A 461,373-nucleotide genomic window follows, 5' to 3' on the forward strand; every position below is an offset into this window, starting at 1 on the left:
CTCCTCAACATCTCCTATTATTATTGATTCCCTGACCGGCAGAATCACCACTACCTTTGGACTTGATTTAAATAACCAAGACATAATCAATGTTAAATCCATTCTTTCCTCCAATGGGAAATGGAGTATTGGGGAGGAGGGGAAGATCAAAGCGGTGGTGGTGGAGACAAATAAAGTTACTCTTGGCAAACTTGAGTTACAAAAAGATGACGGCACCCCATATTGTATAAGAATAAAAAGTGGCGCTCTTTTGGTAACTCCGGGAAGCTGTTCCAGCGATCCCACAAGCGCTACTCCTCCGCCCCCTATTGCCCCGCCCCCCCCACCGGTGGAAGAAGAGTTGCCAACACAAAATAGTTCAAGCACTTCAACGTCTACCCCCAATGCGTCAACGTAAAAATTATAAGTCAGAAAAACGCACCTCCAAAAAGAAAAAACGCCGCTATCCCATTAGTGGCCGAAGTATCTTTGTCCTTAAAACAACCAAGTCGCGTACCGCCTGACCCAATGATCCCAGTTTTATTTTGTATTTGTCTTTTGTACACTTAAAAGCGATCGCTTTTAAGTGTACAAGTGTCTAATTGAATTATATTAACTGAAATATCTTTTTAAGATGTAGTTCATTGTCTAGTGCCTCAACGACCAGCTGCCTTACATATGGGCGTACGTGATAGAGTTCTATTATAAAATCAACCTCGTCACTACAGGGGTAAGGATGAATAAAGACACTCTTCTGAAGTTTATAGAAACCAAGCCTGCATAGTTGGTAACGCAATGAGCTACGCACTCCTTTACGGCTTTCCGGTATATCAAAAATAACCACCCTCCATTTTTTGTCCCAAGAATTCGGCTTAGGAATTTCCATCTCACCCAGCTTAAAAGTTAGAGCTCGTCTCTTTCCGTTTTCAGAAAGTGTTAGGGTAGTAGAGCCATCTTTGTTAGCCGTAGCTTGTACCAGTCGAGAATAATATAGTTTTTGAATTGCTCGTTTTAATGCGTGTTTATCTATTTCTTTCCACTCGCGTCCTATCATTTTTAAAATCTTAAAATATCGGTTAGGAGAACCGGAAAGTCCTAGAGCAAGTCCACCCAATAATAGCAATAGTACTTTTTGCTGAATTGTGCCTAAACCCCGCGACATTTTTATTTACTTTTAAGTTTGTACACTTAAAAGCGATCGCTTTTAAGTGTGTAATGTGTAGAGCGTACCGAGAAAGATTGTTAAATCCCTTCTTTGCGTAGTTCTTGGAGTATATCTTTTAGGCGCTTGTTAATTTTCTTTGGAATTTCAACTTTAATTTCAATCAATAGATCCCCGCGACCGTAACCGGAAGATAGATACGCTCCCTTGCCGCGAATTTTAAGAATGTCTCCGGGCTGCGTGCCTTCCGGAATTTTCAGGCGTATAGCGCCATCAATAGTTTCAACTTCGGCCATATCCCCTAGTATTGCTTGAGAAAGTTTTATCGGAAGCTGCATTATAATATCATCACCCTGACGACGAAATATTTTATGCGGCTCAATGTTGATTTTAATATAAAGGTCACCCGGAATTCCTCCGGTCGCCGACGCCTCTCCCTTGCCAGTAATTTTTAGAATTTCTCCTTCCCGCACTCCTTTGGGAATAAATACTTCGAGACGTTCAATGGTTTGTTCCACTCCCCTGCCGCGACACTCGCTGCAAGTTGTTTCCGGGCGCTTGCCCGATCCATTGCATTCTGGACAAGTACTTACTTGGGTGAAAGATCCAAGGAATGTGCGTTGAGTTTTTTGAATATTGCCTTTCCCGAGACAGGCGGGACAGGATTTTAATTTGGCTCCGGGTTCTCCTCCGGAACCTTGACATCGTTTGCAACGCGAAAGTTTGGAGAGTTCAAGCTCCCGCTTGGCACCCATGATTGATTCTTCAAATGAGATGCGTTCCTCAACCTTAATATCTCGTCCCCTTCGTTCGCCGGTTCTGCGTTTTGTACCAACTGAGCCCATGCCAAAAAAGTCTTCAAAAACATCGGAAAAATCAAAGTCGGCAAAACCGCCCGCCCCCCCTTCACCAAAATCAAAACGAAAACCGCCGGGCCATTCCCCGCCAGAGGCGGGTCCGCCTCGGGCGGAAAATCCGAACCCTCCCTGCTGCCCCCCTGTAAATACTTGCCCAAACTGGTCGTACTGCGTACGCTTTTGGTCGTCAGAGAGCACCTGATAGGCCTCATTTAGTTCTTTGAAACGGGCTTCGTCTCCCCCCTTATCAGGATGGTATTTATGGGCAAGCTCGCGGTACTTCTTTTTTATTTCGTCTTTTGTGGCGTTGCGTGCAACACCTAAGACTTTATAGTAGTCTTTGGGCATCATTTTTATCCCTCAAAATATATCAACATATATTGTTGAGGTTGTCGCGCCGGGCATAGAAACCTTAGAGAGTAAGCCGTTCTATAGCAACCTCTTGTTTTTCACTCTTTAGTATTTTACCAATGATCATAAGTTTTAACAATATCCAGGCGGCAAGCAGCGCTATGAAGTAAAGCGGCAGAGTGAGGGCTTTAAAAGCAAAAAAGAAAGTCAAAGTAGAGAGCGCGGGCAGATAGTAGCTCGCCGGGCCCAAGAGGCCCTGGATGCGCTCGCGCGCTGTTGACTGCAAGACATCAATTATTTTTTCGTCACCCTGAAGTTTGATTTTATATTGCGCAGCAAAAGTTTCTCGTTCTTTGGTTACGGCTTGTCTTAAAACTTCCGGGGTTATACGCGAAAAAGAAAGGCCTTGCTCTTCCAGCCCTTTTTTGACTAATTCCGTCAGAACTTCGTCAACCGTGGCCTCGGCCCTAAGAGGAATTCCGGTAATAGATTTCAATGATCCTGCAAGCAGTTTTACCGTAAATTCCAAAGCGGGCTTGGGCAGAAAAGAAGCCAGGGCCCTTTCTTCATTAAGATTTGAAAAATAATAAGTAGAAACTATAAGAGACGCAAGCGTAAAATATATGGGAATGCCGGAGCGGATTATTTTGGAAAGGCTAAAACCAAGAGACAGCGCAAACTCTTTTTGTGTGCGCCTGATGGCAATGACCATAAGAAAAAGGGCTAAGACCAACACCGCTAGTACTCCGCCAGTCGCCCTGACAAAAAAGAATGGGGCTAGAGTTGCTACGGTTGCTCCTGTATAAAGTAGCCGCGAATTTTTTATAAATATTGCTGAAAGGCCAAAAATCGCGGCTGTTAAGACAAGAAAGAAAAGTGGGGTAACTTGGGCTGATGTAACTTTAAAGTCTTTCTCCACAAAATCTGCGATAGCAAAACTCCAATACCAAAAAGTGACGATGCTCAAGACCGCCAGAACTGCAGCCAGGGTCAACTCTTTAGGATTGATTGTTTTCATTACCCTCCTTTTCTTCGTAATCGGCTTCTTTTACGTTGTTACTGTCAGTTTTTTGATCAGTTTGTTTATATAATGTCTCGCCGATTTTCTGGAGCGAAGATGAAAGTTCTTGCGAATAGCGTTTAATGGCGTCTAAGTTATCGTTATCTTTAACCTCCCTGAGAGTCTTAATTTTGGCTTCAAGATCTTCTTTTGTATCCTTGGATATTTTATCTCCTGCGTCGCGCAAGGACTTCTCGGAGGTATAGATAAGAGTGTCAGCGGTGTTGCGGGCATCAACAAGTTCTCGTTTTTGTTTATCCTCTTCGGCATGGAGTTCCGCGTCCTTTTTCATTTTTTCAATGTCTTCTTTAGAAAGGGTGGCTGACGCTTCTATGCGGACCGATTGTTCTTTGCCGGTGGCTTTATCTTTGGCGCGGACCGAAAGAACTCCATTGGCATCAATATCAAAAGTAACTTCAACTTGAGGCAGGCCGCGGGGCGAAGGCGGGATGCCGTCCAAAATAAAGCGGGCTAGGGTTTTGTTATCATGCGCCATCTCGCGTTCTCCTTGAAGCACGTGAATTTCCACCGAAGTTTGATTATCGGCAGCGGTTGAGAAAATTTGGGATTTGGCCGTAGGGACAGTGGTATTCTTTTCAATAATTTTAGTCATTACTCCTCCCAAGGTCTCAATACCAAGAGAGAGCGGCGTAACATCAAGGAGCAGGACATCTTTTACTTCTCCCTGCATAATGCCGGCCTGCACCGCAGCGCCGAGGGCCACAACCTCGTCCGGGTTGATGGTGCGATTGGGGTCTTTGCCAAAAAGTTTTTTCACCGCTTCAATAATGGCGGGCATGCGGGTCTGCCCCCCAACCAGAATTATCTCATCAATATCGTTTAATTTGAACTTGGAATCAGCTACCACTTGTTTGGTTATTTGCATGGAGCGGTCAATCATATCCTGTACCAGTTCTTCAAGTTTGGCGCGGGTAAATTTCATAACCAAATGTTTTGGTCCGGACTCATCAGAAGTAATAAAGGGAAGATTCAATTCGCTCTCCGGGGTTGTGGAGAGTTCGTGTTTGGACTTCTCGGCCGCTTCTTTAAGACGTTGCAGCGCCAATGTGTCTTTGGATAAATCAATTCCCTGCTCTTTTTTAAATTCGCTTACAATCCATTTAATAATTTTTTGGTCAAAATCGTCTCCTCCAAGATGCGTATCTCCCCCGACGGCCTTTACTTCAATCGTATCTTCGGTGACTTCCAGCACGGAGAGATCAAAAGTGCCGCCCCCAAAATCATAAACAACTATCTGCTCATTTTTCTTTTTATTGAAGCCGTATGCTAAGGCCGCGGCCGTGGGTTCGTTCAAAATCCGGCGCACTTTAAATCCTGCTATCTCGCCCGCGGCTTGTGTTGCTTTTCTTTGAGAGTCATCAAAATAAGCCGGTACGGTAATGACCGCTTCGGTGATTTTTTCTCCCAGTTTTTCCTCCGCGTCCTGTTTTAATTTTTGTAAAACCATGGCCGAAATTTCTTCCGGGCGATGCCATTTTTCAGCCATTTTTATTTCCACTCCGCTGTTGGCCGACTCTTTTAACTCATAGGGCAGCCAATCTTTATCTCGCTTGACTTCAGAGTCGGTAAATTTGCGGCCAATGAGCCGTTTTATGGAAAAAAGCGTATTCTTGGGATTGGTAACGGCCTGTCTTTTAGCCAGCAGCCCAACTAAGCGATCTCCGGATTTGGAAATCGCCACTATGGAAGGGGTCGTACGATTTCCTTCCTTATTTTCAATTATTTTTGGCTCCCCACCTTCTATCACAGCCATAGCGGAATTTGTGGTGCCAAGATCAATACCTAAGATTTTGGGCATAATAGTTTTAAGTTATAAGTTATAGTTTTTATTTTTTTGTTTAAGTTGATAGTCGCGTTTTTGAAAGACGGACTCGTGCGGGACGAAGTACTCGCTCGCGGAGAAGATATCCTTTTTGAACCTCTTCCGCAATTTTACCCGGAGGAATACCCGACTCCAACTCTCCTATACTTTCATGTTCTGCCGGGTTAAAATCGTCCCCGATTTTCATATCCATTGTATCAAGTCCGCGCTTTTTTAAAACATCCAGCAGCTGCGAACGTATTAAAAGTATTCCTTTTTCTGTTTCTGGCGGCAAACCGTGCGACATAGCAAGATCAAAACTATCCAGTACCGGCAGTATTTCTTGGATAAGCCCCGCCGTGACAAAGTGCGCCATATCTTCAAAACGTTTACCCTCCTCTTTGCGGTAATTGATATAGTCGGCTTTAGCGCGCTGCCAGCCCTCCAGATATTCTTTTTTTTCTGCCTCACATTTTTTAAGTTCCGCCTTGATTTTTTTGAGTTTTTGTTGAAGTTCTGGGGTTTCACCCTCCTCATCCGGTATCAACTCTAACTCCTCGTTATTTTTTTCGTCCATGGCTTTTAAGATATTTAATCAACGACTTGTGTTTTGGGTAATTGGTGCGTGTGGGACCTATCATGGTTAAAAAACCACTGAAGCCTCGCGGATGATGCCAGGAAGATAACAACATTGCGCAGGAGCGAGCTTCTACCATAGGATTTTCGGAGCCTATAAAGATAGTTTCGGGAAAGTCAATCTCGTCACCAATAAACGCGGTAACTTCTTCCTCCACGGAATCTACAAGATAGCTGAATTTTTGCATCGTCTCCCGAGCCTGAAATTCTGGCTCTTCCAGAACCTCGGCAAAGCCGCTTTTAGAAAAAATGTGTTCTTCCGGGAGGCCGCCTACTGCAAATATGCCAGAAATTTGAGCGATGGCCCTCGTAACTTCCTGTAAAAATTCTCCTTGTTCGTTTATGGCAAAAACTTCGTCAACCCACTGACGCTCTTTTCTCTCCAATTCGTAATCCTGAAGCAAATTATCTACAAAAAAACGGTAGCCTTTATCAGTAGGAACTCTTCCGGCCGATATGTGGGGCTGTTCCAAATAGCCCAAGTCATCCAAACGCATCATTTCATTTCTTATGGTGGCGGGGCTGGCTTTATGCTTTAGTTCATGCGTAAGTTCCCGTGAAGCAACTGGTCGCGCGGTTCTCAAATGTTCAAGAATCGTTGCTTCCAGTATGGTTTTTTGACGCTCTTTTAACATTATAAGCTACAGTATAGTCCCTCTTAGCACTCTGTCAAGTAGAGTGCTAAATGGTTGACAAAATACTCTAAGATGGAGTATAATTTACTCTGGGGTTATGGTCCACGGGAGGATGCCAGCAATGAGACGGCTCCTTAGTATGCTGCTCTTGGTTGGAATAATCCTAAGTAATTCATTCCCGAACAGCGTTTATGCAACAGAGGGGTCTTGGGTCCTGGTTGAAGTTACGCGTGGTATCCGTCACTTAGTAGCGGCGGTGGAGCCGCTGCAAATACAGCAGAAGCAGTATTGGCTGTGTGATGGTTCTGTGGGAGAAATCGCCTACTCAATAGCCATTGACAGGCCCTATGGAGAAACGTCGTCATATATCTACATTTCCACTACAATACTTAAACAAAAAGAGAGGTTGTTAGCGTCGGGCGTTCTGTTATCCTTAGATCTACCCAACAGCATGTTCATTGACGTGGGAGAAGGCCCCTTTACTTATATTAGAGTAACTGTTTATCAAACCAAAACACAGCTTCAGGGCGCTATTGAAAGGCTTAAGACAATCGTCTTCAAGGACGTTGAGTCCCTTAGCTGTCAAAGTCGCAATTGGTAACTAAAGACTAAAAAAAGACAGGCGCAACCCAAATGAGTGCGCCTTTTTTTATAGCCCGAACCGTGCAAAAATATCATCAACATGGCGTAGTTTGCTTTTAAGATCAAAGATTTTTTGTAATTCTCCAGTTTTTAATTCTGAAGGTATTCTCTCGTCTCCAAGAAGTACGGAAAGATAAGATTGGCCCTCGGTAACGGCCCTAAGAGCATCTTGTTGGCTTATGAGGTAGGCCGTCTCTGAGTTAAACCCAAAAGTTAGAAGCAAATCTCTAACCTCTGGTGAAAAAATTATTCCTTGAGTCAGGAGAAGGTTATTTGTGATTTTTTCTTGATTGACTTCAAGATCGGTAACTATTTCTTCCAGGGTCTTTAGCATATAATGTACTAGTTGAAAGGCATCGGGCACGATGATTCTTTCTACGCTGGAATGGCTAATATCCCGTTCCCCCCAAGTCTTTATATGTTCCAGCATAATACCGGCATATCCGCGCACAACCGAGCTTAAACCGTCGAGCTGTTCCGAACGGATAGAGGCATTTCTTTTATGGGGCATACGCGATGAACCCTTTTGACCTTTTTGAAATACTTCTCGGAATTCCCCCACTTCGGTCTGGGCTAAAAGCCGGATATTCAAGAAAATATTCTCTAAGACCCCCGCCAAACTCGCTAAAGCGTTGAGTACATGGGCATGTCGATCACGCAATATAATTTGTCTGGAGGTCCTCGCAGGAAAAAGATGGAGCAACCGTAAGGTCTGCCATTCCAATTCCGGAGCTAATCCACTGCCATAGATCCCTACGGCCCCCGAAATTTTGGTATAAGCCATTTCATCGTAGGCCAGATGCAGAAACTTTTTCTGACGTATAAGATCATCGTACCAGCAAAGAAACTTAAGCCCAACCGTAATTGGTTCTGCGTGCTGGCCATGGGTTCTACCTATCATTGGGACAGCTTTATATAGGCGAGCTTTTTTTTCTAAAGCTTGGGCAACCTTTTCTATACCCTCAAATATGATTTCAAACCCTCTGCGTACCAGGAGAGCCCTTGCCGAATCTTCTATATCATAACTGGTTAGGCCGTAGTGGAAATATTTTTGCAGTTCTTCTTCAAGGTGTTCAGAAACCGACTCTACAAACGCGATCAAGTCATGGCTGGTTCTTTTTTCGTACTCCTCTATTTTCCAAAGGGAAAAGACAGCTTGTTGTTTAATCCTTTTAAAGGTTCCGTCGGGGATGAGTTTGAGTTTCTCGCGCGCCTCAATTACTGCCAACTCAACAGTTAACCAAGCGGTAAACTTATTTTGATCAGACCAAAGTGCAGTCATGGTGGGGATAGAATAGCGCGGAACCACCCTCGCCCCCTTATCCACAACTAGACTTGGTGATTATAGAGTATATAATTAAAAAGACAATAAGCGTAAAAATAACAGACTGTTATGCTAAGAGAGCAAAAAATTAAAAATATCACGTGGGTTTCGGTGGTCCGGCCAATGGCAGAAGATATTAATGAACTGCGGTCGCGTTTTCCTCAAATCCACCCATTGGTTTTAGAAGAGCTGGAAACACTAACCATCAGACCGCGGGTGGAAAACTACGATCACCATATTTACATGGTATTGCATTTCCCCAGCTTTATTGAGGAGCATAAAAAAACAGTCTCCTACGAGGTGGACTTTATTTTGATGGCTGATACCTTGATCACCGTACAGTATGATGATATCCCAACCCTGGAAGGTTTTTGGCACGAATGTGAAGAGGAAAAAAATGCCGGGGATCAATACGGCAAAAGCCCCATACACCTTCTCTATTATCTACTGCGGCAGTTTTTTGCCTTTTCCCTGCGGGAGCTTGATCAAATACAGGCGCACATTGACTCTATGGAAGAAAAAGTGTTTGCCGACAGGGAGAAAGAAATCTTGGAGGACATATCTATTCTTAAAAGAAACGTTCTTGATTTCAGGCGGGCCGTAAAGCCTCAACATTTAACCTTGGAGTCTCTGGTATTGCAAGGGACGCAACTTTATGGAGAAAAGGTAAAACCCTTCCTCACAGATTTAGTCGGAGAATATCTGAAGGTGTGGAATCTTTTGGAAAACCACAAAGAAACATTGGATGCGCTTTACGATACCAATAATTCTCTACTTGCCTCCAAAACCAATGAAATTATGCGGGTTTTCACTATCCTCGCTTTTATCAGTTTTATTCCGACAGCGATTGCCAATATCTACGGAATGAATATTGTGAGAATACCCCTCTCGGATCAGCCTAATGCTTTTTGGAATATCTTGGGTCTGATGATTTTGACCACCGGTGCGGTATATGCCGTACTTAGATGGCGTAAGTTGGTTTGAGTTGAGCTCATATGTAAACAAATGATAAAGCTTTATAATACGCTCACCCGCAAAAAAGAACTTTTCCGCCCACTCCGCAAAGAGTGGGTTGGTTTATATACTTGTGGGCCTACGGTGTATAATTTTGCGCATATTGGCAATCTGCGGACTTATATTTTTGAGGACGTACTGCGTCGCACTATAGAATATGCCGGCTATAAAGTTCGCCATGTTATGAATATTACGGATGTGGACGATAAAATTATTCGCGATGCCAAAAAAGCAAAAAAAACTATTTTTGAGTTTGTGAAACCATATGAGAAAGCATTTTTTGAGGATCTCAAAAAACTTAATATTGAAAAAGCGTGGAAATACCCAAAAGCAACCAAGCATATAACCGAAATGGTGCGACTGATAGCCTCTCTTCTCAAAAAGAAACTTGCTTATCAGGTTGATGGGTCAATTTATTTTGATATCTCCAAATTTAAGACCTATGGTCGCCTGTCCCGTCTGTCACACCGCGAGTTAAAGGCCGGAGCGCGGGTGGATAGTGATGAATATACCAAGCACGACGTGCAGGATTTTGTGCTTTGGAAAGAAAAAAAGGCGGGAGAGCCGTCGTGGAAGGCAGTTTTTAGCGCGGGCGGACCCGCCTTCGCTAAAGCTACGGCGGGCAGGCCGGGTTGGCATTTGGAGTGTTCGGCAATGTCTATGAAATATCTCGGCCCCACTTTTGACATTCATGCCGGCGGCGTGGATTTGATATTTCCGCACCATGAAAACGAAATTGCCCAATCTGAAGGCGCAACCGGAAAAAAATTTGTAAGATTTTTTGTTGAGGGCGAACACCTTTTAGTTAACGGCGAGAAAATGTCTAAATCGCTTGGCAATGTTTTTACCCTGCGCGATATAGAGGCCAAAGGTTTTAATCCCCTCGTCTTTCGTTATCTTATTCTTACCTCTCACTACCGTTCCAAACTTAATTTTACATGGGAGTCCTTGAAGGCGGCTCAAAACTCTTTAGAGCACTTGCAGAACTTTGTCATACGACTGCGTACCGAGCGCCACCGAGGTTTAACCTCTATGGCGGGATATCTACGAAAGTTCGGACGGGCGCTGGCTGATGACTTAGACATGCCAGAAGCCTTGTCTGTTGTCTGGGATATAGCGCATAACTACAACAAAAACCCCCGTAGATATAACTCAAAGGAAATTCTTACTCTTCTCTATGACGCTGACAGGGTTCTTGGACTAGGACTAAAAAGTCTAAAGTCAGAAGAAATCCCTGTGAAAATTCTTGCTTTAGTTAAAAAACGCGAAGAATATCGGAAAAACAAGGAGTGGACAAAGGCTGATAGGGTCCGCTCCCGGATTATAACTTGGGGCTATACTGTTGAAGATACACCCATGGGACCTCTGACAAGGAGGCGTTAATGGGCTTTTATACCCCGCCACCTTCCCAGAAAACCTCGTAGGAAGGTGTTGGGGATTTATTCACAACTTTTCCTATTGCCAAAAGTTTTTGGGCGGCGTTAAGCTAAGAACATGCCGGTGTTAGAAAAATCCACAATTTCAACTGAAATACGCATGCCCCCGCAAAATATAGAAGCCGAGATGTCGGCCTTGGGCTCTTTGATGTTAGATAAAGACGCTATTTTTAAAGTGGTGGATGCGTTGGCTCCGCATGATTTTTATAAGCCCAGTCATCGGGAAATTTACGAAGCCATGTTGGATTTATTCGGACATCGTGAACCTATTGATGTTTTAAGCATTACCACGCGCCTTAAAGAAAAAAACAAACTGGAAGAGATCGGCGGCTCCGCGTATCTTACGAGTCTTATTAACACCGTTCCTACCGCAAGCCATGTTGCGCATTATGCATCCATTGTGCGAAGAAAGCGACTCTTGCGCGATCTAATTGAAGCCTCGCATCATATTGCCCAGCTTGGTTATAAAGAGGCCGAGGACGTAGAGAAACTTATTGACGAGGCGGAACAGAAAATTTTTGGGATTTCCAAAGATTCTTTGAAGCAGGAGTTTATAGCTGTGCGTGAGGTTTTGGATGAGGCTTGGGACAGGATTGATCGTCTGCATAAAGGCGACGGAGCCCTGCGCGGCGTCTCTACCGGATTTGCCGACTTGGATAACTATCTGGCCGGTCTTCAAAAATCAGACTTGATTGTTTTGGCCTCACGACCGAGTTTAGGGAAAACCTCTTTGGCTTTAAATATCGCCCGTAATGTTGCTCTTGATGAAAAAAAAGCGGTAGGGATTTTTAGTTTGGAAATGTCGCGGGAGCAGTTGATTGATCGCCTGATTGCCAGTGAGGCCAATGTGGATCTTTGGAGACTGCGAACGGGGCGTATGAGGTCGGAAGGACCTGATAATGATTTCGTCCGGGTGCGCGATGCTATGGAAGTGCTTTCCCAAGCCCCCATTTTTATGGATGACTCCCCTTCCCCCACGGTCATGGAGATACGCGCGAAAGCCCGTCGGCTTCAGGCGGAACACGAATTGGGATTGGTGGTAATTGATTATTTACAACTTATTAATGGCGGCGGTTATACTGAATCACGGGTGCAGGAGGTTTCAGAAATTTCGCGGGCATTAAAAGGTATGGCCAAGGAGTTAAGCGTCCCGGTTCTCGCTGTATCGCAACTATCCCGCGGGGTTGAGATGCGCCACCCGGCGATCCCTAAACTTTCGGATTTGAGGGATTCGGGAACCATTGAGCAGGACGCGGACGTGGTAATGTTTATTTACCGTGAAGATAAAGATAAGAGAAATACAGACCGCAAAAACATTGCCGAAATTCATATTGAAAAACACCGTAATGGTCCAACCGGCAAAGTCGAGCTTTATTTTCACGAGGAAACAACGTCTTTCCGATCATTGGCAAAACATTTTGAAGAAACAACCTCGTGATTTACCCAAAACCAGTCCAAAATCTAATAGCGCTTTTTACCAAACTCCCGGGTATTGGCCCGAGACAAGCGGCTCGTTTTTCTTTTTTTATTCTCAAAGAAAACAACAGTTTTTTACAAAATTTGATTTCAGCCCTGCAGGAGGCAGGCAAAAAAGTAAGCGTCTGCGGACAATGTTTTCGGACCGTAGAACGCTCGGACGATGCTCCGTTGCTTTGTGTTTTCTGCAAAGATTCCAGACGCGAGAAAACGATTATTGCCGTGGTGGAAAAAGAGTCGGATATGCAAGAGCTTGAAAAAACCAGCGCGTATCACGGCCTTTATCATGTGTTGGGCGGCGTAATATCTCCTCTTGATCCGGAGTCGCCTAAGCGTCTGCATCTTAAAACCCTGCATGAGCGAGTTAGGACCCTGCTTGGTACCAACCCGGAGGTTGAAGTTATACTTGCGACTAATTCCACTACCGAGGGCGATACCACCGCACTTTACCTGGAACGAATTTTGGAACCTCTTAAAAATCAACATCAGGGATTAAAAATTTCCCGTTTGGGACGGGGGCTTTCTTTGGGTTCGGAGCTTGAGTATGCCGACGAGGTTACTCTGAAAAACGCCTTGACAAACAGAAAGTAAAGAGTACACTGTATTTCAAGACCTTTTACAAGGAGCGGGGATGGATAAACATCCTTCTTGGTACCGGGATTTAATTTATATCGCGGTTTTCGGGTTTATGATCGGTTTGCTATTTTCAGGATGCGCCAAGGTTAATGTTAATGCTACTGATTGGCGCACGCTAAAACCACAGGACTTCCCGCCGTTAGTAATTGACGGAGTTACTATTCCCTTATCGCCGGACTTGCTTCAGGGTGTTGAAAATCAAGCTTGGATATTTGAAGACTATAGCTGGTCAAATAAAGAAGTACTGCGCAAAATACGGGTAAGGTTTTATCGTATCCATGGTCTCGGATGGCGCGCTGCAGTAGAGTTGGAATGGCAACTTGAGAACCCTGCACATGAAGGCCTACCTTCTTACTATGCTGGAGGGGTGTATTCACCTAAGTTTTCAGGTAGGGGGCTAATTGCGGGATATTTTGGAACATACATACTTACACCTCAGGGATGGAATCGTCATCCCAGTAGTGGTACGCTTTTAAATCCTACAGGGTTTATTAAGTACCCCACCTCTTTGGAAGACGCAAAACCATTAGTTGAGTCGTTAATAAAAGAAAGTCTAAAAAAAGTAAAATAAGGGTGCACCTGATGTGCTCCTTTTCATTTTGTTACAATTTTTTGTATTTCAACTTCGGTAAACGGTTGTCTATGCCCTTTTTTCTTGCGATACCTCGTTTTGGAATGATATTTAAAGACAAGGATTTTTTTACTCCTTCCCTGTTTTATAGTTTTGGCTTCTACCCTTGCCCCCTTTACGTACGGAGTTCCTATCTCTATTTTTTTATCATTAGCCACAAGCAATACTTCGCCAAACACAACTTTCCCGCCTTCGCGGGCCGAAGCCGCTCCGGCGGGCGAAGGCCCGCCTTCTTTGCCGCCCTGCTGGGCGAGCCTCGCTTTTGGCGGGGCGTCTATTTTTTCAACTTTTAATTTTTGTCCCGCAGATACTAGGTATTGCTTACCGCCAGTTTTTATTACTGCAAATTGTGTCATATGTTTTACCATCGGCTTGCCCCGCTATATCGCGAACGATATGGGCGGGGTTTTTTATTACGGCTAGCATATCAAAAGAAATAATAACACCTCGCAAAATTCTTTGCAAGAAAAAGGTTTGCCCAGCGGTTTTGGGCCGCTGGGCTGTAAAACAATGTTATTTTCTCCGCTTCTCCTCCCGTCGCTCCTTAGCCAACCGCTGATTGATGCGGCGTTTCTCCGCCGCAGACAACTTCGCGTAGTTGGCCGGACGCACAAACGGGGCAAAAGCCCGTTCGGCGCCGGCGCGGGCAGGGTCAATCCCGTGGATAGTCCGGATGAGTCGGCCATCTACCTCCTGTATTCTGCGCTCGGTGGTTACGTCAACGGTATGGCTCCTGATTTTACCCCCAAGGAGCGTATCAAGATGTGTGATCCCCTTGGAGACATTTCCAGACCTCCATCCGCTGTTCGCGATGTCTGTAAACGCCATTCGCAGCAACGCTGGCCATAACGGCCACTCTGCGGCTATGCGCTCTGCCACAGAGTACTGCGAGCAGGCGTTCACCAAGCGTCGCGCCATTTCACGCAACTGCTTGTCGTTCGCCCCACCCGTGGGGGCATATCCCAAAAACCCCGAGCTGGCCTCCTTTATCTCGGCCTCCGTGTGTTCCCTCCAACGCGCCAGCGGGATGTTTCTCCGCAGGCACCAGAGGAGTATGGAGACGGTTGCATGTTGAACCATTTTCTCCTCCGTGCCCGCGGGGTACTGCCCGTGGCGGTTATGGGTTTATATTCATTTTACCATATTTTTTTGATACTGTCAATCTTCAGTTGTCGGAGCTTCTAGAGTCACTACTTCTACCCCCGTCCCTTTGCCAGTAATTTTTAAAACATCTTTATCAATCTTTCCAAATTCTTTATAGGCGCTGTTATACATGTTTACGGTTGTCCCCAAATTACGACCCAATTTTTGCAGATACTCCTCGTAGGCCGCAAGGTGTCTGCGCAGATTTTCCACCTGTTTAATAATCTCTTGAGCCTGCTCCGAGATTTTTTGATTCTTAAGCCCCTGCAGAACGGTTTGCAAGTATGCCAGGAATGAAGTTGGCGAAACTATGATAACCTTTTTTTGTCCGGCATAATGTATCAGGTTTCTGGTGTCGTCAGTTACTGCTCCGACCTTGTTTATAAGAAGGTCATAATATACCGCCTCCGAGGGAATAAACATAAAAGCAAAATCCATAGTTCTTTCCTCCGGCTTTACGTATTTAGAAGTTTCCTCAATACGAGTTTTTAAGTCCGAGACAAAGGCCTGCTCATAACGTTTCCGCTCTGCGTCTTCGCGGGCTTCAAGAATCCTATTGTAATTTTCAAGACTGAATTTAGAATCAACGGGGATGATGCGTTTATCAACAAAAATGGCCGCATCCACAATAACGCCGTCCGCAAACCCATACTGCATTTTATAGGACCCGGGAGGAAGTACATTTTCTAAAACCGTCTGCAGATAATATTCGCCTAGAATCCCACGTTGTTTTGGGTTTTTTAAAATATCCTGAAGGTTACGCAGCTGATCGGCAAAACTAACCACCTGTTTATTGGTCTCATCCAGTTTAACCAGTTTTTCTGTTACTTCCTGAATAATGCGGGTACTCGTGCCGAATTGATTTTGTAACATACGGGATGATTCGGAAAGACGATTGTCCAGGGTTCGTGATATTTCGCTGATTTGCCGCTGCAGCATTAAAAACACATTTTCTTCCTGCGGCTTTTGGGTGCGTTTTAATAAAAACCAAAATACCCCGGCAAAACCGGCGATAAGGAGCACAATTAAAATGATAAATTCAGGGCTCAATGGTATTAACTGTAAGAACTGAACGCGTTGTTCACACTTTTGAAAGCGCGGTTCCCTCCCCCCGCCCTTGGGAAAAGACGTTCGGCTGGGGTATGACATTCCATCTTGTGTTCTCCCCGCCTCACTAAGCATTCGGGACGCAACCAGCACTGTTTTACTACCACCTCATCACTTCAGCGTCCCTCCTGATTCTTTTCCCAACGGCGGGGCTCGACCGCGCTTTCATCCATCTCCGCCCCGCTTTTTGTATAGATACGTGGGTTCGAGCCCCTCACTTGGTGGAAAGAATCGGAAGTGCCGCTGCCAATGGGGAGTCGGGGTGAGGAGAAACGCAAGGGAGCGGCACGGACGCTTAGCGAGGCGGAAGAAGAAACGTATAAACCAGATACCTGCCGAGCGTCTTTACACCAAGTGAGGGGCGAGGGGTACCCGCATACCTTTCTGTAAAAAGCGGGGCGGGAAAGTGTGAACAACGCGTTGAATTCCTACACATTAACCTATCATCCCTTAATCAACTTTTCAACCTGGATGAGTTTTTCGTCAAAAAGTTCTTTTGTTTTCGCCTCCAGCACCAGTCTGACAATGGGTTCGGTGTTTGAGGGCCGTATATTAAACCACCAGTCAGGGAACTCTACGGTTATACCATCCAGACGCGAAATTTTCTCTCCCTGGTATTTACGTTCAACCTTTTTTATTACTGTACGTCCGTCTTTAATGTTAAAATTTATTTCGCCCGAAAAAATATAACGCTTAAAGGGTTTAATAAGCTGCGATAGCGGCCGAGGATTTTTGGAAAGTATGGCCGCGAGCTTCAACCAAGCAAACAGTCCGGAATCAGCATAGAAAAATTTCTGGAAATAAAAGTGGCCCGACATCTCTGCCCCCAAAGAAGCGCGGGCTCGTCTCATAGCCATATGCATAAAAGTATTGCCAACACGGCTAAGCACCACTTTTCCTCCACGCTCTTTTAGGTATTCTCTAACTGAGCGCGAGGTATTAACGGGCAAAACAAAAGTGTTTGTCTCTTTATCCTTAAGTTCCTCCGAAACAAAAATGCCCAGAATATATTCCGACCTTACCATCTCTCCTTTTTCATCAAAGAAAATAACCCGATCTCCGTCCCCGTCAAAAATAGCCCCAAAGCTATATCCCCCTTTTTTGAGCTCTTCCTTAATGGGTTTTTGAGAGGCGGGCAGATACGGACTAGGCGAATGCTTTTTAAAAGCGCCGTCCGGTTCAAAAAAAAGCGGCTTGTAAGTAATTTTGGGGAATTTATTAAGAAGTTCCGGAAGAAAAAATGTCGTGCTGCCGCCGCCGGCATCAACCACGGTTTTGATACGTTTAATTGATGCATTTTTGGCAAGGAAATGTATGTATTTTTCGCGATAGTCGGCAGCGGTCGTCACCATACCCATGGAGTCAAACAACAAAGGCTTTCTTTTTACGAGATTCCTGATCACTTCTAGTCCGTTCCCTGAAAAAATTGGTATGCCGCCCCGCCCCCTTATTTTAAAACCGTTATATTCCGGGGGATTATGGGAGGCCGTGATCATAATACCTCCGTCAAATTTCAGAGTATGCATGAGGAAATAAAAAAAGGGTGTAGTGCCTGTGCCTGCGTCCCAAACATCGCTTCCGCAGGAAATAATGCCGTTTATCAGCGCCTCTTTAAGCGGTTGGGAAGAGTTGCGAACGTCTCGGCAGACCAAAATTTTTAGCTTTTTCTTATGGTTTTTTTTTGAGAAAAACGCTGTTAGTGCTTCTCCCAGACGCTGCGCCACAAACTCGTTAATTTCGGCTGGATATTTCCCGCGGATATCGTATGCTTTAAAAATGGTGGGTTCAATTCTCATATTTTTATTCTACAATGAGTCTTAAAATCGGCATAGTCGGTCTACCTAACGTTGGCAAGTCCACCCTTTTTAACGCTTTAACCAAGAAAAAAGTTGATATTTCTAATTACCCTTTTTGTACTATTGAGCCGAATATAGGGATTGTGGAAGTGCCTGATTTGCGTCTGGAAAAACTGGCTGAAATATCGCATTCCCAGCGGATTATACCAGCGGTGGTTGAATTTGTGGATATTGCGGGATTAGTAAAGGGCGCGGCTGAAGGTGAAGGACTGGGAAATAAGTTTTTATCACATATACGCGAGGTTGACGCGATTGCCGAGGTGGTACGCGTCTTTAAAGATAAGGATATTATCCATGTTGCCAATGCCGTAAATCCGGTTTCGGACATTGAAGTATTGGAATATGAACTAATCCTCAAGGATTTAGAAACCACCCAGAACCGCCTCGCATCATTACAAAAAGAGGTCAAGGCGGGGGAAAAAAGAGCGGCGGAAGAATTGGAGCATCTGCAAAAAGTTGCCGAAGAGCTCAAAACCGGCGCTATACAACATACCAACAAACTTGAGTTTGTTGGTATGTTGACGAATTTAGGGTTATTAACTGCAAAGCCGATTGTTTACGTCTTCAATGCGTCGGAGAAACAAGTACAAGAGAAGTGGGAGCCGGATCAAAAATTGAAAAACAAAATCGGCCCGGCATCATACGCGGTTATTTCTGCCAAGATTGAGGCGGAGCTTGGGGAATTAGCTGAGGAAGAGAAAAAAGAATACCTAAAAACCCTCGGGCGGGATGAGAGTGGACTGGATCAGTTGATCCGCGTTGGCTACGAGACATTGGGGCTCATCACTTTTTTTACAACCGGGGAGGATGAAACCCGCGCCTGGACTATTCCCAAAGGATCTCTAGCTCCGAGGGCAGGACGCGCTATTCACTCCGATTTTGAAGATAAATTTATCCGGGCCGAAGTAATTAATTGGCAAAAATTGGTTGAAGCCGACTCTTGGTCTCGCGCCAAAGAACTCGGCCTGCTCCGGCTAGAAGGAAAGGAATATGTCGTTCAGGATGGGGATGTGATGGAATTTAAAATTTGACTGCCGGTATGATCTTTGCTATATTTCGCCTATTCTTAAGGAACCTCCCCCGCACCAATTTTACGAGGTAACGCAGGGGCGGCCCGCTTCGCCCATAAATCCCCCCACCTTCCCAGCGGGGTCTTGGACTCCGCGGGAAGGATTTCTACAGCACCCATTCATCCCCGCAGCAAGCTACGGGTATTCTAGGAAGGTGGGGGGATAAAGGGACGGCCTATTCGGCCACGCGGGCCACGGGTGCATAAATGGTCCATCAAAAACAAAATGCCTTAAATTTCCCAATTAGGTAAAATTGGAGCGGGGTTCTCATACTTGTAGCGAAATTTTGTCCCTAGGTCGCTTTGCGGCCGGGATCCCGGCACGAAGTGCCTAGGGATTCGCTACAAGTAGCTCCAAAATTTCGACAAGTATGGAAAAAAACTATGAACTTGCCTATCTTTTTTCTTCTACTATTCCGGAGGAGGATATTTTGACGTGGACAGAAAAACTAAGTACTATTATTGGAGAAGCCAAGGGGCTGGTTAAAAACGTTGAAACCCCCAAAAAACGGCTCTTGGCTTATGTTGTTAAAAAAGAAAAGCACGCTTATTTTGGTTGGACTACCCTTACTATAGCGCCCGAATTTTTAAAGACGCTTGATAAGAAAATCCGAGGCATGGACAAACTTCTCCGTTATCTTGTGGTTGAAGAGGTAAAAGCGGAGGTTCGTCACCAAACGCTTCGAATTGTACCTCCACGTCCTGCTGCGAAACACCCACGCGTCATCCCAAGAGAGATGCCCAAGACTGATGAAAAACTGGATCTTGAGGCATTGGATAAAAAGCTGGAGGAAATTTTAGGGAAGTAGAAGCAAACTTAAACGCCACGAGGTACGCAAAATTAAACGCAATTGCGTCTAAAGTTGCGTAATAACTTGCGTATACATTTGCTTCTACACCACAATGAATCTAAACAAAGCTTTCATCTTAGGCAACTTAACCCGCGATCCCGAGCTGCGCCAAACCCCTTCTGGACAAGCAGTTTGCAGTTTTGGCGTGGCTACGAACCGCTTTTATACCGACTCCACGGGCCAGAAACAAAAGCAAGCGGAATTTCACAACGTAGTTGCTTGGGGCCGGCAGGCAGAAATAGTTAATCAATATCTTCGTAAGGGTAGTTCTGTCTTGGTTGAGGGGAGACTTCAGACGCGAAATTGGCAGGACCAGCAGGGAAGTAAGCACTGGCGAACCGAAATTATCGCCGAGCGCATACAACTCGGCCCCAAAAATCAGGGTGGTCCAGCGCCCTCAACCCCTGAAGGGCAGAAACAGTCGGAAGACACAACGCCCATCATAGAGCTTCCGGAAGAAGGGGAAGAGATTGATGTAAAGGACATACCTTTTTAGATGGCCCAGTGTTTTTTTTGCACAACCAATCGCGGCATTATTGACTATAAAGATACAGAACTTCTGCGTCGGTTTTTGAGCGCCGGCGCTAAAATACATTCCCGTAAAAAGTCAGGTCTTTGCGCCAAACACCAAAGGCATCTGGCGCAGGCCATAAAACGCGCAAGATACCTTGCTTTGATACCCTATACCACACGCTAAATAACAACCTACTATCATCAGTCGTGCTCCGGCGAGCACGGCTAATTATTTATGAGAGGACTATTAATATTGCCCCTGCCAGAAGTAAGACGGTACCCAGAACTCGCATTTTTTCAAACTGTTCGTGAAAAAATAAAAAGCCCCACAAGGCTCCGAAAAAGATGGAGGCACGCTTTATAGCAATTACGTGAGGCACAAAAGCAAGACCAACTGCCCGCATCTGAAAAATAAAGGCCAGGGCACTAAAAATTCCTATAGGCGCAAGTATGGAAATGTTTTTTAAAGAACCTACGGCAGGGGCGCCGCGTTTCAACATAAACGGCAGAAGAGTAAAAGCAACCGTAGTGTTAAATGCTGCTGCATAGAAGTAAGGATTGGAGTGCAGGACAGCAACTTTATCTAAAGGAGCGCTGATACCCCACAAGATAGCCACCAATAGCATAAGACGCGTGCCTTCCTGTTGCCATAGATTCCGGAAGGGCGTAAAAAAACCGAGATGATTTCTGGAAAGTCCAAAAAAGTATACACCCAAGGCGCTTATTAAAACACCACCCACCCCAAGAAGCGACGGCCACTCATGGTTGATAATAGGAGTCGTAAACAGCATAAAAACAGGAGATAGGGCGAGCATAGGTAAGACGTGGGTGAGCGGAGCGGTTTTAAGGGCGCGCATGTAAAATAACGAGGTGAGAGTATCCGAGGCGGTAATAATCAGAAGTACTATCCAAAAAGTGGCATCCGGCAGAGGAGAGCGTCCCAAAATAAAAGCCGCCGGAAGCAACAAAAAAAGTGCAAAAAATCTTTGGCTCCAAGCGGCGGTATACTCGTTGTGTCTTTCTGCTCCCCGTTTCCCCACTGCATCCTTAACTGATTCGGCCAGAGCGGCAGTAAGTGCAAACCAAAACCACAACATTGTTGACTACTCTTTTAGGGTCTCCCTTATTTTCTTCATAATTTCGTCCCTAACTTTTGGGTTATCTTTTAAATAATTTTTGGCGTTATCAAACCCTTGTCCCAGCTTTATAATGCCGTAGGTAAGACTGGCGCCGGATTTCTTAATAACCTCGTATTTTATACCTGTATTTAAAATGTCCGCCTCGTAAGAAATACCTTCGTTATAGAAAATATCAAATTCTGCGGTTTTAAACGGCGGGGCAACTTTATTTTTTACTATTTTGGCTCTATGCCGGTTGCCTATTATTTCTTCTCCTTTTTTAATTTGTGCGCTTCGGCGCAAATCAACTCGCACCGAGGAATAAAATTTTAGGGCTTTTCCGCCGGGGGTGGTTTCCGGATTGCCCCACATTATACCAATTTGCATCCGGATCTGATTTATAAAAATAATAACGGTTTTGGACTTGGAGACTATGGCTGTGAGTTTGCGCAGCGCATGCGACATCAGACGCGCCTGAAGCCCTATGTGTTGTTCTCCCATTTCTCCCTCTATTTCTGCCTTGGGGGTCAAGGCAGCTACCGAGTCCACGACAATAACGTCCACCGCATTGGAACGCACTAAAGATTCTACGATCTCAAGGGCTTGTTCTCCGGTGTCCGGCTGTGAGATTAAAAGGTCGTTTATTTTAACGCCTATTTTTTTGGCATATTCCGGGTCCAGAGCATGTTCCGCATCCACAAAAGCGCAAAGCCCGCCCTTGCGCTGGGCCTCGCGTATGATATGAAGCGCCAGTGTTGTTTTTCCGCTTGATTCGGGGCCAAAAATCTCAATAATACGTCCCCGCGGCACACCGCCCACTCCTAGGGCGTTGTCTAACGAAAAAGAACCCGTGGGAATTACGTCCACGTCCACCCGCCTTGCTTCGCCCAATTTCATTATGGCACCCTCTCCGTATTTTTCCTGAATTTCTTTGACCGCAGAATCCAAAAGTTTTATTTTGTCTAATTTTTCCTCTTTCATCCCGATAGTGTTAGGAAGCGCTTTACTCTTTGTTTAAGATAAGCCCTTCCTTGACCTGATTTAAGCTGTTTTTCTCTTGACTGAGCATCGGCTTTATTTCTATACGCTTCATAGTATATCAACTCAGATGGACCTCGACCTTTTGTCCAAGAATTATATTTACCCTCATTGTGTTCTTTAAAGCGCTTCCGTAAATCCATCGTAAAACCGACATACCATCTGCTATTTCTTTGGCTGCGTAATACATAGGATTTATTACGTATGGAAACATGCAGTAAGACGCGTTCCGCATACATTGATATCCTACAGACCGCATTTAGTTCCATATCTCTAACGGGATTATTTTACTATAACGTATCTCACCTCTTTTTGTACTTTCCCAAACCTGTTTTCGGTTTGGAACTCAAGAGCATTAAGGCCTGCCGCTAACTCCAAAGTTTCATCAAAATTGCCCCGTTCGTCCACCCTAAGCTCACGACCGTTTACTGTCAAACGACCCTCCTTCTCTGTGCTGCCCCTTACGCGAACCATGGGTACTTCTAATAACGCCTGATTGCCCGGCTCCTCCACCTTAAGTTTGGGTATACCCACAAAGTTTTGAAGTTGGGACACTAGAAAAAGTAAAAATATAAGCAGGCCCATACCGCCGATCAGAAGGCCAAATCGCGCCGGAGTGAGATACGGGCCGTCTCCCCTATTTTCTGGTAATGGGGCGATTGTTTTATCTTTTCTAAACATCCTTATCTCCCACTCCGTGTTGAATTCTTTTATCCAATCTTCTTTGTTTTCTGTTCCGAAAAGATTAAGGATTTTTTTAAAAAATCCTAGAGCATAAACCTTGGCCGGAAAGACATCATAGCTGTCTTCCTCCAGGGCCGTAACGTGTTTTTGTGCGGTTTGTATTTCGTCAGCTACATCCTTCAGCGTGAATCCCAAAGCTTCCCGACGTTTGCGCAAACGTTCACCCAACGTTTCTTGGTCTTTGGAGTGTTTAGGAGGCATAAAATTCTTCATCATTATTACTGCCTGCCATACTCTCACGTTTAATCAAAACTTCGCGCGGTTTAGCGCCATCGGCCGGACCCACCACCCCGCGTGCTTCCATAGTATCCAGGATCCTGGCGGCTCGAGCATACCCCAAACGAAGTCTGCGCTGCAAGTAGGAGGCCGAGGCTTTGCCGGCTTCTATTACCAAAGTTTTGGCCTCCTCGTATATAGGATCGTTATCGCCGCCGCCGGAGAACTCTTCGGCTTGATCTTCCTCAATTTTGGTATCAAGAATTCCTTCTTCATACTCTGGCGCCTCAATTTCTTCCCGTAAAAAGTCCACTACCCGTTTGATCTCCTGCTCCGAGACAAAAGCGCCTTGAATACGACGGGGTTTTGCCGTGTCTCCTGCCAAAAAAAGCATATCCCCGTTGCCCAGAAGTTTCTCTGCTCCGGCCATATCCAAAATGGTTCTGGAATCAACCTGCGAAGCCACCTGAAAAGCAATACGCGAGGTGATATTAGCTTTAATAAGACCGGTTAAAACCTCTACGGACGGGCGCTGAGTGGCAACAATAAGATGAATTCCTACGGCCCGCGCCATCTGTGCAAGACGTATAATGGAAGACTCAACTTCGCGCGGAAACATAGCCATGAGATCGGCCAGTTCGTCAATCACTATCACAAGATAAGGCAGTAATTCCCCCTCCTGCGACTTTGCTATGCCGGCGTTATAATTCGTGATATCCCGGACTTGATGTGAGGAAAGCATATCATAACGCCTATCCATTTCTTTGGTTGCCCAACGCAGTGCCTGAATTGTAGTTTTTGGGTCGGTTATGACCGGTGTTAAAAGATGCGGGATATCATTATAAGTAGAAAGCTCAACCCTTTTGGGGTCAACGATAATAAACCGGAGCATTTCCGGGGGATTGCGATAAAGAAAGGAAGTAATAAGCGCGTGGATGCAGACAGATTTTCCGCTGCCAGTGGCACCGCTGATTAAAAGATGAGGCATTCTGGCTAAATCGGCAAAAACCGGCGTTCCGCTTACGTCCCGACCCAAAGCAAAAAGTAGGGGTTGGGACGATTCTTGAAAGATTTTATTTTCCAGCAAAACCTTAAGCCCCACCAAGGCTATGGAACGATTGGGGACCTCAATACCCGCAAGCGACTTTCCCGGAATAGGAGCCTCAATTCTTATGGGGTGCGCTGCCAGTGCCAACGATAGGTCGTTATGAAGAGCCGTAATCCTTGCCAGTTTTACTCCTTCGGCAGGACGCAGAGTGTATTGCGTGACCGTAGGTCCAATAGCAATCTCGCCCATCTCAACGTCAATGCCAAAATTCTCAAGAGTGCGTTTTATGATATTAGCATTAGCTCGTATGTCACCGGAGGAAGGAGTGCCGCGATCTCCCTGCAATAATTCAAAGGGGGGCTTGGTATAATCAAACCTTTTATTTATTTTGCGAAGCGCAATAAGAGGTTCTTCCTTAGGGGCAGCGATTGCAGTAACAGTGGTGGAGGCTGGACTGATTGGCGTATCGATAGCTTCCGCCGTCACTTCTTCTTTCTTTTCCAATGCTGTTTGTATGGTTGTACTTATATTTTCAAGCACTGCTTTTACTCCAGAGGTTATACCATCAACCGGCGCTAATGTTTCTTCTTGAGATTTTTCACGACGCCGCAGAATTGGCATATTGAGCATAAGGAGTATGGAGATACTGAAAAAACCAAGCACAATGACTAAAGCGGCCCAAAAATCAAACAGGCGCATTAACGGAGTGGCTATAAGCGAACCCAATGCGCCGCCCCGCAAATCACCAAAGGTAAGCGAGATGCCCGCTAAACTCATGAAAAGAAACAAAACCCCCCCAAAAAATGTGGCACCAAGAATATGACGTTTTTCTGACAGCATAAGCGAGAAGCCAACCAAAACTAAAGAAAGAGGCGCAAAAAAATAACCCTTACCTAAAAGGAAATCAAATATCTTAAAAATGTATCCGCCGATCGTACCGCCTCTCCCCAGAAAACTTAGAATAAAAAGCACAGCACCGACAAACGCCAGTATGGCCAGTATGCTTTTTTTTGTTTCGGGATGAAGGTCAGAATGCCACTTTTTGGCGGCTTGCCCCCGTTTGTCCGACTCCCCGTTTTTTCTCGTCTTTCCAGCCATATGTTTTCATCCTAAAACAAAAGGGGCCTATTTGACAATAACGGCCGCCGCAAAGAATTTTATCCACGCACCAGCCGCCAGAGGCGAGCCTCGCTTGTGGCGGGAAGACCACGGGCTCGGGAAGTCAGACTTCCCATGGGAAGTCTGACTTCCCGTGGGGCTTCATACGATTTTTCTGTATCCAGTTCCTGCGGGGATAAGACGGCCAATAATAACGTTTTCTTTAAGACCCCGCAGTCCGTCAACTCGTCCGCGCACCGCAGCGTCAATAAGCACACGGGCGGTTTCCTGAAAGGAGGCTGCGGAAAGAAAACTTTCCGTGGATAAGGCAACCCGTGTAATGCCCAAAAGAAGCTGGAAAGCGGTGGCCGGTTTTTTACCGGCCCTAACGGCCGCAATGTTGGCGCGCCGTAACTCGCGTTTTTCAACCACCTCACCCTCGCTAAAACCAGTGTTGCCCGCGTCTTTAATACGTACCCGGGAAAACATCTGGCGCACAATAATTTCAATATGTTTATCGTGAATAGGCGCACCCTGCAGGGAGTAAATCTTTTGCACTTCTTTAATAATATAGCGCTCCGTCATTGACTGTCCTGCTAAACGGAAAAGTTCGCGCAAATCCGCATGCCCTTCCGACAGTAAATCTCCTTTCTTAATCTTCTGACCAGCTTCCACCAGAATCCCGGTGGCCGGCGGAATAGTAAATTCTTTTATTTCCTCTCCTCCTCCAAGCAACTTAAGGAGTGACTTTTTCTTGGTTTTGGCGACGGCAGGTTCCGGTTCAGCGCGAACTTTTATAATTTTCTCGCGTCCCGCCTCCATGATTTCAACCACTTCTCCTGCCACTTCAGCCAGTATCGCTCGCCCTTTGGGCGGACGAGCCTCAAAAATTTCTTCTACCCGAGGTAAACCCGTGGTTATATCGCCGCCCCCGGCTACTCCTCCGGTGTGAAAAGTACGCATGGTAAGCTGCGTTCCGGGCTCCCCAATGGCTTGCGCCGCAACTATGCCCACCGCTTCGCCGGGTTTAATCGGTATATTGTTACCCAGATCATAACCGTAGCAGGCTTGACACACGCCACTTATGCTCCGACAGGTAATGGGAGAACGTATTTTTACACTCTCAATTTTTTTGTCGTTAATAATACGCGCTTCGTCCCGCTCAACCAGCTTTCCGCCGAGAATCAGCGTAGTTCCAGTGGCCGGGTCTTTGACGTCATCAAATAAAATTCTTCCAAAAGCGCGACGGCCCAGAGTCTTATTGATTTCCTCGGAGTCTTTAAACGTGACTTCAAAACCTTGTTTGGTTTTGCAATCTTCTTCAGTAATAATAATATCTTGCGCCACGTCCACCAGACGACGGGTTAAATATCCTGCCGCCGCAGTACGAAGCGCTGTATCTGCAGTGCCCTTGCGGGCGCCATGGGTTGAGATGAAATATTCAAGCACATTGAGACCTTCTTTATAAGAAGACAACACCGGCAGTTCAATGATCTTACCGGCCGGATTCACCACCAATCCCTTCATACCTGACATCTGACGAATCTGTGTCCAGGAACCACGGGCCTTGGCATCCACCATGCTGTAGATAGAACCGGCTTTGTCCAGGGCCCCCGGAACAAGCGTAGTAATTTTATCCACCACCCCCTGCCATACCTCAACAATACGGTCATACTTTTCTTTTTCCGTAAGAAGGCCGCGTTGATACTGATCAACAATCTTGGTCACCGCATTTTCGGCGGTTTTTATCATCTCTTTTTTTTCTTGGGGTATAACCAGGTCATTCATGCCCCAAGAAATACCGGATTTAGTGGCATACTCAAAACCAAACTTTTTGATGTTATCCAAGATGGGGGGAGTGTTTTGAATACCGTAGCGCTTAATGACTTGGGCAATAACTTCGGCCAGATCCTTATTTTTCAACTGCTGGTTAACAAATGGAAAATCAGAAGGCAAAGCTCGGTTTAACAAAATCCGCCCTACCGAGGTTTCCACTAAACCGCTAATATCTTTAGGAACCACAGCGCCTTCATCTAAAATCTCTTTTTTTGCAAGACGGACCTTGATACGCGAGCGCAAGTCCAAGATGCCAAAATCATAAGCCAACACCGCCTCTTCGGCCGAAGGAAATGTTTTTCCTTCTCCCCTGGAACCTTCCACCATCGTGGTCGCAAAATAGCTGCCCAACACCATATCTTGAGTTGGATTTACAATGGGATCACCCGTGGCCGGTTTTAAAAGATTTTTAGCAGAGAGCATAATATCGCGTGCCTCCACCTGTGCTTCGTCGGTCAAAGGAAGATGTACAGCCATCTGGTCTCCATCAAAATCGGCATTAAATGCGGGGCAAACCATGGGGTGGATTTGGATGGCGTCCCCTTCAATTAATACCGGCTGGAAGGCCTGAATACCAAGACGATGCAGTGTGGGCGCACGGTTTAATAACACATATCTTTTTTTAATAACTTCTTCTAAAATCGCCCAGACGTTGGGATCTTGATCTTCTATAAGGCGTCCGGCGCCGCGTATATTATGAGCCAATTCCCGTTCAATCAGACGACGAATCACAAAAGGCTTAAAAAGCTCCAAGGCCATTTTTTTTGGTATACCACATTCCTGTAACTCCAGTTCCGGACCAACCACAATCACCGATCGCCCTGAATAGTCAACGCGTTTTCCCAAAAGGTTTTGACGGAAACGTCCTTGTTTACCCTTAAGGATATCAGCCAAGGACTTCAGGGGTCGCCGTTGGGCCTGACTGGCTACCGGAGCCATGCCCCTTCTAATGGAATTATCAATAAGGGCGTCAACCGCCTCCTGCAGCATTCTTTTTTCGTTTCTGGTTATGACCTCGGGCGCATTTAATTCAAAAAGTTTTTTCAAACGATTGTTGCGGTTGATAACACGACGGTATAAATCGTTCAGGTCCGAAGTTGCGTAACGCCCGCCATCAAGCTGTACCATAGGCCTAAGGTCGGGAGGAATAACCGGTATCATGGTTAAAAACATCCATTCCGGGCGGACCCGCGCTCGTATCATGCCTCTTATTATTTGTAAACGCCTTAAGGTTTTACGCTTAATCATGGGTGGCTGATCTAGATATTCTGTTTCCAGGGCCGACTTCAACTTTTCAAGGTCAACACCCTCAAGGATTTTTCTTAAGGCCTCTGCGCCAATAGCGGCCTCAAACACTTCTCCAATTTTTTTGCTTAAACGATGGTACTCAACTTCGGAAATTACCTGATGGATGTGTAAACCACGCAGCTCTTCCTTAATCCGCTCTTTGGTGCTTTTCAGCTGAACCAATTCTTCCCCTTTGATATTTTTTGATTTTATGCGGAACTCGCGCTCAATTTCTTCAAGCGCCCGTAAACGCACCTCTTCATCAACCCTGGTTACAATGTAGCCGGCAAAATATATCACTTTTTCCAGATCATTTACCGATACGTCCAGCACTAGTCCGATTTTGGAAGGCACGCCGCGGAGAAACCAGATATGGGAAACCGGTGCAGCCAATTTTATATGACCCATCCGTTCACGCCTGACGATAGCCCGCGTAACCTCTACACCGCATTTATCGCAAACAATTCCTTTATAACGTATCCTACGGTATTTGCCGCAGTAACACTCCCAATCTTTTGTTGGTCCAAAAATACGTTCATCAAAAAGACCGTCGCGTTCGGGTTTGGCGGTGCGATAATTGATAGTTTCGGGTTTAGTAATTTCCCCGTGCGACCACGACAAAATATCCTCGGGTGAGGCAAGTTTAAGTTTAAGACCGCTAAAATCTATAGCTGAAGCTAACTCCATATAAAATAAATACGCAAAACTTATTTAACTTTTTGACGCTCGCGGTCCGCTTTTAACGCCGGCGCTGGCTTTTTATCTTCCTGACTTTCTTTATAAACAGTTTCCACGTTAAGCGCCAAACCCTTTAATTCGTTGACTAAAACATTAAACGAGGCCGGTAAGTTGGGATTTTTAATCTTCTCGCCGTTGATAATGGCTTCGTAAGTGGAAGACCTGCCCAAAACATCGTCTGATTTTATGGTTAACATCTCCTGCAGAGTATGTGCGGCTCCGTACCCTTCCAGAGCCCAAACCTCCATTTCTCCAAATCTTTGTCCGCCAAACTGCGCTTTTCCTCCCAGGGGTTGCTGAGTAATAAGTGAATAAGGACCTATGGAACGCATATGAATTTTATCTTCAACCAAATGTATTAATTTTAGAATATACATGTAACCTACCGTAATCTTTTGGCCAAACCTTTCACCTGTACGGCCATCGACTAAAGTTATCTTTCCGTCTTCGGGAAGACCCGCTTTTTTTAACTCATCCTTGATTTCATGTTCCCCAACTCCATGCAGGGCCGGAGTTATAGCACGGTATCCGAGTTTATAGGCTGCCCAGCCCAAATGCGTCTCAAGAATCTGTCCCAGATTCATACGCGAAGCCACACCCATAGGATTTAAAATCATATCCACCGGCGTTCCGTCTTCCAGGTGAGGCATATCTTCTTCCGGAAGAATTTTGGCAATTACGCCTTTGTTTCCATGCCGCCCGGCCAGTTTGTCGCCCACCGCCACCTTTCTTAACTGTGCCACGTCAACCTGCACCCGCTTAATTACTCCAGCCTCCAGTTTATCGCCCTGCTCCCGGGAAAATATTTTAACGCCCACCACGCGGCCTCTTTTTCCGTGCGAGAGACGAAGTGAAGTATCTTTAACATCTCTGGCTTTCTCGCCAAATATAGCCCGAAGCAGTTTTTCCTCCGGTGTAAGGTCTGATTCTCCTTTGGGAGATATCTTGCCAACCAAAATGTCTCCGGAGTGCACTTCGGCGCCAATCCGTATAATTCCGTCTTCATCAAGATTCCTTAGTTTTTCTTCTCCAACGTTAGGTATGTCGGGGGTGGTAATTTCCGGACCAAGTTTAGTGTCCCGAACATCTATGGAAAAATCTTCTATATGTATGGAGGTGTAAGTATCATCTTCCAACAAACGTTCCGAAATTATGATGGCATCCTCATAGTTTGTCCCGGACCAGGAAAGAAAGGCGACCAGTACATTTTGGCCAAGCGCCAATTCCCCTTCTGCGGTGGAGGAACTGTCCGCCAGCACGCATCCTTTTTTAATCTTGTCGCCCTTTGAAACAACCGGCCACTGCCTGATAGCGGTAAAAGCGTTGGTTCTTAGAAATGACACCAAAGGATAATCGTGGATTTTATTGTTTTTACTTTTTATGGCAATATGCCGCGCATCTATTTCTTCCACCACGCCGTCTTCTTGAGCAACTATGACCCTGCCCGAATCGCGTGCGGCGCGCGGCTCCATCCCGGTTCCCACCAAAGGCGCAAAGGAGCGAACGCAAGGAACAGCCTGACGCTGCATATTTGAACCCATCATGGCGCGGTTGGCATCGTCATGCTCAAGAAACGGAATGAGGCTAGTAGCAATACTTATGGCCTGTTGGGGAGAAACATCAATATAGTCAACATCTTCCCGACTCACTACGCCGGGAGATCCGTGCGCACGCGCCTCTACCCGTTCTTCAACAATGTGGCCGCTATCGTCAACCGCAATTCCTGCGTGGGCAATGTTATACTTTATCTCTACAGCCGCATTTAAATACTCTACTTCATTAGCAAGCTTCCCGCTCTTTACCTTAAGGTACGGCGTTTCAATCAAACCAAGAGCATTAAGGCGGGCATATCCTGCCAAATGCCCCACTAAACCAATATTGGGGCCCTCCGGTGTTTGGATTGGACAAATTCTTCCGTAGTGCGAGGGATGAACGTCCCGAACCTCAAAGCCGGCGCGCTCCCTTTGCAGTCCCCCCGGACCCATAGCCGAGAGCCTGCGTTTATGCTCCAATTCGGAAAGAGGATTTACTTGATCCATGAACTGCGAGAGCTGGGAAGAGGTAAAAAATTCTTTAACCGCTGCCGTAAAGGGGCGAGCATTTATCACCTGTGCCGGTGTTAACATAAAAGGATCAAGGGTTGACATTCGGTCGCGAACAATTCTATTCATCCGGGCCACACCCACACGCAGTTTGTTTTGCAGCAGTTCTCCCACTCCTCTGACTCTACGATTTCCCAAATGATCAATGTCGTCTGCCGGCGCATCACCGCTATTATTTAGACGGATGACTTCCTTGAGCACCCCCGTTATATCAGCTAAATCTAAAATCCTATTTTTGGGATTTTTGGGGTCTTTTTTTAAATCAAGACGCTGATTAAATTTATATCTGCCAACTTCTGCTAAATCATAGCGGTCGGAGCTAAACATGGAGTTAATAAGAGAACGGGCGTTATCAACCGTGGCCAGATCCCCCGGACGAATACGCTTATAAATTTCTATAAACGCCTCATCCGCATTTTTGGACGGGTCGCGCTCCAAAGTTTTTTTAATATAAGGTGTTTCTCCGGAGTCTACGTCCTTAAATATGTCCAGTATGGCGTCATTTTCCAGCGAGCCAAAGATGCGTAAAATAGCCGTGGCCGGAATTTTTCTTTTACGGTCAATTTTGACATTGATCGTTCCGTCAGAGTCAGTCTCAAACTCAAGCCAGGCGCCGCGGTTGGGAATAACCTTTGCCCCAAAATATCGCTTACCGCGCACAGCATAATTAGTGAAATAAACGCCCGAAGATCGGATAAGCTGCGAGACCACCACACGTTCCACGCCGTTTACAATAAAGGTGCCCCGCGGCGTCATCAATGGAAAATCGCCCAGATAAATTTCCTGCTCTTTTACCTCTTTGATTTTTTTGTTGGTAAGCCGGGCCTTAATTCTTAAGGCCGCCTCGTACGACAAGTTGTGATCTCTGGCCTGCACTTCGGTATACTTTGGTTCGTCCAACGCATAACTCACAAACTCAAGCACAAACTCCTGACCTCCGAATTCTTCTTTAACAGGCGACACCTCGTCAAAAAGCTCTTTCAGGCCCTGATCAAAAAACCATTGATATGAATTCAACTGAACCTCCGCCAAATTGGGAAGTTCAATAGCAGGGGGTTTATAAAGAGAAAAATACTTTTTTTCCATGAAAAATTGGACAAAAATATAATACACCCCAATAAACCCTCTATTTAGGGGTTAACAATCAACTTTGCGATTGCTATTTAGGCTCGCAAATAGTCTTAAAGTTTATTTAAATATTCTGAAACAGCCTAAAACAATCAATCTGAATATATATCAATAATACTCCAGCCCTTAAAATTAGTCAAGGGGTGTGCATGTGGATAACTTATTACGCGTAAAGGGGGGTCAGGGTGAAGCAAATATTTGCCAATCCCGCCTTGTTCTGTTAAGCTCAAGACAATGGGTTTTATTTATAAACTTGTTGCTAAAGTAATACTAAACGCCGTGGCCCTTTATATTGTGGGGCGGTATTTTCAAAATTTTCAACTGGGTGGAGGCATAGAGACCTTGATTGTCGCGGCCTTGGTGCTTGCGGCCCTAAATACCTTTCTTAGACCCATTCTAAAACTTGTGAGCACTCCTCTTCTCTGGGTTACATTTGGACTCTTTAACCTGGTGCTTAACATGGCACTCCTCTGGATAGCAGATAGCTTATTAACACAGCTCGCCATAAATGATCTCACAACGCTCTTTTGGACATCAATTTTGATTGCTTTAGCTAATTCTTTCTTCTAATTAACATATTGCATGGGCTTTATTTTTATTTTTCAAATAGTCATATCCCTGCTTCTGGTTGCGGCGATTTTATTCCAACAGCGAGGCGGTGGCCTCTCTCCGGTTTTTGGGGGTGAGGGCGGCGTATACCGCACCAGACGCGGTATTGAAAAAACAGTGCATCGGGCAACGGTTATTCTTTCAATTCTTTTCTTGCTGACAGCCCTCCTGAATATAATCCTTAGATGAAATTAATTAAAAAATACTTACGATCTTGTATAAAAGAAGTGAGATTTCGGCGCATCCTGCGCCGCTGGAAACTTTTGAGTTTCCGTAAACTGCTTTACTTTCCACATATCCTTAATAAAAAAGAGCGGCGTTTTTTTTATTCTCTTACCCTGCTTGTAATCATCAGTGGACTGGCGATTTTTCTGCGTATCTATTTCAAGGTCAGCTACCCGGTAGCGCAGGTCGGCAAAACTTATACTGAAGGGGTGCTTAAAAACCCCAGAACCATAAACCCGGTCTATGCCACCCAAGACGCAGATCGCGACTTGGCTCGGCTCATTTTCTCAAGTATTTTAATTTACAATTCTTCCGGTCAGGTAGAACTGGACCTAGCGGAGTCCTTGGATATAAGCCCGGACGCCAAGGCATATACCCTGACTCTTCGCAAAAACGTCTTTTGGCACGATTCTGAACCTCTGACCGTAGATGATGTTCTTTTCACTATAAAAACTATACAAAACCCACTCTATAAGAGTCCACTGCGAGCAAATTGGCAGGGAGTTGATATAGAAAAACTGGATCAGTCAACTATCCGTTTCACACTCCGTACGCCGTATGCGCCTTTTATTGAAAATCTAACCTTGGGTATTATTCCTAAACATCTTTGGGAAAAAATATCACCGGAGCAGGCCCTGCTGCACGAACTTAACCTGAAACCGGTTGGCTCCGGGCCGTATAAATTTGAAAGATTCAAACAGGCCAAGGACGGATCAATAATTTGGTACCGCATGCAACGCAATTCGCAATATTATCGGGACGGACCATACCTTAATAAAATTATATTTGTTTTTTTCAAGACCGAGGAGGAGCTTATAGCCGCTTGGCGCAAGAGAGACATAGAGGGATTTGGCCCGGCACCAGCAAATATTCTGCGTGAAGTTGGAGAAAGATCCTCCATCCGCACTATAAAAATGCCGAGGATTTTTGGCGTATTTTTTAATGAAAAAAAATCACCGCTTCTGGGCAGGGGGCCCGTTAAAAAGGCGGTGGTACTGGCCATTGACCCAACGGTCGTGGCCAGAGAATCCATCTCTGGCGAGGCAATTCCTACAAGTTCTCCCTTACCTTTTGTAAACATAAATAGTGACGCCGGTTTGGAATTTAACCCTGATGCTGCAAGGAAATTACTTAAGGAGGACGGTTGGAAAGACGAAGACGGAGACGGTATACTGGATAAAAAAGCGCGCCAAAAGGGGAAAGACGTCCTGACCCCCCTTCGTTTCACCCTTACCACTTCGGACTGGCCAGATCTTGTAAGGGGCGCAGATCTTATAAAGTCTATGCTGCGTGAGGTGGGTATTGACGTTGTGGTTGAGAAAAAAATCTTTACGGAGCTGGAAACTTCGGTAATACGGCCACGCAACTTTGAATTACTGCTCTTTGGACAGGTATACGGATATGAGACTGATCCCTTTACCTTCTGGCACTCTTCACAAATTAAGGATCCCGGACTTAATGTTACGCTTTATAGCAACAAGAGGGTGGACGGGCTTTTAGAAGAGGCGCGCCGTACCTCAAATCCTGATCTTCGCGAAAAGAAGTATTTAGAATTTATAGGGCTCCTGCAAAAAGACATACCCGCTGTTTTTCTTTACTCCCAACTTTATTTATATCTGCTTCCGGACAGCCTCAAGGGCGCAGAGATAGAAAAAATTTCACTGCCATCGGATCGTTTTAACCAAATCAACAAATGGCATAAAAAAACCAAAAGGGTGTTTAAGTAATACTACATGTACATAGCATCTAGTGCAGTGGAAGAAATATAAAAAGCGAGCGAAGCGAAGCCCCGAACCGTATCGCCGAAAGCGATTCTGGTTCTGGGGTATCACGGGGATGGTGAATAAAAAAACCCCGGGGTTGGCAGTAGCTACCTGAAAGGGCTACCGTTCCCCAGGGGCCAGAGGACGGATTCCAACCGCCTCTGACATTATTCATTATATCAAACCCACAGAATTTGTCAATAGGCAGAAAAGTGGCTTATCCGCCGGAGGCGGACCCGCCTCTGGCGGGAAATAGGGATAAGCTGGCACTATAAAATCCGCGTGATATTTTGTAAGCTTCAAGAAGCAACAGAGGTGTCATGGGACATGGGGCTAGAGTATGGATTTTGACCTGATTGAAGTTTGACTTCAATCAAAAAGAAATAGAAAATCCCAGTGGGTCAGTGAATAAGAACTAGAAGTGTCATGGGGCGTAGGGGAAAAAAAGAGCACCTCCATTGGAAGTGCCCGACCCAGGGCCGGTAGTTCCGGCATTCACCCCCTCGGTCTTGTCCGAGGGGCGTGGGAGGTGCAGAGTGCTCGGGCTTCAATCCCTGGACTTATACCCCGGCTCTCACCTCTACATCATACATTATATCAAACCCACAGAATTTGTCAAGCACTGCTTGCATCCAAAATTTAGATATGCTATAATGGAAGTAAGCTCTTGGAGAGCGCCCTTGGGAAGTCAGACTTCCCTTACTAAAGGACTTTCTCCAAGGGATAAATCTCTCAATAAATAACTACTTTTTAGTTTTTACTATTTTAATTTAACCGTCTTAAAAATATTAAGGAGGCGGGGACGTGGTGAAATTGGCAGACACGCAGCGTTCAGGGCGCTGTGAGCGCAAGCTCATGAGAGTTCAAGTCTCTCCGTCCCCATCAGTATTATTTAATCTAAATAAAATAAAATAATGACTCCATATAAAACGCTTGCCCGACGTCCGATGCCAAGGATGCCGGAGTTTAAAATAGCGCCTCAAAAATCAAGAGGCCATCTTAAATTTGTGCCGCTCGGAGGGTGCGGAGAAGTAACGCGCAGTATGTATATCTACGAGTATGATGATGATATTGTCATAATTGATATGGGACTGCAGTTTCCCGAGGAAGATATGCCGGGTATTGACTATTTAATACCAAATGTTGAGTATCTCAAGAACAAAAAGAGGAATATCCGCGGGGTAGTAATTACCCACGGCCATTATGACCATATCGGCGCTATCCCCCATCTTCTGGATGTTCTGGGCAACCCGCCTATTTATACCACGGCTCTTACGCGCGGCATGATTCTAAAACGACAGGAGGATTTCCACGGATCCCCCAAGCCTAAAATTGAGGTCATAACTCCGGAGTCGCGCCTGAAACTTGGCTCTTTTGCGATTGAGTTTTTCCATGTCAACCACAACATTCCCGACTGCGTGGGTGTGGTTTTAAAAACTCCTGCCGGTACTATGGTGCACACGGGAGACTTTAAATTTGACCATACGCCTGTTAACGAAAAGCCGGCAGATATATCCAGAATATCCCAGATAGGAAAAGACGGGGTTTTAATGCTGGTGTCGGAAAGCACTGATGCCGAGCTTCCCGGACATCAAATTTCTGAAACCGACGTTCAAAAATCACTGGAGGAGATTTTTAAAGCAGCCCGCGGCCGCATAATTGCGGCTACTTTTGCTTCTCTTCTTACGCGTATCCAGCAGCTGATTTGGCTTTCGGAAAAATATGGACGCAAAGTGCTTATTGAGGGCTACAGCATGAAGCAAAACGTGGCTGTGGCGCAGGAGCTTGGTTATTTAAAAGTAAAAAAAGGCACGTTTATCACCAGTAAAGAACTGGACAACTTTAAGGACGAACGCGTAACAATTGTCTGCACCGGCGCGCAGGGCGAGGATCATGCCGTTTTAATGAGAATTGCCAACAACGAGCATAAAACCATTTCACTAAAACCAACCGATTCGGTGCTTTTCTCCTCCTCGGTCATTCCCGGAAATGAGGCAACAGTACAAAGGCTTAAAGACGTACTCTATAAAAAAGCGGCCAAAGTTTATCACTACGCCACTATGGATATTCACGCCGGAGGACATGCCAAGCGGGAAGAACTTAAACAAATGATTGATCTCATTAAACCCAAATACTTTATACCCATTCATGGAAACTACTTTATGTTAAAACTACATGCCGACCTTGCCGAAAACTCCGGTATACCCAGACAAAATATAATGATCGCCGAGGATGGAGACATAATAAATATCGGCAGGGATGAGATTAAAAAACTAAAAGAGCGCGCGCCAACAGATTACGTTATGGTGGATGGTTTGGGCGTGGGCGACATTAAAGAGGTCGTATTGCGCGACCGCCAGCACTTAGCAGAAGACGGGATATTTGTTATCATAGCCATAGTAGATTCCCAAACCGGCAAAGTACGGACGAGTCCCGATATAATCTCCCGCGGATTTATTTACCTAAAAGAGTCGCAGGAGCTCCTGAAAGAAGTACGCCACAAAGTTAGAAAAATTGTTGAAGATACAACCACGGGCGGAACTCATCCCGTCAACTGGACGCATGTTAAAGATAATTTGCGCGAGAAAATTGGACAATTTTTGTTTTCCAAAACAGAACGGCGTCCCATGGTGCTTCCGGTTGTAATTGAGGTATAAACTAAAGCTTATAGGAATTAGCTTGTAGCTTATAGACGAAGGGCCGTCTACCTACAAACTACCAGCTAAAAGCTATCTTCCCTCGTGAAAACGTTATTAAGCGGCATACAACCTTCCGGAAACCTGCATATTGGAAATTATCTGGGCGCAATTAAGCACTGGGTGGAACTCCAAAAAAAATATCGCGAATTTATTGCGATCGTGGATTTGCACGCCATAACCGTGCCTCAAAATCCAAAAATACTTTACCAAAAAACGCTGGAAATAGCGGCGCTTTTGCTTGCCTGCGGAATTAATCCTAAAAAATCAATACTCTTTGTCCAGTCACACGTGCCGGCTCACACTGAACTTGCCTGGATTTTAAATACTTTGACACCAGTGGGAGAACTGGAACGGATGACACAGTTTAAGGAAAAGCAGGAGAGATCAGGAGCCTTGGCCGGCCTTCTTAATTACCCTATTTTGCAAGCAGCTGATATTCTTCTCTACCGCCCGGATGTCGTGCCAGTGGGTGAAGACCAGCTCCAGCATATTGAATTTACACGGACTCTTGCGCGGAAATTTAATAATCGTTTTGGTAAAACATTCAAGGAACCAAAAGCTTTACTGCAAAAAGACGCGGCGCGCGTTATGGGACTGGATAATCCCGCAAAGAAAATGTCCAAATCAGCTCCCAGCCCCAATAATTATATTGCGCTTTTTGATTCACCCGCCCAAATCCGCAGAAAAATTAAAATCGCCGTTACTGATTCCGGCAGCGAAGTGCGCTATGACCAAAAAATAAAGCCGGCTATTTCCAATCTTATGACTATTTACTCCGCCTTTGCCGGACTTTCCCGCGCCCAAATTGAGAAAAAATACCGAGGAAAGGGTTATGCCGAGTTTAAAAATGATCTGGGAGAACTTTTAGTAAGGAGGCTTGCACCCATCCAAAAAAAATACCAAACCCTTATCAAAAATAAAAAAGCGCTCCTTGCTATCTTGAAACAAGGAGCCAAAGAGGCAGACAAAACCGCTTCCGTAACGCTTCGTCTGGTCAAAGAACGAGTTGGATTTGTGAGTTGATACAATATTTCAGTGTCTGCCAAGTATGTCGCGGAGTCTTACTCTCCGACCATCACAAAGATAAATCTGGGGCTCACCACGACAGATCTGATTTTTAAGATCTCCGGGCAACTCTACCTCGTCCAGCACTTCATCTATTTTCCGCAGAAGTTCATCAACCGCTTCGGAACATTGACCCCGATGTCTGGTCGGTAACTTTATTCTCTTACTTTCTTGGCCGTCTTCGGGGCCCCCGCATGGAGGTATTTTCTGGCTTTGACGCATTACTTAAACCCACTTTTTCTCAATTCTAGCATCCTAAAAACAAATTGACAACAGGCCAAGTTATATTAAAGTAGATATTGGTCTGCCGGAAGGACTCACAGATGGAAAAGAAAATCATAGTAGGCTCTGACCACGCCGGTTTTGAGCTCAAAGAAGCAGTTCTGGCCCGTCTTCAATCATTAGGGTACACGCTACAAGATCTGGGTGTTAAATCGTTAGAACCCGCTGACTTTCCCTTAATTGCTGAAACAGTTTGCCAGGAAGTAGTGCGCCAAAAAGCTTATGGTATCCTAATCTGCGCAAGTGGACTGGGTATGTGCATTGTGGCCAATAAAATTGACGGCATTAGGGCAGCGCACTGCGAATCCATTTGGAGCGCACGGGAAGCTCGGGAACGAGTTGACGTCAATGTTCTTTGCCTAGGTGGACGATCTCTGGGCCGGGCTCTGGCCTTAAGCATAGTGGAAACTTTTCTACATTTTGAGTTTTTGGCCGAAGAAAGATATCAAAGAAGACTGGCAGAGATCACCGAACTTGAGACGCGCAATTAAAGTTGAACTACTCGGCAGCAAGGGAAGTCTGACTTCTCAAGCTGCCGCGTTTTCTGTCGGACGAAAGATAAAACCGCCACAATTTATTCTTCCAGAGACCTGCATACTCCACCCCTATTCTTTTTCCTCGCCTGATTTGGCGGGGATTTATGTTAGTGCCGCGATCCTCAATCCAAAGGCCGCTCGTTTTTATTGCGGGTTTTCCGTTGAAACGTTTATTAATTTTGAAACAGCGGCATACCTTTCCCGGTCCAATGATATGTAATACCCCAACATTCTCAAGTTTGTTGGTGTGTTGTGATGGAATGACTACCGAACGCACCAATAAGGCGGCGGGGTACCCCTTTCTTTCGGTCACGATATTAAGACAGTGGTGTATTCCGTAAATAAGATAAACGTACCAGCATCCCGGCTTGTCAAACATTACTTTAGTTCTCTCAGTCTTTCCGCGGGAAGCATGCGAGGCCTTGTCTTTCGGTCCCACATACGCTTCAACTTCTGTAATCATACCCGCGACAGTTTTTTTACCTATTTTCCGCACCAAAAATTTACCCAATAATTCTTGGGCAACTTTAAGCGTAGGACGGTTAAAAAATGTTGGCAAAAGAACTTTTTTCATTCAACGTCTACATAATCATTTTGAAAAAGAGACCGGGGTTTCCAGTCTCACGTAAACTACTTTTTGATTATTACTTCAACTTCATGAAGTGCAATTCGGACGCCTTTCGGATAGCCATCAGCACCAAATATTACCTCCAGCTTATCAGGGCTTTGTGCGTGTTTTACAAACCAACTGCCATCGGGTTGAAGTATGGCAATCATGTGATCCGGAGTATATGCGGTTACCGAGTCCCTATCTTCGTCACACGACCACGCCTTAAACCCTATTTTCCCGAAGTACGAATACACCCCAAGCGTCATTCCGTTGTTATGGGTGTAGAACCTTCTGGTACCAATGATAACGAGCTCTCCATTTTTTGTTTTCACTTCAATTTTAGCATAAGGTCCGGTATCTGTACGTTCTGTCCAACCCTGACTTGATTCATCCGGCACCATGCCAACCGGCAAAGGAACACACTGATTTGTTGTAAGTGCCAATACAGGAGAATTTGCTACCAACAGCAGGATTGTGATTGTGAAGCTCAAAAGAATTGGTCTAAACATTATAGAGCCTCCTCAATGTAGCAATTCTCATCCCCGCCCATTATTGTCCATCAGCTTTTTTGTGTCAAGGGCCCAAAGTATCTGAACTTATACAGAAAAAATAGGTTGTGGTGGTGCCACCTCAACCTTATTCTTAATCGCTGCGCTACCCGTCAGATGCTGTATCCCGCTCCTCGGAGCTTCTCCTCAATTTCGCTGAGGGGTTTCCACACACCTAGCCGAGCAAACGATTCTTGGATAACTCTTATTCTTTCATCCGAGTTGAAACGCAAGAAGTCATGAATCAATTCTTCTTCCTCAACAGTTCGTATTGGATGATTCGCGTTGGAAAGCGGCTGGGCAATAAGTAATTTGAAATCCCAATACTCTTTGCCAGAAACAATAATTCTCTTTCCAGCCTCCGTCTTACCGCAAACCACACAAATCCTTACTTCTGGTCTGGTGTCATCATAATCCACTACGGGGTCATAATAACCGAAATGTCCTGGATTATGGATAATAAGCTGGTGGGGACATTTTTCCTGAAGTTCCTTACGGAAATCCCGTTCTTGTTTGGACAACTCTTCAACCATCTGGTGGTTGGCGATAATTCTCTCGCGCAGCGTCATCAACTCTTGACTTACCCGTAGCATCGTCCTCCTCCTTTTCGGGGTCTCTCTTGACCGATAACTATCCATAGTATACAAAAGTTACTCGAAAAAATCAAGCCACGCGAGTATTTTTGAATATGCTTTTTTGTTTCCGTCAGAAGCACCTCGGTCGTAGAGCAATTATATTATCGAAACTTAATTTTACCCTCCTTCATTTCTTTCCAATGTTCGGGAATACCTCCCTCTATCTCAACCGTTTCCACCACTTCTCGTTCAACTCCAAACTTTTTGATTACAAATTCTTTAAGTGTCTCTTCAACATTTTTGTTATTTATATAAGCTTTTTTGAGCGCCTCCCAAACGTCGCCAAGTTCGTTAAATGCTTGCGGATCAATCCAACCCTTGGGATTTCTTTCCGAAATCTTTTTCTTGGCATCAATAACAGCTCTACTATCAACGTATAACATATCTGATGTGAGGACTATTTTCATAGTTGTATTTATAGTATCTATATCTTGCCTTAAAACTTATCACTGAGTGGCGCTCCCGTCGGGATTTGAACCCGAGTTACCAGGCCTTGCCCTCCCACCTTTTACTATCGGTGTGAGTCGGTCTAGAACTACCTGATATGAGGTATCATAAGGCTTTTTCGCGCTCTTTTCCAGAGGGCGATTTGATGGGGGTGGTCGGGTAAGTTACTTGATAACGATGCCAAAACTGGTAAAATCAGACCAGATAAGACATTCGGCGTGAAGGGAGATCTTTAAAAAATGCAGAAAGTGAACATTTATGAGTTACCGCTCGCGTTTAACGTTTGCGATCAGCTTCTTAGAGAGATTGAACAGTCACAACGGTGGTCAATGGCGCATGTACTGATGAATCCCAAAGCATGGTCATTACTTCACGAACACCATCGAGTGGATGAAGCATACATCATAACCCATGGCAGTGGTCATCTGATTCGTGGAGACACTGTATTTGCTGTCCAGGCAGGAGACGTTTTGTGGATACCACGACATACCCGTCACAAGCTCATCAATACTAGCGCAACTAGTCTTGAGCATTTAGTTTTAGCCGCGCCACCTTTCGATTCGGCAGATGTTTACCTGGATGAGAGTTGGGGCGATCCGAAAGCAACCCCTCAACCATTTGTGCAACCACCGGTGGATGACTGTTTTGACGGGGCAAGGATTATTGCTTACGAATTAACTGGTGTGGCGAGCATCGCATTTGGTTGGGTTATGGCTGACCCAACACGGCACAAACCGGCCCACTATAACAAGGATATAACGGAGTGGATATGTGTAGTTGAGGGTGGCGGCTTTATTGAGGTTGATGGCGTTTCTTACCCTATCCGGCGTGGAGATTGGATTCGCATTGATCCGGATGAGAAACACGCTCTACGAAACAGAAATGACCAACACATGATTGTCGTCTGCATCTGCACACCATGTTTCAAGATGGAAGATGTGCATTACAAGTAAAACACATGAAGCCTCACTGCGTATTGTAGCGAGGCTTTTTCTTTTGAGGAATCACGGTCGCGCAACAATCTGAGAGCGCCCGGTCTTTCGAACGGGCGCTCAAGCTACCGGGAGATTTTGAACGACGTTAGAACCTACTTTGAGGGTATCAGAAACTGGCAACCCTTTCCAGATTTCAGCAAGGTTTTCTCATAAAAAAGATTGGTGCGCGGGAGGAATCGCTTGCTTTGATTTTCTATGCATTTCGTTTTCTAGCGATCTACTTTTTCATACATCCGAAAAGATAAAAATAGGGACTTCTTATGAAGCCCCACAGCTATAGATTATGGATCAACGCACCCCAATTCTATCTAACCATTCACCAGATGATTCTAGAGCCCTGTTGTTTTCGTCAACTCGTACGTTATCCCATGGTTTATCAACGCGCACCTTACCGTACCAATGGTAAAGTTCAGCCTCCGCATCAGGGTGGCGGTCTAGATAGCGGTTGAGCCAAGATCTCCAGCAACGAATCACTACTTTGGCGACACACCGATATAGGAATGCAAACGCGATCAGAATTAGCGCACCCTCAAAGAACGTAATATCTCTTAACATGATGTCCTCCATCATTCCAGTTACTGCGGACAGCATATATCATCGCGGATTATATTGCAAGAGCATCCTATTTAGGTTCGATTTCCCACTTCTCTCCAACAAAATAACCGCGTAGATTGCGGTTATTTTATCACAGAAGGTGTCTTTTCAGGAATGCTCTGCCAGAGCCAGATTTGAGGTATTTCTCGAAAGCAAGCGCCTTCTTTTTGTCGTTGAACGTGCAGTACCACACTAATTTCCACGGACGTTTACGCGAGGTGTAGTCGTCACCTCCTTGATTATGGACTTTCAATCGTTCCTTCAAATCTTCTGTAAATCCTTTATACAAACTTCCATCTTTTAAACTTTTTGTTATGTAGATGTAATACATAAAAAAACATGCCCGCCTCCGCACAAGGCTACGGCGGGTCCTTCGCTCTGCTTAGGAGCAGTAGTCTTTCAAGTACATTAAAGGCGGCTGTGCCGGCCGAAGCTCTGAGCAGAGCGAAGAGCGAAGGACGGCCCCAATGGGATTCGAACCCATGATCTTCTGGATGAGAACCAGATATCCTAGACCACTAGACGATGGGGCCACAAAGATAGATTTAGTTTTATAATTTTAAACATAACTCTCCGCGTTTTCAAGTCTATTGATATTTACTATATGGTATGTTATAATACAATTAGTGCGGGCTGGATGCCCCAGTCCCGTAACTGCCCGCGAGTACCGGGCAAAGGAGGTTAGTCATGGGTAACGCCACGAGAACTGGCGGCGCATTGGCCAGGTTGATCGCGCTTTCGGCAAGTGCGATCCACCTTGTCCAAGAAGGTCACCGCGACAGTTCCCAGATCGCAGACCTCCTGGAGGCGCTACAGGCCTTCAAGGAAGGACGAGTTGACCCTTACCTCAACCGGCCAGCTTTGAGGCCAAACCAAGTACTGTGCTTGTGCCAGTTGAGGCCGGGGACGACAATTCACGAGCATTATACGAGTAGGTACGAAATATGCTGCATGGTGCTATCTTTTCCGTACGTCAAGTTTCTTGGGGGAAAGCCCACATGGTGGATCACTGTCCAATATCCAGATAAATCGACTCAGAGCATATCGTTGGCAGATAGTGGTGTAGTACCCTATACTGACGGCATGTGGAATGATTCAAGCTGGTTAAGCTTTGATGGTCAACCTGATCTCCACTCCCGAAACTGCCGTTACTTTCACTTTCAAAAGAAGTAGCAAAAATCCGGGCAGGGTGGGTATTGAACACACCCTGCCCTTTTTTTATCCACGCCCCAGCCGCCAGAGGCGAGCGATGCTGGGCCACTGGCGGCTGGCGGACGAAGGATAAAACTCCGGGCTTAACCGGAGTTCCAACTACCCAACTGTTACTCCTCGCAAAAAGGCAGCCGCTTCTTCGGGAACGATATTATTGATATAAAGTCCCGTTCCCCATTCAAAGCCACCGAGACGAGTAATACGCGGGACAAATTCAAAGTGATGGTGAAATTGTGGAAACTCTACCTCACCGTTACGTAAAAGACCGTTATGCAGGTAGAAGTTATACGCTGGCGGCGGAGTAGTAATCTTAGCGAGACGTTTAGCCACTTGATTCACTACTTCCACAAGACCCCGAATGTAACGTGGCGCACTTTCTTCGTAGCGCGGAATGTGTTCTTTGGGAAGAACCCAGATTTCAAAGGGTGAGCGGGAAGCAAGAGGAGTTAGAGCAACCGCATAGTCGTTGGCGAAAAATATGCGATCCCGGTACTCCATTTCCTGACGCAGGGTATCACAATATACACAAGAATTCTCGTCGTTATAATAACTTTCGGCGTCCTTAAATTCCTTCTCAATCAGCGGCGGTACAATGGGTAATCCGATCAACTGACAATGGGAGTGTTCAAGCGAGGCTCCGGCAGCCCAGCCTTCATTTCTGAAAATTAAGATGTACTGGAAACGCTTGTCTCGTCGCAAATCAAGAATACGTTCCCTAAAGGCCCAAAACAAATCATTGGTGCGCTCCAAAGAAAAATCAGCAAAAAATTCATCGTGTCGCGGCGTGTCAATAATAACCTCATGCGCCCCAAAACCGGGCAGTATACGAAAGACGCCAAACTTCTGCTGCTGCAGGGGTATTCCTCCGGGAATGGCCTCAATGGATACGGCTGGAAATTTATTGGGAACTATGCGCAGAGACCAATGCCCTTCTTTTTTATATTCAAGAATGGTTGGCTTGGGGGTTTTATCTTCGTTCCCGGGACAAAAGGGACATTTCTTGATACGTTCCTCAAGGATTTCGGGTTCTTTTCTCTCGGTAGAACCATCCGTAACCTCCCCCGGCCGTAAATGCCGTATTGGCGCAACAATACACCAGCGATTCGTGGATTTTTCACGACGAAATTCTGAAAATCTTCCTTCTGGCATTTTTTGTTTCCTCCGGGAGCTCTTCTCACTATACCACCCTAGGGCCGATCTTTCCAGTATTCATCTTGTCGGACAAGAAGTTCCTCTGCCTTTTCCGGATGGGCCATCACCTCCCTTACAACACGCTCCATACGCATAGCTTGACTTCCCTTAACTAGTATTAAATCCCCTTCTCTTATTAACGGATCAAGTGCCTTGCCGGCAGAGATTGAATCATCAAATTTTAACACCTGACCGGGCATTAAACGACGGGCGTGTGGTTCTACGCCTCTGGTCAGCGCCTCCTCCGCAATAAATTTTGCCCGAGGGCCTACACACAACAATAAGTCAACAAATTCTGCGGCCTGATCTCCTATAGCGCGATGCGCCTGCTCGGCGTACCGGCCGATTTCTAGCATATCTCCCAAAACCGCAACTTTCCGATGTGCCGGTAGTGATTTTAGGGTATCCAACGCGGCTCGCATGGACTCCGGAGCGGCGTTATAAGTATCGTCAAGTACAAGAGTGTGTTTGACACCCCTTAGGAGCCGTAGTCTGCCCGGCGTAGAAGTATAGTCGCGAAGCGCTTCCGAAGCCTCCACTAAATTTATATTCATTACCAGACCCGCAGCACAGGCGGCAGACACGGCATAAGCCTGCGCTTCTCCAAAAACATCCCTCAAACGCACCGGTACCACACTACCATTGTACTCAAGCTTTAAACTGATACCCAACGGCATATCTCCCCATTCCTCGTCTTTGGTAAGATGCGGTTCATAATTAATAATGCGCAGATCTGCATGTTCTTCAAAGCCGTAGGTGAGAGACTCGGCCACCGTTTGTCTTTTCATATCGTAGACAGCCACGTCATCATGATTTAAAACCGCATAGCCGTCCGGCGGGAGAGCTGAAACAAGTTTAGCTTTTTCTTTGACCACCTCTTCCGGATCTTTAAAAAATTCCACATGCACCGGAATTTCACCGATGGCAGTTACTACCGCTAGGTCAGGCTTAGCTATAGATAAAAGATAATCCATGTCACCGGGGCGATCAACACCGTATTCAAGCAGTAGGACTTCAGGATAGCTTTTTCTACGGAAGAATGCAGTATTTAGCGCACCAAAAAGCATAAGCAGCCATTTAAACGGATTACGACCCCCATGCCTTATTCCCAAAATAGTTAGAGGCAGACCAAATTCATTGTTATAGTTTTTTTCTGATGTGCGGACTACAAATTTGCTTTTCAGCACCGCAAAAATAGCCTCTTTGGTGGAGGTTTTTCCAACCGACCCGGTAATTCCAGCGATAAATGGCCTATAGCGCCACAGGGTCCGACGTGCCAATATCTTTAAGATGCTTTGCAAAATAGATTTCCGCGACATATACTACTTTTAGTTCTCACGGTTCTATAATTAAGGATATCATTATGGAAGACGCAGAACAAACGCCCGTAATATCGCAGGTTTTACCGCATCTCTATCTTGGAAACTTTGCGGCGGCCACCAATGCGGCACTACTGCGAGCCTATGCTATTAAAGGCATTATTTCTGTCACTTTGGACGTCGAGGTACCAGAGAAGTTGTGCTCTGATCTCGGAATAGTAAAAACCGATTTCCACATACCGGATGGTTTTTTTAGAGATGACCAAAAAAGGCTTCTTTCAGAAATTATACCTCGAATTAAAAACTTGGAGTCAAGCCAACAAAACTGTCTTATCAATTGCTGGGCCGGCAAGTCGCGTTCTGTATCTTTAGTTACTGCCTACTTGGTGTGGGGAGGTATGGATTTTCGGAGGGCGTATCGGCTGGTCACCAGCCGCCATCCCATTGCCGCGGCCAAACCCCACACCATGTATTGTTTTATCAAACACACCGATGGAAAATTTTCCCTGGCCAACGGCTTTCTAGTCTTTAGAAGGTGGTTAAAAAACTTGGCTGGCTATATTCTTAAAAAGACCAAACAAAAAATTATATCTTATTTCATCAAGCCCTAGGTGGGCTTTTTAGTTAACTTCGTCAGGCGGTATCTCGTAATAATTTAATATGAATTCAGCTACGTCGTGAAAGGCCGGAGTTAAGGTGTTGGCCGCAAAACGATTACCTTTGGGCTCGTTAAGCTGCAGCAGCACTAAAAATCTGGGATTAAAGGCCGGGGCATAGCCGACAAAGGTATGTATAACTTTATCTGAATAACCGCGGGCATCACGACGCGGAACTTGAGCAGTACCGGTCTTACCAGCGACAAAATAACCCTTGACACCGGCTCTGTTTTCAAATCCACTTTTCACCGCAGATACCAACATCTGGGTGAGTTTCTCCGCTGTTTCTTTGGAAAGAACATTTCTTTTAATTTCTGGGTTTTTCTTACTTTCATTGCCGGAGTCGTCAATAACTCTTTCTACAACATGGGGCTTCATAAGATTGCCGCCATTGGCAATGACGCCAATGGCCATGGCAAGTTGCATGGGAGTTACGGCAATCCCCTGCCCAAAAGAGGCCGTAGCAAAGTCAATATCTTTGCCGCCCGAAAGGTTAGAAAGATCCCCGGTTATTTCTCCCGGCAAGTCAACAGCAGTTTTCTCACCAAAACCAAAACGCTTAAGGTATTCAAGCTGTCTTTCTTTCCCCAAAAGCCGCGCGACATAAACGGCTCCTGTGTTCAGAGATTTTTCCAAAACCTGTGTCATGGTTTGTGTTTTATATGACTTACCGTCAAAATTTCTAACGGTGTAGCTTCCAAACTTTACTGAGCCCGGATCCTCATATGTGGAGTCCGGTGTTACTAACTTTTCCTCCAGGCCGCCTGCCATGGTGACCGGCTTCAACACCGACCCCAACTCATACATTGATTCCACTAAAGGATTTAAAAAAACTGATAGATTTCTTTCTTTGGAAAAATTATTTGGATCAAACACGGGACGGGAAGCCATAGCCAGAATTCTGCCGGTCTTTGGTTCCGTAACTAAAATTGTCCCTGACACAGCTTGCCATTTATGCATAACACCCTCAAGCACGACTTCTGTCTTTGACTGTATGTTGTAATCAATAGTAAGCACCAGGTTGGAACCGTTTTTTGGCGGACGCACTATACGCCTGCCCAATGCCACCCAAAACCCAGCGTTGTCTTTTGCTCCCTCAAAAAAACCCTTGTTGCCGGAAAGCGCTGCCTCATAGTACCTTTCCAGACCGTACCTGCCCTCTTCTTCCTCTGCTTCCTTGCTGACAAATCCGAGCAAGTGCGAAGCAATACTTCCGTGCGGGTAAACTCTTCTCTTTTCTTCCTCCAAAAAAAGTCCGTCCAAACGACGCTCCTCAACTTGTTTTGCTTTTTCAGAATCAGCATTTTTAATAAGCACTTCGTAGAGGTCGGACTTATCAGCAAGTTTGAGAAGCAAGTCCTTTTCTTTCACACCAAATTCTTTAGCCAAAAGCGAGGCCACAAATCTTTCATCTTTTATATTTTGTGGCGAAACGGTTATGTTTTTTTGAACTTTGTTCATGGCCAACGGTATCAGATTGGCATTTTTTTCTTGAACATAAATTATACCCCGCTCCGGCAAAATCTCTTTAATAAGACGGTGCTGCCGAGCGGCAAGTTTGGTGTACTCCCGATTTTGCACCACCTGAAGAATAAAAAGACGCCCAATAAGCACGGCCAAAACCGCGAAAAAAAAGAGAAGGACAATAGTAATCCTGCTCTGCACCGAAATCTCAAAAGGTTTTTTCATTAAACTAAGGTTGTACGGAGACGGAGGAAATGACTACGCTTTTAGGCTGGAGGTAACGAATTTTTGCTATCTTCTCCATTGATTCTAAAAATTTTTGATTACCCTTGGCAAGGTCAGCTTCTTTCCCTCTGACGGTTACTTCCAGCTGCAATACCGTATCTTGCGTTTCTTTTAGCAGAGTTCCGGCAGACTGAATCTGAAAGCCAAGCCCAAAAGTAACGTAAAGCGCGACCATATATACAACAATAGCAAGAGCCAGGATGCCAGCTAAAAACGTAGTAACCATCCAGTGCTTATTTGCGACAAAAGGCCTGTCCAAAAATTCAAAGTAACCCGGAAACCCAGGTAAGACGATGTTTTTAACTGTGAGCACTAATGCCGTCATGGATTTAAATTCTTTGTGCGGCGCGCAGTTTAGCTGAGCGCGACCGCGGATTCAATTTTATTTCGCCGCTCTTGGCTCTAATTGGTTTGGGGTTAAGCACCTTAAGTACTCCCCTTTTGGCCTCTTCTCTAAAAAAATTCTTCACAATTCTATCCTCAAGCGAATGGAAAGATATCACTATTACTTTCCCAGAGCGCTGCAGCAACGGTATGGCACCGGACAGGCCTAATTTTAAATTTTCTAACTCATTATTTACGGCAATACGCAGGGCCTGAAAAGTTCTGGTGGCGGGGTGAATGCTGTTTCGCTGCCGACTTCTGGGGATGCTGTCTGAAATAATTTTGACAAGTTGAGCTGTGTTGGTGATCTTTTGCAGACGGCGTTCTTGGATGATTCTGGACGCCAAACGTCCTGCATACCGTTCCTCCCCGTACTCCCGAAGGATAGTTTCAACTGCCGAACGCGGCCAAGTGTTGATAATTTTTTCTGCGGTAAGTTCATTGGTTTTTGGATTGTATCTCATATCTAGGGGTTCGTTTCTTAGAAACGAGAACCCCCGGCCAGATTCTTCAATATGATACGAACTAAAACCGAGATCAAAAAGGATTCCAGAAGCAGCATCCAATTTATTTGTGCGAGTAATGTGTTTAAGGTTGACATAACTGTCGCAGACTAATTTTAGATTATTATATTTGGGAAATTTTTTTTTAAGATCTTGTACAAGCTCGCAATCCCAGTCAATGCCGATAACTCCTCCTCGCGGACCCACCTTTTCCAACAAAACCCTCGTGTGCCCGCCACCATTAACCGTTGCATCTATATAGGTCTCTCCGGGTTGGGGATTAAAGATTTCAAGAATTTCTTGGAGTAATACTGGTTTATGCATGACTGCGATACTAGTATAGTCCAAGCTCTCCAAGTTTTTCCGCAATCATGTCCGTGTTTTTTTCAACCCCAGCTTTATAACTGTTCCAGCGCTCTTCGTCCCAAATTTCAAGACGGGTATAAACGCCGACAATAGTCACTCTATTCTTGAGTCCGGCGTAATTTTTTAAATAGTCTGGAACTAAAATCCGTCCTAACTGATCAAATTCCACCTCTACTGCACCGGCCAGCATCAGCCGCAAAAACCCCCTTGTATTTCCTTGTCCCACTGGAAGTTGTGCTAATTTTTCAGTGAGCTTTTGCCACTCCTGCAATGGGTAAAGAAATAAACAACTATCAAGGCCGCGGGTTAAAACCGCCTGTTCTCCAAGCTCTTTACGTAATCTGGCTGGAATAGCAAGACGTTTCTTGGCATCAATATTATGTGTGTACTCACCTATTAGCATGAATAATCCACAATTCCTTTAAGTTATCCACAGATTTGTCCACTTTTCACCACCTTAATTACATAATAAACCACTTTGATACATTGTACAAGAAAAACCAACCACTTTTATTAAAGAAAAAAGTGGCCTAAATAAGCCACTTGGTATAAAAATCTCCACAGGTAATTCACATAGCAAATCCTGTATAATAAAAAGTTAGATTTTTGGCTGAATCAGCTTAATATCTCTTTGGCAGTATGGACACTGTTTTTTTAAGAGCGGGGGAGCTGCGTTGTATGCTTCAAGAGGAATGCAAAGCCCGCAAGCATACTTCAAGGTTGGCCACAAAAGTTCTGAATGCTCTCTATCAATAAGCGGACGGTCTATAAGAATTGCGAATCCGATAATATTGGCTTCGTATCCCTGCGATGCACAGGCGCGGTGCGCTGCAGCTATGGTTTCGCGTATAGTGCTAAAAGAAACGGCCATATCGTCAACAATTAAAATTCTTTCTTGAGGATTAAGTGAAAATCCCCTACTCAGCGCCAAAACAAACTGCCGGTCGCGCTCAACATAAACAGCTCTTGTATGCTCTAATTCGGCAAGGGTTTGAAGCGCACAAATAAGAGGTATCGCTCCTAGGGCTGGGCCGAGCAGAACATTTATCTCCTGAAGATCAATATCAGCTTGCTTGAGTTTATAAAGAAGGAGTTTGGCCATTTGTTCTCTCGCCGGACCTTTTTCAAAAATACGAGCTAACTGAATATACATACCCGTATGAAGGCCGGAAGGAAACAATTGGTAATGTTCTCCGGTCTCTTCAGTATTTAGAATGGCGCCGCTTTGTTTCAAAATATGAGCACAGTACTCTTCTGCTGCTCTGCATTTTTCTTCAAGTCTATACCGCATAAAACCACCCGCCCCGAAACAATATCAAAAAGCTAAAATCATAGTAGACAATTCCAGCCCATAATGCAACTAAAGACCTCTTGATATTATCTAAAAACAAAAAGGGGTGTTGTAGTTACACCGCCTTAATTTTGAGTGGCCCTTCCTGGGGTACCCACCCTGACCCAGCCGGACAGTCACAAACGCCATATGGTTCCCCGCAACCTAAACAAATTTGCTTCCAACCAATTTCCCGCAACTTGAGCGAAGAGAAATTAAACGACTCAAATATCTGTGCCTGTAGTTTAGGAGGCAGACTCTCCAACAGTTTTCTTATCTCTTCATCTGATAACTTATCCCAGAGAGCCTTCTTCCAGTAAACTTCAAACTCCATGATCATCTTTCCTCCGTTGTTACTACTGATCTATTTATAAGGGTACAAAGGGCAGCCTGTACTGTCAAACGTATTAAAGTGGCCGTTCGGTTTTACCCGCCGTCGCAGAAAGCCACGGCTGTAAGGCCGTGGATGAATGCGAGGGCGGAGTCCTTCCGAAGCTCGAAGAACGAAGGAGGATGCTTTGGCGGATTTCGCTGCATCTCGCTTAGTTTTCGCTGATGCGAAAAAGCGAGATGCCACGGGCGTAAGCCCGTGGAGCTTTACCGAACGGCTTTCAAAAATCACGGGCCAAAAAAATTATAGCTTCACACGGCCAGAAGTCTATACGCCTCTTCAAGCACAGGAGCTTCTCTGCCCATAGCGCGAAGTCCTTGGAGAGGAACCTCCACGTAGTGAAGAGCGGACTTCTTGTTTGCGGGTCCAAGAATCCTTGAAAGAGAATCTTTAATTGGGCTTGAGAATCGCCTGATAAGTTCCCCTGCCCTCGTATCGGCCTGACGCTGGTTTAAACCTAGCCACGGACTTATTTCTGTCACTATAGAGCAGATCTTTGACGCCACCTCTGATTTTGCGACCGCTTCTTCCACTAACAAACAACCGAGTTGTTGTCCATAAAGAGCAGTGATGACATGCGAGGTATTTACCGTAAACATCTTTTGCTTTCGTTTAAGCTCCACCCCCGCTTCTGTTAATTCAAGCTCCACGCCCTCAATTTTTCCGAGCTGATGAGTAAGCGGGTCGTCTAAAGTCACAATTTTGAAATAATCCTCCGCAACTGCCGTCAGCAGGCCGTATTTACTTACAACTCTCGGGCATATTCGGTCAACCACAATAGAAATTTGACGGGGGAAAAGACTTATCGGATCAGGCAAATTCTCCGCCAAAAGAACTGGCGCCAAGATACCCTTCTCTCTATACCACTTTGCCACTTCGGCAATATGTTGTCTGCCAACCGATGTAACAACTAAATCAAAGTCATTGCCCGCCTCATCCATCTTCGTTGTCGTAACATCCAGCTTAGAGATCCTGCTTGGCGTTTCCAAAAAATAACCGCCCTCAAGTTCTTGGAGACGCTGCGGGTTGGCATCAGTACCAACCACTTTGTAGCCCGCTTCCGTAAAAACAGGGACAATAAGACCCAGACCAAGCTGTCCAACTCCTATAAGTAACACTCGCATAGTTTGCTCCCTTATGTTTTTGGTCTACTGTTTTGACTCCACCGGAAACTATAACATAGGATGAAGAAATAAGAAAGTCCTTAAAAATAACCGCTTCCCCGCCCTAAAGGGCGGGGTTTTCTTCAGACGAACTTCGTTCGTCTTCAGAAAATCGCCCTGGTGATCGGCCTCAAGCGGGGTTTCTCCTCCGCTTCGCTCCGGGCTGGCATTCAACCCCGCGTCTTGCGGGGATGAATGCCAGAGAAATAAACAGCTGTTTGGAAATCCCAAACAGCTTCAGGTTTTTTGTCGTGTTTAACCTATTCACCCTGCCTATTTTCTATGGCTCTTTGAACTTCTTCGGACACGGCCTTGGAAACATCAACTGGTTTAGGCGACTGACTAACAGCTCGTCCAAGCACAAGCATGTGCGCTCCGCGCTTGATCGCTTCTGCGGGAGTTCCAACTCGCTCTGGATTGTGACCTCCGGCAGCAGATCCGCTCGGACGTATTCCTGTTACAATTTTCTGGAGCCCCAAGAGCTCGGATTCGCCTCCAAGTAATTCTAATTCTCCCGGAGCGCAAACAACTCCCGTTCCGCCGGATCTTTTAAACAGGGTAGCGAATCTTAAAACACTTACGTTCACCGGAGATCCATAACTCATAAAGGCGTCGGAATCGGCAAAAGTGGAAAGAACCGTAAGACCAAGCACGTTTACTCTATCTTGATACTTAAACATTGCTTGTCTCAGCTGTTCTCCTCCGGAGATATGGAAAGTTACGTGGTCAACACGATTGTTCCAACAAAGCCATTCCATCAGACGGTCAACCAACTCGTGATGTTCATTAAATTTGGCATCCCAAAATACCTTTCGGCCGTAGTCTCTAATGACCCTCGCAAGCTCCGCCGCAAAACCTATATGTATTGCCTCCAAACCAATTTTAAAAGTTCCATAATAAGGAGCTAGTTTCCTGATAAATTCACGCGCGGTAATCCGTGATGGAAAATCAAGAGCAAAAATTAGACGACTTCTGACCTGTTCATCAATGCTCGCCATGTCACTCACTCGCAAAAGAACCAAAACTATAATAGCATAATTTATTTTTTAATTAAAATACATCCCGACCGGTCGGGATGTATTTTAATTATTGGGTGCGGCAGGACTCCGCTTCGCCAAATCTGACTTGGCTTCGCTAGAACCTGTCGCGGCACGCGTCGCTTCGCTCCGCTAACACCGCTCCTTAAAACCCATCGGTTTTAATATTTCCGCCACGGGAAAACTCCCGTTTTCCCGACCCCTTTCCCAGGTTTGAGTCCTGCATAACTAATTTTAATTATTGGGTGCGGCAGGACTCGAACCTGCGTAGTCCGTTAGGACACTGCGTTTACCCCGCACTTAAAGTTCACTGGGTATTCGGCACTGATACATTTATGGTCGTACGTGCCCGGAATGATTTGCGTGGGGAGGGATTCGAACCCCCGTAGCCCGTTAGGGCGCTTGGTTTACAGCCAAGTACAATTGACCACTCTGTCACCCACGCAAAATATACAGAAACAACTATTTATGGTTTTAATTTGTGAACTTTAAGTGACGGGGTTTACAGCGCAGTGCAATTGCCGCTATGCGACGCACCCAAGCCGCCTGCAGGAATCGAACCTGCGACCTACTGTTTATCCCGACGGTAAATTTGCTCAAGCCTGGGAGAGGGATCGAACCTCCAACCTGCGGTTTACAAAACCGCTGCTCTACCATTGAGCTACCCAGGCAAATTTTTGTCGGGACCCCGACTTCATTATTTTAATAAATAGTGCGTCGGGGCAAAACCACTGCTTTGCCACTAAGCTAAGGCGGCGATCATTTCTTTATTCGTATCTCCTGTACTCGGCTACTAGCCGCAATAGCTGTCGGCTCTTCTTTGAGCTGTTTCCAATACTCGCCATTGCCGTTTCCGTTGCCGTTGATATTGCCATTTGCAGCTCCGAGATTTTCGCGAGTTTTTTTGAGAAGGGATACGGTATTATTATCAGCGCGTAAAAGAAAAAGGTGCAGACGATAGAGTGCACGGCTCGCAATCTTCCAAAGGGTGTATTCGTAATGCCGCTCTTTATACCAAGTTTTTATATTAAGAATAAAGAGCCGGAGTTTAGCCGAATCTTCCTCAAAGCGCGCGGTAATAACTTCATCCGGGATCGCAACCAGTTCCGGTATTTTTTCAGAAATACGGTACCAAAGTAAGAATGCGCTGGATAAAAATAAACCCAAAAGTAATAAATCTAAAATCATAGTTCAAAATGCACAAATCTCCCTATTTTTATATTTTCACCAAATTTCCCAATAGCCTCATTGAGTACTTCTCCCACGGTTTTATCTTGGTCTTTCACAAAGGATTGCGCCAGTAGCGTTTCTTGATCATCCGGCCTCATGGCCGCAATATGCATGGCCAGATCATGCGCAAACGCGCGAAACTGGGGATTTCGCGCCACAAAATCGGTCTCACAGAAAACTTCAACCAAAACCCCAATACGTCCATTGGAGTGGACATAAGCATCAACCAGTCCGGAGCGCGTCTCGCGTCCCGCTTTTTTATCCGCAATACTCCCCAGTTTTCTTTCCAACCACTTTAGAGCCTCATTTGCATCCCCGCCACTCTCCTCCAAGGCTTTTTTAACATCAGAAAATCCTGCACCAGTTTTCTCACGGAGTTCTTTAATTTGTCCTGTGCTGATTTGCATTTATTTATTTTCTTCCGGCTCTTCTTTTTTGACTTCTTTTAACATTTTCTGCCCTTCCTCAATTACCTGCCCAATTTTCCCCACCATATAGCGCACTGCGGGCAAGGCATCATCATTGGAAGGAATATGATAGTCAACAAGATCGGCGTTGGAATTTGTATCCACAAGCGCGACAATCGGAATCTTCATCCTTCGCGCCTCGCGAACCGCCGTATCGTCATGAGTAATGTCCACAATAAATACTGCCCCCGGAAGATGTTTGAGGATACGCAAGCCGTCAAAAATCCTCTTGAGGTGCACGATCTCTTCCTCCTTTTTCATCCGCTCTTTTTTGGTATATTTCTCAAAGTCCCCTGTCGCTTTCTCCTTTTCCAGCGTCTCCATATATTCTACCCTTTTGGAGATAACTTTGAAATTGGTCAAAGCGCCGCCTATCCAACGCTCCACAAAATAAGGCATTTTTGTCTTTTCGGCCACTTCCAGAATTATTTTACGGGCGGCTGGGCGCGTGCCAACCAGAAGCACCAATCCCCCTTTGGCCGTTACATCTTTAATAAACTCTAGTGCCGCAGCTAATTTTTCTTTAGTTTTGATCAGATCAATGAGCGATATTGTATTGCGCACGCCAAAAATATACGGCTGCATAGCCGGATGATTTTTGGTTTTGGCATGTCCCAGATGCACCCCTGCTTTCATCATCTCTTCAATTTCAGGGTCAACTACTGGTAGCGGGGCAAAAGTGTTATTTTCAGCGGTTATTTCGCTCATACCCATAAATCTTATCAGAGCGTACCACACAATTCAATCCTTGACAAGTAGTTAAGTTTGATGTATACTTAGATTAAAGAGCCTGGGATTGGCCCGGGCTTAGGTCTTTAACTTCCAAACGGCTGGGCTGGCGCTGAAACGCCAGAGCTTTGGCTCAAGCCCAACGACGGAAGAACCGTCGTCATGCCGTGCGGAGCCCCGCGATACGAAACGCGGGAGAAAGGAAGTCATCATGCGTAGGTGGTTCTCGGAACTGTCCGTCGGTCTCCTCGCGATGGCCCTGCTTTTCATTTGGGTTGGAGTCCTAGCGTTCTCCAGGGATGGCCAAAGCGCTTTTGGTTTCGTCTCCCTCTGCATAGGGACCGCCATTATGGTGGTCGCTCTGTACAGGGTGGTCAGTCGCCGGCTCGCCTTCCACAGGTTTTACGCCATCTTCGGCTTCGTGCCGAACGATCGGCGACACGGCAAGGAGCTGTTCAGGCACCTTGTCGAGAAAGGGATTCTTGACAGGACGGCCGACCTCTCGGCTGACTACGTAAGTCTTAATGGACTCGAGGCCGAGGCTAGAAATGTTCAAACGTCTGCCGAGGCCAGAAACATCTCCAGAAAATTGCAGGAGGCCCATGGATTCATCCGATCCTCCCGCCGCCGATTCAATGCGGCCATTGACGTGGCCAGTTCAAGGTGGCTCCCGGCCCCCTACAAGAACTTGAGCCACAACTTCTCCGACTGGGAGAAACGGTTGGAGAAGAGAATCCGGTAAGGGCAACACCGCTAAGTTGCCCTGAGACCGCCATTGGGCTCACCCCCTCTGGCGGTCTTAAAATTTTGCAAAAATTGACAATATACTTAAAATAGTGTATAATTAGAATGTACATTCTTTGGAAAACCCTCGCCGCCATACCTTCTTTACGGGCCGGATCCCAAAATGAAGGCCTGCTTGCAGGCCGTAGCCAAAAACGAAGGCCTGCTTGCAGGCCGTAGCCCGAAGCGAAGGCCTGGCGGCGATGAACGTTGCCTGGTGCTTTTCCAGATGAACTGGGAAGGCATGTAGAAACTCTTTTGCGGCGGCTGAACTGCCGCATCCGGCAGCTGAACTGCCGGAGAAAAGGAGGAGTCCATGTTCTTCGTTTTGTCTCTTGCTCCAGTGCTCTTCCTTGTGACGGTGATGCTGGCTGATATTATGCGGCCAGCGCTGCAAACGGTGGTGTTCAACCACCGGTTCAGGAAAGAGTACCAGTTCCCGCCATCCCGACTCCAACAGGGACACGAGGTCCTCAAGGCATACTATCTCAAGATGACCCTGCGCCATATTGAGATGTACGCCAACCGGGCCGCCAACTTGGCGGTCGTGTCTCGCAAACATGGCAGGGCTGAGACATTTGAGCTCTTCTCTGCTGCGTACGTGTGGTGGACGGAGGCCCACGAACTCCTCTGGAAAGCACTTCCGGAGGAGAAAAGGCAGAGTATTCCGCACTGGACCGATTCTCCAGTGTGGATAGCTTTCCAGTCGGCGATGAACGCCGACAACCCAGCTGCCGATGAACGGCAGCAAGAAGGGGGCGCGCAATGAGTAATTACCTTTTTTTTACTTTCGTAACTTTGGGCCTCACGGCCATGGCCGAGGCACTCCTTGCTCTACTCTGGCTGAAGGAGCGCCGCGCCTTTGGCCGGAGGGTCCGCCTGGCTTTCGGGGTTGAGCCCCGGGAGTTAAACACCGAACTGGTATGCGAGCAACTCAAAAAGCTGGCTTACCAGGCCGGCCTCCTGATGCTCTATCAAGAGGTCCATACGGGGCAGATCGACCCTGATCTGCTCCCCACCGGAACAAAGGTGGAACTTGAGTATGCCGTGTTCCGGGGACCTTTGGCGGATAGGTTGAACTCTCTCCGCCAAGAACTGCGCAGTGCTACACATTACGCAGCCCGGGCGGGGAAAACGCCATATCATCTGGTTGATTCCAATGGGGAGGTGAGGATCGAAACCCTTCCCCCCTACGACCAGCAAGCCTTAACCGGCTGGAGCGCCGCCTGGGCACGGGCAGAAACAGCGCGCCGGCGCGAAACAGAGCGTCGCGAGCGTCTTAATCGGCGCTTGCGAAACAGTCGCTAGTCTAGAAGGAAGTAACTGGTCGTTCCGGATTCACCCGGAGCGGGTAACGGCAGTGGGCCGCCAGGTTCCAAAACAGGTCCGAAAAGGGAGGTCTATCTTATGATCAATACCGTCGAGAAGGCGGCCAAGGCCGCGGAGGTGAGGCGAATGTGTGTCGCCCACCTTCAAGGTCTCACTGATTCTATCGGTGAGGCCTACAGATGGGGCGTCCACGGAGTGGCCGGTCACTTCTGCACCGCGCGGACGGGGTCTGCCATACGGGAGGCCCGCATCCACGAGGATTCCCTCCGGAAACTGGTGGAGGGGGCCGAGAGGGAGGACCTCCCACGACCTCCGGACTCACGTCCGGACTGGTCGTGGCAGGGGTTCCTCTATCCCCTCCGGTAACGGTAAGGGCACACCGAAAAGTTACCCAAACGCCGCAGGATCTCCCTGCGGCGTTGCAAATTGCGCAGGAGAGAATATAATAATTAGGTGGCAAAAACCGATATTCACCCTAAATACTATGAAGCCACGGTAAAATGCGCCTGTGGAAATACTTTCAAAGTCGGGTCAACCAAGGAACGGCTGGAAGTTGAAATTTGCTCAAAATGCCACCCTTTCTATACCGGGGGCTCAAAACTCATAGATACTGCAGGAAGGGTGGAGAAATTTAAGCAGCGGCTTGCGAAAAAGAAATCTTAGATGCAAAATTAGACGCCACTTGTGCGCAGAATTAGACGCAATCGCGTTTATTATTGCGTAATAGTGGCGTTTATGGTTGCCTCTAAACAATGTGAATATCCAAGAACTTCACCATAAAAAAGAAGGGCTCCAAAAAGAACTCGCCAATCCCGAGATTTTTAAAGATCCTCAAAAAATTAAGGAACTCAGTATTGAACTGGGAAAAATAGAAAAAGAAATTAAAGAGGAGCAGAAATCGGGAGATAGCGGCGCGATACCCCAAAACGTCATTATAGAGATCCGCGCCGGAGCCGGGGGCGAGGAAGCTTCACTTTTTGCGCAGGAACTTTTTAGTATGTACACTCATTTTGCCGCTAAAAGGGGGTGGAAAACAACGCTTCTTAATGAATCCCGCAGCGACCTTAGCGGCTATAAAGAAGTTATTTTTGAAATCAACGGCAAAGACGCGTATAAAACTTTACGTTTTGAATCAGGGGTTCATCGCATACAACGTATCCCGGAAACTGAAAAATCAGGCCGCATCCATACTTCCACCGCTTCCGTGGCCGTATTACCGCAGGCGCGTGAAGTTGACGTTGAGATTAGACCGCAAGATATAAAAGTTGAGTTTTTCCGCTCCTCCGGCCCCGGGGGACAAAACGTAAATAAAGTTGAAACCGCGGTAAGAATTTATCATTTACCGACCGGGCTTATCGTTACTTCGCAAGAATCACGTTCCCAACAAGCTAACCGCGAACGTGCTATGACCTTACTTCGCGCTAAGCTTCTTGACGCCAAAATGCAGGAAGAGGCAAAAAAAATGGCCGCTGAAAGGCGACAGCAAATTGGCACCGGAGACCGTTCAGAAAAAATCCGCACTTACAATTTTCCGCAGGACCGAGTTACGGACCACCGGATTAAAGAAAGCTTGCACAATATTGAATCTATTCTGGCCGGCAATCTCGACCCCTTGATCAATAAGTTATTGTTTCTAAAGGATTCTATCTATATCCCGCGCCAGTGAAATAATCCGATTGGCGTAGGAACGGCAGACGTACCGCGTACAACTTGGCCTACCGGAAATGTAGGTTTTGGCGGCGCGTATTTCTCCTGCTTCGGTTTTTGCGTCAGCGCCGGCGTCAGCCAAAAATATAGCCGCGGCGGTAAACGCATCCTCAACGTTCCAAGGACTGGAAGGATTATGCCCAGTAAGGCTGGCAACTCGTTTCTCAAAACGTAACCACGTTGTCGGAATAAACTGGGCCGGCCCCATTGCGCCGCCGCAGCCATAATTTGGCCTGCGCGAGACTGGCATTTTATCAGGATCAAGATTTAGTTTACCCGTAATTTCAAAAAATGCCGCTTTTTCTGATTCTGCCTGCTTTCGTCTTCCAAGACGAATGTAGCAATTATACATATCCCGTTCCCAATTTCCGGTGCCAACGTTGGTGCCGACAGAAATTACCCCGTCTTCAAACTGCTTTCCGGTCTCAACTTCAAGAAGGGCCAATAAAAACGCGGTCCTAATTCCGGCGCGCTTGGCCGCAAGATCCGCAAAACGAATAGCATCTTCTGCCGTAATCCCTGTTTTTTCCAAATAAAAGAGCTGGGTTTTTAGGGTCGCAATGTCCCTCTTTTTTGACTTCAAAAGCTGCTGGAAAAGAGCTTCTTTGCCTTTGGTAAGACGGAGCAGTTCTTCTTTTTCTTTCTTTTTTTGCGCAAGAAATCTTCGTTCCACTTCCTGTAGCGATCGTAGATCTTGTTGCTCTTCTTCAAATTCTTCCAGTTCAACTTTTTCTTTTTCCAGAAGCGTCTTATCCTCTTTAAATTCGCCTACTGCCTCTTGTATATTAGATTGCACCCGCTGGAGACTATTTAGAGAGTTGAAAAAATCGGACAAATTTTGATTTTTTAAAAGTATAGTGAGAGCATTATCCTGATCATATGCGTAAAGAAGGAAAAGACTTGCGCCCAGGGCGCGTCTGGACTTGTCAATTTTTTTGGCAAGCATTGCAATGCCTGCGCTTTTAGCCTGAATCTCAAGGGCGGTTTTTTTAATCACAAGCGCAAGACGTTTAATCTCAAGCTCGCGGCGTTTTATTTCTGTGTTAACCGTCTCAGTTTCGTTGGCGAGAGTCCGCGCTTCCCCCTGTACTTGCTGCAAATTTTTATCAAGTTCATTAGCTTCCTGCTCAAGCCTCTGCAACTGTCTTTCAAGCTCTGCGCGTTTGACAGGATCAAGCTCTTGGGCGTAAGCAGCTGTGCAGCCGGCCAGCAAAAATAGTCCCAGTGCTGCTGGGAAAATCCAACAAGATACCCTGTATTTGGATACCATGAGTTTATTATATCACTCTTCCTTCTCCTCGCCAGCCGTTTCTTCCACCACTTTCGTCTCTTCCTTTATTTCTCGTTCTGTTTTAACTTCTTCGGGTGCGGCCGCTGTTGAAACTTGTTCCAGCGCGGCTAACTCCTCTTCAGAACGAGGCGCCTCAATCAATACCACCACCTCGTCCGGTTCAGCCAAAATTTTCACTCCTTTTGGTGTGGGAATATCTTTTACAAAAAGTTTGGACCCAAATGCGGCAAGCCCCGAAAGGTCAATCCGCAGCTCACGCGGTAAATCCTGCGGCAGGGCTTCTACTTCAAGTTCCTGCATTACCCTTACCAAAATACCGCCTTCATTTTTAACTGCGGGCGATTCTCCAAAAAATTCAATTGAAACTTTGGTGCGGATTTCTTTATCCATGCGCACGGCATAGAAATCGGCATGAAGAGGGATGCCTTTTAGGGGGTCATTTTTTATATCATGTATTAAAACGTTATGGGACTTGCCGTCTACATCAAGTTTGATAAGTGTGGACTCCCCTGCCTCGCGGTAAACCTTTTCAAAATCTTTATACGGCACCGCAATCGGCTGGGACTTAACTTTTTCGCCATACACCACCGCAGGCAAAAAACCGGCTCTCCGAAGAGCCTTTACTTTTTTGCCTAATTCAGTTCGTGGTTGGGCCTTAAGTTCCATAATAAAAACAGTTTAACATATCTCTACAAAAAATAAAAGGGCTCCTAAATTAGGAACCCGCAACCTGGGTTGAGTTGGCTGACCTGAAGTTAGAATTAATATTGATAGCGGCAAATAAGATTATACTACCCAAGAGTAAAAAGGCACTTCCAATAAAAAATGGCACCAAAGAAGCTTTTACCGCCGTTAAAATGAGTTGTTTTCCTTCATGACTGGTGGCAATGTTGTAAAGGAGCGGTTGAAGGAACGGTTGAAGGTTGCTCTTGAGTTTTTCTTTAGTATAGTACAATTTTCTGTCCGGCGTTCTAATAAAATACAGTAACTCTACAGGTTGGAGATTTTGAAGCATTGCAATAACTGGTTTATCTGAGCCCGCGGGAATTAGTGCAAGAAATTCTGCAGGTGGAATTTCTCTATATTTACCAGCAACATTCTTATCTTCTAAGTTAATAAAAAGGCCTGGATAAAATACGGCATAATCAAGAACTGGAGAGTAAATAGCTTCTGTCACAGGAAGTTGTTCTCTATGGGCCTTGAGACCCGCACCACCGAAAACCAAACCAATCAGAATTAAAGATACGGCCGAAGCGTAAAGAATATATCTCACCTTTTTCTCCTTTGAAAAGATCCAAAATCAGTATAGCATACTTTCTAAATTCTAACCAGATTCGGCGGTGGCCTGCCTTCCAATGCCTCAATGATATTTTTTGCAGCGAGTTCGGACATGGCTTGTCTCGTTTCTTCGGTGGCAGAAGCGGTATGGGGCGTTAAAATCACATTTTCAAGTTCAGTAAGACCCGGAGCAAGCTCTGGTTCGTTTTCATAAACATCAAGGGCGGCTCCACGGATAGTGCCATTTTTTAATGCCTCCACCAGAGCTTTTTCGTCAACTATAGGACCGCGGGAGGTATTTATTAAATACGCGGATTTTTTCATAAGTTTAAGGCGTCTGGAATCAACTAAATGACGGGTGGTTGGAAGAAGCGGCACGTGGATAGATACAAAATCTGCTTCCCGAAAAACATCATCAACATTTTCTCGAAATTCCGCCGCAAATTCTTTTTCAAAGTCTTCGGAGCGCTTCACATCATGATAAATAACCTTCATATCGAATCCTTTGACAGCATGATGCGCTACGCGAGAGCCAATCCTGCCAAGGCCCACAATACCAAAAACCTTTTTTGAAATATCTGTACCAAGTAAAAGCATCGGCTCCCAACCAATGTATTTTCCGGCATGGGTAAAGCGATCCGATTCTGCAATTCTGTGGGCAATAGCAAGCATGAGAGCAAAAGTATGTTCGGCAACAGTATCGGTTAAAACTCCCGAAGTATTGGTTACCATAATCCCCCGCTCTGTTGCGGTTTTAGTGTCAATGTTATCAAACCCCACCGCATAATTTGCAAAAATTTTAACGCCGCTTGCCTTCGCTGTGTCCAAAACTTCCGCGTCAATTTTATCAGTCAGCAAAGACAGCACCGCGTCATAGCGATCTTTTTTCAAAAAATCAATCAGTTCCTCTTTTTTAAGAACGCGACCATGCGGACTTATGACAACTTCATAGCCCTTACTTTTTACCATATCTATACCCTTATTTGGAATTTGTCTGGTTACAAAAATTTTCATACTTGAAATTTAATTTAACACATTGTATAATAATATAATGACTTGGGAGGGGAGGTCAGCAATGGATCTGTGGGCTAAAGAAAAAGTATGTCTTATAAAAGCCTTTGCTTGTACGCTTGTAGCACTTCACAGAGGGCACATGTCAGCTGCCGAAGCCTAAAAGGAAATAGGTCTCTTACAAGGACAACTAACTGCTGAAGATATTGAAAATGCTAACATGGCAGCCGATCTTATAAACAGTGGGGCCGCAAAAACATCTACAGAAGCGCTAGCCAAGATTAAAAGTCAATGTATTCATTAACGGTGAGGGGCGATGGTTCAACGTCGCCCTTTTAACTTATCTTCTGACCCAAAAAGTCTTAATTTCTCTTTCACTAATTCCTTCATAGCAACAATTGCGCTCTGGTCAAGCTTATACATCGCCACTTCATCTAATTCTGTAGCCAAGCTTTCTTTTAGCGCGTTCACAAACGCCAGGCGAAGCTCGGTTGAAATATGGATATTGGCGATTCCGGCCTCAATAGCGGCCCTAATTTGGTCTTCCGGAATTCCGGAGCCGGCATGAAGCACTAATGTTACTTCTTTAGAGATACGCTCGCGGATTGCTTTAATGCGGGCAATATCAAGATGTGGTTCGTTCAAAGAAATTCCGTGTATGTTGCCAACCGCAATCGCCAGACGATCCACACCTGTTTCTTTTACAAAACGTTCCGCCTCCTCGGGCTTGGTTAAGCTCTCCGGCGGGATTTCAAAAACTTCTTTATATACTTTTGATGCTTCGGTAACAAAATAGCCAACCTCGCCTTCTACGGATATGTCTTTATCTTTTTCTCTTGCGGATGCTACTATTTCTTTGGTGCCCCCAATGTTATCTTCAAGCGAGAGTTTGGAAAGATCAATATGCACTGAATCGTATCCGGCTTCAACTGTTTCTTTGGCAGACTCTACGCTTTTACAATGATCCGCATTCAAAAAAATTGGAATGCCAAAATCTTTTCGGAAGGCATCCCGAACAGCAAGCGCTTCAATAAGCCCCATATGCTTTCTTTCTCCTTCCGAAGTGCCAATGATCGCCGGAGCGCCGACTTCTTTGCAAGCTTCCGCAATCGCCCGAACTTGATCAAATTCAGAGGCGTTAAAATGCCCAGTACTCCAATGTTCCTGACTTGCATGCTGTAAAATTTCTTTAAGTGTCATTGGACAAAATAAACTCTTTTATACCGAAAACTTGATAAAATCCTTGAGGCTAGACGAGCTATAATAAAAATCCCCAATAAGGTGATGGCCGGAAGCTGATATACACCGTTAAATGCAATAAGGCCAAGGGCAATAATAATTTCGGCCCCATTGAATATCAACCATGTATTAACCACCATTTCATCATGATAGGCCGGTTTATGCTCTTTTTTAAGACGGAAAATCCATAAGGAATCCAATATACGAAATACAATAAAGACTGCCAGAAAGGAGATAACGGTCTTTAGTGTTGCTTGAATAAAAAGGAACAGAACAAACATTATTGCCACATCAAGCATTAAATCAAGCTCCCGCTTGGGTGGATATTTCTTGAGTGTTGGAGCAGTATCCACCCAGTAATCAATTATAGAAAGATAAGCAAAAATAAAAGCCGCATATTGCCATGGCTCACGAAGATCGGGCCACCACTGAAACCCAAGTCCCAGCACAATTCCTATCATTATATCCATAAATTTTAGCGCAAAATCTTTCATAATTAAATTTTTTTAGGGAAATAATCCGCCGGCGCTTCTGCAAGATATTCCTCAAGTTTTTTTCGCGAAAGCAGGCCTTCTCGCGCGCCAACATATTGCACCACGGACATAGAATTTATAGGAGCCCACCGTAACGCCTCGGGGACGTCTAAACCCAGACAAAGCGCTACGACAAAAGTTGAGGAAAAGGCATCTCCTGCGCCAGTACGTTCATATGGAGGCTTGGGGTCGGGGTAAGAACGCATACTCCAAGCATTTTGACCATCAGATGCGTAAGCCCCGGCCGGACCGTCGGTAATCACTACTATTTTAGGACCGAGTTTATGCATCATTTGCAGTAATTTTTTAATTTCTTTTTCGTCGGTTCCCAAAATCCTCTGGGCTTCTTCTTTATTGCATAAAAACACATCCGAGCGCTCGTAAATTTTTTTCAAAACATCTTTTCCGGCCTTTATCTGGAAAGTGCCCGGCTGAAAAGCAAGTTTAATTGACGGATGGTCGTAAAGATACTTCTCTACTATTTTATGAAAAGGTAAAGAATTTCCTGCGAGGGACGAAAAATAGACCCACTTGGGTTTGTCTATTTCGGGAAGCGAATATTCAAACTCCTCATGTTTTATCAAAATCGTGCGGTCATCCTCGTACCACAAAACATAATGGTAATTTGTTTTCTGGTCTTTATGGATTTTTATAAACTCCGTGTCTACTTTTTCTTTTTTTAACGCGTCCAAACATTCCTGCCCGAAATAATCATCCCCTATGTTGGAGACAAGCGCGCTTTTTAAACCCAAACGCGAGGCGGCAACCGAAGCATTGGCGCTATTGCCTACGGCCGGCACTACATAGACTGCCTCATACGGAATTTTATCTTTGAAACGCATGCAAATAACGCATCGTTCCCTATCAATATCACAATGCACCGATGCGTCTTTTAATCGTATAAAAGCATCGGTTGCGGTGTCGCCTATGGCAATGAAATCGTAAATCATTTTAATAGTGTTGAGATTCGTTTAAGCATCCCTACAAAAGATTGCTGAATAGCTGCGAGGGTCCGCCTTATTGGACTTGAAGCGCTAATCTGTAGCCACGACACTTGCGCCACCGCCGCCCCTCCATTTTCATAATACTCCACTTTAATCCTGTGGGTTCCAGCAATGAGTGTTCTATCAAATATATAAGTGGTGGGGGCTTGGTCAAACCATTTATCAAGTATAAGCGCTCCATCTATCCAAAGCCGCAGGCCGTCATCAGTGCGAGCGGTAAAACGATGGGTTCCGGCGGTAAAATCCCAATCCCCTTCCCAGCGGACGCTGAAGTTATCCGAAGGAATAGAAGAATCTGGAGAACCATTACCCCAATCAAAGCTAATGAGCTTATCAGTCCTGACAATCTTACGGTTGGTGAAGTTACGGCTGGCGTAGTACTCGCTTCTGAAGGCATTCCTCGGAATCGTCCCATTCTGACACGAGGCAATAAAATTATTTATTGGCGAATGCGCTCCGGCTGCCGGATAGAAAACACGCACCCGATAGGACGCTCCATTCTGTAAGAGAAGCGGTCCCGAGACGCCGCTTAACCCGTTGAAGCCGTCGGGAGCAATCGTGCTTAAAGTTCCCGCAGGCAGGGATTTATTCCAAAAACCATTATTCCAATTATCATCATTATCAATATCAACTATGTAGCCTTGAGACCCGCGACCTGCTTCCGGCCAGGCAATCGTTGCTTTGGAAACGCCCCCTTCACAGAATGTATCTGCTGAAGGATTGGAAAGTACAGAGGGTGTCCCGGGAAGAGTGGCGTTAATTATTGGCTCAAGCGTGGGACAGGTCCAAATCCGTACTTCTGCTTGTCTTAGGCCCGAGCTATTCCAAACTGACCTCTGCCATCCTCCTGCGGGCCCTTGAGGACCTGCAGTAAAATGATCATGCCCGTACATTATAAAACCCCAATCATAACTTGCTCCGGGAGGCTTATCTCCGGGACCAACATCTATTCCCCACGGCTCATTGAGATTGGGATTCGGAGGCGAAGAAAGCACCAGTATCCACCGAATCCCGACCTCTCCCCCGAGGTCAAGCTTTCGCAAGGCGCTTATTTTCATACCAAAAGGTCCGGGTGTACCGCCCGTAACCTGCTGCCAGCTTTTAAATTGGCACGGCGCGGGCGCGTAATTTGCCGGTTTTTGCCAAAGCCACCAGTTATCAGTGGAACGATTGTCCGCTCCCAAAGAATACGTTTTCCCCAAATCTCCCGGAAGCGCAACGCTATTTGCGGCCAACGGCAAAATGTCGGGAAATTTGGTATTTTCCGGCCAAAATACTCCACCCCAGCCTGGATTTCCCGGACCATCAAACCAGTTAGACGGGTTTTTGCGCTGTCCCGTCTCGGCAATCCCCCAAAATGTGCCGTTAGTCCCCCAAACATCAAGAACCGGCCAATCAAGAGCGCCGCCTTGGTCAGTCGCATCCAATATCATAGAAAGCCATCTGCCGGTGGCAAATTCTAAACGGTTTTGCGGTCCAAAATCTCCGTCGTCAACTTGTTTAAAAAGACCGGGTTTTTTGAAACGATTCCCCTGATACTTCTTTCCAAATCCAGCTATTGCTTCCCACAGATTAATCTGTACCGGAGGAAGACCTTCGGGGAGCGGTAGCAGATCAAACGCTTCTTTAATGTTTGCTTCCGTTACTTTTACAGCTGATATATTTTCCCACCTAGCCGTGGAGGCCGTTGCCGGCAGCCAGTCCAGACTTGCCACTGCCGCCCCTCCATTTTCATAATACTCCACTTTAATCCTGTGAGTTCCCGCGGTTAGTGTTCTATTAAAGGTGTAGGTGGTTGGGGCTTGGTCAAACCATTTATCAAGTATAAGCGCTCCATCAATCCAAAGCCGTATGCCATCATCCGTACGAACCGCAAAGGTGTAGATTTCAGCGGCAAAATCCCAATCCCCTTCCCAGCGGACGCTGAAAGTGTCCGGCGCAATAGCCGGGTCCGGTGAACCAGTTCCCCAATCAAAACGAATCCCTGCGTCTATTCTGGTAAGTATCTGCCCGGTAAAATCGCGATTATTGAAATACGTGCCAAAAAAAGTATTTTTTGAAATTCCGGCAGGATGTATCACTACTTTATCCTGTCTGATATAGGCAATGTCATACCACCAGACACGAAACTCCAAAGCGTGATTTAGAATAGAAGTAAAATCAAGCCCAAAAGGCTGGTAGGTAAGGGTTGAAGTAAATTCACGACGCCGTATATCCCGTTCTACCAATATTTTACCGTCGGTGGAATCAAAAATATCAAGTCTCACTACTGGAAAATCGTCAGCGGTATTATTATCAATCATCAAATAGAAATCAGCTGTCGTGGCCCCTGCCGGAAGACTACGGACGTAAGGACCATAAGAGAGATGATTTTTACTATCTTGGGCAGTATTTACAGACCAGCCATCTGCCTCCGACCGTCCAATACGATGGAGCATGTCTTTTTCTGCTTCAAAGACCCACCCAGCCGGCAAGAATTCTGACGTATAAATGGGGGTTGGTGCAGTTGTGATTGTGGGTGTAGGTGTAGGTGTGGGTGTTGGAGTTGGTGTAGGAGTTGGGGCCGGCGCAACAGTTGTAGTTGGCGATGCTTCATTCAAGACCTGCCAAGAAACATTGGCCAGCGCTGCCCCGCCATTCTCAAAATATTCAACTTTAACCCTGTGATTTCCCGCAGCTATAACCCTATCTATGGTATAAGTAGTTGGTCCCTGGTCAAACCATTTATCAAGAATTACCTCGCCATCCAGATACATCCGCATACCGTCATCGGTTTTTACGGTAAATCTATAAGTTCCCGTTGCGGCAAATGACCAATCACCTTCCCAGCGGACGCTAAAAGTGTCTGGGGCAATTGACGGATCCGGGGAGCCCAAACCCCAATTAAAATTTATATTAGAGTCAGTGCGAACAAATTTAAGATCGGTTAAGTCTTTATTGTCGTAGTAAGAGGCGGTAAAGGAGTTAGCCGCGACTGCGGAAAGAGACTGTATTGTTTCCGGACTTGTGGTTTGAGCAAAAGCCAAAAGCGGAACTGCCATCAAAGTTCCTAAAAATATGATTGAAAAAAGGGGGGGCGTAAATTTCACTTTCTTGCAATTACTTTTTTCACCGCTTCTTTGATATTACTTACCCCCATCCCAAAATGTTCAACTAACTCTCTGGGTTCACCTGATTCACCAAACCGATTTTGCACCCCTATAAATTCCATGGGTACGGGATAGTGCCTTGCTAAAATTTCAGCAACCGCAGAACCCATGCCTCCCGCGACTTGATGCTCTTCAACAGTGACCACATATCCCGCATCTTTGGCTGCTTTAACTATGGTTTCCTCATCCATAGGTTTTATGGACGGGCTATTGACTACCCTTATTGAAAACCCTTCTTGCTCAAGTTCCGAAGCGGCCAAAATCGCATTATGCGTCAGCGGACCGCAGGCAATAATTGAAACATCCGGCTTTTTCCCCGATTCCTGCCAAAAAACCTGCGCTTTTCCAATTTCAAACGGCGTCTCCTCTGTAGTAAATACCGGGGTTTTTTCGCGGGCGTAACGGCTGTAACACGGGCCTTCAACTTTGGACATAGCATAAGTCACTTTCTTTGCTTCCCACATATCACAGGGCGCAAAAACCTGCATATTTGCAATTGGCCGCATAAGGGCAATATCTTCAATGGCTTGGTGCGTTGCGCCATCCGGTCCCACGGAAACTCCGGCATGCGCTCCTCCGATTTTTACGTTCGCCTCGTTATAGGCAATGGTGGTGCGAATCTGTTCCCAGTTTCTGCCCGGACTAAACATGGCATAACTTGCAATAAAAGGAATTTTACCCATAAGCGACATTCCGGCGGCAACCGACGCCATATTCTGCTCCGCCACTCCCATTTCCACAAATCGCTCCGGAAATTTTTTGGCAAATGCTTCAGTACGGGTTGATTCGGTAAGGTCTGCGCAGAGTGCCACCACATTCGGGTTTTCGTCCCCGGCCTGCAGTAATCCCAAACCCCAACCATCTCGTGTGGGTTTTTGCTCAAGAGACTTCAGGTCAAGAATATTCTCAACCAATTTCATTTTAGAATTAATCGGCATACCTTTTCACTTTTTACGCAATGCATTCAGAATATTTAGGGTTGAATGAATTTTTGCCCATTTTCTTAAATATTTCCAGTTGAGTCTCTTTTGAAATTTAATAACTACTTCAACATCTCGTAACTGAAGTTCCGAACCGCTTTCTTTATGCCAACGCAGTTTATTTAAAATAAGATCCTCCGGGGATATAAAATAAATCTTTCTCCCGGCAATTATCCTTGACACCCGTCGCTGAAGCTCCTCTCTTGAAAATTCGTCCTTCTTGCTAACCCAAAAGTCCACCTTAATCCCGGACTCCACATGAATAAAATTAAATTCACCCTTGCGCTCAAATGCTCTTATAACCATACGCTCATCCACATAGCTCATTTCCGAAATCCCTCTTAGCGCAGCCGTAAGTTTCCCAATCTGCGGTTCAAAAAGTTCAATAATCACATCAATGTCAAGCGTAGAGCGTGGTTTCCCCCACACTGATACGGCATAACCTCCGGTCACAGCGTAAGGAATTCGGAGGCGCTCAAGAATTTCTGCGACTTTTCCGAGTAGCTCTCGAAAATCCATGAGGGTTCCCTAATTTATTAAGTTCCCGGAGAAACATTGAAAAATCGGAGGCGTATTTCAATCTTTTATCCGCCGACATTTTTCTAAAAATATCGTCTTGGGTGTCCTGGGCTGATTTTCTATATAATTTTTCCATTTTTTATTTCTTTACCCCCAAATAAGAAAAGGTGGTACTCAATTTGTTTATTTCAGTTATGGCTTTATTTGCTTCGCTTAACAGAAAAAGTGTCGTACTAATAGCAAAAATTACAAGCACAAAAAAATGTAGCGCCGAGCGTTTCGATGAACTCATGACTGTAATAGAGGTTATCTAAAAACCCCTTATTCTACTGCAATTGCAGAATTTTGGCTACGGCTTCGTCCGTCCTCCTCGGCGTATATTAGCCATATACGCCTTCGTCGTCCGTCCTAGCCTCACTCAAAATTCTGCAATTTCGCTACGAAACGGAGTTCTTAGATGACCTCAAACAGACTTAAAACGCGGTTCCGCCTCCTTTATGATAAATCGCCCCGAGCTTCAGCCAAATCGCAATCAAAACCAGCACAATCGCGTCGTTAAACCAGTGGTCCGAGGTATACCCAAATGCAAAACCGCGCGCCTCGGCAATCCAGGCAAGAACCAAAGACAGCACCCCCAAAAGACCAACCACAATACTGATTTTTGTTAGATTGTTAGCTTTATTCATAATTAATATTTACTACTACTGTTGTCCTCCGCCAGAACCGCCGCATGTACCGCAGCCGTACTGCCCGTGATGCTTTTTAAGACCGAGGGCAAGTACTCCGCCTACGAGCGCGTTCCAATACCATGTAGTAACCGTAACTCCCAAAAACTCTCCGCTGCGTAGATAAGCAATCAGGCCGCCTATCAAGGCAAAAAACGCCAGACCCCACAAAATCTTGCCAAGCATGGGCTTGGAGCAACACTTCATATGCCATTTATCATGCATTATCCCTTGCATCATAGATTTAAAAATTATTAACTATACGACCTTTAAGAAATTTACTCATGTTCGCTATGGATTTTCCCACCGAGCGTTCGTAATCTTGAAAGAAATTCTTTGGTTTGTTCCGCGGCGGGAAAAACATCCGTGGGTCCCTTACCAGGAGGCACGCCATGCCATCGGTAATCAAATTCAATCTCCGGTACCCCCTTTCCCGGAACGGTATGCGCGATAACAACCACCGGTTTTTCAAAAATTCCCTGCGCGGTCTCATACGCATTAACAATCTCTTCAAAATTATGACCGTTTATTTCAAGAACGTGCCAATTAAAAGACTCGTATTTGGCGCGCAACGGCTCAAGCGGCATAATATTTTCGGTCATTCCGTCAATCTGAATATTGTTGCGATCAATAAGCGCGGTTAAATTATCAAGTTTCAGTTTGCCAGCAAGCATGGCCGCCTCCCAAGTTTGCCCTGCTTCTTGTTCGCCATCTGACATCAAACAATATATATTAAATTTCTTTTGGTCCATTTTGGCGGCAATGGCCATACCTACTGCCTGCGAAAGTCCTGAACCCAAGGGCCCGGAAGTTGTTTCCACGCCCGGAAGAGCAGTACGATGCGGGTGGCCCTGAAGACGCGTGCCGAGTTTTCGCAATGTTTTTAATTCTTCCACCGTAAAATATCCCGCACGAGCCATGGCGGCGTAACGTACGGGGCAGATGTGCCCGTTGGATAAAATTAGCCGATCACGTTCCGACCAATCCGGATTTTTAGGGTCATGACGCAAAATATGAAAATAAAGCGCTGTGAAGATATCGGTCATGCCCAGCGGCCCGGCAGTATGTCCAGATCCTGCTTCGGTCAACTCCATCACAATATCCTGACGGATGGTATTGGCCATCTCTTCCAGAAATTTGATTTTATCATCGTGTAAATGAGACATTTTTTAGTTGATTAACCGCAGTTTGAATATCGAAACTATTAAAAATATAAGCTCCGGCCACAAGCAAATTAGCCCCTGATTCAACGGCTTTTTTGGCTGTTTCGGGGTTTATCCCCCCATCTACCTCTATTATACACCCGGGGCAGGATTTGCGAATGTGGATAATTTTATCGTAAATTTCTTCCTGTATTTGCTGGCCAGAAGGGCCGGGGTGAACGGCCAAAGTCTGATAGATATCAACTTTTTTAAACCATGGCTCAAGCTTTCCCCAAAATGTTTCCGGGTTTATAGCTAAACCTACTTCTACATCGGCCTCACGGCATTTTTTAACAATCAAGTCTATGTCGGATACGGCTTCCAAATGGACAATGACGCGTTTTATTGGTTTAACCAGCCATTGGTCAATAACTTTCTCCGGTTCGCTGACCATCAAATGAACCTCTACATTCAACTTTGTATCCAAAAGTGGCAAATCCGCAGGATTGTGCCACGTTAAATGTTTAGAAAAAATGCCATCCGTAACATCAAGGTGGCACCATTTAACATAGGGCTCTACTTTTTTAACCCGTTCCTGCACCTCCTCAAAAGTGCGGACGTTGATGGAGGGGATAATTTCAATTCGGTTCAAAGTTATAAGTTTAAAGTTAAGGTTACAAGTTTTTAGTCTAAGTTTTAACCTTAACAATAAACTAAAAACTAAAACTTTGAACATTAAACATTAAACTATCGAAAATTATGCTCCTCAATCTCCTCAATTTTCTTGAGCCGCCTAATGTGCCTTTCCTCACCACTAAAACTCTTTCCCAACCACACAGTCACAATATCTTTTGCCTCTTCCGACTCCAGCCAATCCGAGGCAAGAATCAAAACATTAGCATCCTCGTGTTCACGTGATTGCGCCGCAACCTGCCGGTTAAAGCATAAAGCCGCCCGAATGGAGCGGTATTTATCGGCAACCATATTCATTCCGTGCCCGGAGCCGCAAATAAAAATCCCCTTATGCAATGACGGGTTCTCTGCTATCTTTTCAGATGCCTCACGAGCAAAATCCACATAATCGTCATCTTTGTCGTAAGAAAATGCGCCCACGTCCTCAACCTCGTGTCCCTGCTCAACTAAATATTTTTTAAGCTCTTCTTTTAGCTTAAACCCCCTGTGGTCCGCGGCAAAGTAGATCATAACTATAGTATACTGCCTACTATTGGAAATTAAAATACGGGTTTTTCGAGAAAACCCGCGACTTGACTTGCTATGCTGAGACGAGTTGATTTCTCAACCAATCGGGTATGCCAAACCAATACTCCTTTCCACCTACGCTGCTTAGGCCCTTCTCTTCTACCAGAAGTCCGGCCCGTCTCAACATTGAAGTAATTGATACAACAGTATCGCAGTCTATGCCAAGTTTTTCAGCTAGTTTCTGGTTAAGATCGGGCGCCGGATGACCAGACCCAGAAGGATGGAAGTACACCTGATAGTACTCTCGAAAATACTCAAGTATTTTGCGCATAGACTCATCTACAGTAATACCTCGGGATTCAAAAAAACTGACGAGCTTTTTCATCTCAACGGTAGCCATCTAATCCTCCACACAGTGTGTGCCAATAATAATGGTAGCATACTATATAAAAGCTGACAAGGTTTTCAAGCATGCTCCCCGCGAGCCGGAGGAAATATGCTTTTAGCGAGTCGGATGTGACCCTAAATAGCTGGTCGAGACGTTTTGTCTTCGAGGGCCTGATGAGCCGAGGCCGTTTATGCTCCCCGCGAGCCGGAGGAAAGTGTTCTAGCGAGCTAATTGTGGTCGAGGTTATTTCAATTTCAGACAATGGGAGGAGAAGTTTGCTTGGTTCGCTCCGAAGGAGCGAAAACTTCGACGACCCTTAGCGAGTCCCGCGCTGGACGGGACGAGTCGTGTCTGAAATTGAAATAGCCGAGGGAACCACAAGGGCGAGCATCACTCAATTTCTCTCCGCGAGTTTATTTTTATATTCTGTAAAATCCCCACCCCTGCCAAAAGTGTCACCAGACTTGACCCGCCGTAAGAAACAAAGGGCAGTGTAATCCCGGTAATCGGCAATGCTCCCATATTCATTCCTATATGTATAAAACTTTGCGTAAAAATCAACGCGGCAAAACCAAGAGTGTAAAGACGGGAAAAATTATCCGAAGCATTCATACCAATACGAACAACCCGCCAGATGACGATTAAAAATAAAAGAAGCATAAATATGGTTCCGACAAAACCCCACTCTTCTGCAAAGGCGGCAAAAATAAAATCCGTCTCGGCTTCGGGCAAAAAGTGAAGATGCGTTTGCGAGCCGTAACCAAGCCCCTTACCCCGCAACTGTCCCGAACCCACGGCAATCATAGACTGCAGAACCTGATACCCTGCACCCCTGGAATCCGCGTAGGGATCAAAAAAAGAAGTTATGCGCGTTTTCTGATAAGGTTTTAGCGCACCAAGCCACGCCCCCCCAATTATTAATGCCGCAATAAGCAGCAGGGCAAAGAAGTGGCGTAACTTCATGCCCGAAAAAACCACAATAGCAACCCAAATAGAAATTAAGACAACCGCCGAGCCGAGATCCGGCTGAAGAAGCACAAGAGAAGTGGGTATTATAAGATAAAGCCCGGAGACAAGAAGGTGCTCTACGCGGTAAATTTCAATGTGGCGCTTGGAAAAAAATTTGGCAAAAAGTATAACCAGCGCAAGTTTTACAAGTTCAACCGGCTGGAAAAGCACATTGCCGAATTTCAGCCAAGCGTCCACCCCGCGTATTTTAAAGCTGGCAGTAAGAACGGCCACCAGCAAAACAACCGTCAGCACATAAAAAATAAAAACCGCAAAACTTTGAGTACGAAAAAGGCGAAAATCAATCGAGCTTGCTGCAAGAAGGAGGACAATCCCGACGCCGGCCCAAAGAAGCTGCCGCTCAAAATAAGGAAGGGGGCTCACGCCAGATAAACTAAAGAGCGATAAAATTCCAAGCCCCGTCAACAAAAAAACTGCCCCCTGCAGGAGCCAGTCAAAACGACTAACGTGCGCAAGTATACTCCGCATGATATTTTAAGGCCTTTGAATCGCCGAAGGATCAAAAACGTTAACCCTTGGCTCAATAATTATGGTGTCGGCTACACCCCTAAGCTCTTCGGGCCAAATAGATTTTACTACCTTTCGTGAATTAGAAAAAAGATCTTCAAGCAGCACTTTGTTGACACCAAGCAGATTTCCTTCTTTATCTAAAACCGTGAAATTTACTTCAACCTTGCGATAGTCAGGAACGGAGCGGTTGAAGATGCTAACCTCAATAACACTTTGCTTAAGGCCGTTTTCTTCCATAACCTTATAGTCTCTGCGTTCCACGATCAAGTTGGGTTTATCAACTTGGTTTACCTGCCACTCCGCGTTTAAAATTCTTAGTTCAACACGGTTCGGCGCGCGGGTCGTAACAAGATTTGTTTCAATAAGATGCAGACGTTCTTGAGGAAGAATAAAAGTTTTACCTGTTTTTCTGGAGATGAGTCCTAAACCGTCAAAAAGCGAAAACTCGTACTCCACGTTTGCTGAAGACAATTCCTCATTTAAATTTTGAGCCTCGGCTGCTACGTCGTAAGTACCCGGACGCGCTATTACTGCACGGGTCCAGAAAATAGATAGCGGTTTTGGGTTTCTTAACTCGCAGGGCGCGCAGGACCCTCCGCAATCAATATCAAATTCATTTTTATTTTTTTTATTATCAAAACAGGTTGCCTCTGGCAGAAATTTTGGCACAATCAAAAATCCGAGGCCAACAATAATCACGGCAATAATCAGGAGTACGGTAAGTTGCTTACGAGCACGCCAAGAAAGCATATCCTTATACTATCAGAAAGTCCTTAAAAAGAAAACGGCGAGCTACGCCGTTCTATCTTATTGGTTCAAGAAGCACCTTTATGAGGGAAAAATCAAGAATCGGTCTCCCGCACAAATTCCTCATGTCCGCACTTGTCACAACGAAGTCCTCGCCGCTCCGTAGATCGACTAACCAGCTCGGAAAACCGACCCATCCATCCCTTCCTGCATACTTGACACAATGCCACGCCGCACATGCAGCACATCTCCCATTCACCTCCTTTCTGAAGAACTAAATTCCCGTGGCGGAATTGCCACGGGAATTATTTTCCAAAAGTTTTTGATTAAAACCTTCTTAGTTTAGACAATAATTTCCATGGCAAAATATTGCAAAACACCGCAACGACGTGCGGTTCGCTTCACATTATTAAACATGGAACAAAGTTGCTGCATAATAATTGATCTTGGGTGCTAGCAATGGTATTCCGGCCCGCGCTTCGCTGAAGCTTCGGCGAGGCGAGCAAACCCTATCCAGCACATAACAAGTTATGTACTGGACTCCGTTCTCCCGCTTTCAGCGGGATCACTTCGCTTTCCCAACATTACTGGCGTACCCTACTTTCCCAGGCGCGGATTGGCACCAAGTATCATTGGGCCTAGATGCTTTCACTACTGAGTTCGGAATGGAATCAGGTGGATCACATCTAGGTAAAACACCAGCAAAGTTCGGAATGCGAAACCAAACTTAACTTGGCGAGTCTCACCATATATTTTTGAGAAACTTCTCAAAAATTTATAGGCGGGCAGGTAATTAATGATCTATTAGTATCGCTCGGCTAAACGCATTGCTGCGCTTACACCTGCGACCTATCAACGTAGTCATCTTCTACGGATCTAATACTAGCGGACATCAGAAATCGGAGATCGGAAATCAGAAAAGTTCTGACGTCTGATTTCTGAAATCTGAAGTCCGCTAGTTCGATACCTAATCTTGAGGCGTGCTTCGCACTTATATGCTTTCAGCGCTTATCACAACCGAACATAGCTACCCAGCGGTGCTCCTGGCGGAACAGCTGGTACACCAGAGGTTCGTTCATCCCGGTCCTCTCGTCACATTTTCTTCTATCACTAGAAGTGTAGACTATATCTTTGCCCCTTTGGATTTTGATCTAAAGTCGGGCATCGGCATATTATAATCAAGAATTTTCTTGACTATCCGTCCCGGCAATGCCGGGAACAAGTCGTTACGGGGTCATATTGACAAATTCTAGTATATCATGTAATAATGATATCGCCGAAATGAAAGGAGGACTCATGGCCCGAGAGTTGGTCGTTGACATGTTCTATTCAACGATTAAGACACCATGGATTACCTGCGATAAGTGTGGCTTTAAAGCAAAACAGTCAGATCTCAGATATGACGGATATTATAAGGATCATTCTGGTTTTAACCACCATTTTCACTGTCCAAGGTGTTATGAGTCTATTTTAATACCAAGCCTTTTATAGGCGGTATCATCAACCATTGCTCCTGACTTCCCGGGAGCATTTTTTTGTCAATTGACTTCCCACGGTATTAACTTTAGTATGTTTGATCGAAGTTCTCGGACCGCGAGATTTCTTCGCAAACTAAAGCATCCATGGCTAAGCCGAGTTTGACTCGGCCGCCATCCCGTCCCGCTTTTAGCGGGATTAGGGACCGTTATTAGCCAAATTGTCATCGCGCATTACTGCGCGAAGTAGCAATACTTTACTAGGGACGACCCCTCTCAAGTATCAACGCCTGTGGTAGATAGGAGACCAACCTGTCTCACGACGGTCTGAACCCAGCTCGCGTGACTTTTTAATCGGCGAACAGCCGAACCCTTGGGACCTTCTCCAGCCCCAGGATAAGTCGAGCCGACATCGTATGTTCGCTTCGCTCACAACGCGATACCAATATACGAATGGCATGCGAATGATACGAATTGCGAATTTCCTCTATTACTAGAGGCATGGACTATATCTTCATCCCCCTGCATGCCTGCGGAAGGAGCTCGCGTATTATATTTTGCTTAAAGCAAAATATCTTTCCGAACTTTATTCGGAAAAGTCTCTACGGGGTTAATGCTTTTTTTATAGAAGCTCTGGTTTCAGCAAACTTAGCGACATCTTGAATAGCTTGCTGAATTTCAGTTTCAATAATATCAACCGGTCGTTTCCCTGAATCAATCTCCGCATCAGTCCAATTTCTACGACCAATCGGGTCTTCCAATTGTTGAAGTCGTGCAACGAGCCTTGACGATGCCTCGCTCAACAAAAGATTATTTTCTTCCAATTGATTCAGAAGTTCTTGGTTGTTTAATTGTAATTCTTCTTTCATATGCATAACTTCCCTCGGTATTATCCTATCAAATTTGGTTCAAAAACTCAATAGGATTTCACCGATATTAGCGAGATTTTTATGCAGGATTACTCCTGCAGCACCCCGATGATCGTGATGGCCAGTCACGTGCAAACTAGTTAACCAGAGAACTAGCTAACTAATAAACTATTGTTGAGGTGCCGAACTCCGCCGTCGATATGAACTCTTGGGCGGAACTAGCCTGTTATCCCCAGAGTAGCTTTTGTCTGATAATCTTTGGCCTTGTTCTAGAAAGCGATAAATACCCACACCTCGGAACTGAATCCGAAGCGTGAATAATTACCATGGCCATCGGTTCACTAAGCTCTGCTTTCGCACCTGCGCGGGATATCCCCCTTGCAGTCAAGCCGGCTTGTGCCTTTACACGTCCACCCCGATTTCCATCCGGGGTAAGCCGACCTTAATAGACCACTCCATTACTTTTTGGGAGTGTAGTGCCCCACCAAAACTGCCCACCAGACACTGTTCCAGTTGGGCTTCACCGCGAAGCCCACAGTTAAGTTTAAGGTTAAAAGTTTATTGTTAAGGTTGTGAGTTGTTAGTTTAAGTTAATGTTTAACCTAAACCAAAAACTTACAACCTAAACTTACAGGTTGCCAGAGCAACCGAAACTTTAAACTTAAAACTGTCGTGTGAACACTGCGGTGTTCCCAACCGGTTAGAATTTAAAACTTCAAAGAGTGGTATTTCACTGACGGCTCCTCTTGATCCGGAAACCAAGAATCAAAGCCTGCCACCTATGCTACGCATCAAAGTTCTAAACCCAATATCAAGTTGCAGTAAAGCTTCTGGGGTCTTTTCGTCTAACCACAGGTATCCGGCATCTTCACCGGAATTGTATTTTCACCGGGCTCCTCGTTGAGACAGTCCCCTAGTCGTTACGCCTTTCGTGCGCTTCAGAACTTACCTGAAAAGGAATTGCGCTCAATTACGTTATCACCGAGCACTCAATTTTGGATTTGACAAAATTGTCAAAATTGGTTATGTTGAATATGGTACGTTCTACCTACTGGAGGTAAACATGAAGTTCAAGGACTTGGAGATTGGGGATCATTTTGTTCTCCCAAACCATATCCCAACCAGGAACGGTATCCCTTCACCCATCGATGCTGTACAGCTTGAGGTTTTTCGTAGGATCACCACTCATGGACGCATTAACGTGCTGTCCGTAAAATCTTTGGCTCCAGGATACGTTAACCATAACGCTCCGGTCATCAAACTTATCATGTGATTTCGCCACCGCCGGTGGCATTTTTAAATAATCCAAAATTGAGTGCTCGGATCCTCTATGTCGCCATAGAGATCGGACTATATCTTACAAACAGAAGTCAGGTGTTGGAAATCAGAAGTCAGAATGCTTCCGACTTCCAATATCCGATGTCTGATATCTGTTGTTCTGGCGTATAGTCTCTGAGGATTCAAGATATTGAGATGGTTTCTTACGATTCATTTGCTCTACTGTCCTCGCAATTTCTTTCATACCCTTCTTGGTTAGATGGATTTTCCGTTCCATCATATCAAGAATTTTTATGAATCGTTTGAAGTCACTTTGTTTTGCAGTACGGAGCGGATATTTCTGAAAGAAAGGAATTATTTTCTCACGTATATCTTTCGTAGACCTAACACAATAACGATATAGCGGTTCACGGTGATTATCGTAACGCTTATTGATGAAAATTTTTCCGCAGCCGAAGAATTTTTGTAATTCTTCAAGAGCGAATAAACTTTTTTCACCTTGCGTTACCACAAACTCCGGAAAAACCTGCCATCCATTTTTAAGAATCCTATTACGAAAGACTCCTACAGAGAAACATCCTTCTCCGTCTACAAAACCAGTTATCCATCCCAAATAATAATCTTGCCTTTCCTGCTGATTATCTGCACTGGACACATTTTTACTTGGCATAATTTTAGAAGATTTTATCCCCTAAGGATAATTATACCTTAGTAGTGCCAGATACTCCAGACTTTCCAGCATATAGTCCCGACGTTTCATCTAAAAATTAGGATGAAGAAGTCGGGATCCCGATTTTACACTATGATTATTTTATAAATAGTGCATCGGGACCAGATTTTATTAAAGCAGCGCGCTTTCTACTTTAAGACCCTTATAGTTAGGGCCGACATTGACGAGGGCTTGATACCTAGAGCCGCGAGGCGGCCTCGTATGTTTATAAGTTTGTAGTTAAAAGTTTTGAGTTTAAGTTAAAAGTGATTAGTTTAAGTTAACGTTAACCTAAACATTAAACTAAAAACTTAAACTTAGGAGGCCGCTAGGCCGGAACCTAGAACTAAAAACTATAAACTAATCGAGGTCGCCCCGCGACCAAGGTATTTAACCTTCTCGCATTGGTCAGGCGTCACCCCCCATACATCCTCTTACGAGTTAGCGGGGAGCTGTGTTTTTGGTAAACAGTCGCCAGGGGTACTTTTGTTGCAGCCCCTAAGCCCTTGCGGGCCGGGGCAGACCTTATTGCGAACTTACGGTCGCTTTTTTGCCGAGTTCCTTAACGAGGAATCACCCATTCGCCTTAGTGTTCTCCACCAACCCACCTGTGTCGGTTTACGGTACGGTCGCATGCTGATATTTTAGACGGTTTTCTGGGAAACGCGCTTTGCAAAATTTCTAATGGATTGCTCCAAAAGATTTTCTCCGCGCTTGGAACCGAGCATTACCTCCATGGACGGATTTTCCTATCCACGTTCCTTACGCTAAGAACGAAAATCCAATAATTCGCTTTGCATACTGCGTTCCGTTACGCCATCAAAACAACATGCGGTGCTGGAATATTAACCAGCTGTCCATCAGCTACGGCTTTCGCCATTGCCTTAGGACCGACTAACCCTCAGTTGATTGCCATTGCTGAGGAAACCTTGGGTTTTCGGCGGTCCGGGCTTTCACCGGACTTGCGGTTACTTGTGCCAACATTCTCTCTTCTTAACGCTCCAGTCGCCCTCGCGGGTCAACCTTCACTGCATTAAGAATGCTCTTCTACTGCTTGCGCAACTGCCAATTGCCAACCGCTAACTCTTAATTTTTATTAGAAATTAGAAGTTAGAAATTCGAAGTTGCGCAAGCCCGTAGCTTCGGTACAACGCTTAGCCCCGAGTATCTTTGGTGCAGTGTCTCTAGACGAGTGAGCTGTTACGCACTCTTTAAAGGGTGGCTGCTTCTAAGCCAACCTCCTCGCTGTTTGAGAAACTCCACCGCCTTATTACACTTAGCGTTGATTTAGGGACCTTAGCTGACGATCTGGGCTGTTGCCCTCTTGCACGATGGAGCTTAGCCCCCACCTGCTGACTCTTGGAATAACTATACGCGCATTCGGAGTTTGGTTGGTTCGCCGAGCTTTCGCCCTTACGAACCATCCAGTAGCTCTACCTCGCGTATCGTATAATCCAAGGCTAGCCCAAAAGCTATTTCGAAGAGAACCAGCTATTACCAGATTCGATTAGCTTTTCACTCCTTACCACAGGTCATCCGAAGGCGTTGAACGACCCACCGGTTCGGGCCTCCCCCCGATGTTACTCGGGGTTCACCCTGCCCATGGCAAGCTCATCTGGCTTCGGGTCTTTTGAATACTACCTACAAAAGCTTCTTAGCTTATAGCTTCCTAGCTTCCTAGGAACGAAAATAAACTCGCACCTAAAAAGCTAAGAAGCTAAAAAGCTAGAAAGCTATTGAAAACGCGCTATTAACACTCGGTTTCCCTACGACTCGGTGCCTCGCGGCACTTAGTCAAGCAGTATCCAAAAACTCGTTGGCTCATTCTTCAATAGGCACCACAGCAGAGATCAGAGGTCGGATGTCGGAAATCAGAATTTTAGTTCCGACTTCTGATTTCCGATCTCTGATCTCCTTTGTGTCCTTGTAAGCATATGGTTTCAGGTACTATTTCACCGCCCTCACCGGGCTGCTTTTCACCTTTCCCTCACGGTACTTGTTCACTATCGGTGTTCCGGGAGTATTTAGCCTTGGCGGACTAGTTCCGCCTGCTTCCTGCCCAGTCTCCATACGGGGCAGTACTCAAGAACCCCGACGCACTATTAGAAATCTAACAATGAAGTCGGGGTCCCGACTTTACGTCGGGATAATAACTAGGAGCATGCAATATTTTTCAAATACGGGGCTTTCACCCTCTTTGGCCGGCCTTTCCAGGGCCGTTCTTCTAAATAAATCGCAACTTTTTGCTCCTTCGGATCGCTCCGAGCGCTATTATCTTACAACCTCCCGGTCTCCATTAAATAAATTCAATAGAAACCGGGATTTGGGCTGATCCCTTTTCGCTCGCCGCTACTGGGGGAATATATCAGTTTATAGTTAAAGGTTTTAAGTTTAAGTTAAAAGTTATTAGTTTAAGTTAGCGTTAACTTAAACTTTAAACTAAAAACTTAAACTTAGGAGGCCGTTAGGCCGTAACCTAAAACTAAAAACTGACATTCTTTTCTTTTCCTCCGCTTACTGAGATGTTTCACTTCAGCGGGTATCGCGCCAAGCACTCATTTCTATACACTTGACAAATTTATAAATATAAACTATGCTAAGATCAACCAAGGGGGTTTGGTTACAACCACCGATAGCCTGGCCCGGTCCTACCGGACTTCCCAGGCCGCTGGTTGGTTAGACCCCCCTGCCACAGGTTTTCCCTGTGGCCTCTTTTTTGAGTACAGAAATGAGTGCTCGGCGAATGCGTTTTACGCAAACGGGTTTCCCCATTCGGACATCGCCGGATCAAAGGTTGCTCGCCACCTCCCCGACGCTTATCGCAGGCACGCCACGTCCTTCATCGCCTCCGGAACCCTAGGCATCCACCATATGCTCTTAATTAATTCTGTTCATAGTTAAAGGTTCTAAGTTTAAGTTAAAAGTTATTAGTTTAAGTTAGCGTTAACTTAAACTTTAAACTAAAAAACTTGAACTTAGGAGTCTCGCTGTAAGCGGGACGAAACCTGAAACTAAGAACTGATTTTACCTGCCCGCCTATAAATTTTTGCTTATTAGCCAAAAAATTATGGGGCGGGAATACAATTTTTTACTTCGACTATGCTCAGAATTCTAATACTGAGCCTGCCGAAGTATACCTGTTTATTCAGTTTTCAAGATACTATCCTTATCTGCCATCGGATATCCACCTGCTATAAACGGATATCCGACGGCAGGTAAACCCGCGCACTAATTCTGAAATGGTTTTGTCTCAACTGAGATTATTTCCGCGGTGTCGCCTCTGTCAAGCTAAACTTGACGTCGGCTCCATCAGTACCAACACTAAAGCCTCAATAGAATTAGTGCGGGGTCAATTGTCCGTTTCCAAATTTTCTGCGCCTGATGGCTTAAAAATTTGGACGGAACAATTGAAAAACCGCGTAAGTACGCGGCTCTTTCACACAGTATCTAAAAACTGTAGGCTAAATTTCAATCATTTTTTGAGCCGCTTTATTTTTAAATTGTAGACGGGTTTTCATTGTTATCGCAATTATACTCCCGGCCCCATCTTGCTGTCAACAATATCTGTGGATAAGCTGTCAAATACAAAACCGTCCCGGCCGGCCGGGACGGTTTTGTAGCAAAATTCTCTGAAAATTACTGCCTTCTTAATTCGCTTCTTACGCGGTCAATCCAGCCGGCAGCGGCCTCTTTACCGCCAAGGCCAAAAGAAAGGCCAAAAGCCAAAGCAAGAGCTGCAATAAGACCTGTAATAAGCGTCTGGACAAGGGCAGTGGCAATGCCAAGCTGTAGTAGTACGGCAATAAAAGCAAACACCCAAATTGCCCAGCGCGCTACTATTCCTACCAGTCCACCGTGATAGCCAGCTGCCTCAACTGAACCACGCACCAGCCGCTCTACGGCTTGAGCTACTATAGCGGCAATAATAAGAACTAATGCTGCCACTACGACGTTGGGGATGTAAAGAAGGACACTCGTCAAAAATGCAGATACCTGACCCAAACCAAGTATATTTACCGAGGCCAGAAGAAAAACCACAATCAAGAACCATCTCACCAATCCTCCAATAAATGCGCCGGTGTTGAGACGGAATCCGCCTCGTTCCAGGGTTCGTTCAAAATCAAGTTTAACCAGCAAAGCGTCAATTCGTAGCGCTCTTATTATGTGCTCCACCAACTTCCCCAATGCTACGGCTATGATCCAGCCTATTATAAAGACGATTATCGCGCCTATAAGAAGCGGAAGAAATCCTATTACCGAAGCCCATACCTCTTGCAGGGAAGCCACTATTACATCTCCCCAGGTTTGTAGTACCATAATTTATAAGTTAACGTCTAAATTCTTATTTAATAATCACGAAACCTAAATAGTCCTTTTGTCCCGTTTCTGGCGGGACGAAAAGTTATTGTGCACAATAACTTTTAACTATCGACCTTTGCCTTTTTTACTATTTATAATTATAGTATGAAGGTATTTCTATATAAACCTTAGTTATCCACAAGGCTCACCATGCTAAGTTATACCGACCTAAAAAAAGGTGTTCTCTTTACTCTTGAAGGAGAACCTTATAAAGTTATTGACTCAAGTTTTTCCCGCATGCAGCAGAGAAAACCAGTAGTACAGGTAAAACTCCGGAACCTGCGCTCCGGCAAAACTGTGGAACGAACCTTCCAGCCTTCGGATACCTTTGAGGAGGCCGAGGTTCAAAAACGCCCCATGACTTTTTTATACGCACATCGTGGGGATTACGTTTTCTCCGACGACGCAGACCCCAAAAACCGCCTTACTTTAAAAGAGGCGGCTTTGGAAAACAAAACAAACTGGCTAAAACCAAATACGCGTCTAACGGCTTTATTTTTTAAAGATGAACTTACAAGTATTGAGCTTCCTATAAAAATGGACTTCAGGGTTATTGAGGCCCCGCCCGGAGTGCAGGGAGATCGCGCCCAGTCAGGAACCAAAACAGTCACCATAGAAACCGGGATTGTGATTCAGGTCCCGTTATTCGTAAATGCGGGGGATACCGTCAGAGTCAATACAGAAACTGGTGAATATGTAGAAAGAGTACAAAAAGCTCCGGCCTAAACGAACAACGGGACGGGCGCCACTTTTTACCCCGCCGGTGGAAAGGGTTGAAAAAGTCGGCTCATGAACCGGCTTCAGAAAAAATCTTTTGCCCTTCTGTTACCTGATAAAATAGGTTAAGAAAAAACTTTCTATCTTTTCTGGTCAAGGGCAACCCAGAGCTTGACATTAAAATCTAAATGTTTTAAACTAAGTTAAACCGCCTTGGAGGGGACAAGTGGTGAGACCGCAAGTCCGAACCAGCATCTGGGAGTCCTTTTTATATGTTGGCCTTAGCTTCGCAGCAGTTGTCATGGTTATTTATCTTCAGACGCTTATTGAGCGCATACTCCAGGGTACAACAGTAGGAACTTTTCTTTACACACAGGTAGGATATGGATTCCCTGTGCCGGAATTTTGGGAACGCATTGTAACTGCGCACAATGCAATTCAAAATACAGTTCTTTCGTTCCTAACAGGCTGGCTTCACGCCTCACTTTCCACTAATATGTTCCTCTTGGTTCGGGGAGTGGCCGTAAGTGCTTTGGTGGAAGAAGTGGAGTGGCGAGGAATTACGCGGCTATTCCAAGGTTCTTCAAAAAAGTTTTGGTGGTGGGTACTGGCCGCCATTTTACTGCTGGGATATACCCTAAGCTACTATACCGGCCCAATGAACTTATTGGTGGTACTAACGCTCGGGGCAGCCGCAACAATACTCGTAAAAGTAACAGGACGGCTTTGGACGGCCATCCTGCTACACATACTTATCAATATTAAAGGTTTCTAGTCCCGCATCTTGCGGGGTTTTTCTTTCCTTACAGGAAACCCCGCGCGAAAGCGGCGTCATCCGTGGCTTTAGCCGCAGGAGCGCGGGGATCAAAACTTGACGGTTTCCCCAGGCTTGATTACTCTTTTTTCCTTCTTGGTCTCTGTTTCCGATCCATTTTTTTCTTTTAAGGACTCTTCTAAAACTTTCCTCAATTCAGAAACGTTGGTTGCCGGATGCTGATTTCCGTTTTCTTTTCTGGCGCCTTCTCGTGGTTTTAATTCTGTTAGCGAGACCGGTCTTGCCCCCTGCGGCGTTTTGACTATGGGTTGAGAGCGAAGGCCGGGACGCGAGTGCGATGGTTTTATTTCTGAACGGGGTGGCACTGTCTGTTTTTGTTCTCTGCGTTCCGGAAAAGGACGCCTAACTTCCGGGCTAAACACTCTGGGATAGCGTTCCTCCTCACGCGGTCTCGCGGCCGATACTGCCTTTTCTGCCGGCCGAGTTCCTGCTCCTGCCGTAGCGGCAAATTCAATCCCCAGCCCTCCCAAGGTTTGTGAAAAACGCGCCTTTCCAACCTGTGGCATACGTTCGGGCAGAGGCACCAGTTTCCCCTCCTCAATTTGTTTAAGACAAGTAAAACAATACACAGGCCTTCTGCCGTCTGGTTTAAAAGGCACCGCTGCTGTTTTCCCGCAGTTCCAACAAGTAGTCTCATACTTCCCCTCCTCGCCGCTCCCTCCCCCACCCCCGTCATCGCCAACCATACCGCTCCACTGTGTGATTTTTTCCTCTACCTCCGGACGGGACCGGGCATAACGCTCCCGGGAAACCTTAATAATTTTCTCTTTGACTGTCGGGTCGGTTTCAAACTGAATGGGCGGCAAAGTCACGGCAGAAAATGGCCGGGAGGTAACTCCATCCACCATGAGTTTTAGATAAATATTATAGTTGGGCAAACCAATAAGATCCTGCTGCATGAACTCCGGCATAAACTCCTTTTCCAGAAATTCAGCATCCGCCGCACCCACCCTAAAAGTAATCATGGTGCCCACATTGCCAAAAACAGCATCTCTAACTTTGGTGGACACGTCGGTTACCAACTGTCCCACATATTGATGGGCGAGTATCAGGTTCAGGCGATATTTTCGGGCCTCAGAAAGAATGGCAGCAAAAGACTCCGTGGCAAAATTTTGAAACTCGTCAACATAAAGATAATAGTCCAGGCGGTCTTCCTCCGGTATACGTACCCGCTCCATGGCGGCGAGCTGAATTTTAGTAATAATCATGGCGCCAAGGAGCTGAGAATTATCTTCCCCGATTTTGCCTTTGGAAACGTTCACCAACAATATCTTCCCCGTATTCATTATCTCCGGGATGTTAAGTGTGGATGTTGGCTGACCAACAATGTTACGGATAAATGAGGTATTTAAAAACTGCCCGACTTTATTCTGTATCGGGACAATGGCTTCATTACGAAACTGGTCGCGCCACGTCTCATACTCATGTATCCAAAAAGACTTCACCACCGGGTCTTGGACTTTGGCGACAATTTTTTGGCGGTAGTCTTTATCTACCAGAATCCTTGGGATACCCAAAAGGGTTGTACCGGGCGTATCCAGAAGCGCCAAGATACAATTCTGGAGTATGTATTCCATACGGGCTGACCAGACGTTTGCCCAAATCTTGGTGAAAATTCCCAGAAGGTCCGAAACCACTAAATGTTTATATTTGGGGTCCGGAACTTCAAGCACGTTGAAACCAATAGGGAACTCCGAGTCCACCGGGTTGAAATAAATCACATCGTTGGTGCGCTCCGCAGGGATCTGAGCCAACACCTCTTCTACAAATTCACCGTGGGGATCAATAATGCCAATACCTCGTCCGGCCCTGATATCCTGAAGTGCGATATTCTTTAAAAGCGCTGTCTTGCCCACACCGGTCTTACCAATAACGTACATGTGCTGTCTTCGGTCATTGGTTTTAGTACCAAAAACTCTCTCATTTCCGCGAAAGTTACATTTTCCGATGAAAGTTGTATCGTTAGCTTTACCTTTAACGGTCATAACTGTATTAATTATACCATAAATTTTAAGATACGGCAACTAAATAAGCGGCTCGGGGTGACTGCCAGTAATTTTATCTTCCTTGGGGAATGAGGTTTTGTGAAAAACCGTTGCTTCTTCCTCTGCCTTAATCAGGCGCCCTACCTCCTCAACATTTACCGCATATTTGCGGCGTGACGATAGTATAATCCTGTCTTTATACGAAGGGTGCGGGGAAGCAAGAACCCCCAAGGTCTCTGCCGAGAACGGATCATAAGTCTCACCGTCTATCGTCTCTTTTATGTAGAACTCCTGCGTTCCTAAATTTATCATGTCTTTGGCCTTGAAAACCGGGGTCATCTCAACTTCTAATCTTGCGGCGTCGTCTCCGCCTACACGAAAGACTATCAGGGTCGCCACGTTGCCCAGAACAGTGGCCATAACGTCAGGGATTAGCTGCGCCGTAAATTGATGGGCCACGGTAAGATTAAGTCCGTATTTTCTTGCTTCAGCAAAAAGATTAATAAAAGAGGCCGTAACCAGATTATGAAACTCGTCAACATAGAGATAAAAATCAATTCTTTTTTCTTCGGGTATTTCGGCCCGCGCCATACCGGCCTGCTTAATTTTGGTGATAAACATGGAACCAAAAAAACTGGAATTCTCCTCGCCCAACTTACCCTTAGATAAGTTAATCAGGAGAATTTTTCTATTATTCATTATCCATTCAAAATCAATCTTATTTTCTTTTTGGGCAAAGATATTTCGGAGCATGGGCATAGACAAAAACTGTCCAAGTTTATTAACCAGAGGGATGATGGCATCCGTATCAAACTTTTCAGACCAGTCGGCAAACTCCACCGCAAAGAAACGCTTAACCATATCATCCGTTATGTACTCAATTACTTTTTGGCGATAAGGCCGATCGGTAAGCATAGATATCATTCCCCGCATGGTGGCTTCGGGATAGTCAAGAAGGGCCAACGTGGTAAAACGAAACACATGCTCAAGGCGCGGCGTCCAGTTGGCGCCAAACTGTTTCTCCATTACCTCAATAAGTCCTTGCGCCATCTGGTGTTTCATCTCCGGCGGCACTTTTTGCAACGGATTAAAAGAAACCGGCCAGTCATGATCCGAAGGATCAACCAAAACCACATCATCAATCCGTTCCTCTGGAATAAACTTCAAAATTTCCTCAATCACGTCTCCGTGGGGATCAATAAAACAAAAGCCGTAACCATAAGCGATGTCCTGACGCACCAAAAGCTCCAGCAATTTTGATTTCCCTACTCCGGACTTACCCACTATATACACATGGCGCCTGCGATCCTTACGTTTTACGCCAAAGATGTATTTCTTGGTCTCAAGCGGGGCTTCATAGTTGGTGCGGCCGACAAAAGAAACCGCTCGCGGATCCACCTGCTGATACACGGGCAGCTCCGGCGGCGGAGGCCCATATTTACTTATATGTATTCTTCCTTCCCGAGCCATGCTGATGTTGTCTAAATTTATGAGCGAGAATAGATGCCGAGCGTAATAAATTTAGCTACAACATCGAGCACCCTCTCACTCGAAAATCAACTGAATAAACTATGTTTCAGCCGACGTTTTAAACTAATGTAGGCCTTTGCTCTAAATTTAATCTGTGACTCCCGCTCACGAGCATCTTTCTCAGACCTGTAGGCCTCGTAATAAATACACTCCAAGGGTCTTCTATTTCTAGTGGAATACACCCTACCCTCATTATGCTCTTTTATTCGTTTACGTAAATCCCCAGTGTATCCAAAATATAAGTTTTTATCCTTCAGAGATTGCAAAGTGTAGAAATAAAACATAGTGATTTTCGAGTGAGAGGGTAAGGTTTTGTTACCAAAATTTGTTCGTCCTACAGACTCCAAATTTTGGACAAAGCCCTTATTAAACAACCTCGCTTTGATAGCACTGCTCATCCCCCGCCAATTCCGTCTCCAACGTCATCGTAATACAGGCAACTTTCCGCGGCAGCGCCTAACGGCTTACCCCGTGATAAATCCAGATCACCAATAGAATTGGAGGGGGACTCCGCGTGCCTTTTATTTATACGACTTCATTTTGGTAGCACGCTTCATCCCCCGCCAATTCCGTCCTAAATGCCACCAGAATTACAGACAACGTTCCGCGGCAGCGCCTCCGCCAAGTCAAACTTGGCTCCGGCTTACACTTATTTAACACTAGTATAACCTTGGAGTTGGAGTGGGATTTCGCATGTTCCTATTTTATATCACCTCGTTATTGTAACATGCTTCACAATACACAATCTCCGGCCTTTCCGGAGCGTACGAAGTTTCAAACTCATTAGGGCAGTGGTTTGTGCCGTGGAAATGTGTAGTTTGATTCTTGTATATCCCCTGATCGTCCTTGATGCCGGAACATTGACATTGACGGTTATAAAACCAAGGCTGGTTACGGTACTTTAGACGCGCTTGGTATCTGCATTCAATACAGCGCCGGGGAAGGGGTAACGACATTTTTTTATAAAACTCCAATTCCATGGGTATGATGCGAAAAACCCCGCCACAATCTGCACAGCGTATAATTTCCTGTACGATCGTATCCGAAACATCTTTGATCTTGTCCGGTAAACTTAGGGTCTCCACGGTAACTTTAAAATCTTTAATGCCCGGCTCTCTCCATAAATATCCCCGCTCTTTGGCTGATTTTTGGTCCAAAGGAAAGTAATCATACGCCAGTGTTTCGTTATAGGCAAAAGGTGAAAATTCTGGCGGGAAAAATTCTCCATACTTATAGACCAGCCCCCCCGAATCCGTATAAGGCATCTCGTTCATGTGTTTTATAATTTTTTCGCGGAGAGTTAGATAATCCTCGGGCGAGTACTGTTTATTGAAAATACAGTGGGACTTTTTTCTTAGACCAACACAGCCAAAAAGATTAGAGGAGGAGTTACAAAACATAGAGTACTCAACGTTGTTGATCGATGGCCAGCAAAGCCAGGCAAATTTAAGCCCTGCTACCTCCAGACCGACCTGTACGGACTCATACACAAGTTCACAGCCGCCCATGGCGGTTACATCATACAAGTCGCGTGATTTCATAAAGTTATTCTGGCAGTTCTTGCTGTCTTCAAGTTCAAAGGCATTGAAACAAAGTTTGGCATTTTTGGAGTGGCTAATCTGATCACCCGAAACACCAACGTTGCGCCAACCGTGCATAAATTTATGCGGCTGCAGTATCCAAAAATTATCCGCTTTTTTAGCAATATCCTGCAGTGATTTATATGATCCCGGTCCCAGTTTCTCAAGCTCTTGGAAATAAGTCTCTTGGGTGTAGGGTTTATTGAAAATATGATACTGTTTGTTCCGCAAATTTACACACCCCAGACAATAGGAACAGCCCACGCAGTCACGTGAAAACCAGACATCGCGGCACTCTTCGCAGTGAGTTGAAAAAAAAGTACGGTAGCATTTCTCAATAAACAGGCTCTCAAAGCACAACTCCGAATCTTCCGCCTCGGTAACATCAAAACACTCTTTTATTTTATCGCCGCTTACAACGTAGGCGCAGTTTTCCAAAAATCCCGCGTCAAAACAGAGATAGCAGTTTTTTGCCCAACCGGTAAAGTTGCAGTAGTCCGAGTTTACAAGCTCCGTCACGTCGCGGCTGGGCCAAGGAACAACATACATAAGTTCCCGAAACTGTTTTAAAAAAGAACGCGAAAAATCGTAATCGCGTCCATACTCCATCGGGTCCCATTTGTCTCCCAACCAATAATCACGTTCATATACTCTGGCAAGAACCTGCGGGTGATAACCAGAAAAAACCTCTTTGCCGTAAGCGTCTTCTTTTCTTTTAAAGAGGTGGCGTTCGTTCGCAAAAACCATACGCCTTACCATACGGCAGTTCGAACACCACGTGGGCGGAGGAACTTTTATCTTCTCGTAAAATACAAAGTCCTCGGGTTCAACGATGAACTCTTTTTTACAGTTTTGGCACTCTTTTATTTGACGCTCCATCACTTAATCCCCGGCAACTTTTCTTCTCCCTCTCCATAAATAGAGAGGCCTGCTGGCGGGCCAACCTTACGAGCTTCTACGTGTTTGATCAGTGGTCCGGTCAAAACCGCAACTGTGGGCGGATGAAAAATTGTGGCCAATTCTTCTGTATTGAGAACCATCTTCCCAACTTCCTGCGCTTTAATACCCCAATGGAATGCCTTGATGTTTTGTACTTTAGAGGTAAGGGGGGCTGCCGGATCCTCATACATCTTGCGCGCCCTGTAGGCGGCATAGATCCTTTCTTTTCTGGCCATAACCCGCTTTGCCGGAAAAATATGCGGCCAAAACCATATGTTAGCACGCGTCCAGGCTTTAACATTATGTTTAAACCTGTTAAGGCTCTCGGAGGCATATTGATTTAAAGCAGAGTAAACTCCGCGCTGACCGAAGTTAGAATCAAAAACTTCCGCAGTGGCCATATATAGATACCGGATTAGCGTTTCAAAGCCCGGCTTGGCAATGTTTCGTTCAATAGCCTTAAGAACTTCTAACTCACCGGGGGATCTTTCAATCATCACCAGTTTCCCGGCTGCGGTTTCAACTTGTGTACGACCAGTTTCTTCTTTGAGTTTTTTAATCAAATCCTCCCCCCTTTTTTTCCAACTATTGTCCGTAGGCCTGATTAAAATCTGTAACCAGATAACTTCCTGTGGTTTTATTTTTGACAGAACCTCAAGGAGCGCCGAGATAGGATCAAGCTGTTTCTCTTCCTCCATGGTCTCAAACTCCAGATAAGTTTTTATCGGGTAGGCATCGGGTTTCTCAAGACGCAGCTCATTGCCAAAAAGTTTGTATCCGCTAGCCTCTAACTCTTTGTGGGTTGGCGGTAGCCTAGTCACGTAATCGTCGGAGAGTTGTGTAATCCCAATATCAGGATATTGAGAATAAAGGGCAGCCTCAATCATATTACGATGTTTTTCCGGAATCCTCATATAAAAATGAATTTCTCCGCCAAAACTTACTACTTCACAGGAAAACCAAAGGGTTATCTCGCCGTCCCACCAATGTTCTTTGAAACTGGACCAAGCGTTATACAGGGCGTGAATCCCCATAAAAACTTGCTCCATGGCCTTGGGACTCCTCCGTACCTCTCTTGGAACCCTAAGTTCTATTATAGTCCATTTAATCGCCAGTCTAAATTTCTCCTGCACGTAAGTCAGCCAAAGGGACCGGGTGAAGAAAAAAAGCGCAACAAAAAGCCAGAGCCACCAGAAAGAAAAGACTCCGGCCTCAATTCGGAAAAGAATATCAACAATAGTCAAGGGATCAAAAATCATCAGAGGTTTTTAGCTGTAATAAAAACTCGCGCCCAACTCCGAATCCTGCTCTCTTATATCTTAAACAAGTGTATATTTCCCGTCGTCCGTCCTCTTAAAAAGAGACTTATTCTGTAAATTCAAAAGTATGGTCGGCTGCTTGACCAGGCGTTTCTCCAGAACCATCCTGATTATTGCATCTTTAGACAGCGGCCTACCGGCCGATTTGAGAACAGACGCTAAAACATCACGCACCACGCCAGGCTCGTATCCCCACTCGCGTAGCGCATAAAGTCCACGGCCAACTAAAACAAATCTTTTATCTTTAATAAGCTCATTATGCACTGTCTGGGGATGGGCCTTTCGCTTGGACCAGCCGGCCTTATTGATGCCTTCGGCCACCTCACGGAAGTGAAGCGGATTTCCAGACTTAGCAAGCACCAAATACGCCTTGTCCCTAACGCCTCGCGGATTTATGGTTGACCACGAAACAAGTCCAAACTCACCATAAGGATTAACGTGGATAATTTTTGATGTTTTTAAAAAAGAGTCAGCCGCGTTCTCTACAGAAAGATCTCTTAATACCTCTTTGGCGTTACGAGAAATAAGATCATAAAGAACCACCCTAGTGACGGGTTTGCCTATTTTTTCCAGATCCCGCACAACACCGGATATTACTTTTTCGCCGCCTGCTGCGCTGTCTTTATCAACTGCCCAACGATGGCGATGCCGATCATCCTCGGGAACTCGATAGAAATCTTTTCCAACGTCCAAAAGTAACGCTACGTGGGGATAGTGTTTTGCCTCGGATGCGGTTGCCATAAGGTGGCCTTCGGCCATAACGCCGCCATGCTCTTTTATATGATCGTGGAGCGCAGCCAAAACCGGTTCTGCCTCTTTTATATTCTCTGGTTTGGCAAGGTGGCGCAGTGCATCTGCCTCAATTTGGCGCACGCGTTCTCGCGTAATCTTATATTCTTTCCCTATAGCTTCTAGGGTCTGACGACGACCCGCGAGCCCAAAACGCCTTTTCAGAACATCCCGCATACGGCGGGTAGGCAGCCTGTCCATCATTGTTTTGACAACCAAGTCAGGTTTAATGGATAAATTTGAATTAGACATGAAGATTATCCGCTTATTACGTCTTGCCAAATTACCGTTAAGGATTTAATAATTTGGGTGCGACTATAATTCAGTCGGGGTTAAATAAGATAATAGATAAGCCAGATCTCTCTAAAGAGAACAGGCCCTTATAACCCTAGTTAAGAATAACATATTACTTCTTACTTGTCAATCTATGCCAGATCACGAACTGAGACAGCGCAGGGATAATACCGTATTAGTTTCTTTTCTTCGCACCAAACTTCTGCCAGATCACCAGCAGGGGGCTTGCCCCCACACCAATTCTACTACGGAGTTTGTATTGAAAAATGGGCATCTTGTCAGAAAAGTCTTGGAATTAATCACAAAAGATTCTGCAGTAGAATTGGTGTCTGAGACAACGCAGGGATAATACCGTATTAGTTTCTTTTCTTCAAACTAAACTTCTGCCAGATCACCAGCAGGGGGCTTGCCACAAAAATAGAAGAATAAGTCCCGAATATAATTCCAAGCATCAAGGCAAGTGAAAAGTACCTAGTTGTTTCTCCCCCTAAAAAAAATATAGCTAAAAGAACGAGCAGGACCGTAAATGAGGTATTGATTGACCTTGACAGCGTCTCATTAACACTGCGATTAACCGTAACCTCAAACGGCTCCATAGCCTTTAACTTGTGCAGGTTCTCCCTGGTTCTATCAAATACTACAATTGTATCGTGCACAGAGAACCCTAAAATTGTCAATAGGGCCGTTATAAACAGGGGGTCTATCTCCACACCCCTAACATGTCCCAGGAGCGCAAAAACCCCCGTAGGAATAGACACGTCGTGCACCAGTGCAATCACGGCTGTTATGCCGTATTTCCACGAGGATACTGGTTTAGACACTTTCCTAAAGGCCCAAGCTATATAAAGTATAATTGCCAAGACCGCAAAACCCAACGCCATAATAGATTTTTGTTTTAGCTCACGCCCTATGGTCGGCCCGATAGAATCAAATCTAAATTCTTTAGCCCCCGGACCGAGTTTGGTTAAAATTTCCTGATGCAGACTTTCATTAATATCTTTGAACCGCAAAATCATCCCTTTCTCGCCGGTGGGCTGTACAGCAAGCGTGCCTAAACTCAACGACTCAAGACTCTTCTTTATTTCTTCAACTGCAGGACGGTCATTCTGATACTCAACTTCCAGAAGCGATCCGCCGGTAAAATCAAGGCCCAACCTAAGACCCCACAAACCAATAGCAACGAAACTGACTACCAACAGAGTGGCGGACAAGGTCAAAAATACATACTTTTTACCTATGATATCCATATCTATCTTGCCAATCCGTTTAAAAATAAGAAACGAAGAGATTCCAGACGTCGGCTCATAAATGCAATTAGGAGAGTTCTCGTCACACTGATAGCCGAGAACATACTTACTAAAATTCCAACTCCAAGGGTCAAGGCAAACCCCTGCACCATACTTGTGCCCATCCAGTATAAAATTGCTGAAGTAATAAGACTGGAAATATTAGAGTCGCGGATAGAGGTCCAGGCGCGTGAAAAGCCTTCATAAATCCCCTCCTCCAAACTCTTGCCTTGACGCAACTCCTCCTTTAGGCGCTCAAAAATTAAAACATTGGCATCCACGGCCATACCTATGGAAAGAATAAATCCGGCAATACCCGCTACGGTAAGCGTTACCGGAATTAATTTAAATATAGCCAACACCAAAGCAGCATAAAGAAGGAGCGCCATAACCGCCAACATGCCCGGCAGACGGTACCAAAAAATCATGAAAAGCGTTACCGCCAAAAAACCGATAAGGCCGGCCTGCAAACTTCGCTCCAAAGACTCCTGCCCCAAAGACGCTTCTACTGATTGCTGGGAAATCAACTTGATAGGCACAGGCAGAGCGCCGGCATTTAAACGCCCCACAAGTTCCTTGGCCGATTGGGGTGTGAAATTTCCGGTAATCTGCGCTTTTCCGCCTGCAATCTCTTCCCGAACAACCGGTGCGGATATGGGCGCCCCGTCTAAATAAATAGCCAGCTGCTTACCAACATTGCGGCGGGTCAAGTCTTTAAAAATTTTTCCTCCCTCATCAGTAAGTTCAAGGTTTATTTGCGGCTGAAAAGTGGTTTGGTCAAAATCCAGTGCAGATCGCTTAACCTGCCGACCAGTAAGTATGGTGGGCGTAAAGTACGGATCCTCCGACAGCCGCTCTCCTTTTTTTTGCGACTCTAAAATTTTATTACGTTCTTCCTCTGGGGTTTCTTCCCGAAATTCAAGGTATGGTGTTTCGCCAATAAGTTTAATGGCGGCATTTATATCCTTAATACCGGCCAACTCCACTATAAGCCTCCAGTCTTTGCCTGATTTTTCAACCTGTACCAGCGGCTCCGCAACCCCAAAAAGATTTACCCTTCGCTCAATCACATCCCGCACCGCCTCCATGGAACTTGCATAATCAGGGGTAGAGATGTTGCCCAAATCAGCCTGATACCGGAGGTGCGTTCCCCCTTGTATGTCCAGCCCCAGACGATAAGGAATATTCAAAAAATTTAATTCAACCCCCGTGAGGCGCGAAAAATATTGAGGCGCGTCAAAAATGCCAAGTAAAACGCCCACACATAAAAACGCGGCCGCGATAAGCCGCGCTGTTTGAGGGCGCATATTTTTTTTAACAGCCGTTGCTGAATTCATTATGTTAGTGGCCCGAAAGAAACAAAGACGCTATCGCGCCGCCCATGCCGTCCAAAAATAAATCCATCATGGTGTCCTGATAAAACAACGGGCCCATAAGAACCATTACTGTCTCGTTTATAAACACATATTCGGCAAGTTCCCAGAAAAATCCAAGAGCCAGTGCGCCGCAAGTTAAGTGCCAAACCCTAAGTCCCCATGACGTTTCCTGATAGGATTTGGGGACCGCCTTTTTCCAAATTGAGACTATAAACCAGGAAGCAACGGCACCGCCCGTCAAGTGCAAAGCAACACTAAACCACCACTGGGACCCGAAAATATTTTGTGCCCCAAAATATACCAGAAATAACACACCCAGAGCCAAGGGCGGCGCTATGAACTTCAAGGGATATCCTCCGAATGTTCTAAAATAAAAATACCAGATGATCGCTCATCTGGCAAGACGCTCGTTAGTTACTTTACAACTTCTTTTGCCCTATTCCACCCCAAGTTCATAAAAATAGAAAAATTCTCACCCGAACTTCGGCCAATTGTACCACCCCGATGTGGCCCGACAATGCACTTTTTGGTGGCGTTAAACGCGAGCCCCCCGGAATCCCCGTAAAAAGACGCCACCCGGCTTACCATGTAAGGATGCACCTCTGTCTCACTGTTGGTGTATTGAAAAATCGGACTTCGGTAGGTATAAGTCTGATCCTGCGAGAGCTGGGTTTTCATCCCTTTAATATCGGCATGTACCACGGCTTCTCCTTCTAGTTTGGACAGATAATTCTGGTCAACGTAATTTGAAGGATAACCAAAATGAAGCAGTTTATCTCCCAGCATCTTAGGATTAGTGCATAGGGGATAAGGGACTTGAGGATATTCCTGAAAAATGGCTCGGGCTTCCGGAAAAGACTCAAGTTGTGGCATCCGTAAAATCGCGACGTCAATCCCCTCTTCATCATGCCGCCTTATTACCTCCTGCAGATTTTCAATGGTGGCGTGAAGATAATGAATTGGTTTTCGCTCGCGAGGAAAAATTACCGAACAATTCTCGCTTGCCGAATCCTTTACAACATGGGCAGCGGTGACAACTATTCCGCCCTTTAACATGAATCCGGAACCAACGTACTTCCCGAGGCCGTCAGAAGACGGACATTCAATTTTTACCACCGAGCGCAAAATCTCTGCTTCGTCAGACGATGAAAATTCCGGTACAGGTGGCAGCACTTCTTCCGGAGCCAGCGCCAATCCCTCCGGTACTGTGGTGGCAGAAGAAACTGCAGGAGGAGGCGGCAGTTTTGGTAAAAAATCTGGCGGCGCCAAAACCGGTTCCCTTGGTAATGGTTTTACCGGAACTTTAGATAGCGGCGGGGGGACTGTATTTTGCTTCTCGTCTGTGGTGGTTGCCGTTAGAGAAAGCTGTGTTTGCTCTGACGGAGGCAAAGTTATTGTAGTTTTTCGTTCCCCAATATCCTGAAAAAACAAAAAACCCAAAGAAGCCGCCAAAACCAGCACTAAAACCATATACTTAGTCATAACTTAAGACCTCTTACACAATAACAATTCTACTGCAATTCCAGAATTTTGGCTGCAAATCGTTCAGGCTTCGTCGGCTTATATGTGGCATATAGGCCTCCTCATCCTTCACGATTTTCGCTCAAAATTCTGGAATTTCGTCACGAATGCTTATTGTGCAAGAGGTCTTTGATTTTAACAAACTCACCCCCCACATTCGAGGGGTGAGTTTTTAAACGGTTAGTGTCTAAGTCACTATCGGAAGAACTCTATAATATTTGCGAAGAACCCTTTCCGCGGCGCGCTTCCCGAAGGCGGGGGTGGCGGCGGTTGTGTAGTTCCTCCGCTGGGAGGCGGTGGCTGAATCGTACCGCCGCTTGGAGGAGGTTGCTGGATTGTTCCACCACTTGGAGGAGGCGGCTGAATCGTACCGCCGCTTGGAGGTGAAAACTGCTGGAATGTGCCGCCACCAGATGGCGGTTGGAAACCATCTCCCGAAGGCGGATAAAAAGTCCCGCCTTGTCCTGTTCCAAAACTGCTTCCTTCGTGTGGTTGAAATGAACCGCCGCCCGAAGGCCCAAACGTACCGCCGGGCTGCTGAAAACCTCCTTCCTTCGGAAAGGGGGTAAAAATACCTGGAGTTCCGGGACGCGGTCCAATTCCTTCCGAAGGGCCAGCTCCTTCTGGTCCCTGCGGAAATGGTCCGAAAATACCGGGAGTTCCGGGAATCGGTCCCATACCGCGCGGTTGCGGAAACCCAGTTGAACCTTCCCCCCTAGTCCCTCCTGCTCCTCCCGGAAACTCACCCGGTCTCCCCGGAAATTCTTGTATGCCACGTCCGGGAAATTCGCCTCCGCTGCCGCCTGGAAATCCTCCTTCCTCACCCCGAAAACCGCCTTGTTCTCCTGGAAATCCACCCTGACCACCAGGAAATCCACTCGGCCCACCCGGAAACTCACCCGGTCTTCCGGGAAAACCGCCGGGGCCGCTCGTCTCTCCCGGGGGCGTCATTCTGAAATCTTCAAATCTCTTTTGGAAAAAATCTTTTCTTTCTTCCTCGTTGCCGAATTTTTGCCCTCGCAAGTCTTCAAAATTACTCTTAAAGAATTCTTTTCTCTGCCCATCATTTTCAAAACTGGGCAATTCATCCTGATGTACCTCAATTCTCAAATTATTGCGAATCTGCGGAAATTCATGCCCCGGAGGAATGCCTCCTTCCGGCGGACGCGCGCCCGGAGGACCTCCAGGAGGACCCATACTAAAACATTCCTCTTTGTGTTCAGAACAATACTTGATACACTCCTGCGGCGAGGTGCAGCCTCCCGGGCCTACGAATCCAAACCCTCCGGGACCACCCGGACCGCCGCCCATTGGACCGCCCGGACCTCCCGGAAATCCGCCGCCTTCTTCACCCGGAAATCCTCCTACTCCTCCGGGGAAACCACCGGGACCACCCGGACCAAATCCGGGCGGAGGACCAAATCCCTGACCGCGGAATTGTCCTTCCAACTGCCTAAATTCTTCAAAACGCTGTCCTGACTCCTGATCAAAACGCCGCATCTGCTCTTCAAATCCTCTTACGCCCGGAGGCGGACCAAAATCTTCCCTGCGTACCTCAAACCTGCGTTCTGTAAATTGCTTAAGCATGGCCCGCGCTTGTTCCGGCGGCATGCCTCCCTGCGCCGCGCCAAAAGCCACGCACTCTTCCGCGTGATTAGGGTCAGTACAATAGGCGCGACACTCGTCGTCATTTTTGCAGCCGCCGGGCCCGCCCTGACTTTTTACTACCTCCTGAATTTTACGTCCGGCCTCAAATTGCTTCTCTTCTTCTTGGCTTATAAGCCCTTGTTTTTTGGCAAAACCAAAACATTCTTCTTGATGAGCAGGGTCATTGCAATAATCCTGACATTGCCTTCCCCGACATCCTCCGGGTCCGCCCTGCTTGGCAACATTTATAAATTTCTTGGCCCGTTCCAGCTCTTCTTTCGGCATAAGACCCTCCCGCTCCGCATGTTCTATGCAGACTTCCGTATTATCCGGGTTTTCGCAGAATTGACGGCACTGCTCCGGACCCCGACAACCGCCGGGTCCTGCTTTCCCAGCAAATTTGCGCGCCCTTTCCACCTCCTCTTTGGACATAAACCCGCTTTTCTCCGCAAAGTCAATACATTCACTCTGGTGCGCCGGGTCTTCGCAGTAAGCGCGGCACTGCTCTTGTCCTTTACATCCGCCCGGACCGCCGGCTAGTCCCGCTTTTCTTACACGCGCTGCCTCTTCTTTCTTTATAAACCCGTTTTCCTCGGCAAAAGCTAAACATTCTTCAGTATGCGCGGGGTCATTACAATAGGAACGGCATTGCTGTTCTCCTTGGCAACCGCCCGGACCTGTTTTGGACTTTCTTAGTTTATTTATTCGCGCCAGTTCTTCTTTGGGTATCAAACCGTTATCAGCTGCATACTGAAAACATTCTTCTTCGTGTGCCGGATCATTACAATATGCTTCACAGGCGCGTCCCCTACAGCCTCCGGGTCCGGGTTTTCTGGCGCGTTCGGCCTCCGCTTTAGACATAAAGCCATTTTTTACCGCAAACTCAATACATTCATCCTCGTGGCCCGTGCCATCGCAATAAGCCCGGCATTCGTTTTCCGACTTACATCCTCCGGGACCTCCTTGATTACGCACAGTTTCGGCCTTGGCCGCGCTACTGCTGTCCACCAAGCCGTGTTTTTTGGCAAAAGCCAAACATTCAGTGCCGTGAGCCGAGTCGTCACAATAAGACTTACAGACATTTTTATCGGCACAATTACCCAATTCCGGAATCGGAAACTCAATATCAAAAGGCGAGCTTGCCGAGAGAAACAGGGCAAATGCAAAAAACCCTACGCTAAATAGTGAAATTAAAAGTAGTTTCTTCATAAAACAATAAATACCGTTACATTTCAGCGAAGTAGTATACCCGCAGAAATGTTCTGAATTTTATTTTGGTATCCCCACGACAAGACTGCATGGTTTTAAAAATGTAACGGGATAAAGACTTACTCAATTGAGTAGGCCTTTATTTAAACGGGTTAACTTTTACGTCCTCAAATGGATTGGTGGGGGATTTGCTAAAAGGATTGGTCGTAGTTTGCTCAAAAGGATTGATGGCTTTGGCCGCCTCCTTTTCAGCATCTTTTTTGCGTGCTTCTCCAGCCGCTTTCTCCTTGGCCACTCCCTGCTGCAGACCGTAATAGTACCCTCCGCCCAATCCGACCAAAAGGGCCACAAGCACTATAAGCCAGCGCAGGGGACTTGATCCTTGTCCCATGAAATTTTAGTTTAATGAGTAATTTAATTTCATCCTAAGCCCTATTTCCGTGATTAAAAAGAGCAGGTTATCCACATATTGACACCACGCAACACTCATGCTAGTATGAAAAGGTGCTGGCGAACCAGCTAGCTCTAGGGGGACGTAATGACCCGGCAGCAAAAGGAACAGGAACGAGGTATCAGGGTCGCTGAAAAGTATGGCTTAAAAAAGACAGCAGAGATAATCAGGAGGGGTGGTTGTTTTGGGCAAATTTTCAATACTGCAGTTGACGAGTGCGGACAAGCACAAACCGTAGCCATTATTACCAAAAGCAGGATCCCCTTATGGGCATATAAGCTGGCTAATTGGTTATGGTTAGACCGTTATGACCGCCTGACGCCGACTTTGACAGATAAACTCGCCAAGGTGGCTATTCAACGACGCAACAGCCATTATGCAGCTCTCTTCGCACATCTACCCGACATTACTAAGGAGCTAAGAGCAGAATTGGAGGAAGTCGTTACTTCCAGCAAAGATACCTATGCTGCCGTGTTGCTTGCTGAACTACCCGGAATCAGACGCGAGCTAAGGGAACAATTAGGAAAGATAGTACTTACACATGGCACTAACGCTGATGCCTTTTGGTTCTTGGATGATAAAAAGACCCGACGCGGAATTTCCGCTGCTTTAAGAAAGAAGCTTCGGGCTTTGGAAAAGTCTTGGCTATAAGGACACGATTAATTTGAAAAAAGAAGGCAGAGACCTAAAAGGCCCGGCGCATATGCGCGGGGCTATTAAATTACCATATTCTCTTTCGTAAGAACTTATGCCTTTATTGTAGCACGAGGTTAAGAAAAATAAAATACTTAACCTGCCGTGATCATAAAAGGAGTCGGAGTAGGAGGCTGCAATATGCAGAATGCCTCCGCAAACTATTCGCCTATTCGCGCGAATTAGAGAACAGTAACTTTTAAAAAGTGGTCAACTTAGGAAAATAAGATTAGGGGGAACAAAAAATAGATATGATATAGTGAGTGGGTTTTACCCCCCACGATAACCGCAATACTCGCAGGTTTCATGAGCTTGCGGAATGGGCCCCGTAACGATTTCGTGCACTTTTTTTAAAACCGACATACCGCGGCTCGGAGAAACATCCATCTTGATAAGTTCAGTTTTAAAATTTGCCATGCCCAAATTATAAGACTGCGGCCAGAAAAAAAGTAAGTAGCCGTATTCGGCCGGCTCCATCTGGTTTTTTTGAAAAAGCAGAGCGTAAAGGTCAAGCTGATGGCGATAGTGTTCGTGGGTATCTTCTTTGGTGGGATAGCCGCGAGTTTTGAAATCAAAAGGAATAAATCTGCCGTCGGGCGCAACCAGCAATTCGTCAATCGCGCCCGAAAGAAACATATTGTATTCCGGAATTTCCGCTTTTATTCCGCCTCTCCCGAAATTAAACTCCTGCCACTCGTGGAGTTTCTTTTTATCCTCAAAAAGTTTTCCCTCTACCTTGCCCTCAATCTCCGGAGGAAGTTCTCCGCGTGTCCGATACTCGTCAAAATATTTCTTAAAGATATTATCCATCCCGTCCGGAAGCGAGGGATATGCTCCGCGGGGACGCCTCAAATTTTCGTTAACGTGCAGCCAAAGACAACGCGGGCATTCCAGGAGATAACTTATGCCGGACGGCGAGACTTTTATTTTACCGTTTTTATTTTCCATGACACCTTTTATATTTCTTTTACACTATTCGCCTATTCGCGCGAATTAGAGAAGAGTATCTGGTCTGCGTCATGTGACACCTTTGTTACTTCTTGTCTACTCCGCATGGATAAACAGACTTGCTTTCCAAATATCTATATGCTATCTTGAATCCGGAACCTTTTGCCTTGAGGAGGATCACATGAAAGGATTTCTACTGAAGGTCCGGGCTATCTTTGTCTGCGTTTTTACCCATTCGCTTTGTGAATCATGCCAGATTTCAGAATCAGGTGAGATTCTTTGCCATAAAGGCTAACTCCTCACGCATCGCCCGACTCCAACCGAGTTCGGGCATTTTTCTTTCTCCTACGCCCCATAACACTTTTTTCACTTCTTGCCGCAATTGCGGGGATTAAACAATACTTTTGATTTCTCTTAAAATCTCCGGTGGTATCGGGTCCCGCTTCGGACTTTTTCCCGGATAGCGCCATGCCGTGATAATTTTTATTTTCTTAATGCTGCCAGCGAGCGGATGGGCGGTCGAGCCCCGCCCTTTGTTCCGCGAACTGAAGGCGAGGTTCCCTTTGTGAGCGGCAAAGGGCGGGGCGAGGGAACCGCCCTCGCGAGTCAAAATGTACATCGTCCATATCTCGGAATACTTTTTCCCTCCGGCAGGAGCCATCACGGCAATGGCATTTTCTAAAATCCCCTCCTCCGTTCGCGCCGGGTAACGGATTATCCTTTTGATGCGGGACTCGCTCAGACGATACTGACGCAGCTTTATACGGGAATGGCTGGTCCAAATATATTTTCCGTCCTGCTCCATTTATACAATATAGACCTATACGCTTGAAGATAAAAGGCGGGCTAGCGGCCCGCCTTTTATCTTCTTCAAAAAGTTATTGATTTAATTCTTTATCTATGTCGCCCAATTCCGAATCCAAACCCTCCAATGAAACCCCCTGTAACTCCTCTTCAATAGCGGCCGTTGTGTCAGATTCCTCGCTTGGCGCTGAAGCGGGCGTTGAAATTAGATAGTAGGCCAAACCAAGCACCACAAGCGCTACCGCCCCCACGATAATCCAAAGCCAGACTTTTTTGCTTCCGGCTGACGCAGTTTGAAATTGTGTTGTTCCGTTCATTTTTTTTAATTAGCGGTCAATTACTTATTGCGTAGGCCCTGCGGCAGGAGCTGTCGGTGTCACAGCCGCTGGCGCCGGTTTTTCCTCCCCTAGACCTTTGACGGAATTCACCACGTCCACGAGAGCCGCATGAGCCTCTTTTACTTTTTTAGCAACACCCTCCACAACTTCACGCACTTTGGCAAAAGCGACCTTGAAGTCTGGGTCTTTTACCGCCTCCGCGTATTTGGCGCGGGCATCCTGCAGAGCGGTCCGCGCTTCGTCAATCTTGGTTCGCGCAGTCGCAAGTTTCTCGCGCAATGCCGCCACATCTTTACCGCGTTCAGCCGCCTTATTAAGGCGTTCCTCAATCCGGCCAGCAAGTTTATCCAGACGCTCAATGGCCGCCTCAAACTTATCAACCATTTTCTTAAAGAATTGTTCAATGCGCTCGGCCCTTTTATCTCCCAGCTTTTTCTTGAGTTCCTCCCGCCGCGCTTTAGCCTCTTCTTCAAAAGATTTACGTTTTTCCTGAAGTTCCTTATGGAGCGTTTCGCGTTTGGCCTTGACTTCGTCACGTACCGCATCGCGTTTTTCTTTAATCTCGCCCCTAACAGCTTCCCGTTTTTCTTTTAACTCTCCCTTAACAGCCTCTCGCTTGTCTTTAATCTCCTGTTTTACTGTCTCCCGCTTCTCCTTAACTTCCTGCTTTACAGCCTCTCTTTTCTCTTTAACCCCCTGCTTAAGCTGGTCTCGTTTCTGCTGAAGTTCCTGCTTCACTGTCTCGCGTTTTTCTTTAAGACCTTCATGAAAAGCGGCCAAAGCAGCCACCGGAAGAAGCTGAAACATTAGGCTTGAACCTATAATAAAAGATAATGTTTTTCGCATAAATTTTTACTTAAAAATATCTCTTATCTGCGCCCTTTTATATAAGTATAAGGTAAAGACGTATAGGATTCAATCTCGTTATCCACATCAAACTTTAATAATTTCTTCCCAAGGAAGATCCGGCTTTCCAAAATGTCCGTAAGCCGCGGTCTTTCTATATATAGGACGGCGCAGACCCAACCTCTCAATAATGGCCTTGGGACGGAAGTCAAATCTCTGCCGTACCCATGACCCCAAATCCTTGCCACTACCGGTTTCAGCATGCACCATAAGAGGTTCTGCCCGTCCAATAGCATAAGCTACAGACACCAGGCAATCTTTTCCAAGGCCGTTGGCCACAATGTTTTTCGCCACAAAACGCGCCATATAAGCGGCGGAACGGTCAACTTTGGTTGGATCTTTGCCGGACCAGGCGCCTCCGCCATGGGGCACCAGACCTCCATAACTATCCACCATAAGCTTGCGTCCCGTAAGACCCGTATCTGCGGTAAAACCGCCCACGGTAAATTTTCCAGTGGGATTTACCAATATTTCTACTCCGTCTAAATCCCCTAAAACAGGCCCTATTAACTTTTTAGTAAGCGCGTCCTTAATCTCTCCCTGCGCAATAGAATCTTCGTGCTGGCAGGATACAAGAACCGCACTTATGCGACCATCCTGCATAGTGACTTGTGACTTACCGTCCGGCCCAAGCCAAAAACATTCCGGATCGTTCCTGCGCAGCTCTTCAAGACCCTTGGTCAGCTTGTGGACAAGAGACACGGCACAAGGTAAAAACTCCGGGGTTTCGTCTGTAGCATACCCGTACATAATCCCCTGATCCCCGGCTCCACCCGTATCCACTCCTTGAGCAATATCAGGAGACTGCTGAATAATATTAGTAATAATATTAAGGATATCTTTGTACCCAATATCGCCGTAAAGAGTCTGGGCAAGTTTGGCGGCCTCAACCTTGCCTTGAGAGGTGACCTCCCCGCCGACCACCAAAAGGCCATGAGATCCAAAAGTCTCCATGGCCACGCGTGAATATGGATCCTGCGCAATATAGGCGTCTAAAATCGCGTCTGAAACCTGATCGCAAATTTTATCGGGGTGACCGGAAGTTACGCTCTCTACGGTGTAGGTTGTTTTTGGCATAACGATATAAAAAATCCCTTCGCAAAAAGGGCTAGATAAAAATTTATCTTCCCCATCTTGCTTAGTGGGCCGGACTTGGCACCCAGCTCTTTGATGATACGGCATAAACTACGTTACACCACTGAACGTCATCAAAGGTACACACCCTTTGTCGTCCATAAATCCCCCCACCTTCCCAGAATACCCCGCAACTTAGGAAGTCAGACTTCCCTTGCTGCGAGGATGAATGGGTGTCGTAGAAATCCTTCCCGCGGGGTCCACTACCCCGCCGGGAAGGTGGGGGGATAAACTCAAAAGGGTTGGGTTGTCGGCGGGTTAAAGGGCCGGTTCCCTCGCCCTCTGTAATCCCGTTGAAAACGGGACGAAGCAGGGCTTACCGCACTCTTGATAAATCAAAGCTATTTAATTTTATCTTACTATAAATTAAAACTTATACTCTGCAAGAAAGGTTATCCACAATAATATCAAAAAGGGTTCGCAGAAGCGAACCGCAATTTTAGACCAGATAGCGCTCAATGTAACCGCTGACAAAACTGATATACTCTGCAATAGTTTCTTTTTCTTTTCCTTCCTCTCCGCGCGCCGCCTGTAAAGTAAAACTCCCTCTATATCCTATTTCACCCAGTCCCCGGAACAGCCGCTCAAAATTTGCATGCCCGCCTCCCAAAGGAACTGTTCCTCCGCCCAAAATCCTATCTTTGATATGAACATTAGAGATGTATTCTCCCAATACAGTAATTTCTTCATAGCTATCATACCCCAAAGAAGCACTATTGCCGCTGTCGTAGGTCAACGCCAGCGCCGGATGGCTAATCGTCTCCACCAAAGCCAGCAGTTTACGGGGTGGTAAATCCGTTTCCAAACTCAATTGAACTTCGGATTGATGGGCAAAATCAAGACCAGTGCGGAGAAAATCAATGAATTTTTTTTCATCCGCCTCCGTTCTCAAGGAGGACTTTTCCAAAAGAGGAATTTCAACGCTGCTTGCACCGATTTCTAAAGCCGCCTGTATCAATTCTCTCAACACCTTTTCATTTTCTTTTCTCTGTGCCCTGTCTCCAACAAAAGGCGTCTGTCTCATGAAAAAATCGGCACAAATGTGACGCACCAATACATTGTGTTCACCAATCAATTCCCTTATGCGCGCTCTGCCCTCGGAACTCATCAGCGGATTCTCCGCAGAACGCTCCAGGTCAAAAATAAACTCAATAGCGTCAAGTCCTAACTTGGCGGCAAGGCCAAACTCTTTTTCCCACTCCTCAAACGGGAAAAACTGAATCCCGCGTCCCCGCGATGGAATCAAACGACCCTGCATAACACCCAGCTTAAGTTCCAGCCGCCGGGAACCACTTACCAGCATGTTCTCCCTCCATCCATGATAAGATTGGCCCCTGTCATGTAAGAGGAGGCATCGGAGCAAAGAAACAAAATTGCGGCCTGATACTCATTAACGTTAGCCATCCTTCCCATAGGAATCAAGCTGACGAGACGCTTCACAAAATCCTCCGGCATACCTTCCTTGTAAACCCCGCCGGGAGAAATCGCATTTACTCTTACTCCGCGGTCTGCCCAGTAAGTCGCAAGGTACTTGGTAAGTCCCAAAAGAGCGTGTTTAGTTACGGAATAGGTCACGGGCTTTACGGGCTGCTGATTTTCAGATAATCCCTGTTCCCTATAAATTCTTTGGTCAGGCGCAATAACGCCCAAATCCGATAAAACGTTCACAATAACACCCCTCCCCAATTCAGCCATGCGCGAGCCAAGGATCCTGCTCATTAAAAAAGCTCCGGTCACGCCCACAGCAAAATCATCATTCCACTGCTCCAGTGACAAATTCTCAAGTCTTGTAAGACTTTGTTTACCTTTTTCAACCTGCGGGTTATTGGCGACATTATTTATTAGAATACTGACTTCGCCAACGTCTTCCCTGATTTTCTGATGAACCACGTGAATGAGCGGTTCTCTGGTAATATCCAGACAGTAGCACCACACGCTGCTTTGGCCATATTTACTGCGCAACTCATCGGTTTTAACAACAAGGCGCACCATATGGTTGTCACAAAGTACAACCCTTCCGCCGCCTTCCAAAATTGCCTCGGCGTGCTTCCCGCCGAGAAACCCCGCCCCGCCGGTAATAACAGCAACAGCGCCATCAAGACTAAACTTTTTCCAAACGCTCATCTTGTCTTACTCCTGTCTAAAATTTGCCTCAAAGAAACTGGTTTAAGTTATAGCAAAAATTTCTAAATCAGTCAAGTTTTTGAAATGGAAACGCCGCACGGAATGAACACGTGCGGCGTTTGACTACCTGTGTAGGCGGACGAACGGAAGGATCCAAGGACCCCTGACTTCAGGGCCCGAAGACCCGAGAACCTACTTGGACTTGCGGACGAAGCCGAACCAGTAGCCATCGCTGAACTCGTCGTCGAGCCAGAGGTGGCCGGCCCCGCGCTCCGACCTATCGAACCAGACATCGGTGACGTTCGGCCTGCCCTGGAAGGAACACTCCTTGAGCGAGATCACGCCCATCGGGTCCATGCCGAGGTCCTTCGGCAGGTTCGGGCAGTGCTCGCCGATGGCGAATCCAGTGCGTGGGGTGATCGGGACGAGCTTCTGGGACTTGCCCCACAGAGCGGCGGCCCTGCCATTCATGTACTTGCCGAAGTTGACCAGAAGGACCTTTTTCAGGCCCGACCCCGTTTTGCTCGGCGGGTACTGGTCACCCATCCTCCAGATGTCCCAACCCTTGTCGGTATTGGGACCGGCGGCCTTGACCGCCTTGATCCAGTCACGGGACTCGTTGACCGGAACCGCAACGACGTGAATCCGACCGCTCTCCGGGATTTCAATCCCGTCGGTGGTCACAACCACGACGCTGCCCAGGTTCAGCAGATACCGCGTGAACTCCTCCCCGATGTTGGGGTTCTCGATGATCGCCTGCGCAACCCCCGAGGAGACACGAGACCAGTCGGCCTTCGTCCCCAATTTCGCCATGACTTCGTGAGACTGCTTCAGGCTGACCATATTTTCCATGGCTTACCGTCCTTTCGTTTGGTTGCGGCTCATCCCTTACCTCGCACCATGCGAGGAATCAGGACTGACCATTTGATGCTATTACAATTATAGCATAGGTTATACTTTTTTGCAAGGAAAATCACATTTTGTCAACTTGACCTCAAATCCTAGATATGCTACTAATGTTTTGACGCCCAATGTCGGGCTCATTCAAAAAACAAGGGGGTTTGTATGGAGTGGGTGTCTCTATGGCTGGTGGTGGCGGTATTTGTTGTGTTTGCCACCTCGTGGAGATTTTCTCATTCGTTCTGGACCGCCATATTTTTAGGTGGAGTAACAGTGGGGATAGGACTGCTCTTCTCCAAAATTTTCCCTGTACTTTCCGTGCGCGGCCATCGTTGTCTTATCTCTTATAGAGCATGAGCGCACGGTCAGCGCCGCGTTTTCCGTTATAGCCGCCCTTCTCCTGCTCCAGTTCTTCGGCGACATTAAAATATTTGGTTATATATCCGCGCACCCGTGGTGGTCGCTCTTTTACGCATTTTTATACTTTCTCGTCGGCGCTCTTTACTCTCTCATCAAATGGTTTCTTTTTGCGCACGACGAGAGGGAAAAAACAGAAAAACTGACAGAAGAGTTTCTGAAAACAAAGGGTATTAAGGGAACTGTGGTACCGGATGATCTTAAATACGAATGGTATTTCTTTGTTAGGCGAGGGACGCCCGGATCCTCTAAAAATTATGGATACGAAGATCACCCTACCACCAAATTTCTTAGAGAAAGAGGAATAAGCGGAAATGTCATTCCGGCCGGAATGGAGGGTGAGTACAAGACTTACGCAGAGGAATTTTACAAATCCAGATATGAAAGGGTGGAAAAACCAACTTTTGCGCCAAGTTACAAAGAACACAAGAAAGAAATAATCCTCTGGATTGCACATTGGCCCTGGAGCCTTGCGTGGACACTGATTGACGATCCTATCAAACGGCTTCTTAAGTTCATCTACCGCAAACTTGCCCGCGCCTACGAAGAAATCGCACGCTACGCCTTCCGGGACGTAGACAAAAAACTTCCCCCCACCACCAAGATACAGTAGAGTCTAACAACCAAAACCGCGCTTTTCGGCGCGGTTTTAAATTATATTTCCGTTCTGCAGTGCCCTGAAATTGACACGGTCACTAATTCTGATATATCTTAATTGCTAGACACCGACCTTTGAAAAAGAGAGAAAAACGATGTCCATTCCGGTAAGGGGTTTTCGCCCCAGACACCCGGCGGATGTGGTGGGCGACATACAACCTAATGAATTTCGCGGTCTTAAAGTTACTTTTGTTAATATGCCCCTGCGCGAAACAGCCAAACCCCATGTACCTCCGGAAGGGCCGCTGATTCTGGCCGCCATATTACGTCTTTACGGAGCTATCCCCACGATTATAGATCTTAACGCCTATAGAATCTGCGACGAAGAAGCCGGCCGACAAGGACTTGTTAACGGCCGGCACCTCACTTTTGAAGAAGCAGAAGATTTGCTGCGGCTTCATTTTAACCAACAGGGTGAGCAGGACATTGTGGCTTTTTCCGGAATGATAACGACTTTGCGCTGGCAGGAAAAAGTGGCCAAAATGATTCGCAGACTCCAACCGGATTGTTTTCTGGTTACCGGCAACGGCCTTGCTACAGAACTTAAAGCCGGACTTTTTAACTGGATGCCCGAACTTGACGCTATAGCCCATTCAGAGGGCGATGATGTAATGATTGTTATGGCCCGGGATGTTAAAAGAATAAAAGAATTGGGGATGGAGAGGGCGGCGCGCTCGGGTAACTTGAGTCCTTACTATACGGGAGAAATGGGTGGCCGGCACCGATTTCTTTATGCCGGAGACAGACCCAAAAACCTTGATGCTGTTCCTTTTGGAGCGCTTGATCTTTTGGAATCCGATCCTTACGGCCGAAATTTGCTGGAAATATATATTACGAATCCGGTGTGGGGACTGGCAGCCAACAACAGTTCCGCCACCGCCTTTACCATGGAGCGAAGCTTAACCACAGTAAGTTCCCGCGGATGCCCTTATGCCTGCGCTTTCTGCTATCGCGGCGCGCAGGGTGAAAGAAACTATGGCATGCGCTCGGTCAATCATATAGCGCGCCAAATCCGTGAGTTTATGGACCGCTATAACATTGACTTTGTTGGTTTTCCGGATGACAATTTTGCCATTTCCAAACCGCGCTGTGCCGATTTCCCCCGTGTTTTTGCTGAATACGGCATCCGCATCCGTTGGGGCACGCACACGCGACTGGATGAAGCGGATCAGCGTATTATTCCTATGAGCGAATCGGGCTGTATCTATATTGGTTTTGGGGCAGAATCAGCGTCCGCGCATGTTCTGGGGCTAATGAACAAAGGCGGATTTATTCTGAAAAACGGCTTGACGCCCATGCGGGTTCGCGGAAGAGAGTGGCAATTCCCTACTACCATGATAAATGGCATCCGCAACTGCCGCGATGTAGGGATTCACGCCAACTGCACTTGGATCATGGCTTATCCCGGTGAGACGCTGGAAGATCTTAAAACCAGCGTTGCCTTTATTCTTTGGCAAGAAGAGCTGATGACCGAAGGACTTATACCCGGCACACCGGAATACGAAATGGCCAAAGCAACCGTAAACCGCAAAATGTTTACGGCCACTTCCTACCCCGGAACAGCCATGTTTAGTGATCCTGCGGCGCGCGCTTTGCTCTCGCAAAACTTCGGAGTTTCTTTTGACGCTTCGGGAGAACCCATCTGTGACGAAGCATTCCACCATTATGTTGTGGAGCTTGATGATGCCACTAAGGTTTTGCATAATAAAGACGGCGAGCCCCTGAACTTTGGCGCGATGCCCATGGATCAATTTTTGGAAGCACGGGAATATGTTGATCGCGGAGAGATTGAAAGAATTCTAGAAATGTGATTTAAAAATTTAAACACCCCACGTACAATTACGTGGGGTTAACTTTCTCCTACTACCAAAGGGCGAGAACACTGTTAAAGAAAATTATTATAACCACACTATCGGAGGGGGAAATAAAGTATTTTGCCGTGTTGAGGCCAGATGACCAAGCATTTTATCCCGATTTTATATTTCAGCTTAAAGACGGAAGTATAGGGATACTTGATATTAAATCGGGAAGAACTGCCGAAACTGGAGACGCCGCACCCAGAGCCGAGGCATTACAGAGGTTTATCACGAAGCAAAATAAGAGCGGCAAAAAGTTAATAGGCGGAATTGCCATTTATGTTAATGGCACTTGGCGATACAACGACAACGAAAAATACGAATATAACCCGAAAGATTTATCAAAATGGAAGGTGCTGGATTTATAGTGAGTGGTGGAGTGGGGTAACTTTATTCACTTAACCAAAACCAGAATTTATTTTTTAATTCATTGCCAAATTTATGAGTATTCGCATGAGAAAGAACGCCGAGATAAGACTGGAGAGATTGTTCCAGTGTTCGTTTCGTAATAATACCGCTTTTGTATTCAGAAACTCTTTTATGCAGTTTCCTCAAAATTCGTTGTTTAGTTTTTCTCCGCAACAAGCGATGGTGTGGGAGAACAATATAGCCGAGAAAATCTACGCCCCAGTGCAATTTGCGGATACTGACTTTTCTGGGATGAAGTTCCAAAGCCAGCCTATCGTGCAAAAATTTTCTGATTGGTTCAATAAGATTTTCAAGAAAAGTTTTGCTGTCAGAAATTATTACGAAGTCGTCTGTATAACGAACATAGTTTTTAATCTTCAAGCGGTGTTTAACAAATTGGTCAAACTCGTTGAGATAGATATTAGCAAAAAGCTGGGAAGTCAGATTGCCGATGGGCAGTCCCTTTGCTTGAAAAAGATTAGAGTATTCGGATTTGAGACTCTCTACGATTTCTTTAAGAACCAACATCGCATCGGCGTCTTTGATTCGTTTTACAAGCAGGGTCATAAGAATAGTATGGTCAACCGTCCCAAAAAACTTCTTAATGTCGCATTTAAGAGCGAAGCAGGGCTTATGAATGTTGTGGCTGACCGCCTTCGTTATGCTGTCCAAAATATCTACTCCTTTATGCGTTCCTTTGCCCACACGACACGACAGCGAATGTGCGATAAATGTCGGCTCAAAAATTGGATTAAGGACACTGAAAACTGCGTGGTGGAGCACTCGGTCTCTGACGATAGCTTTGTGAATGTGCCTCTGTTTGGGGTCTTGAATATAAAACGAAGTATATGTTCCGTGCTTATAATTTTTATTTTTCAAATCCCGATGAAGCTGAAAAATGTTTTGCTCAAACTCCCATTCAAACTCAACAACATCCCGTTTTTTCTTTTTATCGCTACTAAACTTATCCCACGCCGAAAACAGATTTTCCAGTGAGATGATTTTTCCAAAAACATTTTTATAGATTTTCATAATATGGATGATTTTGATATACCAATTTTCAAAATAACTTACGAGCTGTATAAGGAGTTTTATGCTTACCGAAATAATGTTAAGAAACAAGACCGCCATACGCTTTGGCAGAGATGCGAAAACATTACTTTAGATGTGTTGGAAAATTTGCTTTGGGCAAGTCAGCTTTCAAAGACTGAAAAACTACCCGTGTTAGAAAAAACCAGCGTCAAACTAAACTTTCTGCGAGTGTTCTTACGGCTTTGTAAAGAAGTAAAAGTTATTGATGTCAACAAATACATTAAGTGGCAGGAGACGGTTGATGAAATCGGAAGACAGCTTGGTGGTTGGATTAGGTCAACTAAAGAGCGTTAAATGAAATACCCTCGGAAAGGAGGGTATTTCACATTGACGGAGAATGACTGCCGAGAGGCGGCCAGACCGATGTTGTAGTTGCGGTTGTCGTCCCAGTAGTTGTTGACATTGAGACCGTTCTCGTCGAAGTTGCCGACATTGACACGGTTGCCGTCCGAAGTGACATAGTTTGCCCATCCTCGTCCGTGGCACTGGAAATTGAGGTTTACTGCCATAAAGCTTATATCCTCTCCTTCCTGTATTTTATTCGGGAGCAATCGATAGTATCGCTATCTCCACTAAAGATGAGCAAGAAGTTCTATCTCCATCTGGTTCACGCGCTATCGTAACCCGTAGGCGACGATACTCTGGTGAAATCTCAAAGATGAGATGTCCTGCGAGGTGAAACCATAGCCGCACCTGCATTAGCAGAACATTTACAGAATAACTTTTTGAAAAACAAAAGAAAAGAGCCTCCGCCGAAAAAAATCGGACGGAGGCTCTAGGTTTCAAGAGGGTCAAGCCCTCAAGACTTCAAGGTTCAGAACTTCCGAGAGGCGGCCAGACCGATGTAGTAGTGGCGGCGGTCGTCCCAGTAGTAGTAGACATTGAGACCGCACTCGTCGAAGTAGCCGACATAGACACGGCGGCCGCCCGAAGTGACACACTCGCAACGGGCATACCGTGAGAGGTTCACGAAGTTGCCTGTCTTACGGAAGACGAGCAGGTCTTTCGTGGCCTCGGTCATGGCAGACGGCACTTCGTAGTCGGCAGTGAGCATACGCACCTGCTCGTCGTAGGTCTTGTCCTCGGATTTCTGGACGATGTTCTGATGTAGCAGATACCACCTGAAGCTCATCGTGGTCTCCCTCGCAAACTTCTGCTCGGAATACCACGCACTCGGAGCGTAGGAGCCAAACTTCGGTTGCCCCGTGGCAGGATGAAGCTCCTGCAATTTCAGGATGGTGAGCGGCTTGCCGTTGATGCGGTCTAGCCCCACGAAGGCGAAGTGGCAGTCCTTCACCACCTTGTCGCAGAGCGGGCAGGTGGAGTTGAGAATGTCCTCGCCCCACGGGAACTCGGCGACCTGACGGAGTTGCTTCTGACTGAAGTTCACGCCGTAGAGAGCTGACCAGTCCTCCACGCCAAAGAAGTTCTTGCCCATGACTGCACGGGCGAGCTTCTGGTGTATGGAGGCGTCGAGACCGCCTCGGAGCATGAACTCCGCCACCCGCTTGGCGTAGTCTGGTTCGGCACGAAGCCTTGCCAGATGGTCAGGGGTGACGCCGTGGTCTTGGAGCACCTTGAGAGTAGCCCCAAGCTCACCGAACTCTACTTTCCAGAGACCGCTTTGGGTTGTGCTTTTCATAGCACTTTCCTCCTTTTGTTGAATTTTCTCTCTTTGTCCCACTGAAGGACTTTAGAGAGAGGCAACCGTATCCGACGGCTTGCGGTCTCATCTCGGAATGAGACGAGCACCTTAGAAACCAAGTGTTTGGCGTCCAAAATGCTCGTCTCACTGATTTTCAATAAACACCATAATTATAGCAAATCGTCAACAAAAAGTCAATAGCGGTATTTTTCAAACAATAGTGAATGGTGCGGTAGGGTAAGTTTATGAGTTGGAATATTATCTCAAATCAGGGATATAAATATACGCATTTTGTCGCTCAAAAATGGTTCTAACATTGTTCACAGTGCAGAGCGGGAATATGTGCAGAATTTGTATAATCCGTAGGCTTTAGTTCGTGAAATGGAGGGGGTATAAAAAGAGGCCGTAGCCCAAACAGGCCACGGCGCGCTGATTGTGCAATGAGCAGAAGCTCCTAGACCCCGCGTTGCCGCATTGATTCGAAGTGCTCATAGGTTCCTGGGGTCTGACGCCTAAGTTCCTCAATTTCCTCAAGCACTGCAAGCGCCCAGCCCGCTGGTACAAGCACATCCTGTTCAGCGAATTGATCTACATATCGTCTTCCACCACCGTCGCGCTTTTCCAGATCAGCCCGTCGCCATGGGAACCGACACTCCTCGAAAAACCTGAATCGGTTCGGCGAGTCATCAGGCTCGAGGATATATAGACCTCCTCCTAAGTCTGCGTACTGAAGAAGGAGTTCGCCGGGCGAGATCTTAGCCGCCACAGCTACTTCTTGGAGCTTTTCCCACCCCCAATCTATGCCAGGGGGTTTCCCGCCGATATAACTCCTGACCTTGTAAACGGCGGGCTTTGCAACCCTTACCTCAACGATGCCGTAAAACACGTCTCCCTCCTTGCCGTCTGTTGACGGCTGGTTAGAAGGCTGTTTTGTGACACCCCACAGTCTGGGGCAATAATAGAATAATACTAGACGTATCATTTTGTCAAGCACAGGGCTTGTCGTGGAGGCGTGTCAACCAAGCATCATGGGTTTTCAATCAACCTTAAAATTTAGGCCAGCGCGCCGGATCAACTTGGTTGGGGTCGGAAAGGGCCAGGGTTTCCATCTCTGCTACAAGACCATACGGCAAAGGACCCCGCTCTGCCGCGCGAACCGCACTAGAAAGATGCCCAAGGTTATTCGTTCCAATGAGTATGGTGGAAATAAAAGGGTTGGATAGGGCAAATCTTATGGCAAAAGTCGGCAAGTCCACGCCATACCTTGCCGCAAGATCATATACTTGAGATGCTACAGATGCTAGGGGTTGAAGAATCGGGGGGTAATTCAGGACCGCTCCGCTTAAAACTCCTTTTAAAAGCACGGACCGGTTGATAATGCCTACACCGTTAGAATAAGCAAGGGGTAGAACCCTACGACTCATCCGCTGATCAATAATGCTATAGGCAGTCTGCACTACCTCAAAAAAACCACCGCTAACTGCTGCCAAGGCCGCCTCCTCCCCCCTTGTGCTAATACCAACATGAAGCGCCTTACCCTCGTCTTTGAATTTCTGCAGAATATCTGTCAGTTCCCGCCCCGTGATATCTTCTGCGCTTCCGCCATGAAGCATAAGAAGGGGCAAAACATCCAGCTTGAGAATGCGGAGACTGTCTTCAACTTCTTTTCTGATTCTTCGTTCCACCTCAGCGCTTTCAGGACGCTCTCCTTTGTCCAAAAAACTCCCGCACTTGGTACCAATCACCACTCCCGGATTTTTGGCAATACCCGACTTCCCAATTCGCTCCTCGGCCAGACCGTAAAATGCCGCCGTATCAAAATAAGTGATGCCCATCCCCACCGCAATGTTTAATAGCCTGATGGCTTCTTTCTCGTCCGGAAGACTACGCTTCCCCAGCCCGTAGGCAAAACCAATTTCTGCTGTTCCAAGTCCAAGACGAGAAACAACCAAACCCGTTCTACCGAGAACACGGGTTGGAATCCTACTTGCTTCTTGCCAGCACAACATCAACTGCCTCCTCTAAAATATCAAGCCCCTCCTCGAGTGCGTCTTGAGCAATCGTGAGAGGCGGACCGATTTTTATTGTACCGATATTGGTCTTAATTAGCAAGAGACCGGAAGCAATGCACCTTCGCACGATCTCACTGCAGGTTTTAACATCAAGGTCGTTGCTCTCTTTATTACCAAAATGTATGCCGGCCAGAAGCCCACGGGAAGAAATAAATTTGATTCTTTCCGGATATTTACGCTGCAGTTTCTCCAGCCGTTCTAAAAGTATTGCTCCGAGCCTGTTCGATCGCTCCACTAATTTTTCATCATGCAACACCTCCAAATTTCCGATACCGGCAGCAACGGAAAGAACGTTACCGGTATGCGTACTGGTAACTCCGGCATGATTCAGTATCTCCCGCGGACCAAGCACTGCTGACAAGGGCAAGGAGGAAGAAATACCCTTGCCGCAGCAGACCAGATCCGCCTCCACCCCAAAATGTTCATAAGCAAACCACATGCCGGTTCTACCAAAACCCGACTGCACTTCGTCAAAAATAACCAATACTTGATTGCGCTTGGCCCAAGAAGCAAGCGCCTGTACGTAACTTTTAGGGAAGAAACAAGCGCTCCAACCCTGATACGGCTCCATAAATACGGCGGCAATGCTCTCGCTTTTTACTCCCTTGGCTTCCAAAGCCGCAATTGACTCTTTAAAAAAACTGGCCCCATTAGTTTCGTCAATCCCACGGCGATAGTCCGGGTAGGGCAGATGGTAAATGGCCGGATCGTGCCATGGCATCCACACCTTGTCTTTAGGTTTCCCGCCTATCATTAAACTTCCCAGTGTTTTACCGTGAAAAGCATCCTCAAAGCCAATGATACCAACTTTGTGAGGATTGATTTTTTGCCCATGAATACGGCTAAGTTTCAAGGCGCATTCGTTTGTTTCCGAACCAGTGGCATACAAAACAACCTGATTAAATTTTTGCGGGGTCAATTCAAGCAGCAACTCAATAAACCGCAGTTTATCTTCGGTGGCATATAAATAATTGAAGAGGTGGCCTCGATCCAAACGCGCCTGAATAGCGGTCTTGACGCGAGGGTGCGAGTGGCCGGTATTGGCCACAAAAATTCCTGAAGTGAAATCTATCCATTGATTGCCAAAGCGGTCAAAAACTAAAAAATCTTTGGCGCGATCCCAAAGCACAAAGTCATCTTCACAGGTTGCTTCCGGCTCTAAGGTTTTGAGCCGTTGGATTATCCGAACGGCCTCCTGATTTTCTTCCAAATTTGAAACTTGGGCGTAAGTCATAAAATAGGAGGGTAGCGTTTTTTAAGCTCTTCGTGCAGGGGATGCCCCTTACGAGAGAGTTGGTACTCCATATACATAAGTTCTTCCGGGCTATCTATTTCTCCCACTAGGGGTGTGACAAATCCCTGAATTTTATCTCCATAGGCGCTATTTGTACGCTTCATAACCTCGGTTTTTACAATATCCACATAACCGTTGGGGTGAAAGGTCTGGGGAAGAAGGTGGCGCGGGATATCGTAATAATTTCTTACCGGATAATCAGGAAAAAGACCAGCCAAATATTTTCCCTCAAGTTTCAAATACTTATAGGCAGTTTCAATACTCTCATGGGCCGAGCGCAAAGACGTGGTTTCGGGATTAGCCAGAAATTCCTCCACTGCGCGGTCAAGGTCTGCAGGATCGCGCAGGGGCGTGGTGGGACGAAGGTAAACTATAATTTCGGGCTCGCTTCCCTCCTGCTCCTTCAGCCAATCCGCAACGTGTACCAACACCTCTCTATCTCCCGAATGATCCTGGGAAATTTCGGCAGGACGAATAAACGGAACTTCTGCTCCGTATTTTTTTGCCACCTCGGCGATTTCCTCCGCATCGGTAGAAACAATCACCCTGCTGATTTTTTTGGCGAGGCGCGCTGCTAAAATAGAGTAAGCAAGCATGGGATATCCTGCCAGAGGCACAATGTTTTTTTTGGGAATACTTTTGCTCCCTATGCGCGCGGGAATAAGGACTAACATTTATTTTATACCGCTTCCCAAGACCATAAGATCCAGAGACCAGCGAATAAATTTAATGTTAATGTCGGAGCTGGGATACATGATACGGCGCAGGACCCAAGAAATAATTTTTAAAAAAGGCAGCTTCCAAATTACGGGCAGTTGATAAAATTGCTCGGAGGAAACTTGGCGGAAAGAAAAAAGCAGCAATAAATCACGCAGCCCCGCCGTGGTATAAGGATGGACATGGGTGTAGTCATCATAGAAAATCCTAAGGCCGGTTTTCCAGTCAGGGGTCATAGTTATAATTCTTCCGCCCGGCCTTAAAATCCTGTACGACTCACAAATAAAGTTTTCTGGGTTGGGCAGATGCTCAATAACAGACTTGGAAAATACTACATCAAAACTATTATCAGAAAACGGCCAGCGGTTTCTAGAAAAATCAATTTTACTTACGCGTATGCCGCTACGCCCCAGCTCACTTACAGAAAAGTCAGAGGAATCAAGACCCTCCACTTCTAAACCATTTTCTTTAAATCCCAAAGTAAAATCTCCTCGCCCGCATCCCACATCTAAAAGAAGAGACCCGCCCGGAATCCGGAAGCGGTCTATCAGATACTTTGTAAGTTTTTTGGGGTAGCTGGTCTTGGGTCTTACCTTCTCGTTATAAATAGTTTGAACGTAATCTTGTTTCATCAAATAAGTGTGGCTTTGCGGCGGAGTTTGGTTTGTATGGGCTCCTCTGACGCCAAAACCGCTTTCTTGGGCTCTCCCAAATACGCTTTTACCGCCCTTATCTCGGACATGAGGCGGTTAAGTCCTGTAAGCTCAAGGCTGGCTGCTTGATCCGAACCCCACATAGCGCGATCCAAAGTAATATGCCTTTCTACCATACAAGCACCCAAGGTTGCTGCCACCAGTGTCGGATACGCGCCGACTTCATGACCGGAGTACCCAATAAAGGCGCGCGGATATTTCTTAATTAAATGCGGTATGGTGGCAAGATGAAGTTCTTCGTGATTGGCAGGATATGTGGATACGCAATGCAGCAGCACGAGATTATCCTCGCCCAAAAAATTCACCATGCGAGCAGTGGCCGCCTCGTCCGACATGCCGGTAGAAACAACTATGGGTCTGCCTTTGGATTTAATATATGCCATAAGTTCCCGGTCTTGATTACAGGCCGAGGCAACTTTGTAACAGGGTGGATCATATTGTTCCAGAAAATCTACACTTGCTTCGTCCCAAGGAGAAGCATACCACAAAATGCTCTTGGCTTTGCAGTATTTATCAATTTCATCATACTGTTTCTTGTCAAATTCCAGTCCGCGTTTCAAATCGCCATTGGTAGACCCAAACGGATTCTCGCGGGGACGAGCAAGCTCCTCCGAAGTATACACCACATCCACGGTTCGCTTCTGAAATTTTACCGCATCACAGCCCGCCTCCACCGCGCCATCAATCAACTTCTTGGCGGTTTCCACGTTGCCGTTATGGTTGATGCCTATTTCTGCCACCACAAAAACTGGTTCTCCGTAACCAACATAACGATCGCCTATTTTAACCCTTCTTTGCCCGTTCATGGTAGGAAATCCGGACGTTGTTTACACTTTTGAGACAACGAAACATACAAGTCTTGTCGAAAAAGTGGAAACAACACCCTAAAATCTTATGACCTCTGCCGGTTAGTTTATAAAACAATCTGGTCCTCGGTAAGCACGGTATCTGCCGGGATATCTACTTTAGCGGTCTTGCCCACCACTGTATGAATCAGTGTCGGTTTTATTCCGTGTCCGGGACTCTTACAAGTAAGCATGTCCTCTCTGACCAAAGTGCCCTGCGGTATGGGAATCTTACTGACCAGACTTTTACCGTGCTTATTGCGCATGGAAATCTCCCTATCGTGTAACCTAACTTCGCGATCTTTCACCGCCCGTTCTATTCTACGAATTTGTTTGACCATCTCTGTAAATTCCAAAGGGTCAAGACTGACTGTGCTGTGGTCTGGTCCGGGCAAGGCTTTGTCTAGTGTAAAGTGCCGCTCCACTGACGCGGCCCCCAACGTTACGGCTGCAATAGTAGGTACAAATCCCACTTCGTGGCCGGAGTAACCGACCGGGAGAGGCCGGTAGCGCTCGCGCATAGCAGTAATAGCTCCTATATTCAAATCCTCATCCGGAGTAGGATATATAGACACGCAATGTTTTATAATCAACTGGTTACTGTGTTTCAAAATTGTATTTACCGCTTCGTCCATTTCTTCCTGATCGGCCATGCCTGTTGACATAAAAACTGGCTGTCCGATTTTGGCCACAAATTCCAAAAGTGGCCTGTTGTTTACGTCAAAAGAGGCAATCTTCCAGCAATCCATGCCAATATGCGCTAAAGACTCTGCACTTTTTAAATCAAAAGCTGTTACAAAAAAGGCAAGCCCTAAAGAATGAGCAATGTTTTTAAGCTCCGAAAACTGTTCATCGCTAAGTTCCAATTTCTGCCGGTATTCGCCATAAGTTTTACCCAAAGAAGTAGAATGGGTCTGGGGCTTGGACAAAAGATCTTGCGTAAAGACTTCGTTTAAACGACGTCTCTGAAATTTGACCGCATCCGCACCGGCAAGCGCGGCCGAGATCACTGACTTTCGGGCAAGCTCCATCTCGCCATTATGATTATTGCCGACTTCAGCAATAACAAAGGTAGGGTGGCCCTCCCCCACGTATTTATCACGTATCTTTATGGCTCTGGGAAGCGTTGAATCCAGCCTCATAAATAGTAAAACGTGGCCGTATTGACGGTGGTAACGAGTAACTTCATGCAAATAAGGCCCGTTCAACCAAATCGCATATAATATGTCCAAGTGTTATGTGCGTCTCCTGAATGCGTTGCGTATCGTCTGAAGGCACCACCAAGGCGCAATCAACCAAGTCCTTAAGCTTTCCGCCCCCACGGCCCAAAAATCCGATCACCCGCAAGTTTCGTTTTTTTCCTTCCTCCACTGCCCGCATCACATTGGGCGAGTTGCCACTGGTGCTTATCGCCAACAAAAGATCCTTGGGGTGGTTGGCCAAGGCCTCCACTTGTCTGGCAAAAATCAGATCATATCCGTAATCGTTGCCCAAGGCCGTAAGAATAGAGGTATCAGTAGTAAGCGCTATAGCCGGCAGGGCCCGGCGCTCTTTCCTGAATCTGCCCACCAGTTCTCCGGCTATATGCTGGGCATCAGCCGCACTGCCGCCGTTACCCATAATAAGCACCTTACCCCCGCCTTGATACGTATCCGCGATCATCTCGGCGGCCTGCACTACCAAATCAGCCAGTGTCTCGGCTGATTTTACTTTTACCTCGGCGCTCTCCTGCAATTGTCTTATAACTTCTTTTTTCATACGTAGTGGCTGTCAAAACGCCGACAAGCTTCTTGGTAGCGTTCTGGTGTTCCAATATCTAATAATTCTCCCTTGGCAAGAAATCCTCTACACTTTCCGCTTTCCGCAAGTTTAGGAAAAACGTCATATTCTAAGGAGAATGTTTTATCCTGCGGAAAAAAAACTGTAATTTCTTTCCCCATCAGATATATTCCTGCACTAATAAATCCCCCCACCTTCCCAGCGGGGTATTGGACCCCGCGGGAAGGATTTATACGGCGCCCATTCATCCCCGCAACAAGGGAAGTCTGACTTCCCAAGCTGCGGGAATTCTGGGAAGGTGGGGGGACAAATCGGGCCAGGGTATTTAAATCTTTCTCATGAAAAGCAGTAATGAGGAGGTCGTCATTACAAATTACTGTTCCTCCGTCGGTTTTTGCCCTGACGGCAAGCGCAAACGACGCAACCGGTGCAAGCTTTTTGTGGGTACGCAGGAGTCCGGAAAAATTAACAGGGCAAAAGGAGTCGCCGTTCATTACAAAAAAGGGGTCACTGCTTATAAGCGGGAGTGCTTTTTTCAGAGCTCCCCCCGTTCCCAGAGGCGTCTTCTCCTCCGAAAATAAAATTTTAACATCAGGGTCTTTACCGTATTTTTTTTTCACATGCTCTTTCACCTGTTCACCCAGATGCCCGATACATAAAATAAAACGCCGAAACCCAACCCGACTTAGATCTCCTAGCAAAAGGTCAATAAACGCCAGCTCGCCGATTGGAGCCAATACCTTGGGACGATCCTTCACTACCGTCTGCAAGCGCACTCCAAGGCCCCCGCAAAGAATTACAACATCAGTTTTGGAAAGTGGAACGTACATAAAATAAGCCTCTTAACTAAAACCCCCGTCCCACAAAACAGGCTGCCTTAATTTCCCTGTTTCCGCGCTGCCGTGTCTTACAAAATCCCAGGATTTTTTAAAAATTTTCCACGGTCGCGCGAGGAACGGAAGCTCACGGTCTAAATTGCGTAGACGATATTTTAAATAAAACCACGGGGAGCAGTACTCTTTGACCAAACGTCTGGAATCTGCCAGATGTCCTTTCGAATTAATCACAACCATGCTGTGATCGTATATAAAGTGGTGAAAGGTATTAAGACGGCAAAATTTAACAACCATGCCCTTTTTTATAAACTCCAGCACAAACCCGTTATCGGCGTTGGGACTTTCCGGAAAAAGCATGGCCGAACGCACCAAGGCGTCACGGCGGAAAAACCACCCAACCTCCGCCGCCCCCTTATAACGAAATACGTCCTCTACACTCTTTCCATAATTTACCCCCGGAGGCACGCAGTATTCGGTTATGACACCGTTTCTTTCTTTGGTACCGCCGCAGATCAAAAGATCAATTTCCGGATGCGCTTCCAAAGCTTTAATCGCCTGTTTTACCCCTTCCGGATGATAAATATCATCGTCCATCAGCGGTTTCAAAAACTTTCCCCGCGCCAAAAGTATGGCCTTATTCTGCGCTTCCTGTCCGCAAGTGTCCGGTTCCGAAATAAATACATCTATTAAATCGCGGTAGCGTGCAGCTACTTCTCCCGTGTGATCTACGGAGTCCCCATCTATCACTATAAGTTCGTCCTGGGGTCCAATAAATTTTTTTGCCCCTTCCAGCGCCCGCGCCAAATATTCAGCCCTGTTTTTGGTGATGATAAAAAATGAGACACGCTTGGGAGAATACGCATCAAAAGTATATTTTTCGGCCGTTGTTTTTACTACTGAATTTTTAAAGCTCATCTTGCGGCATTCTATAAATTACTTGGCTTCCCGAGAACTCAAATTTGAAAGGCACTTCCAAGAGTCCTGCTAACGCCTCTTGGACCTTATCGCGTAATTCCGGTTTTACGAAAATAAGCATAAAACCTCCGCCTCCTGCGCCTAAAATCTTGCCCCCCAAGGCTCCGGCATGCATGGCCGCCTCATACACTTCGTCAATAAAAGGGTTGGTAATTTTTGACGAAAGCGACTTCTTAAGACGCCAACCCTCATGCAAGAGTCTGCCCAAACGTTCCACGGACTCCTTGGGACTTACTAGGACTTGGGTAGCCTCGTCAACCAAAGCGTGAAGCGCTTTAAGTTCAATTACCTTATGCGGCGTATTTTTTATCTGCTCGGCCGCAACCTCGGAGGCGTTCCGGGGAAATCCTGTAAAAAAAAGCGCCAAGTGCTTCTCTAGTTCCTGCATACGCTCGCGCGGCAAATCAAGAGGTTTGACCGCGACGTCATCTTTGCCTCCGAATCTGATTTGGTTAAGACCGCCAAAAGCAGCGATGGCCTGATCCTGCGACCCCACGTTCTCCCCAATTCTTTTCTGTTCTACGTGAATAGCGTCCAGCGCAAGCTTAAGCTTGCTGACTTCCTGTCCCCGCAGGGCGTAAAGGGAATTCAGAAGGCCTACGGTAAAAGAGGAACTTGAACCGAGCCCCGACATACCCGGCACATCGGTATTATGTTGTATTTCCACCCCTTCATTAAATTCCAAATGATTCAGGCATTCACGAACCGAGGGGTGCTCAATCTCGGCAATAGTCTTTGTTTCCTCGTATTTGCTGTAACGGATGCGGTAGTTGCAATCAAAAAAAGGCGGAAGATACCGGCTGATAACATAACAATATTTATTGATGGAAGCCGAAAGCACTGCTCCTCCATTTTTTTTGTACCAGACCGGATAGTCAGTTCCACCACCGAAAAAAGAGATACGAAAAGGTGTACGGGTGATTATCATGGTTAAATCGCTAACTGTTATTAAAACGTGGCAGAGTCCCTATTGGTTTTGTGTGGAATCATAATTCCCCACCGTGGTGGGGAATGAATTTAACGCCTGATATAAACATCAAATTTACTGCATACGACATCGGCAAATTGCTTTCCCGTATCAGTCACAACGATGGTGTCATCCGTAAGTTCAACGATGCCGTCATCTTGACACTGCTGCAGCGCTACCATCTCGGGCTGGAAATATTCCGCAAATCTTATATCGTACTTCGTCTCCAGCTCCCTTAAATCAAGTAAAAAGTAATTGCGGATGGTCTGTATAATTTCACGACGGAGCTGGTCGTCCCGACTCAGCTTGTGTCCCCGGAAAACTGGAAATTGGTTATGCAGAACGGCTGCCGTATAATCTTTAAGTCCGGTTTCGGGCGAACTAAAAATATTTTGAAAGTCGTAAAGCGATGCCAAACCGCTCACTGCGCCAACCCCAACACCCAAGACCGCCTGATACCTGCCGGCTGTAACGCCCATACGGTTCCAGGCCATTTTTCCTTCCCTCATGGCCTCAACTACATCATCGGCGGGTTTTGCAAAATGGTCATAACCAGTACGAATATATCCCCCTTCCGTTAAAATTTCCGTGGCCTCAAGAAACAACATCTTGCGCTCGGCATTATCAGGGAAAGACGGCATCAACAACTGGTGAGGGAAAAATTGCGGTATAAAGTGCATATAGTTTAAGCAGATCCTGTCCGGAGCCATTTCCACTACCTTTTTCATGGTCCTACGCATAGATTCTCTGGTTTGCTTGGGTAAACCGCAGATAATGTCAAAGTTTATTCCGTTTCTAAAAAGGCGCCGCAGCTCTGGAGCAATAAGTCTCTCAGTTAACACGGCCGGTTGTACCCGCGCCACTGCCTTTTGCACTTCCAAATCAAAATCCTGAACGCCAAAAGAAACTCTGGAAATGCCCTTGCTGGCATAATAGCGCATCCCTTCTTCTTTCACGTGACGCGGATCAATCTCTATGGCAAACTCGTCCAAAGAATCAAGGTCTGCGACTTCCCTTAACTTTTCAAGCAACCGATCAAAGTCCTCGTTTGTAAGATAGGTCGGAGATCCGCCGCCAAGATGTACCTCCCGAAAATTTGGCCGGATTTTGTTTTCTTCCAAAAACCGCTTTAATAGCTCTACCTCCTGATAAAGCACCTCCAGATATCTTTTTATGTCGCTGTAATTTCTGCTTATAACTACATGGCAGGTACAATAAAGGCACTGGACAGGACAATGGGGAATATGAACATAAAGCATGAGCGGCACCGTCGGATTTCCAAGAAAAAGTTCCCGCAACGCGTCACGATACTGCTTGTCTCCCTCTTCTGCGGACTGGAAAGCAGTCCAAAAACGCAAATTAGGATATTCGGTGTACATAAAAGAGCGTTCACCGTATTTCTTAACCAAACGGGGGTCGGGATTGCGCAGGGTCACGACTCTATCTCCAAAAAGAGAACTGTATAGATTATACAAAAATAGCCGCCATCTGTCGATAGCTAAAAGCCATACCGCATGCCCGCTCCAAAAACTGGAAAACCCGCCTGAAGGGCGGGTAGAAAAACTTAGGCAGGTTGGGAGCGCGTTTCAACCTTGCCGCCAAAAAACTCAAAAGAATTCAGTCCTCTCTCCCTAAGTCTTTGTAGAAGCTCCGTATAATTTTTGATAATTTGCTCCGGGGTCATACTTCTCCCCCAAGGAGTTTCTTCTTCATATACAAAAGTAAGTTGCGGCAGCTCGTCCCTGTACTTCCCGTGCTGATGCATCATCTTTTTCCAGTCACGGAGCACTTCCCGAATACCAAATCTTTCCGGATGATTATAAACTTCTGTCCCCGGACGTAACGTAAAAATAGCCAAATAAACAAGGTCGGGTTGGGTTTCTTCAATAAAAGACCACGTTCGCTCCACAATGTCCTCTGGCTCTCCCGGAAGACCAATAATTAAATAGATCCTTGCCTCAATGTCATTTTCTTTCAGCACCCTTATGGTGTTTTTAGCTCCTTCAACCGTGGTACGCTTGTTAATTATATCAAGCGATCTTTGCCAAACGCTCTCTACTCCCAAACCCATGGCCATGCATCCGCTTTGTCTGGCCAAAGCCGCAAGAGAGGACGTAATCCCATCCACACGACATTGCCCCCTCCAAACAATGCTGGTTCTGCCTATGGCTTCCAGATGACGCTGGGCCTGATCCTCTTTTAGGGGAAGAACGATTTCGTCCGAAAGCGACAAACCCTGAATTCCATATTGGGATTTAAGATATTCTATTTCCTCTTCCACCCTTTCAGGGGCCCGATATCTTATACCGGGCACCTCAAGCCGCGCATACTCAATGGCGCAAAAATGACAGCGGTACGGACACCCCCTACTAAACATGGCCGTAGTGCCCAAAAGTTCTTCATAGCCCATTTTGTGTTTGAGATTCATAACACTCTTCCTTGCAGTTGCGCTAGCCGGAAGAAAATGTCTGCGCCAGTGAGGATAAATATTAATATCTACCGGTTTTGGGTCTCTATATATACGCTCTAGCCTCTGCCCCATGAAGTCTTCCAGCGCCTGAATAACGGTTCGTTCTCCTTCGCCCAGAATTAAAGCATCAAATACCTCCAGTGACTCTTGAGTAAACATATTAGCATGCGGCCCGCCCGCAATGTGCCGCGCCCGGGGATAGTGACTGCGCAACGATTTCACTATGGAACATTGCTCTTCATAGTCCAGGGTATAAACAGAATGCAGATAAACATCGCACTCGGGAATGTGGTAGATGGCCGAGTCTCTTTTGATGCCGCGTAGATCAACTAATCTGGCCTCCACGTCGCGTCCGAAGTGATCCTCCAAAATGGTTAATAACTGAAAGTGAACAAAGGGGTCCCCGCGAAAAGGGTCAAACAGATAGTCGCTCGACGGGAATATAAATCCTACCTCCAGCATTTTTTGTCCCTGTTATAAAAGATCATTATTTTTAATTTTACTATAAAAACTGCTCTCTAGCAAGCTTGGCATGGAAACTTGGATGATTATTGGCGTCAAACTTAAAAAGAAAGTACCGCATCGGGGTGATGCGGCAGTAAGTATCTGCTGCTTAATTAGCTGGCTGACGGAGTCGTATATCTTCTTCCACGCGGCGCATAATCTCGTTTAGTCCGAGGACGGCAAAACGCAAACGCCAGTAGGCTACGCTTTCGGAGAATGTCTTGGCCAGCGCAAGTCGTCTTTGGGCCTCTTCCGGTCTTCCCAACTTAAATTCCAAAACTGCAAAATAAAGATTGACTAGAGCGTTATTGGCGTGGGTTTTGTCGCAAATGTTCACAAAGAGCTTTCTTAACATTTCAAGTTTTATAGGATTTTCCTCCCGCCAGATTTTTCCTTCATAATTTATTTTCCAGTCCATCACCATCCAAATATCCGCGATCTCGTCTCTCTGGGGAACATAAACAGGATCTCCATCCAGTAAATTTACAAATTCCTTGGCCCGCTCCTTTTGTCCGGCGACATTACGGATATGCTGTCCGGTGGATCCTGTAAACGGCCGCTCTGTTCCGTCAATCAGCTGCTGTTGGGTAAGAAGACCGGTATTGAGCGCGTGGTTGGTAATTTCTACGCCGGGAATGTAGTTCAAAACCTGAATAGTGGACCAATCGGGCTGCGTTTCAACGCAAAGCTTAATGGTCTGCCAAACCTCACCAATAGTTTCATCAGGAAACCCAACGATTAAAAGAAACTTGGTAAAAATCTGGGGATATTTTCGCAGTATCTCCATGCAACGGTGGAAGTGGCGCACACCGCTAGGTTTCTTAACGGATCGCAAAATCCTCTCACTGCCTGACTCTACGCCAAAACTCAAGCCAATGCATCCTGATTCGTACGCGGCCTGTGCAATTTCCTCGGTCATGGCAGAAGCAATGATGCCATTGGACGCATCCCACGTGATTCCAAGGTTCCTCCTGACCATTTCGTTAAATAAAGCCACCGGGCCTCCATAAAGAAGATCATCGTCCAGCCACATAATATGCCGGACTCCATAGGTATCACGGATGTACTCAATTTCATCCACCACGTCGCTAGCCGGCCGGTCAAAGACTCCCCGACCGTTAAAATTACGTACCGAACAGAAAGTGCATTGAGCCCGACACCCGACGTTAGCCAGAACCGTAGAAGCGCGGGTGCCTTCCGGCCATAACCAATAGTAAACCCCTATTCGTCCGTTTTTGGGACTGTAATCGCCAATCCTTAAATCATGGTAGTAGGGCCGGACACTTACCGAGGTTCTGTTTTTAGCGGCCCTGTTTTTTAAAACGGTATATTCGCCATCAATTAGCGCGGCTATCTGTGATAGCGCCTCTTCTCCGGCTCTGCCGTTTACAAAATCCAGCAAGTCACCAAAAGCCGTATTGCCTTCGTAAAGACCAATAAAATCAATCTCCGGACAATCTTTCAAAACCATTTCTCCTGCCTGCGTAGTATGTACTCCTCCGGCAATAATGGAGACGTAGGGATAATTTTCACGGATAAACTCCGCAGTTCTTTTCATGGCGCGGTGTGTAACTGTAAACATGCAGGTCAGAGCAACAAGGTCGGGTTGAAAATTTTCTATCCTTTCCCGAAGCCATTCTTCCCACACATCGTAGTTAAACCCCTGACGCCCTGATTGTAATTCTTCCTGAAGATCAAAGTTGAGATCAATAAGGTCTGTCTCGTATCCGCGCTCTCTTAGGTTTCGGGAAAGAACGCCAAGCCCGTATGGAGGATAAACCGGATAGCGATTACCGACTGCAACTTCCACAGAGTAATCTTCTTTGGGAACATGGACCGGATTAACCAGTAGAACACGACGGCAACCTTGAGGCAATTTAAATCGTAGCTTCTCGGCTATTAGGCGCCGAAGCAGGTTATCTGCCTTTGACGTAACTGTTTTTAGCTCCACCACCAGCTGCCCCAATATCGTCTTAAGTGCTGGTCATTATTATACTACAAAACCAGTTTCAAACAAGACCGGAATCAAAAACTAAATCTCCACCCAAGGGTGGAGAGACAATTAACTAGAGAAGAGATTAAATCGTGTCTGCCGGGCGAAATCTTTGTGGGTACGGTACCACTCCACAGTTTCGCGAATTCCTTCCTCCAACGAAATCTGCGGCTCAAAACCAAGAGACCGCGCTCTTTGAACGTCCAGGACTCTTCGGCGGTCGCCGCTGGGCCCGGAATCCTTCCAAATTGTTTTCGGCGTACACTCTGAATGCCGTAAAACTATCTCTAACACCTGCCGTATGGTGTATCCTATGCCACTTCCCAGATTTACCGGCTCGGAGACTCCTTTCTTGGCAACCAGCATCATTCCTCGCGCCACGTCCCGCGCATGAATGAAGTCCCTCACCTGCAGTCCGTCACTTTCCATCCTCAAAGGATTCCTGCCGCCTACTGCCTCCCGAATCAAATAAGGAATCACCATGGCCGCATCCGACTCAAAATCATCATACGGTCCATAGGTATTGGCCGGACGCACAATGGAAATTTTTTCCCAACCATACTGGAGCCTATAGGCTTCGGCCTGAATCTCCCCCATGCGTTTAGCCAGCCCCGCAAACCAATCATTCTTAGAAGGAAAACCTTTCCAGACGTCATCTTCGTGGAATACTTCAGCCGGAGGATAAACGGCAAGAGAGCTTGCCAGTAAATAACCGTCAGCCCCCTTCTCCCGAGCGGCGCTAAGCATGTTTACGTCAAGCATCAAATTCATTTCAAAAAGCGTAGCGGGTTTTTCTTTGTTAAACCGCGGGGGGCCCTTGGCACATAATAAATTAAACACATAGTCCATCCCCTCGCAGACATGCAAACAATTATCCATTTTTAGCAAATCAATCTTGCGAAACTCTGCTTGCTTGTGCGCACGCGATTCATGATCCAGAGATGCGATCCGGACTTGAGCTCCTTCCTGAATTAAAATCTCCACCAAGGGTATTCCAATAAGCCCAGTGCCTCCGGCAACCAACACTTTTTTATTGGCGAAGTCAAACATTAGAAGTGCCCTGCTTTTTCGGGTTCACATTTGATATTGCCATAAAGATACGCGCCTCTTTTGTTGCCATACCAGACAACAAGTTTATACCAATCCTCCCAGCTCTGCCAATGCTCGCTGTTGCGATCAACCCTGTAAATAAAACTTCCCCGGACAAGCGCTACGTCACACATTGCGCGTACGCCCCGATAAAATTCCCAGATATTGTAGGAGAGCGTAAGAACGGTGTCTTCTTCAACAAAGGGAAGTTTTATAAGACCCTGATTAAGCTCTATGGCTTGACGGAGTAACTCTTCGTCAACAACGATATTATTTGTTCTGAAGAACTGCGTAAGGACCCGCCGGGCCTCGTCATAAAATTGATCCAGTTTTCCTTCTCTGCAAAGCTTAATAAAGATAAATTCGTCCACCGGCCAATAGATATTCAACCACTCCGGCGCCGGACAATACTCTATGCCCCCGGCCATAATGCTTTTTGCCTTTGCGCGGAAAAAAGATTGTATTTCCTTAAGCACCGGGAATTCTTCCAGTTCCCCTTCGGTAAATACCTCAATCAGACGACGATAAGACACGCCCGTGGTTTGACGCAAAACTATCAACGGTATCTGAAAAACTTTGTCAAAGTGCAGAAGCGAGGTCGTCCAGCAAAACACTCTGGTGCGCGCCCAGTCTTCCCGCGTCAGGGTGCTGGTTTCTACCACAATATCTTCGCTTTCTGCTACCTGATCTGGTGTTTCATCAATAACACCGTGAAAGATAACTGCTTTAACCTCAACGGTTTTAAGTCCATACCTCGCTACATACTGCGGATCGGACATGGGAGCATTGGGCATCATAGAAAGATTGCCAAACTGAATCCGGTTGTGCTGTCCCTGCTCAATGGTAAGCGCAACTCCATCGGCAAAAGAATTATAGGTTTCTTGGGGTAAAGCAATAAGCATATCGCTGTAAGTATCAATGCCGGCCTCGGTAAACCTTCTCTGAAGATTACGGAAGGCATCCATAGAAATATTTGTTCTCTCCACTGCCCGCAAAACTTCCGGATCCTGCGACTGAAAAGCAATGGTTACACCGGTACTTAAACCGGCATCGGCAAGAATTTTTTGCGTCTGAAAAATACGTTCCTCTGCGTTTTTGGCATTCTGCGTAGAAAGGGCTCTGGGCAGACCGTAGTGCGCTTTGATCTCCGCGGCTTTTCGTGCAATATCAACGTCTCTCGGCAGCAGTCCGAAGTTGGCGTCACAACAAAATATAAACTGTATCTTATGCTGCGCAAACCACTCCAGCTCTTTAAACAAAATCTCCAGATCAAATCTAATTACTTTATTTTTAGTGTTGGAGCCCCAGTCGCAGAAAGAACAAAAAAAAGGACAGCCGCGATTAGTTTCCCACAACGCATCCCATCTTTGATTAGGGTATGCTTCCATCAAAGGAGTAAAGGTTCCGTTAAGGTAGGGTGAGGGCATGACAGCGAGACTTCGCATCCTCGGAAGCCATTGCGTCTGAACACAGTTGCCCGAAGGGTCCAGAAAACTTACCGAAGGTACTTCCCCCCATTCTCCGGAAAAACTTTTTTCCAAAATATGGACAAAGGCTTGTTCTCCCTCGTTATGGCAGGCAAGATCTACAAAACGGTTTTTTCTCAAAAATTCTTCCGAACGATCCGGTACTTCGGGCCCGCCAAAAACAGTAATAACACTTGGTCTTTTTTGTTTTAGGCGCCGGGCAATTTCCAAAGAAATATTGCGGTTCCAAACATAAAGACTGAATCCAACAAGATCAGCCTCCAGCAGATGCTCCACGGCGATGTCGACCGGAATACGTTTGTAAACCGGCAGAAGAAATTGGTAGTTTCCGGGGTCAGCAACATTCTTTTGAGCATAAACCTGAAGGTCGGCGACCGAAAGCGGAAGATACGTTACTCCGGAGAATTCATTATTGATCTGCACCAAACCTATTTTCAGCGCCATCTGGTCTCACCTCTTTTCAAAGATCATTCCCACTTTGGATTATAACGATATTACAATAAATGAAGTCATATGGCAAGAAAAAATATAGGGGGAATCCACGCATTGTTAACACTTTCCTCCGTCCCGCTTTTGATAAAAAGGTATTGGGGGTAAAGATGCTCGGCGAAGTAAAGACGCCCCTCTTTTATTCTCCCCGCCTCGCTAAGCGTCCGTGCCGCCCCGTAGGTTATGTCCTTGATACTTATTCCTCGCTGACAGCGGCACTTCCGATTCTTTCCCCCAGTGAGGGGCTCGACCCCGCGTACTTATAACCGAAAGCGGGGCGGAGGTACGAAAGCGTGGTTGAGCGGATGGGAGTGAACGAGGAAGTTTGGTCGAGGCTATGTTCGCCTGAAGACAATGGGAGGAGCGATTTGCTTAGTTCCGAGCCGTAAGGCTAGGAAAATCGCGACGACCCTTAGCGAGCTTGCCGCTGGAGCAAGCGAGTCGTGTCTGAAGGCGAATATGGCGGAGGGCACCGAATTCCTAGTATATCCTGATCATCAGAACACTCAACCGCGCTTTCAGTATTAACAACGCGACTAAATTTTATAGAAAAAAACGGCCTGATCTGTCGATAGGCCGTTAAAGCTGTGGTTGCACCAAATTCGCTGGTGCGATAAATTAAATAATTGATTGATGCAGAGTAATCTCGTACGCCACTTCACGACGTCGGGATCCCAAGGTGTAATTTTCGCCGCGCAAAATATACATAATACCAAAGTGGGGCCTGGAACGTACAACAGAAGTATTGGGATAAGAGCCGTGAATCAGGTTACCGTGCTGAACGTATAAAGATCCTTTCGGTAAATAAAGATCACTTTTGTCATAATGAGCAGGGACCCCTACTTCATTGCCGGGATTGTCCTGCGGATCAAAACTTGGGTGCGGTACAAACGGCAGAAGCGGCTCGTGATGTGATTGCGGATAAAGATACATGCCACCGTTTTCCGGATCACTATCTGCCAGAGAAAAAATGGCCGAGAGCGATACACCACGGCGCGCCCGAAGATAAGCATTGTCCTGATGCGGACGCCAAGCGTGTCTGGCAAAAGGCGTACCGGGCTTTTTAAATAAAACTTGCGACCCGATGCATAATGCCTCTCCACCCAGCACCTCTTCAACTATCGCCACAAGTAACGGCTGTTTTATTAAATGCAGAATTTCTGGTGCCTTCAACTCAATGTTTAAAATCCCCGGGAAGTCCGACTCCGCGTGCGCTTCAAAAATTGCAAGTAACCAAGCGCAGTAGTCAGATGAAAGAAGGTTGTTAACGACCAAATAGCCCTTTTCTGCATAAAAAATTCTCTCGGCTTCAGTCAGTACTGACGGCATGATCTCTACCACCTCGATGTCCTTTAAATTATGGTACTTGAGGGCCGTTTAGGAGTCAAGATGAAAAATTTATCGGTACAAAAAAGGGGTTCTAGACCCCTTTTGGTTATTATAGAGGTTATGTAAACCGCCTGCATCTAACAGCTTTTTTCCAGGATTCGTGGCCGCAAGCTAAACACGCTTCTTTTCTCTGCGCTATTCTGCCCGGCACAAAGTTCTTGCCCTTGCTGATTCCTAAAGTGCCGTAAGGCACAAGCAACATGGCCCGCGACCTTTCAGACTCATTGGAACGCGATCCATGAATAACGTTGCCATGCAGAAAAAGAACACTACCTTTCTTAAATTCAAGATCAACGGCTTGGTACCTGGATGGAACTTCTACGCAATGTCCCGGACTTTTTCCTGATTTCTCATGGAAACTTTTTACTTTAACGCTCGGCAGTATAGGCTCTTTATGTGAGCCGGGATAAATATACATTCCGCCATTCTCAACAGTGTGATCTTCAAGAGCAATGTTGCCGGTAATGTACATACCGTAATCTGCCTGCGGGTAGGCATTGTCTTGATGCGGATTCCATGCCTGCAAGGCATAGGAAGTTCCAGCCCGTTTGAAAAGAACCATGGACTGCAAATGAACAACCTCCGCGAGCTGCAGTATACCTAAAATCTTAACCAGGCGGTGGTCGCTAATCATGGACCAGACAGCCAGACTGTCATCTGCCAAAACCTCCCTGCGCTCAACTTTTTCATTACCGTCTGCATCCTGTTCCTGATACTCAACAAAGCCGCGTTCCAAATTCATGATGCCGCGAAAATCAGGCTTGGCATAGCGCTCATAAACCCGCAGTACGGCTCCGCACTCTGCCGGAACAAAAACATCAGGCACAACTAAATAACCGTTTTCTTTATAAAGTTGTACTTGTACTGAAGTCAGGCCGCACCCGCAAATATCCACGGTCTCTTTCTCCTTTTACAGATGCTTTTTGGAGTATAAAGACTCGGCGTGGCCGTGTCAAATAGCATGAATGGTGATCTCCGCCTATATCATACTCTGTATAAGCGGATGGTCTTTGAGTTCTGTAAACTCCTCTAGTACTTCGTCCGCCTCCGCGAGCTGCTCGCGACCCAAGGTGGAAGCTATAGCAATGCAGTAAGCCCCGGCGGCTTTAGCGGCCCTTATTCCCAAGGGCGCATTTTCTACCACTACACATTTTTCAGGATCAACACCCAGCATCCTTGCGCCTTTCAGATACGGATCTGGAAAGGGCTTACCGCGCTCTGTCATCTCGCCTGTTATAATAGCCTTAAATTTTTCCAAAAAAGATGACGGTACAGTTACGGAAATTCTTTTAAACTGTCCGCCGCTTACGATAGCAAGGGGCACCCCTCGCTGATGCAAAGATTCCACGAGCTCCTCCACACCCGAATAAAACTTAAGCTGTTTACGGTGTCCGACGTAATGGCGATCTTTTTGCGCAACAATCTGATCGGCTAAAGTCAGGGCGTCAGGCCTGTCACCAAGTCCGCAAAAAATCTTAGCCATCTCACGGGTAGGCATACCCTCATGCGGCAAAAATTCTTCCCGCGTGAGGGCAATACCAAAATCTGCCAAGACCGAATGCCACGCCCTAAAATGATCTTCCATGGTGTCGGCCAAAACCCCGTCAAAATCAAATAATATTCCTCTAAAATTTCTCATGTAAGCAGTTGAAGCGTTTCTCTCATCCACTCACCCATGTATTTATAATGAGGACTTGTAACTAAGTTACCGTCTACCACCACCGACGCATCCTCGTAAGTAGCCCCCGCATTTTCAATGTCGTCCTTAATGCTGTAGTAACCGGAGATTTTTCTGCCCTTGATAATTTTGGCGGAAATCAAAAGCTGAGAGCCGTGGCATATCGCAGCAATAACCTTACCTTTTTCGTGAAATTCCCTGATAATGCGCAAAATGTCCTGATCCTGTCTTAAATACTCCAAAGACCGTGCGCCTCCGGGAAGAATAAGTAAATCGTAATTATCAATTTTAATTTCAGGTATGTCTAGGGTTGGCACTACTTTTACGCCTATTACGCCGAAAACCGTTTCTTTGTCCCGTACCGCAACATCAACACCCCAACCCGCCTCCTGAAGACGATAGTAAGGATAAACATATTCCACATCCTGCACAAATTTTCCGGTTATAATTAATGCTTTCCTCATGCCACTGTTTTTTTAATGGCCATTAATTCCAGAGTTTCGTCATTGGCTAAACCATCCTCACGGGCTAAATGCTGCCACAGCATAGAGTCACCTGTGGCCATTATACCTGTTCTATCCTTGCCTAAAAGTCTTCCCTGAAGCAGCGCAATAACTGTGGGCTCAAAACTATTCAGTTGTTCTTTGAGCTCCGGCCAAGAACCGGCAGTGACTACTACCACCTCGCACTCGCCTATCTTTTTTGTACACCGATACCGTTCCTTCTCATTATGAAAATGGCAGACGGAGTCATCCCGCACCGCATGAAATTCGTGTCCTTCGTAACGTTTTCCCTGCCTGCCGTACTCGTCATCAATTCTAAAAAGATCTGTCTTGCAGGTTGGTGTCTCAACCTCCATAATGACGGCCCAGTCAGGATTTAAAGCCTCAGTCGTATGAAATACCCCCTTTCCAAATATAAGACCCTCGCCGGCTTTAAGTTGGTGTTTGGAACTATAGGTTTTACTGCTAACTTCTCCGGCCAAAACCGTGAGCGAGGTTTTTTTGTTGGGATGACAATGAAAAGATGTTTTTGCCCCTTTTTTCATGTGGAGCGCCCATACAGCTGCGTCTTTATTCTGGAAAATTAAATACTCAAAGCCCCAAGGCTTTTTTATAAGTACGTTCCTGTAATCAAAAGTGTCGTCTAGTTGCTGCAGCTCGCCCGGTGAAAACAGGGTGAGAGCCTTTTTGTCTTTTTCTGACTGTTGAATCCAATGAATCATGGCTGGGGGTCATCTCCAAAACCTTTTTCATAGCGAGGTTGCTCAATCTGCAGCAGAAAAGGGGGTTTAGAGATGGCCCTGTAATAATAAAACGCCGGGGTTTGCTCGCTGGTATCAAATTAAAAACCGTCCCGATTGGTCGGGATGGTCTTAAATGTCTATTCTAGATCATGCTGCACAATATTTTCACGATACCAGGCAAGGGTACGCTTTAACCCCTCATCCAGAAGAATCTGCGGGGTCCAACCAAAATTTCTTTCAGCCTTACTTGAATCCAGAACAGGTTTGGAAGGAATAGCCGACTTGAGGGCGCCAAACTCCACCCTAAGGGGTTTTTGCATCAAAACCATAACCTTCTCCAGAAGCGCGCGCAGGGAAAGAGGGCTACCCGATCCAATACTATAGATCTCAAAGGAACTGGATTGCTTACCCAAAAGTAATTCAATAAAACGTACAAGATCCGAAACATATAGGAGGTCTACTTCCTCGCTTCCATCGCCATCTACGTTGATCGTTCCCCCGTGTGGTGCCGACATGACTTTAGTGATAGCGGTACCGACTGTGCGGGAACTTTCGAGGTTGAATCTGTCATGCGGACCATAAATACTGGCGGGTCGCACAATACTAAATCGTGTCCTACTACGCATTGAATAAAAGTCACAAAGACGCTCTGTATATAATTTTGTTAATGCTGCGCCAATGTCTTTTTTATCAATTCGTCCCTGACCCGTAATGCTTTCCCAATCCGGACGACCCAAACACAGAAAATAAACTGCTGGGCTGCTCAAAAAAATAAATTGTTTAACAGAGTTTCTAGCTGCCTCCTCAAGTAACAACATATTCATCACGATATTAGCGGTTGAATCAAAGTACGGCGGGATCGCCTGATCTTTGGCATCTGAAGTTGCGGCAGCTGCATGAATAACCACATCAAAGCCTACCTGCAATATCTTTGGTATAAGATCAAGATCCCGCAGATCAACCCGAAGAAGCTTGGGGTTTACGCTGAACTTTCGCGAAAAGTAGGTGCCATAAACTTCAAGATCTGCTCGCTGGGAAAGAGCTTCAAACAAATTTCTCCCGATAAAACCCGAGGCGCCGGTGATAAGCACACTCTGCTTTTTTGCATGTGCCATACCAATACCTCCTCCATTTTTTAGGCGCTGTCTATTATGTATCAGTTACTTTACAAATTGTCAATCAACCCGTTTTCAGCGCTTTTATCCACGCACCAAAAGACCACGGGCTTGCCCGTGGAGCTTCATCTTTAAAAAGGAACTAGAACTTATGACTCGCGCCTAGGCGCGAGTCATAAGTTCTTTTACTTTTTTCATAATGCGTTCCGGTGTGGGCGGCAGGTTATCAAGATGGGGCGCAAAACCCGCGGTGCGTTCCTCCAGACACAAAACATCAATCTTCTTTGAGCTTTGGCGCATAATGTCAAAACCAATACACTTGGCCACGCCGTTTTCAAAATCGCCATCAATAATCAGCCCTCCATGGCGTGAACTCTCCAACGGCCCCAGAATCCGTTCGTCGGCAAGAAACGGCTTAAGCCAAAAGAGATGCACAATGTTTACTGCTATGCCCTCTTTAGCCAGTTCCTGCGCAGCCGCTATGGCATTAAGGCGGGTGGAAGAAATGGGGTAAAGTGTAACGTCGGCGTTGGGGTGCACCACGTCTTCCATTTCATAATCAATTTTAAAACTGGTGCGATGTTCGGATACATACATAGGACTGTCATGCTCCATAAAAAAATCCCAAGCTTTTCGGTACTCTCCCGATGTCATAGGGGCTACAATAAATACTCCCGGCATACGCTCAAACATTCCATGATGACTCCCGGAAGCCACAGGACCCATTCCTCCGTCCATACCAATAGAGCGGACAAAAAGAGGACAGGGAATTCCCCAAAGTTCTTTTGACTTGGCGGCATAATTAGCTATGTGCGCAGCATTAAACCACTGAAATCCCTGATAGCGCACGATATATATGGGCCGTCGGCCTGCTAGAGCATAGCCAACCGCAATTCCGCCCCCAGACACATCGGCCATGGCAAGCTCTACGATGCCCTCTTCCACCGTCATTTCGGGTACTGTTCCGCCCACCCAGCCAACAGCCGTAAGACACTGCCCCAAAGCAACACCGTTGTTTTCTTTCAGGTGCTTACGCGTTATTTCCCTGATAGTTTCTGCTGAAGTCATAAAATTAATTATTTAAACTCTGGCTGCCAAATAAGAGCAACCTCTTCTTCTGTCTTTTTTTCAATATTTTCTGACTTTTCTTTCAAACCAATACGGGCCAATTCCTCTTTTACCATTTGAAACCGGTCCCACTCCGGAGGGCCGTCGCAGCCAGTACCGTTGTGCCAGAGATGGCGAACTACATGTATATTAAGCAGCGCCGGCAGATTTTGCTGCAACTCTGCCGTATGACGCATGATAAGCCACGGATCATCGGTGATTTCAACGGCGGACATTTTAAAGGCCTTGGCCAGATCTGTCGCGGTCCAGTGTCTTCGCACCTTAACTTCTGTTAGTACCGAAAGATTATTATCCAGACAAATAAAAAGTATGGGCGCTTTTTTAAAAGCCGCAAAGGCCGTGGCGGCCATAACATAATCCTCTTCCAGGGCAGCATCACCCATAATTGATAGAATCTTTTCTTTGCTGTCTTTTCCCAACGCATACCCTACCGCGATGGGAACCTGCGTGCCCAAAAGACCATCATGTCCCACCATACCTATTTTAGGCGAATGAATTGATGCTGAACCACCCATACCGCCTGCACAACCCGTAGGACGGTGCAGAAGTTCATCACGCAAGGCCACGGGATCGCCGCCATAAGCAAGATAAACATCATGGCAACGATGCTGGCCGAAAATCTTGGGCTGCTGGTAAACCATAGAAAGCGCTGCTGCCACTGACTCCTGTCCCACTGAAAGATAAATAGGCGCCTTGATCAACTTTTTATCAGACGCCTCTTTTACTTTCAGCTCAAAATAGCGGATAAAACAGATCCTTCTAAAAACCTCAAGATTCTCGTCTTCGCTAAAACTTTCAGAAAGACGAGAGATTTGTCCAAAGTCTTGAGACCTCATAACACACATAATACAACGAAAAATACGGTTGTCTAGTTTTTTAACAAATCCTGCTCTTGACACAAATCTGTGATATGTTTTATGCTTATTGTAGACCCTTAGGGTAGACGCCATACGGGTGAGCTGATGGATCTGGAACTTTTAACGCCTCAAAAAGTAGGCGAGGCGACTGAACTGGTAAAAAGGGTTTTTGGGAAAACGCTTCTTAGCCAAAAATTTCGCAAGCCAACTACCGGAGAGATCTATGAATACGCGATGCATGACTATAAGTCGGGTAAGGTGCCTTCCTTGGTCTTTCCCCTAAACGTAAAACACGAAGTTGTTGCCCTTAGACAATTCAGGCATGCTGCCAATCACTGGCTCTGGGAGTTCCCCGGAGGAAATCAGGTGACAGATGAATTGCCGGAAGAGGTGGCCAAACGAGAACTGCTGGAAGAAACCGGCTATGCCCCCACTCAACTAATCTTGCTAACCCCAAAACCCATTTGGTGCGAGCCGGCTGACTACGTTAATCCTTTTTATGCGTTTCTGGCCACAGACTGCAACCTTACCAGTAAACCACTGCTTGACCCCACAGAGTATCTGGAAGTTAAAACTTTTCCGCTATCCCAGTGGCTGGCCATGATCTGGGATGGAAAAATACGAGATTCCAAAACTATTGCAATCACTATGCTGGCACTTCCGCATCTTAATACAGAGGTCAGAAACTATAAATAACAACGGCCTCGACGTTACGTCGAGGCTGTTCTTTTTTTTATTCCAGAAAAAATATGAAGCGACTAGCCATGCGGCAGGGAACGTATTTTTTCAATTATATCCGAGGTGGACAGATCTCCGTGCCCGGGTATGAGGGAACGCTCCGATATCACAAGTTCTACACCGTGTTTTTGCGCTAACTCCCGTCTATAAGGAATATCCCAAGCATCGGTGTTGATGACGTATTTATCGGGTTTTAAAAGCTCCATTACCGTGCCCAAAAAGGCAAGCGGGTAACCTTCCACAGGAACATCCAGAAAGCAAAAATCTACGACCCTTAGCGATCCAACCATTTTCAGTCGGGCCTGCTCATTTAAAATCGGCCTTCCTTCTCCTTTGTTTTTTCTAATTAAGGCATCATGGGCTACCTCGACCACCAGTATATCGCCAAGTTTTTTACACTTCTCAAAAAAAGCAACGTGCGCCGCGTGAAGGAGGTCAAACGCTCCGGAAACAAAAACTATGACTTGGCCCCGGAACTTACTTCTTACCAGAGGCAAATCTCTATACTCTATGAAAGTCCCCAGATCCTTGACAGCCATTACCTCTTCCGCCTCTTTAAAATGTGGTCACGATACCATTGGATTGTTTTTTGAAGACCTTCGTCTAATGAAATCTGCGGACTCCAGCCAAGCTTTTCACCTGCTTTAGAAATATCAAGCTTAAGTTTAGTCGGAATAGTTGGTCCAGCTGGATCAAAGTGAATTCTAACCATTCTGCCTGATAAACCAATAATCTTATCGGCAAGGGCCCGAACCGAAATTGTCTCACCCAGCCCAACATTAAAAATTTCATAAGCAGAACTCTGTTTGTCTATGGCCATTTCAAGAAAACGGGTCAGATCCGCAACATAAAGCAAGTCTCTTTCCTCACTGCCATCACCGCCCAGAGTAAACACTCTACCTTCAGGCGTTTCCAGCGCGCGGGTAATGACTGTTGCGGTAACGTGCGCGCCCTCAGAGCCGAACTTGTCGTAAGGACCGTAAATGTTGGAGTGTCTCACTACGGTAAATTTGTTTCTTCCGAGACGCGCAAAGAATTCGCACTGCTTCTCGGAAAAAATCTTCATCCAGGCTCCCCCAAAATATTTCTCATACGGACCTTGGTTCAGGTCCAGATCTTCTTCTTTAAGAATACGTCCCGTATTCATCTGATAAACCACAGCACAGCTAAGAAATACTACGTGCGGTACACAATAGTCAAAGGCAGATCTTAACACCCAAGAATTCATAACCGCATTATCGGTCACATGAATTTCGGGACGGCTAACAATATCCTTAACACCCGAAGTTATGGCTGCTGCCATAATAAGAACGTCATATTTCTCCCTAAGAAGCCGGGTTACGTCCTCCTGTCTGGTTAAATCCGCCGCAATCAGTCTGGGAGAAAGGGTTAAATCCCCGCGATCGGTAGCAAAAGTTCCGTACACATCAAGGTCGTCTCTTTGCGATAGCGCCTCAAAAAAATTTCTGCCTATAAAACCAGAAGCGCCGCAAATAAGTACACGCCGTTTTTTCATACGATGGACCTCACCGTGCCGCCATCAACATCAATACAGGTGCCGGTGATGAAGTTAGCGACCGGAGATGCCAAAAAAACCACAAGATTGGCAACGTCCTCCAAGGTGCCGAGTCTGGACAGAGGGTTTTTCTTTTTATCTGTCTCCTCTGTTTTTCTTGCGGCCTCCTCCTCGCTTATACCCTCTCGTAGGGCGCGTTTCTTTACGTTGGTATCCCATCCTCCACCCCTCAAAGTGCTTGGACAGATAGCATTTACCAAGATGTTGTACTGCCCCAGCTGATTGGCAAGGTGCTTGGAAAGATTCAACAAGGCGGCTTTAGCCGCAGAGTAATGCGGATTATAGCCACCCGGTTGACGAGCAGGCACCGAGGATATATTTATAATCCTTCCATTTCCTGATTTTTGGAGCCAAGGTAACGCCTCGCGTGAAAAATACACCGCACTCATAAAATTAAGCTCGTAGGCCCTGATCCAATCTCTGTCTTTCAAGTCACAAAATCCGCCAAAACTTTCTGCGCCGCCCACGTTATTAACCAGAACATCCAGAGATCCAATTGCTGATATCAACCCCAAGGGCGAGAATAAGGCCATGGCTTCCTCTGACTTGGTAGCGTCTAGAACACACGTAAAAATTGTTTTAGAACAGCTGTTTTCAACGCCGCAAAGTTCCTCTCTAGCTTTCCTAAGCGACTCTGCATCACGCCCACAAATTACTACCCGTGCTCCTTCAGCCACAAAGGCGCGCGCAATAGCTTTCCCAACACCCCGGCTTCCACCAGTAATCAATACCGTACGGTTTTTAAGATTAAGGTTCATATCATTCCCTCGTTAAGGTGCTTATATACTAATAAAACATCCTGTGACAAAAATCAAGTCACGCCCTTGACAGGAAAACCGAGTAAGGATAATATAAATTGTCCGTACTTTGTCATTACAACACAACGACGGGGGTAACCAATGCTCCACAGGCCCGTACCAATCGGTGAATTAATTTATCTAGTGGATCCGGTCTTTGGTAAAACTCTTGCCAAGCAAAGATTTCGTCACCCTACTACCGGCGAAGAATACGACTACATCTTTCTTCACGGAACAGCTCGTTGGTCCTCCATGGTAATGCCCATAACCGAAGATGGAAAAGTTGTCATAGTCTATCAATTCCGTCATGGCGCCAACGACTATATTTATGAATTCCCCGGAGGTAACGCGGATGGTGCAGAGTCTCCAATAGAGGTGGCCGCAAGAGAACTAACGGAAGAGACCGGATTTGTGGCTAAGAAAGTTTTGCCGCTGGTGCCAGAAAACATATTCATTGAACCGGTCAGCAGTATGGGAAGACTTTATGTGTATTTAGCGGTTGGCTGTCAAAAAGTAAAAGAGCCGACCCTTGATCCTTACGAATTTTTAGAAATCCAATGTTTCCCTCTGGAAAAGTGGTTTCAAATGATTCGGCAGGGAACGATCGTAGACATGAAAACCGTTGCTATAACCCATCTGGCAGAACCCCTGCTTAAAGAAGTTGGATACTAGATAAATCCGCAGCTGACTACTGCGGTTATTAATTTGTTTGGTTCTTTGCTCCGAACTAAATTTCACTAAGCTCTGGCGGCGCCAACCTCCACTTAATAAGAAAAAGTACGCCCAGCAAGCCAACCGGTTGAGGGTCTGTCTTCGTAAACATATCTATAAACTCACTTGGGGTAGCGGTTAAAACCTCTATGCCCTCCTCGGCTTGGACGCTACCTTTGTTTTTTTTTGCATTGCGGCCAAAAAAAACATGTATGTTGTCATTGATCCTATCGGCCGCCCCCAAAGCATTACCGACAAACTGCAGGTTAGAACAGACATAACCGGTTTCTTCTAAAAGTTCTCTCTGGGCGGCCTCCAGCGGAGATTCGCCCTGCTTTATTCCGCCTGCCGGTAATTCCAAAACAATCCTGTTGACTACCGGCCTAAACTGCCGTACCAAAACCATCTTCCCCTCTTCTGTAAAAACAGCCAGCACCACGCTTTGGGGAACATTAAGACGATAAATCGGTTTGCCGCATAAGGCAGGGAGATTTGGATATTCCTCGCTCTCTATATCAAACCAGTCAGTATGCAAAACAACTATTTTATTGGGCATAATGTATTTATCTTCCGGGCGTATTTAAATCGCCCTTATCTTTTCAATAAGTTTTGTCGTTGACACTTGATCAAATTTTTTAGGGCAGCGTCTTTTAAGAACAGCAAACTTTATCCCTAATTTTTGGATAAGGTGCCTACGGGTAGGTATATCAAAAGCGTCTTCGTTGACTACGTAGACATCGGGTTTAAGCCTGCGAAACATTTCCTCCATAAAACCAAGCGGCCGTCCCTTGGGGGCGGAAGACACAAGACAATAATCAACGGGTTTCAGGGAGTTTATCATTTTTGCCCGCATGTGGTGATTGAAGATGGGACGCTTTTCACCCTTGATGTCGCGTATGGAGACATCATCCCCGACGGCCACCACCAAAATATCTCCTTGCTTTTTGCAGTCTTCCAAAAATAAAACATGGCCGGGATGGGTCAAATCAAAAGTGCCGGAGCAAAAAACAATGGTTTTATGACGATGCTTACGTCTAACTTCGGCTAATTTATTTATGCTGATTAGTGACGCCATTTTGGTAAAAATCCTATTATCTCTGGCAGAATACCTCGCGGCTTTGCCGCGAGGATGAATGCCAGCCCGGAGTCCCGGCTTGCCGGGACGGAGGAGATAACCCCGACGGTGTCGTCCGATTTCAGGACGCGTATTCCATCAGGAATACCGCGCAGCTTGGGAAGTCAGACTTCCCTTGCTGCGCGGTCGGTTATTTAAACAGCGCTTCAATCCGTTTAGCGATGGATTCGGCGTCTAGTTTGTGATATTCCAGCACCTCCTGATTCTGACCGCACACGGGAATTTCCTCTACCCCAAGATTAACAACTTTGGGGTGAATCGTAAACGCCTTAGCAACGGCGCTGGAAAGTAATGTCCCCTGCCCCAAGGTAACATAGTGATCGTCAATTGTTATTATGATACGAAAAGAAGCAAGATGCTGAAGAAACCATTTCTCGTCAACCCGATTTAGCCAAGGAAAATTGATAACGGCGGCTGATATTCCTTTGAACATAAGAAGATCGGCGGCTTTTACAGCTTCGCTAAGCATCACCGGGCCATAAGCAAATATGGCCGCATCTTTACCGTCCCGAAGCACTACTCCTTGCCCTATATGTAACTCGTATGTTTCCGGTAACTCGTACGGAGTCTCGCAGGGAATACTAACTAGTCGGATATAGGTTGATTCCGGATTTTTCTCAACGGCCCAGCGCAGGGTCAACCGCGTTTCTTTTTCATTACAGGGTTGGATAAGCGTCAGGCCCGGAATAGCGCCGAGTGCCGAAATTCCGCGTACTGACTGATGAGAGTGTCCGGGCGTTCCCGGAAGAAGTCCGGCCAGCGAACCTGTATAAATAATTTTTGTCTTCTCCGTAGCGTTGTTATAAAAATGTTCGTTGGGGCGGGTAGAAAGAAAACACTCAAAGGAATGCACCACAGGAAGCATGCCCTTAAGTGCCATACCTCCAGCCAGAGACACCATGTCCTGTTCGGCAATGCCGCACTCAACGTAGCGTTCCGGAAACTCTTTTTTAAATGGAATAAGGCCGGTATCCAACACCAGGTCTGCATCCATCGCAACGACCTCTTTTCGCTCACTCGCTATTTTTACAAGTTCGTCTGTATAAGCGGTTATAAGTTTCTGCGCATGGGGCGCTGGCGCGACTCGGGGCGGTATTTCTTTTGTTTCCAAAACAACCGGCGCTTCGCCCCAAACAGCAAGATGATTGTTGATGCGATCCGTAAGTTCTTTTACGGCCGCCTCGTAGTGCTCAGGACTTGGTGCGCCGCTATGGAATTTATAAAGACCGTCTTCTCCTAACCTTTCCATAAACGACACCCCTTTCCCTTTAATGGTATCCGCAATAAGAATTTGGGGCCGATCTTGGACGCTTTTGAAGTGCGCCAAAATTTCGGCAAGTTTATGAAAGTCGTGGCCGTCGGAACGAGCCACTACCCACCCAAAGGATCGGAATTTATCTTCAAGGTTTCCAAGATCGCTGGTTTCTTTTATATGACTATCGGACTGCATTTTGTTGTGATCCACAATTACGGTAATTTCTGCAAATCCGCCATTTACAGTTGGCTGCAAAGACTCCCAAACTTGGCCCTCCTGCAGTTCTCCGTCGCCGGTAAGCACGTAAAGCCTTCCGGACTTTCCTTGGAGTCTATTGGCCAGAGCCATTCCGCGCGCTTTAGAAATCCCCATGCCTAAGGAGCCTGTGTTGGCCATCACGTAAGGCGTGTCTATATCAGGGTGTCCGGGCAGACCGCCAAGACGCCGTAACTTATGGACGTATTCATACGGTAATTTCTCAAGGCCAATTAGCAAAGAGTATAATGCCGGCGCGTCATGGCCTTTGGAAGAAAAGTAAGTGTCGCTAGGATTTGCGTCCTTGTCATTCGGGTTTTGCATCTCCTCCAGCCACAACCAGGTCAAAATATCCATACAGCTAAAACTCGTTCCTATATGTCCGGAACCGGCCTCCATAATCATGGAAAGAGTATTTAGCCGGAAAACATCTGCCAGAATCTGGGCGCGCAAAAACGGGTCCGTGATTATCTCCCGGATACGACTCATTTCCCGAGGTGGAACATATTTGATATTTATCATTTTGGTTATTATCTCAATATAACGTTTACTCCCCCTTCGTAGTATCACTGTCCAGAACAAAATTAAAGGGCTCCTAACGGGGCCCCTAACTTGGCTTTAAAAATAATTTACTAACCCTTCTTGCGGGCAACAGAAACCTGTGCAGCAAAATGCTCCGCGGCTTCGGAAATCTCTTTCCAAGCATTACGACTCACAACATCCTGTTTGACCATTCCTCCGCTAATAACAAACAAGTAGCCTTCCTGTAAAAACCAAGCAGCATTATCAAGATTGATGCCGCCGGTTACGGCAAATCCAGTCCGCGGAAAACATCCCCGGAATTGTTGCAGACGTAAAGTACTATCACGGACATCAAGCGGGCTTGGCATAAAAAGTTTTATCGCTAACGGATTATAGGGTAGAAGGGAACGTACTTCTTCTTGTGTTTCCGCGGCCGGCATCACTAAGATACCTTTAGTGTTGGCAGCTTTCACGACTTCTATGGCTGCGGCATTACTTACCACAAACTGAGCGCCATAAGCATGGGCCAAGCTTACGTCTTCTGCTGTCTGCAGCGTACCGCATCCAATCAAAAATCTTGTGCCGGCCAAAGCTCTTCGTATCTCACGGATCGCTTCAAAACGTCCTATGGGAATCTCACTCAAAACGGGTCTATAAAGAATTTCCATGGCAGGGATTCCGCCCTCCAGTAAAGCACGAGCAATTTCAACGTAGTTTCCAACGGTTGTTTCTACGTTAACAGTGGGGAGTACCCCCACTTTTGTCAGGCGCTCCAAAACCGCAACCCTTTCCGGCCAACTTGTCATCCCCAACTCCCCCTTTAAGTGAAAAACAGCTAAAACTAGCTGTTGCACATAAATAACTAGGTGTCAATGGTTGACACTGGTGCAAAAAACTGGCGTGTAAATACGCCAGTCACTGTAGGTGTTGCTGAAAGCAACACTTGGCCTTTTTAGCCCCTCCAGCCCGGAGGAGGCACGCAGCCACTCTGGCCTGGAAAAGGATTGGGGTCGTAAATTTTCGGACGATTCGCAAGATCAATACCCTTGGCCTTCAGCCCCTCACGGTCATCGTAATAGATCGTGAGAACGGCATTCGGCGTCTCGGTTGCCTTATCAAAGCGTACTCGAACAACCCGATGCCCAACCTGATGACCAAAACCAGTACCGATGTTCTGCGCTCGCCCCTGAAGCTCCGACAAACCAGACGTGGTGCTCTTGACAGAGCGCAACTTCTCGCCAAACCTACGGGTCACATTCGGCTCATCCATAAAATAGTAGTCCGGCCGCACAGGAACTGGCGGCTTTTCGTAAAACACGGCACAGCCAATGACTCCCACATCTGTCGGCTTACCCATTTGAGCCGCATACGATTCCCCGAAGGTGGTTGAAAACAAAAACTGGGCAACGGTTTCATCGTTTAGGCGCCACCCGGGAATGACAATGCTAGAAAAACCATCTACCACATAACCGCTTGACTTATAATTTCCGGTTTTCCCATCCATGACTGAAAGCCCATCAACTGTAATTACGGCCAAAAGTCTCCGAGCAGAATGGTTATGAAATTGTAAAGAGTAGGCAGAACCCTTTCTCCCTTCTACATAGGTTCTACCTTCGTGTAGGTACTCTTTAATCGCACTGCCATAAACCAGCACGTCTAACTCAAAACCCCCAAAACCTTCTCCGTAAAACCAATGCTGCACTGGTTCACTCCTCTCCGGTGGACTTCTGCCCGGACCACCCGGGACTTCTGCCACCACTGGAGTTTTTAACTCCAGCGATCTGGAGGATGATGACATCCTTCCAAGTCGCTGGAGTCAAAAAATTCAATAAATCCCCCCACCTTCCCAGCAGGGTATTGGACCCCGCGGGAAGGATTTCTACGGCGCCCATTCGTCCCCGCAGCAAGGGAAGTCTGACTTCTCAAGCTGCGGGGTATTCTAGGAAGGTGGGGGGATAAAAGAGCCAGACCGTATATTACTTAGAGTATAGCAAATAAAATAATCCCTGTCAATTAAAAAAATATACCGCCGCAGGGCGGTATATTCCTTTAAAATTCCCTTGTTGAATGATAATCTATGCTCACCTGTTTCCATTCCGAGTAAAAATCCAGAGCAGCAAATCCGGGCTCGCGCCAGCCATTGCCTGAAATTCCTAACCCCCCAAAAGGAACATGCGGCTCTGACCCATGCGTAGGGCCATTAACCCGCACTACTCCCCCTTGAAACTCGTTAATAAATTCCTGCGCCCGATCCATATTTTTGGTATGAATAGCGGCGGTAAGCCTAAAGGGTGAGCTCTTGGCCAGCATCACTGCCTCGCTAAAATACTTCGCCCTATAAATACAGACCACCGGCCCAAAAAGTTCGCTTTGAGAAATGTCATCATCAGGAGACACACTGGAAATTACAGTTGGCTCCATAAAATATCCGGGTCTATCTACTCTGTTACCGCCAGAAAGCAGTTCTGCTCCCCGCGAAACTGCAGAATTAACCGCTTTCAAAATCGCATTTAGGCGCGGCTCGCTAATAATAGCGCCGAAATCATCAGTATCGTTAGTTCCCGCCCGCAGCTGTTTTACCTTTTCCAAAAATAAACGCAGAAAATCATCATAAATGGTATTCATCACAATAATGCGGCTGGCCGCGGCGCAGCGCTGTCCGGCGTCCACAAAAGCTGACTTGACCGCCCACTCCACTGCCCGATTAAGATCCGCGTCGTCGCAAACCACAAAAGGATTCTTTCCTCCAGCCTCTATAAGAACTTTGGCCAGACGATTGGCTGTTTCTTTTAGTATGAATCTGGCTGTTTCTACCGAGCCCGTAAAACTGACAAATTTAACATTGCGGTCAGCAATCAGCGGAGCCCCAACGCCGCTTCCCGATCCTTGCACTACTGATATCACATCAGCCGGCACACCCGCTTCCCTAAAAATCTTGGCGTACAAAACCGGCGTATAGGGCGTGTATTCGTGGGCCTTGATCACCACAGCGTTGCCGCAAAGAAGCGCGGGAAAAAGCTTCCAAGCAATACCAGCCGCAGGATTATTAAAGGGGGTAATCAGCGCGCCCACGCCCATACTCTGTCGTATCAGAGAAATAGTTCTTCTGTCGGCGCCGCTCGGGAGCACTACTCCGTTGTAACGCTGTCCTTCTCCAGCAAAGAAAAATCCGCACTCTACTGCTGCTTCAATTTCAGAACGCGCATCTTTCTTTGATTTTCCGCACTCCTGCGCTATGACTTCCGCCAACTCCTCTTTTCTCTCTTGAATCAAGAGGGCGGCCTGACGAAGTATTTTGGCGCGATCCAAAACCGGTATTTTACGCCAACGTTCATACCCGCGATGGACCCCCCCTATAGCTTTTTCGGCATCCTCGGCTGTGCCCCCAGCCACTTCAGTAAGTTTCTCTCCGGTGGCTGGATCATACTTATCAAAAAACTTGCCGCGCTGCGGCTCTGTTTCCCGATCATCAATCCAGTGAAGTACTTTTTTTGGATAGTCCATAAGTCTAACCCTGTTTTAGAGTGCTGTTTAAAACTTGTAGCATAAATCTATCTTGCTGTCCAACCCCCATCAATAACTAAGGCGGAGCCTGTCATGTATGAGGAGGCGTGGTGTGATGCGAGAAACAAAATAGCCGCATTGTATTCATGCTCTTCGGCCATACGGCCAAGGACGGTACGTTTGCTGTACTCCTTAAGGAAAATCTCGTTTTGTCCGGCATAAACGCCGCCGGGAACAAGGGTGTTTACGCGGACCGGAATCCCAGATTGTCTGCAGTATTCCGCAAGCCATCTGGTAAAATTTAAAACCCCGGCTTTGGCCACGCTGTAGGTTATGGGTTTATAAAATTCTTCTCCATTTTCTCTACGAAAATCGTACACGGATTGATCCGGAGCAACCAGACCATAGGTGGAAGAAATATTTATAATGCTCCCCTTCTTTCCTGATGTTTTAATGTGGCGGATAAATTCCTGCGATACAAAGTGGGCACCGGTTAGGTGAGAATGAAGAACTTCATGCCAAGCATCTTCCGGATAGTCTTCGTAAGGACCGTTGACGGCCGCAGAAGCATCAGGAGACGCGTCCAGGCCGGCGTTATTTACTAAAATTGTAGGAACCCCAAAACGCGCCACCACCTCCCTAAACCCCCTTGCTACTTCCTGCTTTTTAGTAATATCAACTTTATGACAGGAGACAGAGAAACCGCCTTCCTGCAGGGCCCGAATTTTTTGACTGGGAATGTCTTTTAAATCAAAAATGGCTACAGCCGATCCTGCCCCAACTAATGCTTTTGTAAATTCGCCCCCCAACCTTCCCATGCCGCCGGTAACAACTGCTATCTCACCGGTTAAATCAAAAAGGTTTCTGTACAAGGAATCTTTTATTTTTATGTCCAGGTCGGGACGAATTTCTTTGGCGCGTCGGGCCGCCCTTTCCTGTAAAATGGCCTCGGCGCGTTCAAAGTCTTTTTCCGTATCTATATCTACGGCTTCGTCAATAACGTGATAACGGACCCGGTCTCCAGCCATAGACTTATTTTCTACTAAAGTTTTCCAGCGTATAGCCGAGGAATCAATGTAAAAATAAGCTCGGGGGTAAGACTGACGAGGCTTGTTGTAGGCATCTCTGATGCCGGTAAAAGATTCTGTTAGAAACGGCTCAATAGCGTCTCCTTTTATACGCCACATTTTGTAAGGATGCTTGGCCGGCTCCATAATGGTGTAAGCAGAATCGGCCGTTGGATCGTCCAACAGCAGTTTAATCGTTGCGTCAACATCTTCGGTGCGGCAAATAGGAGAAGTGGGCGGAAGACGAACAATAACATCGGCCTTCCATCCCTCGTTTTCTGCCAGCCACACGGCCGCATGATGTAACCAATCAAAATCCGGCACATGATCTTCGGCCAGCTCCTTGGGACGCAAAAATGGAGTTTCGGCTCCATAACGCCTTCCAATTTCGGCATATTCCGGGGAGTCGGTTGATAAAACTACCCGCGTAAGGTATTGGGAACGTTTGGCCGCCTCAATGATCCAAGACAGAAGCGGTTTCCCTAAAAGCGGCTTTATGTTTTTGTGCGGTATGGTTTTGGAACCGGAACGCGCTCCAACTACTCCAAGAATTTTTAGATTTTGGAACTCGGTCATATGGTGTTAAGCCCCACCCTCCTTCTTAGAAGCTCTTCGGCTATTAAAAAATCTATATCAGAATCAATATCTATAGCATCGGTTTTGGGTATTAAATGATACCTGACTTTTTTGCCGGCCATAGACTTTTCTTCTACCAGAGTTTTCCAGCGAAGCGCAATCACATCCACGTGCTGATACGCCTTGGGGAAAGCTTGACGCGGCATATTATGGGCATCTTTAAAGCCGGTAAATTCTTCTGATAAAAACGGTTCCAGATACTCGCCCTTAGCCCGCCAAAGTTTATAAGGATGTTTAGAGGCAGAAGTTATCGTCCGAGAAGAATCAGCCAAAGGGTCAGCGATTAAAAGTTTAACACATTCATCAATGTGTTCGGGCCGGCAAAGCGGAGTGGTGGGCGGAAGACGCAAAATTATATCCGCCTGCCAACCTTCGTTGTCACGAAGCCAAGTCGCGGCATGATACAAAAAATCAAAATCAGGAACGTGATCCTCGGCCAGTTCCTTAGGTCGTAAAAAAGGCATCTCGGCTCCATAACTTTTAGCAATTTCCCCGTACTCCGGAGAGTCTGTGGAAATTATGAGGCGTGTTACGTACCCCGATGCATTGGCCGCCTCAATGATCCAAGCCAGCAACGGCTTACCCAAAAGCGGTTTTATGTTTTTATGGGGTATGGAACGCGAGCCCGAGCGCGCGCCTACCACTCCCAAAACCTTTAACGATTGGTCCATATGAGATAGAACTAAACTTAAAAATAACTAGTCTCACCTCTTTTTCTCTCAAAAATATAATTAAATGTTTGTGGCCTTTTTCTTTTATAGGAGTTGGACATAACCAATCCCGCGCTATGCAGCCGTTCTTTAATTTCAGCAGCACCGGCGAGGGATTCATTAATTTCAATAAGCAGCGATTTCAGGGTGGGACTGGCCAGAGTACGCTCTGCCCCCTTAATAACACGCAGCTCTTCGCCGTCAACATCAATTTTTAAATGCGTCGGGTGCGGCAGATTAAATTTTTCTATAAAATCATCCAATCGCCAACCCAACATTGGTTGGCTAAATGCCGGATGCGGAACTCTTTGGGCAGAAGCAGAAAAGTCACTTAGTTCGTGCAGGGCATGTCCCGGAGAAATATCTGAATAATGAAAATAAAAAATCTCTGTTCTATCGGCCAGCGCCACCGGCAGAGGTATAATTTTATCTCCGCACTTATTCAAAATTAAATTCTGGACGAGCGCATCAAAAGTGGAAAATCCGGGTTCAAAAGCATAAATTCTGCCCTGCCCCGCCGTGACGGTCCAAGCGATCAATGAATAGGCACCAACGTTGGCGCCAATGTCATACAGTATCTCACCGGGACGAAAATTATTTTCAAGCCAAGCCACAGTTTCCGGCTCTCGCTGACAGGATTTAAGGTGATCAAGTTGACTGTAAGATTTAACTTCCATCACCAACGGTCTTTTGGCGTAATCCAATATGCCCAGACCCTTCAATGCCCAGGAAAGGGGCCTCCAACCCGACCCTTCTATCATAAACTTAATATTATGCCCCCAAAGCCGTAAAACTCTCCTTAGGGTTTTGGGGATTAAAAGACGTAGCATACCTTTAAATCACTTTATTAGAGATATCACTGTATCAAAAATCCGCTGGGATGCGCCCCCAATCGGCCCCACCAAGGTCTCTACCAAACGCCGCCTGCCCTCTTCGTGAAGTTTGGGATTTTCTAAATAAGTTTTAACAGCCTGAATCAATTCTTTTTCGTTTCGCACTTTCCATACGCCGCCTGTTTCTTCCACGTCTTTATAGTGCACGGTGTTAGCCAGCGTTACCGAAAGCTTATTCTGCCACGGCAGTTTATCTTCATCATAACCATTAAAAGCGGCAAGGATAATCGGACGATTAAAAATGGCTGCTTCCAAAGCAATGGTAGAACCAAGGTTTATAGTAACGTCGCTCAACCTCAAAACATTCAGGAGCAACTTTACATCGTCCCATCCGAACTTGAAATCTTTACCAAAATCAAGAATGGGAATCTTAGCCGCCTCCCCCTGCAAAATAATGTTGTCATTGGGGTGCACACGTACCAAAATTTGGGCATTGCCAAATTCACCGCGCTCGCACGAGCGCTTCAGCATTAACACATGGTCCGTATAATCACGTTTATTAAGAACTGAAAGCGGCAGCCCGCCGGTAAAATAAGTTATCCAACGCTTGCCCGGATCCAGATTAAAACGTGCGGCCAGCTCTTCTCGTGACATGTGCCAAGCTGAATCAAAGTACTTCTCAAATTGCGGGAAACCTACTATCCTAATCCGTTCTCGGGGATAATCACCCAACTTGGTTGCTTCTTCCACCATATGGGGATTTTGCACCAGTAGCCTATCCGGGTGGATTCGCAAAAAAGTCTTGGAAGTAAGATTGTCCCAACTGCGCACCATACCTACAGTAGGAATGCGGCGACGCTTGGCATACTTTAACAGGGCGGTGTCTTCATCCAGAGTCAAACTGGTACCCATAACAACTGCCGGCCGGTATCGTTCAAAATACTTCTTCCATATCTGATCATCATGCAAAATATAGTACTCAAAAGAACGAAGAAGCAATTTCCATATTTTAAAATGCCCCAAGATCCAGATAAAATGCTTGAAAAGATAGTTAATCATAGATCCCCCATTGAGGTAGGCGCGTTTTTGACGAAACTGAATGGTGGGAGTGGCAATACTGGCATAGCAGATAAGATTTAAAAAACGCCGCAGGGGCTTTTGGGCTGTTTGAATATCGGGAACCGGCTCTATTGTCTGGTTTTTTTGCGAGAATTTATTTTTACAGAACTCGTACTTAACCGCCTCCACAAAAAACACCACCCGCATATCCTGTTTTTCCTGAAGAAAACGGTAAAAATCACTTACTAAAAAATTTCTTATTTCCAGCCCGGTTAAGGCCGTTACAAAAATTGTTCTCATAACAAAATTTATAATTTAACCTCCTGCAGGTGATGCATTTTATGAAAATATGACGCGGGGTTTGCTAAAAGCTCCTCCGGCGTTCCCTCCTCTACGATCTTGCCCTGATCCAATACCAAAAGCCGATCCACGTGCTTTACGGTGGAAAGACGGTGGGCAATAATTATGACCGTAACTTCTCCTTTAAGCTTTTCTATGGCCCGCTGAATAGCGCTTTCCGACTCGCTGTCCAAGGCGCTGGTGGCTTCATCCAGAATTAAAACTGCGGGACGGCGCGCCAAAATACGCGCGAGAGCCACACGCTGCCTCTGCCCTCCGGAAAGCATAGTGCCGCGCTCTCCTACCAAAGTTTCAAAATCATGAGGCAAACTTTTTATAAAATCATAAATTTGGGCGCGCTCGGCGGCTTCTGCTACATCTTTATCTTGTAGAATACGATCATAAAAAATAATATTTTCTTTAATGGTATCATTTAAAAGGAACGGGTCCTGCGCCACGTACCCGATATTTTTACGCCAGCTTATTAAATCAAATTCTTTACTCAAAATACCATCTACAACTACAACGCCACTGCTGGGATCATAAAGCCGCATCAAGATATCGGCCAGAGAAGTTTTGCCCGCACCAGACGGCCCCATTAAACCCACAACTTCCCCTTTTTTTATACGTAAATTAATGTCCGCCAGCACCGGGGCTCTTGACGACGGATAGGAAAAAAATACGCTCTGCAGTAATAGTTCCCGCTCCATTACAAACGGTTTTCCTTTTATCACCTCTTCACGCTCTTGGGCCAAAGCCTCTTTGAAACGTACCACATGCGTTGCATGCGGAATCGTGTCATTGATGAGATGGAGTGCGGTCTGGCCGTTATTTAAATAAAGAAAGATCCTTTGGATAAGAAAAAGGGTGGCAGCAAATACTTGAATGTTAAATCCCGGCGCTTTATACGCCACAGCAAAGGCGTAAGCCACAAATACAATACTGATGGGTTCAAACGCCACACCCGTGAAGGTGGCGAGGATCGCACGCTTTAATTCCAGAATCCTTCTTTGAGCAAAATAAGCAAAGCCGCGGACACGTACGGCTTCTTCACTGGCTGTACTTTTGACGGTTTTCATCCCTAGGGTATGTTCCGTCACAAACTGCGAAATATCTTTGTTCAAACTGGCACCGGCTTGGCCCAACTTTCTGGTTTTTCGCACCAAGGGACGAAATAAAAAAAGGAGAAAGGCACCGGCAACAACTATCATCAAGGTAAGCCGCGGCTCTGCCGCAAAAGCAAAAGCAGACAAAATAACTATGCTTAGAAAAGAGAGAAGGACCAGAGCCAACGATTCCAGAAGTTTCCCCGCCGAATCAACGTCCCGAAAAATTACATCATTCACATAGCCAACTTTTTGGGTACCGAAAAAAGACCAACGGGAACGAAGCATATAAGAAATAATTTCTGTGGTGGTGCGCTCTTTGAAATCGGCGCGGATATAGGCGCTTAAATACCCAAAAATCATAAGAATCACTGCCCGGGCCATAAAAAGAACAACAATGCCCAGCAGCAGGTATTTCAGGGTAAAGGGGATGGAAAAAAATTTAAAAATCAGGGCAATATAGCGCGCAATTCCTCCGGCCGAAGATTCACCCGCATCTCCTATCACAAAGGATAGAAACGGTATAACCGCGCCAATCCCGATACCGGCAATTAAGCTGGATAAAAAACCAAGCACTCCGAGGAGTGCGATATACCATTTGTAGCCGCCAAAGGCCTTACGCAGTAATGCAAAAGTTGGGATGGGTTTTGCTTCCATGTGCTAGCGAAGAAGAAGCGAAGTTACGTCAACTCCTTTGGCATCCAGTATAAAATTGGCCAGATCACGTATAGCTCCATGCCCACCGCGACGAGGAGTTACGAAATGAACAACTTTTTTAACAACATCTTCCGCCTGCGCAGGCGCAGCGGCAAGGCCCACATGACGCAGGAGATCGTAATCAGTAAGGTCGTCACCGAGGGCAGCGCAATCACCCAAATTCAGCCGGTGACTTGCAAGCCACGATTCCACAACCGCTACTTTTTGCAAACGCTCCACCCCGCTGAAAATTTTAATGGGTAGCCATTTGCCGGACGCTACCGAAGGAAGGCCATTCCACTTTTCCACCAACCGCTCTAAAAAAGCCGCATGCTGTCCATGCTCTCCAGTGACGCAGACAATAGGAATACCCGCGGCGCGCAGCAGCGAAACCCCTTGCCCATCAGCATGACAACGTGTCTTGGCCAACGGTCCTTCTTTTCCTTCAATCACATGCCCTGTAAAAATAACTCCGTCGCTGTCCAAAGCCACGGCCTTTATGTTACGGGCGCGGGCTAAAATGTCCTCTGGATATTTATAATTCATATTAACTACTATAACGCTTACGGAACATAAATGGTAAATCCCGCATGAAGCTCATGCGGGATAAATTAAGTTAACTTTGTCTTGCATACTTCTGGATCGTAGCCGCCATTTTGCTTACTGCAATTCCGGGTTCACGGTACGGATACTCACGCTCCTGCAGTCTCTTCTGACCCACATACCCATCATAAAAAAGAAGACCGGCAATCACCTGCCAAAGATGGGTGGGGTCGCCGTATACACCAATGGAAGCGCCCAGAACCGCAGGCTGCCACTCTTCCTGCCCATATGATTCAGGATTTCTGCCACGAGAATAACAAGAAAGGTAAGAGACAGCCGGTTTACGCCGATGGGCAGCTTCAACCTCTGAAGTTGAAGCAGGGCCAATTACCAAATCGCTCCCTACAATCAACCTGGAGGTGCTCATCCCGCCAATACCACTTTTGCGATCACCGGGAATCACTCGAAAAGGAACACCGCAATATCTCGTCACCGCAGCTTCTTCGTAGTAAATCTTAGGTTCTGGATATTTTATCAATGAATCGGTCAAATCGTTTTGGGGATTAAGGGTGACATCGCTGGGGTGAAGTGAAAGTAAAACCTGAAATTTTCTATACATTTTATGTGGCACGTGTAAGGCCTCCATTACCCCAATAACCATGGGCATATTAGTATAGGGCGACTTGCTGCCGCTTAAAACAATCAGCTTCTCGTCAAGTCCAACACCAAGCTCCGCTCTTACTTCCTCGTACGAGGACAAAGGCAGAAACCATTCTTCCCAGATGGGATTACCGCTGGCAACCACTTCTGCCTTGGGAAAAAGTTTTTGGGCCGAAGCCGCTTCAGAATCGCTAATCTGGAAAAGAAAACTTGCGCTGTTACGAAACTCCTCAAACCAAGGACGATAGTGACAGCCATAAATATCGCAATAAAAACCAAAAGGAATACCTTGATCCAAAGCGGCTTTAGCAGCAACAATTTCCACAACCGCATTATCTGCGGGATTGGACATGCCGAGAACCACAACCGCAGCTTGCTTAACCGCACTAATTATTTCTTCGATACTTGCCTTAGACGGCTTTCCGTAACCAAGAAAGGCAGTAACTGGCCAAGTGGGATTAAGATGCCGGGGAGCATTAGGATCAGCGGCTGACCATGCGGACTGTTCTTCCAAATTCTTCTTAACCCGATCCAGCGCCTGCGAAGGAGCAGTATCATGAGCTACCAAAACAACCGGCCTTACATCCTTAACCATCCTGCTACCTCCTCAAATGAAAAGAGCTGGACCCCTCCAGCCCAAAATATATATTAAGAAATTGTTAAGAAAAGTCAAGCCGGTCTTAACCATTCGCAACATCCATGAGTCGTATCACGAAAGAATTACCGAACTTTTGTTACCAATGTCTTGAAGGATTAAAAAAACCCTGACCAGGGGTCAGAGCTTATCGAGTTTTTGTTACAGATGCGGCCGTCGTATTCTAGAACGAGGTGCCCTCGTCGTAGTCCGTGAAGACTTGCTTGGGACCTGTGCTGCCTGCCTAAACGAACGGTACGGTTCTTCTGCACTCCAGTGAGTTAGATTCAAGTCTCTCCAGCACAAACCACAAATATCGAAGTTACATTCGTGTCGACAGCAAATTCCAATTATGTGGTCACCCACAAGGTTTTCTAACCGTTGCCACTCTCTTTTGGCGGTCCTTATCTTCATATCATAAGGCTGAAGCCTTCTAGCTAACTCTGTCCCGGAAAGTCCTTCAACGATTGCTTGTACCTGTGCTTTATGCTGTTCAATCGCCGCTGCGCCAACAATTTCTGCCTTTTTCCTGAAAACTTCCCGTATTCTTTGTAGCAGAGGGGCATTTATTCCTAGCCCTGTATCCCTTTCGGGATCACCCCAAAGAGTGGGATAGAAGCCAAATTCTTTTTCAAATATGCGGCGCTCCCTATTCAAATATATATATTTGATAAGCCAATAGGAACCGGCAAGAGCCAAAGGTATAGAGACGAACACCACACCTTTGATGAAAAAGATGAGGGTGAGTGCGACCAAAACACTAACTACTCCTGTATCCAACAGAGAAAGAATATACCACTTGCCGCAGTTGAACTTACCCATTCCGTCCCCTTCTCCGATGTTCCTCATCGGATGTCCACGGTTCGTCCGTGGCCCGGCGTTCCCCGCCAGGAGTAAAAGTTTCTTGTCAAACCCTTACTCCTGGCAACGATCTATGCCTAAGACCATTAAAATCCTAACATGTAATAAGTTTTACGTCAAGCTCGCTCCAGAGAAAGTAAAACTTGTGCCAACAGTTCTGTGGCTCTTCCGTCCTGCGGCCCCAAAAAGCGGGAACGCAGACATTCCCGCCCCTTCTCGTCCAGAGACGGGTTTTTAAGATACTTGCTAATTGTTCTTTCAAACTCTTTAGGGGAAGATACCGCCCGTACTCCTCCCGTTGTGATAAGATCTGTCCAATAAAAAGCCGTACCGTCATAAAAACGGGCAAAAGATTTCCAATACGGAACATCGGGCGCAGCATCAAAAGCAGTAACCACCATGGGTTTTTTAAAAACTGCGGCCTCAAGCAGAATGGCGCCTCCGGGTGTTATCAGCATCTCGCTGTAGCGCATGGCGTTTATAAAACTGTTTATGTTTCCCCGGTCTATGGTCGGGTCAGGATATTTGAGATTGGTGGTATTTACAAAATCAACCACCACCGAATCAAAACGACGCGACCTTAACTCTTTTAGGGCTTCAGCCGCGCCGGCATAATAGGGTTGGGGCCTGAAGATCATAACCAAATCTTTGGGCAGGCGTCCGTTTTGGACCAATTTTCCAAAAAGCTCTACAAAAGCAAGATCGCGCCCCAGATCCCCAATGCCGCTATCGGCATAAAGGATACAGCGTTTTCGCGGGTCAATTCCGAGTGCCCTGCAAAACTCCTCGCGCGACGGCAGGGACTGATCTGTCTTAAACCAGTCAAAATAAGGAAATCCGGTGACATGAATTCTGTTTTTCGGAAAAAAGTTAAATCGTACTGCCATGTCTTTTAAAAATTCATTCTGTAAAATCAGATGGTCGGGGTGAAAAAGCAAAAAAGAAGTCGGACCAAGGTTGGTCCACATACGTACCGAAGCGGCTGTTGTTGCGCCGTAACTTCGGGCCGCAAGAAGTATAGGAACATCAAAAGTCCATTCAGTAAGCGACGTTGCAAATACCAGATCTGGTTTTATCTCCTGAAAAAGAGGGGACAGAGATGAAGATACTGAAATCTTGGCAACCACCCGCCTGACAAGTCGCTGGGTGAGGCGTGAAGGAATAAATCCCACCAGGCGCCACAACAAAAGACGCGGTATAAGAAGAAACCAAGACTTGCCACGACGCACGCTGCGGTAAATCTGATGACGCACTGCTGCAAAATTAACCAAAACATTCTCGGAGACCAAAACGCAAATCCTAAATAAAAAAGAAGGGCGTCCTGTCCCCACCCGCACCCCCATAACTCTTACCCGTTCCCCTTCAAATTCTTCCTGATATTGTTTTTCAAATCCTTTCTCAACCAGAAGCACCACCTTTACATTTCCGCTTGAGACAAGTTTTTCCAGAAGCCCGCTTCTTAAAAAATAACGCTGAATAAGCTTAGTGTTTTTTACGCAAATACAAATAGTCTTCATGAATACAGCTTCTTAAGCAAAATACGCGCGATTCTTTCCCCCACCCTTCCGTCATACGGCTCAAGAAATTGTTCTCGGACGCGTTCCCTCCCCTCAAAGTCCAGATGCGGATTTTTAAGATAAGATCTGATGGCATTTGCAAATTCCTCCGCAGTATCAGCCCGACGAAAACCGCCGGTTTCAAGCAACGCTTGCCAATGCGACCAATGGTCCAAAAACCGTCCTGCCGAAAACCAGTAGGGCGCGGGTCCGGCCTCAAAGCCCACTGATATGGCGGGTTTATCCAAAACAATACCGTCAATACCCAAAGTGGAGGCAACGGTCACCACCATTTCGCTGTGGAAAATAGAATTCATAAGATGCGCCGTCTCTTTCTCCCGCATCTCCCAAACATCAGCCGCTGACTTGGTAAAAGAACTGATATCAGGCACCACATAACGCAGTCCCTCTATTCTTTCCATAGAACCGGTGGATCCGGGATAAGGACGAAAGAGCATAATAAGATCTTGCGGAAGCTTTCCCGACTCTACCAGATTATTAAAAATACGGGCAATTTCTCCATCGCGCGGAAACCAGAAATATTCCATAGCGCCAAAAAATATAACGCGTTTTTTGGGATCAATGCCCAGACGCGCCAAAAAATCCTGACGGCTATCAATTAAGTCCTTCCTTAAAAACCAGTCGTTTCTGGGGAATCCAACGCGGATTGTGCGTTGGTCAGGGATAAATTGATATTTTTGCGCGGTCTTGCCGGCAAAACGGCTGTGCACCAATAAAATATCCGGCACCACCCTCATCACACCGCTATTGGTAAAGTTATCCCAGCCGCGCGTAATACCAATGGTCTGAACCATCCGGCGTCTGGCTTCGCGCAAAATAGGAACATCCATCTGGGCAAACATGGCTACCGTGGAAAAAACTAAACTGGGATGGTAACGCTCAAAAAGCTGTCCGACACTCGGATGCGGCGGCAAAAAGGTTTCGGCCGTGCGCAAAAACTTTTGGAAAATACGCGAGCGTCCGAGAAAAAACCAAAGACCGCGTTTTAGAAAAAAAGCAATATGCCGCATCAATCCCTGCGTCGTTAAGTATTTACGCATCTGATTCAAGGTAACGGTACTGGTACGCAGAGCATTGAGGGCCAAAAATAGCATCAGCCGCTCAAGAGTAGAAAAAGGAATGGATGGAAGCGCCTCTACCAAGATATTGTCTCCGCTAAATTCTTTTCTGTATTCTTCGGCTTTAGACGGAGGCACAATAAGGACAATACGAAAATTACGTCCTGCCAAAAGCTTCCTCCAAAATTCGCCGCGCAGAAGATGATGCGCCACGCTGGCCTCTCCCACGGTAATAAAAATAGTCTTGGTCATTTTTTCTTCAAAAGATAGGGGCCCAAGACAAGATAGCGAAGCCCGGAATTATCAAAAACGTGCAGTGCGTCCTCCGGCGTATAAACTATGGGGTGGCCGTGAAGGTTAAAAGACGTATTGAGGATAATCCCTTCTCCGGTCAATCGCTCAAATTCAGAAATTATCCGAAAATAAGACGGGTTAGAATCTGACGACACTTCCTGGGGTCGGCAAGTGTTATCGTAAGGATGAAGGGCCGCCGCAAGCTTATCCACCTTCCCCTCTTTTACGTCAAAAGTAAGAATCATGAAGGGCGCAGGAACGCATTTGGGATTTTCAACATAGCGATCAAGCTCAATACAGGACGGAGCAAAAGGCATCCAAAAATCCCGTGATTTTATCATGCGATTAATTTCCTTAACGACCCCCCACTCGCGAGGATCCGCAAGAATAGAACGATTACCCAAAGCCCGCGCCCCAAATTCCATTTTTCCGTCAAAACGCGCGACTACAGCGCGGCCGGCAAGAAGCTCCGCAATTTTTCTCTCCACATTTTCCGGGCGTTCCCACTCTACGGCGTTTCGAAAAGCATAGGAGCGTATGGACTTCTCCACCTCTTTATCCGAAAAATCTCCACCAAGATACAAATGCCGCAAGGGCTGCGGCACCTTGCCGGTCAAATTTTGATAAGCAAGATAAAGACCGCCAAAAACATTGGATTCGTCCCCGCAGGACGGGAATACAAAAAGCTTTTTCACCCCTTCAAGCTCCATTATTTTTTTATTGAGCTTGACGTTCATAAATAAACCCCCGGAAAGAGCAAGATTGCTGATCTTTAGGGTGCCCAGGATGTTATGAACCCACTCCGTCACAAATTCTTCCACAAAAAGCTGAAGACCGGCTGCAATGTGGTCAAAACGATAAAACTTAAGGTCGCGCGTAAGACGCGGCCCCAGTTTATACGTTGCCTCAATTCCCGGTGACCTGTGATAGGTCAAACCATCGTCGTTTAGCAGAAAAAATTTTTTAAAATAAGCGCAAAGCTCGCGGGCAGAGCGTGAATCCTGCGCATAGGGCGCCAAACCCATTACTTTATACTCATGCTCCAGCGGCACCATGCCAAGATAATAGGTAATCAGGGCATAAAGGCGCGCAATGGAATCTTCCACGGGGATTAGGGCCAGACGCTTCAGCACTCCGCCCTCCAAAACACTGACGCTGCCCGACAAATTGTCTCCGGCGCCGTCAGAAGTAATTACCACCAGCTTCTCCCCCAGACCCCATCCGTAAGCGGCTGATGCGGCATGGCACAGGTGATGATCAAAAAATTTAATTTTTGATCTAGAAACCCCTAGATCCAACAGGGGTTTCATCCGGCGCTCTAAAAACTCCGCCCTTTTCCTTTCCTGCAAAATCCCAAAAACCGGAGAAGGAAGAAAGCCGACTAAGCTCTTTTGGGCTGTACGCAAAAAGGAAACAGGAGACAGTTTTCTTTCTTCAAAAAGATTTCTGTGTTTTTGCATCAGATACTCCACCCCTTGCCCCTTTTTCCACCCTCCGGTATTTAGCGCATCGGTGAATACAAAAATATCAACATCCCGGATATGGAGTTGGTGCCTTTGCAGGAGCTCCTGCAAAGCAAGCTCCGGAAAACCGGCTGTATTTTTTATCCGCGTAAGTCGCTCCTCTTGTATGGCAAACTTCACTTCGCCTTCTTCCATATAAGCAAGGGAGGCGTTGTGGCCGTCTTGTATGGCGACAATTTTAATCATAAATTAAATAAATTAGTATAATTATAATCGTAAGAAATCATCGCGTTGTTTACGCTTTGGAAAGCGCGGTTCCCTCGTCCCCCCCTTCTCCGCTCACGGGTTCCAGCGCGGACAAATTCTACGCGCTCCGCTCAAGGAACCCTCGGTGTTCTCCGACTACGGTCGGAGCCACCGTTTCCCCTTCGCTCCGCCTGCGTGAATTTGTAGCCGCGCTTCCACAGTTCGCGGAAGAAGGGGGGGCTCGACCGCGCTTTCAGGATTTCCGCCCCGCTTTTTGTATAGATACACGGGTTCGAGCCCCTCACTTGGTGGAAAGAATCGGAAGTGCCGCTGTCAATGGGGGGCCGGGGAGAGAAGACATCACGGAGCGGCACGGACGTCCCGCACATATCCCGAACGCAGTGAGGTTAAAGTGCGCGATCCCGTACTGTCCGCGAATGATGACCTTGGTATTACCAAGAACTCATTCGGGATATAACGGGATCCTCGCAACTGGTAGCCGCTCACTATGTTCGCGGACAGTTGCGGGACTTAGCGAGGCGGGGAGAATAGAGGAAGAATTTTTACCCCGCCGAGCGTCTTTACACCAAGTGAGGGACGAGGGGCACCCGTGATACCTTTTTACAAAAAGCGGGGAAAGTCTGACTTCCCGGGGCGGAAAAGTGTAAACAACGCGGTTAAATCTTACATCATAATCTACTTAGCATGAAATTAAAAATATTATCACTTCTCCGCTCCCAGGAATACTTCTCCACTTCTTTTTGGGCGGCCAGTCCGCGCTTTTTTGCCTCTTCTTGGTGCTCTTCTATATAACGAACGGTATCCGCAATTGACCTCGCATTGTCCGGCTCAAAAAAGAATACCAGTTCTTCGTCAACTATATCGCGGATGGAGGGAAGGTCGGAAGCGGCAATGGGGCGACCAGAGGCCATATATTCAAAAAGCTTCACCGGAGAGGTTTCGTACTTTGATTCCGGAAATTTAGCGCTATTGGGCAACACTAAAACATCCGCGGCCCTTTGCCAAAGTGGAATTTCTTTATGCGGCCTTCTTCCTACAATAATTATATTATTAGATTTTAAGTTTAAAGTTTTAAGTCTAAAGTTCTTAATATCTTCATCCGTCCCTCCCACAAAATAAACTACCTCATCCTCGCCCAGAAACTGGTGAGCATCAAAAAGAGTATCCACTCCCTTCCAGTCAAAAAGATGACCGGTATAAAGAATTATGGTGGAGTTCTCCGGTAAATTCAGGCTCCGGCGCGCTTCCTCACGAGAAACATCAATCCTAAACATACCCACGTCCACGGCATTGGGTTGATGCAGCATTCGCTCCTCGGTAACTCTAAAATCCTGGTGGAGTTTTTTCATCTTAAGGCGGTTGGTCACGATAAAACCACTTATGGCAGAAAAAACCCAATTATTAACCTGACTCCTTCCCGATTTATAGAAATCATGAATTTCTAAAAACATGGGTCTGCCCCAAAATTTAAGCAGCGCCGCGTCCCGAACATCGTGAAAATAAAAAACAACATCATCCCCAAGAACCCGAAACAATGCATACAAAAAAAGCGACAGGTTAAAAGTTGCCACCATCAAGATAAAAAATAAATTTCCGTGAAAAATTCCCGTAAGATCAAGAGACGGCAATCTTCTGATTACAAAATTGCGCTCTACGCCGTGATGCAAAAACGGATCCAGTTGCAAAAAGCCGCGGTTTTGACGCCACGGGACCCAGAGTTCAACCCCCAGACCCTTGCGAGCCAGCCCCTCGCAGGTTTTCATAATCAAGGGAGACATGGTTTTCTCGGAAGGGAACCGCCAATGAGAAATATATATGATACGCATGTTAAAATAGTTCCTTGACAATAAGAGACAGGAGACGAATCTCAAACTTGATACGCAACCACTCGTAACTCCAAGGCAGACGATAGCCGCGGCAGAAAAAAAGATTCCGCAAAAATCTGATAGTATAAGAAACTAATGTCCTTGTCTGATGCTTGATCAGTCGTAAAAGCTTTTTGGTATGAGCGCCCTCATAAATTTTTCTCTCTAGAGGAATATAACGCTCCCAGCGCGCCTTAAGATGCTCCAAAGATTCCAATGGCACATATTCAAATCCGTTGATTATCCCAACCTGAACCCCTTCTTTTAGTTCAATCCGCTCATGCACCGGCTTTATAAAGCTCTTGACCCAACCGCGGTGAAATAGCCGGATTTGTTGATTGGGATAGGTCATGGCACAATCCACCACCTTTCCATCTAAAACATATTTTCGCGGCTGCCAAAAGGCATAGACGCGCGGTGCGGGACTAGTCGTAATAGAACGAATATCGGCAACCGCTTCAGGCGAGAGGTATTCGTCCGAATCAATAAACATAAACCAATCATGGCTTGCCAGACGCAGCCCCTTATTACGAACTTCCGAATAATCTTTTATAGCGACATTCGGCTCGTCGGTATCATACTGTTTATAAATTCTGCAACCGTAACGCTGTGCAATCTCGAGTGTTTTATCTATACTGTTACCGTCCAAAATAATAATCTCGGCAAGGTCCTTCACGGATTCCAAACAGCGCTCCAGAGTTAGCGCTGAATTTCTTGTAAGAATTTCTACGGAACAAGGAATTTTGTCCATAATAGTATCTTGATATAGAACGAAGGGCGACGAGGCAAGGTTGTAGATGATTGAAGTCGAACTTCACTCATAGTAGCCGTAACCGCAGGTATCTTAATTTACTATCCACAGATACTATACAAAATATTTTTGGAATTGAGAACGCCGCACGGAATAAACACGTGCGGCGTTGAAATTTCCCAAGGATCAAAGAGCTATTCACGAGGGCGGAGGAGACGGCCAAGGGGTCCCCAGCCGCTCCTGAGCCGAGAAGGCCAATGTAAAATCCACTGCCCGCCGAGCCAGCCGAGGCACGCGACGCAGGGGTAGCCGCTCGGGCGCCGCCAAACCGTCCCGGGGAAAACCAGGTAGTACTGAGGAACTCCGCGGGGATCTCCTCCTGATGCTCCAGGAGGAACTCCGCATCTTCCTGCCCCAGATGCGTGCCGAGCTCGTAGCGCGCCCGGCCGATCAGGTCGTAGCCTTGAATCGAGCTCTCACCCGGCCGAAGAAACGGGACGAGCTCGAGATTAACGCCAGAAGTGATGCTCTGCGAGACATGCTCAATTAGATCCCAGTTCTCCTTCCGCTTATCATAGCGGAAGTTGAGCTTTTTGCTCCTCTGCGAGATGACCCCAAACGGATTACGGTGTTCGGTCATCGCCTGCAGTTGATCAAGGCTGAGTCCCTTGGTGGGATCCTGCAGGCCCCGAATCAACTGTTGATCAATTTCGGAGAATACCCTTCTCCGCTTCTCGAGCCAGCCCGGCATCTGATCCGGGCTCACGACGACGATTTTACCCATCGCCGTTTCTCCTTTCTCCCCGCCTCCAGCGGGCTTTTGGCCTCGCCTTGTCCCGCACCATGCGGGATTTCGGCAGGCCTGTTTCGTATATCCTTATTATACACTTCTTATACACCAAAACCTATTTTTTTGCAAGGTACGGACCAATAGCTAAATAATCAACGTCTGTCTTTTTGAAAAACAACACAGCTTCTTCCGGAGTATTTACAATTGGCTCGCCTTTGACGTTTAGGGAGGTATTAAGCACAACCGGCACGCCGGTCTTTTGGAAAAAATACTCAATCATTTTTGCGTACAGAGGATTTGTTGCGTGAAAAACTTCTTGTGGCCGGACAGTATTATCTACGTGACATACTGCCGTAATTTTTTCCCGCCATTCGGGCTTTACGGAAAAAGACATAACCATATAAGGAGATGGCATATAATGTTCCAGAAACTCCTCCCCGTGTCCCTCCAAAAATGAAGGACAAAAAGGACGGAAGGGTTCACGGAATTTTACTTTGGCGTTAATTATATCCTTCATCTGGGCGGTCCTCGGGTCGGCGAGCACGGAACGAGAACCCAAGGCGCGGGGACCAAATTCCATCCTGCCCTGAAACCAAGCCACAATTTTCTTCTGCGACAAAAGGTTGACAACCTCATCCGCAATATCGTCTGATTTTTTATAATTAAGACCGCTTCTGGCAAGGGACTTTTCTATTTCGGCTTGAGAATATTCTGGCCCAAGATAAAGATGCCGCAACGGCTCCGGATGCCTGCCTGTTTTTTGATAATAAAGAAGCCAAGCCGCTCCAAAAACATTACCCATATCTCCGGCTGCGGGCTGTATCCACATATTTTTTACCAGCCCAGATTCCCAGATGGCTTTATTCATTTTGACGTTTAGAGCAACGCCGCCGGCCAGACATAAACTTTCAGCTTTTAGCTTATAGCTTTTAGCTGTCAGCAGAAGCTCCCGTACGTAATAAAGCGTCGCTTTTTCCAGACGATCTTGCAAAGTCGCGGCAATATCGGTGTTGGGCTGCGGCGGCGTATCCTCCTGATACTCTCTGTTGATATTCGGAAATCGGGCCTCCAAGCTGCGGATGGAAAAAGGATAAAGCGAATAGCGGGTGTTAATTCTCACGCCCCTATCGCCCACTGAAATTACGTCATCCATCTCGTAGACAGCTTTTCCGTAGGGCGCAAGCCCCATTACTTTGTATTCGCCATCATTTATACGAAATCCCAAAAAATCGGTGATGGAGCCGTAAAGATAGCCGAGGGAATTAAAAATGCCGTAGCGCTTAAGCAGTTTAAGACCTCCGCCCTTCCCGTACCACATAGAGATGGACGTCGCCTCGCCCTTGCCATCCATACATAAAATCGCTGCCTCATCAAACCCGGAACCATAATAGGCCGAAGCGGCATGGCACAAATGGTGGTCAAAAGAATAAACTTTCCGCGCTCTAACCCCCATAACTTCAAAAATCCGCTTATACGAGGCTAAGCCTCGTAGTGCCGAGAATAAACCCTGTACCTGTACCTTCACTAAAGCGAACATATAGCGAAGTTCGGTAAAATTCCGTGGTGGACGCATTAAAAAATACCAGCCCACCTTAAGAAACGTGGAGAAGTTTTTGGCACGCGCAAAAACAATATAATCCACCTCGTCCAGGGTTAAATTACGCGTGGAAAGACAGTAGCGAATGGATTTTTCCGGGAAAAAATCGGCGGCATGCTTCACCCGATTAAATCTCTCTTCCTCCACCGCCGCAATGATTTTCCCGTCCTCCAAAAGACAGGCAGCAGGGTCGTGTCCGGTTTTAAAACTTAGTATACGCATTGATTATTTTCTGAATAGTATTTTCTAAACCATGCTTTTCTTCCACCAACCTGCGCAGTGTCAAATTGGGACGAGGCTCATCCGCAAGTATTTTTATGTGCTCGGCCAGAAACTCCGGACTTCTGGTCTCAAGGAAATACGTCTCTGGCAGCAGAGATTTGAAAGCTTCGTTGGCCGTAATAATCGTAAGACCAGAGGACATAGCTTCCAGCACCGATTTGTCCATAGACCCCGTGGTGGACATAGAAATAAAAATATCGTGATCAAGATAAGCCGAAGGAACCTCGTTGTATGGTATAGAACCGTGAAAGCTAACGTAGTGTTCTAGTTGTTTTTCTTTTACCATCTTTTTAAGCGACTCCAAATAGTCATTATCACGCGGCATAAGCGGACCGCCAACAATAGAAAGAGTCCAAGCTCTCTGCCATGTATTTTTTAAAACTTCACAGGCGCGAATGGCAGTCTCAATATCTTTAACCGGTGAAATCCGGCCCAAAATCAAAAGTCGTATTCCAGAACTGGAAACTGGGAATTGGGAATTGGGAATTGGCCGGAACGTTCCCGTATCAATCGCGTGTCCGGTGTACAAGACCCTTAGAGAGGGCAGACGAAAACTTAACTCCGAAGCAGTAAAAATCCAATCCACCATACGTTCCGCCCACCTTAGAGTCGGGGTAACGCTTTTATGCACATACCATAGCCCGCTCGGCTTTTTTAGTGACACAAGAAATGGGGCCGCCGCCATTACGTATTCTGGAATCATATGAAAAAAAACCGCATCGGTACGTGCGTAGTGATACGAGAAAAGCTCCCAAAATTTCCAAAGTTTTGCAATCCTTGAGTTTCTTTTCCCGAAGGTAAAGACTGAAACGTTTTTGGGGAGTGAGTGTACTCCTTCTTGCAGGGCAATCACTCGTACCCCATCCGTGAACTTGGCAAACTCTTCCAGCCATCGGTGAAAAAATCCGAGATTCTCGTCATTTTTATCTACTTTTTGAGTTACCACCAGTAGCCTCATGCCGATATTATACGAATTTCTCTCTTAAATTAAAATGGCGGCACTCATAACCGCCGCGGGTCCAAAAAATACCCAATGAAGAAGCCTTTTAGTATTCCACACTCTCTTTGCCGGTCATTAAATCAACGGAGTGAACGTGCGGAAGTGCGGAAAGAGAAGAAACAACCCTTTCAGGACCCAGGCCCTCGGCAAGTTCAACCGCCAAAGAATATTCCATCTCCTCACCGGAAGACTTTATATGTAACACATGGTAAGTAACACCCAACGATCGGAAAAGTTCATTAAGCTTTATGGGATCAAACGCGCTGCCGGCCTGAAGCATGATAAGGTATCCTGTCCGAAAGGCCGCACCCAGACGCTTACGATGAACCACTAAAAGTGCTATGGCAATAAAAGTAAGGGCAATGCCGGCAATAGCATAATTGCCGGTGCCAATGGCCACTCCTTCTACCAGAGCGAAAAAAACATAAGCTACGTCTTTAGTATCTTTTACAATAGTGCGAAATCTTATCATGGAAAAAGCACCCAGCAGAGCAAAAGCACCGATCAAATTCTCTTGTACCACCATCATAACTACCGAGCCCAGAGTACAAACCATCATCAGGGTCACTACAAAAGAACGCGAATAAGAAAGTCCGCGGTGGGTTTTACGATATACCCCAACAATCACCGCTGCGGCTGCAAAAGACAATAAAATATTCAGCACAATTACGGCGGCATTAAGTTCAGTGGAGGTTAAGTTGTAGAAATTTTGCATCGAAGGCATAATTAATATCTGAAAACTTATCTTGGCATGGGGTGGAACGATCGTAACGCCTCCATGGCGCGGCCATATTTGGAAATACTAATTCGTTCCAGCTCCAAAAATTTAATAAGAGTTCCGAACCAAGCAGGAAGATTCTTAACAAATTTCACCTCCATAATAACCATATTTTGCTCAATCGGAACCCACGAGAAAGGATACCATAAATCGGGTTTTGCGCAAGTCTGAAGCCCGGAATCAAAAGTAATACGGAGGAGCTCACCAGCATAAAATCCTACATAAGGGCGGCGCTGATACTTAACAAGGAGCAACGGTTTACGGCACCCCATGATTATTTTGGAAAGTATGGCCTCGCCTTCCTGCCGGTATTCGTGACCGGACAAAGACTGAAAAAAAGAAGGAGCTCCTGCCTTAAGTAACTTCTCAAAATCAGAGCGTCCCAAACGGATCCTGGTTTTTCTCGTCAGGGCATCAAAACGCTCTTTGGCTTCGAGCCAAATTTCATTCGTGTTCTCGGTGATCCGGGGCGCATAAATCCTGGCCCGAACCTTAGTACGATGTAGAAACCCACCACTTTTATCGTAGTAATCGCTCTTGGGCGGGGTGTCAAAATAAAGACTCGTGACAGTATACTCCCCTGCCTGCGCATTAGTATCAGGCTTCAATCCTACAGACTGAATAAAACGCTCCGCGCGCCGCGCGGCTACGGGATCAATAAGGTATTTAAACTCAAAACGATACTTGGTCATGGCCTTAAAGGAGTAGCAACCTCAATTTGAGAGCGCCCATCGCTTTTAATATCTTCCTTATTTTTTAGAAAAGTCGGATTTATCACCAGCGCGTAACCGCCGCCAAATTCATGTTTTTTTTGATAGGCGGAGATGGCAACATCGTCCTCCTTAAAAATATTGGAAAAAATACGGGCGCGGCTTGAGTCTTTAACCGCTACTCCCACGGAACAGGAAGTAATTACGTTTTTGATAATAATCGGCCGCGAGGCCTCACCCACACTAATTCCTTTATCAGCGCAGCCAAGAATAATATTTCTTTGAATCAAAACCTGCGAAAAACTTAGATCAATAGCATCCCCGCCGGTCTCTTTTGTGCCCAAGGGGGAGGCAAAGGTGTTATCTTCCACAATGCTAGTCGCATCCACGGCGTCAAAGTCAAGAGCATCGGAATTTGTCTTGAAAAAGGTGGAGCGACGTATTATGGCCCGGCCGTATTTTACATTAATTGCATCGTCATCATGCGAGTCAGAAAAAATACTTTGAGAAACCTCAAGATCACTATCGTGTACTGCCAACATACCCGTGGCTCTGATACCGTTTATCTCAACACCTGATCCTCCGGAAACTTGAGCAAACTCAACCCTGCTGGGAGTTTTACTATTATTAAGTATCAAAATAGAGCCCCATGGTTTTTGCGCATCCAGAGCCGCAACAATGACTGGTGCGCCGCTGCTACCCACGATCTCCACCGGACCGTAGGAAACTAAGGATACCCCTTCACCCAGCAGTAGCGTTGTTCCCGCATTTATACGAAGTGTAACGCCCGCAGGGATGATCGTAGTCTCGGTAATAATTGTAGTTCCGGTGCCAAGTGAAACCGTCTTTTCATCAAGCGCATAAAACCGGGGATTATAGGCCAAAAACTCTATCAGGCTTCGGCTGATTTCTGGAAAACGTGCAAATTCGGTAGGCATAACTAAACTGCCGGTTTTTTGCAAAAAATACGGCGGTGACACTCGCCCCAAAAAAGCCGTGGCTTTTTGAAAATTACTTTCCGTAAGATCGCGTAACCTGCTTATCTCGCTCAAATACTTCAGATTGCTGTGAAATTTTAGAGAGTCGCTCAAAAATTCAGGTTTCATGCGTCTTGCTAAACTATCATAAAAGGCAAGATCGTCGCGCAGGTTATCTTCGTTAAGATAGCTCTTTAGAACCTCGTCGCGCTCTTTACGAAATTCCGGGATGGAAAAGACGCGGCTGGCAAGTTTCTCCGCTGCCTCGTCCCGCAGATACTCACCCATTTCCATACCCATGTCAAAAGGTACTGTCTCAAATTTTCCGGTGGCGGTATTAAAAATAACAATCAGGTTTGCTGCCTCCCACTGATGAGCGCTGTCAGCCAGCGCCCGCAGCGCATGCCAAGCATAAAACTTAGGTAAATCAATAATATGCGGTATGAGTTTAGTGAACATGGTATCATCGGTCTTTTCAATAATCTCAACTAAAGCTTCCAGTTCCGGAAACGACTTTGTGTTATTTTGGGTATAACTCTTCCAGCGGCGCAATCCTTCCCTGGAAAAAAGCGGGGCAGTATCTTCAAAAAGGCCGGGTTTTCCGTCATCAACCGCAAGAATATGGGAAGTATCGGGAAGGCCGGAACGCGAAAGCCAACGATTGGACCACTGCTCCCAAGCCATATAAACGCCTGCATCCCAACCGTTTATTTTCAGCCGCACAAACCAAATATCCGGCACGTTAAGTCCCAATTTACGAGCACGGTAGGCGTTTAAAAGTTCTATAAAATAGAGCCGATCATAGGGAATCACCAAATTCAGACCCTTCATGCCTTGAAAACGAGACTCTTTAGAAAAATTTATCCGCCAGGACTTCTGCGCTGCCGCCCAATGGTTATTTTTAAAACCCCTATACCTTAGTTCTACCCGCTCCCTAAAATCTCCGGCAGCAAAGTCGGCTTTAACCCTTACCCGATTATCATCAAGAAGCGGCGCCCCAAAAGGGTCAGGAAGACCGGCGTTTAAGGTGGCAAGATCCTGCTTTTTTATAACAAGCTTGTAAACAGGGAGCCGGGTTTTGTAGAAAAAATACGGGGAAAACACTAAATCAGGAAGTTTGCGCACCGACCTGTAGGTTGGCACCAATTGCTGAAACATCGGGCTTTGTATCAAACGATAACGAAGTGATTCTGATTTTATAACAATAAGTCCGGCCACAAATATAAGGACAAGAAGGAGGACTGATATTTTTTGATTTTTATAAACCGACGCAAACATATTGAGGTCTATCTTATAACTTTATCCTTCACTGGCGCAAACGCGGAGCACCTGTTGATATGCCGCAACATAAGATTCCCAGCCCCGATGAGGAAGTTGCTTTATCTTCTCTTCGGCCGCATGCGCCAAGTAACTACGTAATTCTTTATCCTGATAAAGTCGAAGGAGTGCCTTGAGAAATTGTTTTTTGTCACCCACTGGCACCACTAATCCATTCTCTCCATTGTGCACCACCTCCCCCGCCAAACCTACGTCAGTCATAAGAATGGGTAGAGAAGCGGCCATGGCTTCTATAATAACCCGCCCCCACCCCTCATAATTTGATGATAAAACAAAGAGATCAAAAGATTTATAAAACGACGGTAGATCATCACGCCACGGCTCAATAAAAACGTTTTTGTCTAATCCGTAATTTCTAATTTGTAATCTGTAGTTGTCTCTATCGGGCCCGTCTCCCACCAACACTAAAAGCGTCTTGGGGTACATCTTCGTCAAATTCCGCATCAACTCAATAAGCATGGAAAAGTTTTTTTCTTTATCTACGAAACGCCCCACACTTACTATTTTAAATTCGTAGTCCCAAAAACGCTCCTCGGTTTTAGGATCTCTATCGGAATTAAGAAATTTAGAAATGTCGGTAAAGATAGGCAAAACCGTAATTTTATCTTCGGTGGCAAGTCCTGCCTCCTTTAAAGAACTTTTAATACGTTCCGAAACTACTCTAATACGGCTTGCTCTGGGTATCAAGAATTTAACCATGAGATATCTAGTAAATTCTTTTAAGGAGGCCTTCCTGTACCACGGGCTTAAAATATCAGTATGCACTTGAAGCTGAAAGGGCTGCCCAAAACGCCTGCTAAGAAGCCACGCCACCATCCCCTCTTCAAACGGATTTTCAGAGCTTATCACCCAACGGCCGCGTCGCTGGAGCAGCCGTGCTCCTTCTTTATAAAGAAGGTACCACGACAAAAGCTTACTGGAGTGAATCGGACGTAAAACCAAAGTACCCTCCTTCATAGCAGGCAGCTTATGATGGCTGCGGCAAAGAACATGAAATGAAGAAAATGGTTCGGCGTAAAATTGCGCCCTTTCCCGAAGCGGAGAATTATGTTGAAAAATACTCTCATCCGTGCCGATGGTTAAAATATTTAACCCCGCGGGCGGCCCGATAATCTTTTTAAAAAGTGAGATCCAGTCCTCTGCAACTTCTTTCCACAGTCTCACTGTCAAGACTGACTTAATGGTCCCTACCGTATCTTTCTTGGCCAACATCACTAACTTTTGGGCAATATCGTCTTCAGACAACGGATTTACCAGTACTGCGCTATCGCCCACGTATTCTTTTAAGCCGGACTCCTGCGTCATAACAAATGGTGTCCCCAGTGCCCAAGCTTCAGCGATAACATTGGGCCCAACATCAGAAAAAGATGGCAGTAAAAATACGGACGCCTCCTGGATTTTTTTAAGAAGTGGGTCATGCGGTACTGGCGTTAAAAATTTGACTCTGGAAATTTTGTTTTCCTTTACAAACTCCTGCAACCTTTCTTTTTCAGGACCATCACCTACTAAATGAAGTTCATAATCACGCAGGCCCGATTTGGTAAAAGCGCGGATCAGACGGTAAAGATTCTTCAAATAAAGCATCCTTCCTGCCCATAGGATAACGGGTTTCCGGGTTAATCCTGCGCTGGCTCCCATTTGCTCCTGTACATTTTGGACAATAGCCGTCTTATTTTTGTCTAAACCATAGGCCTGCTCCACCATTTTCCTGCGCCAATCAGAAGAAAATACCAACGCATCGGCCCTGTGCATAACCCAGCTACTAATAAATTTTATAACACGCTCTTTCCAGGACAGAGGCATAGGAAGCGTATAAAACTGCGGAAGGGTAACATCATTTCGGGTCCTCTCCACAAAAGATTCCCACAGAAAATCGCCTTCCAATCTAATGACCAGCGGCTTTTTATACAAAAAGGATATCAGGGCTGCCGGCGCTCCCACGCTGAAATAGTCCAAGGAAAAAATTAAATCAGCGTTTTTGGCTCGCTTAACGAGCGAAAGCAAATAAAAAAGATGACGAATCAGGGTTGGGTATTTTAAAAAGCGGCCAAAAGAAACTACCGAGACGCCGAGGCCTTGCGAGCGAAACTCACGGGAAAGATTCTCGGCATAAAGCGCCGGGCCTCCAAGTTGAGGAGGGTAAAGAGGTGTAGCAATCAGAAGACGGGTACGAGCTATGTTTTGTGAAAATACGTTTTGATATTTTTGGGCTATGACGTCCCATAAAAAGCGCTCCTTTATCATTCGTCTTCCATCCTCCACCATTTTTTGCGCTAAAATTTTTTCATCCAAAAGAAACCGGATTTTGGCCGCAAGATCAAGATGATCATCCACTTTGACAAAAAGACCGGTTGCTCCGTCTTTGATAATATCCGTTATGCCGCCTACAGCCGTACCAATTATGGGAAGACCCGCGGCCAACGCCTCTATGAACGAGATGCCCATGCCTTCGGAACGAGAGGGACGGACAAAAACGTCGGCTTCATGAAGATATTCGGGTATCTTCTCATGCGGGATTTCACCGAAAAATTTAATATCAGCTTGTAGCTTGCCCGCTCCGCCGGAGCTTGAGCGAGGCGAGTAGCTTGTCCCTAGGCTCTTTGAGCCGGGATCCCGGCCACTTTGTGGCCTAGGGATAGCTTGTAGCTCAAGATTTTTACGCTCTGGACCGTCGCCGATAATCCAACATTGAACATTAGGAATGGCTTTTTTCACTTCTGCCATTGCCCGAATCAAAATATCAATTCCGTTTTTTGGCACCAACCGTGAGGTCGTAATGATGGTAGAAGCAGATTTACGCAAATAGCTATGCGGATTTGCGCGGATATCATTTCTAAATTTCTCTGCGTCAACGCCGTTATGAATGATCTCTCCCGGTCCCCTATATCCATAACTTCTTGCCAGATTCAAAAGATAAGTAGAGATTGCCGTTACGTAATCGGCCTGCCAAAGAATAAAACGAAAGGCCGCATTTATCGCGCCAAACCGTCCAGAAGCAAGCCGAGCATCCCCTTCCCCGTATTGAATGTTCAAAATAAAAGGAATTCGGGGATGAAATAACTTATAAATTGCCGCCGTAACAGAGGCATGCGAAATATCCACCCCCACTACCGCACTTGGACACGGCGTGTCCAAGTTGGACGTTAGGCACCAGAACGGCAGAAGGTATTTATCAAACCGGGAGCCGAATCCGGCTCTTATAATTTTTACGCCCTGATAGGAATCCTCACGCGGTAAGTCTTTTTTGAATCTGGAAGTTACAATATAAAAATCGAAGCGGTCTTTTAACCGCCTGCAAACCTCCGCTATGGCAATCTCCGCTCCACCAATAAACGGGTGGTAGGAGGTAGTAAATACAAAAACTTTTGGCTTCATTGCATTAAAGACAGAAATCATTCACCCTCCCGCCATATTTGGTGGGAGGGCTCACCCGCCACGAATCCGGCTTTTTATCATAATAAATGCCCCGGCCGCAAGAACGCCCACACCCAGCGCTGCGAACAAAAATGCAAAACTGGCAGGGCGGTCGGACCGGACGAGGGCCGCACTTTCCGAAGCAGGGTCAGACCCCGTATTTTTTCCCACACTCTCTACTGGGGAAACAACAACAGCTTCTGGTCTAGAAGAAATTGTGGGCTCCTGACCAGTAACGGCTTTTGCCCATGTCACCGCAACAATACCGTTGGGGTAACGAAGATTTACCAAACTAACTCCATAGTGGAAAAGGCCGGTGGTACGATTGGAAAACGCGACGGTTGAGCGTCCGCTAATTTTTGTTTGGGAAGGAATAATAAAATTCTGACTGATACCGTCATCAATAATCCAGGCGCCAATATCAAGATCAAAGTCATCCGGATTGGTGAATTCAATAAATCCTGCCTCACCCTCTACAACGCGTAAAATCTTTACTTTGTTTGGGATGACATTGACCCTAACGTAATCAGAAACCGCATGGGTACCTGAAGAAACATGAAGACCCACAAGATACACCCCCGAAGTATTGAAAGTATGGGTAAGCGAGCGGCCCTCGGCGGTTGCGCCATCACCAAAATTCCACCAAAATCTTGCATTCCCCAACTCACTGCCATCCAGATATTCAGCATAGCCGGGAAAATCTACAATTGCTCCGGCAATCACATTTTTATCTTCTCCGGCATATACTCTAAAGGGCGGCGGGGCAATATTCGATATCTGCGTACTTGATGGAGACGACGATTGTTGTTTAGGTTGCTCCGACATGCCCGAACCTTGATTAGCAGCACGAGGAGTTGCTTTGGCCGTAATCCATGATGGGCCGCCTCTTTGCATTGTATCTTTAGTCGTGTTATCGCCTGCCGGCCAACCCGAAGAGGCGTTTATTTCGTCAACAGTTTCTCCGCTAGAATTTTTGAGAAATATGTGCTCTCCAAGATTGGAAAGCGCATTATTTTTAAAGGGGTATATAATATCGGCCGGAGTGCCAGCTACAACCTCATCGCTGCCCCGCTCCAGCAAAAAATATCCTCCGGCCGGAATGGAACCAGATAGCAAAAAATCAGGCATAGTGTCCGAAGCCACAATTTTCCAACCCCCTAGGGACAGTGCCGAGTCGGTAGGATTATGGAGCTCAACCCACTCGTTATTGGCAGCGGCCTGTGCGGACTCGCCTTCTTTGGGAAGCGTCCCCATCCAGGCAATTTCGTTAATTAAAATACCCGCTCCCGAAACAGAAAGCGGTATAAAAATACTTATCAAAATAATTGACACCCGTGGTCCAGCCTTCATTAAAACATCTGTAGCAAAAACCGCTGGAAACGTCAACTTTTAACCAAAGCCGCTGCGAGCGTCACGCCATACCAGTGCAGTTTTGGGAAATAACGCAGGAAACGGCGAAAACCTGAAAGTTTCCCCGCCTCCCAAAATTTCTCAAGGCGCATGCCCAAACTCTCCAGCTCCCGGATAACCTCGTAGGAAGACGCAAGATAACGCAGGTCATCGTCCTTTTTTTCATAACGACCGGTGGCGTCTGTAAAATTTTCTTTTACGATCCGGAAGGTAAAAATTCCAAAAATTCTTAAAAAATAGTCAAGCATGCGCAGGGCCACAAAACCGATCCGCCAGAAAGCGGATCTATGCCGTAGGGCGGATGGTCGCGAAAAAGGAAACTCAAGGTTAGGCGCAAGAATAACGAGACTTCCTCCTCTTTTTAAAACCCGTACACACTCGGCCAAAACCTGCCGAGGATGGAAGACATGCTCAATCACAAACAATAAAAGCACGGTATCAAAGCGTGCTTCTGAAAAAGGGAGATTCTCCGCCTCTCCAACAAGAAAAGTTGCATCCGGAAAAATGCCGGCCCACTTTTCTTTAGCCCCCCTTACTGCGTAGTCTGAACGCTCCAAACCATAATAGCTTACGCCCGAAGGCAGAAAGGATAGAATTTCAGCCGTACCGCACCCCACTTCAAGAACTGAAGATCCGACTTTTAAATTGGCCCGCAAGTATTCAAGCACCTTAGATCTTGGAAAAGATGACCAATCGCCTTCTTCCCGCGCCATCTCATAGTAACGGGGTTCAAAAGAAGTCATTTATGGTGCGGGTTCTAGCCTCAATTTAATTTTTGTGATTCTGGATTCAACATCGCTGTCTCCCGGAAAAAGCTCGTTTACCTTCTGCCACCACTCCAGCGCCTTTCCCCATTCTTTTCTTTGTTCATACAAATAAGCAAGGCGGCTCATTAAAGTTTGGTTTTGAGGATTAGCCTCAAGCCCCCGCAGTAAAACATCGTCTGCCTCCTCCGCCTTTTCTTTATAGGAATAATAATAAAGTTCAGCAAGCGAAACGTGGGTTTGGACATCAGCGGGTTTATTCTTTAGGGAAATTTTAAGATTGGCTTCAGCTTTAGGAAAATCTTTAAGGTATCTCCAGTAAAGCTCTCCTAGATTGGCAAAAGATAAAGAGTTTAAGGGCTCAAGCAAACTCGCGTATTCCCAAGCATCCCGCGCTCCTTCAAAATCTCCTATAATTTTTTTGAAAATTCCGACCTGAATCCAGCCCGTAAAAAAGTTGGGCCGGGCTTTTACTGAACGGCCATGCATATCAAGAGAAGCATAAAGCTCCTGTTTTTGGGCTTCCGTAAATAATTTAACTTCTTCCGGAATCGGACGAACCTCAATCGGGTCGCGACCGATATAGGGGGGTGGTGGTAGGCCGGCAGTAGTTCGGGTATCTGGGTTTGCCCCCAAAGGAGTTTTAGTCTGCCCTGTGGGTAAGGATGCCGACTCCGGGACTTCAGTATTTTTCGGAATTTGCGGTAACGGAGCCGATCCCGCTGACGGCTCTAATTTTTTACCTAAATTTAAAGAGAGGAAACGTGATATCTCGTCTTGAAAAAATATCCCCGCCACAACAATGACGAGCACCAACAAACCCAAAATAGCGTTTTTGTAAAAACTTTCTTTTAGCATATAGAAAAAGTTATCACAGCGGCGGCTCTTTGGTCAAGAGGAAGTCCCAGCCGCCAACCGTACTTATGTTGGTGACCGTATTGATTTTCGTGGTTTTGATTTGTAACTTCCCGCTTTTTACATATTTAAACTGTTCCACCCAAAGACTGAACTTCCTCTCCTCTCCTTGTTTTACCGTAACATCAAAACCCAGTGATAGGACGGATTTGTGGGGACTCCCGATTTTGGGATGCTCGGTAATAAAAGTAAACTCGGTTTTACTAATTAACTTATCGGCTGAGGAAGTTCCATCCCGTAAAATAAGATATATTTTGCGGGCGCGATTGGGGGTTGAGTCCATCTCGTCTATAATTAGAGTCTCAAAATTGGCCAACAGCACATCCGAGGTTGTCCCGTTATAAATTGTAAAGTCACCCAGTTTATACGGGTCCACTTCCACCTCTGGAAAAGAATTAGTAAATACCGTAAGTAAATTTATCCAGTTGGGGGTAGTAAAAGAGACATCGGCCCTGACCGGATTACCCGCCTGATCTTTTACGCTCACCGTACAAGAATAGTCAGTATGCGGCTCCGGAAAGTATTCGGTGAGACGTCCGGCTGGCTTGGCTACTTTTATGGTGGGGGTACAGGTTACAGACTCATCCACCACACCCGTCTCATCCACTGCCCAATCAAAGACCACCCGATAGGGATAGTGAACGCCAAGCGGAGAATTGTCTATAAAGCCCTTTTTGAAAACTTGAGGTTTTTTAACGAAACTAGGCGGGGTAGTATCGGCGGGAACCGTGGTGGTTGATACCTGCTCTTTTGCCAGCTTTTCCTGAAGCGCCTTAAGTTCTGCCTGCAGCTTTTGTATTTGCTCAATAATCGCCTCTTTGGTTACGGGCGCTGTTTTTTGGGCCAAAACCGTATTGGCCCGCGCCCTGGTTTTAGGACCAAAGTATCCGACCGCGGGTACAATTTTTTCTCTTTCCTGAAATTTTTTAACAGCGGCTCGCGTAAGCAAGAAGAAATTTCCGGTAACCGGACCGCTATAAACCCCCTCATCCCGCAAAAACTCCTGAAGTTGAGTAACCCCGGAATCACTTTTTAAGCCAAAATAAAGGTCACGGTCAAAAGAGGCCGCAAAACTTAAAAACGGCATAAAAACCAATATAGTAATCAAAATAACCTTTTTTAGCATAAGTCTATTATAACATACCTGCCAGAATCGCGTCTCTACTTATCAACACCACTATTATCTGCCTGCGCCTCAAGAAGTACAAGATACTGCCCGGAGAAAGGAATGGTTAAGCCCGGCTGTGCGGTATTTTTAAGATACGGACGGGGCATAATCAAGAAATACGGCGGCCTGAATCCCATTTTAAGACTCTCGCGCTCCACCCGCTCAATATATTTTCTGCCGCTATAATAATAGATAGTATCAAAAGAGCTCCAATCAAAACTGTAAAGCGCATGCCCCTGATCATTCTTTTTTATAAAAAGGCCTATTTCTTTCTCCTCTTTCGCATAAGGATAAGAGTAGGGAACGTTGGAAATAAAAAGCTGATAATAGGTGCTTAGCGCCCCCAAAAGCAGAAGAGCCGCAAAAACCGCAACTACGGCATAGCGTCCGGTGATACTTTGACGAATACTCCGATACCAAACTCCCCCTAGTGAGGACACTAACATACCTTCAAAAGGAAACAACGGAATAAGGTAAAAAATGAGCTTGGTGCGGGATATGGCAAAGGTAATAAAAATAAAAAGTGCGGAGAAGAGAGAGGCCAGCGCCAACCGGCGTTCCGGAAGCTGACCCAAACGTCTCCAAAAAATCCAAAGGCCGCCACCGATAGCCGCCAGAAACCAGGGCTCGTTCAAAAGCAAAAGTTGTTTTAAATAACTCCGGGTCGTAACCGATCCTCCCAGTATCGGAGCGGCAACACGTTCAAAGACATGACGCACAAGATACACGTCCCAAAAATCCTTGCCAAACTTTATGCTCTCACGCAGGTGCCAGGGCAGGATAATGATTAAAAAAATTATAGTCCCCAGCCAGAAGTACCAATCTCTAAGCCAGCGCCATTCTTTATACACTGCGCTAAATATCAAAATCACCGGCACTAAAAGCAGCGCCGGAAAACTGCGCAGCATCACTCCGATACCAAGAAAGAACCAAAATGGAGCCCAACGGGCAAGCCCGTGGTACCCATTCTTTACGGTCAAGCCTGATGGCTTGCCTGCTGGGGCGGAATCCCGCCCCAGAAAACCGCATTCATCCACGGGCAAACCCGTGGTCTTCTGGGGCGCGGATAAAAGATACCAATTCTTGTTTTTCCAGCCCCGTATAAATCCCCAGAGTCCAAAAATCATAGCGGCCGAGAGCGGAACGTCAAGACGCAGCTGCCTTGCGGCCGCGGGAAAAATTCCGGAAAAAAGCAGAATAAACCCTGACAGGACAGCCACTGTAAAATTATTGGTAAGCGTACGGGTCAGAAGATACACGCCGTAGACTGCCGCAACCCCAAAGAGGGCAGAAGGCAGACGCATAGCAAACTCATTCTCGCCGAGAACCTTTACGCTGCCGGCCGTCAGCCAAAAAAGAAGCGGCGGCTTATCAATCCAATCCTCGCCAAACCTTTTAAGAGACCAGAAATCGCCCCCCCGGATGGTATCCTTTACTACAATGGCATATTGCGCCTCGTCATAATCATAAAGAGGCAACGTACCAAGCTGCCAAAGGTGAAAAAAAAGAGAAAAAGTTATAAGGGCAAGAAGTATACTCTTTTGGCCCCAAGTAGTAGTAGACACGTTCTTAGTTTACTGCAACCCACCCTACTTGGTCTAGGTTCTTGTTGTAGTTATGAAATGGGGGAAAATCTCAAAACCCCGCGTAACGCGGGGTTTTGAGATTCGCAAAATATAAAGTTTACCCCCCCACCTTCCCGAATACTCTGTGGTCGAGTCTGACTCGACTGCGGTCTCTTACCCTCCCACCAAAATTTGGCGGGAGAGTGAACCGCAGGATGAAGGGGGTTTTCAAATCCTTCCGCTGGGTCCAATACCCCGCGGAAGGTGGGGGGGTTTATCTCTTTAGCTGCTGAATTTTATCAGTAACGGCTTTAATCTGGGTCTGCAAAAGTTTAAGCTGGGCTTTTTCAATTTGCTCCTTAATTACCTTAAGTTGAACGTCCGTTGGCGTCTGCACAGCCGCCTCAACTTTTGGTTTGGCTACGGGGCGCGGCAGAAGACGAATTCTCTCCTCCAATCTTAAGACCTGCTCCCGAAGCAAAACGGCTTGGCGCGCTTTTAATGATTCCTCCAAAAGCTCGCGGGTTTGCGCCTCTACCCTTGCTTGATCCTCCAGAAGCAAAACAAGCTCTTTTTGAAGTTCCTGAAGTCGCCCGCCTCCTGCCGTGTCTAACTCTGTCCTCATTTCTTTCAATCGTTTATCAATGCGGTTGGCCTCGTCTTCAATTGCTTTGGGACGCAAAGAGGCAACTGCCTGCTCCAGAAGCTTTTTTTGCTGCTCCAGTGTTTTTAGCATCTCCTCGGGCGGAGGTGTGGGTGCGGGTTTGGGCGCCGGTGCCGGTGGTTGCTCAACCTTTAACTTCAGGGTTTGCTCCTGAATTAATTTAAGTCTTTCCTTAATTAGTTTTAACTGAATAACCCGAAGCTGATCCTGAATTGCGCTCACACTGGCAAAACCAGAACTTGTGCCTAAGAAAAAGGCAAGCAGAAGAACGGCTAAAATAAGCTGGGGACGATTCATAGAATTATTTCTTCAAGGCGTTTATTTTCTCCTGAATAAGCTTAATCTGTTCCTGAATCAGACGCGCTTGAATAGCTTTAATTTGATCCTGAATAGCTTTCATTTGAGCTGCGCTGGCTTGCGGGGTTGGTGCGGGTGCCGGAGCAGGTGCGGGCGCTGGGGCCGGCACAGGAGTTGACTGACCCTTTTTTAAACCCTCAATTTTGGCCTGAATCTCTTTAATTTTTTCCAAAATGGATTGTGGTGTCACAGGAGCCGGAGATGGCGCTGGTGCAGGAACAGCTTGTCCCTTTTTTAACCCCTCAATTTTGGACTGAATCTCTTTAATTTTTTCCAAAATTGACTGGGCCGTAGGAGCGGCTGGCGCTAAAACAGCTTCCGGCGCCGGCGCAGTTCCAAACAGTTCATTTAGTTTTTTACGCGTTTGGGGACCAACGCGGCCCACCTGTGAAATCCCATATTTTGCCTGAAATCTCTTAACCGCTGCTGTAGTTGCCGGACCAAAATAACCCGTAACCAGTCCTTCCGGATAAATACTTTTATCACGCGACAGGAGATCTTGAAGCTGTTTTACGGCATCATCCCGCATTCCCGGGGCAAGATCACGGGCAAAAACCCCAAAAGCCGGCGGCACGGCCCCAAATTTGGGCGCACCCGGAGTCAGAGCAAGCTTCTGGGCAATCTTGGTTTGGAGTTCAGAAATCTGGGTCTTGAGTTGAGCGACTTTAGAAACGGTTTCTGTAGTAGGAGTTGGGGGGCCTGATGGAGCGCCGCCTCCTCCGCCACCTCCTCCGCCGCCGCCTCCACCTCCTCCTCCGCCGCCGCTGCCGGTTCCTGTTCCTCCACCAGAACTGCAGGTACCAGACGGAGTAACTGTTACCGTGGTCTGGCTGTTTGGATCCCGAATAGTTATAGTGGATTCGCTAGAAGTACAAGTTGTGGTTACGGTTATAGAGGTTGGCGCATCATGAGTGAATTTCTTCCTATCGCCGGATGAGAGCGTTACCCGCCCACCGGAAGACATGGTAAAGGAAAAGGTCGTGGAGTTAACATTAAAAGAATCAAGCAGGGTATCGCGCATGGTGTACTGCGAACCATCGTCTGGCAACTGTAAGGTTACGTCGCTTTCCAGCGAAACGTCTGCTGCCCAAACCGCAAAAGGAAAAAGCCACACCGCTAAGAAAAACCATATTGTAAGAACCGCAAGGATTCTTTTCATAAAAAGAGTAAAATTCTTAAGACCTTTTGCACAATTTGCAGCCAAAATTCTGGAATTGCAGTAGTATTGTTATTGTGCAAGAGATCTTTAAGTGCTAATTACCTAGCGGCAAGCCGCACCCTGCCACACGGCAGGACCATTAGTAGTTGTGGCGACCAGACTGAAAACATTGCCATCCACATCTTCCATTTCAATGCACCCTCCTTTTCCGTTTGCTCCTGTAGCCGGACTGGACGAGTAAATGCGCAGAGTAGCGGTGGCTGCCTGACTGCTAATAAGGACAAGGCCGTCACCATCTACAGACAATTTTGCTCCCGGAGTTGAAGTGCCAATACCTATTCGTGCTTGGGAATCAACTACAAAGGTTGAACTCGCGCTTGAGGAACCAATTACCAAAGCATTTAAACCCCCAAAAGAGTTGACAGCAAACATGGCACTGGGGGTAGAGGTGGCAATACCAACTCTTGCGGGACGACCGGCGCTCTGTGACCCAACAGCCAGAAGAGGAAGACCATAACTAGCGGTAGAGGTAGCAAAACTAAAGCCGTTTAATACGTTGGTATTAACAGTGGCCGTGGCGGAGTTGGAAAAAGTAACGGAGTTTGAGGTAACAGTAAGGGTATCAGCGGCAGCATCTCCTATGGTTACGTTGCCGTAAAATGTTGCGGCCGCGCCCACTAGCAGGGTGCTGGATGCATGCAGTGTTCCGTCAAACCACACAATACCGTCAAACTCCGCTTGCCCCTCTACAAAGAAACTATCATCTGCCAAGGACGTGATGTGGCCGGGGTCGGAGTCCGCTCCAATACGGGCGCCAGATGTTACACTAAGGTCGGCGTTGGCCGAGACATTGCCCGTTGAGGTAAGGGTTCCGCCCACGGATACGTTGTTGCCAATAGTAGTTGCCCAGACGCTTACTCCTACAGCAAGAGTTGCGCCTAAAACCAAGGCAAAAATAAATGAAGTCGTACTTTTTAAACGCGGCGTCCTGAAATTTGCGCGGCGAGTCGTCTTTTTAGATAAGATATGACGAGACGAAGTGTGCTTTCGCATAGTTTTATATAATGAGGCCCCAAAAAGAGGCGCATAGAATTGTCGCATCTTTGCGGGACAAAAAATTAAATTAATAAATCCACGAGTTTTAATAATTTGACCTACTTTTCTTATTTTACCCCCTACATATAGGGTGTAAATAGCAAAACCTGTGGATAACTCAAAGCCCGCTTTTAGGCGGGCTTTGAGTTATTTAAGTGGTGGTGCAGACAAAAAACCCCGTTAGAGATAAGTCCCGACGTGACGTCGGGACTGCCGATACCCAAGGCATCGGATCTCTAACGGGGCAAGCAAGATTCCGTAAAAGTAAAGACCCCTTTGAGGGGGTCTTTACCGCTAGCACAAGGATCTAGCTTAGGAAGTCAAACTTCCCTTAGTTTGAGAAGACGTTGGAAGACAGGTTGGTAGATGGAAGTCCTGGTACAAGGAAGCCGTTAGTCCAGTCAGTGGTTGAGGTTGCGGTTGAAATCGTGGTAGAGGTTGACATCGCTGACCACACAAAGTCGTTGTGAATGGCTGCGTTGCCCGAATCAATACCAAGCGCAACCGTAGCTGCTGTACAAAGCTTACCTCGCCCGGAATCGTGACAGCCTGTATTACCAAGCGCTTGGTCAGCCGTTGTGCTGGGGTTGGCTACGTGAGCAGGACGAGCGGCATCACCTTCAAGTTGTACGGTAATGGAGTTACCAGTTCCGGATCCGGGGTTAGTAATGTCTCCACGAAGCTCAAAGTATCGGGTTGCTCCGGCAGGAACAACGATTGCTTCGGTTGTGGAGGCAAGATTAGCCACCGGGCCAAAGAACCATACTACTTCACCAGTACCGCCACCTGCGGTTGAAGGAGCTGCCGGTGTGTTGGACGCAGTTGAGGTTACAGCCGTAGTAGCTACGTTACAACCGTTGGTGTCATTGTCTAAGTTAGACGAACCAGCACAATCAACATTGGAGCTATGAAGCGGGTTATTGTCATACGCCTTAACCGAGAATCCAGAGTCAGTGTAGCCGTAAACGTTGAAGTTAGAAGATGTTGCCGAAACCGTAGAAGACGATACCAAGAAGGTGAATTTGTAGAGCGCAATTGGTCCTGCCGCATCTGCCGTTACCTTAAAGCGATACATTACGGCAGCGGTTTGCGGAAGCGTAGTTGAAGGAACGGCAATTTTCTCAATTGTGGGTATAGATTTCATGATCTGCATGCCATTTCCCTGAACGCTGGGGCCGCTGGCCTGACCCAATCTCGCGCCTGACGACACACCAGTACCGGTTGAAGAACTGTTGGTGTCGTAGTTAATTGAGAGAATCCGACCGGCAGTGGTAGATGCTGTTACGCTGATGGTTCCTACGTCCGCCTTAACAGTAAGTATCTTATCTCCATCTTTTGGCACTACGAAAGGAGCAGAAAGGGTGGAGGTTGCAAACTGCGCAGTTCCTGCCCAAACCGCTTCACCAATCTTAGTGGCGCCGTCCCACAACGAAACTTTCGTAAAGTCAGAGCTGGATGCTGTGGTGGAGGCGAAAGTAAGGGTGACATCCGTAATATTTACCGCTTCATCAACCGCCGAGTACTTCAAGGCAAGCATAGGAACATCGGTCTTTCCTGAAAGAACCAGCGCTGCGGAAGGAGTGGCTCCATCCTTGGTTACGCTGAAAGAACCGGCAGATTTAATGGTCATAAGCGATCCGGTTCCCGTAGTAATGCTCTCGGTGATGCTTACACCTGTCTTTGCTCCGGAAGAACCAATGTTGGATGCGCCGGCATTAGTGCCCCAAGAATGGGTGCTATTGGCCGTTGCCGAGGAAGAAATGTTGCACTTAAGGTCAACTTTCTTAATGGTTCCTTTGGGAACAACAAGGTTGGTGGTAAGCGTGAAGGTGGTGTCATCAGTGGTTCCGGTTGAAGGATCGTCCGGGTTAACTACGTCGGATCCGCTGTTCAATTGCGTTGCGCCGTCATAGAGAATACAGCTATTCAACTCATCAAAAACACCGTTGGCTGATGCTGTATCTCGCAACTGGATGGAAGTAACCCGTACATCTTCACCTGATGCTACCGCATCAAAGATGTAGGTTGCGAAGTGGTATCCGTTAACTCCTTTTACTACGTTTTGCGCAAACGGCGTGTCGTTCACTGAAACTTTCAGCGCCGCCGGCTTTACGGTCTGACCATTGGCTTGCACCAAGGTGCTAGCCGGAGTTGCGCTAATCGTAAGCCCGGTTATCGTGCCTTTGGCAGTGGTGTTGGACGGGTTAACACCGACTCTAATAGTGTCATCCGCAACAAAGGAGGAATCAAGTTTGGCTTTTACAATATAAACATTGGCTCCTACTGGTGCGGTCCAGGTGTCTGTCCAAGCTACCTTACCACTGGCTGGGTCTTTAGGACCAGCAACAATTCCGCCCTTGCTATCATACAGGGATACGCTCGTAACATCAGTTGATGTTCCGTTACCGGTAAAGGTGAAGTTTAAATCTATGGCCGTGAACTGAATGGGCTCGCCTTTTACGTCAAAAGTAAGGGCGCCAATCTCAATGTCAGACACCTCAACCGGAATGTTTCCGGAAGCAATCTTGTTAGAGCTTGAGAGAAGCACTGATCCTTTATCAATTGTTCCGGCATAAGCGTTGAAGAATGGCTCCTGATTAGAGGAGAATGCTCCCGCGCCAGCCGTACCGGATGATCCGCCGCCTACCACAATGTGGTAGCCGTAAAGTCTGCCTTGTACCACAATGTCTGCCTTCTTAAGAATGTCAAAGTCAAAGGTTCTGCCCGAACCGTCAACAACATCAATTTTTACAGATAAATCAATGTTGCCTCCCTTAATAACTTTTATGGGTTCGGTAAATTTGACAATGTAGTATTTGCCGTCAGAAGAAAGCTCTGTTGGGTACTCTTTATCTCCGGCTTTTACCACTACGTTCTTAAGGTCGGATTTGGCTGCAGATCCGGCTTGGTTGAAGCGAATCTGCCTAAAGTCAACATCTTCTGCCGAACCAACCGATGCTTTAACAGATGCCGCGTAGTAACCAACTGTTCCTACGTTTTTGGTGTTGGCAGCACCGGGATCAAGCGAACCAATAGTCATGGTTACGCTTCCAATAGTCAGGGTGTTGTTGAAGGTCATTCCATTTCCGTCAATGGGGAACGTGCCGTTTACTTTAGAAGTACCGGCGTCTATGGAAAGAACAGTCAACCGTCCTACCTGACCGGTTTGGTTGGTTAGGGAAGAAGCCGAGTTTACTGCAATAGTAACTGTCTTGGAAGTACCTGCCTTAACCACCAAGCCATCCGTAAGGGTTGCTTTATGCTCCGAAGTTAAGGTCTTGGAGTTCCCAATCTGCGTTCCGTCCTCATCAAGGAGGAGAATCCCGTCAAAAGCTGCGTCGTCGGCAAGTCCGCGGCGCTCAACAACAACGTTTTTCACTGTTACGTCGCCGTCGGCGCTCGCCGTAAGAATCATTTTGACAAAAGGAACGCGTGAAGCAGACTGCGGAACCAATGTTGCCACTGGTTGTTCAGCCGGCGAAGTTACCGTAAGTCCGGAACCAACTGCTACTGAAACAGCTGGCGCTGCCGGAGCTCCGGGCGCTGCAGGAACTGCAGGCGCTGCCGCTACCACAGAATCATATTTGGCTCGTGAAATTGGACCAAAGTATCCTACGGCAGGCGATACGCCATTGGCTGCCTGCCATGCGGCTACTGCCGCTTTAGTTACACCACCGAAGTATCCGGTCGCGCCGCCAGAATAGGTGAAGTGGCCAGTACCGGTGAGATAGTTCTGTAGACATGTCACATCATCACCACGGGACCCCACCGTAAGGGCTCTGGTGAAAGAACACTTTGCTCCCGCACCTGCGGCTGGCGCTGCTGGCGCGCCGGAAAGTGCAAGAAGTTGTGCTTGGAGAGCTGCAATTTGCGCTGATAATTGCTCAATGGTGTGGGCCGTGGTGTGGTCCGCCACTGCGGCAATTGGCACTAAAACAGCTGCTCCGGAAATGGCAATAGTGCTTAGCACTGTTACCACTCTAAATTTTATACTCATAGGTTTATAAGTTCTATTTAATCTGGAAACCTATTCCTGCCTTCTGTAGTTACAGATTGCAGGAGGGCTTCCTGTGGACGAAGCGCTCATTTTTTATGTGTCGACGAATTGCACATAAACTAGGGGCGCTTTTTAATTTATTAATTGATAAACAAATAAATGTGGAGTCAAGCCTGCACCCGCGCTTCTTGCGAAGCACGAGATCGACCGGACCTTGAATCTCCAGACGATCAAATTTCTAAGTTATAAGATTTTTGCCTTTTAAGTTGTCAAGGTTCCCTCCGTTCAACCGTAAATCATTCTTGCAAGCCACATATCAAGCAAGTCTATCTTTTTAAGTATACCGGCCTGATATATGATTTGCAAACAAGCCCCTGTGGATATTGTAAACCAGCCCAAAAATGGCTTTCTTGCCGAAAATTATGAAAGGTAAAACATGCTAGTAACTTAATTATAAGTCCGGTGGGGAACCGCGCAAGCTGCATTTATCCACAGGCTTTTTTGATGATTTATATAAGCTATTACAGCAGTCAAAATCCGTCAATATTGTCAGATTTAAAGATTTGTTGTCTAGAGTATCAAGTTATCTGACAGTCTTTAAATACCTCCTAAACTCTTTGCCAACTTCGGAGTGTTTAAGCCCAAAATCTATTACTGCCCGTAGATAACCAAGCTTATCGCCGCAATCATACCACTCCCCTTTTACCTCGTAGGCGTAAAAACGGCCACCATCCTTTATATATTTATCAAGGGCTGGTGGGATGTAGATTTCTCCATTTGAGGCTGGTTTAACCTTGGCTAGGTACTCAAAAATCTCGGGGGTAAAAATATATTTAACAAATATGGCGAGGTTTGAGGGCGCTGTGCCCGGTTTTGGCTTCTCAATGGTGCCGGTAACCCGCCAAGTACGGGGCGCTATCTTTTTTCCTGCGATAACTCCGTATTTATGTATTTCGCTGTCAGATACTCTGGCTACTCCGACTACCGGCGCCCGATATTTTTTAAAAATACGTACTAGTTGTTTTAAGGCAGGGGGCTTGGCATCAATAATATCATCCCCTGACATAATCGCGACCGGCTCTTTACCCAGAAGAGGACGCGCCTGTAAAACCGCATCCCCAATACCGCGTGGCTCTTTTTGGCGCACAAAAGAAAAAAAGGCCATTGAGGATATTTTTCTAACGGTCCGGGCAAGCTCTGATTTGCCCTTTGCCTCAAGATATGATTCAAGCTCTGACGCATGGTCAAAGTGATCCTCAATCGCGCGTTTACCGCGCCCGGTAATTAAAATAACCTCTTTCATGCCTGAAGCCACTGCTTCTTCAACAAGGTACTGGATCACTGGCTTATCCACAATAGGCAACATTTCTTTGGGTTGGGCTTTAGTAGCGGGAAGAAATCTAGTCCCAAAGCCGCCCACCGGAATAATAACCTTTTTTATATCGGTCATTGGCTTGATGTCCTATAGTCCTTTGGTGCTATTGGACATTTTTATTAATTGAGTAGGTGGTCCAGCGTTTTTCTCCTTCTTTCCGGAGGATATCTTTTATAACCAAGTCCTGCAAGTCGCGCTGGATTGTTTTAGTGCTTATCCCAGCGAAATGCGGCACAAAATCGCTGATTTTTGCTTGTTGGGATTGCTTAAGATGCTCAAGAATCTTATGCTGCCGTTCGTTAATTGATTCGGAGATTGGTGTAAGTCCTTTGTCTTCTTTTGTTGCAAATTCCTCCCATGTAGGGAGTTCTTCTTTTTCTGATTCTCGGACAGGTTGCGATTCATTATTAGTAGTCTGGGTTGGGGTTATGATTTCTTCTTGTTTATTTTCGGTTGCCTTTTTTACCACATCCAGCTCACGATTAAAAAAATCAGCGAGAAAATCATATTCTCGCTCCAAAACCGTAATGTTTATAGGCTTCACAAAACGCAGGGAACGCGCAAGGCCTAGATATCCTTTTATGGTATGGATTTTAGCAATTATTGATGTTGCTTCTCGCTCAAAATCAGGCGAATAACCATATTCTGTGACGCCCCCAAAAATCTCGTTTGCTTTCTCCCGCAGGTTTTTTCGCAATACTTCCCCTTGCGGGAAAAAATCAGTAACGCGATAAAGAGCGAGAGTGAGTTCAAAAATTCTTCTGTGTAATTCTTTGGTTATTTTGGACTCCAACATACTTTTCAAGTCTACCTGTAAGCCAGAAAACATGTCAAATCACCACTTGACTATAGAGGTCGGACCTCTATAGAGTAAAAGATATGCACAACCAACAGGTACCAGAAGACAAATACTATCATGTTTATAACAGGGGCGTAGAGAAGAGAGATGTTTTTCTGAATAACTCAGATTACCATAGATTCTTATATCTTCTTTTTGCGTGCAATGATACTGCCCAACTTCTAAATTCCCAATTTCACTATAGAGGTCCGACCTCTATAGTAAATAAAGAACGAGATCAGCTTGTTGATATTATTTGTTTTTGTCTTATGCCGAATCACTATCATTTAATACTAAAACCAAGAAAAGAGAACGGTATGCCATTATTTATGCAAAAAATTGGCACCGGTTACACGATGTATTTTAATACAAAAAGGCAAAGAAGCGGTGTCTTATTTCAAGGCGGCTACAAATCTATATTAATTGATAATGAAGGCTATCTTTCCCATCTGACTCGCTACATCCATCTCAATCCAGCCGAGCTTATTGAACCAAAATGGAAAAAAGTAGGTATACTTAAAGCCAAAGAAACACACAAATTTGTAAAAGAGTATAAGTGGTCAAGTTACCGTGACTATCTGAATACACCACATTTTCCTCATTTGCTAAACGTGGAACTTATCAAAGAACTATTCCTGCCAAAACAAGAATACGAGTCTTTTGTCCACGAGTGGTTAGTTGATAATATAAATCTGTTGGGGCGATATACCCTTGAAGATTAACTATAGAGGTCGGACCTCTATAGAGATGGGGGACTTGACGTACGAAGGTCCTACTGATAGCATGCGGGTATGTTTAAAAGCCTCTTAAGATTTCTGGTGCCTGTGTTGGGAATTATTTTGATTGGGGGCGGGGTTTGGTACGGAATTCAGTACTGGCGGTATATAAATAGCGAGGAGTATCAGGCGATTAAATATACAAAGGAAATTACGAAAAAATATGCCGAAGATACTTTTGGCGGTGATACGCCGGAAGAAACTCTTCGGCTTTTTATTGATGCTTTGAAAAAGGGAGATACTGACCTTGCGGCTCGGTATTTTATTTTGGATAAACAGGAGGAGTGGAAAGAGGATTTGGCAAAGATTAAGGAGAAAGGGTTGCTAAAGGATATGATAAGAGATTTGGAGAGATTAGAAAAATCAAAAGAAGAGCCAGAAGAGGTCTTCTATGTTACAACCAACGAGGCAAATGTTGTCTCTGTTCAGTTGATAGTCGGTAAAAATCCGTATAGTAAGAAATGGAAAATTTACGAACTTTAAAATTGATAATGTATTACCTATTGGGAGGGACACTTTTTGTGCTCCCTCTTTTTGGATTTGCCTATGATGAAAAAACAACGCATCCAGCGCTTACTCAAGAAATAGTCAAGTTCTTTAATTTAAAATCTAAAGATTTAAAGATTTCGGATGAGGACACGGAATATATTATTCAGGGAAGTATTGACGAGGACGCCGGAGCAAGATGGATGTATCACTTTTATGACCCCGTTTATAATCGCGGTTTATCGCTAGTACGACAATGGCGAAGCTCAAAAGATTGGGGACAGAATACGCTCGCGCAAGCAAAATATGATGTGGGTTTTGAGGCAAAAAGTCTTGGTGGAACACTTGGGCCACTTTTTGGTTCAAAAACCGATTATTCTTGGGAACGAGGGATTTATGAATATGCATGGGGAAATAAAAAATGGGGTCTTCTTTCGCTTGGACATATCCTGCATCTGATTGAAGATGCAACTGTGCCGGATCACTCCAGAAATGATCCGCATCCACCGATTTTAGACTGGGGAAGCCCCTATGAGAACTGGACTAAAAAATTTGATAGACAAACAATAAATCCTGGAGAGATAGCCGACGAAAAACTTATTATTCTGAATAGTCTAGACGACTATTTTAATAAGTCAGCTTCCTATTCAAATAACTATTTTTTCAGTAAAGACACAATATTTTCAAAAGAGTACATTTCCCCTACTGTTATTGAAAAAGGAATAGAGAAATTAAGTGACGGCAGAAACTACTCATTTGGTTATGGGGAAGATTCGAAAGGCAATAAATTTAGACTCATACAAATCAAGGAAAGTCCCTGGCAAGATCCTGAATATTCGTTAAAGGATCCGGACCTTAAAATCCTCTCCGACTACTGGTCCCTTCTCTCCAAACAAGCCGTGCTGAACGGCGCCGGAGTGGTAAAACTTTTCTTTGATGAGGTGGAGAAAGAAAAACAAACGCGGGCCCTATACAATAAAAATCGCTCGTGGCTGGGAAAACAAATTGACAAATTTAAGCGAGACTCGTTTAAAACCGCTAACGTACTTTACGGGATAACCCCCAAGCTGGAGGATTTGGAGGAAAAAGTAACTACCGAGGTCTCGCCTCCAAAAGGAGGAGAAACCTCAACCACCATTATAGAAACACCATCAGTTCTTGAACCACCGAAAGTTAAACCCGCTGAGGTCTCGCCTCCTACAGTGACAGCAGTAGAAACCTCAAAACAAACACCCCCACCCGCAGAAACTAAACAACCGCCGCTATCCCCTACTCAACCCAAGCCATCAGCAAACACCTCTTCCTTTCTTCCTATTGCCGGCGCCGGTGGAGGAAGAAAAGACGACGAACCGCCGAGTCCCCCTCACATCATTACCGAACCCTCCCAAGATAACCTTATTTTTGCCACAACCACCATTACTTTCCGCGGCCGAGCAGAAAGAAAGACAACCGTCATCAACAGCTTCTCTGCAAACACCGTCAAGGTGGCTGATGACGAAAACTGGTCATTAACTCTGGGTCCTCTGCCGCAGGGAACTACTACTATAGACTTTTCTGCAAAGGACGAGGCGGGAAATAAATCCCAAAGCAAGTCGCGGACCGTATTTATAGACACCACCGGTCCCCAAATATCCCTTACTATAAATGAATGCGGCCAGTCCCTCTCATCGTCATCCTGCCTCACCCCTAAAACAACCCTGAACCTGGAGTGGTCCTCCACCGACCCGGAGTTGAGTCACTTTTTACTGGAATGCGAAGCCAACGGCTCCGCATGCCAAAACTTCAATATCTCGCAAACCAACGCCACCACCACGACCTACAGCGTGCCCGGCGATAATACTATCTATACGTTCAAGGCCCGCGCCGTGGATATACGAGGAAACGTAAGCCCAACCGAAACTAAAACCGTAGAAATAATCTCGCGGCCGTTGATTATTAACGAAATCGCCTGGATGGGAACATCAGCCACCCGATCTAGCGACGAATGGTTGGAGATCCACAACACAACGGATAAAACAATAAATCTTGCCAATTGGGTGCTGCGCTCCGAAACTGATCAGACACCCTATATACAACTCTCCGGCAGCATTGGCGCAAAAAGTTTCCTTATCCTTGAAAGAACCGACGATAACACCATCTCCGATATAACTGCGCACCAAACCTACACCGGCGCCCTGGAAAATAGCGGCGAGGTAGTGGAGCTTCTTTATGCCTCAACCACTATTGATAAAACTCCGGAAATTTCAACCTGCGGCGGCTGGTGCGCGGGTGTGGCTGGCGGACAATACCTGACCATGGAGCGCTACGAACCCCTATCTTCCGGAACTGACGCGTCAAATTGGAATTCGTGGGGAGGATTTTTAGCCAATGGGAAAAACGCGGATAACGCGGCTATAAACGGCACGCCGGGCAAGCGCAACAGCATAAATTATTTAATTACCAAAGACGGCTCAACGCTCGCGCAAAATAAAACCCTCAAAAAATCCGGCGGCCCGTATCTTGTTACTACCGATTATATAGTTAATAGCGGCATAACCCTCACTATAGATCCGGGCGTGGTCGTAAAATTTTATAACGGCGCATCGGCTCTTATTATAAACGGAACCCTAAAAGCCGAAGGAACCTCTACCGATAAAATTGTCTTTACTTCTTTCAAAGATGATAGCTACGGCGGCGACATGAATCAGGACGCCGCCGCGACCACGCCGCAATACGGAGACTGGGGAACAATAAAAATCGCGGGAAGCGGATCATTTGATCAAACCCTTGTCCGCTACGGCGGCGTAAAAGACTCCTCCTCAAATTTCTGGGCCAATATAAGATCCAGCGCCGGATCAGTAGTGATTAAAAACTCAACTATTGAAGAGGCTGGAGTTTATGGCTTGTGGTTCAACAATGCTTCGGCCAGCATCCAATCAAGCACTATTAAAAATAATACGCATGATAATCAGGCATCCGGAATTGTGGTGGGCGGCGGCTCGCTCACAGAAATTAAAAACTCTGTTGTTGAAAATAATCTTTCGGCGGGCATCCTCCTTACCAACTCCACCACCACAACCATCAGCGACTCTCTTGTCCAAAACCATCAAAGCTCGGCAAGTTCGCGGGGACTTTCTCTTGTCTCCTCCTCGCCATCTATTAAAAATACAACTTTTAAAAACAATACCGTCGCTATTGAGGCAGACGGCAGCTCTTCAGTTTCCAACGGCGGAGGAATTATTTTTGAAGGCAATACCACCAATACCGTACCAGCAAACCTGATTCCATAAAAATCCATTTATGGTATTATTAAGTATCTATTTAAAAATAAGTAAAAATATATGGCCAACTATAAAGCAATAACAAATTTTGAGTTTTTTAACAGCTGTCCCGATACCCCACCATGTCGTTGCCAACTCATCCCCACAAAAATTAAGCTGAGGTATAAAATTGCGGGCCAACCACCGGTTGACGTTGACAGGACCAGCGGCAGTGACGCAATCACCGATCTAACTGCCGAAGGCTGGACCTTTGTGCCTCCACCAACTATTGCCGAGCCGGAATCGGCCGCCAAAAGCGGCGACTTTGAATCGCTGGAACTGACCTATAGAGTATTCGCGTCTTGCACTTGTGAAATTACAGGTGAATGCCGTTCTAAAACCTTAGAACTTTCTGTTCACTACCAAAAGGGCAAGAGCACGCCCGATCCCACAATAACCGCCCACGAGGGCGCGCTTTTTGACTGTTCCGGGGACCTTAACCAACCAACGCCCACGCCACTTACCCCTTCAGCTTCTTCTGATAACGGAAGCCGCGCCGAAATAACTTTTAGTGTTTCTCTTCCCTGCGTAGGTTGCGGAGGCGGAGGGTGCGTTGTCAGATTTGGTGTAAAATACGACTACACCATGGAAAGCGATTGTTTTATTACTACCGCGGTGTATGGGACAGCTCTGCACCCTGAAGTCAAAATGCTTCAGGGCCTACGAGACAATATCTTAAGAAAAACCCGCTGGGGTAACATGTTTTTTACGGAATACTTCAGGGCCTATGACAAATTTAGTCCGGAAATAGCCGAGAAAATAAAAACAAATCCTGATATTAAAGAGGCAGTGCTTTGGGGTATTGTCCAGCCTTGGGTAAATTACCTGAAACTGGCCTTGCGAAGACCACAAAAATGGAATCTTGATAACTTAGACCATGAACTAAAAGAGTACCTTGAGACTATGAGACGGGAAATGGAAGAATGGCTTAGTGTTATCAAACCACCGGAGGACTTTTATAACATGAGTAACGCGGACATTGTCGACGAATTAAGTATTGCGCTTCTTGTTTTAAGAGGGGAGACAGACGCCTACCTTGAACGTCTAAGAAAACTGGGGGCCCTTCCGCTTTCTTTGTCAGCAGACCAACATAAAAACTTGTCGAAAAAGCTTATTAGTGGAGGATATAAACTTCCGCAGATAAACAAAATAATCAGTTTAGCAACCCAACACCCCGAGTCGCCTTGATTTTTCGTCCAAAAGTTGTACTATTTGGAAAGATAGCAGTGGCTACACGGAGCCCTGAATCCGAACACTCACAGGAGTTGATAATTGTTTTTCCGTGCTTGAATTCGCGGCCATTTTAAAATATAATATAGTAGAGAGTCACCCCGACAAAGGATCAGTGCAGTGCGAAAATTTATAGTAAGACTGGCGCTGCTTATCTTACTTCTGGGCTATGTGGTATATGCTCTTGGCCTTTTTTCAACGGCAGTAGGATTTTTGGGAGGGATTAGCAATTTTGCGGAAAGAGACAACAAGGCCATACAGCGCTACAATCAAGAAAAATTTTATAAAAAAAGATAGCGACCCGTGGGGCCGCTATTACTTATTACTCCCTCAAAAGGGCTGCTCTTTTTTACCCCTTTTCTCCAAAATCCTACAGGCCAGTTCCCAACAGTCATACGAGCAGACCCATCTTTTGATGCCGGACAACTGACCAACGTCAGGATGCGCAGGACAACTATAATCATAACCATATTTAGGCCTCTTACGCTCACACGTCTTGGTGGGTTTGAGGCAAATCCAGCACTTGACCCATGGCGCTTTGGGGGCGACGCAACGCGGCATCTTTCTCCTTTATTCCTAAGCCGGACTTTACTTAATTTTAACTAGGTTACAAAAAAAGTCAAGGTGGTTGACTTTCTAATATACTAATTGTAGAATTAAATTGTACTGTGAGGAGGCTGTAAATGAACCTTGAAAAAGCACGAAAACGAGCTACACATCAACCCCCTGAATGGACCAACACTTTTTGGTTTAAGGGCCTGAAGGAATTTGAGGATACGCAAAAAGGCAAACCCCAGCTTCCTAACTATACCCGCGTTCCGCACTCGCATCCGGACAACGCGGAGCTGGAACGCGCGTTAACTCAACTTGAGGACGGTTCACACACTCTTGTTTTTTCTTCTGGTATGGCCGCCATCACCACTACCCTTGACGCCTTGCTTCGCCCGGGCGACTCCCTAATCGCCGCCGAACCCTGTTATACCAGCACTTATCACAAACTGGAACAGCTAAAAAAAATAGGCATTGACGTACGATACCTTAATCTGCATAAACTGGGGGCATACTCGGATCGTCAGCTTCTGACTGCGGTTGAGGCTCTCACTGATAAAACCACGAAAATTTTTATTGGGGAAACGCCTGCTAACCCCCAAGTTCCGGTTATTTTTCTTGCGCCCTTGGTCTTCCTTGCTCAAAAACTGGGCATAATCCTTGCCATTGATAATACCTTTGCCTCGCCTTATAACCAAAGACCGCTGGAATGGGGCTGTGATATTTCGTTTGAATCTCTTACCAAATATTTTGATCGCGGACTTTTCTTGGGCGGTTCCACTAGTTGGCGTGAAGAAATTATTCAGCCCAAACTGCGCCGCTGGAAAGAATTCCGGGGACTTACCTTTGATATGCTCATTGGTTCTTATTACATGACTTGCGGCGGAACTTTTTCGCCTCCACTGGCCAAACGAGCTCTGGCCAACATGGAAACTCTGGAAAAAGAGGTGCGTAAACAAAACCTAAATGCTCTTGCTCTGGCCCACCTTCTGGAAGATATGGGATTTACGACCCACTATCCGGGACTAATTTCACACCCCCAAAACCTTATTTCATATTTTCAAATGAAAATGCGTGACGGCACTAATGGTTTTGGCTGCGTGGTGTCCTTTGACATCGGCAGTCTTGAGGCCGCCTTCCGCTTTTCTGAAGACATGGCCAAAGAGATTGCTCTGGCGGTAAGTCTGGGGTCAGCCAATACCACTTTTCAGCACCCGGCAGTAATGACGCACTCCACTATTCCCAGAAAAAAGCGTCTGGAGATGGGTATTACTGACGGCCTGATCCGTGTGTCCTGCGGCATAGAAGACACAGACTGGATTCTTTCACTTTTTGAAAAAAAACTAAAATCATTTTGCTGCATTCGCTAGCCCTATCGGGCTAGTATTTATATAATGAAGTCGTCTATGGAAACTAATTTCAAAAAAGAGTCAGCAGAACGTAAAAAGAAACGTACTCAAGTAGTTATCCGGCGTCTTAAGAAAAAGTACCCTGACGCCAAAATAATTTTAAATTTTTCCAGCCCGTGGGAACTTTTGGTGGCCGTGATTTTATCTGCCCAGTGCACCGATAAAAAGGTAAATGAAGTTACCGCGCGTCTTTTCAAGAAGTACCGGACACCGAACGACTATGTGAAGTCTAATTCGCGCGAATTAGAGAAGATAATCCGTCCTACGGGATTCTATCGCGCCAAGGCAAGAAACATTTTAGCCACCGCTAAAATCATTAAAGAAAAATTTAACGGAAAAGTTCCGCGCACGATGGCTGAAATGTTAACGTTAAAAGGCGTGGCGCGAAAAACCGCTAATGTAGTTTTGGGCAATGCTTACGGAGTGGTGGAAGGAGTTGCGGTAGATACGCATGTGCGAAGATTGGCGCAACGTCTCGGGCTTTCAGCAACAGACGATCCGGTAAAAATTGAGCAGGACTTAATGGCCCTCATTCCCAAAAAGGATTGGTTTAAAATCACTTATCTTTTAATTGATCATGGCCGCGCAATTTGCACCGCCAAAGATCCGCGATGCGACTTATGCCCGTTAAATGATCGTTGCCCATCCGCATTTCAGTTTCCAAGATTCAAGAAAAATAAATCCCCACACCTTCCTACGAGATATTAAACCCGCCCCCACCACCTATTATATGGGTGTGGATAACCCCCTTTGACAAAACTTGCGTCGTTTGAAAAAATAAACAACGTGGGGATTGGCGCGAGTGTCTGACCACAACTCTAAAGGCCCGGCGACCTAATCGCCTCTGGTCCACACCGACGTCAATCTCCCCCCACTTAGTTCGTTAAAACAAAAAATAGCGCACCAAGCGCACATCATCATCACCTTCGCGGCTATCCTTCTGGATAGCCGCCTATTATTTTGCCCCTGCCGCAATTCGCGTGCGGTTGTTAGTTTTTTTAACGTTTTTTGAGAATGTAACCCCTCCATCTCTCACATCAACCAGCACAGAGTCGCCGCCGCTAATTTTCCCGCCGATAATCTCCTGCGCCATAGGATCAAGAATAAAAGTTTGGATGGCGCGTTTAAGCGGCCGTGCGCCATACTGAGGGTCGTATCCCTTATCGGATACGAATTTTTTAAGCTCCGGGGTGAAAGAAACCGTAATTTCACGCATTCCCATCCTGTTTTTAACCCGCTCCAGCTGTATCTCCACAATTTTCTGAATTACAGCCGGAGTGAGCGAAGAGAAAATAATAATCTCGTCCAGCCGGTTCAGAAACTCCGGCCGGAAATGGCGCTCCAGGGCCTTACGGATTTTCTCCTTCATATCTCCTTCTTCTCTCTCCCGCGTGTCTTCGTCAGCCCCCATAAATCCGATTCGTCCAAGTTCCTGCGCATACTCGCCGCCAATGTTGGAAGTCATTATAATAATCGTATTTTTGAAGTTTATGGTGCGGCCCTTGGCATCAGTCAGACGGCCATTGTCCAGAATCTGCAGCAGGATATTGAAAACATCCGGATGTGCTTTTTCAATTTCATCAAAAAGCACAACCGCATAAGGCCGATGTTTAATAAGTTCAGTCAGTTGTCCGCCCTCTTCATACCCAACGTAACCCGGGGGAGAACCAATAAATTTAGAAACAGTGTGGCGCTCCATATATTCGGACATATCCACGCGGATTAAAGACTTCTCATCCGAAAAAAGAGATTCGGCCAAGGCCTTGGCTAGTTCAGTTTTCCCTACGCCCGTAGGACCGAGAAATATAAAGGAACCGATCGGACGATTTTCCTCGGCAATCCCCGCGCGGGAGCGCCGGACGGCATTGGCAATTTTTTGTATGGCCTCATTCTGACCAATGACGCGTCTTTTGAGCTCTTCTTCAATTTTAAGAAGCCTAGATGCTTCAGATTCCAAAATTTTAGTAACCGGAATCCCGGTCCAGCGAGCCACAATTGTACCGATATCATCCTCCACCACCTCCCCACGCAAGAGGTGACGCGAATTCTGCAGTTTTATCAGTTGTTTTTCTGTATCATGAAGTTTTTTCTCAAGCTGAGGGATTTTACCATAACGAAGCTCGGCCACCTTTCCAAACTCTCCTGCACGCTCCGCAATATCAGATTCCTGACGTGTAGAGTCAAGGTCTTTTTTAAAAACGCGGACATTGGCAATGGTTTCTTTTTCTTCTTTCCATGATTTTTCAAAATCCTCGGTGCTCTTTTGAAGTCCGGTAATATCCGACTCAATTTTTTTAAGGCGCTCGCGGGATTTTTTATCGTGCTCTTTTTTTAAGGCTTCCTTTTCAATCTCCAGTTTCATTATTTTGCGGCGGGAGTCATCAAGTTCTTTAGGAAGACTATCCATTTCCAGCCTCAAAGAAGAAGCCGCCTCATCCATCAGATCAACGGCCTTATCCGGCAAAAACCTATCCGTGATGTAGCGGGATGAAAGCTGGGCCGCGGCCACCAGTGCCCCATCTGTAATTTTTACTCCGTGGTGCGCCTCGTACTTTGGTTTTAGCCCACGCAAAATCGCAACGGTATCGTCCACGCTCGGCTCATCCACATAAACCGGCTGGAAACGCCGCGCCAGGGCCGGATCCCGCTCAATATGGCGCTGATATTCTTTAAGGGTGGTTGCGCCAATAGCATGCAGTTCACCCCGCGCCAGAGCCGGTTTTAGCATATTGGAAGCATCAATCGCGCCCTCGGCTGCTCCTGCGCCAACCAAAGTATGCAGCTCGTCAATAAAAATTATGTATTTGCCCTGACTGCGCTCAATTTCGCGCAGAATTGCTTTTAGTCTGTCCTCAAATTCTCCGCGATATTTTGTTCCGGCAATTATGGCCGCAAGATCAATGGCTATCAACTCTTTATCTTTCAGTGTCTCTGGCACGTCTCCGGAAACAATGCGCTCGGCCAAACCCTCGGCAATCGCGGTTTTCCCCACTCCGGCCTCGCCAATTAACACCGGATTATTTTTGGTGCGGCGCGACAAGACCTGCATCACGCGCCTGATTTCTTCATCCCGGCCAATTACCGGATCAAGTTTTTCCTGACGAGCAAGACGGGTCAAGTTGCGCGCGTATTTTTCCACTACATTATATTTAGTCTCCGGTTCCATATCCGTAATCCTCTGCCCGCCTCTTAACTCGGCTAAGGCGCGCAAAACAATTTCTTTATTCAAACCCTCGCGATCCAAAATTTCTTTGGCGCGGGAAGGAACTTCAAGCAGGGAGAGAAAAAGATGCTCGGTGGAAATAAATTCGTCTTTTAACTGCGCGGCCTCACGATGAGCCTGCTCAATTATTTTGGCAAGGTCCTGCGTCAAATAAACCTGTCCCAAGGGGGTGGCAATCATGGCCCCTCGCGGCATGGCATCCAGCGTCTCCAAAAGCCTGTCAATAAAAGACGGTATATCAATTTCAAGTTTTTCCAAAATGGCATCCACCGTGCCTTCTTCCTGAAGCACAAGCGCGGCAAACAAATGCAGCACATCAATTTGCTGATGTGATCTTTCCAGGGCCAAATCATGCGCTTTTTTAAGCGCCTCTTGGGCTTTAATGGTAAATTGTTGAAAAGGCGGCATATACAAGCTTTTAGCTTCCTAGCTTATAGGAAACTAGCGTAATTTAGCATTCATTGAATTTAACCTAGAAAGCTACAAGCTAAAAGCTAAGAAGCTAGACATAGTATATCAAATTTTTTGTCAAAATCAATAGCGGCCGGGGGCCGCTAAAATACTACTTGTAACGGGGCGCGATCATGGTAAAGGGCAGAGGCGAGCCAGGGGGAAGCCGGAAACCTGCAGCATCTTTATGCCCTCCGCCGCCAAAACGCTGGGCAAGTTCAGCCACATCAGCGGTTCCGTCGGAACGCAGACTAAACACCATTACATCTTTATTCCAATACCAAACTATAGCCAGGGGCGGCAGCTTCTTAACCAAAAAGGACCCTAGACTTGAAGCCCAAATTGCAGAATTGACGGCAAGACACCGATATCCGCAAAACTCAACAAGTTGAGCATGGGCCGCGGTCTGCTCCACCAACATATTCCTATAACGAAGCAGGACTTCGCCCTCCTGAACGTATTGGGCAAGACCCGCCTCGGTTTGGGTATCCTGTAGAAAACGCATCCAGCGCTCAAAATCTCTTGGGTAAGAATCAAGAAAAATCCCCAAGGCGCGTGTTTGCGGGAAACGAAATCGCCAGAGATCATAATCTTCAATGTGCTGAAAGAGTCTGGGAAGCGGCTTTTCCGGGTGGAAATACATCCAAGCCAATACCGCTCCGGAGTGTTCAAGGTCAAAAAGATGCTGTGTAGCAAGTTCTACCGTTTCCTGATTAGTTTTATGGTGATCAACAATTGTTAAAGAACGGACCTGACCCAAAAGCTCCTGCACAATATCTTTGGGGTAACTATAATCAAGGGTAAAAACATCCTTACCTGCAAGTCCCGCCGGAGGCGGAGTCTGATGATAAACCGGTATATATTCTGCGCTCTCCCCAAACTTTTTCCAAGCGGCAAAAGCAGCGCCAAAACCGTCATTACATTCGGCATGATAAAGTACTGCGATTTTTTTAGGTTCTTTTTCGGCCATAAAACCCTCTACGAGCATTATATCCTAATTTTAGCATAAATCCCCCCACCTTTCCAGCGGGGTATTCTGGGAAGGTGGGGGATAAAATATAAAGCAGCGCTAGTGAGCGCCGCTTTCTCTTACTGCTTCAATCCCGGGCAAAGTACCCTCAGCCAAAAATTCAAGCATGGCCCCTCCGCCCGTGGAAATAAAATTAAAATTCCCTTCAAGGCGGGACTTATGGATCGCGGCAACCGTGTCACCCCCTCCGGCGATACGGTATGCTTGTACCCAACCCAGTCCTGCCATTAAGGCTAGCGTTCCCGCGTCGTAACCACCCTCGCACCAGCCCAAGGTTCCATTCCATAAAATAAAACTGCTGGTTTTAGCGACGGCAAGAAGCGCCTCTACGGTTTGCGGACCCACGTCATATATAATGTCGTTATCGGTTACTTCTTCCGGTTTGAGTACTTTTTTCTCCCGTTCCACTACCACGTCTTCGGACAATACTATTTTTTTACCCCAAAGAATCTCTTTGGGTAAGGAGATCGGCTCAACTCGGGAGCGACCCACCCTTAGGCCGCGTGCGGCCATAAAAGAATTGCCAATCGAGCCGCCGATAAACACAACGTCTGCTGTTTTGATTAAATTTTCCAGAAGCGGCGTTTTAGTATCAAACTTTTTCCCCCCTAGGATGAGAAGGAATGGATGCAGGGGGTCAAATGCCTTAGACAAATTATTAACTTCGCGCTGAAACAAAGATCCAAATCCCGATGGCAAAAAACGCGGCACGCTCACAATAGAGGCGTGGGGACGATGTGACACCGAGAAAGCTTCGTTAATATAAAGTTCACCCCAAGAAGCAAGAAGTCTTGCAAATTCCAAGTCGTTTGCTTTTTCTCCCGGGTTAAGACGTAAATTGTCAAAGAGAACAACTCGTTCCTCCAAGTCATACGGCTCGCCAACCAAACCCGGTAAAAACCGCACCGGCTCCCCAAGCAAATCTTCAACCACTTTATGTACCGCTTCCAGATGTGGAATTTCTTTATCTTGTTCCAGGTGTGTTGCTAAAAGCAACTGCGCTCCGCCTGCCAGAAACCCCTTAATGGTCGGGAGCGTAACCGCAATCCGAAAATCATCAACAACTCTGCCGCCTTCAAGGGGCACGTTAAAATCAACACGCATCAACACCCGTTTTCCATTAACATCGTTGGTCATGGCTGAACCTAACTAAAGGAGTCAACCATAAGATAACATAATTACGGAAAAAGTGAAATGCAAACCCCGCCTTTGGGGCGGGGTTTTGAGTTATTTCCTCTCTTCCAACTTTATTTTTACCTCAAACTCTTTTCCTTCGCGAAAAACCTTAAGGGTGATCTCTGCTCCAACCTGATATTTTTGTATAAGAGAAGCCAGAGTTTGTTCTTGATCAATCCGCTCGCCATTTAACTCCAAAATAATGTCGCCGGCGCGTAATCCCGCGCGACCCGCAGGACTACCAGGTATAACCGCGTATTCGGTCTCGCTCCCCTTAAGAAGCGCGCCGTAGTCTCTACCCAGTTTTTCTTTTTCGGCCAAAGTCTTGGTGACCGCAATATAGCGCACTCCCAGAAACGGATAAATAATTTTTCCGTGCGTTCGGACATTTTCCAGCGCGCGTTTTACTTTATTGACCGGGATGGCAAAGCCGATGTTTTCCGCACCGCGGGCCACGGCCGTATTTATGCCGATAACCTCGCCCCTTAGGTTTAAAAGCGGACCGCCGGAATTTCCTGGATTTATAGCGGCATCCGTTTGGATTAACTCCTGGAGCATCTCGGGACCAGTGGGCGCGCCGGATGCAACCACCGAGCGCTGCAAGCCAGATACAATTCCTACTGATACCGTGTTCCTAAACTCTCCCAAGGCGTTGCCGATCGCAATAACGCTTTGCCCAATTTTCACGCGTGACGAATCTCCAAATTTAAGCAAGGGGTGGTCGGTCCCATCAATTTTTAATACCGCTAGATCCTGCAGGGGATCCCGCGCCAGAACTTTGGCCGGAACCTTGCGTCCGTCATTCATCAAAGCGGTGTAGTCCGCATCTTTATCCGCAACAACATGTTTATTAGTGACTATAAATCCATCCGAAGACACGATAAAGCCGGTTCCGGAGGACACCTCTTCTCTTTTTGTCCCCTTTTGTCTGAACTGCGGAATACTAAAACCCGAACCGTCTCCAAAAAACTGACGGAAAAACGGATCATCGCCAAAAGGATCAATAAAAAATTGTTCTACCACCGGAACGTCTTTGGAGGCAACCACGCTAACCACGGCCGGGGATGATTCTTCCACCACCCGCACCACCAGCTCGTCTTGCCGCAAAATTTTTTCCTGAATCTCGGTATTGTTGCTTATTTTTTCTGTTATTTTTTCAAGAATTTTTTGCGGCCGGTTAAAAAAGAAAGGCTCCCCGCCGGGCATTTCCTGACTAAAAAGCGGCCCCACCGTACCTAAAGTGAGAATTGTACCTATAACAGCCACGATAAAACTTAAAACAACGGTAAAAATTACAATTTGTCTGGTGGTAGGTTGATTTTCATCCATATGACAAATAATAACATATCATAACACTTATGTTAAATAGTACGGTGTCGTTTCCGGCACAAAAGAAACAAAGAACCCCGCCTAAGCGGAGTCTCTCATGAGCACCTGAACACGTGCCCCGTCTATTTCTTCTTTTTCCAGAAGTTCGCTGGCAATACGTTTTAGGGCCGCTTTTTTTTCAACCAAAATACTGCTGACTCTTTCTCTCTGCTCTTTAAGCAACACGTCTATTCCCTCGTCAACTTTCTGCCACAGGGCTTCCGAAGCTTCAACTGTTTGCGACTGGGCAACCGGAAGGAATTTGGGCTGCTCCTCGGAAACCAATGTTCGCAACCCCAAAGAACCCATGCCAAATTCTGTCACCATACGCCGCGCAAGATCAGTGGCCCTCTTGAGATCATCACTCGCGCCGGTTGATATCTCACTAAAAATAAGTTCCTCGGCCAAGCGTCCGCCCAAAAGCACAGCCAGCCGCGCCTTAAGTTCTTTTTCAGAAGCTATATAACGATCTGCCTCCGGCAACTGATGCGTGCTGCCAAGGGACATACCGCGCGGGACAATGGTTACTTTATGAATCGGGTCTGCGCCCTCTTCTTTTAGAAAAGCCGCTACCACAGTATGTCCTGCTTCGTGGTGCGCCACGACTTCTTTTTCTCTTCCCGATATTACCCGGTTTTTTAAAGCTGCGCCCATTATCAGCCTATCCTTGGCCTGCTCAAAATCAGCCATGGAAACCCGGTCTCTGTCGTTTCTTACGGCAACAATAACAGCTTCATTAACCAAGTTAGCAAGGTCTGCTCCCACCCAGAGCGGCGTGCCGCGGGCAATGGTAACTAAGTCAACATCTTGGGCAAGGGTTACTTTCTGCGTATGAATTTTAAGAATTGCTTCTCGTCCTCTTAGGTCCGGAACCGGAATCTCTATTTTCCGATCAAACCTTCCGGGACGAAGAAGCGCAGGATCCAGTATTTCCGGCCGATTGGTTGCGGCCACAACGATAACGCCGCTATTGGGTTCAAAACCGTCCATCTCTACCAAAAGCTGGTTTAAAGTCTGTTCGCGCTCTTCGTGTCCTCCCATGATTCCAAAACTGCGCGCCTTTCCCACCGCATCCAGCTCATCAATAAATACAATACAAGGGGCAAGCTTTAAAGACTCACTAAACAGATCCCGTACCCGTGCTGCCCCAAGTCCCACAAACATCTCAACAAAGTCAGACCCGGCTATGGAGATAAAAGGAACGCTGGCTTCGCCAGCCACGGCCTTGGCAAGAAGCGTCTTGCCGGTTCCGGGACGACCCACCAACAACACTCCTTTGGGAATTTTTGCTCCCAAGCGCTGGAATTTCTGGGGATTGCGCAAAAACTCAATAACCTCCTCCAGTTCTTCCTTAGATTCGTCCACTCCAGCCACGTCGGCAAAACTAACTCCGGGACGTTTATCAATATAAATTTTAGCCCTGCTTTTACCTAAAGATGCCAATCCTCCACCCGGCTGCCCCAGCTTGCGCATCAGAAATTGCCATAGGATAAATAATGCCGCCATCGGCAGAATCCATGCGAATAAAAGTCCTGTCAACCAAGAAGTTTCTTCCGACTGTATCCTTATATTTTTACTTTTGATTAGAGGAAAGAAATCTTTATCCTGCGCAGGCACCACCACTGATTCCCATTGGCCGTCTTTGGTATAGGCCCTTACGCTTGGACTGTCTGCTTTTATCCTGATTTCAACAATCCCACCTGTCTCTATTTGTTTTAGAAAGTCGGTGTAAGAAATGCTCGGAGTTGTACCCTTGAAACTCTGTATAGCCATAAACATAAAAAGTGCGACCGCAACCCAAACGAGCCATGATGCGAAGTTGAAGGGAGGTTTTTTCTCCACTGCGCCTACCCGCTTGCGTCAAAGAACTTATGGTCTATGATACTCTGTTTTGTCAAAAAAACAAGCCCGCGAGATAGATATCTCACGGGTAAATATTGTTAAAAGTCAGAAAATCTTAACCAGATATTTATCTGGGACATCGGGCCAAGTTTGCAAAATTTCAACAAGATAAGGGAAAGAGGCGTTTATCAAAGACCTGCTGGATTCTTCCGGTCTGATAATGCCGGGGATATCAGGCAGATTGCATACGGTAATGCGTCTGGGCTTGGACCAAAGTAAACCGGTTATCCCGCGCACAACCGTATAAATGGGTTTATGTCCAAAGGTCAGCTGACAAAACTCCTCATCGTCAATGTTTCCACCCTCGTCAATGGACACCTGAAGAATAAATGCGTCATTGGGTAGAAACTCTAGGTGCGATCTTTTCAAAAATTTTGGAGCACCAAAACCCTTGGTAACTGCCGCGAGCACCAGTATCCCGCATTTTTTCAATGCCTTTTCAAGGGCCCCACTGTCTTCTGTACTTAAAGTCTCGTAAGTCGCCCCGCTTTCCGGATCCTTGAAAAGACCGGAAACAATATCAAAAGCGTGGATCTTGCTTGTGGGAACTCCAGCCTCAAGAGCCGCGGCAATCGCATGCCTGCACACGACGCCCCGTGCTCCTCCAAAAAATATGTGAGTATTGCGCCAAGTCCTGCCTTGGTGTTCGTTGAGAAGATCTACTATCCTGTGCCCCGCTTCCCTGCTCATTGTTGAAAGTATGTGCGGATCGTGACGAGTAGGATAGTACTCATAGGGCAGTATTTTAACTCCCTTTGCCAGAAGTTTACCTACAGTTTCTTTGTTGGCGTGAACATGAGGAAAACAAATTAGTCCTTGGCCTTCCCGATAAAACTCTATTTCTTCAGGAAATGGCTGCTTGACTTTAAGCACTATGTCGGCCGCGCGATACAAAATATCTTTATCCCTTGCTACCATGGCCTCCGGTCGCCAGTATTGATATTTAATACCCAAAGACCTGCCAAGACCCTCCTCCACAACAAACTTGATCCTGCGTTCAGTAACTGCTTTTTTAAGCAGGGGGATGGTGTCTGGAAAAATAGGCACGCGTCCCTCGCAGGGCATAATTTCGCGAGGAACAGCAACAATAAGGGGTTCCGGCATTTTCTAACCTTTTTGTTAAGGGCCTAATCCAATGTAATTTTACATCAAATTGTACTGTACGTCAAGCTATAATACTGCCTCTACCTTTCTTACCTCTTTAATCTTTGATTTCAGAAGTTCTTCTACGCCGCCTTTCAGGGTAAGCTGCGATAAAGGACAGCCCTGACAAGTTCCAAGGAGACGCACATAAACCACTCCGTCTTCAAACTTTACAAATTCAATATCGCCGCGGTGCCACGCGAGCATGGGACGAATTTCATTAAGTACTGCTTCAATTTTTTGATCCATAATAATTAATTTTCTTTTTATAAAAATTGCGACACAAAAGAATCCGGGTCCTCAACGCTTAAAGAAAGTTCTGGAATTTTTTCAACGTATTCCGGCGCGCCAACGACAAAGTCCGGGCTGCCAAGTATTAAACCAAGTTTTTTAACTTCTTTATCTACACACTCCTCAAAGTACTCACCAAAACAACTAATCGGGGTGCGGGGCGGAATTTCAATTGATTTAGCTTCCAAGATTTTTTTCAATCTTTCTCTTTGCTTATCAAACCACGGGTCGTTTCTTTGGTCCTGTGTAAAAAGAAGGATTAACCGCCGACCCAGTTTTTTCTTGGCTTCTAGTATACGCGTAAGGTCACGCTCAACATCCTTGATAAATACGGCCCACTTCTCTGCTGCACCCGCGATAACCTCACCCCTTTTTACTTTGGCGCGCACTTGAAAAGCTTCAATCGGAAAGGCAGAAACATAAAAAAGTATAGAGTCTGGTTCTCGTACAATTTGATTGATTTTCTCCTCCCAAAGACTGCGTAAATTTTTGTGACGGGGGTTACTTGCACCCTGACCGTAATAGCCCACATCGAAATCGGGGTGGATAAGCTGATAGATTTTGCTTACAACTAACTTTTCCCGGGTTTCTTTTGAACCTTTTGAGCCATCCCCTGTTTCCGGCGTCAACTCCATTTTTCCTGCTTCTCTCAACATACGGAAACTACCTAAATCTCTCCATAGTTACCTTCCAGTCAATCGCCTTAAAAAATGCCTCGATGTAGTCAGTTTTCTTAAGACCGTAATCCAGCATATAGGCGTGCTCAAAAACGTCTAAAATTAGAAGGGGTTTTGCCCCTACAAGGTGTCCGAAATCATGCTCATTAACCCAGACGTTAAACATGCGGTTAGCCTCCGAGTCGTAGTAAAGAATTGTCCAGCCAATACCGCGCATGGTACCAGTTCCCTTAAAATCTTTTTCCCAGTTCTCGTAACTTCCGAAGTCTTCAACGAGCCTTTTATAAAAATCGGAGCTCTGGTCAGCGGTGCCGCCGCCTTTGGTCATATTTCCAAAATATAATTCATGCAGCCGCATACCGTTAAACTCCCAGCCAAAACGTCGTTTGAGTTCCGCATATGCCGGCGTACCGGTCTTGCCGGATGCTGTTAATTCGCTTAGTTCCTCAAGCAGTTTATTGGTATTGGCAACATACCCTTGATAAAGAGTGAAGTGATTTTTCAATAATTGGTCGCTAAAGCCGGCCGTGCCGAGAAGGTGATCGTAATTTTTTGGTTCGTAAGACATAGCTTTGGTTTGATTATGTTGACAATTTCACGATGAACAGATTATGCCCACGCACTAATTTCGACCTGAGTACTTCTTTATTGCTGCAACACTCGCGGGTACGCCTTCGGCTCGATTATCTATCTTGTGGGCATGTATTCAAATTAGTGCGGGGCGTAGGTTTTGTAACCAAAATTTTGATTCTCAAAATTTTGGACAAAGCCCTACGGAAAAATCTGGTTTCCCTCCTCGTCAAAAATTAAAATCGCCTGCGTGGGACAAGATTTGGCCGCCAAAAGTATGGTTTCATCGTCCGCTCCTTTATCATTATAAACCACCGCTTTATTTTCGGAATCCAATTCAAAAACTCCCGGCGCAACCGCAATACAAGATGCCGCCCCAATACAAAGATTGCGATCAACGACGATCTTGCCGATTTTGAGAAGTTTCTTTTCTGGCGCTGACTGATTTTTTACAGAGTCTTGACTCATTATTGATTTTTGTTATACTTTCTTTAGTACTGAAGCGGGGTGCAGAGATGGAAAAATACCCCTTTATAATGCTTCTTTGCATACTACTTGCCTCGTTGCCGTTTTATATTGACCTACACGGCGTCCATCCCTATTTTTTGGTAGTTTGGTACTCTCTTCTTGGATTAGCAATAACGTGGGCGAGCATAGCGTGGGCAATCAAAGCTTTCCAAAGGTATACACTGAGAAAAAATAACCAAAGTGGTTCCGCTACAGACGACCGTTGAAAACGTAGATGAACCACCAGTTAGGTGACAAATCATGGCCCTTCGGTAACTAATGCCGGAGGGTCTTTAAATTGCAAATCACCATAAATTATAAATACTGACCGAGGTGAGACCAATCTTCTTGGGGGTACTTTTTTCAGGAGTTGATTTATCCATTATTATAAATATCCCGCTGCGCCGCCTGGTTCTGCTTTCTTTTGTGTTTTCAACTGCCCTATTAATTCCTTAAGCCGTGAAGATTCGGAAGGAGAAAGTGCCTTACCCCTAGACGCCTTTTCTTGCAGTTGTTTAAGCTCCTCATCAAAAGAAACCCACCCCTCGCCCGGTTTAAAAGTTTCTCTAAGTCCCATAAACTATCCGTAATATTTTTCTTTATAGAAACGAATTAGCTGTTCGACCTCGGTGATGATTTCCGGCGAACCAACACCTACTTTTAATTTTTTCTGCACGCCGTCAAGATCCACCGCCCCTTCCAGCACCGCCTCCTCAATGTCTTTATCGGTAATATTTAACTTGGGGTCAATCACGCGCGCTCCTTCTATTATAATACGCTTATGCTGCCCTGTCCTGCGGAAGTAATCGTTGACAGCTTTGCGGAAGGCCTTATCAGCAAGGACCGAGCAGTGGATTTTTCTATTCGGCAATCCGCCGAGCCGCTCCATAATATGCTGGGGCTTGATTTTCAACGCTTCATCCATTGGCACCCCCCCTTTTTCAGTCACCATCACGGAAAACATAGAGGTTGCGGCAATGGCCGAGCCGCACCCAAACGTACGCCATTTCATTTCTTTTATTTTTTCAGTTTCCGGTTCAATTTTCAACCACATCTTCATCAGATCTCCGCATGCTGGGCTTCCCACCATTCCCACCGCATCATACTGCGACTCATCCGGGTCCTCCAGCATCAAATTCCGGGGATTGAAAAAGTGATCCTTGACAATGTCGGTGTAGTACCATTTTTCTCCGGTGAACTGATTCACAACATCGGCGCTGGTATCAACTTTAGGTTTTGATTCCATTATTTATAATTTTTACCGCCGACTTTGATTTTTGATCCTTGTCCCGCAAAGGCCTCCGGATGACTTACGGTTTTTTGCCCGATTTCCAGCCGCACTGGAGAAATTTTTCGCAGTTTCTCCACTATTCCCGGGAAAACTTCCAAAACATAATCCAAATCTTCTTTGGTGGTTCGCCTGCCTAAAGTAAACCGCAACGAGCCATGTGCGTATTCGTATGGCCGACCTATGGCCAAAATCACATGTGAGGGGTCAAGCGTAGTTGAGGTGCAGGCAGATCCGGTGGAAATATAAATTCCTTTAGCGTCAAGATATAAAATCACGGCTTCACCCTCAATATCCAGAACCGAAATATTTATATTATTGGGGAGACGTTTTTTCGGGTGCCCGTTCAAAACAATTTTGGGAACGCGCTTCATAACTTCGCTGATAAAATAATCGCGAAGTTTTAGGAGCCGAGCGTTTTCTTTTTCGCGCTCTTCTTGCGCCAGCTCAAACGCCTTGGCAAACCCTATAATTCCCGGGATATTTTCCGTGCCGGAGCGCAGATTATTTTCCTGCCCTCCGCCATAAATCAAGGGCCTTAAACGGATGCCGCGCCGGATATATAGACACCCAACTCCTTTGGGCCCGTAAATTTTTGACCCGTTCATGGCCAGTAAATCAACTCCTAGTTTTTGAACATCCATATCCAATGCACCGGCCGCCTGACAGGCATCGGTATGGAAAAAGATCGGAGTCGGATTACCTGCGACTTTTCGTTCCTCGCGTATCTCTTTTATTATTTTCCCAATTTCCTCAATCGGCTCAATGGTCCCAATTTCGTTATTAGCATACATTATTGAAACCAAAATCGTATACGGGCGAATAGCTTTTTTTATTTCTTCCTGACGAACAAGACCGTATTCGTCCACATCAAGATAAGTTACTTCCCAGCCAGAGGCTGGTCCGCCCCCGGCGGAAAATCCTTCTTTTTCCAACGCTTCCAGAGAATGCAATACGGCATGATGTTCAATTTTGGAAGTAATTATGTGCCTCCCTTGATCCTTATACATTCGGGCAACCCCAAAAATGGCAAGATTTATTGCTTCTGTGCCTCCTCCGGTAAACACAAGCTCTTCGGATTTGCAATTCAAAAGCCGCGCGACGACTGAACGCGCACTATCCAACGACTCTTTAGCTCGGCGCCCGGGACGATATAAACTTGAAGGATTACCATATTCTTCTTCCCAATACGGTTCCATTGCCTCGGCGACCCGAGGATCAAGATACGTTGTTGCCGCGTGATCAAGATATACCCCGTTAGAGATATATTTTGGAGCTTCCTTTTCAGTCATGTTCTTAACTGTGGAGAATATCACCCCCTTAGATGATTTGTTGAACAAATCTCTAACGGGGTAAACTTCCCTCATAATTTTTTAATAGTCCTTAACACCGGACAAAGTGAATAAATCGGCGCGTAAAAATCAATCAGGTTTCCAACGGAAGCCGCCCGGCGACTTTCTGCAAGTCTATAACCACCACCCGCGCCCCTGCGAGACTCTAACCAACCGGCGTGTTTAAGTTCCTGCGCAACCTTCTCAAGATACGCTCGGGGGAGATGGAACTCCCCGGCTACGGTCCGTACGTCCGCGAACGTTTCTTTCTTCTGCTTCAAGTATTCAATTAATATTAATGCGTAATCAAAACGCTTTTTCATCCCGATAGTGATTTATCCCGTTAGAGATTTATTACGTATGGAAACATGCAGTAAGACGCGTTCCGCATACATTGATATCCTACAAACCGCATTTAGTTCCATATCTCTAACGGGATTTACGGTTAGACTTGATAAATAACTTACTCCCATAGTAATTATACATATTATAACCCCGGCAGGTATGAACTTTATCACTATCGGGATTCATAATTTCGGATACTTTTAGTCCGATTATATCTAAAAATATATAAGCCTTTTCTATAGAGGTCGGACCTCTATAGAAACTTACCTTAACTCTTGATAAACCCTACCGGCTTTTTTGATAGAGGGTTTAATCGTTGCCTCCCCTTCTTCCCAACTGGCGGGACAAACATTGCCGGGATGACTCTTAACATATTGCAAAGCTTTTAGTTTTCTAAGAATCTCGGCAGTATTGCGTCCAATGACGTCAGTCACAATTTCTACGGCCCGCAAAGCTCCCTCTGGGTCAACTATAAACACAGCGCGCTGCGCCATGCCTTTTTCCTCATTGTAAATCCCAAGCTCGCGGGAAAATTTACCATTGTGATCCGCGGCCATAAGAAATGGCAGACCCTTCAGAAGCCCCTCGGTTTCAACCCAGGCCTTGTGAGTATAAACCGTATCCGTGCTTGCTACCACCACCTCGGTCTTTAATTTTTTAAACTCGGACTGAAATTTTTTAAGATCACGCAATTCCGTGGGGCAGACAAAAGTAAAATCCGCCGGATAGAAAAATAAAATGAGCCAGCGCTTGGCAAAATTTTTATTGTCAATACGCTCAATCGCCTCTTTCTCCGGATTATAAACCTCAAGGGAAAAATGAGGGAATTTTTTATCTACTGTAAACATAATAATTAATCTTAAACGCTCTCTTGGCGAGTGTCAACGCCCTCGTGATGACTATTTTTCATACGTAAAAACAGAAAAATTATAAAAGCCACAACGCCTAATATCGCGCCGTATTGAAACGACACGGCGGGGCCAAACTTGTCCCAAAGAAATCCAAAAACTAAACTCGCGGGAAGAAGGGCAAAGCCGGTGAAGGCATTATACATTCCGTAGGCGGTCGCGCGCCATTTCTCTTCCACTAAGTCCGCCACAATCGCGCGCCCCACGCCCTCTATAAAAGCAGCAGCCAGTCCATACATCGCAAAAAGCAGCCAAACGGTAGAGACCGAGGATACGCCGGCAAAAAGAAAATAAGTTGCGGCAAAAATCAGCATCCCGATCATAAAAGTATTGCGGTGGCCGATTTTATCGGAAAGCATGCCGGCCGGCGTGGAAAAAATTGCCAGCGTAATATTATAGACAAAATAAATAATGGGGAGAAGTGCCAAAGCGACTCCCACGTTTTGCGCACGCAGAAGTAAAAACGCCTCCGAGGCTCTTCCCAAAGAAAAAATCGTTGCGGCAATAAGAAATACAACAAAAGGCAGTCCCAAGTATTTAAACTCAAATTTGGGCCGCTCAGTTTGCTCCACGTGGTTGCCGACTTCCCGTACCGTAAGCTTTAGTATCAGCACCGCAAAAAAACTTGCCACAAAAGATAACAAAAAGAGCGTTCTTAGATTATTGCCAATAAGGGGTAAGAGCAAAAAGGCTAAAAGCGGCCCGGCCGCAGCGCCCAGCGTATCCGCGGTCCGGTGAAATCCAAAGGCGCGGCCAACATCTTTTTTATCCGTTGAAAAACTCAAGAGCGCGTCGCGCGGCGCATCGCGTGTACCCTTGCCTACGCGGTCCAAAAAGCGGACCGCCAATACATGCCACGGAGCAACGGCCACAGCCAGAATGGGCTTGGCCAAAGCAGAAAGACTGTAGCCAAACACCACAAAAGGCTTGCGTCTGCGTACTTTATCAGACAAGCGGCCTGATATAATTTTCAGGATACTGGCCGTTGCGTCGGCCACACCCTCCACTAATCCCACAAAAGTGGCTGTCGCTCCAAGAACAGAAGTAAGAAAAATCGGGATAAACGGAAAAACCATATCCGAAGATAAATCATTCAGGAAACTAACAACACCCATAGAAACTACGTTTCTGGAAAGGCCGAATATTTTGGTTGGCTTTTGAACGTTTTGTTCCATTTACAACGTGGGGCGCTCACCCCGAACAAGATGGATAATAGCGGGTAATACAGATAAAAAGACAATAAATCCAATAATGGGTAATAAATATCTGTCCACTTCCGGCATAACACTCCCCAGATAAAAACCAAGAAGCGTAAGTCCAACAGCCCAGAAGAAACCTCCTATTATATTGTAGAAGAGAAAAGTTCTATAACGCATCTCGCCAACTCCGGCCAGAATCGGCGCAAAAGTTCTAACCAGGGGCATAAAACGAGCTAAAATAATGGCCGCCCCCCCATATCTTTCATAAAATCTCCGGGCTCGTTCCAGGTGGGCCCTGCGAAAGAGGAATGACTCTTCTTTGACAAAAATTTTTGGACCGACTTTTTTACCGAAAGCATAACCAAAACTATCCCCCAAAACCGCTCCGGCAAAACAAATTATTATCAAGGTAAAAATATTTAAAAATCCCTGTGAGGCCAAAAGTCCGGCGGTGAAAAGAAGCGAATCCCCGGGCAAAAAAAAGCCAAGCAAAAGCCCGGATTCGGCAAAAACAATCCCAAAAAGCCCGAGATAGCCGACCGTTCGAATCAATAAAGCAAGGTCAAATCCCACTAAAAAGTCCATGACAGATATATTATCATGGTTTGAAAATAAGGGGAAGAAACCGACTAAAAATTAGAAAACCGAAGCGTAAAAACCGTCCCTCTGCCATTGGCAGAGGGACGGTTTTATTATTTCTGGCAGAATACACCGCGGGCTCTGCGATCAAGACGCGAGAGCTTCCTGCGAAACGGAAGCTCTCGTCTCCGGGGTCGGTTACTCAAAGAACACCGCTTGCATCTACTTCAAACCTTTCAGCAAACTTCTTAACCTTTCCAGAATCGCGTTTAGCGACTCGGTAATGGAGGCGATGAGTTTATTGGTTGAAACCGCGGGTAATTCTGCAACCGCAAGATTCCCGGTGCTGGAATCAAGTTTGGCTAAAAAGATATCTGTTGCCCCGCCAAAACTTAAGTTATTCAAAGAGCCCTCCACATATCCGGTTATAAAAGGATTTCCCGAATTGTCCAAAGCTATCGCGCTACCCGTGTCTAACTGCGAAGTACCCAGAAGGTACGACCATAATTTATTGCCGCTCGCATCATATCTTAGTGTAAAGATGTCGCGACTGCCGCTATTGGTTTTGCCGTCCAGCGGCCCATCAGTGCCCCCGACAATAAAGGAACCGCCTGATCCCGAAACCGCAAGACCATTCGGCCAGTCATTGCCGTAACTTCCAAACTGTCGAAGCCAGACTAGAGTCCCTGAACTATTGTATTTTGCAAGAAAAACGTCAACGGCTCCGGCAGAAGTCTGACCTGTTAACGCACTAGCGGTCTCACCAGCAACATAAATGTTACCGGAGGAATCCGTACCCACCCCGTTCCCCGCGTCAGTCCCCGAAGCCCCCAAGAGTCTTGTCCAAATACGATTGCCGTTAGCGTCATACTTCGTAAGAAACATGTCATTACCACCCGCAAAAGTTTGTCCATCAATTGCGCTGCCAGTATTACCGGTAACATAGACATTGCCGGAACTATCAGAATTAACTGCTCTGGCTCGCTCGGCTGTAGAGCCACCCCAAAGCCGTGACCAAAGTTTGGTTCCGTTACTGTCGTATTTCACCAGCAGAATATCCAAATCCCCTCCAAAGGATTGTCCATCTATGGATCCCGAAGCATCACCAGCGGCATAAATGCTTCCATCAACGGGGCTTACAGAAACGCCCCAGAAGCGGTCTAGCCCCGACGTACCTATCAGACGAGTCCATAATCTTGTCCCGTTGCCGTCATATTTTACAAGCAACGCATCACTGCTTCCAACATAAGTTTGCCCATCTATGGATCCTGCCGCATGGCCTGCCGCATAGATATTCCCCTGACCGTCTGATTTAACGCTGGTAAAATTGTCTCCGCCGGTTGATGATCCTACCAGACGGACCCAGATTTTATTCCCGCTACTGTCGTATTTAGCTACTAAAGCATCGTAGTCAAATGCGACTGAGCCTACCGGCGCTTGTCCATCTATGGCCCCATCAGTGGTACCGGCAATATAAATAGCTCCGCTAGAGTTATCAGCCGTCACCCCTGCGGCTGAATCAAAACCCGAGCCCCCTAAAAGTTTCAACCAAGAAGCCGCTGCGGATAAAGTGACAAAAGTAAAATCATCAGACGTGGCGCTTATACCCAACGAGCCTTTGGATAATACACGGTAGTGGTACGTTGTACCGGCCTGCAGGCCGGGAATCGTAACCGAGTGAGAAGTGACAAGTTCTGAATAAGAAACCGAGTAGCCATAGATAGCGGTTTGTCCGTGTTCCACCTTACTGTCTGACGCCCCATCCGTAGTCCAGGTTACGGTGACGGAATTTTGAGTGATGTTTGTTGCCTGAACGTTAGAAATTTGGGGCGGCGCCGGATCGGTAGTAAACAAACCGGTGGAGGTGGCCATATTGCCAGCCGCATCTTTAGATTTAACGCGGAAATAATAAGTGGTGCTTGGCTGCAATTGTGAAAGCGTAACCGCATGTGAATTTACCATGCTAGTATTCAGGGACGTATTACTGCCGTAAGAAGTTGTAAGGCCGTACTCAGCTTGTGAATCAGCTACTTCATTCGTGAACCAAATTATAGATACGCTCGTGGAAGCGGAATCAGTACTTCCCGTGGTGTAGAGATTTGAAATCGTTGGCGGCGTGACATCAGAAGGAGCAGTAGTGGAGGAACCGTAGATCACTGAATTTGACTCTGTGCCCGTAGCACCCGCGCACGTATAATTACCGCTACACCCAAAGACCTTGTATTTGTAGGAATAGCCGCTGACAAAAGCCTCATCCCCAACTGAACCCCAGACATGCGTATCATTATAGGTATATGTAGAGCCGCTCCTTAACGTAGAACCGATCCAAACACCGCAGGCGCCGGTTGGAAAAGAGCCCCCATTGACACTTCTGTAAACACAGTATAATGGCGCCCCAGAATCTGGCCAGCTTAAGGTGATTTTTCCAGCGCCCGGAGTGGCGGTTACCGAAGTGGGTGGAGTATAAGCGGCAGTTGTTGTAGTGGTAGTGGTCGTGGTCGTAGATACGAATGTGGTTGCCGGCGTTGCAGAAGTTGCCGGCGTTGCTGAAGTAGTAATACCACCACCGCTTACGGGCTGGGCGGGTAAGGCCGGAGTTGCAGGGACTGCGGGAATTGTCCCGGATGTGGTAGTGGTTGTCGCTGAAGTTGATGGCGGAAGAGCAATCAAGGTAGTTGTTGCAGAAAGAGTTGGGGTGGTCGTGGCAAGTTTCTTCTCAATTCCGGGAGCAGTCAGAAGTCCCGGAGGAATAACACCTGATGCTCCGGCTCCCCGTTCTAAAAGTCCTTGGATAACTCCCCTGCCTAGTTCTTGGAATTTGGCAATGGTCCTGGGTCCCACAATCCCCACTGATTCAATCCCTTGTTTTTCCTGCCATTTTTTTACTGCAGTTTCGGTGAGGGGGCCGAAAAAGCCGGTAATTAGGCCTTCCGGATAAATTTCTTTGTCTTTGGCTAGAAATTCCTGGAGGCGACGAACATCGTCTCCGGATGATCCCCGAGATAAGGAGCGGGTGAGTTCCGGAGGAGCGGTTTCTGGTTGAGACAATGGTATTTCTGCTGCAGAAGACGGAGCGGGTTCGGCTACGCTTGTTGCCGGAACAACAGGGGGTTCCGGAGTTTTACCCAGTTCCTGCTGAAGGGTTCTTACTTGCGCTTGGAGTGTTTGGATTTGGGCTTGAAGTTCACGAATTAAAGCTTGGAGGTCGGAGGATGGAGGGTTTTGAGCAAATACAAAATTGGCGGCAAGAAGCGCCGCAAAAAGAGTTAAAACAAACAAGCAGTATTTAAAACCCATACCCTAAACGTAAAACAATGCTAAATCTGCAACAAGTGTACTTTTCCACACGATACTTCTCCGGTGCACACCCACATTAAAATTTGGTTTGGAGACGAGCGTCCATGACTTTCTAGGTGTGGGGTGATAAAAAAAGAAATCCATAAATCCCCCCACCTTCCCAGCGGGGTATTGGACCCCGCGGGAAGGATTTCTACGGCACCCATTCATCCCCGCAGTCCAGCCTTCGTCCCGCTTCTAGCGGGACTACGGTCGCACGCCGCTATAGCTTTGGCGACGGCGCGCGGAGTAGGCCAAGCTGCGGGGTATTCTGGGAAGGTGGGGGGATAAAAGATACTACACCACGTTTCGCTGTGTTATAATAAGAAGAGACGATGCAAAAATTGCACGCCTATAAGGTTTTTATCACTGGGGCACCTGAAAAACCTGGATCATAAAAAAGCTGTCAAGCACTTTGACAACCCCCACTTACTCACAAGTGGGGGTTGGTTGTTTACAAGGTGTGGGTAACTGCTGGAAATAGTATGGATAAGATCGGGACACCGCGCTGTACTTTGGCTGGTTTGGAGGCGGCCAAGGTATGGCTTGGTGGGCACACTTACTATTTTTAGAAGATACTACTGACAGTAACGAACTTCCTCAAAAACGGGAACCGCTTCTCGCTACTTTATATCGTGTCACAAAAGACTATGTACGCGAAAATATTATTGGCATTCTTTCGTCCCTACTCACTCTCGTTACTTATCTTTATCTTGGCACAACAGCCGCAGTTTTCTTCCTAGAAAAAAATGTGCCGGATGTTCTGCCGCATATCATTGAAGCTCTCTCCGAGCCCTATCTTGGAATACTTGGTATTTATATAGTAGTAAAAGAAATTGAGCGACGCCGCGGAAATACAGCGCCCAAACGCTGGCGAGACGCATTTGCTTTTCTTTGGCTAATTCTTCTGGTGGTCACAACCGTATTTACGATCGCCGAACATCAATTTACTCCTCTTTATAAAACTGTGGTTACCAATGCTCTGGCCGCACTCATAATTCGCATCGGCACAATGCTGCGATAAGATTGACGTTGGTAAACCCCCACACTCATAAATCCCCCCACCTTCCCAGCGGGGTATTCTGGGAAGGTGGGGGGATAAATTTCTCGGGGACAGGGAATCGAACCCCAATTTCGAGGTTCAGAGCCTCGCGTCCTACCTTTAGACGACCCCCGAACGTTTGAGTGTGGGGGCGGGCCAAGATAACATGCTTCAGAGGCATGTGGCCTACCATTAGCCGACCCCGCAGTGTTGGAAAGAAATTTTTTAAAACGCCTATCAAGGCGTTTTAAATTATAACGCAAAATGTGTAAATCTCAAAATTTAGATCTGAAGGTAGCGCCGTATTGCAATGAAACTTGAGGTGACACCCAATAGAATTCCCGCAAAAAGCATAATCAGGAAAAACTCAAAAAAGTTGGAAAGAAAATACTGAAAGAGGTCAAAACTAGGAACAAGCAGAGAAATCTTGGGCGATGCCAACCATATCAAAGGGAAAAAAACAAGCGTGGTGGCGGCAGCGGCGACTACGCCGTATAAAACTCCACCCACCAAAAACGGCCCTCGGATAAACCATTGGGTTGCGCCAACCAAGCGCATAATGCCGATCTCTTCACGCATGGTGTAAATCGCAAGACGAACGGTATTGAAAGCAACGAGCACCGCCACAAAAGCAAGAAAAATCGCAAGCATAGCCCCTCCTCCCCGCACGGTCCCCAAAATTGCGCCGAGCCTCTCAATCACTTTTTGGTTTTCAAAATAATTCACCTTGTCTACGGTGGGATAATTTTTTTTCAGGAGAAAATCGCTCACCAATACGTAGTTGGAGGGGTCGCGGGCTTTTATGTTCAAGCTCGCCTGCAAAGGATTGTCGCCAAGCTCATCCAATGCTCCGGCAATAAGGGCGTTATTTTTGTGTCTTTCACGAAATTCCTCAAGGGCCCTGTCACGCGACACATAGGATACTTCGGAGACATCGGACAACGACTCAATATCGCGCTTTACTGCCAGAATATTTTGTTCCGGAGCATCGGTCGTAAAATAAACGCTGATGTCTATCTTGGACTCAAGCGACGACAACACGGTATTGGCAAGGGCACCCACAAAAATCAGATTGCCCAAGACAAACAAAACAAGCGACAACACCAAAACTGTTGCCGTAGAAAGCCAACCGTTGCGTCGGAAACTCAAGTACCCGGATCTAAAAATGCGCCGCAGTGTCACTTTAAACATAATTTATACCAGATATTTACCCTTTTCCTGATCGCTAATAACTTCCCCCTTATCTAATACTATCACTCTTTTATCAATGGCGTTAATTATTTCTTTATCGTGCGAGGCCAAAATTACCGTAGTGCCAAGGTCGTTGATTTTTTGTAAAAGTTTTATGATCTCCCAAGTATTTATGGGATCAAGGTTGCCGGTGGGCTCGTCTGCCAGTAAAACTTCGGGCCGGTTAATAAGCGCGCGGGCAATGGCCACCCGCTGTTTCTCACCGCCCGAAAGCTGATAGGGGAAATTATTCATTTTATCTTTTAAGCCTACAAGTTCCAGCACCTGCGGCACGTCTTCATCAATTTCCTCGTCATGCTTGGCCGCTGCCTCCATGGCAAAAGCCACGTTCTCGTGGGCAGTCTTGGATGTCAGAAGTTTATAATCCTGAAACACGGTGCCGATGCGCCGACGCACGTGATGCAGATCTTCTCTGGGCACCGAAGTAACTTCAAGGCCGTCCAGAAAAATTTTCCCCTCGGTCGGCTCTTCTTCGCGTATCAAAAGCTTAAGAAGCGTGGTCTTTCCGGCGCCGGAGGATCCGACAATAGAAATAAATTCTTTGGGCTGAATCCGAAGAGTTACGTTTTTCAACGCAACGGAGTTGTGATTATAGATTTTGGAGATGTTGTCAAAAAAAATCAATATTAACAGCTTTTAGCTGCTAGCTTTTAGCTGCTAGGAATTCCCTATAAGCTATAAGCTATAAGCTATAAGCTACTCACTTCTGCTTCAATAAATTCACCCAACCCACCGTCCAATACCGCATCAATGTTTGAAGTCTCAACCCCTGTCCTGTGGTCCTTCACCATCTGATACGGATGCATAACATAAGAACGGATCTGGCTACCCCATTCCACTGCTACCTTTTCCTGACGAATTCCTTGCCGTTCTTTTTCCTGACGCTGCAGCTCAAATTGATACAGCCGCGAACGCAAAAGCCCAAGCGCCAGCTCCCGGTTTCGTTCCTGCGTTCGCTCAACTTGCGAAGCAACTTGTATTCCGGTTGGCAAATGCGTGACCCGCACCGCAGTCTCTCTTTTATTTACATTCTGCCCGCCCGGTCCGGAGGAACGGAAAAAATCAATTTTCAAATCTTCCGGTTTAATTTCAACTTCTTCCGGGGCGACAAATTCCGGCATAACGTCAGCCAAGGCAAAAGAAGTGTGGCGGAGCGATTGCGCCGAAAAAGGCGAAATACGCACCAGCCGATGCACTCCGGACTCCTTTTTCAGATACCCGTAAGCGTGGGGAGCTACTATTAATATAGTAGCATTTTTTATGCCCCAGCCCCCAGGCCCTTGATTCTCACCCCAATGCTCATGTATGGTCTTTGTTTTCCAGCCGCGTTTCTCACCAAAACGCCGGTACATCCGTAAAAGCAAAGCTGCCCAGTCTTCGGCGTCCTTACCTCCTGCTCCGGAATAAATTGACAGTACGGCATTGCCCTTATCATACTTCCCGGAAAAATAAAGCTCTGTTTCCGCTTCTTTTACTTTCTTATCAAGAGCTGCAACCTCTTCCGCTAATTTTGCCTCTCCTTCGCCAACTTCCAGGAGCTCTTTGAGCATAGCGGCTTCGGCTGCCATCTTTTCAATCCGTTCAGACTCGCGCTTTAATGCCGCCAATTCCTGACTTTGCTCTGCTGCCCGTTTTTTGTCTGCCCAGAAGTCTGGGCGCTGCATCTCCTGTTCAATTTTCAAAATTTCCTCTTGTTTTCCGGCAATGTCAAAGCCGGTCCGCCAATTGGCGGATCTTAACTTCCAGTTCGTTAACTTTTTCTTTCTGGTCTTCCATAACATACAGTATACCATAATCCCAAAATTTAAAAAGCGCGACCGACGGGTCACGCCTCTTTTGCTTGGGGTACAGTACTTGATTTACCCTCCTCCCAAAAACCAAAAATGATGCCTCCGATTTCAAGTTGATATACCATAACAAAGTGCGGGTCACCAGCAAAACGTTCCTCTGCTTTATACACGTCACTCACAAAGAAATGTATACGATCCTCACTTTGATCAGAAAAGTTTTTCTTAAGACTTGCTATAGTTCTAAGATCAATTAGCGGTATTTCTCTCGCATAAGGATTAAAACTACTATAAAAACCACCATACTGATAGGAGAAAGATTCCCCGCCAAACTTAAACCCATCAATCTTATCTCTGGGCCGTAATGCTTTCCAAACCCACTCACGATAAATAGACGCGTCTTCTGGTGAATCATCCGGAATCACTTTGTCGGGTACTTCTTTGCGCGGCCTAAGGTTAAGAAAACCAAAAACCTCTTGCGGATTATAAATGAGGATCTTTTGTGTCTTCAGAAAGAACAATATCGCTCTCCGCAAAACCGTAGGCAAGTGACACCCAACAGCTTGTATAAGTTGGGTGTATTCCTCTAGCTCCTCCGGGCTCATTCCAATATCAGCATCGGTTACCTCACGCGGCTCCGGCTTTTTAATTGCCGGTCTTGGCAGCGATAGTTGCCTGCGCTTTTCCCAGAACATTGGTGCTCCTTTCCTGGTCTTGGTTTTAGGCTACTTCTTCCGACGGAATTTCAGCAAAATCCGGTCCGTTCCAGTGGCCGAAAATTATCGGCTGCATATTGTCACCACGGACTATAATAAACGCCGGGTCATCAATGGTTCTACGGCTGATATACAGGCTAACAAAGAAGTTTATTCTGATATCAAATTTTTTAGCAAGAAGCACTGCCGTCTCCAGCACCTTACGGGGGACAATATCAGAATAGTGTGGGGAGCCAGCACCAGAAAAGTAACCATGCGAATATGTTCTATTATGTGTGTGCTCATCTGGAAAAGAAAAGGTGCGTGCGTTTAGGTCTTTTGGGCGTAGCGCCATCCAACCCCAACCTCTCCAAGAAACAGGTTGTTTCTTTTGGACTCCGTCGTCAGGAATAATTTTCCTTGGCTCGGGTTGAGAAACCAAAAAGTCACAGGCCTGAAGGTATAAAAACACAGCTTCTTTTTCGTAGATTTTAATGCCCGAACTTTTAAGCAGTAGCAGCAATTCTGCCCTCAATGCCGCCGCGGGCTGAAAATCAATGCTGGCGCCAAGCCGGCAATACTCTAACCACGTTTTCTCGTCAAAATCACCGTAAAGTTCTGGTATTTCTTGGGGTTCTGGCCTTTTGACCATTATTAATTTTGAAGGTGCAGGAGTAATTCCATCTGCTTTTTTAACCGGGAGTTTGCTTCTTGATGTAAAAAGAGACATCCTTTAATCCCCCATCAAGCTAGCATCTAGTATTGCATAACTATATAACTTTGTCAAGTGACAGCAAAAAAACGGCGTTGAACGCCGTCTTCAGCCATGAAACCGATCAACCCTGTTGGACAGACTGTAGAAACTTAATAGCGGGGTTTGGTGAGCTGTAGCTTCCCCTGTACCCGCTTCATGCGGTTGTTCATCCAGAATTTCTTTGGTTTTGCTAAGCTTTGTAAACCGTCTTTGCAGGAACAAAAATTTTATTCTCTTGAAAAGCCCAAAGTCAAAAATTCCCCGAATTCCCATAATAATCTCTTCAAGGGTTATCGTAACAGTTCCGGCTAATAGGAAGGTGGCGACAGAACGAGCCACTGGTTCTACTGTATTATCCATAACTCCCCAATAAGAAGTTGCGGCCGAAATTATCAAAGTAAGAAAGCCGACTGCGGCAATATTGCGTTTGACCGAGCGCACAACTATTTTTTCCAATTCCTTCCTTTCGTGATCAGGCAACCCGCACAGCTCAAGCGTATCATCAAACATGTATCTTCTGACGTATCGCTCCAGAAGCCTATGGTACTCTAACGAGTCCCTAGTCAGTCTTTGTTTACGAAACTCCAAGGCTTCTTTTCTGGCTGTCTCTTGGGCCTCAACCCTCTGCTTTTGAGCAAGACGCTCAAGCTCATGATGCCGTTCTATGCGCCTTGTCTGAATACGTTCACGTGCATTTTGCATGATCACCGGATCCATTTTTTCACCTCGCACTGGTTCTCTTCCAAAACGACAAGTAACTCCTTATGAAATAAGGTACGGGCAAACTCTTCCTCCTCGTCTGCGCCCTCATTTCTTACCAAAGTTAGGTTGAAAATACCCCCATTCAGCGTCAGCACGACATCTGTAAAAGACACGGCAACCATATTTTTATTAATTTTTTCTGTTTTTCCGCTGCCCTCGTAGTGCGCCAAGTGACCAAGACGGTCACAATAAACTGCCGCAGCACCCCGAAAAAGTAAGGTTTGGTCGCTAGCTAGTCCGAGATTGTGACGCACCAAAATAGAATTTGTGTCTTCCTTAAGTTCTTTTTCCCCCGCGTCATCCCTTCTAAACTTTCTAATTCTTCTGCAGTCACACCTAACTTTTTCCTCTCTCCAAAAACTCCAGTTACCAAAAGATTGTAAAAGGGCGCTAATCTTCCCCTGCTTTGTTCCACCCAGCCATGCGGCGTCCGCAAGCAAAGTTCCTTCTGAAGGAAACCCTGTTTTTTCGTTCCACACCACACTGCATATTTGTGGCGCGTCTTTCTGATGTTCCAGAACCTCGGCGTGAGCCGCAAGAGCAAGGAGAAACATTTTGTGCAAGACGGCCATCGCATAGAAGTCGGGGCCAGACTTTTTTATTTCAAATTTAGAGACCGTATCCAGCCGTTCTTGAATACGCGCCAGTGATTCCTCGGGCGTAAGGATGTTTGCCCATGGCTCTTTCTGTATAGAAGAAGCCTGTTCCTGCTGTCCAAAGACAAAATCTCCAGAAAGTTCGCCCAAGGGAACAGAAAGTAACCCACCACCGTCAACAGCTCCCATAAGTCTCCCCAAACAAGTAGTAAAAAGCTGTATCTATTATAATCATGAAACGACCCATGAGTCAAGTCCTTCGTAATGGTTCAATAGCTTGTAACCACCCCGTATAAATTAAAAACAGGTTCCCCTATGGAAACCCGTTCTTCTTTCTATTTTTTATCTGCTGCCTTCTTGCGTCCGGAGCGTTCCTGTTTTTTTGCGTCAGCCCTACCCTTTTCAAACTGACCCACAATGGTTCCTGCACCGTAAACAGTCCTTTTGGTCAATTCTCCTGCTGCTTCGGCGGCATTTCCCATCAGTCTTTTTCCGCGCTCCCAAAGATAACTTCCCACTACTCTAGTCTGCCCCTTCAGGAACTCAAGCTCTGGACTAAACTTCCGGTGGTCGTTTTTGTCTTTAGCCACGACTACTACTCCCTATCCCTATTTTCTCTTCGTCTTGCTTTAGAAACAAGCCAAACTAACCCCAACACACCCGCAACTGGCACCGCTAATGCCGTTACAGTAGTAATCGCCATACTGCCAACCCCGAGTGAAAAACCAAGCACTTTCCATAAAGCCGCTCCTCCTGCTCCAGCAACTACTATCGGTCCTACCAAATTCCCCACACTGCGTGCACTACTCCTTGCCATCGGCCGCCTCCCCTTGCTGAACGGCACCTTCTGCCGTCTGTTCCCCACCAGCTTTTGCTGCGGGACCAACCGCCCTGCTTCTTACCCGCGCCTCAAGTTGCAGGCGCCCGGAAGACGCGGGCCCCAAGACGCGGGCACATTTTTCACGCAACTCTGTATCCGCCAACTCAAGACGTTCTACAAGTTCACGACCTGCTACAGGACGCTTATTTAAAACCTCCATCACGTCAACTGCGGCCATCAGGGATTGATGCGAACTCTCAACCGTCTTTATCAGCAACTCACCCGCAACAAAAACGCCTCTACCTGCCCCAAGCGCGGCCCTAGCAGCCTCGCGATGCGCGGTGATACTTGGCTTCAAGGTGGCAAACTCAACGTACATCGCTATCACCATATGTATGATGCCTAGAATCTCATTGCTTACCGAACTTAATTTCCGGCTTGCCTTCTCCAGAGCGGTTTTTCTTCTTTGCAGACTAGCAAGAATCATTTGAGCAAAGATGTCTTTTTCTTCTTGGTCCATGTTTTCGCCGCGAAGTCTAAGAAGTTCAACCACTTCCGGATCAATTGCCAAACCCATTTTATTTGATTCATCAAGACTGTACTTAAAAAGCTCTTCCTCGTCCCAACCACCTTCTGTGGCATCTTGAATGACTCCAGCAAGACGTTCCTTTTCTTCTGCATTATTCATTTCTACATACTTAATATCCAAGGCGCTCTCCTGAAGACTGTTGGCCCACTCTCTTATCACCTGCTCTGCCCCCACCAGCGGATCAAATCTGTTATCCATAAAACCAAACAACAATTTTTGAACCTTTTTGATGGGTATCAAAGCCACCACACCTTCCATCACGCCCCTTAAAAAGTCCTCGGCCGAAGACGGCTCTGATTCCATCATCTCTTCCAGACGCTCTGGCAACTTCTCTCTTTGTTCGTTAGCTGCTCTTACCTTCCTAATTATTGCTTCAATGCTGCGTCCGCCTTCTAAACGATCTCGTGTTTCAACAACTCCGCTGACTGCCATCTTTGCCTCCGTACGGCTTGAAGCCAGTGTAGACTATGCTGTTTAGAGTATACAACCTCTACAAATCTATGTCAAGTTTAGCGTGGGGGTTTATCAAAAATTCCGCCACGCCCTCGCTTGCCTGCCCGTCCGAATCCGTCAGCTGGCAGAGAAGGCTGGACGGCAAATCCTTTGAAAAGTTAAAAATGGAAACGGAGCACCATAGGGTGCTCCGTTGGAACTGCTCCGTCTAATAACTGCAGTAACGCTTCTCGCCGAAGCGTTCCTGCGGATAACTCCGCAGGCACTTCAGGGTCATCAGGTTCCTCTGGAAGACTGCCAGCACCGCCGACACGGAGTCCACGTCTTCGAAGTTGAAAACGAGGTCCGTGTCATCAAGACAGGCACCAGTGATGCGACGCCCGGTCGTGCCTGCCTGCCGGGACATCTCGAGCGCCCGCTTGAGCGCCCGAATCCCGACCCTGTTTTCGGCGATCAGCTTGGAGAGGGGCTGATCGCCATTCGGGACGACGTACCCGAAGGCATTCCGCCCTCTCTTCACGTCCCTGCAAAGCGAGTCGGCGGTCGCCGCCTCGCTCGGGTGGTGGGCGAAAACCGGGGTGGCGAGGGCCATCACGGCGAGGAACACCACAGCGAGAACGACGATGAACTTCAACCTCATGGGAACCTCCTCTCGTTTGATTGCCGCAGCGGTATGCTACGGCAACAAAGAAAAAACTAACCTCTTAACTCCCTCTTTGTTGCCGTAGAATATAGCCTATTTTAAGATACTTAGTAGCTAACTCAATAGTAACATAAATGTAGAAAAAAGTCAAATAAATTAGCCTACCCCGGGACTTGAACCCGAAACCCATTTACCCCGTTAGATGTGCCAATGAGCCGGTGGTCGGATTTGAACCGACGACCCACGCTTTACGAAAGCGTTGCTCTACCACTGAGCTACACCGGCACATCTAACGGGGTTGCTCTGCCATTGAGCTAGGTCGGCATTTCTAACGTTCCTGCTAAACTGTCAAACATCGAACATGTCAAACATTGAATGTCTGACATATCAATTGTGATTAAGGGCTCCTTCAGTATAAATATTAGCGGCGTTCCAAAGGAGCCACCCGTGCGGCTCTGCTTTTTCTGCGGCTTCAACTTGTTTACGAATTTTCTCAACGCCCCATGGCCTACCAGCGACCCTATCTTCTTCATGGAAAAAATCTTCAAGCCACGGACGGAGACGCGCCCGGGAACGGGGAGTAGAACTTGCGGCTAGAGTTATTGCGGAAGTGGCCGGAGAAAAACCGTTAAAGGTGCTCGTGCTGATTTTTCCATCAAGAAAATCTCTGGCAAACTGCAGCGAACGATATACCACAACGTCGGGATTTTTGCGGGCCTGCGACACACTAAAATTAACGACCGGTAAATTCTTGTCCGGGTCGGCCTGAAGATAAAGTCCGCTGTAGTAGTGTGAAGGGTAAACCATAAATGATACGTAGTCAAAATTGTCGCCGATGTCATCTAGCCGCTGACCAATGCCCACGTCTCCGGCCCGAATCGCGGCGTACCCAAAAAGATCTGCCGAAAGTATTATATCCGGTTTGTGGGCCTTAAGATTTTTATTTAAATACTCAAAAAAACTTTTCATAACCGAGTACTTGGGGGCTTTTCCGTCCCAAGCAGGATAAATAGCATTCTCTACATCGCCGTCCGAAGGAAACCTTAAATAGTCAAACTGCAATTCATCAAAACCCAAATCAATTATTTTTTTAGAAAAGTCCGCAATATACTCGCGCGCGCCCTGATGAGCAGGATCCAACCAATAGCCCCCGCGTTTATCGCGCCAAAAAACCACATCCGGTTTTTTACCCTCCGGACTTTTAGCGCGGAGATATTTTTTTCTGCCGCACTCATCGCCAACCGCTTTAGGACTTTTTCTGGTCAGGTACCAGTCGGGGTGCGTTTCAATCTGCGAGGCATCTTTGAAAGCAACAATCCGCGCAATAACCCAAATCTTTTTTTGATGAAGCTCCGCAATCAATTTTTTTAAACTTTCGGCGTTATAGTCAGGCCCGCAGACTTCTTTAACGTCAATCACAAGACCGTTGATCTCTGTCTCGTCAGCAAGCTCAATAATTTTCTTGCGAAGCCGTGTACCCGCAACACCCTGATCATTGGCCACGTCTGCTGTCATATAAAGTCCCTTGACGGTTTGGGACTTTTTAAGGGCTTCGGCCAGTAATTCTGCGGAGGTTTTTTCTTTAGCGGGCTGCATACCGGACGTCAAAATCCCACCAGCCAAATTGCCTATAAATATTTTTGGTGCGGCCCAGTAAATAGTTAAGGCGGCGGCACCAACTATGATTCCCGTGCCAAGACCCATCAAAAACCTATTCATGGCTTAAGTATACTTAAAGGAAACAAATTTAAAAACAGCCCCGACGTTACGTCGGGGCTGTTGATCATATCAAACGTCGGGTCAACCAAGATCGCCCTGCAGTCTTTTTAACCTCTTGATGTCTCTTGCTACGAGCTTATGGCTGCCCCGCAAAGAACTGGACACCGGTATGCTCCTACCTTTTACGCTAAATAAACCCCAATCATAGTAACCAGAGAGTCCGCTTCTGACCAAGGCCGTAATGTGACGTTTACGAAGCTCGGCTCTCGGAGCAGCCCTGTGCTCCCATAACACTTCACGCATCTCCTCATCCGAGAAAGGATCACGGCCGCCCAGACGCGCCTGCCACATATTATAAATACCGACCGGACTTATATCATGGTAGGCAAAATCAAACATACGCGCCCGGAAATCTGAATAATCAGACCTTTCCTTGCGACAATAATTATCCAGTAGCAGACGCTTTAAAGACCAGTCAGTATCATTAGCATACGCCTCCGGGTCGGTTCCTGTCCTAATAAGGTTGTGGGCATGTCTAAGAGTTCCCCTGATCTTATCGGACGTGTCTGTCGTTTCTCCTTCATAAAATTTGCGTAAAATCTCCAGCCACTCCAAAAGAACTTCCCGCATACACCACTGGCCGCGTCCTTTAACAACTGTTTTTGCTCCAAGTGACGGGTCTAAAGAAAACGTCCGCAGGGCGTCATAAGGATCCTCTAAAAGCGGCAGGCTTGATCCTACGGGTCCTTTTTCAAAAAGAGAAAGAAAGACGTGCATAAGTGTCACCCGTAAACGAAGCGCTTGAGGCAACATGTTAGGGTCCCCAAGAGAAAGATGCAAACGCGTCCTGCCTTGAGGACAGTCTTCCCTTTCATTTTTAAAGTCAATAGATGGATGTCCACTCATCTCACCGTGCCAATAAACAAATGGCTGGCGCATAAGTGCACGGGGAGAGATAACGTACTGCCACCCCAATCCGTCAAGATTCACTAAACCCCCTCCTCCAGCTAACAGCTGTCTTGAAACCAGAAGAGAAATCAAGGCTTCAAAAAATAATGGATGTTTCTGGTGGATCGTCAAATCATATCTGGTTTCGTAATTCTCATGCGAGCCGCGGAAATGGATTTTTTTGGACTTACCCCTGACAGCGTCAGAGTTATTCTTTGCAATAACCAGTGTTTTAAATTGCGGATTTTGTGAACGGAGGACTGGTTCTATGGCCTCACGCAGCAGATTAATAACCCGCTCGCCGCCCTTATCTGCCCGTACAAGCTGCTCCACGCTGCAGCACTCCGGCGTAGCGTACTCAACGTTGCCGGCATCAAGATAAAGCGCGCCGCCGGTTGAACCTAACCAAAAGTCTTTTCCGGCGTCCCCCATCAAAAAAAGTTTCTTGACTGCGGGTGGACAGCCATCGTCTGCAAGAGAGATAATCTGATGTACTGGTTTAAAAAAATACATGTCCACCTTTACCATACTTGAAAACCTGTTCTTGTTGTTTTTTGTACGTACTGCGGTCAGGCTATACTCGGTCTCAATACCCATGGGGCGACGTTTCATCCATAACCCTAACTTAAAGATCTACGACAACTATAACAGGTCTATGCAGAAAATTAACGTTGACTTGGGAGAGAAAACGGGTTATGCTGATTTCAAACCAGCTCTTTAAATTTAGACGGACGGAGGTCGTGTGGCTCGGTGGCTAAAAAAAATATTTCTGGGGATAGGCGGTATAACTATTCTGTTTTTTCTGGGCTTAGGTGTGATCACACTGCTTCTTTATCTAAAGGGGTTTTTTGAATCGCCTAACCTCTCACGCCTTCAAGATACGCGTGGCGCCAGCATTGTTTATGACTCGGAGGGCAACGCTCTAAAAGAATTTTGCTTGTATTGTCGCGAAGTAATACCGCTGGAGGATATGGGGCTTTTTCCAAAACTTGCGGTGGCGGTTGAGGACCGACATTTTTGGAGTTTCTGGAGAGAAATTTCGCCCTTTGATTTTTTGGCGGTCCTGCGCGCGTTTTGGCATAACCTGAAAGAGGGCGGCATAACCCAAGGCGGATCTACTATTACCCAACAACTGGCACGCATTCTTTTTGCAGAAGAGGAGCTGGAACGTGAATGGGAGAGCGGAAAGTTATCCGACAAACTTTGGCGCAAGGCCCGCGAAGCGTATCTTGCCACCATTCTGCAGTGGCGCATAGACAGGAAAAAAATTCTTGAGACCTACCTGAACACCGTATATTGCGGCAACAGCAGATACGGCGTAAAGTCATGCAGCCGGTTTTATTTTGATAAAGACCCCAAAGATTTACAACTCATTGAGGCCTTAACCGTTGCCGGTCTTTGGAGGAATCCCAACGCGTCGCCATTCCACGATGAAGAAAAAGCACTTAAACTTAGAAACCGCGCGCTGCAGCAAATCGCTAACCAAGACCTCATCAGCGAAGAAGAAAAACTAAGACTGGAGCGGGAGAAACTTCCTACTAAAAAAACCAAAGATCCGTGCTGGAGCGCTCCGCACTTCACGGAATTTATCAGACGCCAGATTATAGAAGAACAAAAATTTGTTGATCAGGGAATAAGGGTTTACTCTACTCTGGAAAACGGATGGCAAAAAGCGGCTTGCGAGGCGTTGGAAGCGTCGCTGGAGGCCATGAAGCAAAGAAACCCGGAATTAAAAAACGATCTCTGGGGATCCGCCTTTCTTATAGATGTGAGAACGGGGGCAATTGAAGTCTGGGCACAATATCCTACGTTCAAAGAAAATGAATTTCTACTGAACCAAAGTGCACGGCAAACCGGTTCTGCTTTCAAGCCCTTTTTTTATGCCGCCTGGATTGCGCTGCGAGGAGGAAGACTTAGCCATCAAGATGAGGGGGAAGGACCGGCAGAGTTGGATGACTCCTATATGTCTCACGACGGAAAATCAGCTATTTATATACCAATGGGCAGGAAAAAACCTCCGCATTTTCTGCAAAACTTCCCCTATGAGGGTCTTCCGCGTTATATAGGCATTACCGAACCAATAAACTGTATTGCCCAATCCCGAAACGTATGCACCTTGAGCGGCATACGGGGTGTCCGGGGCTCAAGAGTTTTGTTTCGGCATCGCATCACCAAGGAAGAGTTAATAGAATTTTCTTTGGGGTTGGGAATAAATTTCCCGGTGATATCACCAGAGACAGCTATTCAGCAAGGGATAGCAACCGTTGATCCGGAACTGACCAAACATCTTGGAATCTCCCCCTACACCATTGACCCGGGTCTTACTCTGCCCATTGGGTCAGTAGAGGTATCGCTTTGGGATATGGTTAAGGCCATGGCGGCTCTTGGTGGAAACATGGTTGAACCCTATGCAGTTGGAAGCGCTTACGACGCCTCCGGCAAACTTATTTTTGAGAAAGAACTGGAAGCGCCGTATCAACCACTGGACGATGAGACAACTTATGCCATAATACGGGGCTTACGTTCCACTGTTGAACTTCCTCACGGGACCGGAAAAAAGGCCAAGGAAGAACTTAATTTTCAGATAATGGGAAAAACAGGAACGGCTAACCGCGTAAATCCCGAAACCGGTGAGGTGGAAACAACAGATAACTGGTTTATCGGCTGCACTCCTCAAAAGTGTATGGGGATCTGGATCGGCCGTGAAAAAAAGTTGCCCCTGAAAACTACTTTTCAGAACGGCCAGAAAATTCAGGAGACTGGCGGACGCAATGCTCTACCCATATTCATCAAAACGATGGGGACTGTGTACGAGACAGAACCTATAGAGAATTTCCCGGAAGCAACCGATCCGCTTAAACCGTTTCGTCCTTCGGAATATAAATACACTTATGAAAATGGGGCTATGCCCGAAAACAATGATTATTAAAAGGTCTGGGTTGCCAGACCTTTTTATACTGATATAGTATATGGAAAGCTTGAGAACTTGGGGTGGCCAAAGATGTTCGGAGCACTATGGGTAAAACTTCTTCTGTCGCTCGTTTTTGTTTTGTCCGTGGCCACCGATTTACAGGCCTCAACTTATTCGGTCCTTGAAAAAGTTAAAGAAGCCAAGAACGTGCTCGCTCCCTATCAACCGAGATTTAAACTTTTATATACCAACGCCCCAAAAACAAAAAAGAAACGTACCCAAAAGAAAATTCCTTATGCGCTGGAAAGAGAAGTTGCCCTGATTGGTCTTAATATGAAAGACGGAACTCTGCGTAGATTTGATTTTAGCGAAACCGTAACGCTTGACCCCAAAAAACGACCAAAAGTGACACCGCCGCAAGTCATTGCCAGCAACGACGAGTGCGCAGTTATCTGGCGCGGGGGTTCACGGTGGGGATACAAAAGAAATCTACTGCTTGACTGCCAAGGCCAATATTTTGTGGTTCTCCGTATAATGATGCCTTCTTACCGCTCCGAGCCAACAATAATAACTGGTCAAAAAAGCGGAAAAAGGAAATGCGTTTCTGGCCCAAAGCAAATTATAACTGGCGCCTACAGTCCTTATGCGCCAGAACTTTATCAAAAAGATCTGGTTCGTGAAGGACGGCTATACCTTGAATCAGTTATTCTGAAAGCCCTGCAACAGCTTTCTGCGGCATACGTTCGTTCCAAAACACCGCAGGAAGAATACTTGAGTGAAACCGCATCGTTAGAACTTCTGCAAGCCCTGTTAATCAACGAGCATATGGACAGTGAAGAATTTTTAGCGGCCCTAAGCGTGAAGCCGCTGGTAGAAAGTTATTGGGTGGAAATCGCACTTAATAAAGAAGGAACGCATGGCTTAAGCGTCTCGCCTGCTGACGCTGTAGGCATTGCACAGTTTATTTGCCCAAGCTATGCGGAAGACCTTACCGCTTTCCCCGAAGCAAAACTTGATGCCGCATTTCTTCGGGGGATGCGCGATCACGTAAACGCAATAAAGGCCATGGTGGTGCATATGGACTTGGACGCGGCACTGCGCTGGAGCCTCAAAACAAGATCTTTTTGCGGCATGCTGGCGGAACGCATGGAAGAATGCAAGGCGGTTTCTTATTTTGCCGGCCCCAAAAAACTTCATGCAGTGGTGGATGCGCGGAGCCAACTCTGGGATACGCGTGGAGTAATAACAAAGGGTAAACGTAAATTTTTCCCCCCGCAACTTGGGGAACAAGCCCTTATTTATCTTCAAAAATTCCGCAAAATCAGAGAATATCTTTTAGAGACTTAACACAAAAAGCCCTTAACGACGGGGCTTTTTCTTTTTGATTTTCTTCTTGGAAATTTTTGGAACCTGTTTCTTGTTAGAATTTTTATCTAAAGACACCAACTCTATTGTCCACGCTTCAGCGTTGTACCACGGAAATACCATAATATGGAAGGCGTTATTTAACATCTCTTCCGTGGCTTCAATCACTCCCAGTTCTTCTTCAAGCGCAACCAGAACGCGCCGCAGCCATCTGACTTCCCCCTCGCTCATGGGAAGTTTGGAGATGTCGAAAGCAGCGCCGGTGGTATGAACCGAGCGCCGTTCCGGCGTTTTACCGTCAGCATCTGATATTTTACGCCGCAGGAGGCGTACCTGATCCTTCTCAGTTCTGACGATAGACGTTATTTTCAGCGACTTGCCGGAAGATTCAGCAAAAAAGCGTCCTGCTAAATCGTCCATAAAAGCCTTGGTAAAAGGCAGCGCAAACGGCCGCAGCGTCTTTCCTTCAAGGTAAAAACCGCGGTCCCACAACGGTATGCGTATAAAGACGCCTTTTTGCACAAGAGCAGCAAGCATTTTAAGATCTTTAACCCGCGGCAGTTCATAAAAATCAGCAACCTCGTTCTGCCAAGCCAGCGATTTGTCTGATCCGCAAAGTATCTGCGGCTGCCCTCTGCATTCTTCTTTAGCATGTAGTACTCCTAAAAACAGGCTGAATAGCGCTAAAACGGCAAGGGCGACAATGCTTATAAACGGCGCGGCGCCGTCCCTTTTCCCCAACTGCAGGAAAAATTTTTTTATGCGCGGCCACAGAGTGGACTGCTCGTTGTCTTTTTGTTTGGTGCCCGTTTTTAACCTTATCATTCTCCCCACCTCGTTGTCTCCCCGGCAGTGTTTGCAATAAGCGCGGCTCGCATACGGGTAGTGACATACGCAATAACACCCCCATTCGGTCTTACTGCGTTTTTTGGTTAAATATCTCAGGGCGGCATAAGCAATCAGGGATGAAACCAGCAACGCCAGCCATCTCAATATACCCACCCTCCTTTCTTCGCCGCATGGAACTGAAATAAAAAATAGCACACTAGTGCTATTTTGCAATATGGTTTATGTTTCGTCTCGGGGGTAATAATCTTTCAGCTTTAACTTGTACTGATCACATTTTCTTTGCCATGCGCCAGCCAGTTTTCCAAGAGCCGAAACATTTATCAGCAGCACCTTGCCTAGTTTAGGAACGTGAACCTTAACGTAACTTGGGCAAACGTTGATAATAACTATGTCTTCCTCCGTAAGATTTTCGTAGGGGAGTTCGTCAAAATCGGGCTGTTTCGGCCTTTCCGGCATATTCCTTCTCCTCTCGTGAGCTAAAATAGACGTAGCACACCCGTGCGACTTTTGCAAATTTCGGTTTTCTTTCTTCTGACAAGCGGGCCGCCCGCCCATCTTTGATGGGCGGGGCGAGCCTCGCTCAACTTGCAAAGTAAATTGAGCGGGCCGAGTTTTGGATAAATCCCGTTAGAGATGCGGAACGTAATGTTCTTTGTGACATCAATAAGAATGGCGGAGTGCTTGTATCAACCGTTTCAGTACTGCATAAATCTCTAACGGGATAAATAAATACCGCTGGCAGAGCCAGGCGGCACAAATTTAGTACATGACCCACGAACTGGCATAGTCCTTAATGTATTTTTCTTGCGCTGGTGTCCATGGTATGATCTCTGCCGTGCCCAGAGGAGTTTGAGGATTTTTTTGGAAGGCTGCATGATAAAGATGCCAATCGTCACTATTGATTAGTCTACCGCATTGCTTTATTAACTTTAGCCGACCTTCTGCGATGAGTTCCTTTTCAATTCGCTCCATTATGCTCAATGCATAACATGGAGTTAGCTGGATGATGACGATAAGCACTCCTCTATTTTTCAAAACTCGGAATGCTTCTTTGGTTATCTCCCACTTTGTTAGTTCACTTATACAAATTTCTTGTGGATACGGCTCACTACGCGGAGTAGTACCGGGGGGTGGAGCAGAAAAAACACCAGAAATGATTACAATATCAACGGACTGATTGGGAAGACACAATTTTCTACCATCGCCAAGGACGAAGTTGATACAGACCGACTTGGGGGTCGAGCCGATTTCGGTCAACTGTTTTAGCCGTTCAATGGCCCTCTGGATTGAGTCTGCATTTTTGTCCAAACAGATAAATCGATTCTCTGACGACAAATCCACATATTCGTCTATAATTGGGGTTATAACTGGAGCATACTTATCCGGGTTGGAAAGGCAAAATGAACGGACGATTGGCCAGGGATTGGCACCACAGCCTATATCGAGAATAAGCTTTTTTTGTTGAGTCATATCCCCACCTATAAATGATACTCAAACTAAAATAGCACAGATGTGCTATTTAGTCAAACGGCACAAGCGGGAACCTGTTTTGCAGAAACAAATGGTTGGTTGGTGCCGAGTTTATAGGAAATCTAGGAACTGTTTTAACTCCAAACCCGATTGTGTAATGATATGTTTTAATGTCTTCCGTTTCAAATCTTTGTTATGATACGGAACTGTCACGCCGACCCTACCTTTAATGTAAATCCGATGGCTCCCTTTTTGACGCTCAAATACAAAACCCGCTCTTTCCAGAGCGACTATAACCTCTCTTGGTTTAAGAACGGGCGATTTAGGCATCTATACCTTAACTTCAATCGGAGCAATAACCGCGCCTCTGGTTTCTAGCGGAATTTCTGTGTTCTTTTTCTCCATAACTTCAATGTATAAACTGGCAGCCTCTTTTATATTTTCTGCCGCTTCCTCAAAAGTATCCCCTTCCGAAATGCAACCAGGTAATGCGGGAATGGTTGCAGTAAAACCGCCAGCTTTTTCGTCCGGCTCAAAAACGGCTGTATATTGATATACTTTTTTAATTATTTTTCGCTTCATTAAATTCATTATACCCGGATTTGGTGTGGTGTCAACAACTTATTTTTTTGTACCGAGTTTTGGATTTATCCCGTTAGAGATGCAGGTCATATCCTTAATGCGAGCTTAGCGTGAAAAGCTATTTACCACTTGGTAATTTTCGGATTTGCACTTAATTCTCTAACGGGATTTATGCAGTACTGAAACGATTGATACACACACTCCGCCATTCTTACTGATGTCGCAAAAAACACTGCATTCCGCGTCTCTAACGGGACAATAAAAAAGACCCCCCAAAGGAGGTCATTGACAATTGATGATTATTACAGGTATGGGGGGCGGGTTTTTCGCTATTTCTTCCCGTATCTCTCTACAAAGTTGTTTCCTTTCCTCTGGAGTCATTTGTTTCATCAAGTCATTCAGTTGGTTCATCATAATATGCAATGTCGCCAACCTATTCGCCAAGTCTTCAACAAATGCCTCATAATTTTTATCTTGATCCGCAAAAGGATATACATATGCAGGACCCAGAAGAATTGTCGACAAAAGTAGTATGGCTAATAGTTTTCTGAACATTTTTCCTGCCTCCGTAGGAACACGCGTTAATTATTGCATATCCATGAATTTATGTCAAGCGGTTCCGCACATTGACCGCCTATAAATAGAAACACCGCATCTATGCAGTGTTTCTCACTTTCTATATTCATTCTGTTTTCTTTCTAATAATAATGTAGCTTTTCGTTTCCGTTTATATACTTTAATGAAAGGGAAGTCAGACTTCCCCTCGTCTTCACTCGGTGAACCGAGTTTGACTCGGAGCGGGATACCAGAATCGAACTGGCGCCCTTTCCTTGGGAAGGAAATGTACTACCACTATACCAATCCCGCATTTTTGTTGTTTTTGATAAACCGTATGACAGCGTAAAAAATTATTATAAGACCAATAATTGCAAAAACCGCATGCTTTATCTCGCGAACTTCGGTAATCAAATCAAGGCCCGAGCCCAAGAAGTAACTCACGGAAACAACTGCGCCCACCCATACAATTGAAATCAGTACGTCATAAAACAAAAACTTGGCGAGATTCATGCGAAAGTGTCCGGCCATCATGGGAACTATCATCCGGATAGAAAGCAGGGGCCGGCTGAAAAGCACCACCCGTTCTCCGTAGCGATCAAAATAGTGTTTTGCTTTTCCCAGAAGATGCGCCGCAAAGGGGACACGATTTATAATATTTTGCGAGAGCCAGTCGCCAAAATACCGGCCCAAAAAATACCCCACTATATCGCCCGCTATAACTCCCAAAAACATAACCACCAGCACGGCCCAAAAATTTACAAAACCAAGATAGGCAAGATATCCGGCAATAAGCAAGGCCACCTCCTCCGGAACCGGCAAAAAAACAGATGATAAAACCGGCAGCAAAAAAAGCACCACATAAAGCGCGGAGATGGACTCCAAAGGCAAAAATGCAAGCGCAAAATTCATAAAAGTTTTTTCAGAACTTCCTGAACTATTTTAGGATTTGCTTTTCCGCGCGATTCCCGCATTACCTGTCCTACCAGAAACTGAAGCGAGGCCCCTGTTCCTTTTTTATAATCTTCCACTGCTTGGGGATTTTCTTCAAGAATATGACGCGCGATATCTTCAAGATCGGATACGGCCGAGAGCTGCCAAAGGCCTAATTTTTCAATAATATCCGAGGGATCTTCACCCGAACTAAACATCTCTTCCAAAACTTGCTTAGCCGCAAGATTGGAAATTTTATCTTCGGCAACATAACTAACAAGTTCAGCAAAATTTTCCGGACTTATTCTTGTATCAAAAACCGAGGCCGCGCTCTTCCGCAATATCCGCAAAAAATCGCCGGTTAGAAAAGCGGCCGCCAGCTTCTCCAAATTTTTCCTTGGTTTCTCCGGGGTTTCAACGTCGTGCTGCCGCAATTCGCTAATCACCTCTTCAAGGTAGTCGGCAAACGCCTTGTCGCGCGTCAAAATCTCTATCATGTCTCTCTCCAAACCATATTCTTTGGCAAAACGCTCTCGCCTAGCCGCGGGAAGTTCAGGAAGCAATAAGCGCAGCTTTTCTATTTCCCCTGATGATATTTTAAGAGGCGGGAGGTCCGGCTCCGGGAAATAGCGATAATCGTGCGCTTCTTCTTTGGAGCGCTGGGGAAAAGTCTCATGCTTATTTTCATTCCACCCCCGAGTTTCCTGTTTTATTTTTTCTCCTTTTTCCAAAAATTCGGTCTGCCGTTCTATTTCATAATCAACCGCATCGGCCGCAAATTTAAAAGAGTTTATATTTTTAATTTCAACTTTGATCCCGAGTTCGGCATCTTGCTGATGCATGGAGATATTTACCTCAACCCGCATCTGCCCTTTTTCCATATCTGCGTCCGATACGCCAAGATAGCGCAAAATTCTTTGCAGTTCCTCGCCAAATTTCCTGACCTCCTCACCCGAACGAAAATCGGGCTCTGTGACCAACTCCATAAGCGGCACCCCAGCGCGATTAAAATCAACAAGCGACGAGCCGGTTTTTGTGTCATGGATTAAACGGCCCGTGTCTTCTTCAAGATGTACGCGACGAATCCGAAACTTTTTTCCATCAATTTCAAGATGCCCCCCGGTCACCAACGGATATTGGTATTGGCTGATTTGATAGCCCTTGGGTAAATCCGGATAAAAGTAATTTTTACGGTCAAACTGGGAAAACTCCGGAGTATCTCCGCCCAAAGCCAAGCCAACCGTACGTACTTTCTTTACCGCCTCCTCGTTTATCACCGGCAGAGTCCCCGGATGCCCCATACAAATCGGGCATATATTTATATTGGGGTGTTTCTCGTTCGGGTCATTCAGCGAATAACAAAACATCTTGGTTTTGGTCTTCAACTCCGCATGGATTTCCAGACCGATTACCGCTTCATATTTCATATACTTAAAGTTATCACACACTTGCGGTTTGAAAAAGACCGCTGAGCGGTCTTTAAAATTCTAATGCTTACCCAGTTCTTCACGCAGATATTCCAAGGCCTTCTCAAAAACAAGGTCTGGTTTCTTGACTCCCTTAACCGCCGCCCCGCTGGCTGTCTCTTCCCGCACCACTTCTACGTCTGGCCCAATTCCTACTCCTTCTGGTGTTTCGCCGTCTTCAAAATAATAATGCGCAATAGTAAAATGTAGAGCTCCACCATCTGATAAGGACTGAACTGTCTGTACACTTCCCTTACCATAAGTTTCTGTGCCAAAAACCATGGCGCCCCAACGCTGAAGTACGCCGGCCACAATTTCAGAGGCCGATGCGGATCGCTCATCAACCAAAATCGCAATTTTCCAATCAGCATATTTTCCATATCCATCTGCACCGTATCTGAAAATTACTTTATCATCGCGATCTCGTCCTTCCAACAGGAAACTGAAAGATAAAGGAGAGAAAAGTTCTAAAAACTGAAACGTTACTCCTAGATTGCCGCCCGGATTACGGCGGAGATCAACGATAATGGCCCCAATGTTGCGGCGCGCAAATTCCTCAAGAACCGGCACAACCTCTTTAGTTACTAGCGGCACGCTTTGAAAAGAAGTAATTTTAATATAGCCTATACCAGATTCTACTTCACGCGACTCAACTTCTTTTGTCACCACTTCTCCTCGTACTATAACAACGGGCGGCAGTTTTTTATTGCCCCGGATCACCTGCAGCGTCACTGGCGTATCTTTTTTGCCGCGAATAAGGTTAACTATTTCCTGAGTGGATTTGCCCGAAAGCGGCTCTAGAGCATTGATGTTCTCCCCCACTGCCACAATTATGTCGCCCTCTTCCAAGACGCCGCTTTTCTCCGCCGGACCCCCAGGAATTATGTCGTTCACAAAAACACCACTTCCGTCTTGGGTCAAAGAAAACTGAATTCCTATTCCGTAAAAAGGATCTCCGCGCATTTGTCTTATGCTTTCTTTATACTCGCTGGGGGTTTCATAACGCGCGTGTCGGTCAAACTTAAAACAGCTCTCAACCACAAAGTTCTCTTTTAGTCCCGTACCCTTTGGAATTTCATAACGTTCAAAGGCCTTCTTTAACACACATTCGCGGAACTCCTTTAAATCCTCCGCACTCGGTTTATAAAATGATTGCGTTCTAATCAGGTCAGTAATTTCTCCCAGAAGTCCTCCCCCGATTTTTTCAGGTGCCTCTTGAGCAAAAGTGCTGCGATATCTGGGGGAGAGAGATAACCCAGAAACTAAAGTCGCATAAAGGAGAAAAATTACGCCAACCAGCAAAACTTTCATTACCAAATGTCTAGGCTTGCTTATTAACATCGGGGCACCTTTCGCGTTTCAAACATCCGTTTCTACCTTATTATTTTCAGTCCCATTATGTCAACTGTTTACGGGGGTCTTCAATCTGTGGTATAAATTTCTTGTGTCTTACTTGCCCGGAAGCGACCAGTGCCACGGGAAGAGATCAAAGCAATCGTAGCCATGGTTGCCGACGACTTAGCCAGAGTCACTAAAAACTTCACGCAATCAGGAACCATAACTCTTTCGTTTTCCCAAAGACAGACGCTTCAAATAAACAGGGAAGGGTTTTGGGCCATACTGCGAAGTGAAATCCGCCAACGAAACTCTCGTTTACATAAGACACTCCAACTACGTTATCGCTGCGGAAAAATATTATTTTTGGGCAGTAAAGACACATGAGCCGCCGTCTTCGGCGGTTTTTAGATACATGAAGCTTCACGGGCAAGCCCGTGGTATCCACGATGTCACGGTCAAGCCTGCGAGCTTGCCCGTGAAGCGAAATCCCGCACCGAAGACCACCATTCATCCACGGGAAGTCAGACTTCCCACGGGTAAGTCCGTGGTCTTCTGGTGCGTGGATAAAAATCTTAGAAGCGCTTTTTGTTAAGATCAGGGTTGGGTTGAAATTTCTGCTCAAATAAGTAAAATTAGCCTGTAGGCCTCATCGTCTAGCTTGGTTTAGGACACGGGCTTTTCAAGCCCGGTACCCGGGTTCAAATCCCGGTGAGGCCGTATGAAAAAGGAAATTCCATCGGGTGAGAAATTGTATGAAAAGTATATAGAACACCAAAAATGGGCGCGCCAACGGGCCGCCGAATTGGACGTGAATTTAGACGACACAAACGCACCGCAACATTTTGTAGTTATCATCAGAGATGCGCAGGGAAAAGAAATTCAAAAAGTATTCTTGCCGCTCCGGGAAAATATTACTATAGAAAAAGAACCGGCTCCTGTGCCGCTAGAAAAAGTAGTTGAGGCTATCAAAAAATATCCTAATCTTCCACTAAAAGAAGCGGTGCAAAAAATCAAGGCGGACAAATAGCTGAAGGTGGGGGGATTTTGGGCGCATAGCTCAATGGCATAATTTTTTCCTTGACATAGATATAATAATGTATTAAAATGTAAACATGCTGTGCAGGGGGTAACTTCATGAAGCTCATTTTTTGCTTGGTCTGTTCCGATACGGAAGGGTAATGGCAAATGAAAATTCTCCGGATCTGCTGGGGGTTGATGTTAACATTGATAGGAATTTTGGGATGGGTAGCCCCGGGACTTCCCGGATGGCCTTTTGTCATCATGGGTCTTTCCACGCTTTCGCGCGAAGTGCCGCTAGTGCGCCGACTCATGCGAAGAAGTATTGTCTTTTTTGGACGCAATTTCCCCGGGCTTTACAAATTCGGCCAGAACGCAAAATCCAAAATAATAAATGCGGTGGACAGCGTCTTTGCTTATCTTGAAAAAATGGGAGAGCTTGCCAAAAATCTTTTCTGGTGGGGAATAAGTATTGCTGCCGCCATAGTCCCGGTAATTTCTCTTCACCTTTTTCTTGAAATACGAGGTTGGGAACGGGAGTGGATAACTTACGTCCTGGTAGCGCTGGCGCTTGCTACAGGATATTTTACCGGAAAGTACTTGGCAGTACGTCTCTGGCAATGCACTTGTATCTGTCACAGTTTCGGATTTAATCGTTTCTCCTGTGCCCACTGCAAGGCAGAGGTCTAAGATATGAACTACTCGGCAGCAAGCTGCCGAGATTATATTTGTAGAACCCCGTCACCAATTTTGCGGGATGACGGATGGCGAAGCGCTTCGCCCGTCAAGGGATGTGCCTATTCGGCACGCGCGCTTCGCGGTCAACATCCATGGCCGTCTATTTCCGGCCCTTTTCAGTATACAGAGGCAAAATTGGTGAGGGGTTATCTTTCGTTTCCGCCATTCATCGCGGCAGCTTGCTAGCGCGTTTTCTGGCGGACGAAAGATAAAAAAACAGCTCTGGAAATTTCCGAGCTGCTTTTGTTTTAACGCAATCCTGTTTCCCTAGGGAAGGGAAATTTTTCTTACTAATTTTATCTCCGGAAGTGAGCCAATTTGGGCAATAACTTCGGGACTTAGCTCACCACGATTTATACTCACCACGGCACAGGCCTGATTAGTCGTCGGATTGTTTCCGCTCTGCATCCGGGAGATATTTAAATTCTGCCCCGCCAAAACCCCAAGGACTTTGGCAAAAACTCCGGGGACATCTTCATTTATAAAAACCAGGAGCTGACCACCAAGAGGCGTACCGCCGACAACATAACCATTTACGCTGACCAAAAGCGGCACCCCTTCGTCAACTCGTCCCACAGCTTCAACCGCATGGGAACCCCGAATAAACCGAAGACCTATTTTCTTTTGCTTCTCTTCTTTTACAAAACTGTGGCAAAAAAATCCTCGCTCTTCGGCCGCCAAGGCCGCATTCACATAGCCTACTTCAAGAGTGTCCCTAAGAACTATACGCTCCAGCACTCCCCGTTCTTCAGCCGTAAAATCTCCTTCAAAATAATTCTCAATCCCATCGCCCACTCCACAAAATTGTCTAAGAAATCCGGTCAGGCGCTTGGCGAGCAACCGGTATGGGTCAAGGTGTCTGAAACGTTCGGTTTCAACATACGGAGCATTGACGGCATCACGGATAATACCCTCTTTAAGATAAAGAATAAGGGTCTGGACGATATTTTCTCCAATTCGTTCTTCCGCCTCCTCGGTCTGACCGGCAACATGGGGCGTAACAATAATGTTGACCCCGCGATCTTGTAAGATCTTAATTGTGTCGCATCTTGTCTTACACAATGGTTCTTCTTCAAAAACATCCAGTGCCGCACCCGCCAACCTTCCATCGGCAAGATGGCGCAACAGCGCCTCTTCGTCCACCACGCCGCCACGAGAAGTGTTTATCAAAAAGGCCGATGGCCGCATTTTCTGGATCGTCTCGGCATTGATCAATCTGGCGGTTACGGCCGTAAGCGAAACATGAACGGTTATAACGTCGCTTTCCTGAAAAAGGGTGTCAAGATCAACCCGACGTATTCCACCCTCAAGCACCGGCACCACGTCATAACCCAAAAGGTCAACCCCAAAATTTTTCAGCCTTTGCGCCACCAAACGGCCAATTCTTCCGCAACCAATAATACCAACCTTTTTTCCGCAAAGTTCTCTCCCGACAAGTGAGCTTTTTAGCCAGTGCCCATTTTTCAGTTTACTGTCAGCAAACGGAATACGCCGCAGGAGAGCAAACATTAGTCCGATGGTGTGCTCGGCAACCGCATTTTCGTTCCCGCGGGGAGCGTTGCAGACCAGAATATTTTTCTTGGTTGCAGCTTCAACGTCAATATTATCTACCCCAACCCCCGCGCGTCCGATAATCTTTAAACGCTCGGCTAATTTCAGCACCATGGCGTCAATCTTGGTCCGACTCCGGATAATCATCCCGTCGTATCTGGAAATTTTTTGACAAAGATCATTTGGGGAAATTGTCGGCAACTCATCCACTTCCAATCCTGCTTCGCGTAAAACGGCTGCGGCATTGGCCGAAACCGCATCAGCAATGAGAATACGCACGTTGCCTTACCCCTACTTGTCAAGAATTTTATTTAGCATAGCGGACTGCGGACTGCCGCGCAAGGGAACGATTGACACCCCCTTCCTTATATAGTAAGCTCCCCCACAGCACGATTAAACTACAGGTACATTGGTGGAAGAGGTCCCGAAATTCATACAACAAGGGTTTCCGGTCCAGTTTGCGCGAAGCCGTGGGCGTAAAAAAGAGTGGTCTCCTTTTCCCTTTAGGCTTGAGTGGCAAACCGGGCTTTGGTTTGAACTTTTTGAAAAACATATTGAATTTATTGTGGGCGACATAGAACGCGCGAAGGCCGCAGAAAAACTAGTTGTTTATCTAAGTTGTCCCATTTCCAGCCGCGGCGGAGGATGGAGCCGGACCAACATAGAAGTTGCACACCATACCGCCCAACGCCTGACTCAACAGTGGGGCAACAGATTCTGGATTTTGAACCCTACGCTTTATCAGCTGGAGTCACGTGAAGGCCGGGGCCTTTTGAAAAGGCATGCCCATCTTCTTTCTTTGGAAAAAGGACTGAAGCACGAAATAGACATAGACTCGTTAAATAAGCTCTCGCCCCCGCGCGGTGGTGACTATCTCCGAATGTGGCTCCGCATACTTACGGAAGACGGAGAAAGTAATTTAGGCGGCCGCTTTGACGCTTTTTACTTCCTAGGATCATCCGATGTCTGGAATTTTTTTACTCATTCTGGAAAAGTAAATGTTACTGACGGTGTAGAGGACTACTTTGCGCGACAATTTGCGCGCGATCCAGAATTTCGCGAACGCTTTGGCGAGTCTCCGCATGCTCCAACTTTAGCAACGGATTTCTTCCGTTACTATACAATAAAGGCAAGCTCACATTTTAGTCTCGGCTCACACGACGAGTACAACATTTGGCGAATCTTAAACGAACTTCGCTGTGAGGAACTGGGCCTCGCCGCTCAAATTCCTGGGTATTTTGACGGAAGACAACTTGGTCTGGGCGCCGCAGAAGTTCCGGTAACCCGCGGTTATGAAAAAACAAAATCGGAAAAACTCGCTTAAAGCGAGTTTTAAATTGCAACTGATAAATTTTCATGATACGTTATTAATACTCGCAGAAGGCGCAGGGGGGCGTTTAGCCCCGACGCCTCGACTTTACGTCGGGGGTCGGGGCCTGCCTTCCCATCTTTGGACATACACCCACCCCCCCAAGTTAAAACAAATTCGTTTGATACAGGGGCGTATAGCTCAATGGCAGAGCGTCTCTTTGACGTAGAGAAGGTTCAAGGTTCAAATCCTTGTACGCCCATTTCAAAGGTAGGAGGGTGAAGCAGAGCGTTACATTGACATTGTAAGGGTCGCAGGTTCAATCCTTGCAACGCCCACTACGCAGTGCTTAATCGAACAAAAAGAAAATCACAATTATTCATCGTGATTTTTGTTTTCTTTTTTTGAATAAAAATTCTTTTCTCAAAATCCACCGCCCATCTCTTCTTTGAACACAAAGATTAACCCCGTCAACAGTAAAAGTTCTTGTATATCGAAAACCTTTTAATTCTTTTTTATATCGTTGGATGTTTCGTTCCGTATCTTTGGAGAGGGTTATGTGCGGGTTGTATTTTGAAAAAGCCCAATATGTGCTTCGAGCCCCCATCCGATGTTTTTTCTGGACAAGCTTTTTAAGTAAGCTGTGAAGCCTTTGTAATTTTGCGGGACAACTTGATTTTGCGAAAAGAACTCTGTTATCAAACCAGCCCAGTCCATCAATTCGCATTCGAAATGGTCCGAACTCCTCAAGGCAGAGCGTGATATCTTTTATCAGCGGTATCAAGCCTGCTCGTAAAACAAATGGCGGAACAAGAGTAATATGTGCGGATGAATGCGAAATTCCACTCGGATTATATTTTTTGCGGTAACCATCAAGTTCAAGAACTATGTTTTTGGGGATTCTCACGGTAATTAGTAAACGCATTTTGTTTTCCTTTTTTAGCCTTTTCAAATAAGATATGTTAATATAAACATATTAATACAGCGGTGGCAAGTTTAATACATGGGAGGATTTATAGCAATTTCCCCACATAATTATTTGGTAATTTTTGTGACAAGGTGCGTATATATTCGGTTAATGACCCATTAAGTCCACTATGCAAAAATCCGAACATGTACCATCTGAAGAAAACAGAGAAGAACCGACGCTCGAGAAACTTGATCGCGCGCTGGAAGAAGAAGAAGAACATCTTAAAGAATTCCCAAACCACGGAATCCATTTGGGAACTATGGAATTGCTGCATATCTCCAAACACTCCCCCGAACTTAGTAAATTTTTTGCCGATGCCGAAGAGATATTAGAGCTTGACACTACGACAGCAGCACGGCTTAGAGATCTTGAAGAAAAATATTTAGCCTGTGTCATTACAGGGAAAGAAATTAAGGAGCTGGAAGAAAGATTTTTACATCCCTACTATCAAAAACTACAAAGGGAGAAAAGTGGGGGTGTTTAGCCCCGACGCCCCGACTTTACTCGGGGGTCGGGGCCCCGACCGCAAGGCGCGTCGGGGTTTAACCCTCCCATCAATGAACAGGTTCGCTACGAAACAGAGTTTTTAGACGACCTCTTGGTAAAACGTCATTTATTCACTCCGTTAGATTTATGGGTGCTTAGCTCAGTGGTAGAGTGTCTCGTTTATTCACCCCGTTAGAAATCAAGCTGGGCAGTTAGTTCAATGGCAGAACGTCTGTTTTACACACAGAAGGTTGTAGGTTCGATTCCTACACTGCCCAAATTTCTAACGGGGCAGGCCGAGAAGAGCGGGGGTTCGAATCCCATCATCTTCTTAGACAGAACAAAATTCTCCCTTGCGGGGAATTTTGTTCTGTCTTAAATGCGTGGGGAATCGAACGGGGAGCAAAGAGTGAATGTCTTCACTCTTTGCGAACCCAGGATTTTGCCGAGGGTAAAAAGCAAAAGATTTTGCTTTTTACGGGCTCGCTACATTCACAGCGCGAGTTTACGAGCGTATTGTGAAAGCGAACCCCGGGTTTGCTGAAGAAGCAAACAAAATCGATTCCCTCAACGCCCATCCCTGATTGTCGGCGCGAATTTTTCCGAAGCGAGGGCGGCGGCGGGCATTCCGCCCCCCAACCCCCTCCTGCCGCGCCGTCCTCGCTCTGTCTCTTGACTCAATCGCTTTAGTTTGCTAAAGTGGCGGTGTGGACTGGAAAAGCAAAGAAAACAAGAGGTTAATTCAAGCAGTCCTGGCTCTCAAAACAGACGACGAGGCCAGACGATTTTTGCGTGATTTGATGACCGAAAAAGAAATTGAGGAGTTTGCTAAACGATTGAAAGCCGCCGAAATGCTGACGGAAAAAGTACCATATTCGGTAATCGAAAGTGAAACCGGCTTGAGTTCTACTACCGTTGCTCGTGTTGCAAAGTGGTTGAACGGAAAAGAAGGCGGCTACAGAACAATTATCAGCAAACTTCATCATCACAACTCTATCCAAACACGGAGAGGGTTGTCTTAATGTATTTTTTTTTTCGCATGAAGCTAACCCCCTCCGTAATTGGAGGGGGTTTACGTTTGCCTACCCATGACAAAACGGCAAACATAGTTCCTTAAAAAAGGAGGAAGCAATGGAAAACATCTCGCTGGTTCGGTACTCACCTAATGGTGGCGAGCACGAACTCACGGCACAACTCGTGGAGTGCTACCGTGATGTGTTCGCAGATGGGCCGTGGCACGAATGGCTCAAGTGTCCGCAGTGTCAAAAATATTGGGGTACGAGAGATAGAAGTTTTCTTGCCTCAAACAGGTTTCGCCACTGCAATACGCCACTCGTGGACTTCTGGCCACGCGAACAAGTAGTTTGCGATCTTCATCACGAGATTACACTAGAAGCTTCATGTTGGCTTGCCATAAGCAATCTCTCGGTCATCGGTTTTTGTTGGGGTTACCCAATAACCATCATCGACCTAGAAGCAAAGCTTGGCGTTTCTTTCGGCGCCGAACTTGCATACGAACCCACGGAGCTGGTCGCATATCAGGATGAAGTAGGCGTCCTTTCTGCCTATCGTGGGCGCAAAATAGCAAAAGCGATGGTCACGCGCCGTCTCGAGGACTTTCTTGCACAAGACTTGAAAGTTGGAATAGTCAGAACGAGGCAGAGCCCGGAGTCTTCCGAAACCTTCTTGTGGTACACCAACAAGTTGGGCTATCGTATTCTTGCAAACTATCCTGGCGAAGACGGTAGAGTAGTTCTGGGTCGCAACCTCGATGGCCTCAAAGAATTGCTCGCTCCCTAACGCAACAGCCTTGCGTGATTTCACGCAAGGCTGTTTTTCTTTTCTCCAAACAAAAAGGCTTCTTCACCAACTTTTTCTCGGTTTCGGGCAAAAAGAATAACGGCGGCTTTCTCGGCTCTTATTTCTTGGGTTCCATCTACTCCGATAACTTGTCCTTTCGACATTTCTTCAAAATCATCAAACGATTTTGTAAGAATAAATTTGTTGGTTTTTGTTTTGTACAAATCGTACATTCGTATATACGATTGTTTTTGTGGCATTAGATCATTTGCAATGTGGTCACGAGCCTTAAGAAATGCGAAAATACTTTTTTCTGCAATCTGTTCTGATTGAGGATTGCCGAGAAAGCCGCACTCAATGCAAATCCCTATTTTGCCGATACTATTCATGTAGTAGTCGGTGCCGCCAGGCTCTATTTGATCAAAGCCGGACGCAATGCGTTCAACTGGCAAATACTTAATAATCCCTGTTGCATTTGCTTCGCAAATAACAAAAGGTTTGCTCGTCGACGTGCGACTCGCGTGTATATCCAAAAGTGCTTCGGCTTTATTCAAATAGGTTTTTAGAAATTGAGCGCGACTATATTCATAACTCTCTTTTTCCTTTTCTGAAAATTGTTCATTGCGATTGAACATTCTATTTAGATTGGCCCCTACATATCGCTTATTAGCTTCAACCGCTCGTGGGTTTCCATAGCCAAATAAAACTACCCCGCGCTCAATTTCGAGGGTTGGTAAAATTTTTTCCAATGCTTCCAGTCCACATTTTTCATCACCATGCACGCCAACCAGAACGATACTTGTCGTTCCTTTTTCTCGGCCAGTGATTTTAATAATTTCTTCAAACATTACCGCCACTTTAGCAAACTAAAGCGATTGAGTCAAGAGGCAGAGCGAGGACGGCGCGGCAGGAGGGGGTTGGGGGGCGGAATGCCGCGCCGTCCGAGCAGGACATTGGCACGAGCCTCCGCCTGCCCGTTAGGGCAGAACGCCGAAACAAAATTTTCTTTCTCTTTTAGAAGAAAAAAATCTGGCGCGCGCGAAAAATCAAAAATGTAAAGAAAATTTTGTTGGGGCGTAGCCCCGCCTTTGGCGGGACGCGGAGGCGTTGAGTAGCTAGAATTTTTTAGGAATTTTTGACAAAGTAGGTTCGAGCGGACTCATAAAGATACATTCCCATAAAAACCATCCCTCTGCCATTGGCAGAGGGATGGTTTTTATATTAGTCTTCAAGCAGTAGTCTTTGAAAAAGGTTATTCATGGAACCCGTGGAGTCGGATGAACGCACGCCCAACCTAAAACGCTATCTTGAAAAATTAGGAATCGCGCTTGGGGAGCTATACGGAAAAAGGATTTTAGACATCGGCGCCGGTGGTCTTTATTTTGCCAAAGAAGCATGGTTGGCGCATGAAATAAAAGTATTCTCTGTTGAGCCGGACTTAACCGAGTCTATTTCACGCTATTACGGACTATTCGCTTATGCTACGGCCTGTTGTCAAACCAGTCCCGAACTTGAGGCCTTTCAAATAACCCTAAGACGCACCGTAAGGGCCTTCGGACAGGCGCTTCCGTTTAAAGATGAATCATTTGATTATGTGGTTTCTATTTTTGGAGTTCCTTTTATGATTAAGAACTACTTTGAAGGGTTACTTGCTATCAATGAAGGATTGCGGGTGCTTAGACACAAAGGAACACTTATTTTTTATCCCCTGGAGTCACAGTTTTTTGACATTAAAGAAAATACGGCCCTGAAGGCAGAGATGCTTGTCTTGCGAAAATTCCCTGATTTTAGGATAGTGCTCTCGCCCTATGATGATCCCGAAGCCATGAGAACCCTAACTCGGGTTATTATCAAAAAAGGATAAATCACGCCCTTTGACCCCGCTCTTGCACGCAAGGGCGGGGTAAACGTGCTCAAACTGCCATCCGACAACCTCTTAGCTTGCGCTAAAGATAGTTTACTGCTACAATTCTTGAAACTCTGTTAAGGGGCATGACGTGATAAAACGCATTCTAGCCCTTGTTCTTTTACTTTTTGCGGCCGGAGCCGGTCCCAGCTTCGCACTTCCGGATATTTTATATACCTATGCCGCTGGTCAGGGTGATAAGTCTGAAAAAAATCCTTCTCTAGCCGGCTTTGGCGGGCGAGCGTTAACGCTTTGTGTGGAAAAAACGGATCAGAAACTTAATGACATGTCGGTGCGAGATATATCTGACTTGTATAATGAGCGGAGAGTAACCCTGCCTGACCAGAAAATGCCCGGTTTTGTACGAAACGCCTGCCAACGGGGTCTTCAAGATTTTTTTGGTGAGCTTGAATTTGTAAAAGATATTGCCCGGTGGCTTGATAGAAACCTTAAATATCTTGTACGAGACCAGCTGGTTATCAGAAAAGATGACGGGAGAACAGATGTGCTTCTGGCGCCGAGCTCTAAAGAACTTCGGCAACCAACCAGATTTCAGGCAAGATTTAAATTCGGCGTTGACACTGACGGACACAAAATACAAGAGAATAGTTTGGACGGAATAATCACCCCGTCCTTCAAGTTGAATCTGAACTATGAGAAAGTGGAGTTTAAGCTTCGGCTAAATCCCGTACGACAAACGCTAAACGCCACCTTCGGCCTTGACCATTATCTCTTTGGGGCTTTGCGTCCTAACCTTGAATACAAAATACGACCCCATGAAGATAATCGCCAAATTTTTGAGATTGGATTTCTGGTTAAACCTGTCCTACCGGAAGTTGATGTCAGAATGATTACCCAAATTGTTCCCGAAAGACCATCGCATAATCACTTCTCCGGAGTTGGTTTGGTTTGGAAGCTTGACCACTGGGAGTGTTGGATTGCTCCCTCCTCCTGTCCAAATAAATCCCCCCACCTTCCCACGGGGTTTTGAACCCTGCGGGAAGGATTTATACGGCACCCATTCATCCCCGCAGCAAACTGCGGGGTCTTCTAGGAGGGTGGGGGGATAAATAGTCATCATGATAACATCCGTGCCTCTGGCGCGGATTTAAGTTGAAATAAATTAAAAATCATGATATTCTGTCAGACATAACCTTGGGGTGGGATGCCAGAGTCCGGTTGAATGGGCCGCACTCGAAATGCGGTATCCCGCTTTAGCGGGATCGGGGGTTCAAATCCCTCTCCCACCGACTGTGGAAACTTTGAGACAGTTTTTTGAACTTGTCTCAAGGTTTTCACTAAACCTATGAATATATTTTTTGTTATAGCTATTTTTGCGCTTACCGGAGTGATTGTACTGGGCTGGTTTTTTTACGACTTAAGAAAAAAGGTGCTGTTGCTTTTTGGGGGTAAAGAAACCAAGAGCGGGACGGAAACACTACAGGAGCTTGTGCGACGGGTAACCAAAACCGAGATAAAAATAGAAGAGCTTGAACCGCGACTAAAATTGACAGAAGAAATCTCGCAAATCAGCGTGCAGAAAGTCGGATTTTTGCGATTTAATCCCTTTCAGGATACGGGCGGAGATAACAGTTTTGTGGTGGTTATGCTTGATCGTGAAAATAACGGCATCGTAATCTCCTCACTTTATATGCGCGAAGGGGTACGGATTTATGCCAAAAAAGTTGAGAGAGGAAAAACCCAACAACCCTTGTCGGGAGAGGAGAAAAGGGTTCTCGAGGAAGCGATCAAAAAATAACCATGAAGAAAAACGAAACCGAAAACCAAAATAGACGACCGCCCGTGGTCGTAGTAATGGGTCATATTGATCATGGAAAAACAAAGATTCTGGATTGGTACCGACAAACAAAAGTAGTTGAGGAGGAATCCGGCGGAATAACCCAGCATATCGGCGCCTATGAAGTTGAGCACAACGGCAAAAGGGTCACCTTTATTGACACGCCAGGACACGAGGCATTTTCCAAAATGCGCTCGCGTGGCGCCCGGGTCGCTGATCTTGCAATTCTGGTCGTGGCGGCGGAGGAAGGAGTGAAACCGCAAACCAAAGAAGCCATAGAAATCATAAAAGAAAATAAACTTCCTTTTGTTGTTGCCCTAAACAAAATTGATAGGCCGGAAGCAAATCCTGAACGGGTAAAACAGGACCTTGCCAAAGAAGAAGTATTGGTTGAGTCTTACGGCGGTAAGATTCCTGCGGTTGAGGTGAGCGCCAAAACCGGACAGGGCATGGAGGAGCTTCTGGAGGTTTTACTTCTTGCTTCGGAACTTGAAGAGTTATCAGCCAATCCGGAAAAATTAGCCGAGGGAGTTGTAATTGAAGCGCACCGCGACCCCAAACGAGGCGTCACCTCCACCCTTCTTGTACGGGACGGAACCTTAAAAAAACAAAACGTGCTTGTTGTCGGACGGTCAGTGGAAACAATTAAAATTCTGGAAGATTTTCGCGGTCAACCCGCCAGCGAAGTTTTACCCTCCTCACCGGTTTTAGTTTCCGGACTTTCCCAAATGCCTGCCGTGGGTGATTCTTTCCGGGCATTTGGAAACCGGGGCGCAGCAGAGAAATACGTCCAAGCGCTGCCCGAAGAAGAAATAAAAGCAAAACCAATTTACTTACACGTGGAAGGCGAGGAAAAACCCATCTTTAACATTATCCTTAAGGCTGATGTAGCAGGGTCAAAAGAAGTGCTGGAGGAAGAACTTAAAAAAATTCAATCCGATGCGGTGGGAATCAATATTATCCGGAGTGAAGTCGGCGACGTAAACGAGTCGGATGCCAAGCTGGCGATCGCCACCAAACTTGTAACCATCATAGGATTTAAGGTTAAAATTGACGCCTCCGCCCGGGATCTTATCAAAGACGCCAATATTCACACGGTGATGGGCGAAATAATTTATGAGGTTTTGGACGAGGTGAAAAAACGGATTACAGAAATAATACCGCCCGAAATAAAACGCGTGGATATTGGACGAGCCAAGATTTTGAAATTATTCAAGAAAGATGGAAATAAACAGATCGTGGGCGGACGGATTGAAGAGGGCGCTATACGCAAGGAAACACCGGTTGAAATTCAAAGAGACAAAAACATTGTTGGCGGGGGCCGTATACTTCAGCTGCAGCATAACAAAGTAGACGTGGCCGAGGTGGAAAAAGGGTCGGAGTTCGGCGCGCTTATTGACTCCCCTCTTACTATTCAGGAAGGAGACGTACTAATTATTTATACCGAGGAAACAACGCAACGTGCCGTCTGAAAGAAAGGTAGAAAAACTAAATGACCTTCTGCAGGAAGAACTTTCCCAAATTTTGGAACGCGAAGTTGAGTTTCCGGAAAATACTTTTGTGACAATTACGCGCGTGGCGGTATCTCCGGACCGCCAGTACGCAACAATATTTATTTCTGTATATGGCGGCGCTGAACAAAGCATACTCGAAATTTTAGCTAAAAACATTTATAATATACAACAGAGAATAAACCGGACTCTACGTCAGCGGCCAATTCCAAAAATCAATTTTGAAATTGATAGGGAAGAAATACGGCGCGAGATAGTAGAAAAATCGCTGGCGGAACTGAAGCGGAAAAAAGAACTATAACGGCGTTGTGGCTGACACGGGAGTCTGTCCCGCTGGTAGACGGCGGCGCGATGGCGAAGTAGCTAACGCAGCGGTCTGCAAAACCGCTATTCAGGGGTGCAAATCCCCTTCGCGCCTTTAGCCGCCGTCTACCTACGGGATTGCGATTTGTTGCCAAAATTTCTTCTCCCGACTGGTCGGGATCGAAATTTTGGACAAATCGGGAACAAAACTCCTATACGCGGGCTGACGCCAATTGCTTGGCGTCAGCGGGAAATTTAGCGAGCCGGGCGGGCCAGTGCGAGCGTTAAGAATTTCCCAGGGGTTTCGCTGACGAAAGCGAAACCAATTCCCGCCCATGCCTCAAAATTTTAGCTGTACCAATCTAAGACAGATACAGAACCTTGCCCGGGTGGTGGAATCGGTAGACACTAGGGACTTAAAATCCCTTGGAGGCAAACTCCGTGCGAGTTCGAGTCTCGCCCCGGGCATAACGAGACTTACCCTGCACCACGTAGGGTGCAGGGTACCCAGCACTCAACGTAGTGCTGGGTAAAATCCCTTGGAGGCAAACTCCGTGCGAGTTCGAGTCTCGCCCCGGGCAAAACCGCAAAAGAACCCAGAGAAAAACATCCGCCTTCGTTCCGCCGTCGCTAAAGCTGTGACGGACAAGAAAAACGAATTGGCGATTTCGAAAGAAGAAAAGAAAAAACTTAGATAACAAAAAGCCAACGGGAGTTGGCGATAAAAAATTATGCCCTAGCGACACTTGCAAGAGATTCGGTTACACCATACTTACGACATGTTTCTTGAATAGATACGGTATAATCGTTGATCTCTTTTTCTACGAATTCAACAGAAAAAGATGTGCCCCTAAAAGTTACATTGAAACCAGAAGCCAATAATCTCTTGTATGTTTCGAGGGCTTCTTTCACTGCTTCTCTTTCAGCTTTTGCTTTACCTACAACGGTCGTGTAAAGGTCTCCAGATCTAGCGTGGACAAATTCTGCTAATTTTAGTTTCATCTCACCCGCCTCAATAAAAACCATGGCATGGTAGTTTGGAAGCCCAAACATATTGTCGTCGTCATATGATTCATAGCAAATTTGGACATCTTTCAGTCCTTGTTTTTGACATTTTGAGATAAACTCACCCAACGTAGTAGGTCTGCCAAGTAGCTTGTCAAATAGCGACATTTTCCGCCTCCTTTGTTAAACTGCACAGTCCTTGAGACTGCTCTGCTATTATATTAGTTTATTAAAAGTCTGTCAAGTTTTGCAAAAATTTGCCAAAAGATTTAAGAGAAGAGGATACTTAAGAAAAACACCAGAAACAAAACAGACTTCCGTGCGAGTTCGGGTCTCGCCCCGGACACCAACATCGACTCGAAGCATATTTTAATTTTTGGGGGGAAGAAAATTTTTTCATAAAGATTTTTCGACGATGATGGTTGTTTTATTCTCAATAGTTTGTAATACTCTTTTTTAGAACACTCAAAACGAGGAAGTGAACCATGAAATTATCTACACTTTGCTTTTGCTTACGCGATGATTCAGTTCTTCTGGCCATGAAGAAGCGGGGCTTCGGAGCAGGAAAGTGGAATGGCTATGGTGGTAAAGTTGCCGAAAAGGAATCACCGCGAACCGCCGCTGTAAGAGAGCTGAGAGAAGAATCGGGTTTATCAGTCGTTGAGGACGCTCTCGAGCAGGTAGCTTTAGTGAGATTCTACTTCGACAGCAGTCAGCTCTTTGAATGCCATGTCTTCTTGGCAAGAAATTGGGAAGGTGAACCTTGTGAATCAGAAGAAATGAAGCCGAGCTGGTTTTCAGTTTCGCGACTTCCGTTTGAAGGAATGTGGGTCGCGGACAGTAAGTGGATTCCTCTGGTTCTTGCGGGGAAGAAACTGGAAGCTGAAGTGAACTTCAACACCGATGGTAGCGAGGTGAAAAACTTCTCCTACCAAGAAAGACAATTTGTCTAAATCGGGTCTCGTAATAAACTTTCATTGGGACCCGATTTCTTTTTTAAAAGAGCTGGAATTTAACCATCAAAGAAAAACTTGCTTGTCCGTCGTAGCTCGTGAGAGCGGAGGCGGAAAATTGTCATCCCCCTTCGCTCCTCCTCCGTCTACGACTTCGGCAGGACACAGTAAAACTTCGGACGGACAAGTCGGTGCGGCTCCCCGCCTGCGCCGAGGCTTCCACCGACGCTGAAGCTTTGACGGACAGGTCGGCGGGCAGACGCCGCCTTTCCGAATTTTCGCGGGCCTCCGCCTCGCCGAAGTGGCTTCGGCCACGCAGGCGGGGGGACTTCCTCGCCGCCGCAGGCGGCTCGCCTCATCCCCGACGAGTCGGAGCGGGCGAAAGCGGTTAGGACTAATTCAAGAATACTGCACCACAATCTGACTTTTGGGAATTTGACCGACCGATATTACTAAACCACTTACGATCGTAAGTGGTTTAGTAATATCTGGTGTGGCGGGACAAAAATGAGTGGCTCCGCCACGCCGATAAAAACTACCAAAAAATCTATTAAAAACATCGGCTCGAACTGCATTTTAATTTGGGGAAAAGAAACTTTTTAATCATACGAATTAGGAAACAACTAGCACCGGAAACGTTAATTTTTTGTTAAGATTGACATAGCGTGCCATATATGCTATCCTTGTGTATATGCTATCCTTGTGATAGCATGGTAATCGAGCCATGTCGGCTTGATAGCACATTCCAAACAGAAAGGAGCGGAGTTTATGCAGATGAGAAAGTTTCACCTCGGAGATGTTCTGAGCGTAATCACGCGAATCAACGTTTCTCCTCGCCTCATGAAGGGTGTTTTTGACATCACAAGCTTCATGGTGGGACACGAAATTGAACCCGCCGAGAACATTGTGCTCTATGCTGATCAGTGTAGGGCCAGTTTGCTCGAACAACACCCGAATCTCAAAAAGGTGAGCGTCGCTGGTGTAAACACGAAAAATTGGAAACAATGGCTCTCCACACAAGTGAAAAAGTATGGAGAGAAACTCTCGGTAAAGCCAATTTCCGCGTGATTTTTCATCAACCTCGCACATGGGCCCCTTGCGAAACACGTTTCTGCTAGGGGCTCTTTCTTTTTCTAAAATTGAAATTTTTGTCATACTCATTTATTCCCTAGGTATTCGCCCCGCGAATTCTTGGATTGAATGCCGCCAAAGAAAAACTTGCTTGTCCGCCGTAGCTCGTGAGAGCGGGGGCGGAAAATTGTCATTCGTGCGGCTCCGTTGGCTTGACTTTTTGCTGTGATTATGTTAGGATTAAGTATTGGCGAAAGTGGTGGTAGAAAACCCCTACCACGAGGGAATCGTGGAAACTTGAACATTGAAAGGGGGGTTGAGAACTATGACGCAAAAAACCTGCCACGATTGCGGTGTTGAGGTCGGTAAATTTCATGAGCCTGGATGCGACACGGAAGAGTGCCCGTTCTGCCACGGCCAACTCATCTCTTGCGACTGCTGTTACGAGCACCTCCATCTCGACCCGGAACAGGAACCAACCTATTCCGAGGGGCTGAACGAAGAGCAGCAGGAGAAGTGGAATAAAATCCTCCTAGAAAAGGGATTGATCCCTTATGGCAGGGAGACTCATTTCGGATGAAAAACCGAAACAAATCCATTCAGGCGCACGACCTTCGGGTACGGCGCCTTTCTTTTTTTCTAAATTTTGATAATGGATTTTCATAAAAGAATTTGCCGCCAACTTTCGACAAGCTCAAGTCAAGAAGAAAAACTTGAAATTGTCCGGTTCGCGGCGAAGCCGCTCCAAATAAAAAAGCGCCATAAACAAAGTGATGACGCAAACATTGAAAATAAAAAGCGGGTTGATATTATCTCACCGCACCTTACAATTACTTTAGTATATGCTCCAATAATCCGTGCCGTCTTGCACATAAATAGCTGGTCCTGCAGGCATTTTTAGCGCCCACCCGGGACCGTACGAGACTTTATAGTTTGGATTTATTTGGGTTACTGTTTCCTGTAATAGTTTTCTAAATTTTGGGGTTAAAACCTTCTTTCTATCGCTCGAATTAAAAAAGTCTCTGCAGGGAAAACCGTAATTACCACCATTCTTACTAACAGTCTTTACCACATTCAATAGTCTTTTCTGCATTTTGTTAAGCCTGGGCATTGGTTCTCACCCCCATTTGTACCCTATTAAAGTATAACTCCTTTATACATTGTTGTCAATAGCCCGTAATAGGGTATTGACTTACGGTATTTTTATACTTAAGATGGGTAAAATCCGGCTTACGAAGGTGAAGACTAGGTGTGGTTCTTTGAAATATTTATTGTTGGCATATTGGTCTACATCTTTGTTGTTTTTGGACTTGCCCAGTTTGTAGTTCCAAACTTGCGAAGAGTGAAAACACCAAAAGAGGTGGGTGAGGAACTCAAACAAATCATTGAAGAAACAAATCGTACAGCAGCCAGTGATCTGGAATTTGTTAAAACCGTACTCTTTCTCCTACGGCAGCGGTTTTTTGTAAAACCCGGGCAGATATTCATCACTCCGTGGATCTTGTTTCGTAAAGATGTGGATAGAATTTGGACGATGACGGACACAAATCAATGCTGTACAGTACTTAATCTCCTGTTAAGAACTTTTTTAGTAAAAAGCGGAAGATTTAAGGAGGAAGACCTTGAAGATCGCAGATGTATTCTGGGGGTTTGCATCCATCAGTATCTATTAGTGCGTATGAAAAGCGGGGCTAGTATGCCGCTTGACCCTTGGGGTTATCTTGCAAAGAGGATACCTCCGGGAGAGCATGCACACGGCTTTTTCCTGCCGTTTTTTAAAAGACCAAAAAACCACCCATACTAAGCGGGTGGTTTTTTACGAACGACGCTCCACGCAGCAGAGCTGCCGCGGAACTATCAAGTGAACATAGCTTAAATAAATTTAAAGCCGCAGAACAAGTCATGCGGCTATAGTGATGGTTATCTTCTTCTTTTATATTCTTTTCTTGCTTCTAGCCAATCTGTAGCAACCGTGTCAGTATCCGGCATGCGTGCACCTAAAGGAGCCAAAAAAGTTGCTACTGTCGTTACAAACCCTGGAAGATTCAGCATCCAAGCAAGTTGTCCTGCAAATCTACATTTTTGGTCCGGGGTAAGAAAAGTGATGCCTCCCGAAAGGGACGGAACAAGCAGATAATGTAAGAACTTACGCAATAGGTTGATATCTATATGTTCTCTGAAATATTCACAAGCAATTTCTACTAATCTGATGTAGCTCCATTTTACTGTTGGTTGTCTATTCCACTGCCCATTGCAAGGACCAACACCAGACATGGCCTCAAATATGCAATCCAGCAAATCTTCTCCACTAGTCCATCTACCATCTACCTTGAGTCGTCTTAACCTCCATTCGTTAATTTGCTCAACAGTCATTCCCATCAAAGACTCCTTAGCGTGTGAAGCGAACCCAAAGTTAATTCAACAAGTCCACAATTAATCCAGCTATAGTTACCGGGATAAGGAGTACCAGCCACCAGCCCCCAAAAAACCAACAAGCTATTAATCCAAGGATAAACCGCGGAAGGAAAAACCCGAAAATGCCAAGGAAACAATATCCCAAAAACTCAAGCATGACTTCCCCTCCCAAAACGAACCAAAACAAGGATAGCACAAACGTGCTATTTTGTAAACCTCAAGGGGTTGGATTATTGAAGCTCGTTTAGTTTTGCGCGTGTTTTCGGACCTACTGTTCCGTATCCTGTAGTAACCGGAGTGCCGCTGCTGACAATGCCGTATTTTTTCTGGAACCGCTGTACAGCTCGCTCCGTAGCTGGACCGAAAAAACCGGTCACAAGTCCTTCCGGATACAAAACCGGGTCTTTTTTCAAAAATTCCTGAAGCGCGCTAACCCGCGGCCCACGCGAGCCCCTCCGCAGAACTTGCGTAAAAATAACCTTGGCTGCCGCACCGGAAGAGAGGGGCGCTGGCGTGGATACGCCCACCGTTGGGGTCGGCGCCGGAGGAGGTACGGATAGTGCCGTAGAAATCACAGTGCCTTCGGGAAGCACTGTCAAAGCAACACTTTTTGCGAGTATGGAGTAATACTCACCCGGTTTTTTAGCAGGAATCAGAGTAAGTATTACATTCTGTGAAGTCTTATTTTGGTTCCGGAAAAATAGTTTTAGCGTGCCCGAAGAGTTTAAATCGTTCGTGAAAACATAAAAGTCGCCGCAGAGAAGAAAGAGTGCGCTGGTCTGACTACTAGTCGCAGTAATATTGTTTACGCAGGATATTTTAAGATTCGCGCCCTTAGCATTAACAGTGGACCAGCTGATATTTAACGGCTTGTAAGATTCAACAACCGTGGTTGATGCCAAAAAATAATCAATTGAAGGATCGGGAATAACATCAGAGGCTATGGTTAAAGTAAGATCAAGCGCATGGAGAGCATCATAAGTGGGGGTGGGAGTCAGGGTAATAGCCGGAAGCAGGGTTAATTTATAAGACAGGGGGACTTTAGAGGAATTGGTAAAATTAAGACTTAAGGACGACGAGGGCCCGAGTGGTGTTGTAAAAATAGGGGTGTTGCAAGGAATATTGTAAGCGGCGGTGTAGCTTGGAGAGTTGACTTTGATATCGGATTGGCACTCAATCTGAAGGTTGACTCCTTCAATCTCCTGCGAGGTCCAATTAATAGTTACCGGGACTACGGGCAGGGTTGTGGTGGCCGAAGCCCAAAAACTGGTAAGGGTTTGGGGAGCCGTAGAAACGTTTATACTAATATCCCGCGCCAAAGCATCACGATCATCTCCTGACGCATTTTTAGGAATCAGCCGCGCAGTTATGGTTTTAGTGCCTCCGCTTACGTTCGAAATTATTACCCGTATGAGATCGTTTACAACAAGAGTAGTAGAAACCTTGGTATCGCAAGGAAAAACACTGCCATTTATATATTTTAGTTTAATTCCGGCTTGACATGTAATTAAAAAGGAATAGCCGCCCGCATTCTGCATGGTCCAGGAGAAATCAACCAAGCCTCCGGAAAGAGTGGTAGTGGGGCTGGCCACAAAAGCGGAGATGGATGGTTCAACCGGTACCAAGGCGGCATACTCCTGAGCAAATACAGCTGGCGCAGAAACAAGGAGGATGCTGGGAAATAGTAACCCAAGAAATAGTGGTCTCATGGCATGAAGTATACCACGACCATAGCCACCTCAAAATCCACAGGCCCGGAGCCTGTGGATTTAAAGTGCACTTTTATAGACGATGTGAGAACCTGTCTTGCATGAAAAAAGAGCCCTCAGGTGGGGCTCTGTATTTATTTAATACTTGCTGATTTCTATCCCTAAGTCTATTGGCCCAAATGCCAAGGGAAGCAGTTCTCCGATCGTGGCAACGACTATTTTATCTTTTTTCGTTGTCGAAAGAACTACTTGCAAGTCGTATCCAGAGATTTGCGAGATTTCATATAGGACCTGCCGGCAACTACCACACGGCCCCGTAACTTCTGTCGTCTCAAAATTTTCACCTCGGGTAATGATGGCAATACTGCGGAATCGTCTTACTCCCATTGCATTCGCACGCAACACGGCAGATCGTTCAGCGCAGATCGTTGAACCGTAGGCGGCGTTTTCAAAATTTGCCCCAGAAATCAGTTGTCCGTCTGCAGAAACAAGACAAGCTCCAACATAGAAATGCGAATACGGATTATAGGCATTTTTCGAGACCTGGTCAGCTTCATCCAGCGCTCTTCGTTGTAAGTCGGTCAAATGCTCATATTTAACGTTCTGCATTTTTTTCATCCTCCTGTGGACTATATTTGATCTAAAAACATCCTACCACAATAAGCCGCAATAAGTAAACGGACGTTGGAACCTCCGCCGAATCACCAAAAAACCGTTTCTTTTTCAGAAGATTTTATTTCTCTGCACTAAAAAGCTCCACTTCCCTATACCCGCCTTCGCATAAAGCTACGGCAGGGCAAGCGGGGAATAGAACGATGTTACTGTGTCCTTCCGAAGTCCCGCCATTGACGGGACGAAGGAGGAGAACCCGCAACCCGCCTCCGCTAAAGCTACGGATGGGCAGGGATTTCTGAAATAGAAACGGCGATTGATGCGCGAAGGTGTAAAAAGTCTAATATTGTACGGGTTAGTTAATGGTGTTTGTAACCTGGTTTCTTAACGCTTCCTTTCCATCTCTCCCCAGGGATGGGGACGTTCCTTCGCATCAATGAGTTCTCTAAAGTGTTCGTGTCCTAGGCCAAAGTAATGCTCTAAACTTTTTCTCCCTTCAGGATTGGCAGAATGCACTCGTAACTCTGGATTTTCAGCAAATATTTCAGGGTGTGTTTCTGTTAACCATTTTGCTATCTCCCATCCTTCCATTTCTCCTTCGCCTAAGTCATTATCAAAACTCAAACCCTCAATTTTTTCTCCCTCTGCCAATGCCTTTTCTAGTACCCCCTGAAACTCTGTGAAATTCTTAACGCCAACCCAACCTTCGGGTTTCCAGTCTTTCCTTTCGGTTTCAACAAGATCATCTAAAAATATTTTCATAGTTAAAATGCTTAACGAAGTTAAAGAGTTGCGGCCAGCGGTAATCGAAACCGCGTCTGTTCCTTGGCAAGGAACCGTTCTACCACTAAACCATGGCCGCAAATAATAATGTATGCCGGAGGTCGGAATCGTCCCGCACAAATTGCTGCGCAATTTAACGGGGTTGCTGTTTGTTGCCAAAATTTTATCGCAGGTGCTCAAAATTTTGGACAAACAGGGAAAACTCCCGACGCCAGCCTCTTCGGGGCAGCACTCTACTTCACCCCGCCAAAATTTTTCTTGTGCCGGGTCCCAGAGTCGAACTGGGCACGCCTGCCTCTTCAGGGCAGCGCTCTACCGCTGAGCTAACCCGGCAAACAAAAACAACTTTAGTCTATACTAATTTTTTAATTACTTCAAACTTATGAAATAGTCTTGTATTAGCTACGGATACCTAAAAGAACATCCCATATTTACAAGAGTTAACTGTTGTGGTATATTATAATCAGCCGGACGGCACCAAGGAGGTGTTCTTTGAATAAGTTTTCTAGTCTTTCGCCGAACATAATATGGGTTGGAGAAGAGGTAGGAGATAGGGAAAAATGGAAAATGCCAGCAGATTGTTTTGAGAAAGAGCTTGGACCGCTCTTTACTCAAATCTATCCCCAACAACCAATTGGTTTTCTACGAGATAGCGGGTATGACCCAATTATCATTGGCTACGTTCATGAAGACGCTAAGGCCCTAAACCTTGTCAAAAAGACCCTTGAGAAATTAAAAGCAGATCAGCCGCAGGGTACTGCAGCTGTAGAGATACTTCCCGTGGAAGGGTTGGACTGTATCATGGCTTTTCATGGTGCCGCTAAAGAGTTCAGAGAGCGCGGAACAATTGAGGGGAAAATACCCAAAGAAGAAGTGATAGCGAGGTTAGAAACCTTCAGAGACCAGCTACTTCAAACCTGGGGCGCAGTGACGCTATGGCTTTTGGAAAACGGATTTCGGGTAATAAATATTGAGCACCCAAATGCGCTGGAATGGGTGCTTAAAAACAAAAATAATCCAAGATTGGTTACCAAAGAATTTGTAGGAATACCTTGGAGCGAGTTCCATCAGTTCTATACCACCATTCGGAGAGATATCTTCGGTTTGAGTATACTAAGAAGAGAAAGACCAGAAATTATATTTGTAGGTTTATCTCACGCCATTAAATACGATCTGCTGCTGGGGAGAAACGGCGAGAGAAGTTACTATTTTCTTGATTACCAATTCCTCCAACACTTACTACCCTCGGGAATGGAAACAATTCTTTTGTGGTTGAAGGCAGCCCATGAACTATATCTCAGAGAAGGTTGGTAATTCAAAAATTAACCGCGTGGTTCGCCACTGCGGTTTTTTGATTTAGTGATTTTTGGGATGATTGTTTCTCCGAGTTCTTTGGCGGTATTCAATCCAAAAATCCAAAAAACTAATATCTAAAGAATAACTAATTTTTATGAAAATTGCAACGATTTCATTTATATAAAAAGTACGAGCCCCGTGCAGAAACGTGTTCCGCAAAGGGCTCGTGATGGTGAAATGACGGGAACGCAGTCCCTATCACATGAATAGATGGACAACCCATCCGACAGCGATGGCGAGCACGGGCTTGATGACTTCGTAAATGAGAAGTTCCTTTGCTTCATCCTTGTCCCGGGGAATGTGCTGTTGCGTCAGGAAACTGATGACGATCCCGACGCCAATGGCCTGCACCAATGAGATCACTGGAAGGCCGAGTGTAGGAACCATGAACCATCCCCACAACAGCTTCAGCGCCACACCGCTCAGCAGGTACGCCACGATGGCGTTAAGGGCAATCACCATCTTGCACCTCCTCAAGGTACTGTATTCTCTACGGCACAATTACCGCAGAGATTACCGGTTTTTCAGGAGTCCGATAATGCTTTTAGTATAGCATATTAGGAGCTATAAGTCAAGCAAACAAAAAAATCAGCATTTCTGCTGTTTCTTGGCCTAAATCTTATAAATTCTATGATTAAAAGTTTTTCTTTTCTTCTTTCAAAATCGCCAATTCGTTTTTCTTGTCCGCCAAAGGCGGATCTGCCTTTGGCATGAGGCGGCTTAATTAGTTCTTTGCCAACTTTCGCCAGCGTTTGAACTTCGATAGATTATACCATCTTCACTAGAAACAGTAAGTTCTTCAGAATTTTTAGAATTGATGGCAATAGCAGTAATCTTGATACCATTAAGACCGTCGAGTTTTTTCCAGTTTTGTCCAGCATCAGTTGTTTTCCAAGCCCCAGCTTGCGTGCCCGCATACATAATAGTTAAATCTTTATGAAGAGTGGCGAGCGTATAAACTGTTGTGTTGTCAAAAACATTCGTTGTTTTTGTCCAGCCGCAAAAACAACTAAAAGATTGGGAAACGCCGTCAGCCGTTCCCGCCAAGAGGAGACCCCAATTATCCCAGCCCATAGATTTATCCATCGAAGTTTGTACCGCCATGTATACAAACGACCTTACCCCGGGATTCTCTGGTCCGTCATCCATACGCTTCCACGAAACGCCGCCGTCTTTACTTTTGAACACCCCATTATCAACAGAGTAGGCAAAAAGTAAATCGGGATTACGTTGATTAACCGTCAAGCCATGAATATCCGTACCCTTTATTCCCTCATCAGAACGCATCCAGGTAATACCATCGTCAATACTTTTTATGACACCTAAATCATGCCCACCGGCAAAAATTGTTTTCTGGTTTCGGGGGTCAACCACAATACTCATCCAATCATCAGCGTTGATACTTCCTTTTACCGAAACCTTTTGCCAAGTTTTGCCGTCATTGTTGCTCTTGAATAGTCCGCCATGTGTTCCTAAAAGTAGATTTCCCCTTGAGTCATAGGTAATGGCATGGATATGTTGAGCCACGGGTATTACAGAATTACTAGAACCACTTTTATCACTATGAGACATTACGGTTTTCTTGGCCGAAATATCCCCTAGAGTATTGGTAGACTTATTACTTATTCCCAAAAAATAACCAACGGCTATGGCACCAATAATAAAAACCGGAATTAATAGTTTATTATTCATAAAATTGCGATTAGGGGTTTTTCTTTTATTCTTTCCGTACTGGTGCGCGGGAGAGGACTTGCCTACAATTCTCGCCGGCTTCCGCCGGCTCGGTCGCAGGCCGCCCCTCGCGGTTTTGCTCGCCAACTGCTCGCAAAACATCCCTGCGGTCTTCAAATTCTCACGCAACGCACGCAGGTGCGTTGCTTCCCTGCTCATTCGCTTCGCTCATTGCGCGGGAGAGGATTTGAACCCCGCACTAAAATTTGCACCGGCTCCACCGAAAACAAAAGTGCAAATTTAGTGGCGGGGCATACCTCCACGCCTTAATGCCCAGGGCGGGATTTGAACCCGCACGGCCTTACGGCCACTAGGCCCTCAACCTAGATCGTCTACCAAGTTCCGACACCTGGGCAAAATTATTGAGGCCCAACCTCCGTGGACGATGCCGCTTCTTCCGGGGTCGCCACGGCCTCTGTTTCTTTTTCCTTCCAAATCTGGCCCATTTTCCTGCGCACCTCGCGCGCTGCTTTCTCGCGGATATAATATAGTTTTGCCCGCCGCACTTTGGAACGACGCAAAACTTCAATCTTAGAGATGGTTGGCGCATGAACCGGGAAAACCCTCTCCACGCCAATGCCGTCCACCACCTTGCGGACGGTAAAAGTTGCCGTAATTCCGCGGCCATGTTTTTTAGCGATCACCAAACCCTCAAAAGACGTCAGACGCTCTTTATCTCCTTCTTTGATTTTTTGAACCACACGCACGGTATCGCCCGAGCGGATTTCGGGAAGATCAGAACGAAGATAAGTTTTTTCAATTGCAGTCGTGCTCATACGGCACATGATATCAAAAAACCCGGCGCAACGCAACGGTAAAATCTTGCGGTACGTCTGCTTCAAAATGTAATCTTCGCCCTTCGGGAAAACTAAAGGAGAGAGATCGCGCATGCAGCATCTGGCGATCCGCCCCATCCGGACAACAAACATTTTTACCCCCGTAAATTTTATCGCAGACCACAGGATGACCAATGGCTTTTAAATGCACTCGCAACTGGTGCATACGGCCGGTCTTGGGACTCAACTCCACTAACGAATAATGCTTTCCAAATTTTAAAACCTTATACTCTGTAACCGCCTCTCGCGCCCCACGTATTTTTCTTTTATTCTCCTCTACTCCACGCTTCAGGGGATTTTTTATTACACGGCCAATAGGCAAAGAAATTACTCCCCGTCTTTCTTTGGGTCGTCCGCAAACAATGGCCCAATAAAGCTTTTCAACCAGTCGCTTCTGAAAAAGTTCCTTAAGTTTTTCAAAACTTTTCTGATTTCGCGAAACGACCATAACGCCGGAAGTATCCTTATCCAAACGGTGCACGATACCGGGACGCATTTTGGGATCGTCGCCTACTGCTTTAACTTCGGGGAATTTCTCCAACAAAAAATCGACCACCGTAGGGCCGGATACAGAACTACCGGGGTGAACTGAAATTCCCGGTGGCTTATTTAAGACGATGACGTCCTTATCCAAATAAATTGTCTGTATCTGCACATTACTTAGTCCTGCTGAAGTAATTTTCTTTGACAAGGATAAACCGAAGTACTCCTTGGGTTAACTGACGTATAACAAGCGCCAATAATACAACCACCCCAACACCCAAAACTTTGGCCGCCACTGTTGCATGCGTAAAGGCGGAGGTTAAAAAGACGAAGATCTCAGTGGGATTGGTAAAAAATACCCTAAGTGCGTTCTCTAAAATTCTCTGTACAAAGACAAACCGGCCCAGATAGTAAAGCAGGAGGGAAAAGACGACAATCTCAGCGACGAGCACTGGTAAAAACTTTCGCAGCAGCCAGACGCGATAAATTTTTTGTACGACCTGTCCCCGAAAATTAGGCGGGGCCGCAAATGGTGTTCCGTTCATGGTTTAGTTTGGATTATCTTTTAATCTTTTAAAAAGTTTTTTGGCCCTGAAAAGCCGCATTTTCAAGGTTGGTATAGAAATCTTTTCCTCTTGGGCTATGGTTTTATAAGATTTATCCTGCAGATAGTAACTTGCCAGAACCGTGCGAAGGTGCTCGGGCATTTTATTTAGAACGCTCGCAACCACGGCCTTGGCATCAACGGCAAAAGATAATCGCGTATCAGCCGGTTCCGTATCTCCAATATCCTGAAAAAGAGCCGGATCTTCAACCAAAAATTCTCCCCGTTTAAGCTTCCGATAATGGGTAATGGCGGTATTGATCGTCACCTTGTAAGCCCAGGACTTAAACTCAATTCCCTCCAGTTTCTCAAATTTATCCGCGTTTTTATACATTTTTACAAATGCCTCCTGCACGATATCTTCAGCCTCTTCCCGGCCCCTTACCACACGCCAAGCCGCTCGCATCAACGGCTCCTGATATTTCTCTACAAGTATTTCAAAAACAGCCGGCTCTTTCTGCGCCATCCGCAAAATTTCTTCATCCTTCAGCTCCTCAATCCCCTCGCCGGAATCTTCTTGGAGATACGATTTTGCCATGCACTAAAAAAGACCTCCTACATATATTAATAACCCCTGTCATAACATAGAAAGTCTCATCAGCCACCGTACAACATACAAAAAAAATACGCAATATTGACAAAATCTAATTAAATTGCGGAACAAAACACTTCCTATTCTTTTAACTGTATCTCTTAGCGACAATATTGTAGGCCTCCCTAAAGGGGACCCCTTTTCTGACTAACCCATACACTTCTTTTGTGGCAAAAACATCTTGCGTCAAAGCTTTTTCACAATTTTCTCTGCTAACTTTCAGCTCTTTAAATAACAAAGCCATTACGCTTAAGCTTTCAGTTACCGCTTCTAACCCCTCCATTACCGGCTTTTTGGTTAGCTGCAAATCTCGGTGGTAACCCGAAATTAAATTTCCTATTATGCTTTTAACCTGAAACTCATAGGACGTCACAACATGATATTTGGCCCGCAAAAGCTCCAAAAGGTCAGGATTTTTCTTCTGCGGCATAATGGAGCTGCCGGTACAAAATTCTTTCGGCAGTTCAAAATAACCAAACTCGGGCATACTAAAGATTATCAGGTCGGAAGCGATTTTATTAAGGTCAAGCATAACTTGGCCAAGCGCGTGAAGAAATGTTGCCTCAAATTTCCCCCTACTGTTCTGGGTATAAATAGGGTTTTTCTGGACTGTTTCAAAACCCAAAAGTTCCGCAGAATATTTTCTGTCAATTCTTAACGGCACGCCATAGCCCGCGCCCGTCCCAAGCGGCGACTGATCAATCAACCGTAACGCCAAATCAACTAACTTGATATTGTCTCCCATGGAATCAATAAAGGCATTTCCCCAAAGACTTATGGAAGACGGCATGGCTTTTCTGGTATGCGTATACCCCGGCAATTTTATTTTGCCGTACTTTTTAGTAAATTTTTTTACGGCAGTAACTAATTCGTTCGTTAACCCCTTACAATTATTTAACCTGTCTTTGTAATATAACCGCAGAGTAGTAAGTATCTGGTCATTTCTTGAACGAGCGGTGTGGATTTTCTTTCCCAAGTCGCCCAATTTATGAACTAAGCGGTTTTCAATCGCGGTATGACAGTCCTCCTGTTCTTTCAAAATTTTAAACCTTCCTCTTTGGTCTAACTTTATAATACTCTTTAGTTCCTCAACCAACTTCTGCACTTCTTTGGTTTTTAAAAGACCGACTTTCCCAAGCATTTTTGCGTGAGCAATAGAAACCAAACAGTCGTAGTAAACTAATTTTTGGTCCAGCAGATAATCGTCGCCAACGGTAAAATTTTCTATTTGCTTGTTCAATTTGTATCCCTTTTCCCAAAGTTTCATAAATTTATGATATTAAGCCGTGGGGCAATACAGTTACTTTGACTCGATGGAGAATGTCTGGACAGGTGGCAAACTTTTATGAGGGGGTTGTATGAAGTGATGTTGATTCTTAATCTTTCTTCAGCAGAAACCTTCTTCTCTAGATCAACCATTCCCACTGGATTCTCCAATCCTTTCTAGGAAACATATTGAGATTGGAGGCTATTTTGGTATCCCTTGGGGAATCAAATTTGATACTCATTGAGAACCGATTGGCTTTCTTATACTTCTGATTTTTTCCGAGAGATAGTCTCATAATGAATGCAAATGCAATGTCTTCGAGCAAGGGCAATTTATTTCGAATCTGGTGTAACTCGTCACGATCAATAAGATTGAAGTTTCCATGTGCCAAATCATTTCGGAGACGATAAATTGACTTTCCCTCACTACTGTCGAAAAAGCCTTTGGTAAATTCATGATCTTCACCAAAGACTTTCGCTAACGCCAGCTCCGTTTTAGCCCGTAGACTTCTAATGCATTGAGAATAGGAGCCAGTTACAAAACCAGATGGATCAGCTTGATATAGCGCATCGTGCAACCTTCGAATGCATTCAGCGGTACATTGTTTTCTCTCACTTGCACTCGGAACCTCAATACCGAATTCCTTGCTAGCGTCCAACATTCCGTCAACGAAGACAATGGCGAGGCTCTCAACCGCAATGTAGTAATTCATGAATTGCGTAGATTCATTCGTAGCGCTTCTTCCTGTTGTGTACCAGCTTATTGCTGTATCAATAAAAGCAGCGTCAGCAGTTTTGAGCCCAAGCATGTATTGTCTAAGCTCTTCAAAGTCTTCATCAGATAAATCGCTTTTTCCGTGTCCAGCACCATACACGTCATATTTCTGAAACCAAATAGCTTTTGCCCTTATGCGAAAGGCCATTCGATTCACCAGTACACCAATCACATCCAGAGCATCTCTTATTGTTTCAATCTCATGGTCTAGCAGGTATGCAGTACCATCATATACTACAGTATTGTAACCATGACTATTTGGTGGAACGGGCATCGCGATCTTGTGAAGTTCGATTTTCAGCTTTCCGACGGTTGTAGTGATGAAGTCGTTTGGGATTTCAAAATTAGTTACGACGACAAATTCTATAACTTGATGAGATGTAATGGCTATATAAAAGAGGCATCCATCAATACGCTTATCCTTTTCGTTCTTACATAGCTCTCTTACCTCTCTTTGTATGGGACTTGAATCCCCAACGTAAATAAGCGGCTTCCATTCACCAATGGTATTATACCTGCCGTCTATCGGCTTAAAATTAAGTAACATAGCTAAAAACGAAACAAGTTAATATACGATGGCACAAGTTGATATATGGACCTAGCGAGAATCGAACTCGCGACTAGTCGATGCCATCGACTTATTTTACCACTAAACTATAGGCCCTTTAATTTTTTGATTATATTTTTAATTTTTGCCCCCACCAGGAATCGGACCTGGATCTAGAGCTTAGGAGTCTCTCGTTCTTTCCATTGAACTATGGGGGCATGTTCTGTCCGCTCCGACGCCCTGCGGGGTCGGAGCCCCGACCTCCGACGTAAAACCGGAGCGTCGGGGTTGAACTATGGGGGCTCTTGCTTATACTTTCTCAAGCATGTTACCATAATTTTATGGCTTCCTCAAACTACGAAGAACAAATTATAGGAACAACTAAAAAAGTAATGCCGGCGGTGGTGAGTATTATGGTGGGAAAGGATTACGAAGAACTGCTAAAAGAGCATCCGTATGAACTTATGGTGCCGCACGGCGACCACCTTGACCTTCCTCCTCCCGAGGAAGAACTGCCCCACACCCAAGGCGGCAAAATACGGATAGGCGGAGGTTCAGGATTTCTTGTTGACTCTTCCGGCCTTATTGTTACCAACAAACACGTTGTTCAGGACAAAAACGCGGAATATCTCATAACTGTTGACCGTGAAGGAGACGAGGATGAAACATTCACGGCCAAGGTTCTCGCGCGCGACCCCTTAAATGATGTTGCCATTTTAAAAATTGAAGGCAAGAATCTTCCAACTATTCCCTTGGGGGATTCCGGAAAAATCCAACTGGGACAGACAGTACTCGCGGTGGGAACTGCCTTGGGAGAATTCCAAAACACAGTTTCGGCGGGGATTGTTTCCGGTCTTTCGCGATTTATCACTGCCATCACAGACATGGAAGGACACTCACAGCGTCTCGGCGGTCTAATACAGACCGATGCGGCCATTAACCCCGGAAACTCGGGAGGGCCGCTCGTAAATCTTCAGAGCGAAGCAATAGGTATTAACGCCGCCGTAGTTTTTGGCGCGCAAAATATCGGCTTTGCAATACCTATAAACAAGGCCCGACGCGACTTAGAAGAATTAAAAAAATACGGCAGGATACGCCGACCGTTTCTTGGTATACGTTATATCTTATTAAACCCTGCTATACAAAAACGCTTCCGCCTTCCGGTAGCGCAGGGCGCGCTGGTTCTGCGGGAAGGTATGCCGGGTAAACCGGCTGTTGTCCTCGGCTCCTCGGCCCACAAAGCCGGCATTCAGGAAAAAGACGTTTTATTGGAAATAAACGAAACCGCTATAGGAGAAAAGAAGGGGGTGGAAGAAATACTGGAAAATCTTGAGCTTGGTAAAAAAATTCCCGTAAAAATACTGCGGGATGGGAAAGAAGAACTACTTACGCTTGTTACGGAAGAAAATCTTTAATACCGGCTATCTGCCAAGAGCGCTCTGTATTTTTTCTACAATCTCTTCAAGCGAAAAGTTGGTCTTCACGAGATAATCAAGAGCTCCGAGGCGTTTTGCCTCTTCAACATCTGACCATTCCGCCAAGTTGGAAAGCACAATAACTTTTGTTCCCGGCCCACCCGGCTGGCGGCGAATAGTCCGCAGGGTATCAAAACCGTTTTGATCAGGAAGGAGAATATCCAAAAGTATCAAATCCGGTTTCACCTCCGGAAATTTTTTAATTCCTTCAACTCCTGTCTTGGCCGTAACAACCTCAAAACCGGCTTCCTGCAATTCATGAACCAAAAGACCCACCATAAAGACATCATCTTCTATTAATAGGATTTTTTTATTTTCAGTCATAACCTGATAATACCAGTAAAAATAGTTGACGGTCTATAGTCTACAAAGATTTTCTATAGCTGGGTGTCCAGAGGGAATCGAACCCTCGTAGCCGCCTCCACAGGGCGGAGCTCTACCACTAAGCTATGGACACCGTAAGTCTTTCCTTCTCCGTATTGTAATGATGAACCAGAAAATGGCAATTGTGGCACAACCAACACAAGTTTTTCAGCTTATTATTTTTACGGTTTTGGTCAAAGTGATGAACTACTAGGACCTGTAAATCTCTTTGACAACATAATCTACAAACCGGCGGAATCCTACTGCGCAGCAGCATATTTTTATACGCATTTTCTCCGTGCCGCCAGTTGGCATGACTTGATCCGGTAAAAGTTGAGTGTCTCCACTTCAGTTGACAAGCCCTACTGCAAAAATACTTTTTACTTTTAGACCTATTAAGAAATCTCTTTTGCCTATAAATCTTTTTTCGGCACAGAAAACAGGCCACAATTCTTCCATTCTTTCTGCTCCGACGCTCGCATACCAATGAGCAGTATTTACCCCATCCCTTCTTAAGCCAGTGCGGTTTGGCATAAAAAGGCTTTTTACACAGCCTACAATTTACTTGCGGCACGATTGATTACGTTTAGTATTGTATTACGATGAAGCACAGTGTGACAATTATGGCAGAGCCACATTAAATTACTTATCCTATTATTCAGGTGATTACGGTCTTTATGGTGCACGACCAGTACACGTTTGTCAGTAATCTTGCAGAAACTGCATACTTCTTCTTTTGATGCTCGTCTCAAAAAGGCGCGGTAGGAGCCGCTAGAAAAACCGCCCCTCCAGTTTAAATGCCTTGGTCCGATGTACTGCAGCGTATTACGCCAGATTGTTTGACACGATTTGTTACAAAAATATTTCTTGCTTTTTGATTTTTGTAAATCCGCCCTTGATCTATAAATTGATTTTCCGCACAAAAAGCACGCAAGTATTTTTCCTGTTTTCTGCCCCTCGTTTTTACACTTCAGTGAACAGTACTTGCCCCAGCCGGCCCTTCTAAAGGAGGGTCGCACATAGAATCTGGATTTACAAACCCTACACCGAGTAGCCTGCATGTAACTATAGTATAGACGCAAAGAATGAAAATGGCAAACAGGGGGCTTCAGGTTATCCACAACCTCTCGTGATAACAAAGGGGATTACGGGAATTTGTAAAATATAGCTTTGGGTGGTATCATCTCCTATATGGCAAAACCAAAAACTGATAAAAATAAAGAGGCGTCAAAAGCGAAAAAAATCAAACCGGAACTGCCGGGCGGATTTCGCGACTTCGGACCGGCCGAGGCCATAATCAAACAGCGGTTGATTGAGCGTCTGCGAAAAACTTTTGAGGACTTTGGTTTTGACCCCATAGAAACTCCGGCGGTGGAACGAACAGAAATACTTACCGGCGGCGAAAAAGAATCGCAGAAAATTATCTTTAACGTAAAAGGGTCAAAGGAGAAAAAATCGGATATGTCGCTTCGGTTTGACCTTACTGTTCCTTTGGCGCGCTTTTTGGCGGCCAATCCGGAAACCCCCAAACCCTTTCGCCGTTACCAAATTGGTCGCGCGTGGCGCGGCGAATCGCCCCAAGCCGGCCGTTACCGCGAATTTACCCAAGCCGATATTGATATTGTCGGCTCCTCTTCTATGGAAGCGGATTCAGAAATTACTGCCCTTGTTTATCAGATTTTTAAAAATCTTGGTATTAAACGATTCGTTATCAAAATCAACAACCGCAAAATTTTAAACGGCCTTCCGCAACTTGCCGGCTTTCCCGAAAAAAAACTCCTGGAGACCCTGCGTATTATAGACAAAAAAGATAAAATCGGCGAGGCGGCGGTCAAAAAAGAACTGACAAAACTATTAAAAAAGAAAGCCGCCGAAAAAGTGGAAGAGTTCATCGGGCTTTCCGGCGACACCAAAAATAAACTTATGCGCGCTCGCGAACTTTTTCGTGAAAATAAAGAAGCTGCGGAGGGGGTGGACGAACTCGTGGAGATAGCAAGAAATCTTAATGCTTCCGGCGTTGACCCCAACAACTGGAAAATTGATTTTTCCACTGTCCGGGGACTGGATTATTACACCGGCCCTGTTTTTGAGACAGTGCTTCTTGCGACTCCGGAATACGGAAGCGTAGCCTCGGGCGGACGATATGACAACCTTATGATCCCTTTCACTGGTCAGAAAATTCCAGCCGTAGGGATTTCTATAGGAGTAGATCGCTTTCTTGCGGCCTTGGATAAATTGGGGCTCCTGAAAAAGAGGCCAACCAGGGTGAAAATATTGATCCTGAATCTTGGCCCTGAATTTAGACCCGAATACTTCTCGTTTGCCAAAAATCTGCGTGGAGCAAACTTAAATACGGAACTTTATGTGGGAGACGACCGCTCTTTTCAAGCCCAACTGGCTTACGCTGTAAAAAAAGAAATCCCGTATGTTTTGATCTACGGAGATCAGGACAGAAAAAAAGGCGTGGTGACCATCAGGAATCTCGTTACGCGCGAGCAAAAAGAAATCCCCAAAGGAAATATCCTGCTGTATTTCAAAAAATAACCGCTTCCCGCAAATTCTCAGCCAGAGGCTGATTCGCCTTTGACGGAAAATAGGGTTCGAGTCCCGATGGCAAGCCACCGAGGATCCTCGACAAAGTCGGGATCGGTGTTTTTCTCTGGGTTTTTCTATTGTTCCTATACTTTAACTTCTGCGGCGATAGTCGCCTCTTTCCTTTTTCATAAAAATATCGGCGATCTCGGACGCAACGAGATACGTCTCATGGGAGACGAAACATCTTTTTAACTCGCGATATGGACAGTAATTTTTGATTCTTCGGGTCAGCCAGCGCTTCGGCCAATCATGCCGTATCTTTTAGGTACTCATCCATTTCCTCTGCCGTGGAAAAAGCCGGGGAGATATTTTTCCAATTACGAAAGTCTTTACTGGCCCGACGGAGAAGCTCTGCGGTTTTTTTATTGGGTCGCAGCGGTACGAAAAAATTTACCCGCGGTTCGCGGCCTAACTGTTTGAGGTACACGTTAACTATGGTGCTAAGCGGTATACCGAGCTCTTTGGCCACTTTCTGCGCCCGCTTCTTCACGTCTACGTCGGCCTTTATACTGATTAGGGTTTTCATACATCTATAGTATATACAACGGTCGTTATGTGTTAAGCCGCAAGCGGCCGCATTGTTTTTCTAAAACTTCCGCCCAGAGGGACTTGGACCCCCAACCTTCTCCTTAGAACGGAGTTGCTCTGTCCATTGAGCTATGGGCGGACTTTCAAAATTATAATCTATTTTTTAGTATTTGTCACCTTTAAAAGCTCATTAAATTTTTTATCGCGCTCATCCAGAATATTAATAACTTCTTCCAGCCCGTCCTTGGTCAATATTTGAGTGGCCGCGGTAACTTCTTCCGGTACCTGCGGAACAAAAACCGTGCGATAAAAAATATAGCCGTCCAAAAGTACTAAAATCAAAGAGAGAGCCATAAGTATCAAAACCCACGCAAAAATAACGTTGTCTTCGCTTAAATTACGTGGTCCCAACAAGGGTATTTTATTTTTAAAACTTGGGAGAACTCTCATAAATCTATAGCGCCCTTACGCTTATTAACAAAATAATACGGCTTGCGGGTCCAATCGTTTTACTTGATGCTGTTGTTTCGCGGCCCAGTTTTTGAAATATAAGTTCCTCTGGACGAATTTCAAACGGCGCAAGCTCAAGCAGTCTCAAGTATTGACGCGTGCTACTTTCGCTCCCATCAATAGTAACGCGGAAAAATAGAGCTTTCCCCTTGCTTTTTATCTCATCAAAATCAAGGGCCATGAGATTATTGGTCTTTTTGGCCATGCCCTCCAGAAATTCTATAAAAGCAACCGGCCGTTCGCGATCAACCGTAAAAGCTTCAATCCGGGAAAAATCTTTGACGCGGTCCTCAAGGAATTTTGTGGAAACACGGGCCGACTTTCGTTCTTCCTCCAGTAAAACAATGCCCGCTTTTGTTTTTTTAATATTTTCTGACGCCTCGCGCACCGAATTCCCCAACCACAAGAAAAACAGCAAAAAACCAACCGCAAGAAATACAACAACCGAGGTGTAAATTATTATTTTTTTGTATTCGTGGGAATTCATAAAATCACAGGGAGTGAAGAACTTTAAGTTTTCCTTGCAGAGTAAAATCAATGTTTTCTTCACGTAGAATGTCGCTCAGACGAAGAGTAATCTCCTGAAACCGGCCCGAGTCGCGCAGGCGTTTCTCATAACTCAACAGGTCGCTTCTGGTTCTGGACCTTCCTACTAATGCCACTAAACCATCTTTTTTAACGGTAACGGCTTCCAGCTTAATCCCGCCCCCGGCTTCTCCAAATAAAAAATCCAAAAAGGACGAGGCGCGAGGCGGAGTTTGGGTAAAACTTTTAATAGCGTCTGCGCTCGTACGCATCTTATGAATACGCGCTAAGGTTATATCAATTCCTAGTTTGCGCGAGGCCTGTTCTTCCAAAATAAGAGACCTCTCAACCTCTTTTTGCTCCAAATACAAAGGCAAAAAAGAAGGTATAAGAAGCACCGAACCAACGCCAAAAGCCGCTGCAGCGCCCAACGCGAAAAGCCGCAGGAGACGTCCTTTTTCTTCCAGCCTTACAGCTCTCTTTTTTTCAGGTGGTAAAAGATTTATAGTAAGCATTTATCTTGCGCCTCGCAGGGCCAAACCAATAGCCGTGGCGTAGGCGAGTGATTGATTTTTGGGTATAGGCGGGACAACAGGACCGCCCATTTTTCTAAGTACGATAAAAGGGTCCGTATGGTGCACCGGAATTTTAAGGGCACTCGCAAGATATGTATCAAGCCCGTAAAGATTGGCGTCGCCGCCGGAAAGAAGAATAGAAGCGACGCCGGGACTTGCGCCATGCAAATGCGCCGCGTGACTTTCGTAGTAAGCAACCGCGTGTTTCAGCTCTTCGGCAAGCGTGGAGACCAGCGGCGAAAGGGCCGTAAAAATTTTTCCCTCAAAAGCTTTTTTGTTAAGCCCAAACTCTTTCTTCAGCGCCGTAGCTTTTTCTTCGCTCACGGCAAGGGCCTTCACAATATTTTCTTCAATAACGCGCCCCCCTAAATCAACCGTGCGCGTAAATACGATGGCGCCCCCAGAAACTATAATAAAACTTGTGCGGTTGCGCCCCATATCTACTATTATTTTAGCCTCGTGCGTCCTGACTTCAGGGACCACGGCGCGAATAACCGCCTGTAGCTCCAGCTCAAGCGCAACTGGCCTAAATCCCACTCGGGAAAGCACTCGCACATAAGAATCTACGGTGGTTTTGGGATAAGCCGTAATCACTACGTCAAAATGGTCCAAGTGATCTTCCAACGGCTCAACTATTTCGTAATCAAAAACCAAGTCCTCAACCGGCATAGGAACATTGGCCTCAATCTCCCAACGGACAGCTCCGGCGACTTCATCCCTTTTCACGCGGGGAAGCTGTATAAGACGAAGGAAACTTTTTTCTTCCGGCAGAGAAGCAACCACAAATGACGAGCGAAGCTCGCGCCCCTCCTTACCAAGCCATGAGGATAAAATTTTAACCAGCGCTTCTTCGTCTTTCACTTCCCCACCAACAATCAGGTTTGCTGGAATCGTAAATTCCCCGAATAAACTAAGAAGGCCCCCCGAGCGCAGTTTTATATATTTTATAGAGGTGTCGGAAATATCCAGCCCAACCACGGGAAACTTTATGAGCGAGCGCACCAGATTTACAATTTTTTCCTTCATAAGTATATTATACCCTACTCTACCTCTTTCCAGTATTTTAAGTCGGCACCGCCTACGGAACCGGAAGAAAACTTGGTATTAACAAGGTTGCCGTTATATTCAACCGTGGCGCCGTTTTCAAGATGAACCTTGTACCCGACAAGGCTCGTGGCCGTCACGTTATTGTGAAGATAAATCATACCGGAAGAAGCATAAAATATGGCGCCGGTTGCGTTATTATGAAGATCAATCACAGAGTCGTGATGGCCTCCGCCGGAAGCGGTGGTAAGAAGCATAAGAAAACTGCCTGCCGTGCCCGATCCTTGAAAAAGTCCATTATTTTTAATATGCATCCAGCCGTCAGACATAAGCACGCCGGACTTATCTCCAAAAGAGGAATCAAGACGCACGGTTGATCCATTATCAATAGTCACGTTGCATTTTACCCATACTATCCCTTTGAGAACCAGCACTTGGTTGTTGTCTAAAAGAAGATTGGTTTCTATTACTCCGCCGTTCAGGGTATAGGGATTAGTTGGAGGACTCCAGTCCTGACTGCAGGAGCCTGAAGCAACCGTACCAATGACTTGTGCCTCCTGTTTCCACTGAGTAACCGTAGCGTCAGACACAGAAAGAGGAACCGGGGCGGGATTGGAAGGGGGTGGTGTATTTGGAAATTGCTGGCCAAGAATCAAGGTATCGGGATCAATTATTTGGTAATAGCCGTCTCCGTTAATTAACGAGGCTTTTAATTCGTTGGCGTGCGCTCCCAACCCAATTACCGAAGCGTCTATCAGGGTGGTGGAAGAGGCATAACCATCTACTACGCTTGCCGTTATTAAGTTGGCCTGTGCGTTTCCATTTACAACCCCTTTATCAATTTTGGAAGTTCCTGCGGCCACGGCATTGCCGGTAATGGTGGAGTTCGTTGTTCCAATAATATGTCCGTTGGAATAAACACTTCCTTTAACAGTGGAGTTAGACATCATCTCCAATCCTCCTGCTCCAACCTGCGCTCCATAAAGAAGTGGAACATCGGCAGACGAGGCAATTTCAATAAGGGCTTCCAGATTTTTCTGTGATCTGCCAAGTTTTCCTTCGGAGCGTATAGTGCGCTGACTGCCCAGCGTAGTAACTGTCGTTGTGCTTGTGCCATTGCCTACGATAAGGGTTTCGCTTCCGCCAACTTGTTTTCCACTCACCAAACGATAGATCACGTCCTCAAGGCCGCCCTCGGCAATGTACTTCGCCCCAAGAGAGCGGTTGAAAACACGACTGGTATTTACTTCCTGAAAAGAAAAAAAGGCAAACCCGCCTATTATGGTGAGTGAGACAATCACCGTGATCATGGTTACAGTGAGGGCCGCCCAACCGCGTTGTGATCTTAAAATAAACATAAAATCAATAATTACCACGAAGCGCCGTAGTTGAGGTTAAACTAATAGAGCTTGTAAATTTGGGGCGGGCATAACTTACTTCAACGGTCATACGGACTGCTTCCCGCCCCAACCCCTGCGACAAACGTTCCAACCGGAATTTATTAATTTTTACGGAGGCGGCAGAAATGGGAATGGCGGACTGCCCCTCTTGACGCAGCCAAAGCCTGCCGTTATCAACATAATAATCAACGTAGGCCGCGGCGTGCCCAGCCTGAACCCCAACAACCGTTATCAAAGAAAGCTGGCCGGAATCAATGTTAAAACGGCTCGTGGGAGAATAAATCTCTCCTGATTGGGCCAGTGACTTGGTTATCGTTTCCAGTAGCAGGCGGCCGTTGGAAAGAACTTCCCGTTCGGCCCGCGCCCGATAATAAGCGTTAACCGTATTTATGAAAGAATTCACCACAAAAACAAGAAGCAGGCCCAAAAGCGCCACATAGATTATTATCTCAATAAGGGTAAGCCCTTTATCCCCCCACCTTCCCAGAATACCCGCAGCTTGGGAAGTCAGACTTCCCTTGCTGCGGGGATGAATGGGCGCCGTAGAAATCCTTCCCGCGGGGTCCAATACCCCGCTGGGAAGGTGGGGGGATTTATTTTGGCGGTTAATCCTGATCATAGATTTTAAATCCAAAGTCATATTGATCCAGAAGCTGTCCGGAATCACTGGGGTTAGAAAGCCGACCAACATATCTACGAGCTACTCCGCCCGGATAGGGACTTGACGCTGTTTGCTTGTAACCCCAGTAAATCGTTCCTGTTGATCCGGAAAGCGCATCGGTTGAAGATGGAATGCTGCGCAGCCTTATAAAATAGGTGGTTGAGGGGTTAAGAGAAACCAGATCCGGAAAACGGAAAGGCACCCAAGACAAGGTACTACTGGCAATCGTTGGTGAAGTTACGATATTGGAAGTTCCGAGCACCACACCAGTAGGACTTGGCCGCAGTTCCGCATAAATATCGGACGGGGACGCAGTTACCCTCCGTAAAAAAAGCTCAACTTTGGTTACCTGCAGAGATGAACTCAAGGTGGTAAAAGATTGCGCCGGATCTCCGTTGCCTGAATTACCCGACGGAAAATTTGGCAGATCCCCATCCGTAGTCGCATCCTCAAAAGACATCACCTTGCTCTCCTGCGGCGGAGACAAAGATGCCTGAAAATTGGCAATATAGGTTACGAGTTCCACCGTAGATGTGGCCGATGCTTTTTTCCACTCCACGCGCGCAATTGCCTTACGCGTGGACGCGTCAGAAGTTCCGGACGAAGATATACGATCTTGCGCATCACGAAATACTTCTGACAATACTACATACCGATAGTACCTATTGTTAATAAGGGCAGCGGGCGGAGTGGAGCTAAACGTCCACTTGCCGTTGGTAATTGAGGGATAATAAGACGTGGAGTTGGCCAGTACGGCGATGTTGGAACTCCACGACTCATCACGCACGGAACGAACCGCTTCCAGCGCCTCTTCGGCAAGCAATGTTGCTTCCAGATTTTCTTTTTCATTGCGCAATAAACGCACGGCCATAATCCCGACCTGTGCAAATCCAAAAAGCGCTACCGTGATTACCGCGGTTACAACTATAATCTCAATCACGCCAAATCCTTGTTTTAAACGGCGAACATATTTCATGGTTCGCTCATCACGCCTCCAAAAGCGCCGACCGTGACTGTTTGACAATCCGCCCCATAGGTCGCGATCTCGCGCGTGTCAATTGATAACTTTAGTTTTTTATTGTTTTTGCGGCAGTCCCTATCAATATGAAGAGTCGTATTGGTGTCGCTAATTGAAACTGCATGTATACGTAGCGTCTGATTTTGTCCGCCAACCACAATCGTACCTGTCCAATCAAAAATAGTGCGGGGCGGTGCGGGAGTCATAGTTATGGTAGAAACCGTATCTGGATTGGGCGGATCAAAAAACACAAGAGTCGCCGCCACTGAATTCTTAATGCTCCACCCGAGCCCAAAAGAACGATGCCGCGCATCCGCAATACGACTTCCCAGCGCCGCCGGAACACTGCCTGTCTGGTAGGTCTTGCCCGACCCCTCAACAGTAACTGAAAAAGTATTGGCAGAAACAGATGCTGTACGCAAGTCAAAACCGCCGCTCTGGTCGGTAGCTCCGCTTATTTTTTTAAAAACAATTTCCTGTCCGCCTCCGGCAAGGACAATGTTGGCAACTTCAATGCCAGAAGGCAGAGCGTGAACTTCGGTCAAGGTTGATCCGGAAAAAGATGCCCCGCGAAAAAGAGTAAATTGATTTTGTTCTAGTTTAACTCCCCATGGCGAATTATCCTCGCCGCCCAAGGCCCTTGCTTGAGCAAAACGAAGTATGGATAAAACATTTCCTCCGGCAGTGGTAAGGTCGCGCACTCGGCGCGAGTTTGTAAAAGACACCAAACTCACCGCGCCTAAAAGAGCGAGGATGGCAACGGATACAACAACTTCCAATAAGGTAATGCCGCGGCGCATGACTAAATATTACCAAGTGAAGAATAAATCGGCTGCAGCATGGAAATTGCGAAAAAGCCAACTGCTCGTAGCTCGCTCGCCGCAGGCGGCTCGCTCGTACTCTTCAGAAACCCACGGTTTCCGACGCTCCGCTTCAACAAGCTCAGCGTCGCTGCTTTCCTACTCGGGGAAAACCTTCCGCTTTTCCCCGACCCCTTTTTGTGCAGTTGGCTTTTGATCGTCTCTCGCAACATGTTTTAATTAAATATTACCAAGTGAAGAATAAATCGGCTGCAGCATGGAAATTGCGAAAAAGCCAACTGCCGCCCCAATGACAATCATAAGAATCGGTTCAATAATTGTAGAGAGATTTTTGGTGGTATTGGTTACGTCCTCCTCAAAAAAAAGGGCAAGACGCAGCAGCATCTCGGAGACTTTTCCCGTTTCCTCCCCCACTTGTATCATCTGCAGTACAACTGGCTGAAAAATAAGCGGGTGAGCAGCCAGTATCTTGTTTAGTTGTTTCCCTTTTTGAATTTCCGAAGATGCCTCTCGCACCGCATCTTTATAAATAGTGTTCCCCAAGACCGAAGACGTAATCTCAAGCGACCTGACGACGGGAACTCCGGAGGTAAGTAAGTAGGCCAGCGTCCGGCAGAAACGCGCAATGTTGAATTTTTTAATAAGCGCTCCGAAAATGGGAAGCTTTAGACTTATACGATCAAAGATTTCCTTACCTTTTTGGGTTTTCAATATACGTATAAAAATAAAGACCAGCGCCGCCAAGGCGATTAAAAACCAAATAGCATAGTTGAGAATCAGGTCGCTAACAGTAACAATGATTTTGGTGGTAAAAGGAAGTTCCACCCCCAACTCTTTGATGGTTGAAGTCAGCGTCGGCACCACATAAATCATCATAAGAGTTCCCACGCCGAGCAGAACCATAATAATTATGGCCGGATAAAACATTGCGCCCTTCACCCGTTTTTTAAGGTTGTAATCTTTTTTCATCTGGTTGGCAATGAGTTTCAGGACTAATGTAAGTTTTCCTGTTGTTTCGCCCACTTCAACCATGTTTATAAAAAGCGGGCCAAAAACTTTCTCATGCAGACGAAGAGAGTCGGCAAAAGATTTGCCTTTTATAACTGAATTGTTTACCTCGGTTAGTATTTTTTTAAACTTGGGGTTGGCTGACTCTTGGGCCAAAGCGTCTAGAGCGCGTGTCAAAGAAAGTCCGGCCGCGACCATAACCGCAAGATTCCGGGCAAAAAACATTTTGTCCACCACCCCCACGGGCCTAAGACGAGAGAGAAGATCTGAAATATTAATACTAATATTCCACGAAGCCAGCCCAGTTTTTCCTTTTTCTTTGGCTTCCAGCAGAAAAAGCCCTTCGGTTTTGAGGGTCTGCGCAAGGACTTTTTGGTTTTCCGCCTCGCGTTCCCCTTTTACTATTTTCCCATCTTTTGCCGCGGCGGAATATACATAAATAGGCATGAAGTAATTATATCACTTTTCCTTGAGTTTGGCCGAAAAAGATGTTAACATAAGGCGACATGGGTGGGGTCGCATAGTGGTCTAGTGCGGCACGGTGCTAACGTGCTGACCCTTCACGGGGTCCGTGGGTTCGAATCCCACCCCCACCGATTTTGTGGAAATTTTGAGGTGGTTCTTTAGAATTATCTCAAAATTTCCACTGATTAGATGATGGTGGGATTCGAAGGGGCGAAAGCTAAAGGCTTTCGCGGGAAATTTAGCGAGCCAGTGAAACTGTGCGAGCGTTAAAAATTTCCCGGGGTTTGCCGAGGAGGCAAACTGAAAAACGTGAATGTCTTCACGTTTTGAAAACCCGGGCTCCGAAGGAGCGTGTAGCCGTGCGAAGCACGTGCGCAACGCGGGTGAGGAGGAATCCCACCCCCACCGCCAGTTGTTTTATCCATATTTTATGAGGATACTTTAAGCCCGACAGGTGAGACATTCGAACCTATCGCTATTGACACACTAAATCAAAAATGCTATCTTGTGGGATAGAACCAGCGTAGGGAGGTAAGATAATGTGGATGACCGACTACATCAGAGAAATCAAGCGTCAGTTCGTTGAAGTTTATGGGTTTAAGCCCCTGCCAAACAGCACAAAACACGAATACAATGTTGAAGTTCCAGATGGCGAATATCCGATGACCATCGATGGCAAGCTCGACAAAGTGCGCATCGAGAATGGTGGAATCTCTTGTTGTAACTTTGAGTAAGCGGGGATACGTAGCGGTGCGATAACATCAAACCGCTTTTTCATTTGATAATAGCGGCCTTAAGTGATAACTTTGGAATAAAGAAACATTCAGTAGTGGTCTGCCATGCGAACATCGTCCACTACCCTCCGCAGGATTGAGCGCCCGTTCGAGAGACTGGGCGGCCTAAAATTTTTAGTATAATAAGTTTATGTTCAAAGGTTTTATTTTATCCGAATCACTCAAAAACCCTGAAGTTCTCAATCGGCTTGACCACATCTATGTGAAAGTTGAGCATCATCCAGAATTTCTAGAAGAACCGAAAATTTGGCATGATTTTAAGGTACGGGTAGCCGATAAAGATATTAAGAAAGTCTCTAATTTGCTTGCAAAACAGATGAAGCAGACTTGGTATGCTCACTTTTGGGATAAAAAGTCGGTTTATGTAATACTACCCAAAAAGGTTTTTAAAATTCCACTTGAGAAGAAATGGACATCGAAAGAATATCTCAGACTTAAAAGATATGCAGTGCGAAACGGTGTTGAAGAACAATATCTTAATTTCTGGATTCAGAAAGAGGATAAAATTTAAGCGACCGATTCCCCTCAAATCGCCAGTTTTCAAAAACATTGCAATTGCTTGCTGGGACTTGGTTCTAGACCGACTCACACCGCCAATGAAACCAACTATTAATTATTCCTGGAAACAGTTTGACAGCGACGTGAAGAAAATCGCTAAATTATTGCGGGCAAGAAAAAAAGTATTTAATGGTGTGTGGGGGCCGATACGCGGGGGCTTACCTCTTGCTGTATGTCTTTCTCACGCTTTAGGCATACCTTTTCTCCAAAAACCCAACGGAAAGAAAACCCTGATTGTGGATGATATTGCCGACACCGGAAAAACTCTTAAAAAATTTGCCGACAAAAATTATTTTATCGTAACGCTTTTTTACCGTCGGGGATCTGTGTTTAAACCAAATATCTGGCTCCGGGAGAAAAAAGATAAATGGGTAAAGTTCCCTTGGGAGAAAAAATAAGGTGGGTTCGCCTAATGGGTTGAAGCCAACTGCTTGGCTTCAACGGGCGATTTAGGCGAGCGTCCTCGCGAGCCGTTAAAAATCGCCCCGGGTTTCGCCGAGGAGGCGAAACGACACCAGTCTTCCCCGCACTACAATTTTGGAAGCGTGGCCGAGCGGTTTATGGCGCTGGTCTTGCCCGCCAGAGGCGGGTCCGCCTTTGGCGGAAAAACTACTTATGGCTATAACATACATTTTATTTAGTTCCAGTTGCGGTAAATTTTATGTTGGTTCTTCACGAAATGATAATATACGGGTTCGCCTTTCTGCCCACAATGCCGGACGAGTAAAATCTACTAAATCCTATAGACCGTGGACTATTGTTACAACAGAAAAACTTCAGAGCTATTCTGATGCCAGAAAAAGAGAACTGTTTCTCAAGTCAGGTGTTGGGCGAAAATTGATAGCAGAGAAATTTGGATTTTTGAAAAGTTAATATGTGTGGCGGGCTTGGTAGGGTGGCCGAGTGGTTTAAGGCGGCGGTCTTGCCCGCCAGAGGCGGGTCCGCCTTTGGCGGAAAAACTCAATAGTATGCCCTGTATTTATATCTTATATAGCAGAAGTAAAAATAGGTTTTATGTCGGATCAACTAGAGACGATAGGCCTTTTGTGCGTTTAGACTCACACAACCATGGAAAGGTTCGCTCTACAAAAGCCGGACGGCCGTGGGCACTGACATACCAAGAGTACTACTCCAATTACCATCAAGCGAGGAAAAGAGAAATCTTCTTAAAATCCGGTGTTGGTAGGACTTGGATTAAAGAAAAATTTCCAAATCTAAAGAACGACGGCGCCGGAGCGGAGACGTGGGTGAGTGGCTGAAACCGGCAGTCTTGAAAACTGCTATACCTGTAAGGGTATCGGAGGTTCGAATCCTCCCGTCTCCGCTCCGGCTCTGTCTTGCCCGCCAGAGGCGGGTCCGCCTTTGGCGGAAAAACTGGCGGGAGAAATCCCTTGCAGGTTCGACTCCTGCACCCACCGTCGGTTAGGAAAAGGTCGATTTTTCATAAATTTCATTTTATATTTATGCCCAAGAAAAACGTCGCACAAATTAAAAAAGAACTTCTACGGGGCCTCAAGGTTTCTCGACGCAGGACAAAAAAGCCAGAGATTTTGGCTCTCGTGGGGATTACCGGTGCCGGCAATAGCACCATTGCACGAGAATTTAGTCGGATGCTCGGATGGACAGTGATTGAAAAAAACAAGATACGCGTAAAACTTCGCGAAGAGGGTCCAGGATTTACGGTGGCCAATACCAACGCTCTACATGAAGCGATGGTAAAAGAAGTTATCATGCGGCTCGGAAACGTAATCCTTGATTCTGACATGGTTGAGAAACCAAAAAGAAAGCGGCTCGAGCGACTGGCGAGAAAATACGGAGCGCGGGTAGCGTATCTGCACTTAACCTGTAACCGTGATGTCATGCTTGAACGAATGATACGAGCAAAATATAATCCCAAAACAAACATTTTTAAGAGCGCCGCGATTGCCGTCAGGGAACATTGCCGACGCTACCCATGGCACTATCGCTGGTCTCCTGCCAACGGCGGACAATATGTTTTGCGAAAACTGCCCATAAAATTCTTTGCCGAGATAGATACCACCGATCCTGCCAAGTGGCGCAAGAAATTACGAAACATTGTAAAGCGCCTCAAAAAGTTATAAATTGCCTTGATTTTACGCAACATTTTTTACCCCCGACAGGTGGGACGTTAGAACCTTTACATAAAATATCGAAGCTGATACTCTGATATTAGAACCTTCGACAAGGAGGAAGAAACAAATGAGTCTTGCGTTTCAGGAAGTAGAACGGATTAAGAAGCAATTTGAACAAGAATACTTCTTTGCGCAGCCATATTCGGAATACGTGAATATGTGTGGCATCGCCAAGATTGGGGTAAGAGACAAAATTGTTCCGATTGATGTAGCTGGTGATTTCTGTATTTTGGTTGGGCTTCGCAAACCGCTACCGCAAAATCTTTCTTTACCCACTGAATACCAAGGAGTAAAAGTAGTTGTTGGGGTCATCGGAGAAATCCGTCCTCTCTAGCCGACCAAGTCGGCTATTTATTTACAATCGCATTTTCAAGTGGTGGTTTGGGTATATAAAAACGTTTAGCGTTAATCATCCAAGGGGTTCAAACATCATCCACTACCCTCCGCCAAAAAAAGAAACCCCGAGTGGGGTTTTGTGGTTACTCATATATTGGTTCAAAAAGTAGTAGCAGCGGATAAACAACGCCGTCACGATCATACACCCCCTGCCAATTACCACGGAATGCCGGATGAACGCAAAGAATTTTTACAGTGGCATAAACCCTTATGACAAAGGGCTGTTTGGGCGGAGACTGATCATCGGGGTCGTGGAAAGGAATAAGATATCTTTCATACACGAGTTCGTTCTGCAGATAAAAAAGCTCATCTCTCAAATCGGCGCTTAACTCTTTTTCAAGGAAAATGAGCGTTGCTTTTTCCGCAATCACCATAAAAGTCCCCGTACCCGCATCGTAGCGAATCTCTCTTACCGGACTTTCTATGCTGCAGTTATAAACTCCCTGTTTTTCGTTTTCTGACAGTGGAAAATCGCCCGAAGAGATCTCCTTGCGAACCCAATGATGATCTTCGTGAAAAGCAGCATAACCAAAAGATACTGTAACAAAAAGGAGAACCAGAATCGGCAAACCAAAAATCTTTTGCCTAACCAATTTCCTACCCTCTGGACTTTTAATCTAAAACTACCACAAATATGTTGTAAATGCAAACTAATTTGCTGGCTATACAAATTTTTGCTATACTTAATCCATGCCCAACCAAATTATTGACCTTAGACAATCCACCCGCGTAAAAGCCGCCGAATCAGACTACCACCCGCGAGAAATAGTGCCAACCTCCATAGAGTGGACTGCATACGAGTATAGACCCAAAGAACATGGTCAGGTTTGGTTTTTGACGCTTGGCGCTGTAACTCTTTTTTTAGTCATATTGGGTTTCGTCATACGCAATTATTTTTTTGTGGTTTTTATTGTGCTCGCCTACGCCGTTATTATACTTTACACCAAACGCGGCCCCCAAAAATTTTCTGCGGCTCTGGCTAAAGAGGGCGTACGGTTTGGTAAAATGCTGTATAAATTCTCTGACTTAAAATCGTTTTGGATATTTAATTACGGGGATCAAGCGGAGTTATCGCTCGAAACAACTAAAACCATCTCTCAATTTATCCGTCTGCCCCTTGGTAGTATCAGGGCCGAAACAGTGAGAAACTTTATGATAAAATATCTTCCCGAAGAGGAACACCAAGAGTTAATTACAGACAAGATTACCCGAGGTTTGGGGTTTTAGTTTTAAACTTGCGCTCGTCGTTCAACGGACAGGACAGAAGCTTGCGGAGCTTCAGATAGGGGCCCGCCCCCCACCTATGTGTCCCCGTAGTTCAGCGGATAGAATGCCAGCTTGCGGAGCTGGAGGTCGCAGGTTCGAATCCTGCCGGGGACGTATAGGTGGGGGGTGAAATTCCTCTCGAGCACGTCACATAATGGAACTGGAGACAGAATTAAAAAAAATTGGACTTTCCGAAAAAGAAGCCAAGGTCTATTTGGCGGCTTTACGCTTGGGCCCGGCAACGGCGGCGGACCTAGCAAGACACGCCGGCGTAAACCGCGCCACGACCTACGTGGTCATTGAAAAACTGAAAAAAGAAGGCCTCGCGAGCTCTTACGGCCGTGGGAAGAAAACATACTTTTCACCCGAACCACCGGAACAACTTAAAAATCTATTCGCTCTGCAGGAACAGCGCCTTAGGGCGGGATTTAAAGATGTACAAAAAATCTTCCCGGAACTGAAAAAAATTTACGAGTCTGCCGGGGAGAGGCCGCTGGTACGATTCTTTGAGGGAAAGGAGGGGTCAGCGGCCGTACGCGCTGATATTCTTAGATCCAAACCAAAAGTGCTGGATGAAATTATACCGCTGATAGAAGAGGTAAAACTTTCAGAAAAAGATAAAACGGCCCTAAAAAAACTTAGGGTCCCCAGACGCGCTATTTATACCAGCCGTAAAAGTAGCCCCGCTTTGCCGCCCGAAGAAAAATTTTTTAAACGCAAGTTAATAAACCACGGGGATTTTCCGGTGGAAACGGAAATAGTGCTTTATGGCAACAAGGCAGCGCTGCTGGCCCTAAAGAAACGGTTTACGGGCATTATTATTGAAGACGAGGTAATCGTAAAAACGCTCAAGCTTATATTTGAAATGCTGTGGAATCACCCCAAACTAAAATAGGCACGCCGGAAAATCCCGGATGCCCATGTGATGGAGAGGTTGTGGGTGATGGGTGATGACGCGGTTTTTTGTTTTTGTGGTGGTCTTAACGTCCGCCGCCGCAGTGGGCCACCGGCCTTAGAAAGTACAATTTTCTTCGGGGATCCGGTGGAAACAGCTCCATACCAGAATAGCCTCCTTTCTGGCCCCCTGACCTCTATTTGGGGGGTCATCTTAATTATACACCGAGATGTCATTTTTTGTCAAGTATTGACCCGTACTAATTTATATGGTAAGTTATACTAAACCGCACGTGGAGGACACACCTAATGGCGCTCTTCGGGGCTTCACAGGACACAATAGAAAAAGAAAGAAAAGAATCTTTTCGTAAAGGATTTAATGAGGGCATTTATGCCCTATTCTACCAACTTGGGTACGTAAACAAGGGATCCGGGAAGGCTGTAGAAGATGCCGTATCTCAATTTGGTATAGCTGACGGGGATTTAGAAGAAAACCTTGTCCCTTTTCTTACGGCAGCGTACGTGGACGGCTGCAAGGATGCGGAAGATGAGATGCCCAGTAGAGCAGAACTCAAATTAGGGTTAAACTTTCTGGTGAGAAGGGTAATTGAGCCCGAACCCAAAAAAGATCAAAAAAGCAAGAAAGAAGAGCTGGAAGAAAAAAGAGCAACAGTAAAACGAGAGTTGCTAAAACGTCTTGAACCGCATGGTTTTATAGAGTACACACTTCCTTATATCGGTGATTCAAGCCAAGAGGGGTATTTAAGCAGTATCCCTGTACACGCAACGGTCCACCAATTGATTAGTCATGCTGGAACGGTTGCCCAAGAGCTTAACGTGAAGATTACATGCCGGTTTTGCTGCTATACGAACATAAAAACCGTTTGTCTTGTGTTTGAGTTTCTTGATACGAGGTTCGCCGTGGGGCCAAAAGTGCCAGAATAGTTGTTAAGGTAAAATCCGTCCCGACTAGTCGGGACTGATTTTGATTTCCAAAAAAGTTAGACAAAAATAACAAATTTTAAATGGATAAAAATGGCTTATATAAAGAGAGAAACTGCTAAACGCTGTTCGGTATTGTTAATGGCTCTTGACAAATTTTCTGGGATCGTGTATACTCCTATCTAGACACGTTGGTGTACGGTTTGGGAACACAGAGCACTTTCCTATCAAGAACTGTGTAAATAAAGGGTTGCCGGGGGAATCTAATATAGATTTACGGCAATAAATAACATTTTGTGCCCCGGAAGGAACAGGGGTTGGTGCCGTAGTCTTTTTCCATGTGATCCTTTATTTGCACCACTCTTGATAGGAAATCAAGAAGTTTAAGGGGGTGACGACTTAAGGCTCTTGCATAATAATTTTCGTTACGATTCGTTACGAAAGGTTACTGTGCAAGAGATCTTAAGTCGCCCTCCTGCCAAAGTTTGCTTTAAGTTGGGTTAACTTTGGCAGGAGGGGATTATCCGTATTTATCCCCCCACCTTCCCAGAATACCCTACAGCTTGGGAAGTCAGACTTCCCTTGCTGCGGGGATGAATGGGTGCCGTAGAAATCCTTCCCGAGGGGTCCAACACCCGCTGGGAAGGTGGGGGGATTTATTTTAATAAAGAAAAACAGCGCTTGCGCTGTTTTTCTTTTTCTTAAAAAATTATAAAGTAACCACATGGCTGACATCCGTATCCACACCCCCATAGAGCAAGTCCCGGCCATCAGGAAAAGGATCATTCCGTCCCTGAAGCGTCTGGGTATAAAAACCATACGCGATCTTTTGTTTCATTTTCCTTCGCGCTACGAAGATTTTTCAAATTTAAAAACAGTCCAAACCCTTGAGGCCGGCGAAACGGTCACTATCCAAGGATACGTGAAAAGAGTAACCAATCGCCGGACTCCCCGAAAAAGAATGTTTTTAACCGAAGCCGTAATAAATGACGGAACGGGAAATATAAAAGCCCTGTGGTTCAACCAGCCCTTTCTCGTAAGAAACATAAAATCCGGAAACATAGTGAGTTTGTCGGGCAAAGTAGCGTGGGGGCAGGGCGGATTGTATCTTCAGAATCCTGCCTACGAGAGAATTCATAATTCAGAGTTTAAAACAACTAGTTCACAAGGAACACATACCGGAGGACTGGTGGCTATGTATCCGGAAACGGAAGGTATTTCTTCCCGCTGGTTAAGATATCTTATAAAGTCGTTCCTGAGCTTTAGGAAGGAACTTGCTGATCCCCTTCCTTCGGAGACTAGAAAAAGACACATGCTGTCCGATATTTATACGGCCTTGCAAAACATTCATTTCCCCCAAAACACACAAGAGGCGGAGGGGGCACGCCGCAGGTTTAGTTTTGAACAGATGCTTTTTATACAGCTTCGGGCCCTGAAAGAACGTATGCGCCTCAAAAAATTCAGCGCACCAGCTATTTCCTTGAATCTCCCGCTCCTGAAAAAATTTGTAAACTCTCTTCCCTATGAGCTAACCGACGCCCAACGCCGTTCCGTCTGGGAAATTGTGCAGGATATTTCCAAACCCCGCCCTATGAACCGCCTGCTGGAAGGAGACGTAGGGTCCGGCAAAACAGTAGTTGCGGCTGCGGCTTCACTCCTTGCTATTCAGGAGGGGTACGAAGTCGCCTTTATGGCGCCGACAGAGATTCTTGCCAAGCAGCACTACTCAACGCTTGAAAAAATATTACACCCTTTTGGGGTTCGGGTTGGACTTCTTACCGGATCCGAAAAAAACAAACGTAGTAACACCCTGCTCTGTGTAGGAACTCACGCCTTAATACAAAAAAACGCCCACTTTAAAAATCTGGGGTTGGTGATTGTTGATGAACAGCATCGTTTTGGCGTGGAGCAACGCGCCCAGCTTGCCAAAAACAGTTCCGGTTCCCTTCCCCATTTCTTGTCTATGAGCGCCACACCCATCCCCCGGACATTGGCTCTCACCGTATATGGAGATCTTGACCTTTCTATACTGGACGAGCTGCCTAAAAACCGCAGGGAAATTATTACTAAAATTATCGGGCCCGGGAAACGGGAAGAAACATATCAATTCATCCGGGAAGGGGTGAAGCGGGGGGGACAGGCGTTTGTGATTTGCCCGAGAATAGAAGTCGGGGGTCAGGGATTGAAAATCGGAAAAATATCCCAACAGAAACTGCTTCTGGCCGACACCAAGACCGTGAAAGAGGAATATAAAAAACTATCCGAGAAAATTTTCCCGGATTTAAATGTGGGCATACTCCACGGAAAGATGCCCGCCAAAGGCGGGTCCGCCTCCGGCGGAAAATCAAAAGAGCAAACTATGAAAGAATTCAAAGAAGGTAAGATAGATATTCTCGTCTCCACGTCGGTGGTGGAAGTAGGGGTGGACATACCCAACGCCACCATCATGGTGATTGAGGGAGCGGAAAAGTTTGGGCTGGCCCAACTTCATCAATTTCGCGGTCGTGTGGGCAGAGGCGAACATCAATCTTACTGCTTCCTTTTTCCCACCGAGAATGGACTTGTAACCAAGCGGCTTAGGGCAGTGGTGGAGGCCAAGAACGGGTTTGAACTGGCAGAAAAAGATCTGGAAATCCGGGGGCCGGGAGACTTATTTGGCATACGCCAATGGGGAGTTCCGGACGTTGTATTGGCTGACATAAACAATGCCCGCCTGGTACGGGAAGTACGCGTTGCGGCCTTGGAGCTTATTAAAAAAGACCCTTCTTTGACCGGCTACCCCTTACTTTTGGAAGAACTCAAGCGCAGCCACACCCTTCATCTTGAATAAATCCCCCCACCTTCCCAGCGGGGTATTGGACCCCGCGGGAAGGATTTCTACGGCGCCCATTCACCCCCACAGCTTGCTGCGGGGTATTCTGGGAAGGTGAGGGGATAAAATTAAAACACGGCTCTGTGACAGCCGTGCTTCGGAAACTCAAAGTGTCCTAAACACTTTAGCAATACGGATAAGTGCCAGTTTAAGCACGTCTTTTTCAATGATAAGGGGCGGTGAAAAACGAATTACGTTCTCGTGCGCATCCTTGCAGAGAATCCGCTCCCCGCGCAAGGCGTCAACAAATCTGGCAGCTCCTCCTGCCTCGGGCCGCAATTCAATTCCCACCAAAAGACCCCTTCCACGCACCTCTTTTATGTAAGGACTATAGATATTTTTAAGCTCGGATATAAAAAATTCTCCAAGTTCGGCAGCGCGCTGCGGCAGGTTTTCCCGCACAAGCAAATGCATCTCTTCACGCGCCACGGCACAAGCCAGCGGATTTCCGCCAAAAGTGCTTCCGTGATCTCCGGGTTCAAAAACATCCATAAGTTCATTTATCCCTACTACTGCAGAAATTCCCAAGCCGCCACCCAAGCCCTTACCCAGAAGCATTGCGTCCGGAAAAGACCCGTCATGCATATAAGCAAACATCTTACCTGTTCTGCCCAAACCAGTTTGAACCTCGTCCAGAATCATCAAAACGTGGTGAGCATCGCATATTTGACGAACATCGTTTAAGTAGCCGTCCGGAGGAACCAAAATTCCACCCTCGCCCTGAATAGGCTCAACAATAATGGCTGCGGTGTTGGGGTTGATCGCTTCTTCAAAAGCTCTGGCATCACCAAATGGTATTTTTTTAAACCCGGGAACCGGCGGACCAAAAAGATCATAGTACTGGGGAACGGTTGAAGCGCTTATAGCCCCGATGGTCCGGCCATGGAAATTGTTTTTACAAACAACGATCTCGGCCTGATCTTTGGGAACTACTTTTTCTGTATAAACATCTTTTCTGGTGTAAGCCCATTTGCGCGCGAGCTTGACGGCGCTATCAAAGACCTCTGCCCCGCTGGTCATAAAAAGAACCTTGTCCATGCCCGTAAACTCGGCCAGTTCCTTAGCACAAAGAATTTTCTGCTCTTCCCAAAGACAATTCGCATTGGCCGTAAGTTTACCCGCCTGACGAATGATGGCTTTTAGGATTTGGGGATGAACATGCCCGGGTGCAAGAGCGGAGTAACAAGAAAGCAGATCAACAAAAACCCGATCTTCAACATCATAAAGCAGTACGCCTTGCCCCCGACTGACTACTAAGTCATCGGGCGGATCATAATTTCTGGGCAAATATTTATACGCTAACTCCACCAACTCTCTGATGGTTAAAGTGCGTTCACTCATGGGCCCGTACCATTGTTGTCAACAAACCGTAAAAAGCGTATCACAGGCTACAAAAAATTACAAATTTAAAAGGCGGTTGGACCGCCTTTTATGAACTAAACAATGAGCCGTTCCTTAAGAATTTTTTTAATTAGTTCTTCGGCCCTACGAAGCGCTTGTGTATTACTCCTGCCCGTGGGATCGTTATTAACTGCGGCAGGATCAAACGACATCAGTATTATGTGTGACCACGAATGTCCAAGGGGCGCAAGCAGACGATTGCGGCGCGCCTGCCTTAATACTTCCACCCGCCAAGCAGCACGAGTGGCCGGAGGATGTTTACGTGCTTCTGCAACTTCCTCGTCGGAAAAAAGCGTTTCCACGCGGCCCGAACGTACAAGCTGCGGCCAAATTCCCCAGTCGTCCAAAGCGGTTAATTGATGGTGCAGCATTAGTAAATACTCACTAAGTGAAATTTGCTTGCCGTGATGTTCTATCCTTACTTCATGGCAAGCATCCCACGAAGTGTTGTACTGGGCGAGCTTTTTTTCAAAAAGCAAGTATTTAAACCAGCATTCGGAAACACCGGCAAGGAGGGTTGGGTCCTGCCCCAAAAGCCGGAGAATTTCTTCAAACCGATACAGCACGTCCTGGTCTTCAGCAGTAAGAGAGAGTTTATCTGCGTTTTCCCAAATTAATTCCAGATACCGCCTTTGAACTTCAAGGGCCGTGAGGGTTATGGCCGAAGCAAAATGTATGGGGGTTTTAAGTGTCGGATCACACGCTAAAATATGAAAGTCGTTAAGAATTTCTCTGTACTGATATGTCTCAAACCTAGGAAAACAGCGCGGAAAGCAGTTGTTGGCTAGGAGCCGTAGAACCAAGCTGGTCATGCCAGCTTCTACGTAAGTAATGGTGTCAGAAAGCAAGGGATCGCCCTCAATAAGCTGCAGACGCTTCCATTGGGGTAAATCGTATGATTTGTAATCTGAAAAACGGCCTGTACAGATAAGTGGACGGCGAACCGTGGTTTCACTTGAAATAGTCCCCTGAATTGCCAGCGCCCGCGGAGAAAGAGTAAAAATAATTTCCTTATCGGAGTTTGGCCAAGAGTCCAAATTTTTAGGTCCGTACAAACGAGGAGCAATGCCGCCCTGTCCTGCCCAAACAACCTTGGTCACCAGAAACGGGCCAAGATAACTAAGCAAAAATTCGTTGGGAATACGTTGCGGTATGCGGAAATTACGGTGCAAACCCCACCAATTACCACGCCAATCGGTGCTAGCCTTTAAAAGGTGGTACGAACCCTGCGGCAGGGAAAATCGTTTGGGGTTTTGGCAAACTCTTAAAAATCGGCCTAGAATTTCAGCATCAGCGGCGCGGCTGTAAAGTGCGGCCTCACGCGCCCCACGGCATTCCGGCGTAGCTGCCTCCAAATGGTGATAAAAACCACGCCTCAACTCTTGAGATACACGCAGCGGATGATCAATATAAATGCGGCCGCCCATGGAATTTTCATAATCAAGAACGCGATGGTCTATTAAACATTCAGTGGCTTGTTTTAAAACAGTGCGGTAAGTCAGTTCGGGTAAGGACGTGCCGTCTTCGGGGGTAAAACTTATAGCAAATTCCTGCTCAAAACCAATAATAACGTCTTCGGGCAACATAAAACCACCCGGTTTTCAGGAACTAGTTATAGCATAGGAGTGTTTAGAAATTTTACAAGCTTTGGTGCTGATTACTCCGGGGATTGCGTAATTTTGGCGTCACCCAAAAACTCATGTATTTCCCCAGCATTAAACGAGTTTGCGCGTCAATCCCCGGAACAGAACCAAAAGTAATAATAGTCAGGGGAAGAAACGCCCACTGCAATATCATAGAAAGCCAAAGATACTTTTTTTTATGGGGCGGGCGGGGCGGAAGAAGAGAAGAAGAAATAATAGCAGAGGTTATAATACCAGCCATGGAAAGCGTCATTAAAAGTCTGGTAATACGCGGGAGATTATAAGAAAGAACTGTCACGTTAAATTTGGCGCCGCCAAGAATCAGGGGCAGCCAACCCAGAAGAAAAATAATCAGGGCGTTGGTCGCCCAAGACCAAAAACCCTCAAGTTGTACAAAAGACCAGTAAAGCTTTGGACGAAAAGAGATTTTTTTATTTTTTAGAAAACCAAACACAAGATACGGAAAATTTTCCACTCCCCAGCCCCAACGCCGCTGTTGTTTATATACATTTTTAACGGTCTCCCCCAATGTACGTCCGACGTTGGCATCCATGGAAACCGGATAAAAAAGCGGGACCGTCCTCCAGTCTCCGTCATAAAAAAGAAGCGACTGCCAAAAAATACGGGAGTCTTCGGATACAATGTTGGTTTGCCAATAGTTCATTTCAACCAAGGGCTTGAGCGGTATGGAATGCGAAGAAAACGTGGAAAGACGCTCGGCTCGCGCCTGCTGCATCATCTGCCAAAAAGTGCCGGAGGAGGCCACCACTCGCGAAAAAAAAGGCGCATCCCAAATGTTGTTATTATAAATAGGAATCGGCTGATAAGAGGAGCGAAGCGGATGCGCGGTTGTCAGATAATGATATGTTATTACCCCGAAATAATGCGGATAAATGCGTGTATCAATGTCAAAAGATGAAACTAAAACCTGCTCGTATTGAATTCCCAGACTATCAATAATTTTTTCTTTGGCCTCTCTTGCGGCCCATGTTTCGTTGGCCCCCTTCCCCGGAATTTCGCCCGCAATATCAGTCGGGTGCTCGCTTATTATAAATTTAAAAAAGGACCTGCTAAATTCCTGTCCAAGGCGACTGGCTATGAATCTTGCTTCCTCTCCGGCCCGCTCCTCTACGCCCAAGACTAAAATAATTTTATCTTTAGGGTAATGCGCCTGTTGGATCGCTTCCAGAGATCCGCGCACCACCCCATACGGCTCTTTATAAAAGGGTAAAATAACCAGATGGTAGATATCGCGCCAGTTTTCTACTTTAAGTTGCGGGTTGTAAGCCCTAATCTCCTCAAGTTTCGCCAACCAGTCCAATTTTAAATGCTGCTTCATCTTTTTGTAGCTGGCGCGGAGATGCCAAGATAGAAATATGGTTTTGAGAAGCCAGTAAGCGTCAAAAATAACAATAAAAAGGCTCGCCGCAGCCGGTGCGCGCCAGGAAATAAAAATAATACCGGCCAGGGTGGCCCAGAGCATTATGCCGGGAACTGTTTCCAAAAATCTAAAAAGGTAGTATCCGCGTGCTAACGAAACATCAGCGGCCCGTCCCAATCTAAAGTAATTTTTTTTCTCCATGGTACGTTTAGCGTTACATATTGAGTTATAAAAATCAAAAATGTCGGGAGTAAAACCCGACAAGATTGCGATTAAACGGCGGATAAACTCACCAAGCAGATCCTATCTCTCTCAAAAGGTCCTGCGGCCTTCCTTTTTCCAGCTCCCGTACCCGAAAAAGATAGGGGTTGGGATTTTGAATCGTCCTGAAAATCTTATAAGAGCCCGGCAATGAGACTTCGGCCTGACGAATAGTTATACCTTCCCAGCCGCACCCCTGCAGTGCTAAATTCTGTTTAACCCCCTCTGTCTCTATCCAGCGGAAAATTTTTTCACGCCAGGCGGCTCTGGTATAGGGCGGAGGGTTATCAGCAGCGCGCTCTATTTCCTCCTTTTTAAACAACCGCTTAACTTTTTCCTGCTCCAGCAAAATACCGTAAGAACTTTTGTCAGTCTCTACATTGGCATACTCCACTAAAAGGTGTAAAAGATAATCTATAAGTTTAGCGCGGCCCCTACGGGTTTCCAAAGGAATATCGCGGGGTATATTTTTTTCTCCGGCGTTACGATAATAAGACGGCAGAGGGGCAATAAGTTGCTCAACTTCAAGGCCGAGTCGGGCCAAAAGCGGAGTTATACAATAGTAAAGTATGGCTGCCCAATCAAGGATCTGGGCAAGATAGGCAAGATCCCAACGGTCTAGAGCGTCAATCACTTTTTCCCAAAGCTCAAGCGCCATGCGTCGCTCCGGAGTAAGTTCCCCCCGTCCCTCATCTATATAGCGGTGCACCTCACCTATATAGAAGCGCTGAAAATCAAGGGCGTTCCATTTTTCCCCACCAGCCAAAAAAACGACTTTTTTTGACTTTATGTCAGCGTTGAAAAAGGTCGCCCTTTCTGCAACACTATTCAATCTTCCATCTCTAATTAAAGGGAGAATCGGCAGAAATTCGTTCTCTTCAAGCAGCATAAGCATTAGATCAAAGGTGCCATATTTTAAAAAGAGCTGCCATTCAGACATATTGGAGTTTCCGGAAATGTCATGGAGTCTCCGCCAGCAGTCTTTATCCGCATGGGGCTCGTCTCTGGTATTAATAAAAGCCCTGTCTATCCCGGTAGTATCCGGGCCGTCATATTTAGTCATTAGGTTAGCGCGCTGCGAAAGGTAAAACCGTACCCATCCTCCGGCAAGTGGTTCAACCCACCCATTGCCAATAATACAGGGGCGGGTCATAAGAAACGGTACGAGGTGTCTTCGTAAAACTTCGTAGCCAATACGCCGCGGGATCAAATAATTAGCGTGGTGACCCCATGTTTCCAGAAACCCAGACGCATTGAAGTACTCACAGTTGCGGTTACCCTTGTAAAAATGCACTTTCGGATATTGCGGTTTAAGCGTGCGGAAAAGACGCACGCCGTCAGCCACCATCTCCATGCCGGCAACTTCGTGCAGAACCGCTTCTCTGGTGCCTCTACACTCCGGGCTTGCATACTCAAGGTGGTTATTACGTTCACTATAGCATTGTCCCTGATTGGGAAGCACAAAACGACCGCAGGTAAAACTGCGAACCGATTCAATATCCAGGGCTCCTCTTATGATACAGGCATGGATTATACGCGATAGAACTTCACGAAGAAAAGCATTGGTGTAATATCCCGATGGCCCGATGACGCGTGTCCCGAGTTCCAGCTCCAGGCCGATGATACGGTGCTTTATACGTTTGGGTCCGCCTCTATTGTTGACCTGACCCATAGGACCGCACTCCGCCTTGCTTATCAAAGTACATAACCATAGTAACAAAATATAAATAAAGCGCCAGAGCTCTGCTCTGGCTTTTGGGGCTTACTAAGACCTCTTGTACAATAACCCTTCGTAACGAAAGTTATTATGCAAAAGTCTTTACTCGCCACCTCTTTGTACGTAACTTCTTACAAACTCCTCCGCGTTTCCTTCCAACGTTGCATCAATATCTTCCAGAAGTTTATCCATATCTTCTTTTAGCTTCTTGCTTTTTTTCTCAGCGGCCTGACTGACTTTTTCTTCTTCGCTTTCTGGCTTGTCCTTTACTTTTTCTGCGTTCTTTTGCTCTTCCGCCACTTCTGCCTCCCTTTGGTGGCCCTTATTGAAGTTTAACACAGCGCCGTAAATAATGCAATCCGATATCCAATAGATTTAGGACCCAAACCAATCATCATCTTCGTCAAATGGCTGCTGCGGGACAAAATCGCCGGAGTATACTGGTTGTTCCGGTGGACGAGGAGGATGACGAACCAGCTTCTCGTAGAGAGCCTTGCTCCATTTTTTATGGGTGTCCTCCCTCTCCTCATCGGTCTCAACCCTAAGACCGTGGTCCGGATACGGCTTGACGTCTTCACCCTTACCAAGAGTTTTTCTTGTACTCCACATGTCCTCGCAACGCACCACCTCAACAAAGGGGTGGACTCTTACGACATCAACAAATTCCACAAAAGGCAGGGAAAGAGATCTAGTCCAAAATTCTTCGTTCCAGAGCTCGGTTGGGTCGCCCAGAGACAGGGAATAAATTTTCTTCTCATGCCTAAACGTAATCCTATGCCAGAAGTCCGAAGAAATGACTAACTCCGGATACCCTTTAATAATTTCCAAAACAATCTTGGAGCGGGTGGGCGGAGGTCCGTCCATGGCCTGCTTAATCTCTTCGTCCGTAGTGATACGATAACTGTTTGGGTAAATTTTGGTGTAAAAAATTCCGCTTTCGTGATTGTTATCGTGGTATTCACAATCCAGCCTCATGGCCAAATCGTCCTGCCACGTTTTTCCTTTTTTCACCAGAGCAGCTTCAATAAAATTCAGCTTGGTTACCCAGTCCAGCTTACCGTGAAGGCTAACCCGCCAATCTGACCTACCAAAGGCGTCCAAAACAGAGGCAAATTCTGCCACCACCCGCTTTAATATCTGATTTTCGGGGTGATATGCCTCTACGTAGTTGCCAAAAAGGTCGCAGTAGTCACGCAAACAGTCCAGCGCCAGACGCGAACCCTTATGGTTAATAAGCCAGACACGTTTTTTAAGGCTGGTATCCCAGGAGATTTCGTGGAAGGCACCAACCGGATGGCCGATTTCAAAACGATGGTCCAAAACTCCGTCCTCCATCATCATGTAAAGAATGGCTGTCAGTCCTGCTTTCATGAATTCCGGAAGCTCCAACATATTGGAGTCGCCCGGGATTACGTGTCCACGTCGGAAGTTTTTTTCTTCGCCGTAAACAACGTTGCGGGTGTTATGAATAGGCCGGTTGTAGGAGGTTTCTATGTTGGCAACTGCGCTGAAAAAATCGGCCCGCTGGGAAATCTGAAAATCCACATCTACAATATCACTTCCCCGATGGGACCCGGCCCCTAAACAGTCGCCTCCCACCTTTCCGGCGCCTATTACAATAGTCCGCATGACAAACCAAGGAACGTCCTTGCGTATTAAATCATCCTCGCTAACACGGCGCGAAATTGTATAATTTTCATGGCAGGCCCAAGAGCTTCTTGGAACCCTCTCCCCCCTTTTTCTACTTCTGGCACGATGCCAATCATCGTCTCCGGCGGTATTGTTTCTAAACACCCTGAAATTCCGCCCTGCCGCCTCATGTAATTTGCGCAATCTGTCGATCCAGCGGTAACAGGCCCTGTTCCAAATAACCAGCATGCGCGGATCGCTACAGATAGCTGTAGAAATTTCAGTATGGGGACCGATGTCTACATAAAGACGCGCGCCATTGGGAAGCAGTATGTTCAAAAATTTCTGCCACATTTGTCTTTGAAAGAAGCTGTGGGGGTTGAGGGTCGAAACCTCTACTTTGCGCAATCTCTCAGTCGGATCCCAAGAAAATATTCCTTGGGCTCCCAAAACCCATTCCGGCTCAATGCTTTCTACAAAAGCAAAACCACCCGAGTAGGCAGCGGGGGAACCAGCATGCATTACTCCAAGTTCTGTTTCTATCCCGCACATCTTGGGAGTGGCTCTAGATTCGGGCATCATCTTATCCTTTTCAAGGCGCTTTCCCAAGTGTAACCACAGCCGAAAGAAAAATCCACCCTAGGGGGTGGATCAATTGATTTTACAGATACTGACCGCCGCTAATGGTTTCGGTCGTACGGCTCGCTTCTTTCTTTTTCTTCCGCCCAAGGTTGGGGGTGACCCCAACAATACGCTCCCGTCTACCCTGCATAGCAAGCCACATTTGGGCATCGTCCAGAGTATTGGGTAACTCTTCATTCTCATCCATTTCATCAGATACGGCCACGCAGAAATCTAAGGCCGTGAGACCAAACTCCCCGCCGCTGACAGCACGCTTAACAACATGTTTCTTGGCGCGCTCCACTATACTTTTAATCATCGCGCCAGACACCAAGTCTTTAAGGTAAATAGGAAGCTTTGCCCCATCATGCAAAACTACATCCATAAGTTTATTGTCTGCTTTAATTAGCGCTCCTGACGCATCCCGATATTGATAAGGCTCTTCGTTGGTGGCCCAGAGCCGCTTCACGGCCTCGGTAATAATATGTTCAATTATCAACTCTGGCTTGCCGCCCCACTCCTGATAGCTGGGAGAAAACTTGGGGTGTTTGGGATTTTGATATTTAGGATGAAGAGGAAGATTTTTTGTGACGTAAATGGAAAAAATTTCCTTGGCGCCATCCTGATCCGGGCGATCAATCCTTATCTTGATGTCAACGCGTCCCGGACGAAGCACGGCTGGGTCAATCAAGTCATGACGGTTGGAGGCAAGAATAATAATAACATTAGCAAGCGTTTCTATACCGTCCAGCATCACTAAAAATTGCGGCACAATTGTAGTTTCAATGTCTGAAGAAATCCCCCTACCTCGGGTGCGCAGTACCGACTCTGCCTCATCCAAAAAAATAATAACCGGGTGGTCCTCGCTTGCCTTTTCTTTGGCCCGCTGGAAGATCTCACGAATTTTGCGCTCAGTCTCGCCAACGTACTTATTTAGAATTTCCGGGCCCTTGATGTTTATAAAATATCCCTTGATGCTCTTTCCCAGTTTATTAGCAAGGCGGCTAGCCAGCCCATTGGCCACGGCCTTGGCAATTAGGGTTTTCCCGCAACCCGGAGGGCCATAAAGCATAATTCCCTTGGAAAGCTCCATTTCAAGTCTCCGGAAAAGGTCCGGGTAAAGATACGGAAGCTCAATAGCGTCGCGGATCTTACTAATCTGTGTTCCCAGTCCTCCGATCTTTTCATAAGTAACGCCCGGGACTTCTTCCAACAGCAGTTCGCTGATTTCATGCTTGGGCAGAGCCGCGATGCCGCCCAGAAACATACCACTGCCCGCCTGCGGCAGAAGCCATTTATCCCCCACGCGCATACTCTGCATTATTTCTGCGGGCCAAGTCTTGGGAATCAGGGCAATGTGTTTTTCATCAAGCCTGGTTACGAATCTAACCCGGTGCTCGTCCAAAATCTCATCAATAGTAACTTCTTCTCCGGCCATAGTCAGTACGTCCTGAAGCTCGTCAGAGGCAACGGCTACAATATTGGAATGCTCATTCATCATTACAAATCTGCCGCGCACCAGTTTTTCTTTTTCCTGATTAAAAACTTTGTCGGTTATATGCACCCGCAAAAGACGCGCACCCACATAAACCCAGAAGGTTTCTTTTTCTTCCCTGTGTAGATGTCCCTCATCGTCTCTTTGTTCGGACACCTCTTTACCGCCATAAATTAGTACTGCGGCAATGCCATGAGGCGGAGAGGTCAGGGCATTTAATTCTCTGCTCATCTCTATAGCTTCCTGACGAAGCTCCGTCAGGGCCCGCACTAGACCGCTATTCATCTCCCGCACTCGTTCCGCAAATGCCTCCAAATCATAAATTACGCTGTCCACGCGAGCCCTAAGCTCTTCAACCCTTGGACGACTCAGGACAGTATTATCTTCAAGCACCCTACGAACTCCAAAAAGATTAGAGCGAGCTTTTTCAAAAAGGGATTCAAAATTGCGAGACGGATCGCGATCCTTGTTCATATAATCCCCTTTTCAAGGTACCTTATCTATCCTATACCACCCTGAAGAAATAGCGTCAAGCTAAAAAACTTGACTTTGTTGCAGAAAAATGATATTATAATAATATGCGACTTGCGTTTTGTCTTATCAAAAGGGGGGCGTTCGGTGGGGCGGACGTATCGAGGGCCCAATCGGGAGCTTAAACTTTCAAAAAAAGGAAGACGTCGGTGGCAACCACTGACGGGTGGAAGAAAACAAGTAGTAATCGGACGGGCGCTGGAAGCCGACGTAACTTCTGTACTTGAAACTCTTCGTGTTTCCGGGGCCATTGACTCGTATCTATACCACGAACCACACAGTGAAAAGGACCAACAGGGTATTGATTTTACGGTTGTTCGTGGACAAAGTACCATTGAGTTCAATGTAACCTGTTCTTACCGAGCTTGGCGGAAAAGAGTTGTTAAGACAGGATGCCCTACAATACTTTATTTCTCTGACGAAGTGACGGCTGACCAAATCGCCGAACGTATTCTGGAACTTTTTATTCCTCCGAACGTCTGTACATAAAACCAGCCGCATTCAAAAGCCCAGCGGGCTTTCCCATGTAGGAAAGCCCGCTCACTATTTTAAACTATTTTGAGTCCTAACTCTTGCGAATAAATCCCCCTCCTTCCCAGCAGGGTATTGGACCCCGCGGTAAGGTGGGGGGATAAAAATGGGTGCGCTTGGATTTGAACCAAGGACCTACGGATTATATCTTCGCTTCGCTCGATATAAACGGTTCGCTCGGACAAAATGAAAGATTGCTTTCATTTTCTCCTCGCTGCCGTTTATAAGACGCAAGCTCTAACTTCATCCCCCACCTATTTTGGACAAGATAAAAAATGCGTGTGCCAGGGATCGAACCTGGGACATCCACTTTATAAGAGTGGCGCTCTACCACTGAGCTACACACGCAAAGTCCAAAATAGGTGGGGGGACAAGCCGAGCTACGCACCCGAAATATTATCATTGATTACTTTTATACTCATCATAATTTTTTCGAACCAGCCGATATCTGCGGTTACCCTTTTATCAATTGCTCAAACTCTTCTCTTTCAATCGTTTCTTTCTCCATCAAAACCTTGGCAATTTCATCCAGCTTGTCCCGCCTGCTAGTCAAAATTTTCCCGGCAGAATCAAAAGCGCCATCCATCAACTTTTTAACTTCCCTATCAATCAATTGCGCTGTTTCTTCGGAATAATTTTTTTCGGTGGTAAGCTCGCGTCCCAAAAACACAAGTTCCTCCCGCTCGCCTAAAGCAATTGGTCCGATTTTCTCGGACATCCCAAAACGCGTAACCAAGTTTCTGGCCAAAGCCGTTGCTTTTTTTAAGTCATCCGCGGCGCCGGTGGTAATTTCGTTAAAAACAACTTTTTCCGAAGCATAACCCCCTAGAGACACGGCCAGCTCGTCCAGAAAGTGCGAGCGCGAAAAAATATGACGATCTTCTATGGGAAGTTTTAAGGTATAACCAGCAGCCCGACCCCGCGCCACAATGGAAACTTTGTGCACCGGATCGGCGTGCGGAAGCGAGGCTGCAACCAAAGCGTGTCCGGCCTCATGATAGGCCGAGATTTTTTTCTCCTCGGGTGTCAAGATGTGACTTTTTCGCTCCGGCCCAAGCATTACTTTTTCAATGGAATTTATTAAATCCGCCTGTATGACTTTTTTTCGGTTGTTGCGCGCAGCAAGTATTGCTCCCTCATTAACAAGATTGGCCAAGTCAGCGCCGGAAAACCCCGGAGTGCGCTCGGCAATTCTTCGCAGCGCCACATCCTCATCCAGAGGTTTATTTTTGGTATGAATTTTAAGAATGGCCTCCCGTTCGTTAAGGTCGGGGAGATCAAGTACCACTCTGCGGTCAAATCTGCCCGGGCGCAAAAGCGCCGGATCCAAAACATCGGGACGGTTGGTTGCGGCCATCACAATTACGCGATCACTGGTCTCCATCCCGTCCATTTCCACCAAAAGCTGATTTAGGGTTTGTTCCCGCTCATCGTGCCCTCCGCCCAGCCCGGCTCCGCGAATACGGCCCACCGCATCCAGCTCATCCACAAAAATAATGGCGGGCGCGGATTTTTTGGCAAGGCGAAATAAATCCCGTACGCGCGAGGCGCCCACCCCCACAAACATTTCAATAAACTCCGAGGCAGACATGTGGAAAAAAGGCACGCCCGCTTCTCCGGCGACGGCCTTGGCTAAAAGCGTTTTTCCTGAACCCGGAGGCCCCATTAAAAGCACGCCCTTGGGAATTTTGGCGCCGATATCCAAAAACTTTTTTGGGTTTTTCAAAAAATCTACAATCTCTTTCAATTCTTCCTTGGCTTCTTTTACTCCGGCGACATCCTTGAAAGTTACGCGGTCTTTTTGATTATCGGGCGTAATAAGCCGCGCGCGCGACTGCCCAAAAGTAAAAGCCTGCATGGATCCACGCTGGACTTGGCGGGCGGTGAACCAAAAAAAGAAAGCAATCAAAAGAACCGGCCCCACAATCGGAAGAACAATTCCCAAAAGAATGTCGCTGAAGCCGCCGCTTTTTACCCTAACCGTAACATCGCGAAGTTTTTCTGAATCCACCCCATAATTTTTCAGGGTCTCGGAAAGTCCGGCCTCAATTTCTTTTTGGGCGCGGGCCTCTTGGCCATCTTTTAATTTTATCTCCAAAGCAGAGTCAACAACCGTGATTTCCTTAACTTCTCCGGAGTTGATTTTGGAAACAACCTCGCTTAGCGAAAGTTCGGCTTTCTGCTGAAACCTGCCGGCCACAAAAGAATAAACAGATGAGAGAGCCATAAGAATAATCAGAACCCAAAGAAAATTTTTTGAAAAATTCTTCATAACGGCTTCATTATACACAAAATTATCAATTTTGAAAACCCTACCTATATGAAGCTCCACGGGCAAGCCCGTGGTATCCACGGATTACGGTCAAGCCTGCGGGGCTTGCCCGTGGAGCGGAATCCCGCTCCAGAAAACCCATTCATCCACTGGTAAACCCGTGGTTTTCTGGGGCGTGGATAAAAAAACCCGGGAAAGGAGCTTGGAAGCTCCCTCCCCGGGTACTGCCTTTGAGGACGGGGTTTAGCCCTCGTCCTCGGGGTCGGCGGGCGCCTCTCCGGGGGCACCCTCCAACCACTGACGGGTCTTCTCCTGCTTGGCCGCCTCGGCCTCCTTCGCCCTCACGCTCCGGGCAATGCCCGAAACGCGACGGAGAAACTGACCGAGAGGAGCCGTGAGGCCCCTGTAACTCTCTCCCTCAGTGTGCCACTCGTAGCACGCCTCGGGAAAGAGTTCCTTCCCCGTCTGGTTCGCCTCGAGAACCATGATCTGATCCTCGTAGCGCTCCTCGCCGGTTTCGGGATCGGTGCCCTTGACCGCCTTCCTTTCCACCAGGATCCCCGCGTGGCGGAAGTCCCTGGTGGCTCGGCGGGTGTAGGCCTTGCCCTCCACCGTCTCCCTCACCTCCAAGGTGAAGAGCCGAAGGGAGATGTAGGCGATCCCGGGCTTGTGGTCCAGGGTGAACCCCTGCCAGTCCACGTTGGCCTTGGCCGCGATCTTGTCGGCCTCGGCCTTTTTCGCGACCACCTCCTGGTGTCCCACGAAGGCCCGACGCATGGCCACGTGGAACGTGGACATGCGCTTGCGGGCCGCTTCCGGGGTGGACCGGAAGACGTGGGGCGGGAGGTTGAACCTCTCCTCCATGATGGAGGAGAGCAGGATTCCGGTCTTCGTGGTGACCACGTCGGCCAACCAGTTACGAAAGCCGGGATTCCTGCTGTTGGCGCCCACCGCCGTGATGCGCGTGGGCTTCCCCTCGGCCACATCCAGCCGGACCTTGATCTTCCCGCCGGCGGCGGGAAGGACCTTCACCTCGCCGGTTTCGCGGTCCCGGAATGTCCGGGTGCCGCTGGGCACGTTCACCACGTAAACGTAGTTCCCGTGCTCACCGGGGAGACTTGCGAGAAGATCTTCCCAGTTGCGGGAGGCGTTTAGCAGAAACGCCTCCTCCATGGCGTCAGCTCGCTCCGCGCTTGCGGCGCGGCTGACTGCGTCCAGCTCCGCCAGGCCGCTGAACACGGACTGGACCACCCCCCTCATCTCGTGGGGGTATTCTGCTGGAAGAAGAACCTTCTTGTTGCCCTGGTAAACGTACCGGACTTCTCCGATACGCTCACCACCTTCCTTCACCGACTTCTGCGGGAAGTCCAGCTCCCGCAGGAGCTCCAAGCCAATGAAGTAGGGTACCACCTCTCGGAGGGTTGCCCCTCCGTATTGGGTGGCCATCCTGACGTACGCGGCGGCGTAGTGCCACCGCGCCAGAGGCCTGACGTTGGGATCCTGGACGTTGACAACCTGTTCGTCCAGGAGCTTCTGGGTCTGGGTCGCGATCGGCGTCCCGGGCATGCTGAAGATGACCCCAAGACCGTCCTCGCAGGCCTTGGGCACGGCCGCGAGGTATATCGCTACCTGGGCGGTCCGCTTGGTGGCCGCATCGGTCTCCGCTGTCAGATCCCCGACCCCCTTGATCTTGGTCAGATCGGGGAGGCTGGGACCAGCCAGCTTGCCCGTCATGGCATCGCCAAGACCGGGCAGGCCCCCTGATACAAACGTTCCCTTCTTACTCATCACTCCTCCTTGCCCAGCCTTATTTGGCTGGGACTTGTTGAGTTGAGGTTTCTCGTCTTGCTCGCCTTAGCCGCAGAAAACGTTTTGGTGTTTGATTTTATTTATCCTTTAAACACCTCCCTTTTAGATTCAAAGACCATACCTGAATCCAAAATACTACCGATTCAGGCGCTTATCCTAATATATAGTTTAGCAAAAAAAAGCGGCCTTGTCAAGAGCCCATGGGCTCGTTGAACAAGGCCTAATTTATTTTCGCTACTGCAAGCTCTCGGGAACCTCGGCCGAAGAAACTACTTTTGAAGAAACAAGTACCCCTTCAGTGATTTCTTCTGCTTCAATTTTCAGAAAAACAGGCATTCTTTGCTCAATCCTTACAAAAACAGGGACAAACTCTGACGTCTTGCTACAGAAATCCAGGGCAACGTAGGTCGGATTCCCCTTGTCTCCACGCTTCCAACAGGAGAAACCAAAGGGTTTCTCCTCTCCCTCACGCGCCAGCATCATGTCTAACCGGCCACGTTGGGGATCTCGGTTGTCCATTTTTCTCCTGAACACCAGGCGCCGCAAAAGTTTACTTTCCTCGGTGAAACGCGGTACGAAAATGAGTCTTCCACCCACATCCGGTCCTATTTCGTAAGCAGGATGGTAGTAGCGCGCCACCCTATCATCGTGATAATCCATGGGTGGGATTGACGCCGGGACCGAAACTAGGGGATTCGGCTGTGGGACCACGTCTTTGGGAAAGGTTGTTTCCAGCGCTACCTTAAGGTCGGGGCCAAAAATCTCTCCTGGGAACTTAAGCCAGATCAGTTTGGGTGGCATCGGACGGCCCCTACTTCCTTCGTTCCCGTGTTGCCATCAAATGCAAACCGCGCATGGCCACAACAAGCTGAAGAGAGTTAATGCGGTCAGTGATGTACAGAATAGAACCATTCATAATAGTAACCAACCTGCGCAAAAACTTATCAATCAGATGCGAATACTTTGCACCTATCTTCTCACACTCCTCCATCAGGATCTGGCAGATAGTCAGTGCCCGACGACTCATAGCCAGAAGTTCATCACATCTATCCGGATTATCTTCCCACTTCTCTTGGGCAAGATAGGTCCTAAGACCCTTACTAATCTCGCCCACAGCTTCAACCAAAGCCATAACCCACGATCCGGTCAACTCCTCGCAACCAAACGTATCTTGTGGACGCTCCCCCAACTTAATAGCCATAATTGACGCCAAAGAGGGCTTGTAGCTGCCAAAAAAAATGTATCCAGCTGCCTGCTCATAAATCAACGCTTCGATCGCCTCTTTAAGTGCCCGAAATCTAATAGCCGAAGAACGACCCAGTCTACGCAATCTAAAAATCCTTGCACAGTTGGTGATCAACCCTTCATGGACAGTTTGAACATCATCCCTACCTGCCCCGGAATTACAAAACTGGATAAGTTGCTTTGCCAAAGACCTGATAACATTGTCGAGTTCGTAAGCCAACTCTATCTGTTGCTTTTGGCTAGAAAAAACATCCTCGGCACGAACTCCAAAGTAAGCTAAGTCTTCTTGCAAGGCAATTATTATATCTTCAAGGCTGATTTCTTCACCTTCTAGTTCGGGCGCACCAACACCCTTCATTTGATCCATTGACATTACCTACCTCCTCTTTCTATAGAGGTTTCGCCTCTATAGTCCACGGTGGTTGAGCCGCAGTTTCAAAGAACTGCTGAAAAGACGCAAACTAGCCCTTAAAAAGGCGGTGTTTATGGCCTTTCAGCAATACCCTTTTTCTATAATACCATAATACGTGAACTTAAGTCAAGTTGACAGTATTGAAGAAAATTAGTATACTTCAAAGTAAGGAGGGTTCCTAATGAACCTTGAAAAGGGTGAACCTAACACACCCGATAAAGATAAACCGCCCAATATTACGGCCCAAGCGGTCCTCTACCACCCCACGGCTCCAACTACCATATGGATGATACATGACTTAGGAGATCGGGAACTTTCATGTAATCCGGAAATTCTTGAATTTTACGGCCACACCCGAAAACCGCCCGGCCTTGCCAATCCCGGCGGCGGACTGGAAAGAGGAGAAACCGTAATACAGGGAATCCGTCGCGAGATACAAGGAGAAACCGGATTTTTGGATTTTGAAATCGTGCCACTTGATTCCACCCGGCTTGACCTTTTGCGATACAGACATAAAGGCGGACACCAAGTTTTAATGCTGGAGGCGCATCTACGCTCTCTTCAACAGGGCAAAATACTTGAGCCGGAAGAAACAGATGGCGGCTGGTGGTTTGACCTTGCTGAGTCTCTGATTAGTCAGCTGATGGAATGTCCGGAAAAATTTAGTAAGGACCTATTCTATTGGTCGCATATTCGCAGATTACTGCTGGCCGTGAGCCAGCGTGATAGGCAACTTCGTTACGACGGATCTGCTGGGGCCTGTATCGGTCATCTTGTGCATCCTTCGGGGCGATTGGTTTTCCAGGTGGGCGTAGGTGATACGCGTTTTCCCAAGGCAGGGTTTAGAATTCCGTCGCAAACCAAAAAACCCAAAAAAGATTGGTATGATTTTCTGCGCTGGCTTATAGAAAATAAAATTGTAGACCCCGACCCTGATGTTGTATACCAATTTTTCACGGAAGATATCATCATGGCCAAAAATGCTGAAGAGTTAATAGAGGGAACTGCCGCTTCCATAGAACTTAAACTAAAAAGTGTGGAGGAAACAAATCCCGAGAAAGGCACAAAAGAAGAGACTGATGCTGGCGACAACGAAGAAGAGCCTGACATCTTGCGGTGGCAGGACGCAATTATAGAGGCTCGGGACTTTGCTAGAACTTGTGCGGAAGAGGACGAGCGGTGGAAAAAATGGGCAGAAGCAAATGCCCGATCCGACTAACCGACCCCGGGGCCTTTCCTGTGAAGGGCCCCAACGTCTTGACCCAAAACCTACGGGCACTATAATGCCCGTAGGTTGCTCCAAGTCTCAAAGGAGCAAGGAGGAAAAACGCATGAAACGAACGACCGTTCTGGTTGCGACACTCCTGCTTGTTTTGGTGTTTGGAACTTCTTCGGCCTTGGCCAGCGTAGACATTGGCGGATCTCCCGGTATCTCTGGTAATCCTGAATTTTGTAATCGTGATCTTTCTACTTATAGCTACGAGGCGTGTCTGGCTTCCCTTGCCACCAATATGGGGCATGAACTAAAGGCGCTGAGGAAGCAAGTGGCAAGGGAAAAAGGAAAACTGGCTAGAGCGCAAAGACGGTATAAGGCTGAAGTGACAAAGAACCATGAACTTGTCAAAAGCGTGGCTAACCTAGAGGAAATGCTTAATACAGCCAAAGCTAAGCTCGCCACCGCCAAAACTCAACTTGGCAACGAGAAAGTAACAAATACTTCGCTGCGCGGAAAACTAGATACGGCCGCCAAAACAAACAGCGGTCTATACAGCGAGAATACACAGTTGAGGATTTTTGCCGGTTTCCTAATTTTGGTGGGCTTTGTTGTAGGGGGATTCTTTGCCGTTAAAGGACTCGGAGTGCGAAAGGCCGGCATGGGATCCGGAGAAAAGCCCCAAACCGAGAGACCAGCGTGGGACCTAAACCCCGCACCCCCTGCTACCGAGACTCATACGAACGTAATTAGATATCAGGGACTGGAAATATCTATTGAAAACAAAACTATAGTAGTAAGGGGTAGTAACCCGGACGCGGTGTTAAAGGTTGGCTTTGCTTGTCCGGAATGCCCCAAACATGGCCTTACGGCCGTAGGGGCTGGCAAATGGCGTGAGCATATAGCAAAATCGCACCAGGAACTTCTGGCCACACCTGCGCCGGCACCAACCACGGCACGAACCCTGATAGGAGTTCAGGACACAGCATAAAAAAACTTCAATCTACAGTAATCCCTTCGGTCTGCGCGGACGGCTCCTGATAAACTTGGGAGACCGGAAGCAAAGGCGTCCCGACTGGTCGGGGTCTGTGACGCAGAGAGGCTCCGGCCAACCGGAGAACTCAAAGCAACACAGTTCCTCGCGTCAGCGGGGAAGGGAAAGAAACAGTGGCGCCCCAAGCGCCACTTTATGATTACCATTACCTTATATACCAAAATCAGTTTGGAACAGGGGGAGTTTCGTTTTTTTCTTCCTTCAACACCCCAAGAGACATCCTGTGTTCTTGAGGATCAATCAATAAAATCTTAAACTGGTATTCTTTACCAAGTTCCAGCTCCGATCTCATTTTTATTTCTGTGCCAAACTCGGATATGTGAACTAAACCCTGAATTCCTGACTCCAGCTGGGCAAAAGACCCAAAGGGGTTAAATTTGGTTACGCGGGCGCGAACCAAATCTCCTTTTTTATACTTTTCAGCTATTTTCACCCAAGGATCTTCTTTAAGCTGTTTTAAAGAAAGCGATACTTTATCCCCCTGAATGTCAATAATTTTTGCGCTGACCCTCTCCCCGAGTTTCAAAAACTCGCGCGGGTCTTCAACCAAAGACCAGTCAATTTCCGATACGTGAATCAGGCCCTCAAGTCCGGCCCCTTCGTCAAACCGCATAAACGCACCGAAGTCAACAACCCCCGTTATTTCTCCTTCAACCACGTCTCCGATTTTATACTTAGCCAGGGCCGAACGCGTCCCTTCCAGGTCGCGACCGCGCTCGGTGAAAATTAACTTGTCTTCCGCCGGACTCAAATCAAGTATTTTTACCGTAAGCTTCTGGCCCACCAACTTTTGCAGTTCCTGAAAGATCCTCTCTTTGTCTCCGCCTTCTACCCGGGGGTAATTTTTTGCGGAAAGCTGGGAGGCGGGAAGAAACCCCTTTACGCCGCGGGCCTCAAGTATGAGTCCTCCCTTATTGGCTTCCTGAACAGGCAGTTCTAAAACCTCTCCCTGCTCCAGCATTTTTTTAAGATCGCTCCAGTTCTTCTCTGTCCCAGCCTCCTTCAGAGAAAGCTCAACATAGCCGTCTTCATTATCCGGATCAACTACTTTGACGCTTACTATATCGCCGGGTTTTAAATTTTTTATAATATCCTGCGCCGCATAATACTCGCGTCCGTACACAATGCCGCTACCCTGAAAACCAATATCAATAAATAATCTGTTAGTCCGCCTTTCAATCACCGCCCCTTCTATAATATCGCCAGCCTTAAAAAGCCTGCTCCCCCCCACGGTTTTCAAAAGTAATTCCATGGGGTGTTTGCCGTGTAAAGACGTATCGGCGCTGGTTTTGTTATTATTTCCAGTTATCTCTACCATCTTGGTGAGTATACGGGATAAAACTTTACCTAGCAAGAGACGCTTCTCTGGCAGAAAAAATTATGCTACACTTAAAGAATGGTTATCACTTGGCTGGGACACTCGTGTTTTAAAATCCAATCAGGAGAATTTGTTATTGTTACTGATCCCTTTTCTAAAGACATAGGCCTTACCCCGCCCCGTTTCCGGGCGGATATTGTCCTCTCCACCCACGGACATTATGATCACTCCAACACCGAAGCCCTTACGGGGGATCCTTTTATTATCAGCGGACCGGGCGAATACGAAGCAAGGGGTGTATACATCCACGGCTTGACAACATTTCACGATAAAAATCAAGGTAAGGAGCGCGGCACCAACACGATTTATAAAATTTTGGTTGAGGGCATAAACTTGGTGCACTTGGGCGACTTTGGAGAAAAAGAGTTAAGAAGCACCACCCTTGAAGAAATTGGCGACGCCGATATCCTCATAGTGCCGGTAGGCGGAAAATACACCATAGACGCGGAGGAAGCGGCCAAGGCGGTAAAACAAATAGAGCCTAAACTGGTAATACCCATGCATTACAAAATTCCGGGCCTGAAAATTACACTTGAAGGCGTGGACGCTTTTTTAAAAGAGCTGGGTGCGGGAAAAATAGAAGCGCAGGAAAAGCTGGTAATCAAAAAGAAGGACCTGGGTGAGGGGGAAAAAACCAAAGTAGTTTTAATGAAGCCGGCCTGACCAAAACCAGCCTCCGGAAAACGCGGGTCTCACAAATCCCTAAAAAATGAAACCGCTTATTAAGTTTTTAGATGCGATACGGCGCCTTCCGGAAGAAGTAAGACGCGCCCTGGCCATAACCAGCACTGTGGCTGCAGCGCTCATAATTTTTTGGGCGTGGCGCGCAGCCGTAGTATCGCGCCTGGAAAGACCCGAAGAATTTAGAATGGTTAGGGAAACACCGATTTCTACAGAAAAAAATGTTTCATCAGAACCCGATGTCCTCGCACCCTCTGCCGGACTCGTAGAAACATTTCAGTCTCTAGAAAAATTTATTGTGCCTAAGCAGGGGACCGACCAGAAAAGCATGGGGTCAAAAAGAAACATTCTTGCTAGTATCAGCAGCGGACTAGAAAAAGCGTGGAGGTATGTTTATGATCCGCTAAAATAAATGAACATAGGCAGAATTCAACAAAGAGAAATAGTGGAGGAGATGCGCGAGTCGTACCTTGACTACGCCATGTCGGTCATTGTTGCTCGCGCGCTTCCCGACGTAAGAGACGGCCTGAAACCAGTGCACCGCCGGATTTTGTATTCAATGCATGAACTTGGCCTGACGCATTCAGCAAAAACAAGAAAATGCGCAACGATTATCGGAGACGTATTGGGTAAATACCATCCTCATGGCGACGTGGCGGTTTATGATGCGCTGGTGCGCATGGCGCAAGAATTTTCACTTCGTTATCCCCTCGTTGAGGGGCAGGGAAATTTTGGTTGTTTCACGCAAGATACAAAAGTAAAACTCACCGATGGGCGGGATCTTTCATTCGGAGAGTTGGCGGAGGAACTCAAGACCGGAAAAAAGAATTATACATACACCGTGAACAGTCTTGGGCTTGTTGGTCTCGCGGAAATAAAACATCCGCGTCTTACGAAAAAGAAGGCCCGTGTTATCACCGTTGTTTTAGATAACGGAGAAACAATACGCTGTACGCCCGATCACCGATTTATGATGCGAGATGGAACATATAAAGAAGCCGGGTCCCTTACGGAACATGACTCGTTGATGCCGCTCTACCAAAAACTATCAACGAAAACAGACAGACTGCAACGGGAAGGATACCTATTGGTGTACCAGCCCAAAAAAGACGAATGGGTTCCGGCTCACCACTTGGCTGACAACTATAATCTGACGCGCCATATCTACCAAAAAAATGCCGGCCGCGTACGGCATCATGTGGACTTTAACAAACTCAACAATAACCCGGACAATGTCAAAAGGCTTGGCTGGGGCGAACATTGGAAAATCCACTATACACATGCGGCAAAACAACACCAAAAACCGGAATATCGGGAAAAAATCGCGTACGGGCGACGGATGTATTGGGCGGACGAGAAAAACAAAGAACACCACCGAAGCTTACTTGCGGAGCGAAATCGCGTTAACTGGCAAAATCCCGAGTACCGAGAACGAATGAAGACATTCCTAAGTCAAGTCAACACCGAATATGTCAAGAAGCATCCGGAAAAGAGGAACGAGTTTAGCGAGCGGGCAACACGAACGCTCAAACGCCTGTGGCAAGATCCAGAGTACCGGGCGACGATGCATCAAAAAATCATCAAAGGGAACAAAAATCATGTCAGCAACAAAACAGGAAAGCTAAAATTTTTAAACATTTGTAAAGAAACACTGAATCGTTTTCAGATACTTGAAGAAAAAGTATATGAGCAAGCGCGTAAAGAGGTATATCCATATGGACGGGCGCCTTTATGGAAAACCGGATTGCAAAAATACTTTGCCGGAGATTCAAACCTTGTTCATCAGGAATTGTTTAAAAATCACCGAGTTATAAGGATTGAGGACAAAAATGAGTACGAAGACGTTTTTGATCTAACCGTTGACGGAACTCATAATTTTGCGTTAGCAGCAGGTGTTTTTGTACATAATTCAATTGATGGGGACGCCGCCGCACACTATCGCTATACCGAAGCCCGCATGACCAGAATTGCCGAAGAGCTCCTGCGCGACATTGAAAAAAATACAGTTGAATTTCGCGACAACTACGATGCCACCCGTAAAGAACCCGTAGTACTTCCTGCGGCTCTTCCCGCTCTCCTGCTTAACGGAACTCTGGGAATAGCGGTGGGAATGGCAACCAGTATTCCTCCGCATAATCTTGGCGAGGTAACTGCGGCCCTGATCCACTTTAGCGACCACCCCAAGGCCTCGCTGGAGGATCTAATGGAGTTTATCAAGGGGCCGGACTTCCCCACCGGAGGAATAATTTTTGACGAAAAAGAAATCCGCGCCTCTTACGCATCGGGCAAGGGGGCCATTTTAAATCGTGGTGTGGCCGAGATTGAAGAGGGCGGCCGCGGAGCGCACCAAATTGTAATCACGGAGATTCCGTATCAGGTAAACAAGGCCGAACTAATAGAAACCATGGCCGGTCTCGTGCAGGAAAAGAAAATTGAGGGCATACGAGATATTCGTGACGAATCCGACCGGCAAGGCATGCGCATAGTGATTGAACTTAAACAAGATGCGCATCCGCAGAAGGTTTTAAACAATCTTTACCGGCACACTGACCTTGAAAAAACGTTTCACCTAAACATGCTTGCTTTGGTGGATGGGATTCAGCCGCAGGTACTCTCCATAAAAGAGGTGCTGGAAGAATTTCTGAAGCACCGAAACCAAGTAGTAACCCGCCGCACCAAGTTTGACCTGACCCGAACCCGCGAGCGCCTGCATATTTTAGAAGGACTGAAAAAGGCGCTGGACCACATTGACCGCGTAATTGAAACTATTAAAAAATCCAGAGACCGCGATGAAGCGCGTGAAAATTTAATGAAGAAATTTGCCCTAACGGAGCTGCAGGCCGCCGCAATTCTAGAGATGAAACTGCAGACGCTGGCCGGTCTTGAACGACAAAAAATAGAGGATGAACTCAAAGAAAAGACGGCACTGGCCAAAAATCTTGAGGCCCTGCTGAAAGATCCTAAGAAAATCACAGATGTTATAAAAAGGGAATTGCACGAAGTAAGGGAAAAATACGGAGACGAGCGAAAAACTAAAGTCATAAAAACATCCCCCAAAGAACTTTCCGAGGAAGATTTGATTCCCGCAGAAGAGGTAGTGGTGGTGCTGACTCGCGGCGGTTACATAAAACGGATAAAACCGGAACAATACAAAATGCAGAAGCGCGGCGGTAAGGGGCTTATCGGGATGGAGACCAAAGAGGAAGACATGGTGGAACATTTGCTAACCTGCAATACTCACTCCAACCTTCTTTTCTTCACCAGTTCCGGAAAGATTTATCAGGTTCGGACCTACGAAATTCCGGAAGGAAGTCGTATCTCCAAAGGCAAGGCAATCTTTAACTTTTTGGCGCTTTCCAGCAATGAGCAGATAAACTCCCTTCTGGCCACTGCCGGAGCGAAAAAGGGAGAACGCGAGGGTTACATAGTAATGGTGACCAAAGACGGCGTCATCAAAAAGGTTACAGCTTCGGCTTTTGAGAACGTCCGCCGCTCAGGACTAATTGCTCTAACCCTAAGGGGCGGCGATCTGCTGCGTTGGGCCAAACTAACGAGCGGCTCTGACGAACTTATACTGGTTACCAAAAAGGGACAGTCCATAAGATTTGCAGAAAAAGATGTGCGTCCCATGGGACGACAAGCCAGCGGTGTTCGGGCCGTACGTCTGAAAAAAGGTGATGAGGTGGTGGGTATGGACGTAATCAATAAGGAACAAGTAGCCAACGGTAAATTGCTGGTCATAATGGAGAACGGATTTGGCAAACACACGTTAGTTAAACAATACAAAAGGCAACGCAGGGGCGGATCAGGCATAAAAACTGCCAAAATTACTTCCAAAACAGGAAATGTTGTCGGGGCGCGTATCGTGGACAAGGAAGAAACGGAACTAATCACTATATCCAAAAAAGGTCAGGTTATCCACACTACCCTTGCGGCCATACCCGTGCTCGGCCGCGCCACCCAAGGAGTAAGAATTATGAAATTGGAAACAGGAGACGCGGTGGCTTCTATTACTGCGCTGTAATAAACCTCATTGTGCCCCTGCTCGTTGCTATAGTAAAATAAAGACAGTGGCTGCAGAACAACCATCGGCTCTAAAAAATACCGGTACGACCAGCGGATTTCTTGATCCCGAACATATTGTCCGGTATTTTAACTTGCAAAAAGGAGACCACGTGGCGGATTTTGGGGCCGGACACGGATATTTCACTATCCCTCTGGCCCGGACCGTAGGAGGAGACGGTAAGGTTTATGCTCTGGATATTCAGAAATCGGTTTTGGACATAGTGCGCGCCAAGGCTAAAATTGAAAACTTATTAAATATAGAACCGGTATGGGCAAATCTGGACGAGACGGGTGGATCAAAATTAAAGGATAAGTTCATTGATTTTGTGCTGATCGCCAGTATTATTTTTCAAGCGGAAAAAAAAGAAAACTTGTTTTTGGAGGCTTACCGGATTCTACGCGATGGCGGGCGATTGGCGGTGATTGAGTGGGAAGAAACGCCAGTCGGAACATTTGGTCCGCCGTCCGAATTTCGGATAAAAAAGGAGTTAGTAAAACAATGGTCAAAGACGGCGGGGTTTTCGTTTGAACTGGAATTTGAAACGGGGTCGCACCACTACGGCTTAATGTTCAAAAAGTAGTTATGGCTCGTCCTCTAAATACAGTGCTTGTTGTGGCCGGACTGGTTGCGGTCATTTTGATTCTGGCTCTGGCGGGAATACTGCCGGGAAGGAAAACCGCCAAGCCCCAGCCCGCTACTTTGGAATTTTGGGGATTGAAGGACGATGACCTTTTGTGGCGTCCTATTCTGGAAAAATTCAGGAAGGAAAAACCCCACCTTACCGTAAACTATCGGCGTTTTGACGAAATCTCTTACGAAGAAAACCTTATCAACAAAATGGCCGAGGGCCGCGGTCCGGACATCTTTTTCCTAAAAAACTCATGGGTTGAAAAACATCGCGACAAAATTTTACCCCTGCCGCAGGAAGTTTTAAAATTTACCGTCAAAGATTTTCAAAAAACTTTTGTAGATGTCGCCTCTCAAGATTTAACCACCAGCGACAATCAAATCCTTGGTCTGCCCCTTTTTGTGGACACCTTGGCTCTTTTTTATAACAAAGATGTTTTTAACGCCGGGGGCGTGGCCGAAACGCCTAAAACTTGGGGCGAGCTGGAAGCTGTAGCCAAGAATCTTACCAAAAAAACTGCGGCAGGAGACATCACAAAGTCAGGAGTTGCTCTGGGCGGATCTTCCAACATTGAACACGCGCTTGAGATTTTAAGCGCTTTCGTACTGCAGGGGGGTGATAAAATTATAAATCGCGCTAACATGGCGCTGGAACTTGGCGCCCCATCCCGGGAGGCTCTGGATTTTTATACCTCATTTGCCAACGCTAAAAACCCAAACTTTTCCTGGACATTGCGCCAACCTAAGTCTCTGGACGCCTTTTCGCAGGAGCTTACGGCCATGGCCCTTGGCTTTGCGGATGATCTGCCCAGGGTTAAAGCCAAGAATCCGCATCTTAACTTCGGCGTATCTTTTCTGCCCCAGCGCGCCGATGCCAAAACCTTTGTAACTTACGGCAGTTATTTTTTCCCGACCGTATCCCGCCTTTCCAACAATCCGCTTCCTGCTTGGGAGTTTATTCTCTTTGCCGCATCGGCTGATTCTTCAGAAATTTATACTAAAAACTCGGGGAAGCCTCCGGCCCGACGCGATCTTCTGGCGAAAAACGCCGCGGCCCTTGAACTGGATATTTTTTATCGTCAGGCCCTTACGGCCAAAAGCTGGCCCATTACTGACGAAAAAATAACTCGCCGTCTTTTTGAAGATACGATAGAATCCGTAGTAACCGGGGGAAATACCACAGACACGGCCTTGAATCGTCTAAGGGAGAAACTTAGTCTTAGTCTGCCATGAAAATTATCCGCTATCGCACGCTTTCTTTTTGGACCGCAACAACTGGTTTGGTTTTAATTGCGGCTGTTTTCGCAATACCATTTTTTGTTTCTGCTCAAGGTATAATCCCGCAGTGTCCGGACCGAATTATTGTTGATTCTGCGGGCAAAGAGCTGCAAAGGATTCCCAACGTCTGTACGGCCTGCGACCTTTTTAACCTTTCTCAAAGTGTACTTAATTTTGTCTGGAGGCTATCTGCGGTAGGGGCTGCCCTGATGCTTGGTTACGGCGGGTTTTTGATGATTGTGCCGGGAATTGGCGGAGAAAAATCAGCAGCCATGTATGAGAAGGGTAAAAAGGTCCTAACCAACACAGTTATTGGCCTTGTGATTATCTTCTTTGCATGGCTGGCCGTAGATACTATAATAAAAGTGTTGGGGGGGAAAATAGCAGCTGGCTTTGGCGAAAATACGGAATATCTGGGCGGCGGAGGCTTTGAATTCGGACCATGGAACCGGATTAACTGTTCGCCCCCGGAAACCAGAAAAGTTGTAGCATCGCCCGCAACAAAACCAACAACACCTACGCCAGCCCCCATTCCATCCCCCACCACTAGTCCAACCCTAAATCACGCCGAAGCTCTTGGGATTTTTGCTGCTAATCGTATAAAAATTGAATCCAAGGGAAACTGTGATGACCGAAACAGCGCCGTCTGTACTTCTCTTGAGGGCCTAAGGAGAACCACCCTCAATCGTGTAGTACTGTTTAAACTGGAATGTAACTGCGAGGTTACCGTAAGCGGAGGAACAGAGACGGGACACGAAGCAGGACAGTTTAGTCATGCCAGCGGGTATAAGGTTGATATTAAAAGAACAGCAGCGGTTGACTCCTATATCACCCGTAACTACCGCAACGCAGGAAAACGCAGTGACGGAGCACAAATTTTTGTTGCGCCGGACGGAGCAGAGTTTGCGCGTGAAAGCAGTCACTGGGACGTAAGGGGGTGGGATGTAACCGTCCGCTAAAATTAATTAAGTAAACCTATGGATTACGTTTCAGCCACATTTTTAATCAATTTAATAGTTTTTTATATCGTCACCAATGAGTTGGTTGAACTTTAGGAGGGTGTTTTTAGGATTTGGGGTCTGGCTAAACTGTGTTATACTTACCTTGGTTCGCTCAACTGTTGTTTTTGCTCAGACCGAAATTCCCAACCCCATCAAATCGCAAGACTTCGGGGAGCTGGTAAAAACCATTGCCCGGGGAATACAGACTATTGCCTTGCCCTTGGCCGTTGTGGCCATTGTTTTTGCCGGTTTTCAGATGATTATTTCGTCCGGCAACGAGGCCAAGCTCAAGGAGGCCAAAAAAACACTGACTTGGGTTTTGGTGGGAACAGCCATTGTGGTTGGGGCAACGGTTCTGGCTGAAGTTATGGTAAACTTTGCCAAAACATTATAAAAGGTCGACCTTAGTTAATCACCATAGAAAAAATATAATGTCTAAACTATTAAAACTCTATCCTACCTTCGTGGTCGGCGCTTCCCTTCTGCCGTTGGTGGCCGGGGCGCAAACCCCCCAAACTCTGTCAGACATCATTCAAAAGATTAGCGGCACCCTGCAAACAATTATTGGAGTCCTTTTTGTTCTGGCCACGGTCATATTTCTCTGGGGAGTGATAAAATTTGTTGCCAGTGCCGGCGATGAAACTGCACGCAGCAAGGCCAAGGGTATTATGACTTGGGGCATAATTGGGCTGGCAGTAATGGCAGCCACTTGGGCAGTAGTTAATATACTGGTTAACTACTTCGTTGGCACTGATGCCGGCATACCACGGGGGCCGCGTCAATAACCAAAAATGTCAGCAACGAGAGTATGACAACCATTGCCGACCTCATTAAAAAAATAGAGATCGGACTTTTGAATCCGCTGATAAGTCTGCTTTTTGTTGTAGCCACGGTTGTTTTTTTCTGGGGCATTATTCAGTATGTGATCGGTGGTCATGGAGACCCCAAAAAACTTGACCAAGGTAAACAGGCAATGTTTTGGGGAATTATCGGAATGTTTATCATGCTCTCGGCTTGGGCCATTGTAAATATTCTTGCGAATTTTTTTAAACTCTGAGAAGTAATTAGGTGATAATCCAACCCCGCCCTTTGGGTTTCTCCCCAAAGGGCGGGGTTGAAATTTGAGCAATTTTTGACTATGATAAAGTTGTGGGCTCGCCCCGTTAGAGATTTAGATTGGATATCCTGGTGCACGTTTAAGAACCGAAGTTAAAGGTATGACTTCTTTTTAGGGCTCACCCTACATCTCTAACGGGGCGAGTAGCCGAATTGGTATAGGCGCTAGGCCTAGGACCTAGTGGTCGAAAGGCCGTGGAGGTTCGAGTCCTCTCTCGCCCATTTGCCCGTGTAGTTTAACGGCAAAACAACCCCACCCTTTGCCCAAGTAGCTCAGTTGGTAGAGCACGATCATGGTAAGATCGGGGTCCGCGGTTCGATTCCGCGCTTGGGCTGAACAAAGAGCGGGGTAAACGAGAGTTCAACTCTCTCCTCGGGCTCTGTTAAACATCGAGTGTTTAACATTAATTAATCAAATAGCTATGGCCCAACTTAATCTCATACGATTGCAGTGTACTGTCTGCAAACGCATCAAAGCCGACGCGTCGGTCGGCTCCCCGACTTCACTATCGTATTTAAGATCGTGCGTCGGGGCTACTGGACTTAAATAAAAATATGCCGCAACTAAATTTAATAAGGTTACAGTGTACCACTTGTAAACGCTATAACTACTGGACGCGAAAAAATATCCGCAAAGTTGAGCGGAAACTTCAGTTTAAAAAATACTGCAAATGGGATCGGAAACATACACTACATAAAGAAGCCAAGAAGACGTAGCTGTTCCTGAAAGTGGGTGCGTGGCGCAATTGGTGGCGCGTCGGTCTCCAATCCCGCCCTTTCATTGGGGGTGTAAGCTTAGCGGTAAACTGCGGGTCTCCAAAACCCGACTCCTCCGTTCGAATCGGAGCACCCCCGTTGAAAGGGCGGGACGAGCCCTGGCGCACCCGATACTAAAAGATAACCGCAACCTGCGCGGTTATTTTGGTTGGGTTGGGCTGGACTTGATAGAAAGCTGTAAGAAAGCTAACCTAAAGTTTTTCCCGGCACACACGCACTATTGACACTTAGAAAGAAGTACGTTACAATAATAGATAGAGCCGGGGCCAAATCTACGCCGGCTTCAGGAAAAAACTAGAAAGGAGAGTATAGGCATGAGTAAAACAATGGTTGTTGCCCCAATCATTGGAGCACTCGTAAAGAGCGAGGATATTCTTGGAAAAGATAGAGACTGGAACGCTATCAATGGGGACCAAAGCTATTTTCTGGAACGGTTCTTTGCTGCCAAAAATGAACTTCCCAGATACTCAGATAAAGAGCTTCGTAGCTGGGTAAGCTGGGTAGCGTCGGAGCTGAACGAGATCCTCAAGAAGGAAGGGTTTGACATTCAACTCAAAGACTTCGATCCAAGGACTTTCGGCGTCGTATCGATTCTTGATGTTCTAGTGGAGTGGTTAGCGGAGGGTAGCAAAGATAACCTTCGGGTCGGAGGTGTTAGTTACCCCGCGGTTAGGATGAAGCCCGCTGCTGAAGTTGATGGCACATTCAAAACCGTCTTTGAAGTTTATAGCTCACCTCGGCACCGGCATCCAATTGTAGTGCTTCATACAAAGTCTGGCGATAAACTTTACATGACAGTCGCTGATGGAGCCATGGATGGTTTCCGTCTCACCACCAAGATCGATGAAATCCGCGGGAGCTTACAGCCCGATAGAACACGCTATACCTATCTGAGGTTTCCGATGGTTGATCTCAACCAAGAGATAGATATTAGTTGGCTAATCGGGATGTGGACTGGCCAAGATTCCATCTCTCAAGCCCTACAACAAACAAAGTTCAAAATGAACCAGTTGGGGGCAAGAGTAAAGAGTGCCGTAGCGATTGCAGTGACACGAAGTGTTAATCGGGAGGTTGGACTAGATATTGACCAACCCTTCTACCTCTGGATTGAAAGGGACGGTGTTACGGTACCCGTAATGTATGCCTACCTCGATCAAGAGGACTGGAAAAACCCGGGCAATCTATCCGAGATGTAGGCACCAAGGGGTGTACGTGAGGAAACTCCGTACGCCCTATTTTTTATACAAAAGTGTTTGAGAAAGGCGAGTTTGACTTTTTTCTGAAATGGTCTAAACTATAGATAGTTTTGGGGAGACAGCATAGAACTGTTTTCCCGAGTAATCAACAAGGGAAGATGACCATGGGGTGGACTACATCTTTTCTCTGTTATATCTTAGGACACAAATGGTGTGTCTTACCTGACGAGCTTAGATACTCTCTTGTCAGTAGAATGTTGTGTCGGCGTTGTGGTGGTTCTAAGGTAACCGCCATACACGCCGCCTTGGGTGACGAAGACCATTAGGGGGGCGTATGTGGGGTTGCTCTCACACACGCCCCGTTTTTTATGCAGAAACTCCACTAAAATCTGGGGATGACCGCCAGCCGACTTCAAAGACTGACGCGGATAAGAAAAGAGAAACCGAGCGAACATGCTCGGCTTAATCATAAAGTTGCCACGGGAGAGCTTCATTTCTGAAGTTAAACCCACGGGCCACTTTAAAGGCGGTAGTCAAAAATCTTTTTGTGGGCTCATCAAGCTTCTCAAAACTTTCCAACCAAAGTTTTTTCGTCTCCTCTGGTAATGCATACGCGTCAAAATGGGGACTAGTGGTTACCACGCTTCCTGTCAAACATAATGCCCTTATAAACTCCGTTAGTTCTTCAGATTTCGGGTACGGTCCGTCCCAGTCAAATCCGAGATTCCCAAAGAAGTCGGGCTTTCCCGCTACGTGAGGCATATTCTTTAACTTGTAAAACAGCGTATGCCACGGTTCAGGAATGCGAAACGAAAACGGTACCCCACCCTGATGCAACAAAAGAACTAAGTATTTTACAAAATCGCCCAGCGTTACTTCCATTCAAGTCTCCCTGCAAAATCTATCTACGAGTATACTAGCTTACTGCTTTATAAGTAGCAACCCAGTGTATAATGCAACCCAATTTTGGACTCTTGAGGGGAAGTCAAACTTCCCTGAGGCAAATAAATTGGTAATGACTCGGGCTGAAGCGTCAGCATAAATTGTATCAGTTAAAGTCGTTTTTATGTTTACGGGGTTTTACGAGGTTCAACCTCGTAAATAAGGATTTATCTTAACATTCATTAGACGATCGTCCATAGAGTGTTAAGATAAGTTTTAGCCGACTAAAAACCCCTCTTTTACTCCTTCTGCCGGTCGTTCCAACAAACGTCGGCTTTACATTTTTAAAGAGTTTACGAGGTTAAACCTCGTAAGATATACGCGCCGTTCTTTTTTATGCAAAAGTATCCGAAAGAGACGAGTTTGACTTTTTTAGTAGACTTGTTAAAATTATATTAGTTCTAGCATCAGTTTACTGGAGGGAGGAAGACCATGGAACGAATGACGGTAAAAAAGAAAGTGGGCGAGACCGATAGAGTTTTGCTTTATGGGACTGACCATAATTACCACCTTATAGCTCGCACAGTGGATGATGTGGAAGTTGGCGACACGGTGGAATATGAGCCGTATGGGGTGAATTTTGGTTGGTTCAAGCGAGTAATTTATCGTCCCTCGTCAAAAGCGGTGTGATAATATCAATCCGCTTTTTCATTTGATAATAGCTAAATTAAATGATAACTTTGGAACGAAGAACTCTTCATCCCCCATATGGCTTCTCTCTTTTTTATTTTTATAACTTTGGTGCTTGCCGGGGCGGTTTTATTTTTAATTATTGAGTTTTACGTGGTAATAATAGGAGAATTTTTTGGGGCCCCATACGTAAAATCTAAAAAAGACAAAATAAAAACAATGCTGGAGCTTGCCCAGATTAAACCCGGAGAAAAGGTGATTGATCTTGGTTCGGGAGACGGTTCTCTTGTGACTGAAGCCGCGGGGCGCGGCGCAGAAGCAATTGGTGTTGAAATAAACCCCTTTCTTGTCTGGTACTCAAGATGGCGTATCAAAAAAGCCAATCTTCAGGATAAGACAAAGATTATCCGCGGCGACTTCAGAAACTTTTCTTTGGATCAGGCGAATGTTGTTTTTCTTTATCTCTGGCCGGAGACAGTAGCAAAACTTAAAGAAAAACTTATCAGAGAACTGCGGCCGGGAGCAAGGGTTATATCCAACGGTTTTCCTCTTGCCGGCTGGCACCCTCAAGCCGCAGAAAACGGCGTATTTCTCTACCGGCGCCGCTGAATTGCCTTTATTTTATAAATGCCTATACTGGAAACTGGCAGAAAACATGGACGGAGATGAAATTCTAAAAATAAACGGGGAGATATTTCAAGTGGCCGAAGGAGGACAGAGGCCAACCAGCGCAATTACTAAAGAATATCTTGCCCAAAAAGGGCTTCCTGCTGATATTGCACTGACTTTCGAGGACGTGACCATTTTAGATTTTAAGTCTGACGTCCCTTCCCGCAGCGCTATTACCGACACCAAATCGCGTCTGGCCCGCGATATTTTTTTGCAAACACCTATTGTCTCGGCCAACATGGATACCATTACCGAATCACAGATGGCTATAGCTCTCGCGCGACTGGGAGGACTGGGATTCATACATCAATTTCTTCCCATAGAGCGAAGGGTGGAAGAAATAAAAAAAGTGAAACGCGCTGACAGCGGAGTCATTGAAAACCCGTTTAACATTTCGCCCGAAGCAACCGTGGCCGAGGCAAAAAACTCAATGGAGAATTTTCAGATTTCCGGCCTCCTAGTTATTGACCCCGTAAGTGCCAAACTGGTGGGCATCATCACCTCCCGCGATGTCCGGTTTGAGACGATGCTTGAAAAACGAGTGGCGGAGGTTATGACCAACTCTCCGCTCATTACCGCCCCGCCCGGAACCACACTTGAACAAGCACGTGTAATCTTAAAGAAAAATAAAATTGAAAAACTGCCCCTGGTGGATAATGAGGAACGCGTAGTGGGCTTAATTACGGCCAAAGACCTTCTAAAAATTGAGCAATACCCCAAGGCCCTCCGCGATCCAAAGGGCCGCCTTAGGGTGGGAGCAACCATAGGGGTCAGCGGAAAATTTATAGAAGAGGCCGACCAGCTTCTCCGCGCCGGGGCAGACATTATCCTTATAGATACGGCTCGCGGATTTTCAACGAAACTTGAAGAAGCAATTAAAAACTTAAAAAATTCTTTAGGAGAAAAAGTAATAATTGCCGCCGGCAATGTTGATACACCCGAGGGAGCGTTACTTTTAATAGAAGCCGGCGCCGATGCCGTGAAAATTGGAATTGGCGGAGGCGCGGTTTGTAAAACCCGTGAGGGCCCGGGAGTGGGAGTGCCGCAAATCAGCGCGATTGCCGAGTGTACGGCCGTTGCCCTTAAACACCGTGTCCCCATAATTGCGGATGGAGGAATTAGAGGCGGGGCTGATTTTTGCAAAGCATTAGCGGCCGGAGCTTCCACCGTAATGATGGGCTGGATGTTTGCCGGATGCGAGGAAACGCCCGGAGAACCTTTTTATGAGGACGGAGAGCAATGGAAGATTTATCGCGGATCGGCCTCGCTTGAATTTCAACTATCGCGATCGGACCGCGACGAAGGAGAAAGAGTCCGCACGCCAGAGGGAGTGCCGAGACGCGTCCGCTACAAAGGGGAAGCCGCTGATGTGATACACGAACTTATGAGCTACCTCCGCTCTTCTATGAGTTATGTAGGCACCTGGACACTGGAGGAGTACAGAAAAAAAACAAGGTTTAGGAGACAGACCATTTCCGGATACGAGGAGGGAAAACCGGCAAGACCATAATTGTACCTCCGATCCCTTTACAAATTATTTGAAACCTACATAATGGTCCGTAGGCCCTTGAAAGGAGAATCAGTATGTCTGCACGTATAGGTGCTGAAGAGCTAAAAGAAGCCATTACTAAACTCAAGACCCAACCACGTTATTTAAGAGCTCCTTCCGGAAAAAAGGTTCTTAAAAAAGCAGTTAAGTCCGGACTTGATTGGAAAAAACTAGAAGAACTTTTTGGCAGATCACAATCAGCCATAGAAAAAGCGCTTAGTTATCATGGGGTTGCCAAGCCCCGTAATAAAACTTCTGATTATAGCGAAGAACAGCTAAAGATTGCAAAAGAAAAATATACTGCATCGTTTTTGGTTGAATCTAAACAGGGGTCGGCAGAACTTAGCCAACAAATGGTTCAAGCATTAAATGCCCAACGCCTACAGGAAGGTAAAAAAACAGTAAGTCTAAACGCGCTGCGCTGCGCCATACACGATCTTAAGCCCGATTGGAAATGGGGCTGGCCCGCAGCCAAAACAACCGCAACTAGTCCGCGGACTAAGCGGGAAGAAAAACCGCCAGAATTTCTCCAACGACGCTGGCCCGAACCGGAAACAATAGAAGTACCACGTGACAAATGGGAACGTCCCGGAGCACGGGTTGCCTATCTTTCTTACAGCGCTTATAGAAATAGCGGCTGGCGTCAAGGACTACCGCAGCTAGCCGTAGAAATCGCAGCAAACTACGGCTGTCACTTTCCGGTATTTGCCGGCGGACTGCTTGATAAGGAGTGGGTTCAAAAAGAGGTTAAAAGGCTGACCGCCAATTTTGGCAGAAGATACGCTGGTGAGATCACGGAGCATGTTAAAGACGAAATCGTTCGGGCGCTATTGTCCACTCTCCCTAAGTCCAAAAAACCAGACGGAAGCCTAGCGCGCTGGTATTTAATGGCCAGCATCCCTTACGACGGCCCGGAACAGCAGGCAGAGGCAATTTTAAGAAGACTGCAGGAGCTGCGCGAAGACGTGAGACAATATAAAACCGGTGGCGAAAGAATAGAGATTAAACAACCAGACGGAAGACCAAGTATTTGGCATGGTGTGGTGCTTCCCAAAAAAAGACGTCTTTCCTCAAAATATATGAGCGCCAAACCAGAACGGGATATTGAGGACGTTGAAGATCAAACCTCAAGAGGTTATCCGGATCTTTGGGTGCATGGCACTTCGGCAACGGCCATCTTCAAACCCAGCGGTGAACGCGCGGTGCCCTATATAACTCTTCCGGCTATACATAAACTAGAGGCCGAAAAAAAACAAATCGCGGAAAATCAGGTTGGTCTTGCCATTGTTGAGGAAATGCCGGACGGCGACCGTTTAATTCACTGGTGGAGTTTACGTGACCTCATTGCCCGTGAACGGGGATTTATTACCGGTATAAAAGAGGGCGCAACCGATCTTCACAAAAAAATCGTTGCCATTATAAAACGGGAAGGGGCACGCCACCCCGGCCGTTTGGCAGATGAACTTGGAATTGACCGGCAAACCCTAAATCAGGAAATTCAATTTCTGGTAGAACCGAAACGCTCCGGCCGCCTTACTTGGCCGGGACTACAGTATGACGAACACTCTCAACGATATGATTTCCACGGAGACTGGACTCAGGAGATGCTTCGCTATGCCCTACCCAGAGACGGCGAGGGCTGGCATGAAGATTCTTTTCTATTTTTTGGATGCTTGCATGCAGGATACACCACTACTGACTATGACTTTGTAGTAAAGAACTTCCCTGAAATTATTCTTAAATATGGCATTAAGGTTCTGGCGGGGGTTGGTGACTTTATAGCGGGACTCCATCATAGCTTCATGCATAAAGGCGAAATTTTCCAGTTGAACAATACCGAGCAGGAACAGTTTGCCGGAGAGATCGTGGCAACCGTAATCTATAAAGTCTTTACGGCCAGATTTGAGGAAGCACTGAAATTATTTGAGGGACGAACCCCCACCACGGAAGAAATAACTTCTTTGGTTGATAAATCGCTTCTTCTCTTCCTGATTAAGAAAGGGAACCACGACACGTGGCAGGAATATGACGGCAATACTGCCCTACAGAAATTCTACGATACGTTAACCGCACTTCTTCCTTACCATCTTCGGGTCTATCTTGCAGGAAAGGGTTTTACTACTATTGATCCTACGGCTATTGTCAGAAAAAAAACGGTTCTTGTGCCCGAACACAGGCCCGTCTACACCCTTCCCTCCGGAATAAATGTTGGTTTAACCCACCCCCACATGGCCCGCGCTGATACCACCTCTTTAAGAGCAGAAAAGGCGCTTAAGTTTTTCGCCCAAAGATACGGATGTCAGGTTGTAGGTGTAGCCAACTTCCACGTTGCAGTTTGCGCCCATAAATGGTGGCCTAAAAACGGACAGTGTGTTGTCATGCAAACGGGAACCGAGGTCATCCTTACAGACTTTGAGTATAACAAGCTGAAGGGTCTTGACTTCGGACCGCTACTCCTTAAAACACTTTCTTATAAAGGAAGAATTTACAGAACAACAATGGCGGCCTTTAATAAGCCGCTGCTTACTGAAGAGGAAATTCCGCCAAAATGGACGGACGTGACGAAACTCAAGAAGAGACTGGGACTTCTGGGATATTAGTTCAAAACAAAAACCCCCTCGGGGGTTTTTCCATTTGGATTTGATAAAAACAGCAACTTATGCCTATAGTAGACCTAGACTTTTGAAATCATGAAAGGTGGTTGTTTATGGCTCGTAAAAATAAGGGCCCCGGACGAGGCGGTGGCGCGCCTCCGCAAAACATTCTTCCCTGTATCTGGGCGTACGCACCCGTCTACTTTCCCGGTGCCGACCTCAAAATTTCAGTCAAGAAAAATCAGGAACTTATAGAAAGACTAACGGAATCGCCGTATATCATTGTTGCCAACGTAAGAGAAGAAGCGCAGGAAGACGCAGACGAAAATTTCCTACAGGTAAGTATTCTAGCAAAAGTGCTGCGGTTTAGCGAACAAAACAGCGCACTTATAATAGACCTTCGACTAAAAAAAAGAATAGCAATCGTGGGCTGGCCAACAGCTAACATACTAAGACTGGCAGAGTGGGAAGACGTGTACGAAGAAAAACCAACGGAAGAGAATATGCAAAACCCGGAAGTTACCGCCAAAATCCTGAAATTAATTGAGGCGCCAGCCCGCATACGTGAACTACCCCCAAGAATGCCAAGCGATTGGTTCAGTAAAGGAAGCCTGAACTCAACCATAGATCTCCTGGCCTATCTTCTTAACCTGCGGCGCTCCTCGCGTGTAATCACGAGGCTCCACGAAATTCTGGAGGAACTTAACATTATAAAAAGACTAGATCTCCTCGTCAAACTTCTAGACGACATGGCTGCGCTGCCAGACAACTTCAAACCAGACCACCCGGCGGCCCAAACCAAGACGCCGGATACACCAAGCGGCGCTAGTGAGAACAGCCCGCAAAAAAGATACGAACAAATCAAGGATAAATTGCCGGAAGAGGCACGGAAAGAGATTGAAAAAGAGTTAGCCAGACTACGCCGGGGTATGCATCCATCCGAAGCTTCCATGACCATGGACCACTTGGATCTTTTACTATGGCTACCTTGGGAAGTTTATACCGAAGATACAAAAGACCTGCGCGAAGTAAAAAAAAGTCTGGACGAAGACCACTGGGGCTTAGAAGATGTTAAAGAAAGAATACTGGAATTTCTGGCCGTAAGGCAGCTTAATCCTTCCGCCAAATCACCAATTCTTTGTTTTGTCGGACCGCCGGGTGTTGGAAAAACATCACTGGGACAGTCAATTGCGCACGCCCTCGGAAGAAAATTTGCGAGTCTCGCTTTAGGCGGCATGAGAGACGAGGCCGAAATCAGAGGACACGGCGGCACTTATATAAACGCTAAACCCGGCAAAATCATTGAAGAACTTTTAAGATGCGGCAGTGCCAACCCGGTATTTATGCTGGACGAAATTGATAAGGTTGGGCAGGACTGGCGAGGGGACCCGGCCGCGGCACTGCTGGAAGCACTAGACCCGGAACAGAACCACAGATTTTACGATCGGTATCTTAATGTTCGTTTTAATCTGTCACGGGTTCTGTTTATTACTACGGCCAATATCGTGGATACCATAGTTCCGGCATTGATAGACCGAATGGAAATTATTGAACTCCCGGGCTATACGCCGCTGGAAAAACTAAAAATTGCGCAGCAACATTTGATAAAAAGAAGGAGAAAAGAAAACGGGTTCCCGGTAAAACTGGAGGATGGCAGTTTTGTGGATTTAAATTTCTCGGACGGAGCAGTATTAAAACTTATTCACCAGTATACCCAGGAGGCTGGGGTAAGAAATCTGGAACGGGAAATTGATGAACCATTCCGCAAAATAGCCAAAGAGATACTGATGGGCGAAATCCCATCCCAACATACAGTAGATATTACCAAACAAAATCTCCATATTTACTGCGGGAATCCGCCATTAGTAGAGCGTCAAGTGCCAGATACGCTGCCGCCGGGTGTGGTACCGATTCTAGCCGTATCTGATGCGGGTGGCCACGTGTTTGAGGCAGAGGTAGAAAAAGGGTTTCACGCTGGCGGAAGAAAGATCACTATTACCGGTGTACGGGAATCGTTGGAATCAAAGGAGTCTGTAAATAAAATAGAAGAGTCGTTAAAAATTGCGTTTGATGCCTTAACGATGTGCGGAAGAATACTCTTTGAACGTACGAGAGAACTTGAACAAGACGGCCCGCTCTTTGTCAGAGGTAACATAACTAACGGCGGAATACCCAAAGACGGCCCTTCAGCCGGCGTATCGCTTTGGTTAGCAACTTACGGCGCCCTTACCGGACAATCGGTCAAACCAACCAAAGATACTCCCCTGCTGGCCGCCACCGGAGAAATCACGCTAAATCTAAATATGGTTCGCGTTATTGGCGGCATCCGTGACAAAATTTTGGCGGCGCACCGATACGGCATTAAAAAACTTATCATCCCCAAAGATAACGAACCCGAACTTGAGGACGTTCCCAGAGAAATACTGGATGAGGTGGAAATAATCCCGGTACAATCAATGCTGGAAGCGCTGGCCGTTGCTTACCCCGACGACCAACGCATAAAAAAATATATTGAAAAAGCACAGCAAGGCTCGTAACGAGCCTTGTTTTTTGTTAAGATAACAAAATCATGACGTTCAAAAACCGTAAAGAAGCGGGGGAAAAATTAGCAGAAGCGCTCTTAGGCTTCAAAAACGCCAAGAATACACTTGTCCTTGCGCTGCCGCGTGGAGGAGTTGTGGTTGGGTACGAAATTTCGCAGGCTCTCAATTTACCGCTTGATATTGTGGTACCGCGCAAAATTGGTGCGCCCTCTGACCCGGAGTATGCCATTGGCGCAATTACTGAAAGCGGAGAAGGAATTTTTAATACCCGGGAACTAGCCGGCATTGACCAAGACTGGTTTAAAAAAGAAGTTGAAAAAGAGAAAAAAGAGGCGGAGCGCAGACTCAAGCTTTATCGCGGCAATCGTCCTTACTCCCAGCTTTTAGGAAAAATAGTAATTATCGTTGATGACGGAGTAGCGACGGGATACACCATGCGTGCGGCCCTTAAATCAGTACGCGGCCAAAAACCACAAAAAATAATTGTCGCAGTGCCGCATGGAGCCAAAGATTCACTGGAACAATTGCGTAAAGAAGCCGACGAGGTAATTTCTCTGATTGAGCCGGAGTGGTACGGAGCAGTTGGAATGTTTTACGAAGAATTTCCTCAAACTACTGACAAGGAAGTAATTCAACTTTTAGGCGGAGTCGGGCGCAAAGAAACGCTCACAATCAAACATGACGAAAAAAGGAGTATAAAATTTAGAGTATTTATCTTAATACTTATTGCGGCCGCGGGTTTAATTATAAATGAAGTCTACTTACCTCACACCAAATTTCTCAATGCCCAAACAGTAGAAATAGCGCCCGGTCTTGGCCCACGTAAAATTGCGGAGCTTCTTAAACAAAACGGCGTCATAAGATCAAGGTGGACTTTTATACTCTATACAGCACTAACCGGTCGGGCCTCTGACCTTAAACCCGGAAATTACGTATTCTTTAATTCTGCCGCAATCCCATCTGTTGTCCGTGACCTTGTACGCGGCGGAACTAACGAGATCGCGCTTACTATTCCAGAGGGATGGAGCACTAAAGATATTGCCCGTTATCTGGAAAGTCGGGGGCTTGGAACCTACCACGATCTCCTAAAACTTATATCTGTCCAGCCTCCGGGGTTGGACAAATTTGACTTTCTTAAAGATAAACCAAAAAACGCCGGACTTGAGGGGTATCTTTTTCCTGACACCTATAGAGTTTTTAAAAACGCAGTGCCGGAAGACATTGTGGTAAAAATGCTTGAAAATTTTGATAAAAAGCTGGGGCCGGAGCTACGTCAAGAAATTTCCCGCCAAGGAAAAACTACTTTTGAAATTATAACTACGGCCTCGCTCATTGAAAAAGAAGTGGTCTCGGACGAAGATCGCGCGCTAGTTTCGGGGATTCTTTGGAAACGGCTTGAAACTGGAGTTGGACTTCAGGTGGATGCAACCATAAATTATATCACCGGTAAAAAAACTACAAAAATTTCACGGGAGGAAACCCAAATTGACTCACTATATAACACCTATAAATACCGCGGCCTTCCTCCGGGGCCAATTGCCAACCCCGGCCTTTCCGCTATCCGCGCGGCTATTTATCCCCAAGAGTCGCCGTATCTTTATTATCTTTCCACACCCAACGGACAAACCATATTTTCAACAACGCTAGAAGAACACAATCTTGCTAAGGCAAAATATCTAAAATGAAGCTCTCTGTGTCAAAAACGCGGAGTATCTTGATTAGTACAAAAAAATTAGAGGGTGGGTCATACTGACCTACCCTCTAGTTCAATTTCCTTCAGAAAACTATCAATCCAATCGGCCTTTTCTTCGGGCCGAGCAAATTTATCGGGCATTCTTTATAGCGTCGCAAAGGACCGCCCTGCCGACCCTCAGTGTATAATACGCCAAACACGCGTTGAAAACAAAAACACCACTATTACAAAATGCGGCTGATTCGTCCCGCATTACTAACACGGTTTCTCCGGCCTTAAACTCTTTTCCGCAAGTTGAACACTTGGTAAGGGTTGGTTTCTCCCAAGGCGGATATCTTTCCTCCACCACCCCTTTCTCCCTTCTCCCTAAGTAGGACTACGTAAATGAAGCTCCACGGGCAAGCCCGTGGTATCCACGGTTACACTTATCAAGCCTGCGGGCTTGCCCGTGAAGCGAAATCCCGCACCGAAGACCACCATTCATCCACGGGCAAGCCCGTGGTCTTCTGGTGCGTGGATAAAACAAGGCGGCTAGTATGCTCTATTCAACAGTTATGAATGTAACTTCTTGCGCCCTGATAATTTCTGTTCCGGTTGAATCAACGACCTCCACCTCCGCCCATTTAATGAAGGTGGATGGAGACCTCCACTGATTAATCGCGCAACCTGTGATCCTAGCGAATTTCCTAATCGCATCGGACGCAGTAAAAACATGTCTTGAACTTAGGATAACAATTATTGGTGTCTCTGTGTCGTGGGCCTTACCCGCTTTATAGATTACAAAACCTTTCATCGCCTACCCCCCCTTCTGTCTACCTCAAACTTACCACATTATCAAAATCTTGTCAATATTGACAAACAGTTGACAGAATCCTTACACTGTGCTACTAATCTCAATTGGTTAGGCACCTTGATATCAAAGGAGCAGCTATGTGGTTTATCGTAAAAGAATGGCTTACCTATACTTTTGGCAACCTTTTTGGATTTATGGAGTATCTGGACAAGGTTTTTGTCTTTTGGACGTTTCTTGCAATTGCTATAGCCAGCGGAGGTCTTCTGCTAGCGACGTTTATTATTGGCGAGGTTAGCGAGCTTTTGGGTGATATTTTTGGGGGAGCCGGAGATACTGACCACGACCTTGGCCACGGGGCTGACACTGACGTCGGTGCAGACCACGATGTTGATCATGACTTTGGACATCTGGACTCTGACATGGCCGGACTCTCCAGTCCTTCTTTTCTCTCTTTCAGAATACTGCTTGCCTTTTTTGCCGGCTTTGGAGTAACTGGTGCCATTGCTACCCACTACAAAGAGGCAGTAATCGTCAGCAGTCTTTACGGACTTGCGGTTGGAACAGTATTGATGATCCTGATGTATTTATTTGTGGCTCTTCTTGCCTCGCAACAAGCCTCATTCAACGTCAGCGAAAAAGACTTTATTGGAAAAGAGGGATACGTAACTGTAGAAGTACCCATAGGAGGCCTCGGACAAGTCCTGCTTGATACTGGTGCTGGTTCTATTACCAAGCTTTGCCGGGCCATAAACGACGAACTAATTCCGGAAAGAAGCGTTGTTAAGATAGAAAGGACGTTGGGAGGAGTTGTATTAGTAAGCAGAGTCAAAACCGACCCCGTTGGCCAAGAGAAACGTCCCACCCCTTAAGGGGTGGGACCGCAACGGGCCCCTCGCCAAAAAAGGCGAGACCAGCAAAAGGAGGCTTGAATGTTTGGATCGTTTCTGATACCGCTTCTCATTGTATTTGGGGCCTTCTCTTTCTTTGCCGGCCTTGCACTCTGGGCAAAGAGATTTTACAAGATCCCTCCTGACAAGGTAGCCATCATTACCGGTAGAAAAAGGCGGCTGGGAGAAGGCAAAGACGCCAAAGTAGTTGGTTACCGACTCGTACGCGGTGGCGCAACCTTTGTCTGGCCTGTTCGCGAAACCATTATGTATTTGCCGCTTAATCTTATTACCATTATGGTTGATGTCTCGAAAGCTTTTAACAAAGATCTCGTACCGGTTTCTGTAGATGCGGTGGCTAACGTTAAGATCAAAGGCGAAGACACTGCCATTGCTAACGCGGTGGAATGTTTTTTGACCAAACCTAACGAAGTTGAAAGCACGGTAAAACAGACACTGGAAGGACATCTCCGTTCAATTATAGGTACTCTTACTATTGAGGAGCTAAACTCTGACCGGAAAGCATTTTCTCAACGAGTTACTGAAGAGGCGGTGGTGGACCTTGAAAAAATGGGGATTGGTATAAACAGCATTGTTATCAAGAAAATTTCTGATGACCAAGGTTACCTGGAATCCCTCGGTAGAAAACGTACAGCTGAAGTAAAACGCGATGCCGACATTGGCGTTGCGGAGGCAGAGGCGGACGCTAAGAAAAAGACTACAGATGCAGCTCGCGCTGCAGCAGAAATTGCTGCCGAAAACGAACGCCAGATTGCCGAGGCGCAAAAGAAGCTGGAAGTGCAAAGAGCAACCTATCAAGCGGAGATCAACAAAGAAAGGGCCACCGCAGAACAGGCTGGCCCCAGAGCCAAAGCCGAGGCAGAAAAAAGTGTCTTTGTCGCAATGGAAAATGCCAAAGCAGCTCAAGCTGGAGCTGCTGCAGACTACGAAAAACAGGAAGCGGGGCGCCGCGAACAGGCGCTTGTGGCTACGATTATAAAACAGGCTGATGCCGAGCGACAAGCAACAATTCTTGAGGCCGAAGGCAAAGCTGTCGCCAAAGTAAAAACCGCAGATGCGGAGAAACAGGCAGCAGAACTGGAAGCAGAAGGTAAAGCAGCCCTAGTCAAGCGTGCAGGTGAAGCTGAGGCTGAAGCTAACAGGGCCAAACTTCTGGCTGAAGCTGATGGTACAAAGGCCAAACTTCTGGCTGAAGCTGAAGGTATAAAGGCCAAACTTCTGGCTGAAGCCGAAGGTAAAGAGAAGTTGGCCGAGGCCCTAAAGAAACTGGATGAAGCCGGCCGGATGCTGTTTATCATGGAAAAATCGCCGGAAGTAATCACTGCGGTTGGAGAAGCTGGCGGTCAAGTAGCGCGCGGTATTTTTGAACCGCTGGGTGCATCGCTAGGGGCCATTGACAGCATCAACGTATACGACTCTGGGGGTGGAAACGGCAGTGGTAAAACTGCAGTGGAAAGAATGACCAGTATTATCCCGGGTATAGTTTTTGACTTTCTGGCCAAAGCCAAGGCCAACGGCCTGCCCGAACTTGCCAGTCTGGTTACTAATGCTCTTCAGAGTATGAACGTCAGGGTGGAAAAAGATACAGAAGAGCCCCGGCCAGTTGAGGGTCAACAGTAAAATGACAGAACCCGCTATACAGGAAAGGCACCAAGATCCGTCAAACAAAAAGGCACAAAGATACTACCCCCTAAACGACAGTGCAAAGATTGATGCCGTAGTTGTTCACTGCTCTGATCCGCGTTTTCAGGAAGCATTTAGACGCTTTATAAAAGAGGAACTTAAAATGGAGCATCCTGCACCACTTGTTGTCCCGGGCAGTATAAGCTCTGTGGGACTTGAACTTGCTATGCCCAAACACTTGAAAACCCTTAAAGATCAGGTTGCATTTATGCTAAAGCACGGAGAACGGCCGCGCCTTGTACTTATAAACCACGAAGATTGTCGCGCCTATGCAGCCTTCCATGGAAAACTGATGCATCTTCTGCTAAATAGACAGCTTGCTGACCTTAGAAAAGCTGCACAGATCTTTCAAAAGATTGTTCCTACTCTAAGCAACTTACCGATTTCGGTGTATATGGCCAGACTGGACGATAAAAAGCCGCCCGAGGAGCGGGTATACTTTGAAAAAATAGTCTAAATAAAAAGAATGGGTCGTTTGACCCATTTTGTTTTTAGCTAAGTACTGGAAGCAGGACAAGTCCAAAGAACAGCGATAGAATACCAAAAAACATTTTTGACGAGTTTACCTCGTAAATGCCGTCCGGCCCTGTCTCAACGGAAAGATACAATAGCCGCGATCCCAAAATTTGAAAAACATAGGCAAGTGCAATAACCAACAAACCGAATAGGGCAAACCAGGAACCAATCAACAAACCAGCAACACCTCCCAGGGGACCAGCAAGAAGCGTGCCAACTCCGGCCGAACCAGAAAGGACTACTAAACTCACTATGAAAGTAAGCAGGGCAGCAACTATTAAGTACCAGTGGTACAAAAAGTTAGCGGCCGACTTGAGAACTTTAAGGGGTGGTGTACTTTTCAGCACCATCACAAGCGAATAAAGAAAAGCTACGCCCAGTCCAAACATGGCTGACCCCCCACGGATGAACCAGATAGGAGCTTTGTCTAAGCTAGCCCTATCTGGAGGTGCCACAACCACCTTACAATATCAAGTGCTTTTTTGTCAATGTTGACAGGTTTTCTCACTTGACTAATTATTGTTTTCCTTTGTATACTTATCTTATCGTTCCAAAGACCGCCGGCAGGCAACAAAATGCCGCAAGTTTCCGGCAGAGGAGCGCTAAATAAATTTAGATAATTTAGCTTTGGTCTTTGGGCGGATATACGCCTATTTTTTATGTTAACCAAGAGCCAGAAGCAAAAAATAGTTGAAGATCTTACCGACAAATTTAAGCGAACCAAAATCGCGATTTTTAGCGACTTTCGGGGCATTTCTGTTGCCAAATCCCAGAATCTGCGGCGCCTATTGAAAAAAATAGAAGCAGAGTATAGGGTGGCCAAAAAGACACTGCTTGACCGAGTGCTGGAGAAACTTGGCTTGAACTTAAAAACAAAAAGTATGGAAGGGGAAATCAGTGTTACTTTTGGCTACGGGGACGAGATAAATTCGGCCAAAACTCTGTTTAAGTTCGGCAAAGAGAATGAAACCTTTAAAATTTTGGGGGGAATTTTGGGTGAGCGAATCTTAAACGCGCAAGAGGTTATTGCGCTGGCTAAACTGCCGCCGCGCGAAGTTCTATTATCCAAACTTGTTAGTGTTCTTTCTTCTCCTATACAAGGACTGGTTACGGTTCTTGGGGAAAATATAAGAAACTTGGTCGTCATTATTAATAAAATAAAGGAGGTAGAGGCAAGAAAGACGCAAATGGCTACGCAAAAATAAACGCAATTGCGTTTAAGGTTGCGTGATCAGTTGCATTTACGATTGCTTCTAACACATTATGGATAAAGAAAAATTTATAGAAACCATAGAAAAAATGTCAGTAATTGAGCTCTCAGAGCTCGTCAAGGCCCTTGAGGAAAAATTTGGCGTGTCTGCCGCCATGCCCATGGCCGTTGCAGCTGTTTCGGCCGGAGACGCGGAAGAAGGTGAGAAAAAAGAGGAAAAAACCTCTTTTGCGGTTGAACTTACCGGCGCCGGAGGGCAGAAAATACAGGTTATTAAGGCGCTCCGGGAAGTAACAACTCTTGGCCTTAAAGAGGCCAAAGACCTTGTGGAGGCCGCTCCAAAAGTGGTAAAAGAGGGTGTGGCCAAAGAAGAAGCCGAAGAGATCAAAAAGAAACTGGAAGAGGCCGGGGCAACGGTAACTATAAAATAGGAGACTTATGGAACAGGTATTAGAAAAACTCTTTGAGTCGGTGCCAAGAGTCCGACTGCTTCGGCTTTTTATGCGAAATCCAGAGGCGGAGTTTACTTTTCCTGATATTGTAAAAAGAAGCCAACTACGCAGCCGTGCTCTCCGCGTAGAACTTAAAAAACTTCTAAAAATCGGGCTTATTAAAAAGAAAAGGGCCATCCTCCGTTATGAAATTGTTAGGAAGTCACGATCTCGGAAAAAGCCACCCAAAATAATCATAAAAACCAAACGAACGCAGGTATTTTTAACTAATCAGGATTTCCCGTTTCTAAAAGAGCTTCAAGATTTAATCATAAGGGCCACTGCGGCTTCGCGTAAAAAATTAATCAGACAAATAAAGGGGCTCGGCAAAATTAAACTTGCTGTATTGTCTGGAATATTTATAAATAGCGACAACTCCAGAACCGACCTACTTATTGTTGGAGATGGCATTAAAAAGTCGCTGATGGAGAAGTTTCTAGAGCAAGTAGAGTCAGAGCTTGGCAGATCGCTGCAATACACAGTTATGGACACGGCCGAGTTTAAATACCGGCTTGATATGTATGACCGATTCCTGCGGGATATTCTTGAATATCCGCACGATAAATTGATAAATAAGTTGCACGTGTAATTTCAAAATCGTCCCGGCCGGCCGGGACGATTTTGAAATTGCTTTTTAAAAATATCGGGCTAAAATATAGTCAGTGTGAAAACCGAATTCACACTGGGCGACTAGCTCAGTGGTAGAGCGTTCCGTTCACATCGGAAAGATCACAGGTTCGATCCCTGTGTCGCCCACACTTTAGAAAAACGCAAATTATCAAGGTCCGCCTCGCTTCGCTCGGCGATTTTATCGTAAGGTTCTGCCCACACAAAACGGAACTGGCGGTCGTGCGGTAAAAGAAAATTTTTCTATTATCAAAAACAGTTGAAATGGCCGACTTTTTGTTGCTATTGACATAATATATAAAATTTGCTATAATATAAACAGTGGGATTGCTCTTTGTTGTTGTCAATTTTTCCTTACAACACATTAATGCGGAAAATATATTTATGTGTTAATGTGTTGTAAGGAAATAAAAAAAACTTACGAAAGGAGGACACAATGGGTGAGCATTACATGGCGGATGGTTTCTACCAAGGACGAATCACTTCCATCAAACGGGCGGAGAGTAGGAACGTTTACGAGGACGAACATCGAAAGCAACTCGTTGTTTCAGTAGACGGCGTGCCCTTTCTGGTTCACAAGAGGGACGTTTGCCGCCCACTGAGACGTGGTGCGCTCGTGGTGTTCACGGCCAACGGCGGCTGGATCTCGTACGACCCATACAAGTTCGATCAGAAGTGGCATTACCGCATCGAGTGGCTGGCGGAGGAGGCCAAGAAAAGGAACGTGAAAGGTTCCCGGCATGGTTTCAAGGTGTGTGTCTTTGACCAGCTTCAAGTTCCTGTGCCGCACACCGATGTCTGGAAGAAAGGTCCATTCATGTCCGAGAAATTGAAGCCCGACACGGTTTTCCGTCCAGCTCTCAAGTTCCCCACGGACATGAATCGGCGTGACCAGAAATTCTTCCAGGGAACCATGCGCGCTATCGCAGCTGGCGTCCCCATCAACCCCCTTCCCGAAAGCGCCTACCGAGAGAGGTGTCCGCACTATCCGTTTTCGCCGTTCAAGGCGATTTGCGGAGATTGTGCATAGCACCAACGACGGGTGGTCGAGCAAGACTCGATCACCCGTTTTCAATTATACGAATTTGCCGCCAAAGATAAAATCTGATAGATTTTACTCGTGAGCAAGGCTCACGAAAAAACTTTAAATTGTCAAAAATCAGTCTGTCGCCGCCGAATTTTTTGCCCCCTCATTTTGCGGCTTTGCCGCAAAATGCGTTCGGACTATTTCCAGAATACTCCAGTGTGAATTCGAAATAGATAAACCCCAGGAAGAGCGCTTGATTCACATTCAAGGGGTCGTAGGTTCGACACCTGCATCGCGCAGTAGTGGATTCTTAGTGCCAGCGCCGCGCTAAAAATATTTAGATTTCAGAAATTTTGTTGGTTCTAACCACAAATCCCCTCCCCCCATTGACATCAGCGCCTAAAAAGAGTAATATGAAAATAGGAATGGGGCAAAGGCCTACAGTTAGGGCTCAGAGGAGGCACAGATGCGTATTTTGAAAACAAGGTTCCGAGTACAAGACATTCAGAGGCTAAAAGAACGTGGAATTGTTCATAACTGCCACCTTCGTGGCACACCTTTTGACGAGGCGTGGAATGCCGCATACAACGACATGGTGGATATCAACGTCTGGTTTCCAAAGGACAAAGTGCCCGTGTGGATGAATGTGCGTGTTGACATGCAAGATGGGGTGCCGTGGCTCGTTAATGTGGTTTTCAAAATACCCGCGGCTATTCGGGACATTGAAGGACTTGCCAATGAATTGGCAGGCCAATTTAGTCTCAGCAAATACAGGGTTTCAATCAGCGCATATCACGCCAATCCTGATCTACAAAGTTTTGGTTCTTTCGGACGAGTTCTCCAAATTAACTCAAGTAACGAAAACCCCAAGAAACTTCTCTCGTTTTTGAGAGCGTTGGAAAAAAAACTACAGGCCGTTTCGTAGCACATCTAGTTGCCGCGCAAGCGGCCTTTTTTATTTAAAATCGAGGTTCGTCGTCTATAAAAGTGCATAAGAAGTCTAACGGGGCGAGCATTGCAAGGGTCACAGGTTCAAATCCTGTACTGCCCATTTTAAAACGGCAATCAAGACGATTGCCGTTTACTTAAAATTAAGTCTGTTTTCATGTTGCCCCGCGGATTTATATCTATACGCACATAAAGAGATTGGGGATCAAGTTCCTGCCAAAGAGTCTCAAAAATCTCGTCAGCTAGTTTCTCGTAACCAATGTATCTGTCCCGAAAACTATTAAACCAAAGTTTTAACGACCTTAATTCCAAAAATCTTATTTTGGGAACATATCTGATGGTAATTCTCGCAAAATCGGGATACCCCTGTTCCTGACACTTCCAAGTAAGCTCTGGGAAGCATACACGGATCACTGGTGTATTTTGTACCTTTAATTTAAAGGATCTCGGCCTGGCTTCACTAATTTCTTTATCTCCGCGCAATTCTGACATCTTTAGGCCCACCGAAGGTGCTATGGGTTTATTGAAGTATAAAACATCGTTATTGTCTAGTTTTTAACAGCCACCTTCTAGAAAGTATGGCCTTAATCTATCTCTAGTGCTTGACCAAAGCGTAAAATCAATACCCATATCCATTGTTTTCCAGTTTGCCCTTTCCGGTCTCCCTACTAATTTTGCCAAAACCAAACGCAGATATTGGCGCGGGATTTTTTCCGGATCGCTTACCGGAAACACAAACATTTTACCAAGACGGTCAGTACAAAAAATGTAATATCGGTGAGATTCTCGTACCTTACGCAGATCATTAAGAGAAGCGGTTTCCTTACCTTCACCCAAACTTTTCGCAACATAAGACAAAACGTCAACATGTGTAGGTACCACATGCAAATGAGCGTGCTTGATGGTTTGTCCAACATCACCATGCTCAAAAAAGACCGGCCGTCTGCCTAAAACCACATACTCATACATATATTCTTCTTTCATCGCATCTAAAAGTCGTCTCAACCAATTGGAAACTGCTATCATCTCCTCATCACTTAAATCACCGAGACAGATCTTATGCGTTTTAGGAATAATAAGTGTATAGCCATCCTCAATTTGGCCAACCGACGCAATAATATATAAGTAATCATTTTCAAAGATCAATCGTTCTACAAAAGAATTTCTGTCGCAAAACACGCACTGGTTTTCCACTTCAAGTCCCTATTTCGCCGTAACTTAGCTTATGATAGACTGATAGTTACATAAGTCAATGTTTAAAAATAATAAATTATATAATTGTCCAATAAACTGTCCATTACCTGTTAAAGACATAATGGACAAACTGTTAATTTCTATCGGACAGTTTCATGTTTTACAAAACATGCCTTCTGTAAAACGCCAATTTGGAGATATCGGAGAAAAAGAAGCGATTTGTTATTTAAAGAATAGTGGGTATCAAATACTAGATACAAACTATAGGGTCAAGAATCTGGGAGAATTAGATATCATTGGAGAAAAAAATAATAAGCTATTCTTTTTTGAGGTTAAAACAAGAGACGTGAAACATGAGAGTAACTTCCCCCACTGGACGAGTATAACCCCAAAAAAGAAAAGAAATCTTAAGCGAATCTGTAACCTATACTTGGTAGACAAACAGTTTCCATCTAACAAAGAATGGCAGGTGGACGCAATTTTTGTTAAAGTTGATTTTAATACTAAGAATAGCTTTATAGAACATCTTGAAAATATACTCTGTGAAGAATATTATTAACTATGAAACTACGTGAAACGTAAAACGTGGAACACTGTATCATAGTATAACTGTAGTACCGGTCTGCATAGCCAAGCGAGGTCTTAGCGGGCGCGACGAGTCCTTTTTATCTACCTAAATTTAACGGGGTGTAGTATACCGGTAGTACGCCTGCTTTGGGAGCAGGTAGACCGAGTTCGATTCTCGGCACCCCGACCATTCAAAACAAACCCGCCCTGATTATCGTGGCGGGTTTGTTTTAATGCAAAAATTTTAAACAAACACTAACCTTCGAAATTCTTCTGCATAACGCATGCCATATCTTTTTCCGATTTCTTCAGCGCGTTTAGTGAGAAACTCCCTAAACTCTTCTCTGGTATGCGGGGCATGCGGCGCAAACTGGCTTTTGTGCATGAAAAGTGCCTTTAACTTATCTTCAAAAAAATCAGAAACATCTTCTGCGTAATTCGGCTCCAAAGAACTTGATAAATAAAGTTCTCTTGTACTATGCGGTTCCACGCCATCTTCAAGTTGTTCGTGATAAAAATGCCAATTACCTGCTGGGAGAATACTGTTTATAACAACCCAGCCAATAGCCCTGTGGTCGCTATGGTTAATATAATTCTGCATAAAAACACTGGTTGGGTCCGGAGCAATAATCAAATCTGGCTTATATATGCGAATAAGTTTTACGACAATTTCCCTTGTTTTACGGTTGTCCTCAAGCTCACCATCCAAGTAATCAAGGTGCACCACCTCTTTAATGCCAATAAACTCAGCCGCATCTTTAGTCTCTTTTTTCCTTGTGGCGGCTACTTCCTTTAAATCTGCTTTGGGATCCTGCGAACCCTTTTCTCCTTTTGTCATAATGACCAAAATCACCCTACTTCCCTCCTTTGCGTATTTAATCATTGTGCCGCCGCAACTTATTTCCGGATCGTCGGGGTGGGCATAAATTGCCAAAATTGTTTTCATGGATCTTTAAATTATAAAATAAAATAATTAAAATATAAATAGTTCTACGAAACTTGACATTGAACTAAAACGGTGCTAAAATAGTATAGAGTGGTGCACCGCCCGTCTTGGGCGGTATTTGAAAAACAAAAGGAGGGAACCCCATGAAATTCATTCTTGCGGCGCTTGCTGTTGCGACGGTCATAGCACTGTCGTCGCAAACAACTGCTCCACCAGAAAAAGAAGCCGGGGATCCCTCAAAACGCAGTCAAGCCGTAAAGGGCGACTGTTGCGGGACTCTCGGACCCTTATCAGAATCAGTAGTCATTTTTGTAAGGGTTGGAAAAAGCGAGGTAATTCCCATTAAAAGCTATATGCAGTTGTGGTCAATTTATGCTTGGCACAGGATTGAGAGTGTACCTCGTATCTTAACCGCAAGCTGGTATGGCCCCAGATTTCACAGAAAAAAGACGTGTCATGGCGAACGGTTTAATATGTACAATCTGACGGCTGCCCACAAAGAACTTCCGGCAGGAACAATGTTAACGCTTAGGAATCCAAAAAATGGGAAAAAGACTTCAGTTAGAATTACCGACTGTGGTCCTTATATTGAGGGAAGAGAGCTAGACCTTTCTTTTCGTGCAGCTCGTGAGCTTGGATTTGTGAAAACCGGAGTTACGGAACTGATAGTTGAAGAAGTTTCTTTTCCCGCACCAAAGAAAAAGTAGGGCCTCAAAACGGGGCCCTAAAAAATTTGAAAAGTAATACTTATGTATTATAATTCTATAATCTGCGGGTGTAGCACAATGGTAGTGCGCTTGCCTTCCAAGCAAGATACGTGGGTTCGATTCCCGTCACCCGCTTCAAAAAAATAACCCCTTAGATATTGGGTTATTTTTTATACTGGTGAGGGGAAATAGAACCGCATAAACAAAAAAGCAAAACTTAATTTGCTTCTAAAAATGTTGCAGGGGGCTTCTGTGGTGGAAGCCCCCTACTTCTTGGATCGCGTGGCGTTAGTAACCGAGATGGTCCGTCATTGTCCGAAGGACCGTGTCAGGGTCTGTGTCAGGCAAATAGAAACCTACCGCCTGCGGAGCACCATTGAGAACATCTTCGGAGGGTTCTCCTAAGAGCTCCCGTAAGTCTTCTGCCTCTAGTCGGGGAGCCCACACCATGCAATACCCAAAGTGGTCCACGATGACAGGACCTTCTCCAGCCGCAAGCGAAGCCACGATTATACTGCTACTAACTTCATCGGTCACGATCTTCATCTGACTCCTCCTTTCAGTTGTGGGCCCGTGGGCCTGGAACATTACTAATCATAACATTTAGACCATTAAAAGTCAAGTTTTTTGAGTTAAGCCAATAAATCACGCGAAATTTGGAATAGCGAATAATCCGGGCCCTATACTCCAACAGGTTCTAACATCATTCATCCCGTTAGAAATAGGACGCGGACGGAGTTCTTTACATTTTACTTGTCATTTTTGGGCGAAAGTTACCCTGGAAACAAAAGCCGTGTTTGGATACGCGTCCGCGATTTCTAACGGGATTCACTAACCCGCTTGTAACCGAAAATAAACCCTCCTACCTACTAACCACAGGGGCACGAATAAAAATAACAAGAGTATTGCTGTAAATTCTCCTTGCTATCATCTCAAACTTTTCTGGTTAGTAAGTGGGGGGTAAACAGAAAGAATATGGAAAGTGAGAAATACCCATAGATACGAGGTTTTTGTTACGAACAGTGAAAAATTGTAACCGCCCGCCTTGACACATAATGAGTAATATGCAACTAATTTATTTAGTTCCCCATACCACTACATAAGGAGTAAACCAATGGTAGAGATTCATAGACATCCGGTATGGCCGTATAGAGTTGTTTATGGTGAAAAACTTCGTGCAGGTGACACCATTCAGTCTGACGATGTATACGATTCAACCTCGGGAAATTGGGAAAAGGCCCCATGTCCAGGTGTCATCTTACAAGAAGGTTGTAACACTTATTGGGTACGTCCATCACCTACTTAACAAGGTGGTGTGATTCTTCATCTATCCGTCAAGTGATCTTGGCGGTCTTTTTTATCCCGTTAGAGATTTAGGTAATACCGAAATAATTAATACTCGCACTCCGCCGTCCTTATCGATGTCATAGAGAGCATTGCGTTCCGCATCTCTAACGGGATTTATTCAAAACTAGGCCTATACCCGCCCCTTGACATTACTTTATGACCGAACTATTATTGTAATATAAATTATTACAGTAACTGAAAACTATTATGCGAAACATAATTAACCTTTCGTTGCCGCAGAAGATGACAGAAGTTGTAGAGGAAAATGTTAAAAAGGGCCATTTTTCCAGCAAAAGCGAATTTTTCCGCATGCTCCTTCGTCTCTGGATGGAAGGGAAACTTGCGGAAGAACTTGAGGAAAGCCGTAAGGAACTGCGCGGAGGCAAAGGCAAACTACTGAAATCGTTTAAAAACTTCCGATAAGACGACCGTATGCGGATTTATTATTCCTCAAAATTTGAACGCGAATATAGAAAACTACCGAAGGAAATCAAGATAGTAGCCGAAGAAAAAGGCGTTATTTTCAGGAAAAATCCGTTTGACCCCCGGCTTGATACGCATAAATTACACGGTCGCCTGAAAGAGTACTGGGCTTTTTCTATTGTAGACAAATACCGGATTATTTTTGAGTTTGCAGAAAAAGACATAATCTGGTTTCATTCCGTTGGCGACCATTCAATTTATCAGTAGAGAGAAAACCGAAAGTAAATAGAAAATGAAAACCGCGTTGATTAACGCGGCAAGCTTTCTTGTAATTTTCTCCTCACAAAATACACAAATTGTTTGATGCCCCAGCCAACTCGCAGATATTTCCCGCGTCTATCAAATATCTCAAACCTTATTGCATCACCATTCTTTTTTATTGCTTTCAGAAAGGCATCTCTGTATCTACCAACATTTAACCAAACCAGCACAAGGTCGTATTTTGAAAATTTCCACATTCCTTTTACCACTGCATCAGTTAATTCTTCTTGGGTTATTTTTGAATCGTTGGGATAAATATCGTAGCCCTTAACTACTTCCATTTCGCTCTCGCGAACTATCGCATCATGTCCCAGTTCTACCGCGATACAATCCATCGCGGCGTATTCAAAGTCGGCAAGATGCGGGAGTGAAGCAAGAGACTTCTTTACCATTTTCCAGTTTTGTCCCAAATTATAGTTTCCGTGAAATGCACCAGGGTTGCACGGCAAAAGAATACACACTTTTTGACGCGACATTCTTTGTCTTCCTATTTAGTAAAGGTTCTAAAAGAATCTGTATCATAAAAAAATAGGCGCGGCAAATGCTTGTTTCATGCCCTCAAAACAGGTTCTCCGCCTTCGTCGAGTCTGACTCGACTTCGGCGGACAAGTAACATCATACACTAACATGCTAGTCAGTAGAAAGTTCTCCGAAAGAAAATGGAAAATGGGCGATTACTCGCCCAATCTTATGCCCCGCGAGGAGAAAGCATACCGTGTTTTCCGCACTCCAAACAATCAAATGTGATTTTAACAGGTGAGCGGCGTAAATTTGTAGCGAATGCACTCTTTTTGCAATGAGAACAACGCACAGACACAACACCAACCTCTTCTAACGCCTCGGCAACAATTCGCAGAGGAACATTGTAAGTTCTGACAGCACCGTGCGGTGGTTTGAACGGCACTGGTTCTACAAACCGCTTCAAATTCTTGAACTCATACCGATAGTCGGCGGCACCGGTACCGATGTAGTCGCCGTTGCCAAATTCTCTATCAATCTGGTCTCGCTCATCTTCGGTAAGTTCTCGTACGGGCAGAAGTTCTCCAACGCCAACCAATACCATTCTTGGTGTGGTGTGCACTTCATCTTCAAGCCCGTGTGCCCCAACCACATCCCAAGCAGTGCTGGTTGAAGTATAAAGCAGCGTCAGGCCGGTATGCTTCCATCGCCAAGTTCTTGTTTTGGCAGAGAGTTTTCCGTTAAGGAGCAACTCGTTGTAAGGAAAATGGTTAGGAAGTGCAGGAATGGTCTTTTGGGCCATTGGATGCTCCTTAAGATAGTGTTCCGAGGTCATTCGTATCATACTCCTGTTGGAATGGCAAGTAGGTGGTTGTTTCTGATAAAACAGGTCCCGCCTCGCTCACTTTGTGAGCGGGCGAGGCTCGCCTCGTCCCAGCTTTGCTGGGCGGGCGGCCCGCTTTTCAACAGGGGATTGCAAAAGTAGCATGGAAGTGCTACTTTTGTTTTTGGGACATTCAAAAAAAGAAAGGGGATAAAATGGACATTAGCCAAACCATATTGTTGGAGATGGGTATGAAGACTCTTCAACGGTCAATCCCAGAAGATGAACGCTGCCCAAGTTGTAAGGGGCGGGGTCAACTTCGTGTTGGTTGCGCATTATCACACGCGATATATAACACTTGTTATGTTTGCTTTGGAGGGGGCAGAGCAAAAGCATATCTAATCGGTGAAAGGTACAATGCAAAAGAAAAAGTAAAGCGGATAGAGTTATGTCCATCATGTAAACAGCACGCCAATTCTCTAAATATAAATAGGAATAAAAAACTAAACTCAAATGACTACCATTGCAAAAAAGGACACGGTTGGAGATTGAACAGAAACACAATGGTGATTGAAGAAATACCTGCATAAAGTATTAACTGCCTGGTCAACCAGGCTTTTAACTTATCCAAAACTCGGCATAAAATAGTTTTTAAGCAAACAAAGACAACCCCGTAGGGTTGTTTTGTTTTTGGGAGTTTTTTGCCAGATACCTCCTCTCTTGTGTGATTAATGGTTAACTGCTAGAAGTTCTCGAAGACCGTGCCGACGGGATTGAGGACAAAAGCATCGCCCTCTCCTCCAACCACTACAGCCCAGGCCCTTCCTCTGTCAAACTCATCACCCTTCTTCTCGTCAAGGAGTGAGAATTCAACATAGGAGTTTCCGCCGTCCTCTTCGCAGAGGAAACAGGAGCGGTCAAGCTGCCCGAGGAGTGTATTCCGGGTATCCTCCTCGTCTACACGATCTCCTCGTACTTTTACGTCCACGTGACCGTGCGGAATATTTCCGTCCGGCCATCCGTGGCAGTACAACTCTGCCCTGATGAGTATCATCGTGCTCACCTCCTTTCTTAGTATTATTATATCATTTTTAATAAGTTATGTCAAATAAAACTGAGCACCAAACTCATTTCTTTGAAATGAGTGGGTCGCTCCAAGATTAATTCGTTTCAAACTGCGATAGTAAAATCACTTCACCGCAGCTTTTAATGCCTTTCCCGCTCTGAATTTCGGGGTTACCGTCTCGGCAATCTGGATTTTCTGGCCAGTGCGAGGGTTCACGCCTGCTCGCGCAGTCCTTTTCTTCACGAAAAATAGCCCAAATCCGGAGACCAAAACCTCTTCGCCCTTTCCAAGGGCCTGCATAATAGTATCAAAAACCGTATCTACTGCATCTTCGGCTGTTTTTTTACTGCCGCTTATTTTAGCGTGGACTGCGTCTACCAAACCCATTTTATTCATAAATTTTATAAAAAGTTAGACCATGACCTTTGTTTTAATTATAACAAAAACTGACCTATCTATAAACCCCCCCCACTTTCCCAGCGGGTATTGGACCCCGCGGGAAGGACTTCTACGGCGCCCATTCATCCCCGCAGCAATGGAAGTCTGACTTCCTAAACTGCAGGGTATTCTGGGAAGGTGGGGGGATAAATTTTTTCTCTGTGGATATCTTTTACCAACGACCAGTGTTATAATAATTGTGTATAATGCCCGAAAATAAGGCGCCAAACTATATTATTATAGCGATTGTGGTCATTACTATCGCTGTTTTGGGTTTTCTGGTATGGCGCTCAAAACAAACCGCTAAAAAAGCCGGACCCGAAGAGCAAAAACCATCAATGCAGCAAGTACTGGAAAATCTTACTGCCCCAAACACTGTACCAGCCATACCGGATAGGGGAGTCTTACAATCTATTTCTGCTCCCAAAAAATCTACTCCCGCCAAAATTGATCCAAAAATTATTAATTCATTAACAGCACCCGCTAAGTAGCTAATAGCGGATGGCCAATGGCCAATAGTGGATATATTTGCCATCAGCTGTCTGTCATTAGCTTAATAAAGACCATGTCTCATTTCAAACACCCATCCACTATTGTCGCCTTTATTTTGGGGGCACTAATTTTTACAGCGCCGTTGGTGTTTTCCTTTACCGAACCAGGCTCGTCTCCACCCGGCGGAAATGTGCCGGCGCCGTTAAACATAGGCCCAACAGGCCAGTCCAAGACTGGTGGGCTTATATTAAATACCGGAGGCGCAGCCAACGGCCTTATTATTGATCAAGGAAACGTCGGAATCGGAACTTCCGGTCCCGGCTACAAACTTCATGTAAAAGGGGGGAACTTTAACGTAGAAAATGGGAAAGTCTTTCAGGGGGGCTCCGAACTTTTACCAGCCGGAGCAGTGCTTTATTTTAACCTAACCTCCTGTCCCGGCGGATGGTCTGAACTCACGGCTGCTCGCGGTAGATATATTGTCGGACTTCAACAGGGTGGTTCTCTGGGGACAACCGTAGGAACAGCTCTTTCCAACCAAGAAAACCGCGCCACAGGAAAGCATAATCACCAATTAGGGGGCCTTTGGGTAAATCAGGGCAATGGAAACAATCCGGCAGGCACTGCCAATCCAGAACGATGGGCCCCTTATGAAACTGGTTATGCGGGGGACGTGGATGGAACAAATGCTCCGTATATTCAACTTTTGGCCTGTCAGAAAAATTAGCTCGCAGTTGCGGTTCCCTAGGCTATTTCAATACAGCACAAATGAAACTACGATTTCACCAACGTATATTTCTTATCGGAATCTTCCTGACCTTAGGAGTAGCTGGTATTTTAATTGTCAAAAATTCTGCCGCCAGCGCCAGCGTCTCCGACAACCTATCCGGTTGGGCTTGGAGTGAAAACATCGGCTGGATTAGTTTTAATTGCTCCAACTCGGGCTCCTGCGGCTCTTCCAATTACGGAGTAAACGTAAAAAATAACGGAGACCTTGAAGGATATGCTTGGTCTGAAAATATCGGCTGGATAAGTTTTGAGAAGAATGATGTCAAAAACTGCCCCTCTACTCCGTGTAATCCAAAATTCAATAAGGGTCCGGTAACAGTGGAAGGCTGGGCCAAGGCTCTGGCTGCCGACAACAACGGCTGGGACGGGTGGATTCACCTGAGGGGTTCTAATTATGGAGTTACGGCTAGCGGCTGCAGCTGGGACGGATATGCGTGGGGCTCTGATGTTTTGGGCTGGATTCATTTCAAAGGAGCAAACTACGGGGTTACGGGTTCGGGAGACGCCTGCGCAGTTGTCTGCAATGACACAGTTGATAACGACGGTGATGGTTTTATAGACTATCCTGCTGACGTAGGTTGCTCTTCAACTACTGATATGGATGAGAGAAATCAGTGCACTGATGGTTTAGACAATGATGCTGATGGAAAAATTGATTTCCCGGCTGATTCCGGATGTACCAGTGCTCAAGATAACGATGAGCTGGACGTAACTCAATGTTCTGACGGCATTGATAATGACGCTGATGGCAAAATAGACTATCCCAACGATATTGGCTGCGCAACAGTCTCGGACAACGACGAGACAGACCCTCCGGAGCCATTTTTCAAAGAGGTTCCTCCTGAATAGACAAAAAGGAAAGAGTAGACAAAATAAGCCATTCCACGGCAATATAATGCCGTGGAATTGCTTTTTGTGTAAAATGGGTGTATAATATAGATATAAAGACGGAGGCAAAGAAACCCTAAAACGGAGGAAAGAAAAAATGAAGATAGCCGTACTTTTGGGGTTGCTTATTTTCGGAGCCTTTCAAGAGACACCCGTACCTTTTGTCAACGCCGGCCTTGAGCTCAAGGCCGCGCTCCCAACACACCCCACCATCAGTAATGTCGCCGCATGGCAGAGCGGCGAAGACATCAACGTCCGATTTGAGTATGCCGACCTCGCCGGCGGGATGGGCCAAGCCGAGTTTTGGGTACAGTGTTTCCAGGTCTGGCAACAAAAAGGCCTGGAGACACAAACGGTCTGGCCGCTCCTTAGGTTTGTCCTGCCCCAAGATCCACGCCACGACGCTGAACCCAACGGGACGTTTGCGGCCTCCATTCCTCTCTACTACATCACCCCCAGAGGCGGGTGGACAGGAGAGAGGTTGCGCTGCCGATTCTTCATCTACGGCGCGCGACAGGAGGTCGCTACAAGCGCCAACAGCAGTCAAACCGTCAGGAACTCCAGCAATATTCTGGAGATAGAACTGACGCCAACGCGGCAGCGTGAGGCATGACACGTCCTAGATAGACCGAACAGTAGTTCAGAGCAGGGTAACCACCCCCTGCTCGTTCCTTTTTGTTAGAGACCATGTTTGTAGACTTAGTAGTCTACAACAAAACCACACTGGGCAAAGATTAAAAGCCGTGGTTTAATGAAAGCATCATGACTTTTGTAAATAAAAAGACGTTACTGGTTCTACTAATTTTAGTGGTGTTGGTAGTATTCATCTATCCGCATCCGGCTGACGCTTTTTTCCATAAAAGTTTCTTCAAGTTTTTAAAAAAATTGCTTCCAATAATCATTATTGTTGCGGCGGCTGTTGTAGGCGGCATGGCGGTATCGGGTATTATCCTTGTTAAGGCTATTGGCACGACAAGTCTTTTGATCGTAGGGACAGCAGTAGCCGTAACCTCGGTGCTGGGTTTGGACTGCGTTCTGCCCAATGTTGGTACTGACCCCAACTTTGTATGTAAGGGCACCACCGCCGCGCAAAGTTTTCTCGGTGGAGACAGAATTCTTGGATGCGATCCCTCGGCTGGGAGTACGCTTGGGGTAGATGTCAAAGCAAAAAGTGAAGATGGTCCAGTTGCGCTCACGGAACCGGCATTCTATAACGTGGCCTGGTGCATTAACGGAGTAAAAGCAGGGTCTATTCAGGATGAAGAAGGTACGGGAAAACAATATGTTGCCTTTGACAATGAAGGTAACAACGCAGTGCTCAGTGAGTGCGGTTGGGGCGGAAATAGATTTAGCGGAAGAGTGACGTCTTTTTCAGATTTTAATCAGGAACTGGGTGATTCCATAGATAAAGGCGGCGGTAAAAGAGAATACCAGGGAATGAAAGTTGGAACATATACCTACACTGTCAACTGCACCCAACCCAAAACCGAAAGCGTGGACCTTGGCGAGGGTCGCATACGAGAATACGTGGTTGGCATTGAATCTTCTTCAGATACGGTTGTGGTAATAGTAAATCCAAAACAGACTGGCGGAGGCAGTACCGGAGGAGGACAGACAGGCGGCGGACAAACCGGAGGCGGACAAACTGGGGGTGGGCAACAACAGCAACAACAGCAGCAACAGCAGCAGCAAACACAACCTCAAGCCGGAACCCAATGCAATCCTCCTCGTTGGAATGATATAAGAGTGGATGCGTGTCTGGACGAGGAAGGTGGTAAGGCAAACTGTGACAAAAAACAAGAGGCAGCCAATGGATGGTGCAGTATTGCTTGTGGGGGAGGAGAGGCATTGGGTTTTAACACTTTCTGGGACGATACTGGCCCCGGTACAAAATACGTACCCACTGGCAGAGTATGCCCAACCTGTAATTTCTACTTCACCAGTGTTTCTTGCGGCAGACGCGAAGCGACCAAACCGCCACCGCCAGCCCCTGCGGCCATTATGAATTTCCTTGCTGCGCCAAAATCTATTAACCCCGGAGAATCCACAACTTTGTCTTGGTCTTCAATAAATGCGACTTCCTGCAATATAGATCAAGGAATCGGCCCTGTTGATACCAGAGGTTCTCGCTCTGTAAACCCAACCAAAAGTACCACCTATACTCTGACCTGCTCCGGAGAAGGGGGCTCGCATTCTGCCAGCGTTACGGTTGATGTTTCCAAAATACCATTTCAAAAAGAAGTAGTGCCGGAATGAAGCTCCGACCAGCAAGCTGGTCGGTATTTGGCGAAGGAGAAGTTAAGTTCTAAAAAGTCCCGACCAGTCGGGGCTTTTTAGAACTTAACTTCTCCTATCAAAACATTAAATTGATTGGCAAAACCAATACTTTCTATGCTGCCATCGGGTGTAAAAATACCCGCAATATCGCGCCTTCCGCTCACAATAATCGGGACCCGCAGCCATACTGCCTCAATTCTGCGAAGATTATTTGTTAATGCCAGATAATTTTCTATTCCCAGCGGCACCCAAAGATTGCTTGAAGTATTTATAATAATATTTGCGCCGCCCCGAACCGCGCGCCGAAGCCGGGTGGGGTCATGAATCTCAAGACAAATAGGAGAGGCAATTTTGAGATTATCAAACAAAACCGTACCGCCCTTGCCAAAGGAAAATGAGTACTCGGGGTGAAACACGACGTTGTCGCCGTAGCGCGCCGCATTGGCTTGAGACCCCTTCAGAAACCAACCAAAATAAAACGGTCGCCATGTCCCAAATGGCCAGTACTCGCCGCCTATGGCCAGACTCCGTTTGTGATAAACCGCCTCCAGCTCGCCAGAAGGAGAAAAAAAGAGGTTTGAGTTATACTTCTTTCCCTGTTCAATTGTGGTTAGATTGGCAACCACGCGCGTCCCTGCCGAGCGCGCCAGCGCGCGATAGGACTGGATCAAGCCTCCGTTATTTGTGATATTAAACTTTTGCAATGCTTCCTTATCAACGTCGTTGGTAACATTCACGTCAACAAGCGCCTCCGGCAGCGCCACCAAGTCAACTTGACGCGCTGAAAGTTTTTCTTTAAGCGGCGCGAGAAACGCCTCAATGCGCGCGAGAAACTCTGCCTGCTTTTCCGGCGTGATCTCTATGTTCCGTAACCCGTCAAATTCAGTGCCCAAGGGGTTTGTAGAAATAGCGGCAATACGAAAACTTCGGGGTAGAACTTCGTAGGCCTTGAGGCGGCTTGCAAGGGTCGCCGAAGAAATCTGCCATCCCAGCAGCAAAAAACCCACTGCCAGTAAAATAGGAATTAGGGGGCGTGAATGCCGCCGGTAGTAACCGAGGAAAATCAACCAATTCACAAGTATCACAAAAAAACCCATACCCAAAAACCCTCCCCACCGCGCCAGACCCAAAAACGGACCTTGGCCCAAAATCGCCCCGGAATTTATGGCAAATGAAGGGAAAAACCCACTTGCGGAAGCAAGATAGTCAAAAACGGCCCAAAATAGGGGCAAAGAAAAAATCGCCGCGCGTTCTCCCAAAAAACGCCGCGCAACAAAAAATGCCACGGGAAAACCAAGAAATACAATGATGGGTATGCCAAAAACAACCGGGTCAAAAATAAAATAAACCGCACCCAAAGCAAAAAGGAACCGGTATATCAATGTCCCAAAAATCAGACGCCACAGCCGCCCCTCTTTTAAATAAAAAACAAAAAGTGGCACGGCAAACAAAAACCCCAACCACCAGAAATTATACGGCGGCAGAGAAAAAATCTGCAGCGCCGCCGATACTACCACTAAAATAATCCACAGGCGTGCTTTCATCTTTTCTTTTAGTATACTACGATTAAAAAATGGAACCGACTCCTCCTATAATAAAAATCATATTTAAGATTTTGGCGCTTGCTATACTCATAGTCGCTGCGCTTTCTTTTATCGGCCTATGGCTTCAGGTATTTTCCGCCAGAGCCGACTTTTGGTATATAATCCGTGCCGCAACTTTAGTTCTTCTTAACCTTGTGGGGTTTTACGGATTTTGGAATATGCGGACTTGGCTTGTGTCCATCCTTCTCCTAAACCTTATCAACATGGCGGTAAGCCAAGCCCTTGGCCTCGGCTCCTTCTCAACAGTAACTCTTTTGGTGGTGGTAGGCATTTTTGTCTTGGTGGCGCTGCTCCGCAGACACCTTAGCGGAAGGTACGAAGAGCCCCTGCCGCTTATTCTTTTTATCGGAGGCGCTCTCTTGAGCCATATCGCGGCTCGCTTTATAACCTCTGGTGCTGTTGACTTTTTCGTGAAATAGGGGTATAATTAGAGTATAGTAAACCCCAAAAAGCCAGAAAACCAGAAAAGGAGGCAGAAATGAAAAACAGGGGGTTCGCTCTTTTCACACTAGTTGCGGTGGCCCTCGTTTTTGGGGGCTGCGCAGTCGTCAATACCAGCGTAAGACCGAGTGCCCCGTTCCTCAACATCGACGGCTTCAATGCCGTCGAAATCAAGGGCAAGATCACGGACAAACAACGGGTCGAGGAGCTGAAGAAGTTCCTCGACGCCAAGATTGGGGGACTGGGCGAAGGGTCTGCTTCCCTCCTCATAGATTTCACCGTCTATGATGAGGGGGACGACCTCACACGCAGGATGCTTGGCTTTGGGGCGGGGAAGGTCCGCTTCGGAGCACAGGTGTCGATTCTGAAGAACGGACAGGCCGTATTTACGTGGCCTGTCTGGATAGATTCCAGCATCACCGCTCACATCACGGTGGGCGGAATGCTGGAGAGGTTCGCCGAGAAGGTTGCGGCGGACCTTGCATCCATTCTTCGTAAGACCCCCCAGCCCTCAACGGGTTAGGGGGTTTTATATTGTTTTAGTACTAAGAAAACATTATTATAAATTTGTGGACCAGAGACTTCGCACAAACACAAAGGATAACAAAGTAGCATGGAGACTACTGATCGTTTTTTTACTTATATCTTTATTACTGCCGTCCGCAACCTATGCGGCCATACTCCCATTTCCAATTATAATCGCCCTCATTGCGGCCACCGGAATTGCCGTGACGATTGACTACGCCACCTGCGTCGTAAATGTCGTCTGGGGCGGATGCGGCAACGGCGGTAAGAGTTTTGAAGGAGAACGGGGGATTGGTTGTGATCCTCGTTCCGATACGCTCGGCGTTGACGTGAAAGCTAATAATTCCGATGCGCCGGAACCTTTTAATGAACCGGCATTTTATAACATTAACTTTTGTATAAAGGGCCCGTGGGCGGAATACACGGAAGGCGGGCAGAGTTTTAACACCAATAGAATGCAGTGCGGATGGAGCGGCAATAGATTTGGCAGCGAAGAGACCAGAAACTCCGGCAGCTTTCGGGAGTGGGGGGAATGGGGCGGTCCCGGAGGCTCAATTCCTCAAGGCATGAAAGCGGGAACCTATACTTATACCCTTTCCTGCACAGGAGCATCCAAAGATCTTGAAGGAGGAGGACCAGAGCAGTCAGCTTCGGACACGGTGGTGGTCAATGTAACCGCAAAAACTACATGCGTTGCCGATACCTGGAGTTGTGGAGACTGGAGCTCTTGTTCAAACGGCAACCAAACCCGTTCGTGTAATAAAACCTTTGATTGTTCGTCAACAGACACTCCTTCGCCGCCAACTAGTCAGTCCTGTACAATCAGCAGTGAAACTGATGGGGGTAAAAAGGACGATGGAAGTAAAAAAGATGATGGAAGTAAAAAGGACGACGGACAACAGCAACAACAACAGCAGCAAACACAACCCCAAGCCGGAACCCAGTGTAATCCTCCTCGTTGGAATGATATAAGAGTGGATGCGTGTCTGGACGAGGAAGGTGGTAAAGCAAACTGCGATAAAAAACAAGAGGCAGCCAATGGGTGGTGCAGTATTGCTTGTGGGGGAGGAGAGGCATTGGGTTTTAACACTTTCTGGGATACTAGTGGTCCCGGTACTAAATACGTTCCTACGGGCAGAGTATGCCCAACTTGTAGTTTCTACTTCACCAGTGTTTCTTGCGGCAGACGCCGACCACCTCCGGCAGCCATTATGAGCTTTATTGCCTCACCCCGCTCCATCAATCCCGGAGAGTCAACCACTCTTTCTTGGTCCTCATTAAACGCCACCTCTTGTAACCTTAATCAGGGCATTGGTTCGGTTTCCACCAGCGGTTCTCGCTCTGTAAACCCAACCAAAAGTACCACCTATACTCTGACCTGCTCCGGAGAAGGGGGCTCGCATTCTGCCAGCGTTACGGTTGATGTTTCCAAAATACCATTTCAAAAAGAAGTAGTGCCGGAATGAATTCTAAAAAGTCCCGACTGGTCGGGACTTTTTAGATTACCTTAAGAAAACTAAATTTTCTTCTAAGAGTGTGAACGGAGAGCGCGGTCGAAGCTATTTGGGTTTCCAGACAGTGGGAGGCGAAGTTTGCTTGGCCCGCCGAAGGCGGAAACTTCGCCGACCCTTAGTGAGGTCGCCGTCCCTAGGCGGCGAAGCCGCCGGTGGCTAGGCTCTTAAAGCCGCCATCCCGGCTAATGCCTAGGGAGATGCCGGCCTGAAGGGCCTAGGCACTGGACGACCGAATCGTGTCTGGAACCTAAATAGCTGAGGGAACCGCGCGATTATCTTGCATACTCCACCACCCTTGTTTCCCTGATCACGTGCACCTTAATCTCTCCCGGATACTTTAGCTCGCCCTCAACCTGCTGGGCAATTTTTCGCGCCAGCTCCCGCGCCTCAAGGTCGTTTATTTTATCCGGGGTGACGAAAATGCGTATTTCCCGTCCGGCAGAAATCGCATAAGCCTTCTCTACTCCTTCAAACGAAGTCGCAATACGCTCCAAGTCCTCAAGGCGTTTTAAGTAATTTTCAATGGTATCACGCCGCGCTCCGGGGCGAGAAGCAGAAACAGCATCCACGGTCTGCACAATAATTGATTCCAAGGTTTCGTACGGATATTCCTCGTGATGTGACTGCATGGCTTGAACCACTCGGTTATCAACTCCGAATTTTTGCAAAATTCTTCGGCCAATCTCAACGTGGGTTCCCGTAACCTCATGGTCAACCGCCTTGCCGATATCATGAAGTAATGCTCCTTTTTTGGCTATGGCCACGTCCCCGCCAACTTCCTCTGCCAGCATTCCTGCCAAATGCGTCATTTCAATGGAGTGCTGCAGTACGTTTTGACCGTAGCTGGTGCGAAATTTAAGCCTACCCAGAAGCGTGATAAGCCTGGGGTCAAGATCAAAAATTCCAACCTCGTAAGAGGCTTGATCTCCGGCATCTTTAATTTGTTTTTCAATGTTCTCGCGTGCTTTGTCAGCCGCCTCTTCAATGCGCGCCGGCTGAATTCTCCCGTCCTGAATCAGTATTTCAAGAGCGGTTTTGGCAATCTGGCGCCTGACCGGATCAAAAGCGGATATTACAATGGAGCCGGGCGTATCATCCACAATAATTTCCACCCCTGCGGCGCGCTCCAGAGCCTTAATATTGCGCCCTTCACGTCCAATAATTTTACCCTTCAGGTCGTCCGAGGGAATAACAACGGTGGTGGTAGTAACTTCCGAGGTGGTGGCTGTGGCCAGTCTTTGAATCAGCGCCGCCAAAATATTTTTTGCTCTTTTTTCCAAATCCTCTATGCCCATCTGTTCCAGTTTCTTTATTCTCATCATAAGGTCTTCAGCATGTTCTTTTTCAATTCGCTTCATTAGTTCTCCGATCGCCTGATCTTTGGAAAGACCCGATACGCGCTCCAATTCCTTAAGAATCTCTTCGCGACGCGCCTCAACCTCGGCTTTGATTTCTTTTACTTTAGCCACGCGCTCCTCAAAATCTTTTTCTTTTTTTTCAAATTCCTGCACCCGCCTGTCCACCATGGCTTCTCGTTCCATCAACCGCTCCTCCAGTCTCCGAACCTGCGCGAGTCTTTCTTTTTCCTCGCTCTTTGCCTCCTCCAAAACCTTGGCTGCTTTTTCTTTGGCCTCCAACAATATTTCTTTGGACTCGGCCCTGGAATCATCAATTAGTTTTTTGAGTTTTCCCTCAATCGTTGACTTTCGCTGTTGGGCAATGAGCTGACGTATAAAATAGCCCAGAGCGATTCCAAGACCAAGCGCCAAAACTCCTAATACGATAAATGTAGACATAAATTTACGGAGCAAGACTCATAAATACAAATAGCCCCCTTCGGGCCGCGGGGTAATGCGGATGAGGTTAAACCAAATTTACCGATCCAGTTTTATCGGTGCCCTTAAAAACTTATAGTTCCTAAGAGAAATTAATAACACGTTAAACTATGAAGTGGTCAAAAACGGAAAGCTCACCGCACATTACCACCAGCCGACTATTTATAATTCTGTGCCTCTTTCCTAGTTTCCAATGATTTCAACTTTTGTAACTCCAGTATAGCAAACCAGGTTTCTGGTGTCAAATATTAACTGTGTTAAAATAGGAAACATGGCCAAACCCAAACCCCTGCTTTTAATAATTCTTGACGGCTTCGGCATCTCTTTGGAAAAAGAAGGTAACCCTGTTTATGAAGCCAAAAAACCAACGCTGGATGAAATTGAGCGCAATTTTCCTTTTACCACGCTTCAGGCGTCCGGCGTGGCTGTTGGACTTCCGTGGGGAGAAGCGGGCAACTCGGAAGTGGGACATTTAACCATGGGCGCGGGACGCGTGATTTATCATCATCTGCCAAGAATTATAAACGCCATATCTGACGGTTCTTTTTTTAAAAATCCGGCGTTTATCGGGGCGGCGGAGCACGTCAGGAAAAATAAATCGCGGCTCCATATCGCGGGACTGGTATCTTCCGGCTCGGTGCATAGCTACATTGACCATCTCTACGCGCTTTTGGACTTCACAAAAAAAGAGAAACTTGAGGAAGTACATCTTCATATTTTTACCGACGGCAAAGATGCCCCGCCGCAAGAAGGAGTAAAATTTATTGAACTGCTTGAAGAAAGAATAAAAAAAGAATGGCCCCAGACGCATCTAGCAACTGTCGTGGGAAGATTTTACGCCATGGATCGCGACGAGAAATGGGAACGCATCCAGACATCGTACGGACTACTGACTGGTGGTAAGGGTGAAAAAATAACTTCAATTCCTGAATACATCAGAACCCAGTATAAAAAAGATTTAACTGACGAATTTATCGGGGCGGCAGTTGCGGACGGGAACGGAATCATAAAAGATGGCGACGCCTTGATTTTTTTCAACTTCCGTGAAGACTCTATGAGAGAACTTGCTCACGCCTTTGCGGATGAAGATTTTGATAAATTTCCGAGAAAGAAAAGTAAGAACTTATTCCTCGTGACCATGACCGAATATCAAAAAGACCTCAAGGCCCATGCCGCTTTTGAGCCGCTGGATATTGGGTGGCCGCTGGCGCGGATTTTAGGTGAGGCCGGACTCCGGCACCTGCATATTGCCGAGACCGAAAAATACGCGCATGTGACTTATTTCTTAAACGGCGGCACGGAAAAACTTTTTCCGGGAGAGGAACGAATTTTGATTCCCTCCATTACCGCCGCCCACTTTGACGAGGTACCCGAGATGCGAGCCAAAGAAATTACAGCCAAAATCTTGGAATATTTTGATACTTACGACGTGATCATTGCTAATTTTGCCAACGCCGATTTAGTAGGACACTCCGGTAACTTTCAGGCAGCCATACGGGCCGTGGAGATTCTGGACGGGGCGCTACAGCAAATTATGAACGCGGTTTTAGCTTCGGACGGGGCCGCGCTGATTACCGGAGACCACGGAAATATTGAACTAAAAAGAAATGTCATCACGGGCGAGAAGTTAACGGAGCACTCTCTCAATGCCGTTCCCTTGTATCTTATTGGCAGAAAATTCCGCCTGACAAAACAACGCAGTGAGTCCGAAAGAGAAAAACAAAAAACCGAAGCGGGCGGCATGTTAACTGATATTGCGCCCACAATTCTTGAGCTTTTGGGACTAAAAAAACCCGCCGAGATGACGGGCAAGGACCTGCTAAAAACACTACTTGGTCAATGACGGATGTATATACAAATCCCACAAGGCAAAATAAGGAGTTCCCTGCGTGTACCAGTGGCTCCAAAGATCTACCGCCACAAGACCAACCCCGATGAAAAATGCCACCCTCGCTACGGTTAATATGACCTTCGTTGCGCCGAATCTCCAAAGAACTAAGCTTATCAAAAGAGATAAAAACCCCCAAAACATTTTATGAAGATGGTATCCCGAAACAACAATCCAGTATTTATCCGGCGTATCCAGAAAGAATAGAAAAATCTGACGCGGTAGATCAAAGTATACCAATATCAAAAACGCCAAGGCAAGGAACACTGAGGAAAGACCCAACACGGAAGCCCCCAGTCCCTAAGTTCTAATTTCACAATAGCATAATCCGACTAGAAAATCAAATCATATTATCTTAACATCACCTATGCGATCGCATAGGTGATGTTACGATAAAGTTGATGCCCAAACCAAAACTATTTGCTGCTGTTTATCTTCCTCTTAATGATCTCGTCAATAATACCGTACTTCTTCGCTTCTTCGGCGTCCACCCCGCACTAAAATTTTGACTGCCGCGATCTTGAATAAAAAGCCCATTTTCATTTTTAACAGCTGTCACGTTGATCTCGCCAGCTTAGTCGGGGCGGCATAACTATAGTCAAAATTTAGTGACGGGGCAAGTATTACTTGCTGTTTGTTTTCCTTTTAATTATTTCATCTATAATGCCATACTTCTTCGCTTCTTCGGCGTCCATGTAAAAATCGCGGTCTGTGTCTTTTTCAACTTGCGTGAGCAGTTTTCCGGTATGTTTTGATAAAATATGGCTTAAGCGCTCCTTGAGGCGCAGAACATGTTTGGCTGAAATTTCAATTTCGGTTGCCTGACCCTCAATGCCTCCGGCCATTACTTGATGTATTAAAACTTCGGAGTTGGGGAGCGCAAAACGTTTACCCTTGGCTCCCGATGCTAAAAGTAAAGCCGCGCCCGAAGCCGCCATCCCAATACAAATAGTGGAAACATCCGGCTTAACGTACTGCATCGTGTCATAAACCGCCAAGGTCGCGGGCACCGAGCCGCCGGGGGAATTAATATAAAGCTTGATGTCCTTTTTCTCGTCCTCTGACTCCAAAAATAAAAGCTGGGCAATAATGGAATTAGCAATCGGATCCACAATCGGCCCGCCCAGAAAAATAATACGCTCTTTGAGAAGCCGCGAATAAATATCATAAGCCCGCTCGCCAAATTGCGACTTTTCAATGACGGTGGGAATTAAATATTGTGCAAAAATTTCGTCGTCCATATTTACATTTTCTCCAAAAACTCAAAAACTTTTTGGTTCTTTAATATGCCTTTAGTATATTCCTTTAATTCTTCGGCGTCAATGTGCTTTTTGGCGTCCTCAACAGATTTGTATTGGCTTAAAAGCTGATTAGCGCGTGTCTCAATTTCTTCTGCCGTCGGCTCTATTTTTTCTACTTTTGCGATTTCGCGCAGGACCAGCGCAATCCTCACCCTTTTTTCTGCCTCATCTCGCCAATCTTTTTGGAGCTCTTCCACGCCTTTTTTTATATGAAGCAAATAGTCTTCCCACTTCATACCCATCTGCTCTACGCCGGATTTTAATTCTGTAAACATTTTGTCAAGCTCGCCCTCAATTAATACGTCCGGGACTTCTATTTTTGTCTCCTCTGCAATTTTTTCAATAGTGAGCGCGCGCAGTCTCTGGATCTCTTTCTCTTCTTTTTCTTTACCAATTCCTTCACGGATACTCTTCTTTAGAGCCTCAACCGATGGAAAATCGCCAAGATTTTTGACAGATTCATCAGTCAGTTCCGGCAACTTACGTTCCTGCACCAGTTTCATGGTGACTATAAAATCAAACGCTTTTCCGGCCATTGACTTTTCGTGCCAATTTTCCGGCGCAACAAGGGTAAATGACTTCTCGTCTCCGACTTTCATGCCAATAAGATTATCCTCAAATCCCGGCAGAAATTTTCCTTGACCAATAACCAATGGGTGATTTTTGGACTCGCTTAAGATGGGGCTATTGTCTTTTACTTCTCCGCCGGAGGCGGATCCGCCTCGGGCGGAAAAGTCAATCTCGACCGTATCGCCGGATTGCGCCGGACGATCAACCGTAATCAGGGGCGCGCGCGATTCCCGGAGCCACTCCAATGTTTTCTCAACTTCTTCGTCGGTTATGGAAACCGCCTTTTTTTCTTTTTGTACTCTTCGGGCAATGACTTTATAATCAGACAGTTTTACTTCGGGCATTACTGCTAACCTGATTTTAAATTCTAAGTCGTTTCCGGGCACAAGTTTGATTATAGTAATTTCCGGTCTTCCTATCGGAGGGCGACTTGGAGAAACCTCACCGCTGTCCAGCATTTTCTGCATCAGCTCCGGATAGGTTTTGCGTACGGCCAAGTCCGCCGCCCGCTCGTAAATCGCATTCTCCCCGAATTTTTGTTTAACAATTTCATACGGAGCTTTACCCCTGCGAAAACCCTCAATTTCTGTTTCCTCCGAAATTAAAGTTGCCGCGCGCGCAAGATGCGGCTCAAATTCCCGAAAAGGAATACTTACATCTATCTCCGCTTGTGATTTTAGCGACTTTGTGAAATTATAGTCCATAGTTCAATCCTTGAGGCTTGATTATGAGAAAGTATACTTGGCCTGTTTTTGTCGGATTTATCACCCTCCTGATGCTCCTGCTGCCTATTAAATTGGTCGGGGTGATAGTGACCTATTTCGACGACCTTTGGAACGTAACCGTCTGGCAACCTTTTCTGGGAAGAAGTTTACCGCTCGCGGGATTGATAGCATCTGTCGTTATCTTTTATCTCGTTGGTAAGTTAGCGGAAACGAAGTGGGGCATCTGGGTTAACGAAAACATCTTGCAGCATATTCCTATTCTGGGGGGTTTTCTGTCCTCGTTTAACCCTAATACTAAAAAGGTTCTGGAAGAGACAAATGGATTTATAATCGCTCGTTACTTAAGCGAGTGGCGTCCGGCCAAATTAATGTCTGTCCTCAAAAAAAAGGATGGTTATTTTGGGGTGGTAATGTTCTTTACCTTCCCGCCCACGCCCCAGTTTATTCCCGATGACTCGCCAATTTATGTTTTGGAAAACCCCGAAGGAAAATATGACGTTATTCCCAACCGCGTCGCATTTAAACTGGAGGTATCGGCCGGCACTGCAGTTCCAGAGAATTGCATAGAAGGAGCAGTACTGACTACTATGGGCGAATTCATTCGCGCCCGCAACCTGATAAGAAAACCTAATCCTACTAGTAACAACGGCTCTTAAGAGCCGTTTTGCTATACATAGATGTTAACCGTTGATCGCGTTTAGGTAGCCTTACAATAACCGAGCTATAAGCAAAGCAACAATGTTTACTATTTTTATCATGGGATTAATGGCGGGTCCTGCTGTATCTTTATATGGGTCTCCCACCGTATCTCCGGTGACTGCGGCTTGATGCGCCGGAGATTTTTTGCCGCCGTAGTTTCCTTCTTCAATATATTTTTTGGCATTGTCCCAAGCAGCTCCGCCTGAAGTCATGGAAATCGCCACAAAAAGTCCGGTCACAATAGAACCCACCAGTAGTCCGCCAAGCGCCTGCGGCGCGTTTGACCCAAGTACTACCACAAGTAAAATCGGCACAGCCACCGGAATCAGCGCCGGTATAATCATCTGACGAATCGCAGCCTTGGTCACAATATCCACTGCTTTATCATACTGTGGCTGGCCCGTGCCTGTTCCCGACGCCCCATTTTTATCTTTTAATAAGGAAGTCGGGATCCCGACATCCGACGTAGCGTCGGATCGTCGGGACATAATTCCTTCTTTGTCCTTTTGAATGCTCTCCCAAAGCCCCGGTATCTCTTTAAACTGCCTTCGCACCTCCTCCACCACGCCCTGCGCCGCTTTCCCAACGGCCCGCATGGCAATGGAACTAAAAAGATAAGGCATCATACCGCCGATAAAAAGACCCACAATAACATAGGGGTCGGAAAGGTTGAAAAATACCGCCTTCCCAAAATTTTTCAGCTCTTCAACAAAAGACGCAAAAAGAACCAAGGCCGCGAGTCCGGCTGATGCAATAGCATATCCTTTGGTAATGGCTTTGGTGGTATTTCCCACCGCATCTAAAGGATCAGTGACCTTGCGTACTTCTTCGGGCAACCCCGCCATCTCAGCAATACCTCCGGCATTATCAGTAATCGGGCCAAAAGAATCTATAGCCACGATAATTCCGGCTTGAGCCAGCATGGTCATCGCGGCCAAAGCCACACCGTAAAGTCCCGCAAAAAGAAAAGCAAAAAGCATGCCGGCAGAAATTACCAGAATCGGAAACGCGGTTGCTTCCAGAGAATAGGCAAGGCCAATAATTATATTGGTGCCATGCCCGGTGAGTGAAGCGCGGGCAATTGCCTTTACCGGACGGAATTTTTTAGAAGTGTAATACTCGGTTGCAACCACCATCAAAGCAGTAACGCCAATACCGGCCAGAGCCGCCATAAAATAAGGATTTACGAGCGACCGATCAAGTGTAATAGCAAAAGCGGGCCACAAAAGTATGACGGCCATAAGGGAAGAGCCGATAAGTCCGCGGTAAAGCCCTCCCATAATTGAGCCGCCTTCTTTAACCCGCACTAAAAAACTGCCTAAAATTGAGGCCGCGATCGCAACACCTCCAATAATAAGGGGTAAAAGCACAATACTTTGATTTCCCGGGAAAAGCAGCGAGCCCAAAAGCATAGCCGCAATCGCGGTTACGGCATAAGTTTCAAAAAGGTCCGCGGCCATTCCCGCACAATCTCCCACGTTGTCTCCCACGTTATCTGCAATTACGGCCGGATTTCTGGGGTCGTCTTCCGGAATCCCTGCCTCAATTTTACCTACTAAGTCCGCTCCCACGTCCGCGCCTTTGGTATAAATTCCTCCGCCAAGACGCGCAAAAATAGAAATCAAAGAACCCCCAAAAGCAAGACCCACGAGCGAAGAAATATTTTGTGTAATAGCGTAAAAAAGACTTACGGATAAAAGTCCAAGGCCCACCACTAAAAATCCAGTTACTGAACCTCCCAAGAAAGCAACCCGAAACGCCTTGGACAGGCCGGATTTGGCAGCTTCTGTGGTGCGAACATTAGTATCTACCGCAGTCATCATACCCAGATACCCGGCCAGTGTTGAGGAAACAGCGCCAACCAAAAATCCCATTGCGGTTTCTCCTCCAAAAACTTGCCAAATAATTATGGCCAAAACCAAAGCCACAAACCCAACCGTAGTATTTTGGCGCTTGAGATAGGCCCTAGAACCAGCTTTTATGGCTTGCCAAATTTCAATTTGTTTTCCTGTTCCAGTCGGATATTTTTTTATTAAATAAATCAGCACCAAAGCAAAGGCGATGGAAACCAAAGAAGTTATTATTGGAAATAAAATCATAAACTATTTCGTCACAAAGCCTATACTGCCGACCGTCAATAAAACCCGGTGGGTAGTATATTTATTCTCTGCGAACTAACTCTTCTTGATACTCTGAGTTGAAAAGTTCTATAAAGGACGAAGAATTTAAAGACTGGAGAAGGCCCAACCTTTGTAAACTAGAAATTAAATCTTGCAGGGATCCGCGGGCCATTGAAAGGTCCCCTTTGTAAAACCATTCTTTGCTGTGAATAACCCCGAAACGTCTGTAGTCTTCAATCTTATCCCTTACCGACGCGACCGAATCGAGGTCAACAATACGACAATCAAGGGTTATGTTATGACTGGTTAAGTATCCGTTGTGGAGCCCAAGGTTCCTGATTTTAGCAACTTGCTGGCCCAGTGTCTTAACAAACCACTCGGTATACTCTTCCCAAGAAAATTTTTGAGGATCTTTCCCTAACTCCTGAGCAACTAAGGCCTTGGCATCGTCAAGGGCCATTCTCTCACGATCTTGACCACCACTCGCAAGATAATCTATACGCTCCGTTGTTCCAAAAGCCCGTACTTCGATAACCGGATTCATTCCTTCTGGAATAATTTTAAGTCTTTTTGCTTCAAATACAGAAATTTTTTGTCCGTTTTCATCAACGATTTCCTCAAGGGATGCAATGGCAACTATGCGATACGTTCTGATGCCTGAACGTAAAAAGTCTTCCGCATAATCCCAGTCACGAATTGCATGGGGATAATTAACCAAACCCAAGGCTTCATGCGGACCTTGTTCTATCACGCGTGCAACCTCCGCAGAGCCAGTATCAAAAGAGAGGTTAAAAACCCCTATCCCTTTAATACCTAAGTCACGATAACGTCTTCCTTGCTGATCCTCAAATACCACTGATCCGATAAGTCCGCTTCTGCCTCTGCCCGGTACCTCTTTATACCCCCTTTCCGGCATTACCGACACGTGATGTATTTTTTCTTCAGGGCTTTGGCTGGGCGTGGGTGTAAAAAAGTAAGCAAAAGGCAACGGTTTACCCTGTTCAATTTTGAAAGGAAGTGTTCCCTCAAACGCGGGATTTAGACTTATTACTTTATTCTTTACTTCAATGGCAGGCAACCTTAATTCCTTTCTTTTCTCAAGAAATTCTCCTCCGGTGCCGGTAATGGGTTTTTCAAGTTTTGGTTGTTCGGATCTCTCCATTTCAATAATGTTTCGTGCTTTAGGCAGCCCTTTTTTCTTCGGTTATTTCTTTCTTTGTTGTTTTCTTTGTTGTTTTCTTTTTCTTTTGTGTTTCAACCTTGCCATCCGTAGTCTTGGGTTCTTTTTTCTTTTCCTCTGATTTCGTCTCGCCCATTACCTCGGCCAGCGCTTCGCGGACCCCTTCTGTAGAAACTGCCGGGGTTTTTTCTTCTTCGGGCGCCTCTTCAACTTGAGACTCTTCCGGTTTTTTGCTGGATCTTACATCAATTTTCCATCCGGTAAGTTTAGCCGCAAGACGCACGTTTTGTCCGCCCTTGCCAATAGCAAGAGAGAGCTGTTCGTCCGGCACAACCGCCCGCGCTTCTTTTCTTTTCTCGTTTATTTCAACATCAAGGACTTTGGCCGGAGACAAAGAGTGGGTGATAAACTCTGCCGGATCCTCGGACCATTCAATAACATCAATCTTCTCTCCCCCCAACTCGTTTATAACCGTAGTAACCCGCACACCCCTTTGCCCCACCAGAGAACCCACAGGATCAATGCCCTCTTCATGAGATAGTACCGCAACCTTGGAGCGTGACCCCGGTTCGCGCGCCACGGATTTAATCTCCACGGTGCCCGATGCAATTTCCGGGACCTCAATCTCAAAAAGTTTTTTCAAAAGACGCGGGTGGGAACGCGACAAAAACACCCCCGGCCCCTTAGGGTTTTTCTCAACTAAAGTAATCAGAACTTTAATACGATCTCCCACCCGGTAGCGTTCATAGGGAACCTGCTCCTCGGGTATTAAAATACCCACAGTTCTTCCAATATCTACAAAGATATTCCGCCCCTCAATCCGCTGGATCAATCCGCTTACAAGCTCCCCTTCTTTGGATTTAAATTCATCAAAAACGGCCTCGCGTTCGGCTTCACGGATACGCTGTACAATCACCTGCTTGGCGGTTTGGGCCGCAATTCGTCCGTATTCCTCGTGATACTCAAGAGGAAACTCAAGTTCGTCTCCGGGTTTTATATCCTTTTTAATCTTGCGGGCCTCTTCAATCATCATGTGTTTTTCCTCATTAAAGCGTATCTTTTTAGGCTCTGTGTCTTCTGCTATTTCCGTCCCTTCCTTTTCCGCTTCAACCATTTCCTCTCTTTTCCGCTCCTCCTGGTCTCCAGCCTTGCCCTCCGCGGCTTCAACCAGCTTTCGGGCCCGCTCTTCCTCTTCAGCCTGAATCTCCTCTTCGGATTTAATCATAGTCTCATCCATCACAATCTTTATTTGCTTCATTTCTACCTTTCCGGTATCCGGGTCCATTTTGGCGCGAACAATTTGACCCCTCTGGCCATAGTCGCGCTTATAAGCCGCAGCCAAAGCCAGCTCTATGGTTTCAAGAATTTTTTCCTTGGGTATTCCTTTTTCATCGGCAATCTGCTGTATTGCCTGCGCAAATGATTTTAAGTCCAAACTTGTGGCTTGTAACTTACAGCTTGTAGCTTTAAGAGATTTTCTCCTAACGCCTACAAGCTAATTCCTACAAGCTAGTAAAATGGGCCCGTTTCCACGGACCACCATCCAACATCTATCCATAAATCTAGTATACCTCCCAGTAAAACCAATGTCAATAAGAAAAAGCCGGTTGCCCGGCTTTGTTCATCTATTTCCAAAAGGAACCAGTTTGTAGTCGGCGCGGCTTCTTAACCATTCTTCAATGTCCTGTCTATCCCTACGGAGCCATTTGATTTTTGATCTGATGGATTCAAGAACTTGACGCTTGGTCCTGTCCAGCCCCATCCGACGTTCTTTCCGGAAAAAGGCCGCAACGTCCCTTAGCTCTTCCTCCGAAGAAAACCCAGCGGCAAACTCCACCATCATAGAAAGAAGTCCTAAACCGGATCCTTCATAACGCCCCAGAAGTTTTTTCCAATTTCTTTTGACGAAGTCCCAAGCCGCACTTCTACCTACCGAGTGGGAGCCGATACCGGCAATAAGAATGGGTGTGTCCTGTGCCCTAACTCTTTCCGAAAGAGAAAATTGCAGAACTTGCCTCAACAACTGTCCATCCCGAAAACCAGCCAAGGAGCGCAAAACACGCATTTTTTCTTCCTGCAAATCAGTAGAATCATAAATCTTCAGCAACGCTTCCAATTCTTCTCCGCCCCCGTTTTCCGCGCTCAAGGTGTAAACAGCCTGTCTTATATCCGGGTTAAGCGTGCCGCCAGCCACAAATTCCTGAAAACGCCTTTGTGCCTCTTCCGTAATTTTTCTATCCCCATACCACCCCGCATTCAGAAGAAGAAGGGAACGGAGCATGACTTCAAGGTGCCCGTCACCCGGTTTTTTATCCCAACCAATAAGTCGCGCGGCAGGAGTAAAAAACTCTTTAGCAAAAACAACAAAAGATCCGTAAAACGCTTCGCGCCCCAACAAGTTATCAAGCGTGCCCAAAGAAGCAGCAAGGACAGACCATACGCTAAAGTCTTCTTCTTTGCTATAAGAGGCGAGGAGGCCTAAGGCATCAGAGGTTTTAACCAATCCTGCTTTGGCCAAGGCCAATGCGTCATCCAAAAGTTCTAGTTTGTCAACCTTGGAAAGCGTCTGCGTACCAACTACACGTTTAAGTTCTCCCATTAGCTCTGGCGCGTAAGACACCCGGTAAAATCCGCTCTGATCAGGATTTACCTTTACCCACTCGCCATCATCAAGTTCCAGAGGAATTGTGGTGCTACGACGATCAAGGTAAAAGAAAATCGGTTCCGGGTCGGATTCGTAAGCTACCCCAAAGGGTACTTTCCAAAGCGGGTCTTTTTTGTCTTTGCTGCCGTCGAAAATAAACCGTTCTTGAGATATCCTAAGTCCCCCTCGCGCTCTTTGAACCTTAAGAACCGGATAACCGGGCTGACGGGTAAAGCTCGCCATAATCTCTTTAATCGGCTTTCCCGAAACCTCCTCAAGCGCTTTCCATAAATCATCGGTGGCCGCGTTTTTGTAAGCGTATCTCGTAAGATAATGCCGCAAACCTCTTCGGAAGAGTTCTTCTCCCAAATAATGTTCCAGCATCCGGTTTATAACCGATCCCTTACTGTAAGAAATCGCGTCAAACACTTCACTAATTTCTCTGGGGTCTCCAACCCCAACCTCCACCGGGTGAGTATTTTTTAGACCGTCTAGGTGCAGGGCAGAACAATAATCATCGGCAACGTATTGGGTCCAAATGTCCCAGTCTGGGAAAATATGATTTACTGCTTTTGGTCCCATGTAAGACGCAAACCCTTCGTTTAACCAGAGATGCGTCCACCACTTCATGGTCACGTAGTTTCCAAACCACTGATGCGCAAGTTCATGCGATACTATCTCGGCCACGCGCTGTTTGGCTGCCTGCGAAGAATTATCGCGGTCAATCAAAAGCGCGGTTTCACGATAAGTAACCAGCCCCCAATTTTCCATGGCTCCGGCGGCAAAGTCCGGCAAAGCCACCATATCCAGTTTGGGTAGAGCGTAAGGAACGCCAAACCACTCGGCAAAGTAGGGCAGGACGCGGCAAGCAGTATCCAGTGCAAAACGGCCCTGCTCTTTTTTACCGAGCGTGGTCCAAACCCGAATTGGGACCCGATTTTTATCCAAAGCCTCAAAACACTCAAGGTCGGCAACCACCCAAGCCAAAAGATACGTGGACATAGGCGGGGTTTTTTGGTAGCGAACCATCTTAATGTCGTGCCCTTCCTCAACCGAACCAACCGGCATATTGGACAGCGCTGTTTTTTCTTTAGGAACTATAAGTTCCAGAGAAAAAGTGGCCTTACGATCCGGCTCGTCAAAACAGGGGAAAGCGCGGCGCGCGTCTGTGGCCTCAAACTGTGTTGCTCCGCCCCACTTTTTCTCGCCATTCACCTCGTAAGAGGTGCGGTAAAAACCATGCATCTTGTCGTTCAGCTCTCCGAAAAATGAAAGAAACAGCTCTGCTTCTCCGGCGGGTACACGCTTGCCAAATTTAAAAGTCACGGTTTCAAGTTTCTTATCAAAACTGGTGCACTGCGGGGTAAGATTCCCGCCGTTAACAACAAGGCAGACCTTGCTGATTTTAAGACCAACCGAATGAAGCGTGATTTGCGATGTTGATTTTTTAATCAGGAGACTGACTTGTTCTACCCCAGAAAATCTTAAACTAGAAAAATCTGGAGTAATGATCAGGTGATAATGTAGGGGTTCAACCGTGCGGAGCAGGCGATAGCGGTTTGCCGACAAACGCCGTTGCCTCATTTCTTCTCCCCGATATTATCTAGTTTTAAAAGTCCTGCTTAATAAGTAGTAACAGAGTGGGGGAACGTTTGTCAATGTTTTTAAAATTGTGCTAACCTTAAGAAAGAACGTTCAAATTGGGGGGCCGGAGGTGGCTAGGCGATCCCGCCGACGCCGGTTGCCGCTTTCCGGCAACCAGCACACTGACTGGGAATTCCGGAAAATAGTTGACATCGTGGAAAATGTTTTTGAAATTATCCGGAAAAAACGGTTTTTGCGGGATCCGGACGACAGGAGAAAAAGACTTCTTGGTTTCCTTTCCTTGGCCGTACACGAAGGTGAACGCACTCAGGTATACGTAGGACACAACAAAGAAAACCCGCCGGCAAAAAATCTGATTCACGAAGCGCTGCATGCGCTTTATAACTATACCGATAGCAGGGGCATCGGACTGGAAGAAGTGCTATCCAAAGAGGATATTACGAAGTTGCGTAAGGAACACTGTCTCGGCATTGCCAGAAAGCTATTACACATTCTCATCCGTCACTCCCGAAACCGCTGTCTTCATCATAGTGATCTTGATAAAAAGGAGGTGTGCCTCTGGCGTATTTTCACTGATGCCCAGAAAAGATATCTAAGAAACCGCATACCAAGACACGAAGCCAAAAAAGATCCCCCCAAAAAATGAAAGCGGCCACCCACTAGGGTGGCACTTTTCTTTGTCCCCCCACCTTTCCAGAATACCCCGCAGCTTGGGAAGTCAGACTTCCCTTGCTGCGGGGATGAATGGGTATCGTAGAAATCCTTCCCGCGGGGTCCAATACCCTGCTGGGAAAGTGGGGGGATTTATCTCGCCCGAGATTCTACCGTTCAAGTCTATTGGCCGTTAACAATAAGTTCGTGCTATACTTCAAGCAATGGTTGGGTTTCTTCAGCACTTCAACGTGGTTGCCGAATGTCGGGCTTCCAAGCTACCGTTATGGCAGTGTCCTCCGTTTCTTTTTCTTATTATGGGGGTAATCACCATTGTTTCTATGGTGGCCACTTTTATAATCGCCTCCCGCTATACCGAAGAACCCGAAGTCGCCGCTCTTATTGTAATATTCGTCACGGCCCTATTTTTGGTGATGGGGAACCTCATTATAGCCGGATTCAACAAAGTTTCCGAGGCCAATCGCATGAAATCAGAATTTATTTCCATTGTTTCGCATCAACTTCGCTCCCCCCTCTCAATTTTTAAATGGACGCTGGACGTGATTGACCGGGAGTCAAAAAACGGAAAAAACCACGACGATTTGGCCAACTTCATGGCCACCCTGCGCGATACCACGGAAAATATGATACGACTCGTTAATTCGCTTCTGGAAGTAAGCAGAATTGAGGCGCGGACTGTTGTGCTTAAAAAGGAACGTTTTTCCCTGGCTGAACTTACCCAAAAAGTTATTGAAAACTTCCGCCGCTATGCCGAGGCCTCCGGTATTTTCATACGGTTTGAGCCGGAAACGTTATTGCCGGAGGTTGTAGCCGACCGGGAACGAATTGCCATGGTTCTGCAAAACTTCATTGATAATGCCATACGCTATACCAGAGGATCGGGGCATATTTTGATTACAATCAATAAGGAAGATAACAACTTAAGGTGGGCTGTCAAAGACGAGGGTATGGGCATACCGCCCGACCAACAAAAATATATTTTCCAAAAATTTTTCCGGTCTTCCCAAAATCAACATACGCGCGGCTCCGGCGTGGGTCTCTATATAGCCAAGGCGGTCATAGGGGCTTCGGAAGGCAAAATAGGTTTTACCTCCAAGGAAAGCGAGGGGTCGACTTTTTGGTTCACATTACCCATAACATAACCAGAAGTATACCCCGCTCTAATTTTGCGGGGTATTCCGCGGCGATCCGCTGCGCCCACGACAGTATGTGCCTACCCGTCCCCCACCTTTCTGTACAAACTCGGTATTGCAATTTGTGGTTAAGCGCAGCGGCCGCTACCACTCTACCCAGAACTGTAAATGAGATACTTGCAAAAAGGTGGGGGATGAAGCCGCGCGGATCGCAGAAAACAAAAAACCAAAATCTTTATATGTAATCGGTCAACAAAACTAAGGCAAAATTAGAGCGGGGTGCTCATATTTCTAACTAAAATTCGTTCGCCCCGACTCCGAATTTTAGAGAAATATGGCAAAAATATTATTTATTGAGGACGAGTCAGCCCTGCAACGCGCTGCTACCAAGGTTCTAAACGAAGAGGGATACAGCGTTCTTTCGGCATTAAACGGCGAGGACGGGCTGGAAATGGCCAAAAGAGAAAAACCGGATTTGATTTTGCTTGATCTTATCCTGCCTAAACTTGACGGTTTTGCGGTACTGGAAGCATTAAAGCAAGACGATACTACGAAAAAAATTCCGGTTATGATACTTTCTAATCTGGAAGGGGGAGGCGACGTGGAGCAGGCACTGGAACTCGGAGCAAAAACTTATCTTGTTAAAGCCAACTATCGGCTGGAAGAGGTTGTGGAGAAAATAAAGCAGGTTCTTGGAAATAGTCAGTAATATATTTTAACGATGAAGGTAGAGGAGGGACAACTGAAGGCCTTTATCCTTGATTCCGGCCTGGTGCCGGCTGACAAAGTGAAAAAGGCCGAGGAAGAAGCTCAAAAAACCGGAAAAACTCTCCGGGAAATTTTATTAAACAAGGGCTATACCAAAGAGGATGAGATTAAACGGCTTGAAGCCTATATTATGGGCATTCCTTTTGTGGACCTCACCCACGAAACTATTGATACTGCGGTTCTTTACGTTATTCCCGAACCCATTGCCCGTAAAAATAACGTCATTTCCTATAAAAAAACCGGAAAAGATCTGGAAATCGCCATGCTGGATCCGGACGACCTCCAGACTGTTGAGTTTATACGGAAAAAATCCGGCTTGAGAATTTTGCCGCGCCTGACAACCCCGGAGTCAATTCAACACGCCCTCAAACAGTATCAAAAAACTCTGGAAGTTGAATTTGGAGAAATTATTAAAAAAGAGACCGAGGCGCTAAAGGTTGCCCAAGAAGGAGATGCGGGCGAGATAGAAGCGGAAGAGCTGAAGAAACTGGCTGAAGATCTGCCGGTCATAAAAATCGTTGATACTTTAATTCGCCATGCGATTTTGCAGAATGCCTCCGATATCCACGTTGAGCCTGCGGAAAAAGAGGTTGTGGCGCGCTACCGGATTGACGGCGTTCTGCACGACGCCATGACCCTCCCTAAACAAATAGCGCCCGGAATTGTGGCGCGCATCAAAGTTATGGCCAATCTTAAACTGGACGAACACCGCCTGCCCCAAGACGGCAGATTTAAAATTGAGACAGACGAATACCGATTTTCTTTTAGAGTATCAGTCCTGCCGGTATTTGACGGCGAAAAAATCGTCTTGCGGCTTTTGCCCGAAACAGCCAAGGGTTATTCTCTGGAAGAACTTGGTTTCTGGGGAGAGAATCTGGAACGGATACATCGCGCCATCAAAAGGCCAACCGGCATTATTTTAGCTACCGGCCCAACCGGCTCCGGAAAAACAACTACTCTTTATTCTATTTTGGAAATCCTTAATATCCCCGGAGTAAACATCTCCACCATTGAGGACCCGATTGAATACCGCATACCGCGTATAAACCAAACGCAGGTTCATCCGGATATCGGATTATCTTTTGCTAACGGTCTGCGCTCGCTTTTGAGACAAGACCCAAATATTCTTATGGTGGGCGAAATTCGGGATAACGAAACTGCCGGTCTCGCCATAAATGCCGCGCTCACCGGACATCTTGTGTTATCAACCCTACATACCAACTCGGCAGCCGGAGCCCTGCCGCGGCTCCTGGACATGAAAGTGGAACCATTTTTAATTGCTTCCACTGTCACTGCTATTATTTCGCAACGTTTAGTACGGCGCCTTTGCCCGGAACATGAAAAATACCGCCTCTCGGCCGCCCAGATCGCCAGTCTTAAAAAAGACGTAAACTTGGATCGCATCCTTGAGGTTTTGAAACACGAAAAAATAATAGACGCCAAAACTACGTTTGAAAAAATTGAGTGGGGGAGACACAAAAAAACAGAAGAGTGTCCCGACGGTTACAAGGGACGAATTGGCATCCACGAAGTTCTGGAGATGTCCGAATCCATCAAAGAGCTGGTAGTAAAAAATGCCACCTCGGACGACATTGAAAAACGGGGTCGGGAAGAAGGAATGCTCACCATGCTGGAAGAGGGCTTTATCCGCGCGGCCCAAAGAGTTACCTCTATTGAAGAGGTGTTGAGGGTAACAAGTGAATAACTAATGCGCCACTGTTATCGCCCACACTCTTTTGGCGCCGGCCTCTTTTAACACTCGGGCCGCTTCCTCCAGGGTGGCTCCGGTAGTTTTTACGTCGTCCAGCAAAAGGACGACTTTTTGTTTTATTGAGGCGGGGTCAGCTACCCCAAAAGTTCCAATTACGTTGCGGCGCCTTTTATCTGCCGAAAGCTCAATTTGAGGCTTGGTTTTTTTAATTTTCCTTAAAACCTGCTGTACCAAGCTAAGCTTGGAACATGTTCCAAGCTTAGCTTGGTACAATTCTGCCAGCTGCGTGGCTATAAGCCCTGACTGGTTAAAGCCGCGTACCCGCTCACGGCTTTTATAGAGAGGAATTGGCATAATCACAGCTTCTTTTGGCAAGAAAATACCGTATATATCAAAATATTCAAGTAAAAGACTTACTAAAACCGGAGCAGCTGACCGAACGCGATTATATTTTAAACTATGAATAAGTTCTCGCGGAGCTTCATCGTTGTATGAAAATGGAGACAAAAACGCGTATATACTGGATTTTTTCTGACAAGAAACACAGGTGCGACCAGCTGTAATCCTTCTTCGCGCAGGTATAAACTTCTTGCATACAAAACACGTTGGTGGAATCCAACGAAGCTTGTTGTGACACATAGGACATAAAAAAGAGCCGCCGGTCCCGCAGCCAAAACAAACAGCCGGAAAAATCAAGTCCAGAAGCCAATTTTTAAACATTTTATAGCTAATCATGTGGATAACTTATAAACTCCTTTATTGGATATAAAGGTGTTATGATGAGTACGCAGACTTGGTTGAAATATCCTTTCTTAAAAAACTTAAACTCCCGACTTTTTCCTTTAAATTTCTCTCGTCCAAACCCACGAGGATTGTTGGTATTGATATTGGTGTGGCTTCGGCCAAGGTGGTACAATTAAGATACGAGCATGAACGTGCGATCTTGGAAACTTACGGAGAACTCCTTTCGGCTGGCTACCTTAAAAATACTGACGTTGCCGGAGGGGGCGGTTTTTTACGCTATGCTGACGTTGATATCGCTTCGCTCCTTAAAGACATAATCAGGGAATCCGGCGTTACCGCCAAGGATGCCGTATTTTCAGTTCCGGCGGTCTCAAGCTTCATTACCACCATTTCCTTCCCCCGCGTAACCGAAAAGGAAATTAACTCTGCCATGCCGTACGAAGCCAGAAAATACGTACCCATACCGGTTTCGGAGGTGGTGCTGGACTGGGATATTCTGGAACCGAACGAAGAGAGAAATGCCATAGAGGTTCTCTTGGTGGCTGTGCCGAGAGACGTTGTGGAAAAATATAAACGCGTAGCAGGAATTGCGGGGATTAATCCCCGGGCTCTGGAAGTAGAAACTTTTAGTATGGTCCGTTCTCTGCTGGGACAAGACCCAACTCCCATTGCGCTTATTAACCTCGGTCATCAATCAACCACCCTTGCTATTATTGATAGAGGTCGGGTACGCGTATCCCACAATATCATACGCGGGTCGCAGGAACTTACCAAGGCCCTAGAAAGAGGTATGGCCATATCGCTGGAGCGGGCCGAGTCAGCTAAAAGAGAAATTGGAATCTCGGAAAAGCTTGAAGAACGGGAAATTACATCTTTAATCATGCCCCCCCTTGATTCTCTTTTTTCCGAAATAGAACGGCTAATGGCACTTTATAACCGTAGGGCTCCGCGAAAAATACAAAGAGTCAACCTCACGGGCGGCGGCTCAAATCTGAAAGGGATAGTTGACTACCTAAGTACAAAGTTTGGACTGGAGGTAACTAAGGGGAACCCCTTTGCGCGCGTGGTCACACCGGCATTTATGCAGCCCATTTTACGAGAAATCGGCCCCAGCTTTTCCGTAGCAGTCGGGCTGGCGTTGCATGATATAACTTCCAAATAATGGCGGACTTGCTTTTAAAAAAAGAGTCTCCGGAAGCAAAATTTCGCATAGAGCGCGGAAGCTCTTTTCTGTTTTATCTTGTATTGGCGCTATTTTTTCTCGGTCTGGCTGTTTACGGGGGTCTTCTTTTATTAAATCGCGGCCAAGAGCGCGCGCGGGAAGAACTAACTGCACAAGTACGGCTTAAAGAGGAGGATCTGCGCCCGGAGCTTTTAAACCAAATATTTATTTTGGATAAACGCCTGAAAAACCTGCGCACATTGCTTGCCAGACACATTTTTCCTTCCAATACACTAAGGCTGGTGGAAGCAGATACCCATCCTCAAGTGCGCTTTCTGAATTTTAATCTTAGCACCGACAGCAGAAAACTGGAGATGTCGGGTGAAACAACCAGTTATGCTGTGCTGGCGCGGCAGATCGCGCTTTTTGAACGTGACCCCCAAGTAGAACGGGTTGAATTCGGCGGGCTTTCTTTTGGAACCAATAACTTGTTGGGCTTTAAATTGACGCTAATCATCAAAACATCACTCCTACAACTGCGTCCTTAACTATGACACGTATTTTTATAATAATTATATTGCTCATTGGAACGGCGGTGCTTGGTTTATTTTATCTTAGCCCCGAGTGGAACGAGCTTCAGAAACTGCGCCGGGAAACAAAAGACTTGGCTGACATAAGCGGTGAATTTGATACGTTAATACAAAACCGCGACGCCTTGGTTGACCAAATTAATACCCTGTCTCAAAACGACCTCGGCCGTATTGACCGCGCGCTTCCGGAAGGACCAAAGGCTTCGGAGTTTTTAGTCTCCATTGAGGCCTTGGCCAGAAAACATGGACTGGTTATGAGACGCATTGATATTGCGAGCGTGGAAACAAAAGCGGCAACAGGGGGACAACCGCGTCCAGCCGGAACGCCAACCACGCCGCCACAAAGCACCGGCCCCATCACCGAACTTCCGATAAATTTAAGTCTGGTGGGAAACTATGAAGCTTTTAAGGGCTTTTTGGTTGACCTTGAAAAAAATCTTAGGATTATTGATACGGGAGATATTTCTTTTAGCGCAGCCGGAGGGGCTTTTGATTTTTCCATAAAAACAACAACTTATTACCAATAACACCACAACCTAAGACACCATGACCAAACAAACCACCCTTCTGATAATAGTTTTTATAATAATCGTCGCCGCTACCGGCTATCTGTGGTTTGGGCTCTCCGGGCCGGCAGTGGAAAATGCCGGCGGCGAAGAATTCTCTGTACGGCTCGCCGAACTGCGCAGACTTAAAAACTTGCAGCTTGACACCTCGGTGCTGGAAGACCAATTTTTCCGCTCGCTTGAGCTCCCGCAAGAAACTCCGCTTCCTGAAGTGAAGATTGGCAGGATCAACCCATTCGCTCCATTTTAGCATGGCCAAAACCATTACCGATATTCTGGTTACTAAAAATACCCTCACTCTTGACGAGGCTTCTTTGGTGAAGAAAGACGCCAAAGAAAAGGGCGTATCAGTGGAGGACTTACTGTATCAACGTGGAATCACCGAAGGTGATGTTGCGCAAGCCAAAAGCGAGTTAACCGGGTATTCGGTAAAAACCTTGGGGGGCGTGCCTATACCCCTTGACGTTTTACGGGACATACCGGAAGAATCTGCCAGACACTATAAAATGATACCGCTGGGACGGCGCGAGGGATACATTGAGATCGGAATGCTAAACCCGGACGACGTAACTGCCCAAGAGGCGCTAAAGTTTATTGCCGCAAGGATAAATCTGCCAGCCCGGATTTATATTATAATTCCGTCCGACTTTCAAAGCGTGCTTTCCGAATACAGAAGTTTATCGGGGGAAGTTACCAAGGCCTTGGGTGAGTTTGAAAAAGAGTATGAAGAGCTGGCGGCCGAAGTTAAAATCAGACGCGACGAGCCCGCCAAAATTGTAGAGGAAGCTCCAGTAACAAAAATGGTGGCCGTCATTCTACGCCATGCCGTAGAGGGACGCGCCTCAGATGTACACATTGAACCAAGTCGTAAGGAGCTCCGGGTACGCTTCCGGGTAGATGGCACACTGCACACAAGTCTTATGCTGCCCTTGGATGTTCATCCGGCGGTTATCTCCAGAATAAAAGTCATGTCTAATCTAAAAATTGACGAGACCCGCGTACCGCAAGACGGCAGATTTCATGCGGAAATTATAGGTAGAGACATTGATTTTCGCGTCTCTTCTTTTCCCACCGCCTTCGGGGAAAAGGTGGCGATCCGGATTCTGGATCCGGAAGCCGGCATTAAAACCTTTCCGGAGCTTGGACTTTCCGGAAGAAATCTGGCCTTACTGGAAGAAAACATAAAACGGCCCTTTGGAATGATTTTAATTACAGGACCCACCGGATCAGGAAAATCCACTACCCTCTATGCCATTCTGCAAATTCTCAATCAGGAAAAGTCCAACATAGTGAGCCTTGAAGATCCGATCGAATACTTTATCCCCGGAGTAAATCAGTCCCAAATAAAACCGGAGATAGGATATGATTTTGCCACGGGACTTAGACACATATTAAGACAAGACCCCGACATTATCATGGTGGGCGAGATCCGTGATAAAGAAACAGCAGCTCTTGCCATACACGCCGCGCTAACCGGACATCTTGTGTTGTCAACTCTGCACACCAATAATGCCGTGGGTGTAATTCCCCGCCTAATTGATATGGGTGTCGACCCGTTTTTAATTCCTCCTACCCTGATTCTCGCCGCGGCCCAAAGGCTCGTACGAAAACTGTGTCCGGATTCCAGAAAAAAAATAAAACTTTCCGGTAAAATAAAGGACATGGTGACGCGCGAAACAGAAGAGGCGCCCGCCGAGACTAGAGAGGAAATAAAAAAAATAAATGCCTCCGAAATCTATCAGGCCGAAACCTCACCCACCTGTCCTAAGGGAACCAGCGGCCGCACCGGCATCTTTGAGATTTTATCCATGACGCCGGAGCTGGAAAAAATAATCCTAACCAGTCCTTCGGAGTCAAAAATACTGGAGGAGGCAAAACGTCAGGGAACGAGTACGATGAAACAAGACGGACTCGTAAAGGTCCTTAAGGGTATTATTAGTTTAGAGGATTTATTAGAAGTCGTATGAAAACAAAAAATGGTTTCACTATTGTAGAATTATTGGTCGTAATCGCCATTATCGGATTATTGTCCTCTCTGGTTTTGGTGCAGATACAGTCGTCCCGGGCCCGCGCCCGAGACGCAGAACGCGAAGAAGAAATCAAGTCGCTGCAAAATGCTTTGGCGCTTTATATCGTTAATAGTCACAACTTTCCTGTTGGTTCCGGCCCCCTGACTGGTTCGGATCAGGTATCGCTGGAATTGATAGCCAAAGAAGCTCTAAATCAAGTGCCGCTTGATCCCTTAAACACCGATCCTGCCGGCGACCCGGATTATCGTTATTTATATAATTCAGCCGACGGCGGCACTTATACTTTAACTTACTGGCTTGAAACCAACAGCGTTTCCGGAAAGTCTGCCGGGCAACATTTTGCTGCGCCCTAAAAAAGATATAACAATATGGCCAAACAAAACTTTGAAGAACTATTATCAGCGGTGGTAAAAAGTAATGCCTCCGATCTCCATATAACAGTGGGGAGACACCCCACCCTCCGCATTGACGGCACCCTGACCCCCCTGACCAAAGAAGAAGTTATTACACCCGAAGTGGCGCAGGGTTTTATTTTTTCAATGCTAAATGAGGAACAAAAAGAAAGATTCCTAACGGAAAAAGAACTTGATTTTTCGTACGGCTTTCGAGACAGAGCCAGATTTAGAGTTAATATCTTCCACCAAAGAAATTACATGAGCGCGTCTCTGCGGCTTATATCCACCAAAATACGCACAACCAAGGAACTAAATCTGCCGCCCGTAATTGAAGAGTTTTCCAAATATCAGCAGGGGTTTTTACTCGTGGTGGGACCAACCGGACACGGCAAATCAACCACTCTGGCGGCACTTATTGATCTGATCAACCGCAGCCGCGCCGACCACGTAATCACTATTGAAGACCCTATTGAGTATTTGTTTCCTTCGGAACAATCAATTATTGACCAGCGTGAGGTGGGTTTTGACACACCCAGCTTCACCCGGGCCCTAAAATCTCTTTTCCGGGAAGATGTTGACGTGGCCATGATTGGTGAGATGCGGGATGCCGAAACCATGGCTGCCGCAGTAACAGCCGCGGAAACCGGACATCTTATTTTATCCACCCTCCATACTAACAATGCCGCCCAAACCATTGATCGCATTATTGACACTTTTTCTCCTACACAACAGAACCAAATACGCGCGCAGCTCGCCTCAACCCTTATTGGTATTGTTTCGCAGCGTCTTATCCCGCGGCTTTCCGGAGGGCTTATCCCCGCGGTTGAAGTAATGATAGTAAATGCGGCCATCCGTAACCTGATAAGAGAAAACAAGATCCACGAAATTGATTTGGTGATAGAAACAAGTTCTGATCAAGGAATGATCAGCCTAAACCGGTCTCTAGTGGATCTGGTGCGCAGAGGAGAGGTGGCGCTGGAAAGTGCCCTGAACTATTCTTTAAATCCGGGGGAACTACAGACTCTGCTAAAAGGATAATCTTTTTAGATTCTGTGTTTTAGGGAAATATGGCAACTTTTGAATACCAAGCTCGAACCCGCGAAGGAGAACTTCGTTCCGGTATGATTGAGTCTTCTTCGCAGGAGGCTGCTTTGGATCTTCTGCAGCAAAATAACCTTCTCATCATATCCATAAAAGAAAAGGCAAAACCAACCCTGCTGGAACTTAGGGTGCCCTTTGTGGGCAGGATCAAACAAAAAGATGTAGTGGTATTGTCACGCCAACTCGCCACCCTTTTTGAGGCGAGAATCCCCATGATACAGGCGCTAAAAACCCTGATCGGAGAAACAACTAAACCGGCCCTAAAGGAGGCGGTGGCAGAAATACTTGATGACGTATCCGGGGGCTTGGCGCTTTCTCAGGCCATGACCAAACATCCCCACGTTTTTTCTTCTTTTTACGTAAATCTGGTGCGCTCCGGGGAAGAGTCCGGCAAGCTTCAAGAGGTATTCACTTATTTGGCCGACTATCTGGAGCGTTCTTACTACCTGACCAGCAAAGCTAAAAACTCCATGATTTACCCCGCCTTTGTGCTGGTAGCTTTTATGGGGGTGCTGGTAGTGATGCTGGTGGTGGTTATACCCAAACTGGTCAGCATATTTGAGGAAACCGGACAAGCTGTTCCTTTTTACACGCAAGTGGTAATTACGTTATCGCTTCTTTTAAGACAGTGGGGACTGGCCTTGGTGGTGCTTCTGGTTGGCGGGTTAATAGCAGTTTGGCGTTGGGGTATGACCCAGCCGGGAAAACTATTTTTTCATAAACTTCAAATTAGTCTTCCGATCATAGGCGAACTTTATCGGAAATTATACATGGCTCGTTTTGCGGACAACCTGCAAACTCTGATTGTGAGCGGAATTCCCATCTTACGAGCCTTATCCATAACCGGCGACGTTATTGGCAACCTGGTTTATAAAAAAGCGATGGTGGAAGCCATAGAGTCGGTAAAGGCCGGAAGTACTATTTCCACCGCCTTTGAAAAAACAAGTGAAATACCGGTACTCGTTACCCAAATGATAAGAATCGGGGAAACTTCGGGCAGACTGGAGTTTATTTTAAGCAGTATCTCTAAGTTTTATCAACGCGAGGTTGACTCGACCCTGGAAAATCTTGTCGCCCTGATTGAACCGGCTCTAATTATTTTTCTTGGCGTAGGAATTGGGATACTGGTGGCCTCGGTACTGGTACCACTCTATAATTTGGTGGGGACGATCTGACAAAGCCTCCAATCCCTACTGCGACGGCATTTGTCCCCACGGAAAAAACTGATAAATCCCCCCACCTTCCCAGCGGGTTATTGGACCCCGCGGGAAGGATTTCTACGGCACCCATTCATCTCCGCAGCAAGGGAAGTCTGACTTCCCAAGCTGCGGGGGTATTCTGGGAAGGTGGGGGGATAAAACCGTGACGCTCCGCAGCAAAATCGTGCCGTGTTTATGGGTGGGGGATTAAAATCGCCTGTGGACAATAACTGTTTGTGTTCTGTATTAACAATTGTATAATTAAAAAGGTCGGCTCATAACTAACAAGGAATAAAATTAAATTTAAATGTTAAAATTTTTCAGCTTTAAGGAGCGGGGCGGGTTTACCCTAATTGAACTTTTGGTAGTTATTGCCATTATCGGGGTGCTGGCCTCTATTGTGCTGGCGTCTTTAAATAATGCTAGGAGAAAATCGCGTGACGCGCGACGCATTACGGATCTAAAACAGATTCAACTGGCGCTTGAGCTTTACTTTGACGGGCAGGGAAGCGCCTATCCTGCGGCCAACACCACGTGTGACGCCACTACCAACGCCTATAATCTGCAGGCACTGGCCACCAACGGCTATATACCAACTGTTCCCCGCGACCCTCTTTCCAGCGGGACAACTCCTGTTTGCTACAAGTACGCAACTCCTTCCAGTGGCAATATCACCACCTATCATTTGGGTGCAACGCTTGAGGACAGCGCCAATCCGGCTTTCAACGGAGACAGAGACTGTACTTCCAGCGGCACTGCGGACTGTGTAAGCGGAATTACCGGATACAACAACGGTTTTGATGGAAAGACTGACGGGACTAACCGAGTTTATGACGTAATACCATAATACCAAGGTGGGTCTGTTTTTGTTTTTTGTGGTCGGCCTTGTTGTTGGCAGTTTCTTAAACGTGGTGGTAAGAAGGGGCGCGCGGGCTGAATCTCTGGGGGGACGCTCACGTTGCGAATCATGCTCCAAAGTACTGGGCGCAGGAGAACTCCTACCCGTAATAAGTTTCTTATTACAAAAAGGGCGGTGCCGGCATTGCGGCGCCGCTCTTTCGTGGCAATATCCGGCCGTAGAACTTGGTACGGGATTTACTTTTGCTGCTCTGGCCTGGTATTTGCTTCCTGATGTATTAAATCCTAAAGCCCTAATTTTGTTTGGGGCAGTACTTATCGGGACTGCGGCAGTCATTGTTATACTGGTATCTGACATCAATTATCGCCTTATTCCTGACGGGGCCGTGCTCATATTGTTCCTTTTGGGTATGTGGCGCCTTTGGATAACAAGCCCCAATCTCTTAAGAGACGGTGTCTGGGCATTGCTTATTGCGTTGTTTTTTGCCGCACTTTGGTTTGCGTCTTCCGGCAGCTGGATGGGGTTGGGCGACGCCAAACTCATACTCGGAACTTCTTTGCTTCTTGGATTCCCGGCGTCACCGATCGCTTTCCTTTTTTCTTTTTGGCTGGGTGGGATTGTGGGAATTTTTCTTCTGGCAACGCGCCTTACCGCGTTCAAAGATAAAATTCCTTTTGGGCCGTTTATAATTTTAGGGGCACTTCTCTCTTATTTATTTTCTCAACAGTTTCTTTTTATTACCGGACTGGACTATTTTTTATGATACGGGGCACTACAACCTGGATTATTGTGGGTATTGCTTCGGCCTTAGCGCTGGGATTTATTTTTTGGGCAAATAATAATTTTTATCAGGAGTATCTTAAAGAGGTTCAATCGCCTGTCCCCCTTCTCTTGCCCAGACACGATCGCGCTTGGATAGAAATTGATTTTGGAGAAAATAAAAAACGCGTGTTTGAGGGAGCGGTGGGCGGCCACGTCTATCGTCTACCATCAGTGCTTGAGTCTATTGTTAAAGAAGCGGGGATATCCCTAAGGCCGCCCCGCAGCAGAAAATGGACAGTCTACAGCAACAACAAAACAGTACCCAAATCTCTTTCAGAAATTACAGTTGCGGCTGGGGACAGATACCTCTTAAGACTAGAAAGATAACAAAGTTTACAGATGGCCTTAGTAAGGCCCCCCGCGGGCTTTTTTGTTTTGGGTTGTAGAGTATAATTAAGAGTGATGAAAAATGGTTTTACTATGGTGGAAGCGGTGGTGATGCTGGCCATTGTTATCGCCATAAGCGCGGTGGTTCTTTTTAGTTTCACCGGATTTAACGAGGGGGCGGCGCTCAACCGATCTTCCCGGGAACTCGCGCTTGCCATTCGCAGGGCCCAGAATATGTCTCTTGCCGTGACCCAAATTCAAACCTCTGCCGGACCAAGGATACCGCCGGCTGTTGGCCTTAAACTCTCCACACTCGCACCCGCAACCTATTTTACCTTTGCCGATTTACTCCACGACAACAAATACGCTTCTGCGGACGACGCCAAAATAGGAAGCGACGCAACTTTTGAGCGGGGAATAAAACTTGATTCTCTTAAAGACAAAGACGGCGTGGCGCGCGCAACCGTACATATTATTTTTGCCGCGCCGGAGGCAACAGTTTTTCTGGGAGACGAGAACGGCGTCTCTGTGGGCGATAAACTGGACATTACCCTTAAAACCCCGGCTGGTCAGACACGCACTGTGGTAGTACGAACCAGCGGACAAGTCAGCGTAAGGTAATCAAAATGTCTAACGTCGGTTCGGAATCAAAATTTACCTTAGCTACGACAGGGTTCACTTTACTGGAGACGGTAGTCGCTCTTTCCGTTATTTTAGCTGTGGTGGTCGGACCGGTGACGCTCATTACCAAGGGCATCTTTAACTTTGTCGCCACTAAAAATAAATTGGTTGCCGCCAACCTTGCACAGGAAGGCATCGAGCTTATACGTCTGGTAAGAGACAATAACGTTATCTGTGATTTTCTAAACGGCTCCGCAGGTTGGGCCTGGAACCGCGATCCAGAAGGAGGAAATTTAACTAATACCAGCCGTGAAGTTGACGCCAACTCTTCAAAAACTATAAATTGCGGGGCCGCTTCGCTCTCTACTCCGCGTCTGCCTCTTTATAGCGGCCAACCACTTCGTTTTAACACCAGCACTGGTTTTTACGGTTACGGCGGGGACCAGGAAACAGTTTTTGTGCGCAAAGTTGATATCCGGGTACCGCCGGACAACCCCGACAGCGGCATTCCTGCGTCAGACCAGATGGATATTATTTCTACCATCACTTGGAACGAACACGGTACTCCCAAAAGTTTGGTGGTACGGGAAAGAATTTATAATTGGCGATGAAAAACCACACAAAAAAACAGGGCTTCACTTTACTGGAAATGATAATTTCCATAGGAATTTTCTCTGTTCTTGTAATCGCATCCATAGGAGTTACGCTGGGCGTATCCAACGCCCAAATAAAAGCGGCCAATATTCAGGCGATCCTTGATTCCATACGCTTCTCTCTTGAACTTATAACCAAAGAAATGCGCACGGGCTCTGGGTATGCCGCAACTTCTTATGGCGCAGCCTGCGGCGGTGCATCGGGGTCAGAAATCAGCTTTACCACGGCCTTGGGCGAGTCGCGCACTTATTATCTTAGTCCCGCAACCAAAACTATTATGCGCATGACCCAAACCACCAACTGCGTACAGGCCGTGCCTTTTAGTTCCGAGGAGGTAAATATTGATCGCCTGAATTTTGCGCTAAGCGGCTCGGCTTCCGGACCAAATGACGGCCAGCCGCGGGTTACTCTAACCATGAAGGCGCGCTCCAAAAGCCCAAAATACTATCTGGAGTCGTCCCTGGATTTACAAACCACCGTGGCTCAAAGATTACGTGACTTATGAAATCTTTACACAAAAATGGTATAACCCTGCTTTTGGTGGTAGTCCTGCTCTCGGCTATTTTTTCCATAAGTCTTGGCATCTTTAACGTTGTTTTTGGAGAACTGCGTCTTTCCGGAGAAATTGCGGATTCTTTTACTGCTTTTTACGCCGCGGATCAGGGTATAGAAAAAATACTTTATCGCGACCGGGTCCAGCGCGAAGTCTGCACGACCGGAGGAGCCAACTGCTATACAGAGGGACCCACCGATATTCAGTCTGTCGGCTGCTATACTCTACGCATGAGCAAGGTCGGCGGCAACACAGAAATCGTCATCGCCGGACAATACCGCTGCGGCGCCAACCCCCAAAGAGTGGTAAAGCGCGGCTTTCAGGTGAACTACTAAACCTATGCGTTTCTCCGAACTAGCAAAATATCTGGAAAAGTTGGAAAAAACCGCCTCCCGGAACGAAATGACCAAAATACTCGCCGAAGTACTCAAGGAAGCCGAGGAAGAGGAGATAGACAAAGTTTGTTATCTGCTTCTGGGAGAACTCCTTCCTGCGTATCGCGGAATAGAATTTAATATCGCCGAAAAAATAATGATACAAGTTCTGGCCGCAGCCTTGGAAGAATCTCCGAAAAAAATAACAAAACTTTATAAGTCAAAAGGGGACCTTGGCGATGTGGCCTACGACCTGCTTTCTCAAAAAAGGAAACCAGCCAAACACCTAACTGCAGATAAGGTCTACAGTCAGCTGCTTAAAGTCTCCCAAGAAACAGGTACAGGAAGTCAGGAAAGAAAAATCAAAAAAATGGCCGAGCTTTTATCAGAACTTGACGCTCGTTCCGCCAAGTTTGTAGTCCGCATTCCGATAGGAAAAATGCGCCTGGGATTTTCAGACGCCACCCTTCTTGACGCCCTTTCCTTTATGCTCAAGGGGGATAAATCAGCGCGGAAAGAAATTGAACAGGCTTACAATGTCACCGCCGATATTGGGGCCATAGCAAAAATTGTCAAAAAATCCGGGCTTGGTTCGTTACAGCGCATAGAACCGCATCCGGGCATACCCATACGTCCATCTCTGGCCGAAAGACTGCGCACGGTTGAAGAAGTGATTGAAAAGGCGGGCCCGGAAGTGGGGGTTGAACAAAAACTTGACGGATTTCGCACCCAAATCCACTTATGGAGAGAAGAAGGAGAGAAAAAAATCGCGCTATTTTCACGCAATCTTGAAAACACCACCGCTATGTTCCCCGAAATCGTTGCGGCGGCAAAAAAACTTCCTGTTCAGGAAGCTATTTTGGACGGCGAGACCATCGGCTATAACCCCAAATCAAATAAGTTTTCTCCTTTCCAGGAAACAGTGCAGAGGAAAAGAAAATATGATATTGAGGAGTTCGCCAAAAAAATTCCTTTAAGTATTTTCGTTTTTGATATCCTTTATCTCAACGGTAAGTCTCTTCTTGAGCGTCCCTTTAGGGAGAGGAGAAAAATAATAGAACGCGTTCTTCCGGAGAAAACAAAAGGAGCTCTGCGCCTTACTCCTCATAGAGTTACCAAAGATCCCAATGTTATACTAAAAGAACTAAAAAGCAGTATTGCCGCGGGACTAGAGGGCGTCGTGGCCAAAAATCTTGACGCAGCGTATGAAGCCGGAAGCAGAGGATTTCACTGGATAAAATTAAAAGCAACCATGGCGGCTCTTGAAAAACTGCGCGGCGGAAAAAAGACAGAAACAAAAATTCTTGATACGATTGATTGCGTTGTTATGGGTGCCTATAAAGGACGGGGCAAGCGCGCCGTATTCGGCGTGGGGGGTTTGCTGCTCGGCATACGGGGACAGGACGGCCGTTACTATTCTATTTCGCGCCTGGGCACAGGGCTTTCGGACGAACAGTTCCGTGAGGCGCACCGTCGCCTAGGAAAATTAAAAGTTAACACGGCGCCCAAAGAATATATAGTGGACAAAGAGATTACACCCGACATCTGGGTCCGTCCTTCGCTGGTCGTAGAGATTCTGGCGGATGAGATTACTCTCTCACCACGGCATACGGCAGGAAGAAAAGGGACTAGCCGGGGATATTCGCTTCGTTTTCCGAGACTCGTTCGCTTCCGCGATGACAAAAACCCGGAGGACGCAACCACCGCGGAGGAAATTAAAAAACTGTTTGCGGAACAAAAAAAATAGCTGACTGCTGCCAGTCAGCTCACTTTCCCCTGTTGGATTCCAGCATGGAACAGATCTGGAAAAGAAGCTCAGCAGACTTTATAGCCTCCGTCACCCATGGTCCATAACCAATTTTTTTGTAGAGCTTTTCTGCATCCTGCAGATACTGTGCCGCCGGCTTTCCACAACGGACATTATCCGAACTTGTTACAACCTCGGAACAGGTCTGAAAAAGAAGCGCGGACGACTTAATAGCCTCCGTCACCCATGGTCCATAACCAATTTTTTTGTAGAGCTTTTCTGCATCCTGCAGATACTGTGCCGCCGGCTTTCCACAACGGACATTATCCGAACTTGTTACAACTTGCGGGCTCGACGATACCCCTGAATTCCCGTGAGCCGCAGAGGATACAGTAGGGAAACCCAGAAACACAATACTAATAATAAGTACCAGCGCTACTAACCTGTAACCCCTTCCCAAAACTGAAGTCATGATATCCTCCTTTACGGGCGGTCATAACCGCCGTTAAAATAATATCAGATTATAAAGACAATGTCAATATCACGTCAAGACATCGAGCATATCGCCAAACTTGCGCGTATAGAACTATCAGAATCCGAAAAACAAAAATTTGTGGGTGAACTCTCCGCCATTTTAGAATTTGTAAAAAAATTAAACGAGGTCAAAACTGACATTGAATCCCTAAGCTACACAGCAGCGCACCACACCGTGATGCGTCCGGATACGCAGCAAGACACCGACCTTGAAGGAAGCTCTGTAGAATTACTGGCGGCTGTTCCGGAAAAAAAAGACTCTTGGGTAAAAGTTAAACCGGTATTTTAATGGCCACCCTTAACCAGCTTACAATTCAAGAAGCCGCCCTAGGACTCCGGCAGAAAAAATTCTCCTCAACAGAGTTGGTGGCGGACTGTCTTACAGCGATAAAATCTAAAGACAAAGAACTGCACGCCTATCTTGAAGTGTTTGGGGACGCGCTGGACGAAGCAAAAAAAGCCGATGAGATGCTGCAAAACCATCATGCATTACCGCCGCTTTTGGGCATACCCATTGCTGTAAAAGATAATATTTTAGTTGAGGGAGAAATCTGCACCGCCGGATCAAAAATTTTAGAAAACTATGTTGCGAGTTATGACGCCACGGTAATAAAAAAACTAAAAGCGCAGGGCGCGATAATTATTGGGAAAACCAATCTGGATGAATTTGCCATGGGCTCCTCAACGGAAAATTCTGCTTTTGGCCCAACTAAAAATCCGCACGATACACGTCGCGTCCCCGGCGGCTCATCAGGAGGCTCTGCCGCAGCAGTTGCCGCGGATATGTGCATAGCGGCTTTGGGTTCCGATACCGGAGGCTCTATCCGTCAACCTGCATCCTTTTGCGGAATTGTGGGACTCAAACCGACGTACGGAAGAGTGTCTCGTCATGGCCTCATGGCCATGGCCTCCTCGCTTGACCAAATCGGGCCCCTGACCAAAACCGTGGAAGATGCCAAAACTCTATTTGAAGCTATCTGCGGCAGTGATGACTTTGATGCAACCTCATTTAAAAACCCACCGGAGAACAAACCCGTCAATACAGAGCTAAAAAATCTGCGGGTTGGTGTTCCCAAGGAATATTTTTCCCGGGGGCTTGATCGTGGGGTTGAAGAAGTAGTACGTCAGGCTCTAAAAAGAGTGGAGGGTGCTGGCGCACATATTGAAGAGTTAAGCCTTCAGCATTCCGAATACGCACTGGCTACCTATTATATAATAGTACCATCGGAGGTGTCGGCGAATCTTGCCCGTTATGACGGTATTCGTTACGGCCATCAAAATACTAAGGCGGATAGTCTTTTTGGGGTTTATGCCCAAACACGCGCCGAAGGACTAGGACACGAAGTAAAACGACGCATTATGCTTGGAACCCACGCCCTTTCTGCCGGTTATTACGACGCTTACTATTTAAAGGCGCAGAAAGTGCGCGGTTTAATCAGACAAGATTTTGAAAATGCATTAAAAAAAGTTGACGTTATTATTGGTCCTACCACACCAACCACGGCTTTTAAATTTGATGAAAAAACCAGTGACCCGTTACAAATGTACCTTGCTGATATCTACACGGTTGCCGTAAATTTATCCGGCTTGCCCGCGCTATCCATGCCGGCAGGCAAGAGCAATAACTTACCTGTTGGTCTGCAACTTATTGGCCAATGGTTTGATGAGACCAACATATTATCCATTGCTTCTGAAATAGAAAAAAAAATTCATGCCTGAAACCTCCGGTCCCAAGTCATCTTCCGGCCCCGACCCCGCTGTTATGGCCATAACACTGCTTTTGGCACTTGGGGTTTTGGGTGTCTACCTCAATACTGTACTTAGTGAATATACCGGCTTTGTGGAATGGGTATACGCCAAAAATTGGGGTTTATTTTTCAGAATATTTCAAGTAAGCATCATCTTGCTGGATTTGGTGCTGTTAGTATTTTTGATTTTTACCCTACGGAAACTTTTTTCTTTAAGACGCGTCCAGCCGGAAAAGGAAATTGTGCCTCACGTTATTACGCCCAAAGAAGAGGTTAAAGAATCTTGGGGGCATATTCGGGAACTCGCCAATTCCTCCAGCCCCTCGGACTGGAATATGGCAGTGCTTCGGGCTGACGCCCTTCTTGATGACATCCTTACGCACCTTGGCTATGAAGGCACTACACTTGCGGAACGCCTTAAAATCGTTGACCCCACCAAACTTCCTTCGCTGGAAAGAGCTTGGTCTAGCCACAGACTTCGCAACGCCATTGCGCATGACCCTCTGGAACAGCATACGCGCGAGACCATTATCCATGCACTGCGTTCCTATGAGCAAGCATTAAAAGAGCTGGGCATGATGGAGGAAGAAGAACAGGTTGACAAGTAACAGTTTTTATATTATACTTTTTTGTGGGGTGGCCGGGGTGGATTACAGATGTCTCTACCGCCGCTGGAAGTCCTTTGGAAATTTTATGCAATTACTGGCCTGACTGTACTTTTGATCGTTTTTACGCCGCTTAAAAACTGGGGCTGGAAAAAGTGGTGGTATATTTTCTGCACATCAAGTTTTACGGACTATTTAAGCACTCTTCTTTTTGTTTATGTTTACGGCCTCGGTTGGCAGGCCGAAGGTAACGAAATTATACAAAAGTACGGAGCATCTTTTGGTTACCTCTTCGTGCTTAACCTGCATATGGTAGTGCCTGTATTGCTGGCTTATCTGGTTGGTTGTTGGTTAAACAGGGTTACACGATTGGGAGCCATAACTCTTTTAGCCGTATTTTCTTTTTTGAATTTTACGCAACCTTAAGCAACGTTATTTATCCAGTTGTCGATATCTCACGCCTATTTGGCTAGCCGCGTCAACAAACGCGGCATTTTTAAATCTTGTCCTGCACAATTTTGCGGACGCGAGAAAACGGATGGATTGCTTTTCTGCTAACTTGACATTATAATTTCCATGCGGGGTGAGGAGCAGTATGCCGGCAAGCCGGGACTCATAAACAATGGTGTATTATGTTTACATTCTATATAGTGACCGGTTCGATCGATTTTACATTGGTCAAACCAATAATATAAATTTGAGGTTGCGACATCACAATTTTGGAAAATCCAGCTGGACAAAGAGTTATCGACCATGGAGACTAATTCATTCAGAGTCGTTCCAGACTCGTACCAAGGCCATGCAAAGAGAAAAGTACCTAAAATCTCTCAAGGATAAAAGATATCTGTTAAGATTTCTCTAAGCCGCCGAAGTATTCTGCTTTAAGCTGGAGTACTTCGGCGGGGTGGAGGAGCAGTACCTCGCCAGGCTCATAACCTGGAGGCGTCGGCGCACATCCGGCCCCCGCAATCCTTCGCTAAAGCTTCGGAATTGCTAGCGTCAAAAGGCAGCTCATATGAGCTGCCTTTTGACTTTTTTAAAATTTTAAAACGAGCCCGAACGAGCTCGCTTGTTTACTTACGGTACAACGACCTTAAAAATCTCCGCCGCCGCCTCCACCGCCGCCGCCGCCAAAGTCTCCGCCGCCGCCTCCGCCACTATCAGAACCCCAACCACCTCCACCACCGCTATCACTTGATCCGCTGTCTCCTCCTGACGAATAGCCTCCGCTGGAATAATCTCCGGAGGAGTGCGAATAATCTCCGGAGGAGTACCCACCACCGCCTCCAATAACAACGACCGATGAACTTCCCCAACTTCTGCGGCTTGACTCATGTGCGTCTTCAACGTCGTCCTTGGCTTTAGAGTAGGCTTCGTTGCCTTTCTTTTGCCCTTTTTCGGCAAGAGAAATTTTGTCTTCAAAAACCAGGGCGGCCTGCGCACGTCCTAAATACTTTTGAGCATCAGAAAGGTAGCCCTTGGCCGAACTGCCTACGTCGTGTTTGTGGTCCTCAATATACTCTTGGGCTTTGGACACGGCTCGCTCTGCGTCACGCATTATGTTTTTGGCTTTGGCACGCAAACGCTCTGCGGCCTCATGCTCGCTTATCGCCTCAAGTAAAATTTCATCTGCGGTGTCGTTAGCTTCTTTGGCCAGTTTAACCACCAGTGGAAAATCTGGTTTCTCTTGGACCAATTCCTGCTTGGCCTTAACAACAACTCTCTCGGCTTTTCTTAACTCTGCTTCCACCGTATCCTTGATCTCATCATCGTACTGATGAACGTAGTCCCGAGCCTTACGGATATCTACCTCTGCGGCAATAACTTCTTTTGACGCATCGCGTTCTGCAAGCGCAAGGCCCTTCTCGCGCTCATGAATTGAACGCAGAAGCGACTCCGCCTCATCAAGCCAAGTAGTTGCCTCTTTCAAACCTGCACGGGCCTTATCCCACTCCTGTTTATCCATGGAAACCATGGCCTGCAGCGTCATCGTGGTTCTCTCCGCACTCTCCACACGCTTTCTTGCTTCAGTGCCATTGCCGCGCACCGACTCCCACGAAGTCTTGGCATATTTTTCGCTAATCCGGTCAAATACTTCTTTGGCAGCTGCAATCCCCGTATTAACAGTCTCTATGCGCCCGCTCGCGGCCACAATCCCGGTTGTAAGTTCCTGCTTGATTTTAGGAAGCTCCTCGGCCGACGTAACCGCCTTCTGAACCAATTCGCCCGCAGACAGGGCCGTTTTATGTGCTTCGCCATACCTTTTCTGCTGTATCGCTGAGTCCGCTTCCTTCAGTTTTGTTTGCGCTTGCAAAAGCAGGGTATCGGCTGTGCTGGTCAAAAACCCCTGCTTCCTTACTTCGGCAATATTTTGAGTGGCCGTGGTAATAGCAGTGTTAACCGCCGCCACAACTTTGGCAGAATCTGCTATCAGACTTGAAAGTTGAAACACACGCTTATTAATTTCGTCTTTGATGCCCCTTGCTTCGTAAAGCTTTGCCACTACCACGCCGTATGACTGGGCAATAGCTTCGTACTCGGCCACCGTTAGTCCCGGACGCTCTGGATCGTTAGCCGCCTGTCCTAAGCCGTGAAAATTTTCAGCAGCACTTGCAAAAAGTTTTTGCGCACGAACCATACCATCCCTAAGCGGCTCCGCGTCTTCTTCTGACACCTTGTTGACCATCGCTCCAACCACTGCTTCAAGCGTTACAAGCTCGTCATCAAGAGTATTAATACGGGATGCCGCATCTTGTTTGGCCAACATAGCCTTTTGTCGGGCCGCACGCTGTCCTTCCCGACGCTTTAGGAAAGCACCCAGAAGCATTGCAAGCCCAACCAACACAATAAGACCAAGCATTAATTTCATTACTGTCCATAGTCCAGAATAATCTGTGGGTGCGGACGGCTGGTTTGGCTGCACCACCACTACTTGCGGACTAGGGGGTGGAGCCGGGGCAACCACGGGCGCTCTCATTTGTTGTTCCAGAAGTTCACCCACTGCATTTAAACCTTTCACCACGCCATCTGCCCATCTGCCGTCGCGGAAGCTCGGATTCATATGCTGAGTCCGAACCTTATTCCATGCTCCATCCAAGGCTGGTTTCCACTCAGAACCGTAAAAGATTCCGGACTTTCTGGCTTGCGTTGCAACCATAAGTACTACAAGATTATTCTTTCTGTTTCCGTCCGTAGCCTGCCATGATGCGCACTGTCTCTCAACCTGTTTCTCATAGGCATCAATGTTGGCAGACCCGTTAAGGGTTTTACTGACCCTAACCCGCACCTCTGCTCCAGCGCTAACCAAACGCGCCGCAGCTTCTTCCAACCGTGCGCGGTCGTTGTTATCCAAGACTCCTGCGCTGTCGTAAACTCGGGTGTCACAAAATTCACTTGCATGTAAAACAGGGACAGCTAGGAAAAGACTAAAAAGCCCCACAATCAACACAAGAGATCTTTTCAAGGTGCACCCCCCTTTGTTGATACCGATACAGCCCGGTATAAAAAACCAGGGCCTTTATAATTCTACAAAATATAATAACAATTGTCAACTGGCCGTAAATTAAAAATGGAGCCGTCCTCGGCTCCACGTTGCGCAGTTAGGCTTTGGTGGCCCCTGCGAGCTTTTTCTTCCGCTCCGCGATCTTCGCCTGCGCCAGCGCAACCGCTGCATCCTGACCAGACTTGTCACGGAAAGTTCCCAGGGCGCCCTCAAACTTTACATCTGCAACGTCGGCCTCACGCTGCATCCGGGCCACAACGTTGTCAACAGAAACCGTCTCCCCCGAAGCCACAATATCACTTGCCATCTTCATTGCGTGCGCAGCTTCTTCTTTGGCCTTGGTGGAATGTTCCATGGCCTCAAGCTGCTGAATGCGCTGAACCATTGCGGCGTGTTTGGCCTTGAGCGCAGACACAGCTTCTTTCATCTTCCCAGCAGTTGTCGTGGCTGACTCAAGCTCTTCTTTCTTGGCAACAAGAAGATTACTTACACCATCAAGCTCAACCTGTTTTGCCGTTGCTACGTGGTCATTGTTTGGATCGTCATCGCCCAGGATGAGGTTGATTGCCCCATCCAATTCTGTAACACGTCGTTCCAAAGTCCTCTGGTCACGTCCCAGCGTACGGACGTAACCCTCTGCTTCAGCAGCAGCAGCTTGAAGGTCCGTAAGCGAACCCTCAAGGTCACGCACATATTGCTTTACGGCACCGGTTGAATCCAGATCAACCACCGTATCTAGAAGTTTGTGGGCCCTACTAAGGAAAATAATCCGTGCCTTCTCAAAAAGACCAGCCACGGTTCCTCCTTTCAGCCCTCAACGGGCTACTAACAGTCTAACAAAATTGGGGTGCATTGTCAAGGTTTTTTATGCGGAACGTAAGATACGTTACAGCGTGGCCGTTTCTTGCCCGCTGGCCGGAAAATTGGTATATTATTATAGAGTTGTGCCGGTGTAGCCCCGACGTAAAGTCGGGGGTCGGGATCCCGACCGTCAGCGTCGGGACTCATCCCACCTTTTGTGTCAGGGTAGCTCAGTCGGTAAGAGCGTGGCACTCATAACGCCAAGGTCGCTTGTCCCCCACCTATTCTGGATAAAACACAAATTAATACTAGGGCTGGGTAGCTCAGTTGGTAGAGCGAGGGAATCATAAACCCTAGGTCGTGGGTTCAATCCCCACCCCAGCCAAAACAATCCAGAATAGGTGGGGGATGAAGTTCGATTCCCACCCCTGACAGTCAAAAAGATGGGAGGACAAACAAGCGTTAGGTCATAGGTTCAATTCCTATCACCGGCACACGAAAAACCATGGAACAACGTGAAGAATACTATTTACTGCCGGAGGAAAAATGGGCTCGGCGGATAGCAGAAAGGTCCCAACTCTGGATATCCATTATTGAAGAGTCCGATATTGACCCCGAAGTTAAAAGAGGGTTGGTTGAACTTATAAAACTTAAAAGCGACAATAAAGCTATCTTGGGGGACTCGGTTGACGATTGGGCTTATACCACTATTAGCGCTCTGCTAACCAAGCTAACCAAGATAAAAAATGTCAGCCCCGCCGATAAGTCGGCATTATTTGAAAATATCCGGGACGATATTTGGAAATTTCATAAAGAATTAAACGAGTAGAACCGTGATTAAAAAAGTTAAGAGTAAGTATATCGTGCTTTCAGAGACTACGGGGCGATCGTTTGGAACGTACAAAACCTTGGCCAAGGCCCAACGCCGCCTGCGGCAGATTGAATTCTTCAAAAAATTAAAACAAAATCCGGCGTTGGTAGGACGCGGGTAAAAAATCTTTAAGAAAAATCAATGACCGCCGAAAAACCAGACGAAGAAAAACTAAACAAGGGGCTTCCTGACAGACAACTGCCGACCCAAGAGCAGATGCAAGAGGCGTTTAACACCGAGGGGCGCTTGATTGAAAAGCATCGCGAGTGGATTGCTTTAGTGTTGGATCTAGTCAGCAAGGGGGAAATCTCGCCCAATGGTAAAGTAGAAATTCCTATTGATCCGGAAACGGAAACAATTCTTAAAGCAGACCTTAAAGACGGAAATATAAATACGCTGGCCATTCATCTTATGGGCAAACAGGTTTTTTACATAGATTTTAGACGTTTACATCAATCGTTGCTGAAAAAATAAAACAGTAGCGGCCGCGAGTATATCTAAACAAAGCCCTCCGCTTGTCCCTAATAAAACGGCCATTAGAAACAGCCGGAAGTATTCGTCTCCTTGCCCGCCCCGCTTATAGCGGGCCGTTAGAACAGCCTGGAGTGTTCGTCTCCTTGTCACGGAGAAGGTCACGGGTTCAAATCCCGTACGGCCCGCTATGTGCGGGGTTCATAGAGAAGGTCACGGGTTCAAATCCCGTACGGGATTTGAGGGGGCGAAAGATAAAGTCTTTCGCGGGAAATTTAGCGAGCCAGTGAAACTGTGCGAGCGTTAAAAATTTCCCGGGGTTTGCCGAGGAGGCAAACTGAAAAACGCAAACTTCTTTGCGTTTTGAAAACCCGGGGTCAAAGCACTGCTTTGACGGGCATTTTAGCGAGCCGTCCTGAGTTTATCGAAGGACGTGCGAGCGTTAAGAAATGCCCGGGAATTTGTCGAGGAGACAAATTCGAAGGAGCGCGAAGCCTGCCGGAGGCAGTGCGTAGCGCGGGTGAGGAAAAATCCCGTACGGCCCGTAGATAAAATAAAGTGGTGGCGCAAGCTACCATTTTATTTTGTCTTATGGGCTAGGCGAGATTTGAAGGGTATTCCAAAACGCAAACTGCTTTGCGTTTTGGAAACCCAGTTGGGATCACGTGTATTAGTATGATAACTGAATAAAAGGAGCCACTTTTCTGTGGCTCGATGATTCACTCCACCAATCTATGATTCCTGTAGTAATATCGGGTCTCATTGAAGTTGCGAAGAGCAGCTGTGCATTCCACACATCCATAAGTCCACGTTGCTCCATGTTCTTCACAAAAATATTTATCCAACGGGCCTTCTTTTTTCCCTACGATTATCGTCTTTCCGGACTTTTTTGAACCTGCCGCGCTCTGGCTTGCTGCTATCTTTTTCATCCCCTTCAACACATACGAACGATCCATTGCTATGATTACATATTCAGATATTGGTGTCAACAAAATGACCCAGACCGACCCCCATCAAATCGCTCTCTGGAAAAGAGCGCGAAAAAGTCTTACAATGCTTGCACAAGCAAGGTTTTAGACCAACTCACACCGCAGGGTTGACAGCACTTATTTTTCCTGCTAATATGTAAGACAGCAAATCTAGAGAAAACGGGGGCAAGATGAATAAACTGCTTCTTGGAGTAGTGGTGTGCGCAGCAGCAATCGGTTTTTTGGTCGCACAAGCTCTGTCTAGTGAGCCAGAACAATTGAACCGATTAAATAGTGAGTTGGATGAACTTGAGGCATTTTCTAGTGTTGCTGTTGTGCAAATACGAAACAGTGATGTGTTGACAAAAGAGGAAAAAAATCAGTACGAAAAAGAATTTTTTTCTTTTGATAGGGCGTTGCTTGATGCACAGTTTAAGGTGTTGATCACTGCCGGTATATATGAAGCGGCTGAATTAAAGAAGCACGGAAAATTGGACGAACAAAAACTTGATCCGCTTATTGCGCTTCAACTTGCAGCTCTTAAAGACGCCGGCAAAACCCCACTTCAGTTCGTAGATGAAATGCTGCCAATAATTACAAATAGCGTCAATAAATTACAAAAAAGACGCAATGAACTTCAAAAAAAGTTTGATCCAAAACTGTCTCGGTAAGGCAGTTTTTCTTTCCTAAGCTATCATGAGTGATAGGGTAGGGGACTAAGCCACCACACCCTCATGCAGACAACTTCGGAATAAAGAAATACTCACTTTTACGCATAAAAGAGGCTAACGTCGTCTACTAACCTCCGACAGTTAGAAAACGGGTTGCTCACTTTTTTGAAATGAGCGAACCGTTTTTAAAATTATCCACCCAAACGAGTGGATAATTTTTGCTTCAAATAGGGGTTTATTTAAATAAGAATTTCTGCTAAAATACCCGAAGATGGAATTAGATATAGCACCAAAAAAAGAAGAGGAGTTAAGGGGAAAGCTCGCGAAAAAACACGACCCGGAAAGCGAACGACTGGTTCGTTTTCTTGCCATGCCCGATCTTTCCCGCACCACAGGAAGCCCTATTAATGAACTAGTACAGCGCATTATAAAGCTGAAGGATTTTGCGGACTTTGATATTATTCGGGTTCCGGAAATTGTGCCTGTGGATATAAGTTTTGATCTTTTTGATTTTCCGCAAGACCACCCGGCGCGCTCCCGGTCAGATACCTACTACGTGGACGAAAAACACATCCTGCGAACCCACACCACTATTATGTGGTACTACTGGCTGAACGAGCCAGAAGTAAAAAGTAAAATTGAAAAAGGTAAAAGCATTGGTGCGTTATCATACGGGAAAGTGTACCGCAAAGACGAAATAGACCGGCAGCATATGAACGTATTTCACCAGATGGATGGATGGTATCTTTGCCGGAAGGACGAAAAAATAATTACATCCGAAGATTTACAGAACGTGCTGGTTGAAATAGCCAAAGCGGTGTTTGGTAAGGACGTGAAATACCGCTTTAATGAAGATACGTTTCCGTATACGGACCCGAGTTTGGAAATGGAGATAGAAAAGAACGGAAAGTGGATTGAGGTACTGGGAAGTGGAGTAGTAAAGGGAAGCGTTCTTAAAAATTTGGGCGTTGACCCGAATCTTTATAACGGCTGGGCATTCGGATTCGGCTTGGAGCGCTTGGCGATTGTAAGCATGGAACTGCCGGACATAAGATTGCTCTGGTCTGAGGACGAGCGCGTAAAAAAACAACTGCGCTTAGGAAATAAGTTTAAAGAAGTCAGTAAATTTCCCCCCATTACCCGCGACATTTCCTTTATTGTTGATAAAAACTTCATCCCCAATAATTATTTTGATCTGATAAGAGACATCGGCGGGAATATAGTTGAAGAGGTCCGGCTATTGGATAAATATGAAAATCCGGAAAAATTCGGCCCAGACAAAATAAGCTACACATATCGAATCGTATACAGAAGCAACGAACGGACCCTCGAGACCAAAGGGGTAGATCCCATACAAGATAAGATATATCTGGAGACCAAAAAACAATTTAGGGCGGAACTTAGATAATGGGAAAAATAGTAAAGTATAAAAAAGTAATAGCAACATTCTCTGCGATTGCCTGGCTAGCTTTTATCTTTTCCGCTTTTAGGGGATTTCACTTTTGGTATGCAGGATTTGTCTTCTTTTTATGGCTAGCGCTCGGTTTGGTGAACTACGATAAGAATTCAAGCTTCTGGTTCTTAAAAAACAGGTTTGCTGGTTTCCTAAGATTCTTCCTTATCCTTGTATTCCTTTCTTTCGTTGCCGACTTTATTATGGGACAAAAGTTGGCAGTTCTCTGGTGGTATCCTCACTATAATTCACTGGACGATTGGCTACGTCTTTACTTTATAATTTATCCGTTTGGCGGTCTTGCGGTACTTGAATTAGTTTATTTTTTGTCCGGAATTTTTGGCGAACGATTAAATTTTGTGCAGAGACCCTATACATATGCGCATCGCCTCACTGATAAATTAGATGTTGGTCTCTTGTTATCTATCCTAATTATCACGCTCCTTGCCATTGGCGGGCTTACGAGAGAATATGCAAATTTAGTCATCTGGGGATTTTTTGCCTGGATGTTTTTTGGAACTTTAAAGCTTAAATATCATATAGTCCATTGGGGACACTATGTCGCAATTCTAGTAACTGCATTGTTTATGTCAGTTTTCCTGCACGAGATTCCAAATGTCGGAGTCTTTGAGTGGCAGTATAAAAACGCCCCGAGTCTTAATCAAGAAATACTCGGAATTCCTCTTTGGGTAGTTCTGGGGTGGTACCTTCTTGTCCTAGGTATGGTTCGGATTTGGATGTATTTGGTGCTAAAACCTAGACAAAAATAGCCATTGAATTTCCCCTCAAATTTTGCTATACTAAGATCGTACTCCTTGATTTAAAAATGGCGTATCTACACGCAATATCCGCCCACGAATTCTGCTGAATTTGGGGCGGATATTGTTGTTATAATAATCGCCTGTGGACAACCAAATTGGCAAAGAAAAAATCTAGGGCCAAAACCAAAAAACGACTGCCCAAACGCCCTCCTCGTCAAAAAAGACGGACTATTAGGGCTGGGTCAAAAACCCCCACAACAAAATCCGGCGAATCGTATACAGCCAAAGACATTTATGTTTTGGAGGGACTAGAGCCGGTACGGAAACGTCCGGGAATGTATATCGGCTCAACCGGAGTTGACGGCCTGCATCATTTAATTTGGGAGGTGCTAGACAACAGTATTGACGAGGCTATGGCAGGATATGCCAAAAACGTCGCCATAACGCTTTTGGGGAACAATAAAGTAATGGTAATTGACGACGGTCGTGGAATACCGGTTGAAACACATAAACAAACAAAAAAATCGGCTTTAGAAACAGTAATGACCACGCTTCATGCCGGGGCCAAATTTGGAGGCGAGTCCTACAAGGTTTCCGGCGGACTTCACGGCGTAGGGGTTTCGGTTGTCAACGCTCTTTCTATTTGGATGAAAACGGAGGTGTGCCGTGACGGATATCAGTATGCGCAGGAATATTCGCGCGGCAAACCCAAATATGCTGTAAAAAAAACGGGAAAGTGCCGAGGCTCCGGAACGGCAGTTACTTTTGAACCCGACCCAGAAGTATTTGAAAAAATACAGTTTGACTGGGAGCGAATCCTTGACCACATCAGACAACAGGCCTATCTCACCAAAGGAGTAAAAATTTCAGTGATTGACCGGCGAGAAGGCGGAAGGGCTAAAGATAATTCATCGCTCGAAACCCAATACTCGTTCTATTTTGAAGGTGGCATCATTTCCTATATTCAGTATCTCAACAGAAACGAAGCACCCAAACACGAAAATATTTTTTATGTCTCTAAAGAGGCCGGTATCGACGGGAAAAAACTTTTAGTGGAGGCGGCTTTTCAGTATACGGACGATCTGCAAGGAAAAGAGGTTTCTTTTGCTAATAATATCCACACTGGCGAGGGCGGCATGCATCTTACCGGATTCCGTACCGCCCTAACACGCGCCTTAAACGACTATGCCCGTAAAAATGAATACTTTAAAAAAGACGACGAAACACTTACCGGCGACGACGTACGCGAAGGAATTACTGCGATAATTTCTGTAAAATTGCGGGAGCCGCAGTTTGAAGGACAAACCAAGGCCAAACTTGGAAATCCCGAAGCGCGCACGGCCGTAGAAACAGTCGTGGGGGAATCAGTAAAAGAATGGCTGGAAAAATATCCGCGCGACGCGCAGGAAATTATTGGAAAAGCGCTTCTGGCGCAAAAAGCGCGAAAAGCTGCCAAGGCGGCGCGGGATACCGTACTGCGTAAAGGCGCGTTTGAGGGCCTAATGCTTCCGGGGAAACTTGCTGATTGCCAATCGCGCAATCCGGAGGAGTCGGAATTGTTTCTGGTGGAGGGGGATTCCGCAGGGGGCTGTTTTTCCGGAGACACAAAGATTGCCTTATTAGACGGACGCAATCTATCATTCAGAGAACTTATTCCAGAGGCAAGGGCTGGAAAAAAACATTACTGTTACACCATGCGCAACGATGGAAGTATTAATATCGCTCAAATTGTAAATCCGCGTCTGACCAAAAGTAAAGCAGAAGTCATAAAAATTATCTTGGATAACGACGAAGAAATTGTTTGTACCACAGATCATAAATTTATGTTGGCCGACGGCTCTTTTAAGGAGGCGCGGTGTCTGCAACCGCAAGATTCCCTTATGCCTCTATATCGTCAATTTTCTAAACTCGGAGGGCGAATCACTATTAAAGGATATGAGATGGTATACGACCCCCTTGAGCTCCGCTGGATTTTCACCCACCTTCTTTCTGACAGATATAATCTTGAACACAGCACCTACCTCGAAAGCGACGGCGCACATCGACACCACAAAGATTTTAACAAACTAAACAACAACCCAGAAAATATTATACGCCTCACCGATGAAAACCACTTAGAACTGCATCGGCGCTTAGCGAAAATGTTTCTTCATCGTCCAGAAATTCAGGCGAAAGCGACGGCTACAAAACGCACGGCTACCTACCGAGAAATGGCACGCCAAAAGACACTTGAAAAAAAGGGGCTCTTTAGCAGAAACGCAAAAAAACAATGGGAAAATGATACGTATAAACAATATATGTTGAAAAAGTTTCTGGAATTTTATAGGACACACGAGGAATATAGAAAAAAGAATAACCAGCTGCTTGATAAAATACAAAAGAAATACTGGGCAGATGAGAAGAACAGAGAAAAACAGGCACTGCGGACAAAAGAATTTTTCATAACTAATCCGGACAGAAAAATACGGCTTGCCGAAATCGCAAAACAACAATGGAGAGATGAAAAACTGCTACGCTGGCGCGCGTCAAAAACGCGCGGGCAATGGACGCCGGAATTTCGAGTAAAACGATATGCTGCATATAATCAGACGTATCTGCGCAAAGCCCTTGAAGTACTCAGGCAAATTTACGATAAATACGGGTCCGCCAGTGAACAGAAATACAACGAAATTCGCCAAAGGACTGGTGATAGGAACTTAATTAGACTTTCAACAGTCTGCCAAAGGTTTTTTGAAAATGATCAAAAAAAACTTACAGAGGCAGTAATAAATTATAATCACAAGGTTAAAAAAGTAATTCCGTTAGCGGAGCATATAGATGTATACGACCTTGAAGTCCCGGAGACACACAACTTCGCACTGGCCTCCGGGGTGTTTGTCCATAACAGCGCAAAGCAGGGCCGCGATAGAAAATTTCAGGCGATTCTGCCTCTTCGCGGAAAAATTTTAAATGTGGAAAAAGCGCGTCTGGACAAAATGCTCGCCTCCAAAGAAATTAAATCACTAATCATTGCTCTTGGCGCTGCCATTGGCGACGAATTTGACGAATCACGGCTCCGCTATCATCGCACCGTTATAATGACCGACGCTGACGTTGACGGCGCGCACATCCGAACCCTGCTTCTTACTCTTTTTTATCGCTATTTTCCAATCGTGGTTGAACGCGGTTACTTATATATAGCCCAACCGCCTTTGTATAGAATTCAGTCGGGGAGGGTTGTTCATTATGCCTATTCTGACGCGGAGAAAGATAAACTGGTTGCTGAATTTAAAAAGCAAAAATTAGAAACCAAACGCGTCCGGACAGAGGCTAAGGGTACCGAGGTGTCCGAAGAAGTAATGGAGGAAACAAAGGGTATTATTATTCAACGCTACAAAGGCTTGGGCGAGATGAATCCGTCCCAACTTTGGGAAACCACCATGGATCCGCAAATCCGTACCATGAAGCAGGTCACACTAGAAGACGCCACAGAAGCGGACAGAATTTTTGATATTTTGATGGGGGACGAAGTGTTGCCGCGAAAGAAATTTATACAAACTCACGCCAAAGCAGTTAAAAATTTAGACATCTAATCCATGCCGCAGTTTGAAGATTTTGGAGGAAAATTGCCGTTCTTTTTGAGGCGGCGCCAAGAGCAACAACCGAAGCAGGAAACATCATCTGAACGCCTTCAGCGTTTTATTGAGTTTGCCGCCTCCGAACTACGTCAAGAAGGAATAGCCGTTGACCAGAATTGCCGTATTGATATGGAGGCCTTTGCGGGTGTTTACTCCGCCCGGGTAATTGCCGAAGACAAACAGGAAATTGAAAGAATGAAGGAGAAATGGCAGAAAAACATAGCTGGTGAGATCAAAGATAGTGAAGAATTTGAGAAATTAAAAACTGCTATATTCTATAAAAACCTTAGGAACCACTTTGTGGTGGCCCGGGCTTCGCGATACGACGACATTAAAAATGGAGTGGACAACGTAATTATAGATAAAGAAAGCGGGGCCGTGGTCTGCGCCTTTGATGAGGTCGGGCAAACTTCCGGCAGCGACTATGAGGAGAAAAACCGCCGCATTCACGAAAAAAATGTCCATGAGCGCGGCGCAAAGCTGAAATACGGGATTATTTTTGAAACAGGCGGGAATCGTCCTACACCGAAACTGGAAAGACTTGATCATATACCAATTTTTTATCTCGCCCTTCCCCCAGCACACATCAGCGAGGGGCTAAGGAAATTTGATCCGGCCCTAGAACAGCAGTCCGACTACGAACAAAACCTTTTTACGTTTTTTATTGCCTCGCTTGAACAACAAATACAAAATCTTGAGCTTAAATCGCGGCAGCTTGCTGAACCTCTTCGGACGCGACTTAGTAAGTTCAGCGGCGCCCTTAAAAAACTGAAAAAGTAAAGTAGCTTGACAAGTGGTCCGTCCTTATCTATGCTGGATATAGAAAGGGGCCCGCGGGCCTTTTAAAAAGGCCGAAAAATGAATAAATTTATAACTTTCATAAAAGAATCACGGCTGGAACTCCAAAAAGTTACCTGGCCTACCCGTGAAGAAACTATCCGCTACACCATGACGGTTGTTGTTATTAGTGCGGTGGTGGCCATATTTTTGGGCGGTCTTGATTACATTTTTCAGTTTATTCTTAATAAGTTTATTTTATAAAAATATGCCCGAAAAAGAATTTGGTCAAAGAGAGGGTGGACTGCCATCCTATGATGAGGGAGAAGAAATACAGCGATTACTTGGGGGACCGTATCGGGAAAAATTTGTGCCGTCAGAAGAAATACCCGATCCTAATGCTGCCATCCCGGGACAAACTGAAGAAAAAGAAGAACGACAGAAACGAGAATGGCTATTCGCTGAATTCAGCACCCTTACCGAAGAAATGAAAACCACAATCCGCAAACAACTCCAAGAAGCAATTAAAGCACGGCCGGATTTAGATACATTTGCGACCGCTAAGTTTCTAATAGAGGGCGCCGTAAAACAGGCCGAAGAGGAAGAGGAAGAAAGGAAAAGAAAGAAGGGTTGGAAAAGAAGTTCTCGAAACTAAATAGATAGCTCCAAAATTTCGACAAATATGCCAAAACAAACATCGGAATTTGGCAGGAACTGGTACGCCGTGCACACTTATTCCGGATACGAAGACGCAGTGGCGCGAAACTTAAAACAGCGTATTGAGTCTATGGGCATGGAGGATAAAATTTTTAATGTCCTCGTTCCTGTTGAAAAAAAGATAAAAATTAAAAATGGAAAAAGAAGGACGGTGGAAGAGAAAATCTACCCGGGTTATGTTTTGGTGGAAATGGTGGTAACCGACGACTCTTGGTACGTGGTACGAAACACCCCGCGCGTAACCGGGTTTGTGGGCGCGGGCACCACTCCTGCTCCGCTTTCCCAAGAAGAGATTGATGTCCTGCTCAAACGCATGGGACAAGAAGAGCCTAAATTCAAGATTGAGGTCAACGTCGGGGATCCGGTAAAAATTATTGATGGTCCGTTTAAGGACTTTGACGGAAAAGTGGCCGAAGTTGATCAGGAGCGAGGGAAAATTAAGGTGTTAGTAAATATGTTTGGGCGCGACACGCCGGTGGAGTTGGATTCGCTGCAGATAAAGAAACTGTAATTGTTTTATGTTAAATGTTCTAGGTTGATGTTTATCCCCCCACCTTCCCAGAATACCCTACAGCTTGGTCTACTCCGCCGAAGCAGCCAGCTCACGCTGCGAAGGCTGGACTGCGGGGATGAATGGGCGTCGTAGAAATCCTTCCCGCGGGGTCCAATACCCAACTGGGAAGGTGGGGGGATTTATTGTTCTAAGTTCAAGTTAATGGCAACCGGACTAGAAAACCTTTGGGTCTATAAGCTTGCCGAGGATTTAGAAATTCTTGTCTACGAAATTACTAAGGGCTTCCCAAGAGATGAGTTTTACAGAAGTATCGACCAACTGAAAAGATCTTCGGCCTCTGTCGCAAATAATATCGCGGAATCCTATCATAAGTCATCCGCAAAAGAGAAAATACGTTTTATAGATATCGCCATGGGAGAGGCCGAGGAAACCAAAAGAAATCTCATAAGATCGTTTCGCAAGGGTTTCGTTAAGGAGGATAGTAAGCAGATCGTTGATGAATACACAAAACTACTTAATGGACTCGGTGCTTATAGAAAATTCCTCTTGCTTGGAAAGATAAAACCTAAACCTTAACCAAAAACATTAAACCTTAACTTAAAACATTGGACATAAAACCAAAATGGCTAAACTAGTAAAAACAATTATCAAACTCCAAATTCCTGCCGGCAAAGCTACTCCCGCGCCGCCCGTAGGCACCGCCCTCGGACCGCACGGAGTAAATATCGGGGAGTTTGTAAAAAAATATAATGACGCCACCGCCCAGATGGAAGGCGACGTTGTGCCGGTGGAAATTACGGTCTACGAGGACCGAACTTTTGATTTTAAACTAAAAACCCCGCCTGCTTCGGATCTTTTAAGAAAAGCGGCCTCGGTGGAAAAGGGTTCTGGGGAGCCGAATAAAAATAAAGTAGGCAGTGTAACACATGCCGATATTCGTAAAATAGCGGAGCGCAAACTGGAGGACCTCAACGCCGAAACTATTGAAGCGGCAGAAAAGATTGTGGAGGGCACAGCCCGCTCCATGGGCATTGAGGTGAAATAATAAAACTTGCGTTTTAAAAAAGAAGCCTATAGAATTAAAGGGCTTCTTTAAAAGTGGGGGCAGGACATGCCAGACCTGACCGAGGAACTTGATGCCCTTCAAAAAATTGAGGACGATATTCAAAAATCCGCCCAGAATGAAAAACAAACCAGAGAAGCGTTGGATAAAAGCTGTAAAGAGCTTAAGGACAGAGCAGGGGCCGCTAGACGAAAACTTATCGAGCGCATAAAGGGGGGCGAAACAACGGGCGATTCTATAAAAGACTTGGTGTTGGTAAGATATGGAGTTTTGGACGAAGAAAGAGAAAAGGTTTTCCGCGGGATTAACGAAAGACTCAAAAACCACCCCGGAGAATTTATTTTGATTCTTGAATGTCGCGAAGACACCTCTTGCTGCCACCCGCATCGACCCCACAATGAGCTATGTTACCACCTTGAGATAGAAATTTTCTTAGGTGTACTAACAACGACCACTCCGGCGTTGATTCTGAATAGCCGCGACGGGTCCTGCGCCCTGCCAACAGTAAAATACGTGTACTGGCGCAACCAGTCTCTGTCGCAAAAACCAGAACTTAAAAAGGGAAACGTAAAGTTTGGTGGGTGGTATGATTTGGGCAACGATCTTGATCAGATCCTTAGACGTGAATCTATTGCCCGGAACTGGCAGGAACCCCTAAAAAAGTTAGAGATCTTTATTGGAGACGTGGAAGTTGTAGGCTGGTTTAGGGAGCCGGCACGACAACAAGCCCGTGACTCACACTACAGTGAGGCCTGCAAACTTCTGGGCCGCACAGCTACCGAGCTTCCTGAAGTAAAAGAGGAACTTGCACGGCATCAGACAAGAACAATTGAAGCCCTTATTAAACTTAGTCACGAACGCCTAATACTGTCTGCAGAGGTCGGCCTTTTGTATAGACGAGAAGGAGAAATACCGCTGGGAGGTGTAAATGTTGATACAATCTGTGTACCCGATAAAACCAATCCCCTTACAGCAACAATATTGCTACGTCAGCAGTTGGCTAAAGTTGAAGAAAATCTCATAAAAGAACTGGAAACCGCAGTAACTCTTGGTCTGGGAGATACACCCTCTATAAAAGAACTCTGTCGTCAGTTTGAAATTAAACTGTCGCAGCCGTCGAGCTAAGCTTGGCGGTTTTATTTTTTTATGCTAAACTTAACATGGTTTTTCTTGGGGGAGAATGGATGATTCGCATTGTCACTCTTACTGGCGCGTCTGGTTCTGGGAAATCTACCATTATAAAAGGAGTTTTGTCCGGCATACCGCGTCTGGTGGAGCTTGTTCGCAGCACCACAACTCGTCTAAAACGCCCCAGTGATTTGGACGGCGAGTATGAATACATTTCCCGGCCCAAATTTGACGCTTGGGAAAAAAATGGCGTGTTTCTCTGGACAGTTGAAATGGTTGGGGTGGGCGACGAAAAGTACGGAACGCTTAAAACCCTTGTTGATTTTATCCTTAATAACCCCAAAGGAAAAATCGGCTTAATGCTCCTTAAGCCAGAAGCCGTGCTCACGCTTAAGTCCTATACCGAAGCAAAACTTGGCCAACAAGCATCAACTAAAATTGACAGCATCTTCATTAACTCTCCGCCCACGGGCATACTGCGCGAGCGTATGCTAAAACGCGGGGATTCGGAAAAGTCAGTTGAGCGGCGCCTTGAAGAGTGCAAAGACTGGGACCACATTGCCCACACCTCAAGAACTCCGGCCGGCGAAAGAACCATCAACCACTTCATAGACAACCATGAAGGCAGAGAAAATTTGGCCGTAGCTCACGTAATCCTTAGGATCCTGGAGCTAAGAAGACATGTTTGATCCCGCCAGAAGCGGGATCTTGTTTTTTGTAGAAAATTATTGCAGAATAACCATGTTCTTTAAAATCCAATGGGTGGACTATGCCACAAGATACGGGCTTTCTGCGGCCTGACGAGCTGCCGGATCTTCTTGCGAATTACTTGGAGAATTTAAATGACCCCGGAAAATTTCCCTTTACCCGCGGAATCTATCCTTCCATGTATCGCGGGAAAAAACCCACCCTGCGGCAATTTGCGGGACACGGCCTGGCCCAAGACACCAATGAACGTTTTAAGACAATCTTGGGTCTGGGCGGCGGCGGTCTTTCGGTTGCTTTTGATCTTCCTACGCTCATGGGGAAAGACCCGGACGACCCTCTGTCTCTGGGAACCGTGGGGAGCGAGGGTGTGGCCGTAACAACGCTGTATGACATGGAAAAACTTTTTGAAGGAATTCCCATTGATCAGATAACCGTCTCCATGACCATAAACGCTCCGGCTCCGATTATTTTTGCAATGTACATCGTGGCGGCAGAAAAACGCGGTGTAGCGCGAGCCCTCCTCGGGGGAACAATCCAAAACGATATCCTCAAAGAATACATCGCCCAAAAAGAGTGGCTTTTTCCTGTTGAAAAAGGAGTAAAATTCGCGGTTGATCCTATGGAATTTTGCGCCCGTCACATGCCTAAATGGCACCCCGTATCCATAAGCGGCTATCATATTCGGGAAGCGGGATCAAACGCGCTGCAGGAACTTGCCTATACTCTGGCCGACGGCATGTGTTACGTAGAAAAGTGCCTCGCCAGAGGACTGCGCCTTGAAGAGTTTGCTCCCCGCCTTTCTTTCTTTTTTGACGTCCACAATAATTTTTTTGAGGAGATTGCCAAACTTCGTGCCAGCCGCCGCCTGTGGGCAAAAATACTACGCGAGCGCTACCATGCCCCCCTTCCGGAATCATACGAAAATACCAAGGATCCGCGGCTGCAATCACTTTGGTGCAGAATCCATGCGCAAACCGCGGGATGCACCCTGACGCTTCAGGAACCAATGAATAATATCGTAAGGGTGGCGTATCAGGCGCTCGCCGCAATTCTGGGCGGAGCGCAGAGTGTGCATACCAACTCTTTTGACGAGGTTATTTGTACGCCCACAGAGAAGGCGCTGCGCCTTGCCATCCGCACCCAACAGATTCTGGTGCATGAAACCGAAATCTGCGATTGGGTTGACCCCCTGGGCGGATCATGGCTGGTTGAATCTCTCACCGATAAACTGGAACAAAAAGCAAGAGAAGAAATTGCATTGATTTACCGAAACCACGGGGGAATGGAGGGCGCAGTAAAGGCCTCCTACCCGCAAAGACAAATTGCCCGCGAGGCATATTATGACCAGAGGCGAGTGGAAAGAGGAGAACGAAAAGTTATCGGGGTCAACACTGCGGTTAACATAACACAGGAAGACGAGTTAGCAGATGTCCGTCGCGAGCTTCAAAAACGACGCGGTTTTGAAGAGCTCCATATTGAAAACGTAAGACGCATCAGGGCCGAACGCTCGCAGGAGGCAGTAGCGCGGGCGCTGGATGAGATAAGACGCGCTGCCGAAACTAATTTGAACCTCATGCCCGTCCTGATTGAGGCCGTAAAAACTTATGCTACCTTAGGCGAGATTTGCCATGCGCTTCAGGACGTTTGGGGTTCTTATCAGGAACGGGAAACCCCCTACTAACTAAAGGTCTTAGAAACCCCCACCACTTGGGGGTTTTGACTTATTGGTAAAGTTATTTAACAATGAGCCGGGGCGCGAATAAGCTCTGATTGGAAAGGGGGAGATGGCATGGACTTTAGTTTTACGGACGAGCAGCGAGCCATACAAAAATCCGTTCGTGAGTTTGTGGAACGCAACTTCCGAAAAGAACTCGTTGAGGAGTACGAACTTAAAGATGCGGAAAGTACGTCTTGGCCCTGGAAGCTCTTTGAAAAAATGGTTGAGGAACTGGGGGTTCAGGCAGCACCCATCCCCGAAGCATACGGTGGTCTGGGATTAGATACCGTAACATCAACCCTAATTATGGAGGAACTCTCCCGGGGGTGGACCGCCTTTGCTCTTTCGGCCTTTGCCGTTCCTTGTTCCCTTTACGCCTTCCCTATTTATACGTTCGGAACAATCAATCAGGCCGAACGTTTTGTTCTACCCCTAGTCAAAGGAGAAATTTTGGGCGGTTTTGCGCTAACCGAACCCAATGCCGGATCCTGGGCTGCTAACCAGCAAACCCGGGCCGAGCGCTACAGCAACGACGAGTATAGACTAAATGGCACCAAAACATTTATTACCAACTGCGGTCTTGCCCAATACTATGTGGTGTTTGCCAGAACCGATTTTGTGCCCGGAAAACTTCATCAAGGAATCTCCTGTTTTGTGGTGGACGGATGCAGGGCCGGTGTTGCCTCGCTTCCCATCAAAAAGTGGGGACAGAAAGCTTCACCCTTTGGAGAATTGGTTCTAACCGATTGTTTTGTGTCCAAAGAAAATTTGATTGGAAAAGAGGGTGAAGGGTATAAAATCGCCATGGCCACTCTTGATAACGGACGCGTTTTCATTGCCGCCCAAGCTCTGGGTATTGCTCAAGCCGCTTATGAGGAGGCGCTTGGTTATGCCAACCAACGAATTGTTTTTGGAGAAAAATTAAGTTCCCTGCAGCTTACGCAGGAAAAAATTGCCGACATGCGGGTGAAACTTGAGGCATCACGCCTCCTAACCTACAAAGCCGCGTGGCTCAAAGATCAAGGACTGCCTTTTTCGGAGGAGGCCTCCATCGCCAAACTTTACGCTTCCGAATGTGCTTGCCAAATTGCGGATAGCGCCATACAGCTTCATGGCGGCTATGGCTACACTAAAGAATTTGCCGCAATGCGTTTGTGGATTGAAGCGCGGGCTCTGCCGCTTTACGAGGGCACCTCGGAAGTTCAACGTCTCAAGATTGCAAGAAAAAATATCTGTGAGTAAAAAATTGTCCCGCTTACAGCAGGACGGCTTTTTAAATGCCTGTGCATAACTTTCATTGACGCCTATTACTCCGACTCCTAACCTAAAGTAAGCAACTTTACTAAGAAGGGAGAAAGAACATGCGCGAGCAGCTGCGCGATACTGTATTTTGGGTTGTCACTCTTCTACATAGCGTCTTGGGAACTTGCAATCGCCTGCGTACGGCATCGAGCGCCGAGAAAGACAAACGTCTTTATGGTTTTGGTTATAACGGCTCTCTCCCCGGACTCCCTCACTGCGATGACGTGGGACACCTGCTGATTGAGGGGCATTGTTTACGGACGCGCCACGGCGAGAGAAACCTTATTGATAATACCCAAGATGAACATTTACGAGGATCACGGGTAAGAGTAATTGCCACTCCTTGCATTAACTGCGTAAAAGACCTTGCCGCCAAAGAAGTTCGTGAGATCTTCTTTACCGGAAGCTACGCCAACGCCCTCGGGAAAGAGTTTATTGAAGAGATCTGCGCTCAAAAAGAAATTGCCCTGCAGCAAGTTCCCGTTGACTGGCAGGAAGCGCTGCAGACGATTTTGGACCGTCTGTCCGAACCGGGTGGAATTTTATATAATTCGGGGTACAAACTCCGGGTGGTAAAAGAAAAATTATGAGACCTAGACTAATCATTGGCCTTTTAGGGCAAAAGGGCGCCGGAAAGGGCCTGCTGGTTAAGACTGTTTCCAAATTGCTGCCGCAACATCGCGTTGCGGCACTTCGTTTTTCTGACCCCTTGCGTGAAATTGTTTCCATCCTCGGAAAAGAAGAATCCAGAGAAAATCTGCAGGCCTTGGGCACGGCGCTGCGCAATGCCTTTGGAGAAGAGGGGGTATTAAATTCGGCGCTTAGGGTGCGGCTGGAAAAACTTGACGCTGATATTGTCTTTTTTGACGGCATAAGAAAACAAAAAGAGGCGGAATTTATAAAGGAGCTGGGCGGCATACTTATTTTTATAGACGCCAGTGAGGAACTGCGCTTTAAAAGACGTTGCCTTAACGCCGAAAACGCGGATGAGGAGGGAATGACGCGGGAACAATTTCAAAAACAGGAGCTTGCGCCAACCGAGACCACCATCAGAACCATAGCCAACACCATGGCCGATACTGTTATTATTAACAACGGCACAATTGAGGAACTTGAAGAAAAAGCAAAATTACTCTTAAATACCCATATCCACCCTAAGCTGGCTTAGGAGAAACAAATGGTACCCAATCCCTATCCCGGAAAATTTATCGTGCTGGAGGGTGTTGACGGCTCGGGTAAAACAACCCAAACAGAACTTCTGGTTAACCACATTAGAAATGATGGCCTCGCTGTACTCAAAACCAAAGAGCCAACCGCCGACGGCATTTTCGGAAAACTGGTACGCTTCATTTATACCTGCGAGTCCCGATATGGGGGACTGCCGACTGAACTTGAAAAATGTATAAACGCCCCCACTTATCAGTTGATACGCGAAATGTCCGAGGAGGCCGCGCAACGCCGCCTAAAAGAGTTTGAAGATATTGCCGTTGAGTTAAAACAGGCAAATCACAATCGTCTTCCAAGATTGCTGCAGCTGGGCATGACTTTTGACGGACATGATCATATGGTACGCGAAATTATTCCTGCTCTGGGGCAAGGAATAAATGTTATTTCCGATCGCTGGAGATTTTCCACCCCCGCTTATGCCGCAGCAGACGGTATGCGGTGGCGCGACTTCTGGATCCTGCAGGAGGAAATTCTGAAAGGGACGCTCATCAAACCGGATCTGGTTTTATTTTTGGAAATACCGGTAAGGGTTGGTTTGGAACGCTCGCTGGCCAAACAAGGTGGCCGGACAGAGTACTTTGATACCGCAGAAAGGATGGATAAAATCCAAAAAGCTTATCGCGACCTCTTCTTTGGTCTTAGCCTAGAATCCCTACTGGTTCAGAAACTGGACGGAACGCCGTCTCCGGAAATAGTACACAATCAAATCTGGCGCATGACAGAACCGCTTCTGACCTAACTTATCCACAACCCTCCCTTGAGGGTTGTTTTCCATCTATGCTACTCTGGCACAAGCACATTAAGAGGAAAACACCATGCGCATTGTTGAACCTAGAGTATTTCTAGTGGGAGAAACACGACTGATTGATGAAGAATTCAACGCGTATCTTGAGCACGTCGGCGCACCCGAGTGGCGTTCAATAAAATCGCAACAGTGTCCTGACGCGCCAACCGACATAGAAAAAATGCCCGAGATAATGGGCCGCCTCTGCTACCGAAGCTGGAAGCCCAAGCTTAACCCCAATGTTACCCGAGTGCGCGAGGGCAATGACGAGTACTTAAATAATATCCTTAAATCGGCCCACGGTTCGGTTCTGGAGCATAGCTTCATTAACTTCATCTTTGCCAACGTGAGCCGCGTCTTCACTCACGAACTGGTGCGCCATCGAGTGGGGGTGGCCATATCGCAGGAAAGTCTTAGGTTTGTCCGCCTTGATAACCTTGGCTTCTGGCCGCCTTTGGTGCTTCGCGAGTATGCCGATGCCATAGACATTATGATGAAAACAGTGGGGGAGCTGGAAAAAGTGCAGGTTGAACTGGCTAAAATTCTGAAACTTGACGAACTAACCAAATTTGAACAAAAAAAGAAGCTGACCTCGGCCATGCGCCGCGTTGCCAACATTGGCCTTGCCACCACCATTGGCTGGTCAGCCAACATTCGCACCCTGCGGCACGTGATTGAAATGAGAACAAATCCCGGAGCCGAAGAGGAAATCAGACTAGTATTTGGTCTGGTGGCGGAAAAACTTAAATCCCGCTACCCCAATCTTTTTGGGGACTACACCGTAGAAGTAATTGATGGCTTGCCATGGTATAAAACAGAGTATCGCAAAGTGTAATCTGGCCACCGGCCAGATTTTTTTACAACTAACCCCCCCCCGCGATCGTGGCCGAGAGCTTAATCAAATATCTGTTGACAAAAAACAAGGGGGAGGCTAACATCAATTCAGTTATTTAAATATGCTGGGGGAAGCTCATGCCTTACGTTCCAAGCGAAAAAACATCTCCGCCCGCAGACGATAGAAAAACCCTTGATCCGGCTATTGAAGCCGTTGCGCAAGAAGCCGCAGAGACAATTACGAATAATCTTTCCTTAATTCGGGTGTATAAAAATATATTCCTTTCGGTGGCTAGACTTTTGCGCGGTTTGCTTATAGACGGCCATCTCTCAACTGCTCCTGATGCCGAAGTTAAACTGGCGCAGGCCATATACGAAGTGGGTAAAAAATATGGTTATGAGGGCGCGCAGCTTGGCGAATTGAACTATTCTATTACACGATTTATTCAACGCGTTCCGCAAATCCTGGTAGAGATGGGCAGGTGGAAAGAGAGCGATGAATTGCGCTATTGGTCCGATGCTTCAATGACAGAGGCTTTAATCTGCGCCGCAGATGTTACAAAAGAATGGGGACTTGGAATAGGCGGCGTATTTGAAGATATCAAAGATGAACATAAAGAGCGCGTAAATAAGGCCTATGAAATCGCGCAGATTTTAAAGAGCGGGGACTGCTACGACACGCCTTATTACTCCCGTATAGTGGAGGTGGTGGACGAAGACGGAAATTTGATAGGACATCTATATGTAGCACTTAAGCGCGGTGAATCAACGCTAAATGTTGATCTTTTGCCGTATCAGTTCGTCTTGAGAAAAAAGCCGCTTGCTTAGAACACATCTTTTCCACAGATTTTGAACACGCAACTAACACTTGCGTGCTTTTTTCTATTTTTGTCTAAATTTTGGAGTAGCAACGAACAAAATTTAGTAACAAAAATGAGAACCCCGCCCCAGTTTTGCCACTAATTTCACGTTAAAAACCCGAGCATCATGTAACCACGAATACTATTGCGACGTGCGGTGGCCGGATAGGCCCACCCTCGGTGCGCGAAGCCCCGTCACCAAAATTTCGATTGTTTCTTTGGCTGCCCCGAATAAGCTGGCGGGATAAAGTTAGAGAAGCAGTAGAGTGTTCTTCTCCGGTTGGAGGAAAACATAAGCAGCTATCGAAATTTGGTGCGGGGCGAAGCACGCCGCGATGCACTGGTTGCAAAACTGGTGCGGGGTTGCTACATTTCAGATATGAACCCCGTTAGAAACCGAGTTTTGTGGTCTGTGTATCTTCTGTCCAGCAAGAAAACGGGGAGGTGGTATATTGGGTCTAGTAGAGACTTGCGAAAAAGAATTTTAAGTCATAACTTGGGAAATAGTATATCAACAAAACATGGGATTCAGTGGAAGTTAGTTTATTGTGAAATAGGACTAAATAAAAACGATGCCCGTGCGAGGGAGAAATATCTCAAGTCCGGAATGGGCAGAAGATATTTAAAAAATCGTTTAAAATTCTTTTTCGCACAAGGTTTCTAACGGAGTGAAATCTGTAGTCATTTGCGGCTCACAACGCTATAAAAATGAGATTAAAAATTTCGCGGAGCGTCTCCGCAAACTCGGAGTTCCGGTTGTTTTTGAACCCAACTTTGAACGCCAGCGCAAGAAAATGCTCACCAAAGTAGAGTCAGAACGCCTTAAATCCAAGTCCTACCGCGACCGGGTGCCAGCCATGGTGCATGAGCATTTTGACCGCATCCGCAAAGCCGATGTCTGCTACGTTTATAATAAAGAGGGTTACCTTGGGGTAAACACCACGCTGGAACTTGGTTTTGCCCACGGCAAAAACATGGTGATTTATGCGCTGGAGCCGGAGAAGCCCATTGAACATGGTGGCGAGATTTGCCGCGACATTCTATTTACCGAAATCATTGACAAACCGGACGAGCTTGTGAAAAGATTGATATAGCACTTGCCAGAGAAGTAATATGCCAAAAATCTGCGACAACAAAAGCGTGGGAATACTGGTTTGGAACAAGGGAGAACTCTTAATGATTGAGCGAAGAAAGTACAACTTCGGGTTCGCGATCCCGGCCGGACATCAGGACGGAGATGACCCCGAAACTATCGCGAAAAAAGAACTTTTTGAAGAAGTTGGGCTTAAGACCGGGGGACTGGAAAAAAAACTTGAAATCGGTCTTCCCAATCCCTGCAAAAGAGAAGGCGGCGCGCAGCACGATTGGACCGTATTTGAAGCCAACGGATGGACAGGCGAAATAAAACCGTCTCAGGACGAGACCAAAAGCTACTTCTGGGCCGATCGGAAAAGAATTATTGAGCTCGCCGAACGACTTCAGGAATTTGCTAAATCCCAAGGGATTTCTCTGTCACCGGACGGCCACGACTTGCCTCGTCTGGTTGAAGCCTCCAATACCGACCCTGCTTGGCGGGAAAACCCGGGGCTTGAACCGCCTATGTACTTCTTATTTAAAGAGCTGGGAATTCTTTAATCCCGCGCAAGCGGGATTTGCGTTTTATGAGGATCCGTGATATAGTTATATAATAAATGCCTGTGGGGGTTGAGATGAAGGGTTGGAAAATACACACAAGTCCGGCTTTGATAACCATAGACGAAGACGAACTTCATTCTCTTCGCTATATCTTACTCTTTTGCAGAGAAAAATTTCTTTCCTGCTTCCTGAAAGACAAAGAACACAAAGAAGCAGAACTTCTTTTGTGGGATCTCCCGTTAATCCTTAGGGAAAGTTTTATTCCAAAGATAATGCCCTTGGCGGCCAGACTCTACCTTACCCTTGCTACTCTGGGAATTTCCGCAATTAAACGCCGACAAACGCCGGAGTGCCAACACTGCGGCCGCGATAAAAATTGGCACATTGAATCACTAAAGAAAGTAATTGCCAACCTCAATCCCGTTTATAATAAAAACTAAGACCCGCTGATGCGGGTCTTCTGAATTTAAGGACGTCTGCTGCCGGGGACGTCAAAGCCAAGATGCGGCGAAAGAAGCTTGGGGCGTATACGGTCAATCAGCTGCAGGGCTCGCCACAAAACCCCCAAGGCATCAAGCTCTGTGGTGTCAATTACAACATCAAAGTTGTCTGGAGCAAGGTGGTTTTTCAGACCATACAAACCGTCATAACGCCCCTGCTCAACCAAAACCCTTTTCTCCGTATCTTCCAAGATAGACTCGGTTGTTTTCCCTGAATTTTCTGCCCGTTCCAGCTGACGCAGCGCACCAACTTGGGGGTCAACCACGCAGCAGATGTTTATAAAAATCTTGTCTAGTGCCCGGCCTTCCTCGTGTAATTTTTTTGCTAAAAACCAAGCAATTCTTCCTTCGTGTACTCCACAATCCTTTTTCTCAAGAAACTCCATCTGCACCCAATCAACCAACCGATCAAGTTCTGGGGGAAACTCCGCATAAGCCTGGGTTAACCTAGGCTGGGGGTTTATCAACCCAGACTCCATGGCCCTTGTTACTTCCTGTGGCGGCATAGCCAAAACCATTTCACGCCCCACCTCCTCAATTTTTGCCGTAAGCCAACGAATTACTCCACCGGAGTAATAGGGCGGGGGCCAATTAAGTTTTTTTGCTAGCTTTTTGCCAAACGTGGTAGAGCCAGATCCCGGAAAACCTGTTACCGTAATGCCTAAACGCTGCATGTAAACCCCGTAGCTTTGGTGCTGCCCCAAGCATCCTCTAACTTCTGTGCTAAGTCAATATTTTGTTTTTCCAAAAAATCTGGTATGTTTATGGTGCCATGAAATCCGTAGTCTTTTGCTCAAGTCAAAGGTTCAAAAAAGACATGGAAGAGTTCGTTGCCGAACTTAAACGCTTAGCCAAGGAGCGAGATGCCCACGTTGTTGTTTTTGATCCGGAATTTGAAGATCATCCGCACGAATTCAGAAACCAGCACGAAAAAGACAGATTACAAAACCCCATGTACCGCGCCACGGTTGCCGGCAAGGTTTATGATCATCTTTTCCGTAAAGTACGCGTGGCTGATGTTTGTTTTATCTTCAATAAAAATGGATACATCGGGGCCAACACCTCGGGGGAACTTTTTGCCGCAGCGGCTTTGGGTAAAACCATCTATGCTCTAGACGATCGAACACTCATGGGTTCTTACCCGCATGATCTTTACGAGGAGCCCTCGCCCCGGAAATTAGTCCACGAGGTGATACCAACCCCGGAAGAATTGCTGAAAAGGTTGTTATGAAAAGAATACTAGCCATAGAAACAAGCTGTGACGAAACCGCAATAGCCATTGCGGAATTTTTTGGCCCAAAAAGAAAACCGCAAATCAGAGTTCTTTCCAACATCATCTCCTCACAGGTAAAAATCCATGAAAAATTTGGAGGAGTGGTGCCGAACTTGGCCAAAAGAGAACACCAGCGCAGTCTCGTACCAACTTTATTGCAGGCACTATCTGAAGCCGGGCGAAAAGATTTACGATTTAAGATTTACGATTTAAGAAAAACGCCAAAACAGAAAATTCCTAAATCTAAAGTCTTAAATCTTAAATCTGTGCTGGCGCGCGAGCCGGAGCTTTTTAAACAATTCAATAAACGAATCGTGCCTCTCGTGTCCCCCAAGATAGACGCCATTGCCGTAACCTACGGGCCGGGGCTTGCGCCGGCCTTGTGGGTGGGCGTGAATTTCGCGCGGGCGCTTGCGTATCTTTGGGGCAAACCCCTGATTCCGGTCAATCACATGGCCGGCCATCTCTACTCCGCTTTTTTGCAAAAAAGCGGCGGCCTACAAGCTATCAAATTTCCCGCGCTCGCTCTGCTGGTCAGCGGCGGACACACCGAATTGGTACTTGTGGGGGGCGGCGGAAAATTTAAAATTCTTGGCGAGACATTGGACGATGCGGCTGGCGAGGCATTTGATAAAGTTGCGAGACTTCTTGGGTTAGGGTATCCGGGGGGACCCGAAATTTCTCGGCTTGCCGATCGATTGAAGTCCGACTTCGACGGTTTTGAAGTCGGACTTCAGCGTATTAAACTGCCGCGGCCCATGACAAACTCAAAAGATTATAATTTTTCCTTTTCAGGATTGAAAACTGCGGTGTTTTACCTCGTGCGGGATTTGGGTGTAAAACGCGCGAAGAAACTCCGTCCTTTTATTGCCAAAGAATTTCAAGACGCTGTAGTGGATGTCCTCGTCAAAAAAACCATACGTGCCGCCAAAGAATATAAAGCAAAAACGGTGCTCTTGGGCGGCGGCGTTGCGGCAAACAAGCTTTTGCGCAGGAGACTTATCCGAACTGTAGCCCGCGAACTGTCAAACACCGAGTGTTTGACAGTGCCGCTTGGACTCTCGGGTGATAATGCCTTGATTATCGCTCTCGCCGCGTTTTTCGCCGGAAAGAAAAAAGCCCCGAGCAAAATCGGAGCTGATGCGAACGCCAAACTTTAAACCCTTGCTGAAAGCCCTTGGGCCAGCTTAATTTCTTGCCCGTAATTTACGGTAAACGCGGTTTCGTGGCAGAGATAGTTAAAGAGCCACGCTGCTGAAGGCATGCCGGTGCCGGAACGACGCATTCCACCAAAGGGCAAATGAACTTCTGCGCCAATAGAGGGCAGATTTACATACTTCAGACCGGCCCTACCCCTAATCTTAAACTCGCGCATCTTACGAAAGTCATTTGTAATCAGGGCCATGGAAAGGCCATATTCGTGATCATTGGCAACATGCAATGCCTCATCAAAATCACGTACTGGTACAATCACCACGTTGGGCGTGAAAAATTCCTCGCGTAAAGCAAACGTAGTGGGCCGATACTGCATACGAAAAACATTGGGCAGAACATAAAGGCCGTGTCGTCCTCCCACGTAAGAAGTAAGACGTTCCGCTCCGTCAGCCAGTATTGTCCGTTCGCAGTCAAAATATTTTTCTACGGCCGCGTTATTAATCAGCGGACCGGCAAAGTTTTTGGGGTCAAACGGGTCACCAAAGCGTAACCTTTTTACCTTATCCAGAAAAAGTTGAGTAAATTCCGGCTCGATTGCTTCTTCTACAATAAGCATGTCCGCCGAAACACAACGCTGGTGGGCGGTCTTGAACGCCGAGAGAATAGAGGCGGCAACCGCAAGTTCTAAATCAGCATCTTTTAGTACGATGACCGAGTTTTTCCCGCCCATCTCACAAACGGCAAACTTATCAAAGTGCTCGGCGGTTTTCTTTTTTACCTCTGCGCCTACTGCATAAGAACCCGTAAAAAGCTGGCCCACCGTTCCGGGGTGCGATACAAGATAGCTCCCCACCTCTCCATCTCCGTGCACCAGATTAAGAACGCCCGGCGGCACTAAAGATGTATCTCTAATGGGTCCACGAGTTGCCTCATGAAAAAGCTCCACCAGACGCTGACCGCAAAGAGGCGTATCTTCTGACGGCTTGAATACCACAGTATTCCCGGAAACCAGTGCCGGCCCGATCAGCCACGTCGGGATGGCAACAGGAAAATTCCACGGGGTGATTACTGTACAAACACCGCGGGGACTAAGATAAGTTTCTGACTCCTTGTCGGGGATCTCCGAAGAAATTTTATGCCCTATAGGATGTCGGCCCCGACCTGCACAATACTGCAGCATATGTATGGCCTCAACCACATCCGCACGTGCTTCATCAATATGTTTCCCGCTCTCGCGTGTTATCAGCTTTGCCAATCCTTCTTTATCTGCTTTCAAAAGCTGCACCCACTCATCAATGATTTCGGCACGCCTTACCCACGAGTAACGACGTGGATCACCCCAAATCGCCAGCGCGTCATTGGCAGCAGCAACCGCAGAGTCAATCTCTTCTTTGGTAGCTTGCGGCGCATAACCAAGAACGGTCCCGGCTGCTGGTTCCCCAACTACAAAATCAGCGCGCATCGGACCCCACATACTGTTGATATAATTCCTGCCGTAAAGTACTTCCACCTTGTTCTCCTTTTCAAAGAGCGCACTTTGCGCCATAATCAAGTTAGCGACAAAATTTCGTTATGTCAAGAGATCTTCCGACCCAATACAATCCAAAAGAAGTAGAGGAAAAAGTCTACCGGATGTGGGAAAAATCCGGATTTTTTGCGCCCGAGGCGCATCAGCCTCGGGCTGATAATCCGAACAGTAAAAAAACTTATGCCATCGCGCTCCCCCCGCCCAATATCACCGGCTCACTTCATCTGGGACATGCGCTGAACGCAACCATTCAGGATATCTTGATCCGCAAAAAACGGATGGAGGGATACAAAACCCTCTGGCTTCCGGGGACTGATCATGCGGGGATTGCCACCCAAAATGTGGTGGAGAAGGAACTCAAGAAGGGGGGTCTAACGCGCTACGATCTTGGGCGGGAAAAATTTTTAGAAAAAGTCTGGCAATGGAAAGAAAAATACGGGGATATTATTTTGGGTCAGTTTAAAAAACTTGGCTGTTCTCTTGATTGGTCGCGTGCCCGCTTCACTATGGATAAGGAATATCAGAAAGCAGTAAAAACCGCCTTTCTTCATTACTACAAAAAGGGTTGGATTTATAGGGCCGAGCGCGTGGTAAATTGGTGCCCGCGTTGCGCGACCTCGCTCTCGGATCTGGAACTTGAGTATCAAGAAATCAAAGGAACTCTTTACTATATAAATTACCCGCTGGCAAATGGCGGCGGGGTTATTACGGTGGCCACCACGCGGCCAGAAACCATGCTGGGAGATACGGCAGTAGCCGTAAATCCCAATGACGCACGCTATAAAAAATTTATTGGTAAAGAGGTGGTGCTGCCGCTAAAAAACAGAAAAATACCCGTGGTAGCTGACAAGGCCGTAGACCCCAAGTTTGGCACTGGGGCCGTAAAAGTAACCCCGGCGCACGACTTGCTTGACGCCGAAATTGCCCAACGCCACAAACTTCCTGCGATTAAAGTAATCGGTATCAACGGACGGATGACCAAAGAGGCCGAGCCAATATGTATCGGCCTTACGGCAGGAGAGTGCAGAAAAAAAGTCGTAGAGGAACTCCGTACAAAAAACTTCCTTGAACGAGAGGAGCAATACACGCATAACGTCTCGGTGTGCTATCGCTGTTCCGCTAATATTGAGCCCCTTCCTTCACTCCAGTGGTTTTTGAAAATGGACAAGCTGTCCAAAACAGCAATCGGAGCGGTAAAATCTGGCAAAGTAAAATTTCATCCCAAACGCTGGGAAAAAGTGTATCTTGATTGGTTAAAAAACGTCAGAGACTGGACTATTTCCCGCCAAATCTGGTGGGGACATAGAATACCGCTAAAGGGCACGGAGGATGTTCTAGACACCTGGTTTTCTTCCGCGCTTTGGCCGTTTGCGACTCTAGGCTGGCCCAAAAAAACCAAAGACCTCAAAACGTTTTACCCCACGCAGGTTCTCTCCACCGCACGTGACATAATAAACCTCTGGGTCAGCCGGATGATTTTTTCGGGCCTTGAGTTTACAAAAAAAGCTCCGTTTCAAGACGTAATAATACACGCCACCATTCTCACCAAAGAAGGAAAACGGATGTCCAAGTCGCTCGGCACCGGCATAGACCCAATGGATTTGATTTCACGCTACGGCGCCGATGCGACCCGTTTTGGCTTAGTCTGGCAAGCTATGGGTGGACAAGATATTCATTGGTCGGAAGAGCATGTGATGGCCGGTAAAAAATTTGCGAACAAACTTTGGAACATAACCCGCTTTGTGTTGTTAAAAACTAACGGGGAAATAACGGTGCCCTCCAAGGTTTCACCCCAAAGCACAGAAAGTAAAAAGATTGTCTTAAAATTGAAAAAGGTTTCAGTTTCGGTTAGTACACTTATTGATCGCTATGAGTTCGGGCCGGCCCTGCATGAACTTTATGATTTTGTCTGGCACGATTTTGCCGATAAATATATTGAGTATTCAAAAAACAAAGACAACCCGGAAACAAAACAAGTCCTTTGTTATGTTTTGATAACCACCCTTAAGCTTTTGCACCCCCTTATGCCCCTTGTCACCGAAGGCCTGTGGGGAAATCTGCCTATAAAAGGTAAAAAATTATTAATTATTGAGTCATGGCCGCGGTAATAGCAACTAATCTTGGTTATATCCTCCTTACTTTTATCCCTCCGGTATTGTGGCTTTTGTTTTATTTGCGCGAAGACAGACACCCGGAACCAAAAGTTTTGTTAATAATTACTTTCTTGGGGGGCATTGCTGCGGCCCTTTTGGCGGCGGTGGTGGAAATTTTTCTCGTTGGCAAGGGTGGGGCCGTATCTTCTTTCATCACCTTGGAAAAAAACGCTCTTTTGTTCTTTTTGATAATCGCCTTGGTGGAAGAATATATAAAATATCTTCCGGTAAAGCTGCTGATAACGAAGCGGCCAGACTTTGACGAACCGATAGATGCTATGATTTATATGATGACGGCCGCCCTTGGTTTTGCGGCCATAGAAAATTCGCTTTTTATTATGCCGCTTTTCCGGGAGGGTATTTTTGCGGGACTCGAGGTGGCAGCTAACCGGTTTCTGGGCGCCAATCTCTTACACGCACTCTCCTCGGGAATAGTGGGATTCTTTTTGGCCCGCGCTTTTTTCTCGCCGCGCCATCACCATTTTGTTGCTCTGGGAGTCATAGTAGCTTCCATCTTGCATGCACTTTTTAACTATCTTATACTGGTAAGAGAACTATTGCCGCAGAGTACATTTTACATTATTCTTCTTCTTTCTATAATGGCGGTAATGGTGTTTATTGATTTTGAAAGATTAAAAAATAATCCAAAGACTAAAGACTAAAGACAAAAACATCTGTCTTTCGTCCTTCGCCTTTCGGCGTTTTTATGTCTACTTTTTTTGAAAAACTAACAGGCTCAAGGCAGCCTTTGGCGTCGCCAACTGACGAGATTGTGCCGTTGGAAGAAAAAAGGCAATCTAACAAAAAGCTGTCAATGCCCAAAGAAGAAATACCACGCGCCCATTTAAAGATTGAGTTGGAGGATAACCACCCGACGACGGATGAGCTACAGGAAGAGGAGGGCGAACTTACGGTTGATATTTACGATCGCGGCGATTCTGTTATCATTCAGTCTACGGTGGCCGGAGTAAGGCCGGAGGATCTAGACGTTTCCTTGACCAACGACACCGTTACCATCAGGGGTAGAAGGGAAAAAACCGAAGAGGTGGACGAGCCTAATTATTACTACAAGGAACTTTTTTGGGGAACATTTTCACGCTCCGTAATTTTACCGGAGGAGATAGAAGAAGATATGGCGGAGGCATCCTTAAAACACGGCCTTCTCACTATAAGAATGCCTAAACGCCGCAAGGGGGTGGTACAAAAACTAAAGGTGAAAACTGTATAGATATAACAATAACTAAATCGCCAAGTCTGACTTGGTGGTTTTTTATTACTGTTTCTTTTCTATTTTACATACAACCGATTCGTCTGTATTTTTTGATGGCAGAACAAACTCCAAAACTCTTTCTATTATTTTTTCTCTTATTGGTATATCAAAATTGGCATTTTCAAGTTCTTTTACGATACTCTCGGATTTTTTTATGAGCTCATCCGGCACCGTATTTGTTTTCTGTCCGGCGACACTTAATATCCCCTGATTTTTTGGGGGGTTTATTTTTTTTGACGATACAGTGACGGTTTTTATTTCCTCAATGTTTTTCTTCAATTCTCCTATTAGTACCGCGCGTCTTTCTTTGGGGTCTTCCGGCAAGATCGCGTCCTCTACAAATTGTCTTATCTCCTGCCGGTCTCTGCGGCCGGCAATTCCAATGAAAGCCATTGCTTTTTCGCGAAAATCTGCGGGTAAGGAATACCAACCGATCGCAATAAAAACTAAAATAGCTAAAATAGTAACAAAAAATTTCATAACATGTCTTCTATTTAAAAATTCTAACAGCCCCGAAAGCCTCCTGCAAATCGACACACCCCCACACTCATACATGGGTGTGGGGCGGTATCTGCCCACGAGCCCGAAAAGAGTCGAAGTCTCTCTTCCCGAAGGAAGTAAGACTTCGGCGTAATTTTTCAGAATGGTGAGTAGCTGTGTGGGGTGAGGGGTTTACTTCTTAAAAAAATTATGTTAGAATAGAGGTTACTCATCTGAAACCACAACCTATAGCCCAGAGAGTTATAGTAGTACTTAAAGCCCTTTTACACCAAAAAATGAATCCCCCCACCTTCCGGTTGGTGGGGGGATGAACCTGCTGGGGGATCTGCTAATTGGCAGGCGACTGGACTTTGGATCCAGAGATGAAGGTTCGAATCCTTCTCCCCCAGCCAAGTCTGACTTGGCCCAGCCAACCTCTGACAAAATCCTGCTGCAGGGTCGGATAACTGGCAATCCAACGGACTGTTAATCCGTACGATGAGGGTTCGAATCCCTCCCCTGCAGCCAATCCTACTAATAGATAGGGGATTCGAGTTGGGAGGTCGTCTAACTGGTAGGACGCCGGGCCCTGAACTCGGAAACCGAAGGTTCGAACCCTTCCCTCCCAACCAAGCTAATCTTGGCCAACCAATTTGCTTTGCGTAACCTGCTTGACCATTATCTGTTGCGGGGAGAGCTGGCGCTCCCACCGGTCTCATAAGCCGAGTGGCGTGCGGTTCAATTCCGCCCTCCGCAACCAAACTCCATGTCAGGGTGTCGCCCAGTCCGGCCAGGGCGCTTGGCTTGGGACCAAGAGGTCGTAGGTTCAAATCCTACCACCCTGACCAACTCTTTTTTGATAAATCAGGACGCGTTTCAGTGGGGCCGTAGCTCAGTTGGGAGAGCGCCTGACCTGCAATCAGGGGGTCGTCGGTTCAAGTCCGACCGGTTCCACCAAAAACTTTTGGATGCAGTTCAAACGGGGCGGGTGTGGCCGAATGGCTAAGGCGCCAGCCTTCCAAGTTGGTTTTTTGTGGGTTCGAGTCCCACCACCCGCTCCAAATTTGATAAGAGGGACTCGAAGGGTATTTTAAAAAGCAAATGTTTTTGCTTTTTAAAAACCCAGGCTCCGAAGGAGCGCGGAGCCTCCGACAGAAGTCGGAGTGCGAAGCGCGAGTGAGGAGGAGTCCCACCACCCGCTCCAAGACTTTTCTTCCCAGAGTCGAATATCGGTGGTGACCTTGGCCGAGAGACGAGGCATCGGACTGTGGCTCCGAGCACGTGGGTTTGAATCCCATAGGTCACCCCAACCCCTTCTGGTGTGGCTGTCGCCGAAATGGACAGGCGCCAGATTGCAAATCTGGTCTATGCGGGTTCGAATCCCGTCAGCCACTCCAAATCTGATCAACCAAACCACTTGAATCCGGGCCACGGTAGCTCAGACGGTAGAGCGCTGGTCTGAAGAACCGGAGGTCGCTAGCTCGAAACTAGCCCGTGGCACCAAGATTCCCTGCGGTGGCGTAGCTTAGCCAGGCCTAAAGCGCCGGCCCGTCAAGCCGGAGGTCACGGGTTCGAATCCCGTCGCCATCGCCAAGTCTGACTTGGCCATCGCCAAATCGTTGAGTGGGCGGTTAGCTCAGCGGAAGAGCATCTCGTTTACACCGAGGGGGTCGTAGGTTCAAATCCTACACCGCCCACCAAGTCTGACTTGGCCCGCCAAACAACACACTAAAATTAATAACGGTAGGACAGCGGGTCGGAGCGGTGATGGGTGACACCAGCGGACTCCAAATCCGTCGACCAAATGGTCTTGGGGGTTCGAATCCTCCCCGGCCCGCCAAGTCTGACTTGGCCCGCCAACCCAAAAAAATCCAGTGTGCCGTTAACTCAGCCCGGTAGAGTTCCAGACTCTTAATCTGGGAGCCAGAGGTTCGAATCCTCTACGGCACACCAAGTCTAAACCGAAATATCAGAGGTGGGTGGGAGCGGTGATGGGTGACACCAGCGGACTGTAACTCCGTGGGACCAAAAATCCTTGTAGGTTCAAATCCTACCCCACCCACCAAACCCAAACAATAGAAACTCTTGTGCCGGGGTGGTGGAATTGGTAGACACTGCGGACTTAGGATCCGCTGGGCAACCGTGCAGGTTCGAGTCCTGTCCCCGGCACCAGATTTCCAAGTCGCGGGATGGCGGAACTTGGCAGACGCTCCAGATCGAGGGTCTGGTGGGAAACCGTGAGGGTTAAAATCCCGTCGCCATCGCCAAGTCTGACCAAACGGGATTTGAAGGGTATTTCAAAACATGAATGTCTTCATGTTTTGAAAACCCGGGTTCCGAAGGAGCGCGGAGCCTCCGACAGAAGTCGGAGTGCGAAGCGCGGGTGAGGAAAAATCCCTCTCCCGCGACCACACAAATAATTGTGACCAGCAGACAGAGCACCCGTAGCTCAATCGGACTAGAGCGTCTGCCCTGTAAGCAGAGGGTTGTCAGTTCAAATCTGACCGGGTGCTCCACCAAGCTCAGCTTGGTCCATCAATCCAGAGCTTGATATTCCGGTGGTGGGATGGCTGAGTCTGGCTTAAGGCAGCGGTTTGCTAAACCGTGGGCGAAAGCCTCGAGGGTTCAAATCCTTCTCCCACCGCCAAGTCTAACTTGGCTGGGGCCAAGTCTGATTTGATCACCAAAAACGAATTTCTTTTTGAAAATCAGGGCGCCCATAGCTCAGCGAATAGAGCGCCCCGCTACGGACGGGGAGGTCGCGGGTTTAAATCCTGCTGGGCGCTCCAAATGCTCGGTGCCCGAGTAGCCCAACTGGCAGAGGCAGCGGACTTAAAATCCGAAAAGTGGTGGGTTCGAATCCCCCCTCGGGCACCAAATACTACAAAATGGGATTCGAAGGGTATTTCAAAACATGAATGTCTTCATGTTTTGAAAACCCGGGCTCCGAAGGAGCGCGGAGCCTCCGACAGAAGTCGGAGTGCAAAGCGCGGGTGAGGAGGAATCCCCCCTCGGGCACCAAAAGCGTCAAAGGAAACGCGGTGCAGGGATAGCTCAGTTGGTAGAGCACTGGACCGATAATCCAGAGGTCGATGGTTCGAACCCATCTCCCTGTACCAACCAAAGTTCTTTTTAAAAACAACCAAAATCTGACGTGGGGGCCCGTAGCTCAGCCAGGACCAGAGCAGGGGACTTCTAATCCTCTGGCCGGAGGTTCAAATCCTCCCGGGCCTACCAATCCCCACAAACCAAAACGGGCATGTCATAAAGACATGCCTTTTGTGTTTTTTGGGGGGGACAAAATAAAAAAAGGCATCGGTTGGTGTCGCAGACATTCCAGCCGCAGATATCATGGTGGGGTTTACGCGGATCAACCCTACTTTATTTTCATCACTTAGATTGCTCTGCGAACTTTTGTGAGGCGACTCTATGATTCACTAACTTGAATTAGTTCTTTATATCTTTGTGAACACGCTTAATCATGTTTTCTATCGTTTTGTTCAACCCGCCACTTTCAACAGCAAGTTCCCGTAAAATGTCGGCCTGATTAGCTGTATCATTCACTCCTAAAAGTTGGTTTAACAACCCAGAGACCCTTTTTTGTCTTTCTTGTGCTAATTCGGTCATGAAATTCAAATCTTCTTTTCTTTCAGATTCTTTATTTGTTGGCTGTTGCTCCATACTATTCTGTTTATAGATTTATTTGATTTTAGACCTTTAATTAGGAAGGCCCTTATACTAAATCATAGTCAATAGCATTTATTTCTCTTGGTGGAGAATGTCTGGACAAGCGGCAAACTTTTGTACGCAGACTGTATGGAGTGATGATAAGTCAGTTTTTGGATTCAAATAGTTCTATCTCTCTGGGTTGTTGAGCACCAAACTCTTTAATAACCCCGCGCGCTGATTCTAATACTGCAGCTTTTATTCTAACGGCATCGGTTGTGACATTGGTTAGGCCGGAATCTCGCGGCCAGAGAATACCGATATTTACGCCTTTTTGCTTTTGTATAAACTCAAGCGATTTCCTAATTTGTTCTTTGATTCGTAAGAATTTTTCTACTGTTCCTAATGAAGCTGCTGGGATGACTTTGGAAGCTCCTTCGATAAGCTCCGATACGAGATATTCGCCGGGGGTCGTTTCAAATGCGTCCATTCGGTCAAAGGGTGTATTTGGTAAAATTAATATATCTGTCGGTTGAAATTGTTCAATCACTTTTTCAACCGGCATAGGATCAAAGGCTCCGTCAACATATCGTCCGTCATTCACCTCAACCGCTTTTCGATAAGCAATCGGGGCAGCCATAGAGGCATGAAACGGGCTTATCATATCGGGTGTAGCTGTTTTTACATCTATGAATTTCGATTTGAATGTCTTGGGATCAGTAACACCGACATAGAGTTCTTGCGGCGAATCCATAATCGCTTTTTGGTCAAGAGTTTTTGGACCGTGGCGCATTGCCTTGGCGATAAAATCGACGTTCATAATCTGATGTAAGCGCCTGAAATCAATAAAATCTTTTGTGGTGCACTCTTCATAAAAAAGAGAGGTTCCAATTTGTGCTTGCTCTTTCCCCGCTGAAAAATAGGCGGCTGTGCCGGCTCCGGCAGAAATACCCACTACAACATCAAATGCTCTACCCAAACCAACTTCGTGCAATCCCAAGGCCTGTCCAGCGCTATAAGGACCCTTCATGCCTCCTCCTAGTATTAGGAGAACAAACTTTCGTGGCCTTTCTTCTTTACCGTCCCGTCTTTGGATAAGATGATCTAAAACCGACCTTAGATTTCTCTCCCAGGCTTGAAACTCTTCGGTTCTCCTCCGTTCAAAATCAGCATTATCTCGCAGGGCCTCCTCGTGTGCAAAGTCCATTGCCGTCATTTGCGCTTTCCATCCGATTCCGCGTCTCCAGTCCATAACTTTTTGCAGCAGCCCCCGTTCATTAAACTCCTTTGCCATTTTCTCAAATCGCTGTTGATGAAATTCAAATTCTGCCGGAATCTCCTCGGCGGAGCCAGCTGTCTCCCTTTTTATATTATTTGGTGGGCCTTCTTTCATAAAAAATGAAATAACTTGGCAAAATCTGGTACAAGTTGATCTATGGGATATTCTAAACTTTGCGCGAAATTTCTTTGAGCGAAACTGACCGCCTCCGCTTCCTGCCTGCGCCGAGGCTTCGGCGGGCAGGCGCTCCGGCGGGACGCTCCGCCTTCGTTGAAACTTCGGCGGACAGGTCGGGTGCGGCGGAATTCCTCCCTCACCTCGCCCTTGCGCCGCGCCCTCGCGAGAGGCCAGAATTTTTTCGCCGCCAAATCAGATAATTTCAGCTTCTTTCAAAACCTGTCTGACGCTTTTATTATAGTTATGAATTTTCTCCAAAGCTAGTCTCGCTTGTTTCTTACTGATAAATCCTACTGTAACTTCGCGCGCCAGACGCGTAGCGTCTGGATGAAAACCAAGCATTCGTCTTGCTTTATTTTCTGCCGCTTTTGCAAATAGACAAGAGTTTGCATTTGATTCAATCAACCTTTCGCCTCGTGGAATTTTCCACCCTAATTTTCTTAAAATCTTTCCCGTATCTTTAATTTTTCTTTGCAAAAGAAACGGCAGATGAACGATATAGACAGGCGGCTTGTTTTTGAATGGCTGTAATTTCCGAATCGCCGAAAAAACAAACTTTTTCGACTCACTATCTTGGCTTAATCCGGCCCACTCATTAATTCCGAGAATAATTACATTCACCCCATGTTTTTGGGCTTCCCCGTAGTAGGCACGAACAATAAGCCGCCTGCATAGTTGGCAAGTTCTCACAAACGGGATTGTATGCTGGCATTTGATTGAATAGTGTCTTCTACCTTCCACATACCATTTTCTGAATTTCTCTTTCAGTTCTAAAGAATCATGCTCGGCATATAAATCTGCCGTTTTTTTAAAACAAGCACGATCAACTGGACGCATATACTTTCTCGCATCTATTTTTTCATAATCAACACTCAATCTCTTTGCAACTTGTTTTGCTCTTGGGAAAATGTGCTTAGGGTAATAATGAGTGTCTAAGGAAAAAGCGAGAGGGGTAAAGCCCATGCTCTTAGTTTCATAGAGGGTTGCCGTGCTGTCCTTTCCGCCAGATATACCGACCATTGCGTCATACTTACCCTTACCTGAATTTTTGAGCGAAAGTAAAAATTTCAACTCCTTTAGTAATGGAGTTTTGCTAAAATTTTTCACATATCGTTCGCATACATCGCATAAACCAGATTTCCCGATAGTGTTGGATAAATTAGTGCTGGTATTCACACATTTTTTACACTCAACTACCTCGACTAACGCTCTAATTTGAGCAACAATTTCTTTTTGTTTAGTCACCGCTGTATTGAAAGATAGGTGAGCAATTTTTTCAACCTTGTTCGTTGAAAAAAGCCGCTCCTCAATTTGCCGCTCTTTTTCGGCATCCTTTTGTGAAAAACTTTCTCGTTTTGAAACACGCGCTGAAAGATGTTTATCGGGAGTTTTCAAATAGACAACAAGGTATCCATTCTTTTTGAAAAAAGTTGAGTTTCGGTAACCTCTAATTCCTGCAATAACAATAAATTTTCCAGGAAATCTTTCTTGATGGATATTGATTATTGTTTTCGCAATAACCGCCGAGGAATAGCGGTTTTTGAGATAACTGAAAAAATTACGCGCCTTTTCGCGAGAAATCTTCTTATCAATTTTTGTCCCAAAAATTTTATTGATTTGTTGGATAAAACCATTTTCGTTTTCTGGCAATCTTTCTTTAATGGAAGCGGCAGGGTTGATAACTGTATCAAACGCTTCAATGTGTTTTGCTCTAGGAAAAGAAATCAAGAATAATTTGGCTATGGTCGTCTTGCCGCTTCCGGGGGCTCCGAAAACCGCTATTCCTTTGTATTTCATTTTTTGTCTTGTCATAAAAAATCACGTTGCAGAATTATTTTTGCTTTTCGTAACGCCTTTCCACGATGGCTTACTTTATTCTTTTCTTCCATCGTCATTTGAGCATTTGTTTTGTTAAGTTCCTCGTTGTAAAAAATTGGGTCATATCCGAAGCCGTTGTTGCCTATCGGTTCTAACGCGATTCTCCCTTCATAAATACCCTCACACGTTCTTACTTTGTCATTGCTAGGATCATAAATTGCTATAGTCGCCCTAAAACGCGCTGTGCGTTTTTCCTCTGATACATTTTGAAGTTCGCTCAGCAATTTCCGATATCTATCCTCGTCTGTGCCCGGTGCGTACCTTGCGGTATATACGCCAGGCCTTCCATTCAGTATGTCAACTTCTAGGCCAGCATCTTCCGCAAGCGTTAGCAGAGGCGGATCTGCCTTAGGCACGACAAGTTTTTCTTTGGCGGCTATGCAGCCTCTTGGGTTAGTACTTCTTTAGTCTCGAGTTCCGGATAAGTTAAAATTATGAAACCTTCGCCTTCTCCAAAAAATTCGACGTTAAATCCCATGTCTCCAAAAAAACTTTTCTATATCTTCTTTTGTCGCATCAGTAATTTCTTCGGCCGTAGAAACTGGAACTCGACTATTTATCCAATCAATGATTATTTTGCCACCCGGAGCTATGACCCTTTTGTATTCTTCTACCATTTCGCGAGTAAGTTTACCGCCAGTTTTTTTAGTTATGTCTTCATCTGCGGCGTGGTATAACGCGCCTAATCGTTCGTATAAAACCTTAAAGAAGGCGGACTTAAATGGTAAATGATATGCATCACTAGCAACTATATGAAAATTTAAATTCTTGTATTCATCTTGCGGCTTCTGTACGACAGATTTTCTATCTTTTGTTAGAGCAAAATCTGTCAAGAAAATTTCTGGATTATGAGATTTTTTTAGCGCACCAATAGCTTCGTCAAGATTTTTTAGAAATGCCCAGTCTTTCTTACCCGTGCTCACAGAAGACGCAAGAATTGAAATTTTTTCCTTTTGGATCATATCCAAAACTCCAGCCGATTCAAAAACCCTTAGCATTTCTTTGGCAAACTCCTCGGGACTCAAATCATGTCTTTCGTCGGTCTCTGTGTATGGATATTCTCCGTAGTACTCTTGCCAAGATTCTTTGTAATTTTTTTCGCTCGTATGATTAAAGATTTTCTTTTCCCAAAATTAAAATACAGTTCGAGCCGACCCCGAACAAATTTGCTTCACAAATTTAACGGGGCAAGTATTTTTACAGGTTCTTTGGCGGTTTTTATCAGCGCGGCGGAGCCGCGATTTCGGAATTTCGCGATGGACCCAGGGAGAATCGAACTCCCGCTTGCGCAATGCGAATGCGCCGTTATGCCACTTAACTATGGGCCCTATCACAAATTTAATTTATTCTCTAGCGCGATCTTTGGGTAGAGATCAGTAGGATAAATTTCAACCAATTTAATGCTTTGCTTCTTGCAGAAGTTTCTTTTTCTTCTAACCTCTCTGTCGTATCGCGGACTGTCTTTTAAAAGACCAAAATATTCAACGAAGGTATTTCCTATTACCCAATCCGCGCGGAAATTCGTATCAGGATATCTGGTTCCCTTTAAATGCACTATGCCCCGTTTAGTTAACCAATTATCAATTATTGCTTCAGAGATAGAATCACATAAGTGCCCGTCAGATGCTTTTGCATTCATTCTTTTATACATGCGGTGACCGTGAGACCGATGGGGTTTTAAACCAGCAGCTAGAATTGTATCATTCCAAGAACCAAAATGTTTCCTTCCAGCCTCTGAAATATTTCTTAACTCTCTCCTCACTGGTACTCTCTTAAGTTCTTTGTGGGCAAGGCGGATCAGTTTCAAGACTTCTTTAGCTGTAAATCGGGTCCTTGCCAAATAACCGCATTTCCGTGAACAATATTTGCCGTCTCGTTTAAACGTATTTCCGCAGGATAAACATGCCGTAGGGAGTCTGATCCTCTTTGGAAACCTTCGATTATTTACCTGAGCCGCACAGGATCGAGAACAATAGTTATGTGCTGAAATATCATTTGGCTGCCGAGTAAATTCCGTCATGCAGTTTCCACAATTTACTATCCTTGCCTTTGTCTTATACTGAAATTCGCAACTTCGAGAGCAATAAAAATTATGCCCAAATTTTAAATTCTCGTTTATTCTACCCCGACTTCTATAAATCGGGTTAGAGCACTTATTACAAGAAACTTTATATAGCTTTTCCATACCTACAAATATACTCGGGATACCCGGATTTGCACCGGGGCTACTGACCCCCGAAGCCAGCGTGCTACTGTTACACCATATCCCGAAAATTTTGGCGGGGGGCGATGCATGTTGCCGCTACACTAATCCCCGACAACTAAGTTGACAACCATAATAATAATATGTATTTTAGGTTCAGTAAAGCGCGTAGGGGGTCCTTTGAAAAAAATAATCCGTTTTACTCCCGGACCAACAGAAACACCGAATTGGGTATATCGTGCCATGCAGGATCATTCTATGCACCATTTCTCTAAAGAATACCAAAAATGCGCCGAAGAGGTACGAGAAAAACTAAGAAAACTTTTTGGCGCGCCCAACGCCGAAGTTCTTTTCTTTTCGGCTGCCGGAAGCAACATGATGGAGGCAGTGCTTACCAACTTTTTGGAGCGCATAAATGACGTGGTTGGCGTCATCAACACCGGCAGCTTTGCAGATCGTTGGCGCACTATGGCTACACAACATAATGCAGAAATATTCGAATATAAAAAATTATGGGGACTGACCTACTCATATTCCGATTTGGAACTTCTGCTTGATGTTCTGGCCGCACGTCCCAAACTTTTACTGGCGCAGGCGGCTGACACCTCAACGGGTATTCGTAACGATCTGAAAATTTTGGGCAGGCTGGCAAGAGCCCGTTCCCCCGCAACACTATTTGCGGTGGATGCGGTGCTTGAGGGCGGCATATCCAAAATTAAAATGGACGAAGACGATATTGACATTCTGATTGGGGCAAGCCAAAAAGCATTTGCGCTTCCTCCGGGGCTTGCTTACATTCTTTTGAACCCCCGCGCCCGGAAGGTACTGATGGAAAAGCCCCTTGGGTTTCCTGCTTGGCCGTTTAACTTCCAGCAAGAATTAAAATTTTTGAAAGAATGCGGGCGACCACGTTTTACCCCACCCATTGATCACGTTGCTGGACTCAATGCGGTCCTTGATTATATTCTGGAACGGGAAAGCAACTGGTATCTGCAACACAAGCTCCGTGCCGCAACATTACGCAGAGAACTGGTTCAGTTGGGGTTCGCGCTCTTTACGGCTGATACGCCGACCAACGGACTTAGTGTTTTAAGTGTTCCGGGTGATCAAAATTCCCAAGAAATTGCTGCGCAAGTTCTCCGGGAAGGATATCTCATAGCCCAGGGCCTTGGTCCGATTGAAAATTCCACTATCCGTATCGCCCACTTTGAAGGGACAAGAGAATATGACGAGGGATTGCTTACTGCTTTTAGGAAAATCTTGCGGTAATCTCTATTCCGCCATCAAATTGTGGCGGATTTATTTTACACGGGTTTAGGATAAATAATGGGCTCTATCTTGGCGCGGGTTGAAATAATGAGCCTGCGAATCTCGCGTACAAAACCAGCACCGGTACTTTTGGGTTCTGCCTCTGCCTCATCAAGTAATTGGGCAAGTTTATAAAAGGGGCTGTTTTCCACATTCTCGGCCAATTCCAGTTCCCGGGTAGACCAAATATCGTCTGGTTCCTGCAAACCAAACTTAGTAAAAATGTCTTTTGACTTATCAGAAAAAATGTGCCAAATATCAGTCAGCTTTATACGCACTTCTTGTTTTTGTCCGACATTCAATGGGTCATTTCTTTTTAATTCCTGACATGATTTTAATGCCGCGCCCAAAAGATATGCGCTCTTTAAGAGCCGATCAAGTCCGGTAAGACTTTGCAATTGAAATGTGCGAATCTCAATTCCCAGTGTGGCCCCAAGTTCAAGTTCATAACCCAGGCGTTCCTTAACCCCCCCCCGCCCATTAATAGTCCAGCCCGGATACTTGGAAAGATAGGGCCTAAGCAGACGTTTACCCCTTGTGCTCCAAGCGCTGGCCTCAAGAACACGAGCAAGAAGGTAGGCGTTTCCCCCGCCTTCCACTTCCACTCCGCCAATAGTAAGGTGCATAGCATGTCGCTGGTCTTCACGGTTTATAAGGTCCATGGCAATCAACGCCTGAACTTCTTTGGAGAGCGTAAAATAATTTCTTACGGGCTTGTGCGCAAACTCCCAAAATCCATCGCCTCCTCTGGGAACTCCCAATTTTTCAACCCCATGATACGGTTGCCGCTTCTCCTCAATAATTTGTTCTCGCTTTCTCATCCACTCCTCTTGTTCGTACCATTCCCACCCAGAAAATCCCTGCGGCTTTCTTGCGAGTTCTGGTGGAAGCACAGAATGAGCACGAATCTCAATTTCAATTCCCAGTGTCGGCGCATAGGGTGACGGATTTTCCTCGCGATATTCCAGCCAGTGACGTCGCAAAAATTTCGTATCATCTTTTTCCGGCTCCTCCTTTATTTTTTTTTCTTTTCGTGCCTCGTGGCGAAGACGCCTTACTACTTCTAGTCTGCTCTCTACTTCCTGAATATTGCCCTCGGCGTAGAAGTCGCTAATAACACGATCTGTAGCTTCCGGTGCGTATTCTGGCCCTGCGTACAGTGATCTTGGATTTTCTATAAAGAAGTTTTCTAGCTCGCGTTCAAGGCGTCTCGGGTTAAGCTCCTGCCAGTAATATTCAATGGTCGCTGGGCCAAAAGAAAATGGTTCCTGGTTATTTTCTTGCAAAAATTCATTTATTTTTGAGATGGCGACAACAAACTTGTCAATATCCCGGGCTCGCATCCTTATTGCCATAAGGACCCTAAAAATATCTTGAAGGTCATAGATGTACCAAAAATCTGACTCTGGGAAATAGGGAGATTCTGATTTCTCTTTCCTGACAAAAGTGGTCAAATCGTCAATTGTCTCCTCTGTCCCAATTCTCTGCAGAATTTCAAAGATGGCTATCTTTTTTGACCTATCGGGTTCCCGGACTATTTTGTCCTTTGTTAAAACTTTGCTTATTCTTTTCGCCTCGTTAGGGGTCGCGCAGAAGAAGAGCCAGTTTAACTCACAATACAGCCGGCGGCTCGCGACCGGATCTTCAGAAACCAGATCCCTTTCAATCATTTCCAATATGTATTGGGCCGCCCTTCTTCCCTCAACGCGCAACCGGCGTCTTAACTCAATAACACCGCCATCCCAAAAGATTTTAAGGGATTTATCACCTATATCCTCTATTAGTTCTTGAAGTCTGGTTTTGTCCTCCGGTGTAATAACAATCTCCCCAGACTCTTCGTCTTGGGTTTCCGGTTGTAGTTGTTCACGAATGGGCATGGTTGATTAGTCCTAAACTATTATTTAACATAATATTTTGCCTTGATCCCCGAAATTCTTTCGTCTTCGGTCATCTCCACCTTAGTTTCTGCCACCTCGGCGATCTTTACAAGCTCCTCATCCGAAAGCTTGCCGAGTTCTTGAATACGCGCCTCAAGTTTTTCTTTGGTGTTTTTTGTTGGTTCGTCAATAACTTCCTGCAGCAAAACTTCAAGCACGTGTCCTACTTTCGGCCCCGGAGAAATTTCTAAAATCCTCATAACATCCTCGCCGTTTACTTTAAGCATTTTGGGCGTTGGCGCCTCTTCCTCCCGCAAAATTTTCTCAACACGAAACTGAAAGTGGCGCAGACGATAGGGAACGGCTTTAGGCACACCCATACCCATCCGGTCACAAATCCGCACTTTAACTAAATCCTCCATATTTTCTGCGCCCACGTGACGTATAAGTCTCCGAACCGATGAATCAGTAATTCCTTCGTCCGGATCGTACTTAAAAAGATGCCAGCGAATGAGTTTGGCAATTTTCTCAATAGCGGCGTGTGGAAAATGGAGCCGCCCTAAAATCGCAGTGGCCATTTTTGCGCCCACCACATCATGCCCGTAAAAAGTCCATTCGTTATTTTTCATCGGACCTTTGGTGGCCGGCTTTCCAACGTCGTGCAGAAGCGCGGCAATCCGAACATCAAGCGGAAACTTGGATTTAGCGCCGTACTCCAACGCCTTCAGGTTGTGTTCCCAGATTGTAAAAATTTTTGGCCGGTTTTCTACGCCGATTCCTTCTTCAACTTCAGACAAAAAGTGCTTAAGAAGACCAAGCTCGTGCAGCAACTCAACCCCTTCTTTGGCTTGGGGCGTCCCAAGAATTTTTATAAACTCGTCCCGAATGCGCTCTTTGGCAATAAAGGTTAGGCTGCCGGCGTTATGTAAAATTGCCTCGCGCGTTTTCTCTTCAATTTCCCAGCCAGAGACTGGTCCGCCTTGGGCGGAAAGCTCCACAGCAAATCGCACTGCCCTTATCATGCGCAGAGCGTCTTCCTCAAATCTTTTTTCCGGATCGCCCACGGCGCGGATCAATTTTTTTTCTAAATCTTTTTGTCCTTCATGGGGATCAACCAGACTTAAATCAAGCGCCATGGCAATCGCATTTATGGTAAAATCGCGCCGCGATAAATCCTCTTCCAGCGTTTCGGCAAATCTTACCGAGTCGGGGTGTCTCTTGTCGGTATACTTCCCTTCAGCGCGAAAAGTGGTAATTTCAATTTCTTGAAGAGTCTGGTCTTTAGATTCTGTTCTTACGGTTACCGTGAGAAACTTATTTTCGTAAAAAGCTCCGGCCCCGACGTCGGGAGTCGGGGTCCCGACTTCTTTACCCACTTCAAGAATGGGGCGTCGGGAAAAAAGTTTCAAAATTTCTTCGGGTTTGGCCGAAGTAGTTACATCCCAATCTTTGGGCTTCTCGCCCCTTAATAAATCCCGTACGCATCCACCAACAATAAACGCTTGGTGGCCAGCGTTTTGTAGGGCACTGATTATGCTATGTACCTCTTGAGGAATTTCTATGTTTTTACGTTTCATCCTTAGTTGATAATACCCCAAAAGGCTGTACTTGACAAACTTATATTTTAAGAGTATAATGAATAGTAAGGCTTTGGCTCTTTTTTTTGTTCTAATTTGTTCTAGTCTGCTCTAATTTATTTTAATCTGCTTTTCCTGTTCTTCCTGACCGCACCTCCAGGGGGTGCGGGGTACTCCTCCGCCTACTAAAAGAAGGTGGGGGATAAAACCACTCCATTTCTATTGTCTGGTTCCCGAAAGGGAACAATGGCAGTGGCCTGTCTTGCCGCACGGTGCGGTAAGACAACCCCGCAACCCGGTCCGATTCTAATCGGACCACAGCGTCCCGACCCAGTCGGGACAGGAGGTGCGCCAATGACCAAGACAGACGCTCCGCAGCTCGAAGCCGACCTGCGGTACCAAGCCACCATCCACTATGTGGATGAGGCTGGGTACCCGCATGTCGCCCGCGGTAGACGGCTGGCAGAGCCGTTTATCGTAGGACAGGACGAACACGGTCGACACGTCGCTATCCCCATGGAGGCGATACGGTCGATCGACGTCGACGATGAACTCGTGGTTGGAGGGCTCTGGGAGCCGCTCCGGCGCGAGACCACCATCGTCGCCCACTGGCGCAGCGCGCCGTGGGGTGAGCTGGTGCGGTTGACACCGTAGCCAGTTCACACGCGCAACCCAACCCCCATGGCTCCACGCCGTGGGGGTTACGCTTTATCAATTATCGTTGCTATTACTGCGGTCGTGTTGATTGATTCCAGACAAAAAATGAAGTAAAATTTGAAAATGCGCCTATAGCTCAACTGGACAGAGCACCTGCCTTCGAAGCAGGGGGTTCCGGGTTCGAGTCCTGGTAGGCGCGATTTAAAAACGGCGATACGCGCCGTTTTTAAATAGCACTTTTATGGACGACGTTAGAACCTCGCTTGCGATATAAATTTGATATATTTTACCCACGGTATACTATATAAACAGCAATTTTAATCTGGAGGATATGACATGTCCGAAAAGTTCTTTGAAATGGCTAGACAGCGCAGTCAAGACTCTACCTGCCTTAAAACTAAAACCGGTGTGGTGATTATCAAAAATGGTCAAAAGGTTTCTTCCGGTTGCAATCTATGCGCCCCTGAGGGGCACATTCATGGCGATGTCGTATCTGACTGCCCGAGGATGTCAACCAAAACTGGAACGGGGTATGAATTATGCAAACCAATACATGCCGAGGTTATGGCGTGTCTTAATATCAGACCAAATCGTACTCCAAAAGAGTTGGCACAATTCGCAAGCCATATTAATCCGGCAAGGGAAGCAATACTAAGGGCTTTCACGCCGGATGAAAGAAAACGACTTGCGGGGGCAACTTTGTACCTCGTTGGCCACTATTGGGCTTGTGAAGGTTGCCGTAAGTTTGCCGAAGCAGTAGGTATAACCGACATACAATTTGACGAACTCACCGGAAAAGAAACGGAAGATCGCTATAAAGCAACCAAGATAACATAAGTGTGTCTTGAGCCGTCGTAAATAAACACGGCGGCTTTTTGTTAGAACCTCCGCCTAACGATCAAAGTACCGTTTAGGTTTCAGAAGAATTGGGGGTTCTAACACCATATCGTTGCCCGCTTGCCCTGCCGTAGCTTTATGCGAAGGCGGGTATGGGGAAATGGAATTTTTTATTGCCGAAAAATGAAATCTTCTGAAAAAGAAACAGTTTTTTAATGGTTGGACAGAGGTTCTAACAAAAAATAAAAAAACCCGCAAGATGTTATCTTGAACGGGTTGGCGACTGGCGGTTTTACCGCGTTATGAGTATAGAATGATCTGAATGTCCTTTCCGGACGAAAGATTGTTTTGTTTTGCTGTCATAATCTATGTGCCATTTGTGTCCGTTTTTGCAGGTGGCGTCCATTCTCGGGCAGAGACAATGGGTTTCCAAAGTACTTCCGCACTCCGGGCAGAGATAATAAGTTTTCTTTTTACTGTAAGGTTTCATTCTCTCGTTATAAGCATAAGCAGCCTTGCCCTTTACGATTTTGTCTAACCAACCCATTTATATCCTCCTTTTTGTTGGCTTAAGAACTGGAACTAAACACATCCTAACAGTTCTCCAGAATTTCTACAACAAAAAGAGTATGGGTATATTCATCAAAATTTCTAACTTGTTTTCTCGCGGCGTCTAACAGTTTTCTAAAGCTCAACTAACGCCTCGAGAGAGATTCTAACCTCGTCTATAAAAGTGCGATTTAAAAACGGCGACACGCGCCGTTTTGTTACCCCTTAAAACCTTCGGATGTTTTCAGTCTGTCCTCTGCGTCCGGACTGTACTGACGCTCCATCTCCTGATATTGCTCAACGTCAACTGTTTTCATAAAACTTTCCATGGGATGACCGGCGAGTTTCTGCTTGAGTTCAATAATGGCCCCAATACCGCGCTCGCGAAATGCCTTGGCTAACTCATAAACCGCACGTGTGTTTTCAAGGAGCGAAGGATAGGTAGTAAAAAGGAACTTATAACCCAACTCATTAAGCTCTTCTTGGGTGACCACGTCCTCTTCCAAATGCCACGCAAATGATGCTGAAACATTGAAACTTAACACGGCCTGCGGATGAACGCGACGTACACCCTCGGCAAAAGCTGTAGCGCTTTTTCGGTCGGGCCGCGGAAACTCGCACCACACCGAGTCAGCACCGGCATCAAGATAGGCCACTCCGCGGGCTACTACTTCTTCCATATCCCCGCCGAGAACCGGATCTTTTTTGGATCCTGCGGCGCCAAAAGCGTCGGTGCGGGCAATAATAAAGCGCGTAGGATCAATCTCGTCTCTAATTTTCAGCGCAAGACGCAGCTTCCCCAAAAATTCATTGCGGCCCAATACTGCTTTGCCGGCTATGTGGCCGCAGCGTTTGGGATATTTTTGATCCTCAAGGTGAAGACCCGCAACCGGAGTTGTGCCCAAAAACTCACTAACCGTACGCTTCACATTCAGGACTGACCCGTAGCCATCGTCAATATCGGCAATCACCGGAACAGAAACTGCACGGCTAATAAGACGTGCATGCTCAAGCATCTCGGTCATAGTAAGAACGCCCATGTCTGGCCACCCCTTCATGCCGGCAGCAGCGTATCCGCCCGCATAAATACACTCCTGACCCGCCAGAGCCGCAACCTTAGCACTTATTACGCTCTCTACGCCAAAAGCCAATACGCCTTCGGGCCGTAAAATTAATTCTCTAAATCTAGTGCCAAGACTCTTACTCATGGGTCGTACCTCCGAGGTGAGACTCTTTAAATTATAACAAAAAAACTATCATGTTCAAATAATAAAGGCGGGCGTCCTGCCCGCTTTCCACGACTATGACTATGCAAATTTTTCAATGACCGTGGCTATATGATCAACCGTATTTTTAACTAAGTCTGTGGCGTCTTCAATCGCGTGGGAAAGAATTACCCACTCACCAAGCAGCAGGTCGGAACGGGTTAAGGCTTGGCCGGGTTTTTCTATAAGAAACTGGTAGTAGAGGTCACGTATTCCGCCCTCGCCGTCCCAGAACTCATCAGCCTGATTTTCAAGGGCATGAATTACCGAGTGCACCTCCGGCATTCTTTGGGACTTGGAAAGATGTTTAATCGCGCGGGGAAGCTCTTTGGTTGCTGCCGCTAAAACCCGTGTCAGCTTTTCGGTTGGGAGAAGCAATGGGTCAAAAATTTTAAAAGATCCCATGAGTCTTTTGGATAAAACAGCCATTCGCTTTCCAACCGAGTCAACCGTGTCAATTATATCATCAAGGTTTCGGGCAAGAAGTATTATATCCTCACGGTCAATTGGAGTAACGAAGCGGTGCGCAACGGTTTCGTAAACTATACGCAGATAGTCATCTCCGGCGACCTCAATCTCTTTCAGCTGTGGGTAGAGAACGACGGCCTGACTAGGTTGAGAAACCATAACGCCGAGGATTTTTGCTGCTTGTCCAACAAGGATGACCTGCTGACTAAAAAGTTCAAAGAAGTCGTCGCCTTTTTTTAAAAAAATCTTTCTTGTCAGGCTGGAAAATGACGAACCAATGCCCACTGCCCTTATCCCCCATGACCGTAAGTCCACCGTAACATCAAATTGACGATCTTGCAAGGTCAAGATAAAATTACCTTGGTTTAGGCCACGTCTCGACCCTGGTCGGGACTCAACCGGCCCCGCACTGAAATCCTAGCTCAATCTGTAAATTTACAGGTAGCCCCCCATAGCTTAATTGGCCCCGCACTAAAATTTATCCGTCCCTAGCTCAACTGGTAGAGCAGCTCCCTCTTAAGGAGACGGTTCCGAGTTCGAGTCTCGGGGGACGGACTGGATAAATTTAGTACGGGGTAAACGCCGCAGCTCCGTGGGTTACAGGCCTGCCCCGCATACAGCTATGCTGTTGTGTGGGGTTCAACTCCTGGTGGGGGAAAATAAAAAAAGTCAGGCTTATTTGCCGAACAGCGCTGGAGATGGAATTTTCAATTCTCGTCCATCAATTTTTACAACACTTATTTCTATTTCTACATAGATCGTTTCGGCGCCTTGTTCGAAATCCTCAATTGGTATACCCCTTATGTCCCTTCTCACTTTAAATATTTTATAACTAACTACCCCCTCATACCTCCGTAGCGGCTTCGTTTGATAATCTTTTAAGTAATCAGCGAGTTCGTTTGTCGGTATAAGCAGGTTGACCTTGAAGATGAACCAAATATGTTGTTTTGTTTCGGTGGACTCGTTGCGTTTAGTCGTTCTCCATATATTCAACGGCTCTTCAGAAACCCCTATTTCGTAACTTATCCAGGACCACGCCTCCGATTCTTTCTCGGGAGAGACAGGAAACGTACCAATCCACAGTCCGCTAAAATAATTGGTTTCTCCATGTTCTACGATAATTTTTCTGTTGCGTAAGTCGTCTCCTGCAAATACCACCATAATTTTGTTATTATCAGAATCAACCTGGGGGTTGACATCAATAATTTTTAGCGTCTTTATCAATGCATCAGGTGTAAACACCGTATTATCAGCGGCTGCCCAAGACGATATCGTCATCAATGAAAGTATAAATAACGCAGTGGCCCAAGTTTTCACGCCAGCTCCCTCTATCTTTGTTAAATACCCAATAAGAAAGTAGCATACTGGGTAGAAAACTGCAAACAGTAATTCTTCCGAGATCCGGTTCCCCGCCTCCACCTTAAATTACGGCGGGCAGGCAAGGGAAGTCTGACTTCTCAAGTAGCTCCTACGGGAGGTTAAAATATTATATCCATGGAAAACCCCGAATCAGAGTTAGAAAAAAGACAACGTCTTAGACAAAAACTCCAAGAAGCCGCAACCGAATATAAAGAGAACCCAGACAAAGGATGGGCACATATTGGTTTTCTCGTCAGAAAAAAAGATACTGACGAATTTGAGGTGTGGTATTATGAACCGCGACAAATCGCTGATGTGACTGAGGCCGAGGTGGTTTTTGCTGAAGGAGACACTTTCTCTGTAGAATTCGTTGAAGATGTTTTGTTGCTGGAGAAAACAAACCAGCATTAAAGTGCGGCTACCAATTCCTTACAAAAGCAACCGGAGAAATCCCAGAAATCACCCCCAAAGCGGTTCTAACTTCGTCCACCCAGCTCAGCCGGGTCCAGTAGGACGGACAAAATTTATGTTGACTTATTTGTGGGCAAATGCTACTACCAACTTAGCTTCTTGAAAACCAAAAAAGGAGCTAAAGATGTCCGCTACGCATAGTGGTGGCGACGCCACGGTCAAAGACTTTTTGGAAACAATTCTTTTGGAGGGAGAGAGGCTGGTTGCTGAACACGTCAGGATCCCGGAACCCAAACACGCCGAATTACTAAGTTTTGAAGCTGGTTTCAGGGATACCTACTTTGGCTCCCTGCGAGAAGAGCTTTTAACTAAATTGCACACCCGCCAAGATCCTTATAAATTCATTCGGGGCGTATTTAGTTCCATAAAAAGCAAAAAGTTTTTAATGACCCTTGAGGGCAATTCCGAGGACCTGTCGCACGACGGAATTCTAAAACTGGCTGGGATAAAAATACTGCAAGCCCTTTTAGGCACGGCTCTCCACAGCCAAGGACGTTTTGCCTCTGATTTTTCTGAAGATATGGACAAGGTTGAAAGGTTGCTCGGCATGTGGATGGAAACCGGGTTGGAAATGCCCAAAGAAGAAGAAATAACTCTGCGCAGGGAACTCGCTAAATCCTTAATAGACCCCGATTCCGTATTTGAGCTTCTTAAAGAGAGCGCCGCGGCCCGGCGCGGAGAAAACAAGGACAAAAAAGACCCCGGACAGTATCTGTAATCATAGAGAGAGACCCAATGGGTCTTTCTTTTAAATTTCGCCTTGCAAAGTGGGATGGGTTATGATAATATGGCGGCAATGGCCCTTACCAACAAAGATAAATCAAAATTAATAGAAAAGTTCCGGACGCACGGGAAAGACACGGGGTCAACCGAGGTACAGATTGCAATTTTGACCGAAGAAATAAATCGCCTGACCGGACATCTGAAGAAAAATCCCAAAGACAATCATTCCCGTAGGGGGCTTTTAGGGATGGTCTCGCAGCGAAAAAAGTTGCTTGATTATCTAAAGGAGTCCAGCGTCCGCCGCTATAACAGCCTGATTAAAAAACTCGGGCTCAAACGATAATGTCAATCATCAAACATAAAGCCCAGCGCGTTGCGGTTCTGATTGACGTGCAAAACATGTATCATTCAGCCAAGAATCTTTATAATGCACGGGTTAACTTCAAAGAAGTCGTAAAGTCCGTCGTGGCGGGACGCGAACTCGTACGCGCCATTGCTTACGTTATAAGGACAGAGTCCGGCGAAGAAAAACCATTTCTTGAGGCCTTAACCAAAGTAGGGATTGAAACCAAAATAAAAGACCTGCAGATATTTCCCGGGGGAATGAAAAAAGCCGACTGGGACGTGGGCATGGCCATAGACGCGGTCAGACTTGCGGACTCTTTTATAAACGCCGTAATTCTGGTCAGTGGGGACGGGGATTTTGTGCCGCTGGTAGAGCATCTAAAGGGAAAGGGCATACAGGTTGAGGTGGTTGCTTTTGCACGCTCTACTTCTCAAAGATTGCAGGAGGCGGCTGAAGACTTTCTGGATCTTGGGTCTGATCCGAGGAAATTTCTTTTAAAAATTAGTAAATAAAGGGTGCGGGAGAAGCGGTAAGGCGAAACATCCAAAGAAACAACAGATCATTCGTTTATGGCCGTGAGGTTTCGCGGCTATAAATGAATGATCTCTCGCCCTCACGCGATCCCGACATCTATTTTATACGTGGACGTAAAAAATTATTCGCATACCCTTGGGGGTAAAACATTTACTATTTCTCTTACCAACTGGGCCGAGCAGGCCAACGGTTCAGTTTTGGTTAGACTGGGAGATACTTTGGTGCTGGCCACGGCCGTGATGGGTCTGCAACCGCGCGAGGGGGGAGATTTTTTCCCGCTGACCGTTGAGTACGAAGAAAAGTTTTACGCTGCCGGAAAAATTTTGGGCTCCCGTTTTATAAAAAGGGAAACCCGGCCTTCGGAGGAGGCCACGCTTGCGGCCCGCCTGATTGATCGCTCCATCCGGCCCAGATTTGATATGCGCATGCGAAACGAGGTGCAAATAGTGGTAACGGTTCTTTCGGTTGATGATCAAAACGACCCGGATGTGCTGGCGCTTCTTGCTTCTTCCCTTGCGCTTTCGCTCTCCAACATCCCGTGGCAGGGACCAACTGCCGGAGTGCGCGTAGGACGCGTTGACGGAAACTTCGTGCTCAACCCTCTTTATGAGGAAAGGGGCCGCGCCGATCTTGATATGGTGGTATCCGGAACCAAAGAAAGAATTAACATGCTTGAAGCAAGCGCCAACGAAATTTCGGAGGAGGACTTTGCATCTGC

At 46.4% G+C, this 461,373-nt stretch carries 445 protein-coding genes, 56 tRNA genes and 2 rRNA genes (1 of these 503 only partly in view); 225 read left to right on the top strand and 278 right to left on the bottom strand.

What is annotated here, in order from left to right:
• Nucleotides 1–397: hypothetical protein (locus HYW89_00005; GenBank protein ID QQG45313.1), on the top strand; the 397-nt coding region annotated here is incomplete at its 5' end.
• A 189-nt stretch (nt 398–586) separates the two neighbouring features.
• Here the strand turns inward: HYW89_00005 and cas2 are convergent.
• The 6 genes from cas2 to HYW89_00035 form a co-directional block, all read right to left on the bottom strand.
• The gene (gene cas2, locus HYW89_00010; protein QQG45314.1) at nt 587–1,141 is read right to left on the bottom strand and encodes a CRISPR-associated endonuclease Cas2; all 555 of its coding nucleotides are present in this window, start codon (nt 1,139–1,141) and stop codon (nt 587–589) included.
• An 80-nt stretch (nt 1,142–1,221) separates the two neighbouring features.
• Nucleotides 1,222–2,346: a molecular chaperone DnaJ gene (dnaJ, locus tag HYW89_00015; protein ID QQG45315.1), complete on the bottom strand. Its 1,125-nt coding sequence runs from the start codon at nt 2,344–2,346 to the stop codon at nt 1,222–1,224.
• 64 nt (nt 2,347–2,410) lie between these two features.
• Nucleotides 2,411–3,367, bottom strand: coding sequence for a hypothetical protein (locus tag HYW89_00020; GenBank protein ID QQG45316.1), 957 nt, complete (start codon nt 3,365–3,367; stop codon nt 2,411–2,413).
• Nucleotides 3,348–5,228, bottom strand: coding sequence for a molecular chaperone DnaK (gene dnaK, locus HYW89_00025; protein ID QQG45317.1), 1,881 nt, complete (start codon nt 5,226–5,228; stop codon nt 3,348–3,350). The genes HYW89_00020 and dnaK overlap by 20 nt, the downstream gene beginning before the upstream one ends.
• Before the next feature lie 40 nt (nt 5,229–5,268).
• Nucleotides 5,269–5,808, bottom strand: coding sequence for a nucleotide exchange factor GrpE (locus tag HYW89_00030; protein QQG45318.1), 540 nt, complete (start codon nt 5,806–5,808; stop codon nt 5,269–5,271).
• Nucleotides 5,792–6,502: a hypothetical protein gene (locus HYW89_00035; protein QQG45319.1), complete on the bottom strand. Its 711-nt coding sequence runs from the start codon at nt 6,500–6,502 to the stop codon at nt 5,792–5,794. Before HYW89_00035 ends, HYW89_00030 begins: the two co-directional genes overlap by 17 nt.
• 121 nt (nt 6,503–6,623) lie before the next feature.
• Between HYW89_00035 and HYW89_00040 the strand changes: the two genes are divergently transcribed.
• The gene (locus HYW89_00040) at nt 6,624–7,103 is read left to right on the top strand and encodes a hypothetical protein (protein ID QQG45320.1); all 480 of its coding nucleotides are present in this window, start codon (nt 6,624–6,626) and stop codon (nt 7,101–7,103) included.
• A 48-nt stretch (nt 7,104–7,151) separates the two neighbouring features.
• Here HYW89_00040 and purB read toward each other — a convergent pair whose 3' ends face one another.
• The gene (gene purB, locus HYW89_00045) at nt 7,152–8,426 is read right to left on the bottom strand and encodes an adenylosuccinate lyase (GenBank protein QQG45321.1); all 1,275 of its coding nucleotides are present in this window, start codon (nt 8,424–8,426) and stop codon (nt 7,152–7,154) included.
• Nucleotides 8,427–8,591: 165 nt separating this feature from the next.
• On the opposite strand from purB, the gene HYW89_00050 reads away from it, so the two are divergent.
• From HYW89_00050 to HYW89_00070, 5 genes are all read left to right on the top strand, one after another.
• Nucleotides 8,592–9,452, top strand: coding sequence for a magnesium transporter CorA family protein (locus HYW89_00050; protein QQG45322.1), 861 nt, complete (start codon nt 8,592–8,594; stop codon nt 9,450–9,452).
• A gap of 21 nt (nt 9,453–9,473) precedes the next feature.
• Nucleotides 9,474–10,865, top strand: coding sequence for a cysteine--tRNA ligase (locus tag HYW89_00055; protein ID QQG45323.1), 1,392 nt, complete (start codon nt 9,474–9,476; stop codon nt 10,863–10,865).
• A 111-nt stretch (nt 10,866–10,976) separates the two neighbouring features.
• Nucleotides 10,977–12,356 (top strand): replicative DNA helicase, encoded by a 1,380-nt coding sequence (gene dnaB, locus HYW89_00060; protein ID QQG45324.1) that lies wholly within the window; start codon nt 10,977–10,979, stop codon nt 12,354–12,356.
• Nucleotides 12,353–12,985: a recombination protein RecR gene (gene recR / locus HYW89_00065; GenBank protein ID QQG45325.1), complete on the top strand. Its 633-nt coding sequence runs from the start codon at nt 12,353–12,355 to the stop codon at nt 12,983–12,985. The genes dnaB and recR overlap by 4 nt, the downstream gene beginning before the upstream one ends.
• Before the next feature lie 40 nt (nt 12,986–13,025).
• A complete protein-coding gene (locus HYW89_00070) occupies nt 13,026–13,601 on the top strand; it encodes a hypothetical protein (protein QQG45326.1) in 576 nt (191 codons plus the stop codon).
• Nucleotides 13,602–13,624: 23 nt separating this feature from the next.
• Here HYW89_00070 and rplU read toward each other — a convergent pair whose 3' ends face one another.
• The 4 genes from rplU to HYW89_00090 form a co-directional block, all read right to left on the bottom strand.
• A complete protein-coding gene (gene rplU / locus HYW89_00075) occupies nt 13,625–14,017 on the bottom strand; it encodes a 50S ribosomal protein L21 (protein QQG45327.1) in 393 nt (130 codons plus the stop codon).
• A 157-nt stretch (nt 14,018–14,174) separates the two neighbouring features.
• Nucleotides 14,175–14,741 carry a hypothetical protein gene (locus HYW89_00080; GenBank protein QQG45328.1) on the bottom strand — a complete coding sequence of 189 codons (567 nt, stop codon included), beginning with the start codon at nt 14,739–14,741 and terminating at the stop codon, nt 14,175–14,177.
• A gap of 78 nt (nt 14,742–14,819) precedes the next feature.
• Complete coding sequence (locus HYW89_00085; GenBank protein QQG45329.1) at nt 14,820–15,953, bottom strand: DNA recombination protein RmuC; 1,134 nt, start codon at nt 15,951–15,953, stop codon at nt 14,820–14,822.
• Nucleotides 15,954–16,354: 401 nt separating this feature from the next.
• Nucleotides 16,355–17,707 (bottom strand): phosphomannomutase/phosphoglucomutase, encoded by a 1,353-nt coding sequence (locus HYW89_00090; protein QQG45330.1) that lies wholly within the window; start codon nt 17,705–17,707, stop codon nt 16,355–16,357.
• Nucleotides 17,708–17,721: 14 nt separating this feature from the next.
• Here HYW89_00090 and ychF point away from each other — a divergent pair, with 14 nt between their 5' ends.
• The 4 genes from ychF (at nt 17,722) to HYW89_00110 (ending at nt 20,384) form a co-directional block, all read left to right on the top strand.
• Complete coding sequence (ychF, locus tag HYW89_00095; protein ID QQG45331.1) at nt 17,722–18,798, top strand: redox-regulated ATPase YchF; 1,077 nt, start codon at nt 17,722–17,724, stop codon at nt 18,796–18,798.
• A 409-nt stretch (nt 18,799–19,207) separates the two neighbouring features.
• On the top strand, nt 19,208–19,645 hold the full coding sequence (locus HYW89_00100) for a 30S ribosomal protein S6 (GenBank protein ID QQG45332.1): 438 nt from the start codon (nt 19,208–19,210) through the stop codon (nt 19,643–19,645).
• Nucleotides 19,646–19,739: 94 nt separating this feature from the next.
• Entirely contained in the window at nt 19,740–20,183 is a 444-nt protein-coding gene (locus tag HYW89_00105; protein ID QQG45333.1) for a single-stranded DNA-binding protein, read from the top strand.
• Complete coding sequence (locus HYW89_00110; GenBank protein QQG45334.1) at nt 20,184–20,384, top strand: 30S ribosomal protein S18; 201 nt, start codon at nt 20,184–20,186, stop codon at nt 20,382–20,384. It abuts the gene before it with no gap.
• 49 nt (nt 20,385–20,433) lie between these two features.
• Here HYW89_00110 and HYW89_00115 read toward each other — a convergent pair whose 3' ends face one another.
• From HYW89_00115 to HYW89_00145, 7 genes are all read right to left on the bottom strand, one after another.
• Nucleotides 20,434–21,297 (bottom strand): EamA family transporter, encoded by an 864-nt coding sequence (locus HYW89_00115; GenBank protein ID QQG45335.1) that lies wholly within the window; start codon nt 21,295–21,297, stop codon nt 20,434–20,436.
• A gap of 6 nt (nt 21,298–21,303) precedes the next feature.
• Nucleotides 21,304–22,299, bottom strand: a complete 996-nt coding sequence (recA, locus tag HYW89_00120) for a recombinase RecA (protein ID QQG45336.1) — start codon at nt 22,297–22,299, stop codon at nt 21,304–21,306.
• On the bottom strand, nt 22,296–22,595 hold the full coding sequence (locus tag HYW89_00125; protein QQG45745.1) for a GIY-YIG nuclease family protein: 300 nt from the start codon (nt 22,593–22,595) through the stop codon (nt 22,296–22,298). Before HYW89_00125 ends, recA begins: the two co-directional genes overlap by 4 nt.
• 43 nt (nt 22,596–22,638) lie before the next feature.
• Nucleotides 22,639–23,316, bottom strand: a complete 678-nt coding sequence (locus HYW89_00130) for a helix-turn-helix domain-containing protein (GenBank protein QQG45337.1) — start codon at nt 23,314–23,316, stop codon at nt 22,639–22,641.
• Nucleotides 23,291–25,462 (bottom strand): hypothetical protein, encoded by a 2,172-nt coding sequence (locus tag HYW89_00135; GenBank protein QQG45338.1) that lies wholly within the window; start codon nt 25,460–25,462, stop codon nt 23,291–23,293. The genes HYW89_00130 and HYW89_00135 overlap by 26 nt, the downstream gene beginning before the upstream one ends.
• A gap of 162 nt (nt 25,463–25,624) precedes the next feature.
• Complete coding sequence (gene rpoC / locus HYW89_00140) at nt 25,625–29,272, bottom strand: DNA-directed RNA polymerase subunit beta' (GenBank protein QQG45339.1); 3,648 nt, start codon at nt 29,270–29,272, stop codon at nt 25,625–25,627.
• 20 nt (nt 29,273–29,292) lie between these two features.
• Nucleotides 29,293–32,511, bottom strand: a complete 3,219-nt coding sequence (locus HYW89_00145) for a DNA-directed RNA polymerase subunit beta (GenBank protein QQG45340.1) — start codon at nt 32,509–32,511, stop codon at nt 29,293–29,295.
• Between the two features lie 276 nt (nt 32,512–32,787).
• Here HYW89_00145 and HYW89_00150 point away from each other — a divergent pair, with 276 nt between their 5' ends.
• The 6 genes from HYW89_00150 (at nt 32,788) to trpS (ending at nt 38,872) form a co-directional block, all read left to right on the top strand.
• Nucleotides 32,788–33,123, top strand: a complete 336-nt coding sequence (locus HYW89_00150) for a phage holin family protein (protein QQG45341.1) — start codon at nt 32,788–32,790, stop codon at nt 33,121–33,123.
• 12 nt (nt 33,124–33,135) lie between these two features.
• Nucleotides 33,136–33,351, top strand: a complete 216-nt coding sequence (gene secG, locus HYW89_00155; protein ID QQG45342.1) for a preprotein translocase subunit SecG — start codon at nt 33,136–33,138, stop codon at nt 33,349–33,351.
• Nucleotides 33,348–35,114, top strand: coding sequence for a peptide ABC transporter substrate-binding protein (locus HYW89_00160; GenBank protein QQG45343.1), 1,767 nt, complete (start codon nt 33,348–33,350; stop codon nt 35,112–35,114). Before secG ends, HYW89_00160 begins: the two co-directional genes overlap by 4 nt.
• Nucleotides 35,115–35,948: 834 nt before the next feature.
• Nucleotides 35,949–36,032 (top strand) — tRNA-Leu (locus HYW89_00165).
• A gap of 32 nt (nt 36,033–36,064) precedes the next feature.
• Nucleotides 36,065–37,807 (top strand): ribonuclease J, encoded by a 1,743-nt coding sequence (locus HYW89_00170; GenBank protein QQG45344.1) that lies wholly within the window; start codon nt 36,065–36,067, stop codon nt 37,805–37,807.
• 84 nt (nt 37,808–37,891) lie between these two features.
• Complete coding sequence (trpS, locus tag HYW89_00175) at nt 37,892–38,872, top strand: tryptophan--tRNA ligase (protein ID QQG45345.1); 981 nt, start codon at nt 37,892–37,894, stop codon at nt 38,870–38,872.
• A gap of 9 nt (nt 38,873–38,881) precedes the next feature.
• Here trpS and HYW89_00180 read toward each other — a convergent pair whose 3' ends face one another.
• Nucleotides 38,882–39,136 (bottom strand): hypothetical protein, encoded by a 255-nt coding sequence (locus HYW89_00180; protein ID QQG45346.1) that lies wholly within the window; start codon nt 39,134–39,136, stop codon nt 38,882–38,884.
• A 101-nt stretch (nt 39,137–39,237) separates the two neighbouring features.
• Between HYW89_00180 and HYW89_00185 the strand changes: the two genes are divergently transcribed.
• Nucleotides 39,238–39,687, top strand: a complete 450-nt coding sequence (locus HYW89_00185; GenBank protein ID QQG45347.1) for an RpiB/LacA/LacB family sugar-phosphate isomerase — start codon at nt 39,238–39,240, stop codon at nt 39,685–39,687.
• A 7-nt stretch (nt 39,688–39,694) separates the two neighbouring features.
• Here the strand turns inward: HYW89_00185 and HYW89_00190 are convergent, their stop codons facing one another.
• The 4 genes from HYW89_00190 to HYW89_00205 all read right to left on the bottom strand — a co-directional run bounded on the left by HYW89_00190 (nt 39,695) and on the right by HYW89_00205 (nt 41,932).
• Entirely contained in the window at nt 39,695–40,306 is a 612-nt protein-coding gene (locus tag HYW89_00190; GenBank protein QQG45348.1) for a DNA-3-methyladenine glycosylase, read from the bottom strand.
• Nucleotides 40,307–40,362: 56 nt separating this feature from the next.
• Nucleotides 40,363–40,851, bottom strand: a complete 489-nt coding sequence (locus HYW89_00195) for a hypothetical protein (GenBank protein QQG45349.1) — start codon at nt 40,849–40,851, stop codon at nt 40,363–40,365.
• Between the two features lie 152 nt (nt 40,852–41,003).
• Nucleotides 41,004–41,483 (bottom strand): hypothetical protein, encoded by a 480-nt coding sequence (locus tag HYW89_00200; GenBank protein ID QQG45350.1) that lies wholly within the window; start codon nt 41,481–41,483, stop codon nt 41,004–41,006.
• Nucleotides 41,484–41,626: 143 nt separating this feature from the next.
• Complete coding sequence (locus HYW89_00205) at nt 41,627–41,932, bottom strand: hypothetical protein (GenBank protein ID QQG45351.1); 306 nt, start codon at nt 41,930–41,932, stop codon at nt 41,627–41,629.
• Nucleotides 41,933–42,301: 369 nt separating this feature from the next.
• On the opposite strand from HYW89_00205, the gene HYW89_00210 reads away from it, so the two are divergent.
• On the top strand, nt 42,302–42,925 hold the full coding sequence (locus HYW89_00210) for a cupin domain-containing protein (GenBank protein ID QQG45352.1): 624 nt from the start codon (nt 42,302–42,304) through the stop codon (nt 42,923–42,925).
• Between the two features lie 330 nt (nt 42,926–43,255).
• On the opposite strand, the gene HYW89_00215 is transcribed toward HYW89_00210, so the two are convergent.
• From HYW89_00215 to HYW89_00225, 3 genes are all read right to left on the bottom strand, one after another.
• Entirely contained in the window at nt 43,256–43,558 is a 303-nt protein-coding gene (locus HYW89_00215) for a hypothetical protein (GenBank protein ID QQG45353.1), read from the bottom strand.
• A 94-nt stretch (nt 43,559–43,652) separates the two neighbouring features.
• A complete protein-coding gene (locus HYW89_00220) occupies nt 43,653–43,892 on the bottom strand; it encodes a GIY-YIG nuclease family protein (protein QQG45354.1) in 240 nt (79 codons plus the stop codon).
• Between the two features lie 128 nt (nt 43,893–44,020).
• A tRNA-Glu gene (locus HYW89_00225) sits at nt 44,021–44,094 on the bottom strand.
• Between the two features lie 581 nt (nt 44,095–44,675).
• On the opposite strand from HYW89_00225, the gene HYW89_00230 reads away from it, so the two are divergent.
• Entirely contained in the window at nt 44,676–44,846 is a 171-nt protein-coding gene (locus HYW89_00230; GenBank protein ID QQG45355.1) for a hypothetical protein, read from the top strand.
• Between the two features lie 26 nt (nt 44,847–44,872).
• On the opposite strand, the gene HYW89_00235 is transcribed toward HYW89_00230, so the two are convergent.
• Both HYW89_00235 and HYW89_00240 read right to left on the bottom strand, forming a co-directional pair.
• Entirely contained in the window at nt 44,873–45,922 is a 1,050-nt protein-coding gene (locus HYW89_00235; GenBank protein ID QQG45356.1) for a DUF4931 domain-containing protein, read from the bottom strand.
• Nucleotides 45,923–45,960: 38 nt separating this feature from the next.
• On the bottom strand, nt 45,961–47,283 hold the full coding sequence (locus tag HYW89_00240) for a UDP-N-acetylmuramoyl-tripeptide--D-alanyl-D-alanine ligase (protein ID QQG45357.1): 1,323 nt from the start codon (nt 47,281–47,283) through the stop codon (nt 45,961–45,963).
• A gap of 44 nt (nt 47,284–47,327) precedes the next feature.
• On the opposite strand from HYW89_00240, the gene HYW89_00245 reads away from it, so the two are divergent.
• Nucleotides 47,328–47,894, top strand: coding sequence for a dual specificity protein phosphatase family protein (locus HYW89_00245; GenBank protein ID QQG45358.1), 567 nt, complete (start codon nt 47,328–47,330; stop codon nt 47,892–47,894).
• Between the two features lie 9 nt (nt 47,895–47,903).
• On the opposite strand, the gene HYW89_00250 is transcribed toward HYW89_00245, so the two are convergent.
• The 12 genes from HYW89_00250 to rpsB form a co-directional block, all read right to left on the bottom strand.
• On the bottom strand, nt 47,904–49,628 hold the full coding sequence (locus HYW89_00250) for a penicillin-binding protein 2 (GenBank protein ID QQG45359.1): 1,725 nt from the start codon (nt 49,626–49,628) through the stop codon (nt 47,904–47,906).
• Nucleotides 49,629–49,632: 4 nt separating this feature from the next.
• On the bottom strand, nt 49,633–50,013 hold the full coding sequence (locus HYW89_00255) for a hypothetical protein (protein QQG45360.1): 381 nt from the start codon (nt 50,011–50,013) through the stop codon (nt 49,633–49,635).
• A gap of 4 nt (nt 50,014–50,017) precedes the next feature.
• Nucleotides 50,018–50,899 carry a 16S rRNA (cytosine(1402)-N(4))-methyltransferase RsmH gene (gene rsmH, locus HYW89_00260; GenBank protein QQG45361.1) on the bottom strand — a complete coding sequence of 294 codons (882 nt, stop codon included), beginning with the start codon at nt 50,897–50,899 and terminating at the stop codon, nt 50,018–50,020.
• Between the two features lie 10 nt (nt 50,900–50,909).
• Complete coding sequence (gene mraZ / locus HYW89_00265; protein ID QQG45362.1) at nt 50,910–51,344, bottom strand: division/cell wall cluster transcriptional repressor MraZ; 435 nt, start codon at nt 51,342–51,344, stop codon at nt 50,910–50,912.
• 195 nt (nt 51,345–51,539) lie between these two features.
• A complete protein-coding gene (locus HYW89_00270) occupies nt 51,540–52,232 on the bottom strand; it encodes a hypothetical protein (GenBank protein ID QQG45363.1) in 693 nt (230 codons plus the stop codon).
• Nucleotides 52,233–52,913: 681 nt separating this feature from the next.
• A complete protein-coding gene (locus HYW89_00275; GenBank protein ID QQG45364.1) occupies nt 52,914–53,786 on the bottom strand; it encodes a hypothetical protein in 873 nt (290 codons plus the stop codon).
• 299 nt (nt 53,787–54,085) lie between these two features.
• Nucleotides 54,086–54,823 carry an orotidine 5'-phosphate decarboxylase gene (locus tag HYW89_00280; GenBank protein ID QQG45365.1) on the bottom strand — a complete coding sequence of 246 codons (738 nt, stop codon included), beginning with the start codon at nt 54,821–54,823 and terminating at the stop codon, nt 54,086–54,088.
• A gap of 399 nt (nt 54,824–55,222) precedes the next feature.
• Nucleotides 55,223–55,307: transfer RNA gene (locus HYW89_00285), tRNA-Tyr, on the bottom strand.
• Between the two features lie 154 nt (nt 55,308–55,461).
• A tRNA-Thr gene (locus HYW89_00290) sits at nt 55,462–55,533 on the bottom strand.
• A gap of 88 nt (nt 55,534–55,621) precedes the next feature.
• Nucleotides 55,622–56,050: a hypothetical protein gene (locus tag HYW89_00295; GenBank protein ID QQG45366.1), complete on the bottom strand. Its 429-nt coding sequence runs from the start codon at nt 56,048–56,050 to the stop codon at nt 55,622–55,624.
• On the bottom strand, nt 56,047–56,499 hold the full coding sequence (gene tsf, locus HYW89_00300) for a translation elongation factor Ts (protein ID QQG45367.1): 453 nt from the start codon (nt 56,497–56,499) through the stop codon (nt 56,047–56,049). Before tsf ends, HYW89_00295 begins: the two co-directional genes overlap by 4 nt.
• A complete protein-coding gene (gene rpsB / locus HYW89_00305) occupies nt 56,500–57,267 on the bottom strand; it encodes a 30S ribosomal protein S2 (GenBank protein ID QQG45368.1) in 768 nt (255 codons plus the stop codon).
• A gap of 232 nt (nt 57,268–57,499) precedes the next feature.
• On the opposite strand from rpsB, the gene HYW89_00310 reads away from it, so the two are divergent.
• The 5 genes from HYW89_00310 (at nt 57,500) to HYW89_00330 (ending at nt 61,066) form a co-directional block, all read left to right on the top strand.
• A complete protein-coding gene (locus HYW89_00310) occupies nt 57,500–58,030 on the top strand; it encodes a hypothetical protein (GenBank protein QQG45369.1) in 531 nt (176 codons plus the stop codon).
• A gap of 357 nt (nt 58,031–58,387) precedes the next feature.
• On the top strand, nt 58,388–58,840 hold the full coding sequence (locus tag HYW89_00315) for a hypothetical protein (protein ID QQG45370.1): 453 nt from the start codon (nt 58,388–58,390) through the stop codon (nt 58,838–58,840).
• On the top strand, nt 58,837–59,379 hold the full coding sequence (locus tag HYW89_00320; GenBank protein QQG45371.1) for a hypothetical protein: 543 nt from the start codon (nt 58,837–58,839) through the stop codon (nt 59,377–59,379). Before HYW89_00315 ends, HYW89_00320 begins: the two co-directional genes overlap by 4 nt.
• Nucleotides 59,380–59,853: 474 nt before the next feature.
• On the top strand, nt 59,854–60,063 hold the full coding sequence (rpmE, locus tag HYW89_00325; protein ID QQG45372.1) for a 50S ribosomal protein L31: 210 nt from the start codon (nt 59,854–59,856) through the stop codon (nt 60,061–60,063).
• Nucleotides 60,064–60,154: 91 nt separating this feature from the next.
• A complete protein-coding gene (locus tag HYW89_00330; protein ID QQG45373.1) occupies nt 60,155–61,066 on the top strand; it encodes a PCRF domain-containing protein in 912 nt (303 codons plus the stop codon).
• Here the strand turns inward: HYW89_00330 and HYW89_00335 are convergent.
• From HYW89_00335 to HYW89_00435, 21 genes are all read right to left on the bottom strand, one after another.
• Nucleotides 61,034–62,377 carry a lytic murein transglycosylase gene (locus HYW89_00335; protein QQG45374.1) on the bottom strand — a complete coding sequence of 448 codons (1,344 nt, stop codon included), beginning with the start codon at nt 62,375–62,377 and terminating at the stop codon, nt 61,034–61,036. The genes HYW89_00330 and HYW89_00335 overlap by 33 nt on opposite strands.
• Before the next feature lie 12 nt (nt 62,378–62,389).
• The gene (locus HYW89_00340) at nt 62,390–63,064 is read right to left on the bottom strand and encodes a 50S ribosomal protein L25/general stress protein Ctc (protein QQG45375.1); all 675 of its coding nucleotides are present in this window, start codon (nt 63,062–63,064) and stop codon (nt 62,390–62,392) included.
• Between the two features lie 49 nt (nt 63,065–63,113).
• Nucleotides 63,114–63,671, bottom strand: a complete 558-nt coding sequence (locus tag HYW89_00345; protein ID QQG45376.1) for a hypothetical protein — start codon at nt 63,669–63,671, stop codon at nt 63,114–63,116.
• Between the two features lie 44 nt (nt 63,672–63,715).
• Nucleotides 63,716–64,690: a D-glycerate dehydrogenase gene (locus HYW89_00350; protein ID QQG45377.1), complete on the bottom strand. Its 975-nt coding sequence runs from the start codon at nt 64,688–64,690 to the stop codon at nt 63,716–63,718.
• Nucleotides 64,691–65,008: 318 nt separating this feature from the next.
• The gene (locus HYW89_00355) at nt 65,009–65,887 is read right to left on the bottom strand and encodes a class II fructose-bisphosphate aldolase (GenBank protein ID QQG45378.1); all 879 of its coding nucleotides are present in this window, start codon (nt 65,885–65,887) and stop codon (nt 65,009–65,011) included.
• Nucleotides 65,884–66,420 (bottom strand): hypothetical protein, encoded by a 537-nt coding sequence (locus HYW89_00360; GenBank protein QQG45379.1) that lies wholly within the window; start codon nt 66,418–66,420, stop codon nt 65,884–65,886. Before HYW89_00360 ends, HYW89_00355 begins: the two co-directional genes overlap by 4 nt.
• Before the next feature lie 2 nt (nt 66,421–66,422).
• The gene (locus HYW89_00365) at nt 66,423–67,409 is read right to left on the bottom strand and encodes a carbohydrate kinase family protein (GenBank protein QQG45380.1); all 987 of its coding nucleotides are present in this window, start codon (nt 67,407–67,409) and stop codon (nt 66,423–66,425) included.
• The gene (locus tag HYW89_00370; GenBank protein QQG45381.1) at nt 67,406–70,504 is read right to left on the bottom strand and encodes a hypothetical protein; all 3,099 of its coding nucleotides are present in this window, start codon (nt 70,502–70,504) and stop codon (nt 67,406–67,408) included. The genes HYW89_00365 and HYW89_00370 overlap by 4 nt, the downstream gene beginning before the upstream one ends.
• Nucleotides 70,505–70,548: 44 nt before the next feature.
• Nucleotides 70,549–71,550 (bottom strand): transketolase family protein, encoded by a 1,002-nt coding sequence (locus tag HYW89_00375; GenBank protein QQG45382.1) that lies wholly within the window; start codon nt 71,548–71,550, stop codon nt 70,549–70,551.
• Nucleotides 71,551–71,556: 6 nt separating this feature from the next.
• On the bottom strand, nt 71,557–72,111 hold the full coding sequence (locus tag HYW89_00380; GenBank protein ID QQG45383.1) for a hypothetical protein: 555 nt from the start codon (nt 72,109–72,111) through the stop codon (nt 71,557–71,559).
• 473 nt (nt 72,112–72,584) lie between these two features.
• On the bottom strand, nt 72,585–72,797 hold the full coding sequence (locus HYW89_00385) for a hypothetical protein (GenBank protein ID QQG45384.1): 213 nt from the start codon (nt 72,795–72,797) through the stop codon (nt 72,585–72,587).
• Between the two features lie 15 nt (nt 72,798–72,812).
• Nucleotides 72,813–73,076 (bottom strand): hypothetical protein, encoded by a 264-nt coding sequence (locus HYW89_00390; protein QQG45385.1) that lies wholly within the window; start codon nt 73,074–73,076, stop codon nt 72,813–72,815.
• Nucleotides 73,077–73,114: 38 nt separating this feature from the next.
• Nucleotides 73,115–74,002 carry a transketolase gene (locus tag HYW89_00395; GenBank protein QQG45386.1) on the bottom strand — a complete coding sequence of 296 codons (888 nt, stop codon included), beginning with the start codon at nt 74,000–74,002 and terminating at the stop codon, nt 73,115–73,117.
• The gene (locus tag HYW89_00400) at nt 73,983–74,714 is read right to left on the bottom strand and encodes a hypothetical protein (GenBank protein ID QQG45387.1); all 732 of its coding nucleotides are present in this window, start codon (nt 74,712–74,714) and stop codon (nt 73,983–73,985) included. Before HYW89_00400 ends, HYW89_00395 begins: the two co-directional genes overlap by 20 nt.
• A gap of 11 nt (nt 74,715–74,725) precedes the next feature.
• Nucleotides 74,726–75,181: an RpiB/LacA/LacB family sugar-phosphate isomerase gene (locus HYW89_00405; protein ID QQG45388.1), complete on the bottom strand. Its 456-nt coding sequence runs from the start codon at nt 75,179–75,181 to the stop codon at nt 74,726–74,728.
• 70 nt (nt 75,182–75,251) lie between these two features.
• A complete protein-coding gene (locus tag HYW89_00410) occupies nt 75,252–75,578 on the bottom strand; it encodes a hypothetical protein (GenBank protein ID QQG45389.1) in 327 nt (108 codons plus the stop codon).
• A gap of 378 nt (nt 75,579–75,956) precedes the next feature.
• Nucleotides 75,957–77,063, bottom strand: a complete 1,107-nt coding sequence (rodA, locus tag HYW89_00415; protein ID QQG45390.1) for a rod shape-determining protein RodA — start codon at nt 77,061–77,063, stop codon at nt 75,957–75,959.
• Nucleotides 77,064–77,069: 6 nt separating this feature from the next.
• The gene (locus tag HYW89_00420; GenBank protein ID QQG45391.1) at nt 77,070–77,855 is read right to left on the bottom strand and encodes a hypothetical protein; all 786 of its coding nucleotides are present in this window, start codon (nt 77,853–77,855) and stop codon (nt 77,070–77,072) included.
• Nucleotides 77,856–78,436: 581 nt separating this feature from the next.
• Nucleotides 78,437–78,556: ribosomal RNA gene (rrf, locus tag HYW89_00425) — 5S ribosomal RNA — on the bottom strand.
• An 80-nt stretch (nt 78,557–78,636) separates the two neighbouring features.
• Nucleotides 78,637–85,073 (bottom strand): 23S ribosomal RNA (locus HYW89_00430).
• 746 nt (nt 85,074–85,819) lie between these two features.
• Nucleotides 85,820–86,500: a hypothetical protein gene (locus HYW89_00435; protein ID QQG45392.1), complete on the bottom strand. Its 681-nt coding sequence runs from the start codon at nt 86,498–86,500 to the stop codon at nt 85,820–85,822.
• A 192-nt stretch (nt 86,501–86,692) separates the two neighbouring features.
• Here HYW89_00435 and HYW89_00440 point away from each other — a divergent pair, with 192 nt between their 5' ends.
• Nucleotides 86,693–87,268, top strand: coding sequence for an elongation factor P (locus HYW89_00440; GenBank protein QQG45393.1), 576 nt, complete (start codon nt 86,693–86,695; stop codon nt 87,266–87,268).
• 292 nt (nt 87,269–87,560) lie between these two features.
• A complete protein-coding gene (locus HYW89_00445; GenBank protein ID QQG45394.1) occupies nt 87,561–88,034 on the top strand; it encodes a CPBP family intramembrane metalloprotease in 474 nt (157 codons plus the stop codon).
• Between the two features lie 89 nt (nt 88,035–88,123).
• Here the strand turns inward: HYW89_00445 and HYW89_00450 are convergent, their stop codons facing one another.
• The 6 genes from HYW89_00450 to HYW89_00475 form a co-directional block, all read right to left on the bottom strand.
• Entirely contained in the window at nt 88,124–90,079 is a 1,956-nt protein-coding gene (locus HYW89_00450) for a type IV secretion system DNA-binding domain-containing protein (protein ID QQG45395.1), read from the bottom strand.
• A 39-nt stretch (nt 90,080–90,118) separates the two neighbouring features.
• Nucleotides 90,119–91,549, bottom strand: a complete 1,431-nt coding sequence (locus HYW89_00455) for a type IV secretion system DNA-binding domain-containing protein (GenBank protein QQG45396.1) — start codon at nt 91,547–91,549, stop codon at nt 90,119–90,121.
• An 86-nt stretch (nt 91,550–91,635) separates the two neighbouring features.
• Nucleotides 91,636–91,893, bottom strand: a complete 258-nt coding sequence (locus HYW89_00460; GenBank protein QQG45746.1) for a GIY-YIG nuclease family protein — start codon at nt 91,891–91,893, stop codon at nt 91,636–91,638.
• A 420-nt stretch (nt 91,894–92,313) separates the two neighbouring features.
• The gene (locus HYW89_00465; protein QQG45397.1) at nt 92,314–94,068 is read right to left on the bottom strand and encodes a hypothetical protein; all 1,755 of its coding nucleotides are present in this window, start codon (nt 94,066–94,068) and stop codon (nt 92,314–92,316) included.
• Nucleotides 94,068–95,387: a hypothetical protein gene (locus HYW89_00470; protein QQG45398.1), complete on the bottom strand. Its 1,320-nt coding sequence runs from the start codon at nt 95,385–95,387 to the stop codon at nt 94,068–94,070. Before HYW89_00470 ends, HYW89_00465 begins: the two co-directional genes overlap by 1 nt.
• A 60-nt stretch (nt 95,388–95,447) precedes the next feature.
• Nucleotides 95,448–96,488: a hypothetical protein gene (locus tag HYW89_00475; protein QQG45399.1), complete on the bottom strand. Its 1,041-nt coding sequence runs from the start codon at nt 96,486–96,488 to the stop codon at nt 95,448–95,450.
• 175 nt (nt 96,489–96,663) lie between these two features.
• On the opposite strand from HYW89_00475, the gene HYW89_00480 reads away from it, so the two are divergent.
• A complete protein-coding gene (locus HYW89_00480) occupies nt 96,664–96,879 on the top strand; it encodes a hypothetical protein (GenBank protein QQG45400.1) in 216 nt (71 codons plus the stop codon).
• A 7-nt stretch (nt 96,880–96,886) separates the two neighbouring features.
• Here HYW89_00480 and secF read toward each other — a convergent pair whose 3' ends face one another.
• From secF to HYW89_00510, 6 genes are all read right to left on the bottom strand, one after another.
• Nucleotides 96,887–97,777, bottom strand: coding sequence for a protein translocase subunit SecF (secF, locus tag HYW89_00485; GenBank protein QQG45401.1), 891 nt, complete (start codon nt 97,775–97,777; stop codon nt 96,887–96,889).
• Nucleotides 97,778–97,779: 2 nt separating this feature from the next.
• Nucleotides 97,780–99,123, bottom strand: coding sequence for a protein translocase subunit SecD (secD, locus tag HYW89_00490; protein QQG45747.1), 1,344 nt, complete (start codon nt 99,121–99,123; stop codon nt 97,780–97,782).
• A gap of 34 nt (nt 99,124–99,157) precedes the next feature.
• A complete protein-coding gene (locus HYW89_00495) occupies nt 99,158–99,538 on the bottom strand; it encodes a hypothetical protein (GenBank protein QQG45402.1) in 381 nt (126 codons plus the stop codon).
• Nucleotides 99,539–99,606: 68 nt separating this feature from the next.
• Nucleotides 99,607–100,674 (bottom strand): trypsin-like peptidase domain-containing protein, encoded by a 1,068-nt coding sequence (locus HYW89_00500; GenBank protein ID QQG45403.1) that lies wholly within the window; start codon nt 100,672–100,674, stop codon nt 99,607–99,609.
• A gap of 234 nt (nt 100,675–100,908) precedes the next feature.
• Entirely contained in the window at nt 100,909–103,569 is a 2,661-nt protein-coding gene (locus HYW89_00505) for a hypothetical protein (GenBank protein ID QQG45404.1), read from the bottom strand.
• 139 nt (nt 103,570–103,708) lie between these two features.
• Complete coding sequence (locus tag HYW89_00510) at nt 103,709–103,960, bottom strand: hypothetical protein (GenBank protein ID QQG45405.1); 252 nt, start codon at nt 103,958–103,960, stop codon at nt 103,709–103,711.
• Between the two features lie 147 nt (nt 103,961–104,107).
• Here HYW89_00510 and HYW89_00515 point away from each other — a divergent pair, with 147 nt between their 5' ends.
• Complete coding sequence (locus HYW89_00515; GenBank protein QQG45406.1) at nt 104,108–104,671, top strand: hypothetical protein; 564 nt, start codon at nt 104,108–104,110, stop codon at nt 104,669–104,671.
• A 312-nt stretch (nt 104,672–104,983) separates the two neighbouring features.
• On the opposite strand, the gene HYW89_00520 is transcribed toward HYW89_00515, so the two are convergent.
• From HYW89_00520 to HYW89_00555, 8 genes are all read right to left on the bottom strand, one after another.
• On the bottom strand, nt 104,984–105,661 hold the full coding sequence (locus tag HYW89_00520) for a PD-(D/E)XK nuclease family protein (GenBank protein QQG45407.1): 678 nt from the start codon (nt 105,659–105,661) through the stop codon (nt 104,984–104,986).
• A gap of 391 nt (nt 105,662–106,052) precedes the next feature.
• Nucleotides 106,053–106,466: a hypothetical protein gene (locus tag HYW89_00525; protein QQG45408.1), complete on the bottom strand. Its 414-nt coding sequence runs from the start codon at nt 106,464–106,466 to the stop codon at nt 106,053–106,055.
• A 73-nt stretch (nt 106,467–106,539) separates the two neighbouring features.
• Entirely contained in the window at nt 106,540–106,782 is a 243-nt protein-coding gene (locus HYW89_00530) for a hypothetical protein (GenBank protein QQG45409.1), read from the bottom strand.
• A 24-nt stretch (nt 106,783–106,806) separates the two neighbouring features.
• Complete coding sequence (locus HYW89_00535) at nt 106,807–107,649, bottom strand: hypothetical protein (protein ID QQG45410.1); 843 nt, start codon at nt 107,647–107,649, stop codon at nt 106,807–106,809.
• A gap of 87 nt (nt 107,650–107,736) precedes the next feature.
• Entirely contained in the window at nt 107,737–108,786 is a 1,050-nt protein-coding gene (locus tag HYW89_00540) for a methionine adenosyltransferase (GenBank protein QQG45411.1), read from the bottom strand.
• A gap of 496 nt (nt 108,787–109,282) precedes the next feature.
• Nucleotides 109,283–110,146, bottom strand: coding sequence for a sugar phosphate isomerase/epimerase (locus tag HYW89_00545; GenBank protein ID QQG45412.1), 864 nt, complete (start codon nt 110,144–110,146; stop codon nt 109,283–109,285).
• Nucleotides 110,137–110,967, bottom strand: coding sequence for an SDR family oxidoreductase (locus HYW89_00550; GenBank protein QQG45413.1), 831 nt, complete (start codon nt 110,965–110,967; stop codon nt 110,137–110,139). The genes HYW89_00545 and HYW89_00550 overlap by 10 nt, the downstream gene beginning before the upstream one ends.
• Before the next feature lie 192 nt (nt 110,968–111,159).
• Nucleotides 111,160–111,819 carry a hypothetical protein gene (locus HYW89_00555; protein QQG45414.1) on the bottom strand — a complete coding sequence of 220 codons (660 nt, stop codon included), beginning with the start codon at nt 111,817–111,819 and terminating at the stop codon, nt 111,160–111,162.
• Between the two features lie 213 nt (nt 111,820–112,032).
• On the opposite strand from HYW89_00555, the gene HYW89_00560 reads away from it, so the two are divergent.
• The 4 genes from HYW89_00560 to HYW89_00575 all read left to right on the top strand — a co-directional run bounded on the left by HYW89_00560 (nt 112,033) and on the right by HYW89_00575 (nt 115,165).
• Complete coding sequence (locus HYW89_00560) at nt 112,033–112,224, top strand: hypothetical protein (GenBank protein QQG45415.1); 192 nt, start codon at nt 112,033–112,035, stop codon at nt 112,222–112,224.
• A 244-nt stretch (nt 112,225–112,468) separates the two neighbouring features.
• Nucleotides 112,469–112,897 (top strand): hypothetical protein, encoded by a 429-nt coding sequence (locus HYW89_00565; protein QQG45416.1) that lies wholly within the window; start codon nt 112,469–112,471, stop codon nt 112,895–112,897.
• Between the two features lie 139 nt (nt 112,898–113,036).
• Nucleotides 113,037–114,752, top strand: a complete 1,716-nt coding sequence (locus HYW89_00570) for a radical SAM protein (protein QQG45417.1) — start codon at nt 113,037–113,039, stop codon at nt 114,750–114,752.
• Nucleotides 114,753–114,784: 32 nt separating this feature from the next.
• Nucleotides 114,785–115,165, top strand: a complete 381-nt coding sequence (locus HYW89_00575; GenBank protein QQG45418.1) for a hypothetical protein — start codon at nt 114,785–114,787, stop codon at nt 115,163–115,165.
• Nucleotides 115,166–115,187: 22 nt separating this feature from the next.
• Here HYW89_00575 and HYW89_00580 read toward each other — a convergent pair whose 3' ends face one another.
• On the bottom strand, nt 115,188–116,237 hold the full coding sequence (locus HYW89_00580; GenBank protein ID QQG45419.1) for a group II intron reverse transcriptase domain-containing protein: 1,050 nt from the start codon (nt 116,235–116,237) through the stop codon (nt 115,188–115,190).
• Nucleotides 116,238–116,240: 3 nt separating this feature from the next.
• Between HYW89_00580 and HYW89_00585 the strand changes: the two genes are divergently transcribed.
• Nucleotides 116,241–116,591 carry a four helix bundle protein gene (locus HYW89_00585; protein QQG45420.1) on the top strand — a complete coding sequence of 117 codons (351 nt, stop codon included), beginning with the start codon at nt 116,241–116,243 and terminating at the stop codon, nt 116,589–116,591.
• Here HYW89_00585 and HYW89_00590 read toward each other — a convergent pair.
• The 26 genes from HYW89_00590 to HYW89_00715 form a co-directional block, all read right to left on the bottom strand.
• Nucleotides 116,588–116,806, bottom strand: coding sequence for a hypothetical protein (locus tag HYW89_00590; protein ID QQG45421.1), 219 nt, complete (start codon nt 116,804–116,806; stop codon nt 116,588–116,590). The two genes, HYW89_00585 and HYW89_00590, sit on opposite strands and share 4 nt — an antisense overlap.
• A 305-nt stretch (nt 116,807–117,111) precedes the next feature.
• Nucleotides 117,112–117,939 carry a hypothetical protein gene (locus tag HYW89_00595; GenBank protein QQG45422.1) on the bottom strand — a complete coding sequence of 276 codons (828 nt, stop codon included), beginning with the start codon at nt 117,937–117,939 and terminating at the stop codon, nt 117,112–117,114.
• Nucleotides 117,940–118,396: 457 nt separating this feature from the next.
• Entirely contained in the window at nt 118,397–118,924 is a 528-nt protein-coding gene (locus HYW89_00600) for a hypothetical protein (protein ID QQG45423.1), read from the bottom strand.
• Between the two features lie 64 nt (nt 118,925–118,988).
• Nucleotides 118,989–119,951, bottom strand: a complete 963-nt coding sequence (locus HYW89_00605) for an aldo/keto reductase (protein ID QQG45424.1) — start codon at nt 119,949–119,951, stop codon at nt 118,989–118,991.
• The gene (locus HYW89_00610) at nt 119,926–121,248 is read right to left on the bottom strand and encodes an aminotransferase class III-fold pyridoxal phosphate-dependent enzyme (protein ID QQG45425.1); all 1,323 of its coding nucleotides are present in this window, start codon (nt 121,246–121,248) and stop codon (nt 119,926–119,928) included. The genes HYW89_00605 and HYW89_00610 overlap by 26 nt, the downstream gene beginning before the upstream one ends.
• Complete coding sequence (locus HYW89_00615; protein ID QQG45426.1) at nt 121,245–121,982, bottom strand: acylneuraminate cytidylyltransferase family protein; 738 nt, start codon at nt 121,980–121,982, stop codon at nt 121,245–121,247. The genes HYW89_00610 and HYW89_00615 overlap by 4 nt, the downstream gene beginning before the upstream one ends.
• The gene (locus HYW89_00620; protein ID QQG45427.1) at nt 121,983–122,657 is read right to left on the bottom strand and encodes a class I SAM-dependent methyltransferase; all 675 of its coding nucleotides are present in this window, start codon (nt 122,655–122,657) and stop codon (nt 121,983–121,985) included.
• Nucleotides 122,657–123,544: an N-acetylneuraminate synthase family protein gene (locus tag HYW89_00625; GenBank protein ID QQG45428.1), complete on the bottom strand. Its 888-nt coding sequence runs from the start codon at nt 123,542–123,544 to the stop codon at nt 122,657–122,659. The genes HYW89_00620 and HYW89_00625 overlap by 1 nt, the downstream gene beginning before the upstream one ends.
• 107 nt (nt 123,545–123,651) lie before the next feature.
• Nucleotides 123,652–124,725, bottom strand: a complete 1,074-nt coding sequence (locus tag HYW89_00630; GenBank protein ID QQG45429.1) for an N-acetylneuraminate synthase family protein — start codon at nt 124,723–124,725, stop codon at nt 123,652–123,654.
• Nucleotides 124,726–124,768: 43 nt separating this feature from the next.
• Nucleotides 124,769–125,341, bottom strand: coding sequence for a D-sedoheptulose 7-phosphate isomerase (locus HYW89_00635; protein QQG45430.1), 573 nt, complete (start codon nt 125,339–125,341; stop codon nt 124,769–124,771).
• Nucleotides 125,338–126,192 (bottom strand): NTP transferase domain-containing protein, encoded by an 855-nt coding sequence (locus HYW89_00640; protein ID QQG45431.1) that lies wholly within the window; start codon nt 126,190–126,192, stop codon nt 125,338–125,340. Before HYW89_00640 ends, HYW89_00635 begins: the two co-directional genes overlap by 4 nt.
• A 12-nt stretch (nt 126,193–126,204) precedes the next feature.
• A complete protein-coding gene (locus HYW89_00645) occupies nt 126,205–127,113 on the bottom strand; it encodes a glycosyltransferase (GenBank protein QQG45432.1) in 909 nt (302 codons plus the stop codon).
• A complete protein-coding gene (locus HYW89_00650; GenBank protein QQG45433.1) occupies nt 127,103–128,101 on the bottom strand; it encodes a kinase in 999 nt (332 codons plus the stop codon). The genes HYW89_00645 and HYW89_00650 overlap by 11 nt, the downstream gene beginning before the upstream one ends.
• A gap of 89 nt (nt 128,102–128,190) precedes the next feature.
• On the bottom strand, nt 128,191–129,615 hold the full coding sequence (gene hemN / locus HYW89_00655) for an oxygen-independent coproporphyrinogen III oxidase (protein QQG45434.1): 1,425 nt from the start codon (nt 129,613–129,615) through the stop codon (nt 128,191–128,193).
• Nucleotides 129,616–129,704: 89 nt separating this feature from the next.
• Complete coding sequence (locus HYW89_00660; protein QQG45435.1) at nt 129,705–131,072, bottom strand: B12-binding domain-containing radical SAM protein; 1,368 nt, start codon at nt 131,070–131,072, stop codon at nt 129,705–129,707.
• Nucleotides 131,073–131,223: 151 nt separating this feature from the next.
• Nucleotides 131,224–133,080, bottom strand: a complete 1,857-nt coding sequence (locus tag HYW89_00665) for a cobalamin-dependent protein (GenBank protein QQG45436.1) — start codon at nt 133,078–133,080, stop codon at nt 131,224–131,226.
• Between the two features lie 96 nt (nt 133,081–133,176).
• The gene (locus HYW89_00670; protein ID QQG45437.1) at nt 133,177–134,157 is read right to left on the bottom strand and encodes an NAD-dependent epimerase/dehydratase family protein; all 981 of its coding nucleotides are present in this window, start codon (nt 134,155–134,157) and stop codon (nt 133,177–133,179) included.
• The gene (locus HYW89_00675; GenBank protein QQG45438.1) at nt 134,157–136,127 is read right to left on the bottom strand and encodes a cobalamin-dependent protein; all 1,971 of its coding nucleotides are present in this window, start codon (nt 136,125–136,127) and stop codon (nt 134,157–134,159) included. The genes HYW89_00670 and HYW89_00675 overlap by 1 nt, the downstream gene beginning before the upstream one ends.
• A 663-nt stretch (nt 136,128–136,790) precedes the next feature.
• On the bottom strand, nt 136,791–137,501 hold the full coding sequence (locus tag HYW89_00680) for a phytanoyl-CoA dioxygenase family protein (GenBank protein ID QQG45439.1): 711 nt from the start codon (nt 137,499–137,501) through the stop codon (nt 136,791–136,793).
• A gap of 118 nt (nt 137,502–137,619) precedes the next feature.
• Nucleotides 137,620–138,456 carry a phytanoyl-CoA dioxygenase family protein gene (locus HYW89_00685; GenBank protein ID QQG45440.1) on the bottom strand — a complete coding sequence of 279 codons (837 nt, stop codon included), beginning with the start codon at nt 138,454–138,456 and terminating at the stop codon, nt 137,620–137,622.
• Nucleotides 138,457–138,540: 84 nt separating this feature from the next.
• Nucleotides 138,541–139,200, bottom strand: a complete 660-nt coding sequence (locus HYW89_00690) for an HAD family phosphatase (GenBank protein ID QQG45441.1) — start codon at nt 139,198–139,200, stop codon at nt 138,541–138,543.
• Complete coding sequence (locus HYW89_00695) at nt 139,197–139,703, bottom strand: type 1 glutamine amidotransferase (GenBank protein QQG45442.1); 507 nt, start codon at nt 139,701–139,703, stop codon at nt 139,197–139,199. Before HYW89_00695 ends, HYW89_00690 begins: the two co-directional genes overlap by 4 nt.
• Nucleotides 139,700–140,464 (bottom strand): hypothetical protein, encoded by a 765-nt coding sequence (locus HYW89_00700; protein QQG45443.1) that lies wholly within the window; start codon nt 140,462–140,464, stop codon nt 139,700–139,702. Before HYW89_00700 ends, HYW89_00695 begins: the two co-directional genes overlap by 4 nt.
• A 158-nt stretch (nt 140,465–140,622) precedes the next feature.
• Nucleotides 140,623–141,600 carry an NAD(P)-dependent oxidoreductase gene (locus HYW89_00705; GenBank protein QQG45444.1) on the bottom strand — a complete coding sequence of 326 codons (978 nt, stop codon included), beginning with the start codon at nt 141,598–141,600 and terminating at the stop codon, nt 140,623–140,625.
• A gap of 162 nt (nt 141,601–141,762) precedes the next feature.
• Nucleotides 141,763–142,668 (bottom strand): hypothetical protein, encoded by a 906-nt coding sequence (locus tag HYW89_00710; GenBank protein ID QQG45445.1) that lies wholly within the window; start codon nt 142,666–142,668, stop codon nt 141,763–141,765.
• 8 nt (nt 142,669–142,676) lie between these two features.
• The gene (locus tag HYW89_00715) at nt 142,677–143,678 is read right to left on the bottom strand and encodes a hypothetical protein (protein QQG45446.1); all 1,002 of its coding nucleotides are present in this window, start codon (nt 143,676–143,678) and stop codon (nt 142,677–142,679) included.
• A gap of 12 nt (nt 143,679–143,690) precedes the next feature.
• Between HYW89_00715 and HYW89_00720 the strand changes: the two genes are divergently transcribed.
• Entirely contained in the window at nt 143,691–144,281 is a 591-nt protein-coding gene (locus HYW89_00720) for an NUDIX hydrolase (GenBank protein QQG45447.1), read from the top strand.
• Nucleotides 144,282–144,343: 62 nt separating this feature from the next.
• Here the strand turns inward: HYW89_00720 and HYW89_00725 are convergent, their stop codons facing one another.
• Genes HYW89_00725 through HYW89_00735 form a run of 3 tightly spaced genes read right to left on the bottom strand, consistent with a single transcriptional unit; the run spans nt 144,344 to nt 146,657 of the window.
• A complete protein-coding gene (locus HYW89_00725) occupies nt 144,344–144,862 on the bottom strand; it encodes an adenylyltransferase/cytidyltransferase family protein (GenBank protein ID QQG45448.1) in 519 nt (172 codons plus the stop codon).
• A complete protein-coding gene (locus HYW89_00730; protein ID QQG45449.1) occupies nt 144,862–145,839 on the bottom strand; it encodes an NAD(P)-dependent oxidoreductase in 978 nt (325 codons plus the stop codon). Before HYW89_00730 ends, HYW89_00725 begins: the two co-directional genes overlap by 1 nt.
• Complete coding sequence (locus tag HYW89_00735) at nt 145,836–146,657, bottom strand: SDR family oxidoreductase (protein QQG45450.1); 822 nt, start codon at nt 146,655–146,657, stop codon at nt 145,836–145,838. The genes HYW89_00730 and HYW89_00735 overlap by 4 nt, the downstream gene beginning before the upstream one ends.
• Before the next feature lie 141 nt (nt 146,658–146,798).
• Here HYW89_00735 and HYW89_00740 point away from each other — a divergent pair, with 141 nt between their 5' ends.
• On the top strand, nt 146,799–147,368 hold the full coding sequence (locus tag HYW89_00740) for an NUDIX hydrolase (protein QQG45451.1): 570 nt from the start codon (nt 146,799–146,801) through the stop codon (nt 147,366–147,368).
• Between the two features lie 55 nt (nt 147,369–147,423).
• Here the strand turns inward: HYW89_00740 and HYW89_00745 are convergent, their stop codons facing one another.
• Together HYW89_00745 and HYW89_00750 are read right to left on the bottom strand one after the other, a co-directional pair.
• The gene (locus HYW89_00745; GenBank protein ID QQG45452.1) at nt 147,424–147,963 is read right to left on the bottom strand and encodes an NUDIX hydrolase; all 540 of its coding nucleotides are present in this window, start codon (nt 147,961–147,963) and stop codon (nt 147,424–147,426) included.
• Between the two features lie 24 nt (nt 147,964–147,987).
• Nucleotides 147,988–148,482, bottom strand: coding sequence for an adenylyltransferase/cytidyltransferase family protein (locus tag HYW89_00750; protein ID QQG45453.1), 495 nt, complete (start codon nt 148,480–148,482; stop codon nt 147,988–147,990).
• Nucleotides 148,483–148,536: 54 nt separating this feature from the next.
• Here HYW89_00750 and HYW89_00755 point away from each other — a divergent pair, with 54 nt between their 5' ends.
• Complete coding sequence (locus tag HYW89_00755) at nt 148,537–148,680, top strand: hypothetical protein (protein ID QQG45454.1); 144 nt, start codon at nt 148,537–148,539, stop codon at nt 148,678–148,680.
• Here HYW89_00755 and HYW89_00760 read toward each other — a convergent pair.
• The 35 genes from HYW89_00760 to HYW89_00930 all read right to left on the bottom strand — a co-directional run bounded on the left by HYW89_00760 (nt 148,673) and on the right by HYW89_00930 (nt 196,648).
• Complete coding sequence (locus HYW89_00760; protein ID QQG45455.1) at nt 148,673–150,574, bottom strand: transketolase; 1,902 nt, start codon at nt 150,572–150,574, stop codon at nt 148,673–148,675. The two genes, HYW89_00755 and HYW89_00760, sit on opposite strands and share 8 nt — an antisense overlap.
• A 110-nt stretch (nt 150,575–150,684) precedes the next feature.
• Nucleotides 150,685–151,380 (bottom strand): hypothetical protein, encoded by a 696-nt coding sequence (locus tag HYW89_00765; protein ID QQG45456.1) that lies wholly within the window; start codon nt 151,378–151,380, stop codon nt 150,685–150,687.
• Nucleotides 151,381–151,526: 146 nt separating this feature from the next.
• Nucleotides 151,527–152,372 carry a hypothetical protein gene (locus tag HYW89_00770; GenBank protein ID QQG45457.1) on the bottom strand — a complete coding sequence of 282 codons (846 nt, stop codon included), beginning with the start codon at nt 152,370–152,372 and terminating at the stop codon, nt 151,527–151,529.
• 251 nt (nt 152,373–152,623) lie between these two features.
• The gene (locus tag HYW89_00775) at nt 152,624–154,078 is read right to left on the bottom strand and encodes an aldehyde dehydrogenase (protein ID QQG45458.1); all 1,455 of its coding nucleotides are present in this window, start codon (nt 154,076–154,078) and stop codon (nt 152,624–152,626) included.
• Between the two features lie 47 nt (nt 154,079–154,125).
• On the bottom strand, nt 154,126–155,721 hold the full coding sequence (locus HYW89_00780) for an SDR family oxidoreductase (protein ID QQG45459.1): 1,596 nt from the start codon (nt 155,719–155,721) through the stop codon (nt 154,126–154,128).
• A complete protein-coding gene (locus HYW89_00785) occupies nt 155,718–156,452 on the bottom strand; it encodes an acylneuraminate cytidylyltransferase family protein (protein QQG45460.1) in 735 nt (244 codons plus the stop codon). The genes HYW89_00780 and HYW89_00785 overlap by 4 nt, the downstream gene beginning before the upstream one ends.
• Before the next feature lie 17 nt (nt 156,453–156,469).
• Nucleotides 156,470–157,321: an FkbM family methyltransferase gene (locus HYW89_00790; protein ID QQG45461.1), complete on the bottom strand. Its 852-nt coding sequence runs from the start codon at nt 157,319–157,321 to the stop codon at nt 156,470–156,472.
• Nucleotides 157,322–157,330: 9 nt separating this feature from the next.
• The gene (locus HYW89_00795; protein ID QQG45462.1) at nt 157,331–158,683 is read right to left on the bottom strand and encodes a CDP-glycerol glycerophosphotransferase family protein; all 1,353 of its coding nucleotides are present in this window, start codon (nt 158,681–158,683) and stop codon (nt 157,331–157,333) included.
• Between the two features lie 8 nt (nt 158,684–158,691).
• Nucleotides 158,692–160,485, bottom strand: a complete 1,794-nt coding sequence (locus tag HYW89_00800) for an ABC transporter ATP-binding protein (GenBank protein ID QQG45463.1) — start codon at nt 160,483–160,485, stop codon at nt 158,692–158,694.
• Nucleotides 160,486–160,488: 3 nt separating this feature from the next.
• Nucleotides 160,489–161,070, bottom strand: a complete 582-nt coding sequence (locus HYW89_00805; GenBank protein ID QQG45464.1) for an HAD hydrolase family protein — start codon at nt 161,068–161,070, stop codon at nt 160,489–160,491.
• 70 nt (nt 161,071–161,140) lie between these two features.
• Nucleotides 161,141–162,322 (bottom strand): hypothetical protein, encoded by a 1,182-nt coding sequence (locus tag HYW89_00810; protein QQG45465.1) that lies wholly within the window; start codon nt 162,320–162,322, stop codon nt 161,141–161,143.
• 201 nt (nt 162,323–162,523) lie between these two features.
• Complete coding sequence (locus tag HYW89_00815) at nt 162,524–163,210, bottom strand: hypothetical protein (protein ID QQG45466.1); 687 nt, start codon at nt 163,208–163,210, stop codon at nt 162,524–162,526.
• Nucleotides 163,211–163,338: 128 nt separating this feature from the next.
• Complete coding sequence (locus HYW89_00820) at nt 163,339–164,739, bottom strand: CDP-glycerol glycerophosphotransferase family protein (GenBank protein QQG45467.1); 1,401 nt, start codon at nt 164,737–164,739, stop codon at nt 163,339–163,341.
• Nucleotides 164,736–166,109, bottom strand: coding sequence for a CDP-glycerol glycerophosphotransferase family protein (locus HYW89_00825; GenBank protein QQG45468.1), 1,374 nt, complete (start codon nt 166,107–166,109; stop codon nt 164,736–164,738). The genes HYW89_00820 and HYW89_00825 overlap by 4 nt, the downstream gene beginning before the upstream one ends.
• Complete coding sequence (locus HYW89_00830) at nt 166,106–167,860, bottom strand: carbamoyltransferase (GenBank protein ID QQG45469.1); 1,755 nt, start codon at nt 167,858–167,860, stop codon at nt 166,106–166,108. Before HYW89_00830 ends, HYW89_00825 begins: the two co-directional genes overlap by 4 nt.
• A 689-nt stretch (nt 167,861–168,549) precedes the next feature.
• Nucleotides 168,550–169,707: a glycosyltransferase family 4 protein gene (locus tag HYW89_00835; protein QQG45470.1), complete on the bottom strand. Its 1,158-nt coding sequence runs from the start codon at nt 169,705–169,707 to the stop codon at nt 168,550–168,552.
• 1 nt (nt 169,708) lies between these two features.
• The gene (locus tag HYW89_00840; protein QQG45471.1) at nt 169,709–170,497 is read right to left on the bottom strand and encodes a glycosyltransferase family 2 protein; all 789 of its coding nucleotides are present in this window, start codon (nt 170,495–170,497) and stop codon (nt 169,709–169,711) included.
• A 67-nt stretch (nt 170,498–170,564) separates the two neighbouring features.
• A complete protein-coding gene (locus HYW89_00845) occupies nt 170,565–171,281 on the bottom strand; it encodes a hypothetical protein (GenBank protein QQG45472.1) in 717 nt (238 codons plus the stop codon).
• Between the two features lie 121 nt (nt 171,282–171,402).
• Nucleotides 171,403–173,106, bottom strand: a complete 1,704-nt coding sequence (locus HYW89_00850) for a carbamoyltransferase (GenBank protein QQG45473.1) — start codon at nt 173,104–173,106, stop codon at nt 171,403–171,405.
• Entirely contained in the window at nt 173,087–174,124 is a 1,038-nt protein-coding gene (locus HYW89_00855) for a glycosyltransferase family 4 protein (GenBank protein QQG45474.1), read from the bottom strand. Before HYW89_00855 ends, HYW89_00850 begins: the two co-directional genes overlap by 20 nt.
• Before the next feature lie 88 nt (nt 174,125–174,212).
• Nucleotides 174,213–174,890, bottom strand: coding sequence for a DUF4956 domain-containing protein (locus tag HYW89_00860; protein ID QQG45475.1), 678 nt, complete (start codon nt 174,888–174,890; stop codon nt 174,213–174,215).
• 17 nt (nt 174,891–174,907) lie between these two features.
• On the bottom strand, nt 174,908–175,636 hold the full coding sequence (locus HYW89_00865) for a polyphosphate polymerase domain-containing protein (GenBank protein QQG45476.1): 729 nt from the start codon (nt 175,634–175,636) through the stop codon (nt 174,908–174,910).
• Complete coding sequence (locus tag HYW89_00870) at nt 175,633–177,909, bottom strand: CotH kinase family protein (GenBank protein ID QQG45477.1); 2,277 nt, start codon at nt 177,907–177,909, stop codon at nt 175,633–175,635. The genes HYW89_00865 and HYW89_00870 overlap by 4 nt, the downstream gene beginning before the upstream one ends.
• A gap of 21 nt (nt 177,910–177,930) precedes the next feature.
• Nucleotides 177,931–181,344, bottom strand: a complete 3,414-nt coding sequence (locus tag HYW89_00875; protein ID QQG45478.1) for a glycosyltransferase — start codon at nt 181,342–181,344, stop codon at nt 177,931–177,933.
• Nucleotides 181,345–181,395: 51 nt separating this feature from the next.
• A complete protein-coding gene (locus HYW89_00880) occupies nt 181,396–182,733 on the bottom strand; it encodes a lamin tail domain-containing protein (GenBank protein ID QQG45479.1) in 1,338 nt (445 codons plus the stop codon).
• A 32-nt stretch (nt 182,734–182,765) separates the two neighbouring features.
• Nucleotides 182,766–183,536, bottom strand: a complete 771-nt coding sequence (locus HYW89_00885) for a methyltransferase domain-containing protein (protein QQG45480.1) — start codon at nt 183,534–183,536, stop codon at nt 182,766–182,768.
• Complete coding sequence (locus tag HYW89_00890; GenBank protein QQG45481.1) at nt 183,537–184,415, bottom strand: hypothetical protein; 879 nt, start codon at nt 184,413–184,415, stop codon at nt 183,537–183,539.
• Between the two features lie 13 nt (nt 184,416–184,428).
• Nucleotides 184,429–185,598, bottom strand: a complete 1,170-nt coding sequence (locus HYW89_00895) for a peptidoglycan-binding protein (GenBank protein ID QQG45482.1) — start codon at nt 185,596–185,598, stop codon at nt 184,429–184,431.
• Nucleotides 185,599–185,633: 35 nt separating this feature from the next.
• Complete coding sequence (locus HYW89_00900) at nt 185,634–187,205, bottom strand: glycosyltransferase family 39 protein (GenBank protein ID QQG45483.1); 1,572 nt, start codon at nt 187,203–187,205, stop codon at nt 185,634–185,636.
• A 274-nt stretch (nt 187,206–187,479) separates the two neighbouring features.
• Nucleotides 187,480–188,166: a hypothetical protein gene (locus HYW89_00905; GenBank protein ID QQG45484.1), complete on the bottom strand. Its 687-nt coding sequence runs from the start codon at nt 188,164–188,166 to the stop codon at nt 187,480–187,482.
• A 4-nt stretch (nt 188,167–188,170) separates the two neighbouring features.
• A complete protein-coding gene (locus HYW89_00910; GenBank protein QQG45485.1) occupies nt 188,171–189,385 on the bottom strand; it encodes a peptidoglycan-binding protein in 1,215 nt (404 codons plus the stop codon).
• 102 nt (nt 189,386–189,487) lie between these two features.
• Nucleotides 189,488–190,438 (bottom strand): hypothetical protein, encoded by a 951-nt coding sequence (locus HYW89_00915; GenBank protein QQG45486.1) that lies wholly within the window; start codon nt 190,436–190,438, stop codon nt 189,488–189,490.
• Between the two features lie 373 nt (nt 190,439–190,811).
• Nucleotides 190,812–194,477 (bottom strand): peptidoglycan-binding protein, encoded by a 3,666-nt coding sequence (locus HYW89_00920; protein QQG45487.1) that lies wholly within the window; start codon nt 194,475–194,477, stop codon nt 190,812–190,814.
• A 583-nt stretch (nt 194,478–195,060) separates the two neighbouring features.
• Nucleotides 195,061–195,927, bottom strand: a complete 867-nt coding sequence (galU, locus tag HYW89_00925) for a UTP--glucose-1-phosphate uridylyltransferase GalU (protein QQG45488.1) — start codon at nt 195,925–195,927, stop codon at nt 195,061–195,063.
• 28 nt (nt 195,928–195,955) lie between these two features.
• Entirely contained in the window at nt 195,956–196,648 is a 693-nt protein-coding gene (locus tag HYW89_00930) for a DeoR family transcriptional regulator (protein ID QQG45489.1), read from the bottom strand.
• A gap of 83 nt (nt 196,649–196,731) precedes the next feature.
• Between HYW89_00930 and HYW89_00935 the strand changes: the two genes are divergently transcribed.
• The 7 genes from HYW89_00935 (at nt 196,732) to nth (ending at nt 205,147) form a co-directional block, all read left to right on the top strand.
• Nucleotides 196,732–197,412, top strand: a complete 681-nt coding sequence (locus HYW89_00935) for a transposase (GenBank protein QQG45490.1) — start codon at nt 196,732–196,734, stop codon at nt 197,410–197,412.
• Nucleotides 197,413–197,481: 69 nt separating this feature from the next.
• Nucleotides 197,482–197,949 carry a hypothetical protein gene (locus tag HYW89_00940; protein ID QQG45491.1) on the top strand — a complete coding sequence of 156 codons (468 nt, stop codon included), beginning with the start codon at nt 197,482–197,484 and terminating at the stop codon, nt 197,947–197,949.
• An 8-nt stretch (nt 197,950–197,957) separates the two neighbouring features.
• Complete coding sequence (locus HYW89_00945; protein ID QQG45492.1) at nt 197,958–201,221, top strand: right-handed parallel beta-helix repeat-containing protein; 3,264 nt, start codon at nt 197,958–197,960, stop codon at nt 201,219–201,221.
• Nucleotides 201,222–201,272: 51 nt separating this feature from the next.
• Nucleotides 201,273–202,439: a hypothetical protein gene (locus HYW89_00950; GenBank protein QQG45493.1), complete on the top strand. Its 1,167-nt coding sequence runs from the start codon at nt 201,273–201,275 to the stop codon at nt 202,437–202,439.
• A 162-nt stretch (nt 202,440–202,601) separates the two neighbouring features.
• On the top strand, nt 202,602–202,778 hold the full coding sequence (locus HYW89_00955; GenBank protein ID QQG45494.1) for a hypothetical protein: 177 nt from the start codon (nt 202,602–202,604) through the stop codon (nt 202,776–202,778).
• Between the two features lie 386 nt (nt 202,779–203,164).
• The gene (locus HYW89_00960) at nt 203,165–204,400 is read left to right on the top strand and encodes a PLP-dependent transferase (GenBank protein QQG45495.1); all 1,236 of its coding nucleotides are present in this window, start codon (nt 203,165–203,167) and stop codon (nt 204,398–204,400) included.
• Between the two features lie 36 nt (nt 204,401–204,436).
• Nucleotides 204,437–205,147, top strand: a complete 711-nt coding sequence (gene nth, locus HYW89_00965) for an endonuclease III (GenBank protein QQG45496.1) — start codon at nt 204,437–204,439, stop codon at nt 205,145–205,147.
• Between the two features lie 247 nt (nt 205,148–205,394).
• On the opposite strand, the gene clpB is transcribed toward nth, so the two are convergent.
• The 18 genes from clpB to HYW89_01055 all read right to left on the bottom strand — a co-directional run bounded on the left by clpB (nt 205,395) and on the right by HYW89_01055 (nt 225,723).
• The gene (gene clpB / locus HYW89_00970) at nt 205,395–208,070 is read right to left on the bottom strand and encodes an ATP-dependent chaperone ClpB (GenBank protein ID QQG45497.1); all 2,676 of its coding nucleotides are present in this window, start codon (nt 208,068–208,070) and stop codon (nt 205,395–205,397) included.
• Between the two features lie 154 nt (nt 208,071–208,224).
• Entirely contained in the window at nt 208,225–209,082 is an 858-nt protein-coding gene (locus HYW89_00975) for a hypothetical protein (GenBank protein QQG45498.1), read from the bottom strand.
• A gap of 99 nt (nt 209,083–209,181) precedes the next feature.
• Nucleotides 209,182–210,279: a phosphoglycerate kinase gene (locus HYW89_00980; GenBank protein QQG45499.1), complete on the bottom strand. Its 1,098-nt coding sequence runs from the start codon at nt 210,277–210,279 to the stop codon at nt 209,182–209,184.
• Nucleotides 210,280–210,369: 90 nt separating this feature from the next.
• The gene (locus HYW89_00985) at nt 210,370–211,524 is read right to left on the bottom strand and encodes a trypsin-like peptidase domain-containing protein (protein ID QQG45748.1); all 1,155 of its coding nucleotides are present in this window, start codon (nt 211,522–211,524) and stop codon (nt 210,370–210,372) included.
• Nucleotides 211,525–211,728: 204 nt separating this feature from the next.
• The gene (gene ftsH, locus HYW89_00990) at nt 211,729–213,465 is read right to left on the bottom strand and encodes an ATP-dependent zinc metalloprotease FtsH (GenBank protein ID QQG45500.1); all 1,737 of its coding nucleotides are present in this window, start codon (nt 213,463–213,465) and stop codon (nt 211,729–211,731) included.
• A gap of 168 nt (nt 213,466–213,633) precedes the next feature.
• Nucleotides 213,634–214,692, bottom strand: a complete 1,059-nt coding sequence (locus HYW89_00995) for a hypothetical protein (protein ID QQG45501.1) — start codon at nt 214,690–214,692, stop codon at nt 213,634–213,636.
• A gap of 66 nt (nt 214,693–214,758) precedes the next feature.
• On the bottom strand, nt 214,759–214,980 hold the full coding sequence (locus tag HYW89_01000; protein ID QQG45502.1) for a NifU family protein: 222 nt from the start codon (nt 214,978–214,980) through the stop codon (nt 214,759–214,761).
• A 17-nt stretch (nt 214,981–214,997) separates the two neighbouring features.
• Nucleotides 214,998–215,678 carry a hypothetical protein gene (locus HYW89_01005; protein QQG45503.1) on the bottom strand — a complete coding sequence of 227 codons (681 nt, stop codon included), beginning with the start codon at nt 215,676–215,678 and terminating at the stop codon, nt 214,998–215,000.
• A 7-nt stretch (nt 215,679–215,685) separates the two neighbouring features.
• Nucleotides 215,686–216,267, bottom strand: a complete 582-nt coding sequence (locus HYW89_01010; GenBank protein QQG45504.1) for a superoxide dismutase — start codon at nt 216,265–216,267, stop codon at nt 215,686–215,688.
• Nucleotides 216,268–216,470: 203 nt separating this feature from the next.
• The gene (locus tag HYW89_01015) at nt 216,471–216,737 is read right to left on the bottom strand and encodes a ferredoxin (protein ID QQG45505.1); all 267 of its coding nucleotides are present in this window, start codon (nt 216,735–216,737) and stop codon (nt 216,471–216,473) included.
• Between the two features lie 424 nt (nt 216,738–217,161).
• On the bottom strand, nt 217,162–217,353 hold the full coding sequence (locus HYW89_01020) for a hypothetical protein (protein ID QQG45506.1): 192 nt from the start codon (nt 217,351–217,353) through the stop codon (nt 217,162–217,164).
• Nucleotides 217,354–217,356: 3 nt separating this feature from the next.
• Entirely contained in the window at nt 217,357–218,022 is a 666-nt protein-coding gene (locus HYW89_01025; protein QQG45507.1) for an iron-sulfur cluster assembly scaffold protein, read from the bottom strand.
• Nucleotides 218,022–219,329, bottom strand: coding sequence for a cysteine desulfurase (locus HYW89_01030; GenBank protein ID QQG45749.1), 1,308 nt, complete (start codon nt 219,327–219,329; stop codon nt 218,022–218,024). The genes HYW89_01025 and HYW89_01030 overlap by 1 nt, the downstream gene beginning before the upstream one ends.
• 98 nt (nt 219,330–219,427) lie before the next feature.
• Nucleotides 219,428–219,718 carry an Rrf2 family transcriptional regulator gene (locus HYW89_01035; GenBank protein ID QQG45508.1) on the bottom strand — a complete coding sequence of 97 codons (291 nt, stop codon included), beginning with the start codon at nt 219,716–219,718 and terminating at the stop codon, nt 219,428–219,430.
• 285 nt (nt 219,719–220,003) lie between these two features.
• Nucleotides 220,004–220,588, bottom strand: coding sequence for a peroxiredoxin (locus tag HYW89_01040; protein ID QQG45509.1), 585 nt, complete (start codon nt 220,586–220,588; stop codon nt 220,004–220,006).
• Between the two features lie 11 nt (nt 220,589–220,599).
• A complete protein-coding gene (locus HYW89_01045; GenBank protein QQG45510.1) occupies nt 220,600–221,823 on the bottom strand; it encodes an MFS transporter in 1,224 nt (407 codons plus the stop codon).
• Nucleotides 221,824–222,420 carry a VTT domain-containing protein gene (locus tag HYW89_01050; GenBank protein QQG45750.1) on the bottom strand — a complete coding sequence of 199 codons (597 nt, stop codon included), beginning with the start codon at nt 222,418–222,420 and terminating at the stop codon, nt 221,824–221,826.
• Between the two features lie 228 nt (nt 222,421–222,648).
• Entirely contained in the window at nt 222,649–225,723 is a 3,075-nt protein-coding gene (locus tag HYW89_01055; GenBank protein ID QQG45511.1) for an SBBP repeat-containing protein, read from the bottom strand.
• A gap of 580 nt (nt 225,724–226,303) precedes the next feature.
• On the opposite strand from HYW89_01055, the gene HYW89_01060 reads away from it, so the two are divergent.
• Nucleotides 226,304–226,786, top strand: coding sequence for a hypothetical protein (locus HYW89_01060; GenBank protein QQG45512.1), 483 nt, complete (start codon nt 226,304–226,306; stop codon nt 226,784–226,786).
• Nucleotides 226,787–226,868: 82 nt separating this feature from the next.
• Here HYW89_01060 and HYW89_01065 read toward each other — a convergent pair.
• The 11 genes from HYW89_01065 to HYW89_01115 all read right to left on the bottom strand — a co-directional run bounded on the left by HYW89_01065 (nt 226,869) and on the right by HYW89_01115 (nt 234,490).
• Nucleotides 226,869–226,939, bottom strand: a tRNA-Gln gene (locus HYW89_01065).
• Between the two features lie 147 nt (nt 226,940–227,086).
• Complete coding sequence (locus HYW89_01070) at nt 227,087–227,995, bottom strand: ABC transporter permease (protein ID QQG45513.1); 909 nt, start codon at nt 227,993–227,995, stop codon at nt 227,087–227,089.
• A 3-nt stretch (nt 227,996–227,998) separates the two neighbouring features.
• Nucleotides 227,999–228,679, bottom strand: coding sequence for a cell division ATP-binding protein FtsE (gene ftsE / locus HYW89_01075; GenBank protein ID QQG45514.1), 681 nt, complete (start codon nt 228,677–228,679; stop codon nt 227,999–228,001).
• Between the two features lie 65 nt (nt 228,680–228,744).
• Nucleotides 228,745–229,836, bottom strand: a complete 1,092-nt coding sequence (prfB, locus tag HYW89_01080; GenBank protein ID QQG45515.1) for a peptide chain release factor 2 — start codon at nt 229,834–229,836, stop codon at nt 228,745–228,747.
• Between the two features lie 44 nt (nt 229,837–229,880).
• Complete coding sequence (locus HYW89_01085) at nt 229,881–230,537, bottom strand: hypothetical protein (protein ID QQG45516.1); 657 nt, start codon at nt 230,535–230,537, stop codon at nt 229,881–229,883.
• 25 nt (nt 230,538–230,562) lie between these two features.
• The gene (locus HYW89_01090) at nt 230,563–231,267 is read right to left on the bottom strand and encodes a hypothetical protein (GenBank protein ID QQG45517.1); all 705 of its coding nucleotides are present in this window, start codon (nt 231,265–231,267) and stop codon (nt 230,563–230,565) included.
• Nucleotides 231,268–231,357: 90 nt separating this feature from the next.
• Nucleotides 231,358–231,993: a hypothetical protein gene (locus HYW89_01095; protein ID QQG45518.1), complete on the bottom strand. Its 636-nt coding sequence runs from the start codon at nt 231,991–231,993 to the stop codon at nt 231,358–231,360.
• 2 nt (nt 231,994–231,995) lie between these two features.
• Nucleotides 231,996–232,838, bottom strand: a complete 843-nt coding sequence (locus HYW89_01100; protein ID QQG45519.1) for a hypothetical protein — start codon at nt 232,836–232,838, stop codon at nt 231,996–231,998.
• Between the two features lie 146 nt (nt 232,839–232,984).
• On the bottom strand, nt 232,985–233,239 hold the full coding sequence (locus HYW89_01105) for a hypothetical protein (GenBank protein QQG45520.1): 255 nt from the start codon (nt 233,237–233,239) through the stop codon (nt 232,985–232,987).
• 5 nt (nt 233,240–233,244) lie between these two features.
• Nucleotides 233,245–233,442, bottom strand: coding sequence for a hypothetical protein (locus HYW89_01110; protein QQG45521.1), 198 nt, complete (start codon nt 233,440–233,442; stop codon nt 233,245–233,247).
• A gap of 10 nt (nt 233,443–233,452) precedes the next feature.
• On the bottom strand, nt 233,453–234,490 hold the full coding sequence (locus HYW89_01115; GenBank protein QQG45522.1) for a hypothetical protein: 1,038 nt from the start codon (nt 234,488–234,490) through the stop codon (nt 233,453–233,455).
• Nucleotides 234,491–234,525: 35 nt separating this feature from the next.
• Here HYW89_01115 and HYW89_01120 point away from each other — a divergent pair, with 35 nt between their 5' ends.
• Complete coding sequence (locus tag HYW89_01120; protein QQG45523.1) at nt 234,526–234,723, top strand: hypothetical protein; 198 nt, start codon at nt 234,526–234,528, stop codon at nt 234,721–234,723.
• Here the strand turns inward: HYW89_01120 and HYW89_01125 are convergent.
• From HYW89_01125 to HYW89_01140, 4 genes are all read right to left on the bottom strand, one after another.
• Nucleotides 234,720–235,151, bottom strand: a complete 432-nt coding sequence (locus tag HYW89_01125) for a hypothetical protein (protein ID QQG45524.1) — start codon at nt 235,149–235,151, stop codon at nt 234,720–234,722. The two genes, HYW89_01120 and HYW89_01125, sit on opposite strands and share 4 nt — an antisense overlap.
• A gap of 216 nt (nt 235,152–235,367) precedes the next feature.
• Nucleotides 235,368–235,439, bottom strand: a tRNA-Thr gene (locus HYW89_01130).
• Between the two features lie 102 nt (nt 235,440–235,541).
• Nucleotides 235,542–236,873, bottom strand: coding sequence for a hypothetical protein (locus HYW89_01135; GenBank protein ID QQG45525.1), 1,332 nt, complete (start codon nt 236,871–236,873; stop codon nt 235,542–235,544).
• Nucleotides 236,874–236,954: 81 nt separating this feature from the next.
• Nucleotides 236,955–238,433 (bottom strand): proteasome accessory factor PafA2 family protein, encoded by a 1,479-nt coding sequence (locus HYW89_01140; GenBank protein ID QQG45526.1) that lies wholly within the window; start codon nt 238,431–238,433, stop codon nt 236,955–236,957.
• A 130-nt stretch (nt 238,434–238,563) separates the two neighbouring features.
• Between HYW89_01140 and HYW89_01145 the strand changes: the two genes are divergently transcribed.
• The gene (locus HYW89_01145; GenBank protein ID QQG45527.1) at nt 238,564–240,750 is read left to right on the top strand and encodes a penicillin-binding protein; all 2,187 of its coding nucleotides are present in this window, start codon (nt 238,564–238,566) and stop codon (nt 240,748–240,750) included.
• 72 nt (nt 240,751–240,822) lie between these two features.
• Nucleotides 240,823–242,079 (top strand): hypothetical protein, encoded by a 1,257-nt coding sequence (locus tag HYW89_01150; GenBank protein ID QQG45528.1) that lies wholly within the window; start codon nt 240,823–240,825, stop codon nt 242,077–242,079.
• Between the two features lie 12 nt (nt 242,080–242,091).
• Here HYW89_01150 and HYW89_01155 read toward each other — a convergent pair whose 3' ends face one another.
• The 9 genes from HYW89_01155 to HYW89_01195 form a co-directional block, all read right to left on the bottom strand.
• Nucleotides 242,092–242,922, bottom strand: coding sequence for a hypothetical protein (locus HYW89_01155; protein QQG45529.1), 831 nt, complete (start codon nt 242,920–242,922; stop codon nt 242,092–242,094).
• Nucleotides 242,923–243,165: 243 nt separating this feature from the next.
• Complete coding sequence (locus HYW89_01160) at nt 243,166–243,402, bottom strand: hypothetical protein (GenBank protein QQG45530.1); 237 nt, start codon at nt 243,400–243,402, stop codon at nt 243,166–243,168.
• 303 nt (nt 243,403–243,705) lie between these two features.
• Nucleotides 243,706–244,416, bottom strand: a complete 711-nt coding sequence (locus HYW89_01165) for a class I SAM-dependent methyltransferase (GenBank protein ID QQG45531.1) — start codon at nt 244,414–244,416, stop codon at nt 243,706–243,708.
• Between the two features lie 111 nt (nt 244,417–244,527).
• Nucleotides 244,528–244,746 (bottom strand): type II toxin-antitoxin system HicA family toxin, encoded by a 219-nt coding sequence (locus HYW89_01170; protein ID QQG45532.1) that lies wholly within the window; start codon nt 244,744–244,746, stop codon nt 244,528–244,530.
• A complete protein-coding gene (locus HYW89_01175) occupies nt 244,747–244,998 on the bottom strand; it encodes a type II toxin-antitoxin system HicB family antitoxin (protein ID QQG45533.1) in 252 nt (83 codons plus the stop codon).
• 796 nt (nt 244,999–245,794) lie between these two features.
• Nucleotides 245,795–245,865: transfer RNA gene (locus tag HYW89_01180), tRNA-Gly, on the bottom strand.
• A complete protein-coding gene (locus HYW89_01185) occupies nt 245,851–246,465 on the bottom strand; it encodes a DedA family protein (GenBank protein QQG45534.1) in 615 nt (204 codons plus the stop codon). The genes HYW89_01180 and HYW89_01185 overlap by 15 nt, the downstream gene beginning before the upstream one ends.
• Nucleotides 246,462–247,913 carry an Asp-tRNA(Asn)/Glu-tRNA(Gln) amidotransferase subunit GatB gene (gene gatB / locus HYW89_01190; GenBank protein QQG45535.1) on the bottom strand — a complete coding sequence of 484 codons (1,452 nt, stop codon included), beginning with the start codon at nt 247,911–247,913 and terminating at the stop codon, nt 246,462–246,464. Before gatB ends, HYW89_01185 begins: the two co-directional genes overlap by 4 nt.
• 60 nt (nt 247,914–247,973) lie before the next feature.
• Nucleotides 247,974–249,263, bottom strand: a complete 1,290-nt coding sequence (locus HYW89_01195) for a PDZ domain-containing protein (protein QQG45536.1) — start codon at nt 249,261–249,263, stop codon at nt 247,974–247,976.
• Between the two features lie 669 nt (nt 249,264–249,932).
• On the opposite strand from HYW89_01195, the gene HYW89_01200 reads away from it, so the two are divergent.
• The 3 genes from HYW89_01200 to HYW89_01210 all read left to right on the top strand — a co-directional run bounded on the left by HYW89_01200 (nt 249,933) and on the right by HYW89_01210 (nt 250,997).
• Nucleotides 249,933–250,007 (top strand) — tRNA-Glu (locus HYW89_01200).
• 1 nt (nt 250,008) lies between these two features.
• Nucleotides 250,009–250,317 carry a hypothetical protein gene (locus HYW89_01205; protein QQG45537.1) on the top strand — a complete coding sequence of 103 codons (309 nt, stop codon included), beginning with the start codon at nt 250,009–250,011 and terminating at the stop codon, nt 250,315–250,317.
• Nucleotides 250,318–250,505: 188 nt separating this feature from the next.
• The gene (locus HYW89_01210) at nt 250,506–250,997 is read left to right on the top strand and encodes a hypothetical protein (protein QQG45538.1); all 492 of its coding nucleotides are present in this window, start codon (nt 250,506–250,508) and stop codon (nt 250,995–250,997) included.
• 315 nt (nt 250,998–251,312) lie between these two features.
• Here the strand turns inward: HYW89_01210 and HYW89_01215 are convergent, their stop codons facing one another.
• Nucleotides 251,313–252,875: a hypothetical protein gene (locus tag HYW89_01215; GenBank protein QQG45539.1), complete on the bottom strand. Its 1,563-nt coding sequence runs from the start codon at nt 252,873–252,875 to the stop codon at nt 251,313–251,315.
• Between the two features lie 133 nt (nt 252,876–253,008).
• Here HYW89_01215 and HYW89_01220 point away from each other — a divergent pair, with 133 nt between their 5' ends.
• Together HYW89_01220 and HYW89_01225 are read left to right on the top strand one after the other, a co-directional pair.
• On the top strand, nt 253,009–253,920 hold the full coding sequence (locus HYW89_01220; GenBank protein QQG45540.1) for a hypothetical protein: 912 nt from the start codon (nt 253,009–253,011) through the stop codon (nt 253,918–253,920).
• Nucleotides 253,921–254,095: 175 nt separating this feature from the next.
• Nucleotides 254,096–254,167: transfer RNA gene (locus HYW89_01225), tRNA-Val, on the top strand.
• Nucleotides 254,168–254,284: 117 nt separating this feature from the next.
• On the opposite strand, the gene HYW89_01230 is transcribed toward HYW89_01225, so the two are convergent.
• Nucleotides 254,285–254,830: a 2'-5' RNA ligase family protein gene (locus HYW89_01230; protein ID QQG45541.1), complete on the bottom strand. Its 546-nt coding sequence runs from the start codon at nt 254,828–254,830 to the stop codon at nt 254,285–254,287.
• A 172-nt stretch (nt 254,831–255,002) separates the two neighbouring features.
• Here HYW89_01230 and HYW89_01235 point away from each other — a divergent pair, with 172 nt between their 5' ends.
• The 4 genes from HYW89_01235 to HYW89_01250 all read left to right on the top strand — a co-directional run bounded on the left by HYW89_01235 (nt 255,003) and on the right by HYW89_01250 (nt 257,161).
• On the top strand, nt 255,003–255,359 hold the full coding sequence (locus HYW89_01235; GenBank protein QQG45542.1) for a hypothetical protein: 357 nt from the start codon (nt 255,003–255,005) through the stop codon (nt 255,357–255,359).
• Between the two features lie 208 nt (nt 255,360–255,567).
• Nucleotides 255,568–255,639, top strand: a tRNA-Val gene (locus HYW89_01240).
• A 429-nt stretch (nt 255,640–256,068) separates the two neighbouring features.
• The gene (locus tag HYW89_01245; GenBank protein QQG45543.1) at nt 256,069–256,383 is read left to right on the top strand and encodes a hypothetical protein; all 315 of its coding nucleotides are present in this window, start codon (nt 256,069–256,071) and stop codon (nt 256,381–256,383) included.
• A 109-nt stretch (nt 256,384–256,492) separates the two neighbouring features.
• Nucleotides 256,493–257,161: a hypothetical protein gene (locus HYW89_01250; protein ID QQG45544.1), complete on the top strand. Its 669-nt coding sequence runs from the start codon at nt 256,493–256,495 to the stop codon at nt 257,159–257,161.
• Between the two features lie 20 nt (nt 257,162–257,181).
• On the opposite strand, the gene HYW89_01255 is transcribed toward HYW89_01250, so the two are convergent.
• Nucleotides 257,182–258,009 carry a succinylglutamate desuccinylase/aspartoacylase family protein gene (locus HYW89_01255; protein ID QQG45545.1) on the bottom strand — a complete coding sequence of 276 codons (828 nt, stop codon included), beginning with the start codon at nt 258,007–258,009 and terminating at the stop codon, nt 257,182–257,184.
• 410 nt (nt 258,010–258,419) lie between these two features.
• On the opposite strand from HYW89_01255, the gene HYW89_01260 reads away from it, so the two are divergent.
• The 8 genes from HYW89_01260 to HYW89_01295 all read left to right on the top strand — a co-directional run bounded on the left by HYW89_01260 (nt 258,420) and on the right by HYW89_01295 (nt 263,147).
• Nucleotides 258,420–259,025, top strand: a complete 606-nt coding sequence (locus tag HYW89_01260; GenBank protein ID QQG45546.1) for a class I SAM-dependent methyltransferase — start codon at nt 258,420–258,422, stop codon at nt 259,023–259,025.
• 133 nt (nt 259,026–259,158) lie between these two features.
• A complete protein-coding gene (locus tag HYW89_01265) occupies nt 259,159–260,058 on the top strand; it encodes a hypothetical protein (protein ID QQG45547.1) in 900 nt (299 codons plus the stop codon).
• Nucleotides 260,059–260,226: 168 nt separating this feature from the next.
• Nucleotides 260,227–260,317: transfer RNA gene (locus HYW89_01270), tRNA-Ser, on the top strand.
• A 56-nt stretch (nt 260,318–260,373) separates the two neighbouring features.
• On the top strand, nt 260,374–260,826 hold the full coding sequence (locus HYW89_01275; protein QQG45548.1) for a DUF4446 family protein: 453 nt from the start codon (nt 260,374–260,376) through the stop codon (nt 260,824–260,826).
• 2 nt (nt 260,827–260,828) lie between these two features.
• Complete coding sequence (infB, locus tag HYW89_01280; protein ID QQG45549.1) at nt 260,829–262,337, top strand: translation initiation factor IF-2; 1,509 nt, start codon at nt 260,829–260,831, stop codon at nt 262,335–262,337.
• Nucleotides 262,327–262,677: a 30S ribosome-binding factor RbfA gene (gene rbfA / locus HYW89_01285; protein ID QQG45550.1), complete on the top strand. Its 351-nt coding sequence runs from the start codon at nt 262,327–262,329 to the stop codon at nt 262,675–262,677. The genes infB and rbfA overlap by 11 nt, the downstream gene beginning before the upstream one ends.
• Before the next feature lie 44 nt (nt 262,678–262,721).
• A tRNA-Cys gene (locus tag HYW89_01290) sits at nt 262,722–262,794 on the top strand.
• Between the two features lie 268 nt (nt 262,795–263,062).
• A tRNA-Leu gene (locus tag HYW89_01295) sits at nt 263,063–263,147 on the top strand.
• Between the two features lie 261 nt (nt 263,148–263,408).
• On the opposite strand, the gene HYW89_01300 is transcribed toward HYW89_01295, so the two are convergent.
• Nucleotides 263,409–263,852, bottom strand: coding sequence for a hypothetical protein (locus HYW89_01300; protein ID QQG45551.1), 444 nt, complete (start codon nt 263,850–263,852; stop codon nt 263,409–263,411).
• A 317-nt stretch (nt 263,853–264,169) separates the two neighbouring features.
• Here HYW89_01300 and HYW89_01305 point away from each other — a divergent pair, with 317 nt between their 5' ends.
• The 4 genes from HYW89_01305 to HYW89_01320 all read left to right on the top strand — a co-directional run bounded on the left by HYW89_01305 (nt 264,170) and on the right by HYW89_01320 (nt 267,512).
• The gene (locus HYW89_01305) at nt 264,170–264,637 is read left to right on the top strand and encodes an 8-oxo-dGTP diphosphatase (protein ID QQG45552.1); all 468 of its coding nucleotides are present in this window, start codon (nt 264,170–264,172) and stop codon (nt 264,635–264,637) included.
• Nucleotides 264,638–265,411: 774 nt separating this feature from the next.
• Entirely contained in the window at nt 265,412–265,705 is a 294-nt protein-coding gene (locus HYW89_01310; protein ID QQG45553.1) for a hypothetical protein, read from the top strand.
• 319 nt (nt 265,706–266,024) lie between these two features.
• On the top strand, nt 266,025–266,288 hold the full coding sequence (locus tag HYW89_01315; protein QQG45554.1) for a hypothetical protein: 264 nt from the start codon (nt 266,025–266,027) through the stop codon (nt 266,286–266,288).
• Nucleotides 266,289–266,957: 669 nt separating this feature from the next.
• Nucleotides 266,958–267,512, top strand: coding sequence for a hypothetical protein (locus HYW89_01320; protein ID QQG45555.1), 555 nt, complete (start codon nt 266,958–266,960; stop codon nt 267,510–267,512).
• 116 nt (nt 267,513–267,628) lie between these two features.
• Here HYW89_01320 and HYW89_01325 read toward each other — a convergent pair whose 3' ends face one another.
• From HYW89_01325 to HYW89_01350, 6 genes are all read right to left on the bottom strand, one after another.
• Nucleotides 267,629–268,087 (bottom strand): hypothetical protein, encoded by a 459-nt coding sequence (locus HYW89_01325; GenBank protein ID QQG45556.1) that lies wholly within the window; start codon nt 268,085–268,087, stop codon nt 267,629–267,631.
• A gap of 266 nt (nt 268,088–268,353) precedes the next feature.
• Nucleotides 268,354–269,832, bottom strand: a complete 1,479-nt coding sequence (locus HYW89_01330; protein ID QQG45557.1) for a peptidoglycan-binding protein — start codon at nt 269,830–269,832, stop codon at nt 268,354–268,356.
• Nucleotides 269,833–269,970: 138 nt separating this feature from the next.
• On the bottom strand, nt 269,971–270,441 hold the full coding sequence (gene cdd, locus HYW89_01335) for a cytidine deaminase (protein ID QQG45751.1): 471 nt from the start codon (nt 270,439–270,441) through the stop codon (nt 269,971–269,973).
• Nucleotides 270,442–270,828: 387 nt separating this feature from the next.
• Entirely contained in the window at nt 270,829–271,206 is a 378-nt protein-coding gene (locus tag HYW89_01340) for a hypothetical protein (protein ID QQG45558.1), read from the bottom strand.
• A gap of 29 nt (nt 271,207–271,235) precedes the next feature.
• Nucleotides 271,236–271,306: transfer RNA gene (locus tag HYW89_01345), tRNA-Gly, on the bottom strand.
• A gap of 182 nt (nt 271,307–271,488) precedes the next feature.
• Nucleotides 271,489–271,560, bottom strand: a tRNA-Phe gene (locus tag HYW89_01350).
• Between the two features lie 159 nt (nt 271,561–271,719).
• On the opposite strand from HYW89_01350, the gene HYW89_01355 reads away from it, so the two are divergent.
• Nucleotides 271,720–272,541 (top strand): hypothetical protein, encoded by an 822-nt coding sequence (locus HYW89_01355; GenBank protein ID QQG45559.1) that lies wholly within the window; start codon nt 271,720–271,722, stop codon nt 272,539–272,541.
• Nucleotides 272,542–272,781: 240 nt separating this feature from the next.
• On the opposite strand, the gene HYW89_01360 is transcribed toward HYW89_01355, so the two are convergent.
• The 11 genes from HYW89_01360 to HYW89_01410 form a co-directional block, all read right to left on the bottom strand.
• Nucleotides 272,782–273,045 (bottom strand): hypothetical protein, encoded by a 264-nt coding sequence (locus HYW89_01360; protein ID QQG45560.1) that lies wholly within the window; start codon nt 273,043–273,045, stop codon nt 272,782–272,784.
• A 258-nt stretch (nt 273,046–273,303) separates the two neighbouring features.
• Nucleotides 273,304–274,275, bottom strand: a complete 972-nt coding sequence (locus HYW89_01365) for a hypothetical protein (GenBank protein ID QQG45561.1) — start codon at nt 274,273–274,275, stop codon at nt 273,304–273,306.
• A gap of 309 nt (nt 274,276–274,584) precedes the next feature.
• Nucleotides 274,585–274,669: transfer RNA gene (locus HYW89_01370), tRNA-Leu, on the bottom strand.
• A gap of 4 nt (nt 274,670–274,673) precedes the next feature.
• Nucleotides 274,674–275,090 carry a 50S ribosomal protein L19 gene (rplS, locus tag HYW89_01375; GenBank protein QQG45562.1) on the bottom strand — a complete coding sequence of 139 codons (417 nt, stop codon included), beginning with the start codon at nt 275,088–275,090 and terminating at the stop codon, nt 274,674–274,676.
• Between the two features lie 13 nt (nt 275,091–275,103).
• Entirely contained in the window at nt 275,104–275,805 is a 702-nt protein-coding gene (locus tag HYW89_01380) for an RluA family pseudouridine synthase (protein QQG45563.1), read from the bottom strand.
• Nucleotide 275,806: 1 nt separating this feature from the next.
• Nucleotides 275,807–276,178 (bottom strand): hypothetical protein, encoded by a 372-nt coding sequence (locus tag HYW89_01385; GenBank protein ID QQG45564.1) that lies wholly within the window; start codon nt 276,176–276,178, stop codon nt 275,807–275,809.
• Nucleotides 276,179–276,181: 3 nt separating this feature from the next.
• The gene (locus HYW89_01390) at nt 276,182–276,775 is read right to left on the bottom strand and encodes an RNA polymerase sigma factor (GenBank protein ID QQG45565.1); all 594 of its coding nucleotides are present in this window, start codon (nt 276,773–276,775) and stop codon (nt 276,182–276,184) included.
• 142 nt (nt 276,776–276,917) lie between these two features.
• Complete coding sequence (gene argH, locus HYW89_01395; protein ID QQG45566.1) at nt 276,918–278,096, bottom strand: argininosuccinate lyase; 1,179 nt, start codon at nt 278,094–278,096, stop codon at nt 276,918–276,920.
• 139 nt (nt 278,097–278,235) lie between these two features.
• Nucleotides 278,236–279,417, bottom strand: coding sequence for a hypothetical protein (locus tag HYW89_01400; protein ID QQG45567.1), 1,182 nt, complete (start codon nt 279,415–279,417; stop codon nt 278,236–278,238).
• A gap of 46 nt (nt 279,418–279,463) precedes the next feature.
• A tRNA-Ala gene (locus HYW89_01405) sits at nt 279,464–279,534 on the bottom strand.
• A gap of 29 nt (nt 279,535–279,563) precedes the next feature.
• Nucleotides 279,564–279,635 (bottom strand) — tRNA-Arg (locus HYW89_01410).
• A gap of 123 nt (nt 279,636–279,758) precedes the next feature.
• Here HYW89_01410 and HYW89_01415 point away from each other — a divergent pair.
• Nucleotides 279,759–280,832: a trypsin-like peptidase domain-containing protein gene (locus tag HYW89_01415; GenBank protein QQG45568.1), complete on the top strand. Its 1,074-nt coding sequence runs from the start codon at nt 279,759–279,761 to the stop codon at nt 280,830–280,832.
• Nucleotides 280,833–280,838: 6 nt separating this feature from the next.
• Here HYW89_01415 and HYW89_01420 read toward each other — a convergent pair whose 3' ends face one another.
• From HYW89_01420 to HYW89_01435, 4 genes are all read right to left on the bottom strand, one after another.
• Entirely contained in the window at nt 280,839–281,216 is a 378-nt protein-coding gene (locus HYW89_01420; protein QQG45569.1) for a response regulator, read from the bottom strand.
• A gap of 62 nt (nt 281,217–281,278) precedes the next feature.
• Nucleotides 281,279–281,349 (bottom strand) — tRNA-His (locus HYW89_01425).
• 254 nt (nt 281,350–281,603) lie between these two features.
• The gene (locus HYW89_01430; GenBank protein ID QQG45570.1) at nt 281,604–281,789 is read right to left on the bottom strand and encodes a hypothetical protein; all 186 of its coding nucleotides are present in this window, start codon (nt 281,787–281,789) and stop codon (nt 281,604–281,606) included.
• 20 nt (nt 281,790–281,809) lie between these two features.
• Nucleotides 281,810–282,178, bottom strand: coding sequence for an HNH endonuclease (locus HYW89_01435; protein ID QQG45571.1), 369 nt, complete (start codon nt 282,176–282,178; stop codon nt 281,810–281,812).
• A gap of 268 nt (nt 282,179–282,446) precedes the next feature.
• Between HYW89_01435 and hisS the strand changes: the two genes are divergently transcribed.
• Nucleotides 282,447–283,799, top strand: coding sequence for a histidine--tRNA ligase (hisS, locus tag HYW89_01440; GenBank protein QQG45572.1), 1,353 nt, complete (start codon nt 282,447–282,449; stop codon nt 283,797–283,799).
• Between the two features lie 298 nt (nt 283,800–284,097).
• On the opposite strand, the gene HYW89_01445 is transcribed toward hisS, so the two are convergent.
• The 11 genes from HYW89_01445 to HYW89_01495 all read right to left on the bottom strand — a co-directional run bounded on the left by HYW89_01445 (nt 284,098) and on the right by HYW89_01495 (nt 292,387).
• Nucleotides 284,098–284,376 (bottom strand): type II toxin-antitoxin system RelB/DinJ family antitoxin, encoded by a 279-nt coding sequence (locus tag HYW89_01445; GenBank protein QQG45573.1) that lies wholly within the window; start codon nt 284,374–284,376, stop codon nt 284,098–284,100.
• A gap of 68 nt (nt 284,377–284,444) precedes the next feature.
• Nucleotides 284,445–284,517: transfer RNA gene (locus HYW89_01450), tRNA-Arg, on the bottom strand.
• 17 nt (nt 284,518–284,534) lie between these two features.
• Nucleotides 284,535–284,828 (bottom strand): hypothetical protein, encoded by a 294-nt coding sequence (locus HYW89_01455; protein QQG45574.1) that lies wholly within the window; start codon nt 284,826–284,828, stop codon nt 284,535–284,537.
• A 4-nt stretch (nt 284,829–284,832) separates the two neighbouring features.
• On the bottom strand, nt 284,833–285,375 hold the full coding sequence (locus HYW89_01460) for a hypothetical protein (protein QQG45575.1): 543 nt from the start codon (nt 285,373–285,375) through the stop codon (nt 284,833–284,835).
• Nucleotides 285,376–285,379: 4 nt separating this feature from the next.
• On the bottom strand, nt 285,380–285,928 hold the full coding sequence (locus HYW89_01465) for a hypothetical protein (GenBank protein QQG45576.1): 549 nt from the start codon (nt 285,926–285,928) through the stop codon (nt 285,380–285,382).
• Nucleotides 285,929–287,014 carry a type IV pilus assembly protein PilM gene (gene pilM / locus HYW89_01470; protein QQG45577.1) on the bottom strand — a complete coding sequence of 362 codons (1,086 nt, stop codon included), beginning with the start codon at nt 287,012–287,014 and terminating at the stop codon, nt 285,929–285,931. It lies immediately after the preceding gene.
• A gap of 14 nt (nt 287,015–287,028) precedes the next feature.
• The gene (locus tag HYW89_01475) at nt 287,029–288,390 is read right to left on the bottom strand and encodes a hypothetical protein (GenBank protein QQG45578.1); all 1,362 of its coding nucleotides are present in this window, start codon (nt 288,388–288,390) and stop codon (nt 287,029–287,031) included.
• Nucleotides 288,391–288,394: 4 nt separating this feature from the next.
• A complete protein-coding gene (locus tag HYW89_01480; GenBank protein QQG45579.1) occupies nt 288,395–289,072 on the bottom strand; it encodes a hypothetical protein in 678 nt (225 codons plus the stop codon).
• Nucleotides 289,038–290,069 (bottom strand): hypothetical protein, encoded by a 1,032-nt coding sequence (locus HYW89_01485; protein QQG45580.1) that lies wholly within the window; start codon nt 290,067–290,069, stop codon nt 289,038–289,040. Before HYW89_01485 ends, HYW89_01480 begins: the two co-directional genes overlap by 35 nt.
• On the bottom strand, nt 290,066–290,911 hold the full coding sequence (locus HYW89_01490) for a type II secretion system protein (protein ID QQG45581.1): 846 nt from the start codon (nt 290,909–290,911) through the stop codon (nt 290,066–290,068). Before HYW89_01490 ends, HYW89_01485 begins: the two co-directional genes overlap by 4 nt.
• A 240-nt stretch (nt 290,912–291,151) precedes the next feature.
• Entirely contained in the window at nt 291,152–292,387 is a 1,236-nt protein-coding gene (locus HYW89_01495; GenBank protein ID QQG45582.1) for a type II secretion system F family protein, read from the bottom strand.
• A 62-nt stretch (nt 292,388–292,449) separates the two neighbouring features.
• On the opposite strand from HYW89_01495, the gene HYW89_01500 reads away from it, so the two are divergent.
• The 10 genes from HYW89_01500 (at nt 292,450) to HYW89_01545 (ending at nt 296,244) form a co-directional block, all read left to right on the top strand.
• A tRNA-Ser gene (locus HYW89_01500) sits at nt 292,450–292,536 on the top strand.
• 408 nt (nt 292,537–292,944) lie between these two features.
• Nucleotides 292,945–293,139: a hypothetical protein gene (locus HYW89_01505; GenBank protein ID QQG45583.1), complete on the top strand. Its 195-nt coding sequence runs from the start codon at nt 292,945–292,947 to the stop codon at nt 293,137–293,139.
• Nucleotides 293,140–293,329: 190 nt separating this feature from the next.
• The gene (locus HYW89_01510; protein ID QQG45584.1) at nt 293,330–293,710 is read left to right on the top strand and encodes a hypothetical protein; all 381 of its coding nucleotides are present in this window, start codon (nt 293,330–293,332) and stop codon (nt 293,708–293,710) included.
• Nucleotides 293,711–293,795: 85 nt separating this feature from the next.
• Nucleotides 293,796–294,155, top strand: coding sequence for a phosphoribosyltransferase (locus tag HYW89_01515; GenBank protein QQG45585.1), 360 nt, complete (start codon nt 293,796–293,798; stop codon nt 294,153–294,155).
• 33 nt (nt 294,156–294,188) lie between these two features.
• Nucleotides 294,189–294,398 (top strand): hypothetical protein, encoded by a 210-nt coding sequence (locus HYW89_01520; GenBank protein ID QQG45586.1) that lies wholly within the window; start codon nt 294,189–294,191, stop codon nt 294,396–294,398.
• Nucleotides 294,373–294,630 (top strand): GIY-YIG nuclease family protein, encoded by a 258-nt coding sequence (locus HYW89_01525; GenBank protein QQG45587.1) that lies wholly within the window; start codon nt 294,373–294,375, stop codon nt 294,628–294,630. Before HYW89_01520 ends, HYW89_01525 begins: the two co-directional genes overlap by 26 nt.
• 74 nt (nt 294,631–294,704) lie before the next feature.
• On the top strand, nt 294,705–295,016 hold the full coding sequence (locus HYW89_01530; GenBank protein QQG45588.1) for a GIY-YIG nuclease family protein: 312 nt from the start codon (nt 294,705–294,707) through the stop codon (nt 295,014–295,016).
• A tRNA-Ser gene (locus tag HYW89_01535) sits at nt 294,995–295,081 on the top strand. Before HYW89_01530 ends, HYW89_01535 begins: the two co-directional genes overlap by 22 nt.
• A gap of 139 nt (nt 295,082–295,220) precedes the next feature.
• Complete coding sequence (locus HYW89_01540; protein QQG45589.1) at nt 295,221–295,859, top strand: AAA family ATPase; 639 nt, start codon at nt 295,221–295,223, stop codon at nt 295,857–295,859.
• A 118-nt stretch (nt 295,860–295,977) separates the two neighbouring features.
• Nucleotides 295,978–296,244, top strand: a complete 267-nt coding sequence (locus HYW89_01545) for a hypothetical protein (GenBank protein QQG45590.1) — start codon at nt 295,978–295,980, stop codon at nt 296,242–296,244.
• A gap of 145 nt (nt 296,245–296,389) precedes the next feature.
• On the opposite strand, the gene HYW89_01550 is transcribed toward HYW89_01545, so the two are convergent.
• Complete coding sequence (locus HYW89_01550; GenBank protein QQG45591.1) at nt 296,390–296,899, bottom strand: hypothetical protein; 510 nt, start codon at nt 296,897–296,899, stop codon at nt 296,390–296,392.
• Nucleotides 296,900–296,996: 97 nt separating this feature from the next.
• On the opposite strand from HYW89_01550, the gene HYW89_01555 reads away from it, so the two are divergent.
• The 5 genes from HYW89_01555 (at nt 296,997) to recG (ending at nt 302,238) form a co-directional block, all read left to right on the top strand.
• Nucleotides 296,997–297,533 (top strand): hypothetical protein, encoded by a 537-nt coding sequence (locus tag HYW89_01555; GenBank protein ID QQG45592.1) that lies wholly within the window; start codon nt 296,997–296,999, stop codon nt 297,531–297,533.
• Nucleotides 297,534–297,613: 80 nt separating this feature from the next.
• A tRNA-Arg gene (locus HYW89_01560) sits at nt 297,614–297,686 on the top strand.
• 40 nt (nt 297,687–297,726) lie between these two features.
• Nucleotides 297,727–298,467: a hypothetical protein gene (locus HYW89_01565; GenBank protein ID QQG45593.1), complete on the top strand. Its 741-nt coding sequence runs from the start codon at nt 297,727–297,729 to the stop codon at nt 298,465–298,467.
• Nucleotides 298,468–298,775: 308 nt separating this feature from the next.
• Entirely contained in the window at nt 298,776–299,411 is a 636-nt protein-coding gene (locus HYW89_01570) for a hypothetical protein (protein QQG45594.1), read from the top strand.
• Between the two features lie 721 nt (nt 299,412–300,132).
• Nucleotides 300,133–302,238 (top strand): ATP-dependent DNA helicase RecG, encoded by a 2,106-nt coding sequence (gene recG / locus HYW89_01575; protein ID QQG45595.1) that lies wholly within the window; start codon nt 300,133–300,135, stop codon nt 302,236–302,238.
• A 147-nt stretch (nt 302,239–302,385) separates the two neighbouring features.
• Here the strand turns inward: recG and rocD are convergent, their stop codons facing one another.
• From rocD to arc, 7 genes are all read right to left on the bottom strand, one after another.
• Entirely contained in the window at nt 302,386–303,621 is a 1,236-nt protein-coding gene (gene rocD, locus HYW89_01580) for an ornithine--oxo-acid transaminase (GenBank protein QQG45596.1), read from the bottom strand.
• 95 nt (nt 303,622–303,716) lie between these two features.
• A complete protein-coding gene (locus tag HYW89_01585; GenBank protein ID QQG45597.1) occupies nt 303,717–305,267 on the bottom strand; it encodes a proteasome accessory factor PafA2 family protein in 1,551 nt (516 codons plus the stop codon).
• A 52-nt stretch (nt 305,268–305,319) separates the two neighbouring features.
• Nucleotides 305,320–306,906 carry a glycosyltransferase family 2 protein gene (locus HYW89_01590; GenBank protein ID QQG45598.1) on the bottom strand — a complete coding sequence of 529 codons (1,587 nt, stop codon included), beginning with the start codon at nt 306,904–306,906 and terminating at the stop codon, nt 305,320–305,322.
• Nucleotides 306,907–306,994: 88 nt separating this feature from the next.
• Entirely contained in the window at nt 306,995–308,638 is a 1,644-nt protein-coding gene (locus HYW89_01595) for a proteasome accessory factor PafA2 family protein (GenBank protein ID QQG45599.1), read from the bottom strand.
• A gap of 147 nt (nt 308,639–308,785) precedes the next feature.
• A complete protein-coding gene (locus HYW89_01600; protein ID QQG45600.1) occupies nt 308,786–308,983 on the bottom strand; it encodes a ubiquitin-like protein Pup in 198 nt (65 codons plus the stop codon).
• A 75-nt stretch (nt 308,984–309,058) separates the two neighbouring features.
• Nucleotides 309,059–310,891 carry a proteasome accessory factor PafA2 family protein gene (locus HYW89_01605; protein ID QQG45601.1) on the bottom strand — a complete coding sequence of 611 codons (1,833 nt, stop codon included), beginning with the start codon at nt 310,889–310,891 and terminating at the stop codon, nt 309,059–309,061.
• Nucleotides 310,892–310,973: 82 nt separating this feature from the next.
• Nucleotides 310,974–312,902 (bottom strand): proteasome ATPase, encoded by a 1,929-nt coding sequence (arc, locus tag HYW89_01610; GenBank protein ID QQG45602.1) that lies wholly within the window; start codon nt 312,900–312,902, stop codon nt 310,974–310,976.
• A gap of 75 nt (nt 312,903–312,977) precedes the next feature.
• On the opposite strand from arc, the gene HYW89_01615 reads away from it, so the two are divergent.
• Nucleotides 312,978–313,448: a hypothetical protein gene (locus HYW89_01615; GenBank protein QQG45603.1), complete on the top strand. Its 471-nt coding sequence runs from the start codon at nt 312,978–312,980 to the stop codon at nt 313,446–313,448.
• A gap of 318 nt (nt 313,449–313,766) precedes the next feature.
• Here HYW89_01615 and HYW89_01620 read toward each other — a convergent pair.
• The 5 genes from HYW89_01620 to HYW89_01640 form a co-directional block, all read right to left on the bottom strand.
• Nucleotides 313,767–313,838 (bottom strand) — tRNA-Ile (locus HYW89_01620).
• Between the two features lie 106 nt (nt 313,839–313,944).
• Nucleotides 313,945–315,762: an ATP-dependent zinc metalloprotease FtsH gene (gene ftsH / locus HYW89_01625; protein ID QQG45752.1), complete on the bottom strand. Its 1,818-nt coding sequence runs from the start codon at nt 315,760–315,762 to the stop codon at nt 313,945–313,947.
• A 243-nt stretch (nt 315,763–316,005) separates the two neighbouring features.
• Nucleotides 316,006–317,550, bottom strand: coding sequence for a hypothetical protein (locus tag HYW89_01630; protein ID QQG45604.1), 1,545 nt, complete (start codon nt 317,548–317,550; stop codon nt 316,006–316,008).
• A 255-nt stretch (nt 317,551–317,805) separates the two neighbouring features.
• Nucleotides 317,806–318,372 (bottom strand): hypothetical protein, encoded by a 567-nt coding sequence (locus HYW89_01635; protein ID QQG45605.1) that lies wholly within the window; start codon nt 318,370–318,372, stop codon nt 317,806–317,808.
• A gap of 10 nt (nt 318,373–318,382) precedes the next feature.
• Nucleotides 318,383–319,189 (bottom strand): hypothetical protein, encoded by an 807-nt coding sequence (locus HYW89_01640; protein QQG45606.1) that lies wholly within the window; start codon nt 319,187–319,189, stop codon nt 318,383–318,385.
• A 220-nt stretch (nt 319,190–319,409) separates the two neighbouring features.
• Here HYW89_01640 and HYW89_01645 point away from each other — a divergent pair, with 220 nt between their 5' ends.
• Together HYW89_01645 and HYW89_01650 are read left to right on the top strand one after the other, a co-directional pair.
• The gene (locus HYW89_01645; protein QQG45607.1) at nt 319,410–320,447 is read left to right on the top strand and encodes an NUDIX domain-containing protein; all 1,038 of its coding nucleotides are present in this window, start codon (nt 319,410–319,412) and stop codon (nt 320,445–320,447) included.
• Between the two features lie 64 nt (nt 320,448–320,511).
• On the top strand, nt 320,512–321,432 hold the full coding sequence (locus HYW89_01650; protein ID QQG45608.1) for a hypothetical protein: 921 nt from the start codon (nt 320,512–320,514) through the stop codon (nt 321,430–321,432).
• Between the two features lie 226 nt (nt 321,433–321,658).
• On the opposite strand, the gene HYW89_01655 is transcribed toward HYW89_01650, so the two are convergent.
• On the bottom strand, nt 321,659–322,747 hold the full coding sequence (locus HYW89_01655) for a S1 RNA-binding domain-containing protein (GenBank protein ID QQG45753.1): 1,089 nt from the start codon (nt 322,745–322,747) through the stop codon (nt 321,659–321,661).
• A gap of 144 nt (nt 322,748–322,891) precedes the next feature.
• Here HYW89_01655 and HYW89_01660 point away from each other — a divergent pair, with 144 nt between their 5' ends.
• From HYW89_01660 to HYW89_01725, 14 genes are all read left to right on the top strand, one after another.
• Nucleotides 322,892–323,536 (top strand): MBL fold metallo-hydrolase, encoded by a 645-nt coding sequence (locus HYW89_01660; protein ID QQG45609.1) that lies wholly within the window; start codon nt 322,892–322,894, stop codon nt 323,534–323,536.
• Between the two features lie 46 nt (nt 323,537–323,582).
• On the top strand, nt 323,583–323,966 hold the full coding sequence (locus HYW89_01665; protein QQG45610.1) for a hypothetical protein: 384 nt from the start codon (nt 323,583–323,585) through the stop codon (nt 323,964–323,966).
• Complete coding sequence (gene gyrA / locus HYW89_01670; protein QQG45611.1) at nt 323,967–327,578, top strand: DNA gyrase subunit A; 3,612 nt, start codon at nt 323,967–323,969, stop codon at nt 327,576–327,578.
• A gap of 46 nt (nt 327,579–327,624) precedes the next feature.
• Nucleotides 327,625–328,200: a methyltransferase domain-containing protein gene (locus tag HYW89_01675; GenBank protein QQG45612.1), complete on the top strand. Its 576-nt coding sequence runs from the start codon at nt 327,625–327,627 to the stop codon at nt 328,198–328,200.
• Between the two features lie 2 nt (nt 328,201–328,202).
• Entirely contained in the window at nt 328,203–329,480 is a 1,278-nt protein-coding gene (locus tag HYW89_01680) for an extracellular solute-binding protein (GenBank protein QQG45613.1), read from the top strand.
• Entirely contained in the window at nt 329,477–330,484 is a 1,008-nt protein-coding gene (locus HYW89_01685; protein ID QQG45614.1) for a hypothetical protein, read from the top strand. The genes HYW89_01680 and HYW89_01685 overlap by 4 nt, the downstream gene beginning before the upstream one ends.
• Nucleotides 330,485–330,560: 76 nt before the next feature.
• Complete coding sequence (locus tag HYW89_01690; GenBank protein ID QQG45615.1) at nt 330,561–330,920, top strand: TrbC/VirB2 family protein; 360 nt, start codon at nt 330,561–330,563, stop codon at nt 330,918–330,920.
• 37 nt (nt 330,921–330,957) lie between these two features.
• Nucleotides 330,958–331,311 carry a hypothetical protein gene (locus tag HYW89_01695; protein QQG45616.1) on the top strand — a complete coding sequence of 118 codons (354 nt, stop codon included), beginning with the start codon at nt 330,958–330,960 and terminating at the stop codon, nt 331,309–331,311.
• A 23-nt stretch (nt 331,312–331,334) separates the two neighbouring features.
• Complete coding sequence (locus HYW89_01700) at nt 331,335–331,583, top strand: hypothetical protein (GenBank protein QQG45617.1); 249 nt, start codon at nt 331,335–331,337, stop codon at nt 331,581–331,583.
• Between the two features lie 197 nt (nt 331,584–331,780).
• Nucleotides 331,781–331,864, top strand: a tRNA-Leu gene (locus HYW89_01705).
• 40 nt (nt 331,865–331,904) lie between these two features.
• Nucleotides 331,905–331,977 (top strand) — tRNA-Thr (locus HYW89_01710).
• Between the two features lie 220 nt (nt 331,978–332,197).
• Nucleotides 332,198–332,359, top strand: coding sequence for a 50S ribosomal protein L33 (rpmG, locus tag HYW89_01715; protein ID QQG45618.1), 162 nt, complete (start codon nt 332,198–332,200; stop codon nt 332,357–332,359).
• Nucleotides 332,360–332,425: 66 nt separating this feature from the next.
• Nucleotides 332,426–332,497 (top strand) — tRNA-Trp (locus HYW89_01720).
• 236 nt (nt 332,498–332,733) lie between these two features.
• The gene (locus HYW89_01725) at nt 332,734–333,615 is read left to right on the top strand and encodes a hypothetical protein (GenBank protein ID QQG45619.1); all 882 of its coding nucleotides are present in this window, start codon (nt 332,734–332,736) and stop codon (nt 333,613–333,615) included.
• A 462-nt stretch (nt 333,616–334,077) separates the two neighbouring features.
• Here HYW89_01725 and HYW89_01730 read toward each other — a convergent pair whose 3' ends face one another.
• A complete protein-coding gene (locus tag HYW89_01730) occupies nt 334,078–334,497 on the bottom strand; it encodes a hypothetical protein (protein QQG45620.1) in 420 nt (139 codons plus the stop codon).
• 492 nt (nt 334,498–334,989) lie between these two features.
• Between HYW89_01730 and HYW89_01735 the strand changes: the two genes are divergently transcribed.
• From HYW89_01735 to HYW89_01775, 9 genes are all read left to right on the top strand, one after another.
• Nucleotides 334,990–335,187, top strand: coding sequence for a hypothetical protein (locus HYW89_01735; GenBank protein ID QQG45621.1), 198 nt, complete (start codon nt 334,990–334,992; stop codon nt 335,185–335,187).
• 78 nt (nt 335,188–335,265) lie between these two features.
• Nucleotides 335,266–335,796 (top strand): class I SAM-dependent methyltransferase, encoded by a 531-nt coding sequence (locus HYW89_01740; GenBank protein QQG45622.1) that lies wholly within the window; start codon nt 335,266–335,268, stop codon nt 335,794–335,796.
• Between the two features lie 46 nt (nt 335,797–335,842).
• Nucleotides 335,843–337,366 (top strand): IMP dehydrogenase, encoded by a 1,524-nt coding sequence (locus HYW89_01745; protein ID QQG45623.1) that lies wholly within the window; start codon nt 335,843–335,845, stop codon nt 337,364–337,366.
• A 74-nt stretch (nt 337,367–337,440) separates the two neighbouring features.
• Nucleotides 337,441–340,005, top strand: coding sequence for a hypothetical protein (locus HYW89_01750; protein QQG45624.1), 2,565 nt, complete (start codon nt 337,441–337,443; stop codon nt 340,003–340,005).
• Between the two features lie 107 nt (nt 340,006–340,112).
• Complete coding sequence (locus HYW89_01755) at nt 340,113–342,536, top strand: AAA family ATPase (GenBank protein QQG45625.1); 2,424 nt, start codon at nt 340,113–340,115, stop codon at nt 342,534–342,536.
• A 32-nt stretch (nt 342,537–342,568) separates the two neighbouring features.
• Nucleotides 342,569–344,227, top strand: coding sequence for an endolytic transglycosylase MltG (gene mltG, locus HYW89_01760; protein ID QQG45626.1), 1,659 nt, complete (start codon nt 342,569–342,571; stop codon nt 344,225–344,227).
• A gap of 938 nt (nt 344,228–345,165) precedes the next feature.
• Nucleotides 345,166–345,897 carry a hypothetical protein gene (locus tag HYW89_01765; GenBank protein ID QQG45627.1) on the top strand — a complete coding sequence of 244 codons (732 nt, stop codon included), beginning with the start codon at nt 345,166–345,168 and terminating at the stop codon, nt 345,895–345,897.
• A 60-nt stretch (nt 345,898–345,957) separates the two neighbouring features.
• Nucleotides 345,958–347,556, top strand: a complete 1,599-nt coding sequence (locus HYW89_01770; protein QQG45628.1) for a flotillin family protein — start codon at nt 345,958–345,960, stop codon at nt 347,554–347,556.
• A 1-nt stretch (nt 347,557) separates the two neighbouring features.
• A complete protein-coding gene (locus tag HYW89_01775) occupies nt 347,558–348,076 on the top strand; it encodes a hypothetical protein (protein QQG45629.1) in 519 nt (172 codons plus the stop codon).
• A gap of 34 nt (nt 348,077–348,110) precedes the next feature.
• Here HYW89_01775 and HYW89_01780 read toward each other — a convergent pair whose 3' ends face one another.
• Entirely contained in the window at nt 348,111–348,524 is a 414-nt protein-coding gene (locus HYW89_01780; GenBank protein ID QQG45630.1) for a hypothetical protein, read from the bottom strand.
• A gap of 270 nt (nt 348,525–348,794) precedes the next feature.
• On the opposite strand from HYW89_01780, the gene HYW89_01785 reads away from it, so the two are divergent.
• The 6 genes from HYW89_01785 (at nt 348,795) to HYW89_01810 (ending at nt 352,415) form a co-directional block, all read left to right on the top strand.
• Complete coding sequence (locus tag HYW89_01785) at nt 348,795–349,340, top strand: 50S ribosomal protein L10 (GenBank protein ID QQG45631.1); 546 nt, start codon at nt 348,795–348,797, stop codon at nt 349,338–349,340.
• A 58-nt stretch (nt 349,341–349,398) separates the two neighbouring features.
• Nucleotides 349,399–349,776: a 50S ribosomal protein L7/L12 gene (gene rplL / locus HYW89_01790; GenBank protein ID QQG45632.1), complete on the top strand. Its 378-nt coding sequence runs from the start codon at nt 349,399–349,401 to the stop codon at nt 349,774–349,776.
• Nucleotides 349,777–349,783: 7 nt separating this feature from the next.
• Nucleotides 349,784–350,425 (top strand): hypothetical protein, encoded by a 642-nt coding sequence (locus HYW89_01795; protein QQG45633.1) that lies wholly within the window; start codon nt 349,784–349,786, stop codon nt 350,423–350,425.
• 95 nt (nt 350,426–350,520) lie between these two features.
• Nucleotides 350,521–350,592: transfer RNA gene (locus HYW89_01800), tRNA-Val, on the top strand.
• 307 nt (nt 350,593–350,899) lie between these two features.
• Entirely contained in the window at nt 350,900–351,493 is a 594-nt protein-coding gene (locus HYW89_01805) for a hypothetical protein (GenBank protein QQG45634.1), read from the top strand.
• A gap of 463 nt (nt 351,494–351,956) precedes the next feature.
• Nucleotides 351,957–352,415: a hypothetical protein gene (locus HYW89_01810; GenBank protein QQG45635.1), complete on the top strand. Its 459-nt coding sequence runs from the start codon at nt 351,957–351,959 to the stop codon at nt 352,413–352,415.
• 140 nt (nt 352,416–352,555) lie between these two features.
• On the opposite strand, the gene HYW89_01815 is transcribed toward HYW89_01810, so the two are convergent.
• Together HYW89_01815 and HYW89_01820 are read right to left on the bottom strand one after the other, a co-directional pair.
• Nucleotides 352,556–352,930 (bottom strand): NADPH-dependent 7-cyano-7-deazaguanine reductase QueF, encoded by a 375-nt coding sequence (locus HYW89_01815; protein QQG45636.1) that lies wholly within the window; start codon nt 352,928–352,930, stop codon nt 352,556–352,558.
• Nucleotides 352,931–352,993: 63 nt separating this feature from the next.
• Nucleotides 352,994–353,632: an HIT family protein gene (locus HYW89_01820; GenBank protein ID QQG45637.1), complete on the bottom strand. Its 639-nt coding sequence runs from the start codon at nt 353,630–353,632 to the stop codon at nt 352,994–352,996.
• A 121-nt stretch (nt 353,633–353,753) separates the two neighbouring features.
• On the opposite strand from HYW89_01820, the gene HYW89_01825 reads away from it, so the two are divergent.
• Both HYW89_01825 and HYW89_01830 read left to right on the top strand, forming a co-directional pair.
• Nucleotides 353,754–354,191, top strand: a complete 438-nt coding sequence (locus tag HYW89_01825) for a YraN family protein (GenBank protein ID QQG45638.1) — start codon at nt 353,754–353,756, stop codon at nt 354,189–354,191.
• A 124-nt stretch (nt 354,192–354,315) separates the two neighbouring features.
• Nucleotides 354,316–354,389, top strand: a tRNA-Pro gene (locus HYW89_01830).
• Between the two features lie 54 nt (nt 354,390–354,443).
• Here the strand turns inward: HYW89_01830 and HYW89_01835 are convergent.
• Nucleotides 354,444–355,145 carry a PIG-L family deacetylase gene (locus HYW89_01835; protein QQG45639.1) on the bottom strand — a complete coding sequence of 234 codons (702 nt, stop codon included), beginning with the start codon at nt 355,143–355,145 and terminating at the stop codon, nt 354,444–354,446.
• 143 nt (nt 355,146–355,288) lie between these two features.
• On the opposite strand from HYW89_01835, the gene HYW89_01840 reads away from it, so the two are divergent.
• Entirely contained in the window at nt 355,289–355,852 is a 564-nt protein-coding gene (locus tag HYW89_01840) for a septal ring lytic transglycosylase RlpA family protein (protein QQG45640.1), read from the top strand.
• Nucleotides 355,853–355,916: 64 nt separating this feature from the next.
• Nucleotides 355,917–355,987 (top strand) — tRNA-Gly (locus HYW89_01845).
• A 153-nt stretch (nt 355,988–356,140) separates the two neighbouring features.
• On the opposite strand, the gene HYW89_01850 is transcribed toward HYW89_01845, so the two are convergent.
• The gene (locus HYW89_01850; protein QQG45641.1) at nt 356,141–356,398 is read right to left on the bottom strand and encodes a hypothetical protein; all 258 of its coding nucleotides are present in this window, start codon (nt 356,396–356,398) and stop codon (nt 356,141–356,143) included.
• Nucleotides 356,399–357,406: 1,008 nt separating this feature from the next.
• On the opposite strand from HYW89_01850, the gene HYW89_01855 reads away from it, so the two are divergent.
• Nucleotides 357,407–357,622: a ribbon-helix-helix protein, CopG family gene (locus HYW89_01855; protein QQG45642.1), complete on the top strand. Its 216-nt coding sequence runs from the start codon at nt 357,407–357,409 to the stop codon at nt 357,620–357,622.
• A 9-nt stretch (nt 357,623–357,631) separates the two neighbouring features.
• Nucleotides 357,632–357,889, top strand: a complete 258-nt coding sequence (locus tag HYW89_01860) for a type II toxin-antitoxin system mRNA interferase toxin, RelE/StbE family (GenBank protein ID QQG45643.1) — start codon at nt 357,632–357,634, stop codon at nt 357,887–357,889.
• A 41-nt stretch (nt 357,890–357,930) separates the two neighbouring features.
• Here HYW89_01860 and HYW89_01865 read toward each other — a convergent pair whose 3' ends face one another.
• The 4 genes from HYW89_01865 to HYW89_01880 form a co-directional block, all read right to left on the bottom strand.
• Nucleotides 357,931–358,335, bottom strand: coding sequence for a hypothetical protein (locus HYW89_01865; protein ID QQG45644.1), 405 nt, complete (start codon nt 358,333–358,335; stop codon nt 357,931–357,933).
• Nucleotides 358,336–358,631: 296 nt separating this feature from the next.
• Complete coding sequence (locus HYW89_01870) at nt 358,632–359,246, bottom strand: hypothetical protein (protein ID QQG45645.1); 615 nt, start codon at nt 359,244–359,246, stop codon at nt 358,632–358,634.
• A 721-nt stretch (nt 359,247–359,967) separates the two neighbouring features.
• A complete protein-coding gene (locus tag HYW89_01875) occupies nt 359,968–360,279 on the bottom strand; it encodes a hypothetical protein (GenBank protein ID QQG45646.1) in 312 nt (103 codons plus the stop codon).
• A gap of 135 nt (nt 360,280–360,414) precedes the next feature.
• Nucleotides 360,415–360,687 (bottom strand): HU family DNA-binding protein, encoded by a 273-nt coding sequence (locus HYW89_01880; GenBank protein QQG45647.1) that lies wholly within the window; start codon nt 360,685–360,687, stop codon nt 360,415–360,417.
• A gap of 248 nt (nt 360,688–360,935) precedes the next feature.
• On the opposite strand from HYW89_01880, the gene HYW89_01885 reads away from it, so the two are divergent.
• The 5 genes from HYW89_01885 (at nt 360,936) to HYW89_01905 (ending at nt 365,154) form a co-directional block, all read left to right on the top strand.
• Nucleotides 360,936–361,220 (top strand): hypothetical protein, encoded by a 285-nt coding sequence (locus HYW89_01885; protein ID QQG45648.1) that lies wholly within the window; start codon nt 360,936–360,938, stop codon nt 361,218–361,220.
• Nucleotides 361,221–361,294: 74 nt separating this feature from the next.
• A complete protein-coding gene (locus HYW89_01890) occupies nt 361,295–361,948 on the top strand; it encodes a hypothetical protein (protein ID QQG45649.1) in 654 nt (217 codons plus the stop codon).
• Nucleotides 361,949–361,989: 41 nt separating this feature from the next.
• Entirely contained in the window at nt 361,990–362,859 is an 870-nt protein-coding gene (locus HYW89_01895) for a hypothetical protein (GenBank protein ID QQG45650.1), read from the top strand.
• A gap of 136 nt (nt 362,860–362,995) precedes the next feature.
• Complete coding sequence (locus HYW89_01900) at nt 362,996–363,511, top strand: hypothetical protein (GenBank protein ID QQG45651.1); 516 nt, start codon at nt 362,996–362,998, stop codon at nt 363,509–363,511.
• A 149-nt stretch (nt 363,512–363,660) separates the two neighbouring features.
• Nucleotides 363,661–365,154, top strand: coding sequence for a hypothetical protein (locus tag HYW89_01905; GenBank protein QQG45652.1), 1,494 nt, complete (start codon nt 363,661–363,663; stop codon nt 365,152–365,154).
• Between the two features lie 77 nt (nt 365,155–365,231).
• On the opposite strand, the gene HYW89_01910 is transcribed toward HYW89_01905, so the two are convergent.
• Entirely contained in the window at nt 365,232–366,719 is a 1,488-nt protein-coding gene (locus HYW89_01910; GenBank protein QQG45653.1) for a hypothetical protein, read from the bottom strand.
• A gap of 29 nt (nt 366,720–366,748) precedes the next feature.
• Between HYW89_01910 and HYW89_01915 the strand changes: the two genes are divergently transcribed.
• Genes HYW89_01915 through HYW89_01925 form a run of 3 tightly spaced genes read left to right on the top strand, consistent with a single transcriptional unit; the run spans nt 366,749 to nt 369,211 of the window.
• Complete coding sequence (locus tag HYW89_01915; GenBank protein ID QQG45654.1) at nt 366,749–367,198, top strand: hypothetical protein; 450 nt, start codon at nt 366,749–366,751, stop codon at nt 367,196–367,198.
• A gap of 59 nt (nt 367,199–367,257) precedes the next feature.
• Entirely contained in the window at nt 367,258–367,743 is a 486-nt protein-coding gene (locus HYW89_01920; protein ID QQG45655.1) for a hypothetical protein, read from the top strand.
• Nucleotides 367,744–367,789: 46 nt separating this feature from the next.
• Nucleotides 367,790–369,211 carry a PKD domain-containing protein gene (locus HYW89_01925; protein ID QQG45656.1) on the top strand — a complete coding sequence of 474 codons (1,422 nt, stop codon included), beginning with the start codon at nt 367,790–367,792 and terminating at the stop codon, nt 369,209–369,211.
• 320 nt (nt 369,212–369,531) lie between these two features.
• Here HYW89_01925 and rny read toward each other — a convergent pair whose 3' ends face one another.
• Nucleotides 369,532–371,055 carry a ribonuclease Y gene (gene rny / locus HYW89_01930; GenBank protein ID QQG45657.1) on the bottom strand — a complete coding sequence of 508 codons (1,524 nt, stop codon included), beginning with the start codon at nt 371,053–371,055 and terminating at the stop codon, nt 369,532–369,534.
• 310 nt (nt 371,056–371,365) lie between these two features.
• Between rny and HYW89_01935 the strand changes: the two genes are divergently transcribed.
• Entirely contained in the window at nt 371,366–372,937 is a 1,572-nt protein-coding gene (locus tag HYW89_01935) for a 2,3-bisphosphoglycerate-independent phosphoglycerate mutase (GenBank protein QQG45658.1), read from the top strand.
• Here the strand turns inward: HYW89_01935 and HYW89_01940 are convergent.
• The 3 genes from HYW89_01940 to tig form a co-directional block, all read right to left on the bottom strand.
• Nucleotides 372,923–373,267, bottom strand: coding sequence for a hypothetical protein (locus tag HYW89_01940; protein QQG45659.1), 345 nt, complete (start codon nt 373,265–373,267; stop codon nt 372,923–372,925). The genes HYW89_01935 and HYW89_01940 overlap by 15 nt on opposite strands.
• A gap of 338 nt (nt 373,268–373,605) precedes the next feature.
• Nucleotides 373,606–374,223, bottom strand: coding sequence for an ATP-dependent Clp protease proteolytic subunit (locus HYW89_01945; GenBank protein ID QQG45660.1), 618 nt, complete (start codon nt 374,221–374,223; stop codon nt 373,606–373,608).
• A 2-nt stretch (nt 374,224–374,225) separates the two neighbouring features.
• Nucleotides 374,226–375,557: a trigger factor gene (gene tig / locus HYW89_01950; GenBank protein ID QQG45661.1), complete on the bottom strand. Its 1,332-nt coding sequence runs from the start codon at nt 375,555–375,557 to the stop codon at nt 374,226–374,228.
• Between the two features lie 23 nt (nt 375,558–375,580).
• On the opposite strand from tig, the gene HYW89_01955 reads away from it, so the two are divergent.
• Nucleotides 375,581–376,234: a hypothetical protein gene (locus tag HYW89_01955; protein QQG45662.1), complete on the top strand. Its 654-nt coding sequence runs from the start codon at nt 375,581–375,583 to the stop codon at nt 376,232–376,234.
• 51 nt (nt 376,235–376,285) lie between these two features.
• Here the strand turns inward: HYW89_01955 and HYW89_01960 are convergent, their stop codons facing one another.
• The 4 genes from HYW89_01960 to HYW89_01975 form a co-directional block, all read right to left on the bottom strand.
• Entirely contained in the window at nt 376,286–378,376 is a 2,091-nt protein-coding gene (locus HYW89_01960) for a sodium-translocating pyrophosphatase (protein QQG45663.1), read from the bottom strand.
• A 61-nt stretch (nt 378,377–378,437) separates the two neighbouring features.
• Nucleotides 378,438–379,559: a hypothetical protein gene (locus tag HYW89_01965; protein QQG45664.1), complete on the bottom strand. Its 1,122-nt coding sequence runs from the start codon at nt 379,557–379,559 to the stop codon at nt 378,438–378,440.
• A gap of 19 nt (nt 379,560–379,578) precedes the next feature.
• Nucleotides 379,579–381,012, bottom strand: coding sequence for a transcription termination/antitermination protein NusA (gene nusA, locus HYW89_01970; protein QQG45665.1), 1,434 nt, complete (start codon nt 381,010–381,012; stop codon nt 379,579–379,581).
• 186 nt (nt 381,013–381,198) lie between these two features.
• The gene (locus HYW89_01975; GenBank protein QQG45666.1) at nt 381,199–383,805 is read right to left on the bottom strand and encodes a M1 family metallopeptidase; all 2,607 of its coding nucleotides are present in this window, start codon (nt 383,803–383,805) and stop codon (nt 381,199–381,201) included.
• Nucleotides 383,806–383,935: 130 nt separating this feature from the next.
• On the opposite strand from HYW89_01975, the gene HYW89_01980 reads away from it, so the two are divergent.
• From HYW89_01980 to HYW89_01995, 4 genes are all read left to right on the top strand, one after another.
• Nucleotides 383,936–384,472, top strand: coding sequence for a hypothetical protein (locus HYW89_01980; GenBank protein QQG45667.1), 537 nt, complete (start codon nt 383,936–383,938; stop codon nt 384,470–384,472).
• Nucleotides 384,473–384,701: 229 nt separating this feature from the next.
• Entirely contained in the window at nt 384,702–385,640 is a 939-nt protein-coding gene (locus HYW89_01985) for a HAMP domain-containing histidine kinase (GenBank protein QQG45668.1), read from the top strand.
• 325 nt (nt 385,641–385,965) lie between these two features.
• Nucleotides 385,966–386,340 (top strand): response regulator, encoded by a 375-nt coding sequence (locus HYW89_01990; protein ID QQG45669.1) that lies wholly within the window; start codon nt 385,966–385,968, stop codon nt 386,338–386,340.
• Between the two features lie 12 nt (nt 386,341–386,352).
• Nucleotides 386,353–388,104: a type II/IV secretion system protein gene (locus HYW89_01995; GenBank protein ID QQG45670.1), complete on the top strand. Its 1,752-nt coding sequence runs from the start codon at nt 386,353–386,355 to the stop codon at nt 388,102–388,104.
• Here HYW89_01995 and HYW89_02000 read toward each other — a convergent pair whose 3' ends face one another.
• Nucleotides 388,105–388,845: a ComF family protein gene (locus HYW89_02000; GenBank protein ID QQG45671.1), complete on the bottom strand. Its 741-nt coding sequence runs from the start codon at nt 388,843–388,845 to the stop codon at nt 388,105–388,107. It lies immediately after the preceding gene.
• Nucleotides 388,846–388,903: 58 nt separating this feature from the next.
• Here HYW89_02000 and pilM (HYW89_02005) point away from each other — a divergent pair, with 58 nt between their 5' ends.
• From pilM (HYW89_02005) to HYW89_02080, 16 genes are all read left to right on the top strand, one after another.
• Nucleotides 388,904–390,016, top strand: a complete 1,113-nt coding sequence (gene pilM, locus HYW89_02005) for a type IV pilus assembly protein PilM (protein ID QQG45672.1) — start codon at nt 388,904–388,906, stop codon at nt 390,014–390,016.
• The gene (locus HYW89_02010) at nt 390,016–390,564 is read left to right on the top strand and encodes a hypothetical protein (GenBank protein QQG45673.1); all 549 of its coding nucleotides are present in this window, start codon (nt 390,016–390,018) and stop codon (nt 390,562–390,564) included. The genes pilM (HYW89_02005) and HYW89_02010 overlap by 1 nt, the downstream gene beginning before the upstream one ends.
• A 2-nt stretch (nt 390,565–390,566) precedes the next feature.
• Nucleotides 390,567–391,133 carry a type 4a pilus biogenesis protein PilO gene (gene pilO / locus HYW89_02015; GenBank protein QQG45674.1) on the top strand — a complete coding sequence of 189 codons (567 nt, stop codon included), beginning with the start codon at nt 390,567–390,569 and terminating at the stop codon, nt 391,131–391,133.
• A gap of 19 nt (nt 391,134–391,152) precedes the next feature.
• The gene (locus tag HYW89_02020) at nt 391,153–391,422 is read left to right on the top strand and encodes a hypothetical protein (protein ID QQG45675.1); all 270 of its coding nucleotides are present in this window, start codon (nt 391,153–391,155) and stop codon (nt 391,420–391,422) included.
• Between the two features lies 1 nt (nt 391,423).
• Nucleotides 391,424–393,139 carry a type II/IV secretion system protein gene (locus tag HYW89_02025; GenBank protein QQG45676.1) on the top strand — a complete coding sequence of 572 codons (1,716 nt, stop codon included), beginning with the start codon at nt 391,424–391,426 and terminating at the stop codon, nt 393,137–393,139.
• The gene (locus HYW89_02030; protein ID QQG45677.1) at nt 393,136–393,555 is read left to right on the top strand and encodes a type II secretion system protein; all 420 of its coding nucleotides are present in this window, start codon (nt 393,136–393,138) and stop codon (nt 393,553–393,555) included. The genes HYW89_02025 and HYW89_02030 overlap by 4 nt, the downstream gene beginning before the upstream one ends.
• Nucleotides 393,556–393,570: 15 nt before the next feature.
• On the top strand, nt 393,571–394,635 hold the full coding sequence (locus HYW89_02035; GenBank protein ID QQG45678.1) for a PilT/PilU family type 4a pilus ATPase: 1,065 nt from the start codon (nt 393,571–393,573) through the stop codon (nt 394,633–394,635).
• A gap of 29 nt (nt 394,636–394,664) precedes the next feature.
• Nucleotides 394,665–395,873, top strand: coding sequence for a type II secretion system F family protein (locus tag HYW89_02040; protein QQG45679.1), 1,209 nt, complete (start codon nt 394,665–394,667; stop codon nt 395,871–395,873).
• 331 nt (nt 395,874–396,204) lie between these two features.
• Nucleotides 396,205–396,744 carry a type II secretion system protein gene (locus HYW89_02045; protein QQG45680.1) on the top strand — a complete coding sequence of 180 codons (540 nt, stop codon included), beginning with the start codon at nt 396,205–396,207 and terminating at the stop codon, nt 396,742–396,744.
• 7 nt (nt 396,745–396,751) lie between these two features.
• Nucleotides 396,752–397,519 (top strand): prepilin peptidase, encoded by a 768-nt coding sequence (locus HYW89_02050; GenBank protein ID QQG45681.1) that lies wholly within the window; start codon nt 396,752–396,754, stop codon nt 397,517–397,519.
• On the top strand, nt 397,516–397,905 hold the full coding sequence (locus HYW89_02055; protein ID QQG45682.1) for a hypothetical protein: 390 nt from the start codon (nt 397,516–397,518) through the stop codon (nt 397,903–397,905). The genes HYW89_02050 and HYW89_02055 overlap by 4 nt, the downstream gene beginning before the upstream one ends.
• A gap of 75 nt (nt 397,906–397,980) precedes the next feature.
• Entirely contained in the window at nt 397,981–398,526 is a 546-nt protein-coding gene (locus HYW89_02060; GenBank protein ID QQG45683.1) for a type II secretion system protein, read from the top strand.
• Between the two features lie 5 nt (nt 398,527–398,531).
• On the top strand, nt 398,532–399,137 hold the full coding sequence (locus HYW89_02065) for a type II secretion system protein (GenBank protein ID QQG45684.1): 606 nt from the start codon (nt 398,532–398,534) through the stop codon (nt 399,135–399,137).
• Nucleotides 399,134–399,685 carry a type II secretion system protein gene (locus tag HYW89_02070; protein ID QQG45685.1) on the top strand — a complete coding sequence of 184 codons (552 nt, stop codon included), beginning with the start codon at nt 399,134–399,136 and terminating at the stop codon, nt 399,683–399,685. The genes HYW89_02065 and HYW89_02070 overlap by 4 nt, the downstream gene beginning before the upstream one ends.
• A complete protein-coding gene (locus HYW89_02075) occupies nt 399,682–400,068 on the top strand; it encodes a hypothetical protein (GenBank protein QQG45686.1) in 387 nt (128 codons plus the stop codon). The genes HYW89_02070 and HYW89_02075 overlap by 4 nt, the downstream gene beginning before the upstream one ends.
• Nucleotides 400,069–400,072: 4 nt before the next feature.
• Nucleotides 400,073–401,854, top strand: coding sequence for an ATP-dependent DNA ligase (locus tag HYW89_02080; protein ID QQG45687.1), 1,782 nt, complete (start codon nt 400,073–400,075; stop codon nt 401,852–401,854).
• A 19-nt stretch (nt 401,855–401,873) separates the two neighbouring features.
• Here the strand turns inward: HYW89_02080 and HYW89_02085 are convergent, their stop codons facing one another.
• Nucleotides 401,874–402,326, bottom strand: coding sequence for a hypothetical protein (locus HYW89_02085; protein QQG45688.1), 453 nt, complete (start codon nt 402,324–402,326; stop codon nt 401,874–401,876).
• A gap of 60 nt (nt 402,327–402,386) precedes the next feature.
• Between HYW89_02085 and gatC the strand changes: the two genes are divergently transcribed.
• The 6 genes from gatC to HYW89_02115 all read left to right on the top strand — a co-directional run bounded on the left by gatC (nt 402,387) and on the right by HYW89_02115 (nt 405,710).
• Nucleotides 402,387–402,677, top strand: coding sequence for an Asp-tRNA(Asn)/Glu-tRNA(Gln) amidotransferase subunit GatC (gene gatC / locus HYW89_02090; GenBank protein ID QQG45689.1), 291 nt, complete (start codon nt 402,387–402,389; stop codon nt 402,675–402,677).
• Nucleotides 402,677–404,107 carry an Asp-tRNA(Asn)/Glu-tRNA(Gln) amidotransferase subunit GatA gene (gatA, locus tag HYW89_02095; GenBank protein ID QQG45690.1) on the top strand — a complete coding sequence of 477 codons (1,431 nt, stop codon included), beginning with the start codon at nt 402,677–402,679 and terminating at the stop codon, nt 404,105–404,107. The genes gatC and gatA overlap by 1 nt, the downstream gene beginning before the upstream one ends.
• A complete protein-coding gene (locus HYW89_02100) occupies nt 404,100–404,744 on the top strand; it encodes a hypothetical protein (protein ID QQG45691.1) in 645 nt (214 codons plus the stop codon). Before gatA ends, HYW89_02100 begins: the two co-directional genes overlap by 8 nt.
• A gap of 48 nt (nt 404,745–404,792) precedes the next feature.
• Nucleotides 404,793–405,167, top strand: coding sequence for a hypothetical protein (locus HYW89_02105; GenBank protein ID QQG45692.1), 375 nt, complete (start codon nt 404,793–404,795; stop codon nt 405,165–405,167).
• A 196-nt stretch (nt 405,168–405,363) separates the two neighbouring features.
• Nucleotides 405,364–405,603 (top strand): GIY-YIG nuclease family protein, encoded by a 240-nt coding sequence (locus HYW89_02110; protein ID QQG45693.1) that lies wholly within the window; start codon nt 405,364–405,366, stop codon nt 405,601–405,603.
• Between the two features lie 35 nt (nt 405,604–405,638).
• Nucleotides 405,639–405,710 (top strand) — tRNA-Met (locus HYW89_02115).
• 124 nt (nt 405,711–405,834) lie between these two features.
• Here the strand turns inward: HYW89_02115 and HYW89_02120 are convergent.
• Both HYW89_02120 and HYW89_02125 read right to left on the bottom strand, forming a co-directional pair.
• Nucleotides 405,835–408,204 carry a TPM domain-containing protein gene (locus HYW89_02120; protein ID QQG45694.1) on the bottom strand — a complete coding sequence of 790 codons (2,370 nt, stop codon included), beginning with the start codon at nt 408,202–408,204 and terminating at the stop codon, nt 405,835–405,837.
• A gap of 136 nt (nt 408,205–408,340) precedes the next feature.
• The gene (locus HYW89_02125) at nt 408,341–409,039 is read right to left on the bottom strand and encodes a PspA/IM30 family protein (protein QQG45695.1); all 699 of its coding nucleotides are present in this window, start codon (nt 409,037–409,039) and stop codon (nt 408,341–408,343) included.
• A 317-nt stretch (nt 409,040–409,356) separates the two neighbouring features.
• Here HYW89_02125 and HYW89_02130 point away from each other — a divergent pair.
• The 28 genes from HYW89_02130 (at nt 409,357) to HYW89_02265 (ending at nt 431,562) form a co-directional block, all read left to right on the top strand.
• A tRNA-Met gene (locus tag HYW89_02130) sits at nt 409,357–409,429 on the top strand.
• Between the two features lie 120 nt (nt 409,430–409,549).
• The gene (locus tag HYW89_02135) at nt 409,550–409,873 is read left to right on the top strand and encodes a hypothetical protein (GenBank protein QQG45696.1); all 324 of its coding nucleotides are present in this window, start codon (nt 409,550–409,552) and stop codon (nt 409,871–409,873) included.
• A 4-nt stretch (nt 409,874–409,877) separates the two neighbouring features.
• Entirely contained in the window at nt 409,878–410,036 is a 159-nt protein-coding gene (locus tag HYW89_02140) for a hypothetical protein (protein ID QQG45697.1), read from the top strand.
• Nucleotides 410,037–410,056: 20 nt separating this feature from the next.
• Nucleotides 410,057–410,389, top strand: a complete 333-nt coding sequence (locus HYW89_02145) for a hypothetical protein (GenBank protein QQG45698.1) — start codon at nt 410,057–410,059, stop codon at nt 410,387–410,389.
• 110 nt (nt 410,390–410,499) lie between these two features.
• Nucleotides 410,500–410,574, top strand: a tRNA-Asp gene (locus tag HYW89_02150).
• 971 nt (nt 410,575–411,545) lie between these two features.
• On the top strand, nt 411,546–412,025 hold the full coding sequence (locus HYW89_02155) for a hypothetical protein (GenBank protein ID QQG45699.1): 480 nt from the start codon (nt 411,546–411,548) through the stop codon (nt 412,023–412,025).
• A 271-nt stretch (nt 412,026–412,296) separates the two neighbouring features.
• Nucleotides 412,297–413,433 (top strand): hypothetical protein, encoded by a 1,137-nt coding sequence (locus tag HYW89_02160; protein ID QQG45700.1) that lies wholly within the window; start codon nt 412,297–412,299, stop codon nt 413,431–413,433.
• Nucleotides 413,433–414,248 carry a hypothetical protein gene (locus HYW89_02165; protein QQG45701.1) on the top strand — a complete coding sequence of 272 codons (816 nt, stop codon included), beginning with the start codon at nt 413,433–413,435 and terminating at the stop codon, nt 414,246–414,248. The genes HYW89_02160 and HYW89_02165 overlap by 1 nt, the downstream gene beginning before the upstream one ends.
• Nucleotides 414,249–414,469: 221 nt before the next feature.
• Nucleotides 414,470–417,811, top strand: coding sequence for a DNA topoisomerase (ATP-hydrolyzing) subunit B (gene gyrB / locus HYW89_02170; GenBank protein ID QQG45754.1), 3,342 nt, complete (start codon nt 414,470–414,472; stop codon nt 417,809–417,811).
• Nucleotides 417,812–417,814: 3 nt separating this feature from the next.
• Nucleotides 417,815–418,636: a hypothetical protein gene (locus tag HYW89_02175; GenBank protein QQG45702.1), complete on the top strand. Its 822-nt coding sequence runs from the start codon at nt 417,815–417,817 to the stop codon at nt 418,634–418,636.
• Nucleotides 418,637–418,714: 78 nt separating this feature from the next.
• On the top strand, nt 418,715–418,897 hold the full coding sequence (gene secE, locus HYW89_02180; GenBank protein ID QQG45703.1) for a preprotein translocase subunit SecE: 183 nt from the start codon (nt 418,715–418,717) through the stop codon (nt 418,895–418,897).
• A 4-nt stretch (nt 418,898–418,901) separates the two neighbouring features.
• Nucleotides 418,902–419,288 (top strand): hypothetical protein, encoded by a 387-nt coding sequence (locus tag HYW89_02185; protein ID QQG45704.1) that lies wholly within the window; start codon nt 418,902–418,904, stop codon nt 419,286–419,288.
• Nucleotides 419,289–419,315: 27 nt separating this feature from the next.
• Nucleotides 419,316–419,861 carry a transcription termination/antitermination protein NusG gene (gene nusG, locus HYW89_02190; protein ID QQG45705.1) on the top strand — a complete coding sequence of 182 codons (546 nt, stop codon included), beginning with the start codon at nt 419,316–419,318 and terminating at the stop codon, nt 419,859–419,861.
• A gap of 204 nt (nt 419,862–420,065) precedes the next feature.
• Nucleotides 420,066–420,440 carry a four helix bundle protein gene (locus HYW89_02195; protein QQG45706.1) on the top strand — a complete coding sequence of 125 codons (375 nt, stop codon included), beginning with the start codon at nt 420,066–420,068 and terminating at the stop codon, nt 420,438–420,440.
• A gap of 46 nt (nt 420,441–420,486) precedes the next feature.
• Nucleotides 420,487–420,909: a 50S ribosomal protein L11 gene (gene rplK / locus HYW89_02200; GenBank protein QQG45707.1), complete on the top strand. Its 423-nt coding sequence runs from the start codon at nt 420,487–420,489 to the stop codon at nt 420,907–420,909.
• A 66-nt stretch (nt 420,910–420,975) separates the two neighbouring features.
• Nucleotides 420,976–422,052, top strand: a complete 1,077-nt coding sequence (locus HYW89_02205; GenBank protein QQG45708.1) for a hypothetical protein — start codon at nt 420,976–420,978, stop codon at nt 422,050–422,052.
• Nucleotides 422,053–422,087: 35 nt separating this feature from the next.
• A complete protein-coding gene (locus HYW89_02210) occupies nt 422,088–422,744 on the top strand; it encodes a hypothetical protein (GenBank protein QQG45709.1) in 657 nt (218 codons plus the stop codon).
• Between the two features lie 80 nt (nt 422,745–422,824).
• The gene (locus HYW89_02215; protein QQG45710.1) at nt 422,825–424,444 is read left to right on the top strand and encodes a methylmalonyl-CoA mutase; all 1,620 of its coding nucleotides are present in this window, start codon (nt 422,825–422,827) and stop codon (nt 424,442–424,444) included.
• Between the two features lie 108 nt (nt 424,445–424,552).
• Nucleotides 424,553–425,722, top strand: a complete 1,170-nt coding sequence (locus HYW89_02220; GenBank protein ID QQG45711.1) for an acyl-CoA dehydrogenase family protein — start codon at nt 424,553–424,555, stop codon at nt 425,720–425,722.
• 119 nt (nt 425,723–425,841) lie between these two features.
• Entirely contained in the window at nt 425,842–426,372 is a 531-nt protein-coding gene (locus HYW89_02225; protein ID QQG45712.1) for a hypothetical protein, read from the top strand.
• Nucleotides 426,369–426,950 (top strand): hypothetical protein, encoded by a 582-nt coding sequence (locus HYW89_02230; protein QQG45713.1) that lies wholly within the window; start codon nt 426,369–426,371, stop codon nt 426,948–426,950. Before HYW89_02225 ends, HYW89_02230 begins: the two co-directional genes overlap by 4 nt.
• Nucleotides 426,951–426,959: 9 nt before the next feature.
• Nucleotides 426,960–427,748: a hypothetical protein gene (locus tag HYW89_02235; protein ID QQG45714.1), complete on the top strand. Its 789-nt coding sequence runs from the start codon at nt 426,960–426,962 to the stop codon at nt 427,746–427,748.
• 76 nt (nt 427,749–427,824) lie between these two features.
• A complete protein-coding gene (gene thyX / locus HYW89_02240; protein QQG45715.1) occupies nt 427,825–428,628 on the top strand; it encodes an FAD-dependent thymidylate synthase in 804 nt (267 codons plus the stop codon).
• A gap of 137 nt (nt 428,629–428,765) precedes the next feature.
• On the top strand, nt 428,766–429,455 hold the full coding sequence (locus HYW89_02245; protein ID QQG45716.1) for a hypothetical protein: 690 nt from the start codon (nt 428,766–428,768) through the stop codon (nt 429,453–429,455).
• A gap of 435 nt (nt 429,456–429,890) precedes the next feature.
• Entirely contained in the window at nt 429,891–430,151 is a 261-nt protein-coding gene (locus tag HYW89_02250; GenBank protein ID QQG45755.1) for a GIY-YIG nuclease family protein, read from the top strand.
• Nucleotides 430,152–430,155: 4 nt separating this feature from the next.
• The gene (locus HYW89_02255; protein QQG45717.1) at nt 430,156–430,581 is read left to right on the top strand and encodes a hypothetical protein; all 426 of its coding nucleotides are present in this window, start codon (nt 430,156–430,158) and stop codon (nt 430,579–430,581) included.
• Between the two features lie 19 nt (nt 430,582–430,600).
• Nucleotides 430,601–431,122 (top strand): NUDIX hydrolase, encoded by a 522-nt coding sequence (locus tag HYW89_02260; protein ID QQG45718.1) that lies wholly within the window; start codon nt 430,601–430,603, stop codon nt 431,120–431,122.
• A gap of 56 nt (nt 431,123–431,178) precedes the next feature.
• Nucleotides 431,179–431,562, top strand: coding sequence for a hypothetical protein (locus HYW89_02265; GenBank protein ID QQG45719.1), 384 nt, complete (start codon nt 431,179–431,181; stop codon nt 431,560–431,562).
• A gap of 26 nt (nt 431,563–431,588) precedes the next feature.
• Here HYW89_02265 and HYW89_02270 read toward each other — a convergent pair whose 3' ends face one another.
• Nucleotides 431,589–432,296 carry a hypothetical protein gene (locus tag HYW89_02270; GenBank protein ID QQG45720.1) on the bottom strand — a complete coding sequence of 236 codons (708 nt, stop codon included), beginning with the start codon at nt 432,294–432,296 and terminating at the stop codon, nt 431,589–431,591.
• Between the two features lie 98 nt (nt 432,297–432,394).
• Between HYW89_02270 and HYW89_02275 the strand changes: the two genes are divergently transcribed.
• Together HYW89_02275 and tsaD are read left to right on the top strand one after the other, a co-directional pair.
• A complete protein-coding gene (locus HYW89_02275) occupies nt 432,395–432,853 on the top strand; it encodes a hypothetical protein (GenBank protein QQG45721.1) in 459 nt (152 codons plus the stop codon).
• Nucleotides 432,850–434,055 carry a tRNA (adenosine(37)-N6)-threonylcarbamoyltransferase complex transferase subunit TsaD gene (gene tsaD / locus HYW89_02280; GenBank protein QQG45722.1) on the top strand — a complete coding sequence of 402 codons (1,206 nt, stop codon included), beginning with the start codon at nt 432,850–432,852 and terminating at the stop codon, nt 434,053–434,055. The genes HYW89_02275 and tsaD overlap by 4 nt, the downstream gene beginning before the upstream one ends.
• On the opposite strand, the gene HYW89_02285 is transcribed toward tsaD, so the two are convergent.
• Nucleotides 434,052–435,560, bottom strand: coding sequence for an aldehyde dehydrogenase family protein (locus HYW89_02285; GenBank protein QQG45723.1), 1,509 nt, complete (start codon nt 435,558–435,560; stop codon nt 434,052–434,054). The genes tsaD and HYW89_02285 overlap by 4 nt on opposite strands.
• Nucleotides 435,561–435,622: 62 nt before the next feature.
• Between HYW89_02285 and HYW89_02290 the strand changes: the two genes are divergently transcribed.
• The 3 genes from HYW89_02290 to HYW89_02300 are packed head-to-tail and all read left to right on the top strand — an operon-like array spanning nt 435,623 to nt 438,959.
• Nucleotides 435,623–437,686: a valine--tRNA ligase gene (locus HYW89_02290; protein ID QQG45724.1), complete on the top strand. Its 2,064-nt coding sequence runs from the start codon at nt 435,623–435,625 to the stop codon at nt 437,684–437,686.
• On the top strand, nt 437,674–438,393 hold the full coding sequence (locus HYW89_02295; protein ID QQG45725.1) for a PrsW family intramembrane metalloprotease: 720 nt from the start codon (nt 437,674–437,676) through the stop codon (nt 438,391–438,393). Before HYW89_02290 ends, HYW89_02295 begins: the two co-directional genes overlap by 13 nt.
• 44 nt (nt 438,394–438,437) lie before the next feature.
• Complete coding sequence (locus tag HYW89_02300) at nt 438,438–438,959, top strand: Hsp20/alpha crystallin family protein (protein ID QQG45726.1); 522 nt, start codon at nt 438,438–438,440, stop codon at nt 438,957–438,959.
• 45 nt (nt 438,960–439,004) lie between these two features.
• Here the strand turns inward: HYW89_02300 and HYW89_02305 are convergent, their stop codons facing one another.
• Nucleotides 439,005–439,481 carry a hypothetical protein gene (locus HYW89_02305; GenBank protein QQG45727.1) on the bottom strand — a complete coding sequence of 159 codons (477 nt, stop codon included), beginning with the start codon at nt 439,479–439,481 and terminating at the stop codon, nt 439,005–439,007.
• A 338-nt stretch (nt 439,482–439,819) separates the two neighbouring features.
• Between HYW89_02305 and HYW89_02310 the strand changes: the two genes are divergently transcribed.
• The 20 genes from HYW89_02310 to HYW89_02405 all read left to right on the top strand — a co-directional run bounded on the left by HYW89_02310 (nt 439,820) and on the right by HYW89_02405 (nt 442,718).
• Nucleotides 439,820–439,894 (top strand) — tRNA-Gln (locus HYW89_02310).
• A 39-nt stretch (nt 439,895–439,933) separates the two neighbouring features.
• A tRNA-Asn gene (locus HYW89_02315) sits at nt 439,934–440,009 on the top strand.
• A gap of 28 nt (nt 440,010–440,037) precedes the next feature.
• A tRNA-Gln gene (locus tag HYW89_02320) sits at nt 440,038–440,113 on the top strand.
• A 138-nt stretch (nt 440,114–440,251) separates the two neighbouring features.
• Nucleotides 440,252–440,329, top strand: a tRNA-Pro gene (locus tag HYW89_02325).
• Nucleotides 440,330–440,362: 33 nt separating this feature from the next.
• A tRNA-Ala gene (locus tag HYW89_02330) sits at nt 440,363–440,438 on the top strand.
• 27 nt (nt 440,439–440,465) lie between these two features.
• Nucleotides 440,466–440,542, top strand: a tRNA-Gly gene (locus HYW89_02335).
• 174 nt (nt 440,543–440,716) lie between these two features.
• Nucleotides 440,717–440,790 (top strand) — tRNA-His (locus tag HYW89_02340).
• Between the two features lie 12 nt (nt 440,791–440,802).
• Nucleotides 440,803–440,878 (top strand) — tRNA-Cys (locus tag HYW89_02345).
• A gap of 30 nt (nt 440,879–440,908) precedes the next feature.
• Nucleotides 440,909–440,984 (top strand) — tRNA-Phe (locus HYW89_02350).
• An 11-nt stretch (nt 440,985–440,995) separates the two neighbouring features.
• Nucleotides 440,996–441,074, top strand: a tRNA-Asp gene (locus tag HYW89_02355).
• 32 nt (nt 441,075–441,106) lie between these two features.
• Nucleotides 441,107–441,181, top strand: a tRNA-Val gene (locus HYW89_02360).
• 53 nt (nt 441,182–441,234) lie between these two features.
• Nucleotides 441,235–441,321, top strand: a tRNA-Trp gene (locus HYW89_02365).
• Between the two features lie 36 nt (nt 441,322–441,357).
• Nucleotides 441,358–441,434: transfer RNA gene (locus tag HYW89_02370), tRNA-Lys, on the top strand.
• Between the two features lie 136 nt (nt 441,435–441,570).
• Nucleotides 441,571–441,653: transfer RNA gene (locus tag HYW89_02375), tRNA-Leu, on the top strand.
• Nucleotides 441,654–441,919: 266 nt separating this feature from the next.
• Nucleotides 441,920–441,997: transfer RNA gene (locus HYW89_02380), tRNA-Thr, on the top strand.
• 44 nt (nt 441,998–442,041) lie between these two features.
• A tRNA-Ser gene (locus HYW89_02385) sits at nt 442,042–442,128 on the top strand.
• Between the two features lie 66 nt (nt 442,129–442,194).
• Nucleotides 442,195–442,270: transfer RNA gene (locus HYW89_02390), tRNA-Arg, on the top strand.
• A gap of 10 nt (nt 442,271–442,280) precedes the next feature.
• A tRNA-Leu gene (locus HYW89_02395) sits at nt 442,281–442,358 on the top strand.
• Nucleotides 442,359–442,524: 166 nt separating this feature from the next.
• Nucleotides 442,525–442,600: transfer RNA gene (locus tag HYW89_02400), tRNA-Ile, on the top strand.
• A 39-nt stretch (nt 442,601–442,639) separates the two neighbouring features.
• Nucleotides 442,640–442,718, top strand: a tRNA-Arg gene (locus HYW89_02405).
• Nucleotides 442,719–442,928: 210 nt separating this feature from the next.
• Here the strand turns inward: HYW89_02405 and HYW89_02410 are convergent.
• The 7 genes from HYW89_02410 to HYW89_02440 form a co-directional block, all read right to left on the bottom strand.
• Nucleotides 442,929–443,162, bottom strand: a complete 234-nt coding sequence (locus HYW89_02410) for a hypothetical protein (protein ID QQG45728.1) — start codon at nt 443,160–443,162, stop codon at nt 442,929–442,931.
• A gap of 151 nt (nt 443,163–443,313) precedes the next feature.
• Nucleotides 443,314–444,540 carry a patatin-like phospholipase family protein gene (locus HYW89_02415; GenBank protein QQG45729.1) on the bottom strand — a complete coding sequence of 409 codons (1,227 nt, stop codon included), beginning with the start codon at nt 444,538–444,540 and terminating at the stop codon, nt 443,314–443,316.
• 255 nt (nt 444,541–444,795) lie between these two features.
• The gene (locus HYW89_02420; GenBank protein QQG45730.1) at nt 444,796–446,415 is read right to left on the bottom strand and encodes an AAA family ATPase; all 1,620 of its coding nucleotides are present in this window, start codon (nt 446,413–446,415) and stop codon (nt 444,796–444,798) included.
• Nucleotides 446,412–446,837, bottom strand: coding sequence for a non-canonical purine NTP pyrophosphatase (locus HYW89_02425; protein QQG45731.1), 426 nt, complete (start codon nt 446,835–446,837; stop codon nt 446,412–446,414). Before HYW89_02425 ends, HYW89_02420 begins: the two co-directional genes overlap by 4 nt.
• Before the next feature lie 111 nt (nt 446,838–446,948).
• Nucleotides 446,949–447,479, bottom strand: coding sequence for a hypothetical protein (locus HYW89_02430; protein QQG45732.1), 531 nt, complete (start codon nt 447,477–447,479; stop codon nt 446,949–446,951).
• Nucleotides 447,480–447,738: 259 nt separating this feature from the next.
• Nucleotides 447,739–447,809 (bottom strand) — tRNA-Ala (locus tag HYW89_02435).
• Nucleotides 447,810–447,811: 2 nt separating this feature from the next.
• Nucleotides 447,812–448,288, bottom strand: coding sequence for a hypothetical protein (locus tag HYW89_02440; protein ID QQG45733.1), 477 nt, complete (start codon nt 448,286–448,288; stop codon nt 447,812–447,814).
• 576 nt (nt 448,289–448,864) lie between these two features.
• On the opposite strand from HYW89_02440, the gene HYW89_02445 reads away from it, so the two are divergent.
• Nucleotides 448,865–449,953: an alanine--glyoxylate aminotransferase family protein gene (locus tag HYW89_02445; GenBank protein ID QQG45734.1), complete on the top strand. Its 1,089-nt coding sequence runs from the start codon at nt 448,865–448,867 to the stop codon at nt 449,951–449,953.
• Nucleotides 449,954–449,988: 35 nt separating this feature from the next.
• On the opposite strand, the gene HYW89_02450 is transcribed toward HYW89_02445, so the two are convergent.
• Both HYW89_02450 and HYW89_02455 read right to left on the bottom strand, forming a co-directional pair.
• Entirely contained in the window at nt 449,989–451,869 is a 1,881-nt protein-coding gene (locus tag HYW89_02450) for a hypothetical protein (GenBank protein ID QQG45735.1), read from the bottom strand.
• Between the two features lie 20 nt (nt 451,870–451,889).
• Nucleotides 451,890–453,431 carry an HD domain-containing protein gene (locus HYW89_02455; protein ID QQG45756.1) on the bottom strand — a complete coding sequence of 514 codons (1,542 nt, stop codon included), beginning with the start codon at nt 453,429–453,431 and terminating at the stop codon, nt 451,890–451,892.
• Between the two features lie 369 nt (nt 453,432–453,800).
• On the opposite strand from HYW89_02455, the gene HYW89_02460 reads away from it, so the two are divergent.
• The 3 genes from HYW89_02460 to HYW89_02470 all read left to right on the top strand — a co-directional run bounded on the left by HYW89_02460 (nt 453,801) and on the right by HYW89_02470 (nt 454,940).
• Nucleotides 453,801–454,100 carry a hypothetical protein gene (locus tag HYW89_02460; GenBank protein ID QQG45736.1) on the top strand — a complete coding sequence of 100 codons (300 nt, stop codon included), beginning with the start codon at nt 453,801–453,803 and terminating at the stop codon, nt 454,098–454,100.
• A gap of 128 nt (nt 454,101–454,228) precedes the next feature.
• Nucleotides 454,229–454,302: transfer RNA gene (locus HYW89_02465), tRNA-Arg, on the top strand.
• A gap of 137 nt (nt 454,303–454,439) precedes the next feature.
• Complete coding sequence (locus tag HYW89_02470; protein QQG45737.1) at nt 454,440–454,940, top strand: hypothetical protein; 501 nt, start codon at nt 454,440–454,442, stop codon at nt 454,938–454,940.
• A 767-nt stretch (nt 454,941–455,707) separates the two neighbouring features.
• Here HYW89_02470 and HYW89_02475 read toward each other — a convergent pair.
• On the bottom strand, nt 455,708–456,697 hold the full coding sequence (locus tag HYW89_02475; protein QQG45738.1) for an isocitrate lyase/PEP mutase family protein: 990 nt from the start codon (nt 456,695–456,697) through the stop codon (nt 455,708–455,710).
• A gap of 99 nt (nt 456,698–456,796) precedes the next feature.
• On the bottom strand, nt 456,797–457,570 hold the full coding sequence (locus tag HYW89_02480) for a DUF47 family protein (protein ID QQG45739.1): 774 nt from the start codon (nt 457,568–457,570) through the stop codon (nt 456,797–456,799).
• Between the two features lie 134 nt (nt 457,571–457,704).
• Between HYW89_02480 and HYW89_02485 the strand changes: the two genes are divergently transcribed.
• A tRNA-Lys gene (locus tag HYW89_02485) sits at nt 457,705–457,777 on the top strand.
• A 120-nt stretch (nt 457,778–457,897) separates the two neighbouring features.
• On the opposite strand, the gene HYW89_02490 is transcribed toward HYW89_02485, so the two are convergent.
• Nucleotides 457,898–458,500 (bottom strand): hypothetical protein, encoded by a 603-nt coding sequence (locus HYW89_02490; protein ID QQG45740.1) that lies wholly within the window; start codon nt 458,498–458,500, stop codon nt 457,898–457,900.
• A gap of 216 nt (nt 458,501–458,716) precedes the next feature.
• Between HYW89_02490 and HYW89_02495 the strand changes: the two genes are divergently transcribed.
• The 5 genes from HYW89_02495 to pnp form a co-directional block, all read left to right on the top strand.
• A complete protein-coding gene (locus HYW89_02495) occupies nt 458,717–458,992 on the top strand; it encodes a hypothetical protein (GenBank protein QQG45741.1) in 276 nt (91 codons plus the stop codon).
• A 184-nt stretch (nt 458,993–459,176) separates the two neighbouring features.
• On the top strand, nt 459,177–459,770 hold the full coding sequence (locus HYW89_02500; GenBank protein QQG45742.1) for a hypothetical protein: 594 nt from the start codon (nt 459,177–459,179) through the stop codon (nt 459,768–459,770).
• A 78-nt stretch (nt 459,771–459,848) separates the two neighbouring features.
• Complete coding sequence (gene rpsO, locus HYW89_02505) at nt 459,849–460,118, top strand: 30S ribosomal protein S15 (GenBank protein QQG45757.1); 270 nt, start codon at nt 459,849–459,851, stop codon at nt 460,116–460,118.
• Nucleotides 460,118–460,633 carry an NYN domain-containing protein gene (locus HYW89_02510; protein QQG45743.1) on the top strand — a complete coding sequence of 172 codons (516 nt, stop codon included), beginning with the start codon at nt 460,118–460,120 and terminating at the stop codon, nt 460,631–460,633. Before rpsO ends, HYW89_02510 begins: the two co-directional genes overlap by 1 nt.
• A gap of 87 nt (nt 460,634–460,720) precedes the next feature.
• A protein-coding gene (pnp, locus tag HYW89_02515) for a polyribonucleotide nucleotidyltransferase (protein QQG45744.1) crosses the window boundary here: on the top strand, nt 460,721–461,373 show its start. 1,579 nt of this gene lie beyond the right edge of the window; 653 of the gene's 2,232 nt are visible here — the first part of the coding sequence; it begins with the start codon at nt 460,721–460,723; its stop codon lies off the right edge, out of view.

Source organism: Candidatus Sungiibacteriota bacterium (assembly GCA_016432465.1).
Taxonomy (GTDB): Bacteria; Patescibacteriota; Minisyncoccia; order Sungbacterales; family HO2-52-23.

Bases quoted from the DNA above. Each gene is read 5' to 3' on its own strand.
- recG (QQG45595.1), top strand. From the start codon at position 300,133: ATGGCTGACATCCGTATCCACACCCCCATAGAGCAAGTCCCGGCCATC.
- HYW89_00580 (QQG45419.1), bottom strand. From the start codon at position 116,237: ATGAAAATCTATAAAAATGTTTTTGGAAAAATCATCTCACTGGAAAAT.
- HYW89_00780 (QQG45459.1), bottom strand. From the start codon at position 155,721: ATGACCGAGTTCCAAAATCTAAAAATTCTTGGAGTAGTTGGAGCGCGT.
- secD (QQG45747.1), bottom strand. From the start codon at position 99,123: ATGCGCCCTCAAACAGCGCGGCTTATCGCGGCCGCGTTTTTATGTGTG.
- HYW89_00770 (QQG45457.1), bottom strand. From the start codon at position 152,372: ATGTCATCATCCTCCAGATCGCTGGAGTTAAAAACTCCAGTGGTGGCA.
- HYW89_01305 (QQG45552.1), top strand. From the start codon at position 264,170: ATGAAATTATCTACACTTTGCTTTTGCTTACGCGATGATTCAGTTCTT.
- secE (QQG45703.1), top strand. From the start codon at position 418,715: ATGAATAAATTTATAACTTTCATAAAAGAATCACGGCTGGAACTCCAA.
- HYW89_00735 (QQG45450.1), bottom strand. From the start codon at position 146,657: ATGAACCTTAATCTTAAAAACCGTACGGTATTGATTACTGGTGGAAGC.
- HYW89_01035 (QQG45508.1), bottom strand. From the start codon at position 219,718: ATGAAAAAGCGTTTTGATTACGCATTAATATTAATTGAATACTTGAAG.
- HYW89_00100 (QQG45332.1), top strand. From the start codon at position 19,208: ATGGAAAAAAACTATGAACTTGCCTATCTTTTTTCTTCTACTATTCCG.
- mraZ (QQG45362.1), bottom strand. From the start codon at position 51,344: ATGCTAATAGGTGAGTACACACATAATATTGATGCCAAGAAACGTCTT.
- HYW89_02460 (QQG45736.1), top strand. From the start codon at position 453,801: ATGACCAAGACAGACGCTCCGCAGCTCGAAGCCGACCTGCGGTACCAA.
- galU (QQG45488.1), bottom strand. From the start codon at position 195,927: ATGACCGATATAAAAAAGGTTATTATTCCGGTGGGCGGCTTTGGGACT.
- HYW89_02275 (QQG45721.1), top strand. From the start codon at position 432,395: ATGAAATCCGTAGTCTTTTGCTCAAGTCAAAGGTTCAAAAAAGACATG.
- HYW89_00595 (QQG45422.1), bottom strand. From the start codon at position 117,939: ATGAAAAGCACAACCCAAAGCGGTCTCTGGAAAGTAGAGTTCGGTGAG.
- HYW89_02165 (QQG45701.1), top strand. From the start codon at position 413,433: ATGGGAAAAATAGTAAAGTATAAAAAAGTAATAGCAACATTCTCTGCG.
- HYW89_00640 (QQG45431.1), bottom strand. From the start codon at position 126,192: ATGTACGTTCCACTTTCCAAAACTGATGTTGTAATTCTTTGCGGGGGC.
- HYW89_02045 (QQG45680.1), top strand. From the start codon at position 396,205: ATGTTAAAATTTTTCAGCTTTAAGGAGCGGGGCGGGTTTACCCTAATT.
- HYW89_02135 (QQG45696.1), top strand. From the start codon at position 409,550: ATGGAACAACGTGAAGAATACTATTTACTGCCGGAGGAAAAATGGGCT.
- HYW89_01040 (QQG45509.1), bottom strand. From the start codon at position 220,588: ATGTTTACAGTAGATAAAAAATTCCCTCATTTTTCCCTTGAGGTTTAT.
- HYW89_01460 (QQG45575.1), bottom strand. From the start codon at position 285,375: ATGAATTCCCACGAATACAAAAAAATAATAATTTACACCTCGGTTGTT.
- HYW89_02420 (QQG45730.1), bottom strand. From the start codon at position 446,415: ATGACAAGACAAAAAATGAAATACAAAGGAATAGCGGTTTTCGGAGCC.
- gatC (QQG45689.1), top strand. From the start codon at position 402,387: ATGTCAATATCACGTCAAGACATCGAGCATATCGCCAAACTTGCGCGT.
- HYW89_00235 (QQG45356.1), bottom strand. From the start codon at position 45,922: ATGCCAGAAGGAAGATTTTCAGAATTTCGTCGTGAAAAATCCACGAAT.
- HYW89_00660 (QQG45435.1), bottom strand. From the start codon at position 131,072: ATGCTGGAGGTAGGATTTATATTCCCGTCGAGCGACTATCTGTTTGAC.
- HYW89_01660 (QQG45609.1), top strand. From the start codon at position 322,892: ATGGTTATCACTTGGCTGGGACACTCGTGTTTTAAAATCCAATCAGGA.
- HYW89_01100 (QQG45519.1), bottom strand. From the start codon at position 232,838: ATGGGAGCTGTTGACGGTGGTGGGTTACTTTCTGTTCCCTTGGGCGAA.
- HYW89_02235 (QQG45714.1), top strand. From the start codon at position 426,960: ATGGTACCCAATCCCTATCCCGGAAAATTTATCGTGCTGGAGGGTGTT.
- dnaJ (QQG45315.1), bottom strand. From the start codon at position 2,346: ATGCCCAAAGACTACTATAAAGTCTTAGGTGTTGCACGCAACGCCACA.
- HYW89_00240 (QQG45357.1), bottom strand. From the start codon at position 47,283: ATGTCGCGGAAATCTATTTTGCAAAGCATCTTAAAGATATTGGCACGT.
- HYW89_00230 (QQG45355.1), top strand. From the start codon at position 44,676: ATGGTCAACCTGATCTCCACTCCCGAAACTGCCGTTACTTTCACTTTC.
- HYW89_01505 (QQG45583.1), top strand. From the start codon at position 292,945: ATGTGGATGACCGACTACATCAGAGAAATCAAGCGTCAGTTCGTTGAA.
- secF (QQG45401.1), bottom strand. From the start codon at position 97,777: ATGGATATCATAGGTAAAAAGTATGTATTTTTGACCTTGTCCGCCACT.
- HYW89_00115 (QQG45335.1), bottom strand. From the start codon at position 21,297: ATGTTGTGGTTTTGGTTTGCACTTACTGCCGCTCTGGCCGAATCAGTT.
- HYW89_01135 (QQG45525.1), bottom strand. From the start codon at position 236,873: ATGAATAGGTTTTTGATGGGTCTTGGCACGGGAATCATAGTTGGTGCC.
- HYW89_00670 (QQG45437.1), bottom strand. From the start codon at position 134,157: ATGTTTGACTTCGCCAATAAAAAAGTGTTGGTTGCCGGAGGCACTGGG.
- HYW89_00315 (QQG45370.1), top strand. From the start codon at position 58,388: ATGTTCTTCGTTTTGTCTCTTGCTCCAGTGCTCTTCCTTGTGACGGTG.
- HYW89_00650 (QQG45433.1), bottom strand. From the start codon at position 128,101: ATGATAATCACCCGTACACCTTTTCGTATCTCTTTTTTCGGTGGTGGA.
- HYW89_01020 (QQG45506.1), bottom strand. From the start codon at position 217,353: ATGGGACTTAGAGAAACTTTTAAACCGGGCGAGGGGTGGGTTTCTTTT.
- HYW89_00220 (QQG45354.1), bottom strand. From the start codon at position 43,892: ATGTATTACATCTACATAACAAAAAGTTTAAAAGATGGAAGTTTGTAT.
- HYW89_01095 (QQG45518.1), bottom strand. From the start codon at position 231,993: ATGCAAAATGCACGTGAACGTATTCAGACAAGGCGCATAGAACGGCAT.
- HYW89_00720 (QQG45447.1), top strand. From the start codon at position 143,691: ATGGATCTGGAACTTTTAACGCCTCAAAAAGTAGGCGAGGCGACTGAA.
- cdd (QQG45751.1), bottom strand. From the start codon at position 270,441: ATGCAGAACGTTAAATATGAGCATTTGACCGACTTACAACGAAGAGCG.
- HYW89_00170 (QQG45344.1), top strand. From the start codon at position 36,065: ATGACTCCATATAAAACGCTTGCCCGACGTCCGATGCCAAGGATGCCG.
- HYW89_01995 (QQG45670.1), top strand. From the start codon at position 386,353: ATGAAGGTAGAGGAGGGACAACTGAAGGCCTTTATCCTTGATTCCGGC.
- HYW89_00905 (QQG45484.1), bottom strand. From the start codon at position 188,166: ATGAATCGTCCCCAGCTTATTTTAGCCGTTCTTCTGCTTGCCTTTTTC.
- HYW89_02175 (QQG45702.1), top strand. From the start codon at position 417,815: ATGCCGCAGTTTGAAGATTTTGGAGGAAAATTGCCGTTCTTTTTGAGG.
- HYW89_00470 (QQG45398.1), bottom strand. From the start codon at position 95,387: ATGATTTTTGATCCCTTGACTATTGTTGATATTCTTTTCCGAATTGAG.
- HYW89_00465 (QQG45397.1), bottom strand. From the start codon at position 94,068: ATGGAGCGTCAAATAAAAGAGTGCCAAAACTGTAAAAAAGAGTTCATC.
- HYW89_01185 (QQG45534.1), bottom strand. From the start codon at position 246,465: ATGAATTTTGCGCTTGCATTTTTGCCTTTGGAGTCCATCTCCGCGCTT.
- HYW89_00920 (QQG45487.1), bottom strand. From the start codon at position 194,477: ATGAGTATAAAATTTAGAGTGGTAACAGTGCTAAGCACTATTGCCATT.
- HYW89_00090 (QQG45330.1), bottom strand. From the start codon at position 17,707: ATGAGAATTGAACCCACCATTTTTAAAGCATACGATATCCGCGGGAAA.
- HYW89_01455 (QQG45574.1), bottom strand. From the start codon at position 284,828: ATGAGAGTTCTCCCAAGTTTTAAAAATAAAATACCCTTGTTGGGACCA.
- HYW89_01230 (QQG45541.1), bottom strand. From the start codon at position 254,830: ATGCGTTTACTAATTACCGTGAGAATCCCCAAAAACATAGTTCTTGAA.
- HYW89_00210 (QQG45352.1), top strand. From the start codon at position 42,302: ATGGCGCATGTACTGATGAATCCCAAAGCATGGTCATTACTTCACGAA.
- HYW89_00340 (QQG45375.1), bottom strand. From the start codon at position 63,064: ATGGAACTTAAGGCCCAACCACGAACTGAATTAGGCAAAAAAGTAAAG.
- gyrA (QQG45611.1), top strand. From the start codon at position 323,967: ATGAACATAGGCAGAATTCAACAAAGAGAAATAGTGGAGGAGATGCGC.
- HYW89_01700 (QQG45617.1), top strand. From the start codon at position 331,335: ATGACAACCATTGCCGACCTCATTAAAAAAATAGAGATCGGACTTTTG.
- HYW89_01165 (QQG45531.1), bottom strand. From the start codon at position 244,416: ATGACTCAACAAAAAAAGCTTATTCTCGATATAGGCTGTGGTGCCAAT.
- HYW89_00705 (QQG45444.1), bottom strand. From the start codon at position 141,600: ATGGCACATGCAAAAAAGCAGAGTGTGCTTATCACCGGCGCCTCGGGT.
- HYW89_01545 (QQG45590.1), top strand. From the start codon at position 295,978: ATGAGTCTTGCGTTTCAGGAAGTAGAACGGATTAAGAAGCAATTTGAA.
- HYW89_00125 (QQG45745.1), bottom strand. From the start codon at position 22,595: ATGTATGCGGAACGCGTCTTACTGCATGTTTCCATACGTAATAAATCC.
- HYW89_00310 (QQG45369.1), top strand. From the start codon at position 57,500: ATGCGTAGGTGGTTCTCGGAACTGTCCGTCGGTCTCCTCGCGATGGCC.
- HYW89_02080 (QQG45687.1), top strand. From the start codon at position 400,073: ATGCGTTTCTCCGAACTAGCAAAATATCTGGAAAAGTTGGAAAAAACC.
- HYW89_01390 (QQG45565.1), bottom strand. From the start codon at position 276,775: ATGGCAAAATCGTATCTCCAAGAAGATTCCGGCGAGGGGATTGAGGAG.
- HYW89_01585 (QQG45597.1), bottom strand. From the start codon at position 305,267: ATGTTGCCCGAAGACGTTATTATTGGTTTTGAGCAGGAATTTGCTATA.
- pilM (QQG45577.1), bottom strand. From the start codon at position 287,014: ATGAAGGAAAAAATTGTAAATCTGGTGCGCTCGCTCATAAAGTTTCCC.
- dnaK (QQG45317.1), bottom strand. From the start codon at position 5,228: ATGCCCAAAATCTTAGGTATTGATCTTGGCACCACAAATTCCGCTATG.
- HYW89_01835 (QQG45639.1), bottom strand. From the start codon at position 355,145: ATGAAAACAATTTTGGCAATTTATGCCCACCCCGACGATCCGGAAATA.
- HYW89_01415 (QQG45568.1), top strand. From the start codon at position 279,759: ATGGCTTCCTCAAACTACGAAGAACAAATTATAGGAACAACTAAAAAA.
- HYW89_01775 (QQG45629.1), top strand. From the start codon at position 347,558: ATGACAGAACCCGCTATACAGGAAAGGCACCAAGATCCGTCAAACAAA.
- HYW89_02495 (QQG45741.1), top strand. From the start codon at position 458,717: ATGGAAAACCCCGAATCAGAGTTAGAAAAAAGACAACGTCTTAGACAA.
- HYW89_00110 (QQG45334.1), top strand. From the start codon at position 20,184: ATGGCCCAGTGTTTTTTTTGCACAACCAATCGCGGCATTATTGACTAT.
- HYW89_00520 (QQG45407.1), bottom strand. From the start codon at position 105,661: ATGGAAAATAAAAACGGTAAAATAAAAGTCTCGCCGTCCGGCATAAGT.
- HYW89_01750 (QQG45624.1), top strand. From the start codon at position 337,441: ATGTCTGCACGTATAGGTGCTGAAGAGCTAAAAGAAGCCATTACTAAA.
- HYW89_01795 (QQG45633.1), top strand. From the start codon at position 349,784: ATGGAACAGGTATTAGAAAAACTCTTTGAGTCGGTGCCAAGAGTCCGA.
- rocD (QQG45596.1), bottom strand. From the start codon at position 303,621: ATGAGTGAACGCACTTTAACCATCAGAGAGTTGGTGGAGTTAGCGTAT.
- HYW89_01920 (QQG45655.1), top strand. From the start codon at position 367,258: ATGAAAAACAGGGGGTTCGCTCTTTTCACACTAGTTGCGGTGGCCCTC.
- HYW89_00515 (QQG45406.1), top strand. From the start codon at position 104,108: ATGACCCGGCAGCAAAAGGAACAGGAACGAGGTATCAGGGTCGCTGAA.
- rplS (QQG45562.1), bottom strand. From the start codon at position 275,090: ATGAGCACGACTGCAATTGAAAAAACTTATCTTCGTTCTGATCTTCCC.
- HYW89_02035 (QQG45678.1), top strand. From the start codon at position 393,571: ATGGCCAAACAAAACTTTGAAGAACTATTATCAGCGGTGGTAAAAAGT.
- HYW89_00885 (QQG45480.1), bottom strand. From the start codon at position 183,536: ATGACTTCTTTTGAACCCCGTTACTATGAGATGGCGCGGGAAGAAGGC.
- HYW89_01250 (QQG45544.1), top strand. From the start codon at position 256,493: ATGGAAAACATCTCGCTGGTTCGGTACTCACCTAATGGTGGCGAGCAC.
- HYW89_00755 (QQG45454.1), top strand. From the start codon at position 148,537: ATGAATGCCAGCCCGGAGTCCCGGCTTGCCGGGACGGAGGAGATAACC.
- nth (QQG45496.1), top strand. From the start codon at position 204,437: ATGGAAACTAATTTCAAAAAAGAGTCAGCAGAACGTAAAAAGAAACGT.
- HYW89_02245 (QQG45716.1), top strand. From the start codon at position 428,766: ATGCCTTACGTTCCAAGCGAAAAAACATCTCCGCCCGCAGACGATAGA.
- HYW89_01495 (QQG45582.1), bottom strand. From the start codon at position 292,387: ATGCCTATTTATGTATATTCCGCCGCGGCAAAAGATGGGAAAATAGTA.
- tsf (QQG45367.1), bottom strand. From the start codon at position 56,499: ATGCAAATCAGCACAGGACAAATTAAAGAACTCCGTGAGAAAACTGGT.
- HYW89_02105 (QQG45692.1), top strand. From the start codon at position 404,793: ATGTCTCTACCGCCGCTGGAAGTCCTTTGGAAATTTTATGCAATTACT.
- HYW89_01640 (QQG45606.1), bottom strand. From the start codon at position 319,189: ATGTCAATGGATCAAATGAAGGGTGTTGGTGCGCCCGAACTAGAAGGT.
- HYW89_01785 (QQG45631.1), top strand. From the start codon at position 348,795: ATGTTAACCAAGAGCCAGAAGCAAAAAATAGTTGAAGATCTTACCGAC.
- HYW89_01490 (QQG45581.1), bottom strand. From the start codon at position 290,911: ATGCGCCGCGGCATTACCTTATTGGAAGTTGTTGTATCCGTTGCCATC.
- HYW89_01045 (QQG45510.1), bottom strand. From the start codon at position 221,823: ATGGAACAAAACGTTCAAAAGCCAACCAAAATATTCGGCCTTTCCAGA.
- HYW89_00675 (QQG45438.1), bottom strand. From the start codon at position 136,127: ATGGCGCTGAAAATAGGTTTGGTGCAGATCAATAATGAATTCTCCGGA.
- HYW89_00610 (QQG45425.1), bottom strand. From the start codon at position 121,248: ATGACTTACGCCCAAGTTTCAAATTTGGAAGAAAATCAGGAGGCCGTT.
- HYW89_01695 (QQG45616.1), top strand. From the start codon at position 330,958: ATGTCTAAACTATTAAAACTCTATCCTACCTTCGTGGTCGGCGCTTCC.
- HYW89_02300 (QQG45726.1), top strand. From the start codon at position 438,438: ATGTCTACTTTTTTTGAAAAACTAACAGGCTCAAGGCAGCCTTTGGCG.
- HYW89_01855 (QQG45642.1), top strand. From the start codon at position 357,407: ATGCGAAACATAATTAACCTTTCGTTGCCGCAGAAGATGACAGAAGTT.
- HYW89_01365 (QQG45561.1), bottom strand. From the start codon at position 274,275: ATGAATAATAAACTATTAATTCCGGTTTTTATTATTGGTGCCATAGCC.
- HYW89_00355 (QQG45378.1), bottom strand. From the start codon at position 65,887: ATGACACTTAAAGAAATTTTACAGCATGCAAGTCAGGAACATTGGAGT.
- HYW89_00460 (QQG45746.1), bottom strand. From the start codon at position 91,893: ATGTTTTATTTCTACACTTTGCAATCTCTGAAGGATAAAAACTTATAT.
- HYW89_01445 (QQG45573.1), bottom strand. From the start codon at position 284,376: ATGAAAACCCTAATCAGTATAAAGGCCGACGTAGACGTGAAGAAGCGG.
- HYW89_01540 (QQG45589.1), top strand. From the start codon at position 295,221: ATGCCCAAGAAAAACGTCGCACAAATTAAAAAAGAACTTCTACGGGGC.
- HYW89_02025 (QQG45676.1), top strand. From the start codon at position 391,424: ATGGCCAAAACCATTACCGATATTCTGGTTACTAAAAATACCCTCACT.
- HYW89_00730 (QQG45449.1), bottom strand. From the start codon at position 145,839: ATGAAAAAACGGCGTGTACTTATTTGCGGCGCTTCTGGTTTTATAGGC.
- HYW89_00280 (QQG45365.1), bottom strand. From the start codon at position 54,823: ATGGCGAGCATTGATGAACAGGTCAGAAGTCGTCTAATTTTTGCTCTT.
- HYW89_00605 (QQG45424.1), bottom strand. From the start codon at position 119,951: ATGTTGTGCTGGCAAGAAGCAAGTAGGATTCCAACCCGTGTTCTCGGT.
- HYW89_01515 (QQG45585.1), top strand. From the start codon at position 293,796: ATGAAACCAACTATTAATTATTCCTGGAAACAGTTTGACAGCGACGTG.
- HYW89_02215 (QQG45710.1), top strand. From the start codon at position 422,825: ATGCCACAAGATACGGGCTTTCTGCGGCCTGACGAGCTGCCGGATCTT.
- HYW89_00385 (QQG45384.1), bottom strand. From the start codon at position 72,797: ATGAATAAAGCTAACAATCTAACAAAAATCAGTATTGTGGTTGGTCTT.
- HYW89_00320 (QQG45371.1), top strand. From the start codon at position 58,837: ATGAGTAATTACCTTTTTTTTACTTTCGTAACTTTGGGCCTCACGGCC.
- rplK (QQG45707.1), top strand. From the start codon at position 420,487: ATGGCTAAACTAGTAAAAACAATTATCAAACTCCAAATTCCTGCCGGC.
- HYW89_01900 (QQG45651.1), top strand. From the start codon at position 362,996: ATGAAGATAGCCGTACTTTTGGGGTTGCTTATTTTCGGAGCCTTTCAA.
- HYW89_02260 (QQG45718.1), top strand. From the start codon at position 430,601: ATGCCAAAAATCTGCGACAACAAAAGCGTGGGAATACTGGTTTGGAAC.
- HYW89_02295 (QQG45725.1), top strand. From the start codon at position 437,674: ATGGCCGCGGTAATAGCAACTAATCTTGGTTATATCCTCCTTACTTTT.
- HYW89_01160 (QQG45530.1), bottom strand. From the start codon at position 243,402: ATGCCGGAAAGGCCGAAACAGCCCGATTTTGACGAACTCCCCTACGAA.
- HYW89_02510 (QQG45743.1), top strand. From the start codon at position 460,118: ATGTCAATCATCAAACATAAAGCCCAGCGCGTTGCGGTTCTGATTGAC.
- HYW89_02415 (QQG45729.1), bottom strand. From the start codon at position 444,540: ATGAAAGAAGGCCCACCAAATAATATAAAAAGGGAGACAGCTGGCTCC.
- HYW89_00700 (QQG45443.1), bottom strand. From the start codon at position 140,464: ATGATTCATTGGATTCAACAGTCAGAAAAAGACAAAAAGGCTCTCACC.
- HYW89_01815 (QQG45636.1), bottom strand. From the start codon at position 352,930: ATGTCAGAATTGCGCGGAGATAAAGAAATTAGTGAAGCCAGGCCGAGA.
- HYW89_01935 (QQG45658.1), top strand. From the start codon at position 371,366: ATGGCCAAACCCAAACCCCTGCTTTTAATAATTCTTGACGGCTTCGGC.
- HYW89_01310 (QQG45553.1), top strand. From the start codon at position 265,412: ATGAGAAAGTTTCACCTCGGAGATGTTCTGAGCGTAATCACGCGAATC.
- HYW89_00480 (QQG45400.1), top strand. From the start codon at position 96,664: ATGCCAGATCACGAACTGAGACAGCGCAGGGATAATACCGTATTAGTT.
- HYW89_00130 (QQG45337.1), bottom strand. From the start codon at position 23,316: ATGATGAAGAATTTTATGCCTCCTAAACACTCCAAAGACCAAGAAACG.
- rpsB (QQG45368.1), bottom strand. From the start codon at position 57,267: ATGAGCGAAATAACCGCTGAAAATAACACTTTTGCCCCGCTACCAGTA.
- HYW89_00915 (QQG45486.1), bottom strand. From the start codon at position 190,438: ATGCGAAAGCACACTTCGTCTCGTCATATCTTATCTAAAAAGACGACT.
- HYW89_00080 (QQG45328.1), bottom strand. From the start codon at position 14,741: ATGGTTCAACATGCAACCGTCTCCATACTCCTCTGGTGCCTGCGGAGA.
- HYW89_00380 (QQG45383.1), bottom strand. From the start codon at position 72,111: ATGGATTTTCGAGAGCTACTCGGAAAAGTCGCAGAAATTCTTGAGCGC.
- HYW89_00690 (QQG45441.1), bottom strand. From the start codon at position 139,200: ATGAGAAATTTTAGAGGAATATTATTTGATTTTGACGGGGTTTTGGCC.
- HYW89_02100 (QQG45691.1), top strand. From the start codon at position 404,100: ATGCCTGAAACCTCCGGTCCCAAGTCATCTTCCGGCCCCGACCCCGCT.
- gatA (QQG45690.1), top strand. From the start codon at position 402,677: ATGGCCACCCTTAACCAGCTTACAATTCAAGAAGCCGCCCTAGGACTC.
- HYW89_02410 (QQG45728.1), bottom strand. From the start codon at position 443,162: ATGGAGCAACAGCCAACAAATAAAGAATCTGAAAGAAAAGAAGATTTG.
- HYW89_01525 (QQG45587.1), top strand. From the start codon at position 294,373: ATGGCTATAACATACATTTTATTTAGTTCCAGTTGCGGTAAATTTTAT.
- HYW89_00160 (QQG45343.1), top strand. From the start codon at position 33,348: ATGAAATTAATTAAAAAATACTTACGATCTTGTATAAAAGAAGTGAGA.
- HYW89_00710 (QQG45445.1), bottom strand. From the start codon at position 142,668: ATGACTTCAGCAGAAACTATCAGGGAAATAACGCGTAAGCACCTGAAA.
- tig (QQG45661.1), bottom strand. From the start codon at position 375,557: ATGGACTATAATTTCACAAAGTCGCTAAAATCACAAGCGGAGATAGAT.
- HYW89_00180 (QQG45346.1), bottom strand. From the start codon at position 39,136: ATGCGTCAAAGCCAGAAAATACCTCCATGCGGGGGCCCCGAAGACGGC.
- HYW89_00870 (QQG45477.1), bottom strand. From the start codon at position 177,909: ATGTTTGCGTCGGTTTATAAAAATCAAAAAATATCAGTCCTCCTTCTT.
- HYW89_00775 (QQG45458.1), bottom strand. From the start codon at position 154,078: ATGGACTATCCAAAAAAAGTACTTCACTGGATTGATGATCGGGAAACA.
- HYW89_00055 (QQG45323.1), top strand. From the start codon at position 9,474: ATGATAAAGCTTTATAATACGCTCACCCGCAAAAAAGAACTTTTCCGC.
- HYW89_01745 (QQG45623.1), top strand. From the start codon at position 335,843: ATGGACGGAGATGAAATTCTAAAAATAAACGGGGAGATATTTCAAGTG.
- HYW89_01890 (QQG45649.1), top strand. From the start codon at position 361,295: ATGTCTCATTTCAAACACCCATCCACTATTGTCGCCTTTATTTTGGGG.
- HYW89_00940 (QQG45491.1), top strand. From the start codon at position 197,482: ATGTTTAAAAGCCTCTTAAGATTTCTGGTGCCTGTGTTGGGAATTATT.
- HYW89_02040 (QQG45679.1), top strand. From the start codon at position 394,665: ATGGCAACTTTTGAATACCAAGCTCGAACCCGCGAAGGAGAACTTCGT.
- cas2 (QQG45314.1), bottom strand. From the start codon at position 1,141: ATGTCGCGGGGTTTAGGCACAATTCAGCAAAAAGTACTATTGCTATTA.
- HYW89_00835 (QQG45470.1), bottom strand. From the start codon at position 169,707: ATGCGTATCATATATATTTCTCATTGGCGGTTCCCTTCCGAGAAAACC.
- HYW89_00405 (QQG45388.1), bottom strand. From the start codon at position 75,181: ATGATCTACTTTGCCGCGGACCACAGGGGGTTTAAGCTAAAAGAAGAG.
- HYW89_01260 (QQG45546.1), top strand. From the start codon at position 258,420: ATGGAACCCGTGGAGTCGGATGAACGCACGCCCAACCTAAAACGCTAT.
- HYW89_01300 (QQG45551.1), bottom strand. From the start codon at position 263,852: ATGTCGCTATTTGACAAGCTACTTGGCAGACCTACTACGTTGGGTGAG.
- HYW89_00680 (QQG45439.1), bottom strand. From the start codon at position 137,501: ATGCCGTCAGTACTGACTGAAGCCGAGAGAATTTTTTATGCAGAAAAG.
- HYW89_01805 (QQG45634.1), top strand. From the start codon at position 350,900: ATGGGTGAGCATTACATGGCGGATGGTTTCTACCAAGGACGAATCACT.
- HYW89_00395 (QQG45386.1), bottom strand. From the start codon at position 74,002: ATGTCTCATTTACACGATGATAAAATCAAATTTCTGGAAGAGATGGCC.
- HYW89_01690 (QQG45615.1), top strand. From the start codon at position 330,561: ATGAGTTGGTTGAACTTTAGGAGGGTGTTTTTAGGATTTGGGGTCTGG.
- HYW89_00020 (QQG45316.1), bottom strand. From the start codon at position 3,367: ATGAAAACAATCAATCCTAAAGAGTTGACCCTGGCTGCAGTTCTGGCG.
- HYW89_01060 (QQG45512.1), top strand. From the start codon at position 226,304: ATGGCTTGGTGGGCACACTTACTATTTTTAGAAGATACTACTGACAGT.
- arc (QQG45602.1), bottom strand. From the start codon at position 312,902: ATGAACAAGGATCGCGATCCGTCTCGCAATTTTGAATCCCTTTTTGAA.
- HYW89_00625 (QQG45428.1), bottom strand. From the start codon at position 123,544: ATGAACGGGCAAAGAAGGGTTAAAATAGGCGATCGTTATGTTGGTTAC.
- HYW89_01210 (QQG45538.1), top strand. From the start codon at position 250,506: ATGTTAACATTGATAGGAATTTTGGGATGGGTAGCCCCGGGACTTCCC.
- HYW89_01195 (QQG45536.1), bottom strand. From the start codon at position 249,263: ATGAAAGTTTTGCTGGTTGGCGTAATTTTTCTCCTTTATGCGACTTTA.
- HYW89_00875 (QQG45478.1), bottom strand. From the start codon at position 181,344: ATGAAGCCAAAAGTTTTTGTATTTACTACCTCCTACCACCCGTTTATT.
- HYW89_01685 (QQG45614.1), top strand. From the start codon at position 329,477: ATGAAAATTATCCGCTATCGCACGCTTTCTTTTTGGACCGCAACAACT.
- HYW89_00695 (QQG45442.1), bottom strand. From the start codon at position 139,703: ATGAGGAAAGCATTAATTATAACCGGAAAATTTGTGCAGGATGTGGAA.
- HYW89_01010 (QQG45504.1), bottom strand. From the start codon at position 216,267: ATGTCTTACGAACCAAAAAATTACGATCACCTTCTCGGCACGGCCGGC.
- HYW89_01155 (QQG45529.1), bottom strand. From the start codon at position 242,922: ATGATAAGGTTAAAAACGGGCACCAAACAAAAAGACAACGAGCAGTCC.
- HYW89_01605 (QQG45601.1), bottom strand. From the start codon at position 310,891: ATGCCCGAATCTAGAGCCACTCCCAAGATGTGCGGGATAGAAACAGAA.
- HYW89_00145 (QQG45340.1), bottom strand. From the start codon at position 32,511: ATGGAAAAAAAGTATTTTTCTCTTTATAAACCCCCTGCTATTGAACTT.
- pilO (QQG45674.1), top strand. From the start codon at position 390,567: ATGACACGTATTTTTATAATAATTATATTGCTCATTGGAACGGCGGTG.
- HYW89_02075 (QQG45686.1), top strand. From the start codon at position 399,682: ATGAAATCTTTACACAAAAATGGTATAACCCTGCTTTTGGTGGTAGTC.
- tsaD (QQG45722.1), top strand. From the start codon at position 432,850: ATGAAAAGAATACTAGCCATAGAAACAAGCTGTGACGAAACCGCAATA.
- HYW89_00365 (QQG45380.1), bottom strand. From the start codon at position 67,409: ATGATTTACGATTTCATTGCCATAGGCGACACCGCAACCGATGCTTTT.
- HYW89_00725 (QQG45448.1), bottom strand. From the start codon at position 144,862: ATGGCTGTCAAGGATCTGGGGACTTTCATAGAGTATAGAGATTTGCCT.
- HYW89_01420 (QQG45569.1), bottom strand. From the start codon at position 281,216: ATGACTGAAAATAAAAAAATCCTATTAATAGAAGATGATGTCTTTATG.
- HYW89_01590 (QQG45598.1), bottom strand. From the start codon at position 306,906: ATGGAGAAAAAAAATTACTTTAGATTGGGACGGGCCGCTGATGTTTCG.
- HYW89_00800 (QQG45463.1), bottom strand. From the start codon at position 160,485: ATGGAAGCAAAACCCATCCCAACTTTTGCATTACTGCGTAAGGCCTTT.
- HYW89_00420 (QQG45391.1), bottom strand. From the start codon at position 77,855: ATGCTTTCTTGGCGTGCTCGTAAGCAACTTACCGTACTCCTGATTATT.
- HYW89_01085 (QQG45516.1), bottom strand. From the start codon at position 230,537: ATGTTCTGGGAAAAGCGCAGGCAACTATCGCTGCCAAGACCGGCAATT.
- HYW89_00895 (QQG45482.1), bottom strand. From the start codon at position 185,598: ATGCTAAAAAAGGTTATTTTGATTACTATATTGGTTTTTATGCCGTTT.
- ftsH (QQG45752.1), bottom strand. From the start codon at position 315,762: ATGAAGAATTTTTCAAAAAATTTTCTTTGGGTTCTGATTATTCTTATG.
- HYW89_00795 (QQG45462.1), bottom strand. From the start codon at position 158,683: ATGAGAACAATTTTTGTAACGGCCTTAACCGGGCTGGAAATAAGAAAT.
- mltG (QQG45626.1), top strand. From the start codon at position 342,569: ATGACGTTCAAAAACCGTAAAGAAGCGGGGGAAAAATTAGCAGAAGCG.
- HYW89_02270 (QQG45720.1), bottom strand. From the start codon at position 432,296: ATGCAGCGTTTAGGCATTACGGTAACAGGTTTTCCGGGATCTGGCTCT.
- HYW89_02155 (QQG45699.1), top strand. From the start codon at position 411,546: ATGAATAAACTGCTTCTTGGAGTAGTGGTGTGCGCAGCAGCAATCGGT.
- HYW89_00370 (QQG45381.1), bottom strand. From the start codon at position 70,504: ATGGCAGTTCCGCTTTTGGCTTTTGCTCAAACCACAAGTCCGGAAACA.
- HYW89_02470 (QQG45737.1), top strand. From the start codon at position 454,440: ATGTCCGAAAAGTTCTTTGAAATGGCTAGACAGCGCAGTCAAGACTCT.
- HYW89_02195 (QQG45706.1), top strand. From the start codon at position 420,066: ATGGCAACCGGACTAGAAAACCTTTGGGTCTATAAGCTTGCCGAGGAT.
- HYW89_01860 (QQG45643.1), top strand. From the start codon at position 357,632: ATGCGGATTTATTATTCCTCAAAATTTGAACGCGAATATAGAAAACTA.
- HYW89_00085 (QQG45329.1), bottom strand. From the start codon at position 15,953: ATGTCATACCCCAGCCGAACGTCTTTTCCCAAGGGCGGGGGGAGGGAA.
- HYW89_01430 (QQG45570.1), bottom strand. From the start codon at position 281,789: ATGCCAAACCGCACTGGCTTAAGAAGGGATGGGGTAAATACTGCTCAT.
- HYW89_02490 (QQG45740.1), bottom strand. From the start codon at position 458,500: ATGACGATATCGTCTTGGGCAGCCGCTGATAATACGGTGTTTACACCT.
- HYW89_00830 (QQG45469.1), bottom strand. From the start codon at position 167,860: ATGATTAAAATTGTCGCCATACAAGACGGCCACAACGCCTCCCTTGCT.
- HYW89_00505 (QQG45404.1), bottom strand. From the start codon at position 103,569: ATGAAGAAACTACTTTTAATTTCACTATTTAGCGTAGGGTTTTTTGCA.
- HYW89_01780 (QQG45630.1), bottom strand. From the start codon at position 348,524: ATGTTTGGACTGGGCGTAGCTTTTCTTTATTCGCTTGTGATGGTGCTG.
- HYW89_01385 (QQG45564.1), bottom strand. From the start codon at position 276,178: ATGAACGGAACACCATTTGCGGCCCCGCCTAATTTTCGGGGACAGGTC.
- HYW89_02060 (QQG45683.1), top strand. From the start codon at position 397,981: ATGAAAAATGGTTTTACTATGGTGGAAGCGGTGGTGATGCTGGCCATT.
- HYW89_00975 (QQG45498.1), bottom strand. From the start codon at position 209,082: ATGGCCGAAAAAGAACCTAAAAAAATCGCAGTACTTTATCATGCCGAA.
- HYW89_01175 (QQG45533.1), bottom strand. From the start codon at position 244,998: ATGAAGCGAAAAATAATTAAAAAAGTATATCAATATACAGCCGTTTTT.
- HYW89_02230 (QQG45713.1), top strand. From the start codon at position 426,369: ATGAGACCTAGACTAATCATTGGCCTTTTAGGGCAAAAGGGCGCCGGA.
- HYW89_00400 (QQG45387.1), bottom strand. From the start codon at position 74,714: ATGTTCAAAGTTTTAGTTTTTAGTTTATTGTTAAGGTTAAAACTTAGA.
- HYW89_01055 (QQG45511.1), bottom strand. From the start codon at position 225,723: ATGGGTTTTAAATACTGCTTGTTTGTTTTAACTCTTTTTGCGGCGCTT.
- HYW89_00525 (QQG45408.1), bottom strand. From the start codon at position 106,466: ATGGAGCAGGACGGAAAATATATTTGGACCAGCCATTCCCGTATAAAG.
- HYW89_00760 (QQG45455.1), bottom strand. From the start codon at position 150,574: ATGATAAATATCAAATATGTTCCACCTCGGGAAATGAGTCGTATCCGG.
- HYW89_01340 (QQG45558.1), bottom strand. From the start codon at position 271,206: ATGAAAATATTTTTAGATGATCTTGTTGAAACCGAAAGGAAAGACTGG.
- HYW89_00845 (QQG45472.1), bottom strand. From the start codon at position 171,281: ATGGGTAAAATCGTCGTCGTGAGCCCGGATCAGATGCCGGGCTGGCTC.
- HYW89_01140 (QQG45526.1), bottom strand. From the start codon at position 238,433: ATGAAACGTCGCCCCATGGGTATTGAGACCGAGTATAGCCTGACCGCA.
- HYW89_00820 (QQG45467.1), bottom strand. From the start codon at position 164,739: ATGAAGACTATTTGTATTTGCGTAAAAAACACTAAGCTTATTCAGCGT.
- HYW89_02225 (QQG45712.1), top strand. From the start codon at position 425,842: ATGCGCGAGCAGCTGCGCGATACTGTATTTTGGGTTGTCACTCTTCTA.
- HYW89_02305 (QQG45727.1), bottom strand. From the start codon at position 439,481: ATGAAATTTTTTGTTACTATTTTAGCTATTTTAGTTTTTATTGCGATC.
- HYW89_01125 (QQG45524.1), bottom strand. From the start codon at position 235,151: ATGAGGTTGAAGTTCATCGTCGTTCTCGCTGTGGTGTTCCTCGCCGTG.
- HYW89_01360 (QQG45560.1), bottom strand. From the start codon at position 273,045: ATGGTGATTGCCCTTAACGCCATCGTGGCGTACCTGCTGAGCGGTGTG.
- HYW89_01170 (QQG45532.1), bottom strand. From the start codon at position 244,746: ATGCCTAAATCGCCCGTTCTTAAACCAAGAGAGGTTATAGTCGCTCTG.
- HYW89_00615 (QQG45426.1), bottom strand. From the start codon at position 121,982: ATGTTAGTCCTTATTCCCGCGCGCATAGGGAGCAAAAGTATTCCCAAA.
- rplU (QQG45327.1), bottom strand. From the start codon at position 14,017: ATGACACAATTTGCAGTAATAAAAACTGGCGGTAAGCAATACCTAGTA.
- HYW89_01955 (QQG45662.1), top strand. From the start codon at position 375,581: ATGAGAAAGTATACTTGGCCTGTTTTTGTCGGATTTATCACCCTCCTG.
- HYW89_00530 (QQG45409.1), bottom strand. From the start codon at position 106,782: ATGAACGGAACAACACAATTTCAAACTGCGTCAGCCGGAAGCAAAAAA.
- HYW89_01325 (QQG45556.1), bottom strand. From the start codon at position 268,087: ATGGGAATGACTGTTGAGCAAATTAACGAATGGAGGTTAAGACGACTC.
- HYW89_02110 (QQG45693.1), top strand. From the start codon at position 405,364: ATGGTGTATTATGTTTACATTCTATATAGTGACCGGTTCGATCGATTT.
- HYW89_02220 (QQG45711.1), top strand. From the start codon at position 424,553: ATGGACTTTAGTTTTACGGACGAGCAGCGAGCCATACAAAAATCCGTT.
- HYW89_02010 (QQG45673.1), top strand. From the start codon at position 390,016: ATGGCGGACTTGCTTTTAAAAAAAGAGTCTCCGGAAGCAAAATTTCGC.
- rpoC (QQG45339.1), bottom strand. From the start codon at position 29,272: ATGGAGTTAGCTTCAGCTATAGATTTTAGCGGTCTTAAACTTAAACTT.
- ftsH (QQG45500.1), bottom strand. From the start codon at position 213,465: ATGTTTATGGCTATACAGAGTTTCAAGGGTACAACTCCGAGCATTTCT.
- HYW89_01650 (QQG45608.1), top strand. From the start codon at position 320,512: ATGCCCGTAGGTTGCTCCAAGTCTCAAAGGAGCAAGGAGGAAAAACGC.
- prfB (QQG45515.1), bottom strand. From the start codon at position 229,836: ATGTTATGGAAGACCAGAAAGAAAAAGTTAACGAACTGGAAGTTAAGA.
- hisS (QQG45572.1), top strand. From the start codon at position 282,447: ATGGCAAAACCAAAAACTGATAAAAATAAAGAGGCGTCAAAAGCGAAA.
- HYW89_00890 (QQG45481.1), bottom strand. From the start codon at position 184,415: ATGCTAAAAGAAAGTTTTTACAAAAACGCTATTTTGGGTTTGTTGGTG.
- HYW89_01555 (QQG45592.1), top strand. From the start codon at position 296,997: ATGCCCAACCAAATTATTGACCTTAGACAATCCACCCGCGTAAAAGCC.
- HYW89_00375 (QQG45382.1), bottom strand. From the start codon at position 71,550: ATGCCGATTAATTCTAAAATGAAATTGGTTGAGAATATTCTTGACCTG.
- HYW89_01825 (QQG45638.1), top strand. From the start codon at position 353,754: ATGGACAAACTGTTAATTTCTATCGGACAGTTTCATGTTTTACAAAAC.
- HYW89_01965 (QQG45664.1), bottom strand. From the start codon at position 379,559: ATGGAGAGATCCGAACAACCAAAACTTGAAAAACCCATTACCGGCACC.
- HYW89_02290 (QQG45724.1), top strand. From the start codon at position 435,623: ATGTCAAGAGATCTTCCGACCCAATACAATCCAAAAGAAGTAGAGGAA.
- HYW89_02065 (QQG45684.1), top strand. From the start codon at position 398,532: ATGTCTAACGTCGGTTCGGAATCAAAATTTACCTTAGCTACGACAGGG.
- purB (QQG45321.1), bottom strand. From the start codon at position 8,426: ATGACTGCACTTTGGTCTGATCAAAATAAGTTTACCGCTTGGTTAACT.
- HYW89_00790 (QQG45461.1), bottom strand. From the start codon at position 157,321: ATGCTACGTCTTTTAATCCCCAAAACCCTAAGGAGAGTTTTACGGCTT.
- HYW89_00030 (QQG45318.1), bottom strand. From the start codon at position 5,808: ATGGACGAAAAAAATAACGAGGAGTTAGAGTTGATACCGGATGAGGAG.
- rplL (QQG45632.1), top strand. From the start codon at position 349,399: ATGGATAAAGAAAAATTTATAGAAACCATAGAAAAAATGTCAGTAATT.
- HYW89_00275 (QQG45364.1), bottom strand. From the start codon at position 53,786: ATGCGAGTGTTACTTATAGGAGTTGGACAGCTTGGTCTGGGTCTTATT.
- HYW89_02055 (QQG45682.1), top strand. From the start codon at position 397,516: ATGATACGGGGCACTACAACCTGGATTATTGTGGGTATTGCTTCGGCC.
- HYW89_01120 (QQG45523.1), top strand. From the start codon at position 234,526: ATGCTGTTTAGAGTATACAACCTCTACAAATCTATGTCAAGTTTAGCG.
- HYW89_01725 (QQG45619.1), top strand. From the start codon at position 332,734: ATGAGTAAAACAATGGTTGTTGCCCCAATCATTGGAGCACTCGTAAAG.
- HYW89_01595 (QQG45599.1), bottom strand. From the start codon at position 308,638: ATGGGTCAGGTCAACAATAGAGGCGGACCCAAACGTATAAAGCACCGT.
- HYW89_01475 (QQG45578.1), bottom strand. From the start codon at position 288,390: ATGTTTATTTTAAGATCACAACGCGGTTGGGCGGCCCTCACTGTAACC.
- HYW89_01255 (QQG45545.1), bottom strand. From the start codon at position 258,009: ATGTTTGAAGAAATTATTAAAATCACTGGCCGAGAAAAAGGAACGACA.
- HYW89_01150 (QQG45528.1), top strand. From the start codon at position 240,823: ATGTTCGGAGCACTATGGGTAAAACTTCTTCTGTCGCTCGTTTTTGTT.
- HYW89_01235 (QQG45542.1), top strand. From the start codon at position 255,003: ATGCAAAAATCCGAACATGTACCATCTGAAGAAAACAGAGAAGAACCG.
- HYW89_00255 (QQG45360.1), bottom strand. From the start codon at position 50,013: ATGACGGCATTAGTGCTCACAGTTAAAAACATCGTCTTACCTGGGTTT.
- rny (QQG45657.1), bottom strand. From the start codon at position 371,055: ATGTCTACATTTATCGTATTAGGAGTTTTGGCGCTTGGTCTTGGAATC.
- HYW89_00750 (QQG45453.1), bottom strand. From the start codon at position 148,482: ATGGCGTCACTAATCAGCATAAATAAATTAGCCGAAGTTAGACGTAAG.
- HYW89_02430 (QQG45732.1), bottom strand. From the start codon at position 447,479: ATGCTAAGGGTTTTTGAATCGGCTGGAGTTTTGGATATGATCCAAAAG.
- HYW89_02145 (QQG45698.1), top strand. From the start codon at position 410,057: ATGACCGCCGAAAAACCAGACGAAGAAAAACTAAACAAGGGGCTTCCT.
- infB (QQG45549.1), top strand. From the start codon at position 260,829: ATGAAGAAAAACGAAACCGAAAACCAAAATAGACGACCGCCCGTGGTC.
- HYW89_01635 (QQG45605.1), bottom strand. From the start codon at position 318,372: ATGCCACCCAAACTGATCTGGCTTAAGTTCCCAGGAGAGATTTTTGGC.
- HYW89_01875 (QQG45646.1), bottom strand. From the start codon at position 360,279: ATGATACTCATCAGGGCAGAGTTGTACTGCCACGGATGGCCGGACGGA.
- rpmG (QQG45618.1), top strand. From the start codon at position 332,198: ATGCCGCAACTAAATTTAATAAGGTTACAGTGTACCACTTGTAAACGC.
- HYW89_00540 (QQG45411.1), bottom strand. From the start codon at position 108,786: ATGCCAAAAACAACCTACACCGTAGAGAGCGTAACTTCCGGTCACCCC.
- HYW89_00350 (QQG45377.1), bottom strand. From the start codon at position 64,690: ATGAAAATTTTTGTAACCAGACAAATTCCAAATAAGGGTATAGATATG.
- rsmH (QQG45361.1), bottom strand. From the start codon at position 50,899: ATGCATAAACCAGTATTACTCCAAGAAATTCTTGAAATCTTTAATCCC.
- thyX (QQG45715.1), top strand. From the start codon at position 427,825: ATGCGCATTGTTGAACCTAGAGTATTTCTAGTGGGAGAAACACGACTG.
- HYW89_02210 (QQG45709.1), top strand. From the start codon at position 422,088: ATGGTTTTTCTTGGGGGAGAATGGATGATTCGCATTGTCACTCTTACT.
- HYW89_01510 (QQG45584.1), top strand. From the start codon at position 293,330: ATGTTCAAAGGTTTTATTTTATCCGAATCACTCAAAAACCCTGAAGTT.
- HYW89_00855 (QQG45474.1), bottom strand. From the start codon at position 174,124: ATGAGGCTACTGGTGGTAACTCAAAAAGTAGATAAAAATGACGAGAAT.
- HYW89_01895 (QQG45650.1), top strand. From the start codon at position 361,990: ATGAAACTACGATTTCACCAACGTATATTTCTTATCGGAATCTTCCTG.
- HYW89_01070 (QQG45513.1), bottom strand. From the start codon at position 227,995: ATGTTTAAAGTGACACTGCGGCGCATTTTTAGATCCGGGTACTTGAGT.
- HYW89_01570 (QQG45594.1), top strand. From the start codon at position 298,776: ATGGCGCTCTTCGGGGCTTCACAGGACACAATAGAAAAAGAAAGAAAA.
- HYW89_00035 (QQG45319.1), bottom strand. From the start codon at position 6,502: ATGTTAAAAGAGCGTCAAAAAACCATACTGGAAGCAACGATTCTTGAA.
- HYW89_01850 (QQG45641.1), bottom strand. From the start codon at position 356,398: ATGAAGATCGTGACCGATGAAGTTAGTAGCAGTATAATCGTGGCTTCG.
- HYW89_00910 (QQG45485.1), bottom strand. From the start codon at position 189,385: ATGAAAAGAATCCTTGCGGTTCTTACAATATGGTTTTTCTTAGCGGTG.
- HYW89_00150 (QQG45341.1), top strand. From the start codon at position 32,788: ATGGGTTTTATTTATAAACTTGTTGCTAAAGTAATACTAAACGCCGTG.
- HYW89_00810 (QQG45465.1), bottom strand. From the start codon at position 162,322: ATGGTTAAGGATGTAAGGCCGGTTGTTTTGGTAGCTCATGATACTGCT.
- HYW89_01905 (QQG45652.1), top strand. From the start codon at position 363,661: ATGACTTTTGTAAATAAAAAGACGTTACTGGTTCTACTAATTTTAGTG.
- HYW89_02030 (QQG45677.1), top strand. From the start codon at position 393,136: ATGAAAACAAAAAATGGTTTCACTATTGTAGAATTATTGGTCGTAATC.
- secG (QQG45342.1), top strand. From the start codon at position 33,136: ATGGGCTTTATTTTTATTTTTCAAATAGTCATATCCCTGCTTCTGGTT.
- HYW89_00455 (QQG45396.1), bottom strand. From the start codon at position 91,549: ATGGCTCGGGAAGGAAGAATACATATAAGTAAATATGGGCCTCCGCCG.
- HYW89_01870 (QQG45645.1), bottom strand. From the start codon at position 359,246: ATGATACGAATGACCTCGGAACACTATCTTAAGGAGCATCCAATGGCC.
- HYW89_01865 (QQG45644.1), bottom strand. From the start codon at position 358,335: ATGGTAAAGAAGTCTCTTGCTTCACTCCCGCATCTTGCCGACTTTGAA.
- HYW89_02000 (QQG45671.1), bottom strand. From the start codon at position 388,845: ATGATTAGCTATAAAATGTTTAAAAATTGGCTTCTGGACTTGATTTTT.
- HYW89_00435 (QQG45392.1), bottom strand. From the start codon at position 86,500: ATGGTACTACAAACCTGGGGAGATGTAATAGTGGCTTCCCTGCAAGAG.
- HYW89_00555 (QQG45414.1), bottom strand. From the start codon at position 111,819: ATGGAAAATATGGTCAGCCTGAAGCAGTCTCACGAAGTCATGGCGAAA.
- HYW89_01730 (QQG45620.1), bottom strand. From the start codon at position 334,497: ATGGAAGTAACGCTGGGCGATTTTGTAAAATACTTAGTTCTTTTGTTG.
- HYW89_01990 (QQG45669.1), top strand. From the start codon at position 385,966: ATGGCAAAAATATTATTTATTGAGGACGAGTCAGCCCTGCAACGCGCT.
- HYW89_01735 (QQG45621.1), top strand. From the start codon at position 334,990: ATGGAACGAATGACGGTAAAAAAGAAAGTGGGCGAGACCGATAGAGTT.
- HYW89_01985 (QQG45668.1), top strand. From the start codon at position 384,702: ATGGTTGGGTTTCTTCAGCACTTCAACGTGGTTGCCGAATGTCGGGCT.
- HYW89_00815 (QQG45466.1), bottom strand. From the start codon at position 163,210: ATGAGGAACATCGGAGAAGGGGACGGAATGGGTAAGTTCAACTGCGGC.
- HYW89_00600 (QQG45423.1), bottom strand. From the start codon at position 118,924: ATGATACGTCTAGTATTATTCTATTATTGCCCCAGACTGTGGGGTGTC.
- HYW89_01755 (QQG45625.1), top strand. From the start codon at position 340,113: ATGGCTCGTAAAAATAAGGGCCCCGGACGAGGCGGTGGCGCGCCTCCG.
- HYW89_00715 (QQG45446.1), bottom strand. From the start codon at position 143,678: ATGGCGTCTACCCTAAGGGTCTACAATAAGCATAAAACATATCACAGA.
- HYW89_00510 (QQG45405.1), bottom strand. From the start codon at position 103,960: ATGGGACAAGGATCAAGTCCCCTGCGCTGGCTTATAGTGCTTGTGGCC.
- HYW89_01880 (QQG45647.1), bottom strand. From the start codon at position 360,687: ATGAATAAAATGGGTTTGGTAGACGCAGTCCACGCTAAAATAAGCGGC.
- HYW89_00190 (QQG45348.1), bottom strand. From the start codon at position 40,306: ATGAAAAAAGTTCTTTTGCCAACATTTTTTAACCGTCCTACGCTTAAA.
- HYW89_01765 (QQG45627.1), top strand. From the start codon at position 345,166: ATGTGGTTTATCGTAAAAGAATGGCTTACCTATACTTTTGGCAACCTT.
- HYW89_01025 (QQG45507.1), bottom strand. From the start codon at position 218,022: ATGGAATCAAAACCTAAAGTTGATACCAGCGCCGATGTTGTGAATCAG.
- HYW89_00740 (QQG45451.1), top strand. From the start codon at position 146,799: ATGCTCCACAGGCCCGTACCAATCGGTGAATTAATTTATCTAGTGGAT.
- HYW89_00980 (QQG45499.1), bottom strand. From the start codon at position 210,279: ATGACCAACGATGTTAATGGAAAACGGGTGTTGATGCGTGTTGATTTT.
- HYW89_00215 (QQG45353.1), bottom strand. From the start codon at position 43,558: ATGCTGTCCGCAGTAACTGGAATGATGGAGGACATCATGTTAAGAGAT.
- HYW89_00545 (QQG45412.1), bottom strand. From the start codon at position 110,146: ATGCTGGTAAGTGGTTCCCGGCGGCTGGAACTTAAGCTGGGTGTTATG.
- rpsO (QQG45757.1), top strand. From the start codon at position 459,849: ATGGCCCTTACCAACAAAGATAAATCAAAATTAATAGAAAAGTTCCGG.
- argH (QQG45566.1), bottom strand. From the start codon at position 278,096: ATGAAACTTTGGGAAAAGGGATACAAATTGAACAAGCAAATAGAAAAT.
- HYW89_02265 (QQG45719.1), top strand. From the start codon at position 431,179: ATGCCTGTGGGGGTTGAGATGAAGGGTTGGAAAATACACACAAGTCCG.
- HYW89_01840 (QQG45640.1), top strand. From the start codon at position 355,289: ATGAAATTCATTCTTGCGGCGCTTGCTGTTGCGACGGTCATAGCACTG.
- HYW89_02070 (QQG45685.1), top strand. From the start codon at position 399,134: ATGAAAAACCACACAAAAAAACAGGGCTTCACTTTACTGGAAATGATA.
- HYW89_01810 (QQG45635.1), top strand. From the start codon at position 351,957: ATGCGTATTTTGAAAACAAGGTTCCGAGTACAAGACATTCAGAGGCTA.
- HYW89_01400 (QQG45567.1), bottom strand. From the start codon at position 279,417: ATGTTACTTAATTTTAAGCCGATAGACGGCAGGTATAATACCATTGGT.
- HYW89_00270 (QQG45363.1), bottom strand. From the start codon at position 52,232: ATGCGGTATAGACTTGAAGAAAAATGCAGAGCAGCAGAAGAGTACTGT.
- rodA (QQG45390.1), bottom strand. From the start codon at position 77,063: ATGCGGAGTATACTTGCGCACGTTAGTCGTTTTGACTGGCTCCTGCAG.
- HYW89_00570 (QQG45417.1), top strand. From the start codon at position 113,037: ATGTCCATTCCGGTAAGGGGTTTTCGCCCCAGACACCCGGCGGATGTG.
- HYW89_00620 (QQG45427.1), bottom strand. From the start codon at position 122,657: ATGAAACAAGATTACGTTCAAACTATTTATAACGAGAAGGTAAGACCC.
- HYW89_00985 (QQG45748.1), bottom strand. From the start codon at position 211,524: ATGCCCGGCGGGGAGCCTTTCTTTTTTAACCGGCCGCAAAAAATTCTT.
- HYW89_01275 (QQG45548.1), top strand. From the start codon at position 260,374: ATGAATATATTTTTTGTTATAGCTATTTTTGCGCTTACCGGAGTGATT.
- HYW89_00880 (QQG45479.1), bottom strand. From the start codon at position 182,733: ATGAAGGCTGGACCACGGGTGTCAATTATTTTGATAAGTATTTTTATA.
- HYW89_00585 (QQG45420.1), top strand. From the start codon at position 116,241: ATGGATGATTTTGATATACCAATTTTCAAAATAACTTACGAGCTGTAT.
- HYW89_00850 (QQG45473.1), bottom strand. From the start codon at position 173,106: ATGCGTATACTAAGTTTTAAAACCGGACACGACCCTGCTGCCTGTCTT.
- HYW89_00135 (QQG45338.1), bottom strand. From the start codon at position 25,462: ATGGCTGGAAAGACGAGAAAAAACGGGGAGTCGGACAAACGGGGGCAA.
- HYW89_01770 (QQG45628.1), top strand. From the start codon at position 345,958: ATGTTTGGATCGTTTCTGATACCGCTTCTCATTGTATTTGGGGCCTTC.
- HYW89_01885 (QQG45648.1), top strand. From the start codon at position 360,936: ATGCCCGAAAATAAGGCGCCAAACTATATTATTATAGCGATTGTGGTC.
- recA (QQG45336.1), bottom strand. From the start codon at position 22,299: ATGAAAGAGGAAAAATTAGACAAAATAAAACTTTTGGATTCTGCGGTC.
- HYW89_00335 (QQG45374.1), bottom strand. From the start codon at position 62,377: ATGGTATCCAAATACAGGGTATCTTGTTGGATTTTCCCAGCAGCACTG.
- gatB (QQG45535.1), bottom strand. From the start codon at position 247,913: ATGAAATATGAAGCGGTAATCGGTCTGGAAATCCATGCGGAGTTGAAG.
- HYW89_00590 (QQG45421.1), bottom strand. From the start codon at position 116,806: ATGGCAGTAAACCTCAATTTCCAGTGCCACGGACGAGGATGGGCAAAC.
- HYW89_00645 (QQG45432.1), bottom strand. From the start codon at position 127,113: ATGAGCTTTAAAAATTCAGTAGTAAAAACAACGGCCGAAAAATATACT.
- HYW89_01945 (QQG45660.1), bottom strand. From the start codon at position 374,223: ATGGACGACGAAATTTTTGCACAATATTTAATTCCCACCGTCATTGAA.
- HYW89_01015 (QQG45505.1), bottom strand. From the start codon at position 216,737: ATGAGTCAAGACTCTGTAAAAAATCAGTCAGCGCCAGAAAAGAAACTT.
- HYW89_01975 (QQG45666.1), bottom strand. From the start codon at position 383,805: ATGAGGCAACGGCGTTTGTCGGCAAACCGCTATCGCCTGCTCCGCACG.
- HYW89_00630 (QQG45429.1), bottom strand. From the start codon at position 124,725: ATGAGGCTGGATTCAACGCTTCCCAGAGCCATAAAGATACGTGATAAA.
- HYW89_01630 (QQG45604.1), bottom strand. From the start codon at position 317,550: ATGAGTAAGAAGGGAACGTTTGTATCAGGGGGCCTGCCCGGTCTTGGC.
- HYW89_00050 (QQG45322.1), top strand. From the start codon at position 8,592: ATGGCAGAAGATATTAATGAACTGCGGTCGCGTTTTCCTCAAATCCAC.
- HYW89_00765 (QQG45456.1), bottom strand. From the start codon at position 151,380: ATGACAAGTTGGCCGGAAAGGGTTGCGGTTTTGGAGCGCCTGACAAAA.
- HYW89_00865 (QQG45476.1), bottom strand. From the start codon at position 175,636: ATGACCAAGTATCGTTTTGAGTTTAAATACCTTATTGATCCCGTAGCC.
- HYW89_01740 (QQG45622.1), top strand. From the start codon at position 335,266: ATGGCTTCTCTCTTTTTTATTTTTATAACTTTGGTGCTTGCCGGGGCG.
- HYW89_01090 (QQG45517.1), bottom strand. From the start codon at position 231,267: ATGTCTCTTTTTACATCAAGAAGCAAACTCCCGGTTAAAAAAGCAGAT.
- HYW89_00560 (QQG45415.1), top strand. From the start codon at position 112,033: ATGGAGTGGGTGTCTCTATGGCTGGTGGTGGCGGTATTTGTTGTGTTT.
- HYW89_02475 (QQG45738.1), bottom strand. From the start codon at position 456,697: ATGAGTAAGAGTCTTGGCACTAGATTTAGAGAATTAATTTTACGGCCC.
- HYW89_00295 (QQG45366.1), bottom strand. From the start codon at position 56,050: ATGATTTTAGATTTATTACTTTTGGGTTTATTTTTATCCAGCGCATTC.
- HYW89_00200 (QQG45350.1), bottom strand. From the start codon at position 41,483: ATGCTACGGGTAAGTCAAGAGTTGATGACGCTGCGCGAGAGAATTATC.
- HYW89_00195 (QQG45349.1), bottom strand. From the start codon at position 40,851: ATGTTTAGACCAATTCTTTTGAGCTTCACAATCACAATCCTGCTGTTG.
- HYW89_00635 (QQG45430.1), bottom strand. From the start codon at position 125,341: ATGAAAAAAGAAGTTATAAGACAATTGCAGGAGAGCGCCGAGGTAAAA.
- HYW89_00935 (QQG45490.1), top strand. From the start codon at position 196,732: ATGCACAACCAACAGGTACCAGAAGACAAATACTATCATGTTTATAAC.
- HYW89_01330 (QQG45557.1), bottom strand. From the start codon at position 269,832: ATGAGACCACTATTTCTTGGGTTACTATTTCCCAGCATCCTCCTTGTT.
- HYW89_00550 (QQG45413.1), bottom strand. From the start codon at position 110,967: ATGAGCGTTTGGAAAAAGTTTAGTCTTGATGGCGCTGTTGCTGTTATT.
- HYW89_02185 (QQG45704.1), top strand. From the start codon at position 418,902: ATGCCCGAAAAAGAATTTGGTCAAAGAGAGGGTGGACTGCCATCCTAT.
- HYW89_00475 (QQG45399.1), bottom strand. From the start codon at position 96,488: ATGTCTAATTCAAATTTATCCATTAAACCTGACTTGGTTGTCAAAACA.
- HYW89_00185 (QQG45347.1), top strand. From the start codon at position 39,238: ATGGAAAAGAAAATCATAGTAGGCTCTGACCACGCCGGTTTTGAGCTC.
- HYW89_00945 (QQG45492.1), top strand. From the start codon at position 197,958: ATGTATTACCTATTGGGAGGGACACTTTTTGTGCTCCCTCTTTTTGGA.
- HYW89_00450 (QQG45395.1), bottom strand. From the start codon at position 90,079: ATGACCGTTAAAGGTAAAGCTAACGATACAACTTTCATCGGAAAATGT.
- HYW89_00860 (QQG45475.1), bottom strand. From the start codon at position 174,890: ATGCCTTCGATGCAAAATTTCTACAACTTAACCTCCACTGAACTTAAT.
- HYW89_00950 (QQG45493.1), top strand. From the start codon at position 201,273: ATGGCCAACTATAAAGCAATAACAAATTTTGAGTTTTTTAACAGCTGT.
- HYW89_00535 (QQG45410.1), bottom strand. From the start codon at position 107,649: ATGCGAAAAACATTATCTTTTATTATAGGTTCAAGCCTAATGTTTCAG.
- HYW89_02450 (QQG45735.1), bottom strand. From the start codon at position 451,869: ATGCCCATTCGTGAACAACTACAACCGGAAACCCAAGACGAAGAGTCT.
- HYW89_01645 (QQG45607.1), top strand. From the start codon at position 319,410: ATGAACCTTGAAAAGGGTGAACCTAACACACCCGATAAAGATAAACCG.
- HYW89_00500 (QQG45403.1), bottom strand. From the start codon at position 100,674: ATGACTAAGTATATGGTTTTAGTGCTGGTTTTGGCGGCTTCTTTGGGT.
- HYW89_01960 (QQG45663.1), bottom strand. From the start codon at position 378,376: ATGATTTTATTTCCAATAATAACTTCTTTGGTTTCCATCGCCTTTGCT.
- HYW89_01655 (QQG45753.1), bottom strand. From the start codon at position 322,747: ATGGAATTACTTTTGAAAACCGTGGGGGGGAGCAGGCTTTTTAAGGCT.
- HYW89_00105 (QQG45333.1), top strand. From the start codon at position 19,740: ATGAATCTAAACAAAGCTTTCATCTTAGGCAACTTAACCCGCGATCCC.
- HYW89_00995 (QQG45501.1), bottom strand. From the start codon at position 214,692: ATGCCGGAACCCCTTATTGTTGCTGTTCCTCGCGAAATTATGCCCTGC.
- dnaB (QQG45324.1), top strand. From the start codon at position 10,977: ATGCCGGTGTTAGAAAAATCCACAATTTCAACTGAAATACGCATGCCC.
- HYW89_02085 (QQG45688.1), bottom strand. From the start codon at position 402,326: ATGACTTCAGTTTTGGGAAGGGGTTACAGGTTAGTAGCGCTGGTACTT.
- HYW89_01465 (QQG45576.1), bottom strand. From the start codon at position 285,928: ATGCTTACTATAAATCTTTTACCACCTGAAAAAAAGAGAGCTGTAAGG.
- HYW89_01115 (QQG45522.1), bottom strand. From the start codon at position 234,490: ATGGCAGTCAGCGGAGTTGTTGAAACACGAGATCGTTTAGAAGGCGGA.
- HYW89_00070 (QQG45326.1), top strand. From the start codon at position 13,026: ATGGATAAACATCCTTCTTGGTACCGGGATTTAATTTATATCGCGGTT.
- HYW89_00825 (QQG45468.1), bottom strand. From the start codon at position 166,109: ATGACCAAGACTATTTTTATTACCGTGGGAGAGGCCAGCGTGGCGCAT.
- HYW89_00410 (QQG45389.1), bottom strand. From the start codon at position 75,578: ATGGCTACCGTTGAGATGAAAAAGCTCGTCAGTTTTTTTGAATCCCGA.
- HYW89_02500 (QQG45742.1), top strand. From the start codon at position 459,177: ATGTCCGCTACGCATAGTGGTGGCGACGCCACGGTCAAAGACTTTTTG.
- HYW89_00390 (QQG45385.1), bottom strand. From the start codon at position 73,076: ATGATGCAAGGGATAATGCATGATAAATGGCATATGAAGTGTTGCTCC.
- HYW89_00440 (QQG45393.1), top strand. From the start codon at position 86,693: ATGCTAAGTTATACCGACCTAAAAAAAGGTGTTCTCTTTACTCTTGAA.
- HYW89_00745 (QQG45452.1), bottom strand. From the start codon at position 147,963: ATGCCCAATAAAATAGTTGTTTTGCATACTGACTGGTTTGATATAGAG.
- HYW89_00205 (QQG45351.1), bottom strand. From the start codon at position 41,932: ATGAAAATAGTCCTCACATCAGATATGTTATACGTTGATAGTAGAGCT.
- HYW89_00785 (QQG45460.1), bottom strand. From the start codon at position 156,452: ATGGACCAATCGTTAAAGGTTTTGGGAGTGGTAGGCGCGCGCTCGGGC.
- HYW89_02205 (QQG45708.1), top strand. From the start codon at position 420,976: ATGCCAGACCTGACCGAGGAACTTGATGCCCTTCAAAAAATTGAGGAC.
- HYW89_02020 (QQG45675.1), top strand. From the start codon at position 391,153: ATGACCAAACAAACCACCCTTCTGATAATAGTTTTTATAATAATCGTC.
- HYW89_02160 (QQG45700.1), top strand. From the start codon at position 412,297: ATGGAATTAGATATAGCACCAAAAAAAGAAGAGGAGTTAAGGGGAAAG.
- HYW89_00360 (QQG45379.1), bottom strand. From the start codon at position 66,420: ATGAAAGATTTTGCGCTAAAATTTATGGATATAATGATAGGAATTGTG.
- HYW89_00960 (QQG45495.1), top strand. From the start codon at position 203,165: ATGAACCTTGAAAAAGCACGAAAACGAGCTACACATCAACCCCCTGAA.
- nusG (QQG45705.1), top strand. From the start codon at position 419,316: ATGCCAAAACAAACATCGGAATTTGGCAGGAACTGGTACGCCGTGCAC.
- HYW89_01565 (QQG45593.1), top strand. From the start codon at position 297,727: ATGGAACTGGAGACAGAATTAAAAAAAATTGGACTTTCCGAAAAAGAA.
- HYW89_01915 (QQG45654.1), top strand. From the start codon at position 366,749: ATGGAACCGACTCCTCCTATAATAAAAATCATATTTAAGATTTTGGCG.
- ychF (QQG45331.1), top strand. From the start codon at position 17,722: ATGAGTCTTAAAATCGGCATAGTCGGTCTACCTAACGTTGGCAAGTCC.
- HYW89_01005 (QQG45503.1), bottom strand. From the start codon at position 215,678: ATGTTGAGAGAAGCAGGAAAAATGGAGTTGACGCCGGAAACAGGGGAT.
- HYW89_01205 (QQG45537.1), top strand. From the start codon at position 250,009: ATGAAAAAGGAAATTCCATCGGGTGAGAAATTGTATGAAAAGTATATA.
- HYW89_00245 (QQG45358.1), top strand. From the start codon at position 47,328: ATGGAAGACGCAGAACAAACGCCCGTAATATCGCAGGTTTTACCGCAT.
- HYW89_00445 (QQG45394.1), top strand. From the start codon at position 87,561: ATGGTTATTTATCTTCAGACGCTTATTGAGCGCATACTCCAGGGTACA.
- HYW89_01480 (QQG45579.1), bottom strand. From the start codon at position 289,072: ATGACTTTGGATTTAAAATCTATGATCAGGATTAACCGCCAAAATAAA.
- HYW89_01665 (QQG45610.1), top strand. From the start codon at position 323,583: ATGAAACCGCTTATTAAGTTTTTAGATGCGATACGGCGCCTTCCGGAA.
- HYW89_00930 (QQG45489.1), bottom strand. From the start codon at position 196,648: ATGTTGGAGTCCAAAATAACCAAAGAATTACACAGAAGAATTTTTGAA.
- HYW89_00040 (QQG45320.1), top strand. From the start codon at position 6,624: ATGAGACGGCTCCTTAGTATGCTGCTCTTGGTTGGAATAATCCTAAGT.
- HYW89_00805 (QQG45464.1), bottom strand. From the start codon at position 161,070: ATGAATTATAAATATCCAGAGGACATTTTAGCCCGCGCCCGTAACATA.
- HYW89_01680 (QQG45613.1), top strand. From the start codon at position 328,203: ATGGCTCGTCCTCTAAATACAGTGCTTGTTGTGGCCGGACTGGTTGCG.
- HYW89_01910 (QQG45653.1), bottom strand. From the start codon at position 366,719: ATGAAAGCACGCCTGTGGATTATTTTAGTGGTAGTATCGGCGGCGCTG.
- HYW89_00840 (QQG45471.1), bottom strand. From the start codon at position 170,497: ATGGACAAAATTCCTTGTTCCGTAGAAATTCTTACAAGAAATTCAGCG.
- HYW89_01485 (QQG45580.1), bottom strand. From the start codon at position 290,069: ATGAAATATGTTCGCCGTTTAAAACAAGGATTTGGCGTGATTGAGATT.
- clpB (QQG45497.1), bottom strand. From the start codon at position 208,070: ATGCCGCCTTTTCAACAATTTACCATTAAAGCCCAAGAGGCGCTTAAA.
- HYW89_00250 (QQG45359.1), bottom strand. From the start codon at position 49,628: ATGAAAAAACCTTTTGAGATTTCGGTGCAGAGCAGGATTACTATTGTC.
- HYW89_01000 (QQG45502.1), bottom strand. From the start codon at position 214,980: ATGGATCAAAAAATTGAAGCAGTACTTAATGAAATTCGTCCCATGCTC.